This window comes from Myxococcus xanthus (assembly GCF_006402735.1).
In the GTDB taxonomy this organism is placed as follows: Bacteria; Myxococcota; Myxococcia; order Myxococcales; family Myxococcaceae; genus Myxococcus; species Myxococcus xanthus_A.
The window spans coordinates 1,165,135-1,626,507 of record NZ_CP017174.1; the positions used below are offsets into that span (position 1 = coordinate 1,165,135).

Consider the following 461,373-nt stretch of genomic DNA (forward strand, 5'->3'; position numbering starts at 1 on the left):
ACCGATGCCGGGACGGACGCGGGAGCGGATGCGGGCACCGAGCCTCCGCCTCCCAACGAGCCGGGCGGCTGCAACTGCAACGCGATGCCGCTGGCGCCGTTGGCTTGGGGCTCGCTTGCGTGGCTCGTGCTCCAGCGGCGGCGGTCGCGTCGCAGCTGAGCGCGCCTGGCCGCTCTTTGCGCGCGCGGCCCTGTTCGGCCACCTCGTGCAGGGCATCGCTCAGCAGAAGCGCTGGAGTCACCATGGACTCCAGCGCTTCGACGCTGTTGGGCATCCAGGGCTTTACCGCCTGGAGCCGCTCGTCCTCGAGGCTGAAGTTCCCGAAGTGGCGGCAAAGCACCATGAGCGGATGCCGCACGCGCGGGGCTCGCGGCGTGTCAGCAGGGGCTCCAGCCTCATGACTGGGTGCCTTCCTGTCCAGCGCCCTCCGACCGCCACTGGGTATGGCCGCGCGTGCCCTGCACTGCGTCGGCCAGCTCACGCACGGGCGTCAGCAAGCCGTACAACTCGATGGGGGTGCATGGGACGTCGTCTATCACCTCCGCAGACAGGACGCCGTTCTCGATGGAGAAGGTCTCGAAGGCGCGGGCCAGGTTCAGCAGGGGACGCCGCATGCCCGCGCTGAGGAGGATGGCGCGGGCCTGAGGGGTGACGTTCTTCAGGTCCAGCACGGCGTCGAGGCCGGCATCGCCAATTTGCTCGTCCTGCACGCCGAACAGCTTGAGGAACTTGTCGCCCAGCCCCTCGGGCCGGATGACCACCTCGCGCGGAAAGTCGTCGCCGAGCTCGTGCCGGACGATGGTGGCGATGCGGTACGCCTTCTGCTGGTGGCGGTACTCGGTCTCCAGGGTGAGTGGACGCCCGGCGTAGCTGCCCTCCATCTTCAAGGTCCCCGCGGAGTACATGAACCCGCCGGGCGTCGGCATGAAGGACCAGCCACGGGTAACCGCGAAGTCCTGCCAAGTCTGGATTTGCTGCTTCCAGCGGCGCCAGCGGAAGTAGCCAACGATGCTCGAGACGCCGACGCCCGCCCCGAGGATGCCGGCGAAGATGCCAATTTGTAGCCCGGTCATTCCCGCGAGCATCTCCGCTCGGAGCGTATTGGCCAACCCCCTCCGTGCGTGAGGGCCTCCAGAGGGGACGTGGCGGGGCGTCTTCTCCAGAACGGCCAGGAATTACAGGAACTTGCGCGCATGTCAGAGTGAGGGAGTAAGGGAGCAGGCGCCCGCCGCTTGGAGCGAGCAGCCCCTCTGTTGGAGGCTGCCCGCTGGCCAGAGCGCCACGGGAAAGAGGGAGGGTGGACGCCTGATGCGCCTGCTGCACACGTCGGACTGGCACCTGGGACACACGCTGTACGACGTCTCGCGGGATGCGGAGCACGCTGCCTTCCTGGACTGGCTGCTGGAGACCCTGGAAGCGCAGTCCGTGGATGCGCTGCTGGTGGCCGGGGACATCTTCGACACGGCGAACCCCAGCGCGGAGGCGCAGGCGGCCTGGTACCAGTTCGTCGCGAAGGCGCGGCGGCGGATGCCCCGGCTGGATGTGGTGGTGATTGGCGGCAACCACGACTCGGCGGCGCGGCTGGACGCGCCGGACCCGCTGTTCGCGGCGCTGGGCGTACACGTGGTGGGAGGACTGCCGCGGGCCCGAGGCGCCATGGACCAGGAGCGGCTGCTGGTGCCGCTGCATGACGCGAAGGGGCGGGTGGGTGCTTGGGTGGCGGCGGTGCCGTACCTGCGGCCCTCGGACCTGCCGCCCGCTCCCGGGGACATGGGAGACCGGCTGGTGGAGGGCGTGCGCGCGGTGTACGCGGAGGCGCTGGCCGCGGCGCGGCGCAGGCGTCAGGCGGGGCAGGCGCTGGTGGCCATGGGGCACTGCTACATGACGGGCACGGAGCTGTCCGCGTTGAGCGAGCGAAAGATTCTGGGCGGCAACCAGCACGCGCTGCCCGTGGACCTGTTCCCGGAGGACGTGGCCTACGCGGCGCTGGGGCATCTGCACAAGGCCCAGCGGGTGGGTGGGCGCGAGGGAGTTCGCTACAGCGGCTCGCCGTTGCCCCTGTCGCTGTCGGAGGCGGGCTACCGGCACCAGGTGCTGCTGGTGGAGATGGAAGGCGACGCGCTGGGCGAGGTGCAAGCCCTGCCCGTGCCCCGGACCACGGACATGGTGCGCGTGCCTTCGCGGGACGCGGCGCCCCTGGACGCGGTGCTGACGCAATTGGAGGGCTTGCCGGCGCACGACGCGGGCACGCTGGAGTGGCGGCGGCCCTACCTGGAGGTGTGCGTGTCGTTGCTCCGGCCGGAGCCCGCGCTGCGGCAGAAGGTGGAGAAGGTGCTGGAGGGGAAGGCGGCGCGGCTGGTGAAGCTGACGCCCGCCTATACCGGGACGGGAGGCGCGCTGGCGGAGGTGCAGCCGGGTCTCTCCCTGAAGGAACGCACGCCCGAGGACGTCTTCCGCGCGCGTTACGCCCGTGACTTCGAGGAGCCCCCCGCGCCGGCGCTGCTGGAGGCCTTCCATACGTTGCTGACCGACGTGCAGGAGGAGTCGCCGTGAAGGTGCTCGCGATTCGCGGTTCCAACCTGACGAGCTTCGCGGGTGACTTCGCGCTGGAGCTGGACCAGCCGCCGTTGGACCGGCTGGGCCTGTTCGCGATTACCGGCGCCACGGGTGCGGGCAAGAGCACGTTGCTGGATGCCCTGTGCCTGGCGCTGTTCGACCGCACGCCCCGGCTGGGGGGCCGCGGCGGCGCGCCGGTGGGGCGCGCGGACGAGGACGAGGACGCGCGGCTGTCCGCCTACGACGTGCGCGGCATGCTGCGCCGGGGCGCGGGCGAGGGCTACGCGGAGGTGGACTTCCTGGGCAAGGACGGGCGGCGCTACCGGGCGCGCTGGTCCGTGTGGCGCGCACGCAACCGCGCCGAGGGGCGCTTCCGGCCCCAGGAAATGCAGTTGATGGACGTGGTCACCGGGCAGCTCACGGGCCGCACCAAGGGCGAGGTGCTGGCCGCCATCCAGGAGCGGCTGGGGCTGTCGTTCGACCAGTTCCGTCGCTCGGCGCTGCTGGCGCAGGGCGAGTTCGCGGCCTTCCTCAAGGCGGATGCCAGCGAGCGCGCGGAGCTGCTGGAGCGGATGACGGGCACGGAGGTGTACAGCCGCTTGTCCATGGCCGCGCATGAGAAGAACAAGGCGGAGCAGGAGTCGCTGGCGAAGCGGGCGCAGGGACTGGCGGCGATTGCGCTGATGCCGGAGGCGGAGCGCGCGGCGGCTGCGGCGGCGCTCGGTGAGGAGGCCCGGGCGCGTCAGACGGTGGAGGCGCTGCTCAAGGACGCGGAGGGCGCGGCGGCGTGGCATGTCGCGCGGGCGGGGCTGCGGGAGGCGGAGCAGGCGGCGGAGGCGAAGGCGCAGGCGGCCAGGACGGCTCTGGAGGAGGCGGCGCCGCGCGCGGCACGGATGGAGGAGGTCCGCGAGGCGGAGACCTTCCGGGGCCCGGTGGCGGCGGTGGAGGCCGCGGAGCGCCGGTGGGCGGAGGCGGAGGCGGCGCAGGTGGCGCGGGCGTCGGAGGTGGAGGCGGTGCTGGCGGAGACCTCGGCGCGGCGGGTGGGGCAACTGGAGGCGGAGGCCGCGCGCGCCGCGGCGCAGGAGCGGGAGGTGGCGACGCGCCCCGCGTTGGAGGAGGCGGCGCGCCTGGATGCGCGGCTGGAAGGTGTCTCCCATGAGGCGCGTGAGGCGCGGGCACGGGCGGAGAAGTCCCAGGCGGCGTTGGTGGAGGCGAAGGGGGAGCTGGACGCCGTGCTCGCGCGCGAGGCCGAGGCACGGGACAAGGGGGAGGCCGCGCGGCACTGGCTGACGGAGAAGGCGCACTGGGTCGCGCTCACGAGCGAGTGGCCGCGCTGGCAGCGCGAGCTGGAGCGCTACGAGGGGGCGCAGGGCGAGCGGCGCAAGGCCCGTGAGGAGTCCGGACGGCTGCTGGGTGAGGTGGAGGGACTGCGCGAGACGGTAGGGCTTCGGCGGGAGGAGCGGGATGCCGCGGTCCGTGCGGAGGAGATGGCCCTGGCCGCGGCGACGCATGCCGAGGCGGCCGTGGGGACGGAGACGGGCGCGCAGCGGCGGGCGCAGCGTGAACGCCTGTTGGCGCGGCAGGAGGCCGTGCGGGGCCTGAAGACCGCTCACGAGGGGCTCGTCGCGGATGAGGCCGAGGCTCGCGAGGCGGGCACGGAGGTGAAGGCGGCGAAGGCGGAGGTCGAGGCCGCGACGGCGGAAGCGCGCGCGGCGGAGACTCGGCGGACGCAGGGGGAAGCCGCACTCAAGGAGGCGCAGCGCTCGCTGTCGCTGGCGCAGGCGACGCAGGGCTATGCGTCCCACCGTACATTGCTGAAGGACGGTGAGGCGTGCCCGTTGTGCGGCGCGGAAGAGCACCCCTACGCGCGCGAGGTGTCCGCGCTGGATGGGCTGGTCGCGGAAGCTGCTTCGCGTGTGGAGGCGCTGGAGGAGGAGCGGACCGCGGCCACCCAGGCGGAGGTGGCGGCGAGCGCTCGGCGCGCGGCGGCGAATGCACGTGCCGGACAGGCGGAGACGCGCAGGCAGTCCGCGGAGGCCCGCGCGGAGGCGCACGGCGAGGCCTGGCGGAAGGGGTGTGCCTCGTGGCTGGCGTCCATTCGGGAAGAGGGGGCGGAACCCGGCGCATCATTGCCGCCGGCCGTGGGCGGCTCGCCCGAGGCGGGCGCGTGGCTCGACGCGGTGCGTGCCGAGCTCGCGGAGCGGCTGGCGGCGCTGAAGGCCGACGAGCAGGCTGCCGAGTCACTGGCCCGCACGGCGCGCGAGGCCCGCGCGGCGCTGGAGACGCAGCGCACGCGGCGCGAGGTGGCGGCGGAATCGCTGCGCCGGGCGGAGGAGGCCCTGTCACGCGCGGAGTCGGTGCTCAAGGACGTCCATGCCCGGCTCGAGGCCGCCGAGCAGACGCTGCGGCAGGTGCTCGCGGAGGTGTCACCCGTCTTCACCGCGGACGTGGGCTGGGAGCGGAAGCTGGAGGAGGACCCGGCCACCTTCCGCCGCAAGTGTGGAGAGCGGGTGGTGATGTGGAAGGGCAAGGAGGAGGCCCGGCTGAAGGCGGAGGAGCGCGAGGCCGAGGAGCAGCGTCATCGCGCCCGGGCTCAGGGCCTGGTGGAGGTGAGCACCCGCCACGCCGAGGAGCATCAAGCATTCGCCGTGCGCAAGGAGCAGGAGCGCGGCGAGCTGACCCGCGCACGCGCGGCACTGCTGCACGGCCGTCCCACGGCGGAGGTCCGCGCCGAGCTGCAGGCACGACTGGAGGCCACGGAGTCGGCCTTCGAGCAGGCCCGTGAGCGCGCCGAGGCAGCGCATCAGTCGGCGCAGGTCGCCACCGCCCGTGCCGAGGATGCCGTGCGCGCCAGGGCGGAGGCGTTGGCCCTGCGTGAGTCGGAAGGCGCCGCGCTGACAGCGCTGCTCGCCACGCGTGGGACCACGCTGGACGCCGTGCGGATGCTGCTGTCATTCGACGCGGCCTGGCGTGAGGCGGAAGCCCGCGCGCTGTCGGCCCTGCGCGAGGCGCTCGCCCAGGCCACCGCCGTGCTGGCGGAGCGAAGCGAGCGTCGCACGCGGCACGAGGACTCCGGTCCTCCGTCGCTCTCCGAGCAGGACGCGGGCGCCGAATGTGAGCGGCTGCGCGCGGAGGTGGAGGCCCGTCGTCATGCCGAGGCCACGCTGCACGCGCGGCTGGAGGCCGACGACACGGCGCGGGCGCGGCACGGCACCGAGGCCGCGGCCCTGGAGGAGGGCCGCCGCGCGGCGGAGGTGTGGAAGGTGCTGGGCGACCTCATCGGCTCGCACGACGGCAAGCGCTTCAAGGTCTTCGCCCAGAGTCTCACGCTGGATGCCTTGCTGTTGCACGCCAACGCGCACCTGCGGGAACTCGCGCGGCGTTACCGGCTGATGCGCGTGCCCGGACACGACCTGGACCTCCAAATCGTGGACGGGGACATGGGCGACGAGGTCCGCAGCGTGGCCAGCCTGTCCGGCGGTGAGAGCTTCCTGGTGTCGCTGGCGCTCGCGTTGGGGCTGGCGTCCCTTTCGTCGGAGACGACGCAAGTGGAGACGCTCTTCATCGACGAGGGCTTCGGCACGCTGGACCCGGAGACGCTGGAGGTGGCCCTGGCCACGCTGGACGCGCTCCAGGCCACGGGCCGGCAGGTGGGCATCATCTCGCACGTCAGCGGCATGGCGGAGCGCATCGGCGTGCAGGTGCGCGTGGTGAAGCAGGGAGGTGGGCGCAGCCGGCTGGTGGTGGAGGGCGACCCGGGCATGGTGCCTCCTTCCATGGGACAGCAGGAGGTGGCGTAGCGGACCCTGGCGGGCTCAGGTCTCCATCAGCCCGCGTACCACCGCGGCCAAGGCCAGGGGCGTGGCCACGCGGTCATCACTCAGCGGCGCCAGGGCCCGGGCGAACTGCTCCGCGGAGCCGAAGCGTTGCGACGGGACGGGCGCCAGCGCGCGGTCCAGCACCAGCGCCAGCGCGTCGGGGACGCCGGGCACTCGCACGCGCACGGGGGTCACCCGGCCGCCGCGGATGGAGGACTCTACCTGCTCCTCCGGGCCGGAAGGGAAGGGCGACTCCAGCGCCAGCAGCTCGTAGAGCAGCACCGCCGTCGCCCACAGGTCCACCGCCACGGACACGTCGCCCGCGAGCAGCTCCGGGGAGCGGTAGTGCTGCTTGCCCAGTCGCCGGATGTCCTGCACCGCGCCCGCGCGGGAGCGCGCCACGCCGAAGTCCGCCAGCTTCACCTCGCCCGTGCGGGACAGCAGCACGTTGTGCGGGGACACGTCACAGTGCACCACGCCCAGGGGGCGGCCCGTGGTGCTGACGGCATGGTGCGCGTGCGACAGGGCCTCCAGCACCTGCCGGACGATGAGCACGGAGATGTCGATGGGCAGCTCGATGCGGCGGCGGCGGCACCGCGCCAGCACGCGGCCCAGGTCGGGGCCTTCCACCAGCTCCAGCGCCAGGTAGCCACCGTCCGGCAGCTCGCCGTACTCCACGAAGCCGACGATGTAAGGGTGGCGCAGGCAGCGGGCGAGCTCGGCTTCGTGCAGGAGCTGCTCGTGGGCCTCCGCGTCTCTCATGCGCTCGGGACGCACGCGCTTGAGGGCCACCTGCGCTCCAGCATGTGGGCCCTGCTGCATCCGCGCGAGAAAGACCTCCGCCATGCCGCCGCGTCCCAGCCGGGACAGCAGCTGGAAGCGGCCATGGTCGCGAGGCCAGATTTCCCGCACGTTCTCCATCACGTTCAGCCCACGCCACCCGCGAGGCTCGCCAGGTAGTCGTCCAGCGTCTGGGAGAAGGTGGCGTCGTCGTTGAGGAACGCCAGGCCCACGCCGCCCGTGTACGGGTCGTCCACCACGTGGACCACCACCGCGTCGCCCTGCAGGCGTTCGCCGTTGGGCAGCTTCACGTCCACGGTGACGACGCTGTCGGGCAGGGGCCGGTGCGCGGTGCGCACGAAGAGGCCGCCGTTGGAGATGTTGAGGGCGTGCTCACGCACGAAGTCCAACTCGGTCCGGAACTCCATTTCCAGCTTCACGGCGAAGCGGCGCCCGCGACGCTGAGGCCCCTCCGGCGGGCGGACGAGCACCTGGTGAGGCTGGTTGCTGGGAGCGGGAGCAGGCGCCTCCACGGGCTTCGGGCTCGTTTGAGGCACGGAGGCCGCGGTGCCACCCACGGTGGGCCCCGCGGGACGCACGCTGCTGACGGGCAGCGTGGTCAGGTGCTGCTGCAGCACCCGCGCCGCGGCAGAGCATTCGTCTCCCCGGTAGGTGGTGCCGCCCCCGAAGGCCGCCGCGCGAAAGGCATCTCGCTCCGCCTTGGGCAGACGCCACAGCTCCACGAAGGTGCCGCCGCTGCGCTTCGCGTCCTCCGCGAGCCGCTCCACGGCGGAGCGTGGATAGCCTGGAGCCTCCACCTTCAATTCAATACCCGCTTCCTCCGGGCGCAGGGCCACCACGAGCTGGAGTGACTGCGCGGAGGTGAGCACCTCGCCAATCCCTTCCACCCAGGCCGCCACGCGCTCCGGGGGAGCCGAGCCATTCCATAATGCCGCAAGACCGAAGACGGGCACGGGCGCGACGATAGCCGAGCCCTTTCAACCCGCGAACCCCGTTTGCCAACAGCCTGAGCGCAATCCAGCCACATCACTGGACTGGGATCATCCAGACCCCGACTCAGAGTTGCCCCAGGGGAACAGGTACTCGGAAACTCCCGCGTTGTTCTCTATTATGGAAGTCTGCTTCGACTCACCCCCCACCTGGAGTCGGAGTCATGGAGTCAAAGACGATGCGCAACTCCCTGATGAGGTACTTCTCCTGCGCGTTGCTGGCAGCGTCGTTGCTGACTGGCTGCGGCGGTGGGAAAGACCCTGACCCCAATCCACAACCGAACACCGATGCTGGCCCCGACGGTAACGGGGACGGCGGTACGGATGCCGGCCCGCTTGAAGAAGACGCGGGCGTGATTCCGGATCCGGACCCCGATCCGGGTGAGGTGCCCACGGATATCGATGACCCTGACAACTCGACGAAGGACTCCGACTGTGACGGCCTGACGGACGCGGAGGAGTTCGCGACCATCTATCCCGGCGGCGCGAAGACGAACCCCGGCCTGCGCGACACGGATGGCGACGGCATCCGCGACGGCGTGGAGGTGGGTCGCACCTCGAGCCCCGACCCCAGCTGCAACTTCCCCGGTGACCAGGACACGACCACGCGCACCTCGCCGGTGCTGGCGGACACGGACGGCGACGGCATTCCGGACGGCCTGGAGGACCTCAACCGCAACGGCCGGAGGGACCCGGGCGAGACGGACCCGAACGCCATCGACTCGGATGGTGACGGCCTGTCGGACGGTGCGGAGGACGCCAACCGCAACGGCGTGGTGAGCCCCGGTGAGACGGACCCGCGCAAGCGCGACACGGATGGCGACGGCCTGGATGACGGCCTGGAGTCGCGCACCGGCACCAACCCGCTCGCCCCGGATTCGGACGGCGACACCTGCAGCGACGGTGACGAGGACGTCAACCGCAACGGCATCGTGGACGGCAACGAGACGGACCCGCGCGTGGCGGACTGCGCCGCGTCGATTCCGGACGCCGACTTCGACGGCATCCCGGACTCGGTGGAGATTGCGACGGGCACGGACCCGAACAACGCGGACACGGACGGCGACGGCATCCAAGACGGTGTCGAGGACAAGAACCGCAACGGCCGCGTGGACGCCGGTGAGACGGACCCCCGACTGGCGGACACCGACTGCGACGGTCTCCAGGACGGCCCGGGCCGCAATGGCTTCCGCGGAGAGGACACCAACGGTAACGGCCGCGTGGACCCGGGTGAGACGGACCCGACCAACCCCGACACGGACGGCGACGGCCTGCTGGACGGCCTGGAGCTGGGCGTGACGACGGCGCAGGCGCCGCGTCAGAACTGTGGCTACGTGGGCGACGCGGACCCGACCACCACCACGTCCCCGACGAACCCCGACAGCGACGGTGACGGCATCCAGGACGGCGCGGAGGACGCCAACCAGAACGGTCGCGTGGACGAGGGCGAGCTGAACCCGAATGACCCCGCCGACGGCGCGGCCAACACGCCGGCGGGCCAGGCCTGCCGCACGTCCAACCTGCGCACCGTCACCTTCAAGGAGGAGAACGGCGCGGACCTGCGGCTGGCGCTGCCCTCCACCTTCACGGACGCCAACCTGCGCACCATCCGCGATGGCAACAACGCGGTGGGAATCATCGGCTGGGACGCCACCAAGCAGGTGACGCTGATTGCGTACAAGCGCGGTCGCGTGGGCTCGTCGTCCAACCCCACGAATGACGAGGCGGGCATCCGCTCTGCGTCGTTCAACTCCGCCACGCGTGACTTCCAGCAGACCTTCAACACCTGGGACGGCTACGCCGCGCTGTCGGCGCGTTACGCCATGTCGGGCGGCGCGGACCTGAAGACGTTCACCAACACCCTGACCCGCTCGCTGGTGCCCGGAAGCACGGGAGAGCTGACGGGAACGGCCGGCATCACCGGGCCCTTCACCATGCAGGCGCAGTACGTGCACCGCTCCGACCAGAGCGTGGTGGTGGTGCTGGCCATCACCCCCACGTCCCGCTACAACGAGGCGGGCAGCCTCTTCACGACGGCGGACACGGCGGGTGGCTCGGCGCTGGCGCAGTTCGGTGACGCGGACGCGGTGCAGTGCGAGAAGTTCACCGTGCGGCAGGCGGTGGTGGACTTCATCTTCGTGGTGGACGACAGCGGCTCCATGGCCTCGTCGCAGCAGTCGCTGGCCAACGCGGCCTCGGCCGTGGCGGACAAGCTGGCCAACGCGACGCTGGATTATCGGCTGGCGATGGTGAGCACCACCTATACCTATGGCAGTGGTTCGAACTCGGGGCTGCTGCGTGGCTTCACGCAGAACATCAACCAGTTCCGGGCGTGGCTGACGCAGAACAGCACCTGCGGCGGCAACGGCCAGTGCACCACCGTCACCATCCCCGCGGGGACCCAGCCCACCACCTGTTCGTCCAACTCGCAGTGCTGGGTGGGGCAGAGCGGAAACGGCACGGAGCGTCCGCTGGAGGCCGCTCGCGCCGTCACCAACCTGTTGGCCTCGTCCGGTGGCACGGCGGAGACGCGCTTCCGCGCGGGCGCCAAGGTCGTGGTCGTCATCCTGACGGACACGCGGGACCAGTCCAGCGGCACCATCGATACGTACAGCCAGTACTTCCTGGGCACGGGCAACGAGCCGGGGACGAACCGCAACCCGCTGAACCAGCGCATCGACGTGCACGGCATCCTCTGCCCGCATGAGAACGCCACCAACGACACCAGCACCTGGTGCCAGACCCAGGAAGACCCCCGGAACCCGCGGCACCTGGACATCATCCAGGCCACCGGCGGCGTGTACGGCAGCATCCGGGACTCGAACGCCATCACCACCACCATCAACGCCATCATCGACAGCGTCATCGCGTCGGTGGGTTACCGGACGCAGAAGCCGCCCATCGGCGCCTCGCTGAAGGTGGCCATGGACGCGGTGGCGAACGCGTCGCAGTGCCCCACGCCGGGAGACCTGCCACGCAGCCGCACTCACGGCTTCGACGTGGACGGCATCAGCCGCGCGGTGTCCTTCTACGGCGGGTGCCGCCCGCAGAACGCGGGCACCACCCAGGCGGCGCTGTCCTACCGCTACTGGACGGACCGCACGACGAACCCGAACGGCATCCCCGCGCCGTGCGCGGCGGACCCGTACCACGACCCGAACGACCCGGACTTCTGTGAAGGCAAGCTGACGTGTAACCGCACCACGGACCAGTGCGAGTGCCCGTCGGACTGCGGCGGCGGTGGTGACCCGGGCCAGGTGTGCAACACGGACCCCGCGGTGTGCGCCTTCACCTGCGCGCCGGACTGCGGCGGCACGTGCGGCACCTACGAGACGTGCAACACGGACACCTGCTCGTGCTCGTGCGTCCAGTCGGCCACCTGCGCGCCGGGCTTCAAGTTCGACTCGAACGCGTGCGGCTGTGTGTGTGACACCGGGGCGCTGAACTGCGGTGACCGGTACCAGGCGGACCCCAACACGTGCGCCTGTGCCTGTAAGTCGGACTGCGGCGGCTGCGGTCCGAACTCGGTCTGCAACCAGAGCTACTGCGCCTGCGAAGGCATCATCGGCTGATGATGCGGAAGCGCTCCGGCCTTCGTTGAAGAAGGAGGCCGGAGTCAGCAGGGCTGAAAGAAAAACGCCCCGGGGCCTGCTGGCTCCGGGGCGTCTTCATTTCATGGCCAGGCTTCCTACGGCTTCGCGGGCTTCACCGCCGCCAGCTCCTGGGGCGCGGCCTGGATGCGCAGCACGGGGTAGACGCGGAGCTGGACGTCGCGGGCCGGGTGGCGCTCATAGAAGAAGCGCAGGCGGGCGCGCGCGTCCTTGGCGAAGGCCGGGTCCTTCAGCTTCGCTTCCCACTCCGCCTTCACCGAAGCGTCCTTCGCGAGCAACTCCCGTGCGAAGGGCTCCAGCACGTAGTCCTCCACGTACTCCTTCTGCTCGAAGTGGGCGTTGAAGAAGCCCCAGGACAGCAGCGAATCCGGCCCCGTGGGCTCAAACAGGTGCGCGACCAGCTCCACGCCCTCCTGCGCCACCGGCACGTACAGCGTACCCGCGGGAATCTGCTGCGTCTGGGGCTCCCACGCGCCCTTCACGTTGAGCGTCTGCCGGTTCTCCACGGACTGGATGCTCCACTTCGCCTCGGTGGCGCGGAAGCTCTCCACCGCCGCGCTGGCCACGGGCTTGGAGAGGCGCTGCGAGCGCAGGCCGTGCGCGGCCAGCTTCGCCTCCACCCAGGCGGCGTGCGCGGGCGGCACCAGGTAGCCACCCGCGGGCAGCGAGGCGGTGAGCGCGGGCTGAATCTCCTCGAAGTAGGGCACCTTCCAGATTTGGGGCTTCGTGTCGTCGTAGCGAATCCACGTCTGGCCGGACACGTCGGAGGCGCCCCGCTCATAGGCGTAGCCCCGGAAGTCGATGGTCCGCTTCTGCTCCGTGTTCTTCCATGCGAGGACCACCTCGCGCGTCTTGCCGGCCGCGTCCGCCGCGTCCGCCGCCTTCACCGCCGCGCGCAGGGCGGCGCCGTCACGAGCCACCAGCCGCAGCAGGCTGGCCACGATGTTCCGCGTGGCCTTCACGCGCTCCGCATAGGGCTTCCACGAGTGCGTCTCCACCAGCACGCCGAAGCGGCGGTTCGCGGCCCAGTAGGCGTGGCTGAAGCGCGGCGGCGGCACGCCGTAGGCGAAGCCGGAGGTGGGGTCATCGTCCTCGATGAAGGACGGGTAGAAGGGCACGGGCAGGTGCTGCTGTGACTCCAGTTCGGTGAAGAGCTCCTCGCGCAGCTTCACGCCCAGCTCGCGCAGCGCGGCCGGCCCGGACTTCTGCGGCTCGATGCCCACGGACACGTCATGCTCGAACTTGGCGCCGTTGGTGGCGTGCAGGTCGGCGTAGACGAGCGGGTCCCACGCGTGGAGGTACTTCAGCAGGGCCACCATCTCCGGGGCCTCCGCCTTGGCGTAGTCGCGGTTGAGGTTGAGGTTCTGCGCGGTGGCGCGCCAGCCCATCTCCTCGGGGCCATTTTGATTGGGACGGTGGTTGGGGCCGAAGCGCTCGTGGCCGTCCACGTTGAAGACGGGGACGAAGACGGCGGTGACGCGCTTGAGGACGCCGGGCTGCTCCTTCCCGGCGAGCAGGTCGCGCAGCAGCCAGAAGCCAGCGTCCTTGCCGTCAATCTCACCGGAGTGGATGCCGCCCTGGAAGAAGACGACGGGGCGCTGCTTGCGCGCCGCGGCGGCGGGCGTGAGGGTGCCATCCGCGCTGGCGACCAGCGCGAGCAGCGGCCGGCCTTCCGGCGTGGTGCCAATCGTGTCGCAGCGGACCTTGCCGGGGAACGCCTTGGGGAAGGCGCGGCAGAGGGACTCCACTTCCGGGTAGCGGCCCGTGCGCGTCCAGCCGCTCTGTTCGGAGACGGTGGTGAGGGACGACGGTGCCTGATGCAGCGTCATGGCGAGGAGGGTGGGCAGGAGCATGCCCTTCCCACAACATAGCCCCTGGTGGGTTTCAACCGCGGCGCACGGTGAGTGTTCCACCTACCGGCAGCACTTCGACGCGCTCACGCGCCAGGCCCCGCCGGGTCCACTCCGCGTCCAGGCGGCGGGGCGGCTCGTCGAGCGGCTCGTCGGTGAGCTTGAAGGTGCCCCAGTGCATGGCCAGGAAGCGCGCGGCGCCCAGGTCCTCGAAGGCCTGCACGGCTTCCTCGGGGTTCATGTGCTGACGGCGCATGAACCAGGCCGGGTCATACGCGCCAATGGGCAGCATCGCGGCGTCGATGCCCGGGTAGCGCAGGCCAATCTCCTTGAAGCCCTCGAAGTAGGCGGTGTCGCCGGAGTGGAAGACGCGAGCGCTGGAGCCTTCGATGACGAAGCCGCCCCAGAGCATCTCGTTGACGTCGTTGAGGCCGCGGCGGCTCCAGTGCTGCGAGGGGACGAAGTGCACCGTGACGGCGCCCACCTGCGTGGAGCGCCACCAGTCCAACTCCGTGACGTCCAGGCCCGAGCCCCGGAACACCGGCGCATGGCCCAGGCCGGTGACGATGGGGGCGCCCACCTGCTCCAGCGTGGGCAGGTCCAGGTGGTCGTAGTGGTTGTGGGAGACGAGGCTGGCGGTGATGGGCGGCAGCTTCTCCACCGGGACGCCCGGCGGCACGTTGCGCCGGATGACGCCGCTGATGGCATCGCGCAGCACCGGGTCGATGAGCAGGGACAATCCGTCCAACTGCACGAGCCAACTCGCATGCCCCAGCCACGTCAGCCGGGCGCCTTCGCCTGGCGCGGGCGGCGTGGCGAGCAGTGCGAGGTCGGGCTCCACGCGGGGGACCTCTGCACGGGCCGGGGACTTGCGGCGGCGGCCGGCGAGCTTGTCGGCCACGGCCCACTTGAAGACACTGCTGAACGGCTGCGGCCCGCTGCCATCGAGGTTCTTGAACCGCAAGGCCATTGTGCTCGCTCCCTCGTCTAGCGGGGCTGGGAGGGCCCCGCGCGCGTGCCCCTGTCATGCTCGGACCGGGCACGGCGCGCAAGCAGGACGTGGCGTCCGTCAGAAGGCGGGCACCACCGCGCCGCCGTAGGTGGACTCGATGTAGCGGCGCACCTCGTCGGACTGGAGCGCCTTCACCAGCGTGCGCACCTCGGCGCGCTGCTCGTCGCCCTGACGCACGGCGAGCACGTTGGCGTAGGGGTTCTCCCGCGCGGCCTCACGCGCCAGCACCTTCGCGTCCAGCTTCAGGTGCTTCTGGGCCTCCAGGAAGTAGTTGCCGTTGATGACGGCGGCGGCCACGTCCTCCAGCGTGCGGGGCTGCTGCTCCGCATCAATCTCCCGCAGGTCGAGCTTGCGTGGATTGCCCGCCACGTCCCGCACCGTCGCCGTGGCGCCCGCGCCCTCGCGCAGACGCAGCAGGCCCTGGGCTTCGAGCAGGCGCAGCGCCCGCGCGAGGTTGCTGGGGTCGGCGGGGAGCGTCACCTGAGCGCCCTCCGGAAGCTCCGCGAGCTGACGGAACTTCGTGGAGTAGAGCGCCAGGGGCTCCAGATGCACCGGGCCGGCGCTGGTCAGCGCGAGCTTCCTGTCGCCGGCGAAGCGCTCCAGGTAGGGCTCGTGCTGGAAGTAGTTGGCATCGAGCTGTTTGTCAGACAGCGCGATGTTCGGCTGGACGTAGTCGGTGAACTCCACCACGTCGACGCGCACGCCCTCGCGCAGGGCCACGGCGGCGGCGGCGCGGAGAATGTCTCCGTGGGGCACCGGGTTGACGCCGACCTTCAACGTGCGGACGCTGGAAGACTCGCCCGAGGACGCCTCCTGCTTCTGGCAGGCCGTGAGCAGCAGCGTCACGGAGAGCAGCAGCGGGGTGAGCAGGGAACGAGAGGGGGACTTCATGTCAGAAGACTCCAGGGACAACGGGAAGGAGAGGGCGCGTCAGCGCGACGAGCGCGCGCCGGTGTGGTCGAAGCGGGAGGCCAGCGTGTCACCCAGCCATTGGACGAGCTGCACAAGCACCAGCAACACCACCAGGCAGCCCAACATGACGTCGGTGCGGAAGCGCATGTAGCCGTACTTCACCGCGAGGTCGCCCAGGCCGCCGCCGCCCACCGCGCCCGCCATGGCGCTGTAACCCAGCAGGCTGATGATGACGAGCGCGGTGCCGCGCACGAGCGACGGCAGCGCCTCCGGAATGAGGACATGGAAGACGATGCGGCGGTGGGTGGAGCCCATGGCGATGGCGGCCTCCACCAGTCCGGCGTCCACTTCCCGGAGGCTCTGCTCGACGACGCGGCCCATGAAGGGGATGGCCGCCACCACCAGGGGAACAATGGCGGCGGTGGTGCCAATGGTGGTGCCCACCAGCAGGCGGGTGAGCGGGACGATGGCCACCATGAGGATGATGAACGGGACGGAGCGGCCCACGTTGACGAGCGTGCCCAGCACCCGGTTCAGCGCCGGACGCTCCCACAGGCCACCGCGGTCCGTGACGACCAGCAGCACGCCCAAGGGCAGGCCCGCGAGGAGGACGAGCGCCGCGGCCACGGACGTCATGTAGAGCGTCTCACCGGTGGCCACGCCCAGCAGGCGCGGAAGCTGGCTATCCATGTGCGGCCTCCTCGGGCGTCAGTCCCTGCTCACGCAGGTAGGCGAGTGCCTGGCTCACGGCGTCAGCGGAACCCTGGAGGTCGACGAGGAGCCTGCCCACGCGGGTGTTGCCCACGCGCTCCATGGCGCCTTCCACCAGCAGGGCGTCCACGTCGAACTGGCGCGCCAGGGTGCCCAGGAGGGGCCGCCGGGCGTGCTCGCCCGCGAGCGTCAGCGCCACGCGGCGGCCCGAGGGCGCGTCCGTCGGTGGGGCGAAGGCTGGGAAGCACAGTTGATGCAGCCGGGTGCTGGGATGGGCGAGCAGCTCCGTCACCTTGCCCTGCTCCACGAGCCGTCCCCGCTCCAGCACCGACGCCGAGTCGCAGATGGCCTTCACCACGTCCATCTGGTGGGTGATGAGGAGCAGCGTCACGCCGAGCTTCTGGTTGATGTCACGCAGCAGCCCCAGCACCGAGCGCGTCGTCTCCGGGTCCAGCGCGGAGGTGGCCTCGTCGGACAGCAGGACGCGAGGCCGGGGCGCCAGCGCCCGCGCGATGCCCACCCGCTGCTTCTGTCCGCCGGAGAGCTGCGAGGGGTAGGCTTGCGCCTTGTCGGACAGTCCCACGAGCGACAGCAGCTCCTCCACGCGCTCGCGGATGGCCTCGCGTGGGGCGCCCGCCACTTCCAGTGGGTACGCGATATTCGCCGCCACCGTCTTCGAGCCGAAGAGGTTGAAGTGCTGGAAGATCATCCCGATGCCCTGGCGTGCCTTGCGCAGTGCCTCCGGACTGAGGGCCAGCAAGTCCTGTCCGTCGACGAAGACGGAGCCCTCGGTGGGGCGCTCCAGGAGGTTGGCGCAGCGGATGAGCGTGGATTTGCCGGCGCCGCTCTGTCCCAGCACGCCGTGGATTTCACCGGCCTCCACCCGGAGCGACACGTTCCTCAGCGCCGCGACCTCCCGCCCGCCCGCCGTGTAGACCTTGCTGACTCCGCGAAACGCAATCACGGCGTGGCGCTCCGGCTGGGCGTGGCTCGCGCGGGCCCAGGGGGCCGCTGCTCATTCGTGTCCGGGGTGCCGCGCATGGACTGCTCCTGGGGACTGCGGAGGTGGGACGAGGGCTCGCGCGAGGTGCGCGAAGGACGGCCCGTGCCTGGACGAAGCAGGCAACGGGCCGGGCCGGGAGGAACGTCGGTTCGTTTCGTGAGGGAGGCTCAGCGCGCGCGAACGGACGGACCCGTGGGGGCATGACAACACATGCCTCCGCGACAGAATCCGAACATGGCGCAACCAGCGAGCATCGGTGCAGACAGGTAATGGAGCCGACGCGGCATGTCAACCTGGCGGCCTACGCCGCCACGCGGCCTGCCTGCGTGAATGCCCGCCCGAAGTCCTCTTGCAGGTCCTCCAGGTCCTCCAATCCCACCGAGAAGCGGATGAGTCCGTCGGTGATGCCCCGGCGCTCCCGCTCGGCGGCGGGGACGGAGGCGTGGGAGTGTCGAGCCGGAACGGTGATGATGCTCTCCACCGCGCCCAGCGACACGCCCAGCAAGGGGAGCTGGAGCGATTCCACGAAGGGCGCCGCCAGCGTGTCCTGGGCCAGCCGGAACGACACCACCGCGCCCGTGCCTGGATAGAAGACCTGCCGCACCTCTGGCCGCCCGGTGAGCCACTTCACCAGGGCTCCCGCCGTGCGCACCTGCCGCTCCAGGCGGACCTGCAGCGTCTTGATGCCCCGCTGGAGGAGGAAGCAGTCCTGGGGGCCCAGCACCGCGCCTACCGCGTTCTGGAGAAAGCCGAGCTCCTGCGCGAGCGCGGGCGTCTTCACCACCACCGCCCCGGCGACGACGTCACTGTGGCCGCCGAGGTACTTGGTGGCGGAGTGGATGACGATGTCCGCGCCCTCGGTCAGCGGACGCGAGAGGGCCGGGGACAGGAACGTGTTGTCCACGATGAGCAGCGCCCCATGTGCCTGGGCCACCCGCGCCATCGCGGGGATGTCGGTGCGCTTGAGGAAGGGGTTGCTCACGCTCTCCACCAGCAGCGCCCGCGTGTTGGGGCGGAGGGCGGCGCGCACGGCGTCCGGGTCGCTGGTGTCCACGAAGGTGGCTTGCAGGCCGAAGCGGCTGAAGACGCGTGTGAGCACCCGGTAGGTGCCGCCGTAACAGTCGTCCGTCACCACGACGTGGTCCCCCGCGCTGAAGAGCATCAGCACGCTGGACACGGCGGCCATGCCGGAGCCGAAGGCAAAGGCCGCGTGGCCTTCGTCCAGCGCCGCGAGCACGCCCTCCAGGGCCTTGCGCGTGGGGTTGCCGGAGCGCGCGTAGTCGAACTCGCCGGGCGTCTCCAGGCCCGGCTGGTCGAACATGGACACCTGGTAGATGGGGACCGCGGCGGCGCCCGTGGTGGGGTCCTGCTCATGCCCCGTGTGCAGCAAACGGGTCGCGAAGCGCGTGGGCCAGGTCGGCGATGATGTCATGGGAGTCCTCGATTCCTACGGAGAGCCGGAGCAGCCGGTCGGAGATGCCCAGCGCCTCCCGGCGCTCGGCGGGGATGTCAGCGTGGGTCTGCGTGGTGGGGTAGGTGATGAGCGTCTCCACGCCGCCGAGCGACTCGGCGAAGAGACACAGCTGCACGGACGCGAGCACCTGGGGCACCAGGGCCGCGTGGGCGACGGTGAAGGACAGCATCCCGCCCACGCCGGGATAGAAGACGCGCTCCACGCCCGGGTGGGCGCGCAGCCACGCGGCCACTTCCCGCGCGTTGGCCTGGTGCCGCTCCATGCGCAGGGCCAGCGTCTTCAGGCCGCGAATCACCAGGTACGCGTCCTGCGGACCGAGAATCGCGCCGATGCCGTTCTGCAGGTACGCGAGCCGCTCGCCCAGCGCCGCGTCCTTGACCACCAGCGCGCCCGCGACGACGTCGTTGTGCCCGGCCAGGTACTTCGTCGCGCTGTGCACGACGATGTCCGCGCCCAGCTCCAGCGGGCGCTGCAACCACGGCGTGAGGAAGGTGTTGTCGACGATGAGCAGCACCCCGGCCTTGCGGGCAATGGCCGCCAGTTCGGAGATGTCGGCGGTGCGCATCATCGGGTTGGTGGGCGTCTCCACGACGATGGCGCGGGTGTTGGGGCGCAGCGCGTCCCGCACGGCGCCAGGTCGGGAGGTGTCCACGAAGGTGCAGGGGACGTGGAGGATGCGGTCCACCAGCCGGTAGGTGCCGCCGTAGAGGTCCTCGGTGAGGAGGACGTGATCCTCTGGGCCGAAGAGCTGGAGGGCGCAGTGCAGCGCCGCCATGCCGGAGCTGAAGGCCAGGCCTCGGCTGCCGCCCTCCAGTTGCGCCAGCGCATCCTCCAGCGCAGAGCGGGTGGGGTTGCGTGTGCGCGAGTAGTCGTAGCCGGTGGACTGCCCGAGCGCGGGATGCTGGAAGGTGGCGGATTGGTAGATGGGGACGGCGACCGCGCCGGTGGTGGGGTCGCGGCGCACGCCGGCGTGGACGAGAGCGGTGGCGAGTTTCATGAGGTGGGCCCTTTCGGTGGCGCGCTCAGCGGCCGCGCAGCGTCTGGGAGATGCGGAGGATGTCCGCCAGCACGCCGGACGCGGTGACGGCGCCGCCCGCGCCCGCGCCCCGGACGGTGAGCGGGAAGTCGCTGTGGCGGGTGGTGGTGAAGGAGACGAAGGACTCGGAGCCGCGGAGGTCCGCCGCGGGGTGGCCCGCTTCGACGCCTACGGGGCCCACGCGGATGACGGGGCTGCCCGTGCCCGCCTTCGATGGGTCGATGCGTGCCAGGTAGCGCAGCACGGTGCCGGCGTGGCGGCAGCGGGCCACACGCTCCGCGTAGGCCGCGTCCTGCGTGGCGAGCACCTGGAAGAACGAGTCCACGCTGGCGCACTCATCCGTGGCGACGAAGGGCTCCAGCGCCACGTCCGACAGGGAGAGCGGCAGGCCCAGCTCCCGAGCGAGGATGAGCGCCTTGCGCGCGACGTCCGTGCCGCTCAGGTCCTCGCGAGGGTCCGGCTCCGTGAAGCCGCGCTCCCGGGCGGTGCGGACAGCCCGGGACAGGGGCACGCCGGCCGTCAGCTCGTTGCAGATGAAGCCCAGGCTGCCGGACAGGGACGCGGTGATGAGGCGAACGGTGTCACCGGTGCGCACCAGGTTCGCCAGCGTGTCGATGACGGGCAGGCTGGACGCCACCGTTGTCTCGTAGTGGTACGCGACGTGGTTGCGGCGCGCCGTGTCCACCAGCGCTTCGCGGGCCTCCCACGGCAGCGCCAGCGGCTTCTTGTTGGCCGCCACCACGTGGATGCCGCGCTGGAAGGCCTCCGTGTAGAGCGCCTCCAGCCCGCCCGCGGCGGTGCAGTCGACCAGGATGGGGACGGGCAGCCGCCGGAGTGCGTCCAACAAGGGGACCAGGGTGCGCGCCTGGGGCGCCTCGGGCGTCACGCCTTCGAGCCTCGCCTCCACGCCGTCGAGCGCGAGCCCCGCGGCGTCGAAGAGCGCGCGCTTGCTGTCCGCCAGCCCCACGACGCGCAGCGCGATGCCGTGCCTGTCCCGGAGCAGCGCCTGCTGGGCGCGCAGCTGGGCCAGCAGTTGTCCGCCCACCGTGCCTCGGCCGAGGACGAAGAGGCTCACCTGCTGATGGGCCAGGTTGAAGGCCGCGTGCGTGGTGCGCGCGGCGATGGAGGTGTCCGCCGCGTCGACGACGCACGAAAGGGAGCGGGAGCTGGCACCCTGGGCGCTGGCGCGCACGTTGACGCCCACCGCGCCCAGCGCGCTGAAGAAGCGCCCGGCCACGTTGACGCCGTGGCCCATGGCCTCCGCCACCAGCGTCAGCAGCGTCACCGGCTGGCGGACCTCCAGCGGTTCCACTTCGCGGCGTGACAGCTCCAGCGCGAGCTCGGCGGCGAGCACGGACCGCGCGTGCTCCGCGTCGGGGCGAGGCACGACGACGGCCAGTGACTGGCCATTGGCGGACTGCGCGGTCATCCACACCGTGACGCGCGCTTCTCGCAGCGCGGCCAGCACGCGCTCCCCCAGTTGGAACTGGTCGGACAGCTTGCGCACCTCGATGCCGAGCAGCGCCAGGTCCTCGCGCGTCGCGATACAGGCGGGCCGCTGGCCGTCGCGCGAACCGATGGCGTCGATGAGCGTGCCCGGGTGCTCCGGCTCCATGGTGTTGCGGATGCGCAGGGAGATTCCGGACTCGATGAGCGGAATCATCGTGCGCGGGTGCAGCATGCGGGCGCCCACCGCCGCCAGTTCCAGGCCCTCGCCGTGGGTGAGGTGCGCCACGGGGTAGGCGTCCGTGACCAGCTCCGGGTCGGCGGTGTGCAGGCCGAGCACGTCCGTCCACACCGTGACTTCCGACGCGCCCAGGCCCTGCGCCACCAGCGCGGCGGTGTAGTCGGAGCCGTTGCGGCCCAGCGTGGTGGTGCGTCCATCCGGCGTGGCGGCGATGAAGCCGGGGAGCACGGGCACCTCCAGGTCCCACGTCTCCCGGGCGGCTTGGAGTCGCTCCCGCGTCCGAACCAGGTCCACCCGCGCCGCGCCGAAGCGGTCATCCGTCACCAGGAGCTGCCGCGCGTCACGGAAGGTGGCGGACGTGCCATGGGCCGTGAGCAGCTCCGCCAGCAGCGTGGCGGACACCAGCTCACCGAATGACAGCACCCGGTCTCTCGTGGGGGCGGAGCACTCTCGCGTGAGTGAGATGCCTTGGAGCAGCTGACTCAGCGGCGCGAAGAGCCCGTCGACACGCTCGGCCAGCGCGGTGGCTTGTCCGGGCGCCAGCGCCGCGGCGTTGGCCTTCGCGAGGTCGGCGATGCGCGTGGCCACCGCGAGCGCGCCTTCCAGGTCACCCTCGGTGGCGAGGCGGGCCGCGTCCAGCAGCCAGTCCGTGGTGTCGCCCATCGCGGAGACGACCACTGCCAGCGGGCCTTGCCGCGCGTGCGTGCCAATCAGTTCCACCACCTGGCGGAGCCGCGTGGGCGAGCCCACGGACGTGCCACCGAACTTCATCACCTGCAGGGACGTGCTGCTCATCGAAGAACCTCAAGGGGGCCGGCGGGCCCTGCTGCGAAAGGGAAGGGCAGACGCGGCGCCCTGTGCCGGACACACGCCGGCCAGACGCGGCGCGCGAGCGCCCACGGAGGGAAGAAAAAAGATGGGGAGGGAGTCGGGGCCCTGGCGGACTAGTGCGTGCCGCCGGGCCAGCGCATTCGATGCATGACGCGCGCGCGGCGAAGCACGGGCAACACGGGCGCGGCGGTCAACGGTGCGGGTGCGGAGCAGGTGGATGGAACCACGGAGGTCCTCTCTCACCGAAGCGGGAGGGAGCCCTCCGGCCTCGGACGCTTGGATTGCTCGGGGAGCCCCTGCTCCTCGAACCGCATCGTTTGGACACCTTGGAGGTCCGACTCCAGGTTGTCGGGCCACCGCGCGAGGCGGCGGCCGCTCTTGATGCTGCGGACGAAATAAGCGTGGACCCCGGTGTCTGTCAATGCCTCGTGTGGTTTCACTTCCGTCACGGCATCTTCCATTCACGTCAGGATTTGGCGGGAATGCCCGGTGCCCGGGGCGGATGCCGGCGTCAAGGCGTTGAAAACATGGGGCCGGAATGTGCAGATGACGGGTGGGAAAGGAGTGCGGCGTGACGGAGACCGGACAGCTGAGTGACGAGGTGGTGCGTGCGCTGGTGGACAACCACCGCCAGTTCCTCGCCTTCCTGGAGCGGCGCGTGGGCAGCCGCGCCATCGCGGAGGAAATCCTCCAGGCCGCGTTCGTGAGGACGCTCGAGAAGGGCGGCGCGCTGAAGGAGGGCGAGGGCGCGGTGGCGTGGTTCTACCGGCTGCTGCGCAACGCGCTGGTGGACCACTACCGGCGCCAGGCGGCGGAGGGGCGCGCGCTGGAGCGCGAGGCACAGGAGGCGGAGGGGGCCACGGTGGACACGGAGCTGAAGCAAGCCGTCTGCGCGTGCGTGGGTGAGCTGGTGCCCACGCTCAAGCCTGAGTACGCCGACATCCTGCGGCAGGTAGACTTGGAGGAGCGCGGTGTCCCGGACGTGGCGCGCGAGGCGGGCATCACCGCGAACAACGCGGGCGTGCGGCTCCACCGGGCCCGCCAGGCGCTGAAGAAGCAACTGGAGCGAAGCTGCGGCAGCTGCGCCGCGCACGGATGCCTGGACTGCTCTTGCAAGCCGTCCCACCGGGCAGGCGGGGCCTTGGTGTCTGGCTCGACGGACGTCTGAAAGCGCTTGCACCGGGACGGTCCGCCTCGTTAACTCCCACCCAGGTGCCGAGGGGCGCCTGCCCGAAAAGACGACGTCACCCTCGCTTCTCTCCGCCGTTCGACAGTTCCAGATGAGTTCCTTCCACGGCCCACGAACGGGTGAGGGCCGACGCCAAGGGACTTTTCATGCGAACCGTCGTCTCCCTCCACGAATGCAAGGTCCGCGCGTCGCTCCTGCTCAAGGAGCTGGCCTCGACGGATGCGTCGCGCGCGGCCCGGGCAGCGGAGCGGCTGCGCGTCCTGCCAGGCTTCGCGGGACTGCCCTTGGGCGAGGTGCTCGCGCGGAAGGATTCGGTACAACGCAAGCATGCGCTGGCCGTCATCGCGCGTGAGCAGGGGCACGTCACCTGGGTCGACCTGAAGCAGGTGCGTGAGCTCGACTTCGAGCACCTGCTCGCCCACGTGGGCGGCGCCCACCTCAACCGCTGGTTCTCTTCCTATGCGGAGGCCGCTGACTCCCTGCGGGTACAGGGCGGCTTCCTCTTTCCGTTCCGCGAGCAGTTCTTCGTCTGCGAGGCCAGCCTCGTCGAGGCGCTCGGTGTCGACCCCGCGGACGCGGACTGGTCGTGCACGGGCCGCGACTGGATGGCGCCAAGGGACGGGGCCGCGCAGGCCCGGCTCGCCCAGCGGTTCGTCCGTCATTCGCCTTCCCACGCTTCAACTTCTCCAGACACGAGGTCTCCCATGTCCGCTGACTCCCGCCGCTCCGAACTGAAGCGTTCCTACCGGGAAGCACCGCCGCCCATGGGCGTGTACGCCGTGCGCTGCCTCGCCAATGGCAAGGTGCTGGTGGGCGCGAGCGCCAACGTCCAGGGCATGCTCAATCGCATCCGCTTCGAGCTGTCCACGGGCATGGACCGCCTGCCCACGCTGCTGGAGGACTGGAGGCGCTACGGGGCGGAGCAGTTCACCTTCGAGGTGCTCGACGTGCTGAAGCCTTCCGACGAGCCCGTGGTGGCGCCGGAGGAGGAGCTGAAGGTGCTGGAGGCGCTCTGGTTGGACCGGCTCAGGCCTTACGGCGACGCGGGCTACAACGTGCAAGGCGGCTGAGGTTGGTCGCCTGCTGCCCTCCATGGGGCAAGTACTGCGGCCTGTGGCAACTTGCCACGTTCTCCACCCGTCGGGATTGCGTTACGCGGAGACTCCATTCCAAGGGAGTCCGCCATGGTGTTCGCTCATCGTCGTGCCGTCCGTATGCTTCCCTTCGCGCTGCTGGGCGTCCTGGGCTGTGGCGATGACATGGAAGTCGCCATCCCCTTCGAGGCCCGGGTGGGCAGCGAGCCCTTCGCATGTGGCCGCACCTACACCGGGGTGGGGACGACGGGGACGACGTACGAGCCCATGGACCTGCGCGTGTACCTGCACGACGTCCGGCTCGTCACGGCTGAGGGCACCGAGGTGCCGCTGAAGCTCGAGCAGGACGCGCGGTGGCAGGTTGAAGGCACGGCGCTGCTCGACTTCGCGGACAAGACGGGCCTGTGCACCAACGGCACCCAGGCGACGAACCTGCGAATCACCGGCACGGCGCCCGAGGGCAACTACACCGGCCTGCGCTTCAAGCTGGGCGTGCCGGAGACGCAGAACCACCTCGATGTGTCCACGGCGCCCTCGCCGCTGAACGACACGAGCCTCTACTGGGGCTGGCGCTCGGGCTATCTCTTCACGCGCATCGAGGGCCGGACGACGGGACTTCCCGGAGGGCACGTCATGCACCTGGGGAGCACGGACTGTGCACCGCCGCCGGAGGGCCAGACGAACGGCACCGCGGGATGTACGTTCGGCAACCGTCCGGAGGTGGCCCTGGACTCGTTCGACCTGGCGTCTGGCAAGGTGGTGCTGGATTTGGGGGCGCTCTTCTCGGGCTCGAACCTGGATGAGAACGCGGCGGTGCCCAACACCTCCGTGGGGTGCATGTCGCAGCAGACGGACCCGGACTGCGCGCCTGTGTTCAGCCGGATGGGGCTGACGCACCGGAGCCAGGAGGGGGCACCGGGGCCTCAGGCGTTCATCAAGGCGGAGTAGGAGGGGGGACGTCATGGCGTGGCGCGTGGGAAGACGAGCAGGGGTGCTGGCGGTGCTGGCCTGGCTGGGCGCGGGCTGTGGCGCCACGGACGGCGAGGCGGAGACCTACGTGTGGAAGCTGCCCGCGGGGTTTCCCACGCCGCGAGTGCCCGCGGACAATCCGATGACGGAGGAGAAGGTGCAGCTGGGACGGAGGCTCTTCTTCGATGTGCGCCTGTCACGGAACGAGACGCAGTCCTGCGCGTCCTGCCATGACCCGGCGCGAGCCTTCACCGAGCCCTTGGTGACGTCGCAGGGCAGCACGGGCGAGACGCACCGCCGCAACGCCCAGGGGCTGGCCAACGTCGCCTATGCCACGAGTCTCACCTGGGCGAATCCCTCGCTCACGACGCTGGAGGCGCAAGCGTTGGTGCCCTTGTTCGGCAAGGAGCCGGTGGAGTTGGGCTTCGGTGACAGGGAAGAGGAGTTGCTCGGCCGGCTGCGCGCGGTCCCGGAACTGGCGGCGGAGTTCCAGCGCGCGTTTCCGGAGGCCGTGGAGCCCGTGTCCGTGGCCACGCTGACGCGGGCGCTGGCGTCGTTCCAGCGCAGCCTCATCTCCGGTAACTCCGCATATGACCGCTATGTGTATGGCAATGAAGTGGAGGCCATGACGCGGCAGCAGAAGCGGGGCATGGAGTTGTTCTTCTCGGAGCGGCTGGAGTGTGACCACTGCCACACCGGCTTCAACTTCCAGGACGCCACGGTGCACGAGGCGACGTCCGAGCCCATCCTGCCCTTCCACAACACGGGCCTCTACAACGAGGACGGCCAGGGCGCGTACCCTGCCGAGGACCCGGGCCTCATCGAGCTGACGGGCCGTCCCGAGGACATGGGCCGCTTCCGCGCGCCGTCGCTGCGCAACGTGGCCGTCACCGGGCCATACATGCATGACGGCAGTCTGGCCACGCTGTCGGACGTGCTGGACCACTACGCCGCGGGAGGACACGCGCGGCTGGTGAGCGGCGGCGAGACCAGTCCGCTGCAGAGTGGCTTCGTGAGAGGCTTCACGCTGACCGAGCAGGAGCGGGAAGACGTGCTGGCGTTCCTCGAATCGCTCACCGACACGGAGTTCCTGACGGACCCGCGCTTCGCGGACCCGTCGACCACTCCTTGATGCGATGCGCGGAAGAGTGGTCTGCTTGTTTTTAGTTACTCTGGATGGTGGCCTCAGTCTTGAGAGTCGCCAGTCGAGTAAACAGACGTGGCGGCCTGTCAATCGCGCTGTTGAGGCAAGGAAATCCGGATTCAGGATAGCTTGGTCGCCAGACAGCGAATTGGCATTGCCCAACAGAGCGTAGGGGGCGCTGAAGTGATCGACGCCCAGCCTTGTTGAAAAGATACAAGGAGAGATAGGGGTAGAACTCACCTCTCCTTGGCTCTATTGCCCGGCGTGCAAGTCTCTTCATGGTTGCTGGCGAAGACTGGCTGCCAGCGAGTCATGCAGGCCTTAGAGAGTGACGCGAATGCACTCTACGTAGTTGCAGTACTCTAGACACTCGACCCTGGCCAGGGTGACCTCGCTGCTGCCGCAGTAATAGTGACGATCCGCTGGCACATTGCCAGTGGTAGGGCAGTAATAGTAGCCATCTGGGCAAGCCTGCGCGGCGACGTCGCCTTCAGTGATAGGTGCCTCCGACGAATCAGTCTGGTCGGTACCACAGGCCGTCAACCCAGATATGAACGAAAATGCCATCATTAGCGAAATTGCAGTGCGCTTCATGGTGATGGGTGTCCTTTTAGACCGAGCGTCCGATCCAGGGCCCGCTGGAGTGCAGGTGTTTGTTGTCTAGTTTGTTTGGATGAAAGAGCGCTAGTCAAATCGTTTTGTTTGAAAATTATTGAGGGTCTTTGTATGTGGATGGTAATTTTTGAGGAGCGCGGATGTGAGGCATCTGTAGGTTGTGACTTGTGGTGAAGTTTGTTCACGGGTTGTTGTGGGTCGCCAGCTCGCGCTCCGAGAGGAAGCCCTCATCCGTCAATGCATCGAGAAAGGAGATGATGGCGGCCTTTGCCGTGTCATCCAGCGACAGTCCTGGGGCCTGACCTTGGCGCTGAAACGCGGCGTCCAGCGTGGTGGATGGCACCATTCCGCCGCGGTAGTGCTCCAGGACGTCTTCCAGGGTCGCGAGCCGTCCGTCATGCATGTACGGCGCGGTGACAGCGACGTTGCGCAGGGTGGGCGTCTTGAATCGCCCCGCGTCCTCGGCGCGCTGCGTGACGCGCCCCCTGCCTCGCGACTCCGCCTCGCCTTCGCCAAAGGCCGCGTCCGAGTCCAATCCATTGTTGTGGTAGGCGTTGTCGGTGAAGAGCTCCGTGGCGTGGCACGTGGCGCAGTGCCGCTGGACCAGCGCCAGCCCGTGCTGCTCTTGAGGGCTCAGGCTTACGCCCGGCTCGCCCCGTCGCCACCTGTCATAGCGGGAGTCCGCGGAGACGAGCGTCCGTTGGAACTGGGCCAGGGCGCGCAGCAGGTTGCTCAGGGTGAGGCCGTCAGGGCCGAAGGCGTTCTCGAAGCGCTGGGCGAACTCCGGCTCCGAGGACAGCCGCGCCATCATGGACGATAGTTGGCTGTTACCCATCTCGTCCGGGTGCGTGAGCGGCGCCAGGGACAGGGACTCGAGGTTCTTCGAGCCGCCGTCCCAGAAGAGTCCTTCCATCCAGGCCAGGTTGATGAGGGCGGGGACGTGTCGCACCAGTGGGCGTCCGCTGACGCCACGCCGGGTGAGGGCCGCGTCGTCCGCGAAGGCTCGTGCCTGTTCATGGCAGGTGGCGCAGGACACCTGGCCATTGGAGGACAGCCGAGGTGAGTGGAACAGCCAGCGTCCCAGGGCGATGCCCTCGGGCGTGAGCGGATTGTCCGGAGGGGAGGGAATGACGGCCATCCCCACGGGGAGGTGCCGCGGGAAGGGCCCCTCTTCGACTGGCGGAGGGCCCCCCTCTCCACACGCGCCCAGCAGGAGCCAGGCCAAGGACGCCGCGGCCATGCTCCGAGGCGCGGTGGGGCTCATCGGTCGGCGTTCTCCACTGACACCAGGGAGAACATGTTGGCGAAACCGTCCGACAGCGTGGCGCTCTCGGTGCTCTGCGTGGCGCCGATGCTGGGTGTGGTGCTCGGGTTGAGCGACGCGAACAGGGCCTCCACGTTGGCCTGGAGGTTCACCGCCAGGTGCTTCTGGGAGTTGACGGTGACAGTGGTGGGGAACGGCAACTCCACCGTGCGGTAGTTGGCGTTGGTACCGGTGTCCCAGGTGAAGTCGCCCTGCGTGCCCTGGGCCGTCACGTAGGTGCCGTGCGTCTTGGTGAAGATGTAGCTGGTGAACCACATCCAGCTTACGGATGCCATGTTCTGGAGGACGTGCAGTTCGCCCGCCTGGCGGCTCAGGTCGTCGTTGTAGGTGGGGTCCACGCCGATGCTGAACCGGATGCCCGAGTAGGTGCCCGCGGGGACCGCTCGGGCCTGGACGCGCTCGCGGCGGTTGGCGGGAAGTGTCACGGGGGTTGAGGTGCCGTCCAACTCCTGCGCGTTGATGACCTCCATGAGGTGGTAGCTGTCGGTGAGCGCCCTCGTGGTGCCGTCCTGCTTGAGCAGCGTCACGTTGGAGAGCCAGTAACGGACCTGGGAGAAGGTGACGGTGTCTCCGCCCGCGGTGGCGTACGTCTGGCCCAGGGCGAATGGCGCGGTGCCGAAGACGAAGGCCGCGTTCAGCTCCAGGCTGCCGTCCATGGCGGCCAACTGGGTTCGCAGCGCCGCGAGTTCCGCGCGCACCTGGGTGAGCTGTTGATAGACGCCCTCCCAGTCCTGCGATGCCAGCAGTTCCCGTGCCTCTTCGAGTTGCTGGGTGATGTCGGCCAGCTCCGCCTGAGCTGCTTCCGCGTCCAACTGCTGCCGCGCGACCTGGGCTTCGAGCCGGGTGACCTCTTCCTCGAGCTCCGAGACCTGTTGCTCGAGCTGGCGGCGTTGATCCTCCGAGGCCTGGAGTTGCTCGTCGGTCGCGCCGTCATCACCACAGGCGGGCAGTGCCAGGAGTGCCATGGCGGCCAGGGCCAGCATCCGGCCCAAATCGGGGAGTGAAGAGAGGGAAGCGTGCTTTTTCATGGCACGGCACTGTGCCGAGTGCACTGCCGGGCGGAGCTGTGGCGTTTTGTCGCGCGGCAATATGTCACCAGGGACCGTGCGTCCCTGCCGTGTCCCCGCTCAATCGCTCGCGACGGGCTCCGTCGCCACGGCCTGCACGCGGCGCTGCTCGTTGTAGACAGACAACCGCAGCGTCAGCACGTAGGTGACGCAGCATGCGAGGACGGCGGGCGGGCCATACGCGGAGCCGAACACCTCCAGCACCAGGGCAATGGCCGCCAGGGGCACGCCGACCACCGCCACCAGCGCGGAGGCGATGCCCACCACCACGAACACCGTCACGTCCGCCGGCCCCGTACCCGTCACCGACGCGAGCATCTGCGCCGTGGCCGCGCCCGACACGCCGCCCAGCACCATGCTGGGGATGAGCATGCCCGCCGAGCCACCGGACTGCACCGTGAAGCCCGTGGTGAGCAGCTTCCCACCCACGATGAGCAGCAGGTACCACCACAGCGACAGCGGCCCCGGCGTATCCGCCAGCAGTTGGGCGATGGTGTACTCGCCCATGCCCAGCACGTGCCGGAAGTCCATGCCCGCGCCGTAGTAGAGCCCTCCGGCCACCAGGACGGTGCACAGCGCCCCCATGGCGCCGCGCAATACCGGGCTGACGCGCTCCACCACCTGGCGCGTGTGTTTCATGGTCAGGCCGAACAGCAGCGCGATGGGTGCGGACACCGCCACGGCCACCAGCGCGGTGAGTCCGTACTCCCCCAGCGTGTACGTGTGCGGGTGCGGCGGCGCCACGAAGATGGGCTTGAAGCCGAGGAGGCGGTTGTTGAGCGCGTACGCGATGATTCCCGCCAGCAGGCAGTACGCCAGCTTCCGGTAGACAATGCGGTTGCCGTAGACGACCTCGAGCGCGAAGAGCGCGGCGGCGAACGGCGCGTTGAGCAGCGTTCCCACCGCCGCGGCGATGCCCGCCAGCTGGCAGGTGCGCAGCGTGTGCTCGGAGCGGGCACGGGTGAGGCGGGCCACGCCCGCGCCCAGGGACTCGCCCACCAGCACGACCGGACCCTCCAGCCCGCCCGACGCGCCGGTGCCCAGCGTGAGCAACGTGGCCACCGCCTTGCGCAGGGCGAGCCGGATGGCGGGCCGTGAGTAGCGAGGGCGCGGGTCGTCCGCCGGGTCCTCGTAGGTGATGTGGTAGTTGAAGAGCGCGACGTTCACCCCATCCGAGGCCACGTCGCTCCAGCCGGGCCGGCGGTTGAGCAGTCCTCGCAGCAGTCCGCCCAGCAGCAGCACGCCCGCGAGCACCAGCGGCGCCCACCAGAGGCTCCGCCCCGACGCGAACGCCAGCAACGTGTCACTGGTGGCATGGACGCCATACCGCAGCGCCGAGCACACCCCCCAGATGAGCACCGTGCCCAGTACCACCCGGCCCACCGTGCGCAGCACCGTGTCCCACGAGTCGTGAAGAGCACTCTGCTCCTCGTCCAGGGGCTCTCGACGGCCAGCCATGGAGCGAGAGGGTATGTGCTTGGAGGTCAAGATGAATGTCCGTGGCCGGAGGAGAGATTACCTCTAGGGAAACACCCAGAAAGAGCCGGCCGGGTGCTTCGTTGGCCTGGGCGAAAGGAGCCTCGAAGCGCCATGCCCCAACACCATTCGCACGCGCCGCATTCCCGCACGCCCCCTCCCTCTCCGGCCGGGGAGGCGCCCGCCATCGACCCCGTTTGCGGCATGAAGGTGGACCCGAACGCCCCGAAGGGCGGTCACCTGGAGCACGCCGGGCTGACCTACGCCTTCTGCAATCTCCGGTGCCGGGAGCGATTTCGCGCGGACCCGGAGCGCTACCTCTCGCCCGCGGAGACCGCGCCGGAACCGACGCCGGCGCCGGGCACCCTGTACGTCTGCCCCATGGACCCGGAGGTCCGCCAATCGCATCCCGGCGCCTGCCCCAAGTGCGGCATGGCGCTGGAGCCCGAGACGCTTCCCGTCCAGGAATCCCGCGTGGAGTACGTGTGCCCCATGCACCCGGAGGTGGTGAAGAACGGCCCGGGGAGCTGCCCCAAGTGCGGCATGGCGCTGGAGCCGCGCACGGTGCTGGCGGAGGAGCCGCCGGACCCGGAGCTGCAATCCATGCGGCTGCGCTTCCGCGTGGGCCTGGCGCTCACGGTGCCGCTGCTCGTGCTGGCCATGTCGGACATGATTCCCGGGCAGCCGGTGCAACACGCGGTGTCCGCGGGCGTGCTGGCCTGGGCGCAGCTCGTGCTGGCCACGCCCGTGGTGCTCTGGGTGGGCTGGCCCTTCTTCCAGCGCGGCTGGGCGTCGGTGCGAAACCGGCACCTCAACATGTTCACCCTCATCGCCCTGGGGACGGGCGCGGCGTATCTGTTCAGCGTCTTCACCACGCTGCTGCCGCAGGCCCTGCCACTGGGACTGCGCACGGGGCACGGCGGCTCCGCGCCCCTCTATTTCGAAGCCGCCGCCGTCATCGTCACCCTGGTCGCGCTGGGACAGGTGTTGGAGTTGCGCGCCCGGCACGCGACCTCCGGTGCACTGCGGGCGCTGCTGAGCCTCGCGCCGCCGGTGGCGCGGCGAATGGGAGAGGACGGTCACGAGGAGGATGTGCCGCTCGCGAGCGTCCAGTCTGGGGACCCGCTGCGCGTGCGCCCCGGAGAGAAGGTGCCCGTGGACGGCGTGGTGCTCCAGGGGACCAGCGCGGTGGATGAGTCCATGGTGACGGGCGAGTCGCTGCCCGTGGAGAAGGCCCCGGGCGCGCAGGTGACGGGCGGAACGGTGAATGGCACGGGCTCACTGGTGATGCGCGCCGAGCGCGTGGGCCAGGACACGTTGCTCTCCCGCATCGTCCAGCGCGTGAGTGAAGCGCAACGCACCCGCGCGCCGATTCAGCGGCTCGCCGACAAGGTGGCGGCCGTCTTCGTGCCGGTGGTCATCGCGGTGGCGGTGGTGACGGCGGGCGTGTGGGCCATCTGGGGACCCGAGCCTCGGTTGGCGCACGCGGTGGTCAACGCGGTGGCGGTGCTCATCATCGCCTGCCCCTGTGCGCTGGGGCTGGCCACGCCCATGTCCGTCATGGTGGGCACCGGGCGCGGCGCCCAGGCGGGCGTCCTCATCCGCGACGCGGCGGCGCTGGAGCGGCTGGAGGCGGTGGACACGCTGGTGGTGGACAAGACGGGCACGCTCACCGAGGGCAAGCCGCGCCTCGTGACGGTGGTGCCCGCGCCGGGCTTCGAGGAGGCGCGGCTGCTGCGGCTGGCCGCGAGCCTGGAGCGTGGCAGTGAGCACCCGTTGGCCGCGGCCATCGTCGCGGGCGCGAAGGAGCGTGGCGTGACGCTGACGCCCGTGGAGGACTTCCGCTCGCTCACGGGCAAGGGCGTCGTGGGCAAGGTGGAGGGCGCCGACGTGGCCCTGGGCAACGCGGCCCTGACGGAGGCGCTCCAGGTGGATGGAGGGGACCTGACCTCCCGGGCCGAGGCGCTGAGAGCAGAGGGTCAGACGGTGGTGCTGGTGGCGGTGGAGGGGAAGGCCGCGGGGTTGCTCGGTGTCGAGGACCCGGTGAAGTCCTCCACGCCGGAGGCCCTGGCGTTGCTGCGCGAGGAAGGGCTTCGCGTGGTGATGCTCACGGGCGACAGCCAGACGACGGCGGACGCGGTGGCGCGGCGGCTGGGTATCACCGAGGTCATCGCCGGGGTGTTGCCGGAGGCGAAGGGCGACGCCGTCCGGAAGCTCCAGCAGGAGGGGCGGGTGGTGGCCATGGCGGGAGACGGCGTCAACGATGCGCCCGCGCTGGCGCAGGCGGACGTGGGCATCGCCATGGGCACCGGGACGGACATCGCGATGGAGAGCGCGGCCGTGACACTGGTGAAGGGGGACCTTCGGGCCATCGCTCGGGCACGCCGCCTGAGCCAGGGCACGCTGCGCAACATCCGGCAGAACCTCTTCTTCGCCTTCATCTACAACGCCGTGGGTGTGCCGGTGGCGGCGGGCGTGCTGTACCCCGTCTTCGGTCTGCTCCTCAGTCCCATCTTCGCCAGTGCCGCGATGAGCCTCTCGTCGGTGTCCGTCATCGGCAATGCGCTCCGGCTGCGGAAGCTGAAGCTGTAGGCCCGGTTGTGTGGGAGGCAGCCTGTACCGGGCCTCCTCCCTCGGGCCGGGGGCGGGCGGCCCACCGAGGCCCACCGGAGCGGCGCTGGGATGCCCACCCTTGAGCTCGAACGCACCGCACCCTGGGAGAGGTGGACACCATGGCCTCAGTCGAAGTGATGAACGCCGACAGCGACATGCGCCAGTGCATCGAGGATTGCCTGGCCTGTCACCGCGTCTGCATGGAGACACTGACGTATTGTCTGGGAAAGGGCGGCAAGCATGCGGAGGCCAGACACCTGCGCTTGCTGATGGACTGCGCGGAAATCTGCCAGACGAGCGCGAACTTCATGCTGCGGGACTCGGAGCTGCATAGCCGCACCTGCTTCGCCTGCTCGGAAGTCTGCGGGCGCTGCGCGGAGTCCTGCGCGCAAATGGGCGAGGACGTGGTGATGAAGGCCTGCGCGGACATGTGCACCCAGTGTTCGGACTCGTGCTGGAGGATGGGCGGCGGTGTCATGTCGCAGACGCCCAACCCGGAGGCCGCCCAGCGCGCCGCCGACCTTCCCGCGTGAGAGGTCCGCCCGGAAGAGACCAGACAAGCCGGAACGGCCCTGTCGCGGAGCCCTTCACTCGCCGTCGAGGCCGATTAGAGTGCGCTCCATGAGCTTTCGCGAGGAGGGGCGCACCTCCGGTACGCCCGCTGGACATATCTCCGTCGTCCATCTGCCCAACGCCTGGTTCATCCTCTGTGCTTCGAGTGAGCTGGGAGACAAGCCCCTGGCGCGCACGCTCCAGGGTTCGCCCCTGGTGCTCTTCCGAGGTGAGGGCGGCAAGCCCGCGGCCCTGGTGGACCGCTGCCCGCACCGCAACGTGCCGTTGTCGCTGGGCCGGGTGCAGGAAGGCCAGCTCCAGTGCGGCTACCACGGCTGGCGTTTCGACGGCGCGGGGCAGTGCCGCGCCATCCCTGGTTTCCTGGGCGAGCCCGGCGCGCGTGCTCGCTGTGCCACGGCGCATGCCACGCGCGAGCAGGATGGCTTCGTCTGGGTCTACTCCACGCCGGGCGTCGAGCCCACCACGGAGCCCTACCGCTTCCCGCTGCTGGAGGCGCGCGAATACACCACCGTGCGCCGCACGCTGCGGGCCCCCGGTTCGCTGCACTCCACGCTGGAGAACACGTTGGACGTGCCCCACACCGCGTACCTCCATGGCGGGCTGTTCCGCACCGAGGAGAAGCGGAACGAAATCGACGTGGTGGTGCGCCGGAGCGCGGACAAGGTGGAGGCCGAGTACATCGGCGAGCCGCGTCCCAGCGGGCTCGTGGGCCGGCTGCTCGCGCCGGGTGGCGGGGTGGTGCAGCACTTCGATCGCTTCCTGATGCCCTCCATCGCCCAGGTGGAGTACCGCATCGGTGACACCAGCCACATCATGGTGACCTCCGCGATGACGCCCGTGTCGGACTGGGACACGCTGGTGTACGCGGTGGTGACGTTCCGTCTGCCATTGCCCCGCTGGTTGGTGCGCGCGGCGCTCCCGCTCATCATGCCCGTGGCGCTCCACATCTTCGGGCAGGACGCGCGCATCCTCCGGCAGCAGACGGAGACCATCCGCCGCTTCGGCACGGAGGCCTATGCCTCCACGGAAATCGACGTGCTCGGTCCCGGCATCCTCCGCCTGCTGCGCGCCGCCGAGCGCGAGAAGCCCGGCGCCGTGGGGGACACGGTGCATGAAACACGACTGAAGATGCGGACCTGAGAGCCATTGCGACGCGGCGTGTCGTGAGACACGGTGGAGACACTGGGTCTCACGACACCTGGGTCGGTTCCATGTGTCTGAATGGAGCCCTGGGCTGAAACACTCGCACGCTGTTAGCGTGGCGCCCCCTCGCAATCCCCCCGGAGTCCCCATGCGGTTTCCCGTTCGCGCGGCGCTGGCAGGCGCGGCGCTGCTGTTCGCGCCCCAGGCGTTGGCCACCAACTACACCCTGTGGATTCACGGGAAGAACTCCGGAGGCACGAAGCCGGGCAACTACGCCGACTTCTCCGCCTGGGGGCCCGCGTCCACGGCTGCGGGGGTGAACAAGAAGGCCGTCAACTGGGACGGGCGGCAGCGCATTGGCGGGCAGAATGAGCGCATCCGGGATGCGCTCGACTGCTACTGCACCGGAGACAACTGGTGCTACATCGCAGTGCACAGCGCGGGGAACCTCCAGATTGGTTACGCGCTGGCGTTGTATGGCGGCTCGGCGCGCTACAAGAAGAACGCGACACCGAATGCCAGCGGTGTGTGTGGCAACACGGATGGGAAGACGCAGACGGGCTGGAACATCAAGTGGGTGAACGTGGCGTCGGGTGCCGCTGGTGGTAGCGAGCTGGCGGACATGGGCGAGTGGGCCGTGGATGACCCCATCGTCAGCGACCTCAAGACGACCACCGCGCGCGCCATGTACAACCACAACACCACGCGTGGCATCCGGTTCAACATGTACGCGGGCGCCAAGGGGAAGGTGTACTCGGGGCTCCTCCCGGGCCAGGACGACGACGCGGTGTCCTATCACTCCACGGGCGGCGTGTCGGGCAGCGCGGGCGGGGCCTACTGCAACCCGTCCGACTGGTTCTGCAATGACCTGACCACCGGCGCGAACGCGTGCGAGGGCGGCCAGGCCAAGTGGACCAACCACTTCGTGGCGTTCCGCGATGACGCCGAGTCCCACGGCCACGGCGCCAACGGAAAGTGGGAAGGCATTGTCGGCAAGGTGCGCGCCGACATGGTCACCAACGCGAAGTAGGCGCAGGTTCGCCGCCGCCCTGCGAGGACAGGGCGGCGGCTCTCCAGGCGGTGCGTCGTCTCAGTGCTCCCCTGGCGTCTGGGTCCGAGCAGCCTTCCGGGCGGCCAGCCGCTGCGTCACTCGCACCTGCCACCCGTGCACGAAGGCATAGAAGGTGGGCAGCACCAGCAGGGTGAACAGCGTGGAGGTGACGAGCCCGCCCACCATGACGACGGCCAGGGGGCGCTCCACTTCCGTGCCGTGCAGTGGCAGCACCAGCAGCGGCAGCAGGCCCAGGATGGCGGTGCCCGCCGTCATCAGCTTGGGGCGGACGCGGCCGATGCTTGCCTCTCGAATCGCCTCATCGAAGGGCTTGCCGTGCTGCATGAGCAGCTTCGTCTGCGCCACCAGCACCAGGCCATTCTGGACGGCAATGCCAAACAGGCCGATGAGGCCCACCAGGCTGGACACGTTCCACGTCTCCCCGGCGATGAGCAGCGCGAGGATGCCGCCGACGAAGGCGTCCGGCAGGGTGGCGATGATGACCAGCGACTCCGCCAGCGAGTCCAGCGCGAGGTACAGCAGGATGAACACCGCGAGCAGGGCCACCGCGATGGCGACCGTCATCGCCTGCGCGGCGCGCTGCTGGCTCTCCACCTTCCCGCCCACGTCCAGGAAGTAGCCGGTGGGCAGCTTCAGCTCCGCCGCCAGCCGCTCGCGCACCTCGGCCGCCGTGCTGCCCAAGTCCCTGCCCGCGACACTGGCCTCCACGGCGATGCGCCGGCTGCCCGCCTCGCGGCGGATGCTGCCCGCGCCGAAGGTCTCCTCGATGGTGGCCAGCTGGCTCAACGGGATGCGCGTGCCGTCATGCCCGTCCACCAGCAGACCCCGGATGGCGGTGGCGTCTCCCCGGCGGTGGTCCGCCAGCCGCAGCAGCAAGTCATAGCGGCGCTGGCCCTTCCACACCTGGGCGAACTCCTGGCCCACCATCCCCACCTTCACGGCGTGGATGACGTCTCCGGGTGTCAGGCCCACGCGCGCCACCGCGGCGCGATTCACGGTGATGCGCAGCTGGGGCAAGCCGGTCAGCTTCTCCGCGCGCAAGTCCTCCACTCCCTCCACCTTCGACATGATGGCCTGCGCCCGCTCCGCCAGTCCGGCCAGCGTCTCCAGCTCCGGTCCGAAGATGCGCACGGAGAGGTCCGCCGGGCTGCCGCCGAGCCCTTCATCGATGCGCATGCCCAGCGGCGTGGTGAACAGCGTCGACACGCCAGGGACCTGTCCCACCGCCTCACGCATCGCGGCCTCCAGGTCCTCCATCGAACGTCCCCGCTCCGGCTTGAGGATGACGAGCACGTCCGACAGCGTGTGCGGCATCGGGTCTTCCGTGCGTTCGGCACGGCCCGTGCGGCGCACCACGTCCTCCACCTCCGGGAACTTCAACAGCGCGTCCTCCACCAGGTGGTTGAGCCGGTCCACCTCCTCCAGCGAGGCCTCCGGCGGCAGCACCGTCTGGAGCAGCAGCGCGCCTTCATCCAGCTTCGGCATGAAGTCGCTGCCCACCACGAAGGCCAGCGAGAGGGCGGGCACGGTGATGGCCAAAGCTACCAGCCGCACGAGCCCCGCGTGGCGCATGCACGCCTCCAGCATGGGCGCGTAGACGTGTTTGATTTTGCGGATGACCCACACGTCCTCGGGCTGTCCTTCGCGGGGCGTGCGCAGGAAGAGCCCGGACGCCACCGGCACCAGCGTGAGGGCCAGTCCCAGCGACGCCGTCAGGCAGGCCACCACGGCCGCGGCGAGCGGCTGGTACATGCGCCCCTCGATGCCCGTCATGGCGAACAGGGGGATGAACACGGACACGACGATGAGCGTGGCGAAGGCGATGGGCCGGGCCATCTCCATGGACGCCGCCAGCGCCACTTCGCGTCGAGAGCGCTGGCCCTTCGCTTCACGCAGGCCGTGGACGATGTTCTCCGTGACGATGATGGCCGCGTCCACCAGCAGCCCCACGGCGATGGCCAGTCCGCCCAGTGTCATCGTGTTGATGCCGATGCCGGCGAACTTCAGCAGCACGCCCGCCAGCGCCAGGGACAGGGGCAGGGTGAGCGTGACGATGAGCGCCGCGCGCCAGTCCCCCAGGAGCAGGAAGAGCACGAGCACCACCAGCACCGCGCCCAGCAGGATGGCCCGGCTGACGCCGCCCAGCGCGGAGTCCACCAGCACCGACTGGTCATACACGATGCGAAGCTGCACACCGGGCGGCAGGCCCTGTTTCAACTCCTGGATGGCGACGCGGATGCCCGCCGTCACCCGCTGTGTGTCCGCGCCGAACTGCTTGATGACACGGCAGCTCACCACCTCGCCCTTCAGCCGGTGGGCGATGCCCCGGCGCACGGCGGGGGCCTCGCGGATGTCGGCCACGTCGCCCAGCAGCACGGGCGTGCTGTCGCGCACGGCGACCACGGTGTCGCGCAGGTCCTCCACGGACTCCGCGCGCCCCACCGCGCGCACCGTCCACTCCATGGGGCCCTGCACCACGAAGCCGCCCGAGGCGTTCAGGTTCGCGCCTTCCAGCGCGTGCTCCACCTGGTTCAGGGTGATGCCACGCGCCACCATCTGGTCCGGGTCGAGCTGCACCTGGAACTGGCGCAGGTAGCCACCCAGGCGCTCCACACCGGCGACACCGGGCACGGCGAGCAGCCGGTTCTTCACCTCGAACTCGGCCAAATCCCTCAGCGTCATCAGCTCCGCCGCGCCGGGCTCCGCTTCCAGGGTGAACTCGAACACCTCATTGAGTCGCCCGGTGAGGCTGGAGACCAGCGGCGCGTCCGTGCCGGGGGGGAGCTCACTCTGCGCCTGGGCCACGCGCTCGACGACGTACTGCCGGCTGCGGAAGTAGTCGGCGTCTGGCTCGAACTCCACCGTGAGCTGGGTGACGCCCAGCTGCGAGGTGGAGCGGATGCGGCGCACCTCGGGCAGGCCCGCGAGCGCCACCTCCATGGGGATGGCCACGGCCGTCTCCAACTCCTGCGCGCCCATCGCCGGGTTCTGCACGATGACGTTGAAGATGGGGGCGGACAGATCCGGGAACACGTCACGCGTCAGCCCCTGGAGCGCCACCGCGCCGAAGGCGGAGAGCGCCAGGGCCAGCATCACGGTGAGACCAGGCCGGGCGAAGGAGGACCGCAGGATGCGGTTCATCCAGGAGTCGGGGGCCTCAGTGCGCATGGCCGTCACTCCCTCCGCCGCTCAACTTCTCCGCCTCCGCCTTGAGGAGGAACGCGCCTTCCACCACCACCTGCTCGCCGGGCTTCAGGCCGGTGAGGACTTCCACGTCGCCGCCCAGCGTGCGGCCCCGGCCCACCTCGCGCCGCTCGAAGACGCCGCGCGCGTCCGTGGGCAGGAAGGCCACCCAGCCACCTTCCAGCCGCTGGAGCGCCGCCGCGGGCACGGCGGTGATGGGCGCTCCCGGGTCCCCCAATGGGATGTAGGCCGACGCGGACATGCCGGGCCGAAGTTGGCCGTCGGCGTTGTCCAGTTCCAGCCTCACGGGGATGGTGCGTGAAGTCGCATCCACGCGCTGCCCCACGTGGCCCACCTTCGCCATGAACTCCTGGCCCGGAAAGGCCGCGAAGGTGATGCGGGCCTGCGTGCCACGCTGGATGCGCACGGCGTCACGCTCGAAGGCGTGCACCACCAGCCACAGCGAGGACACGTCACCAATGCAGAACAGCGGCAGGTTGGGGTCCGCCATCTGCCCCATCCGCGCGGTGCGTTCGACGACGGTGCCGGACAGGGGGGCGCGCAGGACGAAGCCCGGAGGGACGTTGCCACCGCGCAGCTCTTCTTCGCTCACGCCCAGGGCCACCAGCTCCGCGCGCGCGGCGGCGACCGAGGCCTCGGCGGCGGCGGCCTCTGCTTCGGCGGCTTGTACGTCCTTGCGCGCGATGATGCGCTCGTCAGCGAGCGTGCGCTTGCGCTCGGCGGCCTGACGCGCGGCCTGGGCCTGGGCCTGGGCCGCTTGCAGCGACGCGCGCGCCTTGCCCAGCTCGGGGCTGCGCAGGTCCGCGAGCTTTTCGCCCTGCTTCACCTCCTGACCGGTGGTGACGAAGACGGCGCTCACGCGGGCGGCGATGGGGGAGGCCACCTCCGCGTAGGCGTCCTCGCTGAAGGTGAGCTCTCCCAGGACGGTGACATTCTCACCGCCCGGTCGCACGCCCACGGGCGCGGTGGTGATGCGCAAGTCTCTCAACATCTCCGACGCGATGCGGACGTGGGGCACGCCATGGTCGTCGTGGTGGGCACCTGCCTGGGCGGGGGGCTCGTCATGTCCGTGCTCTTGCTCGTCGTGCGGCGTCTCGCGCTTGCAGGCGGTGAGCAGGAAGAGGGCGGCCACTGCGGCGTGGAGGGGCTTCATGGAAGGGCTCCGGTCTCCACGGCCAGTTGGACGCGGGCGAGGGCTGCCTGGAGGAGGCTGTCGAGGTAGGCGGCACGCGCTTCCAGCGTGTCGCGGCGAACGAGGAGGAATTCGGCGAGGCCCATCTCTCCGGCTTCGTAGGAGCGGCGAGCGAGACTTTCGTTGTCACTGAGCAGCGGCAGTGCGTCGGCTTCCAGCAGCGTCACGGCTTCCAGCCGCTTGCGGTGCTGCACGCGCGCGGCCTCCACCTGGACGTCCACTTCCAACCGGGCCGCGGCCAGCAGGGATTGGAGCCGGCGCACGCGGGCCTCGCCCGTCACCCGGGCGTTGTCTCCCCGGTCGAAGAGCGGCAGCGGCACGCTGAGGGCGCCGAGGTAGGCGATTTCATTAATCTCCCGCTGGTACAGAAACCCCGCGGTGATGTCCGGCCAGACGCTCGCCCGGCCCATGCGGCGGTCGGCATCCGCCTGGGCGAGTTCCGCTTCCAACGCGGTGATATCGGGCCGCGCCGCCACGGTGTTTGTCTTCGCCTCCGTGTCAGGCTGGAGCGCGAGCACTCGCAGCTCACCGCGGATGGCGAACGGATGCGTGAGCGGAAGGCCCAACATCGCGCGCAACTGGTGGAGTTGGACGGCCTCGTCCCCCTCCGCGGTGGCCACCTCCGCGCGCATGCGGGCCAGGGACACGCGCGCCACGTTGACGTCCACCACGGGCACATCACCGGCCTCGAAGCGCCGCTGGGCGGAGTTCGCGGTCTCCCGGGCTGCGGCCTCGGCTTCTCGCGCGAGGCTCAGCCGCTCCCGCGCATGCAGCGCCTGGAGGAAGCGCGCGGCGACGTCGCCCAGCACCCGGCGCTCGGCGTCGCGCTGGCGGGCCGTCTCCATCTCCAGACCGGCGCGCGCGGACTCCCGGCGGGCGCCGCGCTTTCCACCCAGCTCGAAGGACTGGCTGATGCCCACGCTCAAGTCCACCCCACGCACGGCGGGGTGTCCCGGCGAGCCAGGGTCACTGCGCGGGCCCGCCTGGAGCTCGAAGGTGGGGTTGTCGTTCAGCAGCGACGCGGCGGCCGCCACGGGGCCCTGGGCCTCGGCGGCGCGGCCCGCGGCTTCCAGCAGTGCGGGTGCGCGCTGGCGGGCCAGGGCCAGGGTTTCTTCAAGAGACAGCGCGGCGTCGGCGGAGCCCGGCTGGGCCGCGGCGACACGCGGAAATAGGAGTGTGGCGGCGAGCCCGAAGGCTGCCACCGTGAGTGGATGGGGCACGGCGATGACCTCGCGAAAGGGAGGCGTGCGTCAGGTGGAGCGTGCCCCGCGATGACACACGGGCACACTTGTCCTGGCGGACGCGAGCGAACGAGACGGCGGACGCGACCTACGCGAGGGGTGCTATCGGGACGTGGAGGATGTCACCCCCGTCGGCCGACAACGGTTCGGCCTTCTCGTAGGCGACGCGCAAGGGCCGCGACACGAGCAGCACGAAGGAAGGCGGCGGGGCATGCGCGGCCACGGAGCGCACGTGGCTACAGCAGGTGCAGTCGATGCAGTCCGGGGCGCACTGCCCCTGGTCATCATCGTCCGGGCAGCTCTGCGTGCAGACCTCGCCCACCGCGCCAGTGAGGGTGGGCATCAAGCCCCCCAGGCCCGGGGCGAACAGGAACAGGCAGACGATGAGCCAGATTCGGAGCACGCAGGCGGCCTTCTACCACGTTTCCAAACGCAATGCGTGCGAGGGGCTCACACTCAGCGAGCCTCCTCGCACGCAGGGGAAGAAGACTGTCAGGAGATTCCCTTGCGCAGCCGGTTCCAATCGAAGTTGGGCGCCGGGTCGTTCTTGCGGCCCTTGGGCACCGCCACGTCGGCGTGGCCCACGATGTTCTTCATCGGAATGTTGTGCTGCTGCTTCAGGTAGCCGGTGAGCTGGGTGAGCGACTTGTACTGCGCCTCGGTGAAGGGCGTCTTGCCGCTGCCGTCGTTCACGATTTCGATGCCGATGGAGCGGTTGTTGATGTCGGAGGGCACGCCGTGCAGCTCGCCCTTGCCCGCGTGCCAGGCGCGCTTGTCGTCACCGACCAGCTGATAGATCTTCCCGTCGCGGTCCACCATGTAGTGCGCGGACACCTTGCTCTGCGGATTGCGCATCCATGACAGGTCGCCCGCGCCGTTGTTGGTCGCGGTGTGGTGCATGACGATGGTGTCGATCTTCGTCCCGCCGCGCGAGTTCTGGTTCGGCGAGGGCGCGTTGATGACCGCGGGCTTGGTGAACTTGCCGCCCGGGGTGGTGGGCGTGGTGGGGCCACTGGTGCCCAGTGCCTTCTTCAGCGCCGCGTGCGTGAGGTCACCGTAGAAGCCGGTGGCGGGCAGCTTGTTGTCCGCCTGGAACTTCTTCACCGCCGTTTCCGTCTGCGGACCGAAGGAGCCGGGACCGGTGGTCACCTGGGCCTTCGTCATGTAGCCCACCTTCACGAGCGCATCCTGCAGTTGCTTCACCTTGGGCCCGGAGTCGCCCTTGCGCAGGCCCGCGGGCGGCGCGGAGACCGTGGCGGCTGCTGCGGCGGCGGTGCGGGGGGCCTGCGCCTGAGTGGCGCGGAACACGGAGGAGAGCGAGGGCAGGCGAAGGCTCATGAGGGCTTCCAGGGGGTAGAGGCTGCGTGAATCTGCCCGGATTATCGGCGCCCAGTCCCCGGGAGTTGCGTAGCTCCCGGGGCGAACTTGAGTGGCTGGATTCAGCTGGATTGCACTTTTTCAGGCTGTCTGAGTTTCGGCGGGCAGGGGTGGCTCTCCTGTGCCTTCCTCTGGCTGTTCCTGGGGAAGGTGGCGCCGCTTCCAGAGGGCGAAGATGGCCGGATACACGGTCAGCTCGAGTAAAAACGACGTCACAAGGCCGCCCACCAGCGGCGCGGCGATGCGCTTCATCACGTCCGCGCCCGTGCCGGTGCTCCACAGCACGGGGAGCAGGCCAATCATGTCCGTCATCACCGTCATCAACTTGGGACGGATACGACGCGCCGCGCCATCAACGATGGTCTCCGTCAGGTCGGCCATGGAGCGCAGCCGTCCCTCCTGGTCCGCCTTCTTATGGGCCAGGGTGAGGTAGAGCAGCATCACCACGCCCGTCTCCGCGTCCAGCCCGGCCAGGGCGATGAGCCCCACCCACACGGCGATGCTCATGTTGTAGTCGAGCAGGTACAGCAGCCACACCGCGCCAATCAGGCTGAAGGGCACCGCCAGCAGGACGATGCCCATCTCCACCACGGACTTCGTGCTGAAGTACAGCAGCAGGCACACCAGCAGCAGGGTGACGGGAATCACCACCTTGAGCTTCTCGGTGGCGCGCTCGAAGTACTTGAACTGGCCGCTCCACTCCACGCGCACGCCGGTGGGCGTCTTCACCTCGCGCGCCACCGCCGCCTTCGCGTCCTTCACGTAGTCCGCGATGGGCCGCGCGGTGTCCACGAAGACGTAGGTGACGAGCTTGCCGCCCTCGCTGCGAATCATCGGCGGGCCCTGCACGAAGCGCACGTCCGCCACCTGGGCCAGCGGCACCTGCGCGCCGGCCGGGGTGGGGACCAGCACCTCCTTCAACAGCTCGGGGCTGTCGCGGTACTCACGCGCGTAGCGCACGTTGATGGGGTAGCGCTCGCGGCCCTCCACCGTCTGGGAGACGTTCTCTCCGCCGATGGCGCCCATCACCACCTCGTTGATGTCCTTCACGCCCAGGCCCAGGCGCGCGGCCTCTTCCCGCTTCACTCCGATGTCCACGTAGAAGCCGCCGGTGGAGCGGTCCGCGAACGCGCTGCGCGTGCCGGGCACCTGGGCCACGGCCTTTTCAATGGCCACCGCCGCCTGCTCCAGCGTGTCCAGGTTGTCGCCAAACACCTGGATGCCCAGCGGACTTCGGATGCCGGTGGCCAGCATCTCCGTGCGCGTCTGGATGGGCATCCAGAAGATGTTGGGCATGCCCGGGTACTGGAGCGTCTCGTCCATCTCCGCCAGCAGGGCTTCCCAGGTGAGGCCCTTGCGCCACTCGGACTTCGGCTTGAGCACCACCGTCGTCTCGAACATGGACAGGGGCGCCGGGTCCGTGGCCGTCTCCGCGCGGCCCGCCTTGCCGAAGACGCTGACCACCTCTGGAATGCGCTTCAGCTCCCCGTCCATGGACTGGAGGATGCGCGTGGCCTCGGTGATGGACATGCCCGGCGGCGAGGTGGGCATGTAGAGGATGGCGCCTTCGTTGAGCGGCGGCATGAACTCATGACCCAGCCGCATGAAGGCCGGAATCGTCATCGCCATGGCCACCACGGACAGCGCCACCACCACCTTGGCGTGCCGCACCACGAAGCGCACTACCGGCATGTAGAGGGCCACCAGCCAGCGGTTGAGGGGGTTCTCGTCCTCCCGGCGGATGCGTCCGCGGATGAAGAGCACCGCCAGCGCGGGCGTGAGCGTCACCGCCAGCACCGCGGCGAAGCCCATGGAGTACGTCTTCGTGTACGCCAGCGGCTTGAAGAGCCGGCCTTCGGTGGCCTCCAGCGTGAAGACGGGGAGGAAGGCGACGGTGAGCACCAGCAGCGTGCCGAAGATGGAGGGCCCCACCTCCTGCATCGCGGAGATGATGACCTCGCGCCGCTCGCCGGGGCGGCCTTCCGCCTCCCACGCCTCCAGCTTCTTGTGGATGTTCTCCACGATGATGATGGAGGCATCCACCATGGCGCCAATGGCGACGATGATGCCGCCCAGGCTCATGATGTTGGCGGTGAGCCCCTGGTAGTACATGGGGATGAAGGCGAGCAGCACCGCCAGAGGCAGCGTGAAGATGGTGACCAGCGCGCTGCGCGCGTGCATCAGGAAGAGGAAGATGATGAGGCTGACCACCAGCATCTCCTCCACCAGCGCCCGGCTGAGCGTGCTGATGGACTCCTCGATGAGCCCCGAGCGGTCATAGGTGACGACCAGCTCCACGCCCTCCGGCAGGCCCGCGCGCACCTCCTCCAGGCGCTCCTTCACCGCCTCGATGACGGTGAGCGCGTTCTCTCCGTAGCGCATGACGACGATGCCGCCGGCCACCTCGCCCTTGCCGTCCAGCTCCGCGACACCCCGGCGGATGTCCGGCCCCAGGCTCACCGTGGCCACGTTGCGCACCAGCACGGGCGTGCCGTCCTCGCTCACCTTCAGCGGGATGTTCTCGATGTCCTGCGTGGAGCGGATGTAGCCACGCCCTCGGATGATGTGTTCGTGGCCCGCGATTTCCATCACCCGGCCGCCCACGTCCTCGTTGGACTCGCGGACCGCGCGTGTCACCTCGCCCAGCGTCACGCCGTAGGCGCGCAGTTGGTTGGGGTCCACCTGCACCTGGTACTGCTTGACGATGCCGCCCACGCTGGCGACCTCCGCCACGCCGGGCACGCTGGACAGCGCGTAGCGCACGTTCCAGTCCTGGAGGCTGCGCAGGTCCGCCAGGGAGTGCTTGCCGCTCTCGTCCACGAGCGCGTACTGGAACACCCAGCCCACGCCGGTGGCGTCCGGACCCAGCATGGGCGTCACACCCGCGGGCAGGCGTCCGCGCGCCGTCTCCATGTATTCGAGCACGCGGCTGCGCGCCCAGTACATGTCCGTGCCGTCCTCGAAGATGACGTAGATGAAGGACATGCCGAACATGGACTGGCCACGTACGGCCTTCACCTTCGGCGCCGACAGCAGGGAGGAGGAGATGGGGTAGGTGATCTGGTCCTCGACCAGATCCGGCCCACGTCCCATCCATTCGGTGAAGACGATGACCTGCGTGTCGGACAGGTCGGGGATGGCGTCCAGCTTGGTGTTGCGAACCGCGTGGACGGCCCACGCCGCCAGGGCGCCCACCAGCAGGATGGTGAGGAACGGGTTGCGGGCGCACGCGCCGATGATTCGACCGATGAAGCCCTGTTCACCGTGCTCAGTGGGCTGCATGGCTGCCTCCGAAGGAGTCCGTGGCGGAGCGGATGCGGCTCTCCGCCGCGATGAGGAAGTTGCCGCTGGTGACGACGACGTCGCCGGGCGACAGGCCCTCCAGCACCTCGTAGGTGCCCTCTCCCCTGATGCCGAGCTTCACTTCCTGGGGCCGCAGCCGTCCCTCGCCCAGGTCCACGAACACCAGCCGCCGCGGGCCGGTGTAGATGACGGCCGAGTCGGGAATCTGGAGTCGCGCGCCGCCCTGCAGGACGAAGCGGACGTCCGCGTACATGTCCGGCTTCAGCTCCAGCTCCGGGTTGGGCAGCTCGATGCGGATGCGCCCCGTGCGCGTGGCGCCTTGCAAGGACGGGTACACGTAGCCGACGTGGCCCGCGTACTTCTTCCCAGGCAGGTAGGGCAGGGTGACTTCCACCGGCTGGCCCGGCTTCACGCGCGCCAGGTCCTGCTCGTACACGTCCGCCTCCACCCACACCTTCGCCAGCGGGGCGATGCGGAACAGGCGCTCACCGGCCTTCACCGCCGCGCCCTCCACCACGTTCTTCTCCATCACATAGCCGCTGGCGGGCGCCAGGAAGGGCATGTTCTCCACCGGCTGGCCTCGCTGGGCGACGCGCTCGATTTGCGCCGCGGACAGGCCCCACAGCTCCAGCCGCTTGCGCGCCGCGCCCACGAGTGACGCGTTGGCCGCGCTCTGGCTCTGACGCGCCAGCAGGTACTCCTGCTGCGCGGCGTAGAGCTCCGGGCTGTAGAGGGTGAAGAGGACGTCGCCCTTCTTCACCGGCTCGGCCGTGGCGTTGACGCGCAGCTCGTGGATGTAGCCGTCCAGCTTGAGGGTGACGTCCACCAGCGACTTCTCGTCGAAGGTGACGCGGCCGAGCGCGCGCAGGGACAGGTCCATGGGGGCCTGCGCCACCTTCGCCGTCTTCACGCCGATGCGCTGCCGCCGCAGGTCGTCCACCCGGATGATGCCGCTCTCCAGCTCGGCGCGGCTGACGGGTGTCAGGTCCATGCCGCAGATGGGGCACGCGCCCGGGCCGTGCTGCTTCACGGACGGGTGCATGGGGCAGGTGTAGTGCGCGATATCGCCCTCGCCGTGAGCACCGGCGGGAGCGGCCGAGCGCCACTCGCTGGTGGTGCCACACGCCAGCATGCGCCGGCCCATGTACGGGTTCTCCAGCTTGGGCTCGCGCTGGAGCCACTGATTCACCCCGTCCACCATGGGGCATTCGAAGACGTGCCAGTCCTCCTGGAGCCGCGGATCGGCGAACGCCAGGGCGATGAGCGCCTCACTCACGCGCGCGAAGTGCTGGCGCGCTGCCTCGGCGTCCTTCGCCGCAGCGAGGTGCGAGGCGCCGTCCGCGCCCTGCTGGAGCCAGGCCTTCAGCGGCGTGCCGTCACCCTGTGTGGCCTCGGCGGCCTGCTGGAGCGCGGCCTTCAGCTCTCCAGCCCTGGCCGCGAGTCCTTCCACGGCGTCCTGCGCGAGCAGGGCCCGTGCGCCTTCGTAGGCCTCGAAGGCCGCGCGCGTGTACTCCAGGGCGGCGTCGGGCAGGGGTGTGCCCGCGCGACCGTGGGCGTCATGCGTGGCGGGCGCGGTGCCGGTGTGAGACGTGGTGCCGAAGAACCAGCCCGCGAGGGGCCTCCAGGCCACGGCGGCGAGTACGGCGAGCGTCAGCACGCCCAGCCAGGGGGCGATGCGGCGGCGGTTCGGGGGGCTCATCGCGTCTCTCCGTTCCGGGGCAGACCCGGGGTGTGGCCCATGGCCTTGTCCAACTCCGCCCGGCGGCGCTGCACGTCCGCCAGGGCCGTCTGTTCACGCAGCTCCACGCGGCGCAGGCCGCGCTCCGCCTCGATGAGGACCTGGAAGCTGTTCTTGCCGCTCTCGAAGCCCGCGCGGGCGGCGGACACCTGGTCCTTCGCCGCGGGGACGAGCCGCTCCTGGAAGAGCGCCACCACCCGCCGCGTCTCCTCGGCACGCGAGCGCGCCTGCTCCACCTCGACGCGGATGTCGGAGATGAGCTGCTCTTCCTCCCGGCGCAGGCGCTTCAGGCCGGACTCGGCCTCCCGCACAGCGGCCTTCCGCTTGCCGAAGTCGAGCGGGATGTTGATGGTGACGCCCGCCATGAACTGGTGGGGCGTGTCCATCCACATGGAGTTGTACTCACCCATCACCATGACATCCGGGTAGTAGTCGCGCTTCGCGAGCCGGACGGCGGCCTCGCCTCCACCGAGCCGGGCCCGCAGGCCCTCCAGCTCCGGGCGCAGGCGCAGCGCTTCGTCTTGCAGCTGTTCGGCGGGCACGGACTCCGCGGCATGCGCGGGCATGGCCTCCGGCAGTGGCGGCAGCGGTGCCTGGGGGGCGCGGTGCAGCAGGCCGTTGAGCTGGGCGCGAAGCCGCTCGCGCTCGGCTTCGAACATCACCTGTTCGCGCAGCACCTCGCTCAGCTCCACCTCCGCTTGGAGCGGATCCTGCTGCGAGGCGCGGCCGGTGACGTATTGGGCCTCCGCGCTCTTCTTGAGCTGCCCGAGCAGCCGCAGGTGCTCCGCCGTGACGTCGAGCGAGCGCTCCACGACGAACAAGTCATCGAAGAGCGTGGAGGCCATGAGGGCCAGGCGCAGACGCAGGGCCTCGCGGTCCTCGCGCATCGCTTGCGCTTCCGCCAGTGCCATCTCCCCTCGCAGGCCGCGCTTGCCGGGGAAGGGGAGCTGCTGGCTCAGCCCCACGACCTGTCCGAAGGGCACGCTGCCAGTGATGCTCAGCGGCGCGACTTCATAGGTCAGCATCGGGTCTTCGAGCGCCGTCTCACGCGGGTAGCGTTCGAGACTGGCGCGCCACGCCTCACGCGCTGCTTCCAGCGAGGGGTTGCGCGCGAGCACCTGCCGCACCAGCTCCGCGCGCTCCAGCACGGGGGCGCTCGTGAAGGGCTCAGGTGCCTGTGCCTCCGGTGCCTGCCGGGCAACGGCTTCGAGTTGGGATTGATACCGCTGCTCATTGGCTCCGGCCGCGCCGGGGCCTAGCCACACGGCGACGCCGGTGGCGAGCACGGCCCGCGTGGCGGACCGCCTCCAGGTTCCATGGGGTGACATGACTTCCTGCTCCAGATGACGGGATACGAGCCTGTCGCCGGGAGAAGGACGTCACCGGCGGCGGGCGGAATCCGGCCGGTGGACACACGTCCACCTGCCAGGCCTCAGCGCTTGCGGGCCGGACGTCTCAAATAAGGTAGGAGCAGTGCTGCAGGTACAGCGGTGGCGCGGTGGAGTGATGCACGCCCCGGATGCGCACCCACGACGTGGGCAGGGCCTCGGGTGCTGGCGGCACCACGGGGACAGCCTGGGGAAGCACCGCCAGGGGTGTCAGCGCCCACGCATGGCGTGAGCTCGCGGTGACGGGCTCCGGCGCCGGGAGCTGCACGGCGAGTTCGCCGCAGCAGTCGTAGTGGTTGCCACGGATGCCCGCTTCCTGAGCGTCGGGCGCGGCCTTTTTCCGCTTCGACTGGGGGCAGACACACGTCAGGTCCAGCTTCACCGTGCCCTGGCAGAAGTGGAACAGCCCCTCGACCGCCCCCGCGATGGGAGGCAGCCCCAGGACCACCAGTAATGTCAGGACTCGGACGAGCATGAACGTGGGCTTGCCCAGCAGATAGCGCGGCGGGACGGCGCGTGCAACTCCGCACGCGTCACGCCATTCCCATTCAACTCATGCCGCGCCGCGTGCTGGCACGGGCTTGGGCTGGATTAGCTCGGTGGAGAAGTAGCGCTCCATGCGGTCGGGGAACACCGTCACCACCTGCGCCTCCGGGCCCAGTCGCTTCGCGGCTTCCACCGCGGCGACGTAGTTGAGGCCGGACGACGGTCCCACGGGGAAGCCGCGGCGGATGAGCGCCCTGGCGGTGCTCATGGCGACATCGTCCGACACGTCGATTTCAACGCGGCCCGGCATGTCCGCCTCGCGGTACAGCCGGGACATGCCATCCACCACGCCCGGGACGCGGGGGCTGAAGCTGCAACATTCGATGTCGCAGCCCAGGCCGGCGATGGGGCGCGCCACGAAGGCCGTCACCGGACAGCCTGCTTCCGCGAAGGCCTGGTACAGGCCCACCACGGTGCCGCCCGTGCCTACGCCGCTGACCACGCCGTGCACCAGCCCGCCCGGGATTTGCGACAGAATCTCCTGGCCCGTCCACACCCGGTGGGCCTCGGCGTTGTCCAGGTTCTCGAACTGACGCGGCGCGAAGGCCTTGCGCTCACGCGCCAACTCCTCCGCCTTCACGATGGCGCCGTGCACGCCGGCTTCGCGCGGCACCAGCACCACGTCACCACCATAGGCGCGGATGGTGAGGATGCGCTCCCCGGTGACGCCCTCCGGCATCACCGCGGTGAAGCGCAGGCCCATCTGGGCGCAAGCCAGCGCCAGGGCGATGCTCGTGGAGCCGCTGGACGCCTCGATGACCTCGCCGCCGGGGACCAGCTCCCCCTGGCGCCACGCCTTCTCCAGCATGTAGCGCGCGATGCGGTCCTTGGTGGAGCCGCTGGGGTTGAGGAACTCCAGCTTGCACCAGATGGTGGGGCCCTCCTCGTGGAGACGTACGGGGACGAGCGGAGTGGGACCCACGGCCTGGAGGAAGCGGCCGTCCGCGGGAAGAGGGCGACAGGGAGGGCGCATGCGGCCTTCCCTATCGCGAAACGGCTCGTTCGGCACGGGTCATGAACTTTTCGCTGGGTTCCTGGACAGTCGCTTGTCTGCCTGCTCCGACAGCGCTCCTGTTGGCATCCGTAACATCTGGCGTTCAGGCGGAGGCGCGGCTACGAAAGAGCCTGGCCCGCACACCTCCGTATGCCTCCCACTTCCGCGCTCATCCTCAACGTCAACGACGACGCGGCCAGCCGCTATGTCACCTCCCGCGTGCTGGGGCTGGCGGGCTTCCGCGTCGTGGACGCCGCTTCCGGGATGGAGGCGCTTGCCCTGGTGAACGAGGAGACGGACCTCGTCATCCTGGACGTGCGGCTGCCGGACATCAGCGGCCTGGAGGTGTGCCGGAGGTTGAAGGAGACGCCTCGCACACAGGGTGTCCTGGTGCTCCACCTGTCCGCACAGGCCGTGGGGCCGGGCGATCGGGCGCATGGCTTGGAGCACGGCGCGGACGGCTACCTGGTGGCGCCGGTGGACCCGGAGGAGCTGGTGGCCCAGGTCCACGCGCTGCTCCGGCTGCGCCAGGCCGAGCGCGAGGTGAAGGAGCTGTCCCGCGAGGTGGTGCACCAGCGCCAGCTCCTGGAGTTGGCCATCTCCTGCGCGGCGGACCCCATCGCGCTCTACGACGAGACCGGGCGCGTCCTGTCGGCCAATCAGTCCCTGTATGTCTCACGCGGCAGCCACGCCGTGCATGCACCGGGCAGGACACTGGATGAGATGCAGGCCGCGGACGGGGCGCTGACGCCGTACCTCGAACAGGTGCGGATGGCCTTGCGCACGGGGCACGTGCAGCGAGGCACCATCGCCTTGGAGTCGGACCGCGGCCCGCGGTACTTCGACTACGTGCTGTCGCCCGCGCTGGGGGCCAGCGGCGAGGTGCTGGCGGTGATGTCCTCTCTACGGGATGTCACGGAGTCGCGCAGCGCGGAGGAGTTCCGCGAGCAGTTCATCGGCATGTTGGGACATGACCTGCGCAACCCGCTCAACGCGTTGTCCATGTCCGCGCAGCAGCTGCGGCGCAAGGGCGGGTTGGACGAGCGCCAGGGCATGCTCACCGAGCGCATCCTCACCAGCGCCGAGCGCATGGACCGGATGATTCGCCAGCTGCTGGACTTCGCGCGCTCGCGGTTGGGCGGCGGCATTCCGGTGGTGCGCTCGTCGTGCGACGTGTTCGAGGTGGTGCGCCGCACCGTGGACGAGCTGCGCGCCAGCCATCCTGGCCGGGTGGTGCAGTTGGAGTCCAAGGGCGATGGCCTGGGGAAGTGGGACTCCGACCGACTGGAGCAGGCCGTGGGCAACCTGGTGGCCAACGCGCTGAAGTACAGTCCGGCGGAGAGCACCGTGTGGGTGGGCGCCGAGGGCTCCGAGCGCGAAGTGGTGCTGCGCATCCACAACCGCGGCACGCCCATCCCCCCGGAGGACCTGCCCCACGTCTTCGGCGCCTGGCGACGGGGCCGGCGCGCCGCCAGTGACGCGGGCGCGCCCAGCGGCCTGGGGCTCGGCCTCTACATCACCCGGCAGATTGTCCGGGCGCATGACGGGGACGCGCAGGTGGCCTCCAGTGCGACGGAGGGCACGACCTTCCTCATTCGCCTGCCGCGATGATGATTAGCTGACGATTGGGGCACCTCACGACTCCCCGCTTGGGGTTGCCGCTACCACCTTCCGTGCATGGCGTCAGACAAGCTCATTTTCGCTCAGTCCGTGGAAGCGCTCTTCGTGCGGGCGCTCGGGCCGTATCTCACCCGGGATGGACGCCAGCGCCTGAAGGCGGTGGGGCTCGACTTGTCGGAACCGCTGCGCCCCCAGTACACATTGGAGCAGTGGCGCGCCTTCCTGCGCGTGGCGGCGCAGGATGTCTTCCCGGCCCTGCCTCCGCACGAGGCCAGCTTCGAGTTGGGCGCGCGCTTCCTCCAGGGCTTCCGGCAGACGTCGGTGGGCCGGGCCAGCTTGTCGCTCGTCACCCAGTTGGGGCCGCGGCGCACGCTGGAGCGGGTGCCGTACAACGTTCGCGCCGGCAACAACTTCAATGAGGTCCGCGTGGAGGAGTCCACGCAGGACAGCGCCACGCTGTGGATGAAGGACGTCACGGCGGACACGCCGGACTTCGCCGCGGGCTTCCTGGCGGAGACGCTGCGGTCGGCGGGCGCGGGGCATGTAGAGGTGAAGCCCATCGCCTTCGACGGCACGGCGGCCACCTTCCGCATCACCTGGTCGAAGGCCGCCAGCCGTGCGCCCGTGGCCGGTGCCGGCCCCCGCAGCGTTCATTGAGGCGGGAGCGTCGCCATGACGGACTCAGGGCTGGCCGCGCTGGAGCACCTGTTCAGGGTGCACTGACGCTGGCCACCTGTCGTGCGCTGTCGCACGATGCCGACCGGACGCGCTCCCTGTCCGGAAGGAAGTCACCGCATGGCCAGGTTGCTCGTCGAGGACGTCCACGTCCGGCTCGGCACGAATGACATCCTGAAGGGCATCACCGCCGACTTCCGGGACGGCGAGGTGGTGGCGCTGCTGGGCCGCTCCGGCAGCGGCAAGTCCACGCTGCTGCGCTCCGTCGCTGGTTTGGAGACGCCGGCGCGCGGGCGCATCCACATTGGTGAACGCACGGTGTTCGACGCGGCGGCGAAGGTGAACCTGCCGCCAGAGCGGCGTGACCTGGGGCTGGTGTTCCAGTCCTACGCGCTGTGGCCGCACAAGACGGTGTTCGACAACGTGGCCTACGGCCTGCGGCTGCGCAAGCAGTCCCGCGAGCAGGTGGACCGGGCCGTGCGCGAGGTGCTCCAGGGCGTGGGCCTGGAGGGCTACGGCGACCGCTTCCCCAGCCAGCTCTCCGGCGGGCAGCAGCAGCGCGTGGCATTGGCGCGGGCGCTCGTCTACGGGCCGCCGCTGGTGCTCCTGGACGAGCCGCTGTCCAACTTGGACGCGAAGCTGCGGGAGGAGGCGCGCGTGTGGATTCGCGCGCTCATCAAGCGGCTGGGGCTCACCGCGCTCTTCGTCACCCATGACCAGGTGGAGGCCATGGCCATCGCGGACCGCATCATGCTGCTGGACGGCGGGCGGATGGTGCAGGACGGGACGCCGGAGCAGCTCTACACGGAGCCGAGGAGCCTGTTCGCCGCCGACTTCATGGGGGTGAACAACACGCTGTCAGGGCGCGTGGTGGAGCGCCGCGGCGGCGAGGCGCGGCTCCAGGTGGGAAGCCAGTCATTGTGGGGGCAGCGGCGTGGGGACGGCTCCGGTGGCGACACGGCCACGGGCGTCATCCGCGTGGAGGAGCTCCAGTTGGCATCCGGCCCCGGGGAGAACCGGCTCCCGGCCGCGCTGGCGAGCTCCATCTACGTGGGCGGGCGCTGGGAGCACCAGTTCCATGCCGCAGGGCAGACACTGCGCGCCTCGACGCGCCAGGTGTTGGCTCCGGGGGCCTACACGCTCGCGTTCCCCAAGGAGCGCCTCTGGATTTTCTGAGAGGCGCAGGGGCAGCGCGGTGCCTCATGGCGCGAGCCCGGTGGGCGCTGGCGCGGAGCGCTGCTCCGCGGCGGGCGTCAGGGCGGGGAAGGCGGTGTGCCGGTTCTTCCAGAAGGGCGCGTCGGGCCACCGTTGCTCCTCGCGGTAGGTGCTGCTTCGTCTGTGCAGGTGTTCGTTGAAGCGCAGATGAAGCGTTTGCTCGTAGGCGCAGAGCGCATCCACTTCACCGCGCAGGTATTGCTCCAGGGCTTCGGCGGCGAGGAGCGCGGAGTCCAGCGCGCTGAAGATACCCTGGGCGGACAGCGGGTCATGGGTGCAGGCCGCATCGCCTACGGCGAGCCAGCGCTCACCGTGCATCTGGTCGAGTTCGCCGACGAGCACGGGCGCCGCGACGAGAGGCTCTCCGGCGAAGTCGCAGGCCGCCAGCCTCGCCTGGGTGACGGGGGCTTGTTCGAGCAGGGCCGCCCACGGCTCCGGCGTCGCCCAGCGCAGTCCGTGCAAGGAATCTCCATCACCCACCAGGGTGACGGCGACACAGTCCGAGGGCAGTCGCGCGGAGTGCCACCAGCCTTCCGGACATGATTCCACCAAGGCATCCGTGGGGAATGATTCCCCTGGCCGGAGCTGGAACGCGCCATGAACGGTGAAGCAGCGGTCGCGGATGCGGCGCCGCGCGCCCTGGGTCATGGCGAAGGTGGCTTTCCATCCGGTCGCATCCACGACGAAGCGCGCCCGCAGCGTGAGCGCGCCCGTCTTGCGTTGGGAGAGGTGCAGCCGATAGCCCTCCTTCGCGATGGACTCGACGTCCAGCAGGGTCGTCAGGCGAAGGACGCGGACGCCTTGCCGGGCTGCCTCCAGGCTGAGCCGTTCGTCGAAGCGTGCCCGGTCCAGGTGCCAGGCGGAGCCCCAGGGCGACATCTGCGTGTCCTGGACTCTGGGCTCCGCGCGGCTCCAGCACGAGGACGTCCCGCGCGAGGCCAGGTGTCCATCGCGCAGGAAGCTGCTCCAGACACCGAGCCGGGACAGGGGAATGCGGAGGTCGGGTGACAAGGTCTCGCCCGAGCGGTGCGTGTCGTAATCAGTGCGCTCGAGCATGACGATGGACAGGAAGGGCGCCAGGTCTCGCAAGGCCACGGCCATGGCCGCGCCCGCTGGGCCGCCTCCGATGATGGCGACGTCGTAGGAAGCTTCGCTCATGGCGCGCCCCTCCGCGCGGCGGCGGGCGTCCCGTCGCGGCAGGGCTCAGGGCGCCTGGTTTCGACGGGGGCCCGGGGAATCTGGTGGGTGGGGCTCAAGTTTTCGCTCCTCATGTTCCGAGGTGCGATGTGCAAGGCACATTCCTCCTGGCGGCGATGCGCGGTGCATCCGCGCGTGTGCTCCGTGTCATGGACTTCCGCTGTGTGCGGTGGCCTGTGCCGGGCGGTGGATGACGCGTCACGCTGCTCCCGTGACGCGTCAGCGTCATGCCCGCACGCAAGGGTTGCGTCCCGCTGGGCCCTCGCCTGGTGGGGGGAACACCCGCGGTGGGGGCCTACTCACGACGTTCCGTCGCGTTGACGCCGGGCTGTACCTGTGTTCAGGCTAGTCCTGGAGGTGCCCATGGCCCCGCAGATCAGCCTCGACTTCGCCGCCGAGTGCGCGGCGCATCCGGCGCTGGCGCCGTTCCATCCGGTGGTGCGCCGCTGGTTCGCCGAGCGGCTGGGCGAGCCCAGCCGTCCCCAGGTAGAGGGCTGGCCGCTCATCCAGGCGGGCCAGGACGTGCTCATCGCCGCGCCCACGGGCAGTGGCAAGACGCTGACGGCGTTCCTCGCCGCGCTGGACGCGCTCTTCCGGCTGGCGCTGGAAGGCACGCTGCCGGACTGCACGCAGGTGCTCTACGTGTCGCCGCTCAAGGCGCTGGGCAACGACGTGCAGAAGAACCTGCTCCAGCCGCTGGAGGAGCTGCTCGCCCGGGCCCGCGCGGAGGGCTTCCGTCCGCAGGAGCTGCGCGTCCAGGTGCGCAGCGGAGACACTCCGGCCTCCGAGCGCGCCCAGATGGTGCGCCGTCCGCCGCACATCCTCATCACCACGCCGGAGTCCTTCTACCTCTACCTCACGGCGGAGAAGGCGCGCGCCACGCTGCGCGCGGTGCGCACCGTCATCGTGGACGAAATCCACGCCCTGGCGCGCGACAAGCGGGGCAGCCACTTCGCGCTGTCGCTGGAGCGGCTCAAGGCGCTCACGGACGTGCGGCCCCAGCTCATCGGCCTGTCGGCGACGCAGAAGCCGCTGGACGCCATCGCCGGGTTCCTCACCGGCGCCTCCCACCGGGACTGCAATCGGGTGGAGGTGGGCCACCTGCGCCCGTGGGATTTGACGCTGGAGATTCCAGACGCGGAGCTGTCGTCGTTGGCCAGCCACGAGATGTGGGGGCAGGTCTACGACCGGCTGGTGGCGCTGACGGGGGCGCACCGCACGACGCTCGTCTTCGTCAACACGCGGAAGATGGCGGAGCGCGTGGCGCACGACCTGGGCGAACGCCTGGGCGAGGGTACTGTGGCGGCGCACCACGGCAGCATGTCGCGCGAAATCCGTCTGGCCGCGGAGGAGAAGCTGAAGTCCGGGCAGCTGCGGGCCATGGTGGCCACCGCGTCGCTGGAGCTGGGCATCGACGTGGGCAACGTGGACCTGGTGGTGCAACTGGGCAGCACGCGCGCCATCTCCGTGTTGCTCCAGCGCGTGGGCCGCGCGGGCCACCACAAGGCGGGCATCTCCAAGGGCATCCTCTTCGCGATGACGCGCGATGAGTTGATGGAGTGCACCGCGCTCCTCAACGCCGTGCGTGAGGGAGACCTGGACGCGGTGCGGATTCCGGAGAAGCCGCTGGACGTGCTGGCGCAGCAGATTGTCGCCGCGTGCGCCTGCGAGGAGTGGGACGAACGCGCGCTCTTCAGCCTCTTCCAGCGTGCATACTCGTATCGCAACCTCACCTGGGAGGAGTACCAGGGCGTGCTGGAGTTGCTGTCCGAAGGCGTGGCGGCACGCCGGGGCCGCGCGGGCATCCACCTCCACAGGGACCGGGTGAACCAGCGCCTCAAGGGCCGGCGCGGCGTGCGCATCACCGCGCTCACCAATGGCGGCGCCATCCCGGACACCTTCACCTTCAACGTCACCGCCGAGCCGGAGGGCAAGGTGGTGGGCACGCTGGACGAGGACTTCGCGGTGGAGTCCTCGCCCGGGGACATCTTCCTCTTGGGCAGCACTGCGTGGCGCATCCAACGCGTGTCGGGCAGCACGGTGCAGGTGGAGGACGCGCGCGGCGCGCCGCCCAACGTGCCCTTCTGGCGCGGCGAGGCGCCGGGCCGCACGGACGAGCTGTCGCTCCAGGTGGGCCGCCTGCGCGAGGAACTCACGTCGCGCGAGGATGCGCCGACGTTCCTCCAGAAGGAGCTGCGCATGCCGCCGCCCGCGGTGGACGCGCTGATGGGCTACCTGCGCACGGGGCAGAAGATGCTCGACGCGGTGCCCAGCCACACCACGGTGGTGGCCGAGCGCTTCTTCGACGAGGCGGGCGGCATGCAGCTCATCATCCACGCGCCCTTCGGCAGCCGCATCAACCGCGCGTGGGGCCTGGCGCTGCGCAAGCGCTTCTGCCGCTCGTTCGACTTCGAACTCCAGGCGGCGGCGACGGAGGACGGCATCCTCCTGTCGCTGGGTGAGCAGCACTCCTTTCCGCTGGCGGAGATTTTCGACTTCCTCCACCCGGACCACGTGGAGGAGGTGCTGGTGCAGGCGGTGCTCCAGGCGCCGATTTTCGGCACGCGCTTCCGGTGGGTGGCCACGCGGTCGCTCGCGCTGCACCGGATGATGGGGGGCAAGCGCGTGGCGCCCAACCTCCAGCGCGCCCGCAGCGAGGACCTGCTGGCGTCGGTGTTCCCGGAGCAGGTGGGCTGCCAGGACAACCACGGCGGCGGCGACCTGGAGCTGCCGGACCATCCGCTGGTGAAGCAGACCATGGATGACTGCCTGCGCGAGGCCATGGACGTGGACGGCCTGCGCGAGGTGCTGCGCGGCATGCGGGATGGCCGCATCCGCCTGCTGGCGCGCGACGTGCCGGAGCCCAGCCTCTTCGCGCACGCGATGATTCACAGCCAGCCCTACACCTTCCTGGATGACGCGCCCGCCGAGGAGCGCCGCGTGCGCAACGTGGCCCTGCGCCGCGCCATGCCCGCCGAGGACGTGACGGCCTTCGGCGCGCTGGACGCGGCGGCGATTGCCACGGTGGTGGCGGACGCCGCCCCGCCCATGCGCGACGAGGACGAGCTGCACGACGCGCTGTTGCAGCTGATTCTGCTGCCCGCCGCGGAGGTGCCGCGCGGCATGGCGACGCCCCTGTTCGAGCAGGGCCGGGTGGCGTGGATGGACCTGCCCGCGGGCCGCTTCCTGGTGTCGGCGGAGCGGGGCAGCGCGCTGCGGGTGCTCTTCCCGGACGCGCCCATGCAGCCGCCGCTGCCGGTGCTGGCGCATGACCGGCCCGTGGAGCGGGACGCCGCCGTGCTCCAGGTGGTGCGCGGACGCATGGAGATGCTGGGGCCCACCACGGTGGCGGAGCTGGCTCGGCTCGTCGTGCTGGACGAGGACTCCGTCAACGCGGCCATGCACCAACTGGAGGCCCAGGGCAACGTGCTGCGAGGCCGCTTCCGTCCGCAGGAGGTCCCGCTGTCGGATGGAGCCAGCCCGCCGCTGGAGTGGTGTGACCGGCGCCTGCTCCAGCGCATCCACCGGCTGACGGTGGGGCGGCTGCGCAAGGAAATCGAGCCGCTGAGCGCGCAGGACTTCATGCGCTTCCTCTTCCGGTGGCACCACCTGGAGGAACTGGACGCGCTGCGGGGCTCCACGGGGCTGCTCAAGGCGGTGCGGCTGCTGCAGGGCTATGAGGCGCCTGCGTCCGCGTGGGAGCGCTTCCTTCTGCCCGCGCGCATGCGCGGCTACACGCCGGACCTGCTGGAGCGGGCCTGCTACGCCGGTGAGGTGGCCTGGGGCCGCCTGACGACGAAGGAGGCGAAGCCCACGCCGGGGCCTCGCCGGGGCGCGCCGGTGACGCCGCCGGAGCCCGCGCCCACGCGCTCGCGAGCGTCGCCCACGCGCAACGCGTCGTTGACCTTCACCCTTCGCGAGGACCTGGAGTGGATGCTCACCGCGGCGCGGCCTCACGCGGTGCTGTCGGACGGGGACGTGTGGACGCCGCCGGACTTGAGCGCGGCCGCCAAGGACGTGGTCGCGGTGCTGGAGCGGCGCGGCGCCTGCTTCTTCCAGGACCTGGTGTCACGCGCGCGGCGCCTGCCCGCCGAAATCGAGGACGCGCTGTGGGAGTTGGTGGCGCGCGGGCTGGTGACGGCGGACGCGGTGCAGAACCTGCGCGTGCTCCAGAGCCCGGCGCACCGCAAGCGGCAGAAGCTGCTCCAACGCGGAGGCCCTGGCCGCTGGAGCCTGCTGGCGCCCGCGGAGCCGAAGTCGCAAGACGAGGTGCTGGACTCGCTGGCGCGCCTCTTCCTCCAGCGTTACGGCATTGTCTGGCGCGACCTGGTGATGCGCGAGGCGCTGGCGCCCACGTGGCGCGAGCTGCTCTTCGTGTACCGCCGCATGGAAGCGCGCGGCGAGGTGCGCGGTGGTCGTTTCGTATCGGGCTTCGTGGGCGAGCAGTTCGCCCTGCCAGAGGCGGTGGACATGGCGCGTTCGGTGCGCCGTCAGCCCCCGTCCGGCGTGCGGGTGCAACTGTCCGGTGTCGACCCGCTCAACCTCACGGGCGTGGTGACGCCCGGGCCGCGGGTGCCGGCGATGCCGGGCAACGTGGTGACGTACGTGGACGGCGTGCCGCGAGATGTCGGCGCACTGGACGATACGGCCGACGGCAGCGTTGGAGAGGACACGGAAGACGGCGGCGAGGTGATGGCGAGCTGAGTGGCGAGGCCCCGCCGGACAGCGAATGCTAGGGTGCCGCCCCTTTCGTTTCTTTCGAGGGGTTGCCCGAATGCGTCGCCTGTTGTTGATGGGACTGTTGCTGCTCTCCGCCACCTCCTGTTCAGGCGACGACGAAGACCCGGGGAAGCAGCCCTCCCGGACCGGGCGCATCCAGGGGACGCTGACGCCTTTCCGGAGCAGCGAGCGGTCCGCTGGCGACAGTGCCTCCCAGACGGTGCGCTCGCCGTTTCGCGCGGGTGAGCTGGAGAAGCTGAAGGAGACGCTGCGGGGGATGCACGCGGGGCGCTCGCGCGAGCCGCGGGTGGCGCCGAAGGCCGTGCCGGGGCTTCCCATCGTCCCGTCGCAGTCGGGCGCCGCGCCGCTCGAGCGGGCCTCCCGCGAGGACCCCTCGATTCCCGGAGACGTCATCCTCCGCTTCGAGGAAGCGGGCCTGTCACCGGAGCGCGTGCTGGCGGCGGTACAGCGCCCGGGCTTCCGCGCGGTGCACAAGGGCTATGCCAGTGAGTACTTGCACCTGGTGGGCTACGAGCCGCTGGATGGCAAGGCGGTGACGGCCGCGAAGACGCAGGAGTGGGCGGCGCAGCTCGCCCGGGTGCCGGGCGTGACGTACGCGGTGCGCAATGAGCGGATGCGGGCGACGGCGGCGCCGAACGACCGGGGCTACAGCCTCCAGTGGCACTACCCCACGCTCAACCTGCCGGCCGCGTGGGACCTGGTGCCGGACGCGTCCAGCGTGGTGGTGGCCGTCCTCGACAGCGGCATCGTTCCGCACCCGGACCTCACCAACGTGCTGCCGGGTTACGACATGATTTCGGACCCGGAGAACGCGGGTGACGGCGACGGCCGGGACAGCGACCCGCGGGACGAAGGCGGGGACACGCCCAGCGGCGGCTCGTCGTGGCACGGCTCGCACGTGGCGGGCACCATCTCCGCGGACACGAACAACCAGGTGGGCGTCGCGGGCGTGGCCTGGAACGCCCGGCTGCTTCCCGTGCGGGTGCTGGGGAAGAAGGGCGGGAGCAGCTTCGACATCGCCGCGGCCATCACCTGGGCCACGGGCGGCACCGTGCCGGGCGTGCCGGACAATCCCAATCCCGCGAAGGTGGTGAACATGAGCCTGGGGGGCAGCGCGCCACCGCAGGCCCTGTACCAGGGCGCCATCGACGAGGCCTTGGGACGCGGGGCCATCATCGTCGTCGCCGCGGGCAACGAGGACGTGGATGCGCGCAACAGCACGCCGTGCAACCAGCAGAACGTCATCTGCGTGGGCTCCACCAGTCTGGCGGGGCAGCGCAGCAGCTTCTCCAACTACGGCGTGGACGTGGACGTGGTGGCGTCTGGCGGGGAGATGCGCGAGGACCTGAACGGCGACGGCTATCCGGACGGTGTGCTGTCCACGGTGCTGGATGAGAACGGGCAGCCGGCCTATGCCTTCTCGCAGGGCACCAGCATGGCGGCACCCCACGTCGCGGGCGTGGTGGCGCTGATGGCGGCGTTGCGACCGGACCTGCCGGCCGCGCTGGCGGAGAGCATCTTGAAGGAAACCGCCACGCCGCTCACCAACGCGCAGTGCCCGGAAGGCTGCGGCGCGGGGCTCGTCAACGCGCGCGCGGCGCTGGCTCGCATCGCCAACGTGGACCCCGGCACGTTGGACCCTCAGCTCAACGTGACGACGTCCACGCTGTTCTTCCGGGGCAGTGGCACGCAGCAGCTCACCCTCAGCAACGTGGGCGGCAACCGGGGTGGCGATTTGACGGTGTCGGCCAGCGTCAGTGGGCCCAATGCCTCGGCGGTGTCATTCCCGCAGGGCAGCACGGTGCGGGTGCCCGCCTTCGGCTCGGCCTCGCTGAGTGTGGCGGTGGATGCATCCGGGCTGGCCGGAGGGGACACCGTGGTGACGCTGAGCCTGGTGGGCTCGGGGACGGCGGGCTCGGCGACGGTGGCGGTGAAGATTGGCGTGGCGGGCGCCGCCAATGACCTGGACGCACTGATTGCGTTCGTGTGGCAGGACGCGCGAGGGGAGTGGCAGGCCTCGGAGGACGCCATTGCCGTCGCGCGCGCCTCGGCGGACTACGCGTACAGCATCTCCCTGGCGCCGCGGACGTACTTCGCGCTGGCCACCATCGACGACGACCAGGATGGCAACTTCTTCGAGGACGGCGAGCGCACCGGCTACTGGCGCAACGTGGACTCCTTCGAGCCGCTGGAACTGGAGGCGGGCGACCGCATCGAGAACGTGAGCTTCGACCTGATTCCCCTGGCGCCCATCGATGATGACCCGGCGCTGGTGGTGGGCCGTGCGTGCGGCTCCAACGTGGACTGTCCCGGGGGCGTGTGCGTGACGGACTATCCGGGCGGGTACTGCTCCATGGATTGCACCCGCTCCGCGTGTCCGGCGGGTTCGCGGTGCTCCATCGTGGATTCCTCCTCGGGCCTCAAGGCATGTCTGGCGACCTGCACGCGGCAGGTGGGAACGGGGCAGGGGGACTGCCGCTCCGGGTACGTCTGCTACAGCGACGGCACGGGTTCGGGGGCGTGCCAGCCCAACTGCCGCACCTCCGGCCTGACGTGTGAGCTGGGACGGACGTGCATGGCCAGCGGCTTCTGCCTGTGAGGTTCGGGTGGGAGGGCTGGGCCGTTCAGCGGCACTCCCGCTCCCGGAACACCACGCCGTCCAACTTCAGTCGCGCCGCCACGTCGACGAAGCGCTCCGTGGCGAGGATGACCGTCCATGCGTCTTCCATGCGGAAGAGGTCCGCGCTGGCGGGGAATGAGGACGCCTGGAGGATGATGGGTTGGGGTAGGTCGAACGGCTCGCTACCGCAGGTCGGGCAGGGGGGCTTCCGGTTTGCCGGGAGGCAGTCGGGATGGAGTCGCCCGTGCAACTCCAGTTGCAGTTCCATCAGGTCCGGCGGGTTCTTGCCACGGAAGCGGACGTCGACAGCCTGACCTGTGAGCCCTCGCAATCCGTGGGATTGCAACGCCTCCAAGGTTTCGCGCCGGAGCAGGATGGTCCAGGGGTTCTGCATGTAGAACGGACCGAAGCGGCCCATGCCAGGGCCTGTCAGCGGGCCGAATTGTGCCCCTGGCTCGAGTCGTGCCCATGCCGGAGTGAATGGTCGCACCCGCTCCACGAGCTTCAGCACCGTATCGCGCGGCACGGGCCTGGGGTCGGAGAGGGCTTGTTGCTCCCTGGCAGGAAGGCTGGATAGGTCGACGCAGGGGTAGGCGAGGGCGGGGGAGCCGCCTCCCGCGCGGCATGTCGGGCAGGGCTGTACGCCCGGTAGTCCCCAGCGATGAATGGCGTCAATGCTGCCCGTGTAACCAGCGGCCGTGTCTTCCTCGACTTCAAATACCTTCACGAGCGTTCCTGGGATGGGGGCTTCCTGGGGCGGTCAGGGGCTTTGGAATTGGGGGCCGTGCTGGTACGGCGCAACGGACGTGTTGTACGGCACCACGGGGCCGGTCAGCTCGAATTGGAAGATGAGCTCGACGGCCTTGCGGTGAAACACTTCGGGAGGAAGGGGGCCGCTTCGTTTGGCCCTCATGAAGTCGCGCCAGGCTTGATTCCACATGCCGCCACGGCCCGTGCCGCGTTGGGGAAACAGGTGGTGCTTCACGAGCTTGCCCGGTACGCGGGGGATGGCGGGAAGAAATCCCTGGCGGTAGCGGAAGTGGAACGTCATCCGCGGCCGTGCGCCCGGATGGATGCCCATGTTTCGCCAATTGCGGAAGGCGGGAGGGCGGTAGGTCCGAGCCAGCTCTACCACAGGGGCTGGAGATGACTGCGCCACCGTGTTGGCGTCGACATCCCCGCATTCGAAGATGCCGCACAGTCCCCCATCGCACGCAAGCACGACACAATGGCCGTCGTCCGAGGATGCACACGACTCCGCATGTTCGCCGTCCTCCAGGACGTACGCCGCGGGTGGAGTCGCCGCGCACGCACAGAGGACGAGGAGTGGCAGTAGCGTCATGGCCCTTCGAGGGAAGGATGGCATGGCGTTCGATGCTAGCTGACGGCGGCAGCGGGGCCTGCTTGAGGCTGGCCGTGACGTCTGGTGGTCGCTCGAGAGCCCGTGTCCAGAGCGCCCGAGGGGTAGAGAGGTGGACACTTGGCCACAGTTCCCAATTCCCACCGGGCAGTGACAGCGGCATCGTGCAAGCACCTTGTCCTTGATGCAGCGACTGAAGAGTGAGACGCGCCCGCACCACGAGCGCACCGAGGCCCAGGTGCGATTGATGGATGCGGACCTGACGCCCACGGCGTACCGACGTCACCTGGAAGCGCTTCACGGCTTCTACGTTCCGCTGGAGAGCCGGCTCGCCGGGCTGGGCCTTGAAGCGGTTCCTGGCCTGTCCGTTCACGCGCGTTGGAAGGTTCCTCTCCTGAAGGAGGACCTTCGCGCGCTTGGCCACGACGACGCCTCGCTCGAACAGTTGCCACACTGCGCGGGGTTGCCCTCGCTGGCGGGGGGGCCCGAGGCCCTGGGCTGCCTCTACGTGCTGGAAGGCTCCACGCTGGGCGGCCAGCTCATCCTCCGGCACCTGCGCCGCCACTTCGACGGCGTGCCTCTGGGCGACTTCTCCTTCTTCCGCGCGTACGGAGATGAGGTCGGGCCCCGGTGGCGTGCCTTCGGTGACGCCGTCAACCAGGCCTCCGCCGCCGCGACGGAAGACACCTTCGATGCCCGCGTGGTGACAGGCGCGCAGGACACCTTCGACGCCTTCGCTGACTGGCTGCGACAGGGACAGGCACCTGCCTCCGTCTCCGCCTGACATCGACCTGGGGCGGTGCGCTCGGGAGCCCCTCCACCTGACTGCTTCGTCGACGCCCTGATTCAGCGCGTCACAGGACGGCGGGCGCGCTGCCACGCAGCATGAAGTACACGACGACGCCCGTCACCGACACGTAGACCCAGATGGGCGCCAGCCACCGCGTCACCTTGCGGTGTCGCACGAAGTCCTTGCGCCACGTGAAGTAGAAGGCCACCAGCGCCATGGGCACCACGGGCATGGACAGCAGCACGTGGCTGGCCAGGATGCACAGGTACAGCCCGCGCCAGTCCCCCACATAACGCGTGTCGCCATGCACGAAGTGGTAGGACAGGTAGCAGACCAGGAAGAGCGCGGACGCGGTGAAGGCCGACACCATCAGATACTGGTGGGCCTGCCGCGCGCCCCGTTTGATCGCCACCCACCCGCCGATGAGCAGCGCCGCGGCCGTGGCGTTGAGGCCCGCGTTCACTGCCGGGAGGAAGCGCAGGTTCACCCCGTCCACCGGGCCGCCGCCGCGCACCAGCAGAATCCACCCGATGAACGCCAACGCCAGCGCGGACACCACGGCGGTGAAGATGAAGAAGGCCCGGTCACTCACCCGGGGCTGCAGCGCGGCAGGGGCGGCGTTCGACATGGGGCCCTATTTCTCGCGCGGCGGGCTTCGTTGCAACCCCTGCTAACTGGTTGACACTATTAGGGAATCCACGTGGGATGGAAAGTTTCATTAGGCATTACTGGAACTTGAAACGGTAATTCCTGCATACTGAGAGTGGTCCCCCCCCGACCCCCCCTTCCGGAGGTCCCCCGTGCTCCGTGTGCGCTACCTTGCCTGCTTGGCTGGTGCCGCCTTGCTGCTGGCCCAGCCAGCCTCCGCTCAAGAGGAGGCTGTCTGTTCACCAGTTGTCGCGAAGGTGCCCCTGGAACGGCATCTCCGGCAGCTGTCGCTGGACCTGCTCGGCCGTCCTCCCACCTACGAGGAGTACCAGGCCGCCCAGGCCAAGGGCTCCATCGACGTGGAAGACATCCGCGCGATGATGACGAAGGACGAGTTCAACGCGCGCATCCGCAACTACCACCGCTCGTTGCTGCGCTCGAACCTCTCCGGAAGTCTCAACAACAACCAGAACTCGCGGGTGACGGGTAACGGCATCACCGCCGCTTATGGCGTGGCGGGCAATCCCGCCGCGACGCTGCGCGGCGCGAATAGCGCGACGTGTAACTCAGACATCGCGCAGGACCAGTGCCTCACGGCGGAGCAGCCGGACGCGCACGCGGCGCCGCTCACCGAGCGTCCCCGGACGAAGTGCCACGACGACGAAGGCGTGCCGCTGGCCGTCAGCTACGACTACGACACGAACTACTACGCGTGTACGCCGCTCGCGCCGACCACGCCGGATGGCACGGCGAAGTGCTCGGACCTGCTGAGCACCAGCCACCCGAAGCACGAGTACCTCTTCTTCTGCGATCAGCGCGGCTCGGGCAGCAGCGCGGGGGCCTTCATCTGCGAGCCAGACCCGGAGAAGGCCACGACCCGGGCGCTGACGGTGAAGGAGATGGATGGCGCCAAGATCAAGGCGTTCAAGCACCCGAACCCGGACTCCAAGCCGGCGCTCACCGAGCTGAGGCGCTGCACGCTGGACCTGGAGCTGCGCAGCGGACTCAAGGGCAACTACGGGGTTCAGCGCGGCTGCGTCCTGCGCGAGGGCTTCGTGAACAAGGCCGCGCCCTACTGGGCCACTGACAAGACGCCGGAGAGCGTCAAGGTGTGCGCCATCGACGCGCAGGAGCGGACCCACAACCCCTGGAACATGGCGTCCTGTGAGACGTCCCGCTTCTCCACCGACCGCAGCTGCGGCTGCGGCGTGGGCATGCGCCGCTGCGAGACGCCCGCCATCACCGCGCAGGACATCCGGGACGTGCACAGCCTGCGCGTGGCCGCCTTCAACGACGAGCCGCTGCGCATCGCCGAGTCGGTGGTGCAGCGCGACGAGCCCTACTTCAACATCCTCACCACGCGCCGCTCGTTCATGAACGGCACCCTGTCCGAGTACTTCCGCAACCAGCAGGGCGTGGGCGTCTTCAACGTGACGACGCCCGCCGCGCAGGGCGCCGTGCCGGCGGTGCCTTACAACGACACGGAGGCGTGGGCGGAGTACACGCGTGACGAGGGGCACGCGGGCGTGCTCACTACGCCGTCCTACCTCTACCGCTTCCCCACGCACCGCGCGCGGGTGAACCACTTCTACGAAGCCTTCCTCTGCAAGACGTTCGCGCCGCCGCCGGGGGCTTCGTCGCCCGCGCCGGAGGACGCGTGCAACCGCGAGAACAACCTGGCGGTGCGCTGCGGCTGCAACTACTGCCACGCCACCATCGAGCCCACCGGCGCGCACTGGGGCCGTTACGCGGAGCGCTCCGCGCAGTTCCTCGCGCCCGACCAGTTCCCTCGCTACGACCCGAAGTGCCGCGACTGCGCCCTCAACGGGGACACCAACTGCGGCGGCGAGTGCAGCCAGTACATCATGCAGGCCTACGACGGTGACGGCGCCAGCAGCCTGGGCATGCTCAAGACGTACCTGTACCGCACGGCGGACGAGGAGCAGAACATCGAGGCCGGTCCCGCGCTGCTGGTGCAGAAGATGCTCCAGTCGGGTGACCTGGAGCGCTGCACGGTGCGGCGCATCTGGACCGAGTTCCTCGGCCGCCCGATGACGGCGGAGGAGCAGCGCATGTACCTGGTGCCCTTCGCGCAGGACTTCGCGCGCAACGGCCACCGCCTCAAGGCGCTCATCGAGCGAGTGGTGACGTCCGACGCCTACCGGAGGATTGACTGATGCGCCGCTTCGTCTTGACCGCCGCGCTGCTCGCGCTGGCCACCGGTTGCACGAAGGATGACACGCAGCCCGCGGACGGCATCATCGAGCCCATCCCCAACCCGCATCAGCCCGGGGACTTCACGCCCCTGCCGGACCCCGAGGCCCAGGGCGGCAGCGTGGGCCGCGCCCCGCGCCGGCTCACCGTGGCCCAGTTGGACGCCGCCATCGTCGGGGCGGTGGGGCAGCGCTGGAGCGAGCTGGACTCGCGCGCCACGTCCATGGGGCGCGCGGACTACGCCCTGGTGGTGAGCGAGAACACCGAGCCCAACCTGGTGTTCGCCAAGTTCCTGGAGGACGGCGCGCGCAAGGTGTGCATCAGCCAGGCGTCCGCGGAGATGCGCATGACGGACGCGTCGGCCCGCACCATGGGCCGGCTGCTGCCGGAGAAGTGGGATGACCTGACGAAGCTGACGGACGCGGAGGTGCGCGCGCAGCTCGTCTATATGTCCACCCGCTTCTGGGGCGCGCCGCTGTCGGGCGAAGAGCTCACGAAGTGGACGTCCTTCTTCACCCAGGCCGCGACCCGGGTGCAAACCCTCGCCTCTTCCAAGCGCCATGAGACGTTGGCCGTGGTGTGTATCGCCATGCTGACGGACCCGCGCTTCATCACCTACTGACGCTCGGAGTGACCGCGATGAAGAAGAACCGCCACGACGAGAATTGCGCTCACGGGCGCCGCACCTTCCTCAAGGCCACTGCTGGCTTCATGGGGTCCACCCTGCTGGGTGGGCTGCCCTTCCGCGCCTTCGCCCAGGCGGCGGAGGTGGCGCCGGCGGACCGCTGCTTCGTGTTCGTCTACTTCAACGGTGGATGGGACCAGCTGCTGGCCTTCGACCCGCGGGACCCGACCGAGTTCACCGCGGACCGTGCCTCGGAGACGAAAATCCTCCCGGGCTACGACCAGATAAACGACTCCCGCTTCGAGTCCCGGCCGCTCATCCCCGCCGAGCTTCCGGGCGTGGGCCGGTCGAACATCGACTTCGGGCCCGCGGTGGGCACCGAACTGGCCAAGCACTACGACTTGATGACCGTGGTGCGCGGCATCAACATGAACACGCTGGGCCACGAGGTGGGCTACCGCTACTTCCTCACCGGGAAGATGCCCATCGGCAGCGCGGCGCGTGGCTCCTCCACGGCGACTGAAATCGTGGGGCAGATGAAGCCGCGCGTGCCCATTGCCTCCATTTCCTACAACGTGGAGTCGTACAACGACCGGTACGGCGGCTATGCCAACGCGCTGCGCGTCAGCCGCCGGGACGACCTGATCCTGACGCTGAAGGGCAGCACGGACATGCTGGACAGCGAAATCGAGAAGCAGTTGCTCGACTTCCGCGGCCAGCCCGTCAACTGCGAGCAGGCGGCCTATGGCGCGCGTGGGTTGGGCACCACCTATTCGAACAGCCAGGAGCAGATGCGGCTCATCCAGTCCCAGGGACTGGACAAGTCGTTCGATTTCCTCGCCGCGGCCAATCTGCCGCACGGCCCGGAGATGGCGGCCATCCGCGGGCGCTACCAGTTGAACAACATCAACGACGTGAATGGCGAGCGCGGCCGCGCCGCCACGGTGGCGACCGCGCTGAAGAAGGGCATCGCCCAGTGCGTCACCATCAACCTCACGGGCGGCCTGGACACCCACTTTGGCAGCCAGCTCACGCAGGCCAACAATCAGCGGCGCGGCTTCGACGCCCTGGCCATGTTGGTACAGGACCTGCGTGACAGCGACCATCCCGCGGGTGGCAAGTTCATGGACCACACCACCATCATGGTGTTCTCCGAGTTCTCCCGAACGCCACTCATCAACAGCTCCGGTGGACGTGACCACCACCTGAGCAACTCCGCGCTGCTGATGGGGGCCGGCATCAAGCACAACTTCGTGTTCGGCCGCAGCGGTGACATTGGCATGGCGCCGGGCACCTTCGACCTGCGCAACGGCGCGTCGGACCCGAACGGCGAGAACATCCTCCCCGAGCACGTCATCGCCACGGTGCTGGCGTCCGCGGGGCTGGACTACAGCATCACCCGCGTCGAACCGCTGCGTCCCATTCTCGCCTGAGCCGTCCATTTCGAATGCGCATCCATCCGAGGGCTTCCGCCTCCGCCGTCCTCTCGCTGCTCTCGCTCGTGGTCCTGGGGGCATGCGGGGAGGACCGTTCGCTTCCGCTCGACAAGCCCGAGCCGGCGCCCTTCCAGCCGGTCCAGGTCCCGGCCATCACCGCCCTGGCACCCGTCTCAGCCTTCGCGGACCAGGCGGGCGGGGGTGTCTTCGCCACCGCCTCGCGCGAGCTCGTCCGGCTGCGGCTGGACGGCACGTACGGGGCGCTGGAGCCGCACCCGGACAATGAGGTGGCGGCGGGCGGCATCCTCGGCGTCTTCCGGCTGGGGCCTCACAGCGCCCTGGTGGAGACGCAGAACGGGCTCTTCATGGCGGAGTCGGGGTGGCTCATCGCGCCGCCCTGGCGGGACGCGCTGGGGCAGGGCGTCATCGCCACCGCGCAGTCCGCGGACGGCGCGGTGTGGCTGGCGCACACGCGCGGCCTGTTCCGCCTGCAGGAAGGCACGCTGGCGGAGCTGAAGGTGGACGGCGCGTCGGTGAAGGCCATCACCTCGCTGGCGGCGGCGCCCTCACCGGAGAACCTGCCCGGCGTGTGGTTCCTGCACGACGGCGGGCTGAGCGTCGCGGTGGCCCTCCGCACCACCCACTACCGGGTGCACACCACGAGCGCGCCCCTGGCCGAAGGCGAGTCGCTGCAAGCGCTGGCCGGAATCGGGCCCGCGGTGGGCACCTCTGGTGAGCTGTGGGCGCTCACCAACCAGGCCCTGCTGCGCCGGGGCAGGGACGGCTGGCGCCGCGTGGAGCTGCCGCAGCAGCCGCAGAAGCTGATCGCCTCGGGCCGCTTCCTGTGGGCGAAGACGGGCGGCTCGTTGCTCCAGTACGACGCGGACGCGAACGTCTGGCGCGCGGCCACGGACGTCGGCGCCGGGGACTTCCATTTCCTCGCCGCGGATGAAAGCGGCAGTGTGTGGGTGCAGCAGGGCGGGGTGTCCGCCGCGCTGAGCCACGTGCTGGTGCCGCGCCTCCGGGGGCTCTACCAGGGCATGCAGTTGGTGAACGACGGCCTGGTGGTGCGCGCGGTGATGCCGCCGGGCGGAGCGCCCGAGCGCGTCGTCTACAAGCTGGGCAACTCGGAGATTCCCACGGAGGGGCCGGACTACAGCCTGGGCGGCCTGGAGGCCGACGGGACGCACCGCGCCTACTCCTTCGCGTCGCTGGAGGCCGGCCGCTACGTCCTGTCGGTGGTGGCGCGCTACTCGGATGGTTCGGAGGCGCAGCGCTCGGTGCCGTTCGACTACGCGCCCCTGGCGTCGGGTCCGCTGAGCTGGGACAAGGACATCCGCCCCATCCACGAGGCGCGGTGCCGCAACTGCCACAACAACGCCAGCGCGGCGCGCTCGCTCGACAGCTATGAGCTGTGGCGGGCCAACGCGCCCATCATCACCGCCGCCGTGAGAGACCAGCGGATGCCCGCCGACGGTCCCATGGACCCCGAGCTCATCTCCCGCATCCAGCGCTGGGCCTCCTCTGGCGCCAGGCCCTGAAGCAACGCGCAGTCTCCCCCGAGGTACCTGACATGACCCGACTGACCCGCGCGGCCCCCCTCCTCGCGCTCCTCGCCGCGGCCTGCTCGGATGAGCCCGCGCCCGCGCGCGTGGCGCAGCCTCACCAGACGGACCAGTGCACGGGGCTGGCCGCGCTGACGCTCACCGCGCAGCCCGCGCGCGTGCGTGTGTCGAGCCCCGTGGCCCTGGTGGCCACCGGTGGCAGCGGCCATTACACCTACCTGCTGGAGCCGGGAGGCTCCTCGGGTGCGCTGGTGGGCAGCCGCTTCCTGGCGGGGCGCACGCCGGGCACGGACACGCTGGTGGTGGAGGACGCGCGCTGTCCGGGCGTGAGTGCCACCACGCAGGTCAACGTGGCGGCGACGTTCAACGTCGCGCCTGTCCGCGCGGAGCTGAGGCCGGGCACCTCCTTCCAGGTGGCGACGGACGGCGTGCTGGGCTCGGCCATGTACCTGCTGTCGGCCGACGGCTCCGGCGCCACGCTGTCACCTGGAGGCCTCTACACGGCCGGCACGCGTGAGGGCCTGGACGTCATCACCGTGCGCGACACCCAGTCGGGGGACGAGGCGGTGCTCCAGTACGAGGTCCGCACCAATGCCCGGCTGACCGGAGCGCCGGCCTTCCTCGCGGTGCCCTCGGGTTCGTCCGTGCCGCTGGCCACGCGCGGTGGCAGTGACCGGGTGAACTGGACGAAGGAGTCCGGCCCCGGGACGCTGGCGGGCGGCCGGCTGAACGTCGAGCCCGGTGCCACCGGCGTGGCGGTGCTCAACGCGGCGGACCCCTTCACCGGGGACACGGCGCGGGTGTCGGTGCGCGTGCTGGACGAGCTGACGCGGCCGGGACTGCCGCACGGCCGTCTGTCCGACGTGGCCACCCTGGTGACGGCGGACTTCGACGGTGACGGCCACCTGGACCTGGCGGTGGGGCAGCGCGAGAGCGACCTGGACCAGCCTTCAGGCGGCGCCGTGTTCATCTTCAAGGGCGGCAGCGGCGGCCTGCCGGCGGAGCCCACGTGGGTGCTCACCGGCACCACGGAGACGGCGCAGTTCGGTGACGCGCTGGCCGCGGGCGACCTGGATGGGGACGGGCGCGCGGAGCTGCTGGTGTCCTCGCCGGGCGCGGACGTGGCCGTCACCAACGCCGGCGCGGTGTACCTCTACACCTTCCGAAGTGGGGCGCCGGCGCCGCTGCGTCAGCAGCTCACCGGCCTGCTCCGCAACGCGGCGTTCGGCTCGGGCATGGCCATCGCGGACTTCGAGGGCGACGGCGACCTGGACGTGGTGGTGGGCTCACCGCTGGGCGACCTGGCCCCCACCAACGCCATCCGCAACCGCGGCACGGTGGACATCTACGCGTCGACGCGGAGCTCGCCGGTGCCGGACCTGCCGACGGTGCGGCTGGGCGGCTGGGATTTGACGCAGGACGGCGCCCTGGTGTCGCGCAGCAACACCGAGCTGGGCCGCGCGCTGGTGACGGGCGACCTCAACGGGGACGGCCTGGTGGACCTGGCGGCGCTGAGCCGGGTGTCCCGGTACAACGCGTCCGGAGCGGTGTCGGGCGCGCAGATGGCCATCTCCGTCTTCCTGGCACGCGCGGAAGGCGCGCGCTTCCGGGCCTCGCCGGACGTGTACGTGCTGCCGGCCAACACGGCGGACAGCAACGAGGGCACGTGGCGGCTGGGCGTCATCCCCGCCGAGGGCACGCGGCCGCCGCTGCTGCTGGCGGTGGCGGACCGGGCGGACTCGCCGGACCTGCGCTCGAGCGGAGGACTGCAGTCCGGCAGTGATTCGGGCGGTGCGCTGCTGTTCGATTTGACGGGCTACTCCGCCACGGGCGAGCCCGCCAACCGGCCGCCCCAGGTGGCGCGCGAGGCGGCCTTCGCCCGCATCTACGGCGAGGCCAGCGGCATCAACGCGGGTCGGAGCTGGGCGGTGATGGACGTCGATGGCGAGCCGGGCCTGGAGCTCCTCCTGGGCGCGCCCTATTCATCCGCGCCTTCGGGCGTGGGGACCGGCACGCTGCGCTGGAGCGGCAAGATTCTTGTCTATCCCCTGTCCACGCTCACGCAGGGCAGCGTCCTCAACCGGCCGCTGACGGTCATCAACGGGACGGCGGTGTCGGACACGCTGGGCTCGGGCCTGGCGACCTGGGGCCCCGCGGCGAACCCGTCGCTGGTGGCCTTCGCGGGCCGGTCCTCGTCGGAGCAGGGGGCCTTCACCGGCAGCGTGGAGCTGTACCACCGACAGGGCGCGTCGGTGACGGAGTGGACGCGCACCAGCGTCCGGGTGCCGGCGAAGCCGAGCGTGGAGCGCTTCGGTGAGGCGGTGGCGATTGCTCAAGGCCCGCAGGGCCGTCCGCTGGTGCTCACGGGAGCGCCGGGCTGGTCCGGCCCTGGCACCAGCAATGACGGCAACGCCCTGGCCATTGGCCGTGCCTACGTGCACGACGTGACGGCGCCCACGCAGGCCACCGTGGTGGAGGAGGGCCTGCCCTCGCCGCACCAGGCGGGCCGCAACGTGGGCGTGGACGTGGCCTTCTCCGACTTCAACGGCGACGGGCGTCCCGACCTGGTGGTGGGCGCGTCCAACTTCTACGTGCCGGGCACGGGCACCACGGCCTCGAACAACGAGCTCAACAACACGTACACGTCGGTGCCCGCCGCGTGTGTCACCAGTGGCACCCAGTCGGTGGGCGGCGCGCTGGTCTCGCTGGGGCAGGCGGATGGGAGCTTCAAGCCGGCATACCGGCTGTTCGCGACGAACGTCATCGCGGACTGCACGTTGGAGCCGGAGGCCCTCTGCCGGCGCACCGGTATCGGGCGCGGCGTGGTGGGCGGGTTCGATTTGAACGGCGATGGCCGTGGGGACGTGGGCCTGCTGCGCAACGACGGCATGGAGGTGTTCCTGGGCCGCGCGCCCGAGGACGCGTCGCTGGCGAAGCTGAGCATGGTGTGTGAGTCCGTCTACACGATGCCGTCCATGGACATTCAAACGTCCGCGCCGACGTCGCTGGGAGACCTCAACGGCGACGGCTGTGACGAGCTGGCCTGGCGCTACGCGGAAGGGGCGCGGTCAGGCGTGGCCATCCTGCTGGGCTTCGACGCGGGCGGCACGCGCTGCGGCGGGCGCAGGACGGCCACCGTGTGGCGCATCGCCGGTGACAGCGAGGTGCAGCTCACCAACATGGGCCTGGGCCTGAGCATGACGCGAGCGGGCCGGTTCCTGGGCGACACGCGCGACTTCGTGGCCATCAGCGCCACCAGCGTGCCCTTCAACGGCGTGACGCAGCCGGTGGTGCTGCTCTTCGACAAGACGGTGCTGGTGAACAAGATGCAGGCGCTCCAGTCCGCGGGCTCGCCGCTGGTGGTGGGCGCGCTGGGCGACGGACTCAACCCCGTTGTCCTGGTCCACCGCCACCGCGCGGTGAACTTCGGCTCGCGGCTGGTGGGCGGCACGGACCTCACGGGCGACAACATCCCCGACCTGCTGGTGAGCGCGCCGGGCGCCTCCGAGGCGTCCGACGGCGGTGGCGCGGTGTTTCTCTATGCTGGCGGGGTTGGCCAGCAGGGCGCGCTTTCACCGTTCCTCATGGTGGTGGGAGATGGCTCGGAGCGCTCGGCGCTGGGGCAGGCGATGTCGATGATGCCGGGCAGTGGCAGCTCGCCGCCCATGCTCGTCATCGGTGCGCCGCGCAGCTACCGGACGGGAACGCAGAACGGCACGGCCTTCGTGTTGCCGCTCGGCTTCTGACGGTACGCACCGGGAGGCTGTTGGGTCCACGCTGGGGCCGGGGCTATCCTGGCGCCTGTCTCAGCGTGGGAGGCCCATGAGCCTGAACCGGGAGTGGCGTCACGGCGAGCAGCAAGCGTGGTTCGAGGCGCCGGACATCCTCTGGGCGCGCTTCCGGGGCGCCATCACCCTGGAGACGTCGGTCTGGTCGTGTGGCGTGTACCGGGAGATGGCGGACGCGCAGCGCTTCTACCTGGCCGCGGACATCACCGACTCGCACCTCAGTCCGGAGTCACGCCGCTACCTGGTGGACCACGCGAAGGCGGGCTGGTTCCTGGGCGTCGTCTACATCGGCGCGGCGATGGAGCAGAAGGCCACCACCAAGAGCCTCATGGTGGGCGCCATGCTGAGCGGCGGGACGCGGCTCGACACGGCCTACGTGGACTCGGTCGAGGAGGCGCGGGCGTGGATTGCGCAACACCGCGAGGCGGCGGCGCGGACGGGCTGAGCACGGTGGGCGGTCCGGTGGGGTGACGGGCGTGCTGCGCACGGCGGGGCGCATGCACATCGTCTGTGGCCAGGAGGGTGCATGGGGGCCGAAGCCCTGGGTTGGTTCAGTTCATTCGTCCTGCTGTTGACCATTGCTGTCCAGGTGCACAAGCAGTGGAGGTCAGGCTCGAGCGAGGGTGTGTCCAAGTGGCTCTTCGTGGGGCAGATGACGGCCTCCGTGGGGTTCACGCTCTACAGTTGGAAGGTCGGCAACTGGGTCTTCGTGGTGACGAACGCGCTGATGCTGTTGAGCGCGGTGCTGGGGGCCGTGATTGTCCTCAAGCACCGCCGGGCCGCGCGAAGGAAGCACGCCACCCAGCACCGCGCGCCCTCTGACGCCGTGCACGCCTGAGGACCTGGGACCTGGCTGTCCGCCTGCCCCAGGGGCGGGCAGTCAGCGCGTCCAGGAGGTGGGTTGGTTTGCGGGAACAGCCTTCTCACATTGCCAGAGCCCCTTAGCGCAGGAGTTCGACATGGCCGACAAATCGGAAGTGGCCCGGCTGCGCAGCCTGGCCCAGCTCGACGCGGATGCCGTGGGCGCCTACGACGCGGCCCTGGCCCGGATTCCGGAACCGTTGGTCCGCGAGCGGCTCAATGGATTCCGAATCGACCACGTCCGGCACGTACAGGACTTGAACGCCCTCATCCACGAGGCGGGGGGGACGCCGCTGGAGCTGCGCCTGGACCTCAAGGGAACGGCGATGGTGGGCCTGACGGCGATGTCCAGCATGATGGGCACCGAGGCCGCGCTGGTGGCCATGCTAGGCAACGAGGAGTTCTCCAACCGCGCCTACGACGTCGCCCTGCGCTTCGACTGGCGCCCCGAGGTCCGGGCGCTGATCGAAAAGCACCGGGAGGACGAGCGGCGCCACGTGATGTGGATTCGCGAAGCCGTCCGGACGCGTCCCTGGGAGCGGGCACGCGCTACCTCCGAGGAAGGCTCCGAAGCCCCCGCCTGAGCCGCCCTGCCGGGCCGATATGCCGGGGCCCGGTCCTCGTTTACGCTCCCGCTGGGGCTTGACGAGGAGATGGAACAAATGCGCTCGGTGGTCTACGCGGCGGTTGTGTTGGCGGGCCTGATGACGGGCTGTGCCCATCAGGGCAGCACCTATAGCGACCTCTTCATCCCGGATGGGGAGGCCATCTACGAACGGCCGGTGGAGGAGATGTGGCCGGAGGTGCGCCAGTACTTCACCGAAGCCAACCTGCCCTTCCGCGAGGACCGGGGCAGCATGGTGCTGGAGACGGACTGGCGCCAGGAGTTCGGTGGCTCGAAGGTGTCCGGCTTCTTCCACCGCTACATGGTGATGGGCAAGCGCGAGTCTCCCACCCAGAGCAAGCTGTGGATCATCCGCATCACCAAGAGCCGCAACAAGGCGCTGGCCCCGCCCGGCCGTGAGCTGGACTGGGGTGTGTCCCGGGCCGCCGGCAACGCGGGGGGCGACGCCGCTGTTCCGGGGCTCTCTCCCGAAGACTTCGAGGAGTACCTGGACGCGCCGGTGGGGGAGAACTCCTTCTTCGCGGAGTCGGGACAGGGCTCTCGCGACCTCGTCATGGAGTGGCGGGTGTTCCGCTCCATCTCCCCCAAGTTGATGAAGGAGGAGAACGCGCCCAAGCCGGTGAAGGTGGCGATGGCGCCCAACGCGCAGGGGGGCGCGGCGGCCACGGACTTCGAATGCGGCCTGCCGATTCTGGGCCTGGGCAAGCAGGTGAAGCCGGGCGCGGTGCTGCTGCTGGGGGAGATGCACGGCACGCAGGAAGTGCCGCGCTTCATCGCGCAGGCGTCCTGCCAGGCGGCGGTGGCCGGTACGCCGGTGACGGTGGGACTGGAGCTGCCGCTGGAGAGCCAGACGCGGGTGGACACCTTCCTGGACAGCGCGGGGACGGAAGATGACTGGCTGAAGCTGATGGAGGCGCCCTTCTGGCGCAGCCCGTATCCGGATGGCCGCAGCAGCGAGGCGGTGGCGAACATGTTGGAGCAGCTGCGTCAGCTGCGCTCGCGCGGACTGGACGTGGACATCTTCGTCTTCGACCACCCGAAGGCCCAGGGGCAGGCGCGCGAGGACGCGATGGCGGCCACGGTCCGGCACCAGGTGGAGTCGGGCCCGGGGCGCTTCCACGTCATCCTGTCGGGCAACATCCACTCGCGCACGAAGAAGGGCCTGCCGTGGGACAAGTCGTTCAAGCCCATGGGGCTGCTGCTGAAGGACGAACTCGACAGCGTGGTGGCGCTGGACATGGCGTACAACAGCGGGTCGGCGTGGATTTGCGCGGTGGACAGCAAGGGCGTGAAGGACCGGCTGGCCTGCGGCATCCGCGAGGCGAAGGGCCGGGACAACGGCGACCGCTTCTTCCTGCACACGTGGGGGGGCACCAATGGCGACGGCTACCACGGTGTCTTCTACGTGGGGCCGGTGAGCGCGTCGGCGCCGGCGGCGCACAAGGGGCTGGGACGTCCGGGTGGGGGAGACAACTCGGGTGTTCCGACGGAAGACCGGACTCCGACGCTCGCGTTCCACTGACGTCTGGCATCTCACGGGGCGCGTTGCGGCTGCTGCGCGCCCCGTGGCGCTGGCGTAAGTTGCCGGCGTGAGCGACATCACCGTCTATCAGCCGGAGCTCCTCTACACGGGCGGCCGGTTCCACGAAGGGCGCGGCCTCGCGGTGAGCGCCGACGGCCGCATCCTGGCCCCGGAATCCGTACCCGCGGGCGCGCGCACCGTCGCGCTGCCGGGAAGGGCCTTGTTGCCGGGGCTCGTCAACGGACACTCCCACGCGTTCCAGCGGCTCATCCGCGGGCGTACGGAGTACGTGGCATCGGGCCGGGAGGCGGACGACTTCTGGAGCTGGCGCGAGGCGATGTACCGCGCCGCCGAGTCGCTGAGTCCCGAGGACCTCTACGTCGCATCGCGGCAGGCCTTCGTGGAGATGGCGCTCGCGGGCATCACCACCGTGGGGGAGTTCCACTACGTCCATCACCAGGCCGACGGGACGCCGTACGCGGACCGCAACACGTTGGCGCACGCGGTGATTCGCGCCGCGCGGGACGTGGGGCTGCGCATCTGTCTGCTGCGCGTGGGGTACGCCCGTGCGGGCTTCGGCGTGGCGGCGAATCCGCGGCAGCGCCGCTTCATCGACCCGGACGTGGAGACGTTCCTGGGGTCGGCGGAGGCGCTGGCCCGGGAGATGTGCTCCGACGCGGCGGTCAGCGTGGGGCTCGCGCCGCACAGCGTGCGCGCGGTGACTCGGGAGTGGCTGGCGGCGCTCGCGGGTTCGTCCGTGCGGAGCCTGCCTGTCCACATGCACGTGGCGGAGCAGCCGAAGGAAATCGCGGCGTGTCTGGCGGAGCATGGCCGCAGGCCGGTGGAGTTGCTGGCGGACCTGGGCCTGCTGGGGCCCGGCTTCACGGCGGTTCATGGGGTGCACCTGACGGACGACGAGGTGTCGCTGCTGGGCCGGGCCGAGGCCACGGTGTGCGCGTGTCCTTCCACGGAGCGGAACCTGGGCGACGGCATCGTTCCCGCGGATGCGCTGGTGAAGGCGGGCGCGCGCATCAGCCTGGGCTCGGACAGCCAGGCCACGGTGGACCTGCTGGATGAGGCGCGACAACTGGAAGGGCACCTGCGGCTAGCTCGGCTGCGGCGCGCCGTGCTGGACCCGGGCGGGGGCGCCATGGATGGGCTGGCGGCGCGGCTGCTGGACATGGCCACCGTGGACGGCGCGCGGAGCCTGGGGCTCGTCACTGGCGCCCTGGAGGCGGGCGCGCCCGCGGACTTCTTCACGGTGGACCTGCACCATCCGTCGCTCGTGGGCGCCTTGCCCGCATCGCTGTTGCCCGCCATCGTGTTGGGCGCGGAGAAGGCGGCGGTGCGCGATGTGGTGGTGGGCGGACGCGAGGTCGTCCGTGAAGGCCGGCATGCGCTCGCGGAGGAGAGTGGCCGCGCGTTCCAGGTGTTGTCTCGCGCGCTGTACGCCTGAGCGGCAGTCCTCCTCCGATATGGCATTGGGGCGCGGCGCGTTCACCCCCGGGAGTTCATTCCCGGAGGGGCCGATGCGCGCGAAGTGGTTCGCGGTGGTGACGTTGATGTGCTTCCAGGTGGGCTGCGCGGCCCGGCAGGGAAGCACCTACAGTGACTTGTTCATCCCGGATGGCGAGGCCATCTACGAGCGGCCCCTGGAAGAAGTCTGGCCCGAGGTGCGGCAGTTCTTCACGGAGAACAAGCTGCCCTTCAAGGAGGACAAGGGGAGCCTGGTGCTGGAGACGGACTGGCGCCAGGAGTTCGGCGGTTCGAAGATTTCGAGCTTCTGGCACCGGTACATGGTGCTGGGAAAGCGCGAGACGCCGACGAAGGGCAAGCTGTGGATCATCCGCATCACCAAGAGCTCCAGCACCGCGTTGAGTCCTCCGGGCCGTGAGGTGGATTGGGGATCCAGCCGTGTCGTGGGAGGACGGCTGGGTCACGGGGACCGCGTCGTAGACGTCAACGCGGGCTCAGGTGCTGTCTCCTCCGACCCTATCCTCAGTGTCGAGGACTGGGAGGACCGCCTCGCTGCGCCCCAGGGAGAGAACTCCTTCTTTGCGGGCTCGGGGCAGGGGTCGCGGGACCTGGTCATGGAGTGGCGGGTGTTCCGCGCCATCTCTCCCAAGCTGATGAAGGAAGAGAACGCGCCCAAGCCGGTGCAGGTGGCGCAGGCGCCCAACGCCACGGGCGATGCGGACGCAATGGCCTTTGAATGTGGCCTGCCCATCTTGGGGTTGGGCAAGCAGGTAAAGCCGGGTGGGGCGCTGCTGCTGGGGGAGATGCACGGTACACAGGAGGTGCCGCGTTTCGTGGCGCAGGCGTCGTGCCAGGCGGCGGTGGCCGGTATGCCGGTGACGGTGGGGCTGGAGCTGCCGCTGGAGAGCCAGGCGCGCGTGGAGGCGTTCCTGGAGAGCGCGGGGGCGGAGGCTGACTGGCTGAAGCTGATGGAGGCGCCGTTCTGGCGCAGCCCGTACCCGGACGGCCGCAGCAGCGAGGCGGTGGCGAACATGCTGGAGCAACTGCGCCAGCTGCGCTCGCGCGGGCTGGACGTGGATGTGTTCGTCTTCGACCACCCGACGATGCAGGGGCAGGCGAGGGAGAATGCGATGGCGGCGACGGTTCGGCACCAGGTGGAGTCGGGCCCGGGGCGCTTCCACATCGTCCTGTCCGGCAACATCCACACGCGCACGAAGAAGGGGCTGCCGTGGGACAAATCCTTCAAGCCGATGGGACTGTTGCTGAAGGACGAACTCGACAGCGTGGTGGCGCTGGACATGGCCTACGCCAGTGGCTCGGCGTGGATTTGCGCGGTGGACCGCAAGGGCGCGAAGGACCGGCTGGATTGCGGCGTGCGTGACGCGAAGGGGCGGGACAACGGAGACCGCTTCTTCGTGCACACGTGGGGCGGAACGAACGATGACGGCTACCACGGTGTCTTCTACGTGGGTGCGGTGAACGCGGCGGCGCCCGCGGTGCACAAGGGCCTGGGACGGCCTGGGGCGGGGGATAACTCGCTGTCTCCGCTGGAGGAGGCCGAGCCCCAGGTGGCGTCCGTTCGCTGAGTCGACATGGGGGAGGGAAGGGCCTTCCGGGGGCTGGCGTGCCGTGGCATGACCCGTCCCCGGAGGTCTTACCCATGAGTGACACGCTGCCCGCGCTGCGGGCCAACCTGACGGAGTTGGTGGCGATGGACACCACGTCCTTCCGTCCCAACGCTCCGCTCATCGACTATGCGCAGGCGCGCCTGGAGGCCGCGGGCTTCAGCGCGGAGCGCCAGAAGTTCCTGGACGACGCGGGCGTGGAGAAGGTGAACCTCGTCGCGGTGAAGGGCGGTTCCGGCTCCGGCCGCGCCGCGCTGGCCCTGGTGGGGCACTCCGACTGCGTGCCGTATGACGCGGCCTGGACGGACGCGCTGCGGCTGACGGAGAAGGACGGGCGGCTCTACGCGCGCGGCGCGTGTGACACCAAGGGCTTCATCGCCTGCGCGCTGCACGCGGCGCTGAACGCCGAGCAGTTGAAGGCCCCGCTGATGGTGGTCCTCACCGCGGACGAGGAAGTCGGTCTGACGGGCGCGAAGAAGCTGGTGGAGGCGGGACTGGGCCGCGCGCGGCACGCGATTGTCGGCGAGCCCACGCGCCTCATTCCGGTGCGCGCCAACAAGGGCTACTGCCTGGCGGAGGTGGAGGTGCGGGGGAAGGAAGGGCACAGCGCGTACCCGGACTCGGGCGCGTCGGCCATCTTCCGCGCGGGCCGCTTCCTCCAGCGCCTGGAGCACCTGGCGCTGACGGTGCTGCGCGAGGACCTCGACGAGGGCTTCCAGCCGCCCTTCACCACCGTGAACGTGGGCGTCATCCAGGGCGGCAAGGCGAAGAACGTCATCCCCGGCGCCTGCCGCTTCGTCGTGGAGTGGCGGCCCATTCCCGGGCAGCCGCCGGAGCGTGTGTCGCAGTTGCTGGAGACCATCCGCCAGGAGTTGGTGCGGGATGAGCCCGCCTTCGAGGCGCAGATTCGCGTGGTGCGCACGGACCGGGGTGTGAATACGCGGGCGGACGCGGAGGTGGTGCGCTTCCTCGCGGAGGCCAGCGGCAACGCGCCGGAGACGGTGTCCTTCGGGACGGAGGCGCCGCAGATGACGGAGCTGGGCGCGGAGGCGGTGGTGTTCGGCCCCGGCGACATCCGCGTGGCGCACCAGACGGGCGAATACGTGCCCGTGGAAGACCTGGTGCGCTGCGAGGCCGTCCTGGCTCGCGCCGTGGCCCACTTCTGCGGCGGGCGCTGAGCCTGAGTGACTGCGCTTGGGCGGAAGCACACGCCTCAGCGCACGGCCTCGGCGGCGGAACGGCCGCCGAGGTCCGCGCCTACGCCTGCGGCAGTGCGCAGTGGCTCAAATCCCTCAGCACCTTCTTGGCCTCGGCGATGAGGTCATGGCCACTGGCGCCCTGTGGCGCGCGGGCGATGAGCTTCATGTCTGGCGTGAGGCGGTAGACGCCCTTGGAGCGCTGCACGAGCCCCGCCACCTTGGGGCCATCCAGCAGCGCGTCCGCGCCCAGCGTCACCACCAGCCGGGTGGTGCCCACCTCCAGCCCGCGCAGGCGCAGGTCGCGCATGTCGATTTTCAGCAGCGTCAGCTCGGACAGGTGGTCCACCTCGTCCGGGGCTTCGCCGTACCGGTCCACCAGCTCGGCGCGCAAGTCAGTGACTTCGTCCGGGTGGCTGGCCTGGCTGAAGCGCTTGTAGAAGACGAGCCGCTGGTGGACGTCGCTCACGTAGTCGTCCGGGATGAGCGCCGGCATGGGCAGCGTGACGTCCGGCTCGATCTGCACCTTGGGCGGCTGGCCCTGCATCTCCGCGACGGCTTCCTCCAGGAGCTGCGCGTACATGTCGAAGCCAATCTCGGCGATGGCGCCCGATTGCTTGTCGCCCAGCAGGTTGCCCGCGCCGCGAATCTCCAGGTCATGACTGGCGATGGAGAAGCCCGCGCCCAGCTCGGTGAAGTTCTGGAGCACCTCCAGGCGCCGCTGCGCGTCCTTCGTCACCGCGCGCCGCGACGGCACCAGCAGGTACGCATACGCGCGCTCCTTGGACCGGCCCACGCGGCCACGGAGTTGGTAGAGCTGCGCCAGGCCGAACTGGTCCGCCCGGTTCACAATCATCGTGTTGGCGCTGGAGATGTCGATGCCACTCTCGATGATGCTGGTGCACAGCAGCACCTGGTACTTCTTCTCCGTGAAGGCGAGCATCACCTTCTCCAGCTGCCCTTCGCCCATCTGCCCGTGCGCCACGCCGATGCTGACCTGGGGAACCAGCGCGCGCAGCTGCGTCTCGATGGAGGGCAGCGACTCCACGCGGTTGTGGACGAAGAACACCTGTCCGCCGCGCGCCACCTCGCGCTCAATCGCCTCCTTCACCACCGTATCCTCGTACTTCATCACGAAGGTGCGGATGGCCCGGCGGTCCTGCGGCGGCGTGGCGATGATGCTCATGTCGCGCACGCCCGACATGCTCATGTGCAGCGTGCGGGGAATGGGCGTGGCCGTCAGCGTGAGCACGTCAATCTGGGAGCGCCACTTCTTCAGCGACTCCTTCTGCTTCACGCCGAAGCGCTGCTCCTCGTCGACAATCATCAGGCCCAGTTCCTTGAAGGCCACCTCGCCGCCCAGCAGCTTGTGCGTGCCGATGAGGATGTCGACCTTGCCCTCCTTGGCGCGCTTGAGGATTTCCCGCACCTCCGGTGCCTTCTTCATCCCGGAGATGACCTCCACCGTGACGGGGTAGTCCGCGAAGCGCCTCTTGAAGGAGAGGAAGTGCTGCTGCGCCAGCACGGTGGTGGGCACCAGCACCGCCACCTGCTTGCGGTCCAGCGCGGCCTTGAAGGCGGCCCGCATGGCCACCTCCGTCTTGCCGTAGCCGACGTCGCCGCAGACGAGCCGGTCCATGGGCTCCGGCTTCTGCATGTCCGCCAGCACGTCCTCAATCGCCTTGGCCTGGTCCGGCGTCTCCTCGAACTCGAAGTCCGCTTCGAACTGGGCGAAGTACCGGTCCGGCGCGCTGAAGGCATGGCCGGGGTGCGCCTTGCGCGCGGCGGCAATCTGGAGGAGCTCCGCCGCCATCTTGAGCAGCTGCTCCTTGACGCGCTTCTTCGTCTTCTCCCAGCTCGTGGTGCCCAGCTTGTCCAGCTGCACCTGCGTGGGGTCGCCGCCGGAGAACTTCTGGATGAGCCGCATGCGGCCCACCGGCAGGTAGATTTTGTCCCGGCCCGCGTACTCCAGGACGAGGAAGTCCCCGGGCACGCCGTTGACCTCCATCTTCGTCAGGCCCGCATAGCGGCCGATACCGAAGTCGGTATGGACGATGAGGTCGCCTTCCTTCAGGTCCCCGAAGCCGGAGCCGAACGCGTCCAGCTTCTTGCTGCGCTTGGGACGCCGGCGCGCGCGCACGCCGAAAATCTCCTCGTCCGCCAGCACCGCGAGCCCGCCCGGCCCATCCACGAAGCCGTGGCTCACCTCGCCCGTGAAGAGGTGCACGCGGATGGACGGCTCGTACAGCGTCACCGCGTCCTCCAGCGGCTCCGTGTGGACCTTCACCACCACGTTGCGGTCCATCAGCAGCCGCTTCAGCCGGTCTGCCTGGCTCAGCGTGCCGCACGCCACCACGCAGGCCACGCGCAGCTCGCGCCAGCGCTCCAGCCGCTCCACCAGCGGGGACAGCGCGCCCTCTTCACCGTGGTGCGCCAGGATGGCCTCACGCAGGTCCTGGGTGCCGCCGAAGCTGAAGTGCACCGGTAGGCGCTCTGTCTGCGCCAGCGACAGGCCACCGCCTTCCAGCACGCGGAAGGACTGCATCCGCTGGTTCACGTCCTCACGGGAGAGGAAGTGCTCCAGCGGCGGACAGATGAGCTCCTGCCGTGCCTCGGCCGCGGTGTGCGAACGCTCCAGTTCCTCCCACAGCGTGTCCGCCGCGCGGTCCTGGCCCAGCGGGTCGTCCAGGTAGATGACGGGCGCCTCGGGGCTCCAGACGCGCAGGAAGTCGAACACCGTGGACAGCCCGCCCTCGAAGAAGCCGGGCAGCAGGCCCTCCATTCCGAAGCCGGGCAGGCCCTCGCGCAGGGCGTCCAGCTGCTCGCGCAGCTTGATGGTGGGCAGGTTGATGCGGTCAGCCACCGCGCGGGCGGCGGACTCGGCGCGCGGGCGCGTCTCGTCGGTGAGCAGGACCTCTCGCGCGGGGACCAGGTCCACTTCCTTCAGCGCGTCCACCGTGCGCTGGGATTGCGGGTCGAAGGCGCGAATGGACTCGATGGTGTCGCCGAAGAACTCCAGGCGGACGGGCTTGTCGTAGAGGGGGCTGAAGACATCCAGCAGGTCGCCGCGCACACTGAACGTGCCCACGTCCTCCACCAAGGGGCTGTTCTGGTAGCCCATGTGCACCAGCCGGCGCGCCAGCGAGTCGCGGTCGAAGTCCTGACCCACGGCCACCCGCGCGGCCAGCGCGCGCATCACCGACAGCGGCAGCACCTTGCGGTGCAGGGCGCGCACGGACAGCACCAGCGCGGGGAAGCGCGTTCCCTGGCCCAGGTGGAAGAGGGCGCCCAGCCGCTCCGTGACGGCGGCCGCGTCGGGAGACACCTCGTCGTAGGGCAGTACCTCGTCCGCGGGCAGCCGCAGCACGCGCGGCGCCAGCAGGCTGCCTTGGCCGCCCAGGAAGAAGGACAGGTCGGCGGCGAGCGCGTCGGCGGCTTCCTCGTCCACCGCCACGCAGACCAGCGGCGCTTTCAGCGCGCCATGCAGGCGGGCGAGCACATGCCCGCGCGCGGCCCCCTTGAGCCCCTGTGTCCGGACGCGCTGCCCCGCCCGAAGTCCGTCAACCACCTGGGCGAAGGGGTCACCCGCCGCGCCGCCGTCCTGCGTCTGTGTAAAGGGAGTGTCCATGAGTGGACCCTGAGGGCCCCGGGGTAATTAGGAGTCTCACCCTGTCAGGTCAACGACGGAGCGCTTCGGCTGTCGAGCGAAACAGGAGAAATCGGAAGCTCTGGTTAGCTCGGGCACTGTTCAGCCACCCCGGGGACCGGTTGGCCCCACCCCCTGCTGCGGGGTTAGGGTGGCTCACAACGGCAGCATCGGGGGCCACGCCGACATGTCATCTGGCCGTGGAATCAACAGGTGCCTGGGCACCGAAGGGGACGAACCTCTTTCCGAGGCGGTGGTCGTCTTGCGGAGCGTGCGCTCCGCGGTCGGCGGCATCGTCGACTTCGAGTGTGTCTCCGCCAACGTGCAGGCGGAGCGCTGGCTCGGCGGAGAAGAGGGCAGCCTGGTGCACAACCGGCTGCTGGAGGAAGCGCCGTGGGCGTGGGACGGCGGCCTCTTCAGTGCGTGTGTCCGCGTGGTGACACGCCGCGCGCCAGAAATCGCGCGGGTGTCCCGGCAGTCGCCCATGGGCACCGTGTGGCTCCAGGCGCGCGTATCACCGTGTGACGACGGCGTGGTGCTCTTCCTGGAGGACCTCACCGAGCGCATGGCCGCGGAAGAAGCCCTGCGGCGCGACCATGACCTGCTGCACGCCGTCATCGAGAGCGCCACCGACGCCATCTACGTGAAGGACGTGTCGGGCCGGTACATCCTCATCAATCCCGCCACCGCGAGCGCCTTCCACCGGGCCCCGCGCGAAATCCTCGGCCGCACGGACGTGGAGTTGCTGGGCGCCGACCGGGCCGCGCCGACGCTGGCGCACGACCGCGAGGTGATGAGCTCCGGGCACACGGCCACGTACGAAGGGGCGGAAGGCGGCCCGGGGACGGACCGCATCTGGCACACGACGAAGGGCGTGCTTCGCCGCGGAGACGGCACCGTGTACGGCCTGTTCGCCATCTGCCGGGACGTCACCGCGCGGCGCCGCCAGGAGCTGGAGCGCGAGGAGGAGGCGCGCTTCCAGGAGCGCTTCATCGGTGTGCTGGGCCACGACCTGGGCAATCCACTGGCCGCGGTGCGGCTGTCCTCCGCGGCCCTCCTGGCCCGGGACACGCTGCCCCCAGAGGTCCGGCGCGTGGTGGCCCGCATCGACGGGAGTGCTGAGCGGATGGCGCGGCTGGTGAAACAGCTGCTCGACTTCACGCGCGCCCGCATGGCTGGCGGCATTCCGCTGCGTCCCCATGAGGTGTCCATGGAGGACGTGTGCCGGCGCATCATCTCCGAGCTGGAGCCCGCGCATCCGGAGTGCTGCGTCCGGCTGGAGGTGGACGGCGAGTCACGCGGCATCTGGGACGAGGAGCGCCTGGGACAGGTGCTGTCGAACCTGCTGGGCAACGCGCTTCAACACAGCCCGGAGGGGAGCTCGGTGCGGGTGCGGCTGGCGGCGAAGGGCTCGCTCTTCCAGCGCGTGGAGGTCCACAACGGTGGGCCGCCCATCCCCGAGTCGCTGCGCCCGCGGCTCTTCTCGCCGTTCCACGGGGTGCCCCCCGAGCCGGGGCAGCCGAAGCCGAAGCACCAGGGTCTGGGGTTGGGGCTCTACATCGTGTCGCAAATCGTGACGGCGCACGGAGGCTGGCTGGACGTGGCGTCGTCGGCGGACACGGGGACCTGCTTCTCGGTGACGCTGCCTCGCGTCACCCGGCCGCTGGGTGGGCCTCCAGGCAAGACTGCCTGAGGCCCGGCCCGTGGCCTGCTGCTAGCGCTGGCCGAACTTCACGGCGGCCTGCAGGCGGATGACGTCCGTCAGCGCGCCCGGGTCCACCAGCTCCATCGCGGCCTGCTGGGACAGGCCGGCGTAGCGGCGCTTGCGGTACTCCTCCTCGTCCTCCTCACCGCCCTTGCCACCCTTGTCGCCCTTGTCGTCACCGCCGCCCTTGCCGTCATCCGGGCGGAGAGACAGCGACTGCGCCGGAGAAACCCCCTTCTCGATGTGCACCGACGAGAGCGCGTCGGCGCGCAGGGAGGTGAACAGGCTGGCCATGGAGAGGCAGAAGACGACGGCAACGGTGAGGTTCTTCATGGGGGGGCTCCGTTTCTCTTGAGGGGATGACGCGCGGCTTCGAACGGAAATTCAAGGGGCCGTCGGCGCCTTCATGGTGCGGATGTATCCCACCAGTGCGTCAATCTGCGCTGGGGTAAGCTTGTCCTTGAAGGGCTTCATCTTGCTGTTCCGTGGATCGCCGTCGGCAATCACCTTGCGGATGTCAGCGTCCGTCCGGGACTGCTGCCAGTCGGGCCGGCTCATGTCGCCGATGGACTCCTTCTGGCCCATCTTCGTCTGCGCCTTGCCGTCACCGCCGTGACACACGGTGCACTTCGCCTGCCACACGTCGGCCACGGCGTCCGCGTGGGCGCCGGTGGCTCCACCCAGGCTCAGGACCAGGACCAACCGCTTCATCATTGTCGGGGGCTCCTTGCGGACTGCATGCCGGGCCCTGGGCCCGGGCCCCCGAGCATACGCCGAAGCGGCCCGTTCGCACGCGCGACGGCGGCGGTGCGGACGCCGCCTACTGGCAGCCTGGCGTGGAGGCGTGCTTGTCACAATCCATGGGGCGTACTGCCGCCGTCAGGCCATCCGCCTGGAATACCAGCTCCGGTTTCCAGTCCGGCGATTCGAGCGTCCCCCCGTTGCGCAGGAGGACGAGCCGCTCCGTCGTGGGCAGCAGGGCGTTCGGTTCGCACACCCTTCCGCCGGGCGCCGGCGGGGCCACGACGGGCGCGCTGGCGCCGGGGTTGCCCAGCCAGCACAGGCCCACCAGCAGGTCCACGTCGAGCTTCGGCGGGATGATCAGCTCCGGCCCCAGCTCCGCGCATTCGCAGCCGCCCACGCCGCAGGCGTTCTCCTGGCACGCGGGCATGGGACACACCGTGCCCCAGGCATCACTGCATGCCAGTGCCTCCCAGCGCATGCGCGTCACCTGGACGCCCTGCTCATCCGTGACGCGCGTGCCCAGCCGCACGGGCTGGTGGGTCGCGCGTGCTTTCTGACGGGCCTCCTGCATCATCAGCACCAGCTCGCGCTGCGCGGCGCCAAGGCGCTGGCGCTCCGTCATGCCCTGGAAGCTGGACACGGAGAGGGTGGTGAAGATGCCAACCAGGGCCACCACGACCATCACCTCCAGCAGCGTCATGCCTCGGTTGCGTGGCAGCATGTCAGCCCCCCGTTCCCACGAACGCGAAGTTGCGAGGCGCCAGGCGGATGACGCTGTGCCGGCGCTTGTAGCCATCCCGCAGGTTGCCGTCGTCGTCTCGCGCTCCGGGCGCTTCGTTCCCCGTCAGCTCGGCGCGCTGCGAGCGCGCGGTGATGGACAGCTCCACCACGCGCATGTGGCGCATCAGCTCGTCACCCGCGCTGCCCGGGCCGCGGTCCGGCGGAACGGGTACGCCCGGGTCCCAGGCCCAGGAGATGTGCGGGGCGCAGGTGGCCTGGGTGCAGGTGGCCAGCGAGGGGCGCCCGGTCTCCGCGTCCGGGAAGAAGCGCACGGGGGCGCCGGGGAGCGCGTCGGGTGCAATCACGCCCAGCCGGACCTGCAACTGCTCGATGTCCTGGGACACCGCGGTGTAGCCCGCGGGCCCCGTGGGCCCATCCACGTCCATCTCCAGCACGGGCGTGCCGCCGGGCCAGTTCACCCGGTAGCTGCGGCTGGTGAGCGGGAGCAGGTACATGCCCCCTTCGCGCGGTTCCCGTGTGCCAAGCCAGGGCGACTCGGGAAGCGTCACGGCATCGGGATGGCAGTTGCCGTCGGCGGGTGCGGGTCGGCCTGGGATGGCGGGCGTCCATTCCACGCCTTCCGCCACGAGGTTCGTCACCTGTCCCACGCAGGCCCAGCCCCGCTCGTCGTCCGTACCCGGAAAAACGACGGCGATGACCGCATTGTCCAGGAAGGCGGGCGGCAGGCCTCCGACGCACAGTGTGTCCTCGAACCAGGCCGCGGTCGCCGGCAAGGGGCACTGGTCCAGCAGCACCATGCGCGCCGGGTCCGTCTCCCAGACCTCCAGGGCATCCGACAGCAGCGCGGCATCGGCGGGTGGGACGAAGCTGGCGTCGTCCGGGAAGGTCGCCTGGGGCCGAGCCCACACCGCGTAGAACAGGTCGGCTTCGCCGGCGGGAATCCGGCCGCCGGTGAGGGAGACGCTGCCAATGCCCGCGCCCGCCCGCTGCACGCCGAACGCCATCAAGTCACGCGCGGCCCGGCCCTTGTTCTGCGTCTCCATGATGCGCTCTTCCAGCAGGCCCCGGCGCTGGAGGTGGACGCTCACGCCAATGGCGGTGGCGAGCACCAGCATGGACATCGATGCGGCCACCATCAGCTCGATGAGCGTGAAGCCGCGCGGCGTCGTCGAACGAAGTCGCTTCATGGCGCCATCCGGGTCTGCAAGGCCACCGCGCGGCGGGGAGCGCCGGGCTCCTCCGCCCAGCTCACGGTGACGCGGACGTTGACGACCTGGTGCAGGGCCAGGTTGCTGGCGTGGGGAAGCGGGATGGCGCGGCTCAGCGCGGGCTCGCCTGTCTCGGCGCCCTCGAAGGGTGGGTCCACGTCCAGCGTCAGCGTGTAGGCCATTTGCGGCGTCGCGCCCGGAAGGGGCGGCGTCTCCGTCATGCGGCTATTGGCGGACCACCACACGTCGCGCCGCGTGTCGTCGAGCTGCTTGATGTTGATGCAGGGGTCATTCAGCGGCTCGCCCACGCAGCGGAGGTTGACCACGCGCTCCAGCTCCTGTTCGGCGATGAGGTTCGCCTGGCTCAGGTTGTTGTTGCGGCGGTTGTGTCGGGACGCGGTGCCCAGCGTGAGCATGATGCCCAGGATGCCGAGCATGAGCACCGCGGCGGTGGCGATGGTCTCCAGGATGCTGAGGCCGCGCGGATGGGTGTGGAACCTGCGCCGGTTCATGGCACCACCTCCTGGACGCGTGAGCCGGACTGCACGTCCCAGATGAGGACCCGGGAGCTGCTTCGCGGCGTCTCTGCGGTGGGGTTGTTGTACGTCCCGCTCCCCAGCGCGCGCACCTGCCCGTTCTTCACGATGAGCAGGTGATTGTCATAGAGCACGGGCGCGTGCGTGCCGTGGCCGTCGATGGGGGTGTCGTTGCCCGCGAGCGCATTGCCCGCGGTGCTGTAGGCGTAGACCCTGCCGCTGGTGGTGCTGTCCAGGTCGCACGCGCTGGCGGCGCGGCCCACGGCGCTGGTCGTGAAGACGCCATCCTGGGTGGTGGAGACGCCGCCCCAGACGACCTGGCCCTCGCCCAGTTCGCGTGTCCACTCGAGGTGCGCGGGGCAGTTGGCGCCAGGCCGCGTTGCGGGCACCGGGTCGCGGTCCTCGAAGGCCATCAGGTGATAGCGGGGCCGCGGGTCGGCGGTGTCGTCCGGCTCGTTGGCGATATCCGGGTTGTTGGCGGTGCCGAAGTACAGCCGCACGCGGCGGGAGCCGCTTTCAGGCACGACCGATGCGGAGATGGTGGAGAAGATGCGCTGACTGGTGGGGTTGCGGATGCCGGGCACGGCCTGCGCGTCCGCGACGACACAGGAGGCCAGCACCTTGCCCAGCGGCGTGTTCGCCCCGGTGTTCGAGTAGGTGGGGTTGATGCGGTAGATCTTCCCCGAGGTGGATGGGACATAGATGACGTCGACGTTGCCGTCGCCATTCACGTCCAGCGGGATGGGCTCTCCGCCGATGCCTTCATTCGCGTCCGCGGTGGTGCCCAGCGTGACGACGCCCGCCAGCCGCGCCTTCACGCTGTTGCCCGTCACCTGCGCGGGCAGGCCCGTCTTGAGGTCCATCAGGTAGATGGTGCCCACCGTGCCGGACTCAGGCGAGTAGTCCGTGCCGAACAGGGACACCCACTTCTTGCCGCCCGCCTGGCCGAAGTCCATGCGCACCAGCGAGGGTGCATGGCGCGAGCCGCGTGTGTCGGGCTTGGGCGTGGCGCCGGTGAAGTGCGCCGGCAGCGGGTTGCAGCCGTTTCCGTTGCCCGTGCACGGAACGCCCGCTGACGTGAAGCGGTCCCGCTTCATGTCGAACTCCCACAAGGGCGTGGGGTAGCTCGAGTCCGTGGGATTGGTGACGTCGAGCGCGAAGAAGATGCTCTGCTTGGGGCCGGTGGCGCTGGCCAGCACCGTCTTCGCGCCCTCGTTCCGGGCGGGGCGGGGGCGCCAGGCCTCGTCGGTCTCCCGAGGGTCGTGGCCAGTGTCCGGGCGGTAGTCGTTGCTCCGCAGGTCCACGTCCGCCACGGAAGGCGTGGCGTCCATCGTGGCGCGCTCGGTGGAGTACGCGTCGTTGGCGCGGCGGTAGTTCTCCACGTAGTAGGGCAGCATCTTGAAGGGCAGGTAGGCGAACAGCTCGCTGCCCGCGCCGTAGTCCTGGCCACTGGCGCAGCTGCCGGCTCGGCCGAAGTAGCCCTGATACTCCACGCGGCCTGGCGTGCAGGGGTCATCCCCCGTGTGGAAGTAGCCCGTGCCCAGCGCGTGCAGGTAGCCCTGCGTGGTTCCCACGTACGTCACCGTGGGGCGGCCCGTGTTGGCCGTGCTGAAGTTCTCCGTGAACTTCCGGCGCTCCGTGTCCAGGTTGCGGCCTTCGAGCAGCCACGCGGGCACGTTGGGCGGCCCGATGACGGCCGCCGTGGACAGGTTGACGCCGCCCAGCGGCCAGGTCCGCATCCGGTTGCGGACCAGGGAGGACTGGCGGTCCTCCCAGCCGTAGAGCCAGTCGCGCAGCGCCACGCGGTCATCCGCGGTGCAGCCGTTGCGGCCGTCCAGGTCATACAGGTACACGCTGCCGTTGCGGCGGGTGCAGTAGGTGTCTGGGAAGACGGGGCTGGTGGTGTTGGCGCGCGCCATCAGGTCCTTCACTTCGATGGCTTGTTGGTTCGCCGGATTGAGCGTGACGAGCCTGCGCGTGTCGAGCGGCTCGCCGGGACGGGTCTCCAGCGTGCGCATCAGGTCGCGCATCCACTTGCCGGAGTCCCAGACCTCCTGGGTGGGCTCATAGGGCGCCAGCGTGGCGGGCTCATAGAGCTTCTTCAGGTAGATGTGGCCCCGGTCGATGGTGTCCGGGCGGTTGTCGTAGGTGCGGATGGAGACCTGGTCCACGCCTCCGTCGGCGACCCAGGCGCGCCCGGGCGTTTCATAGACGCCGTGGATGACGGCGTTGGCCATGGGGATGAGCGACGCGCGGCCGTATTCGCCGCTGCGCTGCGCTTTGTAGGAGACGTTGATGTTGTGGATGGTGGGCTGGCAGGACTCACCCGGGCTCTCCATCACCGCGCGCCAGCACAGCTGTGTTCCTACGCGGCCCTGCTCCAGGAAGTCCTGCAGGACGGCCGTCTCATTGCGCACGCCGCCGTCGCTGTCCGGGATGGGGACCCGGAGCCAGTTCGGATTGTCGTTGAGGACGTATGTGGGACTGGAGGTGTTGCAGGGCTCCTGGCAGACCTTGCAGTCCAGCGCCACCTCATAGCTGATGTCCGGTCTGCGCTGGCCCGTCCCGCCGTCCGGCAGTTTGACGGAGAGCGAGCAGGGCGCGATGCCGCCGCCGTCCGCCGCGTAGTAGGGCTGGTCCTCCACGGTGAACGTCACCTCGGTGATGGTGAAGTCCAGGGAGATGTCCGGCGAGATGTCCGACACCACGTCGGAGCGGTAGGAGCCGTTGTTCTGCTTGTTGATGAGGATGACGATGTCGCTGTACGTGCGGTCACCGCCCGCGTTCTGGTCTTCCCAGCCCAGAATCCAGACCAGGGGGTTGTCACGCGGCGCGCCCACGATGGTGTGCGCCGCGCGGCGGTTCACGGAGGGGACGTCCTGCGTCTGGTCGTTCGGGAAGACGACGCCACCGTAGGCCGGGTCGTTCTCCAGCCGGGGGTACACCATGGGATTCAGCCAGTTGGTGCGGAGGTTCTTCTGTCTCACCACGAGCGGGTCACTGCCTTGGTGCAGGTCCATGTTGAGCGGCGTCTTGGTGAAGAAGACGTTGATGTCGCCGTGCATCCACAGGTCGCACTGCACCTCGCGCCCATCCGTCGTCGGACGGGTGATGAAGCACGAGTCCGTGGCCGGGCCGTACACCTGCTCCACATAGGTCACGAGGAAGAAGACGATTTCACGCCGGCCCGCGAGCCGTCCCATGGGGACGACCTGGTCCTCGGCCTTGGTGATGGCGGCGGTCGTGCTCTTGCCGGTGATGAGGCGGCCCGCGCTGTCGAACGCGCTGGCCTTGTAGTCAGGGATGCCGTCCGCCTCATCGGATTTGTCCCAGGCCGTGCCGGTGCGCATGAACTGCCCGTTGCCGTCGAGCGTCCAGCCCTGACGTGGCGCGAAGCACTCCGCCGATTCCGATTCGTGGCACGACGTCTCGTCGTCGTCCGTGGAGAGGAAGACGAGGTTGCCGATACCCCTGTTGCCATTGAGGGCATGCCGGGGCTCCAGCAGGTTCGGGATGTGTGGGAACAGGCCCTGGTCGCTGAAGTACGTATCGATGATGCCGGAGGTGACAGCGCTCTGCCTCAGGTTGTCGCGCCCGTGGTAGGGGTCATACGCGAACAAGGCGTTGGTGAAGTCGCGCACCGGGCGGCCCACCACGCCGCCAGTCGAGGGCCGGGCAGGGTAGTCAGAGCGCCCCTGCCACCTTCGAGGCCCCGTATTGGCGGCGTAGTTGCTGCCGGAGTTGCACGGGCCCATCAACAGGTCGGGCTCGCGCAGCGTCACCGTCCCCGCGTCGCCCCAGCGCCGGTGGGTGAACGTCCGGTTGGGACAGCGGGGCGCCACGCCGATGTAGCGCGAGGGGTTGATGTTGTAGAGGTCCTCGTGGAAGTCGGGCACGCCGTTGTTGTTCTTGTCCAGCAGCCGGTCGTCATCGGAATTCTCTCGCGTGCCGTTGTCGTCGATGTATTCGGCGTCGATGAGCTCGTCGTAATAGAACCAGCCCAGCGTGCTGGAGGCGCCGCTGCCCGCGCGGTCATCGACGATGAGCGCGGTGAGCTCCTGCTCGAAGGGCAGGATGATTTTCTCCGGGTCCAGGACGTTGAGGTTGGTGTTGAGCCGCAGCTTGGGCGGGTTGTCATCCGTGACGATGATGGCGCTGGGGATGCCCGCGTCCCTGCTGAAGTCGGGTTGCTTGTCCTGGTCCGTGGTGTCGATGCACAGCGCGAGGCTGCTGGCGCCGCCATCCGTGCCGCCACTGCCCGTGTCGCCGCCGGGACTTTGGGCGAGCACGGCTCCCGCGGCGGCCACGGCCACCGCGGCCATCCAGGTTCGAGTCCAGCGCATGATGTCCCCCTGGCGGCCGGTGCTTCAGGGCCGCCCGATTCAGGTGCAACGGATTGCGGTTGAAGGCTTGGAAATCAGAATGTGGGAAGGCCGCTGCTGGAGGTGCCGGTGCCCCGGCAGCCCATCTTCGTGCCGTAGCTGCACGCGAGCCCTCCCTGGGTGCTGCTGTGCTCCAGGAGTGAGCGGACGATGGTGCGGTAGGGGAGGCCCGGGCCCGGGGGTTGGACCTCGCCCACCGACACCAGCCAGATGCGGCCGTTGGCGTCGGCGTTGCGGTCGGCGTCGTCGTCGTCCTCCACGACGAAGACGCGGAAGGAGACGCTGCGAGCCTCCGGGTAGGCGCGGATGGGCTCGCCCTCCACGTCGTTGATTTCGACGGAGGCGCCCGTCACGGTGTCGTCGATGGCCGTGCCACGCGCCAGCGTGTACGGCGTCTGGGGAATGAGCTCTCGCCAGGGCACGCCGCCCGCGGCGACGTCGGGCAGGCCCTGCTCGGCCACGACCTGCAGGCGCTGCAGGACGTCCTGGCTGTAGCTGCCAATGCCTCCCGCGACGGGGTTGTTCATCATCGCCAGGACGACGGCGCGCCCTTCGGCCATGCCCGCCTCGGCGGCGAAGAGGGCTTCACGCGAGCGGCGCTCATGGGATTGGAGCGTGCTCTCCGTGGTCACCGCGCGGAGGGTCACGAGCACGCCCGCGGTGACGAGCGCGATGAGGCCCAGCGCCAGCAGCAGGGTGAACCCTCTCCGCGCGCCAGAGGCGTGTGCGGGCTTGCGGGTCGGATGACAGCGCACCGGGGACTCCTTGCCCTGAAGGGCAGCAGGGAAGCGCAGGTGTCTGTCTCAGCAATCCTCAGGCCCGCTCTCGCGGTACATCCATGTCAATGCATCCAGCCGCTTGGCCAGGGGCCTGGGTAAAGCCTGACACGGATTCATGCGACACGGATTGCGGACCTCGCAAAACTTGCGAGTCAGCGACAAAGTGGGACGCATCGTGAGGCTCGTCCCTGAGGGCGGGACGTGTGGTTGCCCTGTGACAGTCACAGGGAGCGTCGTGTTTCAGCCGCGCCCGCGAGGCCAGAACGTCACGTCGCGTTCCGGGGCGTTCAACCAGACGGACTTGAGGAAACGCACGGCGTTGCGGTCCGCGGTGTCATGCCGGCTGGTGAAGACATGCGCCGTGCCCAGCAGCAGCAGCACCGCCAGGGACGCTCCCAGCGCGGGCGCCGCGGGCCACGTCTGGCCGGGCTTCCGCGCCAGGCTGACGAAGACCCAGGCGGCGGTGCCCAGCAGCAGCCCCGCCAGCACCCCACCCGCCAGTCCCGCCGGCAGCCCCAGGAAGGTCAGCACGCCGGGCGGGAAGTAGCCCTCACGCAGCAGCGGCAGCGCCAGGGCGCCCACGGCGTTGGAGACATCATCGGGGATGTAGTTGATGAAGGTGGCCACGCCGGTGGCGACGATGGACACCGCGCACAGGAGCGCGGCCACACCCAGGGCCCACGCGCCCTGGCCGGTGGCGCGCAGGCGCTCCAGGAAGAGGCCGGCGGGCAGCAGGAGGAAGGGCACTAGGCCGGTGAGGTGACGCGGCCCCGTCGTCCAGCCCCACGAGTCGTAGGAGAACGACGAGGTGAAGTACGTGTAGCCCAGGAGCAGGGCCAGGCTCAGCCACGCCAGCGCACGGGCTTCCGGCGACTGGCTCCGGCGGCGCCACACGAGCACCAGCCCCGGCAGCGCCAGCAGGAGGAAGGGCGCCAGGGTGAACAGGCCCCGCAGCGGGGAGAAGAAGGACAGGGCGAAGGCGCGCGGGTCCGGCGTGCGGATGCCCAGGAAGCCGCCCAGGTGCCAGGGCTGGTAGCCCGCGTCGTTGAGGTACTTGTAGCCGCTCGTCAGCGGGTGGCCGAACGTCACCTGGTGGTAGGCCATCAGCGCCACCAGGAAGGGCAGGGCGCCCAGCGTGGCCAGCCCCGCGGCCCGGCCCAGGCGCGCCCAGCGAACACGCGCGGGCGCGTCCTGGAAGGCGAAGGTGAGCACCGCGTACAGCACCAGGCCGAGCACGCCCAGCGCACCGGTGTACTCGGCGGCCACGGTGGCGCCCGCGAAGGCGCCCGCCAGGACGTAGCCCCGCTCGCGCCATTCGCCACGCGCGCAGCGCCACAGCGCGTAGAAGCTGGCGAAGAGCAGCACCGCCGTCGTCTGGTGGCTCATGAAGAGCAGCGAGTAGCTGAAGGCCAGCGAGCCCAGCCCATACGTCACCGTGAGCGCATCCGCGACGAGCGGCTCCAGGGACGCGCGCAGGTAGCGGCGAACGAGCCACAGCAGTCCCAGCGTGGGCAGCACGGTGAGCAGCAGGCGCGAGAAGAAGACCAGGGGCACTTCGGGCACGGCATGCCGGTGGCCGCCGCCCACCGCGCGCAGCACGGCGTAGAGGGGCACGGCCGCGAACGACAGCAGCGGCGCCTTGCTGGGGTAGTACTTCCCGTCCTTCACGGACAGGTCACCGACCTTGCCGTAGTCGTGCAGCGCCTGGTTGATGTGCAGGGTGCCGTACTCCACCAGCGCGCGCGTCTGCCACAGCCGGCACAGCTCGTTGGGCGAGCGCAGGCCCGGGTGGTACGGGAACAGCAACACGTACAGCGCCGCCAGGGCGGCCCATACGGCGCGCGGCGCGCCTCGGGATGGCAGGGCCTGGCGCTCGGGAGTGGGGGCCGTGGTGGGCTCCGGGAGCGCGTCGGCGGGCAAGGGCGTGGAGTTCATGGCGGCGGGGCCCTGCTCTCGGGCGAGGCCGCCTCGGAAGGCGGCTGCGATTCAATGGACGACCGGGGTGTCACGCGTGGCGGCGGTGCCTCACGCGTCGCCCCCGGTGGCGCGGGCCACGGCGAAGAGGCTCATGCCCACCGGCAGCTTCACGTGCGACTCCGCCCGCGCAATCAGGGGCGCCAGCGTGTCGTAGAGCTTGAGCTGGAGCTTGGGCACCGAACGGCGGCGCAGCAGGCGACTGTTGACGAACCACCCCGGCAGGCCGGCCAGGTTCATCCACTCCAGGGTCTCCACCTGGAAGCCATTCTCCTCCAGCACCGCGCGCAGCGTGGAAGGCGTGTAGCGGCGGTAGTGGCCCACGGCCTCGTCGATGGCGCCGAAGAGCTGCTGGAGCGCGGGCACCAGGATGACCACCCGGCCTCCGGGCGCCAGAATCTGCTTGAAGCGCCGGACGGCGGACGCGTCATCCGGGATGTGCTCCAGCACGTTGGAGAGGACGATGGTGTCCAACTGCTCCGTCTTGAGCGACTCCCAGTCCGCCAGGGCCACGTCGGACAGGTACGGCCGGATGTGCGGCTTGCCGCGGAAGAGGTTCTTCAGGCGGTCCACGTAGAAGCGGTCCACCTCCAGCGCGATGAGCAGCTCCAGGCCCGACTCCAGCTCGCGGGTAATCGTGCCGATGCCGGCGCCAATCTCCAGCACCCGGCGGCCCAGGTGCTCGCGGAAGCGGCGGCCCAGCCACTGGTTGTAGTGGACGGCGCCGTCCATGCGCTCCAGCGTGGTGTAGCCCTCGTGCTGGTTGTCCGCGTCGTCGCGCACCGTGGCGTAGCGGACCAGCGTCTTGAGCCGGGACAGGTGCGCCGCGGGCGTCCGGCGAGGCACCGCGCCAGGCGGCAGCGTCACCTCGGTGAGGCGGAACAACTGCGCGGCCAGCTTCACCACCAGCTCCGCGTCCACCGCGTCGTCGTCGCTGGTGAGCGTGACGGAGCGCAGCGCCTCGGTGCGGAAGGCGCGCAGACCGGTGAGCGGGTCCGTCAGCGGCACGTCGGTGACGAAGCGGGTGACGTGGCCCAGGGCCCGGTCCGCCAGCAGCTCCGGCGCCAGCCCCTGCGCCGTGCGCAGGCCGAAGACGGCGTCCGCGGTGTCCGCCTGGATGGGGCGCACCAGCGCGTCATAGACGTCCTGCGAATACGAGGTGTCCGGATCCTGCAGCACCGTCACCGCTCCCGACACCTTCTCCAGCGCGGCGCGGATGGCTGCGCCCTTGCCACCCGGCACCGTGAGGACGTGCACGTTGGGCGAGGGGGCGGCGTCGACGGAGCCCTCTCCAGCGAGGACGACCTCCGCGCCAGGAGGCAACGCGTGGGCGAAGCGGGAAGCTGCCGCCGCGGTGTCGGGCGAGAAGGGGAGGACGAAGGAAAGCGGTGGCGTCACGCCGGGCTGACTAGCACAGGCGGCTCGGCCATGCGCGTCAGTGCCCGCGAAGAAGCGTGGATGGAGGGCATCCAGGCGACCGCGGAACGATGGACAACCCCGCGGGGACACGGCACGCTCGTCGCGGTCCCCAAGCGTGTGGGTGAAGGTCGGCGGAGTGCCGCCAGGCCGTGGAATCGCTCTGGAGACAGCAGGGAGACGTGACGTGGATGGAACCGGTTTCGACCCGGCCGGCGGCGCCGGTGGCCTGACGCCCGCGGGCCTCATGCAGCATGTGCGCGCGGTGTGGCGCCGCAAGTGGGTCGTCCTTGGCGTGGCGGTGGTGGTGGCGGCGCTCACGGCCGCCCACACGTTGCGCGAGCCCAAGGTGTACTCGGCCAGTGCCTCGCTCATCATCGACGTGATGGCGCCTCGCTTCCTGGATGGGGAGGTGAAGGAGGTGATGGGCGAGGAGCGCAGCAACTACTGGTTCAACAAGGAGTACTACGCCACCCAGAGTCAAATCATCACCTCGCGCGCGGTGGCGGGCCGGGTGGTGGACAAGCTGGGCCTGTCCACGGACGCGGACTTCCTGGGCATGGCGCACGTCACCGACGAGAAGACGCGCCTGCAGGCGATGCAGGGCGCGGACGCGGTGGCGCTGGTCCAGTCGCGCATCCGGGTGATTCCCGCGAGGGACTCGCGGGTGATCAACATCGCGGTGGATGACTTCGACGCCAGGCGCGCCGCGCTGCTAGCCAACGAGGTGGCCGCCGCGTACATGGCGGAGAACCTGGCCCTCAAGCTCCGGACGACGGAGGACGCGCGCGACTGGTTGGAGATTCGTCTGGCCGAGCTGGAGTCGCAGTCCAAGACGAGCGAGCTTGCCGTCTACGACTTCAAGAAGGACGCGGACATGCTGTCCACGTCGCTCGAGTCGAGGATGAGCATCGTCAGTGAGCGCATCAACAGCTTCAACCTGAAGCTGACCGAGGTGCGCATCCAGATTGCCGCTCAGCAGGCGCGGGTGGAGGCCATCCACCGGCTGCGCAAGGCATCTCCGGAGGATGAGACGTGGGCGGAGGCGCTGTCGGGCGCCACGGATGGACCCATCCAGGACCTGCGGCGCAGCTACACCGAGCTGCGCATGACGTGCGCGGAGCTGGGCGAGCGCTACCTGGCCGAGCACCCGAAGCTCCTGGAGTGCAACCGCAAGCTGTCGGTGGTGCGCGAGGACTTCCTCAAGAGCCTGGGCAACGTGGTGCGCGGCGCGGAGACGTCGCTGGCGGAGTCGGTGGCGCAGGAGAAGAACCTGGTGCGCCTGCTGGACGCGGAGAAGTCGGAGGCCTTCCTGGTGAACAAGAAGGCCATCGAGTTCGACCGGCTCAAGCGCGACTCGGACAACAACCAGCGCCTCTACGAGCTGGTGGCCAGGCGCCTGAAGGACATCGAGCTGTCAGGCATGCTGCGCACCAGCAACGTGCGCGTGCTGGACCCGGCGCGGCCCATCCTGGTGCCGGTGAAGCCTCACGTGCGCCGCAACCTGGCGGTGGGGCTGGTGATGGGACTGCTGGCGGGCCTGGGCGTGGTGTTGCTGCTGGAGCTCCTGGAGAACAGCGTGGCCACGCAGGCGGACGTGGAGGAGCGGTTGGGGCTGGCCTTCCTGGGCGTGATGCCGCGGCTGGACGGCAGCAAGCCGCCGCGCGAGCGGGACCTGCACGTCCACCGCGAACCCAAGTCGACAGCGGCGGAGTGCTGCCGCGCCATCCGCACCAACCTGCTGTTCATGTCGCCGGACAACCCGTTCAAGACGCTGGTGGTGACGTCCAGCGGGCCGCAGGAAGGCAAGTCCACCACCTGTATCAACCTGGGCGTGGCCATGGCCCAGAGCGGCAACCGGGTGCTGCTGCTGGACACGGACATGCGCCGGCCGCGCCTGCACCGCGCCTTCGGAGTGCCCAACGAGCTGGGCATCTCCTCGCTGGTGGTGGGTGAGGGCACGCTGGACGCGGCGGTGAAGAGCACCGAGGTGCCCGGCCTCTTCGTGCTGCCGTGCGGACCGCTGCCGCCCAATCCGGCGGAGCTGCTGCACACCCAGACCTTCACGGACCTGCTGAAGGCCGCCTCCGAGCGCTTCGACCGCGTCATCCTGGACAGCCCGCCCATCAACGCGGTGGCGGACGCGGCGGTGCTGGCCACGAAGTGCGACGGCGTGGTGCTGGTGCTGAAGGCGGCCAAGACGAACCGCGAGTCGGCGCGGCGTGCGCTGCGCTCGCTGGCGGACGTGCAGGCGCGCATGTACGGCGCCATCCTCAACGACGTGGACCTGTCGGCGCCGCGCTACGGTGACTCGTATCTGGGCTACCAGGGCTACGGGCAGTACGCGGAAGACTCCAAGGATGGGGTGGCGCAGTCGTGAACGCGCCATCAGCGGGCGCGGGCCTGCGGGTGCTGCACCTGGGCAAGTTCTATCCTCCCGCGTCGGGCGGCATGGAGGCCCACGTGCAGACGCTGGCGCGCGCCCAGGCGGCGCTCGGCGCGCAGGTGGAGGTGCTGTGCGCCAACCATGCCGCGGACGGCGCGGGCACCAGCCACGAGTTCCAGGGCCGCAGCCCCACGTGTGAGACGTGGGACGGACCGGTGCGAGTGACGCGCCTGGGCCGGCTGGCGTCCGTCGCGCGCATGGACGCGATGCCGGACCTGCCGCGCATGCTGGGACGCGCGTTGTCGCGGGGCGTGGACATCGTGCACCTGCACACGCCCAACCCGACCTGGGTGCTGGCCCTGGACGTGGTGCGCCGGCTGCCTCCTGTCTTCATCACCCACCACAGTGACGTCATCCGGCAGAGGGTGGCGGGCGCGCTCTTCAAGCCCTTCGAGGCGCTGCTCTACGCGCGGGCCCGGCGGGTGCTGGCCACCAGCGCGGCCTATGTCCCGGGCTCGCCGCTGCTGCGCGCCTTTCGCGGCAAGGTGCGGGCGCTGCCGCTGGGGCTCGACCTGGCGCCGTACCTCCAGCCCTCCGCCGCCGCGCGGGAGGCGGAGGCCCACTGGCGGGCACAGGCCGCGGGCGCGCCGCTCTGGCTCATGGTGGGGCGGCTCGTCTACTACAAGGGCCTGTTCACCGCGCTGGAGGCCCTGCGCCGGGTGCCGGGGCGGCTGGTGGTGGTGGGGCAGGGGCCGCTGGAGGCGGAGGCTCGACGCCGGGCGCGCGCGCTGGGCGTCGCGGACCGGGTGACGTGGGCGGGCTATCTGCCTCCGGACTCGCTGGTCGGCGCGCTGCACGCGGCCACCGCGCTCTGGTTCTGTGGCAATGCTCGCAGTGAGGCGTATGGGTTGTCGCAGGTGGAGGCCATGGCCAGCGGTCTGCCCGTGCTGAACACGGCGATTCCGCACTCGGGCGTCGCGTGGGTGAGCCTGCATGAGCAGACGGGGCTGACGGTGCCGGTCGGCGACGCGGAGGCCCTGGCGGCGGCGGCGCGGCGACTCCTGGAGGAGCCCGGGTTGGCGCAGCGGTTGGGGCGCGAGGCCCGGGAGCGGGCCGTGGCGGAGTTCCGGCATGACGTCATGGCCTGGCGCAGCCTGTCCCTGTACTCGGAGGCGCTGGGCCGGCCCGCGCCGGTGATGGCGCCTGACGTGGCGCCGCTGCGCTTGACGGGGAACGCATGAGCCATCCCCTGCGCGTGCTGCACATCTCCAGCGGCAACCTCTACGGTGGCATCGAGACGTTGCTGCACACGATGGCGCGCGAGCGGAACCTTCGCCCGTCGCTGTCACATGCCTTCGCGCTCTGCTTCGAGGGTCGGCTGGCGCGGGAGCTGCGCGACGCGGGCGTGGAGGTGCGTGTGCTGGGGCCCGCGAAGACAGGCCGGCCCTGGTCCGTGTGGCGCGCGCGGAGAGTCTTGCGCGAGCTGCTGCGCGGCGGGCGCTACGACGTCGTCATCTGCCACGCCATCTGGCCTCAGGCCCTGTTCGGGCCCGTGGTGCGCACCGCTGGCGTTCCCCTGGCCTTCTTCCAGCATGACGCCCTGACTGGCCAGCATTGGCTGGAGCGGTGGGCCCGTGTCACGCCGCCCGACCTGGTGCTGACCAACAGCCGCTTCGCCGCGGGCACGCTGGTGTCCGTCTATCCCCAGGTGCCTTGGCATGTGACGCACTGTCCGCTGCCCATGCCACCGCCGGCGCTGGGAGCGTCCGAGCGCGCGCGCGTGCGCACGGAGCTGGGGGCCACCGAAGGGGACGCCGTCATCGTCCACGCCAGCCGGATGCAGGAGGGGAAGGGCCAGCGCTTGTTGCTGGAGGCGCTGGGCCGGCTGCGAGCGGTGCCGGGCTGGCGCGTCTGGTTCGCTGGCGGCGCTCAGCGTCCGGACGAGGAAGCCTATCTGGAGGGGCTGCGGGCGCAGGCGAAGCACCTGGGTATCGAGGAGCGGCTGCGGTTCCTGGGGCAACGCTCGGATGTGTCGCGACTGCTGCGCGCCGCGGACATCCACTGCCATCCCAACTCGAGGCCAGAGGCGTTCGGTCTGGCCTTCGTGGAGGCGCTCCAGGCGGGCCTGCCCGTGGTGACCACGCCGATGGGGGGCGCGCTGGAAATCGTGGATGCCTCCTGCGGGGTGTTCGTCCGCCCGGAGCCGGAGGCACTGGCCCTGGCCCTGGGACGGCTCATCGAGGACCCGCAGACGCGTGTCCGGCTGGGCGCGGCGGGGCCCGCGCGTGCCGCGGAGTTGAGCGATGCGGGAGGCTTCCTTCGCGGCATGGAGGAGGCGCTGCGCGCGCTGTCCGAGCAGGAGGTGCCGGTGTGAGGGCGCCCCAGCTTCAGGGCCCCGGCGTGCTGAATCGCCGGTACGTGCGCCGCGCACCGGGGGCCGCGCTGGAGGCGGTTCCGGAGGGGGCCGCGCCCACCGCGCCCGTCGCTCGAGGTGCGCGCATGGGCGGCGGCCTGCTGGCGTCGAGCCAGTTGGTACCGCTCTTCGTCGGTCTGCTCATCTGCTGCCAGCTCGCGCTGCTGGTGGAAGCCATCGCGCCGCTCCGCGTGGCGGTGCGCGTGCTGGCCTTCGGCGTCAGTCTGGTGCTGCTGGCGCTGGTGCGGGGACGGAGTCTGAAGCACCCGGCGCTTCCCTTCATCCTGGCCGCGCTGGGCGTCACCGCGCTCCAGCTCTTCAATCCTGGCACCGGTGCCCCGCTGGCGGCGCTGGCGCAGTTGGGCATCCAGCTCGCCATCGCCGCGCCACTGCTGTGGGTGACCCGGCTGGCCATCGACCCGAAGACGTTCCGTCGCACGCTCGCGCTGCTCTTCTTCTTCAACGCGGCCAGCGCGGGCGTGGGCGTGCTGCAGGTCTACTTCCCCGGACGCTTCCAGCCCGCGCTGTCGGCCGCGGTGCAAGGGCAGGGCGAAGGTTATGTGAGCAGCCTCAAGTTCGAGACCGCGGACGGCGTGCGCGTGTTCCGTCCCATGGGCCTGACGGACATTCCGGGCGGCGCGTCCACTGGCGGCTTCTACGCGGTGCTGCTGGGCGGCGGCTTCCTGCTGTCATCCCGTCGCGGGCTGACGCGCGTGTTGAGCGTGGGCGGCATCCTGGTGGGGCTCTTCGGCATCTACCTGTCGCAGGTGCGCGCCACCGCCGTCATGCTGGTGGTGTGCCTGGTGGCCCTGGGGGCGGTGCTCCTGGTGAGTGGCCGAGTGGGACGGTTCCTGGCCCTGCTGGCGGTGGTGGGCACCGCGGGCGTTGCCACCTTCGGTTGGGCCGTGGCGGTGGGCGGCGACGCGGTGGTGAGTCGCTGGTCCTCGCTCTTCGCGGCCAGCCCCGACGAGGTGTACCACCGCAACCGCGGCTATTTCCTGACGGGGACCTTCGCGGACGTGCTGCCTGAGTATCCGCTGGGCGCGGGCCTGGGCCGCTACGGCATGACGAATGCCTACTTCGGCGACAACAGCGACCGCGAGCGCCCGCCGTTGTGGGCGGAAATCCAGTGGACCGCCTGGGTCTACGACGGCGGCATCCTGGGCGTGCTGTTCTACCCGCTGGGCGTGCTGATGTCGTTGCTGTGGGCCTTCCAGGTTGCTCGCAGCCGTGACGGTCCGCAGGACGAGTTCTGGCTGTGGGGCAGCGTCCTCTTCGCGTACAACCTGGGCGCCTTCTCGCTCACCTTCAGCTATCCGTTCTTCATGAGCCAGACGGGCATGGAGTTCTGGTTGCTCAACGCGGCGCTCTTCGGCGCCCTGGCCCATGCGAAGAACGTACACGCTCATCGCCGGTGACTTCGTGGACACCGGCGGCATGGACCGGGCCAACCTGGCGCTGGCGCTCTGGCTGGCGAAGCAGGGGCACCCCGTCCGGTTGGTGGCACACCGCGTGGCGGAGGTCCTCCTGCGCCATCCCAATGTGCGCTTCGTGCGAGTGCCCAAGCCCGCCAATGCGTATCTGCTCGGCGAACCGCTGCTGAGCGCGGTGGGCCGGGCCTGGGCACTGCGTACCCGCGCCGAGGGAGGCCGCGTGGTGGCCAATGGTGGCAACTGCCCGGTGGCGTCCGCCAACTGGGTCCACTACGTCCACGGCGCCTATCCCTCCGAGCCCACCGGCGGCGTGCTGCGCCAGCTCAAGGGCCACGTGAGCCACCGGTACTACGTGCGCTCGGAGCGGCAGGCCCTGCGGCGCGCGCGCGTCATCATCGCCAACTCGGAGCGCACGCGGGATGATGTGGTGGCCGCCACGGGCGTTTCGGCGTCCCGGGTGCGCGTCATCTACCTCGGTGGTGATGCGGAGCGCTTTCGCCCGGTAACAGCCGAGGCGCGGCGTGAAGTCCGCGCGTCCCTGGGGTGGCCGGAGTCCCGGCCCGTGGCGCTCTTCGTCGGCGCGTTGGGCGACCGCCGCAAGGGCTTCGACACCCTCTTCCAGGCGTGGGCGCGGCTGTGCGCACGGGCGGATTGGGGCGTGGACCTCAAGGTCGTGGGCTCAGGTGCGCAGCGTGATGCGTGGGAGCGCGAAGCCGCGGACAGAGGACTGGGGCAGCGCATCCAGTTCCTCGGCTTCCGTGACGACGTGGCGCGCTTGCTGTCGGCGGCGGACGTGCTGGTGTCGCCCACGCGGTATGACGCATATGGGCTGAACGTCCATGAGGCGCTGTGTGCCGGGCTGCCTGCGTTGGTGAGCCGCTCGGCGGGCGTGGCGGAGCGCTACCCGGAGGCGCTGTCGGGCCTGCTGCTGGACGCGCCGGGTGACGTGGACGCGTTGGTGCGGCGCCTGGAGGACTGGCGCGAGCACGCGGCGGCCTGGGCGCCTCACGTGGCCGCGCTGTCGGAGACGCTCCGGGCGCAGACGTGGGACACCATGGCCGAGGCCATCGTGGACACGGTGGAGCGCGAGGGCTGAGGCGCCTGCTTCGTCAGGCGCGCCGCTCCAGGACCTCGGTGAAGAAGTCCAGGTGTGCCTTCGCCACCACCGGCCACGAGAAGCGGGTGACGGCGCGTTCTCGTCCCCGTGTGGCCAGTTCTTCTCTGCGCTGGGGACTCTCCAACAGGTTGGCGATCGCCTGCGTCCAGGCGGACACAGACGTCTCCGGCAGCACGATGCCCGCGTCGCCCATGGTGCGCGGGACTTCGCCCGAATCACTGCCGAGCACGGGCACGCCACACGCGAAGCCCTCCGCCAACATGCGGCCGAACTGCTCCCGCCATTGGCGCGTCGTCTGACTGGGGGCGCACAGCATGTCCATGGCGTTGAGCGCGCGTGGCACGCCTGAGTGGGGCACGCCGGTGAGGACTCGCACCGAGTGGGTGTGCCGGGCCGCCCAGTCACGCAACGCACCTTCCATCGGGCCTCCGCCCACGAAGAGCGCGCGCCAAGGGGTGTCGAGCGCGTCGAGCGCATCCATCAGCAGGGACACGCCCTTCTCCGGGACGAAGCGGCCGAGAAACCCCACCACGGGTGGGCCTGATGTCTCCCACCCGAGCTCGCGCCGCAAGGACTCGCCCGCGGCGCTATCCGGTTGGAACAGGTCCGCGTCCACGCCCATGGGAATGGCGCGCGCGGGCCGCTCCGCATAGCCGGGACGGGTGAGGAGGTTGTCCCTCACGGTTTCACCCCAGGCCACCCAGCCGGAAGCGCGCTGGACGACGAAGCGCTCCGCCTGGGCAAAGGGCGGCGGGTAACGCTTGGACAGGTTCTGCGCGGTGCTGAAGACGAGCGGGACGCGACGCGGTGTGAGCAATGCCAGCTCCAGGCCGGCCAGCACATAGGGCTCTTCCCACACGTGCACCAGGTCCGCGCCGCGCGCGAGGTGAGCACGCGCCTCCGGACCGTAGAGGAAGGTGTGGAGCGAGCGACTGAAGTAGGCGCGCACGCCTTCCGTCCTGGCGGGCTCGTCCGCTTCGAGTTGCAGGGCGAGCGGGCTCAGGTCGCCATGGAAGAAGCGTGGCGCCACCGCGGTGACATCCCATTCACCCGCGCCCACGCGAACCATCTCGTTGGCGAGGCGCCGGTTGAGGCCGACGACATAGGAGTGGGAGAGGGTGATGAGCCGGCGTGACTGCTTCAAGGGATGGGGACTCCACGGCTTTCAAATGGGGGACTGCTCCGCACGAGCGTGCGGTACAGGGCGAGCACCTCGCTCGCGTAGCGTTCGCGCGAGAAGCTCGCCGCCGCGGTGAGTCGCGCGGCCGTGCCCAGTCGGGCTCGCAGGGCTGCGTCCTCCAACAGCGTTCGCATCGCCTGGACCAACGCGTGCACGTTGCCCGGAGGTATCAGCAGCGCGTCCGTGCCATTCGTGAGTGCCTCCGCCGCGCCGCTCGCGCTGGAGACGATGGCGGGCCGCCCGCAGGCGAGCGCCTCCGCGATGGTGAGGCCAAAGGGCTCCCGGCGGGTGCTGGCGTGAACGAAGACGTCCAGGGCCCGGTACACGGAGGCCGGATGGGGTTGGAAGGGCACCAGGCCCACGCGCTGTGCCAGACCTCGCGAGGCGATGAGCCTGCGCAGTTCGTCCTCGGAGAACTGCGAGCCGGGCGTCTGATACAGCGGCGCGCCCACCAGGTAGAAACGCACGGGCGGTGTGGGGTACAGGCGCGTCAGCGTCGCCGCGGCTTCGAGGAAGACGTCCTGGCCTTTCCATCGGGCATAGGTGGCCACCAGTCCCACGCGGAGCGTGCCCTCGGGGGCTTCGGGTAGACCGGCCAGCCGGTCCAGTTGCGCGCCGTCCGCGGGGCCGGGGGAGAAGTGCGTGGTGTCCACGCCGTTGTAGACGACGTGCACGGGCACTCGGAACAGCACCTCGCGCGCGTCGTCGCCCACCGCTCGCGAGTTGGCGATGGCCGCCGATGCGAGGGGCGACAGCAGCCTCAGCGCGCGGCGGACCAGGGGCCGTTCGCCCAGGAAGTCGTGGATGTGCCACACCCGCTTCAAGGGCAGGCCCGCGGTGGCGGCGCTGAGCAGGTGCGTCTTGATGCCGTTGGAGTGCACCAGGTCGGGGCTGATGTCGGCTACGTCCCGGCGGAGCGCGCGACCATGGTCCACGAGCAGTCCGGATGTGGGCGCCAGCCGACGGGCGAAGCGCAGCGCTTCCAGCGGACCGTGGCCTCGCAATGCGGTGTCGCCCAGCGTGGACAGGTGCTCTGGCAATGGCAGCAACCGCGCATCCACGCCCAGCGCGCGCGCTTCGTCGAGCAGCGGCCCCGCGGTTCCGGCCAGCAGGTGGAGCGACAGCGTTGAGTCCTGCTGCTTCAGGCACGCCATCAGGTCCAGGAGCGCGCGCTCGGCTCCACCAAGGATGCCCACGGGATTGAGGAAGAGGATGCGCACGGCGGATGGACCGAAGCAAACACCTCTCCTCGGGTCAAGGCACGTTGCTGGGGCTTGAGGCACAAGCAACGCCGCTGCGCACTGTGTTCGCGCGATGACCATGGGCGTGTCCGTATCGCCACGGGCGAGCGGAACGCTCCTGGTTGGGTGGAGCCCGCCGACCTCACAGCGTGGAGGCCCCCAGCAGCCGCAGGTAGGCGTCCAGCACCGTACGCGCATGCGCGGCCCAGGTGAAGCGCGAGGCGCGGGTCAGCCGTGCCTCGCGCGAGGGCTGTGCGTCATGGCCGGCGAGCAGCGCGGCCACGGACTCCACCCACGCGGGCACGTCCCCCACGGGGCAGTAAGTGCAGGCTTCTGCTCCGACCTCCCGGAGCACGGGCAGGTCGCTGGCCACCACGGGAGCACCACAGGCCAGCGCCTCGATGACGGGGAGTCCAAAGCCCTCCGCCTCGCTCGTCACCAGCACGGCCGTCGCGCGCCGGTAGAGGCCCGCCAGCGTGGCCCGTTCCTGCCGGGGCGGCTGAAGCAACGCATCGCCAATACCCAACGCGTCCATCTGCGCGCGCTGTGTGTCGTTCAGTGCGCCGCCCTGCTGCACCAACCGAAGCTCCGGGTAGCGCGCGCGAAGCGCGGCGAACACGGCGAAGAGCACGTCCAGGCGTTTGCGAGGAATCGCGCTGCCAACGTGGAGCAGGTAGGGCCTGCCCCCCAGCGGTGCGAGCACGGCTTCGCTGGCATCGGGCGTTCCAAGCGGGGGGGCCGGGCGGTATTCGGGGGACACGCCATACGGCGCCCAGACGAGCCGCGACTCCGGCACCACGCCATGCGCGAGCAACTCCATGCGCACCGCCTGGGTGCTGTGGAACACGATGGCCGCGCGCTCCAGTCCCGCGAGCTGGGCACGGGCCATGGCGCGGAACCACGCTGGACGCGGCTCGCGCTGAGGCTCCAGCACGGAGCGGAACGCATCCAGGTCATGGCAATAGACACCGGTACGCGACGCGGGCAACGCGTGAACGAGCTGCGCGTAGGTGTGGTCCACCACGTGGAAGGCGTCGTACTGACTCCGGGCGAGCAGCGCACGGCCCGGGTAGAGGCCGAAGCGGGTGAGGAGCCGGTCCGCGTTGAACGCCGCGTTGCGCGCGCCTGCTCGGGGAAGCCGCCGCAGCACCGCGGGCATGTCTGGCCGCACTGCCGTCACGTGGACCTCGGAGGAGTGCGCGGCAAGTCCCTCCAGAAGGGCCTCGCCCACCAGGTCCATGCTGGGCCAGCCCTCTTCGCGCGGGTCCATCAGCAGCGCGAGCCGGGCCGCGGTTTGGGCTGTCGCGTGGTGGGGCGTCATCTCGGGCCGGCGCGCAGCAGCGCTTCCACCGTGCGCTCCAGCGCGAAGTGCTCGCGGTAGATTCGGGCCGCGTGCTGGCCCAGCTCCCGACGCGTGTCCGCTCGCGACAGCAAGGCCTCGGCGCGCTCCACCAACGCAGCGGGCGCCGTGCCTTCGGCCAATGCGACGGCGCCGTGTTCGCGCCACAGCGGTTCCGTGAGGTGCCCGGTGTTCGTGACGACAGGAAGCCCCAGGGCCAGGCCCGCCATGACCGTGGTGCGTCTTGTGCTCACGCCGTCCGGATAGGGCTGCAGGAGCACGTCACACGTCGCCAGATGCACCGCGATGTCGTCCAGCGCGAGCGAGTCCCTGACCACGAGCCGGCCTCGCAGCTCGGGGTGGCGCGTCTCCACGCCTTCGACGAAGGCGCGGCTGCCTCTGCCCAGCATCAACGCCCGGCGCGCGCTCTCACCGCGCAGCAATGGCACCAGCGCGGCCTCCAGGGGCTCAGCGGTGAGACGTCCGAAGGTGCCGAAGTGTCCCAGCCAGGTCCCCTCACCCAACTCCGCGCGGAGCGCGTCCACGGCGTCACTGGAGACATTGACGGGCAGATTGCTGGGAACCGGCAGCCAGGCCGCATGGGGCCGGACGCGAGCGGGCAGGTGCTCCGCCCACTGGGGAATGGAGACGAACACGCGGTTGGCGGCGCTCGCCACCAGGCGCACCATCATCCGCGTGGTGCCCGCCAGGATGTGGTGGCGCCAGGGGCCGCGCGGGCTCCACGGATGCACCGCCTCGTGGATGTAGACCCAGCGCGCGTCGTGCCATCGCGCGGCGAACCACGCGCAGAAGGGGACGTTCATCGCCCTCAGCCCCAGGGCATGGGGGACGTACTGGAGCAGCAGGCGCCGGGGCCCCGGGCACGCATCCAGCCCGCGTGACAGACCGGACAGTCCCCTGGGCGTCAGGAGGTCGGGGGCACGGTGCACGGTGACGCCGTCCTCGTCGCGTACACCGCCTTCACCGGGGGCCCAGACGTGGACCTCCTGCCCGGCACTGGCGAGCGCGCGGCTCAGTTGCCGGGTGTAGTCACCGACGCCGCCGGGCCGCGGCGGGTATTCGCCGGTGAGGACATGCCAGGCGGGAGCGGTGCGCGAAGGAGGCATGGCGCGGCGTCAGGACACTTCCATGTCGCGGATGGCGAGGAGCTGGAAGGCGTGACGGGGCCAGCGCGTGGCGAAGGGCTCGGTGAGGATGGACAGGCGGCTGCCCAGCCGGAAGGGCCGGATGCGCGGCAGGGCGTAGTCACCGCGCAGGGGCTTCCAGCCGCTCATGCCGGTGACGTGGTAGCCACGCAGCTCGAAGTCGTAGACCTCCCAGCCGGAGCGGTGCACCTGGTGGACGTTGTTGTCCCACTCGTCCTGGGGGAGGAAGCCATTGGGCGTGAAGATGATGACGCGCTTGCGCGCCAGCGACTCCATCATCTCCAGCAGCCGGAATCCGTCTGGCTTGTCGAAGTGCTCGATGACGTCCAGCGCGACGACGGCGTCGAAGCTCTTCGGACCGAAGCGCTGGCCCGCTTCCAGCAGGTTCATGCAGTGGTACTCGCGGTGGATACCCGCGGCCCGGCTGCGCTCGATGCTGGTGGGGTGGCCATCCACGCCCACCGTGTGCGGGAGCAGGTGCGAGAAGCTGTGGAGCGGCGAGCGCGAGCCACAGCCGATGTCCAGCACGCTGTCACAAGTGCCGACCAGCGCCTCCTTCAGCGTGCGGTGGAGCACCTGGTGCTCGCCCACGAGGACTTCGCGCTTCAGGAACTGGAGGATGTTGCCGCCGGGACGCATGTGGGCGGACCGTAGCCCCGGCGCTTCGGGAAGGGCAACCCTGGCGCGGTGCCCAGGCAGGCGAGCGGGACATCCCGCCGTGCGGGGAACGCGCGTTGCTTGTAGGCCCTGCGCGCTGTCGCTAGCATTTCCGTTCCCGCGCGTTCCCGCGCGCTGGCCCTCCCCAGGACACCCGGAGCGGGCCGCTCCGCACCATGAACGCGACCACAGCGCCCGAAGCCACCGCCGTCGAAGTCAAGGCGCGTGCCCTGAAGGGCATGTTCGTCCTGGCGGCGCGGACCGTGGCGTCCCAGGGGCTGCGCGTGGTGAGCGCGCTGTTCCTGTCCCGGCTGCTCTTCCCGTCGGACTACGGTCTGTTCGGAATCGTGTCCTACGCGGCCTCCCTGGGCGTGTTCCTGGGCGACCTGGGCCTGAGCGCGGCGCTGGTCCGCCAGTCGCACGAGCCCACGCGGGATGAGACGTTCACCATCTTCTGGTGCCACCAGGCGCTCACCGCCGTCGTGGTGGCCTCCGTCTGTCTGCTGGCCCCCCAGTTGACGCGCGGCTATGCGCTGGGCGACGGCGCGGTGCCCATGGTGTGGGCGCTGGCGCTGGGCCTGTTCCTGTCCTCGCTGCGCGTGATTCCGTTGATGGCGCTGGAGCGCCAACTGGCCTTCCCCGTCATCGCCCGCGCCGAGTTGATTGAAAACGTGGTGCAGGTCATCACCACCATCTCCCTGGCGGCGCTGGGCTTCGGGGCCTGGGCGCTGGCGCTGGGCGGCCTGGTGCGCGGCGGGGTGGGGCTGGTGTGTATCTGGTGGGCGTCCCCCTGGCGTCCCCAGGGGCGCTTCCGCGTGGACGTGTTGCGGCGGCTCCTGGGCTTCGGGCTGGCGTTCCAGCTTCCGCCCCTGGTGGCGGCGATGGTGGCGGGCTGGGTGCCGCTGGTGGTGGGGCACGTGTTGGGCAAGGAGTCGGTGGGGCTGGTCAACTGGGCCTGGGCGCTGGCCTCCACGCCAATGATGCTGAGCGTGGTGCTCAACCGCGTGGCCTTCCCCGCCTACTGCCGGTTGCAGGATGACCCGGAGGGCTTCGCCGAGTACCTGCGCACGTCGCTGCGCCGGCTGTCCGCGGTGCTGCTGCTCGCCATCCCCCTGGCGGTGCTGGCCGTCCCCGTGGCGGTGCCCCTCTTCTTCGGCACGCGGTGGCTGCCCGCGGTGGTGCTGGTGCAGTGGTTCAGCATGGAGTGCATCCTCACCACCCTGGTGGGGCTGCTGGCCACGGCGCAGAACGCGGGCGGCAGGCCCTGGGAGCGGTTGGCCGTCGTCGTGGGCGTGGGTGCGGCGAAGTGGGGGCTGGGGACGTGGGCCATCCAACGCTTCGGCCTGGAGGGCATGGGCCCCGCGGGCGTGGTGGTGGGACTGGCCGAGGTGTGGGTGACGGCGTGGCTGGTGGAGCGGCTCAACCCGTCGATGCGAGGGCTGACGCGGCAGGTGGTGGAGCCCTTCGTCACCCTGGGGCTGGTGCTGCTGGGCGCGTGTCTGGCGGCGCTGCGGCTGGTGGAGGAGGGTGTGGTAGCGCAGGCGCTGGTGGGCGCAGTGCTGTTCGCCCTCCTGGTGTGGGCCCGTGAACGGCTGCCGGGAACACTGCCACTCCTGGGCGAGCTGAGGCAGATTCTCGAATTCGTCCGGGCACGGAGGGCCGCGAGGCCGGCTCCGGTGAGCCCGGCGTCGACGTGAGCAGACACGCGGAGGTCCCGATGAAGAAGCCCGACCTGGTCATCTCCATCGTCAATCACAGCAATCCGGAGTTGCTGCACGACTGTCTGCGCACGCTGTACGCGACGACGCGCGACATCTCCTTCGAGGTCTGGATTGTCGACAACGCCACGGGCGGGCGCGGCGTGGACGCCATGCGGCGCGACTTTCCCCAGGTGCGCTGGCTCTTCAACACGGAGCGCAAGGGCTTCTCCGCCAACCACAACCAGGTGCTGCGCCAGGCCCGGGGCCGTCACTTCTGTATCTTCAATGACGACACCATCGTCCACGAGGGCGCCTTCGACGCGCTGGTGCGCTTCATGGATGACAACCCGCATGTGGGCATGGCGGGCGCGCGGCTGTTGAACGCGGACGGCACCATCCAGAACTGCACCTTCCGGCCCATGTCGCTGGCCGGGCAGCTCTTCGACATCGTCTTCCTGCCGCGTCCCCTCCACTTCCTCAAGGCGATGGCCATCGACCCGGCGCAGTACGGCCACGACGAGGCCCGCGTGAGCTGGGTGCTGGGGGCCTGCATCGTGGCGCGCGAGGAGGCGCTCGCGGAGGTGGGCCTGCTCGACGAGCAGATGTCCCCGCTGGGCAACACCGAGGACACCGACTGGTGCGTGCGGGCCTGGAAGGCGGGCTGGGAGGTGGCCTTCTGCCCGGAGGCGGTGATTACGCACCTGACCAGCCGCTCGTTCCGTCCGTCCGATACGGGGGCGGACAAGGTGCGCATCGAGCTGTGGCGCACGCGACTGGCGTACTTCCGCAAGCACCACGGCCGGCTGCACGAGACGGCCATGCGGGCCATCCTGGTGGGGACGTTGCCGTACAACTCGGCGGTGTTGACGCAGACGCTGCTGCGCGGGCGCATGAGCCTGCCGGAGTACCGCAAGCAACTGGCCACCTTCCTGGGCATCTCCCAGATGGGCCTGCGCGCCCGCGTGTGACATGCCGTTCTTCTCCGTCATCATCCCCACGTACAACCGGGCGCGGCTGCTGGAGGCGGCGCTCGCGTCCGTGTTCGCGCAGGAGGAGCGTGACTTCGAGGTGCTCGTCGTGGATGACGGCTCCACCGACGACACGCTGGAGACGCTGGCCCGCTACGGCGAACAGGTGCGCGTGCTCAGCCAGTGCAACGCGGGCCCGGGCGCCGCGCGCAACCTGGGCATCCAGGAGGCCCGGGGCGCCTACGTGGCCTTCCTGGACAGTGACGACGTGTGGTTCCCCTGGACGCTGGCCACGTACCGGCGGGTGCTCGAAGCGGAAGGGACGTCGCTGGTGCTGGGCACGGCGGCGCTGTTCTCCCGGGCCGAAACCCTGGCGACCGTGAGCCGCGAGCCGCTCCAGGTGCTGCGCTTCGCGGACTATCTGGCCAGCGCGGAGGACCGGACGCCGCGCACCGCGTGTGTGCTGGCGGTGCGCACGGAGGCGCTGCGGCGCGTGGGGGGCTTCACCCCGCTGCGCATCAGCGGCGAGGACTACGACTTGCTGTACCGGTTGGGCATGGAGCCGGGCTTCGCCTGGGTGCGCGCGCCCGTGGTGGTGGGCTACCGGCAGCACGTGGGCTCCACGTCCACGTCACTGGAGTCCGGCTACCGGGGCACGCTGTATCTCCTGGAGCAGGAGCGCCTGGGGCACTACCCGGGAGGCACGGCCCGCAGGCGTGAGCGGCTGGAGATGCTGCTCTACAGCCTGCGCCACGTGACGCACTGGTTGTTGTCCCAGCGCCGCGTGGACCTGGCGCTGGACTTGTACCGGCGCGGCCTGCCGCTCCACCTGGCGGTGCCGCGCTGGCGCTACATGCTGGGCTTCCCGCCGTGGGCGCTGGCCACCACCGTGCGCCAGCGCGTGTCGGGCCGCTGACGGCGCGGGCTTTAGTGTCCGCCGCCCATCAACCCGCCCAGCATCCGCCCAAGGCCGCCACCGCCGGGCGTGTTGCCACCACCGCCCGCGCCGGCCAGCAGCGGCACCACGGAGAGGATGCGGCCCACGAGCGCGGGGTCCAGGCGCGACTTGAGGAAGTTCAGCAGCAGGGGCGCCACGAGGGACGCCTTGCTCGCGTCGATGTTGAAGCGGCCCAGCAGGGACACCACTGCGGCCACGTCACCGGCCTGCCCCGCTGCGCCACCCAGCGCGCTCAGCATGCCGCCCGCGCCGCCCTCCTGGCCGGACATGAGGCCGCCCAGCGCGCCCAGCAGCCCGCCCCCCGCGTCCGGCGCCGTCTGGGGCGAGGACGTGGTGCTGGGGGCCTGCTGCCAGCTCTGCATCTCCGGAATCGCCTGGCCCATCTGGTTCGCGGCGTCGGGGCCCAGCTTCTCCTGCACCGTGCCCTGCACCAGCTTCAGCAGCGAGCCCGCCAGCCCCTGGGCCTGCGTTCCATTCACTCCAAGCTGCTGAGAGAGCTGTCCGATGAGGTCCATCCCTTGCTCCTTTCCTGTCACGCGTCCGTGTGGAGCGCCTTTCTAGCGGGCCCCGCGAGGCGCCGTGGAAGCGTTGGTGGGGAATCGTTGCTCACGGACAGGCCGGGCGGCACGCGGGCCGGTCGCTCCCTTGCCTTCTCGCCGCCTTCATCCGGTCCGCGGCGGACTGCGCATCTTCGCTGGGGAGGCGTGTCATGCGGGAGGCGAACGCGGTGGGCTCGCGAGGGAAGGCGGCGGAGCGCGACACCCTGGAGTGCTGGGGCGGCGTCGACCTGGGCGGGACGAAAATCGAGGCCGTGGTGGTGGACCGCGCCGGCACCGTCCTGGGGAAGATGCGCCAGCCCACGCCCGCCGACGGCGAGCCCGGCGACGTGGTGCGCGCCATCCACGACACCTTGGAGGGCGCGGCGCACGCGGCGGGCCTGACGTCCCGTCAGCTCCTGGGGGTGGGCGTGGGCGCGCCCGGCGCGGTGAACGCCAACGAGGGCACGCTGGGACACGTCAGCAACGTGGGCCGGGGCTGGAGCACGCCCTACCCGGTGGCGGGGGACCTGGGCGCGCGGGTGGGCCGGCCCGTGGTGCTGGGCAACGACGTCCAGGTGGCGGTGGCGGCGGAGTACCGGCTGGGCGCGGGCCGCGCATATCGCTCCTTGCTGGGCGTCTGGTGGGGAACGGGCGTGGGCGGTGGGCTGGTCCTGGACGGAGTTCCCTGGCGAGGCCGGGGCTCGGCGGGCGAGGTGGGCCACATGGTGGTGAAGCCGGGCGGGGCCCGTTGTGGTTGTGGCCGACGCGGCTGCCTGGAGGCCTACGCGGGCCGCGCGTCCATGGAGCGCCGTGCGCACAAGGCCGTGCGCCAGGGCGAGACGACGATTCTCTTCGACTTGATGCGGAAGAAGGGCCGCCCCCGGTTGACCAGCAGCATCTGGGCTCGGGCGCTGGCGCAGGAGGACGCGCTGGCCACGTGGCTCATCGGCCGCGCGGTGCGGATGCTGGGCGCGGGGCTCGCCTCCGCCATCAACCTGCTGGACGTGGAGGCAGTCGTCCTGGGTGGAGGCCTGGGCACGCGGCTGGGGCCCGAGTTCGCTGGCCGCATCCACGAGGCCATGCGCCCGCACATCTTCGTCCCCGAGCGCCAGCCGCCCGTGCGCGTCGCGGAACTGGGAGAACTTTCCGGTGCCATTGGCGCCGCGCTGCTGGCCCAGCCCCCCATGAAGTGAGCCTGGGTACACGGGGCATGGGGCGCTCCGCTGGACGTCCCCCCGCACGCAGTGTGGCAGGCGACAGAAACCCGACCCCAGGCGCATGGAACGCCCGGGGGCCTGTCAGGTAGTCTCCGCGCCTTCCCGCTCCCTGGTCGACTTCTGGAGGCACCTGTCGTTGGCACGTCGCACACGGATTCCCCAGACATTGTTCTTCCAGCAGCCTCCCTCCAACCTGTGGCCGTTGGTGGGCGTCATCCTGGCCTCGGCGGTGCTCGTCGGGGCCATGGAGCTGACCATTGCCGTCTTCTCGTCCGCGGGCCTGGAGGGCATCACCCAGCGCAACGTCTACTCCATGCTCCTCAGCGTGGGAGTCATCTCCGCGGTGACGGGCCTGCTGTGGGCGGCGACGAACCGGGTGGGAATCTCGGGGGCCCTGGTGGCGGCGGCGATGCTCTTCACCGTCACCCTGCACATCCGGAAGGTGCAGCTCATCGACCGGCCGCTGATGCCCTGGGACTTCCTGGAGTGGCGGCAGGTGACGTCGCTGGCGCCCACGCTGCTGCCCGGCGGCGGCGCGGTGGCGGCCATCGGCTCGTGTCTGCTGCTGGTGGCCATGCTCGTCGTCATGTGGCGCGGGGTGGCGCGCGGCACGCCCCGGTACCCGTTGCCCAAGGCCGGACGCCGCAACCTGGCGCTGGCGGCGGTGGCGTACCTGCTGGTCGTCATCTTCCAGCAGCACCTGCCCGTGCGGCGCGTCTTCAACCGCTTCGGCATCTACGACCAGGTGTGGGACCAGCGCTCCAACTTCCAGATGAACGGGCTCACGCTGATGATGCTCTGGAACTGGGAGGGGCTGCGGCTGGAGCCGGGCAGTGAGTACTCCCAGGCGCAGGTGCACGCGGCTCTAGGGGGCCCTCCGGGCGTGGTGCCCGCCGCGCCCCAGGAGCCCGTCGACGTCGTCGTCTTCATGGCCGAATCGCTCTGGGATCCGACGCGGCTGGGCATCCCCTTCAGCGAGGACCCGCTGCCCTTCGTGCGGTCGCTCATGGGGCGCCACAGCTCGGGCAACCTCATCAGCCCGGCCTTCGGCGGTGGCACGGCCAACGCGGAGTTCGAGCTCCTGACGGGCATGTCCTCGTCGTTCGCCCCGGACGGCGCGTTTCCCTACCAGCACTACGTGATGCGTCCCGTGGACGCGCTGCCGTCGCTGTTCCGCCGCGCGGGCTACCAGACGCTGGCCATCCACCCGTTCCACTCCTTCTATTGGAGCCGCGACGTGGTGTACCCGTTGCTGGGCTTCGACACGTTCCAGTCGCTCATGGACTTCCCTTCACCCCGGCTCGAAGGGCCCTGGGTGTCGGACGAGGAGGTCGTCGACCACATCCTCCACGAGCTCTCCGACGAGCGTCAGCCGCGGTTCATCATGGCCGTGACGATGTCCACCCACGGGCCCTACAACCTGCCGCTCACCGGCGAAGAGCGGATCGAGGTGCAGGGCGAGAAGCTCTCGCCGGACAACCGGCTGCTCTTGAAGAACTACGTGCACAAGCTGCGGCAGATGGACTCGGCCGTGGAGCGGCTGGTGCGCAGGCTGGGGGCGCGCAAACGCAAGACGCTGCTGGTGCTCTTCGGGGACCACCTGCCGATGCTGGGCTCGGACTACGCGACCTATCGCGAGGCCGGCTACCTCCAGGAGCCATGGACGGACGCGCAGCGCGAGCGCATGGCGGAGGTCCCCGTCGTCCTCTGGACGAACTTCACCGTGCCCCGGCAGGACATCCACCTGAGCATCAGCATGCTCACCCCGCGCATCCTCGAGACGGCGGGGCTGCGGCCTCCGGGCTTCTTCGCCTTCGTCTCCGAGCTGTCCAAGGTGCTGCCGGTGGTCCGGGGAGACCTGCTGCGCAACGCCTCCGGCGAATACCTGCCCGTGGGCGACAAGGCCCCCAAGGCCCAGGAGCCGGGCTCGTGGGAGGACTGGATGCGGCGCTACCGCCTGCTCACGTATGACCGGCTGGCGGGCGACAACTTCAGTGCGGCCCAGTCGGCCGGGGCGGTGTCTTCGGAAGCGCTGTGACGGAGGCCGCCGGACGCCGCGCCCACGCGGGGAGCCTGTCCTTGCGCCGCAAGGCGGGCTGCTCCACCCACCGCCACGACAGCGCCGCCAGCAGCAGCACGCAGGGGAATGCCACCGCCGCGTTCACCCACCACGCCGTGGGCCCGCCCAGCAGGGTGGTGACGGCCTGCTGCACGGGGAAGGCGTAGAGGTAGACGCCGTAGGACAGGTCGCCCCGGCGCCCGAAGTCCGCCAGCGCCCCCATGGGCCGGAAGGCGAGGTACAGCACGACGTATCCGCCCAGCAGGCCGGTGGCGATGCGGCAGCCGTATCCGAGCCGGGCCGTGATGAGCCACCCCACCACGCACGCCGCCGCCACCCAGGGGCTCATGCGCACGTGTTCGCGCCACTGGTACAGCGCCACGCCGCCGCCGAAGTACAGGTACAGCTCCGGCCAGAAGCCCAGCCGTCCGGTGACGAAGGTGGCCACCGCCGCGCCCACGAGGCCGAAGATGACCACGCCCTTGCGCAAGAGGCCCGTCAGGCCCAGGCCCAGCGTCAGCAGGTAGAAGCCGACCTCGTACTTCAGCGTCCACAGCGAGCCGTTGACGGCGTGGGGGTAGGCGTTCGCCTCGAAGACGCCCGGCAGGTGCCACTGGGGCCAGTTCAGGGCGAAGTTGCCCAGCAGGTACAGGGCCGTGTCCGGGGCCGTGAAGTAGTCACCCAGAGGCAGGCGGGTGAAGGCCGGCCCCAGCACCCCCACCGTCAGCAGCAACATGGCTCCCAGGCCGGGGAAGATGCGCAGCACCCGGGCCCAGATGAAGCGCGCCGCGTCGGGCGTCCGCTCCCAGCTCCGGGTGATGAGCACGCCGCTGATGATGAGGAACACCGCGACGCCCAGCCGGCCCAGGGAGAACTGTCCCCGGGTGAAGGCCTCCAGCGGCTCCACCGTCCCCTTGCCCTCGCCCAGGGGGAAGGCATGGCTGAGCAGCACGCACGCCGCCGCGGCGAAGCGCAGGAAGTCCAGGTTGTTGCGACGCGAGTCGAGGCTCGCCTGCAACGTGGGAGCGGAATGCGGGGACATGGGCGCGGGAAACGGTGGCATTGTGGCCCACGCCGCACATCCCTGGAAAGCAGGCAGGAGAGGGTCGCTCCGTTCCCATGCGCGTCTTGCTTGGCATCCACCATCCCCTAAACCCGAACATGGGCGCGCCGGGGGTGACCCTCGCGCTGGGGCAGGCGCTGGCGGCGCGGGGCTGCCAGGTGGACTACTTCAGCTATGACGACGCCTATCCCGGCCTGCGGCACCACACCACGGTGCACGAGCTGCGGTTCCCCTGGAAGCTGACCGCGCACCTGCTGCGGGCCGCGAGCCGGTACGACGTGCTGGACATCACCACGGGGGATGCGTGGCCCTGGATGCGCTTGGGCCGCCCGGGGGCGCGGCCCCGTCATGCCCTGGTGACGCGCAGCCACGGCCTGGAGCACACCTTCTCCGAACGGCTGCGCGCCGACGCGCGTGCGGGGCACCTGGCGCTGAGCTGGAAGTACCCGCTGTACCATGGCGGCTATCGCCTCTGGGAGGTGCGCCAATCCCTGCTGCGCGCGGACCATGCGGTGCTGCTCAACACGCAGGATGCCGCCTACGCGACGGAACGGTTGGGCGTGCCCGCGCGTCAGTTGAGTGTCATTCCCCACGGGCTGGATGTGGCCTTCCAGGGATTGCCTTCGCCCACGCCTTCAGCGCCCGGCGCGCCGCTGCGGGTGGCGTGCGTGGGGAGCTGGCTGGCGCTCAAGGGACGCGCGGAGATGGTGGCCGCCGCCACCCGCCTGCATGCCGAAGGCGTGTCCTTCACGCTGACGTTGTACGGCACGGGCAACCCGGAGGCGGAGGTGCTGGCGGCGTTTCCCGCTGGGGCGCGCGAGCACGTGCGCGTGGTGCCTCGTTATCCACGCGCCGAGCTGCCGCGCCTGCTGCGGGACGAAGAGGTGCTGTTCTTCCCCAGCCATTCGGAGGGCTTCGGGATGGCGCTGGTGGAGTCGATGGCCAGCGGGCTCACACCGGTGTCGACGCCGGTGGGCGTGGCGCCCCAGGTCGTGCGCGACGGAGAGACGGGGCGGTTGGTTCCCGCGGGTGACGTCGGCGCGCAGGTGGCGGCGCTGCGTTCGCTGGCGGAGGACCGTGCTCGCCTGCTCCGGTGGCGTGAAGCAGCACAATCAGCGGTGCGGGACATGACGTGGCGGGACATCGCCGCGCGCACGTCAACCCTTTACGAGTCGCTTCTCCGCTCGCCTCGGACCGTCTAGAAGGGCGTCTGCCTGGTTGTACGACAGGCGGACGCAAGGGCCCATTGCTTCACAAACCTATCGTACTCCAGCGTGCATTGACGCGTGGAGCCACCGGCCGCCACGATGCACGGACGGTGCACGCCCCATGATTACGCTTTTCGTCGCCTTCTTCGTCTCGCTGCTGGTGGCTCTGGCGGTGACGCGGCTGGTGCGCGACCGGGCCCTGGCATGGGGATGGCTGGACCAGGCGAACTCCAGCCGGAAGGTCCATGTCCGGCCGATTCCCAGGCTGGGCGGGGTGGGCATCGTCGGTGGATTCTTCGCGCCGCTGTGCGCGCTGTTCCTGGTGGACTCTGGCGTGGGGTACCACTTCCGCTCCCACACGGAACTGGTGACGGGCCTGTTCCTGGGCGGCGCGGCGATTGTGGCGCTGGGGCTGTACGACGACCTGCGGGGCGCGGGCGCCCGTCTGAAGTTCGCCGTCCAGTTCGCGGTGGCGTTCGGCTTGTATGCCATGGGATTCCGAATCGACGTCATCGCCAACCCGTTCGGCCCGGAGCTGGTGTTGGGCGCGTTGAGTCTGCCTTTCACCGTGTTGTGGGTGGTGGGCGTGGTCAACGCGCTCAACCTCATCGACGGCCTGGATGGGCTCGCGGGCGGCGTGGCCTTCTTCGGCGTCGGCACCAACTTCCTGCTCGCGCTGTCGCGAGGCGACGTGCTGCTGTCATTGCTGATGGCGGCGCTGGCGGGCGCCATCCTCGGGTTCCTGGTGTTCAACTTCAACCCGGCCTCCATCTTCATGGGGGACACCGGGAGCATGTTCCTGGGCTTCGTGCTGGCCGCGGTGTCCATCAAGACGAGCACCAAGAGCGGCACGGCGGTGGCCATGCTGGTGCCGGTGATGGCGCTGGGGCTGCCCATCATGGACACGCTGCTGGCCATGGTGCGGCGCTCGCTGCTGGGGCGGCCGATGTTCAGCGCGGACCGGGAGCACATCCATCACCGGCTGATGAGCCACCTGGTGCTCAGCCACCGCGCCACGGTGTTGGTGCTGTATGGCCTGTGCGGCCTCTTCATGCTGGTGGCGCTGGCGCTGAACTTCGCCAGCAGCGCGCAGAGCGCCATGCTGCTGTGTGGCATGGGCGTGCTCATCGTGCTGCTGATGCGGCGGCTGGGCTACCTGGACCTGGGCCGCGCCCGGGACATGCACCAGGTGCGTCAGCGCAACCTCTGGCTGCGGACCATGGTGAAGGACGTCACCCGCGCGGTGCGCGCGGCGCCCTCGCTGGAGGGGGTGTGGAACGCGGTGCGCCCGTTGGCGGATGCCCTGGGCCTGTCGCACCAGGAGTTGTGCTTCCAGCGCGTTTGGCCCACGGGACTCGCGGACAACGTCGTCTTCGAAGCCCAGCGGACCGCGGGCTCGGGGATGCCGTTCGAGGTCAGCATCGCCATCAAGGTCGACGGCGAGGTGCTGGGCGCGATGCTGCTGGTGTGGCGGGATGGCCGGGCCGCCATCAACCGCGATGAGGAACTGGCGCTGGAGCAGGTGGCGGACGCGGTGGCGGAGAGCGCCGGGCGGCTCCGGCCCCGGGCCGACGCCGAGCCCGGACGCCTGGTCGCGCTGAGGAAGTGATGCCCGACGGGCACGCCGCGCCGCGCACCCGGCAGGAGCGCCTGACACCCGTGGGCGCGAGCGCGCTCCTGGCCCTGCTGCGTGCGTGGCCGGACGCCCCCTCGGGTGCGCCGCCGGGAGGCGGGGACGCGGAGGCCCTGGTGCGCACGGCGGTGCGCCACGGGCTGGTGGGCTTCGTGGCGCACGCGGTGGAGCGGGCGGGCTGGGCACTGCCCGAGCCCGCGAGTGCGTCCCTGCGCCGGGAGGCCCTGGGGAACGCGGCGCGGGCCCTGCGCGTGAAGGCGCTGCTGCTGCGATGCCTGGACGCACTGGCGACGGTGGGACAGGTGCCGGTGCTGCTCAAGGGATACGGGCTGGCGCTGCGGCTGTATCCGGACCCGTTGCAGCGAGCCACCACGGACGTGGACCTGCTGGTGGCGCGCGCGGACGTGGGCGCCGCAGTCCAAGCGCTTGCCCGCGTGGGGCTCTCGGTGCGGCGGGACGACGGCGCCCGGCACGGGGAAGAGGACGCTCACCACTTGGAGCTGGCGGGGCCGGCGGGGCTGGTGGAGTTGCACTACCGCGCGCTCGCGGGGTGGGGCGAGGCGCTGGAGGGCGACGCGCTGCTGGCGCGGGCGGAGACGGGCGTGGTGGATGGCCGGGCGGTGCGGTGGCTGCGGCCCGAGGACGAGGCCGTCTACCTGGCGCTGCACGCGAGCAACCACGCGTTGCAACGGTTGGCGTGGCTCTTCGACTTGAAGCTGCTGGCGCTGGCGGACACGCGGCTGGACTGGCGGATGGTGGTGGAGCGGGCACGTGGCACGGCCTTCCCACATGCGGCCTGGTATGCGTGGGACGCGGCGCGGCGGCTCCTGGCGGCGCCGGTGCCGGACGAGGCGCTGGCGGCGCTGGCTCCGCCCCGTTGGCAGCAAGTGCTCGCACGGCGTTTTTTCTCCGACGCGCGGCTGCTGGAGGCAGCGCTGCTGGATAGCCGGACCGGGTGGATGGCGGCGAAGCTGCTGCTGGCGCCACGGATGGGGTCCGTGGCGCGGTATGGCGTCCGGCGAGCACGGAACGCCGTGCGGGCGAGGCTGCGCCGTCCAGGCTGAGCTGGGGGCGCGGCATGCCTCAGCCGCGGCCAGCCAGCACTCCCATCGCCATGGCCAGCGCGCCGGGCAGCGTCTTCCTGCGCACCTGCCTCATGGGGGGAGGCCACACCTCCCGCCGTGTGACTCGGGCCGTGGGCCACGGTCATTTCGGCGGATGCCGCCACGGGCGGCGGAGCGGCCGGTCTGCCTCCATCCGGAGGACTTTTCACCTTCGTTTCGTAGCAGCCTGAATTCGCTTGGGTCTTCCAGCGCCCGGCCGCCGTGTCGATTTTTCCTGGGGCCGTGTCGATCCGCGTTCGGCTGATTCGTCGCCATTTCAGAACGGGGCGGTGCCCCCAACCGAAAGGACGATGCGATGAAGGTCATGGTGCTTGTGAAGGCGACGAAGAACTCCGAGGCCGGTGCGATGCCCAGCGAGAAGATGTTCGCGGACATGGGCAAGTTCAACGAGGAGCTGGTGAAGGCCGGGGTGATGCTCGATGGAGATGGCCTCAAGCCGAGCAGCGCCGCCAAGCGCATCCGGTTCTCGAACGGAACCAAGCGCGTCATCGACGGCCCCTTCGCCGAGACGAAGGAGCTCGTGGCCGGCTATTGGATCTGGCAGGTGAAGTCGATGGAGGAGGCGGTGGAGTGGGCGCGCCGTTGCCCGGACCCGATGCCCGGCGAGGAGTCGGACCTGGAGCTCCGCCCCTTCTACGAGTTGGACGACCTTGGCTCCGAGTTCACGCCGGAGCTGCGCGCCCAGGAGGAGAAGCTGCGCGCCGAGTTGGACCAGCGTCGCGGCTCCTGAGGCGAGGGGCGGACGCGGGGCGGTGGAGCGACACCGCTCCACGCCCCTGCCTCGCTCACCTCACGGGCACAGCGGGCTGCCGCCCAGGCCCGGCGCGCAGCCCTGGCCCACGCAGTACTTCGGTCCGCTGTCGTGCACCTGCTGGCCGGCCGAGTCGCGAGGCACCTCCACGGTGCAGCGGCCGTCGGTCCGGTTCCCGGACGGGTCCTCCACCACGTAGTGCACCGTGTAGACGCGGCCATCTCCGGTGTCGTCGCGCTCTGCGCGCAGCTGGACGGAGGTGGCGTTCACCCGCACGTCGATGTCGTCGCAGGTCGCGCCGTCGCAGATGCCCGCGACGTCCTCGGACTCATCCGACGTCACCCGGATGATGCGGCCGTACCGCTCCAGCGACAGGTCACCCATGCACGCGTCCTTCGCGGGCGCGGCGCACTCGGCCAGCGTCACCGTGCGGTACTGGTGGTCCGCCGGCCACAGCCGCTTGCCCAGGGACGCGCCGGGCACGGGCGCCCGCGTGTCCCGCACCGTCACGGAGAAGGCGCAGCCACACGCATTGCCGGAGCCATCCACCGCGTTGCAGTCCACCACCGAGCGCCCCAGCGGGAACCGGGAGCCATCCGGCGGCGTGCACGTCACCGACACCGGCCCGCAGTTGTCCTCCGCCCGGGCGGTGTAGGTGGCCTCCGCGCCCCCCGCCACGCACTCCAGCACCTGCGGCGCCGGGCAGAGGATGGACGGCAGCGTCGTGTCCACCACCTTCACCGTGGCCTGGCACACCGCGCTGTCCTCGCCGTCGTGGGCCGTCAGCGTCACGGCATGCCGCCCCAGGCTGAAGGGGCCGGGCGCCGTCTGCGTCAGCGTGAAGGGACCCGGCTGCCCGTCCGGGTCATGGCTGCCGTTGTCCACGCTGGCCAACGCGCGGCACTGCGCGTCCGCCTCCACGACGACGTCCCGGCACAGCGCCACCGGAGGCTCGTTGGGCGCGCACGCCAGCTTCAGCTGCGCCGATGCGACGTTGTTGTCCTCGCGGCACTCCAGCTCACGTCCCGTGCCGGTGCCGTCGTCATCCACCACCGCGTAGATGAGCACCCAGCCGCTCTCGGTGGTGTCGAACGCCAGCTCCACGCTCGTCTCTTCGCCCGCTTCCAGCTTGTGGGGCACGGTGGCCACACCCAGGAGCGTGCCGGCTTCGCCCACCGCGTCCTGGTAGAAGGCCACCTGGACCCCCGCCGAGGCCGCCGAATCCCCCTGGTTGCGCACCCTCGCGCCAAGCGTCACCGCGCCCTCGCCCGAGCAGGTGGCCGTCACCTGACCGATGGCGAGGTCCGGCGCCGCGAAGGGCCGCACGGTGCCCGTGCCCTGGCTGTTGGTGCGGAAGGTGTTGAGCCCCGGCGCCAGCCAGTTGCTCACCGGACGCGCGGGCAGGGTGCCGTCGTCGTTCACGTTGGTGACGGAGTAGGCGTGCTGGTTCCAGATGCGCCGCGTGTTCACCCAGCCGTCCTTGCGGTCCCGGTACACGCGGATGCCCTGGAAGTCGCCGTAGCCGCAGGCCGTGTTCTGCGCGACGATGATTTCGGCGTTGCCATCACCGTCCACGTCCGCGACCACCGGATTCTCATACGCGGTGCACGAGCTGTGCGGCGCCTCGAAGCGGACCTGGCCCGTCACGCCGTCGTAGATGCGCAGCGCCGTCTCGTCCGCGTAGACGACCTCGGCGCGGCCATCGCCCTCGAAGTCGAAGGTGGAGGACCCGGTGCGGTTGGAGCTGTGGTCCTGCGTGGGGCTCAGCCACTTCACCGTGCCGTTCGACTCGAACACGGCGTAGTGGGACGCGCCCGCCACGCCAATCTCCGGCTGTCCGTCCCCGTCGAAGTCCGCGATGTTCGGCGGTCCGCCCACGCCGCCGCCCAGGTGCTGCACGGTCCATTTCACCTTGCAGTTCGCGTCCATCAAGGACACGTGGCCGTCCCACACCACGACGATTTCGCCCTCGGGGCCCGCGTCGAAGTTGCCCACGCCCGCGAGCCCGTGGCCCAGCTCCGCCGCCTTGCACTTGAGCGTTCCGTCATGCCGGTAGATGGCGCGGCCATTCACCACCTCCTGGAGCCCGTCCCCGTCCAGGTCCACCGCGAACGCCAGCGGTCCGGTGTCGTTGGCCGGGCTGCCCACGCCGTCGCTCCCCACCCACCGGAGCGTCCCGCTGCTGTCGTAGACGTGATTGCCGGCGATGATTTCCACCGAGCCATCTCCGTCCAGGTCGGCCAGGGACACCCCGCCCCAGTCGAGCGGTGGCCCGTCCGCGCGGAACTTGAAGGCGCCGGTGTGCTCGAAGCAGATGATGCCCTGGGCGCTCTCCGGCACGGTGCACAGCTCCACCTTGCCATCTCCGTCGACGTCGCCCGCGGCGACGCTGGCCGAGCCCCGGGTACGGTACGCCGGGTCCGTCACCGCCCAGAGGTCCGAGCCGTCCGCGCCGCTGATGGCGCGCAGCACGCCGTTCGTCTTGAAATTCCAGCCCTCGAAGCTGTTGAACACCACGTCGGGAACGCCATCCGCGTTGACGTCCACCACCACGGGCGTGGCCTGCGCGTTGGTGTGCGTGGGCATGAGGGGACTGGCCGTCCACGCCCACTCCACCTCGGGCTCGAAGTGGGGCTCGAAGGGCGGCCGCACTTCGCACCGGGCTTCTGACTCCACCGCCGTGGTGTTGTCGAATGCCGGAGGTTCCTCGGGTGTCGTGCCGGTGCACGCCACCCATCCGAGCGCTCCGAGCGTGAGCCAACGGCCCGGACGCCCGTCCGACCATCCCTGCTGCGACATTCCGCCTCCAAGAAAGCCTGCCCGGCCCGCGACGTACCGGGCGGCCCAGGTATTCACTCGGACCGGTTTGGGGACCCACCCCGGAAGGCCGCCCAATGTCGGCTGTTCACCCCTGGCTCCCGGGAGTGACGTCATCCGGGCGTTGCAGGCCATGCGCCCGGACCGTTAAAGGGGGGCCATGTCCGCCGGTCTTCTCGACACCTTCCGAGTGCTCTCTTCGTTTGATCCGCCACGTGGCGCGCTGCGCGGGGCGCCCTGGGAGGAGTATGTGGACTGGGCCATCATGCAGGGCCTGGCGCCCCTGGCGGCCTACAACCTGGAGTACCGGCTGGGCGCGGGCAACGCGCCGGAGTGGGCGCGGGACAAGCTGCTCAGCATCTACCAGGGCTCCGTCAACGACAACGTGATGAAGCTCGTGAACTTCAAGCGCATCGTGGGCGCGCTGGAGGGACGCAAGCTGGTGTTGATGGGCGCCGCGTCCTTCGCGGACTCGCTCTATCCGCACGTGGGCTTCCGCCCCGTGCCGGAGCTGCAAATCCTGATGAAGCGCCTGGACGTGGACGGCTTCTCGGGCTTCCTGTCCCACCACGAGTTCGTCCCGGAGCCCGACACGGAGAACAGCGGCGCCGCGAAGGTGGTGTCCGACGGACGCACCGTCATCCTGCTCTATTCGGACGTGCTGGGCCCCCAGCGCCGCGAGCAGACGGCGGGCATCCTCGAGCGGGCGAAGCCCATGCGCGTGTATGGCTCCTCGCTCTACCGCCCGGAGCTGGAGGACGCGGTGCTGCTGGTGGCGCTGGAGCATGCGCGCCATGGGTACGCGGTGCCGTGGTTGTCCTTCATCGACCTGCGCGAGCTCGTCACCGGCGCGAAGTGGATGGGCGGCGTGTACTCGCGTCCGTTGGATGTGCCGGTGCTGCTGGCCCGGGCCGCGGAGTGGCGCCTGGAGCGGGCCCTCTACACGTCCCTGTCGATTGTGGCGCGCTTGTTCCCGGACGCCGCCGCGGACGCCACCGCCGCGCTGCCGCCGCTGCGCCGGGCGACGCGGGAGCTGTTGGAGCGGACGGTGGTGGGTCCTGTATGCACCCCCGGCCGGACCTCGGCCCTCAAGGGGATGGAGCGGGTTCGCCGCCTGCTCACGGGCCAGTAAGCCCGGCTGCTCGCAGAGGGCCCCCGGTGAAGGGGATGGGCTTTCTTTCGGACTCCCTCCCGGCGTATGAGTCCATCAAGAGACATTCACTGGGGCTCCCTCAATGCGTATTGCCATCATCGGAACCGGCTACGTCGGCCTGGTCGCGGGCACCTGTTTCGCGGACTCGGGTAACGACGTCACGTGCGTGGACATCGACGAGCGGAAGATCCGCATGCTCCAGGCGGGCGAGGTCCCCATCTACGAGCCCGGCCTGGAGGAGCTCATCAAGAAGAACGTGCGCGAAAAGCGCCTGTTCTTCACCCGGGACCTGGCGGAGGCCGTCACCAACGCCCAGGTCGTCTTCATCGCCGTGGGCACGCCCGAGGGTGAGAGTGGCGACGCGGACCTCCAGTACGTGCTGGCCGCCGCCGAGCAGATTGGCAAGGCGATGAAGCAGTACACGGTGGTGGTGGACAAGAGCACCGTGCCGGTGGGCACCGCGGACAAGGTGCGCGAGGCCATCCGCAAGGTGACGGACATCGAGTTCGACGTCGTCTCCAACCCGGAGTTCCTCAAGGAAGGCGCCGCGCTGGACGACTTCCTCAAGCCCGACCGCGTCGTCATCGGCGTGGACTCCGAGCGCGCCCGCAAGGTGATGGCGGACCTGTATTCGCCCTTCGTGCGCACCGAGAACCCGGTGCTGTTCATGGACACGCGCTCGGCGGAGCTGACGAAGTACGCGGCCAACGCGATGCTGGCCACGCGCATCTCCTTCATGAACGACATCGCCGCGCTTTGCGAGAAGGTGGGCGCGGACGTGGACTTCGTGCGCAAGGGCCTGGGTTCGGACAAGCGCATCGGCTATCCGTTCCTCTTCCCGGGCGTGGGCTACGGCGGCTCCTGCTTCCCCAAGGACGTGAAGGCGCTGGTGGCCACGGCGCGTGACTACGGCCTGGAGCTGGACCTGCTGCGCGCGGTGGAGCGCACCAACGAGCGCCAGAAGAAGCTGCTGGTGAACAAGGCGGCCAGGCACTACGGCTCGCTGGAGGGCCGCAAGTTCGGCGTGTGGGGTCTGGCCTTCAAGCCGAAGACGGACGACATGCGCGAGGCGCCGTCCATCGAGGTCATCGAGGGCCTCATCGGCAAGGGCGCCCAGGTGATTGCGCACGACCCGGTGTCTCCGCACACGGCCCGGCGCGTCTTCGGTGAGCGCATCCGCTACGCCTCCGTGCCCTACGAGGCGCTGGAGGGCGTGGACGGCCTCTTCGTGGTGACGGAGTGGAACGAGTTCCGCCACCCGGACTTCGAGCGCATGAAGTCGCTGATGAAGTCGCCCGTCGTGTTCGACGGACGCAACGTGTACGACCCCACGCGCATGCGTGAGCTGGGCTTCACGTACTACGGCATCGGCCGGCGGTAGCGGTGAGCGGGAGCAGGGCCCTCGACGCGCTGACGGGGCTGCGCTTCGTCGCGGCCCTGCACGTCGTGTTGTTCCACTTCGCGGCGCCGTGCCTGGGCACGGCGCCGGAAGCGCTGCGCGACTGGGTGGGCGCGGGCTACGCCGCGGTGGGCGTCTTCTTCGTCCTGTCCGGCTTCGTGCTCGCCTGGAACTACCTGGACGCGGACGGGCGCATGGAGACGTCGCCCAGGGCCTTCTGGGCCGCCCGCGTCGCCCGCGTGTACCCCGTCTACGTCCTGACGTTCCTCCTGTCCGCGCCCACCACCATCGCCGCGTCCGTGGCGGACAACGGCTGGAAGGTGGCCGCCGCGAAGCTCGCGGTGGGCGGGGCGGTGACGCTGGCGCTGCTCCAGGCCTGGGTTCCCCGGCTCGCGCTGTACTGGAATCCGCCGGGCTGGTCCGTGGCGGTGGAGGCCTGCTTCTACGGCCTCTTTCCCCGGCTGGCGAAGGGGCTGCCCTGGCTCAAGCCCGCGTGGCTTCCCGTGGCCCTGGGCGGCGCGTGGGTGCTGGGGTTGCTGCCGCCGCTGCTGTATCTGGCGCTCCTGCCGGACGGCCCGGGGCCCGTGGACGTGCATGCGTCGGGGCCCTGGCTGATGGCGCTCAAGTTCAACCCGCTGGCGCGGTTGCCGGAGTTCCTCTTCGGCGTCCTGCTGGGCTGGTGCTTCGTGCGCGAGCGCGCGGCGGGCGGGGTGAAGGGCTCCGGCGCGGTGCTGGCGGCGCTGGGGACGGCGCTGCTGGTGGCGGCGGGCGCGGCGGGCTCGAGGGTGCCGTACCCGCTGATGCACAACGCTCTGCTGGCGCCCGCGTCGGGGCTGCTGGTGTACGGGCTGGCGCGGGGCGGAGGCGCCCTGGGCTGGCTGCTGTCACGGCCCACGCTGGTGAAGCTGGGGGGCGCCAGCTACGCGCTCTACCTGCTCCAGTATCCGGTGTCGGAGGCGGCCAAGGGCCTGGGGGCTTTGGTGTCGCCCTGGGTGGAGCTGCGTACGCCCGAAGGGCTGCTGGCCTCCGTGTTGCTGCTGGGCGTGCCCGCGTCGCTGTGGGTGCACCGCTCCGTGGAGACACCGCTGCGCTCACGCGTCCGCGCCGCGCTGACGCCCTGGGTGGACGGTGCGCCGCGCGAGCCCGTGAAGCCGGTGGTGTCGGGGACCTGAGCGGCGGGCTGGCGCCGTCAAGCGAGACGGGCGGCGTCCGGGGCACAGGCGCCCGGAGCCTCCGGTCGGGTGGGCCGCCTCAGCGGGAGATGCCGCAGGCGCGCTTGCCTTCCTCGGTCTCGATGGCGCGGCAGTCGCAGCCATCCAGGCGCTCCTCGCACACGGCCTCGTCCTCGGCGGTGGGCTCCACGCGGTTCTCCTCCTGGGAGGCGCGGCGGAGGCACAGCTCCTTCTCCACCGAGTTGATGGAGCAGTCGCACAGCTTCTCGGACAGCTCGCGGCAGGCACCCTTGCAGCCGGTGAGGCCGGACAGGGCGGAACAGAGGAGGGCGGCGGTGACGATGAAGCGGCGCATGGCTGCGGCGAACATGCCAGAAGGTCCCCTGGATGCAAGCTGGCTTCGAGCCCTTCGTGCCTGGGCGGATGCTAGGGTCGCCCGGCTGCTCCACACCTGGGGGAAACGCCACACATGTTGTCACTCGTAGCCGCTGCGTTGCTGGCCACCGCGTCCACTTCGACATCCCACTCACTTCTGACGCCTGTGCCCGAGCGGCCCGTGTCCGCCCGGCTCCTCGTGGCCCAGGCCCCGGCGGAGGAGGCGCCGGACGTCTCTGGGACGCCCACGCCGCCGCCCCTGCCGGAGGACCTGGACGCCCGCGCTCGCGAGCTGACGCAGCAAATCGCGATGCTCCAGAGCGAGATTCGCTCCGTTGACACGAACTGGCCCGCGGGGTCGTTGGTGATGGCGTACTCGGGATACGTGCTGTCCCCGCTGCTGCTGTTGGGCATTCCCCTCATCATCGTCGGCATGAGCACGTCGAATGATGACGACGCCGGCGCCTTGCTGGCCCTGGGGGTGGGCATGACGGTGGGCGGAGTCGCGGGGGTGGGGCTGCTCATCGCGGGCGTCGTCACGGGTTCCAAGCAAGCGGGTATCAACCGGGCCCACCGGGAAAGCCTGGTTCGCGAGCGCATCCGCCTGGAGGATGAGTTGCGCGACGTGAAGGCCCGCCGGGATGCGCGAGGGGCCATGCAGACGCGGCAGTGGACGCCGCGCGCTGGCATCCCGCTGGTCGCCTTCGCCTTCTGATGTCGCCTTTCCAGCACGTCCGGTCTCCCGGCGGCTCGTACTGGAGGCAGGGGGACGGGCGAGGAGCGTGAGTGCTGTGATACTCACCCGGCCAATCCCCGCATGCCCCGCGCTTCCCGCAGTGCCTCTCGATTCACCCTGTTCGCCGAGGCGGCGCTGGCGGCGCTCGTCGTGGTGTGTCCGCTGGCGTTGGGCGGCGCCGCGGGGTGGCTGCTGGGTCCGCTGGTGCTGTTGTCCGGCGCCGCGGCGGTGCTGGCGGCGATAGGGGCGAAGCGGCAGGGCCAGTCGCTTCGCGTTCCGCTGCTGGCAGTGCCCCTGGCCGTGGGGGCGGGCCTGTGCGCGGTGCAACTGGTGCCCCTGCCGGACGGTGTCCTGCGCCTGCTGAGTCCGGAGGCGGCCGGGCTGCGGGAGTTCGCGCTGGTGCCGCTGGGGCTGGAGCGGGCGCGGCCGGTGTCGCTGGACCCGTCCGCCACCTGGCGCGAGCTGGCGAAGCACCTGGCCTACCTGCTGGCCTTCCTCGCGACGGTGCAGGTGAGTCGCTCGCGGGGCAGCCGGGAGCGGTTGCTGGCGGCGGTGGTCTTCACCGGCGCGGGCCTCACGGTGGTGGGGCTGGGCCATGCGTTGCTGGGCGTGAAGTCCCTCTTCGGGCTGATGCCCTGGATGCACGCGCGGCCCACGCTGGTGACGCCCTTTGGCAACCCGAACCACCTGGCCGGCTTCCTCGCGCTGGCGTCCACGCTGGGCGTGGGGCTGGCGCTGACGCGCGGGCCGCAGTCGCGGGCGTTGCCATACGCGCTGGCGGCGGGCGTGTCGGGGCTGGGCGTGGTGCTGTCGCTGTCGCGCGGAGGCATTGCCTTCTTCGCCTTCGGACAGGCGCTGCTGGCGCTGTTCCTGCTTCGCAAGCGCCACACGTCCGGTGAAGGGGCGCCCCCGGTATGGGCCCGGAGCGCCGCGACGCTGCTGGGGCTGCTGGGCGTGCTGATGGTGGGCGCGTACACGGCGGCGGACGGCCTGTGGGCGGAGGCGCGCACCGCGGACAGCGTGGAGAAGCTGCGCCAGTCCAAGGTGGCGCTATGGCCGATGCTGGCGGACGCCGCGCGGGCGTTTCCCATGCTGGGCATGGGGCGCGGCGCCTTCGAGGCGGCGTTTCCGCGCTACCAGACGGAGCCCAATCCCAACACCTTCACGCACCCGGAGAACGCGGTGTTGCAGGTCGCGGCGGAGCTGGGCGCGCTGGGGCTGGTGCTGCTGGCGGTGGCCGTCTGGGGCTTCTTGCGGCTGCTGCGCCGTGAGGGGCTGGAGACGGTGGACCTGGCGGCGCTCGCGGGCGTGGCTGCGCTGGCACTGCACGACCTCTTCGACTTCAGCCTGGAATTGCCCGCGTGCGCGGTGGCGGCGTTGGTGGCGCTGGGCGTGGTGGCGCGTCCCCGGGAGCGGGCCGTCGAGGAGAAGGCGTGGTGCGCGCGGCCCTCGGGCGCGGTGCTGGGGGTGGGGCTGGCGTTCACGGCGGTGGCGCTGGTGGCGCTGGTGCCCGGCCGTCATCGCCTGGGCGACGCGGAGGCGGAGCTGGTGCGGCTCGTCACGTCGGGGGCATCCGCGCAGGACGTCCACGCGCGGGGACTGGCCCTGGTGGACCGGCACCCCTCGGACTACCTGTTGTACCGGCTGATGGCATCGGCGCACGCGGCGCGAGGGCGTGAGGGGGCAGGGGAGGCGCTGGCCCTGGTCAACCGGTCGCTGTACCTGGCGCCGTTGGATGCCAGCTCCCACCGGGTGGCGGCGCGGGCGCTGCTGGCGTTGGGCCGGAGCGCCCAGGGCTTCCTGGAGTACCGGCTGGCGCACGAAGCCGGGGATGCCACCGTGCTGCTGGGCGAGGCCCTGCCGCAGGCGGAGACCCTGGCCTCGCTCACGGTGCTGACGCCGCAGTCCCCAGCGACCGCGGTGCGGCTGCTGGATGCGCTGGCCAACACGCCGGGGCGGCTGGCGCTGGCGCTGGACTACTCGGGTTGGGCGCGGGAGCACTTCGCGGGTCAGCCGGAAGCCGCGGCGCTGTGGGCGCGCGAGGCCCGGTTGCGAATCCTGCGAGGGGACCTGGAGACGGCGGAGGCCGCGCGGGCGCAGGTGGAGCGCCTGGCGCCGGACGCGCTGGACACGCACCTGCTGCGCGCGGAAGTGCTGCGGGCGCAGGGGAAGCGGGAGGAGGCCCTGCATGCGTTGGAGCGGCTGTTGGCGCGCTTCCCGGGCAACGTGGCGCTGTCCTTCCAGTTGGCCGCGCAGCAGCTGGACGCGGGACTGACGCGGCGGGCGAAGGACACGCTCCAGGCGCTGGCGCCCTTCATCACGGACTACGCCCAGCGCGCGCGGTTGCTGGCCATGGAAGCGGCGTGCCTGGAGCGCGAGGGGTTGCTCTCCCACGCACTGGAGCGGCGGCAGACGGCGGCCCGGCTCGCGCCTGGGGCGGACGCGTTCTTCGCGGTGGCTCGGACCCAGGAGGCGCTGCGGCGCTATGACGCGGCGGCGCGTTCGGTCCACGAGGGCATGCGGCATCTTCCCGCGGGCGCGCGGGCCGAGGCACGGGCCTGGGTGTCGCGGCTGGAAGGCGCGGAGCGCGAGCGCGTGGATTCGCGGCGCAAGACGCTATCGGAGGACCCGCGCGCGGCGGAGCTGGAGCACCTGCTGCGTGGCCCGGACGTGGATGGCGAGGCTCGGGACGCGCACTAGGTGCCCGGGCCTCGCTCCGGTTCAGATGTGGGCGTGTGCCTCCTCGCGGGGACGGCAGGGCGCGCCGATGTTGCTGGCGGCCTGGAGTTGCTGCTCCTTGTCGATGAAGGAGGCCACCAGAGGCCACTCCAGGGTGGCGAAGTCCTGGAAGCGCAGCTCGAGCGACTCCTCGTGGGAGCCCGCGCGGAAGAGCAGCCGTTCCGCCAGGCTGAGGGATTCATCAACGGCGACGGGCAGGCCGTAGAGCTCACCAAAGGGGGGCTCTGCGCCCACCTCGCAGTCGGGAAAGTGGCCGGAGAATTCCGGCTCGGTCGCGAGGCGGACGTGCCGGGCACCCAGCATGTCTCGGACCTGGTTCAGGTTGACGGTGCCCGCCGCGGGGACGACGACAATCCATGGCTGCCGGTCCGCCATCACGATGACGGACTTGGCCACGCGCCAGCCGGAGACGTGCAGCGACTCGGCCACTTCTTGAGCGCTGACGGCACGCGGGTGCCAGTACCGCTCGAAACGCACCCCGTTGCGGCGCAGATAGTGCTGTATCGCTTCGGGAATCATGGGGAATCTCACCTCCTCTAGAAAGAAGGTGATGACCGCCAGCGCGTCCGACCACGGGTGCCTGCCACACTCGGGCTTACAGCCGACCACGGAGCGCCTGAACGCCCGTCCGTAGGGCAGCCGGGCGTCCGACACGCTTCAGCGCTGGAAGTCGTAGACGCTGCCCAGGTTGAGAATCCGGGTCAGCTCATCCAGCGCCGTCATCGTCTCTCGCGCCAGCTGCGGGTCCTGCAAATCCTTGGGCCGAAGCACCTCGCGGTAGTGCCGCCGCACCCAGCCAGCCAGCGAGTCATGCAGCGCGGGCGTGTAGAAGACGTCCGCCTTGATGGCCCCGCGCTCCTCGTCCGTCAGCCACACCCGCTGGCGCAGACAGGCCGGGCCGCCACCGTTGTTCATCGACTGGCGCACGTCCAGGTAGTACACGGCCTTCACCGGCGTGTCCTCGGCCACCACGCGCTCCAGGAACTGCCGCGCCGCGGGCGTCTCCCGGCTCTCCACCGGCGCCACAATCGCCATGGTGCCGTCCGGCAGCGTCAGCACCTGGGAGTTGAACGGGTACGCCTTCACCGCGTCCTTCGTCGGCAGCTCCGCCTTCGTGGCCACCACCGCGCGGAAGTCCTGGCCCAGCTTCTCGCGCAGCACCGCCAACAGCCCCGCGTGGTCCACGAAGGCCAGCTCGTGCAGCATCAGGAACCGCTCGTTGCCCACCGCCAGCACGTCCGTGTGGAAGGCCCCCGCGTCGATGCCCTCCGGGTGCTGCTGCGGGAAGAGCACCGACTTCGCATCCAGCTGGTGCAGCCGCGCCAGCGCCTGGCTGGCTTCCAGCGTCTGCCTCGCGGGGAAGCGGCTGGGCCCCTGCACGTCCTGCCACGCGCTGCGGCCCCAGGCGAGCAGGTGGACGCCCGCGTGCCCGGGCGTGGCGAGCCGTGTGTGGTTGGCCGCGCCCTCGTCCGCGAAGTGCCCGCTGCCCGGCAGCGGCGCGTGCACGGCGAAGTGCTTCTCATTGGAGAAGATGGCGCGCAGCACCGAGTGCGTCGTCTCCGCCTCGATGGCCCGGTGGTACATCTGCGACAGGTTGGCCGGCGTCAGGTGCACCCGGCCATCCGCCGTGTCCGCGCTGGGTGCCACCGTGGCCGCGTTGGCCGTCCACATGGAGGATGCGCTGGACGTCAGTCGCAGCAGGTGCTCGGCCTCGCGCGCGGCCCGGGTGATGACCTCCTCGTCCGAGCCCGTGAAGCCCAGCGCCCTCAGCGCGTGCAGGGACGGGCGCGGCTGGGGCGGCAGCACCGCCTGTCCCACCCCCAGGGCGGACACGAAGCGCATCTTCTCCAGCCCCTGGAGGGCCGCGTCCCGGGGGTGACTGGGCTCACCGACATGGCTCTGCGACGCCAGGTTGCCGGGCGAGAGGCCGCCGTAATTGTGGGTGGGGCCAACGAGCCCGTCGAAGTTGTATTCGCGCATGGGATATTGAACGCCTCGTGGAGCGTCCACCCTTAGCAAAGCGCCTCAAGCGTTTCCTCCGCTACGTGCTCATCCGTGGCGTCTTGTTGCTCCTTCAACCTCTGCCCCTGGGCGTCGCCCGGAGCCTGGGCGCGCGCCTGGGCGCCCTGGCCTACACCCTGGCCGGAGGGGAGCGCCGCAAGGCCCTCAAGTCCCTTTCCGTGGCCTTCCCGGAAAAGTCGGACGCGGACCGGCAGGCCCTGGCCCGTGACGCCTTCCGCCACCTGGCCGCCGCCGCGCTGGAGGTGGCCTGCACGGGCGCCCTGGACGAGGCCCTGGAGCGCCTGGTCTCCTGGCCGGACGCCGACCGGCAGGTGCTGGAGGCCGCCCTGGCCCGAGGGCGCGGCGTCGTCTTCGTGTCCGGACACGTGGGGAACTGGGAGCTGCTCGCCCGCCGCGTGGCCCGCGCCGGCTACCCCAGCCAGAGCATCGCCAAGGAGACCACGGACCCCCGGCTGACGGAGCTGGTGGGCCAGTTCCGGGCGCGGGGCGGGGTGCGGAGCATCTGGCGCGGCCAGGAAGGCGCCGCCCGGGCCATGCTGCGCGCCCTGCGCAACGGCGAAATCCTCGGCATCCTCATCGACCAGGACACGAAGGTGCAGTCCCTCTTCGTGCCCTTCTTCGGGCAGCTAGCCGCCACCCCGCGCGCCGCCGCCGACCTGGCCATTCGCACGGGCGCGGCGGTGGTGACGGGTTTCTGCCACCGTGAAGGGGAAGGGTACCGCCTGTCCATGGAAGAGGTCCCGGTGCCCCAGGACACGGACCGCGAGGCGGCCGCCCTGGCCCTCACCGCCGCCCTGTCCAGCCGAATCGAAGCCGCCATCCGGCGGACGCCGGAACAGTGGGTGTGGATGCACCAGCGCTGGAAGACGCGTCCACCGGTGAGCGAGGACGTCCCACTTCCGGAGGCGGCGCCCGCATCCGCCGGGTGATAAGGAAGCCCTGTGTCTCGTCTGCTCGCCGCCAGCCTCGTCATCCTGGTGTTCGCCCCCGGTTGCAAGCCGGGCTCCGGCGAGGGTGCGTCTGGCGGCCAGCCTCCCCCGGAGGTGGTGCTGCACGGCGCGCGCCTGGAGTCCTTCGAGGGCGACCGGCTCATCCGCTCCGGCACGGCCCGGCAGGTGTCCTACCAGCGCACCACCGGCGAGGTGTGGGCCACCGACGCCACCGTCCGGATTCCGCCGGGTTCCTCTTCGGAAGGGGTTCCCCCCGGGACGGAGGGAGGCGTGGAGGTGAGCGCCCCGAATATGGAGGGGAGTCTCGCGTCCAAGCAGGTGGTGGCCTCGGGCGGTGTCATCATCCGCACCGGGAAGGGCATGGAGGCCCGCACTCCCCGGTTGACGTACGACGCCACCACGGAGCGGGCGCATGGAAACGAGGGCGTGACGGTGAAGGGACCTGACTATCGGCTGAGGGCGGACCGCTTCGAGCTGTTCTTCCCGGACGAGACGTTCAACTTCGCGGGCTCGGTGGAGTCCGTGCTGGGAGCGCCAGAGTGATTGAGTTCCTCGTGATGGCCTTCTTCGTCGCGCAGCCCGCGCCCGCGGTCGCCGCCACCCCCGCGCAGGGCACGCCTCCCGCTGCGGTGGGCTCGGCGCCCGCCTCCGGTACGGGCTCCCGCGCCCCAGGCGCGCTGGGCGGCAAGGAGCTGACGGAGCCGGTTCAAATCAACGGCGACAACGTCACCTTCCAGAAGTCGCAGGCCACCCTCACCGGCAACGTGAAGGTGAAGCACCGCACGCTGGACCTGGACTGTGACCGGATGACGGCCAACTACACCCCTCAGCGCGAAGTGACGCGCGTGGTGTGCACCGGCGGGGTGAAGGCCGTGGACGGCGACCGCATGGCCCGCGGCGAGCGCGCCGAGTACGACGTGCCCAGCGGCGTGCTGGTGGTGACGGGCTCGCCCGAGGCCCGCCAGGGCACCACGCACATGCGCGGGACGAAGGTCCGGCTGACGCTGGGCAACGAGCGGCTGGAGGTGGAGAACGCCGTCATCGTCTTCGAATCGCTGCCCTCCAACCCCACCCCGGCCAAGCGCAAGGGGCGGCAGTCCGCGCCCCGTCCGGCCCCATCCTCCGGGACGGCCCCCTCCGCCCAGGGAGGCACGGCTCGATGAGCGCGAAGCTGTTCGCGGAGGGCCTGGAGAAGAGTTTCCGCGGCCGCAAGAAGGTGGTGGCCGGCGTGTCCTTCAGCGTGGCCCCCGGGGAAGTGGTGGGCCTGCTGGGGCCCAACGGCGCGGGGAAGACGACCAGCTTCAACATGGTGGTGGGATTGGTGTCTCCGGATGCGGGACGCGTGCGCATTGGCGACGAGGACCTCACGCACCTGCCCATGCACCGCCGCGCTCGCCGGGGCGTGGGCTACCTGCCCCAGGAAGCCTCCGTCTTCCGCAAGCTCACGGTGCGCGACAACTTCCTGGCCGTGCTGGAGCTCCAGAAGGACCTGGACGCCAAGGCCCGCGAGCAGCGCGCCGACACCCTCCTGGACGAGTTCGGCCTCACGCACGTCGGGGAGTCCCTGGGGGGAGACCTTTCGGGCGGCGAGCGCCGGCGCGCCGAGATTGCCCGCAGCCTCATCCCCCAACCCCGCTTCATCCTCTTCGACGAGCCCTTCGCCGGCGTGGACCCCATCAACGTGGGCGACCTCCAGCGCCAGATCTTCCTCCTCCGCGAACGCGGACTGGGCGTCCTCATCACCGACCACAACGTCCAGGACACCCTGGGCATCTGTGATCGTGCGTACATCATCGCACAGGGGCAGATCCTGGAAGAGGGCACCCCGGCGGAGATCGCCGCGTCTCCCAAAGCCCGCGCCGTCTACCTGGGGGAACGGTTCCGCCTCCAACAAGCGCTCTAAGCACGGCTGGCCACCTGTCAGAGGAGTGCTTAGAATGGGTTGGCCCCGCTTTTGCGTCGACCTGTCAACGCGCATGTGACACCCTGAGTGGTCTTAAGCTCTTGGATTCCTTGTGGAATTCTGAGCATGCAAGCAAGGGACCCTCGTTTCGGGGCTAGACGAAGTCAGGGCTCCTTGTTACGTTGGCACGGTCTTTGATGGTGGTCCTCTGTCCAGAGGGACCGAATCAACCCGGGAGACCCCGTCTCATGGCGATGGAACTGAAACAAAGCCTGAAGCTTGCCCAGCAGCTGGTGATGACGCCGCAGCTGCAGCAAGCCATCAAGCTCCTCCAACTGTCTCGCATGGAACTGCTCGAGCAGGTCCGCGAGGAGATGGAGCAGAACCCGCTGTTGGAGCAACCAGACGAGCAAGCGCCGGGAGATGTGGGAGACAAGGAACCCGGGGAAGCCTCCCTGGAAGCGGACAACATGGAGGTGCCGCGGGACGTGGATCTGCCCGCGGCCACCAGTGACAGCGCCACGGAGTTCAAGGCGGACGGGGAGGGCCCCCCGGAAATCGACTGGGAGCAGTACCTCAACAGCTACCAGTTCAATGAGCCCACCACGGCCTCCAACAAGGGCAACGTGGCCACGGACGACATGCCGTCGTTCGAGGCCAACCTCGTCAAGAAGGAGGACCTGGTCGACCACATCCAGGAGCAGCTGGGCACGCTGCGCCTGAATGATGCCGAGCGCCGCATCGCCATGCTCATCCTGGGCAACCTGGATGACGACGGCTACCTCAAGCTGCCGGAAGTGGACGGGGATCCGCTCATCCGCCTGTCCAACGAGGCGGACGTGCCCATGCACGTCGCGGAGCGCACGCTGCGGCGCATCCAGATGCTGGATCCGCGTGGCTGCGGCGCCCGTGACTTGCAGGAGTGCCTGCTCATCCAGCTCCAGGGCATCCGGGAGCCGCACGCGCCGCTGTTGGGCCTCATCATCAAGCGGCACATGAAGTACCTGGAGAGCAAGAACCTGCCCGCCATCGCCAAGGACCTGAAGGTCACCTTGGAGGAGGTGGTGGGGGCGGTGCGGCTGCTCCCGAAGCTGGACCCGAAGCCGGGCCGCAACTTCAGCGGGGACGACGCGCAGTACATCTCTCCCGACGTGTTCGTCTACAAGATGGGGGACGACTACACGGTGGTGCTCAACGATGACGGCCTGTCCAAGCTGCGCATCTCCGGCACCTACCGGAACGCGCTGAAGACGGGCGCGGTGGGCCCGGGCCAGACGAAGGACTTCATCCAGGACAAGCTGCGCAGCGCGATGTGGCTCATCCGCTCCATCCACCAGCGGCAGCGGACCATCTACAAAGTCACCGAGAGCATCGTGAAGTTCCAGCGGGACTTCCTGGACAAGGGCATTGCCCACCTCAAGCCGCTCATCCTCCGGGACGTGGCCGAGGACATCGGCATGCACGAGTCCACGGTGAGCCGCGTCACCACCAGCAAATACGTGCACACGCCGCAGGGCATCTTCGAGCTGAAGTACTTCTTCAACTCGTCCATTGCCCGAGTCTCTGGTGAGGACACCGCGAGCGAGGCGGTGAAGCACCACATCAAGCAGTTGGTGGCGCAGGAAGACGCCCGCAACCCGTACTCGGACCAGAAAATCGTCGAGCTGCTGCGCTCGCAGGGCACCGAGATTGCCCGCCGCACGGTGGCCAAGTACCGCGAGGTGCTGGGCATCCTCCCCAGCAGCAAGCGCAAGCGGTACTACTGAGTCACGGCTGTTCGGGCGCGCCGCTTGTCGACGGCGCGCCCGGGTGGGCAGAGTGGGCGTCCCATGAGCGCCACCCTCCCTCCCGATGCCGTCGTGCACCGGCGTGACTGCGTCCCCCTCGTCGTTCCGCCCATCACGCTCGAAGGGCACGACGTCCGCCTGGAGCCGCTGCGTCCGGAGCATGCGCCGGCCCTGGCCGCGCTGTGCGAGGACGACATCTTCACCTGGTTCTCGTGCGTGCTGCGGACCGAAGCGGACGTAGCAGCCTTCATCGACAGCGCCTGCCAGGCGGCCGAGCGAGGGAGCGAGCGCCCCTTCGTCATCATCGAGCGGCGGACGGGCGCGCCGGTGGGCACCACGCGCTTCCTCGAAATCCAGCGCGACCACCGGACGCTGGAGATTGGCTACACGTGGCTGGGCCGCCGCGTGTGGCGCACGCGCATCAACACGGAGTGCAAGTACCTGCTGCTGCGGCACGCCTTCGAGTCGCTCGGCGTCATGCGGGTGCAGCTCAAGACAGACAAGCACAACGCGCGCTCGCGGGCGGCCATCGAGCGGTTGGGCGCTCGCTTCGAGGGGGTGCTGCGCCACCACAAGCTGGTGCGCGGCGGTGTGGTGCGTGACAGCGCGTACTACAGCGTCGTCGACACGGAGTGGCCGGAAGTGAAGGTTCGGCTGGAAGGGCTGCTCGCGGACGGCGGGGCGCGGGTATAGGGTGCGGCGCCGCATGAATCCCATTTTTCGTCGCAACCTTCTTCGCATCCCGGCGGGGGCCTTCGTCGCGGTGGGCCTGTTGTCGGGTTGTGGCAGCAGCCTCACTTCGGAAGCCGTGGACCTGGCGGGACTCTCCGACCGGACGCTGACGCTGTCCCAGTCGGACGTGGACATCTTCGAGGGCGTGGACGAGCCGGGCTCCCACCGCGTCACCGTTACCTTCTCGCCCGCGGCGGAAGAGGACCGGTGCACCGAGCTTCGCGAGGGCGTCACGGCCACCTTCAACGGCCAGCCGATGGCACTGGAGCGGGGTGGGGTGGACGACACCGCGGGCCGCGACGTGTGCGTGCCCACGCGGGCCTACTACGACTTCGACCCCAACGTCTGGGTGCGGCAGCCCATGGAGAACGCCCGCATCGTCCTCCAGGACGGGACGCACACCATCACCCTGGTGATGAAGAACGGAAAGGCCAAGCGCCTCTTCTCCTTCCAGGGTCCCGGCGCCGAGGACCGGCTCATGCGCGGCCAGGAGTATTCGTTCCGGTGGCTGCCCGAGGGCGAGGTCCCCAGCCGCGCCACGGCCACCCTGCTGCGCGAGGGCGGGAGCGCCACGGCCACCATCCCCACGGAGCAGGAAGAGGCGGTCGTCCGCTTCACCCTGCTGCCGACGACGCCTGTCGCCGCCCACCTGCTCACGTTGAGCGCGACCGCGTCCGGCGAGGTGCTGGAGTGCACGGGCGTCGCCACCTGCGAGGCGACGGTGTTCCACTCCGAGGAGCGGGTCGTCAACGTGCAGTAAGGGGCCGGTGAGCGGGCAGGGGAGCGGGCCCCAAGCCGCCCTTTCCCCTGCAGTCGCAGCCGCACCCCGGCCACGAGAGGCGGATGGCCCCGGAGCCTGACTCCGGCGAACAGTCCTACAAGGGGCTGGGCTGGCTCGAGGGCCGGGTGACGCTCATCACCGGTGGCGACAGTGGCATGGGCCGCGCGGTGTGCCTGGCCTTCGCGCGCGAGGGCGCGGACGTCGCGGTGTCCTTCCTCAGCGAAGGGGACGACGCCCAGCAGGTGAAGCGCGTGGTGGAGGACGCGGGGCGCAAGGCCCTGCTGCTGCCCGGTGACCTGTCGGTGGAGGCCCAGTGCCGCAAGCTGGTGGAGGACACCGCGAAGCGCTTCGGGCGCGTCGACATCCTCGTCAACAACGCCGCGTACCAGGGGGCGGCGGTGGAGCGCTTCGGGGACTTCGGTCAACGCGGAGGTGCTGGGCGTGACGGCGTGACGGGCGGGCGGCTGCTCGCGTGAGCTGACGCGGCGCGTGATGTCACCGGGCGCACGCTGGCATGGTTCCAAACAGGGGGCCATTGCCAGTGACGCGAGGTGCAGGCGGGATGTCCTCCCTCGGACGGGTGGTGTGTCCGGGAACAGGCAACCTGGTGGGGCGGGTTGCTTTCCAGGGCTGGGAAAGTTTCAGATCCGTCACGGAGCTCACCTCTCACCCTAGGAGGCAGCCACGCATGCAGTTCAACATCACCTTCCGTCAGTTCGGAGCGTCCGATTCCCTCAAGGAGTACGCACGCGAGAAGGTCGAAAGGGTGAACCGGTTGCTGGACCGAGCCGGCGAGGCCCATGTGGTCCTGTCGTTGGAACGCCACCTCCACCATGCGGACATCACCATCCACTCCGGCGCGTGGGTCCTTCGGGGCCGCGACAAGAGCGATGACATGTACGCGTCCATCGACCTGGCGATGGACAAGATCGAGCGCCAGCTGCGGCGCTACCGTGACAAGCTGAAGACGCACCATGGCCGTGAGCGAGTCCACCACCGGCAGGATTTGGTGGAGCAGCTCCGGGTCCGCCACGCCGTGTTCGAGCTCCCGGACGTGGACGAGCTGACGTCGCTGGCCGAAGCCTCCGCGAGTGAAGCCGCGCCGAAACCCGCTGTCGTCGTGCCCGCGCAGCCCGCAGCCCCGTCGCAGGCGGCGCGCGAGGTGCGTGCCACCCACCTCACCGTCAAGCCGCTCACCGTGGATGATGCGGTGATGCAGATGAACCTGATGAACAACGACTTCTACGTCTTCCACAACGTGGAGTCGGAGTCGCTGTGCATCGTCTACAGGCGCAAGGATGGCCAGTACGGCCTCATCGAGCCGCACGCCCCGGCGATCGCCGCCACGGGGACCTGAGCCGTCGCAGACCGCTGATACCGCGCGCCGTCACCCGGTGAAGTGGGGTGACGGCGTGTGACGGCGGGAAGTCCGCCGCGTCCCGGGCGCGGTCCACCATTCGAATGCCTCCGCGTGCAGGAGGGCGTCGGTGCGGGTGCCCATGGGCCCGCGGCCACGTCCCGCCGCGGGGGCGGTCCACCAGGCCGCTAACGAAGGGGGCCTGGACGCGGGTAGGGGCCACCCCGGCGAGCCCTCGACGCGATGTCGATGACAGTCGACAGGAGCAGACGCTTCATGGGAAGTCCCTACCGCCCATGGGACGGGTTTCCCTTCCGCGTCATGATGCGCAGTGAGCGCGGCGAGCGCGCATCCAGACAGGCCACCCTTGCGCTAAAGAGGGGTGAGGAGTAATTGCCGCCAACCACGAGCGCCAGCGCGGGAGCGTCAGTGAGAATCGCCGAGTTCCTCAGCCCCCAAGCCGTCATCGCGGACATGCAGTCGCGGACGAAGCCCGAAGTCCTGCGTGAACTGAGCGCCACGCTGGTACGCGCCCATCCGCTGCTGACCGCGGACCGGCTGGTGGAGGTGCTGCGCGAGCGCGAGAAGCTGGGCAGCACGGGCATCGGCGAGGGTGTGGCCATCCCCCACGGCAAGCTGCCGGGCATGGGGCAGCTCCAGGCCGCCTTCGGCGTGTCGCGCGCGGGCGTGGACTTCGAGGCCATTGACGGCAAGCCCACCCACCTGTTCTTCGCCCTGGTAGCGCCGGAGAACAGCGCGGGGGTTCACCTCAAGGCCCTGGCCCGCATCTCCCGTCTCTTCAAGAACCCGCGTTTCCGGGCCGCCATCCTCGAGGCGCCCACGGCCGCGGACATCCACGCCCTCATCGTCCAGGAAGACGCGCGGCCTTGAGCAGGCGTGCGTTCCGGGGGGAACATCCGCACCATGGACGTCGTCCTGAGACCCATCAGCGACCGCTTCTTCCACGAACACCTGCTGCCCTTCTTCCAGCGGGCCATGGGGGATGCCCCCGGCGCGCTGGAGTCCCTGCAGGAGCAACTGGGGGACGGTCAGGCGCGCATGCTGTGCGAGCGGATGCTCTCCACGGCGCTGCCCGGCGGCGTGGGCTCCGTGGACGCGGACCCCTGGGCGGACCTGGTGGACCGGCTCGTCTTCCTGCACTGGACCGAAGGCCCCGCGGGCTGGGAGGTCGGTGCGGCGGAGGCGGGCTACGCGGACGGCTGGGACGAAGCCCTGCACCTGGCGCTGATGGTGGAGGAGGCGGACTATCCCTACTGGGACGCGCGGGGCGCGCGCGACGTCCGGGACCGCTTCCGCTTCCGGCCGCGTGAGGACGTGGGCCTGGCCTCGCTGCTGGCCGGCCTGTGGGAGCCCTTCCCGGAGTTTCCGCCGGACCAGGTGTTCACCACCCAGGGCCGGGGCGAGTACTCCCCCGGGACGCGCTACGCCTTCGCGGACTGGGCCTGGCGCCCGGCGAAGAAGGTGGCGCACTGGCAGGTGAACCTTCCGCGCAAGCTGGAGCGGCTCCTGGCCCGCGAGCAGGCGCGGATGAAGCTGCCGTCGCTGCCGGAGAAGGAGGAGGTGCTGGCGTACTGGCTGGGCAAGCAGCCGCAGCCACCGCCGCTCACGGTGGCCTTCTCCGGCCTGGGGCCCCGCGCGGCCAACTGGATTCGCGAGCTGGGCGCCCTCACCGCGCACCTTCGCGGCGCGGCGCTGGCGAAGCAGGGACTGGCGGCGCTGGTGACGAAGAGCTCCGGCGTCCGAATCTAGCCCTTGGGCGCGGCCGGCCCGGGGCTCTCCAGCAGCAGCGTGACGGGGCCGTCGTTGACGAGTGCCACCTTCATGTCCGCGGCGAAGATGCCGGTGCCCACATTGAGGCCTCGCTGGCGCAACAGCTCGCAGGTGCGCTCATAGAGGGCCTTGGCGCTCACGGGCTCCATCGCGTCGATGAAGCTGGGCCTGCGCCCCTTGCGCGCGTCGCCGTAGAGCGTGAACTGGCTGACGACGATGAGCTGCCGGGACGTATCCTCCAGCGACAGGTTCATCTTCCCAGCGGCGTCCTCGAAGATGCGCAGCGTGGCCAGCTTCTCCACCATCCACGCCACGTCCGCCTCCGTGTCGCCCTTGCCCACGCCCAGCAGCACCAGCAGGCCCGGGCCGATGTCGCTCACGCGCTGGCCCTCCACCGTCACCGACGCCTCCAGCACGCGCTGCACCACCGCTCTCATCGAAGTCACCTCGTGGACAGGCGTGTCTCACCGGGGGCTCGCGTCAGTCACGCCGTTACAGTTGGAATGTCAGGTTTCTGCCTGCTGGAAGAGCGAGCGCCCAGACGTGGACTCACGCAGCCACTCACCCTTGCCCGCCTTTTGCCCCGTTCCGCATAATGGCACCTGACTTCCCCGGAGAGAGTGTGCAGGTCCATCGAGCCAGCTGCATCTTGGCCGCGTCGGCCATTATTTTCCTGTCGCTTTCTCACGCCGCGCACGCCGCGCCCGCTTCATCGGAGAAGCGCGCGGACCGCGAGGCCCTCAAGTCCGCGCTGCTGGAGGTCCTCCAGCGCGCGCCACTGAAGGCCAGCCGCATGGGCGTGCTCATGCAGAGCCTGGACGACGGCACCGTGGTGTTCAGCCACAACGCCGACGAGCTGCTCAACCCCGCCTCCAACGTGAAGCTGGTGACGTCCGCCGCCGCGCTCGCGTCGCTGGGGCCCGAGTTCCGCTACGACACCGAGTTCCTGGTGGAGCCGGAGCTGGGCGCGGACGGAAAGGTGAAGACGCTCTACGTGCGCGGCAAGGGCGACCCGTCCATGACGACGGAGCGCCTGTGGGGCATCGTCGCGGAGCTGTGGCACGCCGGCGTGCGCGACGTGGGCGAAATCGTGGTGGACGACTCGTGGTTCGACGCCGAGCGCACGCCGCCCGGCTATGACCAGGAGGACACGGACCGCGCCTACATGGCGCCCACCGGCGCGGTGAGCCTCAACTGGAACGCGGTGGCCATCTACCTGCGGCCCGGCAGCGCGCCGGGCGCCAAGGGCGTGGTGGAGATGGAGCCGCCCAGCGACTACTTCGTGGTGGAGAACCAGCTCACCACCGGGCCTCGGCGCGCGCGCCGTGTGTCCGTCACGTCGGACCCCTCGGGCCTCCAGCAGAAGATTGTCGTGCGCGGCCAGCTCCCGGGGGAGCGCGGCGGCGCCGTCAGCGTCTGGAAGAAGATCGACAACCCGCCCATGTACTTCGGCCAGTCGCTCAAGCAGATGCTGGTGACGCGCGGCGTGAAGATGAAGGGCAAGGTGAAGCTGGGCAAGACGTCCACCAAGGCCCGCATGCTGCACGTGTCGCAGTCGGATACGTTCGACGTGCTCCTCAAGCGCCTCAACAAGCTGTCCAGCAACTTCGTCGCCGAGCAGCTCCTCAAGACGATGGGAGCCGAGCTGCGCGGCTCGCCGGGCTCCTTCACCAAGGGCGTGGACGTGGTGGAGCAGTTCCTGGAGCGCGACGTGGGCATCCCTCGCGGCACCTACGTAATGAAGAACGGCAGCGGGTTGAACGACGCCAACCGCTTCTCCGCCACGCAGCTCAACCAGCTGCTGCGGCACATGGTGCAGCGCTTCCCCTTCTCGCCGGAGTACCTGTCGTCGGTGCCCATCGCGGGCAAGGACGGCACGCTCAAGTACCGCTTCGAAGGCAGTGACGCGGTGGGCCGGCTGCGCGCCAAGACGGGCACCCTGGAGAGCGTGTCCGCGCTGAGCGGCTACGTGACGAGCGCGGGTGGGGAGCGCTTCACCTTCTCCATCATGGCCAACGACTTCGCGGGCCGCGCCGGCCCCATCGTCGCGGGCCTGGACGCGCTGGGCGCGGCGGTGGCCGCCACCGGCTCCAGCCTGGGGCCGTCCACGGCGGTGGCCGCGCTGGCGGACAGCGGACGGCCCTCCGGTGCCGTGGACGACGTGGCCGCTCGAATCAAGACGTACCTGGAGCTGGGCGCGCAGCGCGACCAGCGCAACATCGGCTTCCTGCGCACCGCGTGGCGCAGCGAGAGAGATCCGGCCGTGCGCGCGGTGCTGGCGGAGAGCCTCTACCAGTCCAACCCGCACGACTACCTGGGCGCGCGCACGCTGCTGGACAGCTATTCGGCCACCGCCGAAGTGTATGGCCGGCTGAAGGACGTGGCGCGGGTGCTGTCCGTGGAGGTGCCGGGCGTCAGCAGCATGGTGGAGCTGGCGGCGGGCGGAAACGCGGAGGCGCTGGCCCGAGTGCTGGAGCTGGCGGGCGCGGCGGGCACGGACACGCAGGCCCAGACGGAGATGGCCGAGGCCCTGGGCGAGGTGGCTCGCACCGCGCCGGAGGAGCTGGTGGTGGCGCTTCGGGCCGCCAGCGCCGGTGACAGGGACGCGTGCACCACGCTGCTGGCGCGGGCGCTGGTGCAGGCGGGGCAGGCGGACCACCCCTTCTGGAAGTCACTGCGCCGCACGCTGGGCGCGTCGGATCCGCGGCTGGCGTCCTTCGCCAAGGGGCTGGACTCCACGCTGTCGCAGAAGGTGGCGGAGGCCAAGGCCCCGGCGAAGACGCCGGAGGGCTTCACCCCCGTGCAGATGGTGGCGCCCGCGGGCAACGCGCCGGAGTCCTCCACCGCCGACAACCGCCCGGGCGGGTAGGCCGGAATCCGCTGTATTTCTCGCGAGTTCCCTCCGGCCGGGCATGCCTCCCTGGCCGGGTGGCAGACGGGCGTACGACACCCAGGAAGAAGGCGGCTTTCTGGCTGGGTGTCAGTACCCACTGCTATAGGTGGGAATCAAACCCGGCGGGTGCGTCCGGGGTGTAACCGGTCCTTGGTGGACCGGTTCTCGTGAGAAAGGAATGCAGTCATGGCTGGAGGCGTGAACAAGGTCATCCTCATCGGCAACCTCGGGGCGGACCCGGAGGTCCGGTTCACTCCCGGCGGTCAGGCGGTGGCGAACTTCCGCATCGCCACCAGCGAGAGCTGGGTCGACAAGAATGGCCAGAAGCAGGAGCGGACCGAGTGGCACCGCATCGTCGTCTGGGGAAAGCTCGCGGAGCTCTGCGGCGAGTACCTGAAGAAGGGACGGCAGTGCTACGTCGAGGGCCGCCTGCAGACGCGCGAGTGGACGGACAAGGAGAACCGGAAGAACTACACCACCGAGGTGGTGGCCAACGCCGTGACGTTCCTCGGCGGTGGGGGCCGTGACGCCGGAGACGGCATGGGTGGTGGCGGTGGCGGGGGCGGGGGCGGTGGACGCCGGCAGTTCTCCCAGCCGCGCGGGGGAGACAACAATGACTATGGTCAGCCGCCTCCGGACGACATGGGCGGTGGCCATGGCGGCGGCAACGGCGACGACGACATCCCCTTCTAGGCCCGGCTGAAGCCAGCGGACCCCTGGAAATGAAACCGGCCGCTCCCCGGAAGTCTCGGGGGCGGCCGGTGTGCTTCGTGCGCCTGGACTGCCAGGCCCGGGAGCGCCGGGCCCGGTCCGCGTCACGGAGGGGTGGCACCCACGGGGCTGAAGGCGGCGCCCGCGGTGTAGAGCGCGTAGATGACCGCCCAGCTCATCGCCGTCAGGACCAGGAAGAGGATGATGACCACCGGCTCGAACTTGCGCATGGAGCGCTCGCTGGAGAGCAGACCCCAGCCCATGGCGAAGCCCTGGAGGCCGTTGGCCAGGTGGTACGAGGTGCCCAGCGTGCCCAGCAGGTAGACGAACAGGGTGGGCGCGTGGTGGTGCATCTCCCGGGCGATGTCATCGAACGCCTCCGGGTGTCCCAGCACCAGCCGCGGGTAGAGGAAGGCGAGCCAGATGTGGGCGCCCAGGAAGGCCAGCACGCCCACCGCGGTGATGCGCTGGAGGATGTACTTGAGGTTGCCGTAGTTGTTGTAGCGGACGTTGTTCGGCTTGAAGCTGAACAGGCGCACCAGCCCCCAGCCGGTGTGCATCAGCAGCGGCAGCAGGACGATGATGAACGTGAAGACCTGGGAGAACGGGTTGGCGTACGTCGTCACCGACTTCTGCCAGGCGTCCGCGCCGTTGAAGGCGGAGAGGTTGTCCCACAGGTGGTTGACGACCCAGATGGACAGGGGAACCACCGCGAGGAACGAGCCCAGGCGGGACTTGAGGAGCGGTGTCTTCGTCTCTACTGCGGCAGCGGCTTGGGTGCTCATCGAATCTCCAGCGGCGGCGCGCGGGCGTCTTGCCGCGTCCACGGTCGAGGGCAGGTGACAGTCGGACGGCGGTTTATAGCCGTTCCAGCGCCGGGGCTGGATTTCTTCCGCACCCCGGCATGCCAGCACACCCACACGGAGGCATAAGGCTGACCTTATGCGTCACCCCGGGCCCCGCTGCTGCCCGCCTGCCGGGCGCCGGGGCTCCCGCCTTCTGTCGTTGGCGGGCAATGCGGGCTCGGGCACGCTAGTTGCCATCGATATGTCCGACGAGCTTGTCAGTGGAATGTTGAAGAACACGGACCTGCGCGTGGTGCTCGCCACCACGACGGAGCTGTCGCGCCAGGCGCGTGCCACCCATGGCACCGCGCCCGCCGCCGCCGTGCTCCTGTCGCAGGCCCTCACCGCCGCCGCCCTGATGGGGGCCCTGCAGAAGGGCGACTCCCGCATCAACATCCAGGTGGAGTGTGACGGCCCCTTGCGGGGCCTCTTCGTGGATGGGGACACGTCCGGGCTCGTCCGCGGGTACGTGAAGAACGTCTACGTGGAGTACTCCGGGAGCGACGGGCACTACCATTGGCGCCCCGTGCTGGGGAACAAGGGCTTCCTGTCCGTGCTGCGGGATTTGGGCGGCGGCGAGTACTACCGCTCCTCGGTGGAGCTGGAGGCCTTCGACCTGGCGGCCGACCTGGAGCGCTACTTCCGTCAGTCGGATCAGCTCCCGTCACACGTGCTGCTGGCGCAGCTGCCGGAAGGCGGGGACGCGGAGCCGCTGGGCCGCGTCGCCGGCCTGCTCGTCCAGCCGCTTCCCAGCGCGGACATGGAGGCCTTCGCGGCGCTGGGTGAGCGGCTGCGCCGTGACTTCGCGCCCGCGCTCCAGGCGCACGGCGAGGCGGGGGCGACGGCCGTGCTGCGTGCGCTGCTGCCGGAGCCCGACTTCGAGGTCATGTCGCGTTACCCGCTGCGCTTCGGTTGTTCGTGCAGCAAGGACCGTGTGCTGCGCGCGCTCCTGGCCATGGGACGTGAGGAATTGACGGACCTGCTGGAGAAGGAAGGGCAGGCGGAGGCGACGTGCCAGTTCTGCACGACGCGCTATGTCATTCCTGGAGACGAAATCCGCGGCATGTTGGAGCGCGGCGCCATTTGACTTGCACGAGGCGCGACGGTACTTGCCGCGCGCCATGAGCTACTTCACGCAGTTGCTTGAGGGCGGCTACGAAGCCGTCCACCTGTTGAGTGATTCCAAGACGGGCCTGCGTGCCATCGTGGGCATGCACAACACGCGGCTCGGCCCGGGGTTGGGCGGCACCCGCGCGCTGTCCACCTACACCAGCGAGGAGGAAGCCGTCGCGGACGCGCTCCGTCTGGCGCGCGGAATGACATACAAGGCCGCGCTCGCGGGGCTGCCCCACGGCGGTGGCAAGGCGGTCATCATGCTGCCGCGCGGTGACTTCGACCGTGAAAGGATTTTCGAGTCCTTCGGTCGCGCGGTGGAGTCCCTGGGCGGGCGCTACATCACCACCGAGGACAGTGGCACCAGCCCCGACGACATGGAGCACGTGCGCCGCCACACGAAGTATGTCGTTGGCCTGAAGGAGCGCAGCGGAGACCCGTCGCCGGTGACGGCGTACGGCGTGGCGCGCGCCATGGAAGCCACGGCGAAGCACGTCTTCGGCAGCCCGGACCTGAAGGGCTTGCGCGTCACCGTGCTGGGCGTGGGGCACGTGGGCATGTACCTGGTGAAGGAGCTGCACCAGCGCGGCGCCAAGGTGTGGGTGAGCGACATCAACCCCGCCAGCGTGCAGCACGCCGTGACGCAGTACGGCGCCACGGCGGTGGACGCCGACGCACTGCATCGAATGGAGGCGGACATCTACGCCCCCTGTGCGCTGGGCGGCGCCATCAACGACACCACCCTGTCGCTGCTGAACGTGAAGGCGGTGTGCGGCGCGGCCAACAACCAGCTGCTCACGTCGCGTCACGGCGAGCAGCTGGCCCGGCGCGGCATCCTCTACGTGCCCGACTACGCGGCCAATGCCGGCGGCCTCATCAACGTGGCCCAGGAGTGGGCGGGATATGACCGGGACAAGGCGTACTCCCGCGCCTCCCTCATCTTCGACACCATCGACACGGTGCTGGCCCGCGCGAAGGAATCCGGCCTGCGCCCCGAGCAGGTGGCGGACCGGATTGTCGAGGAGCGGCTGGCCGGCTGAGCGCTCACGCACGCAGTGCGTGTGTTGCCGCGAGACAAAGGCGACGTCTGGGGTGTGGCCGGATGTGGCCACCGTGCGGTCCTCGGAGTATGACGGGGCCGCACACACACCCCAGCCGGAGTTCAGCGCCGTGGCGACCAAGCGGCAGAGCAAGCCCACCGAGAAGGCCTCTTCGAAGAAGTCCCCCACGTCGAAGTCGTCGCGGACGCAGGCGGAGAAGCTCGTCTCCATTCCCGAAGACCTCGTGCTGGCGCCCCAGGTGGAGGCGCCGCGCCAGCCGACGGGGAAGGACCAGTCCCGGGGCCGCTCCGCGTCCAGCGGCGTGAAGGAGCTGACCTGGAAGGAGTTCGACCGCGCGGTCCAGCAACTGGCGGGTTCCATCCAGGAGACCTTTGAACCCCAGGTGGTCGTCGGCGTGGCCCACGGCGGCGTCTTCGTGGGCGGCGCGCTGGCGGGGGCGCTCGGTTGTCCGTTCTTCCCCGTGCGCATCAGTCGCCGCAGCAGGGACCGGGGCAGCTCCACGCCTCGCACCTCGAAAACGCCGCAGCTCGCTGGGGAGATGCCCGCGGAGCTGAAGGGCCGTCGCGTGTTGATTGTGGACGACGTGGCCTCCAGCGGTGACACGTTGGAGCTGGCCACCGCCCTGGCGCGCGAGGCGGGCGCGAAGAAGGTGGCCACCGCGTGCCTGATGACCAAGCCTGGTGGCTTCTCGCCGGACTACTCCGCGCTCTCCAGCGCCTCGCTCATGGTCTTCCCCTGGGACTACGAGCCTTCCACCGGCGACGCGCGCTTCGACGAGGACCCGGACAAGGCTGGCGCATGAGCCTTGGCGCGGTGACGCCATGATTGTCGGGACGGCGGGCCACATCGACCATGGCAAGACGTCCCTGGTGAAGGTGCTCACCGGCATCGACACCGACCGGCTCAAGGAAGAGAAGCGCCGCGGCATCACCCTGGAGCTGGGTTTCGCCCACCTGACGCTGGATGACGGCACCGTGGCCGGCGTGGTGGATGTTCCGGGCCACGAGCGCTTCGTGAAGGCCATGGCCGCCGGCGCCGGCGGCGTGGACATGGTGGTGCTGGTGGTGGCCGCGGACGAGGGCGTGATGCCCCAGACGCGCGAGCACCTGGACATCTGCCGGCTGCTGGGCGTGCGGGCCGGCGTCATCGCCCTCACCAAGTCGGACACGCTGGCGGAGCTGGGCCCGGAGTGGCGCGCGCTGGTGGAGGCCGACCTGGCCGCGCTCACCGTGGGGACCTTCCTGGAGTCGGTGCCCGTGGTGGCTTGCTCCGCCAGAACGGGGGAAGGGTTGGACGCGCTGCGCGCCGCGCTCACCCGGGCCGCGGAGGCGCTGCCCGAGCGGCCTTCGGAGGGGCCCGCCTTCCTGCCGGTGGATCGCGTGTTCACCATCAAGGGCTTTGGCACGGTGGTGACGGGCACGCTGCTGTCGGGAGCGCTGTCGGTGGATGACGCGGTATCGCTTCTGCCCGGACTGCCCGGTCCGCTGCGCGTGCGCGGGGTGCAGCGGCATGGCGACGCGGTGTCCGCCGTGGAGGCGGGACAGCGCGCGGCGGTGAACCTCACCGGCGTGGAGCCGGAGGCGTTGCACCGGGGCATGGTGCTGGTGCGCGCGGGCGAGCTGTCGGAGACGCGCATGCTCGACGTCGAGTTGACGCTGCTGCCCGCGGCTCCGTCCCCGTTGCCTCGTCGCTCGAAGCTGCTGCTGCACCTGGGCACCGCGCAGGTGGAGGCCACGGTGGCGCTGTTGGATGTGGAGCGACTGGAGCCCGGCGAGACGACGCTGGCGCAGCTGCGCCTGGGCACCTCCGTGGGTGCGTTGGTGGGCCAGCGCTTCATCCTGCGCGGCGCGCGAGCCCTTCCGGGACGAGGCGCCACGGTGGCGGGAGGCCGCATCCTGTCCATCTCCCCGCCGAAGCGGCGCAAAGGCGGCGCGTCGGCGGTGGTGCCCCTGCTGGAGGCGGACCCGGCGGGGCAGGTGGCCTGGCTGCTACGGCAGGCGGGCTATCGCGGGCTGACGCAGCCGGAGCTGTTCGGCCGCTCGGCGCTAGGGCCTCGGGTCCTCACGCGCGCGCTGGAGTTGTTGGGCGCGCGGGGCGGCGCGCTCCTCATCGACCGGGAGCGGCGGCTGTACCTCTCCGGCGATGTCTTCGAGGCGTTGCAGGGCCGCGCCCTGTCGCTGCTGGCCACCTTCCATGAGCGCGAGCCCCTGCGCGAAGGCCTGTCCCGCGAGGAGCTGCGGCGGCGGCTGTCCTCCGCGCTGGACGCGCGGGCGTTTCTGCGGGTGTTGCAGGTCCTGGTGGAAGGAGGCCGGGTGGAGTTGGAGCGGGACGTGGTGCGCCTCAAGGGGCGCGGCCGCACGTTGAGCCTGGGGGACACCGCCGCTCGGGCGCGGCTGGCGGCAGAGCTGTCCGCCGCGGCCCTGGCGCCTCCCTCGCTTCCCGAACTGGAGCAGAAGCTCCAGCTTCCCGCCTCCCGGCTGCGTGAGCTGTTGGGCGTCATGGTGGTGGAGGGGGCGGCGGTGCGCGTCTCGGAGGGCTTGTGGTTCGCGGCCGGGGCGCTGGCGTCCCTGCGCGAGCGCCTGGTTGCCCACCTGCGCGAGAAGAAGGAGATTACCACCCAGGATTTCAAGGAGATGGTGGGGCAAAGCCGCAAGTTCGTCATCCCCTTGTCCGAATACTTCGACCGGGAGAAGGTCACGCTCCGGGTAGGAGAGAAGCGGGTGCTGCGTCGCGGATGAGTACCAAGCGCTACAGCGAGGCGGAGCTTCGCGCCCTCATCGACACCTTCCGCAACCCCATGCTGGCGGTGGTGGATGGAGGGGTGCTCGTGGCCAATGACGCGTATGTCGCGTTGCTCGGCCTGCAACGCGCCCAGGTGGAGGGCCGCTCCGTCATGGACTTCATCCAGCCAGAGGACCGCAGCCGCGTGGTCGAGCGCTACTGGCGGGTGGAGGCCGGTGCGCCGCTCCATGAAGGCTCCCAGCTCTTCCAGGTCCCCTGCGCGGATGGCGTGGCGCGCGAGGTGGCCGTCACCGCGTCCCGCTTCGTGTTGGAGCGCGGGGGAGGGGGCCTGCTGCTCAACTGCGTGCCCATGGAGAACCGGCCGCCGGAGATGTCGGTGGCCGAGCGGCTGGTGGAGACGTCCGCGGGGCTGGTGTCCGCGCACTCGGAGAACGCCGTCCGCCGCGTCGCCTTGAAGGGACTGGAGGCCGCGGGCTTCCGGGCCCGGTTGCTGCGCTGGGAGGGCGAGGGCTTGCTGTCCCGGGACGGGGAGCCACTGCCGGAGGATGCGCGCCTGGGGCTGGAATCGCTCGCGGACGGGCGCCCCGTCTTCGGCGGCGCGGACCAGGCCGCTCCCAGCCACGTCTACCTGCCCGTGGGCGGCCCCCAGGCCGAGGTGCTGTGGGTGGAGGGCCAGTGGGTGGCGCCGCATCACGGCTCGGTGTTGATGCTCTTCGCCAAGGTGGTGGGCGCCGCGCTGGCGGACGCGCGCGTGCAGGCGGAGAGCGCGCGCAGTCGCTGGGAGATGGAAGCGGTGGCGCAGGTGGCGCGCTTCGTCGCGCAGCCGTCTCCACCCACGCAGGAGGACTTCCTGGAGCGCGTCGCGTCGCTGCTCCAGGCGGACGCCGCTGCGCTGCATCTCTCGACGCCTCCCGAAGTCACGCTGACGCTGTCCTCCCACGTGGGCTTTCAGGACACGGCGGACGCGCGCCGGCTCACAGGTGTTCTGTCGTGTGGCGCGGAGGGCGCGCTGTCCTCGTCCGCGGACGAGGCTCCACTGGCGGAGCAGTCCGGAGGGCGGTTGGGGGCGGGCGCGGCGGTGTGTCTGATTCGCGGCGGCGAGGTGTGCGGGATGCTCCAGGTGCTGCGCGCGCCGGGGAGGCCCTTCGACGAACGGGACCTGCGCCTGCTGGGCACGCTGTCTGAGTTGCTGGTGACGCTGCTGGAGCAGCGCCGGCTGCGGGCCGAGTCCTCGCGCCAGTTGGCCGAGACGCGCCTCTTGCTGGACCTGGCACGCACCACGTCCGGCGTGCTGGAGACGTCGAGCATCCTGGACGTGGCCGCCGACTTCCTCGTCCGCCTGCTGGACGTGTCCAACTGCTACATCCTGCTGTACGACGAGGGCGCCCGGCTGCTGCGCGGCGCCGCGGCCTCCATCGCGCACCGCGACTACTTCCGCACGGTGGTGCTGCCCCTCCATGGAGACGGCCTGGCGGCGCGCGTGGCGCGTGAGCGCAGGCCCATCGCGGTGGAGGACGTGTCCGCCGCGGACGGAGGCTTCAACCCGGAGCTCGCGCACCGCTTCGACGAGAAGGCACTGCTGGCGCTGCCGCTCACCTCGCGCGAGGAGCTCATCGGCGTGGTGGTGGTGGACGACACGCGGGGCCCGCGCGCCTTCGGTCCGGAGCTCATCGAGCTGGCGGAGGCCACGTGTGGCCAACTGGCGTTGTCCATCGCCAACGCGCGCCTGTACGAGTCACTGTGGGCCAGCTACGCGGAGCTGGCCGCCACGCGCGCGGAGATGGTGAAGCGCGAGCGGCTGGCCGCGCTGGGCGAGCTGTCCGCGATTGTCGCCCACGAGGTGCGCAACCCGCTGGGCGTCATCTTCAACGCGGTGGCCTCGCTGCGCCGGCTGTTGGTGCCGGGCGGCGACGCGGCCATGTTGCTGGACATCCTGGGGGAGGAGAGCGACCGGCTCAATCGCATCGTCGGCGACCTGCTGGACTACACGCGTCCCAGGGACCCGGTGCTCCAGCAGGAGGACCTGGGACGCGTGCTCCAGGATTCGCTGGAGGCCGCGCGGATGCAGGGCGGCGGCGCGGACCGCTCCATCCGCATCCAATCCGACGTGGAGCCCGGCCTGCCGCCGGTACCCATGGACCGTCGCCTCATCCGACAGGCGCTGGTCAACGTGGCGGTCAACGCCATCCAGTCCATGCCGCAGGGTGGACTCGTGCAGGTTCGCGCGCGCCGTGAAGCCCACGCGGGGCGCGAGCAGCTGCGCATCGACGTGGTGGACCAGGGCCCGGGCATCCCCGCCGAGCTGCTCCACCGCGTCTTCGAGCCGTTCTTCACCACCAAGGCCCAGGGCACCGGCCTGGGGCTGGCCGTCGTCAGGCGCATCCTCGAGGAGCACCGGGGCGAAATCGCCGTGGACAGCATCCCGGGGCGCGGTACCACCTTCACCTTCCGGCTGCCGTTCTCGCAGCCTCCGTCCTTCCCATGACCGACGCGAACACTCCGCCGACCCGAGGAAGGCTCCTCGTCGTGGACGACCAGCGCAACATGCGCGCCACCACCGCCCTGTTGCTGCGGGCGGAGAACTACACCGTCTTCGAGGCCGCCACCGGCGAGGAGGCCCTGGCCCAGCTCGCCAGCGGCAGCATCGACCTGCTGCTGACGGACCTGAAGATGGAGCCCATGGACGGGCTCACGCTCCTGCGGCGCGCGCTGGAGGTGGCACCCCGGCTCCAGGTCATCATGATGACGGCCTTCGGCTCCATCGAGAGCGCCGTGGAGGCCATGCGCCTGGGGGCCTACGACTACGTCACCAAGCCCTTCAAGGAGAGCGAGCTGCGCTACCGCGTGGAGCGCGCCCTGGAGCGCGCGCGCCTGCTGCGCGACGTGGACAACCTCACCACCGACTTCAACCAGCGCCACGGCTTGTCCGCCCTGGTGGGGCGCAGCTCCGCCATGCGCGAGCTCACCACGCGGCTGATGCGCGTGGCGCAGAGCGACGCCACCGTCCTCATCCAGGGCGAGAGCGGCACGGGCAAGGAGCTGGTGGCGCGCGCGCTCCATGCGCACAGCCGCCGCAAGGCCCGCTCCTTCGTGCCCGTCAACTGCGCGGCCATCAGCGAGTCATTGCTGGAGAGTGAGCTGTTCGGCCACGCCAAGGGCGCCTTCACCGGCGCGGTGAAGTCCCGCCGGGGCCTCTTCGAGGAGGCGGACGGCGGCACGCTCTTCATCGACGAGGTGACGGAGACCAGCCCCACCTTCCAGTCCAAGCTGCTGCGCGCGCTGCAAGAGGGAGAGGTCCGCCGCGTCGGTGAGTCCACCGCGCTGCGCGTGGATGTGCGCATCGTCGCCGCCACCAACCGGGACATCGAGCTGGAGGTGCGCGACAAGCGCTTCCGGCAGGACCTCTACTACCGCCTCAACGTGGTGGCCCTCCGCGTGCCGCCATTGCGCGAGCGCCTGGAGGACGTGCCCGCGCTGGCGGAGCACTTCCTGGAGCGGGCCAATGCCCGCAGCCCCAACCCCAAGCGCCTGTCCGCCGCCGCCGTGGCACACCTGATGAGCTACGGCTTCCCCGGCAACGTGCGCGAGCTGGAGAACCTGGTGGAGCAGGCCGCAGCGCTCGCGGAGGGCGATGAGCTGCTGCCCGAGGACTTCCCCGTGCGGCAGGGCCGCATGACGCCGGCCCATGGCACCCCCAGCGTCGCCTTCCTGGACGGGCAGGGCGGGGCGCTCGGGCGCAACGCCAGCGCGGGGCCCACGCTGGCCCAGGTGGTGGAGGAGGCGGAGCGCCACGCCATCACCCAAGCCCTGGAGCGGCACGGGGTGGACCTGGCGCGCGTCGCCGATGAACTCGGCGTTTCCTCCACCACCCTCTGGCGGAAGATGAAGCGGCTCAACCTGCGTCCGCCCAGCGAACTGGCCCGGGAATAGCCCTGGAGTCGGGGGAAGGCTCACCCATGTAACTTTCCCGCGGCCATGGATTCAGATCCGAAATGGACGGGTTCATAGGTGAAAAAGGCAAGTGTCTGAATTTACTCGTCTTTTTCACTTCTGAAACTCCATTGCAGCCATGAAATGGAGCGGTGGGGCAGGGGGAGCGTCAGTTAGTTCTTCAAGTGCTTGAGAAAACTAGAGTTTCTCCCCGCGAGGCGGCTGGCACGGCGACTGCTAAAGGAACACGCGGGACACATCGAAGCGAGGCTGAAGGCGGTTCCCCCCCACCCCTTCAGCACTTCCGGTGAGTCACCTTGAGAAGACCCGCGGCCCGGCACCTCTTTGGGGTGTCGGGCCGCCTTCTTTTCCGCGTCTGTAAGCCGAGCCAGTTCGCGACGAAGGGAAGCGCAGGTGGGTTCAACTGAATCTCAGTGGGTGCTGCGTCCTGGCCGGCCGGAAGACCACGCTGTCTTCGCCCGGCTCTTTCTTGAACTTGGGGTGGATGATCCCCCTCCCTCCGAGCCCGTGTGGGCGGCGGAACTCGCCCGACTCTCCCTGGTTGCGGAGGGCCCCCAGGGCGTGGCGGCCTATTCCGTGATGAAGGCCCTGGGGGACTTCGGGTTCGTGTTGCAGTTGGTGGTGGCGCCGTCCGCCCGGGGGCAGGGCCTGGGGCGCCGGATGATGTCGCACCTGGCCAACCACCTGCGCGCACAAGGATGTACCCGCTGGGGCCTCAACGTGAAGCGGGACAACGTGCCCGCGCTCGCGCTCTACACCTCGCTGGGCATGCGGCCGGCGCGCGAGGCCACCACGTTGCGGGTGACGCGGGCGCACCTGGCGGCGCTCCCCCCCGCGTCACCGGACGGGGCCGTGGTGCCGGTGTCGCTGGAGGACTGCGGCGCGCTGACGGAGGCCTTCGGGATGATTCCCGGCAAACTGGCGGGCTTCGCGGCCAGTGACTCGCACCGGCTGCTGGGGCTCGTCGACCCCCAAACACCTGCACGCCGGTGGTTGGGGATGATGGACCTGCGCGCCTCCATGCCTCTCTTGTATCCCTTCTTCGCGGTGTCTCCCGCGCATGCGCGGACCCTGCTCGAAGATGCCTTCGCGCGCCTGGGTGAGAGCGTGTCCTCGCTGAATGTCTCGGTGACGGATGACGCGCCTCTGGTTCACCTGCTCCGCGAAGCGGGAGCACAGACGCGCCTCGATACGCTGGAGCTTCGCGGCCCACTGGTGGACGCGGCGCCCTGACTCACACGGGCGCTGAAAACACGACGCCCGCCCGAGCACGAAGCCGGGGCGGGCGGGGTGTGACGGCGGAGCCGGAAGCTACTGGCCGAAGATGCTGCTGGCCTGCTCCAGCCAGCCCATGATGGGACCGGGGATGATGCCCAGAATCACGACCGCCGCGGTGGACAGCACCAGCGCCAGCTCGGTGGACCAGCTCTTCTCGAGCGCCTGCGCGCCCTCCGGCACCGGCCGCATGAACATGTAGACCACCACGCGCAGGTAGTAATAGATGCCCACCGCGCTGGAGAGCACGCCGACGATGGTGAGGCCGATGAGGCCCGCGTCCACGGCCGCCTGGAAGATGAGCAGCTTGCTCATGAAGCCGATGGTGGGCGGGATGCCACCCAGCGACAGCATGAAGGCCGCCATCGCGAAGGCCCAACCCGGCTTGCGCTGCGCCAACCCGCTGAAGCGCTCCAAATCCCACGCGGTGCCCTTCTCCTCGTCCTCGCGACGCTCCAGGACGGAGACGATGGTGAAGGCACCCACCGCGCTGAACGTGTACGCCAGCAGGTAGTAGAGGATGCCGCGCAGCGCCTCCGCGCGGGCCAGGTCCAACGGGGTACCACCCGTCAGCGCGGACGCACCCAGCAGGCGGAACTGCTCGCCCGGACCGGTGACGAAGAGGGCGGCCACGCCCACCAGCAGGTAGCCGGCGTGGGCAATGGACGAGTACGCCAGCATGCGCTTCACGTTGCGCTGTGGAATCGCCAGCAGGTTGCCCGCCACCATGGTGAGGAAGGCCAGCACGGAGAACAGGCTCAGCAGAATCTGCGGGTCCACGCCCTTGCCCACCATGAAGAACACGCGGACCATCGCCGCGAAGGCGGCCGCCTTCACGCCCACGCTCATCAGCGCGGTGACCGGCGTCGGCGCACCCTCGTAGACGTCCGGCGTCCACATGTGGAACGGCACTGCGGCGACCTTGAAGGCGAAGCCCGTGATCACCAGGATGATGCCCGCGTACACCAGGCCCGGCTGCGACGACATGGCGGTGGACAGCGGACCGGCCATGGCCGTCAGGTGGGTGGTGCCGGTGGCGCCGTACAGCAGCGCCGCGCCGTAGAGCAGCACCGCGGACGAGAAGGCGCCCAGGATGAAGTACTTGAAGCCCGCCTCGCTCGGCCGCGTGCCACGCCGCAGGTACGACGTCAGCGCGTAGGTGGAGAGGGAGAGGACCTCGATGTTGACGAAGAGCGTGATGAGCTCGTTCGACATCGCCAGCAGGCTCATGCCCGCTGAGGCGAACAGCATCAGCGCGTAGAACTCACCGCGCTCCGCGCCTCGCTTGCGCAGGAAACTCACCGAGCTCAGGGTCGCCAGCGCCAGGCCCACGCACACCACGAAGGTGAGGAAGCTGGAGAAGGGGTCCATCACGCCGAAGCCGAGCATCACCTCCTGGGGTGGCTCGAACATCGTCGTCAGCGCCATGGCGCCGGCCGCCACCGCCGTCACCACGGTGAGCACCGCCTGGTACGCGCGCGACGCCGTCGTGGAGAGGAACACCTCCGACAGCAGCAGGATGGAGGCACCCACCACCATGATGATGGCGGGCAGCAGCGGGAGGAAGTCTGCCAGGCTGAGATTGGGCAGGTTCATGTCGGAAGCTCAGGCGGCCTACTGCCGCGGCGAGGGAACGGCCGGGGCGGCGGCCAGCGGAACGGGCGCGGACGGCGCGGCGACGACCTGACGGGATGGCAGGGACATCACCTCTACCCGAAGTCGGTCCTCCTGCAACTCGGCCCCCGGCGTGCCCACGCGGGCGCGGGCCAGGAATCGGTCCGTGGACGGCGCCAGCCGGTCCAGGAAGGGCTGCGGCTGCAGACCCATCACAGCGACCAGGACGATGAAGGGAAGCACCGTGAGGCCTTCGCGCAGGTTCATGTCCGTCAGGTGCTGGTTTTCCCGGTGCGTGATGCCACCGAAGAACACCTTCTGGACCATCCACAGCATGTAGGCCGCGCCCAGGATGACGCCCAGCGTGGCGAAGCCGCCGAACACCGCCGTCAGGTGCGGGTTGCCCGCGGCCTCGCCCAGGTCGCTCTTGAAGGTGCCCAGGAGGACGAGGAACTCACCGATGAAGCCGTTGGTGCCCGGCACGGCGATGGAGGAGAAGGTGATGATGACGAAGGCCGCGGTGAACACCGGCATCACCTTCGCGATGCCGCCGTAGTCCGCCATCAGGCGCGAGTGGCGCCGCTCGTACAGGTAGCCGAACAGGAGGAACAGCGCGCCCGTGGACACACCGTGGTTGAGCATCTGGTACGCGCTGCCCGTGGCGCCCTCGGCCGTAATCGCCAGGATGCCCAGCATGCAGTAGCCCAGGTGGCTGACCGACGAGTACGCGATCAGCTTCTTGATGTCCCGCTGCGCCAGGCACATCAGCGCGCCGTACACGATGCCGATGACGGCCAGCGTGGCCAGGAAGGGCCGCGCCTGCTGCGTGGCCACCGGGAAGAAGGGAATCGCGTAGCGCCAGAAGCCGAAGGTCCCCATCTTCAGGGTGACGCCGGCCAGAATCATGGAGCCGGCCACCGGCGCCTGCACGTGCGCGTCCGGCAACCAGGTGTGCAGCGGCCACATCGGGACCTTGACGGCGAACGCGATGGCGAACGCCCCGAACAGCCACGGACCCCAGGTGTGCAGCGTGGCGGCCAGCCCGGTGAGCGAATCACACGCGCCCGCGGGTCCCGCGGTGCACGCGCTGAGCTGACGGTTGGCGTCCAGCAGGCCGTTGTAGATGCTCGCGTAGTCGAACGAGCGGGCACCCACCGGCGCGCTGATGAAGTACACGGCGATGATGGCCACCAGCATCAGCAGCGAGCCGGCCAGCGTGTAGAGGAAGAACTTCACCGCCGCCATCTGGCGGTCCTCGGCGCCCCACACACCCACCAGGAGGTACATGGGGATGAGCATGGCCTCGAAGAAGATGTAGAAGAGCAGCACGTCCAGCGACACCAGCGCGCCCAGCATCGTCGTCTGGAGCACCAGCAGCGCCAGGTGGAACTCCTTGATGCGGAACTTGATGTACGTGGTGGACGCCAGCACCACCAGGGGCCCCAGGAAGACGGTGAGCAGCAGCAGGCTCACGGCCAGGCCGTCCACGCCAATGTGGTAGCTGGTGCCGAACAGGTCGAACCAACGCGCCCGGTACTCGAGCTGGAACTCCGGTCCGCCTGGCACGTACGTCATGTAGGCCCAGACCCCGAACACCAGGTCCAGCACCATGGCGATGAACGTGACGGTGCGAATCTGGCCGCTCTCGCCGGCCGGCAGCAGCGCCACCAGCGCCGCGAACACCAGCGGCAGGAAGACGACGAGGTTGAGCAGGTGGTTGTCGAAGAAGCTCATTGCATCACCTGGATGAGGGCGTAGGCCATCCCGCCCAGCAGGGCGATGGCCATCACAGCGGCGTAGGCCTGGGCGTCGCCCGACTGCACGTAGCGGAGCGCACTGCCCACGCGCGCCGTCACCCACGCCGTGCCGCGGACCGCCACGGTGTCGATGACGAGCGCGTCCACCACGCGGAAGAGGAGGAAGCTCATGAACTTCACGGGACGGATGACAATCAGCTCATAGAGCTCGTCCACGTAGAACTTGTTGAGCGCCAGGGGGCGCACCGCGCGGATGAAGGCGGGATCCGGCAGACCCACGCGCGAAGGGAAGTAGCGCAGGTAGAGGAAGGCCGCCGCGCCGCCACCCGCCAGGGCCACGGCCCAGGCCTTGAGGTAGTCCGGCACCAACTGCGGGCGGCTGGTGTCCAGCGCTACCAGCGCGCTGGCGTCGGTGATGCGCTTGGTCGCGCTGAACACCGGGCTCAGGAAGTTGTCGAGCACCGGCTGCGCCGTCATGTTGAAGAAGTCGATGCCGAACGCGTACCGCGCGGCGACCACGCTCAGGACCGCCAGCACCACCAGCGGCAGGGTCATCTGCCAGGCGCTCTCATGGGCGTGGGCCACCCGGGCCTCCTTCGAGCGGGGACCCTCGAAGGTGAGCAGGTACACGCGCGTCATGTAGAACGCGGTGGACGCCGCGATGAGCAGGCCCAGGTAGTAGACGAGGCTGGACACCCACTCCAGGCCCTGCAGGTGGTTGTGGTGCACGCCGTGCAGGATGGCGTCCTTCGAGAAGAAGCCGGACAGCGGGATGATGCCGGTGATGGCCAGGGTGGCGACCAGGAAGGTGGCCCAGGTCCAGGGCATCTCCTTGCGCAGGCCACCCAGCTTCTTGATGTCCGTCTCGTCGCCGTTGCCGTGCATCACGCTGCCGGCGCCGAGGAAGAGGCAGGCCTTGAAGAAGGCGTGCGTCATCAGGTGGAACACCGCCGCCCAGAAGATGCCCATGCCCACGCCCATGAACATGATGCCCAGTTGGGACACCGTGGAGTAGGCGAGCACCTTCTTGATGTCGTCCTGCGCGAAGGCGATGAGCGCCGCCAGCAGCGAGGTGAGCGCGCCGATGATGGCGATGGTCGCCATGGCGGTGGGGCTCAGCACCAGCAGCGCGGACATGCGGCTGAACAGGTAGACGCCGGCGGTCACCATCGTCGCGGCGTGGATGAGGGCGGAGACCGGCGTGGGGCCGGCCATGGCGTCCGGCAGCCAGACGTAGAGTGGCAGCTGCGCGCTCTTGCCCGCGGCGCCCAGGAGGAACAGCAGCATGGCCGCCGTCATCACGCCGCCGAAGGTGTAGCCCTCCAGCGGGCCCGCCTCGATGGGGGTGCTCAGGTCGACCTTGTCCGCGGAGCCGTCCACCAGGCCCTCGGCCATCTTCTCCAGGCCCTTGAACGTCACCGGGCCCTTCTTCTCCAGCGCGGCCGTGTAGTGCTGCGCGGTGGTGCCGGCGTTGTTGTAGTCCGCCGCGTTCGACTGCTGGGTGAAGGCGGAGACCAGCAGCACCAGCAGGAAGGTGCCGATGAGGAACGCGAAGTCACCGATGCGGTTGGTGACGAAGGCCTTGCGCCCGGCCCAGGCCTTGGCCGGATCGTCGTACCAGAAGCCGATGAGCAGGTAGCTGGCCATGCCGACGCCCTCCCAGCCCACGAAGAGCAGGATCAGGTTGTCGGCCAGCACCAGCGTCAGCATCGCCGCGACGAACAGGTTCAGGTACGCGAAGAACCGCCAGTACGCGGCGTCGTGCTCCATGTAGCTGGTGGAGTACAGGTGGATGAGGAAGCCGACGCCGGTGATGATGAGCAGCAGGATGCCGGACAGATGGTCCACCATCAGCCCGAAGTTCACCCGGAAGTCGCCCACCGAGAACCAGGTGCCGTAGTCGTACGCGAGCGCGTAGCGCACGAAGTCCCGCTCGATGCCGAACGGGTTGGGGAAGATGGCCGCCAGCCGACCCGTCTCGGGGTTGTGGTGGCTGGTGGCCCAGAAGGCCAACAGGCTCAGGACGAAGGAGCCGGCCACCGCCGCGCAGGCGACGAGCTGGACGTTGGCCCGGCCCATCATCTTGCCGAACACACCGCAGATGAACGCGCCCAGCAGGGGCAGCGCGATGATGAGCCAGAGCGAGGGCGCCAGGATGTCTGGCGCCACGGGTGCCGCCCGGAAGAATTCGACGAGAGTCATGACAGTGGCTCCTGGGGGGGCATCAGTGCTTCATCGTCCGGAGGTCTTCCAGCAGGATGCTGCCCCGGCTCCGGAAGACGGCGATGACGATGGCCAGACCGATGGCGGCTTCCGCCGCCGCCACCGCGATGACGAAGAAGGCGGACACGTGGCCGAGGTCGTCACCGCGCATGCGCGCGAAGGCCACGAACGTGAGGTTGGCCGCGTTGAGCATCAGCTCCACGCTCATGAAGACGACCAGCGCGTTGCGGCGAACGAGCACGCCGAACATGCCCATGCAGAACAGGGCGGCGGCAAGCAGGAGATAGTAGGTGATGGGAACCATGGGCCGATTCGGGGCCTCGCGAGCGGCTGCCTGCGCCGCCATCTAGCACAGAAAAATTGTCCGGGATGGGCGATCAGATCCGCGACTTGGCCACGACGACTGCGCCCACCATGGCCACCAGCAGCAGCAAGCTCACAGCTTCGAAGGGGAACAGCCACTGGGTGAAGATGACCTGACCCATGGTGGCGATGGTGCCGAAGGAGGCCTGGGCTCCCGTGCTCAGCGTGGCCGGCTCGGCGGGCAGCTTCAGGAGGATGATGGCCAGGACCGCGAACAGGCCCACCGTCGCAGCGCCGCCCGCGACGCGGGCCACCGTGGGCTTGCCGCGCGTGGGCGACTCTCCCAGGTTGAGCAGCATGATGACGAACAGGAAGAGCACCATGATGGCGCCCGCGTACACGAGCACCTGCATGACGGCCACCGTGTGCGCCCACAGCAGCACGTAGATGCCGGCCATGAAGAAGAACGTGGACACCAGCGCCATGGCCGAATTGATGGGGCTGCGCGCGAAGATGACCGTTCCAGCCGACAGCAGCGTCAGGAGCGCGAACGCCCCGAAGAGGATGAGCTCGATGTTCAAGACCAGTCTCCGAACGAACCCCAGGGCTTGTCGCCGAACGGGCAGCGGTGCTCACGGATGTGGGCCTCGAACTCGTCCCGGAACCGCATGAGGAACGAGTGCGTGGGCAGCGCCGCCGCGTCGCCGAGCGCGCAGATGGTGTTGCCCAGGCCGATGGGCGGGTAGGGGGCGATCGACGACGCGACGTTGGACAGCATGTCGATGTCGCCCGGCTCGCCGCGGCCCTCTTCGATCTTGCGCAAGAGGCGCGTCTGCCAGGGCGTGCCTTCACGGCACGGCGTGCACTGGCCGCACGACTCTTCCGCGTAGAAGCGGGCCACGCGCCACAGGCTGCGCACCATGCAGGTGGCGTCGTCCATGACGATGACGCCGCCGGAGCCCGCCATGGTCTGCTTCACCTTGAGGGCCTCGAACTCCATGGCCACGTCCAGTTCGTCCGCGCCCAGCACCGGCGCCGAGGAACCGCCCGGAATCACGGCCTTAACCTTGCGGCCGGCGGGCATGCCCCGGCCGTACTTGTCGTCGTAGATGAGCTCGGCGAGGGTCGTGAACATCGACACCTCGTAGACGCCCGGCCGGTTCACCGTGCCGGAGAGGCAGACGAGCCGCGTGCCGCCCGACTTGTCGGTGCCCAGCTTCGCGTAGGCGTCCGCGCCCTGCTGGAAGATGGCGGGCACGCTGGCCAGCGTCTCCACGTTGTTCACCACCGTGGGGCAACCGAAGAGGCCCACCACCGCGGGGAAGGGAGGCTTCAGGCGGGGCCAGCCCTTCTTGCCTTCCAGGCTCTCCAGCAGCGCCGTCTCCTCGCCGCAGATGTACGCGCCCGCGCCGCGGACCAGGTAGCAGTTCAGCTCGTAGTCCTTGCCCAGGACCTTCTTGCCGAAGATGCCCGCCTTGTAGGCCTCGTCGATGGCCGCCTGCGTGCGCTCCGCCGGGAACTTGAACTCGCCGCGCAGGTACACGTAGCAGGTGTGCACGCCCAGCGCGTAGGACGCGATGGCGATGCCCTCCAGCATCATGTGCGGGTCGTCTTCCAGGATGTAGCGGTCCTTGAAGGTGCCCGGCTCGGACTCGTCGCCGTTGACCGCCAGGTACTTGGGCTTGGGGCTGTCCTTGGGGACGAAGCTCCACTTGAGGCCCGTGGGGAAGCCGGCGCCGCCGCGACCGCGGAGGTTCGACTTCTTCACCTCGTCGATGATGGCGGCGGGCTCCATCTGGAGCGCCTTCTTCAGCGCCTCGTAGCCCCCCCGCTTGCGGTAGCTGTCCAGGGTCCAGGACTGAGGCTTACCCCAGGCCGCCGAGATGATCGGTTCGATCGTCTTTGCCGTAGAGGCCATGTCGATGACGTCCTAAGCCTAAGAAACAGGGTGGGGGAGGTTCAGCTCAACTTGGCGAGGATGGCATCCAGCTTCGCCTGGGTCAGGCTCTCGTGGTGATCCTCGTTGATCTGCAGGCAGGGCGCAGTACCGCACGAGGCCAAGCACTCGGTCTCTCGCAAGGTGAACTTCTCGTTGGCTTCACCTGCCTTGAGGCCCAGTTTCTCCTCCAGGTAGGCGAGCATCTTCTCCGCGCCCCACAGTGAGCAGGACAGGTTCGTGCAGACGTCGATGACGTACTTGCCCGGCTTCTTGAGGTGGTACATCACGTAGAAGCTGGCCACTTCCATGGCCCGCTCGGGAGTGACCTCCAGATGCTTCGCCACCAGCCGCAACCCTTCCGGGGGCAGCCATCCCTTGATTTCCTGGAGCAGGCGCAGCGCTGGGAGCATGCCCGCGCTTTTCCGATCCAGAGGGTAGTGGGAGATGATCTCCGCGATTCCCGCGTCGAACTTCTTCTGCTCTTCAGAGGTGAACAGGGGCTCCGCCATGGCGGGCCGGTACGTATTGCCCCAATGGCTACGTTGTCAACATAAACCCTCGAAGCTACACTGGGTTGCCATCAGCAAATTACCGAGCGATTTCAAGCCCTTGTTATGAACCCGGGTCCAGAGGACAAGCGCCAGCACCCCCGCGTCCCGGCTGTGCTGAGAGTGGACTACACGGACGGGCGCCAGGCCCGCGACGTGACGGAGAACCTGTCCCACGAGGGCCTGTTCGTCCAGACGGACCAGGCCTTCGTCATGGGGGACGAGGTCCGGCTCGCACTTTCTTTCCCGGGCCTTCTGGATCCGGTAGAAGTCAGCGGAACCGTGGCCTGGATGCGGCCAGCGGGCCCCGATCAGCCCGCGGGCGTCGGCGTTCGCGTGGAGCGCGAGCAGGACCGGCGGAAACTGGGTGACATCTTGAGTGCGGCAGGAGCAGACAGCCACGCGTCCCACGCAGAGCACGAGGGGTATCGTGTGCTCATCGTCGAGGACAACCCGCACATCATCGAGATGTACAGCTACGTGCTGAAGAAGCTGGCCAGCGGCGAGCTGCACGGAAAGGTCCCCCTGGAGGTCCACTTCGCGCCGGATGGGCACCACGCGCTGCTGATGCTGCGCGAGGACCGCTTCAACCTGGTGATGACGGACCTCTACATGCCGGTGATGGACGGCTTCGCCCTGGTGGAGCGCATGCGGGAGGAAGAAGCGCTGCGCACCATCCCCATCATCGCCATCTCCGCCGGCGGCAAGGAGGCGCAGGACCGCGCCATGCAGCTGGGCGTGGACATCTACCTGCGCAAGCCGGTGCGTTTCGTGGAAGTCCTGGAGACAGTGAAGCAGCTCTTGCGCATCAAGTAGGGGCGCGTTTTACCGCCAGTCATCCGTTGAGCCACGGCGTGGGGACGGCATAGAGTCCCATCCCCATGCAGAAGCCCGCCCTCAATCGCGACACCGTCAGTGGCGAGGCGCTGTTCATCCTCCGGAACCTGAGGGAGAACGGCCGTCTTGGACGCTCGAACAAGCTGGCAGACGTGAAGGCCGCACTCGAGCCGTCCGTGTCGCTCGAGTTCGACAACTACTTCTTCTTCCTGCGCAAGTTCCACTATATCGCCATGGACCGCGAGGCCCAGCTCAAGCTCACCGAGCAGGGTGAGCAGGTGGCGGGTGGGGAGCTGAACGAGCGCTTCTCCCTGGAGGTCGGTGAGTTCTTCGCCGAGCAGCTGGCCGCCGCCGCGGACGCGCCCCTGGAGGGCGCCGGTGGGGACGAGCCGCTGATGGTCCCTCCGCCCCCGCCGGAGCTGCTGCTGGACGAGGCCGAGGTCGACGGCGCGACGCCCCTGCCCTCCGGCCCGCCCGCGCCGCCGCCGCCCATGCCGCCGGTGCGCAGCTCGCGCTCGGCCATGCCCGCGTTGGATTTGGGCACGCCGTCCGCGGCCATCCCCATGCCGCCGCCGACGGCCGCCGAGCCCCGCCGCGAGGCCACCGTCATCGTCCAGGGGCCCTTCACCGCGTCGAACACCCACGCGCCATCCCCCACCCCTCCCGCGCCTGTCGCCGCCCCCATGTCTCCTCCCCCCACTTCCACCGCCGCCGCAGCAGCGCCCGCCGCTCCCGCTCCGAAGGGCGCCGAGCTGGACCTGCGCTACCAGAAGTTCGACCCCATCGGCACCGGGCCGCTGGGCACCGTCTTCAAGGGGCGCGTCACCGCGCTGGGCCTGGACATCTGCCTCAAGGAGCTGAAGGACATCTTCGGCTACTTCTCCTTCCTGCAGCGGGGCGAGGTGCTCAAGCGCCTGAAGAAGGAGCTGTGCGCCCAGGCGCAGGTGCGCCACCCGGGCGTGGTCCAGGTGGTGGACCAGAACGTGGACGCCGCCCGGCCGTACTTCGTGCTGGAGCTGATGCAGGGCAGCCTGCGTGAGCGGCTGGACGCAGGTGGCGGCAACGGCGTGCCGGTGCCCTTCGCGCTGCGCGCCTTCCTGCAGATGGCCTACGGCCTGCGGGCCGCGCACGCCGCGGGCCTCACGCACCACAACATCAAGCCGGAGAACGTGCTCTTCGACACGTACGGCAACGCGAAGCTGGCCGACTTCGGCCTGGGCCGCGTGGTGGAGGTGGACGCCACCAAGGGCATGCCCCAGGTCTTCGTCGGCACGGGCGGCATGGCCTATATGGCGCCGGAGTTGATGAACCGGGGCGGCAAGGAGCCGGGCGCCTCCGCGGACGTCTACGCACTGGGCATCCTGCTCTACGAGATGCTCACCGGGCAGATTCCGGGCCGCCGCTCGCCGCTGCCCTCCGAGGTCAACCCGGAGGCCCCCAGCGGTCTGGACCAGCTCTTCGACAAGGCCACCCAGGACAAGCGCGAGCAGCGCTACCCGGACGTGGACGCCATGCTGGAGGACTTCTACAAGGCGTTCCCGGACAAGGAGTTCCTCGCCAAGGGCGACCTCGTCATCTCCTCGGACACGCCGAAGGAGTGACGGACGAGCGGCCGGGCCCCGGCGCACTCGGGGCTCGCCGCGCACGTTGGGGGCTGCCACACTCCGTGGCGCCATGACTTCGCCCCCGTCCGAAAGCGTGCTCATCACCGTCACCGGGAAGGACCATCCCGGAATCGTCTCGCGCCTCACCGGCCTGCTGGCGGAAGCTGGCGCCGAGCTGCTCGACGTGGAGCAGGTGGTGGTGCAGGGGCGCCTCACGCTCTGCCTGCTGGTGCGTCTGTCCCCGGCGAGCGGCACCCTGGAGACGCTGCTGTCCGCCGCGAAGACGCTGGGTGTGACGCTGGACTTCCAAGCGGTGGAGGCACCTGCCGCGCCCGCCGCGTCCGCGCGCCACGTCGTCACCGCCGTGGGCCGCGCGCTGGGTGCGAGGGAGCTCCATGCGCTGACGCAGGTGCTCGCGGGGCACGGCGCCAACGTGGAGCGAATCACGCGCCTCAGCGAGCCGCACCTGGGCTCGGTAGACATCCACATCAGCCTGCCGCCGGGCCAGCCTCCCGACGCGCTCAAGCATGCGCTGCTGGAGCTGTCCATGCAGTCGGGCGGGTTCGACGTGGCGCTGCAGCGCGAGAGCCTGTTCCGGCGCGGCAAGCGGATGGTCGTCATGGACATGGACTCCACGCTCATCCGCATCGAGGTCATCGACGAGCTGGCGCGCGCGCATGGCGTGGGTGAGCAGGTGTCGCGCATCACCGAGCGCGCCATGCACGGCGAGATGGACTACGACGAGTCGCTGCGTCAGCGCGTGGCGTTGCTTCAGGGCCTGGACGCGTCCGTGGTCCATCAGCTCGCGGCGAACCTGCCGCTGACGGAGGGCGCGGAGACGCTGGTGCGCGTGCTCAAGCGGCTGGGCTACCGCACCGCAGTCATCAGCGGCGGCTTCTCCGTGGCGGCCGAGGCGCTGAAGGCGCGGCTGGGCATCGACTTCGCGTACTCCAACGAGTTGGAGATTCAGGACGGGAAGCTCACCGGCCGCACCGTGGGCCGCATCGTCAACGCGCAGCGCAAGGCGGAGCTGTTGGAGTCGCTGGCGCAGGCGGAGGGCATCCTGCTGGACCAGGTGGTCGCCGTGGGAGACGGCGCCAACGACTTGCTGATGCTGGAGCGCGCCGGACTGGGCATCGCCTTCCGGGCGAAGCCCAGGCTGCGCGCCGCGGCCGACACGTCCATCTCCGCGGGCGGCCTGGACAGCATCCTCTACCTGCTGGGGCTCACCGGCCGCGAACTGCTGGAAGTGGGCTGAGGCGTCGGCGGAGGGCGCGCCCTACAGCCGCATCCGCGCCGCCAGTTCGCGCTGCTGGAGCTGGTTCTTCTCCAGCAGCAGCTCGAGCAGCGCGCGCAGAATCTTGGAGCTCTTCTCCTGGTTCTGCTGCACCGTCTGCAGCCGCTTGAGGTCCTCGTCCGTCCACTCGTTGACGGGCGTGCCACCCGCCAGAATCTCGTCGAGGATGTCCGCTGCGCTCGAGCCAGCGCCTGGCGCGGGGGCGCGCTCCGGTGCGCGAGGCGCGGGCGGAGGCGCCGCGGCGGGAGCGGGCGGGGTGATGTCGGCGATGCGCTTCACCACCGTGTTGCCGCTCATGTCGACGACCTTGAACTCGTCCTCGTCCTCCGGCGCGTCCGAGCTGCTCGGGCGCTTGTTGCCGCCGAAGCGCGTGCTGACGACGGGCTCCTGGCCGCGGTAGTGGCGGAGGATGGCGTGCTCGATTTCACGCTCGCCCGCCACCATGACGACCACGCGGGCGCGGCTCTTCGCCGCCACCTGGTCCAGCGTGCTGAGGTCCGTGGGGTCCGCCATGGCCAGCACCAGCGTCTTGCCGTTGTCCTTGAGCGACACCGGGAAGACGGCCTTCTGCTCGGCGAGGCTCACGTCCACGCGCGAAAGCGCGCCCGCGTCGCGCGTGACGTTGCCCAACTGGATGCGCTGCATTCCCAGGCCCTGGCAGATGGCCTCGGTGATGACGTCATCGGTGGCCAGACCCAGGTCCGCGATGATGCGCGACAGACGTCCGCCCCACTGGTCATGGGTGGCCAGTGCGCTGCGCAGCTGCAAGTCGTCGATGACGCGTGCCTTGACGAGGATGTCGCCAATGCGATTCCGGGAAGGAGAGGCCATGGCTCGGCATTCTACCGTCTAGATGCGCGGACGCTGAGTCCGCGATGAGGAGGCCCAGCCATGCAGCCCTTCGCGGAAGCCGCCGCCGAGCTTTGCCCCTACTGCGGTGAGGAAGTGGAGGTCGCAGTGGACCCCATTGGTGTGGCCTCGGAGACGTACATCGAGGACTGCCCGGTGTGCTGCCGTCCCTGGACGGTGCAGGTGTCCCGCGACGAGGAGAGCTTCGCCGTGCACCTGGGCCGCGACGACGACTGAGGCGGCCTGGAGGGCAGGCAGGCGGGCGTGAAACGCAGCGCCGGCGAAGGCGCCGGGGCGTTGCTTGACACGTTCCGAAGCATGGTTCTCTTGAGTTTTGTGAGGCGGCGCTGGAGCCCCGGTGGGGGGCACCGCGGCGACCGCGAACCAGAACAACCCAGGCTCATTCATGCCGTGCGTCCGCGAGGACGTCACGAACAGGAGACGACCATGCAGACTCGCAATCCGTTCAACTCCGCCGTCGTGGTGAACCCGCTGATGCGTGACGTCGATGCGCTCTTCCGCGAGCTGACGCAGCCCGTGTGGCGTCAGGCTCCGCGTGAGCGGACGCTGGCCGCGGACATCACCGAATCCGAGAGCGGCCTCACCCTCCAGCTGGACATGCCCGGGCTGGACGCGAAGGCCATCCAGGTGACGGTGGAGAAGGACATCCTCACCGTGCAGGCCGAGCGCAAGGCCGAGCCGCGCGCGGAGGGCGTCAACGTGCGCCGCCAGGAACGCGCCTTCGGGACACTCGCCCGCTCCTTCGCGCTGCCTGACACGGTGGACGCAAGCCGGGTGGAGGCTCGCTACGAGCAAGGCGTGCTGACGCTGACGCTGCCTCGGCGCGAGGAGTCCAAGCCCCGCGTCATCGAAGTCAAGGTCCAGGGCTGAAGCCGCGGGCGCACACCGCGGGCCAGGGAGGTCACCTGCCTCCCACTGAAATCCCTGCCCAGGGCTTCCGCGAGCAAGGCGGAAGCCCTGCCTGTCCTACCGCTTGGCGCTGAGCGCCAGCGGAACGCGGAACAGCTCCAGCACCTGCTGCACGTCCAGCGGCTTGGCCATGCACGCCAGCGCGCCGGCCTGCTTGGACTGCTCCACGACCTCGGGCGTATGCGCGGACGTCATGGTGATGAGCCGCACGCCCTCCATCTGCTTGCGCGCGCGGATGCGGCGGCAGACTTCCAGGCCGTCGATGTCCGGCATGTTGAGGTCGATGATCATGCCGTGCGGCTTCTGCTCGGACACGAGCAGCAGTGCTTCCACGCCGCTCGTCGTCGTCTGCAGCTCCACCTGGGCCGCGAACGGCTTGAACGCGCGCTTGATGGCGTCCAGCACCGGACGCTCGTCATCCACCGCGAGCAGGCGCACCGTGCCGCTGCCGAGCTCCTCGGGAACCGGCATCTGGTGGGTGATGAGGAACGTGCGCAGGTCCGCCGACCGCACGCGGCGGTGGCCACCCGGCGTCCTGAACGCCATCAGGATGCCACGGTCAATCCACTTGCTCACCGTGGACGGATCCACCTGAAGCAAACGACTGATGTCGTGCGTCGTGTAGAGCTGGTCCGTCATCGCCGTACTCCCCTCTTGCTGCATGATTCCGCTGCCCATGGAACTATTCACCTACCTTGAACACGGGTTTTCTTCAACCTCACTGAGTACCGCGCCTATCAGTCCCTCTCATCAGACCCACTGCGTCGTCCCAGCGGCCACTGGCCCTGAGACACAGCTCCACGAGTTCACGAGCGGCCCCTCGGCCGCCAGGACTCTGGGTAACGAAGTGTGCCTCGCGGCGCACTTCGGGGACCGCATCCGCAGGACAAGCGGAAAGAGCCACCATTGAAAGTGGACCCAGGTCGTTGTGGTCGTCACCCATGTAGGCGCAGGCGTCCAGGGGCACGTCCAGCTGGGTGACCAGCTCTTTGAGCGCGGCCGACTTGTCACGGCGGCCTTGGAACACGGCCGCGAGGCCCAGCTCCCGCCCGCGCTTCTCCACGATGCCGGAGGTGCGGGCGGTGAGGATGGCGGCGGGCAACCCGGACAGCCGGGCCATGACGAGCGCATGGCCATCCTTGACGTCGAAGCGCTTCATCAGCTCGCCGTCCTGGCCGTAGTAGAGGCCGCCGTCGGTGAGCACCCCGTCTACGTCGAAGACGAGCAGCCGCACGCGCGCAGCGCGGGACGTCAGCTCTTCCGTTCCCGGTCTGGAAGGGGCGTCCGTCAACATGGCTTGCTCGACTCCCTTGTTTGCTGACGCATCAACCCGGCTCGTGTCCCAACACCCGGCGGATGCTCAGCACGTTTCGTACCACGTCTTCAAACATCTGTGGATTCAGCGAACAGGGACCGTCACACAGGGCACGATCCGGATCTTCGTGGACTTCCGTGAACAACGCGTCAATCCCGGCGGCCGCGGCGGAGCGGGCCAGCAATGAGACGAAGCGCCGTTCGCCCGCCGTCTCACCGTTTCCGGCGCTGGGGAGCTGGACGGAGTGGGTGGCGTCGAAGCACACGGCGAGGCCGGCGTCGCGCATCTGCGCGAAGCCGCGCATGTCCACCACCAGGTTGTTGTAGCCGAAGGTCGAGCCGCGCTCGGTGACGAGCACGTTGGGGTTGCCCGCTTCGAAGGCCTTGCGCGCCGAGTGGACGATGTCCTTGGGCGCCACGAACTGCCCCTTCTTCAGGTTCACGCCCTTGCCCGTACGCGCCACGGCTTCCACCAGGTCCGTCTGCCGGCAGAGGAAGGCCGGTATCTGGATGATATCCACAACTTCCGAGGCTGGCCCGACGTGACTCGTCTCATGGACGTCCGTGAGTACGGGAACGCCCACTTCATCCCGGATTCTCTTCAGGATTCTCAGGCCTTCCTTGAGACCCGGGCCTCTGAAGGACTTGCCGCTGGTGCGGTTGGCCTTGTCGTAGGAGCACTTGAAGGCGTACGGCACGCCGAGCCGGCCGGTGATTTCCTTCAGCATCCAGGCATGGCGCAGGGCCATGTCCTCGGACTCGATGCTGTCGGGGCCGGCGATGACGAACAGCTTCTGTCCCTGGCCGACCTTGAAGCCACACAGCTCGATGGGGTTGGGGGTGCTCATGCGGTCACCTGCCCGGCCGCCGCGTTCGCGTCTCGCTGGGCGAGCGCCGCGCGGATGAAGCCGGAGAAGAGGGGGTGGGGTGCGAAGGGCTTGCTCTTGAATTCAGGGTGGAACTGGCAGCCGATGAAGTAGGGGTGGTCGGCCAGCTCAATCATCTCCACCAGGTTGAGCTCGGGGTTGGTGCCGGAGATGACCAGCCCCGCCTCCTGCAGCTTGCTACGGTACGCGTTGTTCACTTCGTAGCGGTGGCGGTGGCGCTCCTGGATGGTGTCCTGCCCGTAGAGCTGGTGGGCGAGCGAGCCGGGCTTCAGCGCACAGGCATAGCTGCCCAGGCGCATGGTGCCGCCCTTGTCCTGCACCTTCACCTGGCTCTCCATGAGCGTCACCACCGGGTGCGGTGTGTGCTCGTTGAACTCCAGGCTGTTGGCGGCGGACAGGCCCAGCACGCCGCGGCTGAACTCCACCACGGCCATCTGCAGGCCCAGGCAGATGCCGAAGAAAGGCACCTTCTTCTCACGCGCGTAGCGGACGGCGGCAATCTTGCCCTCGGTGCCGCGCACGCCGAAGCCGCCGGGCACCAGGATGGCGTCCACGCCGGCCAGCAGCTTCTCCGCGCCCTGCTCCTCGACGTCCTGGCTGTCGACGAAGTGCAGGTTCACCTTCACGTCGTTGGCGATGCCGCCGTGCAGCAGCGCCTCGTTGAGGCTCTTGTAGCTCTCCGTGAGGTTGACGTACTTGCCGACAATCGCGATGCGGACCTGGCCGCGCGCGGGCTCGTACACCTTGCGGATGATGTTCTCCCAGCGCTCCAGGTGCGGCGCCCGGCTCCAGATGTTGAGGACCTCCGCGAGCCGCTCGTCCAGACCCTGGCGGTGCAGCTCCAGCGGCAGCTCGTAGATGCTGCGCACGTCCGGCGACGTGAAGACGCTGCGCGTGTCCACGTTGCAGAACATTGCAATCTTGTCCTTCAGCTCGCGGGACACCTCGCGGTCGGTGCGGCACACGAGGAAGTCGGGCTGGATGCCAATCTCCCGCAGCTTCATCACCGAGTGCTGCGTGGGCTTGGTCTTCACCTCGCCGGCCGCGCCGATGTACGGCAAGAGCGTGAGGTGGACGTAGACGACGTTCTCACTGCCCACGTCGTAGCGCATCTGCCGGATGGCCTCGAGGAAGGGCAGCGACTCGATGTCGCCCACGGTGCCACCCACCTCGACGATGACGACATCCGCGTCCTGCGCCGCCTGGCGGATGCTGGACTTGATTTCGTCGGTGATGTGCGGAATCACCTGGACCGTCTTGCCCAGGTACTCGCCCCGCCGCTCCTTCATGATGACGGCGTGGTAGATGCGGCCGGACGTGAAGTTGTTGAGTCGGCTCATCCGCGCGTTGGTGAACCGCTCGTAGTGGCCGAGGTCCATGTCCGTCTCACCGCCGTCCTCGGTGACGAACACCTCGCCGTGCTGGAACGGGCTCATCGTGCCCGGGTCCACGTTGATGTAGGGGTCCAGCTTGATGAGGGTGACGGCCAGCCCACGGTTCTCCAGCAGGGCGCCAATCGACGCAGAGGCGAGGCCCTTGCCGAGGGAGCTGACCACTCCGCCCGTCACGAAGATGAACTTGGTTTTCTTGGAGCGCATGTCCCGTTCTGCCTACTGAGGCAGGGATGCGTCAATTATTCTGTTTCCGGTGGACGGCCGCCCGCTGGGGGCCGAGGGGCGGCGTCAGTTGCCGTCCCAACCACCCGGCCGGGCGACCGCGAACTCCTGGGCGTTCGGCTGCCCCACGCGGAACTTGCGCAAATCGCAGTTCCGGCAGCTCCAGCCCTCCCAGCCCCGCTTCACCACCAGGTGCAGGCAGGCGTCGTAGTTGGGGCAGAAGAGGTTGCGCTGCGAGTCCACGGACTCCTCGTCCCGAAGGGCGGTGGGCAGCGGGCTGGGGCATGGAGTGATGGACACGGCGGAAACTCCCGGATGAAACGTGTTGGGTCGGCCTCTCCCCCCGGCGCGCTCCGAACAGGAGGGGTGGTCTGGCATTCCCGAGCAGTCGTAAAAAGGCCCGTCTCCCTTGCGGGAAACGGGCCCGGAACTGCCAGCGTCTGCCACCGCCTCGGCGCCTTTTCAGGCCAGCGAAGCGGAGGTGGACGCCTTGGAGTTGCTGTCGTTCAAGGCATCACCTCCTTTCGGAGCCCCAGACTTAATCGGGAGCCAGGAGGCGCGCCACTGTCGCAAGGTGCGTGGCGCGGCCGTGTGGGCTCCAGGCGTTCAAGCTGCGACAAACTGCCGCTCCACCAGTCGCCGGTACAGGCCCTCCTGGCTCATGAGGGAGGCGTGGGTGCCGCTCTGGATGACGACGCCGCCGTCGAGCACCAGCACCCGGTCCGCGTTGGCCACGGTGGACAGGCGGTGGGCGATGATGAGCGTGGTGCGGCCCTTCATCAGGCGCTCCAGCGCATCTTTCACCAGGTGCTCGCTCTCCGCGTCCAGGGCGCTGGTGGCCTCATCGAGGATGAGCAGGCGAGGGTCCTTCAGCACCGCCCGGGCAATGGCGACACGCTGCTTCTGGCCACCGGACAGCTGTACGCCTCGCTCGCCCACCTGGGTGCCGTAACCTTCCGGAAAGCGCTCGATGTACGCGTGGGCGTTGGCGGCGCGGGCGGCTTCCTCCACCTGGGCGTCGGTGGCGCCGGGCCGGCCGTAGCGGATGTTGTCCGCGATGGAGCAGGAGAAGAGCTGGGGCTCCTGCGCCACCATGCCGATGTTGCGGCGCAGCCACTCCGGCTCCAGGGCGGTGAGCGGATGGCCGTCCAGCAGCACCTCGCCGTTCTGCGGGTCGTAGAAGCGCGACAGCAGGGAGGCCAGCGTGGACTTGCCCGCGCCGGAGGGGCCCACCACCGCCACCACCTCGCCCGGCCGCAGCTCCAGGTCCAGGCCCTGGAGCACCGGCACGTCGGGACGGCTGGGGTAGGCGAAGTGCACGCCGCGGAACTGCACGTGCCCTCGCAGGTCGGTCAGCTGCTCGCCGCCAGCGCCGATGGCGGGCTTGCGGTCCAGCAGCTCGAAGACGCGCTCGGCGGCGCCGCTGGCGCGCATGAAGTCCGCCCACAGCTCCGCGATGCCGCTGAACGAGAAGGCCACCAGCATGGTGTAGATGAGGAACGAGGTGAGCTCGCCCACGGAGAGGCCGCCGTCCACCACCAGCCGGCCGCCGTACCAGAGCACCGCGGCGATGGAGCCATATCCCGCGATGGAGGCCACGCCCATGAAGACGGAGGTCTGGAGCGCGCGCTTCTTCGCCAGCATGAAGGAGCGCTCCACGGCGACGCTGTAGCGCTCCACCTCGTGCCGCTCCGCGGCGAAGGAGCGCACGGTGCGGATGCCGGACAAGTCTTCTTCAGCCACTTCGCCGCTGGCGGCGAGCGCGTCCTGGGCCTGACGGGAAATCACCCGGACCCGGCGCCCGTAGAACACGCCGCCAATGGCCACGGGCGGGATGACGGCCAGCATCACCAGCGTGAGCTGGACGGACGTGTAGAGCAGCAAGCCCACACCGCCCAGGGCCGTGACGACGTAGCGCAGCATCATGGACACGTTGGCCGTGACGGTGGTCTGCAGGACGGTGGTGTCCGAGGAGAGCCGGCTGGTGAGTTCGCCCGTGCGGCGCGAGTCGAAGAAACCCACCTCCTGGGACAGCAGGGCGCGGAAGAGGTCCTTGCGCAGCCGCGACACCACGCGTTCGCCGGCGTTGGTGAAGAGGTAGATGCGCAGCGCCATGGCGATGCCCTGCACCGTGAACACGGCGAGCATCAGCAGCGCGAGCCGGTCCACCACGTACCGGTCGCGCGCGTTGAGGGCCTGGTCCACCAGGTCGCCAATGGCGCGGGGATAGGCCAGCGTGGCTCCGCTGCTGATGAGGAGGAAGACGGTGCCCGCGGCCAGTGGCAGCAGTTCAGGGCGCGCCAGCTTCAGCAGGCGCCGTATGGTGACGCCAGGGGAGGCACTGCTTTTCGAATCGTTCGCGGGGGAAGACACCGGCGGAGACTAACGCGAGCTTCCAACCTGCGCACCGGACGCCTGCGTGTGCGTTGAAGCGGTATTAATCCTCTCGAAACAAGTCATACGCCGAGTCAGGGGGAGTGCCATGGAGCAGCGTCCATTTGGAAGCACACGGGTGTCCGTGCCCGTCCTGGGCCAGGGGACCTGGCAGATGGAGGAAGACGACCGGGCAGGCGCCATTCGCGCCCTTCGCGCCGGGTTGGACCTGGGAATGACGCACGTGGACACCGCTGAACTGTACGGCCACGGCAAGGTGGAGGAGTCCATCGTCTCCGAGGCCATCGCGGGCCGGCGCGGCGACGTCTTCCTGGTGTCGAAGGTGATGCCGTCCAACGCTTCCTACGCGGGCACGCTCGCCGCCTGTGAGCGGAGCCTGAAGCGGCTGCGCACGGACCACCTGGACTGCTACCTGCTGCACTGGCCGGGTTCGCACCCGCTGGAGGAGACGGTGCGCGCCTTCGAGAAGCTGGTGGCGGATGGAAAGATTCGCGCCTGGGGCGTGAGCAACTTCGGGGTGGAGGACCTGGAGGAGGCGCTCTCGCTCGCGGGGCCCGGGCGCATCGCCTGCAACCAGGTGCTCTACCACCTGGAGGAGCGCGCCATCGAACACGCCGTCCTTCCCTGGTGCGAAGCCCACGGCGTGGCGGTGGTGGGCTACAGCCCCTTCGGCAACGGTCGTTTCCCCCGGCCTGACAGCCGGGGTGGGAAGGTGCTGGGCGCCATTGCACGCGCGCACGGCGTCACGCCGTACCAGGTGGCGCTCCGGTTCCTGGTGCGCGAGCCGTCGCTGTTCGCCATTCCCAAGGCGAGCCGGGAAGCCCATGCGCGCGACAACGCCGCCGCCGCGGCGCTGACGTTGACCGCCGACGAGCTGGCCCACCTCGACGCGGCCTTCCCGCTGGGGCCCGAGCCGGCGTCGCTGCCCGTCATCTGATGCCGGCGGCAAAGGCCTTGCGGAAGGCGGACACGGTGGGCTCACCCGGGCCCACCGTCACCGTGCCCGTTTCGCCCTCCACGGCGGCGCGGGTGTCGCGGCCCTTGAGGAAGCGCACGGTGGTGATGCGGCGCAGGACCTCGCGGCCCTGCTCCTGGGCCAGGGCGCGCAAGGCATGGCTGGTGACATTCACGGCGGACTCCAGCGCGCGGCGGCCCGGCTCGTCGTCCAGGCCCACCCAGTCCACCTCGAAGCGCAGGGGCTTGCCGCCCAGGGACGCCTCGCCCGGCCAGAACTGCTCGGTGAGGGCGTGGGGCAGCTTCTCCAGCAGCGTCACCACGTCCTGCCGCGTGGGGTTGGGCCGCACGAGCTGCGTCAGCTCCAGCAGCTTCTCCGCGTTGCCCACCGCCACCGCCACCACCGTGGACAGGTCCACGTAGGCCACCGACTCCGAGCGGCGCAGTCCTTCCTTGCCCAGGGCCATCAGCACCGATTCGCGGGGAACGTAGTCCACCACCTCGCCCGTCATCGAATGACCGTGCGCCAGGTGGAGCGTGACGGTGATGGTGGGCACCTCTTCGCCCGAGCGCGCCCGTGTGGCGAGCGTTCCCAACTGCTCCAGCACCCGCTCCACCTTGCGCGACACCAGCCGCTGAACGCCCTCCATGTCCTCGTCCTCCTGCTGCTGCTTGCGGGTCTCTTGCGCGCGCTGCGGTTTCGGGGGTGCGGGTGGTTTCGGGGCGGCTTCGGGCCGGGGCGGCTCTGGGGGCGCTGGCTCCCTGGCGACAGTGGGGGGCGCCGTGGCCGTGGGGGGCTGGGGGACTGCTTCTGGGGTGGAGGGCTGCCCGGTGGTGGGTGGGGTGGGGGACTCCGCGTCCGCCTTCGCCGCGCCTCCGCCGAACACGTTCTTGAGGAAGCCCATGGTCAGCCGCCCCGCGCGCGCATGAGGGCCTCCACCTTCGCCACGTCACCGGGGAGGTCGACGGCCACCGTGTGCGAGGTGACCTTCGCGCAGCGGATGGGGATGCCGTGCTCCAGCGCGCGGAGCTGCTCCAGCTTCTCCGCGTCCTCCAGCGGCGTGGGCGCCAGCTTCGCCAGCGACAGCAGCACCTCGCGCCGGTAGCCGTAGAGGCCGATGTGGCCCCAGCGCTGGACGGGCGTGTTCGGCTCGCGGGCGTGGGGTACCAGGCTGCGGCTGAAGTAGAGCGCGTCGCCGTTGAGCGCGAGCACCGCCTTCACCACGTGCGGGCTGGCGGCTTCGTCCGCTTCGAGCGGGCGGACCAGGGTGCCCATCCGCACGGACGGGTCCTGGAAGAGGCCCGCCAGCCGCTGGAGCGCGGCGGGGTCCACCAGGGGCTCGTCTCCCTGGACGTTCACCCAGATGTCGATGTCTGGACGGCCGAGCGCCACCTCGGCGACCCGATCCGTCCCCGTGGCACAGGCGGGGCTGGTCATCACCGCCTTGCCGCCAAAGCCCTCCACAGCGGCGCGAATGCGGTCGTCATCGGTGGCAACCCACACCTCGTCGAAGGCCTGGGCCTCCTGACAGCGGCGCCAGACGTGCTCAATCATTGTTCGGCCGGCGATGATCGCCAGCGGCTTGCCCGGGAAGCGGGTGCTGGCATGTCGGGCGGGAATGACTGCAACGGTCCGGCAAGATTGCATGACCCCTCCGTTTATCAGGTTCGCGACGAATGCCGGCCCCCGGGATTGGACATTCGCATCATCGGACACTGGCCAGCGCGGCTCCAGTGCCTAGCTTTGGTCGCAACATGAAGAAGGTCATTCATATCGTTGGGGCGCGTCCGAACTTCATGAAGGTCGCGCCCATCTATCGCGCCATCGCCGAGCGTACTCCCCTGGAGCAAATTCTTGTCCACACGGGGCAACACTACGACGCCAAGATGAGCGACGTGTTCTTCGCCGACCTCGGCCTGCCCGCCCCGGACGTCCATCTGGGCATCGGGTCGGGCAGCCATGCGCAGCAGACGGCACGCATGATGGTGGAGCTGGAAAAGGTTTTCCTAGCCCACCCTCCAGCGCTGGTCTCCGTGGTGGGCGACGTGAACAGCACCATCGCGGCGGCGCTGGTGACGTCGAAGCTGGGCATCCCCCTGGCACACGTCGAAGCGGGGCTGCGCAGCTACTCGCCACACCAACCGGAGGAGATCAACCGCCTCGTCACCGACCGCCTGTCGGACCTGCTGCTGACGCCGTCACGTGACGCGGACGCCAACCTGCTCAAGGAAGGCACCGACCCGGCCCGCATCCACTTCGTGGGCAACGTGATGATCGACTCGCTCTTCGCCTCGCGCGAGAAGGCCGACAAGCTGCCGCTGCTCAAGGACCTGGGGCTCATCCCCCACGGCTACGCGGTGTGCACGCTGCACCGGCCCTCCAACGTGGACGACCCCAAGATTCTGGGCGGCCTCCTGTCCGCGGTGGCCCACGTCGCCACGCGCCTTCCGGTCATCTTCCCGGTGCACCCGCGCACGCGGAAGGTGATTTCGGAGCATGGCCTGAACACGTGGTTCGAGCGCACGCCGAACCTGCGGCCCGTGGAGCCCATGGGCTACCTGGACTTCCTGGCGCTCACGTCGAAGGCGCGCCTGGTGCTCACCGACTCCGGCGGCCTCCAGGAGGAGACGACGGCCATGGGCATCCCGTGCCTCACCCTGCGCGAGCAGACCGAGCGCCCCATCACCGTGGAGGAGGGCTCCAACGAGGTGGTGGGCACCGACCCGGTCCGCATCCGTCTGGCCGCCGACCGCGTGCTGGATGGTGAAGGCAAGCAGGGCCGCGTGCCCGAGTTCTGGGATGGCCGCGCCGCCGAGCGCATCGCGGACCTGTTCGCGAGCTTCCTGGGCGTCGAGGACCGGCCGATTCAGGCGGCCTCGGCCTGATGGCAATGGGCGGGTAGGGGCCCTGGCGCTGCGTGGGCCCGCCCGCTCGTCCGCCCCCGCCTGTGCAGGAGGGCCCGCCGTGGTAGAGCGCTGGCAGGCCCATGCACAGCGCACCGCAGGAAGAAGCCCCCGAGGGCTACGTCGACATCCGCTACGTCGTCGAGCCGAACTACGCGGGGTGGCGGCTGGATGAGTATCTGGGTGAGAAGCTCCGCCGGATGACGCGGGAGCGGCTCCAGGGCGTCATCCTGAGGGGCGTCATCTGCGAGGAGCGGCGCCTGAAGCCGTCCACGCCGGTGTATCCAGGACTGGCCTTCCGCATCCGCCGCCGCGCCAGCGAGGAGCCGGACACGCCCACGGAATTGCCCGTGGTGTTCCAGGACGACTGGCTGCTGGTGCTGGACAAGCCCGCGGGTCTGCCCATCCACCCCACGGCGCGCTACCACAAGGGCACCCTCGTCACGCTCCTGCGAGAGCGCTTCGGTGAGCGCTTCGCCGAGCCCGCGCACCGGTTGGACAGGGAGACCAGCGGCCTGGTCGTCTGCGGGCGCACCACGGAGTCATGCCGGGTGTTGGGTCGGCTGTTCGTCTCGCGTGACGTGCACAAGGAGTACCTGGCGCTCTGTGAAGGGCACCCGCCCGAGGACACGTTCACCGTGGATGCGCCCATCGCGGAGGGCACCGAGCTCATCCGCATCGCCGTGCGCATCGACCCGGTGGAGGGCAAGGAGAGCCGCACGCGCTTCCAGGTGCTCCAGCGCTTCACGCGGGACGGCGCGCCCTTCGCGCTGCTGCGCTGCTTCCCGGAGACGGGGCGCCAGCACCAGATTCGCATCCACCTGCACCACGCGGGCTTCCCGCTCGTGGGCGACAAGATGTACGGGCCGGACCCGGGCTACTTCGACCGCTTCAGCAAGCACTGTCTGGAGCCCGAGGCGTGGCCGCGGCTGCGCCTGCCCCGTCAAGCGCTGCACGCCGCGCGCATCGCCTTCCCGCACCCAGGCTCTGGCCAGGAGGTGGTGTTCGAGGCGCCCCTGCCAGCGGACCTCACCGCCTTCATTGAAGGCCGGCCCGTGGCTTTGCCGGCCTGAAACGCGAAGGCCCCCAGCCCGGAATGAAGCGGGCAGGGGGCCAGGGGCGTGAAGCCGGTGGTGACGTCAGGCGGTGAGCTTGCTGGGCTCGGCGCGTTCCTCGCCGAAGTCGCCGATGAGGTACTTGCCGGAGAAGCAGGCGGTGCAGAAGGTGCTGCGCTCCGGGTCGCCCACCGCGCGGCCCAGGCCTTCCTGGGAGATGTAGCCGAGCGAGTCCGCCGTCACGTACGTGGCAATCTCCTCCAGGCTGTGCGTCGCGGCGATGAGCTCCTGACGGCTCGGCGTGTCGATGCCGTAGTAGCAGGGCCACTTCGTGGGCGGCGAGGAGATGCGCAGGTGCACCTCCACCGCGCCCGCCGCCTTGATCATCTTCACGATTTTGCGGCTCGTGGTGCCGCGGACGATGGAGTCGTCCACCACCACCACGCGCTTGCCCTTGAGCACCTGCCGCACCGCGGACAGCTTCAGCTTCACGCCGAAGTGGCGGATGGACTGCTGCGGCTCGATGAAGGTGCGGCCCACGTAGTGGCTGCGGATGAGGCCCACGTCGTAGGGGATGCCGCTGGCCTGCGCGAAGCCGATGGCCGCCGGCACGCCCGAGTCCGGCACCGCGATGACCAGGTCCGCGGAGGGCGCGGGCTGCTCCTTCGCGAGCTGACGGCCCATTTCCTTGCGCACTTCGTACACGTTGCTGCCGAACAGCGTGGAGTCCGGCCGCGCGAAGTACACGTGCTCGAAGATGCAGCGCGCCTGACGCGGCGGCTCCGCGAAGGGCTTGCTGGTGCGCATCAGCCCGTTCTCGATGACGAGCAGCTCGCCCGGCTCCAGCTCGCGCACGATTTCCGCCTCGATGAGGTCCAGCGCGGTCGACTCGCTGGCCAGCACGTAGGCGCCTTCCTTCATCCGTCCCAGCACCAGCGGCCGGATGCCGTGCGGGTCCCGCACCGCGACGAGCTTGTTCTCCGTGAGCACCAGGAGGCTGTAGGCGCCCGTCACCTTGCGCAGCGCCTCCACGAGCTTCTGCTCGAAGGTCGCCTGCTTGGAGCGCGCCAGCAGGTGCAGGATGACTTCCGTGTCCGCGTCGGACTGGAAGATGGCGCCGTCGGCCTCGAGCTGCTGCTTCAGCTCGGCCGCGTTCACCAGGTTGCCGTTGTGCGCGATGGCGCACTGCCCGCCCGCGTACTGCACGAAGAGCGGCTGGGCGTTCTTGAGGGCGCTGCCTCCAGCGGTGGAGTAGCGCACATGGCCGATGGCCGCCTGCCCAGGCAGGTCGGCGAGCACCGGCGCATCGAAGATGTCGGCAACGAGTCCCATCTGCCGGTGAGCGCGAAGCCCCATCCCGTCAGAGGCGACAATGCCCGCGGACTCCTGCCCCCGGTGCTGGAGGGCGTGCAGTCCCAGGTACGTCAGGTTGGAGGCCTCAGCGTGCCCCACGATTCCGAAGATGCCGCACATGGCGCGCTGCCTTACTCCTTTCAAGCGGTGAGCGGAACAGGAACGCATGCCTCTCTGGTGGGTATTCCACCCGACGCCAGAGTCGTTTCATGTGGGCAGTCAGGCGTCCCAAAGTCCAGGCCCTGGGGGTAGTCTGGCTCGCGCATGGCATCCTCGCGACTGGCCCGCTGGCGTTCCCTGTTTCCCCTGGTGTTGCTTACCGTGGGGGCCGCGTATTCGCTGGCGTCCTGGAACTGGTGTGGCAGTTGGGCCGAGCGCGCGCCAGTCCTTGTGTCACAGGTTCATGGCGAAGGGCCGCTGCGCGCGGGCGCGGCGAAGGTGGCGCTCGCGCCGCCTTTCCCAGTGGTGGTGGCCGGTTATACGCCGCCACGGCCCGAGGCGGACCAGGCCGACGTGCCGCTCTACGCGCGCGCGGTGGTGCTGGAGGCAGGAGGGACACAGGTGGGGCTGGTGTCGTTGGACCTGCTCCTCGTTCCGGACGTGCTGGCCACGCGGGTGCGTGAGCGCGCGCGGGCCTCGGGGCTGGAGGATGTGCTGGTCCTGGCCACGCACACGCATTCGTCGTTGGGCGGGTATGACTCGCGGTGGGTGGCCCAGCTGTCCGGCACCGGGCGCTACCGGGAAGACGTGGTGGATGCCATCACCACGGCGGCGGGTGACGCACTGGCCCAGGCGGCCGCGTCGCTCGCCCCGGTGTCGCTGGAGGTCGGCGAGGCGCGGCAGCAGAAGTTCGTCATCTCCCGCAGCGGTGGCGAGAAGCCGGATGGCGTCCTGACGCGCGCGGTGTTCCGGGGGCAGGAGGGACCGGTGGCGGAGCTGCTGCTCTTCGCCGCGCACCCGACGATGGTGCCGCGTCGCCGCGCCTACGTCGACCCTGACTACCCCGGCCGGCTCAGCGCGCTGCGCGAGGAGGCGGGCAGCGGCGTGACGCTGTTGCTGCAGGGCGCGGGGGGCAATGCGACGGTGGCGTACTCGGAAGGGCAGGGGCTGGAGCGGGTGTCGGGCTTCGCGCATGCCCTGGCGGAGCTGGCCGGCGATGCGCCCTTGTCACCCGTGGGGGAGACAGTGCGGCTGTCCCTGGCGCGCGCCGATGCGGCCATGCCACGTCCGGACGCTTCGCGGCTGGTGCCGGCGCTGACGCGGGCGGCGGGGGACAACCTGCTGTGTGAATCCGCGCCGCGTCTGGCGGAGGTGGGCGCGCTGATGCTGGGGCCGCTGAAGCTGGTGGCGGTGCCGGGTGAGCCCAGCGTGGCCGCGGGCGTGGAGTTGCTGCGGCGGACCGGTGCCACGGGCGTGTTGGGCCTGGCGGATGGTTACGTGGGCTACGTGGAGACAGCGGCGAACGTGCAGGGGGGACTGGGGGAGTCCAGGCGCCAGTACTTCGGGCCCGCGCTGCTGGAGCGGCTGAGCGTGGCGGCGGAGTTCGTGGCCGGGGCGGCGGGCTTCACGCCTTGAGGCGGCCGGGCGCCGCGGAGGACTTTCCGCGGCGCGGCCGGCTCGAGGCTGGCTAGAACTTCTCGAACTTGGAGTCCTTCTTGCGCTTCTTGAACAGGAGCGCGGTGCGGCCCAGCAGCTGCGCGAGCTCCGCCTGGGCGCCCTCGGCGATGCGCGCCGCGGCTTCCTGGCGCGTCTCCGGGCCCTCGTTGATTTTCACCTTGATGAGCTCGTGGTCCTGCAGCGCCTGCTCGATGGCGGCGATGACACCCTCGGTGACGCCGGCCTGACCGACGATGACCACCGGCTCCAGGTGGTGTCCTAGCGCGCGCAGATGGCGGCGTTGCTTCCCAGTGAGCGGCACGTTCCTTCTCTCCTTCGTGGTTTCGGGTGGAGCCTCCTGGGCCCCACCGTCGGGGGGCGCACCCTACTTCTTCTGCGACGCCATGCGGATCTCTCGCTGCGCGTCGATGTGGTCCGGCTGAAGCTCCACGGTGCGCTTGAAGTGCTTGAGCGAGCCCTGGGTGTCGCCACTCAGCTTGGCGATGACGCCCAGGAAGTAGTGCGCGGGGGCGCAGCGCTCGTTGCGTTTGATGGCGTTCAGGATTTCCCGGAAGGCTTCGGGCTGGGCGGCCTTCTTGTCCGCCGCCGTGAAGAAGCGCGCGTAGCCACGCCACGCGTAGAACTCCGCTTCCTCCGGGTTCAGCTTGATGGCCTCGTCCAGCATCTTCACGGCGTCCGGGAACTTGCGCGCCTTCACCAGGATGCAGGACTTCTGGAACAGCTCCTCCGCCATGAGGATGCCGTTGATGTCCACCCCGTCTCCGCTGCCGCCGCTCTTGAGTTCCTCGATGTAGCTGGCGCGGCTGTTGTCGTCGGAGAGGGTGCGGTAGGCGTCGCCGATATACGCGAAGACCTCCGCCTTCAGTTTCTCCAGCTCCGGCGGCGCCCCCTGCGGGAGCGTGTCCGGGTGGTAGAGCTTGGCCAGGCGGAAGTACGCGATCTTCACCGCGCTGGCGTTCGTCTGCTCCGTCAGCCCGAGCCGCTGGAAGTGGTTCTGCTGCTTCATCGCCATCGTGAGCTGGCGCAGGGCGGGAATCTCTTCAGCACCCGGTGCATTCGCGGGCGTCGCCGCGGCGGCGGGAGCGGCTGGACGCTGCGCGCCCTGTGCGGACAGGGACGGCGGCGGACGGGGCTGGGCGCCGGGCCCGGCGACCGGGGGACGCGCGGCGGTGGCGCCGGGGCCGGCGGCTGGGGCCGTGCCCACCGGGCGTGGGGCGGTGGCACCGGGGCCGGCGATGGGCGGGCGCGCGGCGGTGGCACCGGGGCCGGCGACGGGTGGGGGCGCGGCGGTGGCACCGGGGCCGGCGGTTGGGACCGTGCCCGCGGGGCGCGGGGCACCTGGACCTGCCGCGGGCGTTGCTCCTGCCACGGGGCGTTGGGGCACGGCGCCGGTGGCGTGCGCCACCCCGGCGGGCTGCGGACCTCCCGCGACGTTCGGAGCGGCTCCAGCGGGACGCTGTTGCGCGGAGGCATTCGCGTGTGCGGCCCCCGGGGGCTGCGGACCTCCCGCGACATTCGGTCCGGCTCCGACGGGACGCTGCGCACCTGCGGCGTGCGGGGCCCCCGTGGCCTGTGGGCCCACATCCTGCGCCGTCCTGGCCAGTCCGGCGAACGACACCGAGTCCAGCTCCTTGAGCAGGAACGCGAGCCGCAGCAGGTGGTCCGAGTCCTGCGCGAAGTCCGCCAGCAACTGCGCGACCGAGCGCACGCCGTCGATGACCGTGAGCGCGCGGACCTCATGCGGCGTGAGGCGCAGCTCGCTCGCGGCCACGACGCCACCCGACTTCATGATGGGAAGCTGGAGCACCGGGGCCAGCCGGCGCTTGAGGTCCGCGGAGGAAATCCGGCGCACCGTGTCGCTCAGCACGGCCCAGCGGTGGCCCAGCGGCATCGCCTTGTGCGAGGGCAGGTCCTTCAGCTCGAAGGTGAACGTCCCGGTCTCAGCCCGCAGGCCCCTGGAGAGAATGCCGCCCGCGCGCTGCGCCAGGATGGCGAAGGCGGTGGCCGGTTGGAGCAGCCCCAGACCGAAGAGCGCCGTGAGCAGGTCTCCGCCAAAGCGCTCCAGCGCGAGCTCGGCCTGCTGAAGCTGCTCGGGCGTGAGCAGCCGCGCCGCGACCAGTGACGGCCCGAGCGCTTCTTCGGGATGGGACGAGTCGACGAACTCCGGGTTGCCCTTGCGGAAGTGAATCTGGACGACGCGGTCCGCCAGCGTCAGTGACAGCAGCCCCGTCTGCTCCCGCCCGGCGATGCGGCCATAGAGGCGGATGGGGGAGAGCTGCTCGAACTGGCCGAGGGCCGGAATCTCCGGTGCTGCGTCATCGCCCTCCACCGCGGGCACCGCCACGGGGGCGGACGCCGGGGCCGGGCTCGCGGGGGGCGCGCTCGGCGGACGCGCGGCTCCCGCCACGGGCGGCGGTGGCACCGCTCCAGGAGGACGGGCCTGCTGGGTGGGCGCCACGGGACGCCGCGCGGGGTCCACAGTGGCCCGAGCACCAGGACCCGCCATGGGGGCCGCCCCAGGGCCCGCCGCGGGCCGGACACCGGGACCCGCGATGGGAGCCGCGCCAGGACCCGCGGCTGGGCGGACACCTGGGCCCGCGATGGGCGCACCTGGGCCCGCGCTCGGCACGACACCGGGGCCTGCCGCGGACCGGACACCTGGGCCCGCCATGACGGGCGCTCTGGGGGCCACGCCCACGGGAGCGCCCGGTGCGGCCTGTTCCGAGGCGGAGACGGGCGGTGCGCCCGGGCCCCACAGTTCGCGGGGAACGACCTCGCGCGCTTCCGGGAAGCGCCAGGGAAAGGCGAAGTTGAGCCCGTCCTCGGACATCTGGAGCCGGCCCTGGATGGAGCCGCTTTCGATGAGCAGTTCAATGGTCGGCAGGGTGAGGGGCCCCCACATGGTGCCCCTGTCGTTGCGGACCCAGTACTGCCGGACCTCACCCTCCGCCATGCGCGGCCTTGCTCCTTCGTCCTGCGAGAAAAGCGAACCCTACCGCTGTCCTCCGTCGCATCAAAGCAGAGCGCCGGAGCGCGAGCCCCTTACTTCGACTCAGGGCGCCGCGCCATCCAGTGCCGCCAGCCCGAGCGCTGCCAGGCACGCCGCGTCCGCCTTCTGTTCAGCGGGCGGGTCAAAGCAGTACACCTCGCTGTCGAAGACCTTGCACAGCCCGTCCGGGGTGGCCGCACAGGCCGCCTTCGAGAAGGCGTTGGTGCAGTTGTACCCACACACCGGGCCCGCCTCGGTGTTCTTGCACTGCGGCGCGGGCAGTTCGCGCTTCCAGGCGCACAGGGCGGCGGGGGACGGGTCGAAGCAGGTGATGTTGCCGCCGGCCAGCTTGCAGACGCCCGCGGGCGTCCGGGCACAGCGCACCCCCTCCGAGGCGCTGATGCAGCCGTAGCCACACGTCAGTTCCATGGCGTTGCTGTTGCACTGGGCGGTGGGCGTGTCCTTGCCGTACACGGCGAACACCACGGCGGGCGGGTCGAAGCACTCCACCTCGCCACCCCGGCCCCGGCAGACGCCCGCGGGGGACTGTGCGCACTTCACCCGGCCGGGCTGCGTGGCGCAGTTGTAGCCACACGCCACCACCCCATCGATGCTCTGACACTCCGGCTTCGGCAGCGCCGCGCCATAGGCCTTCTGCACGTAGGCCGGCGGGTCGAAGCAGACCGCCTGCCCGTCAATCACCTGGCAGTGGCCCTGCGGTGTCTGCGCGCACCGCACCCGCTGTCCGTCCGACTTGCACCCATAGCCGCAGGACACCTTGCCGTCGATGGTGCGGCACGTCGGCTTGGACGGGTCCTGCGGAAGCGGAACCGAGCCCAGGGTGAGCGCCAGTACGGTGAGGAAGGAAGCGAGCACGGGGACCTCGGCGGGGGGAGCGGAGTCGTCCCGGCATTGACGCCCAAGGTGCGCGGTGACGCAAGAAGCGGGCGGTCATGGGCGGCGGGCCGGGCCCATGGTACCCAGGCGCCGCCTGCGAGGAGGTTCACCCCGGTGGACGTGGACGTCAGTGCGCTGCACCTCATCCTGCTGTGCGTCGCCGCGCTGATTGCCGGCATGGTGGATGCCATCGCGGGGGGCGGTGGGCTCATCTCCCTTCCCGCGCTGCTGGCCGCGGGCCTTCCGCCCCACGTGGCGCTGGGCACCAACAAGGGGCAGTCCGTCTTCGGCTCGTTCGCCGCGCTGGTGCGCTTCTCCCGCGCGGGGCTGGTGGATGGGAACCTGGCGCGGGTGACGTTCCCCTTCGGCCTCGGTGGGGCCTTCGGGGGCGCGGCGCTGGTGCTGCTGGTGAAGCCGGAAGTGCTCAAGCCACTGGTGCTGGTGCTGCTCATCGCGGTGGCGGTGTTCCTCGCCTTCCGCAAGTCACCGCGTCCGGGGGACACGCCGGAGCCCGGGCCGCCCGCGCGCGCACGGGCCATTGGCGCGCTCATCGCGTTGGTCATCGGCACCTACGACGGCTTCTTCGGACCGGGGACGGGGACGTTCCTCATCGTGGCCTTCTCGTCCCTGCTGGGACATGGCCTGGCGCGCGCGTCCGCGGATGCGAAGGTGGTGAACTTCGCCTCCAACCTCGCCTCCGTCGCGTTGTTCGCCTTCAAGGGCGTGGTGCTGTGGAAGGTGGCGCTGCCCATGGCCGGCGCCCAGTTCGCGGGCGCCTACCTGGGCGCGCACCTGGCCGTGAAGGGCGGCGACAAACTGGTGCGCAAGGTGGTGCTGGGCGTGGTGCTGGCCCTGGTGCTCAAGCTGGGGCACGACGTGGTGACCGCCTGAGAGGCCGTCACCCCGCCGTCAGCCGATGTGCACCAGCAGCGCCTCACGGCGCTTCGCCACGGCGGCCATGAACTTCTGGAGCTCCTCGAAGTAGGAGAGCAGCTCCTCCAGTGGATCGACCTCGGCCTCGGGCTCATCCCATGTCCCGGGGTAGATGTCCTGGGCCTGCATGGCGGACGCGTCGTAGCGCGCGCGCAGCGTCTTCCCCGTCACCTGCTGCAGCGCCGTGGCCAGGGCCTGCACCTGGGCCGGCGTGAAGACGCGCGCGGTGCCTTCCTCGGAAGGGATGTCGCCCACGTCCTCGCCGCCACGCACCAGGAAGTCCAGCGGCGCGCTGCCTTCCCACGGCGTTCCGGTCAGCAGGTACTGGAGGCCATGCCACGCCTCGCCGATGTCCAACTCCAGGAACGCCGAGCCCTTCGGGTCACCGAAGTCCTCGTCATCGTCGACGAAGTCCTCCAGCCGTTCGGGGGCCTGGAGCAGGGCAACGCGTTGGGCCTCGGTGGCGCTGCGCAGGGTGCAGAGCATCTCCATGGAGCTATTCCACCACCACCAGCTTGGCGTTGTTCTCCACGGCGGTGCCTTCCTTGGCGAACAGCTCCGTCACCTTGCCCGCCTTCGGGCTCTTGAGCTCGTTCTCCATCTTCATGGCTTCCACCACCACGAGGCCCTGGCCCTCCTTCACCTCGTCGCCCACCTTCACCAGCACCTTCACCACCTTGCCCGGCATGGGCGCGGTGACCAGCTGCTTGCCTTCGACGGAGAAGGCCGCGTTGGCCGCGCGCAGCCGGAGCCGGCGTTCATCCGCCACGTCGATGCGGTTCACCTGGCCGCGCAGGAGCACGCCAATCTCGTCGCCGTTCTCCTCGAACTCGACGTTGTACGACTGGCCGTCCACCAGCATGGACAGCGTGCCGTGCTCCAGCGCCAGCGCGTCCACCTGGTACGTGGTGGCGCCCACGGTGATTTTGAACTGGTCGTTCCCCAGGGGCTCCAGGTCCACCGGAACCGCTTCCTTCTGGCCCTGCTGCTTCGTGAAGTAACGCATGGAAGTCCTTCCGAGCTGGGGGTTAGCGGCGCGCGCGCAGCGCCTGCTTCCAGGGGGAGACGCCGCCGTTGCCACCGCCCTGGCCGCCACTGGCGCTGGGCAGGGTCTTCGCGCGCTTCTGGTCCTTCTGGTACGTGTGCACCACGCTGGCCAGCAGCGCCATCTCGCTCAGCTTCGGGTCCTCCGCGCCCAACAGTGCATCGTGCTGGCGGGTGAGGAAGCTGGTGTCGTAGTCGCCCTCGATGAACTCGGGGTGCGCCAGGATGGCCTTCAGGTAGCGGATGTTGGTCGTGATGCCCTTCACCACGTACTCGGACAGCGCGCGCTGCGTGCGCGCGATGGCCTCGCGCCGCGTGGGGGCCCACACGGACAGCTTGGAAATCATCGGGTCGTAGACGTTGGGCACCGTGTACCCGGGGAACACGCCCGAATCGTCACGCACGTTCGGTCCACCGGGCACGCGCAGATACGTAATCTTGCCCGGGCTGGGCATGAAGTTGCGGCTCGGGTCCTCCGCGTACACGCGGACTTCAATCGAGTGACCGCGCGGCGTGGGGGCCTCGGTGAGGCCGAGCTTCTCGCCCTCGGCGGCCTTGATCTGCATGGCCACCAGGTCCAGGCCCGTCACCCACTCCGTCACCGGGTGCTCCACCTGGAGGCGGGTGTTCATCTCCAGGAAGTAGAAGTTGCGGTGCACGTCCACCAGGAACTCCACCGTCCCGGCGCCCACGTAGTTGACGGCCTTGGCCGCCTTCACCGCGACCTCGCCCATCTTCGCGCGCAGCTCCGGCGTGAGGATGGGGCTGGGCGTCTCCTCCACCACCTTCTGGTGCCGGCGCTGCGCCGAGCACTCGCGCTCGTTCAGGTGGATGGTGTTGCCGTACTGGTCCGCGAAGACCTGGATCTCCACGTGGTGTGGCTTCTCCAGGTACTTCTCGATGTAGACGGCGTCGTTGCCGAAGGCGTTGAGGGCCTCGCTCTTGGCGGCGCGCCACGAGGACTCGAAGTCCTCCATGCGCTCCACCTTGCGCATGCCCTTGCCACCGCCGCCGCCCGCGGCCTTGAGCATGACGGGGAAGCCAATCTTCTCCACGTAGGCGCGCGCTTCTTCGACGGAGGCGACGGGCTCGGTGGTGCCGGGCACCACGGGCACGCCCGCTTTGATCATGTTCGCGCGGGCGCGCGTCTTCTCGCCCATGGAGTCCATGGCGGAGGCGGGCGGGCCGATGAAGGTCAGGCCTGCGGCGTCACACGCGCGGACGAAGGCGGCGTTCTCGGAGAGGAAGCCGTAGCCGGGGTGGATGGCATCCGCGCCGGCCTGCTTCGCGGCGTCGAGGATGCGCTGCTGCACCAGGTAGCTCTCACGCGAAGGCGGGGGCCCCACGAAGATGGCCTGGTCAGCCGTGCGCACATGCAGGGCGGAGCGGTCCGCCTCCGAGTACACCGCCACCGTGGCGATGCCGAGTTCCTTGCACGTGCGCATCACCCGGATGGCGATCTCGCCGCGATTGGCGACGAGCACTTTGCGGATCTTGGGCATGGGGCCCGTCTAGCACGGGGCGACCCTGTTTGCCGCCTCTACTTCCGGGTGTTGAGGTACTGCTCCATGTAAGCGCGAGCCTGTGTCAGCTTGGCCTCCACGAAGCGGTCGTCCTCGTCCGGCTCCGGCGGAGACGGCGGACCCGACCGTCCAGGTTCGTTGCCGAAGTCGACCGCGGCAGCCAACAGGTTGCGTGCCGCGTTGCCGCCGCCGAAGAGGCGGGCCAGCATGCCCGTCTCCACGTCCAGCCAGCGCGCCGCCTGCCGGATGACGTCCAGAACCTCACCTTCCACGGCCTTGGACGGGCGCCCCGGGCCGCTGATGCACGAGCGCGCGTAGCTGTGCTCGCGGTCCACGAAGAGGCCCAGCGCCCGGTCCCGGAAGTCCTGCGCCAGCGCCTGACTCATGGCGTCGAGCTGCTCTTCCAGGAAGGGCTGCTCGGACTTGCGCGCCTTGCGGCCAGGGGCGGGCGGGAGCTCCAGCTCGACGGCGTGCCAGCCGGCATCGGCCAGCCCCTCTGGCGGAGGCTCCACCCACTTCACCTCGGGCGTGGCCAGGTCCACCGCCTCGCAGACACGCTTGAGCGTCTGCCGCAGGGCGGTGAGGTTTCCTTCGACGTCGGAGAGAAAGAGGATGAGGCGACGGTGGGACAAAATGAGATTCCTTTCCTGGCCCCTGTAAGCCCGTTCGTCACCCCCAAATTTCCCCCTTCGCGCGCGCCTGCCTGCCCTGCTGGCGACAGAGGGCGGGCAGGCGAGGGCTGGAAGAAACCTAGAGCGGGATGTTGCCGTGCTTGCGGGGGAGGTTCTCCTGGCGCTTGTCCTTCAGCAGCTCCAGGGCGCGGATGAGCTTCGCGCGCGTCTCCTCCGGACGGATGATTTCGTCGATGTAGCCCAGCTCGGCCGCCTTGAACGGGGTGGCGAACTTCTCGCGGTAGTCCGCCGTCAGCCGGGCCCGCTCGGCGGCGGCGTCCGGGGCATTGAGCAGCTCGTTGCGGAAGATGATGTTGACCGCGCCCTCGGGGCCCATGACGGCGATTTCGGCGGTGGGCCAGGCGAAGTTCATGTCCGCGCGGATGTGCTTGGACGCCATGACGTCATAGGCGCCGCCGTAGGCCTTGCGGGTGATGACGGTGACCTTGGGGACGGTGGCCTCGGCGTAGGCGTACAGCAGCTTGGCGCCGTGGGTGATGATGCCGCCCCACTCCTGGTCGGTGCCGGGGAGGAAGCCGGGCACGTCCACCAGCGTGACGAGCGGGATGTTGAAGCAGTCGCAGAAGCGCACGAAGCGCGCGGCCTTGATGCTGGCGTCGATGTCCAGCACGCCGGCGAGCACCGCGGGCTGGTTGGCGACGACGCCCACGCTGCGCCCGTTCATGCGCGCGAAGCCGATGACGATGTTCTTCGCGAAGTGCTCCTGCACCTCGAAGAAGTGCTTGTCGTCGACGATGGCCTTGATGACTTCCTTGATGTCGTAGGGCTTGTTGGGGTTGCTCGGGACAATCGTCTTGAGCGACTCCTCGGCCCGGAACGCGTCGTCCTCGCACGGCTGGACGGGCGCCTCTTCCTGGTTGTTGGAGGGCAGGAAGGAGAGCAGCTCGCGCGTCATCACGATGGCGGCCTGCTCGTTCTCCGCCGCGAAGTGGGCCACGCCGGACTTCTGGTTGTGCGTGACGGCGCCGCCCAGCGCTTCCTTCGACACCTCCTCGTGCGTCACCGTCTTGATGACGTCCGGGCCGGTGATGAACATGTACGAGGTGTCCTTCACCATCATGATGAAGTCGGTGATGGCCGGCGAGTACACCGCGCCGCCCGCGCACGGACCCATGATGAGCGAAATCTGGGGCACTACGCCGGAGGCCAGGGTGTTGCGCACGAAGATGTCCGCGTAGCCAGCCAGGCTCTCCACGCCTTCCTGGATGCGCGCGCCGCCCGAGTCGTTCAGGCCGATGACGGGCGCACCCACGCGGGTGGCCAGGTCCATGATCTTGCAGATCTTCTGCGCGTAGGCGCCCGACAGCGAGCCGCCGAAGACGGTGAAGTCCTGGGCGAAGACGAAGACCTTGCGGCCTTCCACGGTGCCGTAGCCGGTGACGACGCCGTCGCCGGGAATCTTCTTGTCGCCCATGCCGAACTCGCTCGAGCGATGGGTGACGAACTTGTCCAGCTCGCAGAAGGAGCCGGGGTCGAGGAGCAGGTCGATGCGCTCGCGGGCCGTGAGCTTGCCGGCTTCGTGCTGCTTGGCGATGCGGTCGGCACCGCCACCCAGCTCAGCCTGCTTCTCCATCTTCTCGAGACGCGCGCGGAGGGGGTCCTTCTCGGGAGTCTGGTCCATGGGGCGCGTCTAGCATGATTGGGGCGGGGACGCGCTGCCTGGATTCCTGGCGTCCATGGCGGAACGCCTGGGGTCGTCAAGCACTGCATCCACCGCCGCCAGGTCCAGGCCGTAGCGCTGGCGGACCTCCACCAATGGCGCCTCCCACATCTGTCGCCAGGGTGCCCCGAAGAGCAGCCGGGCCCGTTGTCCCAGCAGCCAGCCCCGGACGATGGCGCGCATGCGCTCCTCGCGCTGGGAGAACGCATAGAAGAGGGTGTTCGTCAGGCCGCCCGCGAGGATGCCCAGCGCGAAGGGGCTGCCCACCTGGGCCAGGCTGAAGGCCTGGATGCCCAGCTCGCCCGCCACGCTCGTCGGAAAGCCGGTGAGGACGTGCCAGACGTCATGGGATTCGAGCAGGTGCGCGCGCACGTACTCCTCGTCGGTCCGCGCCTCCAGATAGGGCAGTGCGTCAGGGTTCACCTGGTTCGCCTCCAGGTGGTCGACGAAGGCACGTCCCAGGGTGTGCTCGGGCAGGGCGCGCAGCGCGGCCAGGTGGAGCAGGCCCACGCGCGGGCGTTCGATGAAGGACTGGGCCGCGGAGGCGTGGCGCATCAGCCGCTCCACCAGCCGCCGCATCGCCACGGGGGGCGCGAGCACCGGGGCCAGACCCAGGACGTCCTGGAGTTTCTCCGGGTCGCGGAGGGCCCGTGCCATCCGCCATGCCGTCCACGCATACGCGACAGGATTCCACATGGTGCCTCCAAGGCGGGGGGACGCTGGGGCCGACCCGTCCAGCGTATGTGGGAGGCGCAAGGGCGGGGCGGGGTGGCCGCGGCCGTGCTCGCGGGTGGACATCCCGAAGGCCGAGGAGCGGACACTCAGGGGGCGGGCAGTCGGCCGGGCCGCTTCCAGGTCCGTGCGCGCCGGGTGGAGGGGACGGAGGTTGAAGCCATAGGAGGGTCGCCATGCGTGCCGCGCGAGGTTCCTTTCAAATCGGCTCGTTCCGCGGCATTCCCGTCCGCGTCCACTTCTCACTGTTGCTTGTCCTTCCGCTGCTTGCGTTTCTGTTCGGCGGCGCCTTCCGGCGCGCGGCGGAGGTGGCCGAAGTCCCCCCGGAGCGACTCGGCGGCTCGCCTGCGCTGTGGGGGCTGGTGGTGGCGTTGGGCTTGTTCGCGTCCGTGTTCATTCACGAACTGGCGCACACCGTGTACGCGCTGCGCCGTGGCGGGACGGTGCGCTCGATTACGTTGATGATGGTGGGCGGTGTGTCGGAGTTGACGGAGGCGCCGCCGCGTCCCCGGGACGAAGCGCTGATGGCCGCGGTGGGGCCGCTGACGAGCATCCTGCTGGCGGTGCTGCTCGGCGGCGCGACGTGGCTGCTCCAGGAGGCGCGCTCGTTCAACGTCCAGTTCGCGTTCTTCTACATGGCCAGCCTGAACCTGTTCCTGGGCGTGTTCAACCTGCTGCCCGCGTTCCCCATGGATGGCGGGCGCATCGTCCGCGCGTCGCTGGCGGGACGGCTGGGGATGGTGCGCGCGACGCAGGTGGCGTCCTGGCTGGGACGCGGGTTCGCGATGCTGTTCGGCGTATGGGCGGTGCTGTCGTTCAACCCGTTCCTGGCCGTCATCGCGTTCTTCATCTTCATGGGCGCGCAGGGGGAGGCGCAGCAGGTGCGGATGAAGACGACGCTGGAGCGTGTGCCGGTGGCCGACTTGATGACGCCGCGCCGGGTGGGCGTGGACGCGGGGGCGTCGCTGGAGCAGGCGCTGTGGGACTTGCGGCGTGAACGGCTGTTGCTGCTGCCGGTGACGGAGGGCGGAAGGCCGGTGGGGCAGGTGTCGCTGGAGACGGTGAGGGGCGTGCCAGATTCGGAGCGCATGACGCGCACCGCGCGCGAGGTGATGGTGCCCGCCGTGGTGGTGCGGCTGGATGAGGATGGGTGGACGGCGCTGCGGCGCATGGCCGAGGAGGAGAGGCCCCAGCTCGTCGTGGTGGAGGCGGATGGGGCGCTGGCGGGGACGCTCGACGTGAACGACGTGCAGCGCGGTATGGAGCTGTATCAGGCGCGCGAGGAGCGCAGTGGTCAGCAGGAGCGGCGGTGGCGGCAGGAGCGGCCGGCGTGACGGGACTCATGTGGGGTTGAGGTGCTGGCTCGGTGGCCTCCTCCGCCGCCGGGGCGAGCGCGTCGGACGCCTCCCGCGGGGGCGCGGTGCGCGGTGTCGTTTGGCCGACAGCGGCTCCGGCGGTGTCCGCGAGCGCACCTCGATGCCAGGCGCGCGTCCCTGCCGTGGCGATTGAATCTGGAGGAGGCCCAGCACCGCCGGAACAGTCCACTCCGGCGATGTGTTACATGGACCTTCGGCACCAGGCAGGCGATGGCCGCGGCGGGATCCTCCCAGCGCGACTCCAGGTTTTCCGGCGGTGACCCTGGCGGCGTGAGAGCGGGTGGACGTTGTCGCAAGCAACGAAGGCGAAGTTTCTCGAGTCGGGGCCCTTCCTCCAGGACCTCCGGGCGCGGGTGGAGGTTTATCTGGGGGCGAGCGGGCGCTCGCCTCGTGACCTCCCGCGCATGTACGCGAAGACGGTGGTCATCCTGGGCTGGTTCGCGGCCTCTTATCTCTGGCTCCTCTTGGGAGCCTCAGGCCCGTGGGGGGCGGTCGCCGGGTGCGTGTCCCTGGGGCTGGCCATCGCGGGCGTGGGGTTCAGCGTCCAGCACGACGCCAACCACGGAAGCTACTCGGTGCATCGGGGCATCAACCGGATTCTCGGGTGGACGCTCGATGTCATCGGTGGCTCGTCCTATGTGTGGAGCTGGAAGCACAACATCTTCCATCACAGCCACACGAACGTGGTCGGGCTCGATGAGGACATCGATATCCAGCCGCTGTGCCGGCTGGCTCCTGGCCAGCGGCTGCACACGGCGCATCGCTTCCAGCATGCCTACATCTGGGGGCTCTACGCGCTGCTTCCCATGAAGTGGCACTTCATCGATGACTTCAAGGACCTGGTCACCGGACGCGTGGGACGGCAGCAGATGCCGCGCCCCGGCGGGCTGAAGCTGGCCGGGGCCCTGGGCGGGAAGCTGCTGTTCTATGGCTGGGCCATCGCGCTGCCGTTGTTCTTCCGCCCGCTCTGGCAGGTCGCGCTGTGTTACGCGCTCGCCTCGTTCGTGCTCGGGCTGACGCTGGCCACCGTGTTCCAGCTGGCGCACTGCGTGGAGGAGGCGGACTTCTCCCTGCCGCCGGAAGCCAACCGTCCCTTCTCCCGTGACTGGGCCACGCATCAGGTCGCGTCGACAGTGGACTTCGCACGAGGCAATTCGCTGGTGAGCTGGTACCTGGGAGGGCTGAACTTCCAGGTGGAGCACCATCTCTTCCCTCGGGTGTGTCACCTGCACTACCCGGCGCTTTCGCGCATTGTCGAGGACACCTGCCGGGAGCACGGCATTCGCTACCGGGCGAACGAGAGCGTCGGTGCGGCGTTGAAGAGCCATGTGCGTTGGCTCAAACGGATGGGGCAGCCAGCCATCGAGGGGGCGGTATGAGTGACGAGAAGGTTCGGTACGGGCGGGCACAGAAGTTCCGGCTCTCGGCCAAGGGCACGGAGGCCGTGGCCTCCTATTCCGCCGTGATTGAGGCGGCCAGGTCCGGCAGCGGCCGCGCCCAATTCGACGCGGCTCGGGCCAAGTGGGGCGCATCCCTCGGGCTTGCCGCGGATGACGGGCTCTATCTGGTGGAGTTCGAATCGGGCGGGCGCACCGTCTCCGAGGCGGCACGCAACCTTGAGGACTGCGCCACCTCCGCGAAGGCGGTCAAGGACGCCGTCGAGCGGTTGTTGAAGTGCGGCATGCTCGAGCCCCTGCCCGCGCCTCCTGTGCCCGCGGCGCCTCCCCGCCGCTACTGGTAGGCCCGCGACGCCAAAGAAGAAGGCGGGCCACTCCCGCTCGAAAGCAACGACTCGCCGACGATGCGCTGGCTGTGGCGGATGCCGCCGTCGGCGGCGCTGTCATCGAACGTCTGGCTGAACCGCGCGCGCGTGTGCGCGTCCACTCCTGCGTGGGCCGCCACGCGATCGTCGGCCGGTGCCGCGCAGGTCGCGTCCTTCTCGGCGAAGCCCCAGCGGGTCTGGCTCCCATCTTGAGCACGCAGCCCGGAGAGAATGTGCGCGCAGGGCGGGCGAGCGTGAGGGCCATGGCGGCATCCCAACACTCGGGATGCGCCAGGGAACGGTAACCCGGCACGGTGAGTCTCTGCTTGTGTTGCCTACCTGGTGCGTTGCATATGGGATGCGCAGGGCGGCATCCTGGACACTTTCAGACGAGGCCGCCGCCCGGTGCCATCGCGGGCTCGCGCCACGGCGATGTGCCCTCGATAGCGGCGGGTTCGGAGGATTGCCGTGAGCGAGCCCGGAGGTTGGCGGCGTGAATGGAGGGTTGTCCATGAATGAGGCGCGTGTAAGCTGCTATTCATGGAAAACGAGCCATCCTTGCATTGCTGTGCGATGTGGGGCCCACTGGCAGCCATTGTTCTCTCGGCGCTGGGGTGTGGCGGGAGCGCTCATTCCACTGCGGCCCGTCAGCCCGTGTACTTGGCCCAGGCGCAGTGCGGCCCCATGGATTCGACGGTGAGCTGCTGCGTGAAGATGCACCCGGCCACGCCTGAGCGCTGCGGGCTGACGGCCTCGGAGGCGAGCAAGTACCTGGTTCCGATGAAGGCCGTCGAGTCCGCGTCCGAGGCCAGCGAAGAAGCCATCCCCGGGTGGAAGCAGGTGTGCATCGACGCCTATGCCCAGTGTCAGGAGCAGGCCTGGTCAGGCTCTTGTTACGACTGCTTCCGGTATTGCGAAGGGCAACACGAATGGCCCGTGGACAAGTGCCGCCGTCGCAAGGGAGGCGAGTGAGTCCATGGCCGAGTCGATTGATTGGGACCCGGTGCGTGAACTGGCGCGTCGCGTGGAGGCCGGTGAGCCGCTGTCGCTGACGTCCGAAGTGCGCGCCTTGCTCCTTCGTTCGGCACGGGAGGTGGGCATTCCCGAAGAGGATGCACATGCCGCCGTCGCGGGCGTCGCCACGGCGACAGCGCTTCTTCACGAGACTCGCCGCCGCATTCGTGATGGCTCGCAACGTCTCATGCGCGCGCTGACAGGGGCCCGCCGGCTTCGGGACGCGGGCGACGCCGCTGGCGCGCGCGCGCTCCTGGAAGACGTGCTCGCGGTGGAGCAGGTGCCCCTCTATCGCGAGCAGGCCGAGTTGGCCCTGGACGACATGGAGTGAGTTGCCCTGTCACATTCGGACAGGTTCCCAGCGGCGATGAAGGGGCTGATTCTTCACGGGCGTCATGCCTGGCTTCGACACGCCAGGTAACAAGGAGTCGTGGGTGGGGACCCTCCGATGCCTCGGCCGCGCTCAGGCCGCCGCAGTGCTCACGCCGTAGTAGTGCTGGCTCAACTCCGCCTCGCTATTGAATCGCGGGTATTGCCCCTGCTTCAGCGACGAGGCATCCGGAAGCGCGTTGGCGTTGGTGCGCTCCAGCATGTCCGCCAGGAATCGCGCATAGGCCTCACGCGGCGCCACCCCCGGATAGAAGTGGTTCAGCGCGAGCCCCGCGACGTTCACCCGCAGCACCCGCGGTCCCTCGTTGGCGCTCCCCCAGGAGAGCACCAGGTCGGTGAGCATGGTTTGTCGCGGAGGCGTCCCCGGTGGCCCGGCGACGGGCAGCATTCCCACGGCAATCGCCAGCACCTCCGTCATGGCCATCGTCCGGCGTTGACCATTGGCGGCCTCCACGGTGAGGGCCATGTCCGTCATGCTCACGATGCGGCAGGGGAAGACGCGCGGCGGCGCGGGTGGTGCGTCCACGGTGGGTGTTGGCGCAGCGTCCCGCTTCTTCCATGCGTTCTCTTTCAGCACCCGCGTGATTTCGGCGTCCAGCTCCCGGACCCGGTCACCCGCCGTCGCGGCTTCTCCCGTCAGCAGCGGCTTGGCGCGCGCGAGGTAGCCCGCTGCCCGCTCGAGGTCCTTGTAGTGCGCCATCCGCAGCTCCGTGGCGCGGATGAGTGCTCGCACCGCGATGATGCCCGCGCCCCCGCCCGCCACGCTGTACAGGGCTTCCGTCGTCTCCAACGAGGCCGGTGGCGCGTCTTCCGTGTCCAGCGCCCGCGCCAGCTTCCACGCGGAGGCGGGCCGCAGCGCGTCGATGGGCAGCAGCGAGACCAATGGCTCCATCGCGAACCACAGCGCGTCCGTGGAGGAGCGACCCGCGAGCGTATGGAGCGCCCGCTCCACCCGCGCCGTGCCGGCCTGCGTCTCGCCGTCCTCCAGCTCCATGCGGCCCAACGCCAGCAACGCGTCGGTGTGGTCCGGCTGCGTCTTCAGCAAGCGCTGGAAGCCCGCCCGCGCGGCCGTGCGGTCTCCCTGGTCGAGCGCCGCCTGGGCCTCCGCCAGCCGCGGGTCGGCCACCCAGCCACCCTGCTTCGCGGCGAGCGCGGGCGCCACCACCCGCTCCTCCAACCGCGTGACGCGCAGCAGCGACGCGCCGGCGAAGCCGAAGGCGAAACCGCCGATGTGGGCCATCACCGCGACGCCCGTGTTGTTGCCCAGGAGGTAGTAGTTCAGCACCTCGTTGCCGAACCACAGGCCGCCCCAGACCCAACCGGGAACGGGGAAGGTGCCTCGGAAGATTTTCAGCAGCCAGACGAAGTAGCCGATGCGGACCCGTCGCTGGGCGAAGCGCAGACAGAAGGCGCCCATGCATGCGGCCACGGCACCGGAGGCACCCACCATCACCGACTCCGACGAGGGGTCGATTGCATAGTGGGCCACGCCCGCCACCAGCCCGCCCACGACGTAGAAGCCCGCGAACAGCGGCCGGCCCCAGGCATCCTCGAGCAGCAGGCTGGCCACGTAGAAGAACAGCAGGTTTCCCAGCAGGTGCATCCACCCCAAGTGGAGGAACATGTACGTGAGCCAGCCGGGCTGAACGAATCCCCGCGCGGGCACCAGGGAGAAGCGCGAGAGCAGGCTCGAATCGTGCTGGGCGATGAGCTCCTCGCAGCGCTCATTCAGTCCCTGCTGCCGGTTCGTCACGCTCTCCGCTCCGTCGGATTCCGCGGCGCGTTGGCGCATGTTGCGCACCAGCCTTCGGCCCGAATCGGACAGCAACCGCTCCGCACACGCGGGAGGGAACTCCAGGTCTGGGTGCTCGAGCGACTGCTCCAGCAGGGAGCGCAGCTCGTTCTCACCCACGCCCATGGGGGCGGACGGCACGACCCAGGAGATGAAGAAGGCCACGACACAGATGGCCGCGATGGTGATGGACACCCGAGGCAGACGCTCCAGCTCGGTGTTGTCCACCCCCAGGGGCAGGAACAGCATCATGGCGTGGTTTCCCCCCTCGCGTGTTGAGGGACTGACATACCACGGAGGAGGCTCGCTACGGCGCGTCACCCGCGCCGCCGCTCCAGGTTCGAGCGCCTACTGCGGAGGCAGCGGCCAGGTCAGGGACACGCGGTGGGCGCCACCGGGGGCGGCGTCCATCCACCCGGTGATGCGCTCGCTGCGGGCCAGCAGCGGCCCCAGCTCCGAGCTGGCCGCGAAGAGGGCGGCAAGCAGCTCATCCGCCAGGATGTCCGTCAGGGAGATTTGCGCCAGTCCTCGCGCCACCCGCTTGGGGTCCACGGCGAAGTCCACCGGGTGCTCCGTCTTCGTGCCCGTCGCCGTTAGCGCCGCCAGCGTGGCCTGGGTCACCGACTCATCGTTGCCCAGGACGAGCTGCTTGCCCTTGAATCGCACGAACACGTTGCCGGCCTTGAGCGGGAGCTTCCAACCGTCTTCCAGCACCTGCACGTCCGGGAACTTGCCCAGCGGGGCCAGCGCGGCCTTCACCGCCGCGACGTCCGTCACCTCGGCGGCCACGGCCTGGCGCACCGCGAAGAAGCGCGTCGACATCGCGCGCAGGGAGCCGCGCACCTGGACGTGGTCCATGTTCACCAACATGTGGCCAGTGAGCTGCTTCGTCACGGCCTTCGCCATGGACACCATCTGCTCCTTCGGACACGTGGGGCACAGGGCCTGGAGCGTGGAGCGCATCGTGTCCACCGTCTGGAACACCCCCATGGGAGAGATGGACGCCCGCGAGGAGAGCAGTCCCTCCGAATTCATCGCCGCGTAAGGGCTGGTGCCTCGCGGCTGGAAGACCGGCAGCTGCAACTTCGTCGTCACGCCGTCCACCTGCAGCGCGTTGGCCGTGCCGTCCAGGCCCACCACCGTGTTGCCCGACACGACGAATGCCACGCCCGGGACCTTGCCCAGCCGGGCATCTCGCGCGGGCGTCTTGCCCACCAGCCGGACGGACTCCTTGAGCAGGTCCGCGCCGCCTCGCTCGATGGCGCCGAAGGCGCAGACCTCCTTGCCCTTCAGCGCGTAGCCCATGCTGCCGCCCATGTCGCGGTCGACATGCACCGTCGTCACCCCTCCGCGCGTGGTGGGCTTCGCGTCAGCGCCGCCCGCGGCGGTGATGGCTTCGGCGGCCTTCGCCTGGAACAGCTTGGCGTCGGCCACCCGCATGCAGGACACGCGGCCGTCATTGCGCATGGACACGGTGGCCGGACCGGCCGGATCCAGGCCCAGCTCGGACAAGGACTGGGGCCGCGTGGGGTCGATGGCGAGGAAGGGGTGCAGCTCCGTCCGCCACGCCGAGGGACGCAGCAGCGCGGCGTGCTGGCCCGCGCGCTCCAGGAACGCGGCCAGACCCGTCAACGCATCCACCTTCGGCACATGGACGAGCGTCTGCGCCGAAGCGGCGGCACGGGGAGCGGGGGCCGTTGCCAGGGTGGCGGCCAGGACGAGCGAGGAGAGCATGTCTCCGTGAGAACAGCCGGGCTCCCACGCTGTCAAGGAGGAGTCGCTGAGGCTCTGGCCCTCGTCGTGGCCCATGCGTCGCGCCGCACGCCACCACCCCAGCGCGCGACTTCTTCGCGCACATCGCGCGGCAACCGCGCAGCGTCCGTGCCGTGACAGTCCCTGTTGCTCATGCAGCGCCTTGTGGGGCGGGCTCGGTGCCATGGTCGACTCACCGAGCGCTCGCGGCCCGCTCGGCTGTCTCGGGGACGAGGCGGAAGCGTCTGTGGCCGGTGCAAGGGCTGCTTGCCCTCAAGCGGTGAAGGCAAGGTGGGCTGTGCACGCTTGCTGGCTCGGGCGGGATGTGTCCGGCGACGCCCCGTCCGCCGCTCGCGCTTGAGTCGGCAGGGACTCAGCTTGAAGTGCCTGTCTGTTCTGTCCTGTGTTCCTTGGAGTTCTTCGGGGATGGACTCCCGAAGAAGGGAGTCCCGCTCCGGAGGGCGCCGCATGTTGCCGCGATGGTTGATTCCCCTGCTGAGTGTGTTGCTGGCCGGATGCAGCGGCCCTACGAAATCCGTACGCCTGCACACAGGCGACAGCGAGCCCCTCGTTTTCGCCGCACGCGCTGGCGATGCCGCCCCAGTGGAACTGGACGAGGAGGACTTCGCTGAGGCCGTAGCCGCTCTGGCCCGGAGCGTGCGGCCATTCGCGCGTCCCCAGGAAATGGCTCGGCGGTTGTTCGAGGTGGATTCGCGCAGTGGTTCGTATCTGTACGAGACCCGCAGCCACCGTGTCATCCCGCTGGGGCCGGGCGAACACCTGGAGGCCGAACAGCCCGCGACAGAGGTGGAGTTGACTCGCGCCTACCTGCGCTGGTGCGAGCGCACGAACAATCCCGGTGATTGTCTGCGCCTCTTGGTTGAGAACCCCACTGTCACTGGGGATGGCCGTTACGCCCTGGCCATGGCTCTTGCCCAGGGCGCGGTGCTGGACGAGATGCGGGGAGCCTTCAAGGACATGGCCGACCCCCAGGCCATGATGTCGGCGGTCCTTTGGACGTGGACCACGTACTGCATCTTGCTCGCGGTGCCCGAGCCGTTCTCGAAGGGCGCGGCCGCCGTGATGACTGCCTCGCTCATTGCCTATGTGGGCGTCGATACGTTCTGGAGCCTCATCGTGGGCTTCAAGCGGCTGGTGGAGGAGGCGGAACGGGCGACCACGTTCGAGGAGCTACGCGAGGCGGGAGCGCGCTACGGCCAGGTCATGGGCCGCAACGCGGCGCGAGCGTTCGCGATGTTGGCCACGGCCGCGATTGGGAGCACGGCGGCGGGGCTGGGCGCGAAGGTGCCAATGCTCCCCGGCGCCGCGCGGGCGGCGGTGCAGGCCGAAGCCCAAGTGGGCATCAGGCTCGCCGCGGTCGCGGAAGTGGGAACGGTGGTAGTGAGCGCTGAATCCGTCACCATCGCCCTCGCGCCCGGCGCGGTGGCCATGGCTGCCAGAGGCACGGGCGGCTCCCCCGCGAAGGCGCGTCCTACGGGCTACCGGGCCTGGGGCTCGTTCAGTGGCTTCAAGAAGGCCATGGGCCCAGCGGGCAAGAACAAGCAGTGGCACCACATCGTCGAGCAGACCCCGGGCAACGTGAAGCGCTTCGGCCCTCAGTCACTCCACAACACCGAGAACATCATCCCGCTGGATAAGGTCCTGCACGTCGACATCAGCGCGTTCTATTCGTCGATTCGACGCGATATCACCGGCTCCCCATCGACCGTGCGGCAATGGTTGAGCACGCAGTCCTTCGAAGCTCAGCGTGACTTCGGGAGGCTGGCCATCAAGAACATCGGGGAGGGGCTCTGGTGATGACGTTGGAAGAGCTTGTGGAGCAGTTCGCCCAGAACGTGGCCGCGCAGAACGAGGCCATCTTCCGGGGAGACGCCAAGACCGGGAACAAGCACGCCAGGAAGTACGGTGACGCCGTCGACAAGCTCCTGGCCCATGGCAATGCCGGACGTGATGCACTCGCCGTGCTGCTCAAGCATGAGCGAATGGACGTGCGAGTGATGGCCGCCGCACATCTGCTCCGCTATCGGACGGCCGAAGCCAAAGCGGTCCTGGAGGAGGCCGCCAAGGGACAGGGGTTGGTCCCGTTCGGAGCGCAGCAGGCATTGAAGCGCTGGGAAGAGGGAACCTGGGCGCTCGATCCGGAGTAGCCAGGGCCGGCGCGAGCTCTGGCGCGCGGCCTCCGCGAGTTACGCCACGACACCGGGCCGATGTTCGTGACTGCTGTGCCGCACCTGGCCTACAGGCGGCCGGCGTTGGCCCACTCAATCATCCGCTCCGCCAGGTCCTCGGCGTCGCGGCGCAGATGCGCCAGCTGGAGCACGTGATCATCCGTGCACGCCAGCGCCATGCGCAGCACGAGCGAGTCGGCGAAGCGCAGCACCTGCGCGATGCTGATGCAGTCGCGGTCCTCGCTGGTTCCCGCGAAGCGCGCCGCGTCCGCGTCCATCGTCAGGCCTTCCGCCAGCAGCGCCTGCACCAGCGCGGCACGCGCCACCGGGTGCTCGTACTCCGCCGCGTCGCGCAACTGGCGGCGCCACGGCTGCGACTCCCAACGCACCAGCGACGCGTCCTTGGCGCGCTTCACCGGCTGCGTGCGCTTCTTCTTCCAGAATCCCCCAGCAAGCACCGGCCTCGAGACGTTCATCTCCATCACTGCCCCCTCTCCACTACGGGGTCCATCCACAGGCATGAGCGACATGGATGCTGCTCCGTCGGTACCGCGCGTGCTGCTTCCGAGTCCGCCCTGGCGCGGTGGCGGCGGGCCTCGTTTCTGCTGCCCTTTATTACGGCGAGTCAGCATTTCCTTGACTCACCCCAGGGCGCCAAAGGGTTTCATCCGGGCGCCATCCCGGCGTTGACAGGGGGCGGGGGGCTCGGGACAGTCCTCGCGCCATGCCGACCTACCCCTCCACACCCCGTGAGGCGTTTCACCTGCTGCGCGCACTGTCCGAGGACCTGTCCCATGCGGACAGGCGCCCGCGCGCGCTGGCCGAGCTCCGCGAGCTGGCGGAGCTGTCTCGCCACCAACCCGAATCGGCGCCGCTGCGGCTGGTGACGGTGACGGTGACGGTGGGCGCCTCGCAGGAGCGGTTGGAGTTGTTCCTGCTGCCGTCCATCTTCGCTCCGGAGGCGTGGGCCTACACCTTCCTGGAGGGCCTGCTGAGCGTCCCGCTGGATGAGTATGCGGGAAAGCGGCTGGTGGAAGTCGGCGCGGGCTCGGGATGGATTTGCATCGCGCTGGCGAAGTTCACCCGGCTGGCGCACGTGCATGGCGCGGACCTCAATCCGCATTCGCCCGTGGTGGCGCGCTGCAACGCGTGGCTCAACGGAGACGAGGCGCTGGCGTCGCGCCTGTCCTTCGGGGAGAGCGACCTGTTGCGCGGGATACCTTCGGATGCCCCGTGGGACTTCGTGGTGGGCTGCATTCCGCAAGTCCTCCGGGGCGAGGAGGATTTGCCCTCCGAGCTGTCCCAGGCCGACGAGCAGGCGCTCTACGACTTGTCCAACTACTGCACGCTGCAGAACGTCTACGAGGACCACTTCGGGCTCGGGCTCATCGCGCGATTGCTGGACGAAGCGCCGGAGCGTCTGTCGCCCACCGGACGGCTGCTGCTCAACCTCGCGGGCAGGCCAGGGCGCGTCATCATCGAGCGGATGTTCACCCGCCGCGGCTTCGACACGCGCGTGCGGGTGGCTCGCCGGGTGATGCAGGCGGCGGACACGGACATCCGTCCCCTGGTGGCGCTGGAGCAGCGCACTGGCCGCGAGTTCGAGTTCTTCATGGAGGCGCGCAGCCCGGAGCCGCTGCGGGCGGCCACCGCGCTGGGCTGGCTCCAGGCCGGGAACCCGGTGTGGCACGAGGTGGCGGTGTGGGAGGCGCGGCTTGCGCTGCCTCGCGAGACGCTGGCGCTGCGGGCCGCACTGCGCGAGCTGGGCGCTTCCGCGTTGCAGGAGGAACTGGACCTGGGCGCGGCGTCGGCGGAGCAGCTGGGCTTCGTGGCCGACCTAGCGGCGCGACTGGCGCGGGGACCGCTGATGCCCTACGCGCACGAAGCGGGAGACGCGTCCTTCCGCCGGCAGGTGGTGCGCTACCTGGACCGGTACTTCGGGCTGCGGCTGGCGGAAGAGGAGGTCTTCGTCGCGCCCGAGCGCGAGCAGGCGGTGTACTCGCTGCTGATGGCGACCTGCGACGCGGGCGACGAGGTGCTGGTGTCGCGCAACCTCCATCCGCTCTACGCCCGTGCGCTGGAGAAGGCGGGTGTGCGCGCCACGGTGACACACACGTCGCTGGCGGAGATTCGCCGGTTGTTGTCCGCGTTCGACGTGAAGATGGTGCTGCTCACGGTGGAGAAGGGGGAGCGCACCAACCTGTCCGTGCTGCGCGACATCGTCGCGGAGGCGGCGCGCCGGGGCATCTGGGTGGTGCTGGACGAAAGCGCCTTCTTCAACATCACCGGCGGCGTGGAGCCGCACACGCTCTTCGAGTTCCTGGCCCGTGAGGCCCACGCCCCCAACCTGGTGGTGCTCTATGGCCTCATCAAGAACGCGGTGTGGCCGGACCTGGAGCTGACGCTGCTCATGCCGGTGCCGCAGCCGCTGCGGGGGGACTTGGAGGCCGCGGCGGAAGTCACGTACTCGCGCATCAGCACCCTGGCGCAAGCGTTCTACGAGCGCACCTTCGCTGACTTGCTGTCGTTCCGCATCTCCTTCGCGGAGCCGGAAGCGCCCGCGCCGCGCGGGCCTCCGGTGGTGACGCTGCCCCGCTCGCGACGGATGGCGCGGCTGATGACCTTCCCCGCGTTCGCGCCCAAGGTGTTCCGCGAGGACGACGCGGAGCTGGTGCGTCTGGATTACGGAGAGAACGAAGGGCCGCTGCCGCCTCCCTTGGTGGAGGGTCTCATCGCCGCCGGTGTCGCGCCGCGCGAGCCCGCACCGCAGACAGGGCTGGTCGAGGCGGTGTCGGCCTTCCTGCTGGAGTCGCGCGCGGTGCGCTACGCGCCGGACGAGCTGGCGGTGGCGCCGGGCGTGTGGCCGCTCATCCACCACCTGGGCGTGGCGCTGCGCCAGCGGCTGGGACGCACGCCGCGCGTCTATGTGTCGACGCCGTGCTACGGCGTGTTGCCGCCCACCTTCGTCTCCGCGGGGTGTGACGTGGAGCAGGGGCCGCTGTCGGGGCTGCTGGCCCGGCGAGGGCAGGGCGGTGGCGTGCCGGATGCCATCGTCGTGTCGCAGCCGTCGAACCCCTCCGGTGTCTACCTGGCCCGCGAGGAGCTGGTGGCCCTGGCCACCTATGTGGTGGAGCAGCGCTGTCTGCTGGTCTCGGACGAAATCTTCGGACTGGTGAACCTCACCAGCCCCACCGCGGAGACGGTGCCCAGCCCCGTGACGCTGGAAGGCGCGGTACCCGGCATCGGCGCCCGCACGGTGCTGCTGGGAGGACTGTCCAAGGAGTTCGCGGCCGGTGGGCTCCGCGTGGGGTGGCTCGCGACGAAGGACCGGGCGCTGGCCGCGGCGGTGCGTGACAGCGGCCCTGGGGTGCTCCACCTGATGACGGCGCGCGCGGCGGCGTACCTGTATGCGGCATATGCCCGCAGCCCGGATGGCCAGCTGCTGTATCCCGCACGGCACCGCACCCTGCGGTCCTTCCTGGTGAAGATGCGGCGGGAGCTGGCGGAGAAGCGCGAGCTGCTGGCCGGAGCGCTGCCAGGGGATGGGCGCTCGGACGCGGGGGACGCGGGCGGACTCTTCTTGTCGCCGCGGATGACGGCATGGCTGGGGCAGGAGGTCGACGGGGTGCGGCTCACGCCGGAGAACCTTCCTCGCGTGGTGTACGAGCACACGCACGTCGTCCTCAATGGCGGCCCGTGGTGTGGGGATCCGGAGCGGGCGCGGGCCGTGTTCTCGATTCCCCGGGACGCGCTGCTCCGGGCGCGTGAGCAGCTCTTGCGCTTCGGCGCGAAGCTGCGCGGCGGGCCTTCCGAGTCTTGAGGCACGGGCCCCGCACGGACACTGTCCGGGGCCCATCGCTTGCCTCCGACTGAAAGGCGGGTCGCGAGCAGGTGGGGGCGGCCGTCACAATTCCGCCTCCGGAAAGTGGTGCCAGTACCTGGGGGGCGTGGGATGGCCGAGCCGGCGCAGCGCAATGCCATCGAGTTGATGAACGTCCACAAGTCCTTCGGCGCCCAGCACGTGCTGCGGGGCGTGGACCTGGTGGTGCCCACGGGCACCACGTGCGTGCTGCTGGGCGTGTCGGGCTCTGGGAAGACGGTGCTGATGAAGCACCTGGACGGCCTGCTGCGTCCGGACCGCGGCACGGTGCGCGTGGACGGCGAGGACCTGGCCTGGCTGGATGCCGCGGGGCTCGAGCGCGTGCGCCGCAAGATGGGCATCCTCTTCCAGGGCGGCGCGCTCTTCGACTCGCTCACCGTCGAGGACAACGTCGCCTTCCCGCTGCGCGAACGGCTCCATCTGGTGGAGAGCGAGGTGCGCGAGCGCGTGCAGCGGGTGCTGGCGCTGGTGGGCCTGGAGGACGCGGCGAAGCAGCGCCCGGGCGAACTCTCCGGTGGCATGCTCAAGCGCGCCGCCTTTGCCCGTGCCGTGGTGCTGGAGCCGAAAATCCTCCTCTATGACGACCCCACCGCGGGGTTGGATCCGCTGAGGACCCAGTCCGTGGTGGACGTCATCCTCACCGGCAAGCACCGGCTCCATGCCTCGGCGCTCGTCATCACCCCGGACGTGGCCTCCGCCTTCCAGGTGGGTGACAGCCTGGCGCTGCTCCATGAAGGACGCATCATCGAACACGCCCCGCCCGAGGCCTTCCGCCAGTCCCAACACCCCGCGGTCCAGGCCTTCCTCCATGACTGGCTGTCGCGCCGTGCGCGCGCTTCCGGGCATGCCTCACCGCCGCTGCATTGAGCGCGAGGCTGTTCACCGGGGGACACTCATCCCGTCCCCTCGCTGGATGGTGCTGAACCTGTAAGTCCAGCATGCTCAGGAATCCCGGTGCTTTGTCACGCCGGGAGGCCCGTCCGAAGGACCCACGCATCCGGGGGGATGCCACATGCCCAATCTGCTCGACATGCCTCGCCAGGCATTGATGGACCTGCGTTCACGGCTCAGCCATTCGACGCTCGTGTCCCAGCTACCGCGCAACGTCGTGCCGGACAGTCTGTCCCTGTCCAGTCCGGCGCCTCAGGATTTCGCGCTCGCGGACCCGGAGCGGGTGGAGGCATGGCGGAGAGCCTGCGAACGGTATGTGCGGCCCGGGCAGGTCGTCATGGATGCGTGCACCGGAACGGGCCTGCGGACCTTCCTGGCGGCCAGCCGTCAGCCGAAGAAGCTGTACGCGGTGGATGGCTCGCGGCTGCTGGACACGGCGCAGTGGGTGGCGCGCCGCAACGGGCTGGAGCACATCGACTTCGTGCGCGCGCAGCCCTGGCAGTACCAGATGCCGGAGAAGGTGGACGTCCTGCTGCATGAGTTGCTGGGCGATGCCCTCTTCGACGCGGGGCTGGTCCCCCGCATCCTGGACCTGCGCAACCGGGTCCTGAAGCCCGGAGGCCGCATCCTGCCCAACCGCTTCGAGGTCTTCGTGGAGCCGGTGCAGCTGCGGGACGAGGCGTGCATCCCCTTCATCTGGAGCCAGCGCTTCCCCAGCGTGGACTACAGCTGCCTGCAGACGCTGCGCGAGGCGATGAACCCGTCCTACTTCACGCGCGTCATCCGCTCCTACGAGGTGGACCACCTGTTGTGCGACCCGGAGCCCGCCTTCGCCTTCGACCTGGAGACGATGGTGGCCGACGGCCTGCCGCACCGCGTGCGCTTCTCGCGACCAGTGGTGGACGAGGGGCGCGTGGACGGCTTCTGCCTCTTCTACAAGGTGGCCTTCGACGCGGAGCTGTCCTTCAACGTGTCGCCGCTGCGAGGGCAGAACTACGCGGGGATGATGCTCTTGCGCGTGGACTCGCGGGATTTCGAGCGCTTTGAAACGCTGTCCTTCGAACTGGACATGGTGGAGCACGCCGACGTGCGCACCTGGCGCTGGCAGTTCACCTGAGAGCAGAGTTCCCACCCGCAGTGCTGGCGGGTGGACAGCTCCCGCGGCGGGGAGGGTCCGCGGGAGCAGAGGGCGTGGCTAGCTTGCGTTGAGGCATGTCCTCTTCCCGACTCCTCCCTGTCCTGTTCCTGGCGCTGGGCGCCGTGCTTCCAGCCGCGGCCCAGACGTCCTCGTCGCAGCGTCCGCGCACGGTGGCCGGCGTGTGCGGCGCCACCAACTGGGCTTGCGTGGCCGAGTGCATCGACGCCGAGTGCGTCGACACCTGCATGCGTCAGGACTGTGAGCAGGCGCTGGAGCGGCTCAAGGCGTGTACCCAGAAGGCGGGCTGCGCGCCGAACGATACCGAGTGTGGGCCCAAGGCCTGCCTGCCCATCTGCCAGCGCTCCTTCGAGCCCGCCCCGCCCAGCCCCGAGAAGGAGGTCCCGGCGCCGTGCGAGGGCGTGAAGGCACCGGGGGCGGCGCCTCCCAATGCGCTGGTGGGGACCTGGACGCTGGTGGCCGCCAGCCTGCCGGAGGACGAAACCGTGCGGGAGGAGCGCATCGAGCCCCAGCCTCGTTCGGACTACGCGCGCTCGTTGCAGGTGACGCCGGCGGGCTGCTTCGTGCTGCGCACCTCGCTGGAGGCTGCGACGCTGGGGCAGGGCAACTCGCTGGTGGTCCGCGCCTGGGGCACGCTGGACGTGTCGGGCAAGGACCGGGTGCGGCTGCGCACGCGGGACGGCCAGGCGGTGGGCCCGGTGTGTGGCGACAAGCGCGTGATTCCCCTGGCGGGACCGAAGCTCAAGTTTCTGGGGAACGCCTATGTCTGGGACCTGGAGAAAGGCGTCCTCACGTTGATGGTGGACGACGAGACGAAGCAGACCTTCCAGTTCGAACGTGCGACCCCGGAGAGCGGAAAGAAGTAGAACGGCCTTCACCGGGAGGTCGTGAGACATGGCGGCGCAGCAGCGGATGGCGAGTGTGGACGCGCTCTGGTTCCACATGGAGGAACCCGCCAACCTGATGATGATTACCGCCGTGCTCTGGTTCGAGGGCCGGCTGGACTTCGAGCGGTTGAAGACGGTGGTGCGGGAACGGCTGGTGGAGCGCTACCCCCGCTTTCGCCAGCGCGCGGTGGCGGGACTCGTGGGCCTGCCGCAGTGGGAGGAGGTCCCCGAGCTCGACCTGGACTGGCACCTGTCGCGGCTTGACGTGCCCCCGCCCGGGGACCGCGCCGCGCTGGAGTCGCTGGTGGGGGAGTGGATGAGCACGCCCCTGGAGCGCTCCCGGCCGTTGTGGCAGTTCCATGTCATGTCGGCCGCGGACGGGCGCGACGTGCTGCTGGCGCGGCTGCATCACTGTCTCGCGGACGGCATGGCCCTGGCGCGGGTGCTGCTGACGCTCACGGATGGGGCGGAGGCGGAGATGGCCGCCGAGGCGCCCGAGCCCGCGTCGAGGCCTTCAACCGGTGGGCTCGCGAGCTGGGTGCGCGGTGCTCGGGCGGTGGCGGGGACCGCGCGCGCGGTGTGGCGCAAGGGCGCGGAGCTGGCCGCGGAGCCGATTCTCGCGGGCGACCTGCTGGTGCAGGGCGCTCGGGGCGCCGCGGCCATGGGCAAGTTGTTGGTGATTCCGCCGGACCCGCGCACGTCACTGCGGGGGCCGCTGGGGACGCAGAAGCGCGCCGCCTGGTCGGACCCGGTGCCGCTGGAGCGAGTGAAGGCCGTGGGCCGCGCGCTGGGCGGCACGGTGAATGACGTGCTGCTGGCTGCGGTGGCGGGCGCGCTGCGGCGCTACCTGGAGTCGCTGGGCGAGCCACCCGAGGACCTGCACGCGCTGGTGCCCGTGAATCTGCGGCCTCTCGACGTGCCCGTGCCTCGCGAGCTGGGCAACCACTTCGGCGTCGTCTTCCTTCGGCTGCCCGTGCAACTGGGCACGCCTCAGCGCCGGTTGCAGGAGCTGACGCGGCGGATGGAGCGGCTGAAGCGCTCGCCGGAGGCGGTGCTGACCTTCGGCGCGCTGGAGTTGCTGGGGTACACGCCTGCGGCGCTGGAGCGGTGGGTGGTGGATACCTTCGGCGCCAAGGCATCGTTGATTGCCACCAACGTGCCCGGCCCGCGCGCGGCGGTGTCCCTGGCGGGCAGCCGGCTGGAGGGCCTGACGTTCTGGGTTCCCCAGACGGGTCATCTGGGGCTGGGCGTAAGCCTCTTCAGCTACGCCGGGCAGGTGACGGTGGGCGTGGCGGCGGACGCGGGCCGGGTGACCGACCCGCACGCGCTCATCCAGGCCTTCCACGAGGAACTGGATGCGCTCGCGACCGAGCGTGACTGAGGAATGACTACAGCAGCCCGTACTCCTCCAGCTTGTTGTAGAGCGTGCGCCGGCTGATGCCGAGCAGGCGCGCCGCCAGCGTCCGGTTGTCGCCCGCGCGCCTGAGCGCATCCGCCATCGCCTGGCGCTCCATCTCCTTGCGCTGGGACTCCAGTGTCCGGGCGGAGTCCGTGACAGGCACCGTTGGCGTTTCCAGGGCGCTGACGGAAGGCGTCGCGGCAAAGGGTGCCGGGGACAGGCCTGGCTGGCGCGCCAGCTCTTGAAGGACTTCCCGCCCGCCAATCACCTGCGTGTCGGAGAGCACCACCAGCCGCTCCAGGAAGTTCTGGAGCTGCCGCACGTTGCCGGGCCACGGCTGGGCCCGCAGCGCCGCGAGCCCGTCGGGCATGAGGGTGAAGGGCGGGCGCCCGTTCGTCTTCGCGTGGACCTCCAGGAAGTGCAGGGCCAATGGCTCGATGTCGTCCGGGCGTTCGCGCAGGGCCGGTATCCACACGGGCACCACGTTGAGACGGTAGAAGAGGTCCTCGCGGAAGCGGCCTTCCTTCACGCGCTCTTCCAGGGGCTGATGCGTGGCTGCCACGAAGCGGACGTCCACCTTCACCGTGTGCGTGCCGCCCAGCCGCTCCAGCTCGCGCTCCTGGATGACTCGCAGCAGCTTCACCTGGACAGCGGGGGAGATGTCGCCCACCTCGTCGAGGAACAGCGTGCCGCCATGGGCCAGCTCCACGCGCCCGGGCTTGCGCGTGGCGGCGCCCGTGAAGGCGCCCTTCTCGTAGCCGAACAGCTCGCTCTCCAGCAGGGTGTCCGGCAGCGCCGCGCAGTGCAGCTTCACGAAGGGGCCATCCCGCCGGGGACTGGCGTCGTGAACGGCCTTGGCAGCCAGCTCCTTGCCCGTGCCGGACTCGCCGCGCAGCAGCACCGTGGCTGTACCGGCGGCCGCCTTCGCCAGCACGGCCTGCACGTCCGCCATGGCCCGGCTCCGGCCGATGAAGCCGCCCGTGGGCCGCATCTGCTGGCGTGCCTCCTCGCCCTGCGCGCGCAGCAGCGCCTTGCGGACGGTGAAGAGAATCTCCTCCCGGTCGAAGGGCTTGAGCACGAAGTCCGCGGCGCCCGCCTTCATCGCCTCCACCGCCAGCGGCACCGTGCCATGGGCGGTGAGGAGGATGACGGGCACGTCCGGCCAGCCGCGCGACACCTCCGCGAGCACTTGCAAGCCATCCATGCCTGGCATGCGCACGTCGCTCACCACGACGTCCACCGGCTTGCTCGACAGCAGCGCCAGGGCTTCCTGCCCATCGCGCGCCACATGCGTCGTCAGGCCCGCCTGCGTCAGCAGGGCGCCCAGCACCTTGGCCACGGCGGGGTCGTCGTCGACCAGCAGCACCGTGCCTTTCAATGATTCGTTCACGCGGCTTCTCCCACGCCTGTGCCGCCCAGGCTCGCGTCCGTGACGGGCAGGCGCATCCGGACCACCGTACCGCGCCCCTCCCGGCTTGTCAGGAGCACCTCGCCACCGTGCGCTTCCACCACGCGCCGGACGAAGGCCAGCCCCAGGCCGCTGCCCGTGGCCTTGGTGGTGAAGAAGTCGTCGAAGGCACGCTCGCGCGTCCGGGCGTCCATGCCCTCGCCGGTGTCCTCCACCTCCAGGGCCACGTCGGCACCGTCACGCAGCGCGCGCACGGTGAGGGTGCCACCTTGTGGCATCGCCTCGCAGGCGTTGCGCACCAGGTTCTCCAGGGCGTTGGCCAGCAGGTCCTGGTCTCCCGCGCAGGGTGGCAGGCCGGCGGCCAGCTCCCGGACGATGACGACCTTGCCCGGGCTGGCGAAGGCCTGGAGCGACAGCACGCCCTCCACCAGCCGGCGCAGGTCCACCGGCTTTGGCAGGGGCTCCACGCGCGCCAGCCGCTGATACGTGTCCACCACCCGGTCCAGGCGCTCCACCTGCTCCAACAGCAGGTCCAGGAACTCGCCGTGCCCGTCCCATGGCCGCCCGCGCGCGTGCTCCTCCTTGAGGTACTGCGCGGCGCCCTTCATCGCGGCGATGGGGTTCTTGAGGTCGTGCGCCATCTGCGCGGAGAAGCGGCCCAGCGTGGCCAGCCGCTCCAGTCGCTCGCTCCGGCTGACGTAGGCGGTGACGCCCCGGCGGGTCGCCGCCACCAGGCCGAACGTCACCGCCGTGGTGCAGATGATGAGCGTGCCCGCCTGTGCGACGAAGAGCCGCACCACGGCGAGATAGGCCAGCACCCCCAGCCCCGCGATGCCCGCCGCGTGCAGCGCGAGCCGGGGCGCACCCGGGTCGTCCCCGAAGAGGCCGAAGCGCAGCGCCGCGGTGGCCATCACCGGCAAGCCCAGGAGCGTGCCTACGTGGCCGAGCCGCACCACCTCCAGGCCCAGCTCCGCCGCCAGCTCCGTCATCAGCAGGGCCACCACCAGCGTGAGCCCCAACAGCACCAGGCCCGCGCGGGCGCGCTCATCCGGGTGCCGCGAGCGCAGCACGTGCAATCCCAGGAGCGCGAAGCCTCCACCGAGGATGGGAATGGCCAGCGCGGAGACCAACAGCCCGAAGCGCAGCGTGAGTAGGTGCGCCTCCAGCGTGGGCGCGCCCAACGCCACCAGCATGGCGAGCGCCAACACGCCGAAGAGGGCATAGGCGCCGTACATGGCCCAGGCGAGGCTCCGTCGCCGTCCCACGAAGGACAGGATGAAGTGCAGCGCGCACGGCACCGTCATCAGGCCCGCGGTGAAGCCCACCAGCCGCCAGCCGTCCTCGTCCGCGCGCACCAGCGCGAAGCCGGAGAAGTTCCACGTCGACAGGGTGATGGACAGCAGCGACAGCGGCAGCGCCAACGGGCTCTTGCCCACGCGCACCAGGGCCAGGCCCGCCAAGGCGAGCTGGCCCGCGCAGGCCAGGAGGCTGATCCACATCCCACCCGTCATGGGGCGCTCCGATGCAGGGGACTAGAGCATGCCCAGCCGGCGCGCGTTGGCCGGCTCCACCGCCGCGGCCTCCCAGCGGCGCACTGCCTGCTCACGCTCGGCTTCGGCGGCATCCGCGTAGTAGCCCAGCGTGTCGTGCAGCGCGCGGCTCAGCTCCTCGATGGCCGCCAGCCGCACGTCCAGCTCGCGGTGGCGCAGCGCGGAGACGAGCCAGTCCGCGCGGCGGCGGCTGCGATTCTCCGCCCACCACGCCGACCACTGACGCGGGTCCAGTCCCAGCGTGGCGCGCGTCACTTCCCGCAGCGCCTCCGCCGAGGCCTGGGCGCACATCTCGTCGTCGCCGCCCGTGAGGCGGATGAGGCCCTCAATCGCGTCGCGGTCATGCAGCGTGCCCAGGGCGCGCGCGGCCAGCGAGCGGCGCAGCGGGTCGCGGCTGTTCAGCTCGTGGCGCAGGTCGCGCAGGGAGGCGTCCAGCCGGGGCAGCTGCTTGAGCGCGGCGGCGGCCACGCGCGCGGCGCTGGAGATGTCCGGCTCCAGGTCGAACAGACCGCGCAGCACGCCGTCCACCAGCTCCACGTAGGGCAGGTTGCCGGCGGTGAGCAGCGCGAAGTAGCGCGTGTCCGCGTCCTGGGAATCCAGCAGCGGCGACACGGCCTGCGCGGCGGGGCGGCCCAGCCGGGACAGCGCGCCGGGGATGGGGCCTAGCTCGTCCGCCTCGGGCAGCTCCACCACGGGCAGCCGGCTCCAGGCAGTGGGGCCGGGGAAGTGCTGGGCCAGCACACGGGCGCTGGCCTCGGGCGAGCGCGCCAGCTCCGCCATGGCGTTGGCGCGCTGCGCGGCGTCCGGACCGGTGAGGCGGCGCAGCAGCGGCGCGAAGTCCGGCGGCGGGCGCTCCTCTTGCGACTGCGCGCGCGGCGGCAGCGCGGCGGCGCGGCCCATGTTGCCGGTGGCACCACGGCCGAAGAAGGGGCTCCAGCCCAGGCCGGCGACCACCGCGGGGGCCGGCGCGGGCGCGGGGGCCACGGGCAGGTCCACGTCGATGGTGAGCTCCATCTCGTCCGGCGCGCGCAGCTCCGACACGCGCTGCTTGCGGAAGAGGATGAGCTCCTGGAAGGCCGCCGGCAGGTCCTGGCAGAACAGGATGTAGTCGGACAGACGGCGCTGGCTGATGGGCCGCTGGCCGCAGTCACCGTAGAGGATGGCCACCAGCCGGCCCTTCACCTCGACCGGGTACAGGAAGACGGTGCGCGGCGTCTGGCGTCCGAACAGCTCCAGGTAGTGCCGCGTGAGCGCGTCCGGGGGCAGCGGGCCCGCGTAGCTGCCGCGGGTGACGGCCACCGTGCGGAAGACGCTGCTGGCATCCAGCGGGATGGACACCTGCGTGAGCTGCTCTCCCGCCATGCCCTCGCCGCGAGCCTCCAGGCCCGTGGCGCCGCCCCGCAGCACGGCGAAGGAGGCGACGTAGTCGAAGGTCCGGCGGCCGAAGCGCAGCGCGACGTCGATGAGGCGGTCGCGGTCCTTGGTGGCTTCCTTCAGCGCGGCGCGCGCCTGGGCCAGCGTCCAGTCCGGTACGTCCTGGCTCGAGGGCGGAGCCGGGGGACGGCTCTCCAGGGAGGCGGGCTTGGGGCGGGGCGGCGGCGCGTTCTGCGCGGCGCCGGGGTTCGGGAAGACGAGGAACGCGGGCTCGCTGCGCGGAGCCGCCGCGGGCTTCGGAGGCGGCGCCACCGGCGTGGCGAAATGCAGCGTGGGCGGCGCGGTCGGCTGCGCCGGCGCGGGAGGCCACACCTGCGGCGTCCCGGTGGCGCCGGCCTGGGCCGGAGGCCACACCTGGGGCTGTCCCGAAGCGGGGGCTGCCGTGCCGGACTGCGCCGGTGCGCGTGCTCCCTGCGGGGCCGGAGGGGCGGAGGGCGCGGCCGGCTTGGGGGCGGGCGCCGTCACGGGGGCTCTGGGAGGGAGCGTCGCCGCAGGGGGGCTCGCCGACGTGGGGGGATTCGCGCTGGACGGCGCCGTGCCCGGGGCTGGCGCGAAGGGCAGCACCGGAATCTGCGCGGCCTGCGGGTTGGGACGCTGCGCCGGACGCGCGGGCGCTTCGGCCTGCGGCATGTTCAGTCGCAGCGGTGCCCGGACGAAGGCGGGAGGCCCTGGCGGCGGAAGGGGTTCGGTGCCCGGCGTGAGGGCTTCCGGCGGAGGCGGGGGCGGCCGCTGGGGGCTCGCGGGGGCCTCGGGACGAGGGGCCGCGGCGCTGGTCTCCACGGCGAGGGGCTCTTGCGCGACGGAGCGAGCCAACCGCTCCACCATGTCCGCAGTGAGCGACTCCTCTTCCATGGCCGCGGCGGGCGGCGGTGGCGGCGTGGCCGCCTGGGCTTCCGGATCCAACGCCGCCGCGAGCTTCGCGAAGCGCGGGGCCAGGGGCTGGCGGTAGATGGTGGAGACCCACTCGCGGACGCGGACCTCGGTGGCCACCCAGAGTTCGAGCGGCTTGCCCAGGAGGAAGCCGACCTCGTCGAGCTCCTTCTTGGGCACCGGGTAGCCGCTGGCGACGTGCAGCGTGTTGCCGTCCAGGGACAGGGGGACGACGCACAGGCGCTCGGCGATTTTGGGCGGGATGAAGGAGGCGACTTCGGGATTGGGCTCGAAGTCCATCAGGTTCACCGGCATGAAGCCGGAGACCTCTCCGAGCATCGCGAGCACATCCGCCTCGCTGGCGACGCCCTGCTCCAACAGCACGGAGTCCACCTGCCCGCCCAGGGTCTGGTGCTGACGCAGCACCTCCCCCGCCCTCTCCTGCGTGAGAAGCATGCGTGAGACGAGGAACTGGGCGAGACGGGCGGGCATGTAGGACGCGGCATCTTACGGCCGCGGCCGCAAGGCACAATGAGCCGGTGGTTCAGCTCGGTTGAACGACGAAGGTGGACGTCAGCTTGTCATGAAGCGTCTGCCCGCGCCGGTCGAAAAGCGCCATCCAGAAGCCACCAAGGAAGAAGACGAAGGACACGCCGGAAAGCAGGGCGCGCACGATGGCTCGTCCCGGTGCCGGGGCGATCCCATGTGTGTCCACCAGCCGCAGCCCCAGGACCAGCCGTCCGAGCGTCCGGCCGTTCCAGAGGAAGGCCGCCACCGCGCAGTATACGAGCGCGAGCACCAGAACGAGGAAAAACCCGGGCAGGAGGATGGTGTGGAAGGCGCGCAGCCAGGCCACGAAGGCATCAAACCCCGTCAGCCCCGCTTCCGGCGTCTTCAGCCCCGTCACCGACGAGGCAAGGGTGATGTAGAGCGCCGCCACGCCGGCGATGGCCGCCGTGTCGATGGTGAAGGAGAGCAGCCGCCGCCACAGGGAGGCCGGGCGGGCGCGCACTTCCGTGACGCCCGAGGCGGACTTGACCTGCGCCTTGGACGGGGGCGCCTTGATGGCCTCGGCGCGCGCCACCCCCACGGACACGCCGGGGAGGAGCGGCTCCATGTGCGGCAGGGCCGAAGGGGCCGCGGCCGGGGACTCCATCGGCGGGAGACCCGTGGAGGCGGCTTCCGCGTGCTCCATGCGAGGCAGTCCGGAAGTGGACGCGGCGGGGGGCGCCGCCTGCTCCATGCGGGGCAGGCCCGCGGGAGGCGCCGCCTGTTCCATGCGGGGCAGGCCAACGGGCGCGATCGCCGGAGCCGCCAGCTGTGCCGGGGCCTGCGGGCGCGGCGCGGGCGCCACCGGCGGCGTTCCATAGGCCGGCGTCATGGGAGAACCCGTCGCGGGCTGGGGCTGAGCGGCGCGCGGCGCGGCGGCTCCTGGCTGAGGCGGGCGCGGCGCGGCGTGAGGCAATGCGGCTCCCGCATGCGGAGGTGCAGCGCCAGGCTGCGCGGACCGAGGTGCGGCCTGCTGAGGCGCGGTGGCGCCCGGCGGCGAGGCGTGGGGGAGTGCGGCACCGGGCTGCTGAAGCGCGGCGGCACCGGGCTGCGCGGCGCGGGGCGCAGCCTGCTGGGGCGCGGCTACGGGCTGAGCGGGACGAGGCGCGGCGACACCCGGCTGAGCGGCGCGAGGCGCGGCGACACCCGGCTGAGCGGCTCCGGCCTGCTGAGGCGCGGCGGCACCGGGCTGCGGGGCGCGGGGCGCGGCCTGCTGAGGCGCGGCGGCCCAAGGGGCAGCGGCACTCGGCTGCGCGGCACCGGCCTGCTGGGGCGCGGCACCCGGCTGCGCGGCGCGGAGGGCGGCGGCACCCGGCTGTTGTAGTGGCCGGGGCGTGGCGGCGGGCTGCGCCGCGCGAGGCATGGCGGGGCCCGGCAGCGGCGTGGACAGGGGGGCGACGGAAGGGGGCGGCGGCGGCGCATGCTGCGCCAGGTCGGCGAACGCGGGCGTGCCCGGGAGCGTCGACAGCTCTTCCTCGCGTTGCTCCGTGCGGCGGTCGATGCGGATGTCGCGATCGAGGAGGCTGGGCACTCCGGGTGAGCGGACAGTGACGGTGTCGCAGGCCGCGCACTCACCCACGGGTGGAAGCATGGCACCGCACTTCAAGCACTTGGACAACGGACTCCTCCCGGCTGGACGACTGCTACATGAAAAGACAGCCATGAGCCGGGGGCAAGAAAAGTGCGAGCCCCCGAGGTCCCTCGCTCGAAGGACCGTCAGGGGCTCATCACCGTGTCATGCGCGTGTCCCACGGGGGACATCGCGTGGAGAGTCCTTCACTCTCAGGCATGTACCCGTCGCCGCCCGGCTGCGCCCACCAGCAGGAGCACGACGATTGCGCCAATCACCGACATGATGATGCCTGAAGGCCTCAGGTCGAAGAGCCGACCATCACGCTGGAACAGCGAACCGACAAGGCCGCCCACGAGCGAACCGACCATGCCGAGCAAGGTCGTTGCGATGAGCCCCATGCTCTGCTTCCCGGGGAGGATGGCGCGGGCGATGAGACCCGCGATGAGGCCGATGACGATGAATGCGATGATCCCCATGAGTGTCTCTCCTGTGTTGAGGGTCCCCCTGAGGTCCCCTACGGCAGAAACGTAGGAATCATCTTCGGACAGTGTGAACCGCCCACGCCGTGCGGTCGGCTGCCCCCCTACTACCCGAGTTCGCCGTCCAGGTGCATCATCACCGCCAGCGCCGCGAGCGCCGCCGTCTCGGTACGGAGGATGCGCTTGCCCAGGGTGACTGGCCGCGCGCCCAGGGCCTTCAAGGCGTCCACTTCTTCACGCGCAAGCCCCCCTTCGGGGCCAATCACCAGTGCCACGGCGGTGCCCGCGCCCGCGGCCCGGAACGCTTCGCCCAGGGGCACGGCCGACTCTTCCTCGTCGAGCACGAGCAGCACGGTGCCCGCGGGCAGCGAGCGAGCCGCATCCAGCAGTGGAGCGGGCGTGGCCACGCGTGGCACGTCGTTCCTGCGGCACTGCCGCGCGGCCTCCTCGACAATCTTCGTCCACCGGGAGGTGCGCTCCTCCGCGCGCTTGGGCTCGAGCTTCACGACACTTCGCGCCGTGGCCACGGGGTGGAAGTCGGTGGCGCCCAGCTCGGTGCCTTTCTGGAGCACCAGCTCCAGCTTGTCGCCCTTGGGCAGCCCTTGAAGGATGCTGACCTCGCGGCGCGGGGGGGCCACGCGCGCGGTGCCCAGCGTCACGCGCACGACATCCGGCGTGACGTGGGCGACGCGGGCCTCGAAGGCCCGGCCCTTCCCGTCGAAGACCTCCAGCGCGTCGCCTTCCTCCAGCCGCAGGACATGCAGGAGGTAGTGACGACGCTCGCCGGTCAGCTCCACTTCAGCGGGAGCGGGCTCGGGCAACGGGGCGAAGAGGCGGACCAAGGCGATTTCTCCAGAGCGCGGGGGGCTGGACTCTGACCCTGGGGGCCACCGACTTCAAGGTGTCAGGTCGGCAGACAGTTGCTCCGTACGCGTCCTGGCAGGCGCAAAAGATGCGCTGACTGCGGAAGCCTGGGGCGCTCGCTGTCCGTGGGGGAGTTGAGGCACGATAGCGGGCAGTGCTCGTCACCATGCGCCGCAGCGACAAAGGCACATCACACTCCAACGAAGATGTGGTGCTGGCAACCAGCTCGCTGCAGGGCGAGCGCCGCGTGGCCATCGTCCGCGTCCTGGTGGTGTTGCTGATGGTGGTCAGCCAGGTCGTCATCGCCTGGGGCGGCGGGGAGACGTACTCGGCACCGGTGGACGGCGTGCGCCTGCAGGCGATGGCCGCGTACGTGCTCTTCTCCGTCGTCGCCATCGTCGTGCTGCTCCTCCAGAAGCCGCACCCGAACCGGGCCCGGTGGTTGCCCGTGCCCACGGCGCTGGCGGACACCAGCTTCTTCTCCTTCATGGCGTGGCACACCTGGCGCATCTCCGGCGTCTTCGATGCCGGCATGTTGTGCGCCAGCCTGGGCATGGTGCTGGCGTTCTCCGTGGTGCGCTACTCGTGGTGGCACGTGCTGCTGTCCACGGTGTTGTCCAGCGGTGCCTACGCGCTGGTCGCGTGGATGACGGGGCACGGCTCGGTGGCGCGCACCAGCTTCGTCCTCATCTGCTACGCGGCCCTGGGCGCGCTCATCGCGCTGACGAACTCGGACGTGGGCGGCATGTTCCTCAACCTGCGCCGCCGCGACGGCCTGTCCCGCTTCCTGCCCCGGCAGGTGGTGGAGCGGGTGATGCAACTGGGGGATGACTCCCTCCAGCCGGTGCAGCGCGACGTCACCATCCTCTTCAGCGACATCCGCGACTTCACCACGCTGAGCGAGACGCTGGAGCCGGGACAGGTGCTGGAGTTGCTGGACGACTACTTCGGGCACATGGCCCACATCGTCATGGCGCGCCACGGCATCGTGAACAAGTTCCTGGGTGACGGGATGCTCGCGTGCTGGGGCGTTCCGGATGCGCGCGAGGACCACGCGGAGCTGGCCATCCGGGCGGCGCTCGACATGCGCGCCAAGCTGGAGGACATCAACGCCCAGCGCGTGCAGCGAGGCCTGCCGCCGCTGCGCATCGGCATCGGGCTGCACACAGGCATGGTGGCGGCGGGCATGCTCGGCGGCGCCGAGCAGCACGAGTACACCGTCATCGGTGACGCGGTGAACCTGGCGTCTCGCGTGGAGGGCCTCACCAAGTCACACGGCGTGGACATCCTGGTGAGCGAGCGGACGTGGCAGATGAGCGGCGGGCACTTCATGGGCGAGCGCCTGGGCGAAGCGCACGTGAAGGGCCGGCGGGAGTCCGTGGTCGTCTACTCCCTGCACGGCCCGCGCACCCATGAGGACGTACCGCCCGTACTCAAGGCCGCGGCGGGCACGTAGCGCCTTGCCGCGGCTTGGGCGCTCAGGCGGGCTGTGACACGCCGGGGCCCGTCGTCACCTCGGCCCGCAGCGTCTGCTTCATGCCCAGGGAGAACAGGGCCACGGTGAGCAGGTAGACGGGCTCGATGAAGAAGAGCAGGGGCCCGCCCAGGGACAGGCCATGCGTCTTCTTCTCGAAGACGACGTGCGCGCCGACGACGAGCGCGAAGCGCACTGCCATGACGCCCACCGCCACCGCGGCGGCGGTGCCCACCGGAAACCTCGCGACGACGGCCTCCGCAGCGAGCAGCGTGGGCGCCAGGGGCAGTGCCATCAGCAGCCCCGCCGTCCACTCCAAGGAGAGGGCGTAGAGGACCACCGCGAGCAGCAGCACGTGCGCCGCCGTGAGCGCCACGTCACCCACGGGCATCCGGACGAAGCTGAGCGGAACGAGCAACGCGAAGATGAACATGTAGGCCCCCACGAAGTGCACGGCGCGGCTGACGCCGTTCTCATGCAGGGGCAACCAGACGCGCAGCTTGTCGGCGAAGCTCGTCATGGCGTGGGACTACGCGCGGACCGGCGTGGTGGCGGCCTGTTGCTGCGGCTTGAGGACGTAGTCGCCCAGGAGCACCGCCACGAAGAAGAGCGGACCCACCAGCGCGTGCACCAGGTTGGTGAGGAAGGAAGGCGACTTCTTCTCCCACACGCTGTGCCCGGCCAGCTGCACCAGCCACGCGAACGCGGCGATGACCACCACGCTCCACGTGGGCATCATCCGGCCCACCGGGAAGCACGCGGCCATGAAGAGCACCACGATGATGCCCAGCTTCACGTCGGCGCGCAGGTACCAGACGGTGGCCAGGGCCAACACCACCATGCCCAGCGTCAGCGAGCCGCCGGGAATCGCGGGCACCGCCAGCAGGTGCACCCAGTCCAGCATCGCGACGATGTGGAGCACGATGAGCGGGATGGCGATCTTGTGCGTCAGCCGGTTCGTCGGGTGCTGATGCGAGGAGTAGTACTCGTCGAAGAGGGCGACCACATGGGGCTTGAGCATGCGTCCTCCGGAAGCGAAGGGGTGTGGATGCTCCGCAGCGTAGGGGAAGTGGCGCCGGGTTTCCTGGCCGCGGACGCCAATCTCCTGGCCGAGCACGCCACCCGGGCTCAGCCCGCGTCAGGCCTTTCGCGCCAGACGCGGGGCGTCATGCCCGTCCACCGCTTGAAGGCGCGGTCGAAGGTGCTCAGCTCCGAGTACCCCAGGAGGAAGGCCACCTCGCTGACCCCCAGGTGCGCGTCCCGCAGGTAGTCGAAGGCCAGCTCACGGCGCACTGCGTCGACCTCGTCCTGGAAGGACGTGGCGTGTTCGGCGAGCCGGCGCTGGAGGGTGCGGGGGCTGACGTGGAGCTGCCGGGCTACATCGCCCATCTGCGGCGCTCCGTCCCGCAGGGAGGCGCGGAGGGCGTCGCGGACCTGTTGCAGGAAGGGGGGCGTGGGGGGCGCTGACGGCGGCTCGGCGGCGGGTGTGCCGGCGGCGCGCTCCAGGACGGAGAGGAGGACGGGGTCCGCGTCCACCACGCGCAGCGCCAGCGTGGCCGCGTCCAGCGTCAGGGCGTTGCGGCCCGCGTCGAACGCCGGGGTGACGCCAAAGTGTTCCTCGAGCGGGCGGAGGTCCGCGGGTGCGGGGTGGGCGAAGGAGACGTGGCGCGGATTCCACGGGTGTTCGGTGAGTTGGCGCCCGACGTGGACGAAGAGGGCCAGTCCGAACTCGCTGGCGTGGCGGCCGTAGGCCAGGGGCTCGCCGGGGATGCCGTAGACGAAGGTGCCGCTGCCGTCCGCTGCGTCCTGGAAGGAGGCTCGCCAGGCGGGCTCCAGCAGCGCCATGTACCGGGCCAGCGCGCGGAAGGTGTCGCGGACGGTGGGGGAGGCCCGGGCGATGTACTCCACCAGTCCGTAGTTTCCGCGCGGGACTCGCTGCGCCACGTGCAGGCCGAGGAAGGCGTCTCCGGACAGGGCCTCGGCCGCGTCGAGGAAGGCGTGCAGGGTGGCCAGCGGGAGGGTGACTTCGGGCAGCGCGCTCGCGTTGACGGGCAGCCCGAAACGCTCCACCAGCGGGGACGGGTCGCGCCCCGTCGCGCGCAGGTAGGCGAGCATCGGTCCCACGAGCTGGGAGCGGACGTCGGTTGGTGGCCGGGAAGGGGGCGGCGTCTCCACGCGGGCGGGACGCTACCGTGTCTCGAGCGCGGGGCCCACCACCCTGGCGAGGCGCCTGCCAGTGCGGGCATGCCTAGAGTGGGGGCATGGACAATCTGGCTCACTCGCTCGTCGGCGCGTGGATGGCGGAGGCGGGGCTGAAGCGCACCACGCCGCTGGCCACCGCGACGCTCGTCATCGGCGCCAACCTGCCGGATGTCGATGGCCTCGTCACCCTGGCGGGCTCGGATGCTTCGCTCTACTGGCGCCGGGGCTGGACGCACGGTGTGCTCGCCCTGGCCTTGTGGCCCTTTGTTCTCACCGGGTTGATGCTGCTCTGGGACCGGTACGTGCGCAGGCGCAGGCATCCGGACCTGCCGCCGGCTCGCTTCGGGCCACTGCTGGTGTTGTCCACGTTGTCGGTGCTGAGCCACCCCGCACTGGATTGGCTCAACACGTATGGCGTCCGACTGCTGATGCCCTTTGACGGCACGTGGTTCTACGGCGACGCGCTCTTCATCATCGACCCGTGGGTGTGGCTGCTCGCGGGCGCCGCCGTCATCATGGCGGATGCGCGCACGCGCAGGTCCGCCGCGGGGTGGGTGGTGCTCGGAGTGGCCTCCACCGCGCTCATCATGGTTCCCGCGTTCGTCCCGTGGCCCGCGAAGGTGATGTGGGCCGTGGGCGTGGCCGCCATCGTCTGGTTGCGGCTGCGTGGGACCCACGTCCTCTCCGCGCAGCGTGTGGCCCGGGTCTGCGGCGTGGGCCTGTTGCTCTACCTGGGGGCCATCTTCGTGGGCTCGCAGGTGGCCGCGCCGCGTGCGCTGGAATGGCTCCGCTCGCAGAGCCTCCCCGTGGAGCGCGCCATCGCGGGACCGCTGCCGGCCAACCCCTTCGTGCGGGACATCATCGCCTTGGGGCCGGACCGCTACCACTTCGTCCGAGCCGACTTCCTGGCGGACGACGCAGGCCGCTTCCGCATCAGTGACGCCAGCGTGCCGCGTGAAGCCCAGCCTGGGCCCGTCATCCAGGCCGCGTTGTCGGCGCCGCAGATTCGAGGGCTGGCCAACTGGCTGCGCCTGCCCACGTATCAAGTGGATGAGCGCGCCGATGGATGGCGCGTCACCATCCGCGACGTCCGTTACTCCCGGATGCAGAGCGGCGGCTTGGGCACGGCGGTGGTGGTGCTGGATGGTGCGCTGCGCCCCGTCCGGGTCGAACGGCCGTAGGGGCATGTCCTCCGCCGCTCGCGATGCCGGGCGGGAGGTGGAGCCGGTGTCAAGGCAGGCGCCTGCGAGCGATGCCTGGCACCCCAGGGCCGCCGTCCCCGCGCATTCCTCACGGGGACGGCGCCCGGCGTTTCACTCAGCGCTGCAGGTCGATGCGCACCCATTCGCCCTGGGTGGCGCCGGTCAGCACGGTGAGGCCCAGGTTGCGGTAGGCGGCTTCCACGTCCGCGCGCTGGTGGGAGAGAACACCCGCCAGCACGAGCCGGTCCTTGGTCTTCGCCACAATCAGTGGGGCCAGCTCGATGAGCGTGTTGGCCAGGATGTTGGCGAGCACCAGGTCGAAGGTGCCCTCCACCTGGGTCAGCTCCTTGCCGGAGACCTCGATGTCCGGCGTGCCGTTCTCCGCCTGGTTCTCCTGCGCCAGCTCCACGGAGATGGGGTCGTTGTCGGTGGCCACGGTGCGGCCCGCGCCCAGCTTCTTCGCGGCGATGGCCAGCACGCCCGTGCCGGTGCCCACGTCCAGGACTGCGGCGCCCGGGTGCTCCGCCATGTACGCGTCCACCGCGGCCAGGCACAGGGACGTCGTCGGGTGGTCGCCGGTGCCAAAGGCCATCTTCGGCTCAATCACGAGCTGCACGGTACCCGCGGGCGCGTTCGCCTTGTCCCACGGCGGACCGACCCACAACCTGCCCACATGCACGGACTTGATGAGCGACTTCCACTCGTTGCTCCAGTCCTGCTGGGGCTGTTCATCCAAGGTGAGCTTCGCCTCGGGGAAGGATTCCGCTACCTCGTCACGGGCGGACTCGGCCGTGTCGCGCTCGTCGAAGTAGCCAATGATGATGGCCTCGCCAGGGTTCGGTCCGCGCACGCCCGGCATGAGGGGCGCTTCGCGGTCCCGCACTTCGAGGCCCAGCGCGCCCGACTCGTGGAGGAGGTCCTGTACGGCCTCGGACGCTTCCTCGGGCAACTCCACTGTGAGTGACAGATAGGTCTGGGACATGCGGGCCCTTTAATCCCAGCGTGGCTAGCGTGGAAGCGCCGTGAGACGCCTCATTCGCTGGTGGCCCCTGATCTGCCTGACTGCCTGCTCTGGTCCAGACGCGCCGGATGCCGCGGTCTGTCGGGATGTCGTCGTCCGGCTTTGCCGGTCGGCGGCGGCCTGTCCCGGCGTGGCGGTGCAGTTTGACCTGGGGCTGAGCTGCGAGGCCACCCTCCTCCAGCGGACGGGCTGCGAGGGCGACGCCTTTGCCTTCGCAACTCCCTCGCGGGAGCGCGTCTTGGAGTGCCGCGAGCCTCTGCTCAGCTGGGGCACGTCCACGGACCATCCCCCGACCTGTGCGGACGCGACGCGGTTTCTCACCGAGTGCCCGGACGTCGCGGGCTTCTTCCGGGAGGGCCAACCATGAAGCGTCTGGGGGCGGCGGTGTTGGTGATGGCGGTGGGGTGCGCGCCGCTGGACGTGGAGCGGAGGACGGAGCGCGGGCCGCTCTTGCGGACCTACTCCCAGGAGAAGGCGCTGAACGAGCGCATCCCCTTCGCCACGACGCAGGTGCAGTGGCCCCAGCTCACGCTGGCGTTCTCCTCATCGAACATCTGCCGCACCGAGCAGCATGGGGAGTACGCGGAGGACATCATCTCCACGCACAGCAACACGGGCGCGGCGGCGGCGGTGAGCACCGGAGGCATTCTCACGGTGCTGGGCGGGACGCTGCTGGTGGGGCGCACGCTGTTCTCGGACACGCCGAACCGCTCCGCCATCGATGAGCAGGGCCGTTACGGCGCCTCCAGCCGCGACGTCGCCACGGGGTGGGGTTTGGGGCTGCTCATTGTCGGTGTACCCGCGGTTGTGGCCGGCATCGTCCAAATCTCCCGCGGCGGCGAGACGCGGGAGACGCGCAAGACGGATGAGTTGCTGTCCTTGCGCGAGGTGCCCTGCCAGCCCAAGCCCGTGGACGGCGTGGTGGAACTGGCGGGAGGGCCGGGCCCGCAGCCTCCACCCCGGCTCACCCTCAACGGGGCGCTGGTGCTGACGGCGGACGAGGTTCGGCGGCTGTCCTTCGTCGGACTGGCGCTGGATGGCACGCCCGTCACGCTGGAAGAAGAGGACCTGGACCGGCTGGAGACCTTCCGCACCTGCGCGACGCTGCTGGCCACGCCGGTGGACCCGGAGGCGCTGGCCGGAGAGGCACGCTCACACCCGGACCGACTGCGGATGAAGCGGGAGCTGGCACGGGGCTGCACGACGCTTCCGGGCGCTCCGGCACAGCCCCTGCTCGAAGCCATCGAAGGCGCCCTCGGGAGCACCGCCCTCTAGGGGCGGCGCGTCTTCCCGAGGGACACCGGGTCGCTACGGGCCGACGATGGCCAGCGCGCTGCGGTCGAAGTTGATGATTCTTCGCGCCACATCGCGCACGTCGTCCGCCGTCACCTTGGCGACGTGGTCCGCGTAGTGGAGGAAGTTCTCCAGGCCCAGGCCGTAGCAGGTGTCCAGCGCCAGCACCGCCGCACGCGAGCCGTTGCGCTGCAGGCCAATCTCGTGCGTGCCAATGAGGTGCTGCTTGGCGCGCGCGAGCTCCTCGGCGGGGATGGGCTCGTCGCGCACGCGCTCCAGCTCCGCGCGGATGCCGGCCAGCGCCGCGTCCACCTTCTCAGGACTGGTGCCCATGTACGTGGCGAAGTAGCCCGGATCCACGCCTTCGATGGCGAACGAGCTGACGCTGTATGCCATGGAGCGCTTGTCCCGCAGCTCCACGAAGAGCCGCCCGCCCTGGCCGGACAGCACCGTGGAGAGCACCTCCAGCGCGTGCTGCCACGGGTCGCCCACCCGGCCGCCCGGGAAGCCGAGCACCAGGTGCGCCTGGGCCCGCGCCAACACCTTCTTCGCCTCGCGAGGCCCGTCCAGCGGCGCCTCCAGGGGCACCTTCGGCGGCGGGGCCGCCTTTCCGCGTGACGTGCCGAAGTACTCGCGCGCCAGGGCCATGACCTCGTCCACCTTCACGTCACCCACCACGCTGAGCGTCAGCTGCGACGGGTCCATGTGCGCCGCGTGCCACGCGCGCAGCAGCTCCGGCGTCAGCTTCTCCACGGACGCCTGCTCACCCGAGGTGGGCAGCCGGTAGGGGTGCGTGCGGTAGATGGTCTTGCTGAACAGGTCGAAGGCCACGCTGGACGGCTTGTCCTCGCGCGTGAGGATGTCCTGGAGCAGCAGCGTGCGCTCGCGGGCGACCTCGGCCTCCGGGAACGAGGGATTCAGCAGGCAGTCCGCGAAGAGACGGAAGGCCGGCTCGAAGTGGCGCGACAGGAACTCGCCGCGCAGGCCCACCGAGTTGCGTCCGCCCTGGCCACCCAGGCTGCCCGCGTACGCGTCGATGAGGTCGGAGACCTCCTCCGCGTCGTGCGTCGGCGTCCCCCGCGTGATGCTGCGGGTGAGCAGCGTGGTGATGCCGTTGTCCTCCGGCGTCTCGTAGCGCAAACCGCCCGCGAAGGCGGCGCGAATGGCGAACAGCGGCACCGCGGGCTCCACGCGCACGACAATCGTCGCGCCCGACGGCAGCTTCTCCGTGATGATGTCGCTGGGGCCAGAGCCCGCGCCCTTCAGGATGCGCACCGGCGAGTCACTCACGGCCACCTTGCGCGGCTTGCGCTCGGGCGGCGCCGCGGCGGGCTCGCGGTCCACGGCATCCAGCACCTCGTGGACCTGCGCCTCCGTCAGCGGCGTGCCCTCCGGCAGCAGGCCGGTGACGACGGCGCGGTCGAAGCGCAGGTAGCGCTCGGCGGCGGCGCGCAGGTGCTCGGGCGTGAGGTTGCGCACGGCCTCGTAGTAGCGGGCCTCCGCCTCCAGGCTGCCCATGCCGGACTGGTAGAAGCCCATCTTTCGGGCCACGCCCTGCACCGTCTCGCGCTGGTACACGGCCTCTGCTTCCACCAGCGCCTTGGCCGTGGCCAGCTCCTCCGCCGTCACCGGCGTGGCGCGCAGCGTGGCCAGTCCCCGCGCCGTCTCCTCCAGCGCCCGGACGGCGTTGGCGGGCTGGAGCGTCAGCGACGCGGAGAAGATGCCCGGGTCCGTGGGCGTATAGGCGAAGGTGTGGATGTCGTTGACCAGGTTCTGGCGGCGCTTCACCTCGCGCACCAGCCGGGACGCGTCGCCCTGGCCGGCAATCATCGCCAGCACGTCCAGCGCGGGCACGTCCTCGTGGTCCGCCTGGGGAATCCCAAAGGCCAGGTGGAGGTAGGCCTCCTTCACCTCGTCCGGGCGCAGCAGGACGCGCCGGCCCGCGGCCACGGGCTCTGGGGCGCGCGCTACCCGGCCCTCATACGGCCGGCCCCAGTCGCCGCCGAAGATGTCGTCCACCCACTCGCGCAGGTCCGCCTCGCGCAAGTCTCCCGCCACCGACAGCACCAGGTTCTTCGGCGTGTAGTGACGGTGGTAGAACTCCAGCACCTTCTCCCGCGTGAAGCCGCGCACGCTCGCGTCGGTGCCGATGACGGGCAGCCGGTAGGGGTGCACCTGGTAGGCGGTGGAGAAGAGGTCGCGCGAGGCACGGCGGGACGGCGTGTCCTGGCTGCGCTTGATTTCCTCGCACACCACCTCGATTTCGCGCGACAGCTCGTCCGCGTCGAAGGCCGACCGGCGCACCGCATCGCCCAGGATGTCCAGGCCCATCCGGGCGAACTGGCTGGCGATGACGATGTGGTAGACAGTTTGGTCGTAGGAGGTCCAGGCGTTGATTTCGCCGCCGTGGGACTCCACGTCCCGGGCGACCTCACCGGGGCCGCGCCGCTCGGTGCCCTTGAAGAGCATGTGCTCGTGCAGGTGGGCCAGCCCCGCCTGGTCCGGCCGCTCGTCGGCGCTCCCGGCCTTGACCCAGACCTGGAAGGCCGCGACCTTGGCGGCGTGCTGCTCCTCGAAGACAACGGTAAGCCCGTTGGGTAGCGCGTAGCGGATGGCCATAGAAACTTCCGAAGCTGTCACCGGCCCACCGAGAGGGCAAGGCGAGGTGTGATGTTTTCCCTCACTGGCTAACGCCCGGGAGCCTCGGCGTCGAGGGGACTGTACGGCTGCCGTCCGACCGGATGGATGGACTTCGGACGCGCCCATGCCCACGCGTCTCTGGTGGTGAGCCCGTCCGGGGGGTAACCTGCGCCCGCCCATGCCGTCACCTCCGGAAGAGGTGGATCCGCTCGCGGACCTGCGCGAAAGCCTGGACCTGGAAGACACCGGTGCCTCGGTGGCCCCCGCCGCCCCCGCCCCCGTGGCCTCCAGGCCCTTGCCAAAGCCACCGCCCTCGGCTCCACCGCCCGCCGCTCCGCCTCCGTTGCCGCCGCGCCGCCCGGCCGCCCCCCTGGCCGCCGTGCCCAAGGGCACGGGAGTGCCCGCGTCCCCGAAGGCGCCCGCGTCCCCGGCTGCCGCTGTTGCTGCCCCCGCCGTCCGCGCCGCGCGGGCCCCGGGGAATGATCCATTCGGTGAGCCGCCCGAAATCCGGATGCCCATGGGCGGCTCGCCCGAGGACAAGCTGGAGTATTTCCGGGCCGTGGTCCGCCAGAAGACGGAGACGCTGGCGCGGGCCCGCACGCTGTACGCGGAGCGCGACGGCGAGCTCAACGGCGTGAAGCAGTCGCTGACGCTGGCGCGCAAGGAGCTGGCGGAGTCGAAGGCCAGTGTCTCCGCCTTCCAGGAGGAGCTGGCCCGGGCGGCGGCGGAGTCCCAGTCGCGGCTCGCCAGCCTCCAGGAAGAGCTCACCGCGGTGGAGGCGGACCGCAAGGACCTGTCGCGCGCGCTGGCGGAGGTCGAATCCGACGTGCCGCGCCTGACGGCGGAGCTCCAGGAGGAGCGCGAGGCCCGCGGCGCGGTGGCCGAGGAGCTGATTGGCGCGAAGGAGGCGCTGTCGCTGGCCCAGGACCGCGTGGCGGAGCTGGCCGCGGAGAAGTCCGAAGCCCAGGGCGCCCTGGAGGCCGTCCAGGAGCAGTACCAGCAGGCCATCGCCGACGTGGAGCGGCTGACCACCGACCTGGAGGCCGCGTCGGCGGAGAAGGACTCGCTGAGCCTGCGCGCCGCGCAGCTGGAGGCCGCGCTGGCGGAGGCCCAGTCCGGGCTGAGCGCGCTGGAGAGCGAGAGCGACTGGTCGAAGAGCTCGCTGGAGGAGGCCCAGGGCCGCGCGGGCACGCTGGAGGCCGAGCGCGACGAGGCGCGCAAGCAGCTGGCGGTGGTGGAGGATGGGCTGCGCACCCTGCAGGAGCAGGTGGCGGAGCTGGAGCGCTCGCTGGCGCTGAAGGACGCCGAAATCGTGGGCTTGCGCGCGGCGCTCACCGCGCGCACCACGGAGGCCGCGGAGCTGCCCGCGCTGCGTCAGGCGCTGGAGGCGCGCACCGCGGAGCTGACCCAGCTCAAGGCGAAGCTGGATGCGGAGGCGGCCAAGGCCGAGGAGCGCTCACTGGCCCTGGAAGAGGGGCTGGCGCAGGCGAGTGAGCGGGCGCAGCTGGCGGAGGGGGAGGCCGCTGCGCTGAAGGAGGCGCTGGAAGCCGCCGAGGTGGAGCAGGTGTCGCTGCGCGACCGCATGGAAGCGGACGCGGCGGCGCTGGGCGAGGCGGTGCAGCAGGCCGAGACCAAGGTGTCGGAGCTGACGGCGGCGGTGGAGGCCGCGCACGCGGACCATGCGTCGTGGAAGGAGCAGCTCGCCGCGGTGGAGCTGAAGGCGGCCACCAAGGACGCCGAGCGCGTCGGCCTGGCCGCCCGGGTGTCCATGCTGGAGGCGGCGTCCGGCCAGCGCGAGGCGGAGTTGGTGCGGCTGCAAGCAGAGGTGGCGAAGGCCCACGAGGCGCTGGCGCTGGAGCGTGCGCGCCGCGAGGCGGCGGAGGCCGAGCGCACCGATGCGGAGGTGAAGGCGGCCCAGGCCGAGGCCCAGGTGGAGTCGCTGACGGTGGGGCAGGGCGGCGCCGAGGCGCAGGTGGTTTCGCTCACCGAGGAACTGGAGGCCGCGCGCGCCGAGGCGGACAAGGTGGAGCGTCTCCAGGGCCGGTTGAAGATGATGGAGGGGGCCTTGGAAGGCGCGAAGGCCCAGGCCGCGTCGGCCGGCAAGTCGGACGCGGCGCGCGCCGCGGCCGAGGCGAAGCTGGCTCGCGCGGAGGCGTCGCTGAAGGCCGAGGAGCAGAAGCGGGCCGGCGTGGAAGCCTCGCTGCAAGCGGAGCAGGAGGCACGGCAGGCGCTCGAGGCGAAGCTGGCGGAGCAGCCGGTGACTCCCTCCCAGAGCGCGGGTGCGCCAGCGGACTGGGAGGCGGAGCGCGAGCAGCTCAAGGCGGACGCGGCCAACCTCAAGCGCAAGCTGGTGGCGGCCGAGACAGCGCTCGAGAACGCGGCGGGCTACAAGGCGAAGATTGCCCGGCTGGAGGCGCAATTGAAGGGCAAGAGGTAGAGGTTTTTCCTTCATGCCTTTCGACGCGCCAGTGGATGCCCTCACGGGAATGCCGGCGGCCCGCTTCGGGCTGTACCTGCATTTCCCGTACTGCCTCGCGAAGTGCCCGTACTGCGACTTCGCGGTGGCGGTGGCGCGGCAGGTGCCGGAGGAGCGCTACGCCCGCGCGGTGCTGGCGGAGCTGGACACCCGGCTGGCCGCCGAGCCCTCGCTCGCGGGGAAGGTGCTCGACTCCATCTTCCTGGGCGGTGGGACGCCGTCCCTGTGGCACCCGCGCTACGTGGCCCAGGTGCTGGACGGCATCGCCGCGAGGCTGCGGGTGGCGCCTGGCGTGGAGGTGTCGCTGGAGGGCAATCCGGAGCGCGCGGACGCGGAGCGCTTCGCGGGCTACCGCGCGGCGGGGGTGAACCGGCTGTCGCTGGGCGTGCAGTCCTTCCAGCCGGAGACGCTCAAGGCGCTGGGGCGCGCGCATGACGCGGCCATGGTGGAAGGGGCCGTGGACGCGGCCCGGAGCGCGGGCTTCCCGGTGGTGGCCATGGACTTCATCTATGGCGTGCACGGGCAGACGGTGGCGCAGGTAGAGGCGGATGCGCGCCGGGCGGTGGCGCTTGCTCCCGAGCACCTGTCCACCTACGCGCTGACGGTGGAGCGCGACGTGCTGGCGGAGGACACGCCCCTGTCGAAGCGGCTCAAGCGCGGCGAGCTGGAGCTGCCGCCCGACGACACCGTGGTCGACATGGCGCGGGTGGTGCGCGAGGTGTACGGGGCGGCGGGCCTGCACCGCTACGAGGTGTCCAACCACGCGCGGCCAGGGTTCAGCTCGCGCCACAACGCGCTGTACTGGACGGGCGGGGAGTACCTGGCGCTGGGCGTGGGGGCCACGGGCATGTTGCTGTCGCCGCAGCCGCACCGGTACGTGAACCTGCGCAGCGCGGAGCGCTATCTCGTGGAGGCGGAGGCGGGGCGGCTGCCAGAGGAAGGCCGCGAGCAGCTGGGCCCGGAGGAGCTCTTCGCGGAGCGCCTGGCCATGGGCCTGCGGCTGGTGTCGGGCGTGGACTGGGAGGCCGTCTGCGAGCGATATGGGCAGCCGGTGGAGCCCCGGCGGGTGGAAGTCGCGCGGCTGGTGGCGCATGGCTTCGCGACGCTGCGGGACGGGCGGCTGGCATTGACGGAGAAGGGCGCGGACGTCCACAGCGCCGTGTGCGCGCGGCTGCTCTAGGCGGCGTCCACTGGAACGGATTTCGAGAGGCGTATGAGCAAGTGGATACTGTGGATATTCCTCACCCTGCTGACGGGCAGCCCGCTGCTGTCGCTGGGCCTCATCATCGTCATCATCTTCGTGGCGGACCGCTTCACGTGGCAGGTGCTGCCCAGCCCGGTGCGGCTGCTCAAGCGCTTCCAGCGCGCGGGACAACTGGCGGGCACCATCCTCACCAACCCGCATGAGCGGCGCGCGCGGCACGAGCTGGCGGACATCCGCGTGGAGCAGCGCCGCTACGCCGAGGCGGTGGACATCCTCAAGCCCAACCTGGAGGCGGGCGACGAGGACGTGGACACGCTGTACCTGCTGGGCGTGGCCTACCTGGGCGCCGGTGATTCCCAGCGCGGCGAGCTGCTGCTGGACGAGGCGGCGAAGCTGGACGCGGACCACAAGCTGGGCGCCATCGACCTGGAGCGCGGCCGCTTCCGGCTGAAGCGCGGCGACGTGCCGGGCGCGGTGGAGGCGCTGGAGCGCTATTGCAAGGTGCGACACGGCACGGTGGAAGGCCGCTATCTGCTGGCCAAGGCCCTGAGCCGGGCGGGCCGCGGCGACGACGCGAAGCGGATGCGCGACCTGGCCTGGTCCGAATACGTGGTGGCGCCCCGGTTCCAGCGGCGCCGGGAGCGCAAGTGGGCCTGGCGCGCGCGGCCCAGCCGGCCGTTGATGTACGCGGCGGCCGTGGCCCTGGTGCTGGGCCTGCTGGCGTCCATGCTGCCCCGGTTCGGAATGACCCCGGAGCGAGGCTACGGCGGCCGCTACGACTCCGGCGCGTATGGCGAGCCACCCAGTGCGTTGGGGATGGAGGAGTACCAGGGCGAGTAGCGCTAGGCTCTCGCCCATGTTCCCCACGCCGTCGCAGGTCCTCCGCCAGCGGGAGGGAGTACTGGCCGATACGCCGTTCCCCCTGCTGCTTCACGCGCTGATGGCGGAGGAGCGCACCTGCACGTTGGAATTGAAGGTGCGGCAGCGGGAGAAGCGCATCGTCTTCGAGGACGGCGCGCCGGTGGCATGCCAGTCCAACCTCCTCCACGAGACGCTGGGCAAGTACCTGGTGGAGAAGGGCAAGCTGTCGGAGACGGACTACCAGAAGGCGCTGGCGGAGAGCATCTCCGCGGAGGTGCCGCTCAGCGGCCTGCTGGTGCAGAAGGGCCTCATCAGTCCCTTCGATTTGTACAAGCAATTGCAGGCGAACCTGGCGCACAAGCTGCTGGACTGCTTCCGCTGGGTGGACGCGAAGTACCGGCTCATCGCCGACGTGGAGCCTCCGGACGCCAGCGTGCGGACGAACACGGGCCAGCTCATCCTCACGGGCGTGGCCAATGTGATGCCTTTCGACGCGGTGGCCACGCACTTCACCTTCACGGACGAGCGCCGCTTCGGGCAGATGCCGGGCACGGAGGCGGGGCTGAAGCTGTCATCGAAGGACGCGCGGCTGTTCCAGGCGCTCCGGTTGCGCCCCACCTTCGGTGAGCTGATGGAGCGCACCGGCTTCGACACGGAGGTGGTGCTCCGGCGGTTGTACGCGCTGTGCCTGCTGGAGGTCGCGGGCTTCGTGGAGGACGTGGACGCGAAGGCGGCCCGGCTGAGCGCGGGGAAGGGGAAGGCGCCCGCCGCGCCCGAACCGGTGGCGCCTCCGGTGGCGGCGCCAGCTCCGCAGGGGACGCCGTTCTCCGACGAGGACGAGGCGGCGCGCAATGCATTGGTGAGCGCCTTCATGTCGCACCGGAGCAAGGACCCCTTCGCGCTGTTGGACGTGCCCGAGGACGTGCAGCCGGTGCCGCTGCGTAAGGCCTTCCTGGCCCTGGCGGACCGCTACGCGCCCCTGCGCTTCCATACGCCGGAGCTCCGCGAGAAGGCGGAGGTGCTGCTGGCGGCCCATGCGAAGGCGTTTGGCGCGCTGTCGGACGCGGAGCAGAACCTGCTGTGGCGCAAGCGGCGCGCGGCGCATCGGGAGAAGGACCGGGGTACGCGGCCCACCACGGCCGAACAGTTCCGCATCCGCACGGACTTGCTGGACGCGACCACGCAGTTCGACGAGGCGAAGCGCCGGCTGGCCGCGCGGAACCACGCGGGGGCCTTCGAGTACTTCGAGTACGCCTGCGACATCGACCCGAAGCCGCTGTACCAGGCCTACCGGGCCTACGCGCGCTATCTGATGAAGCCGGAGGCGCACGGACGGCTGGCGCAGCAGGAGTTGCAGGAGGTGCTGCGCCAGGAGCCCACGCTGGAGGAGGGCTGGGCCTTCCTGGGTGAAGTGGCCCAGGGCGAAGGCCAGTGGGGGCAGGCCGAAGACGCGTTCCGCAGGGCGTTCAAGCTGAACCCGAAGAACCGCCGCTACGTCGAACTCATCCAGGAGATTGTCCGGCGGCGCTAGGCGAGCCCCTGTCTGGCCGCCTGCCTGACAGGGTTTGTCTGGTGTTGGGTTTGGGGCCATTTCCAGTCCCTCTGGGTGGCGTCTGTCTGGCGTCCGACAGTGGATGTCATTATTTGCGGTCCGGGAGGGGCCTGGGTTTTCCTTTTTGCGGGGGGCGCTAGGTAGTCTTTGGTGCCATGGGCAGCATTCGTGAGAGGAATCAGTCGGGCCAGGCGGCCGTCGAAGCTGCCATTGTCCTTCCCCTGTTCGTCTTCCTCATCCTGGGCATCCTCCAGCTGGGGCTGATGCACCAGGCGCGGCTGCTGACCAAGTACGCCGCCTACAAGGCTGTGCGGGCTGGGTCGCTGAACAGCGCCAAGGTCGACGAGATGGAGAAGGCCGCGCTCGCGGTGCTGTTGCCGATGCTGAGCGTGCCCGGGCAGCGGGGGGCCTACATCCCCCCGGTGGGAAGCGCGGCGGAGTTCCAGGCCAAGTGGCGTGACGTGTCGGGCAACCAGATTCCCGGCACGTCACTGAAACACGCACAGGTCACCGTCTGCGGCCCCACGCAGGGCGATGTCGGCGGAGGTGGGCCGGAGCTGGACTTCGATGACCCCCGGAACACCGCGCCCACGGGCTGGAAGGAGAGCCACCGCACCAAGCTGCGCGTCCAGGTGACGTTCAACTACCGGATGTTCATCCCCTTCGCGGACTGGGTCATCTACCAATCCACCCGTGGCCGCGAGCTGCGGAAGGAACTGCGAATGTACCGCAAGCCTACCGACCCACAGACGCAGGGCGACAAGCCGGACCGCACGGAGTCCCTCCTGGAGCAGGCGGCTGCGCAGAAGGTCTACATCACCCCCATCCGCGCCACCTACACCATGCGGATGCAGTCCAACTTCTTCCTCAACCGGGCAGCCCTCCCAGGGAGCAACGAATGCGTCTTCCCATTCTCCTACTAAGCCGAGGCGCCGCGAGCGCCTCGGCCAGGAGACGCGCGCAGCGGGGGCAGTCCATTGTCCTGGGAGCGCTGTCCTTCCTGGTGCTCGCGCTGATGGTGACGCTGAGCTTCAACCTCGCACATGCGTTGCGCCAGAAGATGGGTTTGCAGCAGCACAGCGACGCGTTGGCCTACTCCATGGCGGTCCTGGAGGCGCGGTCGCTCAATTACTATGCAGTCAGCAACAGGGCCATCGCGGCTTCCTACGTCGCGATGAACAGCATCCACGCATACATGGTGGCTGCGAGCGTGACGGGTTCGATGATGCGGGCCTCGGAGGCGAACTTCAAGGAGTTCGCAAGGCGCGAGAAAATCATGTGCAGTTGCAAGGGGTGCTACGAGCACTGCGTGCACGCCACTGAAGCGGCGAAGATCGCGGCCGAGTTCGCCAACGCGGGCCGTGAGTACGACCAGAAGGTCCGTGCCCTGGAGTCCAGCTTCAACGCCGCGATCCGGGGGCTCGACGTCATGGTGGACAACCTGCATGCCTCTCAGCGTGAGGCGCATTCCCAGACGCTCCAGGCCATCCAGGATGGCCGCAGCCATGGCCTGTCGCTCCTGGCGGACTACACCGCGCCGGACGTCGGTGCGCTGCCGCAAGCCGTGGGGGGGCTCAACGCGAATGAATTCAACTGCGCGGTGGATGGGATGAACTGCCGGGGGAGCGTGGAGAACGCTTCACCCGAAGCGCTCGCCAGGGTCATGACGGAAATCTCCAACGCCACCCGTTCTGGCTGGCCGGCGGCACGAAAGACCGGAGCGCGCGGGGTTGCGAAGCCCGCGTACCTGCATGACGACGTCATCCGGGACCTTCGGGACATCGCACAGAAGAAGCCGTACAAGGTGACCTCCCACGAGGGAACGTCGAAGTCGGTTCAGGACAAGGGCCAGGTCAACGACGGCGGGAAGCAAGGCGGTAATCAGGGGACGACGGTTGCCGCGCGAGAGGAAGGGGCGATTCGGAACACCTGGGAGCACCAGCTCACGTCAACGACCGACTACGAGGCGGAAGTCTGGAGCGATGCCAACGGCGGTGGCCATACCCCGGGTGGCGCGCACTCGGGCTCGCACAACTTCGAGGGCGTCAACGCCAACGCGTTGTCGGGCTGCGCCCGGTCGGGCAATTGCTTCATGAAGTTCCGAGCCAACCCCTCCTCTGGTAGGGATTGGGGGCAGCCGCGTGTGTACAGCTACCTGACGCGGCGACTCCGGGTCGGCGACCCGAGCCGGGCGCCCTGGGAGTTGAACGCGTCGGCCCAGATTCAGCTGGACCATGGCGCGCAGGGGACAGCGACGCTGACGCTCGCGGCGCAGGATGGCGTGGCGCTCTCCAAGGCGCTCGTCTACTACCACCGCTTCGGCGCGAATGGCTGGCGTGAGGCGCCCAACCTCTTCAGTCCCTACTGGCGCGCGAAGCTGCACCCCATCTCATCCGACGAGGCCGCGGAGGTCCTGGAAGCGGCAGGCAACACGGACGCGTCCCGGCTGGCGCGGGTCCCGGGGGTGTCCCTGTGAAGCGCGCATCCAGGCGAGGTGCCGCGGCCGTGGAGATGGCGGTGTGCATGCTCGTCATCGTCCCCGTGTTCCTCTACTCGCTGTTCCTCTTCGACCTGCTGCGCCACATGTTGGACTCGCAGGAGACCTCCCTGTCCACGGCCTGGGACTACACCGTCCTGGACTATGAGAAGGAGCCCGAGAGCGTCGCGACGGAGGACGGGGGGACGACGATGGAGGCCTTCTCCGGCTTCGAGATGGCGCAGGCCTATTCGCGGTACATGTACTGTGACCACGAGTCGGGTATCGACAGCTACGGCCCAGGAAAGGGTCCGGAGTGCAGCGCCACTCCCGATTCAGAAGACCACCACACGGACGTTGTCGCCCATGCGTGCTGGCTCAATCCTGGCGCACGGCAGGTGTACTGCACCCTGGATGCACAGGCCGTGGGCGCGTACGGGGTCTCACTCCACCAGTCCTTCATGGACACCTTCGGGCGGGGTGGCCTCATCCGTTGTTCCGCGCGCCTGGGCGTCCAGAACTATCTCTTGCCGGAGTCGTTCCTGCCGGAATTCTCCGAGGTGAAGCTGGCCAAGGAGAAGCAGGAGCGGGCCAACGGCATCCACAGAAACGCAACCGGCGAAAATCTCCCGGAGGGTCATGCCCGAGGCGACAACGTCTACCTGCTCCCCTGGGAGCAGATTGCCATCCTCACCGACACCTGGGCGCTCACGGAGCACGCGGACGTGCGGCCGGGCACCGCGGGTGGGCGAGGGATGCACGAGCGCGTCACCCAGCTCTACCAGAACGACGACAACAGCGGCTTCACCGACATGTCGAGCGCGTCCGAGCGGTTGGTGAACCAGGCCATCAGCTCGGGGCTCCTCCATGACAGCCTGAAGCTGGAATCCCAGAGCTACAGGACGCCTGGGGATGATCCTCGCAATCCCAGCCTCGCCATCAAGCCCGACCAGAGTGGTGACGGCGCCGTGGAGGAAATCGAGCAGCAGGGAGGCCGCCAGGGCTACTTCAGCAACGAGTGGCAGGACTGGGGGAGCAACAACAACCAGCGCACCTACGAGGCGCGTGGCAACTGGTACCTGGGTTGCGCGAGGTCGGAGTCGTGCTGACGCCCGTTGCCGCCTCGCGCCCCGTCGTCCGGATTCCCGCGCTGCTCTTCTCCGTGGCGGTGGTGGGCGGTCTCATCGGCTTCTCTTGGGAGCACGCCGTCTACCGGGGCAGCGACAGCCATCAGGAATGGAGCCCGCCGGAGCTGGGCACCGACGTGGAGACATCCTCCAGCGGCTGGGTGCGCACGCCCGCGGAGGAGGCCATCCTCCAGCGGGCACTGGTCCACTTCCCGCCGTACCCCAACGCCACCCGTCCCGAACCGCTCGCCGCCGACTACCTGGGGCCCGGGGCGCCCATGGCGGTGGCGTGGTTCTCCACACAAGACGCGCCCGCGAAGGTCCTCGAGCACTACACACAGGCGCTGCTCGCCAAGGGGCTGCCGGTGCTGCACCAACGCCACGGAGAGAAAGGCGGCTACGTGGGCTACTGGAGCCCCGCCACGGAAGAGGTGCGGCTGGTGTCCACACTGGCGCAAGGGGGTGAGACGCTGGTGTTCGTCTCCTCCGGTCAGGTGGGACCCCTGCTGGCGCGGGCGGCGGCGGTGCCGGACTGGCTTCCCGTGCCCGGCGGACTCGCGGAGACGCGCACCGTGAACTTCAATCTGGAGGGCGCCTCGCACCACGTGGTGACGGGCCAGCTCCAGGCGGACTCGCCGGATGCGGCGGCACAGCGCTACGGTGACCTCTTCCGTGCGCGCGGCTGGCAGGTGGGAACGCTCGCGCCGGTGGCGCCGAACGGCATCGCCTTCGAAGTGCTCAAGGAGTCCGTGAGCGGCCGCGCGGTGCTGCGCGGCCTCTCGCCGGGCCCGGGAGTCGAGGTCCAGCTCACGCTGCTACGCCGGAGCGTTGCCCCATGAGGAAGTCCCTGCGTCCGTCGCGGTCCGCCCGTGGCCAGTCCATGGTGGAGTACGCCATCGTCACCGCGGCCCTGCTGGGCTTCAGCACGATGGGGTGGCCCTTCCTGGTGCAGTTGCTCAACGCGCTGCACCGCTACTTCAACTCCATCTACTACGTCATCCAGGCCCCCATCTGAGGCACGGGGGCCTGGGTGCCCAAGGCTACGGCGTCACCGTGGTGACGAACTCCGCCTTGCCGCCGGAGACCTTGAGCACCACGGCCTCCTTCACCGCGTCGCGGTTGGCGTCCAGGGTGATTTTGCCCGTCACGCCCGGGAACTCCTTCGTCGCGGCAATCGCGTCGCGCAACGAAGGGCCGCTCAGGTCCGGCGCGCGCTTCATGGCGTCGATGGTCACCCGCGCCGCGTCGTACGCCAGCGCGGCCACGCTGTCCGGCACGCTGCCGTAGGTGGCCTTGTAGCGGGCCAGGAACTTCTGGAGCAACGGGTCCGGGTTGTCCGGCGAGTAGTGGTTGGCGAAGTAGCTGCCCTCCAGCGCGGAGCCGCCCAGCTCGTACAGCTTGTCGGAGTCCCAGCCGTCGCCGCCGAGCAGCGGCACCTTGAGCCCGATTTCACGCGCCTGCCGCGCGATGATGCCCACGTCCGTGTAGTAGCCAGGGACGAAGACGGCGTCCGGCTTCAGCCGCTTGAGGGACGTCAGCTGCGCGCGGAAGTCCGTGTCGCCCTTGGAGTAGCTCTCGTCGCCCGGCACCTCGCCACCGAATTCCTTGAACCTGGCGGTGAACACGTCCGCCAGGCCCATGGAGAACGCGCTCTTGTTGTCGCGCAGCACCGCCACGCGGGACAGCTTCAGATTCTCCCGCGCGAACTTCGCCATGGCGAGCCCCTGGAAGGGGTCGATGAAGCAGACGCGGAAGATGTAGTCGCCCTTCTGCGTCACTTCCGGCGCGGTGGACGTGGGCGTCACCATGGGCACCTTGCCCGCCTGCGCCTTCTCCGCCATGGCCATGGACACCGACGAGGCCGCCTCGCCGAGAATCGCCACCACCTTGTCCTGGGTGATGAGCCGCGTCACGGCCTGGGCGCCTTCCTCCGGCCGGCCCTGGCTGTCGTAGACGCGCACCTGGAGCTTCTTGCCCTTCACGCCGCCCGCCTCGTTGGCCTCGTTCAGCGCCAGCTCGATGCCGTTGCGCGCGGACACCCCGAAGGTCGCCTCGCTCCCCGTGAGGCTGCCGACCTCTCCCAGCAGAATCGTGTTCGAGTCCACCGGAGCGGCCGGTACCCCGGTCGCCTGCCCCTCCGGCGAGGGCGCGGCGGGCGCGTTCTTCTTCTCGCAGGCCACCACTGCCAGGGCCAGGGTCGCGAGCAGCATCAGGGGACGGCGCATCGGCAAGGTTCCTCCGGGGGACGGTGGTGTCACCCTATCCCTCTCCCCCCCGCCCTCCAACCAGCGGCGCTTCAGGGAGGGATTCAAATTGCAATGTGGACTGAAACGGTCCTGATTACATATGAGGTCCCCCGGGCCCGAGGTTTTTCGGCGCCTGGACCCCAGAGAGGAGACACCCGCACCCATGCTCCGGATGAGCAAGATGACCGACTACGGCATCGTGCTGATGACCGAGTTGGCTCGCGCGGAGGGTGACACGCGCACCACCCGTGAGCTGGCGGCGCGCACGCGCGTGCCACTTCCCTCGGCCAGCAAGGTGCTCAAGAGCCTGCTCCAGGCGGCGCTCGTGGTGTCGCACCGTGGCGCCAACGGCGGCTACGGGCTGGCACGCCCGGCCCATGAGCTGCCGCTGGCCGAACTGGTCGCCGCGCTCGAGGGGCCGGTCGCCCTCACGGAGTGTGGCGTCCACACCTCCGGGGGTGCGCCCTGTGAGCTGGAGTCCGTCTGTCAGGTGCGGGGCCACTGGCGCCTCATCAACGACGCCATCCAGGAGGCACTGGGGCGGCTGACGCTGGCGGACCTCATCGCCCCCGCGCCCCGCGTGCCAGAGCGCCTCGTGGGCCTGGGGACACCCTCTCGCCCGGCGTCTTCCCCGGCCGCTGGCCACCCCCCTTCTGCTTCCGCGACAGGAGTTCGCTCATGAGCACCGAAACCCTCCAGGAACTGACGCGCCGCCCGTATGCGGCGGGCTTCGTCACCCAGGTGGAATCGGACACGTTTCCTCCCGGGCTGGACGAGGACGTCATCCGCCAGATCTCCGCGAAGAAGGGTGAGCCGGAGTTCCTCCTCGACTGGCGCCTCAAGGCCTTCCGCCACTGGAAGACGATGAAGGAGCCCACGTGGCAGGCCGTCACCTACGCGCCCATCGACTATCAGGCCATCCGCTATTACTCGGCGCCGAAGCAGAAGCCGGTGAAGGCCAGCCTGGACGAGGTGGACCCGGAGATTCTGCGCACCTACGAGAAGCTCGGCATTCCGCTGCATGAGCAGAAGCTGCTGCAGAACGTGGCGGTGGACGCCGTATTCGACTCGGTGTCGGTGGCCACCACGTTCAAGGACAAGCTGGCCAAGGCGGGCGTCATCTTCTGCTCGTTCTCCGAAGCCGTGCGCGAGCACCCGGAGCTGGTGAAGAAGTACCTGGGCACCGTCGTGCCGTACTCGGACAACTACTTCGCCGCGCTCAACTCGGCGGTCTTCAGCGACGGCTCGTTCGTCTACATCCCCAAGGGCGTGCGCTGCCCCATGGAGCTATCCACGTACTTCCGCATCAACGCGGCGGACACGGGCCAGTTCGAGCGCACGCTCATCGTCGCGGAGGAGGGCTCCCACGTGAGCTACCTGGAGGGCTGCACGGCCCCCATGCGCGACACCAACCAGCTCCACGCCGCGGTGGTGGAACTGGTGGCGCTCGACAACGCCACCATCAAGTACTCCACGGTGCAGAACTGGTACCCGGGCGACGCGGAGGGGCGCGGCGGCATCTACAACTTCGTCACCAAGCGCGGCATCGCGCACCGGGCGGCGAAGATTTCGTGGACGCAGGTGGAGACGGGCTCGGCGATTACGTGGAAGTACCCGAGCGTCATCCTCAAGGGGGATGACTCGGTGGGCGAGTTCTACTCGGTGGCGCTCACCAACCACATGCAGCAGGCGGACACGGGCACGAAGATGGTGCACATCGGGAAGAACTCCCGCAGCACCATCGTGTCCAAGGGAATCTCCGCTGGCCGCGGGCAGAACACGTACCGCGGGCTGGTGAAGGTGCTCAAGAGCGCGGAGAACGCGCGCAACTACACGCAGTGCGATTCGCTGCTGCTCGGTGACAAGTGCGGCGCCCACACGGTGCCGTACATCGAGGTGAAGAACGCGTCGGCGCAGGTGGAGCACGAGGCGTCCACGTCGAAGATTGGCGAGGACCAGCTCTTCTACTGCCGGCAGCGGGGCATCTCGCAGGAGGACGCGGTGTCGATGATCGTCAACGGCTTCTGCCGCCAGGTGTTCAAGGAGCTCCCGATGGAGTTCGCGGTGGAAGCGCAGAAGCTGCTCGGAGTGAGCCTGGAAGGGAGCGTGGGGTAGGCATGGCGCTTTTGACTGTTCGCAACCTGCACGCCCGCGTGGCGGGCAAGGACATCCTCAAGGGCATCGACCTGGAGGTCGCGCCCGGCGAGGTCCACGCCATCATGGGCCCCAACGGCTCTGGGAAGAGCACGCTGGCCAGTGTGCTGGCGGGCCGTGATGGCTACGAGGTGACGCAGGGCGAGGTGCTGTTCGACGGCAAGCCGCTGCTGGAGCTGTCGCCCGAGGCCCGCGCCGCCGCGGGCGTGTTCCTCGCCTTCCAGTACCCGGTGGAGATTCCGGGCGTGGGCAACATCCACTTCCTGCGCACCGCGCTCAACGCGCAGCGCCGCTCGAAGGGGCTGGAGGAGCTGGACGCCATGGACTTCCTCCAGCTGGCCAAGGAGAAGTCGAAGCTGGTGCAACTCGACGCGGCCTTCATGAACCGCTCGGTGAATGAGGGCTTCTCCGGCGGCGAGAAGAAGCGCAACGAGATTTTCCAGATGGCGGTGCTGGAGCCGCGGCTGGCCATCCTCGACGAGACGGACTCCGGCCTGGACATCGACGCGCTGCGCACGGTGGCGGGCGGCGTGAACGCGCTGCGCTCGCCCGAGCGCGGAATGGTGCTGATTACGCACTACCAGCGGCTGCTCGACTACATCGTCCCGGACAAGGTGCACGTCATCGCGGGCGGCCGCATCGTCCGCTCCGGTGGCCGCGAGCTGGCGCTGGAGCTGGAGGAGAAGGGCTACGGCTGGCTGGGGCTGGACGGAGCCAAGGCGCCGGCGGCGGAGGCACGGCGATGACGGCCGCCCTGGCGCACTACCTGGACGTGGCCACGCGCTTCCAGGCGGCGCCCGAACAGGCGTCCGCGCCACAGTGGCTCAAGCGCCTGCGCGCCGATGCCCTGGTCCACTTCGAGCGGCAGGGCCTGCCCACGACGCGTGACGAGGCGTGGAAGTACTCCCGGCTGGGGTCCATCGCGGAAGGAACGTTCATTCCACGGACGGGAGTGTCCCGGGACACCGCCCACCTGTCGGCGGTGGTGGAGCGGCTGGGCTTGCCGGGGCCCCGGTTGGTGTTCGTGGACGGGCGGCTGGCGCCGGAGTTGTCGTCCGTGGCGGGCCTGCCTCGCGGCCTGACGCTGAAGCCGCTGCGGGACGCGGTGCGCGAGGACGGCGAGCTGCTGGAGTCCTTGCTAGGACAGCGGGCCCTGGCGAACGAGCACGCCTTCACCGCGCTCAACGCGGCGCTGCTGGAAGAGGGCGCGCTGTTGCGGCTGGCGCCGGGCGCGCTGAGCGAGGTGCCCGTGCAGTTGGTGTTCCTCACGCGCGGCGACGCGCCGGTGCTGTCCAGCCCGCGCATCCTCGTGGTGGCGGGGGAGAGCAGCGAAGCGACGCTGGTGGAGACGTATGCCAGCGCGGGCCCCGCGGGCTCGGCGGCGACGTTCACCAACGCGGTGACGGAGGTGACGCTGGGCGACAACGCCAGCCTCCACCACTACAAGCTCCAGGTGGAGGCGGACGCGGCGCTGCACGTGGGCGCGCTCCATGCACGGCAGGGGCGGGACAGCCGCTTCGCCTCGCATGCCTTCGCCTTTGGTGGGGCCATGGCGCGCAACGAGGTCCACGCGGCCTTCGCGGGCGAGGGTGGCGACGCGACGTTGAATGGCCTGTACGTGGGGCAGGGCGCGCAGCACCTGGACAACCGCACGGCGCTGGACCACGCGGTGCCCCGGTGCACCAGCCGCGAGCTGTACAAGGGCGTGCTGGATGGCCACTCACGCGGCACCTTCCACGGGCTCATCCGCGTGCGGCAGGACGCGCAGCGCACGGACTCGCGGCAGCAGAACCGCAACCTGCTGCTGTCGGAGTCGGCGCAGGCGGACGCGCGGCCTCAGTTGGAAATCTTCGCGGACGACGTGAAGTGCGCGCACGGCGCGGCGGTGGGGCGGCTGGACGCGCAGGCGCTGTTCTACCTGCGCTCGCGCGGCGTGCCCCAGGCGGAGGCGGAGCGGCTGCTCACCTACGCCTTCGCTCGCGAGGTGGTGGAGGCGGTGCCCGCCGGCCCCGTGCGCGCGAACATCGAAGCGCTCCTGGCCTTGAAGCTGCCGGGCGCGGCGCAGCGCGAGGTGACGGCATGAGCGGCTTCGACGTGAAGCAGGTCCGCGAGGACTTCCCCATCCTCCACCAGGAGGTGCGGGGCCGGCCGCTGGTGTACCTGGACAGCGCCGCCACGGCGCAGAAGCCGCAGGCCGTCATCGACGCGCTGGTGCGCTTCTACCAGCACGACAACGCCAACGTGCACCGCGGCGTCCACGTGTTGTCCGAGCGCGCCACGGAAGCCTACGAGGGCGCGCGTGAGACGGTGCGCCGCTTCATCAACGCCCGGGACGTGAAGGAAGTCGTCTTCGTGCGTGGCACCACCGAGGCCATCAACCTGGTGGCGCAGACGTACGGGCGCAAGCACATCGGCGCCGGAGACGAGGTGCTCATCACCCAGATGGAGCACCACGCCAACATCGTCCCCTGGCGGATGCTTTGCGAGCAGACGGGCGCCGTGCTCAAGGTCATCCCCGTGGATGACCGGGGCGAGCTGGTGCTGGACGCCGTGGACGCGCTGCTGACGGAGCGCACGCGCATCCTCGCGGTGACGCACGTGTCCAACGCGCTGGGCACCGTGGCGCCGGTGAAGGAACTTACGCGGCGGGCCCATGCGAAGGGCATCCCCGTGCTGGTGGACGGCGCACAGGCGGTGACGCACTTCCCCGTGGACGTGCAGGACCTGGGCTGCGACTTCTACGCCTTCAGCGGGCACAAGATGTTCGGCCCCACCGGCATCGGCGTGCTGTACGGCCGCAAGGAGATGCTGGAGGCCATGCCGCCGTACCAGGGCGGCGGGGACATGATCCTCTCCGTGACGATGGAGAAGGTGACGTACAACCGGGTGCCGTACCGCTTCGAGGCAGGCACGCCCAACCTGGAGGGCGCGGTGGGGTTGGCGGCGGCCATCCGCTACCTGGAGGCACTGGGGATGGAGAACGTCGCCGCGCACGACCGGGAGCTGCTGGCCTACGCCACGCAGGCGCTGGAGTCGGTGCCGGGGCTGCGCATGGTAGGCACGGCGCGCGAGAAGTCCGGCGTGTTGTCCTTCATGCTGGCGGATATCCACCCGCACGACGTGGGCACCATCCTGGACCGCGAGGGCATCTGCATCCGCACGGGCCACCACTGCGCGCAGCCGGTGATGCAGCACTTCAAGGTGCCGGCCACGTCCCGGGCGTCGCTGGCGCTCTACAACACGCGCGAGGACGTGGACGCGCTCGTCCGTGGCCTGCACAAGGTCCTGGAGGTGTTCCAGTGAGTGCGTCGGATGACTTGAAGGACCTCTATCAAGAGGTCGTGCTGGAGCACTCCAAGCGGCCGCGCAACTACCGCGTGGTGGAGGGCGCCACCGCGGAGGCGGCGGGCCACAACCCGCTGTGCGGCGACCAGCTGGTGGTGACGCTGAAGGTGGAGGGCGGCGTCATCAAGGACGTGGCCTTCCAGGGCCAGGGCTGCGCCATCTCCAAGGCGTCCGCGTCGTTGATGACGGGGGCGGTGAAGGACCGGACGCGCGCGGAGGCGGAGGACCTCTTCGAGCGCGTCCACAAGCTGGTGACGGAAGGTCCGGAGTCGGTGGACGTGGACGCGCTGGGCAAGCTGGCGGTGCTGTCCGGCGTCAGTGAGTTTCCCGCGCGGGTGAAGTGCGCCAGCCTGGCCTGGCACACGCTGCGCGCGGCATTGGAGGGACGCGGCGAGGCCGTGTCCACGGAGTAGGGGTGGAGGGCCACATGCGAGGAATGATGGCGGTGCTGGAGCGCGACGTGTCCGCGACAATCATCCCCAGCGGAGACCGGGTGGTGCTGCCCGGAGGCTCCGAGCTGCGGGTGATGCAGACGCTCGGCGGCAACATCACGGTGCAGGACCCCTACGGTCAGCTCTTCCGCATCGACGAGAAGGACGGCGGCGTATTGGGCGAGGAGTACGCTCCCAAGGAGAAGGCCGCCGGCGACCCCAGCGAGTTCAACGAGGAGCAGGTCTGGGAGCAACTGCGCACGGTGTACGACCCGGAGATTCCGGTGAACATCGTCGAGCTGGGCCTGGTGTACGCGTGCAAGGCGGAGCCGCTGCCGGAAGGCGGGCAGCGGGTGGACATCCAGATGACGCTCACCGCGCCCGGTTGCGGCATGGGGCCGGTGCTGGTGGAGGACGTGCGCACCAAGGTGGGCTCGGTGCCTGGGGTGGTGGAGACGCGCGTGGAGCTCGTCTGGGATCCGCCCTGGGGGCAGGACCGCATGTCGGACGTGGCGCGGCTCCAGCTCGGTTGGATGTAGCAGCGGGACGAAGGCCCTGGGCGAACAGCTTCGCCAAGGGCCGGTGACGTCTCAGCGCAGGGCCAGCCGCCGCGCGCCCAATCCGAGCGCCGCGGTGGCCAGCGTTCCCGCGAGCAGCTTCGGCCACAGGGAAGGCGCTGCCTGGCGCACGGGCACCATGGGCGCGCGCGCGGAGACCTCCGGCATCTTCTCCGCGAAGAGCTCCACCATGCCCTTGATGAACGCGAACATCTGTCGCGGTCCCGGGCTGGAGACCCAGTTGCCATCGCGCATCACCGGTTCATCCACCCAGCGGCCGCCCGCGTTGCGCACGTCGTCGCGGATGCCCGGCCACGCGGCCAGCGCCCGTTCCTCCACGAGTCCCGCCGAAATCAGGACCCACGGTCCATGACAGATGACGGCCATGGGCAGGTCCAGCGCGTCGGCGTCCCGCACGAAGTCCAGGGCGAGCGCGCTTTGCCGCAGCAGGTCCGGGTTCACGAAACCTCCAGGCAGGAGGACCGCGTCGAAGTCCGCCGCCTTCACCTCGCGCAGGGACGCGTCCACGGAGATTTTCTTCCCCGGAACCAGGAGGTTCATCCCGCGGATGCGGCCCTTGTGGGGGGACACAATCGTCACCTCGGCGCCCTGACGCTTCAGCTTCTTCACTGGCGCTGTCAGCTCCACCTGTTCGAAGCCATCCGCCGCGAGCACGGCCACTCGCAACCCTCTCAGCTTCTTCATCGCGCACACCTCGCTGTGTCTGAACGGTCTGTCGTCTCGACACTGTGCATTCCCGCGTGACACGCGCATGCCGGGGGAGGCGGGCAGGGCAGCCCTGGCTTTCCAGGCCCCGCGTTGTGCCTCCTCGGAGGGCGTGTTACCGACGGAGTGTTCTGGAGGTCTTCGAATGTCCGCCGCTTCCGTTCCCCTCCGCCGTGCTCTCGTCGTGGGTGCCGTGATGCTGCTTTCTCCCCTGGGCTGCGCAAGTACCGGGGTTGCTCGCACTGACAGCGAGCAGCCGGCCTCGCATGACGCGCCCGCGCCCAAGCCGAAGTGGGGGCTGGTCATCCACGGCGGCGCGGGCGTCATCTCCCGGGAGAATCTTTCCCCAGAGCGCGAGGCGGAGGTCCGCGCCGCGCTGACCCAGTCCCTCCAGGCGGGACACGCGGTGCTGGCCGGCGGCGGCTCCGCGCTGGACGCCGTGAGCGCCGCGGTCCGCATCCTGGAGGACTCTCCGTATTTCAACGCGGGCAAGGGCGCCGTCTTCACGCACGACGGCGTCAACGAGCTGGATGCCGCCATCATGGACGGCACGACGCGCAAAGCGGGCGCCGTGGCGGGCTTGCGGCACGTGAAGAATCCCATCTCGCTGGCGCGGCTCGTCATGGAGCAGTCGCCGCACGTGATGATGGTGGGAGAGGGCGCCGAAGCCTTCGCGAAGTCGCAGGGCGTGGAGTTGGTGGACCCGAAGTACTTCTACACAGAGGACCGCTGGCAGGGCCTCCAGCGCGCGCTGGAGAAGGAGCGCTCGCAGCAGCCGTCCTCCTCTCTGCCGGCGGGGTATGACCCGGTGAGCGGGGACCACAAGTTCGGCACCGTGGGCGCGGTGGCCCTGGACCAGACGGGCGCGCTCGCCGCGGCCACGTCCACGGGGGGCATGACGAACAAGCGCTACGGCCGCGTGGGGGACTCGCCCATCATCGGCGCGGGAACGTACGCGGACGCGCGCTGCGCCGTGTCCGCCACCGGTCATGGTGAGTTCTTCATCCGCTACACCGTGGCGCGCGACATCTGCGCCCGCGTGGAATACCAGGACGTGCCGTTGCCGGAGGCCGCCGACGTCGTCATCAACGATGTGCTGGTGAAGGCCGGCGGTGAGGGCGGCGTCATCGCGATGGACCGCGACGGCAATGTGGCCATGCCCTTCAACTCCGCCGGTATGTACCGCGGCTACGTGGGCGAGGACGGCAAGCCCGTCGTGGCCATCTTCCGGGATGCGGCGGAGGCCGCTGGCGCGAAGTAGCAGCGCACGGCGGCCACCATCCGGGACGCGCTCGGGGTGGGGCTGCCTCCCTGAGCGCGCCGTGAGGCGTCAGTCCCGGCCGCCGCGATGTCCCCCATCGCGGCCGCGATGTCCCCCATCGCGGCGGTGATGTCCCCCGCCCCCGTTCCCGCCGGGCGACGCCCGGTGGTAGTTGCCATTGCCCCAGCGATTGCCGTTGTTGCCACGGTAGTGCTGACGCACCGGGCTGGGGCCATGCCGGTAGTGGTTCCCGGGGTGGTAGGCGTGGTGGCGCACCGCCGGGTAGCGGCGCCAGGAGTGCGTGAAGTAGTGCGGGTGCCGGCGCGCCACGGTGACGTGCGCGTGGCGGTAGACGGGCACCGTGACACGCACCGAGCCCCGGGAAGCCCAGCCGCCAGCGGAGAAGTACCAGGACGGCCCGCGGCGCACCCACCGGGACGACACGTAGACGAGCCCAGGACGGGGCGGGGCGGCCCACATGCCGTCCACCCACACGTAGTTGGCGCCGGCCCAGTACCAGTAGCCGGGCGTCCAGACGTAGGAGGGGGCTGGCGGTGCCGGCGCGCGCTCGACGCGGAGCGGCGGAGGCGCCTGCTGCGTGGTCAGCTCCTCGCTCGCCACGGCGATGGGAATCTCCACCACCGGGGAGTCATGCCGGGCCCAGCCCCCGGACACCCACCGCCACATCCGGCCGTCCGGCTCCCAGTAGCCGTTGATGAACCGGTAGCCGTCCATGGGCGCCAGCCAGGTGCCGGCGTTGAAGCGCCACTCGTCGCCGTCCCAGTACCAGTGGCCGGAGGCCCAGACGGCGCCGGCGAAGGGCCGGCCGGAGGGGTTCTCGGCGGGGAGCTGGGGCGGGGCGTAGGGCGCCATGGGCGCCGTGTCCTCGTCCTCGAACTCCGTGTCGTCGTACGCGTATTCGGAATATCCAGGCTCTGACGCGGGGACCGGCGCGGTCTGCGCGTGAACCATGGGCGCCGCCAGCAAGGTCACCAGACAAGCCCACCATCGAGGAGTCATCGCGTCATCTCCGTGGGTTACCAGACAGATTCTGCCACCGGCCCCCTGAGAGTCCCCCAGTGCGGGGCCGGTGTAGAAAAAAGACGCGGTGCCGTCCGGCTTTATTCATCCCCCGGCTAGGGCTTCACCAGGACCAGCTCCCGCGTCTGGATGAGGTCCACGTCTCCGGTGAACCCGGAGAACAGCTCGTACTGGCCGGGCATGACGCGGTTGCGCGGCACGCGCAGCGACTCGGTGACGCTGAGCGTCGAGCCGTCCTGCTTCTCGGACCGGGTGAAGCGGCCGAAGGCGTTGTTCGCCTCCAGCGAGGCCTGGGGGTCGGCGAGCTTCCAGCCCTTGGGCATGGACAGCGTCACCTGCGTGCGGCTGGCCTCGGTGGTGTCGATGTAGAGCGGGGTGCGGCGCGTGCTCAGCTGCACGAACCGCCGGCCCAACTGCGCGGGGAAGGTGAGGGGCCCCAGCGCCATCCGCTGACCGCCCTCCATCCGCCCGAAGCGAGGCACGGTGAACTCGTAGCGCAGCACGAAGGGCGCGCCCACCTGCTCCTGGTTCTCCAGCTTCACGCTCGACAGCGATGCGCCGCCGAAATACCGCGCCACCGCCCCCTGCAGCGCCTGGTTGCGGCTCTCCGCCGACAGCTGGTTGAAGGCCTCGGCAATCTGCGCCGCCTCGAAGCCGGAGTACGTCTCCTCGCCCTGCCCGCTGAGCGTTCCATCCTCGGCGAGCTTCAGCGCCAGCTTCACTTCCTTGCCGGGGGTTTCCTTCAGGGGCGGCGTCTGCACCTTCTGCAGCGGGCGGCCGGGCTCGGGCAGCAGCCACGCCTCCCGCTCGCCCATGGCCAGCTCCGGCAGCTCGCCGAAGGGGCCGTAGCGCACGGACGTGTCCACCCACACCGGCTCGGTGCCGGGCACCTCCACGCGCAGCGCCGCGTACGGCAGCAGCGCGTCCTGGGGGAAGGTGTAGGCCGACGGGTCGGTGTTGAAGGTCCGCACCGCCACCACCCGCGAGGGGATGCCCAGCGCGTCCAGGCCGGCCTTCATCACCGTCAGCCGGCTGCCCCGGTCCTGGGCCACCGTGGACGCCGCCGTCTGGCTCAGGCTCGCGTCCCGGCCGGAGAAGCGCTGCATCACCGCCGCGTGCAACGCCTTCACCGCGTCCAGGCCGGACTTGCCCTCCGCCGCCTTGCGCGCGAAGGCGTCCACTTCCGCCGTGCGCAGCCAGCGCTCCAGGAAGGCATCGCCGTAGAGCTTCACCAGGCTCTCGTTGCCCGTGTCGCCCGCGCCCACGATGACGAAGGGCAGGTACTCGTTGGCGGAGGGGGGCGCGTCCGGCTCCGGGATGAACGGCGGCACGCGGCGCGTCTCGAAGTGGAACACCTCCAGGTCGCCGTCCACCTTGGGCTCCGGCACCTTCATCCCGTGGGCGTCCACCTTCATTCCCACGCCCTTGGGCGCCACCACCGTGTACGTCACCCAGGCGTTGGGCTGGTTCGCAATCTGGAAGTAGAAGGCGGACGCCGTGAAGCCCGGCTGCGCGGGGCCGCGCGGAGGCTCCGCGAGCAGGTACTCCACCTCCACGTAGTCACCCACGGCCACGCCGGGCAGGCTCACCGTGTCCTTGCCTTCGATGTTCTCCGGCTCCAGCACCCGGCCGTCCGCCTTCAACGTGCGCAGCGCCAGCACCTGCGCGCCGCGCGGCACATTCACCTCGGCGATCTCCTGCACGCCCGACTGCTCCAGCGCCTTCTGCACGGTGTGGATGCGGTTGACGATGCTGCCGTCGGGGTACACGCGCACCGCCGCCGCATCCAGCACGAAGGCCGCCGCGCTGCCGCCGCTGACGGGCTCCGCCTCGTAGGCGCGGATGGCCTCACGTCCGTCCACGGCGTACGCCTGCAGCAGCTCGCGGCCCGTCCTCGCGCGCTCCTCCGTGCGGCGCAGCGTCAGGTCGTCGCCCGCCATCGCCAGCGCCTTCTCGCGCAGCTTGAGCGCCTCGGCCGGCTGGCCCGCGTATTCGCGCACGTCCGCCATGCGCTTCACCAGCTCCGCGTTGCGAGGCCACACGGTCGCCAGCTTCTGGAGCACCGCGGTGGCGTCGTCGAAGCGGCGCTTGGACACGTAGAGGTTGGCCAGCGTGTTGGCCAGGCTGATGCTGCTGGGGTCGCGGGCCTGGAGCTCGCTGTACAGCTTCGTCGCCGTCTCCATGTCGCCGCGCGTGCGCGCGTGCTCGGCCTGGCGCACCACCGTCCCGGGGCAGCCATTCAGGGACGCCGCCAGCGTGTCGCTCCGCTCCGCCGCGTCACGGCGGCGGGCCAGGCTGTACTGGAGCGTCAGCGCCTCGCACAGGCCGGGCTGGGCCTCCAGCGCCGCGGCGAGTGACTCCTCCGCCAGGGCTTCCACTTCCAGCGCCAGCGCGGCGCGGGCGCGCAGCATGAACACCGGGTGGCCGGCGGGCTGGGCCACCTCGGACGCCGTCTTCAGCATGTCCATGGCGGAGGTGGGCTGGCCCTCGTCGAGGAAGAGCTCCGCGCGCAGCAGCAGCGCCGCCACGTTGCCCGGGTCCTTGGCCAGCACGGACTCCAGGTCACGCGTGGCCCGGCCGCGCGCCACCTTGGACGGCACGGTGCGGTCCGCGGACGCTACCTCCGCGCGCAGCCACAGCAGGGCCGGGGTGTTGGCGTCCACCGAGGCCATCAGCCGCCGCGCGCCGTCCGCGTCCCGCTGCAGGCCGTCCCGCACCGCCAGCACGACGGCCAGCAGCTCACCGGCCTCCTCGTGCAGGGCCGTCTTCAATCCCTCCGTGGTGGGGAACACGCCGGGCGTCTCGTCGGAGAACTCGGCCTTGCTGCCCCAGGCCTGCGGCGCCGCGCCGGTGGCCGTGCTGAAGCGCACGCCGGACGGACGCCCGTCCACGCGCAGCAGGGCGAAGGTGAGCAGGCCGGAGGTGCCGCCCTTGAGCTGACGCACGACGAAGCGGTGCTTGCCCGCGGGCAGCTGCACGGCGCGCGCGGTGACGGTGGAGGTGGCGCGCTCCCAGGCCCGGCGCTCCATCAGCGGAGCCCCGTCCATCAGCACCTGATGCGAGGTGCCGCTCACGGTGCGGGCCACGTAGAGGCCCGGCTCCGTCACGTCCGCGTCGAAGGCCTGGACATAGAGGTCGCCCTGGCCGGGCTCACCCGTCAGGTCCATCCGTCCGTCAGGGGCGCGCACCGTGCGCACCGGTAGCGGACCGAAGGCGCCGGTGAAGGGGCCCGCCAGCGAGCCACTCTGGCTCACGGGCGTGCTCTCGTCCCAGGCCAGCACGTGGAAGGGCGAGAAGGGCCCCACCAGCGAGACTTCGCTCACCCCGCCCAGTTGCCGCATCGCCGCGTCGCGGGCCTCCGCGTCGCCGCGCACCACGGCCACCGACATCCGCGCGCCGCGCATCAGATAGGCGGCCTCACCCGTCGCGCCCGCCGCCAGCGCTCGCTCCACGCCGCGGAGGATGTCGTCGTCCAGCGACCGCGACGTGCCCACCGAATCCAACACGTGGCGCGCCGCGACGGCCGCCAGCGGGTGCGTGGGCGCGCGCGCCACCATCTCCAGCGACGCCGACAGGGCGCGGTCGGGACGGCCCGCGCGGCGTGCCATCAGCGACTGACCGGCCAGCGCGTAGACGTCTCCCGCGTCGCGGGCAATGGCGTCATCGAAGCGCTGTTGCGCCAGCGTGGCGTCACCCGCGACGAGCAGGGCGTGGAAGCCCGCGAACGCGAGCGTGCGGGCCTGTTGGGTGCCCTTCTGCGCCTGCTCCGCGGCGGATTCGAGGACGCGCGGTGTCGCCGTGGAAGTGGAACGGTGGCAGCCCGTGAGGGCCGTGACGAGTGCGAGCGCGGCGAAGCCGAGTCGAATGGTGCGCATAGGAGGAGCCAGGGATAGTGCAATCCCTCGGCCGTGGCCATATTCCCCTGCGCGGGAATGTCCGGGACGCGTGCTGCCGGACGCTCTACCGCCGCTTGGGGGGGCTCTTCGTGGGGGCCTTGGCGGGCTGCTTCTTCGGGGGAGGAGGCGGAGGAGGCCGCTTGGCGGGCACCGCCTTGGCCGGCACCGCGGCGACCACGGCCTTCGTCACCGGCACGTCGGGCACGGGCGCCGTCGTCCCCGGGGGCGGCGCGCGCCGCACGGTGTAGAGGAATCCCTCCGCGCGGCAGGTGCCTTCGATGCAGCCGAAGGCGGGCACGGGCGCGTCCCCGAAGTGCTCCATCCAGCCCGGGCCCAGGTTGAGCGGCTCGCCAATGGCCCGCTGGTCCTTGCCCTTGCCGACGTAGCCCTGCATGACGCCGTCCGCGTCCACCCGCAGCTCCAGCGCGGCCTCGCCCTCCGGCGACGCCAGGCCCAGCATGGTGCCGCGGCGCTCGCCCAGGGCCCATTCGAGCCGCAGCGGCGCGCCCGCGCCGTCGTGGATGAGCGCCACGTAGCGGCCCGTGCTGCCCTGCAGCAGCAGCGCGGCCGAGGGGGCCTGCAGCGACGGCCCGTAGAGCATGACGTAGCCGCGGCGCTTCCAGGTGTCCGGCGGCGCGTCCGCGCGCACGCGGGCGCTGAGCACGGCGATGTCGCCGTCCAGCCCCACCACGTCCACGCGGGCACGGCCCACGCGCGACTGCGAGCGCTCCTCCACGGGCGGGAAGATGATGGCCTTCTCCTCTGCCTCCACCGGCCGGCCGGCGACCAGGAGCGACGGCGCGTCCGGGCCGTCACCCACCGACACCGTGCGCTTCTCGGAGCCCGTCTCCAGCCGGCCCGGCATGGACCGGGGCGATGGCGGACCCAGGTCCGCGTTCAGCGCGGCGCCGGGCTGCGGCGGCACGGGCTTCTCCCCGCTGCGCAGCCACTCCCGGCCCAGCACGGCCAGCGCCGCCATCACCAGCAGCACGGCCGCGGCCTGCAGGGCCATGCGCACCACCTTGCGCACGCCCTGGCGGACGCGCTGGAGGTGCGTCAGCTTCACCGGCGCCAGGGACGGCAGGCTGCCCGGGACGAGCAGCTCCAGGTCCGCGATGAGCGAGGTGACGGAGGGGTAGCGGTCCTCCGGGTCTGGCTTGAGGCAGCGCGTGACGATGGCGTCCAGCCGCGAGTCCAGCCCCGGCTTGCGCCGCGACGGCGGGTCGAAGGTGCCCAGCGGCACCTCGCCCGTGAGCCACTCGTAGAGGATGACGCCCAGCGAGAAGATGTCCGCGCGCGCGTCCGCGCTCTTCGCGTCCACGCGCTGCTCGGGCGCCATGTACGACAGCGTGCCCATGGACACGTGCGTGGACGTGAGCGCGTAGCGCGAGGAGGGGCTGGCATCATCCAGGAAGGACGCCAGGCCGAAGTCCGACACCTTGGCGATGCCGCCGGCCTGCTGGTCCAGCAGGATGTTCTCCGGCTTCAGGTCCCGGTGGATGACGCCGCGGCCGTGCGCGTACTCGATGGCGCGGCAGATCTGCAGCATGCGCCGCAGCGCGCCCACGACGTCCAGGTGCGGCTCGCGAATCAGCTCCCGCAGCGACGGGCCGTCCACGAACTCCATCACCAGGTAGTACGTGGTGTCCGTCTTCCCCTTGTCGACGATGGAGACGATGTGGGGATGGCTCAGGGCCGCGAGCGCGGCGGCTTCCTTCTGGAAGCGCGCGATGAAGGACGGGTCCTTCGCCAGCTCGGGATTGAGGAGCTTCACCGCCACCGTGCGGCCTAGCGAGAGCTGGGTGGCCTTGTGGACCTCCCCCATGCCTCCGCTGCCGACAAGCTTGTCGAGGTGGTAGCCGCTGATGATGTCCGGAGAGCGCGGACGGCTGATCGCGGTGGGGTCGATTGAGGACATGGCGGTGAGCGAAGGGGCGGCCAGGGTAGCAGAAACCCGGCGCTGGAAATGTCCGCTCGTGCACGGGTCGGCATTGCCCCCCGGCAAGCCGCCAGGCGCCCCGCCCGCCTGCCGTTCAGAGTCCGGACACCGGGGTGCGGCTCACCGCCTGGCGCAGGCTGTTGCGGACCTGGTCCAGGGAGGAGCGCATCTGCCCATGTCGGACGGACGCCGCCACCGCGCGCCCCAGGGACTTGAGCAGCGTCACTTCCTCCGGCTTCCAGGCGCGGGGACGGCGGCAGTCCTCGAAGGCCACCATGCCCCACCACTGCTGCCGGGAGGGGTTGATGGGGCACAGGAGGATGGACTGCGTTCCCTGGCGCTCCAACAAGTCCTTCATCATCGGGGGCGCGTCACGGGTGGGGCACGCCACCACCATGCCGGCCTCCAGCATGTCCACCCAGCCCGGCGCGAACTCGCGGAAGGAGAAGGCCCGCATCACCGGGTTGGCCAGCGGCGACGGCGTGGGCGGCTCCGCCCAGGCGTAGCGCATGTCGGTGATGAACCGGCCGTACGTGCCCTGCACGCGGTTTTCCAGGATGTACGCGCGGTCCACGCCCAGCGCGTGGCCCACCATGCTCAGCGCCTCCATGCCGGTGCTCGGGCCCAGGCCCTTCTCCAGCAGCAGCTTCGAGGCTTCCGACACCTTCGAGAAGGCTTCGATCATTGGTGCGCTCGTTTGAGTTCCATCCCTGTCCGGGACGGTCAGTGATTCTCTGAAGTCGTATTAAGCAGGATTCTTCTGTTTCTGTCAAATCTCACGTTCACTGGACGGATTGACGGGGGTGTGAAAATCCCGACCCGGATGGGTTTTCTCGGACCTCGATAGACGTTTCGAGAGGGCGTCTCAGAAGTCGAGGCAAGGCGGGTTCTTATAGACCCGCAAAAGCAACGGGGGTACCTCCCTTGGAAGAGGTACCCCCGCGCGTCGGCATAAAAGCCGTAAATCTTGATTAGTTGGCCTCGGTGGCCGTCGTGGACTTGGCGGCCTTCTTCGCCGGCTTCTTGGCCTTCTTGGCGGGCTTGGCCTCGGGGGCCGCCTCGGCCTTCGCCTCTTCGGCCTGGGGGGCCTCGGCGGCCTCGGGCGCAGCTTCGACGGCGGCGGGCTTGGTTTCGGCGGCGGGGGCCGGGGTGTTGGCGAACGCGGTGGCGGCGGCGAGGAGGGCGGCGGCGAACACGGTCTTCATGAAAAGCTCCGTTGACGAACGACGACGCGAGATTGCGCCGTCCCAGCGAACGAGGGCTTGAGCAGGCGGCGTGCCAGCGGCGTTGTCAGAGGGAGAGCAGGTGTCTGGCGTGGATGTCCTTGGGGAGAAACTCCGCAGTTGGAGCTCCGACAATGGGGGCAGGCTCCCCAGGCAGGCAGTTGCTGCTTTGACGATGACGGAGCACTTGAGCAAGCTGCACGCGTCATCTGGTTGCAGGGTGTCGGCCCAGCGCCTTCGCCGCGCATGTCGCGCGGTCATGGTGTGGGAGAGATGGTCCATGCGGTTCCTCTGTTTCGCGACAGCGTTGGCCGTCCTGGGTACGGGTTGCGCGACGGGTATTCCGCTCGAGCGACTGGAGGCCCAGGTCCTCGAGTCGGACCGGTGGCGTCGCGAGTACGAGGCGGAGCGGGAGCGCGCCGAGGCGTTCGCGCTGCGCATGGCCCAGCTGGAGTCCGCGCTGGAGCGGGTGCGGCTGGAGCGCGCGGAAGCGGAGCAGGGTCGCGCGGCGCTGTTGGAGGAGCTGGTGCGCACCGAGGCGGACCGGCATGCGCTGGAGGAGCACAACACCCAGCTGCTGGCGCTGGAGCGCGAGGTCAACGAGCTGAAGGAGTTGAAGGAGATGCACGAGGAGCTGTCGGACGTCTGGTACGAGTCCGCGCTGGAGCGTGCACGGCGGCGGTTGAACAATCCGCCCCAGCCGGCTGCCCTCCCGGCGGCCGGGAATGTCGCCCCGACGGTGCCCTGACGTCCCGCCGGACGCGCGGCGCCGGCCCCGTGATAGAGGAACGGCGTGGCGAGCTCCCGCATCCCCATCCGCGGCTACCGGGCCGGCTTCTTCTTCGTGGTCGTCCTGCTGTCGGCCGTCACCGCTTTCACGTTGTGGACGGAGGTCCGCACGGGCAGCCAGGTGGACGGGTTGGTACAGGAGGCGCTGGAGCGGGCCGGCTCCATTGGCCGCATCCGCGTGGACGCGTTGTCGCTGGAGGCCGCCATCGAGGCGCATGTCCGCGCCACCGGTGACGCCGAGCGCCGCGCCGCGGACGCGGTGATGGAGCAGATCCTGGCGGACATCCGCGCCTCGTCGGAGGCGTACACACGCAACCTCCCGCAGGGCGAGAAGGCGCTGTGGTACCGCTTCAACGCCGCGTGCCAGGGGTTGGCGGACCAGGTGCGCGCGGCGGCCATCTTCTCGCAGCGCCGCGAGGCGGAGCGGGCCCGGCGCCACCTGGCCGAGCGCATCCGCCCGCTGGCGGCGGAGCTGGACGCGCTGGGCGGCGCGCTGGAGGAGGAGAACGCGGCCGAGGCACGCAGGCTGGTGAACCGGTTGGAGGACCTGCGCGTGCGCAACACCGCCCTGGGCGCGGGCGCCACGCTGCTGGCCATCCTCCTGTCGTCGCTGGTGGGCTGGCGCGTCACCTCGCTGCTCAAGCGCCAGGAGGCCATCATCCAGGGCCAGTTGGAGGAGCTGGGCCGGCACAACCAGGAACTGGACGCCTTCACGCGGCGCGTGGCGCACGACCTCATCTCTCCGCTCGCGCCGCTCAAGGGGTACCTGACGCTCATCCGCCGTACCGGCGCGGTGAACGACGCGGGCGCGCTGGAGATGCTGGCGCAGTGTGAGTCCAGTGCTGTTCGCATGGGCGAGCTCATCGAGGCGCTGCTGCGCTTCTGCCGCGCCGGTACGCGCGGCGAGAGCACGGTGGGTGAGCTGGATACGGCCGTCACCACCGTGCTGTTGGAGGTGGCGCAGACGGCGGCGGCGCAGGGCGTGGCGCTGGAGCGCGAGCTGGAGCCCGGCGTGGCGGTGGACTGCCCCGGGCAGCTGTTGCAGGTGAGCGCGCGCAACCTGCTCACCAACGCGGTGAAGTACTCGGAGGGCCGGCCCGACCCCCGTGTGAAGGTGCGCGTGGCCACCGAGGACGGCATGGCCGTGCTGGAGGTCGTGGACAACGGCATCGGCATGGCGCCGGGCACCCTGGCCTCGCTGTTCCAGCCCTTCTTCCGCGCGCCCGAGGTGCGCGGGCTGCCGGGCCACGGACTGGGACTGGTCACCACCAAGCGCGTGGTGGAGGCGCACGGCGGCACGCTGGTGGTGCGCTCGGAAGAAGGAAAGGGAACGCACGTGGTGGTGCGCTTCCCCCGCGTGGTGCGCCCGGCGGCGGCCACGAGCGGTTCTCAGGCAACGACTGCTTCCGCCGGAATGCGCAAGGTCGGCACATGAGCTCAGCCCGCATCCTCGTCGTGGATGATGACCCGCAGGCCCGCGATTTGCTCCAGCGCTTGTTGGGGCCGCTGGGGGCGGTGACGCAGGCCCCGGACCCGCGGCGCGCCACCGAGCGCATCGCGGAGGGCGCCTTTGATCTGGTCCTCACGGACATGGCCATGCCCGAGCCGGGCGACGGGCTGAAGGTGCTCCATGAGGTGAAGGCGCAGCTGCCGGACACGCCCGTGGTGGTGGTGACGGCCTTCGGCAACATCGAGGGCGCGCTGGACAGCATCCAGCAGGGCGCCTTCGACTACCTGGCGAAGCCCTTCGACGTGGACGCGATTCTGCGCGTGGCGCGCCGGGCGCTGGAGCAGAAGCGGCTGGTGGAGGAGAACCGCTCGCTGCGCCAGCAGGTGGAGCGCGGTTCGCTGATGCTTGTGGGCCGCAGCCCGGCGTTGCTGGAGGTGTACAAGCACGTGGCGCGCGCGGCGGCCAGCAACGTGCCGGTGCTGATTACGGGCGAGACGGGCACGGGGAAGGAGATGGTGGCGCGCGCGCTGCACAAGCGCTCGCCGCGCATGAACGGGCCCTTCATCCCCGTGGACTGCGGCGCGATTACGGAGTCGCTGATGGAGAGCGAACTGTTCGGCCACGCGAAGGGCAGCTTCACCGGCGCGTCCGGCGCGCGGCGAGGCGTCTTCGAGGAGGCCAGCGGCGGCACGCTCTTCCTGGATGAGATTGGCGACGTTGGCATGAAGGTGCAGTCGCAGCTCCTGCGCGTGTTGCAGGAGGGCGAAATCCGCCGCGTGGGTGAGAGTGTCCCCGTCAAGGTGGACGTGCGCGTGGTGGCGGCGACGAACAAGGACCTCAAGGCGCGGGTGGCGGAAGGCCTCTTCCGCGAGGATTTGCTGTACCGCCTGGACGTGGTGCACCTGCACCTGCCGCCGCTGCGGGAGCGGAGCGAGGACATCCCCGCGCTGGTGGAGCACTTCGCCGGGCGTCATGCGCGCGGCGGGGTGCGGCCGGTGGTGACGCCGGAGGCGAACGCGCGCCTGGCGGCCTACGACTGGCCGGGCAACGTGCGGCAGCTGGAGAACGTGGTGGCGCGGGCGCTGGCTCTCAACGTGACGGGCGTCCTGGGGCCCCAGGACTTCCCGGAGCCCATCGGGGATGCGTCCACCCCGAAGATGGCGGGCCTGGCGGGCGACATGCCGAGTCTGGCCGAGCTGTCCCGCCGCTACGCCGCGCAGGTGCTCCAGCACGTGGGCGGCAACAAGAGCGAGGCGGCGCGCCTGCTCGATGTGGACCGCAAGACGCTCTACAAGCTGCTGGAGGCCCCAGAGGCCGAGTCGTAGCGCGCGCGGCGCACGTCAGTTGATGACGCCGAGCAGCTCCCGAATCTGCCGCAGCATCTCGATTTCGGCCGCGTGCACGCTGCCGTCGCTGGCGATGAGCGCCTTCGCCTCCCGGATGACGGCGGAGGGGTTGGTGCGCAGGATGCCCATGTTCGGCGGAGGCAGGGGCTCGTTGTTCCGCAGACAGCGCGTCAGCGCCGCCAGCTCCGGCAGGGGCACGCTCATGCCTCGCGCGGTGTCCAGGATGTGCCCAATCTCGGAGTGCGCGACGCGGCCGTCGACGGTGGCGACCTGGAGCAGCAGCTTGAGGACTTCGACGTGGAATTGTTCTTCGGGGCTCATGTCCCGCTAGGCTGGCTTTTCCTGGGACGCCCGTCCACCTATTGACGGCGTCAGCGCGCGGCGAAGCACCGAGTGGCGGTGCTCGAAGAGGCGCCGGATGAAGGCCTCCGCCAGCCGGCCGCCGAAGCGGGGCTCGAAGTCGAGCTGGTCGATGATGTCGACGCCGGCGTGTGTCTCGACGATGCGGCGCTCGTGCCGCCACTGACGCATCGCGCTCATGGGGGACTCCTCGACGAAGCGGCGTCCCGGCTCCAGCTCGCGCAGCGTCAGGTCGGACCAGCCCACCGGCAGCACGCCGCCCAGCAGCAGCTTGCTGCGGAACAGCGGTTGGCCCGGCTCGAAGGGTACGTCCTCGAGCCCCGTCACGCCCGGGGGCGCCGTCATCCGCAGGTACGGGTGCATCTCCGTGGAGATGCCCTTCATCGACGTCACCCACGCCCAGGCTTCAGCGGGGGTGACCTCGACGTACGATTCGAAGCGGAGACTGCGAGTTGCCATGACGCCCCCCGGTCCGCGTGTCACCACGCGGTGTGACGGTAGTCCTTGAAGAAGTTGCCCCAGACGTACTCGCCGCTGTTCTCCGAGGCGATGATGGGGTCCACCACCCGCGCCGCCCCGTCGACGATGTCCAGCGGTGGCTGGAAGTCCAGCTCCTGCACCTTGCGCTCCGCGTGCTGCGCGGGGTCCTCGTCGGTGACCCAGCCGGTGTCCACGGCGTTCATGTAGATGTTGTCGCGGGCGTAGTCCGGCGCGGAGGTCAGTGTCATCATGTTGAGCGCCGCCTTCGCCATGTTGGTGTGCGGGTGTTTGTCCGTCTTCGTCCCGCGCGAGAAGCTGCCCTCCATCGCGGAGACGTTCACCACGTGGCCGGGGGACGAGCGGTCCCTGAGCATCAGCGGCTTCAGCTTCCCGACGAGGATGAAGGGCGCCACCGCGTTGATGAGGTGGACCTCCAGCATCTCCGCCGTCTGGACCTCGGCGAGCCGCAGCCGCCACGAGTTCATGTCCCGCAGGTCCACCTGCTGCAGGTCCGCGTCCAGCCGGCCCTGGGGGAAGATGGCGCGCACGTCGCCCTCCTGTTCCAGGGCGTAGGGCAGCATGGACAGCGCGGCGGAGGAGTGGATGCCCAGCGCCGGGTCGTTGCTGCGCCAGGTGGTGGCCAGCTCCGAGCCCCCCGCTTTGCCCGCACCCAGGGCGGCCGGCTGCACCGTCGAGACGCAGGCGTCATGGCCCGCGAGCAGCGCGCGCGCCGCCGCCGGCAGGTCGTCCGCGCGGCGCATCTCTCCCGGCAGCAGGTGGCCGTAGAAGCCCGGGGGCCGGCGCACCGTCTGCGCGGCGTTGTTGATGAGGATGTCCAGGCGCTCGTGCGTCTGCTCGATGTACTTCGCGAAGAGCTCCACGCTGGGCGCGTGCCGCAGGTCGAGCCCGTGGATGTGCAGCCGGTGTGCCCAGTCCGCGAAGTCCGGCTCCTGGACGTAGCGCTGCGCGGCGTCGTTGGGGAAGCGCGTGGTGGCGATGACGCGCGCGCCGGAGCGCAGCAGCATCAACGAAGCCTGGAAGCCAATCTTCACCCGGGCGCCGGTGATGAGCGCGACCTTCCCGTTCAGGTCGGCGCGCTGGGTGCGCTTGGCGTAGTTGTAGTCCGCGCACTCGATGCACATCGCGTCGTAGAAGAAGTGCAGCTTGCGGTACTCGGCCTTGCAGACGTAGCAGCGGCGGGGCTGCTCGAGGATGCGCTCCGGTCCCGCTTCCGAGGGAGGCGGAGGCGGCAGCGCGGGCACCGTGAAGATGGCGGAGCGGCGCAGGGTGCGAATCTCCGTCGTCGCGCGGATGGCGCGGTCGTGCTCGCGCTTCGTCTTCTTCCGGTCGCGGCGCAGCGCCTTCGCCATCCGGGACTTGGTGTCGCGGTCCGGGTGCAGCACGCGTCCCGCGGCGCTCAGGAAGGCGATGCGGTCCTCCTCGGGGAGGCCGGCCAACAGGAAGCGGTCCTCGCTGATGGCCTCCAGGAGCTGGGTGACGCGGCGTACCTCGTCCAGGGACAGGGGGGCGGGGGGCGGCAGCGCTTCGGGCGCGGGGGTCGGAGCAGTCTCGGCGAGCTTCATCTCCCCGCTGCATATCTTCCGAAGGGGGCGGGTGGAAAGAGGGGCAGGGGGATGGGGCCCGGCGGCTGGGGAGGCGGGCACCCGGGCGCCAGCCTCAGGGATGGTGCGGGCTTCCGGGGGCTGGCTTCACCAGCGCGCCGCCTTGGCCTGCGTGCGGGGTGATTCGCGGGGGCTGGCTTCACCGGCGCGCCGCTTTGGCCTGCGGACCGTCATTTCCGCTGCATGTGACAAGGGCCGCTGCGATGGCACGAATTGCCCACCCACACGGAGCCCCACGCAGGCGAGCGCACCGTGGACGACGTTGAGTGTGCCGTCGCTCCTCCGTACCGTGTCAGGTCCATGCGCCGTTGGCTTCCGCTCGTTCTTCTGCTGCCTGGAATCGCCTGCACGCCGCCTCCCGGCCCGGAGGACACCTCGCCCGATGCCTCCCTGGCGAGAGTGCCCGCGCCCCGAGTGGCGGAGGAGCGCGGTGATACACCGAGTGCATCTATGTCGGTATCCAGGGCCGCTGCGTTCGACGGCGGAGCCGGGGCAGGGGCGCCAGAGGACGGCGTGGAGGTCCAAACTCCTCACGCCGATACCAACGCTCCAGGCCACCTCCTTGCTGAGCTGGGGGCGTCCGTGGCTGTCACGGAGTCCGTGTCGGGACAACGTGCCCTGGCCGACGCCTCTGCGGGCGGCAGCGCCCTCTCGCAGAGCGCGAACGCGGATGTCCGGCGCACGGCCGCGGATGCGCTGTTCGCGGCGTGGCAGCGCACCGCGGCGGATGCCGGGACGGACGGCGGCGTTGATGGCTCGGCCGAGGCGGCGCTGTCTCCGCCGCGCCGCACGCCTGACGACGGGGCGACCGTGGCGCGCGACGAGGTGCCGGCGCTGACCATCGACCCCGCCCTGGACGACCTTGCCCAATCCGAGGAGGAAGAGGACACGCCGGGCGAAGAAGAAGTCCCACCACCCGAGCAGCTCACGGTCATCCCGGATGAGCTGCACCCGGGCGAGGAACTGGTGCTCGGCCCGGACGGTGAGCCGCTCGAGGACACGGGGCTGGTGCTCGAAGATGTCGACCCAGGACTGGAGCCCGTGAGCGGCGCGGAGGACGGAGGAACGTACGCCGTGCCCTTCGCTCCGGACGCGGGCTCGCTGCGGGTGCGCCGCTCCATCGTGGTCCGCCAGGAGCCTCGGCAGGATGCACCGGCGCTGGGCACCGTGGCGCAGGACATGCGCGTGCGCTGGCAGGGCGAAACAGCGGTGCGCGGGCCGGACTGCGAGGCTTGGATTCAGATTGAGCCGCGCGGCTGGGTCTGCGAGCGCTACCTGGAGCCCAACTTCCGCGAGCCCCGCGTGCGTGAGCTCCCGAAGCTGCGCGAGGGCGAGCTGACGCCCGGCATCTACGCCCGTGTCGTGGGCAAGCGCGTGCGCGCCTATCCCAGCCTCGCCCTGGCGCGCGCCCGGCGAAAGGGCGTGCTGCTGAAGGGCTCCGTATCGGTGCAGCTCCGCGGGCAGGTCCGCATCCGCCGCAGGACATATTGGCGCACCACCGACGGCCAGTACCTGGAGGCGCGGGTGCTGCGCGAATACCGGCCTTCCTCCTTCGAGGGCGTGAACGCGGAGGCCATCGCCGACCTGCCGCCGACGTTCGCCTGGGCCCAGTCCCGCACCCGTCCCACCGCCGCCGTGGAGGTTCGGACAGCGCCAGACGCGAAGGCCCCCCGCGAAACGGTGCTGCCACCGCGCACGCTGGTGGCCGTGAAGGAGCTGTCCGAGGACGGCCACTGGGTGAGCATCGCGGAGGACCAATGGGTGGCGCGGGACGACCTGCACGTCGCCTGGTTCTCACACGCGCCGCCGCAGGTGGAGCCCGGCTCCCGCTGGCTGGACGTGGACCTGGATGCCCAGGTGCTGGTGGCCTACGAAGGTGAGCGGCCGGTGTACGCGACGCTCATCTCCTCCGGGAAGCAGGGCACGGACACGCCGGAGGGCCTGTTCCGCATCTGGATCAAATTCGCGGAGGCCGACATGACGGGCAGCGGCACCGCCGGCAACGACACCTACCGCGTTGCCACGGTGCCCTGGACCATGTTCTTCCAGGACGACTACGCGCTGCACACGGCCTATTGGCACGACCGCTTCGGCCAGCCCATGAGCCATGGCTGCGTCAACCTGTCGCCGAAGGACGCCCGCGCGCTCTATTCCTGGGCCGCGCCGCAGGTGCCCGTCGGCTGGTCCATGGTTCACGCGACGGAGGACGCGCCGGGCTCGTGGATTCGCATCCGCGGCCAGGCCCGGCCGACGGGCAAGCCGCGCAAGGTGGCGGTCGCCGCGACGCAGGTGGGCGCGCCGTAGCGGTCAGCTCACCACGGACACGGTGACGCGGCGCCGGTGCGGCGAGGTCCGGTGCTCCCAGACGTAGACGCCCTGCCACGTCCCCAGGTCCGCGCGGCCATCCTTCACGGGGATGTTCAGCGCATTCTGGGTGAGGACGGTGCGCACGTGCGCGGGCATGTCGTCCGGCCCCTCCGCGTCATGGACGAAGAGCGGGTCCCCGTCCTTCACCAGCCGCGAGAAGAAGGACTCCAAATCCCGGCGCACGTCCGGGTCCGCGTTCTCACACAGCAGCAGGGACGCGCTCGTGTGATGAAGGAACACGGTGCACAGCCCCTGGCGGGCGCCGCTCTCGGCGACGGCGCGCTGGACGTCCGCGGTGATGTCGGTGAAGCCGCGGCCCCGGCTGGACACCGTGAGCTCCTTCGCGTGGAACATGGCTCAGCGTCCACCCAGCCGCGCGGCGAGGAACGCGGCCAGGGCCTCCAGTTCCTCGGTGACGATGGCGTGCGGCATGTCGTAGGCGTGGAAGTCCACGGTGAGGCCCGACGCCACGAACATGTCCCGCAGTCGCTCGGCGTTGCCCAGGGGCAGCAGCGGGTCGTAGCGCCCGTGGGCCTGGAACACGGGCAGCCCCGTGCGGCCCTGGGCGCGGGTGCGCCACTCCGGCTCCGACGTCAGCGTGCCAGAGAGGATGCACAGCCCGGCGGGCGGCTCATCCAGGCGCAGGGCCACGTCCGTGGACACCATTCCGCCCTGACTGAAGCCGCCCAGCACGATGCGCCCGTAGGGCAGCTTCATCGCGGCGCAGAGCGCGTCCACGGTGCTCATCAGCGCCCTGCGCGCGGCGGGCATGCCCGGCGGTACGTCGCGCGCGAACTGCTCCCAGTCGCGCTGCTCCCCCCGCATCACCGCGTCGGGCAGGGGGAACCAGGCGCGTCCTCCGTGCGCCCAGGCCATGGGCCCGCCCGGGAAGACGAACCGCACGCGGTCCGCCAGCGCCGGCTGGAACGCCATCAACTCCGGCCCCAGGGGCACCAGGTCGGTGGCGGGCGCGCCCAGGCCATGGGAGAGGACGACGACCAGTTCGGGCGTCGCGCCCTCGGGGAGCGCGTCGATGACGTGGCAGTCCAGCTCCCCCAGCCGTGTGGCCACGTGGCGCAGGGCGCGTTCCATCGTCAGTTCCCGCTGCCGGCCGGGGCCTGGTCGCTCATCGCGATCTTCTGGATGACGACCGGCTCCAGGGGCTTGTCGCGCGGGTCGCGCTGCACGTTGGCGATCTTCTCCACCACGTCGTAGCCCGACACCACCTCACCGAAGATGGTGTGGCGGTTGTTGAGGTAGTCCGGCGTGGAGGTGGTGATGAAGAACTGGCTGCCGTTGGTGCCGGGACCGGCGTTGGCCATGGCCAGCAGGCCCTTCTTGTTGAAGGTGCGGCCGCTCTGGAACTCGTCCTCGAAGCGGTAGCCCGGGTCGCCGCGGCCGGTGCCCGTGGGGTCGCCGCCCTGAATCATGAAGCCCGGAATCACCCGGTGGAAGATGACGCCGTCGTACAGCGGCTTGCCTTCCACGCGCTGGCCCGTCTTCGGGTCCGTCCAGGCCTTCTCGCCCGTGGCCAGGCCCACGAAGTTGGCCACCGTCTTGGGGGCGTCCTTGGAGAAGAGGCGCACGACGATGGCGCCCTGGTTCGTTTCGAGGGTGGCGTAGACGTCCTGGCCCGCCTGGACCTTCTTCGTCCATTCACCCGAGGCGGCCTCGGCGGGGGGCGCCGCGGCCGGCACCTCGGCGGCGGAAGGCGCCGAGGGCTTCGCCGGCGTCGTCGCGGAGGGCGGGATACCACCACCCGTGGATTCCTTCTTGTCGGAGTCCTTGCAGGCGGTGAGGGTAAGGCAGAGGAGGACAGTCGTTAGGAATTGGGTCCGCATGGCGCGCGGACCTTAGCCCCTTTTCCAATGGATTCCAGGGGCTTACGGGGTCATCGGCCGCTATCTGTCAGATACTGGGAGTGAAAATCGGTAAAGTCTGTGAGTCTGGACGCAACAATTCGCCAGAAAGCCCGATGATCCGGGTAACGCTTCAAAAAAGCCCATCAAATTCCTGTAGGAGCACACCCCATGGCGCCTCCCATTCGCCGCAACGAGCCCCGTCCCGTTCCGACGCCTCCCGTGACGGCGCGTCCGACTCCGCCGCCGCCGCCGCCTCCTCCTCCGGCGCGCGCGGAGGCCCGTCCCGCGCAGGCCGACCGGTTCGAGGACGCGCACAACCGCGTGACGCAGGCCGCCACTGGGCTCCGCTCGGTCTCGGATGCCGCTGTCGCCACGCAGGTGCGTGACGCCTTCGGGCCCCGCCGCTTCGGCCCCGTCAACCTGCCGGGTGGCAATGGCCCCGTCGTCGAAGGGGCGAACACCCGCCTTGCGCGCGGCGCCGGCGCCGTCAGCCTCGCGGCCAACGTGGCGCAGCTTCCCACCGGAGCCGTCGAGACGTTCCGTGACGTGCGCGATGCGCTCCGCAACCCGACCGAAGCGAACGTCCGTGAGGCGGTGGGCACCGCCTCGGGCACGCTCTCCACGGGGCTGATGGCGGCTCGGGACGGCTTGAACCTCGCGGGCAACGTCAGCAACTACCGCGCTGCCACCGACGCGGCTCGCACCGCCTTCACCGCCGCGGCCCCGGAGGCCTCGCGTGCCGCCGCCAATCGCGTGGCCACCACCGCCGCCAACACCGCGCTGGAAGGTGCGTCGCGTCAGGTCGTGCGCCGCGCGGCCGCCGAGGTCGCCGAGCGCGGACTCGAGGGCGCCGCCCGCACCGCTGGCACCGCCGCGCGCGCCGCGGTGCAGGGCGGTGGCACTGCGGTGGCGCGTGCCGCGGGCCGCTTCACCCCGGGCCTCAACGTCGCCATCGCCGCGGCGGACACCGTGGCGGCCGTGAACACCATCACGGACCCGAACGCTTCGGCTGGCAAGAAGATTACCGCGGGAGTGACGGCGCTGGGGTCCATCGCCGCCGCCACCAACATCCCGGTCGTGAGCCAGGTGGGTGCGGCCGTCTCCACCGTGTCCGGCTTCATCGGCTCCTTCTTCTAGGAAGCGCCGCGTCGTCAATCTCAACGCTCCGGGGGGCTTCGGTCCTGCCGGAGCGTTGTGCTATCCGAGGGGGACGGAGCGAGAGACCATGACGACCCATGACGATTCGCAGGGCGGTCGTAAGAATGCCCGTTCGCTGGCCGAGCTTCATGCGCTCGGCATCATGAAGAAGATGCCGGCGGCGCTGCAGCTCGACAGCACCGAGCCGGTGGAGCTTCCCACGGTGGAGGCTCCTTCCCTGGAGGGGGTGTCGGTGGCCCAGGTGGCGCCTGCGCCATTGACGGAGCAGGAACTCGTGGACCGCTTCGATGCGCTCCGTCGCCAGCACGCAGACGTCCGCGAGCGTCAGCCGGGCGAGGATGTGGCGCTCGAGGACGACGTGCTCGTGGACGTGCTGGGCTTCGCCAACAACCGGCTGATGCCCTTCTCTGTCCGGGAGAACTGGTGGGTGCGCGTCGCGGCGGACCCGGGGCTGCCCGGCTTCTTCGAATCACTGGCGGGGGCGAAGGTGGGCCAGTCGGTCGGCATCGAGCTGACGCTGCCGGACACCTATCCCGTGGAGGCGCTGCGGGGGCAGCCGGCCCGCTTCCTCGTGAGCGTGAAGGCGGCGCGAGAGCTGAAGTTGCTGGACGATGACTCGCCGGAGTTGCTGTCACGGCTGGGCATGGGCTCCATCACGGACGTCATGCGCAAGCTGGGGGACGACCTGGCCCAGGAGCGGCTCGCCGACGTCGACCGGTTGACCCAGGAGCGCGTCATGGACGTGCTCGTGGACCGCACGCCGGTGGAGGTGTCCGCCGCGCTGGTGGACGAGGAGATTCGCCGGCGCTGGGCGGAGGCCGAGCGGCCCATCCTCCAGCGCAAGGATTTCCAGCCCGACGAGCTTCAGGAGGCGCTGGAGGGGTGGCTGCAGGATCCGCTGACCCGCCTGGATGCGGCGTACCGCATCACGTTGGCACTGGTCCTGCGAGCCATCGCCGAACGCGACGGCATCCAGCCGGACCGCGCGGCGACGGACGCCATGCTGGAGGACCTCGCGAACTTCACGGGCGTCAACCGGCAGGAGCTGGGCGTGGCGGTGAAGGAGGACGAGGCGCTGGCTCGCCGCCTGTACGAGATGGCGCTGCGCTTCTCCACCATCGACCACGTGATGAAGAAGGTGACGCTGACGCCCGCCGCGGCGTGAGGCTCAGCGCGTCTCCAACGCCAGGGCGACCATCACCTCGGTGAGGTCGCCCGGGTGGTAGCGGACCATGCCTGGCAGGCCGCGCAGCGCGGCCTCCGCGTGGTCCATGTCGTGCAACCGCACCACGCGCGCGCCGGGCACCTCCGCGTCCACCGCCGTCACCATGCCGTCCGCCTGGTACCCGTAGCGCTCGTGCAGGTAGCGCTGGAGCGGGTACAGCGTGGAGGTGCGCGACAGCCGCGAGGTGGCCAGCGACACGGTGGGGATGTCGGCGGGGTAGGGGTGCTGCTGGATGAAGGCCTGCCGCTGGGGATAGGACAGCTCCTCCACGGAGCGGGACACGCCGTGGAACAGCAGCGGGAAGGCGAAGTCGATGAGCCGCCGGAGCCGGGGCGTGGTGGCCAGGTCGTGCGCGATGGATGAGCCGCCATACGGCGCCTGGAGCGTCACCACCGCGCGCACCACGTGGCGCAGCTCCGGGTAGAGCGCCAGCGTGGCGGTGCACTCCACGCCGCCCTTGCTGTGGCCCACCATCACCACGCTGCGGCCGAAGTACTCCGCGTCGCGCAGCACCTCGCGGAGCACCGCCACGTTGTCCGCGAGCAGCCCTTCGGTGTCCACCGCGGCCTCGCGCACGCTCAGTCCCCGGCGCTCCAGCCGCTGCACGTTGTCCAGCAGGTAGCCGGGCAGCTCGTCTCCCAGCATGCCGCGCACCAGCACGTACTGGTGACGCCGGGCCTCTTGCGGCAGCACCGGCAGCCCCTGGCGGACGCGCGCGAGCAGCGCATGGAAGCGGGGCGTGAGGTCCTCGGGGGGAAGGGACTGCGCCGCCCGCTTCAGCCAGCCGGCCATGCCCGCGCAGCCAGGGCCCCACCAGCGCTCGGCGGGAGGCAGTCCGCGCAGCGTGCGAGCGAGCCGGGTGATGACGCTCGGGGCCGCGGCGTGGGTGGACGGAGCGTGTGGGGCTTCGGGCTGCGACGGCGTCATCTCAAGAGGCAGCGTACCGGGAAGTCCGAGGCGGGCGCCAACGTAGCGTCGTGCGCGCCAGGGAGTGACTTGAGGCCGGACGCGAGGGAGGGCCCGTGATAAGACGTCCGGGGACGGGAGGATTTCGAAGCTGACCACCGGACAGGAATGGCTGGTTGACGCCAGCGGCTGCGTGCCTGGCAGCCTCAAGGACGCGGCGGCACTGGCGGCGCTCTTCGAGGCGCTCATCGTCGTGCTGGACCTGAAGGTCGTGGGCCAGCCGCAGTGGCACGTGTTCCCGGAGCCCGGTGGCATCACCGGGCTGACGCTGCTGGCCGAAAGCCACCTGGGCATCCACACATTTCCGGAGCACGGGTTCGCCGCGCTCAACGTGTACTGCTGCCGCGAGCGCCAGCGTCCGGACTTCGAGGCGCTGCTGGCGCGCCACCTGGGCGCGACGGCGTGCGTGGTGCGTGAGCTGAAGCGGGGGGTGACGGCGTGACGCAGGGGAAGTGTCCATCGTGCGGTGCGATGGTGGAGTTCACCGCCGGCTCGGCGCAGGTGGTGGTGTGCGGCTACTGCCAGACGGTGGTGGCTCGCAAGGGCCTGGACTTCGAGTCCCACGGGAAGATTGGCAGCATCGTCCCCACCGATTCGCCGCTGCAGCTCCGCGCGGAGGGGCGCTACCGCAAGGCGGCGTACACCATCGTCGGCCACTTGCAGAAGGACCACGGCGCGGGGCCGTGGGACGAGTGGTACGTGGAGTTCGCGGACGGCCGCACCGGGTGGCTCAGCGAGTCCGAGGGCGCCTTCCACCTGATGTTCGACATGGGGCCCGAAGAGGGCGTGGCGCTGGAGGACCTGCACCCGGGAGAGCGGCTGCACCTGCGAGATCGCGCGTGGGTCATCGAGGAGCGCGGCCACGGCCGCGTGGTGGCCGCCGCGGGTCAGCTCCCCAGCGACGTGGACCCCACGCAGGACGCCTGGTACGTGGACGCCACGGGGCCCAAGGGCGCCTTCCTCACGCTTGACTTCGGCACGCGCGGGCATTCCCCCGAGGCCTTCGTCGGCGAGGCGCTGAAACTGGAGCAGCTGGGCATCCCGGCCGGGCAGCTCCGGCCCCGCGTGCGCAAGGTGGAGCTGCAGCAGGCGCGCTGCACGCAGTGCAACGGCAACCTGGAACTGCGCGCGCCGGACAAGACGCTGCGCGTGGCGTGCCCCTACTGCGGCGCGCTGCTGGACGCGCGCCAGGGCAAGCTGTCCTTCCTGCGCATGCTGCAGAAGCCGAGCCGGCCGCTCATCATCCCCCTGGGAACCAAGGGGAAGCTGGATGGCGCGGAGTGGATCTGCATCGGCTACCTGGAGCGCTCGTGCACCGTGGAGGGCGTGCGCTACCCGTGGGAGGAGTTTCTCCTCTACAACGCGTCGCGCGGCTTCGTCTGGCTGATGAATTCCAACGGCCACTGGGTGTTCTTGAAGCCGCTGCCCGCGGGTGACGTGTCACTGTCGCCCGACGTCGCCGCCTTCTATGAGCACCGCCGCTACAGGTGCTTCCAGCACGTCACCGCCGTCACGGACAAGGTGCTGGGGGAGTTCTACTGGACGGTGAGGGTGGGCGAGCGGGCCGAGGCGTCGGAGTACGTCGCCGCGCCGTACTCGGTGAACGTGGACGCCACGGACGACGAGGTGTCGTACACCCACGGCGAGTACCTGGAGCCCGAGGTGGTGAAGGAGGCCTTCGGCTTGCAGGAGCCGATGCCTCAGCGGGAGGGCATCGCCCCCAGCCAGCCGAACCCACACCAGTCGGGCCTGCGCTCCGTCTTCGTCTGGACTGGCCTCTGGATACTGGCGTTGTTCGTGCTGGCGGCCGTGCTGTCCTTGACCGCCGCGAAGACGGTCGTCCTGGAGGAGGCGGTGGTGATACCGCCGGATGCCACGCCAGGCACGCCGGGGGCCATGCACTTCAGCGAGCCCTTCGAATTGCCCAAGCGCGGCAACATGCGCGTGGAGATCAGCGGCACGCCCTTCAACGAGTGGCTGGGCATCCAGGGCGACCTGGTGAACCAGGACACGAACGACGTGGTCCTCTTCTACGAAGAGCTGAGCTACTACCGCGGCAACGACGGCGACGGCGAGTGGACCGAAAGCAACATGTCCGCCAGCACCTACCTGTCGCCGGTGCCCGCCGGGAAGTACGCGCTGCGCACGACGGCGAGCTTCGCGGCGAACCCGGTGCGGCCGCGGCCCATGACGTACAGGGTGAAGCTCATCCACGACACGCCCAACTCGAGCTGGTTCTGCTTCGCGCTGGGGCTGATGGTGGTGGGGCCGGTGGTGGCGTTGTATCGCTCGCACAGCTTCGAGACGCGGCGCTGGGCGGAGAGCAACGTCTAGGTTTGAGTCGTCAAACGTGACGGAGGCGCGTCATGAAGTGGTTTGGAGGACTGGTGCTGCTGGGCTACGCGGCATTGACGATTTCGGGCTGGTCCCCCTTCACGAAGGAAGAGCGGGACAAGGTACCGGGCAACGTTCGGCGTGGGCCGGGCGGCGTCCTGCTGTGGACTGGCGGCTACATGGGAGGGAAGTGATGTTGTTACTTGGCGTGGTGGTCAGCGTTCAGGGTGTGCTGGCGAGCATCATCTACTCGCTCATCGGATTGGCGGTGTTCGTGGCGGGCTTCTACGTCATCCGCCTCATCATGCCCTTCGACGTGCACAAGGAGCTGGAGGCCGACCAGAACACGGCGGTGGGCATCGTCATCGGTTCCTTCATCATCGGTCTGGCCATCATCGTGGCCGCGGCCATCAGCGGATGAAGGCGCGCGCCGCACGCCCATGCCTGTGCGAAGTGAAGTGACGCCGTGAACAAGACGCTGCTGTACATCACCGTCATCGTCATCGCGACGTGCGGGCTCATCTATGAGCTCGTCGTCGGGGCGCTCGCGAGCTACCTGCTCGGCGACTCCATCACCCAGTTCTCCACCGTCATTGGCGGCTATCTGTTCGCCATGGGCATTGGCAGCTACCTGTCGCGCTACATCGAGCGCGGGGTGGCGCAGCGCTTCGTGGAGGTGGAGCTGGCGGTGGCGCTGCTGGGCGGCATCTGCGCGCCGGTGCTGTTCCTCACCTTCACGCTGACGGACCTGTTCCAGGTGGCGCTGTACGGCAGCGTGATTGCCATTGGCGCGCTGGTGGGCATGGAGATTCCCCTCCTGCTGCGCATCCTGAAGGACCAGGTCAAGTTCAAGGACCTGATCAGCCAGGTGCTGTCGCTGGACTACGTGGGGGCGCTCGCGGCCAGCGTGGCCTTCCCGTTGCTGCTGGTGCCGAAGCTGGGGCTGGTGCGCACGTCCCTGCTGTTCGGCGTGCTGAACGCGGCGGTGGCGCTGTGGAGCACGTGGTTGCTGGCGCCGCTGTTGGGCAACCCGCTGCGGTTGCGCGTCAAGGCGGTGGGGCTGACGCTGCTGCTGCTGGCGGGCTTCGTCATGGGCGACCGGCTCACCACCTTCTACGAGGACCAGCTCTACGCGGATGACGTGGTCCACGCGTCCAGCTCGCCGTATCAGCGCATCATCCTCACGCGCGGCAAGCGGGGCTTCTCGCTGTTCCTCAACGGCAACCTCCAGTTCGCCAGCCTGGACGAGTACCGCTACCACGAGTCCCTGGTGCACCCGGCCATGGTGCGCGCGGGCAAGGTGGAGAACGTGCTCATCCTGGGCGGTGGAGACGGCCTGGCCGCGCGGGAAGTGCTGCGCTACCCGGAGGTCCGCTCCGTCACGCTGGTGGACCTGGACCCGGTGATTACGGGGCTGGCGACGAACTACGGGGAGCTGGCGAAGCTGAACCGCCACGCGATGACGGACCCGCGGATGCGGGTGGTCAACGGGGACGCGATGCAGTTCCTCACCGAGGGCGGCGCGCTGTACGACGTGGTGGTGGTGGACTTCCCGGACCCGAACAACTTCGCGCTGGGGAAGCTGTACACCACGGGCTTCTACAAGCTGCTCAAGAAGCGCATCGCGCCGGACGGCGTGGCGGTGGTGCAGAGCACCAGCCCGCTGTTCGCCCGGCGCTCCTTCTGGTGTGTGGAGACGACGCTCAGGGCCGCGGGCTTCTGGACGGAGCCGTACCACGCGCTGGTGCCGTCGTTCGGTGAGTGGGGCTACGTGCTGATTGCGCACGAGCCGCCCGCCCGGCACCGGCCGCTGCCCGAAGGGCTGCTCTTCCTGGACGACGCGACGATGGAGTCGCTCACCCAGTTCCCTCCGGACATGGGGCCCTTGCCCGCGGAGGTGAACCGGCTGAACAACCAGGTGCTGGTGCACTACTACGAGGCGGAGTGGCAGCGGTGGAACTGACGCGGCGGGAGCTGGTCGCCGCGTTCCTCGGTTCCGCGGTGGCGGCCAGTGCGTGCCGGAAGTCAGGGCCGCGGGAGCGTGTCCCTGGCGCGGTGGTGGACCAGGCCGTGGAGCTGGGGCACCGGCTGCGCGGCGGGCCGCTGCCCCGCGCGGACGTCTTGGAGCCCGTGGAGGTGCTGGTGGTGGGCGCCGGCGTGGCGGGCCTGTCCGCGGCCTGGCGGCTGGCGAGCGCGGGCGTGCGAGGCGTGCGCGTGCTGGAGCTGGAGGCGGAGCCGGGAGGCACGTCCCGCTCCGGGCGCAACGCCATCTCCGCGTACCCCTGGGGCGCGCACTACCTGCCGGCGCCGCTGGAGGACCGGGGCCCTGTCGTCCGGCTGCTGCGGGAGATGGGGGCCGTCACCGACGTGGATGACGCGGGCCGGCCGCACTTCGAGGAGTCGCTGCTCATCCACGAGCCGGAGGAGCGCTTCTTCTACCGGGGCCACTGGTACGAAGGGCTCTATCTGCACGCGGGCGCCAGCGCGGAGGACCTGGAGGAGCTGCGGCGCTTCGAGGCGCGGATGAACGGCTTCGCCGCCGCGCGAGACGCCAAGGGGCGCCGGGCCTTCGCGGTGCCTTCCGGCCTGTCCAGTGACGACGCGGAGTGGACGGCGCTGGACGCGCTGAGCATGGCGGCCTGGATGGAGCGCGAGGGCTTCCGTTCCGCGCGGCTGAAGTGGGTGGTGGACTACGCGTGCCGCGACGACTTCGGCACCACCGCCGAGCATGTCTCCGCCTGGGCCGGCATCTGGTACTTCACCGCGCGGCAGGACGGGAATGGGGAGCGCAGCGAGGGCTACCTGAGTTGGTCCGAAGGAAACGGCCGGCTGGTGCGGCAGCTCGTGTCGGCGCTGCCGAACGGAGCGGTGGAGCGCAACGTGCTGGTGCACACCGTGGAGCCCGTGGAGGGTGGCTGCCGCGTGGACGCACTGGAGGCGGGCACTGGCAAACCCCGGGCCTTCCTGGCGCGGCAGGTGGTGCTGGCGTGCCCGCGCTTCATTGCCGCGCATGTGGTGGCGCCGTGGCGGCGGGAGCGCCCGGCATGGCTGAATGCCTTCACGTATGGGCCGTGGGTGGTGGCGAACCTGACGTTGTCGTCGCCGCCGCGCTCGCGGGGCTTTCCGCTGGCCTGGGACAACGTCTTCTATGAGAGCCGCAGCCTGGGCTACGTGGTGGCCACGCACCAGACGCTGCGCCAGGACGAGCAGGGCCCCACGGTGCTCACCTGGTACCTGCCCATGGACGGCGCGGACGTGAAGGCCGAGCGGGAGAAGGCGCTGTCGGCCAGCTACGTGGACTGGGAGGCCTTGGTGATGGCGGACATGCTGCCCGCGCACCCTGGCATCTCCGATCAGGCGCAGCGGCTGGAGGTCCAGCGCTGGGGCCACGCCATGGTGCGTCCTACACCGGGCTTCATGTGGGGGCAGGCGAAGCAGGCCGCGGGGGAGAGCCTGGGAAGCTCGCTGCACTTCGCGCACTCGGACCTGGGCGGCATGGGGCTCTTCGAAGAGGCGAACTGGTTTGGCGTGCGGGCCGCCGAGCGCGTGCTGGCGGAGCTGGGCCGGCGTGAGGTGAGCTGGCTGTAGTCGCCGGCTGCCGCGTTCCATTCCATGCGCCGCGAAACTCCTTTCCCAGGCGCCCATGGAGGAATGCATGCGTCAGCTCCTGCTGGTGGCACTGTCATTCGCTGTTTCGGGCGAGGACGGTTCCGCCGAGGCCAACACCAGCAACAACACGTTCAGCCGGTTCTTCTGATGAGGTGAGCGCCTCCGGCATGCGGTGTCCCGCCTGCTCGTGCCTGCCTGGAGGACAGGGGGCATTGTCGGGCCCCATGTGCATCTCCCTCCACGAGAGCTCGCGGCACGTTCATTCCCGCGCGTCCTCGTGGAGGCCGCACCATGTCGCTCAAGGAATACCTTCCCGGAACGCCATTCCCTGGTGTCATCGGCCGGACGGATGAGGAGTCCTCGCCTGCCTGGCCCGCGCCGCTGCGCGCGAAGCCAGGGGCACCCAACGTCCTCTTCATCGTCCTGGACGACACGGGCTTCGGTCAGCTCGGTTGCTATGGCTCGCCCATCCGCACGCCCAACCTGGACCGGCTGGCGAAGGGTGGGCTGCTCTACAACAACATGCACACCACCGCGCTCTGTTCGCCCACGCGCTCGTGCATCCTCACCGGCCGCAACCACCACTCCAATGGCATGGCGGCCATCACCGAAATCTCCGTGGGATACCCCGGCCGCAACGGCACCATCCCCTTCGAGAACGGCTTCATCTCCGAGATGCTGGCCGGGCACGGCTACAACACCTACTGCGTGGGCAAGTGGCACCTCACACCCGCGGAGCAGACGAGCGCCGCGGGGCCCTACTCACGCTGGCCCCTGGGCCGCGGCTTCGAGCGGTACTACGGCTTCCTCGGTGGCGACACGCACCAGTACTACCCCGACCTCGTTCACGACAATCATCAGGTCCGGCCGCCCAAGACACCCGAGGAGGGCTACCACCTGACGGAGGACCTGGTGGACCGCGCCATCGGCTTCATCGCCGACGCGAAGCAGGTCGCGCCCGACAAGCCCTTCTTCCTCTACTTCTGCACCGGCGCCATGCATGCGCCCCACCATGTCCCCCAGGAATGGGCGGACCGGTACAAGGGCCAGTTCGACGACGGCTGGGATGCCTACCGCGAGAAGGTCTTCCGACGTCAGCTCGAGACAGGCGTGCTGCCGCCGGGCACCCAGTTGTCGCGCCATGACCCGGACGTGCAGGACTGGGACAGCCTGTCTCCGGACGAACGGCGGCTCTACGCGCGGATGATGGAAGTGTTCGCGGGCTTCCTGGAGCACACGGACCACCACATCGGCCGGCTCATCCAGTCGCTGGAGGCGACCGGTGAGCTGGAGAACACGCTCATCATGGTCATCTCCGACAATGGCGCCAGTCCGGAGGGCGGCCTGCATGGCTCCGTCAACGAGCTGAAGTTCTTCAACAACACGCCGGAGTCGCTGGAGCAGAACCTGGCGGCGATGGACGAGCTGGGCGGCCCGCGCCACTTCAACCACTACCCCTGGGGCTGGGCCTGGGCGGGCAACACGCCCTTCAAACGGTGGAAGCGAGAGACGTACCGGGGCGGCACCACGGACCCCTTCATCGTCCACTGGCCCCGAGGCATCCAGGCGCGGGGCGAGATTCGCTCGCAGTACTGCCACGCCATCGACATGGTGCCCACGGTGCTGGACTGCCTGGGCATCGACCCGCCCACGGAGCTTCGCGGGGTCACGCAGTCACCCATCGAAGGCGTCAGCTTCAAGCACTCCTTCCATGACGCGGACGCGGAGAGCCGACACCACACGCAGTACTTCGAGATGTTCAGCCACCGGGCCCTGTACCACGACGGATGGCGGGCGGTGTGCCCGTTCCCCGGACCGTCCTTCACGGAGTCGCACGAGCCGTTCGGCATGCTGAAGCTCTCAGAGGCCAGACTGCGCGAGTTCGATACGGAGGGCTGGGAGCTGTACCACGTGGCGGAGGACTGCTCGGAGACGCGGAACGTGGCCGCGCAGGAGCGCGACAAGCTCATCGAGATGATTGCCCGCTGGTACGTCGAGGCGGGCCGGTACGATGTGCTCCCGCTGATAACGCCATCCCGCGAACTCTTCGCCGTGGAGCGGCCGCAGATTTCGCGGGAGCGGGAGCGTTACGTCTACCGGCCGAATACCTCACCCGCGCCGGAGAACGTGGCGGTGCATGTCCTCAATCGTGCCCACGCCATCACCGCGCGGGTGGAGGTAGAGGACGGCGTGGAGGGCGTGTTGCTCTGCCACGGTGGATTGACGGGCGGGTACTCGCTCTTCGTCAAGGACCGCAAGCTGCACTACGTCTACAACTTCGTGGGGGAGAAGGAGTTCCACCTGGAGTCCGCCGTGGACGTGCCGAAAGGCCACGCGGAGCTGCGCTTCGAATTCCAGCCCACGGGCACGCCCAACCTGCCCGCGGGCCGGGGCGCGCCGGGCCGGGGACGCCTCTTCATCAATGGCGACCTGGTGGCCCAGAGCGACATCTCTGAGACGATGCCGCTGCTCATCAGCCTGGGCGAGGGACTGACGTGCGGCCGTGACGAGAACTCACCGGTGAGTCAGCAGTACCAGCCGCCCTTCGCGTTCAAGGGCGGGACGCTGACGGAGGTGGTCGTGGACGTGTCGGGCGAGCACGTTCACGACGCCGCCACGGAAGTGAGCACGGTCATGGCGCGGCAATAGCCGCGTAGGCGGTGGACTGGCCTGGGGCGACGGTGACGATGATGATGTCGGTGCGTCGCCCCAGGGCCAGCAGCTCGGCAGGGCTGGGTACCACCGGGTGCCGCGAGCCTCCGCCTCCGACGCCCTGGGGGAAGTACAGCGCCCGCTCTGCCTCCACGTAGAGGACGGGGACGCGGCTTCCCCGGGCCTCGATGCCCGGAGGCACGAAGACCTGGACGCCGCGCTCAGGGGACGCGGGGGGCGACGGCGGCGGCGTACACCCAGCGGCCAGGGCGAACAGCAACGACAGCCAAATTCGCATGACGGGACTCCTGGCCTCGGCCTGGTGGCCGGGCGCTCGATGGGTTCATGAAGCATGTGCGGCGCGGCCGCGGCTCAGGGCGGCCGGGTGACGTCACAGCGCGCGTTGGCGCCGCGGGCGAGGTCCTCGGCCACCGAGCGAAGCAGCACGGTGCCCGTGAGGGTGTTGCCTTCCTCGCCAGGCGCTTGCTTCCCCTGCGTGAGCCACGCGGCCACCCGGCCCAGGCTCGCGGCCGTCACGACGTGCAGGCGGACGCTGATGCGCACTTCATAGCGCGCGCCGGGCTTGGGCCTTTGTTCCAAGGTCCACGCCACGCGCTCCAGCGTCAGTGAGGATGGGCCTTCCGGCAGGGGGCGTCCATCCAGCACGTAGGAGCCCTTGGAGAAGACGAGCACCTGCGTCAGCCGTGCGGTGTCCATTCGCGCGTCGAACCAGATGGTGTTGCGTTGCCAGAGCGTCAGCTCCACCTCCAGCTTCCCCGCCATGCCCAGTCGCACCAACCGGTCCAACTCGGGCGAGACGAAGTCGAAGGCTTCGGAACGGACCATGACGCGCCGTCCGGACAAGGTGGCGGTGCAAGTGGTGCGCGGCTCTTCTGCATGGACCGAGGGGGCGTGCAGGCCCGCCACGGCGATGAGCGCCGTGCCGAGCCCGCGTCCCACGTGTTTGCGTGGCCAGTCCATGCGTCTTTAGAAGGTCCGCTGGAAGAGCAGCCGGGCTTCGGGCGTGGCGGTGGCCCGCTCATCCGTGCGCCACGCGACGTCCATCCGCACGTTGTCTCCGAAGTGGAGGCTGGCGCCCAGGCCGAGCCGTGCATCCGTCCAGGTGTCATCCGCCCGCACCGTGCCCAGGTCCGCGAAGAGGCCGATGGCGCTCCAGCGGTACTCCGCGCTGGTGAGCACGGACACGTCGCCGCGGTACTCCTTGAAGCCGAAGCCGCGCAGCGCCGTCCATCCCCCCAGTGCCTCGCGCTTCTGTTCGGGCAGACGGTGGCCCCCCGCGGTGCGCACGCGCAGCGACAGACCGGTGTCCCAGCCGGTGGGCACCTCCATCGCGATGTCGCTCACCAGCTTCCAGAAGCGCGCGTCACCACCCGCGCTCCCCGGACCGTTGCCCACCTCCAGCGTGAGCAGGCCCCGGAGCGAGGCGCGGCTCTCCCAGTCGCCATCCCGGTCGAAGAGGGACGTCTCTGGCGTGCGGAACAGCGAGCCCACGGACGCGGCGGCGGGCACGTTGCTGGCGTACTCCATGCGCACCACCACGGAGTCGAAGCGGCCCTCGGTGACGGGCGCGTTGGGGAAGGGGGCCGAGTCGTTCCGGAACAGGGAGAAGGGCGGCGTGAAGCTGCGCATCGACTCGTAGCGGTCGCTGCGGTACTCGACGCCCGCGAGCCAGTCGTCCGCCCAGCGCCAGGTGGCGAAGGCCGTGAGGCCCTTGCGGCGGAAGTAGTCGCGGTCCGGCCGGTTGATGAGGGCCGAGTAGAGCGACGAGTCGATGTCGCCCATCCGCCACCGGTCCAGCGTGTCGGTGAAGTCGTAGACCTGCGCGCCCAGCTCCGCGAGCCCCACCCGCGGCACCTGGAGCTTCGCCCCACCGAGCAAGTTGATGCGCCGCTGGCGCTGCGTGCCTTCCGGGTCCTCCGGCAGATACTGGCCGCCCCACCGCAGGGGGATGGTGAGCGCGGCGTCCACGGTGATGTGCGCGCGGTCCTTCGCATCCCAGAGGCGCAGCCGCCCCGCCAGACCCGGCGAGAAGCCCGTCACCTGCGTGTGCATCGGAAGCAGGTCCACATCGAAGTCCGGCCGCCGCGTGCGCACGTGCACCACCAGCTTCTTGTCCTCGAGGGTGATGCTGTCGGCCGAGTCCACGTCGTCCCACCAGTCGGCGAACTGCTTCCAGTTCAGCTCGAACTCCACCTGCTCCCGGTGGCGCGGCTTCGCGCGCGGTGCTTCCTTCGTGTGGTAGGCGCGGGTGCCGTCCGGCTCGCGCGTCTCGATGATGTGGGCGCGCCGGGCACGCGTGCTGTCGGAGTCGTCCACATTCGCGGGCTCCAGGAAGGGGAGCCGCGAGGTCAGCCGCCGCACGGCGCGCTTCGCGTCACTGCGGAGGAACACGGTGCCAGGCTGCAGGTCCAGCGCGTCCTGGACGCGCGCTGCGATGTCGGCGTCCACGCCGCGCACCTCGATGGACTCGAGCCGGCCTTCATCCACCGTCACCACCAGCTTGCCGTCCGGCGACCACACCGCGGACAGGCTGGCGAGCATGTAGCCGTCGTCACGCAGGCGCTTCAGCGTGCGCTCCAGGCCGTGGACGACGCCGCCCATGAAGATGCCGGGGTGCAGCGTGCCGCGCTCCAGCCGGGCCACCCAGTCACGGGGCGGATATCGCGGCGGGCAGGGGCGGACGACGGAGAGCGTGCCGCGCCGGGAGTCCACGCGCAGCGTGGCGGTGAAGGACTCTTCGTCTTCGTCCTCGGTGGGGAACCGGTGCGGGAGCCGGAGCAGCTCTTCGAGAATCTCGGTGGCCTGCAGGTCCTGGATCCCGTTCACCTCCACGGCGGAGACGACGGGGTTCTCCTCCAGGTGGACTTCGAGGACCGCCGGCTGAGGCGCCTCGGCCACGCGCACGCGCGGCTCCACGCGGGCGAACAGCCCCGAGCGCGCGAGCCGCCGGAGGAACAGGTGGACTTCGCTTCCGCTCATCAGGGCCTCCGAGTCCGCACGGGGCGCACCGATGAAGGCACGCACCTGCGCATCCGTCAGCCAGTGAAGTCCGTGCAGTTCGATGCGGCCGGGCGTGAGCGAGCGCCCATCCACGGCGAGTTGAAGCGGCGCCAGAACGCTGGTGTCTCCCGAGTCGTCGTCCTCGAAGTTGTCGGGGCAGGACTTCTGCGCGTCCGCTGGGGTGTCGCCTCGGGCGTCGGTCGTGGGGGAGCGTGGCTCAGGTGCAGGGGATGGCTGCGCGACTGCGAGCGCGGGGAGGAGACAAATGAGGAGCGCGAAGCGGTTCATGCACGAAGGGAGAGCACGGGCCGTTCCACCCAGAGGTGGCGGGCAAGTGCCTGAAAGAACGAGGGCCGAGCAGCCATGGCGATGTCATGGAGACATCCGGATGTCGAGTCGTGATGTGGTACTGACATCGCCAGCGGTGATTGCGTGCGGCCGTCCGGCACCCGCCTGGAGACATGGGGGCGCTTTCGGTACAGGGGCGCGTTGTCGCGGCTGGTCCGAAAATCGGGGGCAGATCAGCTGCACTCCAGCGGGGCTTCAGGTGACAGGGAGTCCGAGCGCCTTGATGCGCCGGTAGAGGTTGCCCCGGTCGACCTGCAGCAGTCGCGCGGCCCCAGCGATGCTTTCGCCTTCCTGGAGCGCCGCGCGGATGAGCTCGCGCTCGAAGTCCTCCACGTGCTCTCGGTAGCTCTTTTGTCCCAGGGAGGGGCGGCTGGCCGCGGCGGTGGCCTGGGGCGCGGAGACGAGCTCCGGGCCCAGGGTGAGCGGGCCCTCGCCCCGGAGCAGGTTGAGGCGCTCGATGAGGTTGCGCAGCTCGCGCACGTTGCCCGGCCACGCATAGGCGCGCAGCGAGGTTTCCGCGCCGGGCGCGAGCACCAGTGGCACCTGCGGCCCCGCGAACTCCGCCGCGAAGGCGCGGGCCAGGGGAAGCAGGTCCTCTGGCCGCTCGCGCAGGGGCGGCACCTGGAGGGGCATCACGTTGAGGCGGAAGTAGAGGTCCTGCCGGAAGCGGCCCTCCTTCACCGCGCGGGCGAGGTCCTGGTGCGTGGCCGCGACGACGCGCGCATCCACCGGCACGGGCAGGCTGCCGCCCAGCCGCTCCACTTCCTTCGACTCCAGGACGCGCAGCAGCTTGGCCTGGAGCTCCAGTGGCATGTCGCCCAGTTCGTCGAGGAACAGCGTGCCGCCGTGCGCCTGTTCGATGCGGCCCGCGCGCCGCGACAGCGCACCGGAGAACGCGCCCTTCTCGTGGCCGAACAGCTCGCTCTCCAGCAGGGTGGAGGGAATGGCCGCGCAGTTGACGGCGACGAGCCGGCCCTTGCGTCCCGAAGCGAGGTGCAGCGCCCGCGCCACGCGTTCCTTGCCAGTGCCCGTCTCGCCGGTGATGAGGATGGCGGTGTCGCTGGCGCCCACGCGCGCGATGAGCTGGCGCAGTGACGCCATGCCAGGGCTGTCACCCACCAGGTGGCCGGGGCGGGCCAGTGCGTCCAGCAGCCGCTCGCGCTCTTCCTGGAGCGAGCCCAGTGCCAGTGCGTTTCGCACGGCGGTGAGCAGCCGCTCGGGGGAGGGCGGCTTCTCCACGAAGTCCGTCGCGCCCAGCCGCAGCGCCTGCACGGCCTCGGCGGGCGACGCCTCTCCGGACAGCACCACCACGGGCGCGGGGAAGGGCCGGGGCAGGCGCGCGAGCAGCTCCAGGCCCGTCTCGCCCGGCATGCGCAGGTCGAGCAGCATCATCGCCGGGGGACCTTCGGGCGCGTCGAGCAGCTGGGAGGCCTCCACCGCGGAGCGGGCCTCCACGGGCGTGAAGCCCTCGTCGCTCAGCAGTCCGCGCAGGGCCCTGAGGACGCCAGAGTCGTCATCGACGATGAGGATGCGAGGACCGGGCTTCATGGGGACGGGGGCGGGGTGAGGGGCAGTTCCACGCGCGCGAGCGTACCGCCTCCGGGCGCGGGCTCCAGGCGCAGGCTGCCGCCGTGCTCGTGGACGATTTTCTGGGAGATGGGCAGGCCCAGGCCGCTGCCGCCGGGCTTGGTGCTGAAGAGGCCACGCGTGAGGGCCGGGCCTTCGAGGACGGAGGGGACGCCACTGCCTCCGTCCGCCACGGTGACGCACACGGTGCCCGGCTGCGGCGACTCCAGTGTGACGTGGACTGGCGCGGCGCTGGTGGAAGAGGCCTCGGTGGCGTTCTTCACCAGGTTGCCGAAGAGGCGACGCAGGCCATCCGGGTCCGCGCGCAGCGTGGCCTCCGCGCCAGGCCGAAGCTCCACGGGCACGGGGGACGTGCCCGCGTACAGGGTGCACACCTCGGCCAGCAGCGGGCGCAGGGGCACGTCCTGGAAGCGCGGCGCGGGCAGGCGCGCGAAGGTGGAGAAGCTCTGGGTCATCCGCATCAACAGGTCCACTTCCTCCTGGAGGAGGGCCACGGCCTCGGTGATGCGGGTGGTGTCGTGGGGCGTGGATGCATCCGTCCGGTTCAGACGCGCGAGCGACAACTTCATTGCGGTGAGGGGGTTCTTCAGCTCGTGGGCGAGCGCGCGGGCCACGTCCTGCCAGGCGGCAATCTGTTCCGCGGACTTGAGGCGCTCGCGCTGCGACAGCAGCTCCTGGCCCATGCGGTTGAACTGGCCCAGGAGGAACTGCAGCTCGTCGCGTGGCGGCTCGGGGGCGGCGAGCCGCACGGAGAGGTCGCCGCGCGCATAGGCCCACATGCCTTCCGTGAGCGTGCGCACCGGACGCGTGAGGGCCCGGCCGAGGAGCACCGCGGCCACCGTCAGCGCCGCGCCCGATATGAGTACCAGCGCGGTGATGAAGGCGGGCACGCGGCGCACGAGGGCGCGCCGTGCCAGCTCCGCCTGCGCGAGGTTGAGCCGCGCCTCGTTGAGCGAGTCCTGCGGCAGCTCCCGCCGCGCCAGCTCCGAGGCGACTTCCTCCAGCACGCCCTCCACCGGGGCGATGGACACCGACAGCACCCGCTCCAGCGCGGCTTGTGCCAGCACGCCGAGCAGCACCAGCGGCACCCAGCCGGCGAGCAGCATCACCGCCAGCAGCCGGCGCCGGAAGCGCGGAGGGGGCGGCGGAAGATTCGCGGCGTGTTCAAGGCCCACCCTGTCACCGTAGGTGCGGGCCTCTGTGGGCGCGGCGGCGTGCATGGGACGGTTCATACCGCATCCGGACGTGGGCCCGGTGCCGAGTCCCTGGCGCGGAGACTCTGGTAGGCTGCATGGCTCCGATGCCTCGTCTTCTCGCGCCCTCCCAGGGCTGGTTGTTCAGTCCGGGAGTGGACCTGTCCGTCTTCGCTGGCAGCGCGCTCGTCTCGGTGGCTTTCGTGCTCGCCGCGCCCTGGCTGGGCGTGGAGGACGGCACGCCGCTGTGGGCATGGCTGCTCTTCGTCGTCTGCGTGGACGTGGCCCACGTCTGGTCCACGCTGTTCCGCACCTACCTGGATCCGGACGAGCTGCGGACCCGCCCCGGGCTCTACCTGGGCGCGCCGCTGGCCGCCTACATGGCGGGCGTGGTCGCCCACCTGGTGTCGCCGGGCACGTTCTGGACGTTGTTCGCTTATGTCGCGCTCAGCCACTTCGTGCGGCAGCAGTACGGCTGGGTGGCGCTGTACGGCCGCAAGGCGCGCGTCTCCCCGCTGGAGCGGCGCCTGGATGCCGCTGCCGTCTATGCCGCCACGCTGGGGCCCGTCATCTGGTGGCATGCGAACCTGCCGCGCGGCTTCTGGTGGTTCGTGCCCGGGGACTTCCTGTCGGGCCTGCCATCTTGGGTGGGCACCGTGGGGCTGGGGCTTCACGCGGGGGTGCTCTTCGCGTGGGCCGGCTTCCAAGCCGCGCGGGTGGTGCGCGGCGAGGGCGTGCAAGCGGGCAAGGTGCTGCTGGTGGTGGCGACGTGGGTGGCGTGGTTCGGCGGCATCGTCGTCGCGCGGGACGACTTCACGTTCACGGTGATGAACGTGGTGCTGCACGGCGTTCCCTACTTCGCGCTGCTCTTCCGCTATGCGCGGGGGCGGCTGGAGGAGGGTGGTTACGGCGCGGGGGCGGCGCTGCTGCGCGCGGGGCTGCCGGGCTTCCTGCTGTTCCTGGTGGCGTTGGCCCTGGCGGAGGAGTTCCTGTGGGACCAGGCTGTGTGGCGCGAACAGGGCGCGCTCTTCGGCGAGAGCCACGTGACGCTGCCGCCGGACGTGTTGTCTCTCGTGGTGCCGCTGCTCGCGCTGCCGCAGGCCACGCACTATGTGCTGGATGCCTTCGTGTGGAAGCCGGGCCGGCAGCCCGCGCTGCTGTCACGACTGGGCTGGGCACCGATGGCCACCCGACACGAGGGTCCACCATCTGGCATGAATCCCGTTTCGACCATGGCCATTCCTGCACGGAGTGATTAATGCAGGAGGGGCCTATGTCCCGACTCCTACTCGTCTCGAATCGGCTTCCTGTCACCGTCAAGGTGGAGAAGGACACTGTCTCCGTGGTCCGCAGCGCGGGAGGCCTGGCCACCGGCCTTCGCCGTCCGCACGAACGCTCGGGGGGGCTGTGGATTGGCTGGCCCGGGGATGTCTCCCGCCTGTCGGAAAGCCAACGCGCCCGCGTGGACGCCCAGCTCGCGGAGCTGCGCTGCGTGCCGCTGACGCTGTCCGCCAGCGAGGTGAGCCGCTACTACGAAGGCTATTCCAACCGCGTCCTGTGGCCGCTGTGCCACTACATGCTGGAGCGCATCCCGCGCCAGGACCGTGATTGGGAGGTGTACCGCAAGGTCAACGAGCGCTTCGCGGACCTGGTGGCGAAGCACTACGAACCCGGGGACACCATCTGGGTCCACGACTATCAGCTCATGCTGGTGCCCGGCATGTTGCGCCAGCGTCTGCCCGGCGCGCGCATCGGTTACTTCCACCACATCCCGTTTCCGTCGTCGGAAATCTTCAGCACGCTGCCGCGCCGGCGTGAGCTGCTGATGGGGCTGCTGGGCGCGGACCTCATCGGCTTCCACACGGTGAGCTACGTGCGGCACTTCTCCGGAGCGCTGCTGCGGCACCTCGGGCTGGACACGGACATCGACCGTATCATCTGGGAGGGCCGCGACGTGCGCGTGGGCGCCTTCCCCATGGGCATCGACGCGCAGGCCTTCGAATCGATTGCGAGCGAGCCCGGCATGCTGGAGGAGGTGGCGAACCTGCGCCGGTCCTCCGAAGGACAGCGCATTCTGCTGGGCATCGACCGGCTGGACTACACCAAGGGCATTCCGCGGCGCCTCCTGGCGGTGCAGCGCGTGCTGGAGCGCACGCCCGCGTGGCGTGGCCGCCTGCGGTTCATCCAGGTGACGGTGCCCAGCCGGACCCAGGTGGAGGCGTACGCCAACTACCGCGAACTGGTGAACGAGCTGGTGGGGCGCATCAATGGGCTCTACGGCACGGTGCACAACGTGCCCGTGCACTACCTCTACCGCTCATTCAACGAACGGCAGCTCGTGGGGTTGTACCGGGGCGCGGATGTGATGCTCGTCACGCCGGTGCGGGACGGGATGAACCTGGTGGCGAAGGAGTTCTGCGCGGCGCGCCCGGACGACGACGGCGTGCTGGTGCTCAGCGAGTTCGCGGGCGCCGCAGCGGAGCTGGGGGGCGCGCTCATCGTCAACCCCTACGACGTGGACGCCATGGCGGACGCCATCGAGAAAGCGCTGGGGATGGCGGAGGAGGAGCGCCGCACGCGCATGCACACGCTGCGGAAGCAGGTGAAGTCGCGGGACGTACATTGGTGGACGTCCTCCTTCCTCGACCGGCTCCAGTCGCTGCCCGCGGTGGACGTGCGCGCCGAGGCGGGCGCGCCCGAGGCGCTGGCGCAGATGAAGCAGGCGGAACGGCTGCAACTGCTCCTGGACTATGACGGGACGCTGGTGGGCTACGCGCCCCGGCCGGAGCTGGCCGCGCCGGATGCGGCGCTGAAGGAGTTGCTGGCGAAGCTGGTGGCCCGGCCCGACATCTCGGTGAGCATCGTCAGCGGCCGGCCCAAGGAGACGCTGGAGGAATGGTTGGGCGACCTGGCCATGGGCCTGTATGCCGAGCACGGCCTGTGGTCCCGCCCGGCGCCAGGGGAGACGTGGCGGATGCTGGAGGGCGTGACGTTCGACTGGAAGGAGCGCGTGCGCCCCGAACTGGAGACCTTCTCCGCGCGCGTGCCGGGCTCCTTCGTGGAGGAGAAGACAGCGTCGCTGGCGTGGCACTACCGCCTGGTGGACGCGGAGTTCGGCGCCATCCAGTCCCGCGAGCTGCGGCTGTACCTGGCGGAGAAGTTCGCCGGGCAGTCCATGGACATCCTCCCCGGGGACAAGGTGGTGGAGATTCGTCCGCAGGGCGTGCACAAGGGCCGCGTGGTGGGCGAGGCCACGAAGGACGCGGCGCCCGGCGCCCTCGTGGTGGCCATCGGCGATGACCGCACGGACGAGGACCTCTTCGCATCGATTCCGCCCGGCGGGCTCACCATCCACGCGGGCAACAAGCCCACGTGCGCGGCGTTCCGGGTGAAGGGCCCGGCCGAGGTCCGCGCGCTGCTGGCGGGACTGCTGGAGCCGTGACCACCGCGCGCGCCCGCCGGAGTATCGGCGGGCGCGGGCCTGCTCGCGTCCGCTACGGCGTCGAGGACGCGGTGCGGTTGGCCGCGTTCTGGATGAACACCCGGCGGCCGAAGGCGCGGTCCACGCGGCCGAGGAACTCGCGGAACGCGGGGTAGTCGTCCGCGGACACGCGCGCCGTGGTGAGGGCCACCTCGCCCTCGGCCACCAGCTTGCCGCCCTCCAGGCGGTAGTTCAGCTTGATGTGGCCGAACTTCGTCGTCTCCTCCACCGCCTGGGGCAGCTCCGCCACCGTCCAGCCTGCGGGCAGCGCGTAGCGCAGGAGGAAACCGTTGGTCCACGGGCTGGACATCACCAGGTCGAAGCGGCGCTGGGCCAGCGACGCATAGGCCTGCTGGTAGGTGCGCCCGGTGCCGAAGGGCAGGAAGCGCATGCCGTTGGGCATCACCTCCGAGTAGCGCGGGATGCTCATCTTGAAGTCCAGCGCCACGTTGTCATCCAGCCGCGTGGTGTCGCTCAGCTTCACCTCGTGCACGGTGAGGCCGGGGAAGCTCTGCGCCCAGGCGCGCTCGAAGGTGGACTTGCGCGTGGCCTCCGGCCGGTAGGCGCGGCGGTAGTCGGGCGCGTGCTGTCCACCCACGGAGCTGGCGCCGGTGATTTCCGCGCCGCCGTCCGCGCGGAGCGTCACGTCCAGCGACATGCGCGTGGCGTTGTCCGCCGCCTTCGCCTCCGGCGTGGTGAGGAAGGTGCTCTTGCCGTTGGGCTCCACCACCAGCACGTTGGCCACCCGGTCCGCGCTAGGCAGCTCGTTGGCGCCGTGGAACTCCGCGGTGCCGTCCAGGTACAGGTCGAACTTGGGCACGTAGGCGATGGCGTGGTTGAAGGCCGCCAGGCTCGCGGGCTCTTCGCCAATGGAGCCCAGGTTGCGCATGCGCAGCAGCACCAGCCGGCTCTCCACGCCCGCCACCTGGAGCATGGAGTGGATGAGGCTCGCCTTGTCCTTGCAGTCGCCGAAGCGGCGCGCCAGCACCCGGTCCACGCGGTAGGGCTTGAAGCCGTGGATGCCGAACTCCAGCGCCACGTAGCGCGTGTTCGTCACCACGAAGTTGTAGATGGCGCGCACCACCGCCAGCTCATTCTTCCGGTCCACGCCCTGGAGTACCTGGTCCACCGTCTGCCGCAGCTCCGCGTTGGGCTGGAGCTGGTCGCGCACCAGGCCCCACCAGTAGCGGCCCACCTGGTCCCACGTCTGGTAGGTGGAGACGTGGAGGTTCTGCGCCACCTCCGCCCAGCCGGGCATGCCGGGCTCCGGCACCACCTTGGCGACGTGCTTGGAGTTCCAGCGGTACAGCACGCGGCCGGCGTCCAGCGTCTCCTGCGCGCTCTCCACGCCGGTCAGCTTGCTCTTGTTCCAATACAGGGGCCGCGCCTGCGGCATGTCCACCAGGTACTGGAAGCGCACCTTCGGGTAGACGCCCTGCACGCTCTCCACGTCACCCCAGTAGTCCGACAGGAGGTTGTCCTGCGCGGTGTCGTCCAGGCGGTACGTCAGCTCAAGCGTGTCGCCCGCCGCCAGCGACGGGAAGGAGAGAATCTTGGCGCGGGCGTCGTAGTACATGCCCGTCCACGGCTCGTTGATGTTGCGCTCGTTCTCACCGTAGCTCTCCACCACGGAGCCATCCGCCTTGATGACGCGGGCGCGCAGCACGCGCACCTCCTGGCGGTCTGGCGAATAGGTGACGGGGATGGTGCGGAACGCATCCACGCCGCGCGAGTTGAAGACCTTGACCACCGTCTGGTGCAGTCGGCTGGACAGGCCGCTCTGCTGGACGCGCACGTAGGTGTTGTCCACCAGGTAGAGGGCGTCCTCGTGGACGTAGGCCTCCGCCTCCTTGGCCAGCGGCTGGGCGTCCACCAGGTACTGCATGCCGGTGCCGGTGCTCTCCCCCTTGAGGGTGCGCAGGGCTTCCTTCAGGCCCGGGTTCTGCGGGCGCAGTACCAGTGAGCGCTCGAACGAGGCCAGCGCCGGCTCGCGGCGGCCAGCGGCCAGTAGGGCGCGGCCCTCACGCTCGTAGACCTCCGGCTCGTCCGGGGACAGCGCGCGGGCCTCGGAGAAGAGGGTGACGGCTTCCTCCACCGCGCCGTTGCTGGCCTTCAGCTCCGCCAGCCGCACGCGGGAGCCATTGTCGAAGGGGTTGAGCTTCACCAACTGCGCGTACTCGCGCTGGGCGGACTCCACCTGCCCGGCCTCCGCCAGCATCGTGGCGAGCATGTGGCGCGTGGTGGTGTCGTCGAAGCGCAGCGCCAGCACCACGCGCATCCGGTCCATGGCCTCGCGGCCGCGGTCGAGCTGCCGGGACACCTGGGCCGCGGCGCGCACCGCGCGAGGCACGCGGGGCTGCAGGCGGAACGTCTCCTCCACCAGGGCGTGGGCCTTGGGGCGCTCGCCCAGGGCTTCATGCGCGCGCGCCAGCACCAGCCGCGCGTTGACGTCATCCGGCGTCTTCTCCAGCACGGGCGCCACCAGCGGCTGCACGCGCTCGGGGTGGCCGCGGTCCAGTTCGTGGTCGGCCAGCGCCACTCGCGCCTCCGGCATGGCGGGGTCGGCGGCAATGGCGGCTTCCAGGAAGCGGCGGCGCTCGTTCAGGTCATCCCGCTGCGCCTGGGCGGCGAGCAACTGGAGCCGGGCGTCCTTGGGGGCTGCTTCCGCGGCGCGCGCGGCCTCGGCGCTGGCGGTGTGCTCGCGCTCGTCATACGCGCGGAAGAAGCCCAGCACCCGGGCGTAGTCGCCGCGCAGCGCGGCGTCATCCGGGTTCTTCTCCACCATCGCGCGCAGGGCGGAGGTGAGGGTGGGCAGCGGCTGGGGCTGCGGCGCGGTGCCTTTCTCCAGGGCGGGCGCCTTCGCCGGCAGCGTCGCGCGCACGGTGGGCGACTCCTGGCGCAGGTAGAAGCCCAGCGGGCCGGACTCCTGGCACACCTTCACGAGCACGCGGTTGAGGCCCTTGCGCAGCTTCACGGACACGCGGGACTGGTCCGGGCGCGGCAGGTTGTAGCGGTCCTCCTTCGCGGCGAGCTGCCCGTTCACCCACAGGCGGAACGCGCCGGACGTGCCCACGCCCAGCGACACGCGCGACTCCTGGGAGGACTCCAGCCAGGTGACGGCGTAGGCCACGGACTCTCGGTTGGGGCGGATGGCGGTGGCCAGGTCGATGTAGCCATCCGAGGTGTTCGCCGTCAGCTTGCGCCAGGTGGTGTTGCCGCCCTTGGCCGCGGGGTAGGTGGCGGACAGGTCCAGGTTGGCGGCCTCGGGGCCGAAGTCGGTGTCACAGCCGGCCTTGCCTTCGTTTTCGAAGCCGCCGGTGACGTAGTAGTCGCCCACGTAGCCCAGCCACTGCTTCACCTCGTTGGCGCGCACCAGCCGGCCCCGGGCGCGCTCGGTGTCCAGCAGGAGCATCTGCGCGGTGGCGCGGGTATTCGGGTCCGAGCTGCGGCGGGAGGCCACGTAGGCGTAGGTACTCAGCAGGGGCGTGAGGTCCTCCACCTCGTCCACCAGCGCGTGCATCCGCAGCAGGCTGGCGGCGCTTCGGGGGGAGGAGGCCTGCTTCATCGCCTCGGCCGCATGGACGCGAGCGGTCTCATCCGCGGCCGGCTTCGCCTGCGCCCACAACGGGCAGGTGAGCACGAGGACTGCGGCCAGCAATGTGAAGCGGGACATCCGTTCTCCTGGGTGGACGGCTTGCGGTAAGGGGCGCCAGCCCCGGGCAGGGGCGTCGACGCGGATGAACAGGCGAACCCCTCTGGGGCTTCCCCTGCCTGGCCATCGTATGATGGAGGATGGGGTGGGGACAGGTACGCACTACTCCAGGGACGGGAGGATGACGCCGAAGTGTTCGACGAGCGCGCGTCGCAAGGCGTCTTCGTCGGCGAGAGGCTGCTCCGTCCGGACTCCGCTCCGGGTCAGGACGAGTGTGCCCTCCTTGGCGGTGATGCGCCCCTCTGGCGTCGCCCGGGTGCACAGCCGCCGCTGGGTGAAGATGGAGTCCGGGGAGGTCTGGTGGTAGCGGCACATGCCCTCGAAGTCCGCGAACTGGCGGGGCACGAGGGAGAGGCGGTACTCCGCCTCCCATCCGGAGGGCTTTTCACTCCAGAGGATGAGGTCGTCGCCCTCCGGTGAGAGCCGGTACGCGCGGCCGGAGCGCACCTGGACGTCGTGGGTGTCCAGGCGCAGGGGCTCGGTGAAGCACTCACCGAAGCCGACATCCGCCAACCAGCGTCCCTGTTCATCTTCCACCTGGAGGGCCAGGTGGTCGAACTCGGGGCCGTAGGCGCTGCCATCCGGGGCCGTGGCCACGCCCGCGGACAGCAGCGCCACCCGGTGGCCCAGCGCCGTCAGCAGCCGGGCGAAGAGGCCGTTGAGCTCGTAGCAGAAGCCGCCGCGCCGCTGGACGACGACCTTCTCGAAGAGGGCGTCCGTGTCGAGCCGGATGGGCCGCTTCAGGTGGATGTCCAGGTTCTCGAAGGGCACGGCCTCCAAGTGGGCCCGGTGCAGCCTCGTGAGGGACTGCTCCGCCCCCACGCCGATTCGCTCCAGGTAGCGCGCGACGTCGAACATGGGGGAACTGTGTCACGCGAGGGCGCAGACGGGTCAGACATTGAAGAGACGGATGGCGGCCGTGGCGGCGGCGTCTGCGGCGGGCACGCCCGCACTGGCCGCTGCCGCGGCGGCCAGGGGGGCGCTCCGAGGCTCGAGTGCCCGGATGGTGGCCATGGCCGCGGCTGCTTCTTCTGATGCGCCCGAAGCCCGCATCGACGCGGACTCGGCGATGGCCACGGAGATGGGATGGGCCATGCCCACGCTGAGGCTTTGGGCGGCCTGGTCCACCGGCCCCGCGGGGATGCCGATGGCTGAGGCGCTGGCAGCGGCCGCGACCGCGCGGTGGTTGGCGGCGCCTCCCAGGGCGAGCTGGGTGACGGCCATGGCCGCGGCGACGGTGGCACATGCGACAGGGGCGGCGCCCGCGACCAGCGCCGTGTTGGCATCGGTGGCGGCGGTGACCCCGGCCAGGGCAATGGTTCCGGCCGCCGCGTTCGCCGCGAGCGCCGGAACGCCAGCGGCCGCGGCGGCCGCGGCGTAACAGGCTGCCGATTGGGCAGCGGTCGGCAGGGTGAGTGCATCCGCCGTGACGAGGGCGGCGGCCGCCGCCACCGCCGCGGCTGCCTCCGCGCTGGAGTTCGCGACGGTGGCGGCCGTCACCGCCATGTTGCCAACGGCGGGCACGGGGACGCCCGTGCGGGTGGCGGCCGCGGCTTCAGCGGCGGCGGCTGCGCCTCCCATCGCCGCGGTGACGGCGGCTGTCGCCGCGGCGTAGCAGACCGCGGCGTCCCCAAGCGCCGGGGGGGCCGCCCCGGTGGCTGTCAGCACGGAGGATGCGGCTGTCACGGCGGCGGCCGCCGTCGGCGTGGAGGCCGCCACGATGCCCGCGACAGCGGCTGGGTTGGGGTGGATGGCGCCGCCCGCGAGCGTGGCGGCGCAGACCGCCACGGCGGCCTGGGAGATGCCCGGCACGGTGGCGGCCGCGGCGGCATGACAGGTGCTCGCGTCCGCCGCGGCCGGCGGAGTCACGCCCGCGTGAGCCATGCCCGCTGCCGCCGCGACGACCGCGGCGATAGCCGGAAGCGTGATGCCCGCCGTGCGCAGGAGGAGGGCGTGGTGCGCCGCGACCGGAGGTCCCGCCGAGATGGCGTTGGCCACCGTATCCAGCGTCGCGGGAAGTGGGGCCCCTCCCACCATGGCCGAGATGGCGGCCACCCTGGCGGCGACGGGCGCTGGCAGGTTCGCGCCCAACGCGCAGGCATGGGCGCTTCCGACGATGGCTGCCGTGAAGGCATCAATCCCGACACCGGCGGCCGCCGCCTGGGCCGCGCTGAGGGCCGCGGCGCCTGTGCCTCCCAGGAAGGGAAGCGCCACGGTCGCGGCGACAGCGGTGAGGGGCGGCTCTCCCAGGCTCACCGCCAGCGCGGCCACCACCGCGGCGAGGTCCGCCGGGGGCAGGACGAGTGGGGCGGCCAGTACCGCGGCGTGGGCCGCCGTGACGGCCTCGGCGGCCGATGGCGGGACGCCTCCGAGCATCGCGGCCGCCGGAGAGAGAGGCCCGCCTCTGACGACGTCCCCTCGTGCCGTGGCGGCGGTCCACCACGCCGCGAGGACTGCTCGGGTCACGAGGATGCATGCGCTCGTGGCATGGGCCGCGGCGACGCCCGCGACCGCGGCCGAGGCGAAGGGCACTGCGGTCCGGGCCGCGATGGCGGGCTCCAGGCTCCGACGGGCTGCTCGCGCGGCTGGAACGCTCGCCCGGCCCAGCGCCGCGGCGTTGACCGGACCTGCCGCGGGGGCCGTGGCGGCGGCCGCGGCGGGGACCACGCCGATGGCGGTTGCAACGGCGGTGGCTGGCGCTGCTCCCGCTCCCACGGCCGCGGTTGCTCGGGCCGCGGCGACCTCCCTGCAACCATGGCACGTCCGCGAAAGGGTGCCCGTGACGGCGGAGGCCGGGCGCAGCGGTCCTTCGTAGAACGGGGCCAGCTCCCACCCCAATGCGTGGTGCCCGCGAGGGCTGTTGTCTGGCTGTGCGCTCTGGTCCGCGTGCATGCTGGTGTTGCGGCGCACCACCCAACCCCGGCGCTGGTACTTGTCGATGGCGAGGTGGGCGGGATGCCCCACGCCCTGCGAGAGATACCGGTGCGCGAAGGGAAGGGCCGCCGCCGCGCCGCCCGTCTGGGTGGCGACGCCGTAGGAATAGCCGATGCGGTCCGCCGCCGCGTGTGCGAGCCCGGCGGCCGGAGGTGCGCCCGCCGCCTGGCCGGTTTGCGCCGCGCGCGCCGCCTCGACGACCGCGGCCACCTCGGAGAGAGAGGCCGCGGGCCCGATGGCCGCGAGGGCTGCGGCAATCTCAACCAACGCGAGTGGGAACTTCGGGAGCGACTGGCCGCGAGACACCAGTGCATCCAGGATGATTTCGGGAAGGACGGGCGAGGGGGCGAAGGCGTTGGCCACCGCGCGTGGGGCATTCGCCGGGTCGATGGGCACGCTCCGCGCGAGCCCCAGCGCGGCCTGGACCGCCGCCAGCGGCGGGTTGGGAATGGCGGCGACAGCGGTGGCGAAATAGGGATGGGTCACCGCGGGGAGGTTGGCAATCCCCGCTCCGGCGAGGGCCGCCAATGTGCCCCCGGCGCCGGTGGTGATGCTCAGGCGGGAGGCCTGGACGATGGCGGTGGCGGTCGCGACGGAGATGGTTCCGCCTTGGGCGATGCTCCGCCGCACGGCCACGGCCGCGGCGACGGCCTGCAGCACGGGTTGTGGCGCTCCGGGCCTCGCGCCGACGTGCGCCTGCTCCACGGCTCTGCGCGCCGAGGCGGTGTGGTGGGCGTTGGGGAGACCCCTGGCCATGAGGACGGCCTCGGTGGCCGCCCTGACCACCTGGGGGCCTCCTGGGACCGCCACCACGGGGCCCAGTCCTGGCACCGCCGCCGCACCGCCACCACCCAATGCGGCTGTCACCAGGCCCCAGGCCGCCGCCGTTCCGCCGACCAGGACGGGCACGGGGGGCGGGGCGCCCGCGGACACGGCCCCCAGTTGGTCGAACTGCGCTTGGGGCGTGTTCGGGGCGGCGTTCTCCAGGACCACCGCCGCGGCCGCTGCACGGGCCACCACGAGCGGGGTGAATAGCCCCGCGGAGGCGGCATAGGCAGCGCGTTCCGCCGCGGCGGCCAGGTTCGCCAGGTTCGCGGGCAGGGGAATCGGGAGCGCCGCCGCGGCTGCCGCGGCTGTCGCGGCCCGGCGGATGTTGGGATTGGGAAGCGCCGTCGCCGCGTGCGCGACCGCGGCCGCACGGGTGGGCAGCGTGTTGGGGGCCCATGGAATCCTGTCGGGATTCAGGTCGTTCGCTCCCACCTTGTTGGACCCGTGGTGGGTCGCGGTGAGGCTCACGACGACGGGCGGGTGGGCCGTGGGGGCGTAGGGAAGCGCCACCGCGCCTCCGGGAGCTCCGCCGCCGGGTGCGGCGAAGGGGCGCCGCTGCGCGGGGATGTATTGGTAGTTGACGTCGCCCGTGAGGAGCACGAACCGCTCGTTGGCGTGGAAGGGCGCCTCTCCCTGGAGCGTCGGTGGCAGCGGGGGCGCGAGCGCCTTGCAGACCGCGGTGGGGTTGCTGACGCCAGCGGCGCGGGCCACGGCGCCTTCCAGCGACAGGCCGGGGAGCGGTGCGGGGGCGTGGGTGCGTACCACGGCCTCCACCGCGGCCCGCACCGCTTCGGCGCCCTGTGGCACGGCGCCGGCCGCCGTATTCGCCGCCGTCGTGACGGGGGAGACGGCGGGTGCACCAACGATGGCTCCCTGCACATGGGCCAACGCCAGGGCCTCGACGCTTCCGGGCATCAGCGGCGCGCCGCCCGCCGCCGCTGTCCCCATGGCAGTGAAGGTGGCGACCGCCGTGCCCGGCGCGCCGCCTGCCACGATGACGGCCGCGCCCGCCGCCGCCGCCATCTGGGGCAGGGTGCCGCCCGCGACCACCACGGCGTCCGCGGCGACTTCAGCGGCCCCGCCCAGCGTCACCGCCGTGGCGGCAGCGAGCGCGGGGTGCGCCACGGCCAGCGCCGCGATGACAAGCCGCTGTCTCGCGGTGAGACCGGCGCCGGGGCCACCCGCTCCCACCGCCGCGGTGGCCGCGGCCGCCTGTCGCCGGGCGAGGACCGCCGCGGGATTGGGGTTGCCACCGGCCGGACCCATCGCCGCGAGAAATGCGGCCAGGCCGCCTCCAACGCCAGGAAGGTTGGGCCCTCCGAACGCGGCAGCCACCCATGCCGGAGGGGCGCCTCCGCCGATGGTGACCAGACCTCGCCCATTGCCCCCCAGGTTGTTGGCGTCGGTGGCCACGGGGCCCGCGGCGACAGCAACTGCACCGGCCGCGTCGCGCACGCAGACATACAGCGCCAACCCGGAGTTGTTGCGCGGGTCCGAGCCACTGGCGAGCGGGTTCTGCGCGCCTTCACGGTAGTTGCGTTCGACGAAGCCCCAGGGAAACCGCATGTGACTGCCGCCCGGACGGTTCCAGGAACTCGGCGTGCCGCGTGGACTCGCGGCTGTTCCGGGCCGCCCTGATGCCGCCCAGATGTAGAACTCGCCACCGTCGTGGACGACGCGCGCGACCGTGTCGCGGCACACGACGGTGCCCATGTGCTGCTGCGGCGCGAGCCACCGGCAGCGGAATGACTCCGGGTAGTAGCGCCCCAAGTCACAGTGGTCCATGTCCCAGTGGGACAGGATGATGAGGGGGCCGTTGCACATGCAGGGGCCCACGCAGTGCCCCTGCGGAATGATGGGGAAGGTCCCCTGCTGTCCGTTCGCCGGGCTGCCGAAGTCGTAATAGACGATGGCGCGCCCCTGGTTGTCGTACAGCACGGAGCACGCGCCCTGGCCCACGTTGAACAGCCCCACGAAGGGGGCGAACAAGCGGTTCGGGTCGGACGCATCCATCGGATTGGGCGCGCCATCACCTACGTAGGCGTGGGCCGTGGGCGGTGGGGCACCTGGCCGCGACCTTTCCCTGGGCACCGCTCGTGAAGTCAGCGTAGGGCCGGCTGCTCCGGCGAATGCGAGCACGGGCCCTCCGGGAGGCGGCATCCAGTCATCGAAGAAGTTCGCGACCTCCTCGGTGAAGGCGCGCACCTGTTGGGACAACTGGCGGGCCGCGGCGCGCATCCACCGGGCCAGCGCCGGGGTGGCGACCCGGGCCGTCACCGGGATGGGGAGGGGCGCGGAGGGGATGGCGAAGGGGTTCTTGACGGGAGGCTCTGGAATCGGGCCTGAGCCCCCGGAGCCGCCAGAGCCTCCTGGACGAGATGGAGGCGGTGGTGGTGGCGGCGCGGGCAGCGGAAAGTGCAGCGCCTTGAGGGCGCCCTGCGTCAGCCCGCCATCCGAGCGATCCTCCACCCGCAGGAAGCTCCGCACCCAACGCTCCGCGGGAGGCGAGTCCGTGTCCGGGGTGAAGCCCCGCACCGTGTGAACCCCCGCGCGACGCACGCTGCCCGCCCGCACGAAGAGCCCGTCCGGGCGGGTGCTGCCTGGCGCCGCCTGCAGCTCCAGGTGGAACCAGTCCGTCTCGTAGAGGTCATCACGCAGCGGGTCCCCGGGCGCGAGCTCGAACTCGAAGACGGACACCGGGGCGGAATCATTGCCGCCGTCGATGACCCGCCGCAGGAACCAGTAATAGACGACGTAGAAGAGGTTGAGTTGCTCCAGCGTCAGCGCATCGTAGAAGTCCTCGAAGCGCCGGCCGTTGATGACGGCATTGAAGAAGCGGAGGAAGTCGCCCGGGTCGAACTGCTTCTCCAGTTCATTCCAAACCCGGTCCATCCAGTCGCGCTCGACGCACTCCAGCCGCAGGTAGAGCGGGTCGTCGTCCGCGCCTTCCCGCTCCGTGACGAACGCGTAGTAGCGGCCGGGAAACCGGATGTTGAGGGTGTTGATTTCACCGCCGCGCGCGACGTGGCCCAGGCGGCGGTTCTTGGGCGCTGGAGTGGGGGGCGTGGCCTCAGGCACCGTGTGCCTCCCGCAGCTTGTGCCGGGTCCGCTCATCCACCGTGCCGGAGGGCATCAGCCCGTATTCGGCCTGGAAGCGCGCGACCGCCTCGGAGAGCGCGTCCTCCTCGCTGGCCTCGTCCTCGAGGAAGCCCAGGTTCGCCAGGCGCGCTCGCAGTCCCTCCTCCGTGGACACGGGTTGGAGCGTTCCCAGGGACAGCGTGTACTCCTCGCCGCCGACCTCCAGCGTCGCCTCGCGGGCACCGGGAGGAATCCCGCACTCGATGAGACCCTGCTCGTTCGTTTCTCCTTCGTGGGTGACGTCCCCGATGACGAGCCGGTAGGGCACCTTCGTCCGAGGCGCACCGTCCTCATGCAGTCGCAGGCGGAAGCGTTCCGGGATGCCCTTGAGCCTGAACGTGTGCGTCCTTCCCGTCGCGCAGGGGACCTGCCGGATTTCCTTGTCCGGGAGCGTCACCGTGTCGCCGGGCTTGAGCACATGCGGGCTCGTCCGTTCCCTTCGCAGGGCCTCGTTCTCGGGCGCTTCCCAGACGCGCTGCGGACTCAGGTTGTGTGCGTGGGCAATGCTGGAGACGCAGTCGCCGTCTTGTGCAGTGTACGTTCGAGGCATGGGTCCGGCGGACTGAGTGCAGCCCGTGTGCCGGACGTGGCTGGAGTGGACCCATGCCACGGGTTGCAATCACAGCGGCCGTGCGCGTCATGACGGAACGCAGATGCGTTTCGCGATGACGCGCACGGGAGGCGTGTCGCGCGCTCAGCGGGACTTCGCGGGGATCGGCTGGCTCTTCAAGAAGTCCCTGACGCTCTGCGCGTTCAGCGTGCTGGACGCGGCGCAGAGGCGGATGGACTCCATGGTGCGGGTGAGGGTGAGAGACGCGTTCTCCAGCTTCGCCGCGCGGGGGGTGAGGAAGGCTTCCGCCTCGGCGGCGGTCTTCTCGTCGCACAGCGTGCCCACCAGTCCGATGAGCCCGGCGACTTCGTCCGAGCGCATCCGGCTGGCGAGCGCGTCGAAGTGCTCCTGGTAGAACGTCCAGGCGAGTGCCCGCGTCTGCGGCATCGAGAAGGCTCCCACGAGGATGGGCTGGGTGTCGCGCACGTCGAACTCGCTGCCGGCCACCAGCGCGAGTGCTTCGCGCATGAGCGCCGGGTCCCGGAAGGCGCCCAGGGTGGTGAAGACGCGGCTGCGCTCGGTCCGGTCCTCCGTGGTGCGGGCGCGCGCGACCAGCGTGTCGAAGAAGGCCTTGTCTCCGTTCCGAGCCGCCACCATCAGCGCGAGGGGAACGGCCTCCGGGTGGACGGACTTCCGGTCCGCCAGCCACGCCTTCACCAGCCGGTTCGCGTCCCGGACCAGGGCCGGGTCCTCGCCGCGCAGCGCCGCCAGCCCCAGGAGGTTGGGTCGCAGCGACTTCACCGCGTCGTCGTCACCGGGCTTGGGCTCCCAGCCCAGCGCGCGGGCCCGAGGGCCGTACATCGCGGCCACCCAGTTCCGGTAGCTCGCGCTCTCGTCGTTGGACAGCTGGTCCACGTGCACGAAGGTCAGCAGCCGGGCGCCGCGCTGCATGATGAGGCGGTGGTCCGCCTTGGCCGTGGTGGGCACGTAGCGCAGGACGTCGCCCAGGGGCAGGTCTCCCCGGCGCACCCCGGCCTCCATGTCGGCCAACAGGGCCAGCCGCTCGCGCACCGTCAACGCTTCCGTGGGCGCGGCCAGCACGCGGGTGAGCTGCTCGCGCGTGTAGCCGGAGCGGTAGTAGCCGGTGCCGCCCGCGTTGAGCACGAACCAGGAAGGGCAGCTCTTGCCGGGCAACGCCAACTCACCCGTGGCCCCGGTGAGCAGCGTGCACGTGCGCTCGGACGTCTTGCCGGAACCCGCGCGCACACACACCGGCACGGACCACGTCTGGTCCTTGCTGGCGGTGGAGCCCGCGGGGACGTAGCGCTCCTGCGTGAACTTCAGCTTCGCGGGGGCCCCCGGCTGGCATTGCAGCTCGGCGGCGATGCGCGGCGCGCCGGGCTGGTCGATGAAGCTGCGGAAGGCACGCGCGACGTCCGGCCCCGCGGCGGCCGACAGCGTGGCGGCGAAGTCCTCCGACGTGGCCACGCCCCATTCATGCTTCTTGATGTGGCCGCGCAGCAGGTCGCGCATGCGCTCCTCGCCGAGCCACGCCTCGAACATGTCGATGATGGCCGAGCCCTTGGCGTACGTGGTGCCGTTGTCGAACGAGCCCAGCACCTCGTCATGCGTGGTGGCGGGCTTGCGCACCGGTGGGGTGGCGGCGAGCGCGTCCGTGTCCAACGCGAAGAGCGTGGACTGGGTGCTCTGCTCCAGCCCGAAGCCCCAGCTCGTGTCGAAGGGGTCCACCGTCTTGCGGTCCAGCCACGAGGTGAGCGACTCGTTGAGCCAGATGTCGTCCCACCACTGGCAGGTGACGATGTTGCCGAACCAGTAGTGCCCCAGTTCGTGGTTTGCGATGTTCACGTACCACTTGCGGCGCGCGAGCGTCTCCTCGCCGGGGCGGATGAGCGTCAGCGGCTGCCCGAGCGCGACGAGGCCCGGGTGCTCCATGGTGCCCCAGTAACGCGGCACCACCGCGACATCGAGCTTCTCGTACGGGTACGGCATGTCGAAGTAGTCTTCAATCAGCGTGACGATGCGCGGCGTGACGCTGGCCGCGTAGGCCGTCTCCGCGCCCCGGCCGCGCGGCACGATGAAGCGCAGCGGCGCGGCGTTGCGGCCCGCGGTGCCCGCGTCCACCACGTCGAAGGGGCCCACCACGAACGCGACGAGGTAGCTGGGCATCGGCTTGCTCTCGGCGAACGTGACGCGCGCCAGCCCGTCCGGCAGCGTCTCGCGCGAGACGATGGGGTGGTTGGCGAGCGCGACGTGGTCCTCCTTGGCGGTGATGCGCAGCGTCCAGGGCACCTTGAAGCCCGGCTCGTCGAAGCAGGGGAAGGCGCGGCGCGCGTCGACGGGCTCGAAGAAGGTGTAGAGGTAGGGCTCGCCGCCTTCCTCCACGGCGTAGAGGCCCTGGCTGCGCTCGCGGTCGACCTTGCCGGTGAAGGCGATGTGGATGCGGGCCTTGCCTGGCGCGAGCGTTTCGGGGAGCAGCAGCCCGAGCCGCCCTTCGCTGGCGGTGACGGCGCGGGCCTCCAGCGTGCGTCCTCCCGCTTCGATGCGGGCCTGTGTGATTTCCATGTCCTGGCCGTGCAGCCAGACCTGGCGCACCGGCTCGCTCACGTCCACGTCGATGCTGACGCTGCCGGAGAAGGTGGGCTCAGCGGGCAGCAGCTTCAGGTCGAGCGCGTAACGCGTGGGGCGGACCGAGTCGGGCAGCCGCAGCGCGGTAGGCTGGGGTTCGGGCCACTCAGGTGCGGCGGCCACGGGAGCGGCGGGGGGCGCCTCGGGCGCATGGGCGCAGCGGAGGACGGCGACCGCGAGTGCAAGTGGGAGGAGCGAGCGCATGGGCTGACGCTAACCCCAGTCGGCCCTCGGGCCAGAGTCCTTGAGTGAGGCAATTCGCTGATGAACGCGGCTCTTTCCGGAGAGGCGGAGAGTGGGACCGTGTGCGTTGAGCGTCCGCGTCATGGGATGCCGCGTTCCGGAACGCGAACGCGGCCGTGTGCGGGTTGAAGGCGTTCCTCTCGGAGACGTTCGCCGGTCCGTCACTTGCTGACGCCACGATGTGGGGGCGGATTGACCGCGACGGAGTGCCGCCACACGATGAAGGCATGGGACGGCCTACTGACGAAGGAGGGGCTGCCTTCCCCCGGGCGCCCTCACAGGATGCGTGGGACAGGATGAGTCCGGAGGAGCGGGCGCGGGTGGTGGAGTCCCTGCCGGCGGAAGTGACGTATGCGGAGATGGCGCCGCCCGAAGGGGACCGGCACCAGTGGGCAAAGCTTCGGGCGTTGGATGTGCTTCGGGGGTACTTCGGCCACCAGCGGCGCACGGCGTACGTCGGCTCGGAGCTGCCGGTGTACTACCCGGATGAGCGGCGCTTCGCGCCAGACTTGCTGGTCGTCTTCGACGTGGGCGCCCACCCGCGGGAGAAGTGGCTCGTCAGCCATGAGGGCCGCGGGCTGGACTGGGTGATGGAGGTCCACGTCGGGGGCGACCGGAAGAAGGACGCCGAATTCAACGTGCGGCGCTATGCCCGGCTCGGAATTCCTGAGTACTTCATCTACGACCGGTCCCGGGAGCGGCTGGAGGCCTACACGCTGGAGTCACCCGGCGCAGGCGTCTACGTGCGGATGGAGCCGACGCAGGGACGCTATGTCTCGCGGGTGCTGGGGCTGGAGTTGGAGTTGGTGGGGGACCGGCTCCGGTTCTGGGCTGGAAACGCGCTCTTGATGGAGTCCGACGAACTCATCGTCCGGATGCGGGAGCGCATCACGTGGCTCGAACAGCGCGCGGATGAGGAGGCCCACCTGCGAGAAGATGAAGTCCGGCGCCGAGAAGAAGAGTCCCGGCGCAGAGAAGACGCGGAGCGGCGCGTGGCCGAACTCCAGGCCGAGCTGGAGCGGGTCCGGGCCTCCCAGAAGTAGCCTTCGGGCGTCGTCCACTCACTCCAGGCTGAAGGCCCGCGCCAGCGTCAGCATCTCCACCTGGACGGCGCCCGCTTCGAGCAGGGCCGAGGCCGCCGCCCTGGCGGTGGCTCCGGTGGTGAACACATCGTCCACCAGCAGCACACGCTGCCCCGAGACACGGGAAGACGCGGCGAACGCCCCCGCGACGTTGTTCGCCCGCTCCGCCTCGCTCAGGCCCACCTGCCGCTGTGTCTCACGGTGCCGCGTCAGCAATCCCACGGGCGCCTTGCGCCCCGTGGCCTTCGCCAGCGCGCCCGCCAGCAACTGCGCCTGGTCGTACTTACGCGCGTGATATCGCCGCGTGTGCAGCGGCAACGCGACCACCAGATCGGGTGCACGGCTGAGGAAGCTTCGCGCCTCGCCCGCCAGCAACTCTCCCAGAGGGCCCGCGAGATTGGGGTGGTCCTCGTACTTGAACCGGTGGATGGCGCGCGCCAGGGGCCCCTCGTGCGCGAAGGGCGCCCAGGCGCGAGTGAAGGGCGGCGGGGCGGCACGGCACCGGGGACACGTGTCCCCAGGAAACGTGCCGGGCTCCGCGCAGGTGCGGCAGCACGCGGGAGGAAGCCGCTCCACCGCGGTGTCGCACGTCTCGCAGAAGAAGCCCTCGGGGCCCGGCAGCACCTTCGTGCACGCGAGGCACGAAGGGGGATAGAGCACATCCAGCAGGGCTTTCAGCACAGGCCGTGCCCCGCGCGCATCACGGCAGCAGGCCCTGACGGTTCATCTCCTTGGACTGCGGCAGTCCCATCACCTTGCACAGGGTGGGCGCGATGTCCGCGAGGATGCCCGGGCGCAGCTTCTGCCCTCGGAAGTCCGGGTGGATGAGGTGGAAGGGCACCGGGTTGAGCGTGTGCGCGGTGTGGGGCTCGCCCGTCTCCAGGTCCACCATCTGCTCGCAGTTGCCGTGGTCGGCGGAGATGGCCAGCACCCAGCCGTTGCGCTCGCACGCCTTGCCCAGCGCGCCCAGGCATTCATCCACCGCCTTCACCGCCTTCATCGCCGCGTCCAGCCGGCCGCTGTGGCCCACCATGTCCGGGTTGGCGAAGTTCACCAGCGCGAAGTCGTACTTCCCGGAGTCGAGCCGCTTCACCAGCTCGGCCGTGACTTCGTAGGCGGACATCTCCGGCTTCAAGTCGTACGTCTTCACGTCGCGCGGGCTGGGCACCAGGTGCCGGTCCTCGCCCGCGTAGACGACCTCTCGGCCGCCGTTGAAGAAGAACGTGACGTGCGCGTACTTCTCCGTCTCCGCCGTGCGGAACTGGCGCAGCCCCTGGCGCGACAGCAGTTCCGGGAAGATGTCCTGCGGCTGGTCCGGCTCGAAGAGCGCCGGCAGCTTGAACGTCTCGTCGTACTGGGTCATGCAGACGTAGCGGCCCAGTCGCAGCCCGCCCCGGTCGAACTCCTTGAACTCTGGGAACGCCAGGGCCTGCGTCAGCTCCCGCGCCCGGTCCGCGCGGAAGTTGAAGAAGAGCACCGCGTCGCCGTCCTGGATGCGGCCCACCGGCGTGCCGTCACCGCCGGCCAGCACCGTGGGCTTCACGAACTCGTCGGTGACCTTCTCCGCGTAGGACGCGCGGATGGCGCTCAACGCATCCGGCGCCTTGGGCCCGCGGCCGAACACCAGCGCCTCATAGGCCTGGTGCACCCGGTCCCAGCGCTTGTCGCGGTCCATGGCGTAGAAGCGCCCGGTCACGGTGGCGATGCGGCCGGTGTGCGTCTCGTGGAGGAAGCGCTCCAGCTCCTCCACGTAGCCCAGGGCGCTCTGCGGCGGCGTGTCACGCCCGTCCAGGAAGGCGTGCACGTAGACATGGGCCACGTTGCGTTCCTTCGCGGCCTTGAGCAGCGCGAACAGGTGGTCCATGGACGAATGGACGCCGCCGGGCGACACCAGCCCCAGCAGGTGCAGGGCCTTGCCGTCCGCCTTCACTCCGTCGAGGGCCGCGCGAAGCACGGGGTTCTGCGCCAGCTCTCCGGACTCCGCGGCGCGATTGATGCGCACCAGGTCCTGGTAGACGATTCGCCCGGCGCCGATGTTGGTGTGGCCTACCTCGGAGTTGCCCATCTGCCCCTCGGGCAGGCCCACGGCCAGACCCGCCGTCTGCAGCTCGGTGAAGGGGTAGGGGCTCGCCAGCTTGTCGAGGTGCGGCGTGCCGGCCAGGACGATGGCGTTGTTGTCACGCTCCTGGCGGATACCCCAACCATCCAGGATGCAGAGCAGGACCTTGTGCGCGGGCGTCATGCTCCGAACCCTAACCATGCAGGCGCCAGACGGGAGAGGACAAAAAGCGAGCGCGTCTATTGATACTCGCGGAAGGTCCCCTGAGGTACGAAACCCAGCCGGGAATAGACGCCCTGGCCCTGCGCGGACGCCTGGAGGGTGGCTGTCCGGTAGCCCGCCTCCCGGGCATCCAGCAGGGGTGCCAGCGTGAGCGCCGCGCCAATGCCTCGTCGCCGAGCGTGCCGCACAGTGGCCACCGAGTAGAGGCCCGCGACCCCCCACGCCCGGTGGCACTCACTGGCGGCGACCGCCTCGCCGTCCAGGTAGCCCACGAAGAAGCGGATGGGACTGTCGGGTGCGAGTGCCACGTGCGCCGTCCTCGCGTAGAAGTCCAGCACGTGTGGGTCGGCGGGCTCCCAGTTCGCCGCGACGACGCGGGCGAAGTCCGCCAGGGTGTGTTCGTCCTCGGCGCGGCGGATGCATAGCCCCGAGGGCAGCGTGAGTCCTGGCAGCCGGGAGAGGTCCATGGACATGCCTAGCTCCTGCTCGGCGTTCGCCAGACCGTGCGCCGACAGGCGGGCGTCCAGGTCTTCGGGCGCGGCGTCCGGTCCCACCCACCATGCGAAGGGAAAGGCCTTGTCCCGGAAGTGGGAGACGGCGGCGGCGATGCGCGCGTCCGCTTCGTGGCGCTCAAGCCGGGCCCGGCACACCACGTTGAAGGTGTTGCAGGGCAACCCGGAGTCGACGAGCAGCAGCCCGGGAGTGTCCTTCACGATGGCGCCGGGGAGGCTTCGCGCCAGATAGGTCATGTGCTCCACCTGATTGGCTTCCATGGCGGAGCGCACTCGCGGGGAGTCTGGTTCGAGGAAAGGCTGCATGTGGGGCCCCTACTCCGGCCGGGCGCGCGTCTTGTACGTGAGGACGGGCGCCAGGGTGGCCACCACTCGGACCAGCCCCGCTTCCACCAGGTCCGTCACCACGCGGTCGATGGGCTTGTACGCGGGCGGCGCCTCCTCGAAGAGGAGGTCCTTGTTCTCACACACCACGTGGCTCTTGAAGGCGGTGCGGGTGAGGGACTCCGCGGTGAAGCGCTCGCGCATGCGCTCCCGGGCGGCGGAGCGCGTCCACTTGCGGCCCGCGCCATGCGCCAGGCTGTGCGCGCTGGTGTGGCTCTCTCCGGTGGGAATCACCAGGTAGCTGAGCGCGCCCCGGCTGCCGGGAATCACCACCGGCCCTTCGTCGGACGGCGCCGCGCCCTTGCGGTGCAGCCACTGCGTCCGTCCCGTGTCACGCCGAGGGGTGACACTGTTGTGGCACACGTCGAGGACTCGCTGGCCCATCGCGCCGATGCCGTCCAGCATCCGCCGCGCCACCAGGGCCCGATTGGCCCGGCCCCAGGCCACCGCGTGGTCATGGCGCGTGAGGTAGGTCTGCGCCTCGGGTGAGTCGTCCGCGAGCCCGCCCGCCGCGTGCCGGTCCACGTGGGCCCGGAGAATCGCTTCACCGAGACCGCGTGAACCGGAGTGCACCAGGAGCAGCAAGCGGTCCGCCTCCAGGCCCAGGGCGCTGAAGACCTTCGCGTCATGGACCGCGTCCACCCGCTGCAACTCCGCGAAGTGGTTGCCGCCGCCCACCGTGCCCAGCGCGGCCTCGTAGCCCGAGGACTTCACGCCGTGCTCCTGGAGGAAACCTTCCGTGTCACCCGTCCACGGGCCTTCCAGGTCCAACTTGCCTGCCCAACGCTCGGGCTTGGCTTTACGTGCCAGCAGGTCCACGTTCCACAGGCCCATGCCACAGCCGATGTCACTGCCGACCAGATAGGGATAGAGAAAGCCTTCGGAGGTGAAGGCCGCGCCCACCGGAGCACCCTTGCCGGGATGCAGGTCCGGGAGGCCCACCGCCAGCTTCATGCCTGGCAAGCGGGCCATGGCTTCGAGTTGCCGCACCGCCTCGCCTTCCACCCAGGACTGGGCGGAGGCGATGACACGCACGGGCGCCTGCGGCGCGGAAGTGGGGAGCGTTTCAGTAGAGGCGTCAGTGCGCATGCCCGGGCTGACGGCACCTGTGCGCCGCGCCTGACGGTGGGGCCGGGCCCCGTGCCCGACCGCCTACTTGTGGTACGGCTCGCCCTTGAGGATGGTGAACGCGCGGTAGAGCTGTTCGATGAGCACCACGCGCGCCAGCCGGTGAGGCAGCGTCATCTTCGACAGGGACAGCGTGAGGTTCGCCGCGTCCCGCACGCGTGTGTCGAGCCCCTCATCCCCGCCGATGACGAACAGCAGGTCCTTGGCGCCCGTCTGGGCCTTGCCGACGTAGCGGCTCAACTCGACGGAGTCGAGCAGTGAGCCGCGCTCGTCCAGGGCCACCAGCCAGTCCTGCGGCTTGCGCTTGGAGAGAATCGCCTCGGCCTCGGCGGCCTTCGCGTCGCCGGGCTTGAGCCGCTTGCCGCTGGCCTCCGCCAGTTCCACCAACTCGAAGCGGGTGTAGTGGCCCAGGCGCCGGGCGTACTCCTGGACCGCGGGCTCATACAGGCCCGAGCGGTCCTTGCCGATGGAGAGGAGCCGGACCTTCACTTCAGGCCAGCTTCTCCCGGGACGCGTCGGCCCAGAGGCCTTCCAGGTCGTAGTGCGCGCGCAGGTCCGTGAGGAACAGGTGCGCCACCACCTCGCCGTAGTCGAGCAGCACCCACTGGCCCGTCTCGAAGCCCTCGGTGCCGATGGGACGCAGGTTGCCTTCGCCCGTCTTGAGCTGCACCTGGACGTTCTCCGCCATGGCGCTCACCTGGCGGTCCGTCTCCGCGGAGGCGATGACGAAGTAGTCCGCGTAGGACGTCATCCCGCGCACGTCGAGGATGACGACGTCCTGCGCCTTCTTGTCCACCAGCAGGTTGCCGATGCGGTGCGCCAGCGCCTTGGCGGCCGGGTTCTCCGCGGGACCCACCTTCTGGGTCAGGGCAACTGGGAGCTTCGCTTTCTTCTTCTTCGCGGGCGCCTTGGCGGGGGCCTTCGCCGCCGACTTCTTGGCTGCGGGGGCCTTCTTCTTCGCGGGCGTCTTGCCCGATACCGTCTTCTTCCGGGCCGCCGGGGCCCGGGTGGTGGTCTTTTTCGCGGTCGTCTTCTTCTTCGTGGCCATGTGCGGCGCACCCTACCGCACCCTTGGCAACACGGAAGCGGTCCTCTATCTGCTGGTGTCCATGAGCGACGCCCGGCTGGAACAGTTCAAGAAGATGGTGGCGGATTTCCCGGACTCCCCCATGAGCCATTTCTCCCTCGGGAAGCTGTACCTGGAGCGGCGGCAGTACCCCGAGGCCGCCCAAGCCCTGGAGTCCGCCGTCCGGCTGGACCCCACCTATGCGGCCGCCATGGTGGCCCTGGGGGATGCCTGGGCGGGGGCGGGGGAGTCCGACAAGGCGCGCGAGGTGCTGGGCCGGGCCCGGGAGCACGCCCTGGCCCAGGGGCACCCGGGGCTCGCCGAGGAAATCGACGAGCGCATCGCGGACCTGTCGTAGGCCGCGCCCTCAGTAGCGCCAGGTGAAGCCGGTGCTGAAGACCTGGCGCGTGTAGGTGAGCGAGTTGCGGGGCAGCCGGGTGCTCCAGATGCCCCAGGTCACCTCCAGGTCCAGCGACTCCGTCAGCGGCCGGGCCAGCTTCACCGACAGCGAGTTCTGCCCTTCGTCTTCTTCCACCAGGATGATTTCCGGGGAGAGGTAGATGCCGTCCGGATACTGGGTGATGCCCAGCGAGCCCTGCGCCAGCAGGGTCACCCGCCAGGGCAGCCGGACGCCGGCGTTGGCAGACACCCGGTGCCGGCGAATCGTCTCGCCGTAACTGTTGGAGGAGTTCTCCTGGAAGGCGTACGTCAGCCCCAGGGCCAGCGGGCCCCGGTAGGTGTACGACGCTCCCGCCGTCAGGGCTGCATCCTGACGCCGGCCGGCGAGGAGTCCCGAGCCGCCCCCTGTCCCCGGCGGGCGTGCCCGGGGTGGGGTGCCGAAGCGCCGGGAGTTCCAGTCGCCGAAGACGGACAGGCTGTGCCGGCGGTCGAAGCGATAGCGGCCCAGTACACCCACCTCGGGGCCGCCGAAGTTGGCGGTGGAGTCTGGCCGGTACACGAATCGCCGGGCGCCTGCCCGCACTCGCAGCGCCAGTCGCACGTCCGGGGCGTATTCCAGGAACGCGGTGGTCCCCAGGTCCGAGTACGAGCGCGAGCCACCCCGCCGGTCCTTCGCATGGCCCTCCAGGCCGATTCCCAGCGCCGTGCCCAGCGCGTGTGACGCCTCCACCGCGCCTGACTGCACCAGCGTGTTCTCGTCCTGGTACAGGAGGTACATGCGCGTGCCCAGCTCGTAGCGGCCCACCAGTTGGGCGCGTTCGAAGGAGCCGCGCCCCTCGGCGGAGCCCAGCAGGCTGAGGGCGAAGTCCCGTTCCGGGCTGGGGGTGAGCGGGTCGGAGAAGTCCCGGGGCGCGTTGGTGTCCAGCATCAGGCGGCCGGTGCCCCTCAGTGCCCCTTCCCACTCGGCCGCGGGCGTACGGCCGGCGGCGAGCATGGCGAGGACGAGCAGGAGCGGCGCGAAGGAGCGGACCACGGCGCGCGACCATACCCCGTCGCAGGAGGGCAGGGGCGGCCGTCCAGCCGCTCCCACCAGTGACGACGCCCCCGGCGGCCCATTACATTGGGCCCATGCGCCTTGTGTCCTTTCTCGCGGTGGCCTGCCTGGGCCTGTCCGCCTGCGCCTCCTCCTCCTTCACCACCGAGGTGAAAGGGGAGTCGACCGTGCCCGCGGGCCCGCCTGGCGTCGACACGCCCCTCAATGGCCTTCCCGCCATCAGCAGCTTCGCGGGGATGGACTTCGACAAGAACCAGGACTTCAAGAACCAGGGGATTGGCAAGAACGAGGTGACGTCCGTCAAGGTGGAGTCCCTCACGCTCAAGGTCCTCAGCCCCAATGACCAGGACCTCCGTTTCCTGGACTCAGTGGAGTTCTATGCCCGCGCGGGAGACCGGGAGGCGCGCATCGCGGCGCGCCAGGACGTGTCCGCGCTGGACCTGAGGCCGCCCAACCCCGTGCTGTCGCTGCGCGTGGACAACGTGGAGTTGCAGCCCTTCGTCTCCGCGCCGTCCATGAGCATCATCATCCGCGGCCGCGGCATCATGCCGGCGCGCGAGGTGCGGCTGCAGGCGGTGGTGAAGCTCCAGGTGGAGACCGGGCTCTTGTAGTCCGGTGCCGGGAGGCGCGTCCCTCAGGGGACGCCCATCTCCTGCGCGCGCCGTTCCAGCTTCGTGGCGCGGCCTTCCAGTTCCCCGGCCAGCGTCTCCAGCCGCGCGGCCTCGGCCTCCATCGCCGCCAGGTCCACGGGGCCGCCCGACGCCAGGTCCTGGGCGCGCTGCGTTTCGACCTGGGGCCGCCGGTCCGTGGCCCGGGCCGACAACTGCGTCGGATAGGGGGGGCGGCCCGGGTCGACACCTTCATCGGGGCGTCCGCCCACGTTGGGGGGCGAATCGTCGGGGCTGTCACCCTGGAAGGTAGGCGCACTGGGGCCTGGCACGGAGCGCTCCACCTGCAGCGTCCGGTCGCTCCCCATGCGCAGGCGCAGCCGCCGGTCCTGGTCGTCGAACATCGACTCCTCGCCGAGGAAGTCGTTCATGCGCCGGTCCAGGTCGCGCTCCTCGCGCACCTCGGTGATGCGGCCGCGCAGCGCCTTCAGCCGCTCGCGCACCTTGTCCCGGGTATCGCGGAGCGTGTCCGCCTGGGCCAGCAAATCCTCGGGGTCATCACCGCCCGCGGTGGCTTTGTTCAGCGAGGGCACCTGGGACGCGGGCAGGGCGGCGCGGATGGCTTCCCGCTCGGCGCGAACCGAGCGCACCGCCTCCAACAGCTTCTCCCGCTGGCCCCGGTCCGCCGTGCCTTCCCACGCCGCGAGCAGCCGCGTCAGCTCGTCCGACAGCGCCGTGTGCAGGGCCAGGTGGGCGCGCTCCGCTTCGCCCTCCGCCGCGACGACGGCCTGCGCCAGCCCGGTGAGCTGACCGCTCAGCTCCTGCGAACGCCGCAGCGCGTCCTCCAGCTCCGTCCCCGCCATCAGCCGGCCCTGGCGCTGCGCCTTCAGCGTTTCGATGCGTGCCGCAAGCCCGTTGAGCTCGTCGCGCAGGGCCTGCTGCTGACCCCGCAGCGAGCGCGTCTCCGCGCGAGCCGACTGGGCCCGTCCCCGCACCGCCTCCAGCCCAGACGCGGCCTGACCGGGCATGGCCAGCAGCAGGCTCAGCAGGAGCGCGAGGGGGCGGAGATTCATCAGCGACAGCCCCAGAGCAAGGTGAGTGCCAGCCTGCCAGCCCATCCCCGGAGGTCGAGGCCCCTCGGCGCCCAACAATTCCGGACACCTGGAGCATCCAGGGGGGTAGGGGCAGAGGTGGGATACCGGTGAAAAGTCATGGGGGGCGGGGGCGGATGACAGATTTTCGAGGCTCAGCTCTCCTCGGGAGGCGTTCCCTTGGGGAGGAAGCCGTACTTCTCCAGCTTGTAGTACAGCGCGGACGTCTTGATACCTAGCAGACGGGCCGTCTCCGTCTTCACGCCACTGGCCTTCTCATAGGCCCGGGCGATGAGCTGACGCTCCAAATCCTCCAGGATGTCGGGCAGGGGGCGGTCGCCCTGGAGCACTGGCAGGCCTGCCTCGACGCGTGGGGTGCTACTGGCGGTGAGGTGTGAGGGCAGATCCAGGTCGGTGAGCTGCTCACCTTCGGCGAAGACGAGCGCCTGTTCGATGACGTTCTCCAGCTCGCGCACGTTGCCGGGCCACGCGTGGCGGGCCAGGGCACGCAGCGCGCTGTCGTCCAAGCCCATCACACGCCGGTTCACGCGCATGGCGTGCTTGGCCACGAAGTGCCGGGCCAGCAGGGAGATGTCCTCGGGCCGCTCGCGCAGGGGCGGCAGCACCACAGGAACGATGTGCAGGCGGTAGTAGAGGTCCTCGCGGAAGCGCCCGGCCTTCACCTCGGCCTGGAGGTCCCGGTGGGTGGCGCTCACCACGCGCACGTCCACCTTGAACGTGTCCTCTCCGCCCACGCGCTGGATTTCCTTCTCCTGGAGCACGCGCAAGAGCTTCGTCTGCACGGAGGCGGGAATCTCGCCAATCTCGTCCAGGAACAGCGTGCCGCCGTCGGCCAGCTCGAAGCGCCCCAGCTTGCGCTTCACCGCGCCGGTGAAGGCGCCGCGCTCGTGGCCGAACATCTCGCTCTCCAGCAGTGTCTCCGCCAGCGCCGCGCAGTGCACGACGATGAAGGGGCCGTCACGGCGCGGGGAGCGCTGGTGGAGCATGCGGGCCACCAGCTCCTTGCCGGTGCCGCTCTCTCCGCGCACCAGCACCGTGGCGTCGCTCTGCGCCACCTTGAGCACCTGGGACACCAGCCGCTGCATGGGCTCGCTGTCGCCCACCAGGCTGCCGTGCGTGAGGGCCGCGTCCGTGTCGTGCGCGGCGGTGCGCGCCGTCAGCCGCTCCACCTGCTTGCGCGTGGAGGCCAGCTCCAGCCCCTTGTCCACCTTGGCGCGCAGCACCTCGGGCGGGAAGGGCTTGGTGATGAAGTCGTAGGCGCCTTGCTGCATCGCCTGCACCGCGGTCTCGATGGTGCCGAAGGCCGTCACCACCATGACGACGGCGCCAGCATCCAGCGCCTTGAGGGACTTCGTCACCTCGATGCCGTCCATGCCGTCCATCTTCAGGTCGGTGACGACCAGGTCGAACGGCGCCTTGCGGTAGGCGGCCAGTCCGTCCTGCCCACTGCGCACCGCGGACACGGTGTGGCCCGCCCGAGTGAGGGTGACAGCCATCCCTTCACGCAGCGTGTCGTGGTCGTCGATGACGAGGATTCGCGCCATGGCGTGAGTCGATTCTCCCTGCAACCCGAGGCCGGCCGCCTCCTGGGGCCGCCGCATGAGAGCACATCCGGACCGGCTCGCTCCACCGGCTCAGGAGGTTGTCACATGTCACGGGCGTGCGAAGGTGCTGGCGCCGCCTGGCCGGGAGCAGTACGGGGAGGCATGGAATCCGAAGTTTCTTCCGCCGCGTCCCTCCAGGCCCTGCTCGAGCGCCACGTTCCCGAGGACGTGAAGGAGCGCGAGGACCTGGAGCGCATGCTCCACTTCGCCTGTTCCCTGGCACGGCCCTTCTCCCGCGAGCAGTTGGAGGCCCACTTCACGGGCAGCGCGGTGGTGGTGGACCCAGAGGGCGCGCGTGTCGTCCTGTTGCATCACCGCAAGCTCCAGCGCTGGCTACAACCCGGAGGACACGCGGATGTCACGGACGCGGGCCACATGGAGGCCACGGCGCTGCGTGAAGCCCGTGAGGAGACGGGATGCTGCGTGTCCCTGCACCCGGCCGCGCCCCGGCCGCTGGATGTGGACATCCACACCATCCCCGCGCGCCGCGACGAGCCGGAGCACCACCACCTGGACGTGCGCTTCCTCGTGGTGGCGGAGAACCCCGACGCCCTGGTGCATGACCCGGCGGAATCCTTCGGTGTGCGGTGGCTCACCTGGGACGAAGCCATGACGCATGCGGACGAAGCGCCCCTGCGCCGGATGTTGGAGAAGGCCCGGCGCGTGGTGGCCTCCGCGCCCTGAAGCGCTTGAAAGCGGAAGCGCGCACGGCCTCGCGGTCAGGGGCACTGTGGCTTCGCGGACCGAGCGCGCGCGCCCGCACCCGGATTTGAAACAAAATACGGAAAACATGGCCTGATTGCCTTTGGGCCGGTGGTGCCGCTGGAAAGCGATTGCAACCATGCCGTCCTGCTTGGGCGGGTGAGGGAGGCCATGCCGGCCTGTCACCTGTCAGGAAGCCAGGAGCCGTGCCCATGTCGTCCGCCGCGCCCCACCGTTACAGCCCCCCTGTGCTCACGCCCACCGCGCACCCTCACTGGCTGGAGTCGATGCTGGAGTCCCTGCGCGACGAGTGGAGCGCGGCCTGCTGGCCTCCGTTGTTCCGCGCGACGGCTGACGGCCAGCGTCCACCGCTGCGTCACTGGCGGCGGGTGCTGTCCCACTTCTTCCTCATCGTCGAGTCCTTCCCCAAGTACATGGGCCTGTCGCTGGCAAAGACGACCTACGGCCAGCGTCCCGGCGACGCGAGCGCCCGTCGCTGGCTGCTGCAGAACCTGGGCGTGGAGGCGAAGCACGCCGAGTGGTTCATCGACTGGATGCGCGGCATTGGCCTGGCGCCGGAAGATGTCTTCACCCAGCGTCCCCTGCCGGAGGTGCGAGCGCTGCATGAGTTCCTGCTCGACACCTGCGCGCACGGGACACTGGCCGAAGGCGTGGCCGCGTCCAACTGGGCGGTGGAAGGCATCACCGGCGTGTGGACGCGGGAGGTGGTGGAGCCCTTCCGCGCCTATGCCGCGGACGGCGCGCGCATCGACGCGCATTCGATGATGTGGCTCAAGGTGCACGCGCGCTACGACGACCAGCACCCGGAGGAGGCGCTGGAAATCATCAAGCTGTCCACCGACGCGGGCACCGGTGAGCCCTTCCGCGTCCAGGCCGCGGCCAGGAAGTCGCTGCAGATGTATGCCGCCGCGCTCCACGCATGCTGCAACGACTGAATCGCGCGACACCAGCGCACAGCCCTCTGGTGTGCCTCCCGCACACCTCGATGCCCGGCATGTGCTCGCGGGCCCCGTGTTTCATGTGCTCTGTCAGGAAGGCGGCAGCTTCCGGATGACCCGCCTGTCCGCTTCGCGCGGAGAGTGCCGTACTTGCGGGTGAGGACTTCTGGCTCTGCCCTCGCGGTGTGAGCCCATGGCCTCGGGGGGATGTGCCACATGAATGCCGAAGACAAGGTCATCCAGGAGTACCGGGGACGTGCGCTCAAGGTGTTCATGTTGTGGGTGCTGCCGGTGGCACCCATCGCCGCGTATCTCAATGGCATGGCCATGGGCGTGGCGGGCTGGTCGGGCCTGATTGCGGTGGCGTGGGTGCTGCCGCCCATCATCGTGGGCCTGGGCATCGCCTATCCCGCGTTGGTGATGCATGTGCTGGTGGACGGCGCGCTGCGGGAGCGGCCGGAGGACACGCCTGGCGCGCGGCTGGAGCGAATCCTGCGCCTGCCGTGGCGCGCCGCGGTCGCATCCTCGTGGGGCGCGTGGACGCTGGGAGGCATCTGGTTCAGCCTCCACGTGTGCCTGTTGTGGAAGAAGGATTTGTCCCTGGTCGTGGTGGGCACGCTCATCGGCATCTGCTTCGGCGTGGTGCTGGGCTTTCCCATCAGCGTCACGCTGGAGCGGCTGCTGTTGCCGCTGGCGCTGGAGGAGCAGCGCAAGGACCCGACGCTTGCAATCAAGGGCGGCGGCTTCTTCTGGCCGCGGCAGGCGTGGTTCATGCCCGTCACCTTCATTGGCTCCAGCCTCTGCGCGTTGGTGCTGAGCGGGTGCGTGGTGCTGGTGAAGCTGCAAGGCGTCCGGGACGAATTGCACAATGCGCTGGTGGCGGAGGGCGCGCACGGCTCGGCGGAGACGCTGATGGGCATGGGCGGCATGTTGGCGGGTGAGCTGGCGTTCGGGCTGGCCTGGGTGGGCGGATTGCTGGCGATTCCCGCCGTCACCACCTGGATGCTGGCGCGCCGCCAGGCGAACGCGGCGGGCGCGGTGGGCGTGGCCATCGAGTCACTGTCCGCGGGGCGCGTCGTCTCTCCCGCCTGGGTGTCCACGGATGAGATGGGGGATTTGTCGGCTGGCATGAACGCGGTGCTCGTCCGCCTGCGGCAGTTGCCCCTGTCGCTCAATGCCTCCGCCACGCGGCTGAGCGGCGCGGGGCGCCACCTGCGGGATTCTCACGATGAGCACCAGCAGAGCCTGGTCCGTCAGGCGTCCGCGCTGCACGAGGCGCAGATGACGTCGGAGGAGATCCGGCGCACGTCGCTGATGGCCGTCGAGCGAGCGGAGGAGGTGCTTCAAGTGGCCCGCCGCTCGGAGGTCCTGGGACAGCAGGGCGAGTCCGCCGTGGAGCGGAGTCTCAACGGCCTGACGGACATCCGCCGCGTGGTGGACGGCATCCAGGACCGGCTGACGCGGCTGGCCCAGAGCACCACGCAGATTGGCGAAATCACCGAGACGGTGAAGGACCTGGCGGACCAGTCCCACCTCCTGGCGGTCAACGCGGCCATCGAGGCGGCGCGCTCGGGAGAGCAGGGGCGGGGCTTCGCGGTGGTGGCCCGCGAGATTCGCGGCTTGTCGGACCAGTCCATCCAGGCCACGCGGCGCATCCGCGGCATCCTCCAGGACATCAGCACGGGCATTCGAGACGCGGCGAAGATGGGCGAGGCCGGCGTGCAGACCATTGGCACGGGCCTGGACCAGATGCGGGCGTCGGGGGACTCGCTGCGGGAGCTGTCTCGCATCGCCCAGGAGAACTCAACCGCGGCCCGGCAGATTGCCGCCGCGGTGACGCAGCAGGATGCCGGCTTCACGCAAATCTTCGACGCCATCGCGGACTTGTCGCAGCTCATGGACGCCACGCTGAAGCGGCTGGAGTCCACACAGGAGGCCACCGACACGCTGAGGGTCGTCTCCGACGACGTGGCGCGGATGGCGCGGCAGTTCAACGCGACGGGGTGACGGAAGCGCCGTGGCCCGGCTTCCCACCCAGCGGCAGCGTGAGGATGAAGCGTGTGTCTCCAGGCGCGGAGTCCAGCCGCAGCGCGCCGCCGTGCGCGAGCGCAATCTTGTGCGCCAATGGCAGGCCCAGGCCGGTGCCCTTCTCACGGGTGGTGAAGAAGGGCTCGAAGATGCGCTCGCGCGCCGTGCCGGGCACGCCGGGGCCCGTGTCGCGGACCTGGATGGTGTAGTGGCCGTCGTTGGACGTGCCGGACACCTGCACGCGTCCGCCCGGGGGGGAAGCCTGCACCGCGTTCTTCACCAGGTTGACCAGCGCCGCGGTGAGGAGGCTGCCGTCGGCTTCCAGCACCGCGGGGGCGGCGTCGATGTCCACCGCGACGTCGCGGGCGCTGGCCTCGGCGGCCATCAGCTCGCAGGCGACAGAGAGTAGGGTAGGGGCCTCCACGGGCGCGCGGGCCAGGGGCTGCTCGCGGGCGAAGGCGAGGAAGTCCTCGACGATGCGCTGGAGATAGGCGACCTCGCGTTGGATGCGCTCCACATGCGTGCCCGCGTCGGCGTGGGCGCCAGCCTGGAGGTCCTCCTTCAAGATTCCGGAGAAGAGCGCGATGCCGCCAATGGGGTTGCGCACCTCGTGGGCCACGCCCGCGAGCATCATCTTCAGCTGGCGGTCCCGGCTCTCCAGGGCGCCGCGCATGTCCTCCAGCTCGCGCGCGAGGACGCCGATTTCCAGCGTGGGCTCCGGTGGCACCGGGGTCGTCAGGTCACCCCGGCCGATGCGCAGCGCGGACGCCATCAGCCGCCGCAGAGGCCGGGCCAGCCCGCGTGCCGTCACCACCGCGATGACGGCAAGCGCGCTCAGCGCCACCGCGCCCATGATGGCGTAGGTGCGCGACAGCTGCTGCAGGGGGCCGAAGAAAGCGGCGCTGCCTTCCACGCCCACGGCGCCCACCACGCGGCCATCGTGCAGGATGGGCGCATACCCCGTCTTGTAGAGCCGCCCATCCGAGCCGGTGAAGAGCACCTGACTGGCGGCGCGTTCCCCGGCGAAGACACGGGTGAGCTCCAATCTGTCGCGTGCCAGCTCCGGCATCTCCGCGCCCACCGGGAGCCCGCCCCCGACGTCCACGCGCATCCGGCCCTGCGTGTCCACGGCGTAGACGCGGCGCACGCCACTGGCCTCCGCGATGTTCTCGAAGGTGCGGACGAAGTTGCGCCACGTGCGGGTGCTCGCCACGTCGTCGCCAGGCTCGATGGTCAGCAACCGCTCGCCATGGACCTGGGTGGCGGTGGCTGCGGCGATGCCGCTGAGGCTGGTGCCCAGCTCCTCTTCCAGGATGACGCGCGTGAGCTGGTAGACGGCGGTGCCCGCCACCGCGACGAAGAGCAGGGTGGGCACGAGGAACGCCACCAGGAGCCGCGCGGAGAGCGAGCCCAGCGCGTTACGCCATCGCGAAGTGTGTGGGGCAACGTGAGGCATGTCCGGAGCGGGACTCTAATCGAGCCTCGTCTCCCTCGCGGGGGCGAGACTGCGCGCTGCTGCCTGCTCGGATGGGGGTTGCCGAGGGCGCCTTCGTGTGCGTAATTTGTGCGTGGCGCCTCACGGCGCTGTCCCATGACCTTCGCTCGCTAACCCAGGCTTCCGTGATTGCCCTTGCCGCTCCGGCCGATGTGCCGTGGCGTTGACGTGGGCTGCTTTCCGGATGCGTGGGTCCCCGCTGTGTTTCCCAGTCGTCTTCCTGAACCTGAATGACCGGCGCCTTTGCGCGCGCGGCATGGAGAACACGTATGCGAAAGCTCAAGTACCACGTTGCCACCAGCGTCGACGGTTTCATCGCCCACGAGGACGATACGTACGGCGCCTTCATGCAGGACCGCCTCGTCAAGGACAGCGAGCACGTCGCGGACTACGTCGCGTCGCTGGCGACCTATGCGACGGTGCTCATGGGGCGGCGCACCTATGACGGCGGCCTCAAGGTGGGAGTGACGGACCCCTATCCGAACATGGACACCTACGTCTTCAGCCGCACGATGAAGGAGAGCCCGAATCCGCGCGTGAATCTGGTGTCGGACGACGCGGTGGGCGAGGTCCGGCGTCTGAAAGCTCAGGAGGGCGGTGACATCTACCTGAGCGGTGGTGGCGCGTTCGCCGGCTTGCTGCTCGCCGAGGGACTGGTCGACGAGGTCCTGCTCAAGATGAACCCGCTGATACTCGGTTCGGGCATCCTGCTGGCGTCCTCGCTGAAGCAGGTGGTGGACCTGGACCTGAAGTCCACCAAGGTCTACGCCAACGGCGTCGTGCTGCTGCGCTACGCCGTGATGCCCCGGCCGCGGGCCTAGCTCGCGGTACCTCGCGAGGGAGCGTGTCCGTGTGTCATGGGCGCGCTCCCTCCGTGGGCCTGTCTCCCGCGACTACTGGAGGAAGGCGCCCTTCACCGCGTCGAGCAGCGGGTTGGCGCCCGTGGTGGGGTTGGTACAGCCCTGGTTGAGGGTCCAGATGATGGTGCCGCCGAAGCCGTTGTCGCGGGCGTAGGCGCCCTTGGCGGCGATGGCCTCCGGGCTGTCATAGGAAATCCACCGCACGGTGCCGTCCTCCACGGGCGTGTTGAAGGTGACGTAGCTGGCCGCCGCCACCGCGTCCCAGCGGTACGTGCCCGACGCGGAGAGCTGCTGAATCTTCTTGTACGTGAAGGAGTTGTCGCTGCCGACGTAGTCGGACCAGTGGGTGAAGTTCTGGTAGGGGCCGGTGATGTTGCGCCACGCCATGCCGTAGAAGGGAATGCCCATGCCCAGCTTCGCCTTGGGGATGCCCGCGCGAGCCCAGCCCTGGAGGCTGGAGGACACGGACGTCGGCCGGTTGCCGGACTCGCCGTAGAGCGCGGACGTGTACCAGGACTGCCAGCCGTCCCACGGGCCAATCATCTCGTAGGACATGATGTTGAGCTGGTCCAGATACGGCGCCAGGTTGGCGAACCACGGGTCCGCGTCACTGGCGAAGTTGCTGTTGATCCACCCGATGGGGAACGTGAGCAGCATGTTCGGCCGCGCCGCGCGGAGCTCCTTCACCAGCGCGAGCAGGTTCGGCTTGTCGGCCGCTTCCACCGGCTCCCAGTCGATGTCGAGCCCGTCGTAGCCGAAGGTGTCCATGGCGTTGAGCAGGTTTTGCACGAACTTCGCCCGGTTCGCGTTGGAGGCCGCGGCCACCCAGCCCGCGTGCTCGCCCGCGCCGCCCACCATGATGATGGCCTTGCGTCCGGCGGCGTGGGCTCGCTGCGCGAGCGTCTTCGCGATTTGCGGCCCGTTGTTGTTGTCGAAGGCCGCGTTCAGCGAGCCATCCGGCTTGGGCGTCACGCGGCCGACGATGATGTGCGTCAGCGCGCTGAAGTCCACCTTCTCGGGCGGGTACAGGTCGGCGTTCCAGCCGGTGTAATAGCCGGACACCCACTTGCCACTCCCGGGCTGCGTCGCCGCCACGGTGACGGTGGCCGTTGCCTTCTTCGTGGTGTCCGCCTGACTGGTGGCGATGACGTGGTAGGTGCCCGTCGTCCGCGGCGCGGTGTACTGGCCGCTGTGGGTGATGGTGCCTCCCGCGCTGCCCTGCTGGATGGACCACGTCACCGCGGTGTTTGTGCTGCCCGTCACCGTGGCGCTGAAGGTCCGCGAGGCTCCCGGGGCCAGTGATGCGCTGGTGGGCGTCACCGAGATGGCGACCTGCGGCTGCGGCGGCTTTACGGTGGCGGAGACGGGCGTGGAGCGGAGGCCTTCGCCGCCCGCGCTGACCGCCGACACCGCGTACCAGTACGTGGCGCCCGCGGTGACGCTGGTGTCGCGGTACGTGGTGTTCGTCAGCGGCGTCGTGGTGCGCTTCGTGTACGTGCCCGTCTGGGAGGTGGCGCGATAGACGTGATAGCCGGTGGCGCCGCTGACGCTGTTCCACGTCAGGGACACGTCCGTCGCGGAGGCCACCGCCTTGAGGCCGCTCGGAGCGGACAGCGTGGCCGTGCCCAGGCGGACGCTGTCGAAGGTCATCACTGGAAGGTTGCGGCCCGCGCCCTCCTGGATGGCGATGCCGTCCATCGTGACGTTGACCACGTTGAGCGCGGTGAGGGGCACGCGGCAGCGAGTCCATGCGCCGGCCTTGATGGTGCCGCCGTCACAGTAGCGGTTGATGGACACGGTGGGCCGCGCCTGGTTGCCGACGGTGGCGTAGGCGGTGAGCGCGGGGTTGGACGTGGCGCCGCCGTGGACCTGGAACTCCAAGAACTCGAGCCCGCTGGTGGAGACGCCGGGGTGGTGGAAGTAGAGGCCCGTCCAGGGGCCGAACGTCGCGGAGACGGCGCGCGAGCCGGAGGCCACGGGCGAGGTCGCCGCGAGGTTGTGTGTTGCCCAGGACCAGTCCACCCAGCCTGGGCCCAGCGCGTCTTCGTACAGCGTGGTCGAGCCCTCATCCACGGCTTCTGCCTGGACGGGCAGCGCGCTGTCATCTGGCGCGGAAGCCTCGGGTGGAAGGCCGTCCGCGATGGACTCATTGCCACACGCGCTGAGCTGTATGCCCACTGCCAACATGAACCACGTGAGTTGCCTTTTCATGTCGCTCCAGTGGCCAGGGCGCGAGAGCTGGCATGGGACGGTCGCCACGGCTTACGTGGCGGGAGCGCCCGGCGCCCTCTCGCGGTGCGCCCACCGGGAGTGGCGGGCGTTCAGAGACCTGGCTGTCGAGGCGCAGAGACACCGCGTGTGGGCATCGGCTTTCAAGCCATGGGGTAAGCCGTTTCAGCACTTCGCCCGTCGCTCAGGCCAAGGAGCAGCCAGTGAGCCATGCGTCTGATTCACAATGAGGTTGAGCCTGTCTACATTACGAGGCGCCGGTTGCCGGCGCGACGTCTTAAGACAATCGCTGGCAGCGAGAGCACGGCTGGCGGGACGCCGTGTCTGCTCGTGAAATCATGAAAGACCACGGTCGCCGCGCGGCGAGTACTGCTCAGTCGAACATCGCGACGAGCGCGTCGCCGAGCGTCTCCACGCCGACGATCTTCATCTTCGGACCGGCGTCTTCGAGCCGCCGCGCACTGCCGGCGGGCATCACCACACGTTGGAAGCCCATCTTGGCGGCCTCCGCTAGCCGGGGCTCCACTTGACCCACCGCGCGCACCTCTCCGGCGAGGCCCACTTCACCGAGCACCAGCGTCTTCGGGTCCAGCGGACGATTCTGGAGGCTGCTCACCAGCGCCGCGCACACCGCTAGGTCACACGCGGGCTCCGTGAGCTGCATGCCGCCCGCCACGTTGACGAACAAGTCACAGCCCACCAGCGGAATCTCTTCCTTCTTTTCCAGCACCGCCGCCAGCAGCGCCACGCGGTTGCCGTCCACGCCAATCGCCGTGCGCCGCGCGGTGCCGTAGCCCGTGGGAGCCACCAGCGCCTGCACCTCCACCAACAGCGGGCGCGTGCCGTTCAGCGTGCTCGTCACCACGCTGCCGGACTTGCCCACCGGCCGCTCCGACAGGAAGAGGGCGGACGGGTCGGACACCTCCACCAGCCCCGCGCCCTTCATCTCGAAGACGCCAATCTCGTTCGTGGAGCCGAAGCGGTTCTTGTGCGCGCGCAGGATTCGGAACGGATGGCCCCGCTCGCCCTCGAAGTAGAGGACCGTGTCCACCATGTGCTCCAGCACGCGCGGGCCCGCGATAGAGCCTTCCTTCGTCACGTGGCCCACCAGGAACGTGGGCACCCCCGTGCGCTTCGCGTAGGCCATCAGCCGGCCCGCGACCTCGCGCACCTGGGTGATGCTGCCGGGCGCGTTGCCCAACTCCGGCAGGTACATGGTCTGGATGGAGTCCACCACCAGCGCCTGGGGCTTCAACGCCTCCGTCGCCGTCAGCACCCGCTCCGCGTCCGTCTCCGCGAACAGGTGGATGGCATCGCCCTCCACCCGGAGCCGCTCGGCGCGCATCTTCGTCTGTCGCAGGCTCTCTTCACCGGAGACGTAGAGCACCGGTCCGTGCCGCGCCAGCCTGTCCAACGCCGCCAGCAGCAGCGTGGACTTGCCAATGCCCGGGTCGCCACCCAACAGCACGATGGAGCCACTCACCACGCCGCCGCCCAGCACGCGGTCGAATTCGGCGATGCCCGTGCGCCGGCGCGTCTCCGTCTCGCCGCTCACTTCCTTGAGCAACATGGGCCGCGCCGCGCCGCCCGAGGCACCCCAGGCCGGACGTCGCTCATCTGCCTTCGGGTCCGTCTCCTCCAGCAGGGAGCTCCACGCGCCACAGTCCGGACACTTTCCGAGCCACTTCGCCGTTTTGTATCCACACGCCTGACAGGTGTAGTGCGTCTTCGCCTTCGCCATGGGTTGGGTGAATAGCGCGGAACCCTGACGTTTTTGCGGCCTTACAGGCAGGCACGACCGCAGAGCAGGCAGGCACCATGTCAAGCCCCCCCGTGCCAAGTTGTACGAACGGGAGGGGCAACCCAGGTTTGCTCCCAGGTGGGCGTCGCACCCTGCGTCGCTAAACAAGCAAGGGAGGTAGTCATGGGGATTATCGCGTTTCTGGTCATTGGCCTTCTCGCGGGTCTGATTGCCCGCGCGCTCATGCCGGGCAACCAGTCGATGGGGCTCCTCGCCACCACGCTGTTGGGTATCGCCGGCTCCTTCGTGGGCGGTTTCGTCGCTTCGCTCTTCCGCAGTGATGGCCGCGTCTTCGACCTGCACCCGACGGGACTCCTGTTCTCCGTCCTGGGCGCACTCCTGGTGTTGTTCCTGGTGGGCCTGGCAGGCAGGGGTCGCCGCGTCCACGTCTAGTGCCGCGCGTCAGCTGACGCGCTGAGCCCCTCCCGAGGGGAGATGGGCCCTGGAAAGTCGTCAACCTGCCTGCTCGAGGGCGTTGACAACTTTCCGGGGTCCACGCACGTTCGGGCCCTCATCTGTCCGTAGAGGAGCCCATGCCCGATACCGCCACTGTCTCCAGCGAGAGCGAGTTCTCCGGTCACGCCCACGTCGCCGCGCCACCACCGGCGGGCGTGGACGTGCGCCATGACTGGTCGCTGTCCGAGGTGAGGGCCCTCTACGAGCTCCCCCTGCTGGACCTGGTGCACAAGGCCCAGACGGTCCACCGGGCCGTGTTCGTGGACAACAAGGTCCAGCTCTGTTCACTGCTGTCCATCAAGACGGGCGGCTGCCCGGAGGACTGCTCGTACTGCCCGCAGGCGGCTCGCTACAAGACGGGCGTCAAGGCGGAGAAGCTGATGGCCGTGCCGGACGTGCTGGATGCCGCGTCCAAGGCCCGCGCCGCCGGAGCCACCCGTTTCTGCATGGGCGCCGCGTGGCGTGAGGTGAAGGACGGTCCGCAGTTCGACAGCGTGCTGGAGATGGTGCGCGGCGTGCGTGCGCTGGGCATGGAGGCGTGCGCCACCCTGGGCATGCTCTCCGAGAGCCAGGCGAAGCGCCTGCGCGAGGCCGGCCTGTCCGCGTACAACCACAACCTGGACACGTCGCCCGAGCACTACGGCGACATCATCTCCACCCGCACCTATGAAGACCGCCTGCGCACGCTCAACCGCGTGCGCGACGCCGGCATCTCCGTGTGCTGCGGCGGCATCATTGGCATGGGCGAGTCGGTGGATGACCGCTGCAACCTGTTGCGTACCCTGGCCAACCAGGAGCACCACCCGGAGTCGGTGCCCATCAACGCGCTGGTGGCCGTGGAGGGCACGCCGCTGCAGGAGCAGCAGCGCGTGGAGACGGTGGACATGGTGCGCACCATCGCCACCGCGCGCATCCTGATGCCCCAGTCCATGGTGCGCCTGTCCGCGGGCCGGCAGCAGATGAACGAAGAGGCGCAGCTCTTGTGCATGATGGCGGGCGCCAACTCGCTCTTCTTCGGCGAGAAGCTGCTCACCACCGGCAACCCCGAGTACACCCAGGACATGGCCCTGCTGGAGAAGGCGGGAATCCGCCCCCTGGAGCCGCGTCAGGAAGGCTGAGCCACCGTGAGTGATGAAGCCGTCGCGGCGGCGTGGGCCCGGGAGGACCTGGAGGCCCTGTCCGAGCGCGGCCTGCGCCGGTACCTGGAGCCCCTGGATTCGCCCCAGGGGCCCGTGGTGCGCGTGGGGGGCGAGACGCTCGTCAATTTCTCGTCCAATGACTACCTGGGGCTGGCCGCGTCGCCCACCGTGCGTGCCGCGGCGCTGGCCGCCGTGGAGCGTTACGGCGTGGGCACCGGTGCCAGCCGGTTGGTGGTGGGCGACACCGCCGCGCATCACCGGTTGGAGACGCGGCTGGCCGCCTTCGAGCGCGCCGAGGCCGTGCGCCTGTTCAACAGCGGCTACGCCGCCAACACCGGCATCATCCCCGCGCTGGTGGGGCCCGAGGACGCCGTCTTCTCTGATTCCCTCAACCACGCCTCGCTCGTGGATGGCTGCCGGCTGTCACGCGCCCGCGTCTGCGTCTATCCACACGCGGACGTGGAGGCGTTGGAGCGCGCCCTGGCGGAGACGTCCGCGCGCCGCAAGCTGGTGGTGACGGACACTGTCTTCTCCATGGACGGAGACGTGGCCCCGCTGCGCGACATCGTCGCCGCGTGCCGGGCCCACGGCGCCGCGCTGATGGTGGACGAAGCGCATGCCACCGGCGTGCTGGGCGCACGCGGCGCGGGCCTCTGCGATGAGCTGGGGTTGGAAAACGAGGTGGACCTGCGCATGGGCACGCTGAGCAAGGCGCTGGGCGTCATGGGCGCGTACGTGGCGACCTCGCGCGAGGTGGCGGACCTGCTGGTATCCCGCGCGCGGCCCTTCGTCTTCTCCACCGCGCTGCCCGCGCACCTGTGCGCCGCCTCCGAGGCCGCCGTGGACGCCGTGGAGGGCGACCCGGACCTGCGCGAGCGGCTGTGGCGCAACATCCGTCGCTTCGCGGACGGCCTGCGCGGCTTGGGCGTGCGCGCCGAGCCTCGCAGCGCCGTGTTTCCCATCATCCTCGGCGAGCCCGAGCGGGCGCTGGACGCCGCGCGCCGACTGCGCGAGGCGGGCGTGCTGGTGAAGGCCATCCGCCCGCCCACCGTCCCCGAGGGCACCAGCCGCCTGCGCTTCTGCCTGTCCGCTTCCCACACCGTGGGCCACGTGGACCTGGCGCTGGAGGCGCTGCGCACCGTGGGAGTCCGCCGTGGCTGAGCGTGGCAAGCCGTTCCAGATTTTCGTGACGGGCACGGACACCGGCGTGGGGAAGACGCAGGCGTCGTGCGCGCTCCTGTCGCTGCTGGCGGACGCGGGGCTGCGGCCCCAGGGCTTCAAGCCCTATGAGAGCGGCTGTGCGTCCCTTCGCGCGCCCGCGGACGCGCTCGCCCTGCGCGCGGCGGCGGGCAGCTCGCTGAGCGTGGATGAAGTGTGTCCTCACCGCTTCCGCCTGCCCGTGGCGCCCGGCGTGGCCGCCAGCCGCCTGGGACGCGAGCCCGACTGGGACGTCACGCTGGCCGCGTGGCGGAGGCTGCGCGGGGGCAACGCCGTGGTGGAGGGGGCAGGGGGCCTGTTCGTGCCGCTGGACTCGAAGCACGACGTCATCGACCTCATCGCCACCTTGCGCCTTCCGGTGCTGCTGGTTGCGCGGGCGGGCCTGGGCACGCTCAACCACACCGCGCTGTCGCTCCAGGCGCTGGCCGCACGCCGCATTCCCGTGCGGGCCGTGCTGCTGTCGCGCGGGACGTCCGCGAAGGATGTTTCGGAGCGCGACAACCGGCGGCTCCTGGAGGCGCGGCACGGCGTCCCGGTGCTGGGACCGGTGCCCTATCTTCCCGACGCGCGGCGCCGCCATGCCGCGTTCCGCCGCGCGCTGCGGCCGCTGATTCCCTGAACGCGCGGAGGCCGGAAAATCGGCCTCCGGCGCGTTTGCGTTCCAGGGCCAGTGCTACAGGGCGCGCAAGTTTTCGGGACATGCGGCCGTGAAATGGACGTGCCGTTTTTTCCGCGCGAGAACGCCTCACGAATGGCGGACATCATCGATCTCACGTTCCTCGCGGACGTCCGGCGGCTCTACAAGAAGCTCATTGACCAGAGGGGGCTTTCTTACTTCCTGCAAAAGGAAGGGCCTCGGCTCTTTCACATCGAGCCCTCCAAGGTGGAGCTCGTGCTCCGGACCGCTCTGCGCACGCGCGACCCTCAACTTCCCCGGCCTCACGACAAGGCCATCGAGCACTGCCGCAAGGAAGTTCGCCGCGACCTGATTCGTCGCGTCGCGAACGCCATGCTGCAAACGGGCCTGTGAGCCGCTTCTCCGCGCGGACGGACTTCGCACGGACAGCCAACCCGCTGGCACTGGCGCTCGAAAGGCACCGCGCCAGCGGCCGTCTCCTCCTGGACCTCACGGAATCCAACCCCACGCGTGTGGGGTTTCCCCTGCCGGACGCGGCGCTCCTGGCCCCCGAGGACGCCTTCACCTACGAACCCGAGTCCCTGGGGCTCGCCTCCGCGCGACAAGCGCTGGTGGCGGACTTCGCGGCGCGAGGCGCCCAGGTCTCCGAGGCGCACCTGGTGCTGACCTCCAGCACCAGTGAAGCCTACGGGTGGCTCTTCAAGCTCCTGTGCGAGCCTGGGGACAACGTTCTCGTCCCGGCCCCCTGCTACCCCCTCTTCGAGCACCTCGCGCGCCTGGAGGGCGTCCAGACGCGTTCCTACGCGCTGCCACGCGCGCATGGCTTCGGCCTGGACGCGGGGGAGGTGGCGGAGGCGTGCGACGCGCGCACCCGCGCGGTGCTGGTGGTGAACCCCGGCAACCCCACCGGCCACTTCCTGCACGAAGGCGAGCTGGAGGCGCTGGCGGACGTGTGCGCGCGCCGCCAGCTGGCGCTCGTCTGCGACGAAGTCTTCGCTCCCTTCGCCTGGGACGCGGCGCCTGGGCGCGTGGTCACCGTGGCGGGGCGCGCGCTGCCGATGCTCACCTTCGCCCTCTCCGGCCTCTCCAAGTCCGTGGGGCTGCCCGGACTCAAGCTGGCGTGGACGCACGTGGGCGGGCCCGCGGCGCTCCGTGACGAGGCGCTGGCCCGGTTGGACTGGGTGGGGGACACGTACCTGCCCGTGGGCACGCCCGTGCAGCGGGCCCTGCCTGCGCTCCTGGCCCATGCGCCGCGCTTCCAGGCGGCGGTGTTGGAGCGGGTGAGAGGCAACCGCCAGCGCCTGCTCGCGGCTCGGCCTCGCGACGCCAGCTGGGACGTGGTGCCGGCGGAGGGTGGGTGGAGCGCGGTGGTGCGGATTCCGAGGGCGCCCGGCGAGGAGGCCACCTGCCTGGCCCTGCTGGACGCGGGCGTGCGGGTGCAGCCGGGCTACTTCTACGACTTCGGCGGCGGCGCCTTCCTCGTGCTGTCGCTGCTGCCCCAGCCCGAGGATTTCGCCGCCGCCGTCGAGGTGCTCGCGCGGACGTTGGGGCCCTGAGGCCCCTTCACGTCACTCCGTGGGCGGGGCGATGAGCTGCACCGTCACGAACTCGCCGGCCTCCACGCGGAACAGCTCGTACTCGGACGGCGCCTCGCCGTCGGAGTTGAAGTCGAGGTTGCCGCTGGCGCCCGTCACGTTGATGACCGTTCCGTTGCGGATGGCCGCGCGAGCCCCCGCGAAGCCGTCCGTGCCCAGGTTGAACGCCGGGGCGGAGGTGCCCTCGGGCGGCGTCACCAGCGCCAGGCCATCCGCCATGCGCGCGCCGGTGATGGCCAGCGGGGTGTTGACGTCGGGGCCCGCGGCATACGCGGCGCCGAGCGCCACTAGGTACATGGCGTCATACGCGTGCGCGGTGAAGGAGTACTGGCCCGGGTCCGTCTGGTTGTTGGCGGAGCGGAAGCGCTGCGCGAACAACTGGTAGACGAGGTCCGGACGGGCCTGCGCGGGCGACGTGCCGTAGGCGCCATCCACGAGGCCCGTGTTGGCGCCCAGCGCGGTGAAGAGGCCCCGGTCCTTGCCAGCGTCGGTGAAGAACCACCGCTGGGTGTTCCGGCCCGCGGTGGCCGTCTGGTTGATGATGCGCGCGTTGTCCTCGGAGAAGCCGATGAGGACCTCGACATCCGGCTGGTCGGTGGTGATGTGCCGCACCACGCTGGTGATGTCGGTGCCGTTGCGGCTGTACTGGGCGGACGTCACGGTCCGCTGGGTGGAGTCGATGCGGCCCAGCGTCACGCCGAAGAGGCCCTGCCCGTAGGCATCGTTCACGTAGCTGATGCCGACCTTGGAGACGCTGTCGTAGAGCGGGGCTCCGTTCACGAGGATGTCGCCCTGGAGCAGGTCGCCGATGATGCGCCCCTGCAGCGCGTCAGACGGCGCTGTCCGCCACACCAGGCCCGCGTTGGTGCCAATCTTGTCGTTGATGGCGGCGATGTCCGGGCTGGTGCCGCTGTACGTAATCATCAGCACGCCGTTGGTAACGGTGTGCGTGGCGACGGCGAGCGCCTGGGCGCTGCTGGAGGCGAAGACCATCGGCACCTGGCGCTCGCGAATCAGCCACTGTGCCTGCTCGGCGGCGCGGTTCGGTTCCGAGCGCGTGTCGCAGATGTGGAGGACGAAGGGCCGGCCGTTGACGCCCTCACGCTGGTTGATTTCGTCGAGCGCCAGCTTGATGGCGTTGAGCGCCTGGACCTCGGACTCGTCCGGGCCGTCGGAGGTGCTCAGCGGCACCGCGGCGCCCAGGGGAATGGCATTGGCCGCGGAGGCCGGGCCGTAGACCTCTCCACAGCCCTCTGGCTGCGGCAGGCAGTAGCCAGCGGTGCACACCTGCGCGGTTTCACAGTCCGAGGACGTCTCGCACTCGGTCAGTCCACTGGCGGTGGTGAAGCTGCACCCGGCCATCAGCAGGGTGCTTCCCGTCATCATCAATCGCAGCGCGCGCATCAGAAGCTCACCGCCATTCCTGCTCCGGCGCCCTTGGGCGCCATCGTGACTCGCACCTCACCCGCAGCCGGGGGGCCCTCCTTCGGGTAGAGGACGATGGCGGTGATGACACCGGCCAGTCCCACGCCGAAGCCGACGTCCGCCAGCAGCGCCCGGCTGCGCGTCTTGTCGGCGAACTCCTCCTTGGTCTCCACCCTGGTGGCGCCGTCGAACTGCTCACGCGCGTCGCGCGCCTGCATGCCGAAGAGCACGCCCGCCACCACGCCCGCCGCGCCCACGCCGGCCGCGGCGAAGGCGCCAATGCGCTGGCGCTTGTACGACGTCAGCGCGCGCTGCAGCTCGGCCTCCTGCTGGCGCCGGCTCTCGTCCTCGGCGCGGCGGGCCGCGAGCTGCTCTTCTTCCGCCTGCCGGCGCGCGGCGTCCGCTTCGTCCTGGAGCCGCTGACGCTCGGCGTTGGACGCGGCCGCGGTCTGGTCTTCCTTCTCGATGAGCACCCGCAGCCGGTCGATGCTGCGCGCGCTGCGCTTGAGCAGCGTCGGGTCCGTGCCGTCAGTGGCGCCGACGTACTGCTGGTACCAGGTCACCGCCTCACGCAGCTCTCCCGCGTTCTCCAGGGAGATGGCGATGTTGTAGATGAGCCGCGGATGGGGCTGGGCTTCATGCGCCTTCTTCAGCGCATCCGCCGCCTCGCGGTACTTGCCTGCCTGGTACAGCCGCTCGCCGTCCTTGATGAGGGCCGCTGCATTTTTCCCGCGTTGTGCAAACGCCACCGGTGGCGCCAGCGCGAGAATCACCGACAACACGAAAACCAGTCTCATGACCTGAGAGCCTAGCGCGGAGCTCCGGGAAGGTCGAAGAGCTGACTTTTACTTCCTGTGAAAAATGGAGAGGCCGCCTCCCGCGCTCGGTGCGAGCGAGAGGCGGCCCCGGGGGTATTTCAGGCTGCTACAGGCCGGCGGGGACTCAGTGGTCCAGGCGCGCCATCAGCAGCTTGCGCTGGAGCATCAGCGCGTCCGGCGCCTTGGTGCCGAGCTGCTCGAAGAAGACCTCCTGGCTCTTCAGCTCGGCCTTCCATTCGTCCTCCTTGATGGACGTGACTTCCGTCACCACGTCGGCGGCCAGGTCCAGGCCCTTGAGGTTGAGGCCCTGGTCGGCGCGGGGCACCCAGCCCAGCAGCGTCTCCTGGGTGGGGACGCGGCCGTGGACGCGGTTCACGATCCACTCCAGCACGCGCATGTTCTCGCCGAAGCCCGGCCACATGAACTTGCCGTTCTTGTCCTGGCGGAACCAGTTGACCTGGAAGATCTTCGGCAGCTGGGCGATGTGCTTCTGCATGTCCAGCCAGTGCTGGAGGTAGTCACCCATGTGGTAGCCGCAGAAGGGCAGCATGGCCATGGGGTCGCGGCGCACGACGCCGACCTTGCCGGTGGCCGCGGCCGTCGTCTCGCTGCCCATGGTGGCGCCCAGGAACACGCCGTGGGTCCAGTTGAAGGCCTGGAGCACCAGCGGGACGGTGTTGGAGCGGCGGCCGCCGAAGATGAGCGCGGAGATGGGCACGCCCGTCGGGTCGTTGGCCTTGGGGCTCAGCGCCGGGTTGTTGGACATGGGCGCGGTGAAGCGGCTGTTGGGGTGCGCCGCCTTCTCCGTGCTGCCCTTCTTCCAGGGGCGGCCCTGCCAGTCGGTGAGCTCGTCGGGGACCTCGCCGTCCTTGCCCTCCCACCACACGTCGCCGTCCGCCGTCAGCGCTACGTTGGTGAAGATGGTGTCCTTGGAGATGGACTCCATCGCGTTGGGGTTCGTCTTGTAGTTGGTGCCGGGCACCACGCCGAAGTAACCGGCCTCCGGGTTGATGGCGTACAGGCGGCCATCCTTGCCGGGGTGCATCCACGCGATGTCGTCGCCGACCGTCTCGATCTTCCAGCCCTTGTACTCGGCGGGCGGAATCATCATCGCGAAGTTCGTCTTGCCACACGCGGACGGGAAGGCGGCGGCCACGTACGTGGTCTCACCCTTGGGGCTGGTGACGCCCAGGATGAGCATGTGCTCGGCCATCCAGCCTTCCTCGCGGCCCAGGTAGCTGCCGATGCGCAGCGCGAGGCACTTCTTGCCCAGCAGCACGTTGCCGCCGTAGCCGGAGCCGAAGCTCCAGATGGTGTTGTCCTGGGGGAAGTGGCAGATGTAGCGGCGGTCTGGGTCCACGTCGCCGGTGCTGTGCAGGCCGCGGTTGAAGTCGTCGCTGTCACCCAGCATGTCCAGCGCCTGCTTCCCCATGCGCGCCATGATGCGCATGTTCAGCACGACGTAGATGCTGTCGGTCAGCTCCACGCCCAGCTTGGTGAAGGGGCTGCCGATGGGGCCCATGGCGTAGGGCACCACGTACATGGTGCGGCCCTTCATGCACCCGCTGAACAGGTTGCCCAGCTTGGTGTAGGCCGCCTCGGGCTCCATCCAGTTGTTCGTCGGGCCGGCGTCCGTCTTGTTCGGCGTACAGATGAACGTGAGGTGCTCCACGCGCGCCACGTCGTTCGGGTTGGAGCGGTGGAGGTAGCTGTTGGGGCGCTTCTCCGGGTTCAGCGGGATGAGGATGCCCTCCTTCACCGCCTGGTCCGTCAGCCGCTTCTTCTCCGCCTCGGACCCGTCACACCAGACGATGCTGTCCGGCTGGGTCATCTCGGCCATCTTGGCCACCCAGGCGAGGAGCGTGGGGTTTTTCGTGGGGGCCTGCTGGCCCTCCGCCGCAACTTGCGTCGAAGCCATGGATTCGTCCTTGTGGTTCAAGTCTGGAGACAGGCCCCAAACGTTCTGGAAGGGGGGCATAAATGCAACCCGCGACCGGTCACCCACCTTGGTACCGAACAGGCCGCTCCTAATTCCACTTATCAGCGGCCGGTCATCCAGAAGTAAACGGCGCACTGCGCCACGACACTCGCCATATCAGCGCAGCGAATACAGGTTGGGGCGGGCCTTATGACCATCGCCATCGTCCTGGGTGTTGTCGTCGTCGCGCTGGTGCTGTTCTCGTTCGACACGCTTCCCATCGAGGTCAGCTCGCTCGTGGTGGTGTGCCTGCTGGCGCTCACCGGCGTGCTCACGCCCGTGCAGGCGTTCGAGGGGTTCAGCAACGACACTGTCATCTTCATCTTCACGCTGCTCGCGATGACGCAGGGGCTCGCATCGACGGGCGTGGTTCAGTTGGTGGGCCAACGGTTGGCCTTCTTCGCCCGCTTCGGCCACCAGACGTTCGTCATGGCGATGATGGTGGTGGTGGCCGCCTTCTCCTCTGTCATCTCCAACACGGTGACGACGGCGGCCTTCCTGCCGGTGGCCATTGGTGCGGCCCAGCGCGCCAAGGTGCCCAAGAGCAAGGTGCTGTTGCCGCTGGCGTACGCCTCCATGCTGGGCGGCATGGTGTTCCTCTACGGCACCTCCACCAACCTGGTGATGTCCGCCGCGATGCAGCGGCAGGGCATGCCGGGCATCGGCGTGACGGAGCTGGCGCCGGTGGGGCTGCCGCTGGCCATTGTCGGCATCCTCGGGGTGGTGCTGCTGGCGCCGTGGCTGCTGCCGGCCCGCGAGGGGCGCGGCGCCATGGAGGATTGGACGCTGCGCGACTACCTCACGGAGGCGGTGCTGCCGCCGGACTCGCGCTACGTGGGCAAGGAGCTGGGGGACATCTCGGAGGGGCTGGGACTGCGCGTCATCGGCATCATCCGCGACGGCGAGGCCCTGTCCGCGGTGCCCGGCTACCGGCTGCGCGGCGACGAGCGGCTGCTCATCGAAGGCAACCGCGAGACGATTCTGCGGGTGAAGGACCTGCGCGGCATCCAAATCCGCCCGGACGTGCGGCTGTCCGACGAGGAGCTGCACGACAAGGACTCGCTCCTCATCGAGGCCAGCGTGCCACCCGACAGCCCGCTGGTGGGGCGGAGCCTGAAGGAGACGCTCTTCGTGGAGCGCTACGGCCTGGTGGCGCTGGCCCTGCACCGCAAGCCCGCCATCCAGCGCATCACCAAGCTCCAACTGCTGGGCCGCACCTTCGGGGAACGCTCGCTGTCCATGCTGCCGCTGTCGGTGGGGGACGTGCTGCTGCTGCGCGGCGCGCGCGACCGGGTGGATGAGCTGGCGCGGGGTGGCAACCTGACGGTGCTCAGTGGCCACGAATACCAGCCCCCACGCTACGGCAAGGCGCTGCTGGCGGTGGTGCTGTTCCTGGGCGCGCTGGCGGCGGGCTCGCTGAACGTGGTGCCACTGTCGGTGGCGGGCCTCACCGGCATGTTGCTGATGATTGCCACTGGCTGCGTGGATCCGCGCACCGCGTTCCGCGTGGACTGGCGCGTGGTGCTGCTCATCGGCTCCATGATGGCGCTGGGGCTGGCCATGGAGGTGAGCGGCGCGGGCGCGTTCGTGGGAGATAGGGTGGCGGCGCTGGGCGCGTATGGTGGCCCGCGCATGGTGATGGTGTTGCTGATGGTGCTGACCATCGTCCTGTCCGCGCCGATGAGCAACCAGGCCGCGGCGCTGGTGGTGCTGCCAGTGGCCATCAACGCCGCGCAGCAGCTCGGCGTGGACGCGCGGCCCTTCGCCATGGCGGTGACGCTGGCGGCCAGCTGTTCGTTCATCACTCCGCTGGAGCCCAGCTGCGTGCTCGTGTACGGGCCGGGGCACTACCGCTTCACGGACTTCTTCCGCCTGGGCACGCCGCTCACCGCGGTGCTCGTCGTCCTGCTCACGGTGGCCGTGCCCTGGGTGTGGCCGCTGGAGAAGGGCTCCTCTCCGGCGCCGCCTCGTCCGGCCGTGGGCCTGCGGGCGCCCATGGGGCCGTGACGGCTCAGTGGATGGCGGCGCGCAGCCCCACGTCGGTGATGACCTGGGCCTCGCGCTCCAGCATCCACTCCAGCCGCGCCTTCACGCTGGCTTCGTTGCCTTCGGACGCGGTGACGGCCAGCCGGTAGAAGAGGGACTGATGACCGTCCTCTGACTGGGCCAGCTCGCCGTAGAAGCGCGCCAGGGCCGGGTCGGTGAGGCCTTCGGCCAGCAGGGACAGTCGCTCGCAGGAGCGGGCTTCGATGACGGCGGCCACCAGCAACCGGTCCATGCGGCGCTCGGCGGCGGGCGTGCGAATCAACTTCTGCAGGCCCTGGGCGTAGGGGTCTCCCGCGTCCTTGGTCAGCGTGAGGCCACGCGCCGCCATCAAGTCCAACACGCGGGCCAGGTGAGCGCTCTCCTCGCGCGCCAGCCGCGCCATCTGCGAGGGCAGCCCCGGCAGGTCAGGGTAGGCCTGGAGCATGGACAGCGCGTTGGCGGCGGCCTTCTTCTCGCAGTGGGCATGGTCCACCAGCACCTCGTCGAACCGCTCGAGCGCCAGGGGCAGCCAGCGCGGGTCGGTGGCGGCGTGAAGAATGACGGGGCCCTCTCCAGAGAGGGGACGGCGGGAAGGCGTGGGACGGCTCATGCGGGCGCGGACTGTACGCGGCCGGCCGCTAGTCCACCAGGACGAGCCGCCACGGCCGGCCAGCCAGGTAGCCGACCCTGCGGGCGATGCGGGCGGTGCTCTCGTCCCGCTCGTCGATGCGCAGGGTCAGCCGCGGCAGCGAGGACAGCAGGTGGCGGGAAATCTGGCCCAGGCACAGCAAGGCGTGGCCCTTCTTGCGCTCGGCGGGCAGCGTGTAGAGGCCCTCCAGCTCCGCGCCGTACTGGGAGCGGCTGCCGATATCCACCTTGAACACCAGCGCGCCATTCTCCTCCAACACGTAGGTGCGGCGCTGGCGCACGCGCTGGATGACGCGGGCCTCGTAGCCTCGCGGGTCCTCGGCCAATGGGTCTCGCTCGTGCACCTCGCGCACGTAGCCCTGAGCCAGCGGCAGCAGCCGGGGCAGATCCTCTTCCTTCGCCAGCCGCAAGAGCGGGTTGGTGAAGGGGCCCAGGTCATCCGCCGACACGCTGAACAGCCGCTGCGTGCGCGACAGGCGTGGCTTGCCGGGGGCCAGGCTGCGCAGCAGCGCGTCCACCGACGACTTGTCGCCCACGGTGGAGCGCAGCGTCAGGCGCGAGGACAGCGCGTCCGCGATGACGCTGGTGGCGCCCGCATCGCTCGCGCTGGGCACCACCAGCCCGCCGTCGCCGCCCACGAACACGGCGGCGGTGAGGACCTGGTTGTCGAAGCGACCGTAGAAGGCGAAGGGCACCCTGCCACGGGGGGCGATGCCGAACTCCTCCAGCAACCCCAGCAGGTAGAGGTTGTGGACCGGGTCCTTCGACAGCAGCCCCCGAAGGGCTTCCGCGTCCTGGGGACCAAGCTGTTCGACGGTAACGGGCATGAAGGGTCGGGGGCTCCGGCACCTTACGCAAAACCGGGCCCTACCGGCCAGTCTCCCCAGGGACACGGAACTCGAAGGGGTAGACGACCGTCGCCTTTCCTCCGCCGTAGGGCGCCGGGAAGCGGACGTCCAGCAGCGAGTCCAGCGCGCACGCCTGCACGAAGGGGTCGGGGATGGTGCTGGACACCAGCTCGCCCGCGCTCATCACCCCGCCTTCGTTGCCCGCCTCCACGGTGAAGCGCAGTTTCACTGTCTGCGGACCCCGGTTGCGTTGTGCCGCGTCCTCGAAACATTGCTGTACGAGCGGAGTCACCGCCTGGATGGCGGCGCGGATGTCCTCGGCGTGGATGCGGCCGGTGGTGGATTCGACCACCGGCTCCACCTCCACCACGCGCCGCGGGTCCCCCGAGGCCGCGGGCGGCGCGGGCACGTCGGTCCGCGAGGACGGAAAGCCGGGCGGAGGCTGCACCGGTGGGGGTGTGACGCTGGGCGGCGACAGGCCGGGCGTGGGGGCGATGCGTGTGCCGGGCGGCTGCGGGGCGGGCAGCTCTTCGGCGGGGGGCGGCCCGACGGGCAGCGGCTCGTCGTGGACGGGGCGCGTCAGCCAATAGGAGAGGGCGGCGCTCAGGATGAGCACGCCCAGGCTCACACCGGGAATGACGAGCCAACGGATGAGGGACGACCGGTCGGACATGGACGCCTGGAGGATATGCCTCCAGGGCTCACTTGCACGAGCGCTGCTCGGGCTTGCCCTTCGCGCACTGGGCCAGTGGAGCGAACCGCGCCTCGGCTTCCGACACCGCGTCGTCCACCGGCTTATCGCACTCCGAGGCGGCCAGCGTGCCCTGAATCTCGAAGAGGCGCAGTACTTCATGGCAACGCTGCTGGAAGTGCTTCACGCCTTCCTTGAACAGCGGCCGCATGACCTCCGGCGAGAAGCCGTAGCCGCTGGCCGTCTGGAGCTGCGAGTCCGGACGGAACATCCACGACGAACGCCAGCTGGAGGCCACCTGGTCGAAGCGGGCGGAGCCCAGCCACATGCTGGTGGCCGCCTTGAGGGCCCCGGGCTCGCGCGGGACGAAGCCCGTGCCCGTGCGGCGGCAGAAGGCGTTGACGCTGGCGGCGTCGGCCACGTTCGCCAGGCGCTCCACGCAGACGTTGTACTCCGCGAAGCGCCGGCCCACGGCGGCCATCTCCCCCTGCTGCACCTCACCCACGCGCGGCTGGGCGACGAACAGATCGATGGTGCGCATCAGCACGCTGACGGCGTTGTCCGGCGGGTTCTCTGGTGACGGCTCCACGCCGCCGGTGGAGATGACCAGCACGCGCTCGGCACCGCGCTGAACGGCTTGGAGCAGCGGCAGTCCAGAGCGCACGCCGCCGTCGAAGAAGGAGCCCCTTATCCTCCCGGTGTGTGACGGCAGCCACGGCACCGGGTCTGCGAGCACGGGCTCCACGATGGAGGCGACGACGCCGTTGATGATGCCCTCCACGCGCTGCTGTTCGGTGGCGTTCGGGTCGAAGTTCGCTGGGTCCTGGTCGCTGATGCCGAAGACGTCACCCGTGTCGAAGTCCACGGAGACGGCCACCAGCTCCGTGCCGTTGGTGAGCTGCTCGGGGACCACCGCTGCGCGGAGCTTGCCGTAGATGCCGTCGAACTGGACCAGGCCACGCAGGTTGGAGGCAATCTTCCAAATCCAGGTGTTGTTGACGCAGTACAGGTCCGACTCCACCGCGCAGGTGTAGTTGCTGATGAGCAGCTGGCGCGCGGCCTCTTCGTGGCCCGGCGTGTGGAACAGGTCCACCAGCGTGCTGATGAGCGCGCCGGTGCTGCTGCCCGCCGCCAGGTCGATACGCGCGTCTCCACAACCCTCCGGCGCCGGCTTGCCGCGGCACTGCTCCAGCACGCCGAGCAGCCGCCAGATAGCCCCCGCGCTGAACGCGCCATTGGCTCCGCCGCCGCTCAGGACAATGGCGTTGGATGGGCGTCCCAGCGTGCGGTTCCACTTGCGGACGCTGACGTACTGCGCGGCGGACTCGGCGCCTTCGCGGATTCCGCGGGCGAGCACCTGGATGGGCACGCGGTCCCCCTGGGCATCACGCAGGGCCACCAGCGACGCGGCGATGCCCAGCGTGTTGGCCAGGAAGCGCGCGGCGTCCACTTCGCGCGGTGAGGGCGCGGCGGGGTCCACCGTGGTGGGCAGCGACGGCAGGCCCCACTGCGGCGTCTCCATGGCTGTCTTGAGGAAGCGCTCGTAGCACGCGCTGTTGCTGCCGCCCGCGCTCTGCTTCAGGCAGTCCAGTTGTTCGAGGATGGGCTGGGGCGCGTTGCCCATCGCGGACATCCAGCGCGCGGCTTCGGCGGGGTCGGCGTAGGCGTCCACCAGGTGCGTGCGGGTGAGGCGCGCCGCGCGCTCCTGGATGGGCACGGGCAGCGGCGCCGCCTGCGGGTCCCCGGGGGTGTTCAGCGCGTCGAGGATGTAGCCCGTGCGCAGGAAGCAGCCGCTGGAGACGGCGGCCAGCGCGGTGAGACACAGCAGGTACGTGGTGCTCCGGTTCATGGGTGTCCCCCCGAAAGGCGCGCGAGGCCGCCGCGTGCCTGGGCCCGCCGCCTCGTCGGGGGGAATGTTAGCGCATGCGCACGTGCGGGCGCTGCGCGGGGTGTGTGGAAGGCGACGGCCGTGAGCCCTCGGGGACGGCGCTCACGGCCGCGCGGCCTTCCCCTACGGATACACCTCGCGGCGGGGCAGGGGGGGCTCCGTGGGGCGGGTGGGCGGCGTGGTGATGACGGCGCCTTCAGCGGCGATGCGCTGGCGGCGGCTCACGCCCACGGTGGCGCCGAGCATCGCGGAGATGAGGCCCAGCAGCAGTGACGCGAAGATGCCCCAGAAGACACGGCTGGTGGGCTCCGCCGCCTGCAGCGCGCCCTGCTGGAGCTGCTGGCCCATCTGGCCGACCTTGCCCCGGAACGCGGTGAACTGGTCGCTCACCCGGCCCGCGATCTCCCGCGCGTCCTGGCGCGACAGGCGCGTGTTGTCCGCGATGGACGTGACGAGCACCTCCTGGTCGAGGTTACCAGTACGCAGGGCGGTGCTGAGGACTTCGGACGTGGCGGACTGGAGTTGGTTGGCGGTGATGGTCGGCTTTCCCTCCGCCTGGAGGCGCCGGTTGATGGGGCCGAGCGCGTCATTGGCGTCCAACCCGAAGGCCTGCGCGGCCTGTCCGCCTCCCGATGCCGCGCCCGCCACCGCCGAGCCGGTGGCCCCCACCACCGCGCCGCCCGCGCGCAGCGCGGTGCCGATGACGGACGACAGCAGCATGCCCAGCAAGGCGGTGCCCACCAGCGTCGTCAGGCCCCACATCACCGCGCCGTGCAGCGCACCGCCGCCCTTGTCCAGCCGGCCCGCGGAGCGCGCGGCGACGAAGCCGCCGCAGAAGAGGGCGATGAGCGGCGCGATGGCACTCCAGATGCCGGTGCCGATGCCCGCGGCCCGGGCGCTGCCCGGGTCATTGGGGTTTATCGACGACAGCCCGAGCGCCAGGCCGAGCGAGTTCAGCAGAAGCCACAGGGCCAGGGCGACAAAGGCGCCTCCGAAGATGGCGCCCCAGCTCAGCTTGTAGGGGTTGCCCGCGACGGCGGAGATGTCGCCGGGCGCTTGGTTCTCGACGATGGCTGCCATGGTGCTGCCCCTCCTGATGCCTGAGAGCGCCCCGAGCGGAGAAGGCGCTCATGTTCGCGGCAAACATGGGCATGGGGCAGCGGACGCACGATTCCGCCGTTTCCGGATGGCTCCCCGTGGAGGAGGGCGGAGCCCGGGCTCACCCCAGGCCGAGTGCTTCTCGGAGCGCGGCCTCGCCCGCGACGACAGGCGTGCGCGGCAGTCTTTCGGGACGGAAGCTGTGCACCAGCTCGGCGAGCGTCAGGGGGCCTCCGTCTCCCCATCCACTCCATGAGGCGAGCAGGCCCAGCACCCGCTCGGGAGCCACGCCACGCTCACGCAACTCCGCGAGCGCGAAGGCACCCTCGCGCTTGGCGAGCCGCTTGCCGTCTTCTCCCAACACCAGCGGGACGTGGAGGAACTCGGGCGCGCGCAAGTCCAGCGACGTGTAGAGCTGGAGCTGCCGGGGCGTGGAGGAGAGCAGGTCGTCCCCGCGCAGCACGTGGGTGATGTCCGTGGCCGCGTCGTCCACCACCACCGCGAGCTGGTAGCTGGACACGCCGTCGTTGCGCCGCACGACGAAGTCGCCCACCACCGCGTCCACGTCTTGCGAGTACGGGCCCTGCAAGCCGTCCACGAAGCGGACCTCGCCGGAGCTCGCGCGGAAGCGGTACGCGGGCGCGCGCGTGCGGGCGCGCTCGGAAATCTGTTCGCGGGTGAGTTGCGCGCAGGTGCCCGGGTAGCGGGGGCCCTCGTCGGAGAGACCGTGAGGTGCGCTGGCGGCCCGTGCAATCTCCGCGCGTGTGCAGAAGCAGGGATACACGCGCCCTGCTTGTTCCAGCCGCGCCTGGGCGTCGCGGTAGAGGCCGTCCCGTTGGCTCTGGAAGAGGGGCTGCTCGTCCCAGTCCAGCCCCAGCCATTCCATGTCGCGCAGCAGGTCGTCGACGTACTGCGGCTTGCAGCGCGCGCGGTCCAGGTCCTCGATGCGCAGCAGGAAGCGGCCGTGGGCCGCCCTCGCCTGGAGCCAGCCGAGCAGCGCGCTGCGGATGTTTCCCAGGTGCATGCGCCCGGTGGGGCTGGGAGCGAAGCGGCCTCGGACCAGGCTCATGGGCGCCCCCGGAGGCCGTGGGGCAAGAGGGCGTGCGGGCACGCGGAGCGAATCATCGTCGCGGGGGACCATAACCGACGCGGGGGGCCCGTCGCAGTGCCCGTGGCCTGCTTCGTCGACGCCCCCGGGGGTGGGTGCTACGTTCGTCGTGATTGGCGGAAAACCCCTCGATGCGCATCGCCCACTGCTCCGACGTCCACATCACCGAGGACTACTTCGCGCTTCCGCTGCACCGGCTGGGCTGGCGACGTTGGGTGGCCCTGGCGGAGCTCACCGTGGGAGGCCGCGCCCGGCGGTACGCGCGCGCGCCCCAGGCGCTGGCCGCCATTGCCCGGGACGCGCAGGCCGCGCAGGTGGACCACTTCATCCTCTCCGGCGACCTGACGGCGTACGCGCTGGACGGTGAGTTCAGCGGCGCCCGCCAGTCCCTGGGCGCGCTGGCGGAGGACCCCCGCCGCTGCACCGTCATCCCCGGCAATCACGACGTCTTCACGCCCGGGAGCCACCGCACCGGGCGCTTCGCGAAGTACTTCGGCCACCTGCTGGAGAGCGACCTGCCGGAGTACCGCCGCGAGGGCGCCTTTCCTTTCGTCCGGTTGCTGGGCACCGAGGCCGCGGTGGTGGGGCTGCTGTCCGCCCGTGTGCCGCGCACGCCGGGCCTGTCCTACGGCGTCATCGGCGAGGCCCAGCTCGGAGGCCTGGCCGCGCTGCTGACGGACGCCCGGTTGGAGGGCCGCGCCATCCTGGTGGTGGTGCACCACGCGCCGCTCAATCCCCATGGGCGACCGGACCACTGGCACCATGGCCTCCGGGACGCGGACGCCTTGCTGAAGCTGCTGCCGGGCCCGCGCTACGCGGTGCTGCACGGCCACATCCACCGGCGCTACCACCATCCCGCCACCGCCGACCGGCCCCATGTCTTCGGCGCGGGCTCCTCCACTGAATCCGGGCACGAGGGGTACTGGCTCATCGACGTGGCGGACGGGCAGGTGTCCGGCGGCCAGCAACAGACGCCCGCCCTGTGACAGCACCGCCCGGGCGGCGATAGAAGGGCAGCCCATGACCGACATCACCCTGGAGGAGTACAAGGCGCTGCGCACCCTCCAGCGCGCGGTGGATGACGCCTTGGAGGATAGCCTGCGCGAGCGCGAGACGCTGACGCAGACCTTCAAGCGCTGCTTCCCGTTGGTGCTCTCGCTCACCGGCGCCAAGGCCGTGGCCATCACCACGCGCGACGAGGAGTTGGTGGAGCAGACGTGGAACGAAGGGGACTGGAGCGACCGCCACCCCGGCGCGCTGCTGGAGGGCGCCGTGGGCGTGCGCCGGTTGGGGGCGGACACCCTGGTCAGCCAGCCCCTGGACGTGGCGGGAACGCGCGTGGGCGTGTTCGGCCTGCTCTTCGCGAACGACGCCACCGCGCCGGATGTCTCCTCGCGGCTGCTGCGCGTGCTGGACACCGTGGCGGAGCAGCTCGACACGGTGTTGTGCCTGGTGCACACCGCGTCGGAGAAGCACCAGCTCATCCTCCAGTGCAACAACCATCTGGCCAACCCCGTCTTCGAAGCGGGCATGGACCTGGCCGTGCTGACGCTGGCGCAGCGCGTGCGCCTGCCAGGCTTCCTGCTGCTGTACCGGGACGCGGTGCAGCCGCACGTGCTGCACTACCGCACCTACCGCAATGGGCACCTGGAGTTCGAAAGCGGCGAGCAGCCCCATGCGGGGTTGGAGGCGGCCATCCGCCAGCACGGCCCCCGGCTGCTCCTGAGCGAGGAGTCCACGCTGCGGCGGCTCTTCTCCGGCCGCACCACCGAGGCCGTGCTCATCTCCGGCGCCGCCGCGCATGGCCCGCTGGGGAAGATTGTCGTGTGGAACGACAACGGCTTCTCCACCTACGCCATGGACCTCATCCGGGTGCTGGCGTCCACGCTGAGTCAGCGGCTCCAGGACTACAACCGCGAGCGCATCCACCTGTCGCAGTTCTTCCCCAACGCCATCATCGACGCGTTGTTGCACGACCCCGCCTATGCCCAGTACCTGCGGGCGCAGGACCAGGAGGTGGGCATCCTCTTCGCGGACATCAACGGCTTCACCCGCATCTGCGAGCGGGGCTTCGACAGCCCGCGCAACATCGGCCGCTTCGTGGACGAGTGGAGCCAGCGCGCCGTGGGCTGCATCTGGGAGCACGGCGGCGTGTTCGACAAGATGGTCGGTGACTGTGTCATCGGCCTCTTCGGGCCGCCCTTCTTCAAGGGCACGCCACGCGAGCGCGCGCAGGCGGCGGTGCGGGCCGCGTGTGACATCCAGGCCTTCACCGCGTCGCTGGGCGCGCGCGAGGAAGTGGCGGCGCTGTGTGAGCGCGTGAAGCTGCCGGGCCTGGGGGTGGCGGTGGGCGTCAACCTGGCGCACGCCAACTGCGGCCTCTTCGGGCCCAACCGTCAGTACACGGCCTTCTCCAGCGGCATGAACCAGGCGGCCCGCCTCCAGTCACTGGCGGGTTTCCGGGAGACGCTGGTGATGGACAGCGTGCATGCCGCGCTGGTGGGCTCGGATGAGCCCTTCTTCCAGGGCCTGCGCTTCGGGCCCCTGACGGAGACGCCCGTGAAGAACGTGGCGCAGCCGCTGCGCCACTACCGGCTGGAGCCGCTCACGCCTTGAGGTGAGGGCCCGCGTAGCGCCGCGAGAAGTGAATCCACCGGCGCTCGTCCACCTCCACCTGCCATTCGGAGTTGGGCGTCAGTGGCAGCCGCTGCTTCAGGAAGTTTTCCAGGTAGTCCGCCGCCTTCACCGGCGTGAGTCCCGGTGCACGGAAGGCGATGTGCAGGAAAACGTCCAGCGTGGCCGCCACGTCCACGGACGCGCAGATACGCAGCGACCCCACGCGGCGCTGATAGAGCGTGTTCTGCCCGGGCCATGCTGCCGGGTCCATGCCTGTTCGTGGCAGTGACAGCCAGTTGTACGGCTTGAGAACGAAGTCGAGCAGCTCACTGCTCGCCTCATCCACCGTTGCGTGCTCCTGGATGGAAAGCATCGCCCACCTCCCCGGGGAAGCCGATGGAAAGAATGTGCCCATGGCCGTGTCGCGTGCAAGGGGCACCACCCGCAATCGACATGGGCGTCCGCCACCGACACGGCGCACCGCTTGGGGTGTAACTCAGGACCCTGACGGATGGACCTTCGCGTCACGGCGCGTGCGCTTCGCGCGAAGGGCCCACGGTGTGGCGGCCATGCGAGCGTGAGCTGTCCTCGCGCGGCGCTCGGGCGCTTCGACGTTCGAGACAGTGCGCTCGTACCCGGGGCCTGGGCGGACAGCAGGCTTGGGGCCTTCAGGAATGCGTCAAGCGCTGGTGGGAAGTGAACGGCGTGAACGTCGCTCCACGGTGGCCTTGAGCTGGCCACAGCCCGCGTCGATGTCGATGCCCCGGCGCTGACGCACCGTGCTGGGCACGTCATAGGAGGCGAGCACGTCCTGGAAGGCGCGCACGGACTCCGGACGGCTGGGGCCGCCGTCGTAACCCACCGTGGGGTTGAGGGGGATGACGTTGACGTGCGCGTCCATGCCGCGCAGCAGCAGGCCCAGCGTGTGCGCGTGCTCGGCGGTGTCGTTGCGGCCGGAGATGAGCGTCCACTCGAAGAAGATGCGGCGCTTGCGCTTCTCGCTGTAGTAGCGGCACGCGTCCATCAGCTCGTTGAGGGGCCAGCGGCGCCCCGCGGGGACCAGCGCCGCGCGTTCGGCGTCGGTGGCGCCATGGAGGCTGACGGCCAGGTGGATGGGGCGCTCTTCATCCGCGAGCCGCCGGATGCCGGGCACCACGCCCACGGTGCTGAGCGTGATGAAGCGTGGGCCCATGGCGAGCCCCAGCGCATCCACCAGCACGTCCACCGCGGACATCGTGTGCTCGTAGTTGTGGAGCGGCTCGCCCATGCCCATGAGGACGACGTTGCGCAGCGTCTCGCCGGAGGCGCGCAGGATGCGGTTGACGTGGAGTATCTGCCCCACGATTTCGCCGGGCGTCAGGTGGCGTGAGAGCCCCATCTGCCCGGTGGCGCAGAAGACGCAGCCCATGGCGCAGCCGGCCTGCGTGCTGATGCACACCGTGGCGCGGCCCTTGAACCGCATCAGCACGGTTTCAATGGTCTGCCCGTCATCCAGGCGCAGCAGCAGCTTGTGCGTGAAGCCGTCGCTGCTGAAGGACTCGTGGTGGGTGGCCAGCTGACCCAGGCGCGTGTGCTCGCGCAGCATGCGCAGCAGCTCCGGCTTGAGGCCGTCCAGTTCGTCGAAAGTGGTCGCGTGCCGGCGGTACAGCGCGGTCCAGAGCTGGTCGCGGTGGTAGGGGCCGAAGCCCCAACCGGAGAGCAGCGCCCCCAGCGCGGGCCGCGTCAAATCGTACAGGTTGGCGGACGTGTCGGACGGCATGACGAGGCCCCGAGATAACACACCGGGCGCGGGCGTACCTACCCGTGCCCGGTGCCATTCGTGGACATTGACCCTGCCCTGCGGGGCGGTCTGGCAGGTGCCGGGTGGCCGGGCAGGCGGGCTCCCGGGCGCTGGGGCGGAAGCAGGCGGCCATGCCTACCTTGAGCCTTCATGGGGATGGCCATCCATCAGGAGGAATTCCGCCCGGAGGACCACGCGCGTTTCTCCCGGCGGTTGGCGGAGAGCCTGGAGGCGCTGCGGGCACTCCTGGCGCGTCCGGGGTTCGGCGCGGGCGCGCCGACCGTGGGCGCGGAGCTGGAGCTGTACCTCGTGGATCGCCAGGGCTTCCCACTGCCAGTGAACCGAGCGGTGCTGGCGCGCGCGGAGGACCCCCGCGTGACGCTGGAGCTGGATGCCTTCAACCTGGAGGTGAACCTGCGTCCCTGTCCGTTGGCCGGCAGGTCCTTCAGTGCGCTGCGCCAGGAGGTGGAGAGCGCGGTGGGCGCGGTGCGCCGGGCCGCGTCCACGCAGGGCGCGCGCGTGGCCGTCATCGGCATCCTCCCCACCTTGCGCGAGGCGGATTTGGGCAGTGGCGCGCTCACGAGCGAGCCGCGCTATCGCGCCATGTCCACCGCCATCCGTCAGCGCCGGGCCGCGCCATTCCAGGTGTCGATTCGGGGCGAGGAGGAGGCGCTGTCGCTCACCTGGAAGGACGTGACGCTGGAGGGCGCGAACACGTCGCTCCAGTACCACCTGCGCGTGGCGCCTGGTGACTTCGCGCGCATGTACAACGCCGCGCAGCTCGCCACGGCGCCGGTGCTGGCGGCGGCGGGCAACTCGCCGCTCTTCCTGGGACGGAAGCTGTGGGACGAGACGCGCGTGGCCCTGTTCCGGCAAGCGGTGGACGACCGGGGCGAGCCCGGAGAAGGCGGCTTCCAGCCCCACGCGCGCGTGTCGTTCGGCCATGGCTGGGTGCGCGAGGGCGCCTACGAGTTGTTCGCCGAAGCGGTGGCGCTGCATCCACCGTTGTTGCCGGTGTCGGGCGACGAGCCCCTGCGCGAGCGCGTGGCGGCGGGCGAGGTGCCTGACCTGGATGAGCTGCGCCTGCACCAGAGCACGGTGTGGAGCTGGAACCGCGCCATCTACGACCCGAAGGATGGAGGCCACCTGCGCATCGAGTTCCGCGCCCTTCCCGCCGGGCCCACGCTGGTGGACATGATGGCCAACGGCGCCTTCCTGCTGGGCCTCACGCTGGCGCTGGCCGAGCGCGTGGACGCGCTGCTGCCCGCGCTGCCCTTCGTCCACGCGTACGGCAACTTCATCCGCGCCGCGCGGCAGGGGCTGGACGCGGACCTGCTGTGGCCCTCCGCCGCGGCGCCCAGTCCCCAGCCCGTGGCGGCGACGGAGCTGGTGAAGCGGCTGCTCCCCGAAGCCCGCGAGGGCCTGGTTCGCGCGGGCGTGGACGCGGAGGAGGCGGACACGCTGCTGGGCATCATCGAACAGCGCGCCGTGCTGCGACGGACGGGCGCGACATGGCAGCGGCAGATGCTGGCGCGGCTGGAGTCACAAATGCCCCGGCAGGACGCCCTGGCGGCGATGCTGGAGCGCTACCTCCAGCGCTCCGAATCCGGAGCGCCTGTCCATACATGGCCGGTCGAGTAGCCTGTCACCCGGGGTGTGCGGTAAATCGCGGCGCGCCGTGAATATCCCGCCGCCGCGTCCGTCACCGGACGCACGCGACCTGCGCTTTCGTGACCATGGCCCGGCTCCTCCTCGTCTCCTTGTTGGTTCTGTGTGCCTGTACCACCCTGCGCGGCCGCGCGGACTCCCTGGCGCAAAAGGGCATGTTCGTGGAGGCCGCGGCCATCTACGACGACCTCATCCGGCAGAGCCCCTATGACCAGGAGCTTCTCCTGGCGCGCGAGGACCTGCGCTCGCGCGCGCTGGCGCAGTTGCTGAGCAACGCGCGGGAGGCGCGCCTGGAAGGGGATGACGAAGAAGCGGAGGCGTGGCTCCTGCGCTTCCTGAACCACCGGACGGCATGGAACTCGAAGCTGAATGGCGGCTTGGAGAGCTCCCTGCGCGAGGAGGTGGATGGCACACGCCGTCATCTCCAGCGGCTCATCGGCAATCCCGCGCGGCAGGGACACGCGCTCACGGCGGAGCAGTCGTTGCAGCGCAAGCAGCCGCTGCTGGCGCACCGCGAGCTGGCCCTCATCTCCCGCGACATGGAGTGGCTGGTGCTCCAGAGTGGCAAGACGTCCTGCCAGCGGCTGCGGGACACCAGCACGGATGACAGTCCGCACTGGCGCGAGCTGGTGTTCCGCTACTGCGGCCACTGGCGGGAGTACGCGCCGCGCCCCGCGACGGCGCCCGAGCTGTTCGGCCCGCCTTCCTGGACGGGCACGGTGGAGGGCCTGGACGAGGCACAACAGGCGCAGTTGGAGGCCCGGCTCACCCAGGCTTTCGAGTCCTCGCCCTGGTTCGCGCCGGGAGGCTCGGCGCGGCCGGTGTTCAGCCTGGAGGGGCGCTTCGTCACCCAGCGCGACAGCCACCCCGTGGAGCTGACTGCGCCGTGGACGGAGAGCGTGCCGTATACGGACCACGAGGACCGCACGGAGACCATCGAGGAGCCCTACGAGGCGGAGGAGGAGTACACCGACTCGAAGGGAAAGACGAAGACGCGCAAGGTGACGAAGTACACCAAGCACACGCACACCTACTCCGTGCCCGTCACGCGGTACCGCGACGTCCCCAGGTCCTTCGAGTACCACGCGCTGCGGCTGTCGCAGGCGCACCACGTCGCGGTGGCTTCGTCCGTGGTGTTGGACGCCCGGCGCGGGCCCTTCACCGTGACGTTGCAGGACCAGCTCTCCGAGTCCGGCCACGAGCACGACGTCACCTTCACGGAGGGCAACGTGCGGCCCCAGCGGCCGCACTTCACCCTGGCCGAGGCCTGGCTCGAGGCGAAGGTGGAGGCCCTGCGCGTGGCCTTCTCCCGGCAGCTCGCCGAGCACTGGCGTGAGTCCTACTGTTCCACGCCTTCTCTCACCTTGGACGAAGCCGCGCGGTGCGCGCGCGCTGGCGTCGCCGTACCCATCCAGGCGTCCCGGGTCCTCTCAGACATCCTTGGCGCGGACGCGACCCAGGTTCCCGCACTTTTCGCGTCACCGTGACGCGGTGTGGGGCGGTGTCGCGTCCAGTCGTCGGGTATCATTTATGACGGTCCGGGTTGTTATGGTGTTCTGACCTGGAATACCCGTGAGCGCGGACTGTAAAACCTGTCAACCCCGCGCTGGTAGGTGGATTCCACCCAGAGGACCGTATGCATCCGACTGACGTCCGCTGCCGTAGTCCCCGTAGGAACCTTGCGATGTGGATGGCTTCTTCGCTGCTGCTCGCCGCGTGCGGTGGGGCGGAAACGGAGGCGCTCGCGGACGCTGAGTCCCCTGGCGTGGCGTCCCAGTCGTTGGTGGAGCCGTCGTCCGAGTCCGCCGACCGGCGCATCATCGTGTACCAGACGACCTCACTTCAGCTCATGCGCATGGACAACCAGGGCGCTTCGCACCTGGTGGCGCAGCGCACCGGTGCGCCCGAGGTGTCCCCGGATGGCAGCCGCGTGGCGTACGCGAAGCTGCCGGATGGATACCGCGAGGGCGGCGTGGTGGGGAGCTCGGAGCTGTACGTACTCAACGCGAACTCGGGCAAGTCGGTCCGGGTGACGCAGGGCTTCGATGACAGCGAGCCCGTGTGGACGCCGGATGGGCGCAACGTGCTGTTTCAGTCCTCGCGGCGCTCGGGCGTGCCCGCGCTGTGGCGCGTGAAGGAGAACGGCAAGGACCTGAAGCAGCTGACGAACGTGGGCACCTCGCAGCTCAGCTCGGCCTACATCCCCAACCCCGCGCTGGGCGGCACCGTGGAGTGGGATGCGGACCGGCGCATCATCGTCTACACGACGACCAGCCTGCGGCCGGGCGAGGACGGCGAGGTGCGCGTCATCACCTTCGACAAGAACTACGACGTCGCCACGGCCTACAGCCTGGGCACGGGCTTCGGGCCGGTCTGGACGGAGCGCGGCACCGTCATCTTCTCGCGCAACGAGGGTGGCCGGGTCGTCAGCGTCGAAGTGCGCGTGAAGTAAGTCGCCACCCGCAGTCGGGCCCGCGCGGATGCACCGGAGCGCGGGCCTTTGTCTTTCTTCAGCCCTCCTCCTCGACGCCGCGACGCAGGCCCAGCATGCGCCGCAGCTCGCGCGCGGACTGACGGCTCACCTCCACCGCGTGGCCTCGCAGCGTGCGCGCCAGGTAGCCACCTGTGTCCAGCGGCTCCAGTCGCGCCACGTGCGTGAGGTTGAGCAGCGCGCGGCGGTGGACGCGGTGGAAGTGCTCGGACGGCAGCTTCTCCACCAGCTCGTTGAGGGTGAAGTCGGTGAGGAAGTCTCCCTGCGTGGTGAACACGGTCACCAGCTCGTCCTCCAGCGACGCGTGGGAGATGGCTTCTGGATCCACCAGGACGATGCCCTGCCGTGTGGGAATGGGCAGCCGGCCCAGGCCGCGGACGGGCGTGCCAGGGGGCTTCGGTGTGTTGCTGGCCGTGCCCGTGGATGAGGTGGCCGGACCGCGTGCGCGTGCGCGCTCCAGGGCCTTCTGAAGGCGCGCGGGCTCCACGGGCTTGAGCACGTAGTCCACCGCGCCATGTTCGAAGGCCTGCACGGCGTGCTCGGCGTGGGCGGTGCAGAGGATGACGCGTGGGCCGCCTTCCGGCAGCAGGGCCAGGGCATCCAGGCCGCTGAGGCCGGGCATGTGGATGTCCAGCAGCACCACGTCCACGCCGCCCGCGCGCACGGCGGAAAGGACGCCATCTGCGTCCGAGGCCTCGCCGCAGACCTCCGTGTCCGGGAGCGCCGCGAGCAGCCGCGTCAGGCGCTTTCGGGCGAGCAGTTCGTCATCGGCGATGAGGACGCGAAGCGGGGTGCTCAGGTGAGGACTCCAGGTTGGGGGCCCGCGCGGGGCAGGGTGACGGTGACACGGGTGCGCACTTCGCCGCTGTCGAGCACGAGGCGCGCGGCGCCGCCGTAGGCCAGGGCGAGGCGGCGCTCCACGGTGGGCAGGCCAGCGCTGCCCTCACGAGGCCCTCGGGAGGGGCCCGGGTTCTCGATGGCGACCTCCACCTCATGTCCCCGCGTGGTGACGTTCAGGGACAGCGGGCCGCGGTGGCCCGCGGCGGGGCCATGCTTCACCGCGTTCTCCGCCAGGGGGAGCAGCACGAGCGGCGGGACGGGAATCTCATCCATGCCGGCGGGGACGTTCAGCGTCAGCTGGAAGAGGTTCGGGTCGCGGAGCAGGTGCAGGTCGAAGAGCGTGCGGATGAGCTCCAGCTCCTGGGCCAGGGGCCAGGTGGCGCTGCGCACACCCGCGAGCACGGAGCGGAGCATGGTGGACAGCCGCAGCACGGCGGTCTCCGCGACGGCGCCGTCCTCACGGCACCACTCCGCGATGGCGTTGAGCGTGTTGAAGAGGAAGTGCGGGTCCAGGTGGCTGCGCAGCGCGAGGAGTTGGGCCTGCTCGGCCTCCAGCGCGAAGCGGGCGGCGCGGGCACGCTCGCGGGTGAGGCTCACCTCGAAGCCGATGTCGCGGCCCAGACCCCAGCCTCCCACGAGGAAGAGCGCGCCACACACCGCGAGGTTGGTGGGCTGCGTGAGGAAGGTGGGCCCCATGCCCAGGAGCTTCGGCAGCACGAAGCCGGAGGTGAGCACCACGCCGCTGCCCACGGTGGCATAGAGCAGGAGCCGGATGCCGCCGTGGCTGAGGTCCAGTCCCTCCGGAAAGAGGACGCGGTAGGAGACGGGGGCCACCGCGATGAAGAGCAGGCACATCAGGAGGCTCAGTCCGAACGCGGCCCAGACGGGGGCGTGGCTGAAGCGCACCTGCGCGGTTATCAGCGCGGCGGAGATGACGAGGATGGGCAGCAGCCGTCGGGGCTCCACGAGGGCCCGCAGGGTGGCACGGACGATGGAGCCTTCCGATGTTTCCAGCATGCGCCAACGGGAGCCTACACCGCCGGCCGCGTCACCGCGCCGGGCGCTCCTCCAACTCCGTCTCGAAGGCGTCCAGCAGCATGCTGCCGGCGAGGACGACGGGGAAGAGGAGGATGGCGGCGACGACGAGGACGGGGGAGGGGAGGGCGAACATGGCGGGGGGCTCCTGACTCCGGGAAGCATGCACTGCCAGTCTGACGCGTCTTCCTGGTTTACGCTGACGCCTCCGGCCCGAGCGGTCGCTCCCTGACAACGAGCGGTCGCAGTCGCTATTTCCGAACGGTTCCCTCGTCCGCCAGGACAGCCGCGAGCCGCGCCGCGTTACGGATGCAGTCGTTGAGGCCAATGCCCTTGTAGGCGTTGCCCGCCAGGTGCAGCCCGGGCCAGCGCTGAAGCGCCGCGTCGATGCCCGCCATCCGCGCCAGATGCCCCACGTTGTACTGGGGGATGCCCCGCTGCCAGCGGAAGACCTCCGTGAAGGTGGGCCGGGCCGTCACACCCGTCAGGGCCTGCAACTCCTCGAGCGCCAGCGCCGCGAGCTCCGCTTCATCCCGCTTCACCAGGTCCGGCTGCCGCGCGCCGCCCACCATGCAGGTGTAGAGCACGCGGCCGCCCTCGACTCGGAAGGGGAAGGTGGTGGACGCGTGGATGGCGCCTAGGAGCCGCCGCTTCTCCTCGAAGGGCACCAGGAAGCCAAAGCCATCCGGTGCCGGAAGCGCGCCCGCGTCGAAGCCCAGGTGCACCACCGCGATGGGCGCGTACTCGATTCGGGACACCTGCTCCGCCAGCGCGTCATCCAGAGGGCGCAGCAACTGCGCGGCGACAAACGCGGGAACCGCCAGCACCACGTGGTTCGCGGTCAGCTCCGCGCGGCGTCCGTGCTCCTCGACGGCGAGCTTCCATCCGCCATCCACGCGTGTCAGGCCTCCCACCCTCGCGCTCACGTGCGCCGCGTCACCCAGCGATGCGGCCAGCGCGTCGATGAGCACCTGGAGGCCGCCGTCGAACGTGCTCAGCGCGCCCGTCAGCTTCGGCGCGTCCCCCGCGGGCAGCGCCTTGCGTTGGGCCTTCCGCGCGCGGATGGCGCCCAGGATGAGGCTGCGGTGCTCGCGCTCCAGCTTCACCAGCATCGGGAAGGTGGCCTCGACGCTGAGCTGCTCCACGTCACCGGCGTAGATGCCCGTCTGCACCGCGTCCAGCAGCACCCGCGTCGCCGCGCGGCCCAGGTGGCGGCGGCCGAACGCGGCCAGCGATTCGTCCGTGCCTTCCGGCGCGCGGCCGGAGAACAGCTCGCCGGCGACCCGCAGCCGCGCGCCCAGCGGAAGAATGTCCGAAGCCAGAAACGCCGGCGGCGAAGCCGGCACCGACCGGAGTCGGCCTCGCGTGTAGACATAGCGACGCTTCGCTGAAGGGTCGGCGACCCGGATTCGACCTTCCAGGTTCAGCGCCGCCGCGAGTTCTCGCGTCGCGGGCTCGCGGTCCAGGAAGCTGTTGGGGCCTTGCTCCACCAGGTAGCCAGCACGCGCATGCGTGCCCACCGCGCCTCCAAGACGTGCGGATGTCTCCAGGAGCACGGCAGCCGTACCGCGCGAACGCAAACCGTGCGCGATGGCCAGCCCGGAAATCCCACCTCCCACGACGGCGACATTCATCTGATGTGTCCTCTGCATGTGGTGCATGCGGTTACCAGCGTGCACTCCCAGGTTGTCAACGCACGTGTTTTGCCAGCGGAAGGCATTCAGCGCGTTAATGCCATGCATGCGCTACGTCATCACCGGAGCGAGCAGGGGGATTGGTTTCGAATTCGTCCAGCAGCTCCTGCTGCGGGGCGATACCGTCGAAGCCGGGGTCCGGTCGCCAGAGGGAGCACGGCGGCTGGAGCCGTTGAAACACAAGGCGGGCAACCGCCTGCGCATCCATGAGCTGGACGTGGGAGACGACGCCAGCGTGCGCGCGTTCGCCACCAACGTGTGCACCAGCCCCGTGGACGTGCTCATCAACAACGCCGGTGTCTCCGGCTTGTGGTGCGCGTTGGGTGACGTGGACTACGCGGACATGGCGCGTACGTTCACCATCAACGCCCTGGGGCCGCTGCGTGTCACCAACGCGATGCTGCCGGGCTTGCGGCAAGGCGCCTTGCGGCGAGTGGCGCACGTCACCTCGCGGATGGGCTCGCTGGCGTCGAACACCGACGGCGGCGCCTATGCGTACCGCATGTCGAAGGCCGCGCTGAACATGGCGGTGCGCTCCATGTCCACGGACTTGCGCCCGGAGGGCTTCGTCACCGTGCTGCTCCACCCCGGTTGGGTGCAGACGGACATGGGCGGCCCGGACGCCACGCTGCCGGCGCCAGATTCGGTGCGCGGCATGCTGCGGGTCATCGACGGGCTGAGCCCGGAGCACAGCGGCCGGTTCTTCGACTACCAGGGGACCGAAGTGCCCTGGTAGCCGTGCGCTCAGGGGTAGAGCATCTGCGTGCGCCAGCCGCCGTCCTCGCGCAGGTAGACGTGCCTGTCATGGAGCCGGCTCTCCTGGGCGTGCCAGAACTCGATGCGGTCCGGCACCACGCGGAAGCCGGACCAGTGCGGCGGGCGTGGCACGGGCTGGCCGGCGTACTGCTGCTCCACCGCCGCCACGCGGGCCTCCAACTCCTCGCGAGTCGCCAGCGGCCGGCTCTGCAGGCTGGCCCACGCGCCCACCTGACTGCCACGGGCGCGGCTCTGGAAGTAGGCGTCCGCCTCCGCGTCCGTGACGCGCTCCACGCGGCCTTCCACGCGCACCTGTTCATTCAAGGGCTGCCAATAGAAGCAGAGCGCCGCGTAGGGATGCGCGCGGGCCTCGCGGCCCTTCCGGCTTTCGTGGTTCGTGTAGAACACGAAGCCGCGCGCATCGAAGTCCTTGAGCAGGACGACGCGCGCGCTGGGGCGCCCGTCATCTCCCACGGTGGCGACCACCATGGCGTTGGGGTCCACCGCGATGGCCTGCTTCGCTCGCTCGAAGAGCTCCGCGAAGCGCTGGATGGGGTCTGGAGGAATCGTCACGCGGTGCAACATAAGGGGGGCGGGACAGGTGTGCACCTTCGCGGTTGACTCATCCGGCACACACGTCAATGTGCGCACATGAATGTCCTCTTCATCTCCTCGGAGGTGGCCCCGTTCTCCAAGACGGGGGGCCTGGGGGACGTGGCCGGGGCCCTCCCCGCCGCGCTTGCCTCGCTGGGCCATGACGTCAAGGTCATCACCCCGCGCTACCGCGACCTGCGAGGCGCGGAGCGGCTGGAGCCCACGGGCCAGTCCCTGCTGCTGCGCTTCCCCTTCGGCGAGCTGTCGGGCCCCATCCTCTCCGCCCGCGTGTCGGAGCGGCTGGAGGTGCTCTTCCTGGAGAACGAGTTCCTCTTCGGCAACCGCCACGGCCTCTACGGGGACGCGGGGGGCGCCTTCGCCGACAACCACCGGCGCTTCGCCTATCTCAGCGTGGGCGCGCTCCAGGCGGCGCAGCGGCTGCGCTTCATCCCGGACATCATCCACGCCAACGACTGGCAGACGGGGCTGGTGCCGGTGGCGCTGCGGCGCGGCTTCCAGACGGGGCCGCTGGCGCACGCGAAGAGCGTCTTCACCATCCACAACCTGGCCTACCAGGGGCAGTTCCCCAAGGACGTGATGGGGGACCTGGCGCTGCCCTGGGACTTGTTCACCGCCCATGACGGGCTGGAGTTCCACGACACGGTGAACTTCCTGAAGGCGGGGCTCGTCTTCTCCGACGCGCTTACCACCGTGTCCCCCACCTACGCGCGGGAAATCCAGACGCCGGAGCAGGGCCACGGGCTGGACGGCCTGCTGAGGCACCGCGCGCACCGGCTCCACGGCATCCTCAACGGCGTGGACACGCACGAGTGGAACCCGGAGGACGACGCCTTCCTCCCGGCCCGCTACGGACTGAAGGACCTGTCCGGCAAGGCCGTGTGCAAGCGCGAGCTGCTGGCCCGCTTCGGACTGGAGGACGGCCCCGCGCCGGTGTTCGGCTTCGTCAGCCGGCTGGCGTGGCAGAAGGGCATGGACCTGCTGCTGGAGGCCCTGCCGGCCGCGCTCCACGCGGACATCCGTGTCGTCGGCGTGGGCAGTGGCGAAGGCCCGCTGGAGGAGGGGCTGCTCGCGTTGCAGGCCCGTTACCCGAAGCAGGTGGGCGTGCACATTGGCTTCGACCCGGGGCTCTCCCACCTGGTGGAGGCGGGGGCGGACTTCTTCCTCATGCCCAGCCGCTACGAGCCGTGCGGCCTGAACCAGATGTATTCGCTGCGCTACGGCACGGTGCCCATCGTCCGGGCCACCGGCGGGTTGGTGGACACGGTGGAGGGGGGGCTGGACGGAAACGGCATCCTCTTCGAGGCCTTCCACAAGTCCGCCCTGCTGGCGGCCATCCGCCGCGCCCTGGCCCTCTATGCGGACCCGCCGCGCCTGGACGAGTTCCGGCGCCGGGGCATGGAGAAGGACTTCTCCTGGGGGGCGTCCGGCCGCCGCTACGAGGCGCTCTTCCACGACCTGGTGGCGGAATAGTGGGTGCGGACGGAAATTCGCAGTAATGTTGTGCCGTGGCGGATGCTCCGGACCTGGGTGGTTACGAGGTGGTCGGCCGGTTGGCGGTGGGCGGCATGGCGGAGGTGTACCAGGCGCGAGCCCGGGTCACCACGCAGCGCTCACCGGGTGAACCGGACGAGATTGTCATCAAACGGCTGCACCCGTCGTTTCGCAGCGACACCGCCTACGTCAAAGCCTTCGTCGACGAGGCGAAGCTGACGGTCCGCCTGCGCCATCCGAACATCGTCCGCACCTACCGCCTGTTCAAGGCGGGGCCGGACTACCTGATGGTGCAGGAGCTCGTGAGTGGCCGGACGCTGGGCTACATGCAGGAGCTGCTGGTGAAGGCCGGCGCGGCCATGCCGCCCGAGTCCGCCTGCTACATCGCCTGGTGCTTGCTCAAGGCGCTGGATTACATCCACCGGGCGAAGGTGGGGGAGAACGGCGCCACCATCGTCCACCGCGACGTGAATCCGGCCAACCTGTTGCTGGGCATCAACGGCGACGTGAAGCTCACCGACTTCGGCGTGGCGGAGGTGGAGGGGATGATGCGGGGCGACTCCGGCGCGCTGCGCGGCACGCTGCCCTACATGAGCCCGGAGCAGGTACTGGGCCTGCCGGTGGACGCGCGCACGGACCTGTACGCGGTGGGCATCATCCTCTGGGAGCTGTGGTCCGGCCGCCGCCTCTTCGCCGGGGAGCACGAGGCGGAGCTGATGCACAAGGTGCGCGACGCACGCGTGCCGCTGCTGACGTCCTCCCCGGAGCTGCCGGACTACGCGGTGCAGGTGGCGCGCAAGGCGCTGTTCGCGGACCGGGCGCGGCGCTTCCAGACGGCGGCGGAGTTCATCAAGGCGCTGGAGTCCCTGTCCCGGCGCGCGGGCTGGCCGCTGACGGTGGAGGCGCTCCAGCCGCTGCTGGGGGGCTGAGATGCGCTCGCGCCGCGCCGTCATCCTGGGACTGCTGGGAGGCGGGCTCGCCGTGTCCGGGTGTCTGGGCTCGGTGCCCTTCCGGCCGCGGGCCTATGAAGACGCTGTGCGCGTGGTGGGCTTCCAGGTGGACTTCCGGCAGGACGGCACCGGCGTCCTGGACCTGGACCTGGCGGTGACGAACCCCGCTTCGGACGCGGCCACGCTGGCCGCGGTGGACTTCACGCTGCGGGTGGACGGGCGCCGCGTGGCGGTGGGCACGCAGCAGGTGGCGGCGCCCCTGGCGGCGGATGGGAGCGCCCCGCTGCGCGTGCTCTTCCCGCTGGCCAGCGCGCGCGCCACGGGCGGGCCGGAGCCCGTGCCCCGGCGGGTGCAGGTGGAGGGCGGGGTGGTGCTGCGCTTCGGCGGCACCGAGCGGCGCGCGCCCTTCAGGTCCGAGCGCGTGCTGCCGCTGGCCTGGGTGCCGCCGCTGGACGGGGACTGAGGCCGCCGCTGCTCACGCGTGGGGTAGGCGCCACCCATGCGGTGTCATTGTAGTTGTGCGTTGCCGGCGGCCAGTGTGACGTGCCAGCGTGCTGGCCATGTCGCTTTTCCGACAATGTATGTTTCCCATCTCCTTGGCGTTGCTGGGTTCCACCAGCGTGCTGGCCGCGGAGAAGTCGCCCCCTCCTGAGCCGCCGGCTCCCTCGCGCAAGGTCGACCCAACGAAGGCGCAGACGGAGGCATGGCTGCGCGAGCACATCGAGGCGTGGAACGACTCGGAGGTGCACGTCACGGTGAAGGACTGCCGCATCATGGTGCTGGACAAGCCCCGTGAGCGGACGGAGATCGTCGACCTGCGCGGCTTGCTGCTGCCCATCGAGGTCATCCGGCTCAACGGCGGAAACGATGCGACGCTCCGGCTTCGAGTGAAGGAGAAGCACACCGGGACGTACTCCATGTTCCGCAAGTGCAGCGCGGAGAACCGCTACTGCGCGGAGCCCACCGGCAAGTTCCAGAGCCTGCCCTATGTCGACCTCTCCGTGACGTCGGTGCGGGACTTCGTCCCCGGACGGCAGACGGACGTCGACAAGAGCCTGCGGCTGGAGCGGGCGCTCGAACACTACTCGCGGCTTTGTGGGGCGATGGAAGATGCGCGCAACCGGCTCTTCTAGGTTCGGGGCAGCGGGGCTGGCGGCGTTGCTCTTCTCTCAGGCGGGTTGCAGCACGACGTCCGAGTACGTGCGCGGCGAGCGCCTGCGAGAGGCGTCCCTGGGAGAGACTCACCGCGACACGCTGGAGAGCGTCGTGGATGCGTCCTACGTGGGCCGCGTCGCGGTGAAGCGCACCACCTGCACCGAGATTTCCACCGAGTTCAGCAAGAAGCGCATCGACACGACGACCAGCCCGCCCATGGGCTCGTTGCTCGGCGGGCTCGCGATGCTCGGAGGTGGCGGCGTCTTGATGGCGATGTCCGACGGCTCGTCCGATGACGACGTCGACATCACCATGACGCTCGGCGTGGTGCTGGCGCTTGCCTCCATCTACCCGTTGGTGACGGCGCTCACCGACGAGGACGTCAGCCAGGAGGAGGTCGTCACCGGCGAGGTCGAGCAGGAGCGCTCCCAACGCTGTGATGAGCGGACCTTCGCGCTCAAGGGCCCGCTGCATTGGAGCGTCTCCCTGGGCGCCGCGCGGCGCACCGGGCGCACCGGAGAGGACGGCGCCGTGTCGCTGGGGCAGCCGCTCAACGAGCTGGTGGAGCAGGCCATCACCGACGAGGCCAGCGTCCGTCGGCTCGTCGCCGGGCGGGGTATTGGCTTCAGGCTGGAGTTCGAGCGCGCCCCGGCGGCGGACTTCCGGCTCGATTCCAAGGCGCTTCCGGATTCCTACTTCCGGCGCTTCGCGGACCGCTATGGGCAGCAGCTCGGAGGCAGCGAGCGCGCCCGCTTCGAGAACTGCGAGCTGATTGGCAAGTCCGCGCGAGAGACGCTGGAGTGCTACTGGTCCCAGTAGCGCGCGGGCGCCGGCCCCGGAGTGGGGCCGGTGTCGCTCCTGGCCTCAGCTCTTCGCGGAGGCCTGCTCCTCGCGGCCGTGCTCGCGCGCCAGCCCGTCGCGGGACTCCGTGACCTTGCCGTCCTTGGTGAGGCCAGACTTCACGCGCGACATCCGCACGCGGTCGATGCGGGGGCCTTCCTTGGACGCCACGACGAACTGCCAGCCGCTGTAGGCGAAGCGCTCGCCCACGTCGGGCAGGTGGCCCGCCATGGAGGAGAGGAAGCCGCCCAGCGTGTCGAAGTCGCCTTCGGGCAGGGGGAAGCCGAACGTCTGCGTGAAGGCGTCCACCTCCAGCGCGGCGTCCACCAGGAAGCTGCCGTCAGCCAGCTTCTCCACCTGCTTCTCCTCCACCTCGAACTCGTCGCCGATGTCGCCGACGATTTCGCGGAGGATGTCCTCCAGCGTCACCACACCCATGAAGCCGCCGTACTCGTCGACGACGATGGCCATGTGGATCTTCTGCTTCTGCATGTCCCGGAGCAGGTCGCCAATGGGTTTCATCCATGGCACGAAGTGCGCCGGGCGGATGATGTCCTGCAGGACGATGAGCTCGGGGTGCTGGAGCAGGGGGATGATGTCGCGCGCGTGCAGCACGCCGATGACGTGGTCCACGTCGTCCCGGTACACGGGGATGCGGGAGTGGTTCTCCTCCGCCAGCAGGCGCAGCAACTCGTCTGGGGTGATGGTGATGTCCACCGTCACCACTTCCGTGCGCGGCACCATGACGTCGCGGCAGCGCTTGTCGGACAGCTCGAAGATGGAGCGGATGAGCTGCGGGGCGCTCTTGTCGACCTCGTTCTTCGCGGCCTGGGCGGCCAGCAGCTTCTCCAGCTCCTCCAGCGGCGGGGGCGGCGGCTCGAAGCGCAGCGTGCGGCCGAAGGTGCGCGCCATCAGGTTGAGCACCACCATGGCCACGCGCATGGGCGGGTAGAGCACCGTCACCAGCAGCGAGGTGAAGCCCGACAGCCGCAGGGCCCAGCGCTCCGGGCTGCCGTTGGCCAGCCCCCGCATGGTGACTTCCATGAGCGTGGCCAGCACGCCCACCAGCAGCGCGCCCGCGGCGACGGTGGCCACCGGCAGCCACGCGGATTCGCCGTAGCGGCTGAAGTCCAGCATGCGCGGCGGGACGAAGGCGCCAATGGCCGCGGCCTGGAAGCCGCTGAGCACCATGCCCAGGCGCAGCGCCGTGGCCACGGGCTCGCGGTCCGTCTTGTGGCGGAGGACCCGGCGCGTCGCCCGGCCCGGCTGCGTGTTCGCCAGTTCCTGTGCTCGCAGGTCGGACACGCCGTAGAGCGCGGACTCCGAAGCGGCGACAAGGGCCCTGACGAAACTCAGCGCCAGGCAGGCGACCCAGAGGGTCCAGGTAGGCATAGAGCCCTGTTCTTATCCCGTGCTAAGGGTCCACACCACTGCGCTGGAGCCCTGATGTCCGCTCGCATGTACGCCGTTGGAGCACTCCTGGCCCTTCTCGTCCCGACGCTCGCGCGCGCGTGGCCGGTGGACCTGGTCGTCCCCCTGGAGCCCGGGAAGGAACGCTTCCACAAGCTCGACACCGTGGACTGGGTCCAGGTGGCGGACGCCTCCGTGGCGGACGCGGAGCTGCTGCCCGGGAGCAATGAACTGTTGCTCACCGGTCAGAAGGCGGGCCGGACGCTGCTCCTGCTGTACGCGGGGGGCCGCTTCGCCGTGTGGCGCCTCACGGTGGGCGCTCCGCCGCCGGAGGACCCCGCGCCCCGGCTGGCCGCGGCCCGCAAGGCCTGTCCGGACCTGAATGCGACGAGCGGCGCGGAGCGCTCCCTCAGTGCTTCGGTGAAGGACTCCGCGTGCAGGCTGGCACTGCTGGAGCTGCTGAAGACGGACGCCTTCGTGGCCCGGGAGCTGGAGCTGACCTTCGAGTTACCCGTCCTCCAGGAGCAGCTCACTTCACTGGGGGAGGGGCTCAAGCCGCTGGGGCTGGAGGCCCGTTACAGCGGCGCGGGCGTGGTGGTGTCGGGCGCGGGCTCGCCGGAGGTGCACCGCAAGGCGCTGTGGGAGTTGTTCCACCGCTCCGTGGGCCGGGTGCCGCTGGACGACCAGATTCAGGAAGTGAAGACGCCCGAGCCCTCCGACGCCGGTGCGCCGGACGCGGCCACGCCCGCGGTGGAGGCGGAGCGTGAGATTCCGGTGGAGGTGCTGCCGCCGCCGAAGAAGTCACGCAAGCGCTGAGGGCTTCGGCTTGGCGTGTCGCGGGCTTGCGGTATGACGGGAGGCTCCCTCATTCGCCCGCGTGCCTCAGTCGGCCGCGGCCGCTTCTTCGTGGAGGAGCCCGATGCGTTTGGCAGTCCGGTTGACCGCGCAGGCGTGGGTGTCGAGCCTGGCGCTGCTGATGCCCCTGGTGGCGTCCGCGCAGTTCGATGACGTGGACACCTTTCCGGCCGCCGAGCCCGAGCGCGGCTGTCCGAAGCGCCCGGACGTGGTGCCCTTCACGGCGCGCAACCTGGTGGGGCTGACGGGCTCGGGCTGGCTGGCGCACCAGGCCATCATCCCGGAGTCGAAGGACCGCTTCTTCACGGAGACCGAGCGCGACCGCTCCGGCGTGAAGCTGGTGCCGGAGGACGTGGACGTCCGGAAGCTGGGCGCGCCGGACCCGTCCGTGCCCTTGTGGGTGTTCGGCAAGGCGGATTCGGCGGCCTGCCGCGCGGTGCCCGTGGTGTGGTGGGCGGTGCGGATGGGGACGGACGCGGACCGCAAGACGTACCTCATGTCCGAGCTGAAGGTGGACTGCGACGTGTTGCCCCCGGGCCGGCTGTCGGGCACGCCGGTGGCGCTGCGCCAGAAGGACGCGCCCACCGGCTGCAAGCTGCGCCGCGCCGACGACAACTCCACCAGCGAGGAGGGCCGGGGGCTGCCCCTGGAGCTGTCGGACGTGATTCCCGAGCGCGCGTCCTGCGAGGCCCCGGAGTGCCAGCGCAAGTGGGAGATTTTCAGCAGCCGGTGGGATGACGGCAGCGCCGTGTTCGACATCGCGGTGTCGTGGATGAAGCGCGATGGGAAGAAGGACCCCTGCGAGTGGGCCACGGAGGACCACACCGCGCTGCTGCTCCGGCCGGCCGGGGCGCTGGCGCCGCTTCCGATGCGCTCAGGCGGGGCCTTCTTCGGCGCGCTCTACGACAGCACCGGACTGCGCACAGTCCTCAGCCGCACCTTGGGCGTGCTCAACGTCCATGACGCCGCGAAGCCCAAGGTGGCGCCGAAGGCGGTGCGCTACGGCAGCCCCACGGAGGAGGAGCTGGCGCACGGGAAGCGTACGTTGTCACCGTGCAAGAAGTAGGGCGTCGGGGTTGAGTCCCCGGAGCGAACTGCGAGATGATTCCCCTTGCTGTGCTCTGGGACAGGGGGGAGTCATGGCCAATACGGTCGGCGTCAACAAGATGTCCGTGGTGACCAAGGACTCCAACGGCGTCTCCGTGGCGTTTCCAGATGTCTGCAAGACGCCCAGCCCGGCGGGCCCCATCCCCCTGCCGTACCCGAACGTGGCGCGCTCCGCCGATACCGCGCAGGGCAGCAAGACGGTGGCGGTGGAGGGGCGCCCCTTGTGCGTGAAGGACTCCAACTTCAGCACCAGCACGGGGGATGAGGCCGGAACGGCGGGGGGCGGCGTCGTCTCTGGCAAAACCAAGGGCAAGGCCGAGTTCGTCAACTTCTCCTTCGACGTCCAGGTCGAGGGGAAGAACGTGGCGAGGGCCCTCGACTTGATGCTGCACAACGACAAGAACACGCCTCCGTTCCCGCTGATGCAGCCACCGGTGATGGCGGCCGGCCAGGGCTCGGGCAGGTGCAACTGCCTGGTCTGCGAAAAAGAGATGTAGCGCGAGGGGGCGGATTCCCATGGCCTCACACGAACAGGACGCCGGGCGCCCGCCTTCTGGGGAGGAGGAGCCCATCCTGGGAAACCTCATCGGCCGGGTCGTTGGACGGGGGCGAATGGGCACGGTGCAGGTGGACTTCGAGGGCAACCACCATGGGCCGCTGGAGGCCCGGCTCGCGGTCGCGGTGGATGAGGCCACGCTGCTTCGGGCGATAGAGGCGCGGCAGGAGGCGGTGCTCTGTTTCGAGCGGGGCACACCGACGTGCCCCATTGTGCTCGGTCTGCTCCAGCCGCGCAGTGAGACGCCCCTCCTGGATGCCATGCTCGAAGCGCCTGATGTCGAGCGCCAGGATGGAGAGGTCGCCATCGTCGCCAACGGCCAGCGAGTCCCCATCGAGGGGCTTCTGGACGGCGCCACCGAGGAGCTCGAGCTTCGCTGCGGCAGGTCCAGCCTGGTCCTGCGGCGCAATGGTCAGATTCTGCTTCGGGGTGAGCACGTGCTCGTCGACGCGGGCCAGGTGCTGCGCCTTCGTGGCGGCAAGACGCAGATCAACTAGGCAGGGGGCATGACGTGATGAACCCGTTGCCCCGGCACCTCGCGCTCCCCATCTCCTGGGAGATGCTGGCGTCACACCTCGACGAGGCGGGATTCCTGTGGCGGCAGTGGAAGCGTGCCCTCGTGGCGCCGGACCATGTCCTCGATGACGTAGCAGGGGTGGAGGCGCGACTCCTCGCCCATGTGGATGCGCTCGTGCTCGCGGGGCGCAAGGCTGCGACGAGGCTGCTCGTTCCCGCCCTGGCCGAAGCGGATGAGCCGGGGAGGGTGGAGTGCGCCGCGCTCGGGCTGCTGCTTCAGGAGGAAGCCCTGGAGGCGGCTGTGCGGAGTGTCCTCGAGGTGCTCCAGGCGGGGGAGGAGGGCCCGCGCGCGGGCATCCAGGCCGCGCTCCTCTGTGCCGGCGGACGGGGGCTGGAGTCATGGCTGCGGCCCATGGTCGACGCATCGCCTCCGCCTGGAGGACTCGCGACACTGCTGGAGATTTTGGGGGCGTGGCGAGTGGACCCTGGGCCGGCGCTGGAGGCGTCGCTCACGCATGAGGCCGCCCAGGTGCGGGCCGCCGCGTTTCGCTGCCTGCGCTCCTGGCCCGTCCGGTTGTCCGAATCCACGCTGGAGTTGGGACTGCGCTCATCCTCCGCCGAGGTTTCTGGCGCTGCTCTGGAAGCAGGGCTGTTGGCGGGAAGTCGACTGGCGTGGTGGGAATGCCGCCGTCAGGTCTTGGAGGGCGGGCCGCATCGCCAGATGGCCCTGCGAGCGCTGGCCGTGGCGGACGGGCCGGACGCCCAGAAGTTGCTGCTGGCGGGGCTGGGAGACGCTGCCCGAGGGACGGAGACCTTGAGGGTGGTCGGCCTGGTGGGGACGGTCGAGGCTGCTCGGGCCTGCCTGGAGGCGATGCGCGAGCCGTCATGGGCGCCCCTGGCGGCGGAGTCGTTCTCGCTGGTGACAGGCATGGAGGTCCCCGCGGTGGCTCCGGGCGTGGAGTCGGGCGACGAGGAGGCGGCCGTGGAGTTCGCGCCGGAAGCAGACCTCCCGCTGCCGGATGTGCCCCGTGTGGAGGCGTGGTGGGCCGAGCACGCCCCCCGGTTCAAGCCGACGGTGCGCTACGTGCGGGGACTGCCTTTGGGACCGGTGTCGTTGCTCGACGCGTTACGAGAAGGGTCGATGTATCGCCGCCGGTCGCTCTGGTGGGCTGTGGCCCTGCGGACCCGGGGTGCACTGGGGTTGGGCGTGGGCGCTTGGACACGGACCCAGCGCGCGGAAGAGGACGCCGCGAGGCGCCTGCCGCCAGCGCGTTTTGCCCAGTCGCTGGAGGGGAGCTTGGGCGCGTGGGGTGGGGCATGAAGGTGTTCGTCGAGGCTCTGGGGATGGCCTCATGCCTGGGGCCGGTGATTCCCGCGTGCGCTGCGTTCCGGGCCAATCTGCTGCGCCCCTCGCCGTCTCCCGACGTGGACGTCGCCCACCCCGGTGATGAGGCACCTCGGCCCGTGACAATCTGTGCGCTCCCGGTGGCGACGTTCGGTTTCTCGGGCGTCGGCCGACTGGTGGTGCTGGCGTGCGAGGTGCTCAAGGATGTGGGCACTCGCGTGGACCTGCGGGGCCTCGGGCCGGAGACCGGCGTCTATCTGGCGCTGCCGGACCCGTGGGAGCGAGGCCTGGACCTGGGCGAGCCGGATGCCACGGAGGCGCTGCGAGTGGAGGCGCTGGGTCGCCGTGTGTTGGAGGCGAGCCTGCGGAACATGGGCCTGGAATGGCCCGGGCCCAGGCGCTTCTTTGGCGGTGGGCACGTGGCCTTCGCGAGGGCGCTGCATGCGGCCCAGGCAGCGCTGCGGAACGGCGGGCTTCGCTCGTGCCTGGTGATGGGGGTGGACTGCCTGGTCGAAGAGCCGACGCTCCATGCGCTGGCGGATGGACGACGGTTGAAGACGCCGGAGCAGCCTGTGGGCTTGACGCCCGGTGAAGCGGGCGCGGCCTTGTTGCTGACCACCGAGAGGCCAGCGCAACGTTCGATGGGCGAGCCCCAGGTGGTGTTGCACGCGGTGCGGCTCGGAGAAGAGCCGCACCCAAGGGGCTCTGACAGACCATCGGATGGACGGGCGCTGGCGGCATGTGCCGAGGCGGTGCTCGCAGCCGCGGGGGGCCTTCGTGCCCGGCCGCTCCTGGTGAGCGACCACAACGGAGAAGAGGGAAGGGCGCGGGAGTGGGGGATGGTGTTGCTGCACCTGCGGGCGTTGGACGCCTCGCTGGGGGGGCTTCAGGCCTGGTATCCCTCCATTGGCTTTGGGGACGTGGGGGCCGCGATGGGCGCGGTCAGCGCTTGTGTCGCGGTCAGAGGACTGCAACGCGGCGATGCGCCTTTCTCCGTGAGCCTTGTCTTCGCCAGTGCGGACGATTCCGGCCGAGGCGCCGTCTTGATAGGAACCACTGCTGCGCATCCGTCCAGAGGAGCTCTGCCATGACAACCGGTGACACCCGGCACAATCCCAATACGGAAATGGCCCGCAGGCTCAATGGCATCTTCAAGCGCAGCCTGGATCGGAAGGACGCCGCCCGGGCCGCGGCCAAGGAGGAGGCGAAGAAGAGCAAGCCGAAGAAGAAGGCGGAGCCCGCTCCTGACGGACATCTGGACCCCAACGCGCCGCTGAATGGGGTGCTGGCCAAGGGTGATAACTATGCCCGCCGAGGTTACACCTACCTCAAGGCCCAGGACGGCCGGGGGGTGTACCGCAACTTTGACCATGCGCACCTGCGCGAAGTCCGGGACATGGTGAAGGAGCGGGCGGAGTTTCCAGGGGGGCCGAAGGAGAACTTCAACCCTACGTACACCCAGCAGTATCCGTACGCCTGGGAAGCTCACCACATGCTGCCGGGCTCGGCCTTCTATTACATGATGAAGGACGGCAATCCGGCCTTCACGTACAAGCAGCTTCGGTTGTTGCTACTGTCCGAGTACAACATCAACCACGGGCACAACATCATCAATCTCCCCGCCGAGGACTGGGCTGTTCCGGTCCATGCTCTCATCTGCCATCCGAGCGACCACGAGTCCTACACGATGCGGGTCATGGATGAGATGCGGAAGGTGTCCAAGCGTCTCCAGGAAGTGATTGATTCAGGAGAGCCTCACGGCGATCTGCCTGAGTCTGCCTTTGCCGCTCTGAAGAAACTCGAAGAGCAGTTTTGGAATTTCCTGGTCAGGCTGAGCCGGCAAATAGTGGCGGCCAAGGTCGCGGGTGTGCGGTATGTTGGCGCGGGCGCCGAGCATGTTCGATACGCGAACAAGGATGGTTCGGCCCACTATGAGTGGGGAAGTCTCTGGTAGAAAGGTGAACGTGTGAGTTATTGGGTTCTCAAGGCCGAGTCGGCGGATGGTGCAATCATCGATGCACTGCCCGAGGGTAGCCCTACCAACTGGAAGTTCAGTCGGGGTGAGCCGCTCGCGCGACAGTTCCCAGCCGGGGGGAAGGTGTCGTTTTCGGACCACTTCCCGGATCGACGCAAGCTCTACGACTTCGTGCGAAACACCGTGGGTGTTTTACTGGTGTCATCACGTGTGAAACAGGTGCTGGAAGACTTGCAGGTCGATAATGCGGAGTTCCTTCCGGTTACCATGTGTGATCATCAGTGGAGTCCAGTCGCCGAGGGGTACGGAATCCTCAATGTGCTGGGCTCTCAGGACGTCATTGACTTGGAAAAGTCAGATTGTGACATTGACCCAATAACGAAGAAGGAAGTGACTCGCGTCGGCAACCTTGTTTTGACTCAAGGGAAGATCGAACCGAAAGCCGACATCTTCCGCGCCCGCAACATGATGGAACTTATTCTTGTCTCGGAGCGGGTCAAGATTGCCTTTGAACAGGCTGGCTTGACGGGCTTCAAGCTCCATGTCGCCGAAGGCTTCGACGACATGTTCGCCTAAGTGTTCTCTGTGATGGATTATTGGGTTCTCAAGGCCGAGTCGGCGGATGGTGCAATCATCGATGCACTGCCCGAGGGTAGCCCTACCAACTGGAAGTTCAGTCGGGGGGAGCCGCTCGCGCGACAGTTCCCAGCCGGAGGGAAGGTGTCGTTTTCGGACCACTTCCCGGACCGACGTCAGCTCTACGACTTCGTGCGAAACACCGTGGGTGTCTTGCTGGTGTCATCACGTGTGAAGCAGGTGCTGGAAAACTTGCAGGTCGATAATGCGGAGTTCCTTCCGGTTACCATGTGTGATCATCAGTGGAGTCCAGTCGCCGAGGGGTACGGAATCCTCAATGTGCTGGGCTCTCAGGATGTCATTGACTTGGAGAGGTCAAAGTACCGGTTGGACCGCATCACCAAGAAAGAGATTGCCCGTTTGAACAGGATGGCAGTGGCTTCGGAAAAGGTCGACCCGAAAGCCGATATCTTCCGCGCCCGGAACATGATGGAGCTCATCCTGATTTCGGACCGGACCAAGCAGGCCTTCGAGCAGGCGGGGCTGACGGGCTTCAGGGCCCATCCCGCCGAAGGCTTCGACGACATGTTCGCCTGAACCTGGAGGAGGCTGCGTGGCAAAGCTTGCGGCTCTGCGGGAGGACTCCGGGCGGGCCATTCTCCAGTTGATGCGTCAGGTCGAGCCCACAACGAGCCGGGACGTCCTCGTGCGGACCGTGGATGAGCTCTGTGTCCACTTCCACGTCGTGGCCGTGGCCACCCTGCTCGTGGATGGCGACCCGCAGGGCTTCTTCCTGAACCTGTGCCGCGCCGCCGAGAACTGGAGGCGATTGCTCACGCATTGCCGCCTCAAGCAGTGGGCGCTCCCTGCTTCGCGACACATGGATCCTCTGTTCGGTGCCATCGCGGCGGGACACTGGAGTCTGGCGCGACAGGTCGCGGAGCTCTCCGAGACGCGGTGGCTTCCGGACGAGGAGTACCGCTCCGAGCATGCACGCGCCCAGCTCTTCCAGGCGATGGTCTCGCCCGGTACCAGGGACGTCGTCATCCCGAGGGTGGAGGCGATGGAGGGACTGGGGCTCGAGACAGAGACGGACCGAGCCGCCTGTGCCCGAGCCCTGCTCGATGGTGACGCAGAGGCCTTTTCCGAGGCGTTCAAGCACGCGGTGCTCGTGCATGGAGAGGACATCGAGAAGCGCGCGAAGCTCTTCACGACCCCCGTGACGCGCTTCGCGCCGAAGCGAGCCATTTGGCTGGAGGGGCTCGCCCTGCTCAGGCTCTCCGAGCGCGCGGACATCGCGCGCTACGACGAGCACTTCCGGTACTGCCCTCCGCTGGCCCGCACGCCCATGACGTCTCAGTACGCCGGGGACTGGGTCGTTTCGCTCGGTCCTTGAGCGCCGCGGTGCGTCCCCGCCCGCGGCGCCACCCGAGTGGAGCGGCTACAGCTCCCGCGACTGCTCCACCTTGCGCTGCTGGTCGCGGACGGCCAGCTCCTTGGACAGGTAGGGCTTCAGCCTGAGGCTCGTGTACGTGAGCGTCAGGCTGCGCGCCCCGGGCTCCTGGCTTCCGCTGAGCAGCAGCCCCGTCTCCTTGTCATCCCACGTCCCCTGCAACAGGTATTCGTGGGCCGCGAGCGCTGCATTCGTTCTCGCGTTGGCCTCCATCTGCCGGCCGAAGTTGTCCACGGCGGGGCCACCAGGCTGCTCGCCCGAGCGCCACGCGTGGTAGTTCGCGGAGGCCTCGGAGAGGTTGTTGGCCATCTGCGCCAACGCCAGGCGGCCCTCCGCGTCGCGCGCCGAGTCCTCCAGGGACGCGGGCTTGCCGTACTTCATGGTGAGCAGCTCCGCCACCGAGTTGAAGTTGTCGCGGACGGCGCCCGGCGCGTGGAAGTGGAGGGTGACTTCGGCCAGCTGCCCCTGGGCGAACACGTAGTAGGCGTCCGCGCGGCGGCCCGCCACGACGTCGGCGACGTGCACGTCCCCCCATTCATTGATGACCCGGGCGTGGAAGGGGAGCGCGGACATGGCCTCGTCCTTCGTCATCCCCCAGCGCGTGTCTTGGAAGCCTGAGCTGCTGCGGTACTGCTCCCGGGCGACCTGCTCGCGCTCGACGTCCGCCAGCCGGATGGCGTCGCGGCGTTCGAGCAGTGCCTGGTGCTTCGCGGACGTGCCGCAGGCGGTGGTGGCGAGACACAGCGGCAGCAACAGGGCGGAACTCCATCGCATGGGCGGCTCCTCTGGCGGTGGCGTGGGACCGTGACGGCCCGCCGCTTCCGATATTCAAAGGGGCCCGCGCCATTTCGAAAGCGCCGGGCGCTCAGGGGCCGGCCGCCGAGCCTTCCGTCCACGTCCCGCGCCGGGTGGGCTCCTTCAGCGCCCGGGCGAGCGCCGAGAGGAAGCGCCTACGGGGCCAGTTCTCCGCGCCGAAGCGGGCCAGGTGTTCAGTCTCCACCTGGCAGTCGATGAGCTGGAAGCCCCAGCCCTGGAAGCGCTCCGCCGCGGTGACGAAGGCCACCTTCGAGGCGTCCGGGGCCAGCGCGAACATGCTCTCTCCAAAGAAGGCCGCGCCCAGGGACACCCCGTACAGGCCGCCCTTCAGCTCGCCCTCCGCCCACGCCTCCACCGAGTGCGCGAAGCCCGCCTCGTGGAGCGTGACGTAGGCCTCCATCATCTCCTCGGTAATCCAGGTGCCCGTCTGTCCGGGCCGAGGCACCCGGCTGCATTCGGTGATGACGCGCCGGAAGGCGGTGTCGTAGCGCACCTCGTAGACGCCGCGCGCCATCGTCTTGCGCAGCGAGCGGCCCACGTGGAGCTTGTCCGGCGACAGCACGAAGCGCGGGTCCGGCGAGTGCCAGAGGATGGGGTCTCCCTCGCTGTACCAGGGGAAGATGCCGCGGGCGTAGGCGGCCAGCAGTCGCTCCGGACGCAAGTCACCGCCGACGGCGACGACGCCGCTCTTGTCGGCGCGCTCTGGGGGCGGGAAGAGCTCCGGGTGCTCGTCACTCAACAGGTAGATGGGCACGGCATGCCACTCTACCGGGAGACGTTCAGCTTCACCTCGCCCGTGAGCGAATAGGGCACGCGCAGCAGCGGGCCCGTCACCTCCCCCGTCACCCCGTAGGGCAGCAGCCCCTTGGAGATGAGCGCCTTCACCTCCGGGCCCCAGGTGTCCTTCGTCACCGTCAGCTCCACCGGGTATACGCCCGTGGCGGACGCGTCCACGGTGTCCGCCTGCGCCAGCGTGCCGCTGTCCAGCGTCTTGCCGGCCACCGACGCCGTCCACGTCAGGCCCTCCAGCCGCAGCGGGAAGGGGTTGGGGTTGCGCACGCCCAGGCGGAGGTTGAGCTGGACCTCCTCGGCCGAATAGCGCGCCCCGTCCAACTCCTCCACCACCACCGTGGGCAGCCGGGGCATCCGCGCCGTGCGGCTGGCGGCGAAGGGAATCGTCTGCTCCTGGCCTCCCGAGCGCACGACGAGGGTGCCGCGCAGGGCGAGCAGCAGCGTGCCTTCCTGGGCGCTCAGCCGCGCCAAGTCGTCCGCGTTCTTCACGTAGGGCGCGCGCTCCTCGAAGGAGAGGTCCATGGGCTCGCCGGGCGTCAGCGCCACGTCCAGCTTCGCGGTGCCCGTCTTCACCACCTGGCCGTCGGCGACGAGCTCGTAGTCGGCGCGCTCCACCACCCCCTCCCCGGGGCTGGTCACCTGGGCCTCGAAGCGCAGGGTGGCGTCGGTGAGGCCCTGGGACGCGACGACGGTCCGCTGGGCGGTGAGGACGGCGGGACTGGAGGGCCGGGTGGGGGCGGAAGCACACCCCGCACAGAGGGAGAGCACCACGGCCAGTCGGAACATGGGCGATGGCAAGCGCATGACGCTAGACAATGTGGCCACCCCCAGGAGCCCTCTCAAGGGCTTTTCCGCTAGACTGTCCACCAGCCGTGGCCCGACGCCGCCCCAACTTCAACAAGACGCTCCGCTCCCTCATCCGGGACATCGCGGCGAAGATGCCGGAGTTCGGGCATGTGAAGGCGGGCCGCATCCTCGTGGTGGCCGGTGAGGCCCGCCGTGCCTCCCGGGGCACCGTGAAGCCCCTGTGCTTCCGGGGTGGGAAGAGCACGGACCGCACCGGACGCCGCAAGCCCATCATCCGCATCCGGGGCAAGCGGATGCTGTACTGCGTCACCCTCCGGCCGCTCTTCTTCCGGGGGTCCACCGCGCAGGCCCGCGTGGAGACGGTGATTCACGAGCTCTTCCACCTGTCGCGCCGCTTCGACGGGACGCTGCACTCCGGCCGGCGCCATGCCGTGCTGGGGCGCAACTTCTCCCGCAAGCTCAAGCCGCTGGTGCGCCGCTACCTCAAGCTGTGCCCCCCGGAGTTGCTGGCCGCCATGGCCCACTCCGGCGAGGTGAGCATCCTCCAGTGGCTGGAGCGGCCCGGTCCCGCCTACCACCCCGGCAGTCCGCGCCGGGTGCGGAAGGTCTACACCGAGGACCAGCTCTACTCCGGTGTCGCGCGCATGGTGACGCCCAAGGTGCGTCTGTCTCGCGACACCTCCGCGCGCTCGAAAGTTCACTGAGCGGCGCACTACCGCACACCCTGATTCGCACAGGGGCGGTTTTTCCGCCAATCATTTGACTTTGAAAATCAGTATCAATATCGTCGCCGCCGTTTCGAGCCAGGAGCGGTGATGCGCGACGGTTGCCACGGTGAAGGCGGGGCGGAGGAGCTGCGCTGCATGTGCGGCAGCCTGCTGGCGCGGTTGGTGCCGGAGGGCGTGGAGCTCAAGTGTCGCCGCTGCCACCGGACGCAGGTGGTGCCCCTGGAGCGAACGCCGCCGGGAGGCCGTGGTGGTGGTGCGCAGGTGAGCGGCTCAGGCCGCTGACGTGTGCGTCGTTCCCGGGCCACGCAGGCCCGGTGCAGTGAGGTCTTTTCCTGAGGCCCGAGGCCCTTGAGCCCAGCGCCCTACAGGGCCTTCCGCGAAAGGCCCCCGGCCTTGCGCCGGAGGACGCAGCATGGCGTGGCGTGGGTGTTTGCTCTTCGTGGCCTGTTCCATGCCGTGGACGGCGTGGGGCGGTGGCAGTGAAGCGCCTGCCACGGAGGTGGCTTCCAGCGAGGCTTCCACCGCGGAGGCTCCGCCCGATGCACAGGTGGCCCAGGCCGATGCGCGGCCGGAGCCCGCGTCCGACGGGGAGGAGCTGCCGGAAGCGCGCACGGTGGTGACGGCGTCGCGTTCGCCGGAGCGGCTCGAGGATTCGGCGGTGGCCACGGAGGTCATCACCCGCTCGGACATCCTGGCCAGCGGGGCGCGGGACGCGTCGGAGTTGCTCGCCGCGCACCCTGGGCTCCAGGTGGTCCAGACGTTCGCGGGCGCCACGGTGCAGCTGCAGGGCCTGTCGCCGGAGTACGTCCTGGTGCTGGTGGACGGTGAGCGCGTGGCCGGCCGGGTGGCCGGAAGCGTGGACCTGTCCCGCCTGTCCACCGAGGACATCGAACAGGTGGAAATCGTGAAGGGCCCCTCGTCGGTCCTCTACGGCAGCGACGCGGTGGCGGGCGTGGTGAACCTCATCACCCGCCGTGCCCGCCGTCCGCTGGGCGCCGAGCTGCGCGCCTCCTACGGCTCCATGCAGCGGCTGGAGCTGGACGCCACCGGCGAGGCGAAGGGGGAGAACTGGGGGCTGCGTCTGAGCGGCGGTCTGGCGCGGCGAGACGCGTACCTCCTGGACCCGACGAGCATCGGCACCACGGGCAGCAGCCTGGATGGCATCGACGCGTCCGCGGGCGGTGACTTGCGCGTCAGTGAGGGCACGGCGCTGCAGGCCAACGCCACCTATGCGCGGCGGGTGCAGCGCGGCGTGGACGTGGGCGTGACGGGCGCCATCTTCGACCGCGCCAGCCGGGATGACTCGCTCTCCGTGCGCCTGTCTCCCCGGTGGACGCTGTCCAACAACGCCTCGCTGCGCGTGGATGGCGCCTATGCGTGGTTCAACCGGCGCTACCTGAGGGACCAGCGCCGCTCCAACGCGCTGGACACCATCGAGGACACGCGCGAGCAGCAGGGCCGGCTGGGCGCGCAGCTCGACGCGAAGGTGGGAGACGCCCACGCCCTCGTGGCGGGCGCGGAGCTGCTCGGAGAATGGCTGCAAGCGGACCGGTTGGGCGAGGACGGCACCGGCCAGCGCGCCCGCGCGTCCATCTACGTGCAGGACAACTGGACCCTGGTGCCGCGCTTGAAGCTGACGCTGGTGCCGGGCGCGCGCGTGGACACGGACACGCAGTTCGGCACGGCGGTGACGCCCCGGCTGGCGGCGCGCATGGACCCGACGTCCTGGCTCACGCTGCGCGGCAGCTACGGCTGGGCGTTCCGGGCGCCGGGCTTCCAGGAGATGCTGCTCGACTTCGAAAACCCCAGCGTGGGCTACCGGGTGCACGGCAATCCGGACCTGCGTCCGGAGCGCTCGCGCAGCTTCAACCTGTCGGTGGAGGTGAAGCCCGCGGAGTCCTCGCTCCTGTGGGTGAGCGCCTTCCAGCACAACCTTCAGGACATGATTGGCGTCTCCACGGAGATGGTCGGTCCGCAGCAGATCTTCACCTACGTGAACATCGCACGGGCGCGCGTGCGCGGCGGCGAGCTGGGCGTGCGTCAGCAGCTGCCTGGCCGCATCTCCGCGGAGCTGGGCTACACGCTCACCGACGGCCGTTCGGAGGAGACGGGGCTGGCGCTGGAAGGGCAGGCGCGCCATCGCCTCACCGCGCAGGCCACCTGGCGTCACCGGGCTTCGGGCCTGGATGCCTGGGTGCGCGGCGCGCTCGTGGGGCCGCGTCCCTTCTACCCGGACACGGACGGTGACGGCGTCGCCAACCCGTACGACGCGAAGACCTACGTCACCGTGGACGCCCGGCTGGGCTGGCGCATGCGCGAGGAGCTCCAGTTCTTCGTGTTGGGCACCAACCTCGCGAACGCGGGCAACCCCACCGACCTCCCCATTCCCCCTCGCGCCATCCAGGCCGGCATCTCCGCCCGGCTCTGACGCTTCCTTCCACCTCTCACTCTCTCAAGGAGTCCTCATGTCCCGTTTCTCTCCCCGCTCATCCTTCCTGGGCCGCGCCGCCGCCGCCCTGCTGCTGGCCGGTTCCCTGTCCGCGTGTGGCGATGACCTCGAGCTGCCACCAGAGGACCCGCCGACGGATGGCTCCCACGTGAAGCACATGGCCAACGATGACGGCTCGTACACCACCACCGTGAACGCGATGAGCAGCGCGGACTGGATTGGCCTGGACCTGGACAAGGGCGCGCAGGTGAGCGCCTCCGAGGACAGTGTCTGGGACCTGGCCTTCAACCGCTTCAACGTCCGCACCCGGGGCGGCGTGAGTGGTACCGGCAACGTGGCGGTGGCGGTGCTCCTCGAGACGGACTTCGCGGCGGTGACGCAGGCGCCGGCGGACGGCTACGTCGCGGATTCCGAGGACGGCCCGGACCGGGGCGAGGACCCGGACAGCGCCTTCCAGCAGGGCGACGGGTGGTACGCCTATGACATGACGACGCACGCCCTCACGGCGCGTCGCAATGTGTACGTCGTCCGCTCCGACGCTGGTGACTACTTCAAGGTCGCCATGCAGTCCTATTACGACGATGCGGGCACGCCGGGGATGTTGTCGTTCCGCTGGGCGAAGGTGCCTGGCCCCGCCTCCAGCGGCAGCGCCGTGACGCAGCCGTCCTCCTACTGAGCATCCTTCCGCTTCCAGGTGTCCAACATGAATCAGACCGCGAACTCTGATGTCGTCTCCGAGCCCACCCGTCTGCGCCAGCGCTGGCAGACCCTCCGCGAGGAGCAGCCTCGCACCCGTATCCGTGACGCCGCCGAGCAATTGGGTGTGAGTGAAGCGCAGTTGCTCGCCACGGGACTTGGCGAGAGCGTCGTCCGGCTGGACCTCCGGCTGGATGCGCTCCTGCCTCGTTTCGAGTCGCTGGGGCGGGTGATGTCGCTCACGCGCAACGCGCATGCCGTGCACGAGAAGCGTGGCACCTGGCGCAACATCGAGCTGCACGGCAAGCAGGGGCTGGTGCTGGACGAGGAGATCGACCTGCGCCTGTTCTTCACGCGCTGGAGCTTCGGCTTCGCCATCCGCGAGCCGCACGGCGATGGCATCCGCCGCAGCCTCCAGTTCTTCGACGCGTCGGGGACGGCCGTCCACAAAATCTACGTGGAGGAGGCCGGGCGCGAGGAGACGTTCGACACCCTGGTGAAGGAATTCACCCACGCGGACCAGTCGCCGGTGCTCAGCATCGTCCCGGCCACGCCCGCGGCGGCGCCCAAGCCCGACAGTGAGATTGACGCGGAGGGGCTGCGCTCCGGCTGGCGCGCGCTCCAGGACACGCATGAGTTCTTCATGTTGCTCAACCGCTTCAGCGTGGCGCGTACCCAGGCGCTCCGCCTGGCCGAGCCGGAGCTGACCACCCCGGTGGCGACGTCCTCGCTGACGTGGGTGCTGGAGAAGGCGGCCGCGACGGAGCTGCCCATCATGATTTTCGTGGGCAACCCTGGCTGCATCCAGATTCACACCGGCCCGGTGAAGAACGTAAAGCCGATGGGCCCGTGGATGAACGTGTTGGACGCGGGCTTCAACCTCCACGTCCGCGCGGACCACGTCCACTCGGCGTGGGTCGTGCGCAAGCCCACGCGGGACGGCGTCGTCACGTCCGTGGAGCTGTTCAACGAGGCGGGGGACAACATCGCGCTCATCTTCGGCAAGCGGAAGCCGGGGCAGCCCGAGTCGCCCGAGTGGCGGGTGCTGGCCGAGGAGCTGGCCAAGGCGCTGCCCGCGAGCGAGGTGGCGCGATGAGCCGCGCGTCCGGACTGTCACTGGTCTTCATGGCGGTGGCCTCGCTCGCGCACGCGGCGGCGCCCGCGAAGCCACAGGCCGCGGCGGCCGCGGCCAAGGCACCGGTCAACGCGGCGAAGCTGGTCACCGTCGGCCCCGCCATCACCGAAACCGTCTTCGCGCTGGGCGCGGGCGGGCAGGTGGTGGGCGTGGACGACACCAGCCTGGCGCTGGAGGTCGCCCGGAAGTCGCCGAAGGTGGGCTACCAGCGGGCGCTGTCGTCGGAGGCCATCGTCGCGCTGGGGACGTCGCAGTTGCTGGCGTCCGAGGAGGCGGGCCCCCCGGGCGTGCTCGAGCAGCTGAAGACCGTGGGCGTGGACGTGGTGGTGCTGCCGAACAAGCACACCGTCGACGCCACGCGCGAGCGCATCCGGACGCTCGCGCAGCGCCTGGGCAAGGCGGAGCAGGGTGTGGCCCTGGTCAAGCAACTGGACGCGGACCTGCGCAAGGCGCAGGAGCGCACGGCGGCGCGCAAGGACGCGAAGCCGCCGCGGGTCCTCGCGCTGTACGCGCGCGGGGCCAACGTCCTCATGGTGGCGGGCGCCGGGACGGCGGCGGGCGAGCTCGTCACGCTGTCGGGCGGCGTGAATGCCATCGCCGGTTATGCGGGCCACAAGCCGCTGACGGCGGAGGCGGTGGTCGAAGCGGCGCCGGACTTCATCCTCATGCCGGCCAGCTCCCTGGAGCCGGTGGGCGGTGAGGAGGGCCTGTCGCGCACGCCCGGCCTGTCGCAGGTGCGCGGCTGGCGCCTCATCACCGTGGACGACGTCCACTTCATGGGGCTGGGGCCCCACCTGGGCAAGGCCGTGAGCCGCTTGCAGGATGGGTACGCGGCCCCGGCTCGGGGCAGCAAATGAGTGCGTCGGGGATTGCGCCCGTCTCCGCCACCTACCGCACCCAGGAGCCCATCCAGCCAGCCGCCCCGCGTCCGTGGCTGCTGCTGACGGCGCTGCTGCTGGGCGTGGTGCTCCTGTCGCTCGCCGTGGGCGCGGTGCCGGTGCCTCTGCTGGCACTGGCGGGCAGTCTGTTGGACCTGGTGGGCCTGGATATCGGCCACAAGCTGGAGTCCGTGCAGCAGGCGGTGCTGCTGTCCATCCGCCTGCCGCGCGTGACGCTCGGCATCATGGTGGGCGCGGTGTTGGCCACCTGTGGTGCCGCGCTTCAGGCGTTGTTCCGCAATCCGTTGGTGGAGCCCGGCCTGCTGGGCACCTCCAGCGGCGCGGCGCTGGGGGCGGTGGCGGCCATCGTCATGGACGTGGCCCTCAGCGCCCACCTGGGCTCGCTGCGGATGCTCGCGGTGCCGGGCGCGGCCTTCCTGGGCGCGCTGGGCGCCACGTTGCTCGCGCATCGGCTGGGTGGGGGCGGCGGTCGCACGGAGACGGCGCGCATCCTCCTGGCGGGCGTTGCCGTCAGCGCGGGGGCGGGCGCGGGCATCGGTCTGCTCACGCAGATGGCCACCGACGCGCAGCTCCGCTCCATCACCTTCTGGACCTGGGGCAGCCTGGGCGGTGCGTCCTGGGACGTGGTGGGGGCAGCCACGCTGCCGTTGCTCATCGCCCTGGGCCTGCTGCTGCGTGAGGCGCGCACCCTCAACCTCCTGCTGCTGGGGGAGCGCGAGGCGTGGCACCTGGGCGTGGATGTCGAGCGCCTCAAGCGCCGGCTCATCCTCGCCGCGGCCCTGGGTGTGGGGGCGGCGGTGTCCGTCACCGGGGTCATCGCCTTCGTGGGCTTGCTGGTGCCCGCGCTGTTGCGGCTGGCGCTGGGGCCGGACCACCGGCGGCTGCTCAGTGCGTCCGCCTTGCTGGGGGCCTCGCTGCTGGTGGGCGCGGACCTGCTGGCTCGCACGGCGGCCATTCCCGCCGAGCTGCCCGTGGGCGCGCTCACGTCCGTGCTGGGCGTTCCCGTCTTCATCGGGCTGCTGTCACGCAAGGGGGCCGCATGAGTCTGGAGGTTCGTGGCATCGAGGTGTGGCGTGGCCGGGGGCGGACGCTGGGGCCCATGGACCTGGCCCTGCAGCCCGGCGAGGTGCTGGCCGTCGTGGGGCCCAACGGCGCGGGCAAGTCCACGCTGCTGTCCGCCATGTCGGGCGAGCTGCGGTGCTCGACGGGCGAGGTGCTCCTGGACGGCATTCCCTTGTCGCGTTGGAAGCCGCGGGAGCGGGCCGTGCGGCTGGGCGTGCTTCCCCAGGAGTCGTCGCTGGGCTTCGGCTTCACTGCGCTGGAGGTGGCGCTGCTGGGGCGGAGTCCGCATGCGAGCCGCGCTGAGGGCAGCGCGGACCTGGCGGCGGCGGTGGCGGCGCTCGATGCCACCGACACGCGGCACCTGGCTTCGCGCTCGTATCTCACGCTGTCTGGGGGTGAGCGGCAGCGTGTGCAGCTTTCGCGGGTGCTGGCTCAGCTCTCCGAGCCGCTGGCCTCCGGACACCGCTACCTGCTGCTGGATGAGCCGACGGCGAGCCTGGACCTGGCCCACCAGCACCTCGTGCTGGAGGCGGCGGCACGCTTCGCCCAGGAGGGTGGCGCGGTGCTGGCGGTGCTGCATGACCTCAATCTGGCCGCGCGGTATGCGCACCGGATGGCCGTGCTCGCCGAGGGCCGGGTGGTTGAACTGGGCGCACCGGCGCAGGTGCTCTCCCAGGAACTGGTGGCCCGCGTCTTCGGCCTGCGCGTGCAGGTCGTCGAATGGCCAGGCTCGCCCGGTCCGCTGGTCATCCCGGAGGGCCGCGCGCCGCTGCCTCCCTGAGCACGGACGGAGCCGTGCCCGCTGGATTCAGCTCCTCGCGGGAAAGGCCCTGGGCGCCCGGTGCCCCTCCACACCGCGCGTGATGGCCCAGGGCCTTTCCCGTGGGGGGCGCCGTTCCGCCACGCTGACGGCAGACGGGCAGGGGAGCCGTGGCCTGCCCGGTGCTCCCACGCCGCACGATGGGCGTGCTGTCGTGCCTCCTCACCCCGTCTCCGTTCGGCGGGCGCGGAGGCGCCACGCATTGCGTTTCGAAGCGGCGGTGGTGTGCCTGGGCATCCTCGTGCTGGCGTGCGGGCCCGAGCAGGACGGGCCGCCGTGTGATGCCGCCTGCGCGCCGGAGGACACGGTGTGCCGCGCCCGCGCGTGTGCCTCCGCTTTTCCGGACGAAGACCTGCGTGCCGCGGCGGATTGTGTCTCCATGCCGGAGGGGGGCCGGTGTCTGGGGACTCGCATCGTGGAGCGGTGCGTGGAGGGCGTGCTCATCCAGGAGGATTGCAGTGCCACCGAGGCCTGCGTGCTGGAGGGCGGAGCCCACTGCTCCGGGGGCGTGGCGTGCCTGGACGGTGGCTCGCGGTGCTCGGCGGACGGTGTGTGGCAGGCCTGCGTCCAGGGACAGTGGCGGACGCGCGAGTGCGCGGCGGGCTGCGTGGAGACGGAGGGACGTGGCTTCGGGGGTGGAGCGCATCCGCGGCAAGACTCGCAAGCGCCTCGCGCCGCCCGCTCCTGGGCATGCGCATACCACCGGTCCGGGAGCTGGGCTCACGGCGAGGCTTCCCTCGCCCCTGCGCGTGGGCTGGACGGTGGTGGCGTCCTCGTCTGGGCATGTGCGGCTTGTTGCCGAAGTGGAGCGGCGCGCGGGCTTCGAGGTACCCGTTGAGGTGCTGCTCTCGCTTCCAGCCGGCGCCACGCTGACGGAGGGCGCCGTCACCTTCACCGTTCCCGCTGGAGTGGGGGAGGGCGTGCTCTCCGTGACGTACGGCGTGGCCTTCGAGACGGGCACGCCGCCCACGGAAGACCTCGTGCTGGTGGCGCATGCGGTGGGCGCGTCCTTGGGCGTGCACGCGGAGGCGCGCCATCGATTCGGTCGGGCGCTCGTGATGGATCGCCAGCCTGTGCCCACGGGACCTGAATTGCCCGCCGTGTTCATGACGGGGGACGGCACGCCTTCTGGCACCACGGACGAGGAGCCCTGACAGCAAGGGGGGCTGGTTCGAGGCTGGCAGGTCGCTGTTCGGAAATGTCGGGGGGGTGTCCGCTCAAAAGTCCCGACATTTCCGAACAGCGAGCTCGCGAACGGCCTCCAAGGGGGCGCTGCGACGGCGCGGCGATTGGAGTAGTCACGGGCGTAGGTCGTCGTCGAGGAGCCGCATTGGAGACTGCTGCGCTGGTGCTGGTGTTGTCGTCCGCGTTCCTGCACGCGGCTTGGAACGCGCTGCTCAAGCGTCATCCCAATCCGGAAGTGGGCGTGGTGAGCGTCATCTCCGTGGTCATCCTGGCCAGTGGCATCTGGGCGCTGGGGATGCGTGGCCCCGCGTTCTCCAGCACGGAGGGGCTCGTTTGGGCGCTGTGGGCGGGCGTGTGTGAGAGCGTTTACCTCGCGGGGCTCGCGCGGTCGCTGCGTCAGGCGCCACTCGGGCTCGCGTACACGGTGTCGCGTGGTGGCGCGATGCTGCTCGTCTGGCCCGTGTCCGTGGTGTGGCTGGGGGAGGCGGTGTCCCCGTGGACGGTGTCGGGCGTGGCGATGCTCTGCGTTGGGCTGGCGGTGATGAACCTGTCCCGTCCCTCGGGGTCCACGGGGACGGGCGTGGCGTGGGCGGCCCTGTCGGCGGTGGGAATCGCGGGCTACCACTTGAGCTACAAGATGGCGCTGGGGACGGGCGCGCAGCCTCCTGCGTTGTTCGCCACCGGCCTGCTCGTCGCGCTGCCCGTGCTCATCCTGGAGCGGGGCCGCCAGCAGGGGTGGGCGGCCTTCCGCCGGGAGGCTTTGCTCGCACCGGGGCTTGTCTTGACGGCGGGGCTCATCTCCGCGCTGTCGTTCGGCCTGTTGCTGACGGCGCTGGCGGGGGGCGGGGCAGGAGCGGTGCTGACGCTTCGAAACACCTCCATCGCCTTCGCGCTGGTGCTCGCGGCGCTCCAGGGTGAGCGCCTGGGCCGACGGCAACTGTCGGGCGCCGCGCTCGTCGCCGTGGGCGCGTTGTTGCTCGGCGTGCCAGCGTAGGCGGCGGGTTCACCGCGGGACTGCACGGGCGCGATGCCCATACGCTCGCCCGCACACTCCGCTGGAGCCCGCGCTCGGTCAGTTCATTTCGCGCGCGAGCATCGCGGTGAGACGTCTCGCGAGCGGACTACGGCGTGGGTGCGGACGCCGTCAGCCGCTTCAGTGCGTCCTTCGCATCCGAGTGGTCCGGCTGCAACTGCACGGCCATCTTGTAGGCGTCCCTTGCCTCATCGAGGCGCTTCGTCGCCTCCAGCAACTGCCCGAGTGCGTTGTGTGGCTCGGCGAAGTTCGGGTCCGCCTGCACGGCGTTGCGGAAGGACTTCTCCGCGCCCTTCGTGTTGCCCTGCTTGTACAGCGTGTGGCCCATGTACAGCAGGCCCAGCGAGTGGCGCGGGTCCACCGACAGCACGGACGTCAGCACCTTCTTCGCCTTCGCGCCGTCGCCGCCACGCAGGTAGATGAAGCCCAGCTCCGCGCGAGCCTCCAACTGCGCCGGGTCCTTCGCCACCACCGCCTCGAGCTCCGACACGGCCAGTTCCGGCCGCCCACGCCGCGAGTGGACGATGCCCAGCCGCGCCAGCGCCGCGGTGTCGGCCTCTTCGCCGTCCTTGGGCTTGAGCAGCCCCTCCGCCGCCACATAGTCGCCCATGGCCAGCAGCAGGTCCGCGAGCGCCAGCTTCGCGGCGCGATTGGCGGGGTCCTCGTCCAGGAGGGCCTTGTAGAGCGGCTGTGCCTTCGCGCCCACCCGCTTCTGCGCGTACACATCCGCGAGCGCCAGCCGGTTCTCCGGCGTGGGGGAGAGCTTCACACCCGCTTCGTACTCGGCGATGGCGCCATCCAAGTCACCCTTGGCGCGCAGGGCCTCGCCATAGGCGGCGCGGGCGCTCGCATCCTTCGGGAATGCGTCCACGGCCGTCTTCAGGGTGGCCACCGCTTCGTCCGCCTTGCCCAGGCTGAGCCACGCGCGAGCAAGTCCCTGGTACGCCTCCGTCGTCTTCTTCCCGTCCTCGGCGCTCTTCTCGATGGCCTTCTTGAAGGCCTCCACGGCCTGCTTCTTCTTGCCCTGCGTCAGGTACAGGTGGCCCAGTTGCGTGTACGGCCCGCTGGACCGCTGCGGCTCCAGCACCACGGCCTTTTCGAAGGACTTCAGGGCCCGGACGTTGTCACCGAGCTGGTAGTACGCCAGCCCCAGGTTGAAGTGCGCCTCGGCGAACTTCGGGTCCGCGGCGATGGCCTTGAGGAAGGCGTCGGTGGCCTTGCGCGGGTCGCCCTTCTCGTTGAACGCCACGCCCATGTTGTTGTGCGCGCTGGCGTGCTTGGGGTCGGCGGCGAGCGTGCGCTGGTACTCGGCGATGGCGCCGTCCAGGTCGTTCTCCCGCATGAGGAGCACGCCGAGGTTGTAGTGCGCCTCGGTGTCACCCAGCTTCTGCCGGGTGGCCTCGCGCAGCGTCTCCTTGGCCTCGCCGTTGAGGCCCTTCTCCGCCAGGGCCTTGCCCAGATTCACGCGGGCCACGTTGAGCTTCGCGTCCAGCTTCAGCGCCTCACGGTAGGCCTCGATGGCGTCGTCCGTGCGGCTGGCGCGCTGCAGGGCCTCGCCCAGGTTGAAGCGCAGCTCCGCGTCCTGGGGGGCCAGCTCCACCGCCACCGCGTACTGGCTGATGGCCACGTCGCGCTCGTCCAGTACGCGCGCCAGCAGGCCGCGCTCGGCCCGGAGGGTGGACTCCTCGGGGAAGGCGGCGATGGCCGTGTCCAGCACCGTGCGCGCCTGCTCCGGCTCACCGGACAGCCGCAGCGCGCGGGCCAGGGCCAGCTTCGGCGGAATGAGGTCCGGCTCCTGGGCCACCAGCTTCTTCAGGGGCGCCACGGCCTTCTTCGGCGTGTTGAGCGCGAGGAAGGCGGTGCCCAGGCGGTACAGGGCGTCCGCGTCGTCGGGGGACTCGGCCAACCGCGCGCTCTCCACGGCGGCGGTGCGCTCGAGCGTGGCCGTGTCGGGCTCGGCGGCCTGCGCGGTGAGGAGCTGGAGCACCAGGAAGCTGGCAGTCTTCATTATAGGTTCTCCACGTAGGGACTCGCGCGCGCGTCGAAGGTCTTCTTCGCGAGCGCCGCCTTCTTCGCCTCCCACGCCTCCCGCGCCGTCTTCTCTTCCTTCTCGTCTCCAGCGAGCTCGGCGCGTTCTTCCTTCACCTCCGCCTTGCACTCGGAGACCTGCTCCTCGAATTCCTTCTGGTCCAGCCGCTCGCTGCCCTCGACCTTCGCCTTTCGGGCGGCCTGCAGGCGGGCCAGCTCGAACTCGGCGAAGGCGCAGCGCAGCGCCAGCCGCTCCACGTCCCGCAGGCCCACGCTGAGCCGCTGCCGGGCGCGCAGGTACTCCACGCGGGCCTCGGCCTCGGCGATGGCCAGCTTCGCCACCTCGCGGGACACCTCGTCCGACGCGCGGTCCACTTCATCCTCCGCGGCTTCCTTGCGGGAGCGGGCGCGGCGGATGTTGTCGCGGGCGCGGCCAATCTCGTTGTCGGCCTCGTCCACCTTGTCGATGGCGAGCGCGAGGTTGTTCTCCGCCTCCAGCAGCTCGATGCGCGCCTCGTACGGGAGCTTCTTCTCCAGCGAGTCGGGCACGCGCATGTTGTAGCTGGCGCCGCACGCGGAGAGCAGGGGGAGGGTGAGCAGGACAAAGCGCTTCATGGAACCGTCGCCTCGAAGCTTCCGAAGATGGTGCGCCCGGAATAGGTGTGGGTGCCGTTGACGAACGTGACGTGGAACTCGCCGGAGATGCGCTGGCCCTGCTGACTGGGAAGGGCCTTCACCTTCAGCCCACCCACCCGCAGCTCCGGGAAGGTCCGCGCCGGCTCATCCAGCACGTTGCGGCCAATGGCGCCGCGCTGGGCACCGTTGGCCAGGACTTCCGCCAGGTTGACGTCCAGCGAGCCGGTGTAGCCCTCCGGGAGCATGTCCTGCACCCGGGCGCTGACCTTCAGCACCGTGTTGGTGCCCGTGCCCTGCTGGGTGACGAAGTTCACCGCCAGCTCACCTTCGGCCAGCTGCGCCTCCGCGCGGTCGTAGCGCAGGTCGAGCAGCGACGTCACGCTGCCCTCCAGCCGCCCGCCCTCGTCGCCACAGGCGCAGAGGGCGGCGGTGAGCAGGACGCCGAGCCACGATGCACGCGCGGGCCTCACTTGCATGCCTTCCACCCGCCATCCACGTCGTTGCCGCCCAGCGAGGCCACGTCCTTGAGCACGGCCAGCTCGCGGCGGGCGCCGTCGACGTCACCGAAGCGGCAGCGCAGCGCGGCCAGGTTGAGGCGCGCCTTGCCGAAGGTGGGGTCGGAGTCCATGGCGCGGCCGTATGCCTCGCGCGCGCCCATGGCGTCACCCATGTGGAGCAGCGCCAGACCCAGCGCGGAGTGCGCCGAGGCCCGCGTGTCCTGCAGCTCCGTGACGCGGCCCAGGGTGAGCTGCGCCATGCCGTACTGGCGCGCGTCCAGGTAGGCCAGACCCAGCGCCTCCAGCGCCTCCGCGTTGAGCGTGCGCTCGGCCTTCTTGCGCAGCTCCTCCAGGGACGCCGGCTGCGTGGGCGTGCCCGGCTGCGGCACCGGCAGCGCCGCCGTCTCCGTGCGAGCGCGGCAGCCCACCACCGCGGCGCTGAAGACCTCCAGGGACTCGGCGCGGGACAAGCAGGCCTTGAACGCTTCGTCGGAGCGCGCCTTCAGCGGCGTCACCTGCTCCTTCACCGCGGCCCGGAACTGCTGCGCCTCCGCGGCGGACAGGCCGGCGGGAACGGCCGTGCCTTCCACCACGTCCGCGATGTGGCCGTACGCGAGCGCCAGCTTCCACAGCGAGGCCACCGCCCACTCGGCGTAGCCCAGCGACGCGGCCTGCGTGTAGATGCCCTCCATGCTCTGGAGCGCGGCGACCTTCTCCTCCACCTGGTCCGCGGGGAGGTCCCTGTAGCCACGGTAGAGGATTTCGCCCAGGTACCACAGGCCCTTCGCCGCCTCCTCGGTGCCGCCGTTGGGGCCCTGCACCGCGGTGGTGAGGGTGGCGATGAGCGCGTCGGCGGGCGCGGTGGGCGCCGTGGTGGCCTGCACCTCGGCCAGCACCGCCGCGGCGGCGGCGCTGTGGCGGTCCATCTTCAGCGCGGTCTCGGCCGCCGTCTTCGCGCGGGCGTAGTCCTTCTGCTTCAGCCGCGTCTCCGCCAGCATCACCAGGACTTCCGCCTTGCGCGCGCCGGCGATGTCGGCGGCGGCCTCCAGGTCACGCGCCGCCTCCTTGTGCTCGCCCAGCGCCATGCGCAGCCGCGCGCCGGCCAGCCAGCCGTCCACGGCGGCGAAGTCGCCACCCAGCTTCTGGCCCACCTGTTCGAACCAGCCCGCCGCCTCGCCGAACGCCGCGGCCTCCGCCGCGTGCCGGCCCAGCGTCAGCAGTACGTCCGACAGGTACTGGCTCTTCGGGTAGTCCTGCACCAGCTTCGTGCCCAGCTCGCGCTGGGCCTGCATGTCACGCTTCTCGCGCGCCGCGGTGAACGCGCCGTAGAGCGCCTTCTCGCCGATGTCGGAGTTCTTGTTCTCGTCGGCGACCTTCACCAGACCCTGGATGACGTCGCCCGTCTCCTGGGCGCTCTGCAGGGCCAGCTCATCCAGCGCCTCGGCGCGGCTCTGGGTGAGAATCTTCTGCACGTCCGCGCGGAAGCTGGCCGGCAGCGGCGCGCCCAGCAGCTTCTTGCCCGTCTCATCCAGGCCCTTGAAGTCGTTGAGCTGCCGCAGGCTGTCCAGCGCCAGGTTGCCCGCGATGGGGGCTTCCTTGTGCTGCGGGTGGCTCAGCGCGAAGGCGGTGAACAGCTCCGCGGCCTTCGGGTACTCGCCGTCCTCGTAGTAGGCGCGGGCGATGTTGAACTTCACCACCAGGGCATTCTCACTGCGGGGGTAGCGCGACACGAAGTCGGCGCCCAGCAGCTTCATGGCCTGACGCGCGTCCGCCACCTCGAAGGCGTTGCGCGTCTGCGCCTCCTCCGGCTTGAGCGTGGAGAAGTGCGCCAGCAGCGCGGCGTTGAGGGCTTCCTCCTCACCCTTCGCGTCCTTGGCCTTCACATGGTAGCGGGCCAGTTCCTCGAACTGGCGCGCGGCCTCGGGGTACGCGTTGGCGGAGTACAGCGCGTCCGCGCGGTTCTTCATCATCGTGCGCACGTGCTGCTCGGGCCGGAAGAGGCCCAAGTAGGCCTGATAGGCCTCCGCCGCGCTCACGTAGAGCGCCTTGTCGTTCTTCTTCTGCGCCTCCACGTGGAGGAGGGTGGAGAGGTCGCGCGCCATCTCCTCCAACTCCACCAGGTGCTTCTTGCGCTCGGCCTCCGCCAGCTCGGGGTCCGTCTTGCTCTGCACCGCGGCGCGCACGAGGATTCTCAGGTCCTCGGCGTCCGGCAGCACCTTGCCCTTGGAGGCCTTGATGGCGTCGTAGAGCTTCTGGCCGCGCTCCAGGTCCAGCTCCGGGTCGTGCTGAATCTCCATCAGCTTGCGCAGCGCGGGGATGGCCCACTCGTACTGCTGCTTGATGAAGTAGCGGTTGCCCAGCTTGTCCAGCGCGAGCGCGTAGGTGGCGCGGCTGTCGCTGAGCTTCTCGAAGTAGTTGAGCGCGCCCTTGGGCGGCTTGGCCTCGGTGTAGCTGTAGACGAGGTCCAGCAGGGCCTCGCGCTTGACGTTGAGCGCCTTCTTCACGTCCACGCCGGGCAGCGGCGCGCTGGCGGCCGCGGCCTCGAAGAAGGTGACGGCCTCCGCGTGCTTGGCCTGATTCACGCGAATCCAGCCCATCTTGTAGCGGGCCAGGTCGTGCACCGGTGAGGGCGGGGCCTCCAGGATGGCCTGGTAGTGCTTCTCCGCCTCACCCAGGTCGGCCTTGTCGAAGAAGTGGTCGCCCAGAATCTGCTCCGCCTCCAGGCGCAGCGGACTGCCGGGGAACTTGCGCGTCAGGTCGCCGAGCGTCTTGAGCATCTCGTCGAACTGGCCCAGCTCGCGCTGCTCGTGCGCCAGGTAGAACGTCACCTGGTCGCCGTCCTTGAAGTCCGGGTACTCGCGCAGCAGCCGGTAGTACATCTGCACGGCCTTCTGCTTCAGCAGCCGCGTCTCCGGGGACACGATGGCGCCGCTCGCCCCCTCCGGCCGGGACTCGGCCTGGAGGTAGTACACGTAGCGGCTCTTCTCCACGTAGAGCTCGGCCAGCCGGAATTGGAGGTCCGGCAGGTAGGGCGCGTTGCGGCTCTTGGAGATGAGGCGCTCCGTCTCGCCGATGGCGCGGTCCACCTTGAAGATGTCGCGCTTGAGCTTGGCGATGAGCTCGTCGCGCTCCTTGGCCTTGGAGACAATCGGGTTGATGCCCGGGCCGGGACGTCCAGCGCCACCCGGGGCGGCCGCGAGCATCGCGGCGGCAATCAGGCCCGTCAGGTGGCCGGTCATGGCGTCTCCTCGATGCAGCGGCTGTCGATGCGGACCCGGTAGGAGCGCAGCTCGTCGTTCCAGTACTCGCCGTCGAAACGGTAGGCCGTTTGCGTGGGCGACAGAATCTGCTCGTCCTCCGGCGCGACTATCCGCGCGCCCTTCTTCACGCGCTCGTACAGCTTCAGGCCCACTTCGTACTCCATCAGGCGCACCTGCTCGGCGGCGCGCAGCAGCGTGTCCGCTTCCTGGCGGACGGCCTCGGCCAGCCGCGCGTCATGGACGCGGACCGCCTCGGCGCGGGACAAGTCATAGAGCTTCGTCAGGTGCGAGAAGAGCCGGTCGCCGAAGCTGCCGGCGTAGCGGCCCAGCCGCTCGCCCTCCAGCTCCAACGTCTCCAGGAAGCGCGCGGCGCGCTGGGTGCTTCCGTGGGCGTTGGCGGCGCGGCGCAGGCGCACGTCCTGGGTGAGGTCCTCGCGGCTGCGCACCGCCTCCAGCGAGTCCGCGAAGCGCCGCGTCAGCTCCTTGGCGGCGCGCTTGGCCGGCAGGTAGTGGCACAAGTCACGGTAGATGAGCGCGCGCAGCAGGTACTTGTCCGGCAGGAACTCGTCGCGGAAGGACGGCGCGTCCAGCGTGGTGAGGATGCCCAGCGACGCGCGCAGCTCGCCCAGCTTGTAGCGGGTCCACGCCTCCTCCAGGTAGAGGCTGGCGCGGCCCGGGTCCAGCTCAGGCAGCTTCACGCGGTCATACGCCTCCAGCGCGCCCTGGAAGTCCTTGCGCTCGTAGCGCAGGCGCGCCACCGCCAGCGCCGCCTCGTTGCGGGCCTCGCGGGTGAGCTTCTCGTCCTCGGACAGCGCCAGGAAGTCGGAGATGATTTCGTCCGACGGCTCCTTCACCTGCTTCAGGCGGGTGACGAGCAGCGCGAACTTCGCGCGGCTGGCCTCGGCGCTCGTCTCCGACAGCTTGGCGAAGTGGGTGTTGGCCCAGCGCTCGTTGCCCACGCGCAGGTCCACCAGGCCCTGCTGGTAGTGCGCATAGGCGCCCGTGTCTTCCGGGAGGAAGCCCAGGTCCAGCGCGCCGAACACCTGCTCGTCAATCATCACCTCGTCGTGCGGCCGATCCGTCAGCGCCTTGAGCGTGTCCAGGGCGCGGGGCAGCACGTTGGGGTTGGAGCGCTCGCGCGCGATGCGGGCCAGGTACGAGGCCCCCGCGTGCGTCAGCCCCAGGTCGATGAGGCTGCGCGCGAGGAAGTACTGGCCCCAGGCGTAGTTCTCGTCCGTCTTGGGCGCGGCCTGAAGCCAGGCGTGGAGCGGACCGGCGGCGTCGCGCGGCTTGCCGTCGAAGTAGTCCTTGAGCGCCTTGTCGAAGACGGCCGGGTCCACCTTCTGCGGCGCGGGCGGCGGGGCTTCCGCGGCCGCCGCGGGGGCGTTCGCGGCGGGCTTGGCGGCGTCGGGCGCATCGGCCTTGGCGTCGGCGGGGGCCGGAGCCTTTCCTCCCGCCGGAGGCGTGCCCTGCGCGGGAGCGGGGGACGTGGGCTGCGCGGCGGCCGGAGACTGCGCGGCGGCGGGCGCTGGAGACACGAGGAGCGCGGCGCTGGTGAGCGCGGCGATGAGCGAGCGGGAGGTCATTCCGTGGCGCCGAAGTTGAACGCGGTTCCGAACTGGATGAGAGGCACCTGGATGACGCGCGTGGCGCCCGTGAAGACGGTGTTGTTCGTCACGTCCAGGCGCAGCGACAGCGTCTTGCCGGTGAAGAGGCGCAGGCCGAGCCCCACGTTGACGGCGGGCCGGAAGCCGCCGTCGCGGTCGAGCTTCACCACCGTGCCGCCGCCCAGCAGGAAGGCCTCGATGTGCAGCACCGACTCATTGAGGAAGGCCATCTTCCCGTAGAGCGGGCTCCAGATGAGGTCCGAGCCCACCATCCACTGGACCTGGTCCTGGAAGGCCGCGGCGTTGGGGGACGTGTTGAAGTCGCGCTCGAGCTGGCGGCGCAGGCTCGTCTGGAGGTTGTAGCTGTACGTGCCGCGCCCGACCTGCCACGCGAAGGTGTCAGTGAAGTGGTACGTGTACCCGACGGTGCCCACCAGGCCCTTGTAGTAGGCGTTGGCCGGCAGCACGCCGACGCCGAGCAGCAGCTCGTGGTGCATCCGGAATCGCCGCTCCTGGATGGCGGACACTGCGCCGGGATTCTCCAGCGCCTCGGCCTGCGCGCGGACGAGTCCGGGCGTCAGCAGCAAGAGGATGAGCAGGGCGTATCGCACGGTGGGGGCTTCCTGGGGGAGGACGGGAACGGACGCGCGGACTGAGGCCACGTCAGTAGCCGACCGAGTTGAAGAGGAACGGGTAGGTGATGATGACGACGCCACCCTTGGGGGAGGGGAACGTCCACGACTTCAGCTTGGAGAGGATGCAGGACTCGACGGAGGCATTGCGCAACGTGGAGGACTTCGTCTTGGCGGCCACCACGCGGCCGTTCGTGCCGATGGTCCACTCCAGCACCACCTTGCCCGCAAGACCCGGGTCCTTGAGCAGCGCGCGCTCATAGCAACCGTGCACCTCGTGCAGGTTGCTGTTGATGACGCGCGCCACCGCCTCTCGGTCCACCGTGCCCTGCGTGGAGGCGATGCTGCGGGCCGTGGCGCGGGTGACGGTGCCGCCCACCTTGCCCTTGCCCACGCCGCCCGCGCCCAGCGCGCCGATGCCGCCGCCGCCCTTGCCGCGCAAGAGCTCCGCGCCCAGCGTGGCGCCGCCGCCCTTGCCGCCGCCGCCCAACCCGAAGGTGCCCAGGCCGGCGTTGGCGATGGGCGCCTTCCCGATGAGGCCGGACAGCTTGTAGTTGGAGTTCTTCACGTTCTTGCTGCCGGGGCCACTGCCGAGCTTGTCCACGGCGGCGAGCAAATCGTTGGTGGCGGGCCCCGCGGCGGACAGCTTGGCCAGCGCCTTGAGCGCCTTGTTCTGCGGCGGCGCGGCGGCGGCCACCGCCTGCTCGGGCTGCTTCGGTGGCGGCGGCGTCTTTTCCACCGGCTTGGGCGGCGCCTTCTCCGCCACCTTCTCCTTGGTGGGCTTCTTCGCCTGCTCCTTGATGGCCTCCAGCTTCTTCTTGGCCTCTTCCTTCTTCTTCGGCTCGGGCGCGATGAGACGCAGCGCCACGGGCGGCAGGCTCTTCTGCTGGAAGTCCGCCACCTCTTGCCGGTGCGGCTTCATGACCAGGAACGCTGCCATGGCGGAGGCGAAGAGGCCCAGGCACGTCAGCGTCAGCCAGGGCAGGCCCTTGAGCGGGTTGACGAAGACGCGCGCGGGCTTGGGCGCGGCGTAGGCCACCAGGGACATCTGCCCCTGCGTCAGGCGCGCGGCGGTGCCCTCGCGCAGCGTGAGGAAGCGGCGGCTGCCGTCGGACTCCAGGGCCGCGCCGGTGACAGGGGTGAAGCGGCCGTCACCGCTGCTCTTCTCCACGTCGGTGCCCGGCGGCACGAAGAGGCGGAAGGCGTTGTTGAGCGGCTCGGCCAGCGTGAAGGGCGCGCCCTCCGGCAGCGTGAAGCCCCACAGGGGCATGGCCCCCTCGAGGTCCAGCGAGGCCTGCACCGGCTTCTTCTTGTCCGGCGCGAAGCGGCGCGCGTCGCGGCGGACGGCGCCCCAGTACAGCTCCAGGTAGAGCTGCGCGGTGCCCTTGCCGGGCGCGATGCGCGGCGCATGCGTGGGCCGCGTCAGCGTGCGCTGCTCCTCCAGCAGCGGCCCCGTGGGCTCCGGGAGCGGGTCGAGGGCGAGGTCCGCCATCAGCTCGTCCGCGAACTGCATGCCCGGGTTGGCCACGGGGGCCGGCTCTGGCGCGGCCCTGCGGCGGACCGAGGGCACCGTGCTCGCCGGTACGCCCACGGGAGCCTGCTGCGCTCCAGGCACGGGGATGAGGGCGGGCTGTGCCTGCGGGAGGCCATGTGCGTGGTCGCCAGCGGCGCGGACGGAGGCCTGCTGCGCCACGGGGGGAACCACGGCCACCGCGGGCACGGGTTGCGCCGGCGTGGGGAAGGCCACCTGCGTCGCCACGTGGACGGGAGGAACCGCGGCCACCTGCTGTGGCACGCGCGCAGCGGGCATGGTGGCGGACAGCGGCGGGACGCCCGTGGCCGGACGGAGCTGCCGCGCGGGCGCGGCGGAGGGCGGAGGGGCCGCGGGCGCGGCGGCCTGCGGCGGCGGCGCGGCGAACGGCGTGGGCGCCTGGGCCGCGCCGAGCAGCGCGGCGACCTCGGGCGGCGGCTGCGGCTTGGCCTCTTGCGGCTTCTGCGACAGCACGCGCGTCTTCAGGATGAAGGGGCCACAGAGGACCTCATCCACCGGCCGGATTTCACAAGCGGAGACGCGGTGGCCGTTGACGAAGAGCCCCGTGCTGGAGCCCGCGTCCTGCACCGCCGCGCGGCCGTTCTGGAAGTAGAGCAGGGCGTGCCGCGGCTCCACGGACGGGTCATCCAGGCGCAGGTCGGAGGATGGATCCGAGCCGAGCGCATAGGTGCCCGGGACGAACACCTCGGTGCCCACGAGGAGACCGTCGCGGAGGATGACGACTTGCAGGACGCTGGGCTGGCCGCTCAACGGTGACGCTCCATTCAAGGGCTGGGGGGCGGTGCTGCCCTAGGGGTCGTACACCGTGGAGAGCGTTTCGGAGCGGAAGCTCTCCCGCTCGCGGATCATCGACCGCGTCTTCAGTTCCTTGCGGTCATAGAGGTACACGGCTCCGGACTTGTTCGTCTGTCCCTGGATGAGCCGGTCATCGAAGTCGATGCGCGCCGGGCCTCGCTGCGGCAGCGCGCTGGAGGCGCCCGTGGCCGCATCGCCCGTCACGGGGTCCACTACGGCGGAGCCCTTGGTCTCGATTTTCGGCGGCGTCTTGGAGGCCGCCTTCTTGGCGGGCTTGGACTTCGCCTGGCGCGAGGTACGGCCACGGTTCTGGGCCCAGGCTTCGGCCGGAGCCGCCAGCGTACCGACGCCGAGGAGCTGGGCGACAGCCATGCAGAGGAGGAAGCGTCGCATCATCAACAGGTTAAGCGATGCGTGTACCGAGCTGTCAACGCACACTCCGGCGCGCGCATGTGACGCTGTGCGCGCCCAGGTGTAGAGGGCACTCCACCCCATGTGGGGCGCGTCCACCACGGTGAGGCGGGATGTTGCCGGGACGCTGGAAAGATGGCGTGCGGTGCTGCGTTTCGAGCTCGCCGGGCTGATGGGTAACCGAGACATGAATTCATCCCCGCACGGCGGGGGATGGGGGATGCTCCCGCGCGGATGCTACGGGCGCGGATGAGCAGGAACCGCAGGCGTGCGGTGCTGGCGGTGCTGAGCGTGACGATGGTCGCCACGGGCGTGGTGGTGCATCGGCTCCGTGAAACAGCCGCACCCGCTCCGGTATCCGCCGCCGCGCGTCCTGTCTTGTCGTCCGTGGGGCCTCGGCTCACGAGCAATGAGACATCTCAGCCGCTCTCCATCCAGGGGGAACGGCTGGTGCCGGGGCTGTCGCTGGCGCTGGGCCCTCCGCTGTCGCTGCGCCTGCCGTTGACGGTGGTGGATGACACGCACGCCTATGCGCGGCTGCCCGCGGGGCTCCGTCTGCCGGAGGATGCGCCGCAAGCGGTGGTGGAGGCGCGGCTCGTCGGGGCGGACGGCACCGAGTCGGAGGGCTCGGGGCGGCTCACGGTGGTGAATGACGCGGCCTTCACCGACCTGACGGTGATGGTGCCCGCGCCGGATGGACGGACGCTCTTCATCGCTTCGCCGCCCACCGACACGGTGTTCGCGCTGGAGGTCGACACCGGGCGCGTGTCGCGGCTGGCCACGGGAGACGGTCCCTCCGCGCTGGCGGCCTGGACGGATTCGGACGGCCGGCCCTGGCTGGGCGTAACGCACCGGTATCAGCCGGAGCTGTGGCTGTACGCGCTGGACGCGCTGGACGCCGCGCCTCGGGTGCTGCCCGCGCCGCTGGGGGCCGAAGGGCTGACCGTGGATGGCCGGGCCGGCGTGGCCTTCGTGGCCGAGCGTGTGCGGGACCAGGTGCAGGCGCTGTCACTGGCGGACGGGCGCGTGCGGTGGTCGGCGCCGGTGGACCCCAACCCCCGGGCGCTGGCGCGGTGGAAGGACCTGCTGGCGGTGGGCAGCCTCCAGACGGGGCAGTTGGAGTTGCTGCGGCAGGAGGATGGGGCGCTCGTCGCCGCGGTGGCGCCGGGCCCAGGGGTGTCCATTGTCGGGGGCAACACCGAGCGCTTCCGCGAGCAGGTGATGGGCGGCAAGGCGCCGCGCTTCCTGGTGGCGAGCGAGCGGCTGGGGCACGTCTTCATGTCGAGCCTGGGGCCGAACGTGGGGCCCAATCCCCAGCGCATGGAGGTGAGCGCGAACAGCGGTGTGTCGGTGGTGGAGCCCTCGCGGGGCACCTACGTGCGGCACCGGGGCTTCGGCGCGGGCGGCACGGAGGGGTTGGCGCTGGACGACGGCGCGGGACTTCTCTACGCGGCGGACGTGGGACTGGGGCTCGTGCGGGTGCTGGATGCGCGAGCGCTGGTGTCGGGGGACGCGCCCGCCCGGCGCGCGGTGCTCCAGGAGGTGACGGTGGCGCCGCCTGAAGGCACGCCGCGCATCCGTCCGCCGGAGGACTTCGGGGTCCGGGGCAGGGCGGGCGAGGCGCTCCATTCGGGCCCCAGCGCGCTGGCGCTGTCACCTGACGCGCGCACGCTGTATGTGCTGAACCGCTTCACCCGGACGGTGGCGGTGGTGGACGTGCGCGAGGCGAAGGCGGGCAAGACGCGGGTGGTGCGTCAGCTTCCGGTGGAGACATCTCGCGCGCAGGCCAAGCGCCGGCTGGGGCAGGTCCTCTACTACGCGGACCTGGGGCGCACGGGCATCACCTGTGACGGCTGCCACATCGAGGGCCATACGGGAGGCATCTTCTACGAGAAGACGCAGCCCAACCGCATCTACCGCTCCACGACGCTGCGAGGCAGCCGCGACACGCCGCCGTACTTCACTCCCGCCAGCCACATCAGCCTCGTGGACACGGTGCGCTTCGTGGGCGCGCGCAACCGCTTCCGCAACCCGGACCCGTCGCCGTCGGAGGTGGAGGCGCTGGCCCTCTTCAACGCGCTCATCGTCACCCCGCCCAACCCCCATCGCGGCGAGGATGGTGCCCCGCTGGAGACGGTGGCGTTGCCAGACGGAAGGGTGGGGCGGCCGGCGCGAGGCCGCGCGCTGTTCGAGGGCAAGGGCGCCTGTGCGACGTGTCACCCGGCGCCGCTCTATACGTTGGACCAGGACCTGGCCACGCGGGGCCGGTACCTCGAGGTCGGCACGCCGGTGGCGCTGCCGCTGAGACTGGAGCAACAGGACCTGGTGCCCGGCGCGGCGACGCCTTCCCTGGTAGGGGCGTGGGACGTGTGGCCCCTGCTGACGAGCGCCACCGCCGGTTACGGGGTGAAGGACAACCGGCTCGTGGTGGAGACGCGCTTCGCGCTGCGCGCGCTGCTGGAGACGTCCGGGCCCCAGCATGGCGATGCCCGCGCGCTCACGCCGGAAGAGTGCGATGACCTGTTGGCGTTCCTGCTCACGCTGTAGGCCGTCACCTGGCTGCCCATACCCGGAGGACACAGGGATTCACGGCGCCTCTGGGTGTCTCCGGCCCGTTCCACGGGGGGCCGAATTGTCGGTCCGTGCTGTGCCACTTGAGCGGTGCTTACAGGCTTCGTGTCACCAGCGCTTGCGTTGTCACCGGGGCCTAAGGTGTAGAATCGGACTGATGCGCGCCCTCACGCGGTCCGTCTGGCTCATTCCCGTGCTGTTGCTGTCGTGTTCCGACGCGGGCCTCTACGCGCTCAATGGCCGGGGCCCTGGCGGGAAGGACCGCGCCAGCTTCGCCGGTACCGTCTGCGTTCCGCTCGCGGGCGGCGAGGCCTTTCCCACGAAGGTGATTTTCGCGCTCCAGGGCGGCGAAGGCGTCGAGCGCGAGGTGGTGGGTTACGCGACCGAGGCGCTGTCCACGCTCTCCAGTCGCTTCTCCGGTCCCTTCGTCCACTTCGGCCTCGTCGCGTACCACACGGTGGCGACGGGCCTGCTGGGCAGCTTCTCGGATGCGTCCGACTTCCAGGCCGCTCTGCCGCGCTACGCCACCTACCAGGAGTCCGGCCCGGTGAGCGTCCGCGCCGCCCTGCGGCTGGCCAAGACGCTGCTGTCAGGCGACATGCAGACGTCCTGCCGCGGCGAGGTCGCCCGCACGCGCTACGTCATCGTCGTCGTGGTGCGCAGCCAGGACACCAGCTGCGCCAACCCGGCCTTCAACGTGGGGCTCGACTCGCGTTGCAGCGCGCTGGGCAACACGTCGGCGTGCAGCCAGTGTGAGCTCACCGCCGTCACCGGTGAAATCAAGGCGCTGGCCTCGCAGTTCAGCGCGGGCGAAGTGGTGGTGCAGCCCATCTACGTGCGCGGCGAGACGCCAGACCCCATCACCCGCCAGCACGTGGCCGCCATCGCCAACGCTGGCGGCACCGAGCCGCTGGAGACGGACGCGGCGGGCCTGTCGGGCACCCTCACCAACATCCAGTACGCCGCGCGGACCAACACCCTCAAGCTCAAGCGCTTCTTCGCCTACAACCGCAACGTGGTGGTACGCGCCGGGCAGGTGCTCGTCGACAGCGACGGGGACGGCCTTCCCGACGAGGATGAGGTGCTGATGGGCACCGACCCCCTGCGCCAGGACACGGACCAGGACGGGTTGATGGACGGTGTCGAGGTTCGCATGGGCCTGGACCCGCTCCAGCCCGACGTCATCAACGGCTGCAACGTGTCCCTGGACGAGGACGGCGACCGGCTCAACACCTGCGAGGAGCGCGTGCTGGGCACCAACGCCTGCATCGGCGACACGGATGGGGATGCGCTCCCGGACCTGGTGGAGGCGCTGGCGATGACGAACCCGCTCATCCCCGAGGACCTGCTCGACACGGACCGCGACGGCATCACCAACGTGGCGGAGGTGGAGGCGCACGGAGACCCGCTCAGCGCCGACCTCGACTTCCACCGCGAGCGCGGCTACGGCTACGAGCTGGTGGAGACCACGCCCACCGTGGATGGCCGCAGCTGCTACCAGGTCCGCGTGGAGAACGTCACCGTCGTCCCCACCCGCGAGCGGCCACACCCCTTCATTCCGGGCGAAGTCATCAAGGCGGGCACCAACGAGGTGTACCTCTACCTCCAGGCCGGCCGGGACAATGATCCACGGGGCGCGGGCATCGGCTCGCTCCTCATCCAGGAAATCCAATACAGCGAAGAGGGGGGCCGCCTGCCGGCGGGCATCATCCCCCTGGAGCCCGACACCTTCATCCCGGGGACCTGAAGCCCTCCCTTGGATGTGGGGTCTACCCCTCGCCTCCACTGGGGAGTCCCCCCCACATCTTCTGTTCGACGCGTCCCTGCTTGTGCCCAACCCGCTGACATTCCAGGGCTTCTCCCAAGTGTCTGGTACGGATCGTTCCTTGCTAGGCGTCCGGTGTTGAAAGGAGTCACCATGACACGCGCTCGTTTCGCTTCAGTCCTCACGCTGGGGGCTTTCCTCGTCTTCAGCCCCGCCGGGGCGCTGGCTCAGTCCAATAACAACCCCGACAACCCGGAGTGCCTGGGCGACCGGTGCGGCATGCCGCTGGAGGTCGGCGGTGGCTGTGGTTGCGGCGCGGGCGGCAGCATCTGGGTGAACTACACGGACGACGGCGACACGCTGTCGTACACGGACGACGCGGACGGCGACGGCCGCGCGGATGACCGCGACAATTGTCCCTTCGTCTCCAACCGCGACCAGGCGGACGACGACGGTGACGGCGTGGGCAACGCCTGCGACAACTGCCCCACGCTCTCCAACTTCCAGCAGCGCGACGCGGACGGCGACGGCATCGGCGACGACTGCGACCCGGACCAGGACAACGACGGCCGCCCCAACGCGGAGGACAACTGCCCGCTGGTGCCCAACCCGAACCAAGAGGACCTGGACAAGGACGGCCAGGGTGACGTCTGCGATCTGGACGACGATAACGATAGCTGGCTCGACGGCGAAGACAACTGCCCCCGATTCGCCAATGTCGATCAGACGGTGATGCCCGAAGACATCACCGTGTGCCGCGTGGACGCGGACGGCGACAACATCTCCGACAGCAGCGACAACTGCCCCGGCGTGCCCAACCCCGACCAGCGTGACACGGACGGTGACGGTGTCGGCGACGCGTGCGACCCCGACATCGACGGCGACAGCGTGCTCAACACGCAGGACAACTGCCCCGCCGTCGAAAACCGCGACCAGCGCGACGACGACCGTGACGGCATTGGCGACGCGTGCGACACGCGCTACTGCCTGGTGACGAACCCCGAGCGCCCCGACGACTGCCTGGACCCGAAGTCGCCGTTCACCGTCAGCGCCGGTGGCCTGTTCCGCACGGACAAGGCCGGCATCACCATCCGCCCGCCGCTGTTCGCCAACCGCAACGGCGCGGCCATGGAGTACGAGTGGGTGGTGGTGAAGCGTCCCTCGGGTTCCACCGCCGTGGTGGAGCGTCCTCAGGGCGCGGTGACGCTCAGCCGCGACTGGCAGTACATGTACGTCGACGGCAGCGTGCCCACCTTCGTTCCGGACAAGAAGGGCGAGTACCAGCTCCAGCTGACCGCGCGCCTGGCCTTCTCCGACCGCGTGTTCCCCGACCAGCGCGTGTCCGCCTCCACCCTCACGGTGCTCGTGGGGGATGACTCGGAGGAGGGCAACAACTGCAGCTCGGTGCCCGCGGGCTTCAGCGCCACCGCCCTGGGCGCCGCGCTGCTCAGCGTGCTGATGCGCCGCCGCCGTCCCCAGCAGTAACCTCGCAGTCCCCCCCTCCAGGAGGTCCCTTCCGCATGCGCCGCTTCGTTCGTACCTCGCTGCTCGCGGCGGGCCTCCTGGCTTCGGGCCTGTGGTCCTGTTCGGACGCCATGCTCGAATCGAGGGTGGATGCGCTCTCCAACCTCGATGACCGGCTGACGCTCCAGGGGCGGGTGTGCACGCGCCCGCCCAGCCCCTCCGGCTTCCCGGTGAAGGTGGTGGTGGTCATCGACGAGTCGGGCAGCATGTGCGTCTCCGACCCGCCGGGCTCGCAGCTCGACAACGGCTTCTGCCAGCGCCGGGAGATTCTGGACATCATCCCGGAGGGCGTCACCGAGCCCGCGCGCGTGCGCGCCCTCAAGCGGCTGGTGCAGCAGTTCCGGGAAGTGAATGCGCAGGGCGGCAACGTGCAGGTGTCCGTCGCCCCCTTTGAAACGAACGTGCGCAACGTCTGGCCGCCCACCACGACGGGGGACCGCTTCGCCCGGCCGGACAACAACATCGACAGCTACATCGAGGGCCTGCAGAGCCAGCTGGGCAAGGGCACCGACTACCAGGGCGCCCTGTCCTACGCCTACAGCCTCATCTCCAGCGACATCAACGCGGTGGCGCAGTCCAACCCGGAGCTGCTGCCGCGCACGCGCTACGTCGTCGTCTTCCTGACCGACGGCACGCCGTATCCGCGCTGCTCGGCCACCGACAACCTCAGCGTCTACGCCGACCCGGACAACCCGGACCTGACGTGGGCGGACTCGCTGAGAGACTTCTGCAACCTCACCAACACCACGGACCAGATTGATGGGTTCGAGGTGGGGACGGACCGCAACCAGAACTACCAGCTGTTCAGCTACGTGCGGCGGCTGATGGAGTTGAAGGACCAGTACAACGTGGGCGATTTGCGCATGCACACGGTGCTGCTCTTCAACCAGGAAGCGGTGCGGGCGTGTGGCCCCATCTGCCAGGACATCTACGGCGTGTACCCGGGCGTGGAGCCGGCGCGCTATCCGGAGGCCGCGAAGAAGATCGCCGCGTGGCTGCTGCGGCGCTTCGCGGACATCGGCAACGGCGTGTACCAGGAGTTCAACGACACGGGCGAAATCTCCAACCTGGGCCTGGGCGCGCTGGACTACTCGTCGTTCGCCTCGCGCAACGTGATGAAGACGCTGATGGTGGAGTCGCTCAGCTCCGCGCCGGGTGACACCGGCCGCGTGCTGGACAGCGATGGGGACGGGGTGCCGGACTCCATCGACAACAGCTTCACGCTGAAGACCAACACCTTCGTGGCGGACAGCGACGGCGACTGCCTGGATGACGGCTTCGAATACCGCCGCGAGGACCAGGGCTTCCGCGCCGCCAATGATTTGGACGCGCGCGGGTGCAACCCGGCCTCGCCGCTGACGCCCAACTGCGTCTGCCGCGACACGGACGGTGACGGCCTGTCCCAGTTCGCCGAGGACTACCTGCGCACGCGCACCGGCATCGTGGACAGCGACGGAGACGGCGTGCCGGACGGCCTGGAGGCGCGCTGGGGGCTCAACCCGCTGGAGAACAGCGTGTCGGGCCTGGACACGGACGGTGACGGCATCCCGGACGCCCAGGAGCTGCGCGCGGGAAGTAATCCCACGCGCCGCGACAAGGCCTTCCACGAGCGCTTCGGCTACCAGTACGAGACGCGCATCGCGGAGGTCCGTCCCGACGGCAGCCTCTGCTACGACTTCACCGTGTCCAACCTGCAGCTCGTCACGCCGCCGGACCGCGCGGGCGTGAAGCAGGGCTACAACCTCTTCAAGGTGTGGTTCGCCGAGGCACCGGAGAGTGGCGTGAGCACGGACTACGGCGTGTGGCGCACCGCCTGCGCCTGGGCGCAGTATGCGCCGCCCAGCGTGCGGGTCCCGGTGGGGCCCGAGCTGACCTTCGAGGATGCTGACTTCCGCCGGCCCGACACCTTGAGCAACCCGTGGAACAACCAGAACGACTGCGTCGGAATCCCGCCCTCGGGGAGCGCCAATCCGTGAGCCGCGTTGTCCGAGTCCTGGCGGGCGTCCTGGTGGCCGTGGCGATGGTGATGGCGTGTACGGATTCCTATCTGTACGACCCTCGCCGTGACACGGAAGTGCCGGTGGACCGGGCGGTGACGTTGGAAGGCCGCTTCTGCACCGTGGGCAGCAACGAGGTGGTGCGGCCCATCAAGCTGGTGGTCGCCATGGACGCCTCGCAGTCCATGCGGGTGAGCGACCCGGACGGCGCTCGCGCCACCGCGCTGGTGGAGCTCATCCAGAACCTGCCCAGGGACCCGGAGGTGCACCTGGCGGTGATGCTCTTCGCGGGCAGCACCACGGCCTTCCTCACGCAGCAGCCGGGCAACCCGCCCCAGGACGGCTTCGTCCAGGTGTCCTCCATGGATGACGCCACGTTGCGGCGCCTGTCCGAGCAACTGCTCACCTTCCGCAACCCCGACACCTCGCCGAACCGGGACTCGACGGACTTCGTCAAGCCGCTGTCGGACATCTACTCGCTCATCAACACGGACATCGCGCGCAGCCGGCTGGACCCGGGCGGTGCGCAGGCGCTGGCGCAGGCGCGCTACTCCGTCATCTTCCTGTCGGACGGCAAGCCCACCAACGACCAGGACGACGAGTTGCTCCGGGGCGACGCGGTGGTGCGCATTCGCCAGCTGCGGGATTTGGTGGAGGACGTGCGCGTCAACACCGTGCACGTCTTCAACCCCACGCAGCCGGTGTCCTCGGTGTGTGACTTGTCTGGTGATGGGGGCTGCCCGCTGCTCATCATCAACCAGAACGCGGACCGGCTGGAGCAGATGGCCTCGCTGGGCGGCGGCAACTTCCGCGACTTCCGCAACAACGAGCCCATCAACTTCCTGGACTTCACCTTCGGCCAGGTGCGCCGCGCCTTCATCGTGAAGGAGATGGTGGCCTTCAACTTCTCCGCGCCGCCAGGCAGCCCGGTGGGCGAGGCGGACTCGGACGGTGATGGCCTGACGGACGCGCGCGAGCTGGAGCTGGGCACGGACCCGCACAAGGTGGACACGGACGGGGACGGCTTCAGCGACGGCGTGGAGGTGTACTTCCGCGACCGCGGCGTGGACTTCAACCCCACGCAGGAGGCCCTGCCCGACGGCGGCGGGCTGGACCGCGGCTGCCCGCCGGCGCTGCGCGGCGTGGACTCGGATTGCGACGGCCTGCTGGACTGCGACGAGCAGTTCGTGGGCACCAACGCGACGCTGGCGGACAGTGACCGGGACGGCGTGCCGGACGGCATGGAGTGGCTGGGCGGCACGCAGGGCGCCAGCAACGACTTGGACGAGGACCCGGACAACGACGGGCTGACGAACCGGATGGAGCTGCGGATGCACACCCGGCCGCTGGCGGTGGACACCGCGGACCTGTCGGTGAATGGCTACCGCTACGCCTTCGAGGCGGACGGCCCGCCGGACAACCTGGGCCGCCAGTGCTACCGCTTCCGCGTGGAGAACGTCCTGCTGGCCCCCACGATGGCGTCCGCGGACGACGCGGGCGTGGTGCAGCGCGGGGCGGGCTTCAACGACATCGCGATGTCCGTGGCCATGGTGCCCGGAGACGACCCCACCGCCCGGACGCTTGTCCGCACCTTCCGCGTGAATGACGTGCGCTACCCGGTGGGCGGCATCAAGTCGCCCGCCGACGGCGTCATCCGCGTGGAACCCGAGCAGTTCGTCGACGGCTGCCCCGGCCGCCCCGACGACGTGCCCCCGACGCCTTGAGAACCGACGCCATGCCCACCTCTGTCCGTCTGTTGCCGCTCGCGTTGCTCGTCCTCGTCGCCTGTTCGTCTGGAGGAGGCGAGACACCAGACGCGGGGACTCCCGTGGTGGAGGACCTGTGCAATTCGCGCGAGGAGGCGCTGACGCGGCCCGAGTGCGAACTCAAGCCGGGCGAGCCGCTGGAGCGCTTCCTGGCGCTGGACAGCGAGCCGCGCGCCGGTGACCAGGACTGGTACCGCATCGTCCTGCCGCCCGGCACCAACGCCCGCACGCTGCTGAACGTCAACGGGACGTACCTGGCGTCCAGCACCGCGGTGAATCTGTCCGTCACCATCCTGGGGCCGCTGCCGGACGGGAAGGAGGGCTCACTGGCGAAGAAGGAGGACAAGCACGCCCAGGGCGCGCCCCGTCCGGTGGACATCGTGTTGCCGCTGCGTGACGGGATGGAGAACCAGACGCTGCTGGTGCTGGTGCAGGACGCGCCAGACGTGCCGTCCCGGCCCAACTTCGACGCGCGCAACAAGTACCGGTTGACGGTGCGCATCGACCAGAACCCGGACGAGCAGGAGCCCAACGACACGCACGAGACGGCCACGCCGCTGGTGCTGACGCAGTCCGGGGAGATGCTGATGGGCGCCTCCACCGGCTATCTGGCCACCGACAACGACGTGGACCACTACGCCTTCGACCTGGCGGCGGGGAAGGTCGCCTACGTGCACATCAGCGCGCCCGACCTGGACTTCGTGCCCAACTGGCGCCTGTCCTACGAGCTGTGGCGCCCGGACTTCACGGAGAAGGAAGACGAAGGCGTGGTGCTGCCCCAGGTGCGCGGCGGCGAGCTGGCCACCGCGCGCAAAATCAAAGTGGAGCACGCGGGGCGGTGGACGCTGGTGGTGAAGGGCTACCGCGGCACCAATGACCGGGACACGGCCCAGGGAGACCTCGCGCAGCCCTACGAGGTGGAGGTTCGCGTGCTGGAGGAGGAGGACGCGCAGGACCGCACAACGACGGGCAATGACCGCGCGCAGGAGGCCACCGCGCGCAACCTCGTCAGCGCCACGCCCGGCGGCGCCGGCTCGTCTGTCTCCTTCACCGGCCGCCTGGGCTACATCCCCGACCGGGATTGGTACTCGGTGCGGCTGCCGGCCTTCAGCACCCCCACGTTGCTGCGCTACCGGCTGGTGCCGCTGGATACGGGGGGCCGCTTCCCCGCGCTGCCGGTGACGGCCTCGCGCGTGGTGCACGTGTTCACCCTGGTCGCCACCGGGGGCCCCCTGAGCGAGTCGCGGGAGAGCTGCGCCACCAACGCCGCCGTCTGCCCGCGCGACTTCTCGGAGAACCCCGACGCCCGGGGCCTGGTGGATCGCTTCTGCCGGCGCACGGATTTGCCCGCGCCCATGTGTCTGCACTCGTCTCGCGAGGAGGCCGTGGGCAACTCGCGCTTCACCGCCCTGAGCAACTTCCGGGGTGTCATCCCGGTTCCGGCGCATGACGCCGCGCTGATGTACTACTTCCTGGTGCAGGACAACGGCTCGTGGGTCGACGACAAGGACTACCGCCTGGAGGTGAGCTGGGATGTGGAGGATGCGGACGAGTTGTCTCGCTACGTCAATGGCGCGGAGGCGCCGGTGGCGCGGACGCTCGCGTCCACCACGGCCTTCCCGTCGCCGCCCGACACGGCGGAGTTCTCCGTCACGGGCCAGTTGTCGCACGGCCACGGCCGGCTGCGCAGCGGAATGGACCGCGTCAACGGGCTCGGGGTGCGTGGCCCGCTGGACTACGACGCCGTGCCTTCCGACGTGGACTCGTACGTGTTCGACCTGCCGTCGGTGCCTCCGCCGGAGGACCGGACGTGGCTGCTCCAGTGGGAGGTGGCGAAGCTGGCCGACGGTGGCACGCCGCACGGCCTGGCGCTGGACCTCACCTTCTGTGACGGCGATGCGACGGACGCCGGTGTTGGCACCTGCACGCCGGTGCGCACGGGCAACCGGGGGCCGCTGACGCTAGGCTACCGCTCGGACGCGCTGCGCGCCTGGCACACGCCGTCCAATGCGGGCACCAGCAGCCTGCAGCCGCTCTACCAGTTGGAGGACCGTCCCAACTCCACCGTCGTCACCCTGGCGCCCTATGCCTGCGGCTGCCTGGAGCGGCGCTTCATCCGCGGCGGCACCCTGCGCGTGGACGTGACGGCGTCGGAGCGGCTGGACTACGAGCGGGTGAACTACACGCTGCGCACCGGCCACGGGGACTATCCGCAGAGCTACCCGGTGGACGGTGGGACGACGGTGTCGTGCCCGGTCGTCACCGACGGTGGGACGACGCCGGACGGAGATGGCGGCGTCATCCAGAACTACGCCGGGGGCTGCAACTTCACCTACCAGCCATGATGCGGGTGGCGTCAGGGCGGGAGCGCTGGCTCCCGCCCGTCACGCGGTGGTCCGCGAGGACTTCAGGGCGCGACACCCAGCCCATTGAGGGTGATGACCTGCTTGGCGGCGTTGGCGGCGTTGGATTCGATGGTAATCGTGCCGTTGTATTCCGTGTCATCGGTGGGCCGGAAGGCCACCGTCAGGAAGGCGCGGTCATACGTCTCCAGCCGCAGCGGCGTGCCCGGGGTGAAGCCTTCGGGAAGCTGGAGCGTGAAGACACCCGGCGCGGACAGGGTGATGGCGGAGATGTCCAGCGGGTCCAGGCCGCGGTTCTGGATGGCGAGCGAGTTGAAGGTCGTCTGCCCGACGTAGGTGCCGTGTTCGAATTCGCGGTTGAACGTCAGCGCCGCGCGGTCGATGAAGAGTGTGGGCGCCTGGGGAAGCTCCGTCTCGTTCCCACAGCCAGCCAGGGCGAAGAAGATGATGGGGAGCCAACGGGTACGCAGTCGCATGGACATACACGCCTCGCATGAGGGTCTGAAGATGACGCCGGTTGTAACAGTGTTTGGCCGCAAGGCCCAGGCAGCAGCGGTGCTGCTTTTTGCGTCGCTTTGGGGCGCTTGCGACGGCACGCGTGAGGACTTCATTGGCGCGCGTGTGAAGGACACCTGCGGTGCGGCCTGGCCTGTGTGCGACCGCGTGGCGGGCTGTATTCTCGGCTCGGAAAGTTATTCAGAAGGCCGCTTCCCTGGCCGGCAGCAGCTCATCGTCCAATTGAAGGAAGCCTCCACCGTGAAGGTGAGCCTCTTCCTGGAGGACGTCACCGCGGCGGGAAGTGAAACCGTGATGCTCTTCCATGAAGAGGGCTGCCGTGCGCGCATCCGACGGGCCACGGAAGGCCGCGCGGTGCTGGACGTGATGGAGCGGCAGGGCGCCTTCACCGAGGAGGCGGAGCTCACCGGCGTGGGCGACCACCTTATCGAGTTCGAGTCCGACATGCAGGCGCGCTACATCGTCAAGGTGGACGTGACGCCGCTGCGCAATCGCTAGCGTCAGCCCTTGAGCTTGCGCACCAGGTGGTCCGCCACGCGGAAGCTGTTGGCGCTGATGGTGAGCGTGGACGGCACGCTGCCGCCGGTGGGCATGAAGCTGCCGTCCACCACATAGAGGTTGGGCACCTCGTGGGCGCGGCAGTCGCGGTCCAGCACGGACGTCGCCGCGTCGTCGCCGAAGCGGCAGGTGCCGTGCTGGAGGATGGACGTCTCACCGCTGGTGGTGCCGCGCCGGACGTCATCCGGGTCCAGGCGCAGGAGGACCTCCTCGCCGCGCTCCACCAGGAAACGCGTGGCCGCCAGGTCCATGGGGTGCCGGTCCACGGTGATGGCCGCCACGGGGATGCCGTAGCGGTCCTTCACGCCGTCCTCCACGCTGACATAGGTGCCAGCGGTGGGGAGGAACTCGGCGTAGACCTCGAACTGGAGGATGCGTGAGTCGCGGTACTCCCGCATCTTGTCTTTCAACGCCTTTCCGAAGAGCGCCTTCTCGCCCTTGCCCGCCAGCCCCACGGCCGCGTGGATGGGATTGGGGTGGGCCCACATGAAGCCCAGCGTGCCGCCCTTGCGGAAGCCGAACTGGGCGTCGGGCATCAGGTAGAAGTCCTGGAGGCTGCGGTTCACGAAGGGAGATGGGTCCTTCAGCCACGGCCGCGCGGCGGACTGCTTCGATAGGCGAAAGGTGGCGTGGGACTCACCGAACGAGCTGAAGGTGAGGTTGCGCCCCACCAGCCCGTTGCCGTTGGCCAGGCCTTTGGGGAATCGGCTGGAGGTGGAGTTGAGCAGCAGGCGCGCGCTCTCCACGGCGGTGCAGGACACGACGATGACCTTCGCGGGCTGCTCGCGCGTCACGCCGTCCGCGTCGATGTAGACGACGCTCCTCGCGCGGCCCTGCTTGTCCACCTCTACCGTGCGCGCCATGCAGCCGGGGCGCAGGTCCACGTTGCCGGTGGCCACGGCGGCGGGGATGAGGCTGGCGTTGGTGCCACTCTTCGCGCCTGTCTCACAGCCGTAGCTGCCGCACAGCGCGCAGTACGAGCACGGCGCCCGGCCCCGGTAGGGTTTGCTGAGGATGCCGCGCGCGGTGGGCAGCGAGTGCCAGCCCATGGCGCCGCACGCCTTGTCGATTTCCTTCGCCACCGGGTGCACGTCGAGCGGCGGCAGCGGGTAGGGGCCACTGCGCGGCTCGGCGAAGGGGTGGGGGACGGACTCGCCGGACACGCCCAGCTCCGCCTCGGCCTTGTCGTAGAAGGGCGCCAGCTCCTCATAGGAGATGGGCCAGTCCGCCACGGTGCTGCCGGGCACGGCGCCCAGCGTGGAGCGCAGCCGGAAGTCCACCGGCTTGAGCCGGTAGAAGAAGCCGCTCATGTGGACGGTGCCGCCACCCACGCAGTTGGCCGTCCACGCCGCGCTTGTCTTCTCATAGCGGCCCTTCGCGCCCTGGCGCACCAGGTGCGGCTCCTCCCACGGCACCGGCATGAAGAAGTTCCGGCGGCTGTTCAGGATTTCGTCGTGGATGAAGTCCTTGGGCTGGTAGTGCGGGCCCTTCTCCAGCAGCACCACGTTGAAGCCCGCGCGGCCCAGCTCCAGCGCCATGGGCGCGCCGCCCGCGCCGCTGCCGATGATGCAGACGTCCACTTCGGGCAGGCTCACCGGTGTACCCCACATTCACGCAGGCACTTGGGCCCGTCGTAGCCTTCGGGGGGCGCGGAGGCGACGGTGCCCACGGTGTCGAAGCCCATCAGCCGCCAGCCCACCTTGCCCTGGTTGCCGCCGTAGGACGGGTCCCCGAGGAAGCCCTCCAGCGTCATCACCGTCAGCAGCTCGAAGAAGTGCGCCTCGCCGCTGCGAGGCGGGCTGTCCTTGAAGAGGGTGAGCAGTTCGTCCTGCTGCTCGGCCGTCAGGGCGGCGAAGCCCTTCTGGTGCATGCGCTGGGCGCGGCGCTCCAGGGCCGCCACGCCGGAGAGGAAGTCCTCGCGCACGGGCTCCAGCTCAGGTGTCTGGAGGATGCGGTCGATGTAGACGGGGACGTTCGCATCGAGGGCGCCCGGGTCTTCATCCCGGGGGAGGATGCGCTCGGTGGCCGCGGCCACCACCGCGTATTCGAAGGAGGAGAAGGTGCGCGGGGCCTGGCCGTCCTGCTTCGCCGCCAGCGGACCGGTGTCGGAGGGAGGCGCCTTCTCTTGCGATTCGGAGGAGCGCTTGCAGGCGGGGCCGAGCAGCACCACACCTCCGCCCAGGAAGGTCAGCCGCTGGATGAGGGAGCGCCGGGACAGGCGCCCCCGGTTGGAATGCGCACGTGTCATACGGCGCGCGAGCCTAGCGCACGCAGGCTCTTCGCGCTGTCTTCATGAAACATGCTCGGTTGCTCCCCGCCGCGCGGCGCTGGCGTAGGATGCCGCCACGACGTGCAGGGCCGACAACACACGAGGAGTGGCACATGAAACGGCATGCCTGGGCTCTGGGCCTGGTGCTCGCGCTGGGGTGTGGCAAGGACAGCAACCCGACGCCCCCTGACGCGGGCGGTAACCCCGACGGCGGTCCGATCGACACCTCGGCCTTCGCGAAGTTCGTGGTGGATTCGAGCGAGGGACAGTTCGACCCCATCTCCTCCATCGCCATGGCCGTGGGTCCGCAGGACCGCATCGGCATGGCGTACTTCGTCCGCACGGGGACGATGACGTACGAGGTCGAGGACTCGGACCTGATGTACCGCGAGTTCAACGGCGGGCAGCTCGGCCCGGCGGAGCGCATCGCCACCGTACAGCGCGTGTACGGCGTGTCCGTGGCCTTCGGGCCGGATGGGCAGCCGGTGGTGACGTACCTGGGCGGCGGTTCGGATGACACCTCGTACTGGTTCCAGAGCGACCTCGCGGTGTCCTATCGCAGCGCCTCCGGCGCGTGGACGGAGCGCATCGTCGTGCGGCGCTCCGATGAGGCCCAGCCCGTCAACCCCGCCCTGGACCAGGGCTTCCTGGTGGGGCTCAATCCCGCCATCGTCTTCTCGGGGAGCGAGGTTATCGTCGCGTACCGGGACGGGAAGCTGGGCAGCACGGAGCGCCAGTCCTATGCGAGCAGCGACCTGGAGGTCGCCAGCGGAGGCCCCACGACCTGGCAACGCCGGGTGGCGGTGGGCTCCGGCGATACCAAGCTGGGCTACGGAGGCCACATCGCCATGGTGATGGCGGGGGCGCAGCCGGCCCTGGTGCATGACAAGGCCCCGGAGGCCGCGCATGCCACCGGCACGGACGTGCACTTCCAGCGGCGCAACGCGGACGGGCTCACCTGGACGCCGCCAGTGCGCGTGCAGGCGGTTCCCAACACGCAGCTCGGGGCCTCGCTGGCGCATGACTCGGTCGAGGGGTTCGGCATCGCCGTGCTGAACAGGAACTCGAACGCGCTGACGTACACGGAATGCGCTGACACCTCCGCGACGTCCTGCACGTCCGAGCGGGACTGGTCCATGCCGGACCCCGTGTTCAACAGCGGCACGGGCGGCTGGTATCCGTCGCTGGCCTTCGACCCGGTCCACCATGAGCCGTCCATCGCCTTCTACATCTGCGCCGCCGAGTCCAGCCGCAATGACACGAGCTGCAACCCGAACGACGACGCGTTGGTCATCTCCACGCGCATCCAGGGCATCTGGCGGGAGATGCTGGTGGACGCCGGCGGTGGCTGGTCGCCGAAGCTGGCGTACCTGTCCAATGGCAAGCGCGTCGTCCTGTACCGGGCGCCGGTGGTGGCGCAGGACAAGGGCGTGCTGAAGCTCGCGGTGGAGCGATGACGCGCGCGGTCCGCACGCTGGCGGCCGTGGGCCTCTCGGTCCTGATGGCCGGAGCGGGGCTGGCCGCGTGCGGCCTCGCGGACAACTCGCTGGCCGGCAGCGTGTCCGAGCTCTTCCCGCTGGAGGTGTCCCGCGTGGAGGTGCTGCGCAACGCGGAGGCGTTCCAGGTCAGCTACTACCGGAACAACGACCTGGACGTGGACCTGGTCGTCCGCCTCACGGTGTCCACCGAGGGGCTGGACCTGCGTCCTGGGACGAAGGTGAACCTCGCGGGCACCACGCCGTCGGGACAGGCGCGGGCCACGGTGGTGCACCTCAACGCGGGCGAGCCCGCGCGCGTCTTCGGGCCGGTGAACAAGGGTGACTTGCAGCTGGAGTCTGGAGGCAACCCGGGCGAACCCACGCGCGGAGACTTCTCCATGTCCTTCAGCCGGGGTGACGGCTTTGGCGCCGGCCGCAACCTGGAGGGCACCTTCTCCGTGGTGGCGCAGGACGCGAGCTTCGGCCCGGAGCCAGGCGAGCTGCTCGACGGCGGCGTTCCTCCCGACGCGGGCACGCCTCCCGAATAGCGGGAGGGGCCGGAGCGCGTCGGGCGCGCTGCTGTTCGGAAATGTCGGGGGTTTTGGTGCCGCGAATGTCCCGACATTTCCGAACAGTGAGCCGTGGACGTGCTGGCTACTGGGCCACGCAGGTGTTGCTGGCCAGGCCCTGGGACACGGAGGCCTGGGCCACGGCGTGCTGCGCGAGCGCCTGCGCGCCACCCTCTTCGTACACGCGGCGGGCCACGGCCAGCGCGTCACGGGCGTGGACCGTCAGCGTGGTGCCGGCGGCATCCGTCACCGCCACCGCGCCGTCCGTCGCCTCCTGGGCCTGGATGAGCATGGCGCCGGCGTCGTCGCGGACCACCATGCCGTCCTCGAGCGGCTCGAAGTAGCGGACCATCGTCTCCTGGCCCTCGCGCGCCAGTTCCATGCGCATGACGCCCGTCTCCACGTCACGCGACAGGCGCAGCGTGTCGGTGGGGCTCAGCTTGACGATGCGGGTGGTCTCCGGCGCGCCGTCCACGCTGGCGACGGGGTTGCTGCCCGTCCAGAACTCGATGCTGTTGATGACGATGGCGTCGATGAACGCGCCCAGTCCGTAGACGGGGATGATGGTGAGCACGAGGAACATCAGCCACTGCACGAACTTGTTGCCGGAGATGTTCTTGTTGAAGTTCCAGATCTTCTGCGTGAGCTGGAACTGGCCGAAGCAGCCGGTGGCGTGCATGGACATGAAACCGGCGAACAGCATGGCGAGCCAGGGGGACGGACGCTTCATTCTTTGACGTCTCCTAGAGGGGGGAGGCTTGACTCCCAGTGCGCCGCGAACATGCCACGGCGCGCACTGCTGTCACGAGCCCCTTCCACACTCCGTCCGCTGTTTGCCAGTCCGACGCGCCAGACGCCTGCGGGTGCCTCAGTCCGTCTCGCTCTGAACGAGTCCGTACTTGTGGAGCAGCGAGTACAGGTGCTTCCGGTCCAGCTCGGCCTCGCGGGCGGCGCGGGCGATGTTGCCTTTAGCGCGGCCCAACAGCCGGGTGAGGTACTCGCGCTCGAAGGCGCGGATGAGCTCGTCCTTGCAGACCTTGAAGGGGCCGGTGAACTCCACCGGCAGAGAGTCCCCGGCGGCGGCGGGGACCTCGCGGGTGAACTCGCGCAGCAGGGTGTCCCCGGCCAGCTCGGGAATGTCCACCATGTGCCGGGCGCGCTCCAGGGCATTGCGCAGCTCGCGCACGTTGCCCGGCCAGGTGTGCCCGGTGAACTGCTCGCGAATCTTCTCCGGCAGCCGGGGCCACAGGCCTTCGCCCGCGAAGGCATCCACCAGCAGGGGGATGTCCTCCTTGCGGTCTCTGAGGGAGGGCAGGCTGACGGTGAAGACGGAGAGGCGGAAGTAGAGGTCCTCGCGGAAGCGGCCCGCCTGCGTCTCCGCCCACAAGTCCTTCTTGCTGGCGACGATGATGCGCGCGTCGAAGGAGATGGGGGAGGAGGCGCCGAGCCGGCGGAACTCCCGGTCCTCGATGGCGCGCAGCAGCTTGGGCTGCAGGTCCAGGGCGAGGTCGTCGATTTCGTCCAGGAAGAGGGTGCCGCCGTTGGCGCGCTCCAGGCAGCCGATGCGCTGGCTCACCGCGCCGGTGAAGGCGCCCTTCTCATGGCCGAAGAGCTCGCTCTCGATGAGGGAGTCGGACACGCTGGCGCAGTCGAAGACGACGAGCGGCCCGCCCGCGCGGGGACTGAGCTTGTGGGTGGCCTTGGCGGCGGCGCCCTTGCCCGAGCCCGTCTCACCGACCAGCAGCACGGTGGAGTCGGTGGGCGCGATGCGCTGGAGCAGCGCGAAAATCTGCCGCATGGGCAGGCTGCGGCCCACCAGGTCGCCCAGCCGGTCCTCCAGGATGGGCTCGACCTGGACCGGGGAGACCTGGGGACTGAAGCGCAGGCGCACGTCGCCGACTTCCAGCAGGGCGCCAGGGCGGAGGAAGGCCTCACGCACCTGGGCACCGTCGAGGAAGGTGCCGTTGGTGGAGCCCAGGTCCTGCACGAGGAAGCGGTCCCCCTGGCGGCGCACCACCAGGTGGTTGCGGCTCACGGTGGGGTGGTCGATGACGACGTCATTGTCCGGGGCCTTGCCCACGCGGAGGGCTTCATTGGCCAGGGGGAAGACGGTGCCGGCGCGCTCGGTGTCCAGCAGGACGAGGTGGAAGAGCTGGGCGGAGAGCCGTTCCCCTTGAGTCCGTGCGCCAATGACGGTGTGAGAGGGGATGGGTGCGGGGGGCAGGGCGGGCATGGCCGGCGGGGATTCTAGACGGCTTCGCGCCTCGTGGTGACTTCCTGTCCCTCAGGATGATGCCCGCCCAGCAGCCGGCTAGGCGGGGACCGGTCGGGGCGGCAGGGTGGGCATCCGGTGCAGGGCCGAAGCGGGCTGCCCACGGCCCGCTGTCGCCGCACGGAGACACATGAAGGAGGTCGGCCCGCCCCGGTTCGACCCGGGGTGTCCTGGCCGGCGGCGACGTCGGCGCTCGATTTGGACGCTATCGGCGGGCGGCGTGGCGGCTTAGGACGCGGGGCAGCGAACCTGGAGGACTCTGTGATGACGGATGTGCGCCCCGAGGCGAAGCCCGTACAGAGGAATCGTGACGAATTGATTGATGCGCTGCGACAGCACCTCGCGGGCACCTTTCGCTGGGCTGGCGCGAGCGTGGTGCTGGGGGGCCTGGCGGTGCTCTATGGGTGGTCGTCGTTCCAGCAGGAACTGGATGCCGGAAGACACAGATGGCCGTTCAGTGCCCAGCTCCCGGTGTGGGGGAGCCTGCTCGTGGTCATCGGCCTGCTCGCCTTCTGGCTGGCGCCTCGCTACACGCGGAGGCTGGTGCGAAGCGTGGAAGCCGATGTGCGGGTTTCGCTGCTGATGACGGTCGAGCGGAAGGAGTTGCCCGGAGACGACAACGATGTCTTGTTCGTCGCCACCCTGTACACCCCGAAGCAACAGCGCGTGGTGCTTCAAAACGTGCATTTTCGTCAGGGGTACAAGCCGCTGGCGTATCCCTTCGAGGAAGGCGTTTCCCTGGCGCCGGTGCAGGTGTACGGCAGGCCCGGCCGGGGCCCCATCGTCATCGACGCGGGCTGGGCGTTCCTGCTGCCCGCCAACCTGACGTACCCCTGGTACAAATAGGAGCGGCCGCTCCCTTGGAACGAAGCGGCCGCCACGGCCCTGTCGCCAGGTGTGGCTAGTCCCCGGAGTAGACGCCGATGGTGCCCGGCATCACGGTGCCATCGCTCAGCGTGGTGCCCTGGAAGGCCACCAGCATGCGGCGCCGCGGGCCGGAGCGGTCCACCTGGATGTCCGGCACGCGCATGCTGGACAGTTCTCGCCCGAGCACGGAGAGGCCGTAGTGGGAGACGGAGCCGCCCCGGACACGGGAGAGGCCGCCGCCCCAGCTATGACCGGCCCAGATGCTGCCGTTGGCCGGGTCCGCCGCCACGCTGGCCACGTGCGGCGCGGCCAGCTCGTTCTTCAGCGTACGCACCACCTGACCGCTGTCGTTCAGCTCCGCGAGGCCGTGGCCGAAGGAGCCCACCCACGCGGAGGTGCCCACGACGGCGATGCCGGAGACCAGGTCATCCGTGCGCTGCTCCGGACGGGAGTAGCGCTCCTCGCCCACCGCGTCCTTCCAGATGTCGATGCGGTTCCATGCGGAGGCTCGGGACTCCGTCCGCGTCTGGCCCTCCCAGAAATCGTTCGCGACGGTGCCGTAGAAGTAGCGCGTCGTCCGGTTGGCGCCGCCGACCCAGACATCGCCGTCCGGACGCACGCCCAGGCCCCAATACGCATCCGTGAGCAGCGCGGGCTGAACCCTCCACCGGCTCCGGTCCTCTCCGTACTGGGCCCGGTCCGCCGTGGGGTTCGTGTAGATGTACGCGTTGATGCCCGGGTGCGAGTGCTCCTCCACGCCCCAGCAGTGGAACTGCCCGTTGCACGTCGGGTCGCCCCGGTAGTCCGCATCACCGCGGGCGAGGCCGTGGTTGGCGCCAAACCAGACGCTGTTGGTTTTCGCGTCATAGGCGATGCGCCAGATGTTGCAGAGCTTCTCGCGGCCTCGCAGTTCGGCGTCGACGACGTTCGGTCCCGAGAAGATGTCGTAGTGCACGACGTCGAGCGTGCCGTCCGCGCGCAGTGCGACACGGTCGGCGTCACCGCTCTTGTATCGCGCGGGGTCCGGCGCGTTGCTGTCCCAGTTGTTCTCGCAGTGGAGCGCGCCGTCGCCCGGCATGCCCTCGTAGCCGACGAAGACGGTGTCGTTCCAAGCGCCCGCGACAGAGATGACCTTGAGGTACTTCGGTCCCGGCGGCGCGCTGCCGTCCGGCATGTAGCCGTACGGGCGCAGGCCTTCCGCCATCGTGTAACGCCGGAAGGTGCGCTCACCCTTCTTCATGAGGAAGAGCCCTTCTTCGCCGCCCGCCACCCAGATGTTGCCGGATGCGTCCGCGCTCACGCCGTGGATGAAGCGGGGGCCGCCCGCCTCGCGGCCGAAGAACTCCCAGTTCGCCGCGGAAGGCGTGGGCAGGGGCACTTCCACGGGGCCCCCGTCCGGCGTGCCACCGTCGTCATCCGGCGTACCCGAATCCGGCGTGCCACCGTCGTCGTCCGGCGTGCCCGAATCCGGTTCTCCCGCGTCGGGCTCGTCCGGTGTCCCTGAATCCGGCGTGCCCGAGTCCGGCGTGCCTGCATCGCCTTCCGGGGCTTGGGGGGATTCCGAGGGCGGGACGTCCAAGTCCTGTCCGTCCGTCGTGCCACTCCCCGAGCCACAGCCCGTCCACACCCAGCCCGCCATGAAGAGCGCGCCCGCCCATCCCCATCCGCGCTTCATCTCGTCACCGTCCCCTGCTGAAAAGCCGATCGGCCCGAAGTGGGTCGTCGTGTTCAATCCCCGTTCGTTGGCAAGGACGGTGCCAGCACGAGCAGCCTTGAAGCGCGGCGTGTCCGTTGGGCGCCAGACACGATGTGGGTAATCCGCTTCCCAGCGTGCGTACGGGCCTGTCCCGGGCGAGGCCGGATTCGTGCTACTTCCTTCCTCGAATGGGTGGTCATGACGCGCGGGGCCGGATGCCACTTTCTCTTGTCGGTCAGGAGCCGGACCTCCTGTTCTACACACGTCAGGCGGCCGAGCATGGCGGGCCCGTGCTGGTGTTGGGAGCCGCCAATGGCCGGGTGGTGTGGGCGCTGGCGGGACATGGCCATGACGCCGTGGGCGTGGACCCTTCGGAGGTGATGATTCGCTCCGCCGAGGAACAGCGGAGCTCGGAACCCGAGGACGTCTCACGCAGGGCGCGCTTCCAGGTGGCGGACCTCCGCTCGCTGCGCCTGTCCGAGCGCTTCCCACTGGTGCTCGCGCCCCAGCACGCGTTGGGGCTGATGCCGGGAAAGGATGACTTGGAGGCGTTGCTGGCCACGGTGCGCCACCACCTCACGCCGGACGGCTCCTTCGTCTACGACGTGCTCAACACGCCTCGCGAGCCGGTGCTCCCCCGGGACGACGAGGCGCCCAGCGCCGGCCTGGAGCCCCGCCGCCCGCTCTTCACCCTCCACCTGCGCGAGCGGCGTGCGCCCGGTGGGCCCAGCCCCATCCGCCGCCTCAAGCTGCGGCACTTCACGCCGGAGGAGCTGGACGCGGCGCTCACCGCGGCGGGGTTGGTGCCGCGCGAGCGCTACGGCCGCTTCGACGGCAAGCCCTTCGACCTGGAGGACTCGCGCCACATCGGCATCGCCGGACCGTGAGCGCCCGTCAGCGCTCGAAGCGGTAGCCCAGTCCGCGCACGGTGAGGAAGTGGCGGGGGGCTTCCGGGTCGGGCTCGAACTTCAGGCGCAGCTGGCGCATGAAGTTGTCCACGGTGCGGGCGCTGCCTTCGTAGTGGTAGCCCCAGGCGCCGGACAGCAGCTCCTCGCGGGTGAAGGTGCGCCCCGGGTGCGCGAGGAAGTGCGCCAGCAGCTTGAACTCCTGCGCGGTGAGCTCCACCGGCGTCCCTGCGCGCGCCACCGTGCGGGCGGCCATGTCCACGCTCACGTCGCCGAATGTCACCGGCGGCGGCGAGCCCGCCCCTGCGGACGGGTAGCGCCGGCGCAGCACGGCTTTGATTCGGGCCAGCAGCTCCTGGAGGCCGAACGGCTTCACCACGTAGTCGTCCGCGCCCAGGTTGAGGCCGACAATCTTGTCCGTCTCCATGCCCTTGGCGGAGAGCACGACGACGGGCGTGTCCCGGCCGCGCTGGCGCAGTTCCTTGAGGACCTCGAAGCCGTTGAGCTCCGGCAGCATGACGTCCAGCACCACCAGGTCCGGCGACTCGTCCAGCGCGCGCGCCAGTCCAGTGCGGCCATCCTGGGCCTGGAGCACCTCGTAGCCCTCGAAGCGCAGGTTCATGGACAGGCCCGTGAGGATGGACAGGTCGTCCTCCACGACCAGGATGCTCCGTGTCTTGTCGCTCATGCCTTCCCCGCCGGCAGGTGGATGGTGAACCGGCTTCCCTTGCCTGGCTCGCTCTGCACGGAGATGCGGCCTCCGTGGGTTTCGATGATGCGCCGGGTAATGGCCAGCCCCAGCCCGCTGCCTTCCGTCCTGCGCGTCAGCAGGTTGTCCACGCGATAGAAGCGCTCGAAGATGCGCTTGCGCTCCTTGGGAGCAATGCCCAAGCCGTTGTCCTCCACCGACAGGTCCACCCACTTGTCGTTGCCTCGGACCTGGAGGGTGATGCGGCGGTTTTCCGGCCCGCTGTACTTGTAGGCATTCTGCAGCAGGTTGAGCAACGCGCCGGCCACCGCGGCCCGGTCCACGTCCAGCGCGGGCAAGCCGTCCGACACATCCACCGTCAGGTCTACGCCGTCCTCCATGCGCTGGGTGCGGAAGGCCTCCACCGCCGCGTTCACGAGCTCCGGCACCGGCACGATTTCGCGCTGGTACACCTTGCGCCCGCCTTCGATGCGCGCCCAGTCCAGCACGCGCTCGACGAAGATGGACAGGCGTTCCGTCTCGCGCATCAGCAGGGTGAGCACCTCCTGCATCTGCGCCGGGTCCTTCAGCCGCCCCAGGGCCAGGGTTTCGATGAACATGCGGATGGACGTGAGCGGCGTGCGCAGCTCGTGGCTCACCAGCGACACGAAGTCCGTCTTCATCCGCGACAGCTGCGCTTCGCGGTAGAGCGCGCGGCCGGTGTAGACGACGCCGAAGGTGAGCGTCAGGTAGAACAGGCCCAGCAGCACGCCGTACAGCACGCGGTTGCGCGTGGACGCGCGCGCCACCGGGTCCTCGCCGGTGGGCAGCACCACCAGCCGGAAGTCCTGGAGGGGCGAGGGCAACACGCGCTCCGCCAGGCCCGTGGGCCCCATGGCGCTGGCGCGCGCCTGCGCCACCTCGGACACCAGACGCCCCATCAGTCCGCCATCGGAGGGCTCCCGGGGCACGGGCAGCAGGGCGAAGCGCACCGGTTCACTGGACACGGCCCGGGGGTCCACGCGCTCGGCCAGCAGGGCCTCCAGCCTCTGCACCGACAGCCGCACGCCGTGCACCACGCTGCCGCGTCGCTCGGCGGCCACCAGCACCGCGCGCCCGCCCGCGGTGAGCGAGAAGACGGTGGGCTCGGTGGGCAGTCCGCCCGCCTCGGGCACCACGGTGGAGAGCGCCTCCGCCAGCTGGGTGTCCCGGGTGCGGACCTGCCCGTCCTCCAACTGGAAGGCGCCGTCCGGCTCCGACACGGGCTGCCCGTCGGGGAGGATGAACTGGAGTTGGTCATTCACCGGCTCCAGGCTCGCCGAGGCGAGGATGCCCGGCAGCTCCTCCGACAGCGACTCCAGCGTGCCGCGCCAGGCGGCCTCCAGCCGTTTCTCCACGGCCGCGCGCTCGTTGATGATGGCCACCACCCCGAAGCCGGACAGGCCGGCGGATGGCACCACCACCAGGACGATGAGCAGCGCGAACGTGCGCCGGAAGTTGAGGAAGCGGGGCGGAGTGCGGGACACGGCCCCTCTCCTTTACTCCCACCCGGCGCTACACGCTCGTGGCGTTTCACCCACGCCCGCGACAGGGGAGTGTCCACCACCACCTGGAGTGTGTGCGGACGTCATCGACTTCGGGGGTGTTCTGGTGCAAGCATGGGCGGCTGCGGGGCAGGCGTGCGACGTGGGCCGGCCGCCTTCTTCCCCGCTCAGGACGCGGCCGCCCGGTGTCTGGTGGGTGGGGCGGGCCGCCGCGAGGAAGGGAACCCCTCCATGAGACGGACGGTCCTGGCCACGGTGCTGGCCTCGATGCTCGCGCTTCCGGCGTGTGAAGACCGCGATGCCCAGGCGACCTGGACCCAGTCGTCGGGCTCGGTGGCGCTCAGCCGGGATGACGCCTTTCTCTACGTGGTGGACTCGGACAACGGCGTCCTCGCCGTGGTGGACACGGCGCGTCGTGAAAAGGTGGGCGAGGTGAAGGTGGGCCTCCTTCCCGAGCGCGTGGCGGTGGGGCCGGACGACACCGTCTACGTCTCCAATCGCGGCTCGCGCAGCGTGTCCGTCATCCGCCGGGGCGACTGGAACGAGGCGGCCCGCATCGCGGTGGGTGTGGAGCCCGTGGGCCTGTCGGTGTCGCCCGCCGGGGACACGCTGTACGTGGTGAACAGCACCGCGCTGGCGACGTCGAGCCACGGCTCGTTGATGGCGGTGGATACGCGCTCGCTGTCGGTGCGCTGGGAATTGCCGGTGGGGGATGAGCCCCGAGGCATCGCGCTGGCGCAGGGTGGCAAGCGCGCGCTCATCACCCGCTTCCGTCAGGGCGACCTGGTCTCCGTGGACCTGACGGACGCGGACCGGCCCCGCGTGGCGCGTGAGCAGACGGACTTGTACGCGCGCGCCAACGTCCGGGACAACGTGGCCGCGGCCCCGGACGGGCTGACGCCGCTGCCTCCGGCCGCGGACATCCGCTTCCAGCCGCGCAGCATGTCGAGCGTGGCGGTGACGCCGGATGGAGAGCGCGCGTTGGCGACCGTGATGTGGGCGCGGGAGGACCCGCTGTCTCCAGACGGGACGCCGACCCCGCCGACCGGGGGCTCGCTCTACGGCGGCGGAGGGCCCTGCAACACGGGCGGCGTGGTAGCGCCGGGGCTGGTCACCTTCGACACGGACACGGGCACGCCCCGGGTGGATGACCTGGACCGGTGCCGTCCGCCGCCGGACCTGTCACCGGACTTTCCGCCCTCCACCATCATCAGCCCGGAGCTGACGCACCCCATCCAGGGGCCGGTGGCGGCGGTGGTGGACCCGACGGGCCTCTGGGCCTTCGTGGTGAACCGGGAGACGGACAACGTCGCCATCATCCCCACGGGGCGCCGTTCGGGCTCGGACCTGATGGCCGGCCTGGGCAGCACGGTGCGTCAGCTGGTGCGCGTGGGCTCCGGTCCCACCGGCATCGCGATGACGCGGGATGGGCGCAAGGCCTATGTCTACAACGCGTTCGACCACACGGTGACGACGCTGGTGAGCGACGGCGCGGGTGGCACCGCCAACATCCGCACGGACGGCGCGCCGCTGCCCATCGCAGGCGACGTGCTGGCGCCCAACGAGGTGGCGGGCCGCAAGCTGTTCTTCAGCGCGCTGGACTCGCGCATGGCCAGTACGTCGGTGGGCGCGTCGTGTGCGAGCTGTCATCCCGATGGCCGCGAGGACGGCCACGTCTGGGGTTTCCCGGACGGGCCTCGTCAGACGCCCAGCCTCGCGGGCCGGAGCATGACGAAGACGGGGCCGTTCCACTGGAGCGGCGAGTTCTCCACCATGCGGGACTTCCTCGACGCGACGGTGCGCCACCGCATGGGCGGGACGGTGCTGGACGGCGTCATGGTGGCGCAGCTGTCCGACTTCATCGACGTGCTGCCCGCGCCGGACAACCCGCACAGGGCTGACGTCCTCACCGACGCGCAGACACGCGGCGAGGCCGTGTTCCGCAAGGCCGCGTGTGACACCTGCCACGGAGGGGAGCACTTCACCCTCAACACGCAGGCCGACGTGGGCACATTCGTCACCTCGGGGCCGCTCCAGGATGACCCGGTGGTGCGCAAGCAGGGGCTCAACACGCCGTCGCTGTTGGGGCTGGCCCGCACCGCGCCGTACCTGCATGACGGCAGCGCCGTGTCGCTGAAGGACCGGCTGATGCAGGGCCGCGAGTCGAATCAGCACGGCGTGACGGCGCAGCTCACCGACGCCGAGGTCGACGACCTGGTGGCGTACCTGCTCACGCTGTAGGGGACGGGGGCTGTCCGGTGGGCCTCAGGGCTCGCCGGAGTCCCCCGCGTCCTCTTCCCGGGCGCCGGGTGTCCCCGCGTCGAGCACGGCGGGCGTGGTGGCGATGAGCGCCGAGCGCGCCACCTCCACGGCCCGCTCCGTCTCACCGCCCAGCCAGGTGACGACGACCGCGCAGTCCGTGTCGTCATCCCAGGCCAGCACCTGGGACATGCCCTGGGCGGGCGCGCGCCGCACCGCGGCACGGCCCAGCGCGGGCACCGCCACGCCGCCGGCCTGGAGGGTCGGGGCCATCAACGATTGGATGTCCGATTGGGCGTAGCGGGCGTTGCAGTCCCAGGTGATGGAGACGGCGAGGCCGGGCTCCGCGTCCGAGCGGAAGCTGCACAGCGGGCCACACGTCGGGCAGGCGCGCTCCTGCTTCATGGTGAAGCCGGGGAGCATCAGCTCGCGGTCGTCCGCTGGCAGCAGCACCTCGCAGTCGGGGAGCGCCGCGCGCTCGACAGGGGGCGCCGTGGTGCCCGCGTCCACCGCGGGTGAGTCCGAGGGTCGGCTCCGGCACGCCGCCAGCGCCAGTGCCATGAACAATGCCGCGCGCCCTCCAGCCCTCATCCCGTGTGACTCCCGTGTGCGCCTGCCGAAGCGGCGCGGATGGTAGACCGGAGGATGCCTCGCGCGGCGACGTTTCCCGCATGCCGCTGACCGCTTCCGGACGCAGGCCCGGTTTGGCCTCCAAGCGGGCGGGCTTGCCTCGTGCCTTATATGCCCGTCGGACTAAGCTGAGGCTTCCCACCATGCGCTCCGCCCCCTCCTTGCCCCTGCTTGTGCTTGCCCTGGTGGGAGACGTCCAAGCTCGTCCGGCGGAGGGCGCGTCCACGGCTGTCGTGCCGTCGCAGGCGAGGGTGGCGGGGGCCGAGGCTTCGAAGGCGCGTGTCCCCTCGGAGGGCTCGTCGAAAGCATCCGTGCCGTCCCAGCCAGGACCGCCTGCGTCTGGAGGCGGGGCACCGGCACGTGTGTCCTCGGGAAGCGCGCCCGCGGCGGCTTCTGCGCCAGCGGAGCCTCCTGGGGCGCCTCGGCGCAACCCGGCGCCGGACACCTCCTGGGCGCAACCCGGCCAGGTCGCCGCGCCCGCTCGCAACGAAGCTCCGGACGACGCGGCCTGGGAGTCCTTCCCGGGCGCCACCGCTGTCCCCGATGCGGAGGCGGCGGCCACGCTGCCCCAGCTGCCCGAAGTTCCGCCGCTGGTGCCCGTCGACGAGGCCGCCATCCCCGCGCCCCGGACGCCGCCGGCTCCCGTCAGGCCGCCGCCCGTCCCCAACCGCGTGAGCCTGCTCGGCGCCCGGACGATGGGGGCGGGGGGCATGGCCGTGGGCCTGGCCCTGGGCTTTCCCATCGTGTCCGCGCGAGTCGCCGTGGGCGTCCATCGCCGCGTGGACGTGCTGGCCGGCGTGGACAGCGCCTACGGGTTGATGAACGAGCTGCGCGTGGGCGCGCGGTGGATGGTGCTCGACGGCGGGCCCCGGTGGAGCGTGGGCGTGGCGGTGGAGGGAAGCCACGCCTTCTTCCTGCGGCCCGCGAGCGTGGAGGACCGGGGCGCGCGCTACTACAGCGGCCGCCGCAATTGGAACGTGCTGCCCGGCGTCGTCGGCAATCTCCAAATCGCGGGCGCCCGCTCGCCGCGACTGTTCCTGGACGTCCGCTACCTGATGGCGCTGGACACCGAGCCCATTCAAGGGGTGCCGCTGGGCGGCCTGCCCCCTGACGTAGCGCTGTCCGGCGCCTTTCCGGTGCGGTTGGGCGCGGAAATCCCCGTGAGTGAGAAAACGTCCTACGCTCTGACGATTGGCGGGGACATCCGGACCCGGCCTGACGAGACGGACTTCATGCCCGTCATCACCTTTGGCGTCGTGACTGGTTTCTAGCGAGGTCTTCCATGCGTGGCAGTGTCATCGGCTCCGGCTCCTTCGGTACCGCCCTGGCGAACGTGCTCGCGGTCAATTGCGAGGAGGTTCGTCTGTGGGGTCGTGAGTCCTCCGTCGTGGAGGCCATCAACACGCAGCACGAGAACCCCACCTACCTGAAGGGCATCCCCATCTCGGAGCGCGTGCGCGCCACGAATGACCTCCAGGAGGCGCTCGTGGGCTCGGAGCTGGTGGTGCTGGCCACGCCCAGCCACGCCACGCGCGAGGTGGTGGCGAAGGCCCAGGCGTACCTGCCGCGCCATGTCCCCATCGTCACGGTGTCGAAGGGCATCGAGAACGGGACGCTGCTGACGATGACGGAGCTCCTGGAGGACTGCCTGCCGGAGGAGTTCCACCCGTACCTCGCGGTGCTGTCCGGCCCCAGCTTCGCCAAGGAGCTGGCGCGGCGCATGCCCACGGTGGTGACCATCGCCTCCCACTGGGACAAGGTGGCGCTGCGCTGCCAGAAGGCGCTGCAGACGGAGACGTTCCGCAGCTACACCTCCACGGACGTGGTGGGCGTGCAGTACGGCGGCGCGCTGAAGAACGTCATCGCGATTGCCGCCGGCATGGCGGACGGCCTGGGCATGGGCCACAACGCGCGCGCGGCCATCATCACCCGCGGCCTGGCGGAGATTACGCGCCTGGCGGTGCGCAAGGGCGCCAACCCGCTGACGCTCTCCGGCCTGTCCGGCATGGGCGACCTGGTGCTGACGTGCACGGGCGAGCTGAGCCGCAACCGGCACGTGGGGATGGAGCTGGGCAAGGGCCGCAAGCTGCCGGACATCCTCGCGGACATGAAGGAGGTGGCCGAAGGCGTGAAGACGGCCCGCAGCGCGCACGAACTGGAGGTCAAGACGGGCGTGGAGCTGCCCATCTGCCACCAGGTGTACCTGATTGCCCACGAGGGCAAGAGCGCGCGCACGGCGGTGGTGGACCTGATGACGCGCCAGCCGAAGTCGGAGCTGGCGGGCGTCTGAGCGGCCTTCAGTAGCGGCGCGGCGCGGCGTCCGGCGTGGCGCCACGGACGCGCCACACGGTGAGCCGCTGGGAGTTGGTGTGGCTCACCACCATACCCTCCTGCTGCATCTGCTCCAGCAGGCGGTTCGTCTTGAGCCGGTCCAGCCCCACGGACTTCGCCAACTGGTCACCGGGCATGCCGCTGATGTTGCGGCGCAGCTCGTTGACGATGGCGCGCTTGAACTCGTTCTTCTGGAGTCCGTCCAGGTCCTGCGTGCGCCAGGCCTGGAGGACGCCCGCGGCGATGATGACCAGCGTCAGCACCGCCAGCACGGGATAGATGATGTGGCTGTTCTGCTCCAGCAGCTCGATGTACTTCGGAGACATGGAGGACACAGGCTTCGCGTAGTCAGCCTGGGCCAGCAGCAGGGGTGTGAGCGAGGGAATCGACACGGCCCCCCGACTCTACGGGGAGCCGTGCCTGCCCGGCAACCGCGGGCTCAGACGGCGCCGATGGCCTCGGTGGCGCCCTCGGCGAACAGCGTGGTGTCCGCCTTGGCCAGCAGCGTCGCCAGGCCCTCGCGCGTCGCGGCGCTGATGGCCACGCCGCCCCGGGTGCGCAGCAGCGCCTCCACTTCGTCCGGCGGCAGCAGGTCCGCCTTGTTCCACACCATGAGGCGCGGCTTCTCCATCAAGTCGAGCGACTCGAGGATGTTCTCCACCGCCTCCACCTGCTCGTCGCGGGCGAGGTCCGCCGCGTCCACGACGTGGAGCAGCAGGCTGGCGTCGTACAACTCCTCCAGCGTGGCGCGGAAGGCGGCGACCAGGTCCTTGGGCAGGTCCCGGATGAAGCCCACCGTGTCGGTGATGATGACCTCCCGCTCCTGCGGGAAGCGCAGCCGTCGGCTGGTGGGGTCCAGCGTGGCGAACAGCTTGTTCTCCGCCAGCACCTCGGCGTTCGTAATCGCGTTGAGGAGCGTGGACTTGCCGGCGTTGGTGTAGCCGACAATGGAGATGACGGGCAGCTCGCGCCGGTTGCGCTGGGCCCGGCGCACGCTGCGCTCCCGGCCAATCGCGTCGATGCGCTTCTCCAGGTGGGTGATGCGTTCGCGCACGCGGCGGCGGTCGATCTCCAGCTTCGTCTCACCAGGACCCCGTCCGCCAATGCCGCCCATGAGCCGGCTGAGCGAATCGTCGCTCTGCACCAGCCGCGGCAGCCGGTACTTCAGCTGCGCCAGCTCCACCTGGAGCTTGCCCTCGGCGCTCTGCGCGCGCTGCGCGAAGATGTCGAGGATGAGCTGCGAGCGGTCCAGCACCTTGAGGCTGGTGGCCTCGCCGATGTGGCGCCCCTGCGACGGAGTGAGGTCCTTGTCGAAGATGAGCAGGTCCACCATGGACTGCATGGAGCGCAGGTTGAGCTCCTCCAGCTTGCCGCGGCCGATGAGGTAGCGTGGGTCCGCCTCGCGCTTCACCTGGAGCACGGAGTCGATGACCTCCACGCCCGCGGTGCGCGCCAGCTCCTTCAGCTCCGCCAGGCTGGACTCGGCCAGGGCGCGGTTGCCGTCCAGGCACACCGCCACGAGGATGGCCTTCTCCCGGCCGCCCACCTTGCGCGACGCCGCCTTGCGGTTGAACTCCTCCTCCAACGCGCCCAGCGTGTCCATGAGGTCCGGCTGCTCCACGTGGACGGAGGGCAGCGTCTCGACATGCCAGAAGTCGCCGGAGCCGTTCTCCGGGATGAGGTAGGCGTAGTGCAGGACGCCGGGCAGTCCTTCGGGGCCCACGCCAATGGCCGCCACGCAGTCCAGGCGCAGCAGCGCGAGGTCCGTGAGGTCGTCCTTGGTGAGCGGCTCGCTCTTCAAGTGGGTGTGGACCAGGCGGAGGCCACGCAGACGCACCTGGCCCGCGCGGGCGCGGCCGATGTCCGGCAGCTCGAGCTTGTGGGCGCTGCCCACGATGACGTGCTCGATTTCGCCCTTCCGGTTGACGAGCACACCCACCTGCCGGTTCAGCTCACGCGACAGCTCGGTGAGGTGCCGGGCAAGCTCGGGCGACACGATTTCGTGCGGCGGGACGCGCCGGCGGAAGGTGTTGCGCAACCGGTGCTGCTCGCTCGACTTGAGGCCCAGGGTGTTGCCGTAGATTTCCTTCAAACCGTGCTCTCCTGGCGGAGGCATTGGGGCCCCCACCTTTTCCGTACGAACTTTATGACTGCCGCTGTGGGGAAAACACGCCGGACGCGCGCGCCTTCCATTTCTGACCTACGCTGACGCCCCGTGAGTTCGATTGCCACGGGACGCACCGCCCTACGCTCGGCCCGGCGGGTGGTGGTGAAAATCGGCACCAACGCGCTGACGAACGCCACCGGACGTTTCAACCGTCAGCATTTCGATGCGCTGGGCCAGGATTTGTTGTGGGCCGCGCAGGGCCGCGAGCTGGTGGTGGTGTCCAGCGGGGCCATTGCCCTGGGGGTCGAGCGGCTGGGCCTGCCCTCGCGCCCTCGCGACATCCCAGGCAAGCAGGCGTGCGCGGCGGTGGGGCAGAGTCGGCTGATGCAGGCCTACGAAGAGGCCTTCGCCGCGCGTGGGAAGGCGGTGGCCCAGGTGCTGCTCACCCACGAGGACGTGCAGGAGCGCCGCCGCTACCTCAACGTGAAGCACACCCTGGAGCGGTTGCTGACGGCGGGCGTCGTCCCCGTCATCAACGAGAACGACACCGTCTCCGTGGACGAGTTGAAGTTCGGTGACAACGACACGCTGGCGGGGCTGGTGGCCGGCGTGGTGGAGGCCGACGCGCTCGTCCTGCTGTCGGATGTGGAGGGCCTCTACACCGGAGACCCCCGGCGCGACGCGGGCGCGGAGCTGCTGGCCACGGTGATGCAGGTGACGCCCGAGGTGCTGGCGCTCGCCACCGGCACGAGCAGCGGGGTGGGAACGGGCGGCATGAGCACCAAGGTGCGGGCGGCCGCGCGCGCGTCCGATTCTGGCATCCACTGCGTGATTACGTCCGGCGCCGTGCCCGGCCGTCTACGCGCCGTCCTGGAAGGCGCGGACGTGGGCACCCTCTTCGAGCCCACTGGCAGCCGCCGCAGCGCCCGCGCCGCGTGGATTGCCCATGCCCTGCGCGCACGCGGGACGCTCACGGTGGATGCCGGCGCGCGCGAGGCCATTGTCACCGGCAAGCGCAGCCTGCTGCCCAGCGGCGTGCGCGGCGTGGAGGGCGACTTCGGGCGCGGAGACCCGGTGGACCTGGTGGACGCGGAGGGCGCCGTGTTCGCGCGGGGGCTGGCGGCCTACGACGCCAACGAGCTGCGACGCATCGCCGGCCACCACACGGCGGACATCGAAGCGGTGCTGGGCTACCGCTACCTGGACGAGGCCGTGCACCGCAACGACCTGGCGGTGCTGTAGCCGGGCAGGGCGCCGGTCAGATGGACGAGGTGGACAGCGACTTGCCGCAGCTTTCGCCCAGCTGCATGAGCGCGCGGAACTCCGGCGAGTCCACCTTCATCAGCAGCAGGGAGACCTCGAGCTCTCCGGGCACACGGCCGAGCTGGAGCTTGCGCTCCTGGCCGTGGAGCAGCGCCAGCTCGGAGTGGCCCTTCGCCTCGGGCAGGAGCAGGTCGAGCTGGAGGAGGAAGGACTGGCCTTCGGCCTTGGGCGTGAGGACCAGCCGGTAGTCGGGCAGGGGCGCTCCGGGACGGCGGCGCTCGGCACGAAGGGTGCGGCCCGTCTCGCCCAACAGCTTGGGCTGGGCCACCAGCCGCCCGTCACGGCGGACCTCGACGGCGAAGTAGAGGGGCTCCGCGCGCACGGGCGCAGGCGCGGCCATGCTCGTGAAGCCCACGAACATCGCCAACCCGGCCACCACATTACGGACGAGGGTGATGCCGCTCATCGTGAGTCCCTTCGGAGGCTCCGCTCGCCGCTTCGGCCATGCGGCATCCGGACAGGCAGGCCCGTCCACGTCGTCTCCACTTCCACGGAATGGTGCAGCAATAACCCAGATCATGCCCGCAGTGCGAGCCCCCCTCCCAAGTCCTTGCCCGCTGGAATGAGGACAACCGTACGTACAGATGATTACCTGCTTGTCTGTTCAGGTCCGTCCGGCTATCTCGCCGGACGCGGACGGACCGCTCAACTGTTTCCCACCCACACGTCCACTTCTTGACCCTCCCGGGTCCGCCCGGCATCGTCGCCGACCTTTCCAATGGACCGCACCGAACGCATCCTCGACCTCGTGGCCCTTCTGCTCGACGCGCGCGAGCCCATCTCCTGGGCCGAGCTGCGCGAGCACTTCCCCGGTGACTACGGCGGCTCCGATGATGCCGCCGAGCGCAAGTTCGAGCGCGACAAGGCGGAGCTCGTGGAGCTGGGCTTTCCGCTGACGTACGTGCAGGGCGATGACGAGCGGCGGGACGGCTACATCGTCGACCGGGACGCCTACTACCTTCCGGAGGCGGACCTCTCCAAGGAAGAGCTGGCCGTGCTCTACGCCGCCGGCTCCGCGGCGCTGGCGTCGGGCGCCTTTCCGGGCCGGGACGACCTGGCGCACGCGCTGCGGAAGATCGGCTTCTTCGCCGGTCAATCCCTGCCCACACCCCGGGTGCGCATGGAGCTGGGCTCCGTGCACGAGGGCCAGGAGAAGGAGGTCTCCGCGCGCCTGGAGCAGCTCTGGGATGCGTGCGCGGCCCGCAAGTGGGTGGACCTGACGTATGCCAGCCCCAAGCAGGCCGGCACCACGCAGCGGCGCGTGGACCCGTATGGCCTGGCGCTGCGCCGCGGCGCCTGGACGCTGGTGGGCTACTGCCACCTGCGCAAGGACTTGCGGACCTTCCACGTCCACCGGATTCGCGAGCTGAAGGTGAACACGGCGCGCCCTCGCACGCCGGACTTCCAGGTGCCGGCGGACTTCTCGCTGGAGGCCCACGTGGCGTACTTCCCGTGGCAGCACCGCTTCCATGAGCAGGTGGAGGTGGTGCTCCACCTGTCGGGCACGCTCGCCTCGCGGGCCGCGAGCCTGTTGCCCGGCGCCACGCTGGAGCCGGCGGAGGAGGGGGCGGTGCGGGCGCGGCTGCCGGTGACGTTCGTGGACGGCCTGATGCGCTTCTGCCTGGCGCTGGGGCCGGACTGCCGCGTGGAGGGCCCGGAGCGGGCGCAGGCGCGTCTGCGGGAGATGGCCTCGCGCATCGTGTCGTGCCACGACGATTCGCTGGACAAGGTGAGCGCATGAGCAACGTCCACGAGCGGCTCCGCCGCCTGCTGTTCCTGGTTCCCTACGTCTCCAAGCACCCCGGCGTCACGGTGGACGCGCTCGCGCGCGCCCTCAACGTCAGCCGCGAGGACCTGCTGGAGGAGCTGGACCTGCTCACCTGCGTGGGCCGGCCGCCCTTCAACCCGGACGACTACATCGACATCTACGTGGACAACGACCGCGTCTACGTGGACCTGGACCAGCGCCTGTTCGCGCCGCCCCGGTTGACGCCGGGCGAGGCCGCGGCGCTGGCCGCGTCGGCGGAGCTGCTGCGGCCGGCCACGGGGGACGCATTGCAGAGCGCCCTTCAGAAGCTGGAGCGCGTGCTGCCGCCCGCCACCCGCGAGCGCTACCGGGAGATGTACCGGAAGATTGATGCGTCCACGGAGGCGCCCCTGGCCCTGGGGCCGCTCACCCGGGCCATCATCGAGCGCCTGGAGGTGACGTTCGGCTATGCCAGCCCCGGCCGGTCGCCGGAGCCGCGCACCGTGCGCCCCTACGAACTGCTCAGCCACCGGGGGCAGTGGTATCTGCAGGGCTACTGCCACACCCGGCAGGACGCGCGCCTGTTCCGCCTGGACCGGATGGAGGACATCCTCGTCACGGACGTGCCCTTCCAGCCGCCCGCGGACGCCCGGGCGGACGTGCCCAACCCGGCGCGGGGCCTGACGGACTCTTCGGTGCGCGTGCGCTTCTCCTCCGTGGCCGCCCCCTATGTGAAGGAGCGCTTCGGCCAGGACGCCCGCCCGCTTGCCGACGGGGGCGTGGAGGTGCTGGTGGCGGGGGACAGCGAACGCTGGCTCACCCAGTGGGTCCTGTCCTTTGGTGGCGAGGCGCAGGTCATGGAACCGGCCTCCGCGCGTGCGGCCGTTGCCCGAGCGGCGCGGGCCTCTGTAGGATTGTAACCCCCCATGCCTTTCCAGCTGACGATCTCCGAGGGTAGAGAAGCCGGTAAGGAGTTCGTCTTCGACCAGGACTCCGTTCTCATCGGCCGTTCGACGGATTGCGACGTCGCGCTGTTCGACCCGGGTGTGTCCCGGCGCCACTGCCGCATCTTCCTCGACGGTGATGCCTACGCCGTCGAGGACCAGGGCAGCGCCAACGGTTCGCTCGTCAACGGCAGTCCGGTGAAGACGCAGGTGCTCGAGGACGGCGACAAGCTGACCCTGGGCCCGGTGACGTTCATCTTCGCCATGCTGACGGACGAGCCGGCCACGGGTGAAGAGGAGCTCCCCGCCGGCGCCCAGGAAGGCGATGGCAGCACGCGCATCGTCTCCCTGGATTCCCTGAAGCGGCAGCGCAACAAGGGCGTCGCGCTGGCCCCGGAGGGGGCCGACCAGGAGGAGCTGAACGAAATCCGCGAGGGCGCCACCCGCTCCAACCTGCAGGCCCTGCGCCCTGTGTCCCAGGGGCAGAGCGGCTCACGGGCGGCCATCGAGCGCTCGGCGCCAGCGGCACCGCCCGCGAAGCGGCCGTCCAGCTCGCCCCCGCCGGTCCGGGCTCGTCCGGCGCCAGCAGCCGGGGGCGGTGGTGGCCTGTCCGCGGCGGAGCGCGCGCGCATCCGGCGTGAGTCCCCTGGCGTGGTGTCCAGCGCGAAGCTCTTCTGGGCGGACGCCAGCCAGGGCGTGCGCACCGGCATCATCGGTGGCGGCGTGGCCATGGTGCTCGCGCTGTTCGGCGTCCTCTACTGGCTGGTGCTGAGCGGCGAGGACGGCCAGCCGGTGGGCGAGGAGCCCTCGATGCTCAGCGGGCAGCCCATCCGCGACTCGTTCGGCCTGGGGCCGAGCGTGACGTGGGAGCGCGCGGACATGAAGGTCTTCGAGTGGGAGTACACCGCCGCCACGCGCGCGGTGGTCATCCTCCACTACCAGGCCCGGAGCATCTCCAAGGACGAGGTCGTGGTGAGCGTCAACGGCGTGGACGTGGGCAAGGTGCCGCCCGACACGCTGGCCAGCCAGGACCGCTCCATCGAACTGATGATTCCGGCCCAGCACCTGAAGAAGGGCGAGCCCAACCGCATCATCTTCGACAACGTGAAGAATCCGCCGGGCGAAGACCCGTGGGTCATCTGGAACATCTGGGTGGAGCGCGCGCTGCTGCCGGACCTGCTGCCCGAGGAGCTGGTGCGCGAGGCCACCGAGTACCACAAGCGGGGCTTGAAGCACTTCCAGACGCCGGACATCGGCGCTCGCAACCGCTACGAGGCCTGGAAGTCCTTCCGCGTGTCGTGGCTGATGCTGGAGGCCCACCCGGAGCCGAAGCCGGACCTCTATTACGACGCCCAGGAGCGCATGAAGGCGGCGCAGCAGGAACTGGACCGCACCTGCTCCAAGCTGCTCCTGGAGGTGGAGGGCTACTACAACCAAGGCAACTACAAGAGCGCCTCCGCCACCCTGGACCACGTGAAGGAGTACTTCCCGGAGTTCGACCAGCCGTGCGCCACCCGCGCGGACGCCAAGCGCGCGGAGTACGGCCTCTAGGCCGCGCCACGGCTTTCCGGTGTCCGTGAAGTCGCGGGCTTGTCCCGTCGGTTTCCGGACACCGGTTGGCACGGGAAGACAGGCTGCGAAGCGGCTCGGGTTGCCGGGTCGCGCGGGCATCCGCACCGTTGGGAGGCCATGCGTGACCAGGAGGCGTTGACCGAGCAGTCGGGTGAAGCGGACACGGGCGCGCCGCGGCGTGCGCCCACGCCCCCGGGGCCCGTGCCGGAGCATGAGCCGGTGTGGAGCCCCAACGTCTCCGGGCTGCTCCTGTCGCGCTACTACCTGCCGCGCCGCCACGCGGTGGTGCAGGGCAACGCCTGCCAGCTGCTGCGCGACGGCGTGGAGGCCTACCCGGCGATGCTGGAGGCCATCCGCGGGGCGCGGCGTTATGTCCGCCTGGAGACGTACATGTTCGTCTCCGACGCCGTCGGCGAACTGTTCGGCGAGGCGCTGGCGGAGGCGGCCGAGCGCGGCGTGCACGTGAAGGTGCTGTACGACGCGGTGGGCTCCTGGACGAGCCGCCGGAGCTTCTTCGCCGGGCTGCGCGCGCGGGGCGTGGACATCCGCGCCTTCAAGCCCTTCAGCCTGTCACGCGGGCTGCGGCACCTGCTGCGGAGGGACCACCGCAAGATTCTGGTGGTGGACGGTGAGGTGGCCTTCACCGGCGGGGTGAACATCTCCGCCCACTGGGCACCCGCGGAGATTGGCGCGGCGTGGCGGGACGACGTGCTGCGCATCGAAGGGCCGGCCGTCCACGAGCTGGAGCGGTGTTTCTCCGCCACGTGGCGGATGATGTTCCAGGGCCGCTTCCACCGGTTGACCCGGCGGCTGGAGCGCCTGCGCAACCCGCCACCCCGGCGCGGCGCGGTGGGGCTGGCGGTGTTGTCCAGTCGGCGAAGCATCCACCGGTCCTATCTGCACGCCATCCGCCGGGCCCGGCGCAGCGTGCTGGTGGCCGCCGCCTACTTCATCCCGGACCGGCGCATGGTGATGGCGCTGCGCGAGGCGGCCCGGCGCGGGGTGGAGGTCCATCTGCTGCTCAACGCTCGCAGTGACCACCCCATCCTGGAGTTCATGGCCCGGGCCTTCTACGAGCGGCTGCTGGGCGCGGGCGTCCGCATCTTCGAGTGGCAGCGCGGCGTGCTGCACGCCAAGACGGCCGTGGTGGACGGGGTGTGGGGCACCATCGGTTCGTTCAACCTGGAGCGCCTCAGCCTGGCCTTCAATCACGAGGTGAACGCGGTCTTCGCCGACCCTCGCTTGGGACAGCAACTGGAGGACTCCTTCCGCACCGACTGCGGGGACTGCCGCGAGGTGACGCTGGCGGAGTTCCGCCGCCGGCCCCTGTGGCAGAAGCTGCTGGAGCGGGCGCTGTCTCTGCTTCGCAAAATCATCTGAGCCAGGCCCTGCCCACCCCTCAGCGGGGCGCATGGTTCCGATGAGCGGGGCTGCACACCCGCGGCTCGAAGCGTCCGGCCCTCAATGCCCTCGCAGGAACCCTTTGCAACGCGTCAAAGGGGGGCCTAGAAGTTCCCGCATCCCGCGCAAGGAAGGACGGCAACATACATGACCGACAGTTTCGGCACGAAGTCCCAGCTCAAGGTGGGCTCCGCCACCTATGACCTCTTCAGCCTGGGCAAGCTGGCCAAATCCCACCCGGCGGTGAACCGCCTGCCGTTCTCGCTGAAGGTCCTGCTGGAGAACCTGCTGCGGCACGAGGATGGCCGCGTGGTGAAGCGCGAGCACGTGGAGAAGATGCTGGCCTGGGACCCCAAGGCCACCCCGGACGTGGAGATCTCCTTCCACCCCGCTCGCGTGCTGCTCCAGGACTTCACGGGCGTGCCCGCGGTGGTGGACCTGGCGGCCATGCGTGAGGCGCTGGCCTCCATGGGCGGCAACCCGGACAAGATCAACCCGCGCAACCCGGCCGACCTGGTCATCGACCACTCGGTGCAGATTGACTCCTTCGCGACGTCCGCCGCGTTCAAGGAGAACGCCGAGCTGGAGTTCGAGCGCAACCGTGAGCGGTACGCGTTCCTCCGCTGGGGCCAGAGCGCGTTCAAGGGCTTTGGCGTGGTTCCGCCGGACATCGGCATCTGCCACCAGGTCAACCTGGAGTTCCTGGCGCACGTGACGTTCCGCCAGGGCAGCACCGTGTACCCGGACACGCTGGTGGGCACCGACAGCCACACCACGATGATCAACGGCCTGGGCGTGGTGGGCTGGGGCGTGGGCGGCATCGAGGCCGAGGCCGCGCTGCTGGGCCAGCCGATTACGATGCTGATTCCGCAGGTGGTGGGCTTCAAGCTCTCCGGCAAGCTGCCCGCGGGCGCCACCGCCACGGACCTGGTGCTCACTGTCACGCAGATGCTTCGCAAGAAGGGCGTGGTGGGCAAGTTCGTGGAGTTCTACGGCAGCGGCCTGAAGAACCTGTCCCTGCCGGACCGCGCCACCATCGCGAACATGGCGCCCGAGTACGGCGCCACCATCGGCTTCTTCCCGGTGGACGAGGAGAGCCTCAACTACCTGCGCTTCACCGGCCGTCCGGACGACCTGGTGGCCCTCACCGAGGCCTACGCCAAGGAGCAGGGCCTGTGGCGGCGTGACGACGCCGAGGACCCCCTCTTCAGCGACACGCTGGAGCTGGACCTGTCCACCGTGGTGCCCAGCCTCGCCGGCCCCAAGCGCCCGCAGGACCGCGTGCCCCTCAAGGACATGAAGTCCGGCTACGAGAAGTCGCTGGTGGAGATGCTGTCGGCCGGCAAGAGCAAGGGCGAGGACGAGGAGGGTGGCAAGGGCAAGGCCGCCGCCGCCGCCGCGGTGCCTCCCGAGCGCCTGGCGCAGACCGTCACCGTGAAGAACGGCCGCCAGAGCTACCAGATGGGCCACGGCGCGGTGGTGATTGCGTCGATTACGTCCTGCACCAACACCTCCAACCCGGCGGTGCTGGTGGGCGCGGGCATCCTGGCGAAGAAGGCCGTGGAGCGCGGCCTCAACCCGAAGCCGTGGGTGAAGACGTCCCTGGCCCCGGGCAGCCGCGTGGTCAGCGAGTACCTGCGCGACGCCGGCCTGCTGCCGTACCTGGAGGCGGTGGGCTTCCACATCGTGGGCTACGGCTGCACCACGTGCATCGGCAACTCCGGTCCGCTGACGGAGCCCGTGGCCAACGCCGTCACCGAGGGGGACCTCGTCGTCGCCGCGGTGTTGTCCGGCAACCGCAACTTCGAAGGCCGCATCAACCCGCACGTGCGCATGAACTACCTGGCCAGCCCGCCGCTGGTGGTGGCCTACGCGCTGGCTGGCGAAGTGGGCATGGACCTGGACAACGAGCCGCTGGGCACCGACCCCAACGGCCGTCCTGTGTTCCTCAAGGACATCTGGCCCACCAACGAGGAGATTCAGGAGGTCATCCGCACCTCCGTGAAGCCGGAGCAGTTCCGCAGCCAGTACGCCAACGCCATGGAGGGCGACGCGCTCTGGCAGCAGCTGCCGGTGGGCAAGGGCTCCACGTTCCAGTGGGACGACACGTCCACCTACGTGCGCAAGCCGCCCTTCTTCGAGAACCTGCCGAAGGAGCCCAAGGCGACGCAGGACATCCATGGCGCGCACGTGATGGCGCTGCTGGGTGACTCCGTCACCACGGACCACATCTCCCCCGCGGGCAACATCGCCAAGACGAGCCCGGCGGCCAAGTACCTCATGGCCAACGGCGTGGAGCCCAAGGACTTCAACTCCTACGGCGCGCGCCGCGGCAACCACGAGGTGATGGTGCGCGGCACCTTCGCCAACATCCGCCTGAAGAACCTGCTGGTTCCGGGCGTGGAGGGCGGCGTCACCGTCCACATCCCCACGCGCGAGCGGATGAGCATCTACGACGCGTCCATGAAGTACCAGGCGGAGGGCACGCCGCTGGTGGTGCTGGCGGGCGCGGAGTACGGCACCGGCTCCAGCCGTGACTGGGCGGCCAAGGGAACCATGCTGCTGGGCGTGAAGGCCGTCATCGCCAAGAGCTTCGAGCGCATCCACCGCTCCAACCTGGTGGGCATGGGCGTGCTGCCGCTCCAGTTCGAGGCGGGCCAGGACGCGCAGTCGCTGGGCCTCACCGGTCACGAGAAGTTCGACATCACCGGCGTGGCGCAGGACCTGGCGCCGCAGAAGAAGCTCACCGTGAAGGCCACGGGTGAGAGTGGTACCAAGGAGTTCACGGTGGTGTGCCGCATCGACACGCCGAACGAGCTCGACTACTACCGCCACGGCGGCATCCTGCAGTACGTGCTCCGCCAACTGGCCAAGGCCTAGCGCGGAGTTGAAGGAACCGGCGCCCTGCTTTCCTCGGCGGGCGCTGGTAGCACTACGGCCCGGAGTCGCCCCTGTGGCACTCCGGGCCGTCGTGTCTTCTAGGGCTCGCGCAGGCGGGCCCAGGCGGCGCGGTAGCGGGCCAGGCGCTCGGCGTCCTTGGGCGTCACCGCGGCCAGCCGCCGCACGTCCATGTTGTCCTCCAGGTCCGCCAGCTTCACGCGGCGGGCGAGCGCCAGCGGGCGCAGCCGTTCGATGAAGGCCTCGTACGTCTCGTCCTGGCGGCGGGTGAGGGCGTCCAGCGCGCCCAGGACGTTTTCCGGGTAGCCCAGCTCGCGCAGGCGCTCGAGCGTGTAGGGCGTGTCCTCCACCACGTCGTGGAGGATGGCCACGGTGCGCTCTTCGTCCGTGTCCAGCCGCATCATCACCCGCAGCGGGTGGAGGATGTACGTCTGGCCAGCCTTGTCTCGCTGGCCGTGATGCGCGGCCACCGCGAGCGCGATGGCGTCTTCGAGTGCGGGCATGCCCGTCTTCTAACGCCAGACGCCCTCCCCAGGCGAGCGGGGAGGGCGGGCCTTCACGTCATCACGGCAGGCAGCTGGCCGCGTTCTCGTGGCGGCAGGCGTGCTGCTCCTGGGTGAGGGGCAGCTCGTACACGTTCTGGAGCACCTCGCTGTTCTCCGATACGTCCACCGAGGTGGCCTGGCGCTGTCCGGGCTCCTGCATGATGGCGCTGTATTTCACGCTGCCCGTGGGCGAAATCATCACCGCGGTGGCGGGCTCGGGCGGCGGCGACAGCACCGCGCGCTCCTGGTAGCGCGCGTTCTCGAAGGACGCGGCGCAGTTGGGCAGGCCGCTGAGGAAGTCCGCCTGGTAGAAGCGGGCCCGGGCGGCGGTGCTGCTGCACACCTCGCCGTCCTGCGACGGGTAGATGACGTTCCACAGCGTGCAGCTGGCCACCGTGGCCGCGCCGCCCGCCGTCTTGTGGGTGTGGTTGTCCGTGTACTCCAGCATCCATCCGTCGCCTTCGGGCAGGGCGCCCGTCGCGGAGCAGGCACCGGACGCGTCGCAGGTGATGTTCGTCACGTCCACCAGGTCGCCGCTGGTGTCGTTGTCGCTGGTGCGGTCGCTCAGGCGTTCCGCGTCGAACTGGCTCGCCGTCATGGGGCCCTCCGCGGAAACAGCGGTGGCATCCTCGGCGAACGTCTTTCCGGCCACGCCGTACACGCGCACGCCGTAGAAGCGATTCTTCCCAATGGCGTTGACGGTGCGGGTTAGCTCCAGGTCCGCGAAGTTGGGTGCCACGTTGCTCACGTCGAGGCAGCGGAAGTTGCCCGCGGCGTCCTTGCCGCACTCCACGCGCGCGGGGCTCATGGAGGTGTAGTCCTGGGGCGCTCCCGGGCAGGAGCGGGCCTCGTGCCGGGTGAACCGGGCCGACACCACCGTCTGGCCCGGGTTGCCACAGGCGGGCTGCGAGGCCGTCCCACGCGTCAGCGTGGACTGTGCCAGTCCCCGCTGCGTCCACTGGTGCCGCGACTGGGTGATGTTCTCGCCGATGCGGTCCACGCGGTAGTCCACCTCCACGTTGCCGCACCCGTAGCGCGCGCAGGCCTGCGGGTTGTCGAAGCGGCAGATGCCGGCCTGGTCATCCAGCAGCGCGTAGCGGTCACCCGTGCCGACGAGCGCGCGCATGGCGCCCGTGCCCGGCTGGATGCCAATGGAGGGCACGTAATAGAAGGGCCACGTGCGCGTGAGGCTGTCGCCCTGGCCGCCCGACGGCCCCACGGCGTCCCGGTCCATCTGGAAGGCGCGCGCGGCGCTCCAGTTGCGGATGAGTCGGGTGCTCGGGTCCAGCGCACCGGGCACGGACATGCGCGCCACCCACAGCTGGCCGCGCATGTCACCGAAGACGGCCGTGTCGAAGAAGCCGTCCTGCTGCACGTTGCCGGCTACGCCGTAGTCCACCAGCGCCACGGGCGCCGCCACGCTGTGCGTGAGGTGCCGCGCGGGCCCGTGCTGCTCACCGGTGGCGTTCGGGTCGTATTCGAACTTCCACCACAGGTTGTCGGTGCGGCCATTCACCTCGGGGGACCACGCGTCCACCATGTAGATGCCGCGGCCCTTCTCCTGGCCGGGGGACCAGCCGCCTGACAGGGCCACCATCCACCGCTCCTGGGTCTCCACGTTGTAGCGGGACACGGGACCCGCCGCGGTGCCTGCCTCCACCAGCACGGGGCCAATGGGCGGCGGCTTGGGGCTGAGCGAGAAGAGCGTCTTGCCGAAGAGGGCGGCCTCCGGGGAGTCCGGCTGCGGGTACATCCACTGCATCCGGGGCGCGCCGAAGCGGCCGGTGCCCGAGTCCGCACGCAGCTCCAGCGCCAGGTAGTGCACGCCGCCGCGTCCCTCCGAAATCACCGCCATCGTGTGGTACTCGGTGGACTGCTTGATGCCGTCCGGCTGCGAGCCGTCCGAGCCGTCCGCCCACACGTCGCGCACCATGATGTCGCCGTCCACGTAGTACTGGTGGCCGCCCGCCATCTCGTGCAGGCGCGACAGCAGGTCGGGCGGGATGAAGGCCCACTCCTCCTCGCCGCTGCTGGGCGAGTACTCAATCATGGGCAGGCCGCCCTCGCAGTTGTCGTTGCTCGCGGTGCTGTCGCGGAAGGCGTGCAGCATGCCGTCGTTGGCGCCCACCAGCACCAGCTTGTCGCGGCGGCGGTAGCGGTGCAGGTACGCGTCATACGCGTCCACCTCCACGGTGTTGCCGCAGCGGCTGATGTTCTCCGTGGCGAGCGGCGTGGGCGACACGCCCAGTTGCTGGCTGTAGAGCGTGCGCGTGCACTGGTTGCTCATGCCCAGGTTGCACAGGAACTTGTCCATGGGCGGGTCCACCAGCACCGGCGCGGAGTGGAAGATGTCGCCCAACACGGAGCGGCGCACCTCGGTGCGGTTGCCGTTGCCGTCCTCGTCCGCCAGGTCCTGGCCGCGCACGTACTGGATGAGCGTACGCACACAGACGTCGTCCAACCAGGTCTGCGCCTGCGTCACGCTGCCGAAGCCGGGCACCGCGACGCTCATGGCCGCGGCGGCCTGCTGGGGCGTCAGCCGGAGGCCCGTCATCAGCGTGCCCGGGTCGATGTCCAGGGGGCTGAGCGACTGCACCTTCGGGCAGACGGGGGTGCCGAGGATGCCGAAGTAGCTCTTCAGCGCTTCGCGGTTCTCCACGGTGAACTCGACGGGCGTCGCCGCGTTGTCCGCGGCGGTGAGGCGCCCGTCCTGGTTGCTGTCCGTCACCGTGTAGATCTTCCGGCTGTTCAGCGCGCGGGCCATCAGCGCGCGGCGCGCCTCCCAGAACTGGTTGGCCGGGGTGCTGCCGCCGTCCTTGACGAAGTTGCCGGATGTGTCCTCGACGACGATGTCCCCGTCCCGGTCCACGACGAAGATGTCGTCCATGTCGCCGTCGCCGTTCTTGTCGACACCTTCCACGAACTCGTTGAACTGGTTGAAGCGCCACAAGTCTCCGCGCCAGGCGCTGTCACCGGAGGCGGGCGACATGCGCGGCATCAGCGCGCTGAGCGTGGAACTGCCCGTCTGGAACGAGGAGATGGCCGCGGCGGCGAACGCGATGTTCCGGTTCTGCACGTCGTCGACGATGGACTGGAGCGCCGACTTCAGTTGGCTGGAGTTGGTGGCCGCGTAGAAGCGCCCGCCGCCCGCGTCCGCGGTGACACGCAGCAGGTTGATGGCCTGCGTGTTCGTCAGCGCGAAGCCCACGGTGTACGTGGCCACTTGCTGCGCCCCATCCAGTTCCGGCCGCAGGTCGTTCGTCCACATCCACTTCGCGATGCGGTGGATGTGGCTGCTGGAGCCGCCGCTGTTGCTGCCCTGGCCGGCCGCGGCGCAGTTGGCGCAGGGGACGTCCAGGTTGCGCACCTGGGCCGGGACCTGGGCGGAGTTGCCGCTGGGCTCGTTGGGCTCACCGTCCGTGAGCAGAATCATGGCGTTGAAGCCGCAGGTGAAGCAGGCGGCGGCTCGTCCGGGCGCGGCCTCGTCGTTGAAGCCCGAGTCGAACAGGTATCCGCTGCCGAACCATCCGGGGAATGGGTCGCTGCCGGCGGAGCGGAAGTAGGTGCTGGCGCCCCACAAGGCCTGTGTCAGGGGCGTGCCCGTGTTGAAGCGCAGCCCGTTCCGCATCTTGCTGAGCAGGTTGTTGCGGTGCTCTTCACGCTTCGCGCCGCTGAGCGACTCGCCGCAGCTGGGACCGAAGCGCTCGAAGCGCACCACGTCCTGGCCGCTCCACTTCACCGTGTCGGTGGCTTCACTGCTCGCGGAGAACGTCACCACGCCGAAACGCGTGCGCTCCGAGTCCTTGAGCACCTGGCTGATGACGTTGACGGCGGAGTGGCCGCGCGGCGAGTAGAAGTTGAGGAAGTTGCCCGACGCGACGCGCTGGCTGGAGGTGTACTGGAAGTAGCCCTTCGTCGCGAGGCACTGCGCGCACGCGGCTCGCGCGGCGGGCCGGTTGCCGTTGTTGTTGGTACCCACCAGATTGGCGCATGCCGCCGCCGCGTTGTCGCTGATGACGGTGTTGGGCGGTGGCTGGTCGAAGCGCACGGGATTGCTGTTCATCCCGAAGCTGGTGTGCGTGCCGCTGCCGTTTCCGGCGAAGCTGTAGTACTTGGCCGGCACGAACCAGGGCGAGTCCTGGTTGGTCAGCGACAGCCACATCCGCGGGTACTCGACGTTGGCGTCGTAGTTCAGCTCGTCGATGTTGGCCTGCCGGCAGCCTGGAGAGGCGCCGCCGCTGGAGCTGTCGAAGCTGTGGTTGCTGTCGTTGCTCCAGGCGATGGGCCAATACGCCATGGAGCCCGACGTATCCAGGATGAGCAGGATGTTGGGCGGGCCGCTGGGGCTGGTGAAGAAGCGCTCGTCACTGCCGCGCGCGGGGTTGAGCAGCGCGTCCAGGCGGGAGGTGGACTGCAGGCTGCAAGACGCCGGGTCCTGCGCGAGCGCGCCAGGGGCGGCCAGCAGCACGGACAGGGCCGTCAGGGTGGGGAAGAGTGCCTTCATGGGGGGCTCGGGGAAGGGCGGAGTCGGAAGGGGTCAGATGCCGAAGCGGAAGACGAACTCGGTCTCGGCCTGCCGGCCTCCGGGTTCGTCACACATGACGACCACGCGGTAGTAGCTGCCGCCGGCCGTGCCTTCTCGAAGGGTGTTGGCCGCGTCACTCACCTGGTCCTTTCCGCTGCTGAACGAGGACGAGGCGAGCACCGCCGCCGTGGGCGCCGACGCGGTGTCACCCAGGTGGGCGGTGCGCATGATGCTGCTGTCGGCGACGACCTGGTCGTCTTGCAGCACCTGCTCCAGGCTGATGTTGGTGACGGGCACCGCGCCGGTGCCGAACACCTTCAGCCGCGACAGGAGGTAGCGCCGCGCCGTCTCCGCGCAGGCCTCCACGCGGTCGCTGCGCGTCTTGGCCACGGCGGCGGACTGGTTGCGGCCGGTGAAGGTGATGGCGCCCACCACGAGCAGCAGCAGCACCGTCAGGGCAATCAGGGTGATGGCCAGGGCGCTGCCCCGGCGTGCGGCGAAGTGAGTCATGGTGGCTAGCCTCCCCAGACGTTCTTGATGTCACCGGCGACGCCTTCGGAGCGCAGCTCGGGGATGAAGAAGGCGCGGGACGTCATGTTGGGAATGCGGAGAGACGTCTCCACGGTGGTGCGGAAGAACATGTCCTCGGGATTCACGGGGTCCGCGTTGAAGAGCTTGCGGCCCTGGTTCTTCTTGCCGGAAGGCAGCGGGCGCACCGAGCGCACCGTGAGGCCCACGCCCACCGAGCGGATGTTGGCCGGGTTCATGTTGTAGCGGAGGGGCGCGTCGTACGGCGTGCTGTACGTGGGCGGCGGAACGTCGGCGTCGTACTTGGGCAGCACGACGGAATCCTCGTCACCCAGCACCCAGGCCATGCCGCTGCCCACGGCGCCGTCGGGCGCGGGCAGGCCGGCGCAGCACGCGGAGTTCGCGGGCGGCCGGTTCATCTGGTAGCTGACCTGGAAGGACTCCACGTCCACGGCGATGGGGTCGAAGTCGGCGTTCTGCGCCCAGCCGTGCCTCACCACCAGGTACGGGCGGCCACCGTACGCCTCCACGCGCAGCCGCTTCTCATGCACCAGCATGACGAAGGGCATGCGGGTGGCGTCCGCCATGCAGGACTTGGGCACGTCGCCCGGGAGGCCCGCGGCGAGCGCGGTGTCCAGCGAGGCGGCGGTGCCGTCCGCGGGCACGTCCGCCGTCAGGCGTCCCAGGAAGTAGTCCTGGCCACCCGGGCAGGCGATGAGCACGGCCTGCCCCTGGCGCAGCGGCTGGCCGAAGGTCGCGGCGGGCTCCAGCTCCAATTGGAAGGGCTCCGTCCCGGTGCCGTCGAGCTGGCCACGGCGCAGGAACATGGGGTCGCGGTAGCGGAAGGCCAGGTCGTCGGTGACGAAGTTGCCCCAGCCCTCCACTTCCTCCGTGTAGTTGTCCTTGCGGTCCCCGGGCAGGCCCACCGTGTCGAAGTTGAAGGCGATGGCCGGGTCCAGACCGTAGCCCGCGTAGCGCAGGGTGCGGTTGAGGTAGTCGGAGCCCACGCGGCTGCCTTCGACTGCCGTCTTGGAGATGGTGTTGTTCTGGAAGATGTTGTTGACGGCGATGATGGTCCCCGCCACCGCCAGCAGCACCACCGAGGAGACGGTGATGCCTACCAGCAACTCGATGAGCGTGAAGCCGCGTCGCGCGTGCGTCCTGGACGTGCTCACAGTTCCACCCCCGCGCCGTTCTCCGCCGGGTTGTAGAGCGCGACGAACTGCTTGACGTAGCGACGCTGGCCGGCGCTGCGGAAGGACACCACCACCGCGACCGAGTCGATGGCCTGCGCCGGCGTCCACACGAGGACGCGGCGGTAGTGTTCGCTCTCCTCCGGCGAGTAACCCGGCACCACGCGGAGCAGCGGGTCGCCGGTCGCGGTCTCGAAGGCGTCCAGGTCCACGACGCACGCGTCGGGCAGGGTGGAGAGGCCGCCGGCCAGCTCGAGCGTCTCCGCGGCGCCGGCGCAGCGCGCGCCGGACAGCGGCCCGGCGCCGGCGAAGAGGCGGGAGCGGCCCTGGAGCTGGAGGCCGGAGCGCACCTGCGAGGCGATGGCGCTGGCCTGCGACAGGCGGTTGGCGGCGGCGTTCTGCTGGCTGGCGAAGATGAGCCCGCCGAAGACGCCGCTGATGCCCATGGCGAGGATGGCGGCGGCCGCCATGCCTTCAATGAGCGTGGCGCCGCGCATGTGGGCGCGGCGGGATGCGGGATTCAGGCGCCTCATCGGTTGACCCTCATGTCGACGAAGCCAACGGGCGCGGAGACGGCGAAGAGGTATTCGCGCTGCCCGTCGGTGGAGAGAAGTGCCAGCGACGCGGCCCGGTTCACGGTGCCGTTGCCGGCGGGGATGACTGGCTGGCCCGCGCCGTCCACGAAGCGCGCGGAGCCGTCACCGCGGAAGACGATGGCGCCCCGCCGCGGCGCGCCGCTGCAGAAGCTGCAGTCCGTGGCGGCCAGTCCCTCGAAGATGCCGGTCCACGCCAGGTTGCCGCTGGCGCCGAAGCGCACGGTGCGCTGCGAGTAGCGGTCCAGGTACATGGCGTCCATCAACCGGCCCTGGTCCGCGGAGGGCTGGATGTCCAGCGGGGGCGAGAAGGTGCCGAAGCTCAGCTGTCCGCCGGCGCCCGCGGCGTCTCCGAAGTTGCGCAGGCGGTCCTCCAGCAGGAACCAGGCGCCATGGCCCGCGCTGGCCTGACCCTCCGGATTGATGTCCGGGTAGATGATGAGCCACACGTCGGCCTGACGGTCCACGGCGCGAGCCCGGGCCTCGGCGAGCGCGCCGGACAGGTCGGCGGCCGCGTTCTGCGGACCCGCCCGCGCGCTGAGCTGCGCGTAGCCCGCGTAGGCCAGCGCGGCCAGCACCGCGATGATGGCGAGGACGATGCTGACCTCCAGCAGCGTCATTCCGCGTGCGTCGCGCCGGCTCACTTGGCGACCTCCACGCGCACGCTCAGGGGCTGCCTGGTGCCCTGGCGCCACACGAGCACCTCGGACACGCCCAGGCTCAGCCCCTGGACCATGATTTGATTCGGCTCACCGAGCGACGCCTCGACCACCGCGGAGGCCTGGACCCTCACGCGCTCGGCGTTCTCCACGATGAACTGCGTCTGATGAAGGGGCGCCACCCGCACCACCAGGCCGGACGGCTGAGCGTTCTTCGCCTCGACGGCGTAGTCCGGCGCGGGCGCGGCGGCGGGGGTGTCGGTGGCGGCGTCCTGGGCCCACGCGGCGGAGGCGGCCAGCGTCAGCGCCAGGGGTGCCCACAGCTTCCAGCGGGGCGCGCGGGAACGGTACTTCAGGGAAGGTGTCGGAAAAACCGTGAGCAAGGGCATGGGGGAATGTCCTGCGGGCACAATGACCCCTGGGGGCTGGGGCAATGGAGACACGCGGGGTGTTTCTGCACACCTCGTGCCTCCCCGCCTGGTGAGCCAAGCCCCCGACACTCCACGGCAAAGTTCCAGGAGGAGGTCCCTACGAGCAGCAGGCGACCTTGCAATGTCTGCGAGCCCGCAAACTTTAGGCGCACCCTGACTGTCCGGCGACAGGGTGGCTGGAGTCCGAATGGACCCTGGGTTACCAGCCAGATTTGCTGTTTCTCAGGGCCTTCTTTTCGGAGGTGCGCTTCTTGCCTTCCAGGCGCCGCCGCTTGGAGCCGGCGGTGGGCTTGGTGGCCCGCCGCACCTTGGGCACGAATGTGAGGACCTTGAGTCCCTCGCGCAGACGCTCCAGCGCCACTCCCTTGTTCTGCACCTGGCTGCGGCGCTCGGTGGCGCTGACGGACAGCTCGGTGGGGGCATGCGTGAGGCGCACGCCGCTGGCGGTGGTGTTGCGGTGCTGTCCCCCCGGGCCCGAGGCGATGAAGTAGTCCACCTCACACGCCTTCAGGAGGGACTCGTCGTCCAGCTTGAGGGCGTCCAGCGCGGCCTGCCGGCGGGTGGGTGAAATGCTCATGGCTGTCTTCAAGGTATCCCTCCCAGGCCCCTTCGTGCACCGCTGTCGTGCGTGCAGGCCCCGGCGCTGGACGGGGCCCCGTCGTCCGTCTGACGAGGGATTTCAGGTTGGCCGGGGTGGGCTCTCAAATTGATTCGGGCATGACGCGGCTCCGGGACGAAGCTCCCTGATTCCAGCGGGTGGGCTCATGCTCAGCAGGCTGCTCTGGAGGGCCGCGGCGTGCGCCTCGCGTGGCGGTGCTAGCGCACGTTGATGGTGGTGCCCGTGCTGGCCTGCCGTCCGTCCTCGCTGGTGGCGATGATGGAGGCGGCGACGGGCACGCGGGTCATGCCTCGGTCGGTGTCGATGTAGGGCTCCACGAACGTCTGGTCCGCGGGGATGGTGACCGTGGGCATGCTGATGCGGCGGGTGGGCGATTCCAGGGCGACGGTGACGGGGCCGGTGAAGCCCTCCGCCCGCGTCACGGTGATGCGCACCTTCTCGTTCTGACCGGCGAACAGGTCCAACTGGCGCGGCTCGATGGTGACGGAGAAGTCCGGCTGGGCCACGGGCGGCGGAAGGATGACGAGGAAGATGTTGGCGCTGGCCGCGAACGTCTCCGCGGCGTTGGTGGCCATCAGCAGGGCGCGCATCATGCCCCGGGCCTGCGTGTCCTGCGCCACCGAATAGGTGGCGGTCGCGGTGACGCTGGGCTCGCCTTCGGGCAGGGCGATTTCCGGCGCGAGCGTCACGCCCTCGGGCGCATTCTGGAGGTTGATGCGGAACGCGCTCTGGTCGTCGCCCTCGCGCCGCACGGTGATGTCCACCGGAAGGCTCTCACCCGGAATAGCGGTGAGGGTGTCGGGGAGGTCAAAGGCGATGCGGAAGAAGGGCCCGTCGCTGCCGCAGGACAAAGCGAGCGCGCTGCCGACGAGGAACAGGCTCCCGATGAGGGACCGGCGGAGGGATGGGGTCATGTTCTTGAATCTCCTGGTGAGTGCCAGCATCCGTCCACCGTGGCACCTGGGCAAGCCGCTCCAGAGCAGGCGGGCTCAGCGGAACAACGCACGAGCCACCTCGTAGGTGCCCACGTGCGCATCAATCGTGGCGGACAGAGGTTTCGCGTAGCCGCCGCCCAGGGTGAGCACCGCGGGGATGCCCCGCTGGCGTGCGGCCTCCAGCACCAGCCTGTCTCGCGCTCTCAGTCCGGCGTGAGTGAGGGACAGCCGTCCCAGCGCGTCTTCCGCGAGCGGGTCCACGCCCGCCTGGAAGAAGAGGATGCAGGCGCCCGCGCTGTCGAGCACCTCGGGCAGGTGCAGGGCGAGCGCGTCCAGATACGCCGCGTCTCCGGTGCCGTCCGGCAGGCCCACGTCGAGGTGGGAGGGCTGCTTGCGGAAGGGGAAGTTGTTCTCTCCGTGCATGGAGAAGGTGAAGACGGAGTCGTCGCCGGTGAAGACGGCGGCGGTGCCGTTGCCCTGGTGGACGTCCAGGTCCACCACCACGGCCCGGCGGATGTCGCGCGAGGCCTGGAGCACGCGGATGGCCACCGCGATGTCATTGAAGACGCAGAAGCCCTCGCCGTGGTCCGGAAAGCCGTGGTGCGTGCCGCCGGAGAGGTTGCCTCCGATGCCGTCCTGGAGCGCCGCGCGAGCCGCGTCGACGGTGCCGGCCACCGCGGCGGAGAAGCGCCGCACCAACTCGGGCGACCAGGGGAAGCCGAGGCGCCGTTGCTCGGCGTCGGTGAGGGTGCCCTGGGACAGCGCGTCGAGGTAGCGGGGCGTGTGGACGCGCGCGAGGTCCTGGCGTGGGCAGGGCGTGGATTCGGTGAGGGATTCCGGGGAGAGCACGCCCCGCTCCAGGAGCGCCTCGCGCAGCAGTCGGTACTTCTCCATGGGGAAGCGGTGGCCGGGAGGCAACGGGACTTCGTAGCTGTCCGAATGGAAGACGCGCACGCGGAAGGAGCCCTAACGCCAGGGCAGGGCGGGTGCAACCGGCGGCGCGTGTGAGAAATCGACCGGGGGCGTAGACCCGGGGGCGAAGTCGTTCGTTTCGAACCTCGCTGTCGTCCTTCCCCTTGGAGAACGCCATGGACCGCAAGTCCCTGTCGCGCGCCGCGCTGTCGGCCGCGCTCGTCACCGCTCTGTCCGCTGCCCTGTCCCTGGCCGAGGAGAGCCCGATTTTCAAGCCCGTGGAGAAGCCCGCGCCCGCCAAGACGGCGACGCCGGCCGCTCAGGCGAAGCCCGCTCCGAACCAGAAGCCCGCGCAGCCGGCGCCGTCCCAGCAGCAGGTCCCCGCCGCCGCCCGGCCGGAGATTGAAGTGGTGTTCGTGCTGGATACGACGGGCTCGATGAGCGGGCTGCTGGAGGGAGCGAAGCGGAAGATCTACTCCATCGCCTCGCGCATCGCGCAGGGCCGTCCGACGCCGCACCTGAAGGTGGGGCTGGTGGCCTACCGCGACGTGGGCGACGACTACGTCACGAAGCGCTTCGACCTGAGCGACGACCTGGACACGGTGTTCGCCAACCTGCGCAAGTTCGAGGCGGGTGGCGGCGGGGATACGCCCGAGCACGTGGGGCGCGGGCTGGGCGAGGCCGTGTCCAAGCTGTCCTGGAGCAAGAACCGGGAGGTGATGAAGGCCATCTTCCTGGTGGGGGACGCGCCCCCGGCGCAGCGCAACGACGACTGGGACTTCAAGCACTGGGCGAAGAAGGCCCGGGAGAAGCACATCGTCGTGAACACCGTGCGGTGCGGCGGGGATGCCGAGACGGAGGCGTCGTGGCGGTTCGTGGCGAAGCTGACGGACGGCACCTTCGACACCATTGACCAGGGCGGTGGCATGGTCGCCGTCGCCACGCCGTATGACGCGGAGCTGGCGAAGGTGAACGCGGAGCTGGCCACCAAGACGCTCTACACGGGCCGCAGGGAGGTCCAGGCGGAGAACATGGCGCGCGCCGCTTCCATGGGTGCGCTGGCGCCGGAGGCGGCGGCCGAGCGCATCAGCTACATGAAGAAGACGCGCGGCGGTGGGGCCGCAGGAGCCCCCGCGAGCAGCGCGCCCAAGGCGGTGGGCGGCGCGGTGGACCTGGTGGAGGCGCCGTCCGCGCTGGATGGCGTGAAAGCGGACGAGCTCCCCTCCGAACTCAAGGGCCTGTCCAAGGAGGCGCAGGCCGCGAAGGTGAAGGCGCTCTCCGAGGAGAAGAAGGCGCTGGAGAAGAAGGCGGAGACGCTGGCCGCGGAGCGCGAGGCGTGGCTGACGAAGAACGCTCCCGAGAAGGAGGACGCCTTCGACGCCAACGTGATGAAGGGCGTGAAGGCGCAGGCCGCCCGCTACAACATCGCCTACTGAGCGTCAGTGAAGCGGGGGACAGGAAGCCGCGGGCGCGCTTGGAGGCGTCCGCGGCTTTCGCGTGTCAGGCGTGGGCGCGCAGGAACTCCAGCAGCGCCGGATTGACGTCTTCCGGGTGCGTCATGCTCGCCGCGTGCGCGGCGCCGGGAACCGGGACGAAGCGCACGCTGCCGGGCAGCGTCTGGTGCAGGTGCTCGCCGTGGACCGGAGGCATGCCGTGGTCCTCCAGCCCGTGGAAGACGATGGCGGGGCAGCGAATCTCCATCAGCCGCCCGGAGATGTCGTCCCGGTCGATGAGCGAGCGGATGGCGTTGGCGAAGTGTCCGCCGGGGATTTTCCGCCAGCGCGGTAGCCAGGTGTCGAAGTAGCGCGTGTCCCCGATGATGGCCTGCGCCAGCCCCTGCACCAGCGGGTCGATGGGGCCCTGTGTCTTCCAGATGTCGGCGGACTGTTGGTATGCGGCGCAGGTGGGTGCGTCGTCGTTGGTGCCCCGGGTGCTCAGCAGCACCAGCGCCCGGACGCGCTCGGGGTGCTTCAGCGCCACGCGCAGCGCGCTGTAGCCGCCCTGGGACATGCCGCCCACGACGGCCCGTTCGATGCCCAGGTGGTCCAACAGGCCCACGCAGTCCGCGGCCGAGTCCCACGGCGTGAAGGGCTTTCCGTCCCAACGCGTCTGCCCGAAGCCGCGGGCATCCCAGCGGATGACGCGGAACTCGGGGGCCAGCGCCGCCACCTGCGCGTCGAACATCCGGTGGTCCATCAGGAATCCATGACCCAGGATGATGGGCCGGCCGTTTCCACCGGAGTCCTCGAAGTAGATTCCCTGTCCGTTCAGCTCGGCGATGGGCATGGCCCCTCCGTCTATCACCCCCGGGAGGGCCGCGCGCGCTACTCCCGCGTCACCGCCTGGAGCACCACTTCACGCCGCCGCTCCAGCAGCCGCAGCGCCAGGGGAAGCACCCCGCGATACAGCGCCACGTTCAACGCGGCGGCCAGGAGAATCATCGCCGCCGTGTGCCACGTGGGACCTTCCTTGCCCGCCAGCTTGAGCGCCCAGCCGAAGGGCATGCAGCCCGCGCTGGCCGCGAGGATGCCCAGCATGGAGGCCGTCAGCGGAACCTTGTCCCTTCGCTTGAGGCTCGCGTGGAACTTCACCGGGAAGTACAGCGACAGGAAGTTGCCCGCGGCCAGCAGCATGGGCACCACGGCTCCCACGGCCGCCATGGCGCACAGCATGTCCAGCCCGGTGCCGAAGCCGAAGTACACCCGGTAGAAGAGCGCCACCATCGCCGCCATCCCGAGCGCCGCCGCGCCCTGCACTTGATTCTTCGCGCGCAGCACGTCCGCCAGGTCCAGGGGCGCCGCCAGGAAGGCCGCGAAGCCCTGTCCGTCATACGCGAAGGTGTTCTGGGAGAACGTGGACGCAATCACCACCGCGCCGTAGATGCACAGGCCCCCCATCAGCCACGCATCCGCCGAGCCGCCCAGGAGGAACACGAACAAGTCCCTTCCGGACAGCAGCTTCAGCAGGATGGCCAGGATGAAGGGCACCGATGCCAGCAGCCGCGCGCGCGGGTTGCGCCACAGGTCCAGGGCCTCGCGCGTCACCAGCGTGGTGTAGCGCGTCCGCGTGGTGGCGAACGGGTTGCTGTCCCCCGAGTCCTTGCGCGAGCCCCCCGCGCGGCCCGCCTGCCGGTGGAAGCGCATCAGCAGCGCGTAGGCCACCGCCATGCCCACGCCCGCGAAGAAGAGCAGCGCCGCCGCCTCCAGCATGGCCACCCGGGGCCGGTGCCAGGCGAGCTGCGCCAGCGCGTCTCCGAAGAGCCCCGGGGGCACGCGGCCAAGCGCCACCGCCGCGTTGATGATGAGGGACATGTCCAGCGCGTCCACGCCCGCCTCGCCCACCGCCGTCAGCCACGAGGTGTCGATGGGCGGGATGAACGACGCGGCCAGGAGGAAGAGCGCCAGCCCGCCGCCCATGATTTCCGCGCTGTGCTTCGCCCGCAGCACGTTGATGACGGCGTACAGCGCCACCCGGCTCCAGGCCGCGCACAGGAGCGCGAAGAGAACGTAGAGGACCACCGCCATCCACGGCATGTACAGCACGTAGACGGACGCGAAGCCCAGCGCGGCCCCGGTGAGCGGCGCGTAGAAGACGAGCGCGCGCGGCTCGAAGAGGCTGGCCACCGTCGACGCGATGAGCAGCCGGAAGGGGGAGATGGGGAAGGCGGCGTAGCGGCTCAGCTCGGAGTGGTCATCCACGCCCGCGGACAACAGCGGCCACGTCACCCACACCGAGAAGGTGACGAAGCACAGCAGGTTGAGGATGAAGTAGGGCCACACGTCGCTCTGCGCGATGGGCCGCAGCCGCATCAGCGCGAAGAACGTCAGGCCCAGGAAGAGGCCCGGCGCGCTCGACGCAGCGAAGGCGGCCACCGCGAGCATCCGGCTGCGTCCGGGGCCCTGATTCAACCCGATGTCGAAGCGCAGCCCCCACAGCAGCCACAGGTGCCGGAAGAAGCCGGGCACGGCGGGGCGGCTCATGCGGTCTCCTGGCGCAGCGGCGTCACGGACGCGGGCGCCTCACCGTAGAAGGACAGGCGCGCGTTGCGCGAGGCCGGCACGGAGATGAGCTTCTCGAACACCGCCTCCAACGACGGGCACTCGTAACGCGACAGCAGCGAGCCCACCGGACCCTGGTCCAGCATGCGGCCGCCGCGGATGATGCCCGCGTGCGTGGCCAGCCGCTCGGCGATCTCCAGCACGTGCGTGGTGAGCAGCAGCGTCACCCCGCGCCGGCTCAGCTCGCGCAGGAGCTCGCGGATGACACCGGCGGCCAGCACGTCGATGCCTTCGAAGGGCTCGTCCAGCAGCACCAGCTCCGGCGCGTGGATCAGCGCCGCGGCGATGGCGAGCCTCCGGCGCATGCCCTTGGAGTACTCCGCCACCAGCGCGCCCGCCTTGTAGGTGAGCTCCGTCAGCTCCAGCAGCTCGGTGGCGCGCGCGGCGGCCTCGTCGCCGTCCAGCCCGTACATGCGCGCGCAGAAGGTGAGGTACTGCCGGCCGGTGAGCCGCTCGAAGAGGCTCAGCTCCTCCGGCACCACGCCGACGCGGCGCTTCACTTCCATGG

General features: G+C 70.1%; 375 protein-coding genes and 1 riboswitch (2 of these 376 cut by a window edge). Of the genes, 194 read left to right on the plus strand and 181 right to left on the minus strand.

What is annotated here, in order from left to right:
* Positions 1-159, plus strand: the end of a protein-coding gene (locus tag BHS09_RS05055) for a PQQ-dependent sugar dehydrogenase (protein ID WP_174260493.1). The gene continues 2,577 nt to the left of window position 1, outside the view; only the last 159 of its 2,736 coding nucleotides appear in the window; its start codon lies beyond the left edge, outside the window; its stop codon occupies positions 157-159.
* 236 nt (positions 160-395) lie between these two features.
* Here BHS09_RS05055 and BHS09_RS05060 read toward each other — a convergent pair whose 3' ends face one another.
* Entirely contained in the window at positions 396-1,073 is a 678-nt protein-coding gene (locus BHS09_RS05060; protein WP_237080194.1) for a hypothetical protein, read from the minus strand.
* 235 nt (positions 1,074-1,308) lie between these two features.
* Here BHS09_RS05060 and BHS09_RS05065 point away from each other — a divergent pair, with 235 nt between their 5' ends.
* Positions 1,309-2,553 (plus strand): exonuclease SbcCD subunit D C-terminal domain-containing protein, encoded by a 1,245-nt coding sequence (locus BHS09_RS05065; RefSeq protein ID WP_140797324.1) that lies wholly within the window; start codon positions 1,309-1,311, stop codon positions 2,551-2,553.
* Positions 2,550-6,356 carry an AAA family ATPase gene (locus BHS09_RS05070; RefSeq protein WP_140797325.1) on the plus strand — a complete coding sequence of 1,269 codons (3,807 nt, stop codon included), beginning with the start codon at positions 2,550-2,552 and terminating at the stop codon, positions 6,354-6,356. Before BHS09_RS05065 ends, BHS09_RS05070 begins: the two co-directional genes overlap by 4 nt.
* 15 nt (positions 6,357-6,371) lie before the next feature.
* Here the strand turns inward: BHS09_RS05070 and BHS09_RS05075 are convergent, their stop codons facing one another.
* Positions 6,372-7,295: a serine/threonine-protein kinase gene (locus BHS09_RS05075; RefSeq protein WP_140800612.1), complete on the minus strand. Its 924-nt coding sequence runs from the start codon at positions 7,293-7,295 to the stop codon at positions 6,372-6,374.
* 5 nt (positions 7,296-7,300) lie between these two features.
* Entirely contained in the window at positions 7,301-8,128 is an 828-nt protein-coding gene (locus BHS09_RS05080) for a TIGR02266 family protein (RefSeq protein WP_140797326.1), read from the minus strand.
* A 215-nt stretch (positions 8,129-8,343) separates the two neighbouring features.
* Here BHS09_RS05080 and cglD point away from each other — a divergent pair, with 215 nt between their 5' ends.
* Positions 8,344-11,736 (plus strand): adventurous gliding motility lipoprotein CglD, encoded by a 3,393-nt coding sequence (gene cglD, locus BHS09_RS05085; RefSeq protein ID WP_140800613.1) that lies wholly within the window; start codon positions 8,344-8,346, stop codon positions 11,734-11,736.
* Positions 11,737-11,852: 116 nt separating this feature from the next.
* On the opposite strand, the gene BHS09_RS05090 is transcribed toward cglD, so the two are convergent.
* The 8 genes from BHS09_RS05090 to thrA all read right to left on the minus strand — a co-directional run bounded on the left by BHS09_RS05090 (position 11,853) and on the right by thrA (position 22,255).
* Entirely contained in the window at positions 11,853-13,628 is a 1,776-nt protein-coding gene (locus BHS09_RS05090; protein ID WP_140797327.1) for a M14 family metallopeptidase, read from the minus strand.
* Positions 13,629-13,659: 31 nt separating this feature from the next.
* On the minus strand, positions 13,660-14,595 hold the full coding sequence (locus tag BHS09_RS05095) for an MBL fold metallo-hydrolase (RefSeq protein ID WP_140787760.1): 936 nt from the start codon (positions 14,593-14,595) through the stop codon (positions 13,660-13,662).
* A gap of 99 nt (positions 14,596-14,694) precedes the next feature.
* A complete protein-coding gene (locus BHS09_RS05100) occupies positions 14,695-15,528 on the minus strand; it encodes a MetQ/NlpA family ABC transporter substrate-binding protein (RefSeq protein ID WP_140797328.1) in 834 nt (277 codons plus the stop codon).
* A 39-nt stretch (positions 15,529-15,567) separates the two neighbouring features.
* Positions 15,568-16,239, minus strand: coding sequence for a methionine ABC transporter permease (locus BHS09_RS05105; protein WP_140797329.1), 672 nt, complete (start codon positions 16,237-16,239; stop codon positions 15,568-15,570).
* The gene (locus BHS09_RS05110; protein WP_140797330.1) at positions 16,232-17,224 is read right to left on the minus strand and encodes a methionine ABC transporter ATP-binding protein; all 993 of its coding nucleotides are present in this window, start codon (positions 17,222-17,224) and stop codon (positions 16,232-16,234) included. Before BHS09_RS05110 ends, BHS09_RS05105 begins: the two co-directional genes overlap by 8 nt.
* Positions 17,225-17,564: 340 nt before the next feature.
* Positions 17,565-18,695, minus strand: a complete 1,131-nt coding sequence (locus BHS09_RS05115; RefSeq protein WP_140787768.1) for a trans-sulfuration enzyme family protein — start codon at positions 18,693-18,695, stop codon at positions 17,565-17,567.
* Positions 18,634-19,734: a PLP-dependent transferase gene (locus tag BHS09_RS05120; protein WP_140797331.1), complete on the minus strand. Its 1,101-nt coding sequence runs from the start codon at positions 19,732-19,734 to the stop codon at positions 18,634-18,636. The genes BHS09_RS05115 and BHS09_RS05120 overlap by 62 nt, the downstream gene beginning before the upstream one ends.
* Positions 19,735-19,759: 25 nt before the next feature.
* Positions 19,760-22,255, minus strand: a complete 2,496-nt coding sequence (thrA, locus tag BHS09_RS05125) for a bifunctional aspartate kinase/homoserine dehydrogenase I (RefSeq protein WP_140797332.1) — start codon at positions 22,253-22,255, stop codon at positions 19,760-19,762.
* Between the two features lie 303 nt (positions 22,256-22,558).
* Positions 22,559-22,681: riboswitch (SAM-I-IV-variant riboswitch) on the minus strand.
* 181 nt (positions 22,682-22,862) lie between these two features.
* Between thrA and BHS09_RS05135 the strand changes: the two genes are divergently transcribed.
* The 4 genes from BHS09_RS05135 (at position 22,863) to BHS09_RS05150 (ending at position 26,675) form a co-directional block, all read left to right on the plus strand.
* Positions 22,863-23,459, plus strand: a complete 597-nt coding sequence (locus BHS09_RS05135; protein ID WP_140787773.1) for an RNA polymerase sigma factor — start codon at positions 22,863-22,865, stop codon at positions 23,457-23,459.
* A 167-nt stretch (positions 23,460-23,626) separates the two neighbouring features.
* Positions 23,627-24,550, plus strand: a complete 924-nt coding sequence (locus BHS09_RS05140) for a GIY-YIG nuclease family protein (protein ID WP_174260494.1) — start codon at positions 23,627-23,629, stop codon at positions 24,548-24,550.
* A gap of 144 nt (positions 24,551-24,694) precedes the next feature.
* On the plus strand, positions 24,695-25,522 hold the full coding sequence (locus BHS09_RS05145; RefSeq protein ID WP_237078054.1) for an MbnP family copper-binding protein: 828 nt from the start codon (positions 24,695-24,697) through the stop codon (positions 25,520-25,522).
* Between the two features lie 13 nt (positions 25,523-25,535).
* Positions 25,536-26,675 (plus strand): MbnH family di-heme enzyme, encoded by a 1,140-nt coding sequence (locus BHS09_RS05150; protein WP_140797335.1) that lies wholly within the window; start codon positions 25,536-25,538, stop codon positions 26,673-26,675.
* A gap of 808 nt (positions 26,676-27,483) precedes the next feature.
* Here BHS09_RS05150 and BHS09_RS05155 read toward each other — a convergent pair.
* From BHS09_RS05155 to BHS09_RS05165, 3 genes are all read right to left on the minus strand, one after another.
* Entirely contained in the window at positions 27,484-28,566 is a 1,083-nt protein-coding gene (locus BHS09_RS05155) for a cytochrome-c peroxidase (protein ID WP_237080195.1), read from the minus strand.
* The gene (locus BHS09_RS05160) at positions 28,563-29,654 is read right to left on the minus strand and encodes an MbnP family protein (protein WP_140797336.1); all 1,092 of its coding nucleotides are present in this window, start codon (positions 29,652-29,654) and stop codon (positions 28,563-28,565) included. Before BHS09_RS05160 ends, BHS09_RS05155 begins: the two co-directional genes overlap by 4 nt.
* Positions 29,655-29,753: 99 nt before the next feature.
* Complete coding sequence (locus BHS09_RS05165; RefSeq protein ID WP_140787780.1) at positions 29,754-31,151, minus strand: chloride channel protein; 1,398 nt, start codon at positions 31,149-31,151, stop codon at positions 29,754-29,756.
* Between the two features lie 132 nt (positions 31,152-31,283).
* Here BHS09_RS05165 and BHS09_RS05170 point away from each other — a divergent pair, with 132 nt between their 5' ends.
* The 4 genes from BHS09_RS05170 (at position 31,284) to BHS09_RS05185 (ending at position 36,528) form a co-directional block, all read left to right on the plus strand.
* A complete protein-coding gene (locus BHS09_RS05170; RefSeq protein WP_140797337.1) occupies positions 31,284-33,761 on the plus strand; it encodes a heavy metal translocating P-type ATPase in 2,478 nt (825 codons plus the stop codon).
* Between the two features lie 140 nt (positions 33,762-33,901).
* The gene (locus tag BHS09_RS05175; protein ID WP_140797338.1) at positions 33,902-34,315 is read left to right on the plus strand and encodes a four-helix bundle copper-binding protein; all 414 of its coding nucleotides are present in this window, start codon (positions 33,902-33,904) and stop codon (positions 34,313-34,315) included.
* A gap of 88 nt (positions 34,316-34,403) precedes the next feature.
* Positions 34,404-35,495, plus strand: a complete 1,092-nt coding sequence (locus tag BHS09_RS05180; RefSeq protein ID WP_140797339.1) for an aromatic ring-hydroxylating oxygenase subunit alpha — start codon at positions 34,404-34,406, stop codon at positions 35,493-35,495.
* A 151-nt stretch (positions 35,496-35,646) separates the two neighbouring features.
* Positions 35,647-36,528: a hypothetical protein gene (locus BHS09_RS05185; protein ID WP_140787787.1), complete on the plus strand. Its 882-nt coding sequence runs from the start codon at positions 35,647-35,649 to the stop codon at positions 36,526-36,528.
* 60 nt (positions 36,529-36,588) lie between these two features.
* Here BHS09_RS05185 and BHS09_RS05190 read toward each other — a convergent pair whose 3' ends face one another.
* The 10 genes from BHS09_RS05190 to BHS09_RS05235 all read right to left on the minus strand — a co-directional run bounded on the left by BHS09_RS05190 (position 36,589) and on the right by BHS09_RS05235 (position 51,532).
* Positions 36,589-39,738, minus strand: a complete 3,150-nt coding sequence (locus BHS09_RS05190; protein ID WP_237080196.1) for an efflux RND transporter permease subunit — start codon at positions 39,736-39,738, stop codon at positions 36,589-36,591.
* On the minus strand, positions 39,728-40,927 hold the full coding sequence (locus BHS09_RS05195) for an efflux RND transporter periplasmic adaptor subunit (protein ID WP_140797341.1): 1,200 nt from the start codon (positions 40,925-40,927) through the stop codon (positions 39,728-39,730). Before BHS09_RS05195 ends, BHS09_RS05190 begins: the two co-directional genes overlap by 11 nt.
* Positions 40,924-42,186, minus strand: a complete 1,263-nt coding sequence (locus tag BHS09_RS05200) for a TolC family protein (RefSeq protein ID WP_140797342.1) — start codon at positions 42,184-42,186, stop codon at positions 40,924-40,926. The genes BHS09_RS05195 and BHS09_RS05200 overlap by 4 nt, the downstream gene beginning before the upstream one ends.
* A gap of 109 nt (positions 42,187-42,295) precedes the next feature.
* Positions 42,296-42,610 (minus strand): hypothetical protein, encoded by a 315-nt coding sequence (locus BHS09_RS05205; RefSeq protein WP_140787795.1) that lies wholly within the window; start codon positions 42,608-42,610, stop codon positions 42,296-42,298.
* Positions 42,611-42,699: 89 nt separating this feature from the next.
* Positions 42,700-43,545 (minus strand): peptidoglycan recognition protein family protein, encoded by an 846-nt coding sequence (locus tag BHS09_RS05210; RefSeq protein ID WP_140787797.1) that lies wholly within the window; start codon positions 43,543-43,545, stop codon positions 42,700-42,702.
* Positions 43,546-43,665: 120 nt separating this feature from the next.
* Positions 43,666-46,866, minus strand: coding sequence for an efflux RND transporter permease subunit (locus BHS09_RS05215; RefSeq protein WP_140797343.1), 3,201 nt, complete (start codon positions 46,864-46,866; stop codon positions 43,666-43,668).
* Positions 46,853-48,586, minus strand: coding sequence for an efflux RND transporter periplasmic adaptor subunit (locus tag BHS09_RS05220; protein WP_174259197.1), 1,734 nt, complete (start codon positions 48,584-48,586; stop codon positions 46,853-46,855). The genes BHS09_RS05215 and BHS09_RS05220 overlap by 14 nt, the downstream gene beginning before the upstream one ends.
* Complete coding sequence (locus tag BHS09_RS05225) at positions 48,583-49,953, minus strand: TolC family protein (protein ID WP_140797344.1); 1,371 nt, start codon at positions 49,951-49,953, stop codon at positions 48,583-48,585. Before BHS09_RS05225 ends, BHS09_RS05220 begins: the two co-directional genes overlap by 4 nt.
* A gap of 127 nt (positions 49,954-50,080) precedes the next feature.
* Positions 50,081-50,488 (minus strand): hypothetical protein, encoded by a 408-nt coding sequence (locus BHS09_RS05230; RefSeq protein ID WP_140797345.1) that lies wholly within the window; start codon positions 50,486-50,488, stop codon positions 50,081-50,083.
* 78 nt (positions 50,489-50,566) lie between these two features.
* Complete coding sequence (locus tag BHS09_RS05235) at positions 50,567-51,532, minus strand: PLP-dependent cysteine synthase family protein (protein WP_140787805.1); 966 nt, start codon at positions 51,530-51,532, stop codon at positions 50,567-50,569.
* Positions 51,533-51,703: 171 nt separating this feature from the next.
* Between BHS09_RS05235 and BHS09_RS05240 the strand changes: the two genes are divergently transcribed.
* The 3 genes from BHS09_RS05240 (at position 51,704) to BHS09_RS05250 (ending at position 55,024) form a co-directional block, all read left to right on the plus strand.
* Entirely contained in the window at positions 51,704-53,164 is a 1,461-nt protein-coding gene (locus BHS09_RS05240) for a sensor histidine kinase (protein WP_140787807.1), read from the plus strand.
* A 66-nt stretch (positions 53,165-53,230) separates the two neighbouring features.
* The gene (locus BHS09_RS05245; RefSeq protein WP_140797346.1) at positions 53,231-53,830 is read left to right on the plus strand and encodes a DUF2378 family protein; all 600 of its coding nucleotides are present in this window, start codon (positions 53,231-53,233) and stop codon (positions 53,828-53,830) included.
* Positions 53,831-53,968: 138 nt separating this feature from the next.
* Positions 53,969-55,024 carry an ABC transporter ATP-binding protein gene (locus BHS09_RS05250; protein WP_140787811.1) on the plus strand — a complete coding sequence of 352 codons (1,056 nt, stop codon included), beginning with the start codon at positions 53,969-53,971 and terminating at the stop codon, positions 55,022-55,024.
* Between the two features lie 24 nt (positions 55,025-55,048).
* Here the strand turns inward: BHS09_RS05250 and BHS09_RS05255 are convergent, their stop codons facing one another.
* The gene (locus BHS09_RS05255; protein ID WP_140797347.1) at positions 55,049-56,221 is read right to left on the minus strand and encodes an FAD-dependent monooxygenase; all 1,173 of its coding nucleotides are present in this window, start codon (positions 56,219-56,221) and stop codon (positions 55,049-55,051) included.
* A 402-nt stretch (positions 56,222-56,623) separates the two neighbouring features.
* Between BHS09_RS05255 and BHS09_RS05260 the strand changes: the two genes are divergently transcribed.
* Both BHS09_RS05260 and BHS09_RS05265 read left to right on the plus strand, forming a co-directional pair.
* A complete protein-coding gene (locus BHS09_RS05260) occupies positions 56,624-60,964 on the plus strand; it encodes a DEAD/DEAH box helicase (RefSeq protein ID WP_174260495.1) in 4,341 nt (1,446 codons plus the stop codon).
* A gap of 70 nt (positions 60,965-61,034) precedes the next feature.
* Positions 61,035-63,599 carry a S8 family peptidase gene (locus tag BHS09_RS05265; RefSeq protein ID WP_237080197.1) on the plus strand — a complete coding sequence of 855 codons (2,565 nt, stop codon included), beginning with the start codon at positions 61,035-61,037 and terminating at the stop codon, positions 63,597-63,599.
* Between the two features lie 25 nt (positions 63,600-63,624).
* On the opposite strand, the gene sitI6 is transcribed toward BHS09_RS05265, so the two are convergent.
* Both sitI6 and sitA6 read right to left on the minus strand, forming a co-directional pair.
* Complete coding sequence (sitI6, locus tag BHS09_RS05270; RefSeq protein ID WP_140797350.1) at positions 63,625-64,347, minus strand: SitI6 family double-CXXCG motif immunity protein; 723 nt, start codon at positions 64,345-64,347, stop codon at positions 63,625-63,627.
* A 33-nt stretch (positions 64,348-64,380) separates the two neighbouring features.
* Positions 64,381-64,986: a SitA6 family polymorphic toxin lipoprotein gene (sitA6, locus tag BHS09_RS05275; RefSeq protein WP_140797351.1), complete on the minus strand. Its 606-nt coding sequence runs from the start codon at positions 64,984-64,986 to the stop codon at positions 64,381-64,383.
* 178 nt (positions 64,987-65,164) lie between these two features.
* On the opposite strand from sitA6, the gene BHS09_RS05280 reads away from it, so the two are divergent.
* Entirely contained in the window at positions 65,165-65,764 is a 600-nt protein-coding gene (locus BHS09_RS05280) for a biliverdin-producing heme oxygenase (protein ID WP_140797352.1), read from the plus strand.
* Between the two features lie 70 nt (positions 65,765-65,834).
* Here the strand turns inward: BHS09_RS05280 and BHS09_RS05285 are convergent, their stop codons facing one another.
* Positions 65,835-66,398 (minus strand): DUF420 domain-containing protein, encoded by a 564-nt coding sequence (locus BHS09_RS05285; protein WP_140797353.1) that lies wholly within the window; start codon positions 66,396-66,398, stop codon positions 65,835-65,837.
* 172 nt (positions 66,399-66,570) lie between these two features.
* Between BHS09_RS05285 and BHS09_RS05290 the strand changes: the two genes are divergently transcribed.
* The 12 genes from BHS09_RS05290 to argE all read left to right on the plus strand — a co-directional run bounded on the left by BHS09_RS05290 (position 66,571) and on the right by argE (position 83,333).
* Positions 66,571-68,595 (plus strand): DUF1585 domain-containing protein, encoded by a 2,025-nt coding sequence (locus BHS09_RS05290; RefSeq protein ID WP_140797354.1) that lies wholly within the window; start codon positions 66,571-66,573, stop codon positions 68,593-68,595.
* Positions 68,595-69,254 carry a hypothetical protein gene (locus tag BHS09_RS05295; RefSeq protein WP_140787825.1) on the plus strand — a complete coding sequence of 220 codons (660 nt, stop codon included), beginning with the start codon at positions 68,595-68,597 and terminating at the stop codon, positions 69,252-69,254. The genes BHS09_RS05290 and BHS09_RS05295 overlap by 1 nt, the downstream gene beginning before the upstream one ends.
* Positions 69,255-69,271: 17 nt before the next feature.
* Positions 69,272-70,690 carry a DUF1501 domain-containing protein gene (locus BHS09_RS05300; protein ID WP_140787827.1) on the plus strand — a complete coding sequence of 473 codons (1,419 nt, stop codon included), beginning with the start codon at positions 69,272-69,274 and terminating at the stop codon, positions 70,688-70,690.
* 14 nt (positions 70,691-70,704) lie between these two features.
* Complete coding sequence (locus BHS09_RS05305; protein ID WP_140797355.1) at positions 70,705-72,234, plus strand: hypothetical protein; 1,530 nt, start codon at positions 70,705-70,707, stop codon at positions 72,232-72,234.
* Between the two features lie 32 nt (positions 72,235-72,266).
* On the plus strand, positions 72,267-76,004 hold the full coding sequence (locus BHS09_RS05310) for an FG-GAP-like repeat-containing protein (RefSeq protein WP_140797356.1): 3,738 nt from the start codon (positions 72,267-72,269) through the stop codon (positions 76,002-76,004).
* A 76-nt stretch (positions 76,005-76,080) separates the two neighbouring features.
* Positions 76,081-76,491 (plus strand): hypothetical protein, encoded by a 411-nt coding sequence (locus BHS09_RS05315; RefSeq protein ID WP_140787833.1) that lies wholly within the window; start codon positions 76,081-76,083, stop codon positions 76,489-76,491.
* Positions 76,492-76,572: 81 nt separating this feature from the next.
* Positions 76,573-76,884: a PQ-loop repeat-containing protein gene (locus BHS09_RS05320; RefSeq protein ID WP_140787835.1), complete on the plus strand. Its 312-nt coding sequence runs from the start codon at positions 76,573-76,575 to the stop codon at positions 76,882-76,884.
* Positions 76,885-77,005: 121 nt separating this feature from the next.
* A complete protein-coding gene (locus BHS09_RS05325; RefSeq protein ID WP_140787837.1) occupies positions 77,006-77,491 on the plus strand; it encodes a ferritin-like domain-containing protein in 486 nt (161 codons plus the stop codon).
* A 78-nt stretch (positions 77,492-77,569) separates the two neighbouring features.
* The gene (locus BHS09_RS05330) at positions 77,570-79,054 is read left to right on the plus strand and encodes a TraB/GumN family protein (RefSeq protein ID WP_140797357.1); all 1,485 of its coding nucleotides are present in this window, start codon (positions 77,570-77,572) and stop codon (positions 79,052-79,054) included.
* A 67-nt stretch (positions 79,055-79,121) separates the two neighbouring features.
* Positions 79,122-80,510, plus strand: a complete 1,389-nt coding sequence (gene hutF, locus BHS09_RS05335) for a formimidoylglutamate deiminase (RefSeq protein WP_140797358.1) — start codon at positions 79,122-79,124, stop codon at positions 80,508-80,510.
* 73 nt (positions 80,511-80,583) lie between these two features.
* Entirely contained in the window at positions 80,584-82,116 is a 1,533-nt protein-coding gene (locus tag BHS09_RS05340) for a TraB/GumN family protein (RefSeq protein ID WP_418763983.1), read from the plus strand.
* Between the two features lie 74 nt (positions 82,117-82,190).
* Entirely contained in the window at positions 82,191-83,333 is a 1,143-nt protein-coding gene (argE, locus tag BHS09_RS05345; protein ID WP_140797360.1) for an acetylornithine deacetylase, read from the plus strand.
* 79 nt (positions 83,334-83,412) lie between these two features.
* Here the strand turns inward: argE and mfd are convergent, their stop codons facing one another.
* The gene (gene mfd, locus BHS09_RS05350; protein ID WP_140797361.1) at positions 83,413-86,979 is read right to left on the minus strand and encodes a transcription-repair coupling factor; all 3,567 of its coding nucleotides are present in this window, start codon (positions 86,977-86,979) and stop codon (positions 83,413-83,415) included.
* Positions 86,980-87,250: 271 nt separating this feature from the next.
* On the opposite strand from mfd, the gene BHS09_RS05355 reads away from it, so the two are divergent.
* The gene (locus tag BHS09_RS05355) at positions 87,251-88,690 is read left to right on the plus strand and encodes a sensor histidine kinase (protein WP_140797362.1); all 1,440 of its coding nucleotides are present in this window, start codon (positions 87,251-87,253) and stop codon (positions 88,688-88,690) included.
* Positions 88,691-88,711: 21 nt separating this feature from the next.
* Here BHS09_RS05355 and BHS09_RS05360 read toward each other — a convergent pair whose 3' ends face one another.
* The 9 genes from BHS09_RS05360 to BHS09_RS05400 form a co-directional block, all read right to left on the minus strand.
* Positions 88,712-89,035: a hypothetical protein gene (locus BHS09_RS05360; protein WP_140787849.1), complete on the minus strand. Its 324-nt coding sequence runs from the start codon at positions 89,033-89,035 to the stop codon at positions 88,712-88,714.
* Positions 89,036-89,086: 51 nt separating this feature from the next.
* Entirely contained in the window at positions 89,087-89,416 is a 330-nt protein-coding gene (locus BHS09_RS05365; protein WP_140797363.1) for a c-type cytochrome, read from the minus strand.
* Between the two features lie 106 nt (positions 89,417-89,522).
* Positions 89,523-90,167, minus strand: a complete 645-nt coding sequence (locus BHS09_RS05370) for a pilus assembly FimT family protein (RefSeq protein ID WP_140797364.1) — start codon at positions 90,165-90,167, stop codon at positions 89,523-89,525.
* A 1-nt stretch (position 90,168) separates the two neighbouring features.
* A complete protein-coding gene (locus BHS09_RS05375) occupies positions 90,169-91,374 on the minus strand; it encodes a PilW family protein (RefSeq protein WP_140797365.1) in 1,206 nt (401 codons plus the stop codon).
* Entirely contained in the window at positions 91,371-91,907 is a 537-nt protein-coding gene (locus BHS09_RS05380; protein ID WP_140797366.1) for a type IV pilus modification PilV family protein, read from the minus strand. Before BHS09_RS05380 ends, BHS09_RS05375 begins: the two co-directional genes overlap by 4 nt.
* The gene (locus BHS09_RS05385; protein ID WP_140797367.1) at positions 91,904-96,274 is read right to left on the minus strand and encodes a pilus assembly protein; all 4,371 of its coding nucleotides are present in this window, start codon (positions 96,272-96,274) and stop codon (positions 91,904-91,906) included. The genes BHS09_RS05380 and BHS09_RS05385 overlap by 4 nt, the downstream gene beginning before the upstream one ends.
* Positions 96,275-96,348: 74 nt before the next feature.
* The gene (locus BHS09_RS05390; protein WP_140787858.1) at positions 96,349-97,068 is read right to left on the minus strand and encodes a hypothetical protein; all 720 of its coding nucleotides are present in this window, start codon (positions 97,066-97,068) and stop codon (positions 96,349-96,351) included.
* 264 nt (positions 97,069-97,332) lie between these two features.
* Complete coding sequence (locus tag BHS09_RS05395; protein ID WP_140797368.1) at positions 97,333-99,027, minus strand: hypothetical protein; 1,695 nt, start codon at positions 99,025-99,027, stop codon at positions 97,333-97,335.
* A 90-nt stretch (positions 99,028-99,117) separates the two neighbouring features.
* Complete coding sequence (locus BHS09_RS05400) at positions 99,118-100,464, minus strand: bifunctional glycosyltransferase/class I SAM-dependent methyltransferase (RefSeq protein WP_140797369.1); 1,347 nt, start codon at positions 100,462-100,464, stop codon at positions 99,118-99,120.
* Between the two features lie 205 nt (positions 100,465-100,669).
* On the opposite strand from BHS09_RS05400, the gene BHS09_RS05405 reads away from it, so the two are divergent.
* From BHS09_RS05405 to BHS09_RS05425, 5 genes are read left to right on the plus strand one after another with little or no spacing between them, the layout of a single operon-like run.
* Positions 100,670-102,862 (plus strand): GumC family protein, encoded by a 2,193-nt coding sequence (locus tag BHS09_RS05405; protein WP_140797370.1) that lies wholly within the window; start codon positions 100,670-100,672, stop codon positions 102,860-102,862.
* Entirely contained in the window at positions 102,859-104,109 is a 1,251-nt protein-coding gene (locus tag BHS09_RS05410; protein WP_140787863.1) for a glycosyltransferase, read from the plus strand. Before BHS09_RS05405 ends, BHS09_RS05410 begins: the two co-directional genes overlap by 4 nt.
* Entirely contained in the window at positions 104,106-105,242 is a 1,137-nt protein-coding gene (locus BHS09_RS05415) for a glycosyltransferase family 4 protein (RefSeq protein WP_140797371.1), read from the plus strand. The genes BHS09_RS05410 and BHS09_RS05415 overlap by 4 nt, the downstream gene beginning before the upstream one ends.
* The gene (locus BHS09_RS05420) at positions 105,239-106,699 is read left to right on the plus strand and encodes an O-antigen ligase family protein (protein WP_140787866.1); all 1,461 of its coding nucleotides are present in this window, start codon (positions 105,239-105,241) and stop codon (positions 106,697-106,699) included. The genes BHS09_RS05415 and BHS09_RS05420 overlap by 4 nt, the downstream gene beginning before the upstream one ends.
* Positions 106,668-107,810, plus strand: coding sequence for a glycosyltransferase family 4 protein (locus BHS09_RS05425; protein ID WP_140787868.1), 1,143 nt, complete (start codon positions 106,668-106,670; stop codon positions 107,808-107,810). The genes BHS09_RS05420 and BHS09_RS05425 overlap by 32 nt, the downstream gene beginning before the upstream one ends.
* A 13-nt stretch (positions 107,811-107,823) precedes the next feature.
* Here the strand turns inward: BHS09_RS05425 and BHS09_RS05430 are convergent, their stop codons facing one another.
* The 5 genes from BHS09_RS05430 to BHS09_RS05450 all read right to left on the minus strand — a co-directional run bounded on the left by BHS09_RS05430 (position 107,824) and on the right by BHS09_RS05450 (position 113,396).
* Positions 107,824-108,975 (minus strand): glycosyltransferase family 4 protein, encoded by a 1,152-nt coding sequence (locus BHS09_RS05430; RefSeq protein ID WP_140797372.1) that lies wholly within the window; start codon positions 108,973-108,975, stop codon positions 107,824-107,826.
* Positions 108,972-110,231 carry a glycosyltransferase family 4 protein gene (locus tag BHS09_RS05435; RefSeq protein ID WP_140797373.1) on the minus strand — a complete coding sequence of 420 codons (1,260 nt, stop codon included), beginning with the start codon at positions 110,229-110,231 and terminating at the stop codon, positions 108,972-108,974. The genes BHS09_RS05430 and BHS09_RS05435 overlap by 4 nt, the downstream gene beginning before the upstream one ends.
* Before the next feature lie 163 nt (positions 110,232-110,394).
* Positions 110,395-111,573, minus strand: coding sequence for a glycosyltransferase (locus BHS09_RS05440; protein WP_140787874.1), 1,179 nt, complete (start codon positions 111,571-111,573; stop codon positions 110,395-110,397).
* The gene (locus BHS09_RS05445) at positions 111,570-112,718 is read right to left on the minus strand and encodes a glycosyltransferase family 4 protein (protein WP_140787876.1); all 1,149 of its coding nucleotides are present in this window, start codon (positions 112,716-112,718) and stop codon (positions 111,570-111,572) included. Before BHS09_RS05445 ends, BHS09_RS05440 begins: the two co-directional genes overlap by 4 nt.
* Before the next feature lie 9 nt (positions 112,719-112,727).
* Positions 112,728-113,396 carry a class I SAM-dependent methyltransferase gene (locus BHS09_RS05450; RefSeq protein WP_140787878.1) on the minus strand — a complete coding sequence of 223 codons (669 nt, stop codon included), beginning with the start codon at positions 113,394-113,396 and terminating at the stop codon, positions 112,728-112,730.
* Positions 113,397-113,590: 194 nt separating this feature from the next.
* On the opposite strand from BHS09_RS05450, the gene BHS09_RS05455 reads away from it, so the two are divergent.
* Genes BHS09_RS05455 through BHS09_RS05465 form a run of 3 tightly spaced genes read left to right on the plus strand, consistent with a single transcriptional unit; the run spans position 113,591 to position 116,998 of the window.
* A complete protein-coding gene (locus tag BHS09_RS05455) occupies positions 113,591-115,111 on the plus strand; it encodes an oligosaccharide flippase family protein (RefSeq protein ID WP_140787880.1) in 1,521 nt (506 codons plus the stop codon).
* A gap of 20 nt (positions 115,112-115,131) precedes the next feature.
* Complete coding sequence (locus BHS09_RS05460) at positions 115,132-116,082, plus strand: glycosyltransferase family 2 protein (protein ID WP_140787882.1); 951 nt, start codon at positions 115,132-115,134, stop codon at positions 116,080-116,082.
* Position 116,083: 1 nt separating this feature from the next.
* Positions 116,084-116,998 (plus strand): glycosyltransferase family 2 protein, encoded by a 915-nt coding sequence (locus BHS09_RS05465; protein WP_140797374.1) that lies wholly within the window; start codon positions 116,084-116,086, stop codon positions 116,996-116,998.
* 11 nt (positions 116,999-117,009) lie between these two features.
* Here the strand turns inward: BHS09_RS05465 and BHS09_RS05470 are convergent, their stop codons facing one another.
* On the minus strand, positions 117,010-117,555 hold the full coding sequence (locus BHS09_RS05470) for a DUF2780 domain-containing protein (RefSeq protein WP_140797375.1): 546 nt from the start codon (positions 117,553-117,555) through the stop codon (positions 117,010-117,012).
* A 194-nt stretch (positions 117,556-117,749) separates the two neighbouring features.
* On the opposite strand from BHS09_RS05470, the gene BHS09_RS05475 reads away from it, so the two are divergent.
* Together BHS09_RS05475 and BHS09_RS05480 are read left to right on the plus strand one after the other, a co-directional pair.
* A complete protein-coding gene (locus BHS09_RS05475) occupies positions 117,750-118,772 on the plus strand; it encodes an ROK family protein (protein WP_140787888.1) in 1,023 nt (340 codons plus the stop codon).
* A 160-nt stretch (positions 118,773-118,932) separates the two neighbouring features.
* A complete protein-coding gene (locus BHS09_RS05480) occupies positions 118,933-120,834 on the plus strand; it encodes an LTA synthase family protein (protein WP_174259200.1) in 1,902 nt (633 codons plus the stop codon).
* On the opposite strand, the gene BHS09_RS05485 is transcribed toward BHS09_RS05480, so the two are convergent.
* Entirely contained in the window at positions 120,788-121,897 is a 1,110-nt protein-coding gene (locus BHS09_RS05485) for an acyltransferase family protein (RefSeq protein ID WP_418763984.1), read from the minus strand. The two genes, BHS09_RS05480 and BHS09_RS05485, sit on opposite strands and share 47 nt — an antisense overlap.
* A gap of 77 nt (positions 121,898-121,974) precedes the next feature.
* On the opposite strand from BHS09_RS05485, the gene BHS09_RS05490 reads away from it, so the two are divergent.
* From BHS09_RS05490 to BHS09_RS05505, 4 genes are all read left to right on the plus strand, one after another.
* Complete coding sequence (locus BHS09_RS05490) at positions 121,975-123,120, plus strand: glycosyltransferase family 4 protein (protein ID WP_140797378.1); 1,146 nt, start codon at positions 121,975-121,977, stop codon at positions 123,118-123,120.
* A gap of 127 nt (positions 123,121-123,247) precedes the next feature.
* A complete protein-coding gene (locus BHS09_RS05495) occupies positions 123,248-124,735 on the plus strand; it encodes an MraY family glycosyltransferase (protein ID WP_140797379.1) in 1,488 nt (495 codons plus the stop codon).
* The gene (locus BHS09_RS05500; protein ID WP_237080199.1) at positions 124,735-125,823 is read left to right on the plus strand and encodes a nucleotidyltransferase family protein; all 1,089 of its coding nucleotides are present in this window, start codon (positions 124,735-124,737) and stop codon (positions 125,821-125,823) included. Before BHS09_RS05495 ends, BHS09_RS05500 begins: the two co-directional genes overlap by 1 nt.
* A gap of 355 nt (positions 125,824-126,178) precedes the next feature.
* Complete coding sequence (locus BHS09_RS05505; protein WP_140787898.1) at positions 126,179-126,613, plus strand: YciI family protein; 435 nt, start codon at positions 126,179-126,181, stop codon at positions 126,611-126,613.
* Between the two features lie 60 nt (positions 126,614-126,673).
* Here the strand turns inward: BHS09_RS05505 and BHS09_RS05510 are convergent, their stop codons facing one another.
* Positions 126,674-129,433, minus strand: coding sequence for an FG-GAP-like repeat-containing protein (locus BHS09_RS05510; protein ID WP_140797380.1), 2,760 nt, complete (start codon positions 129,431-129,433; stop codon positions 126,674-126,676).
* Positions 129,434-129,611: 178 nt separating this feature from the next.
* Between BHS09_RS05510 and BHS09_RS05515 the strand changes: the two genes are divergently transcribed.
* The 3 genes from BHS09_RS05515 (at position 129,612) to BHS09_RS05525 (ending at position 133,175) form a co-directional block, all read left to right on the plus strand.
* Positions 129,612-130,583, plus strand: coding sequence for a nucleotidyltransferase family protein (locus BHS09_RS05515; protein ID WP_140797381.1), 972 nt, complete (start codon positions 129,612-129,614; stop codon positions 130,581-130,583).
* Positions 130,584-130,686: 103 nt separating this feature from the next.
* On the plus strand, positions 130,687-131,985 hold the full coding sequence (locus BHS09_RS05520) for a UDP-glucose dehydrogenase family protein (RefSeq protein WP_140787904.1): 1,299 nt from the start codon (positions 130,687-130,689) through the stop codon (positions 131,983-131,985).
* Positions 131,986-131,987: 2 nt separating this feature from the next.
* The gene (locus BHS09_RS05525; protein ID WP_140797382.1) at positions 131,988-133,175 is read left to right on the plus strand and encodes an acyltransferase family protein; all 1,188 of its coding nucleotides are present in this window, start codon (positions 131,988-131,990) and stop codon (positions 133,173-133,175) included.
* Positions 133,176-133,254: 79 nt separating this feature from the next.
* On the opposite strand, the gene BHS09_RS05530 is transcribed toward BHS09_RS05525, so the two are convergent.
* Positions 133,255-133,545, minus strand: coding sequence for a hypothetical protein (locus BHS09_RS05530; protein WP_140787908.1), 291 nt, complete (start codon positions 133,543-133,545; stop codon positions 133,255-133,257).
* 99 nt (positions 133,546-133,644) lie between these two features.
* Between BHS09_RS05530 and BHS09_RS05535 the strand changes: the two genes are divergently transcribed.
* Together BHS09_RS05535 and BHS09_RS05540 are read left to right on the plus strand one after the other, a co-directional pair.
* Positions 133,645-134,265 (plus strand): hypothetical protein, encoded by a 621-nt coding sequence (locus BHS09_RS05535; protein WP_140787910.1) that lies wholly within the window; start codon positions 133,645-133,647, stop codon positions 134,263-134,265.
* Between the two features lie 102 nt (positions 134,266-134,367).
* Positions 134,368-136,986: an O-antigen ligase family protein gene (locus BHS09_RS05540; RefSeq protein ID WP_140797383.1), complete on the plus strand. Its 2,619-nt coding sequence runs from the start codon at positions 134,368-134,370 to the stop codon at positions 136,984-136,986.
* 21 nt (positions 136,987-137,007) lie between these two features.
* On the opposite strand, the gene BHS09_RS05545 is transcribed toward BHS09_RS05540, so the two are convergent.
* Positions 137,008-137,544 carry an aminoacyl-tRNA deacylase gene (locus BHS09_RS05545; protein ID WP_174260497.1) on the minus strand — a complete coding sequence of 179 codons (537 nt, stop codon included), beginning with the start codon at positions 137,542-137,544 and terminating at the stop codon, positions 137,008-137,010.
* A gap of 138 nt (positions 137,545-137,682) precedes the next feature.
* Positions 137,683-139,005, minus strand: a complete 1,323-nt coding sequence (astB, locus tag BHS09_RS05550; RefSeq protein WP_140797385.1) for an N-succinylarginine dihydrolase — start codon at positions 139,003-139,005, stop codon at positions 137,683-137,685.
* 17 nt (positions 139,006-139,022) lie between these two features.
* On the opposite strand from astB, the gene BHS09_RS05555 reads away from it, so the two are divergent.
* The 11 genes from BHS09_RS05555 to BHS09_RS05605 all read left to right on the plus strand — a co-directional run bounded on the left by BHS09_RS05555 (position 139,023) and on the right by BHS09_RS05605 (position 148,327).
* Entirely contained in the window at positions 139,023-139,976 is a 954-nt protein-coding gene (locus tag BHS09_RS05555; protein ID WP_140787922.1) for a lysophospholipid acyltransferase family protein, read from the plus strand.
* A 12-nt stretch (positions 139,977-139,988) separates the two neighbouring features.
* Positions 139,989-140,540, plus strand: coding sequence for an LptA/OstA family protein (locus BHS09_RS05560; protein ID WP_140787924.1), 552 nt, complete (start codon positions 139,989-139,991; stop codon positions 140,538-140,540).
* Positions 140,537-141,160: an LptA/OstA family protein gene (locus tag BHS09_RS05565; RefSeq protein WP_140787926.1), complete on the plus strand. Its 624-nt coding sequence runs from the start codon at positions 140,537-140,539 to the stop codon at positions 141,158-141,160. Before BHS09_RS05560 ends, BHS09_RS05565 begins: the two co-directional genes overlap by 4 nt.
* On the plus strand, positions 141,157-141,900 hold the full coding sequence (gene lptB / locus BHS09_RS05570) for an LPS export ABC transporter ATP-binding protein (RefSeq protein WP_140787927.1): 744 nt from the start codon (positions 141,157-141,159) through the stop codon (positions 141,898-141,900). Before BHS09_RS05565 ends, lptB begins: the two co-directional genes overlap by 4 nt.
* A gap of 248 nt (positions 141,901-142,148) precedes the next feature.
* Positions 142,149-143,666: an RNA polymerase factor sigma-54 gene (gene rpoN / locus BHS09_RS05575; RefSeq protein ID WP_140787928.1), complete on the plus strand. Its 1,518-nt coding sequence runs from the start codon at positions 142,149-142,151 to the stop codon at positions 143,664-143,666.
* A 63-nt stretch (positions 143,667-143,729) separates the two neighbouring features.
* Positions 143,730-144,380 (plus strand): GNAT family N-acetyltransferase, encoded by a 651-nt coding sequence (locus BHS09_RS05580; protein WP_140787930.1) that lies wholly within the window; start codon positions 143,730-143,732, stop codon positions 144,378-144,380.
* A 13-nt stretch (positions 144,381-144,393) separates the two neighbouring features.
* The gene (locus BHS09_RS05585) at positions 144,394-145,179 is read left to right on the plus strand and encodes a hypothetical protein (protein ID WP_140787932.1); all 786 of its coding nucleotides are present in this window, start codon (positions 144,394-144,396) and stop codon (positions 145,177-145,179) included.
* An 83-nt stretch (positions 145,180-145,262) separates the two neighbouring features.
* Positions 145,263-145,676 (plus strand): SDR family NAD(P)-dependent oxidoreductase, encoded by a 414-nt coding sequence (locus BHS09_RS05590; protein ID WP_335929010.1) that lies wholly within the window; start codon positions 145,263-145,265, stop codon positions 145,674-145,676.
* Positions 145,677-145,888: 212 nt separating this feature from the next.
* Complete coding sequence (gene hpf / locus BHS09_RS05595; protein ID WP_140787934.1) at positions 145,889-146,557, plus strand: ribosome hibernation-promoting factor, HPF/YfiA family; 669 nt, start codon at positions 145,889-145,891, stop codon at positions 146,555-146,557.
* A gap of 429 nt (positions 146,558-146,986) precedes the next feature.
* Positions 146,987-147,448 (plus strand): PTS sugar transporter subunit IIA, encoded by a 462-nt coding sequence (locus tag BHS09_RS05600; RefSeq protein WP_090485059.1) that lies wholly within the window; start codon positions 146,987-146,989, stop codon positions 147,446-147,448.
* Between the two features lie 33 nt (positions 147,449-147,481).
* On the plus strand, positions 147,482-148,327 hold the full coding sequence (locus BHS09_RS05605; RefSeq protein ID WP_140787935.1) for a hypothetical protein: 846 nt from the start codon (positions 147,482-147,484) through the stop codon (positions 148,325-148,327).
* Here BHS09_RS05605 and dtd read toward each other — a convergent pair.
* A complete protein-coding gene (gene dtd, locus BHS09_RS05610) occupies positions 148,324-148,785 on the minus strand; it encodes a D-aminoacyl-tRNA deacylase (protein WP_140787937.1) in 462 nt (153 codons plus the stop codon). The two genes, BHS09_RS05605 and dtd, sit on opposite strands and share 4 nt — an antisense overlap.
* A 185-nt stretch (positions 148,786-148,970) precedes the next feature.
* Here dtd and dacB point away from each other — a divergent pair, with 185 nt between their 5' ends.
* On the plus strand, positions 148,971-151,217 hold the full coding sequence (dacB, locus tag BHS09_RS05615) for a D-alanyl-D-alanine carboxypeptidase/D-alanyl-D-alanine endopeptidase (protein WP_140787939.1): 2,247 nt from the start codon (positions 148,971-148,973) through the stop codon (positions 151,215-151,217).
* Positions 151,218-151,427: 210 nt separating this feature from the next.
* Entirely contained in the window at positions 151,428-151,934 is a 507-nt protein-coding gene (locus BHS09_RS05620; RefSeq protein WP_140787940.1) for a single-stranded DNA-binding protein, read from the plus strand.
* A gap of 122 nt (positions 151,935-152,056) precedes the next feature.
* Here BHS09_RS05620 and BHS09_RS05625 read toward each other — a convergent pair whose 3' ends face one another.
* The gene (locus BHS09_RS05625; RefSeq protein ID WP_140787942.1) at positions 152,057-152,737 is read right to left on the minus strand and encodes a succinate dehydrogenase/fumarate reductase transmembrane subunit; all 681 of its coding nucleotides are present in this window, start codon (positions 152,735-152,737) and stop codon (positions 152,057-152,059) included.
* 262 nt (positions 152,738-152,999) lie between these two features.
* Here BHS09_RS05625 and hslO point away from each other — a divergent pair, with 262 nt between their 5' ends.
* The 7 genes from hslO (at position 153,000) to BHS09_RS05660 (ending at position 162,897) form a co-directional block, all read left to right on the plus strand.
* Complete coding sequence (hslO, locus tag BHS09_RS05630) at positions 153,000-153,884, plus strand: Hsp33 family molecular chaperone HslO (RefSeq protein ID WP_140797386.1); 885 nt, start codon at positions 153,000-153,002, stop codon at positions 153,882-153,884.
* A gap of 22 nt (positions 153,885-153,906) precedes the next feature.
* Complete coding sequence (locus BHS09_RS05635; protein WP_237080200.1) at positions 153,907-154,950, plus strand: Leu/Phe/Val dehydrogenase; 1,044 nt, start codon at positions 153,907-153,909, stop codon at positions 154,948-154,950.
* Positions 154,951-155,080: 130 nt separating this feature from the next.
* Positions 155,081-155,773 carry a phosphoribosyltransferase gene (locus tag BHS09_RS05640; RefSeq protein WP_140797387.1) on the plus strand — a complete coding sequence of 231 codons (693 nt, stop codon included), beginning with the start codon at positions 155,081-155,083 and terminating at the stop codon, positions 155,771-155,773.
* Between the two features lie 19 nt (positions 155,774-155,792).
* Positions 155,793-157,709, plus strand: coding sequence for a selenocysteine-specific translation elongation factor (gene selB, locus BHS09_RS05645; RefSeq protein ID WP_140797388.1), 1,917 nt, complete (start codon positions 155,793-155,795; stop codon positions 157,707-157,709).
* Positions 157,706-160,198 carry an ATP-binding protein gene (locus tag BHS09_RS05650; RefSeq protein ID WP_140797389.1) on the plus strand — a complete coding sequence of 831 codons (2,493 nt, stop codon included), beginning with the start codon at positions 157,706-157,708 and terminating at the stop codon, positions 160,196-160,198. Before selB ends, BHS09_RS05650 begins: the two co-directional genes overlap by 4 nt.
* Positions 160,195-161,643 (plus strand): sigma-54-dependent transcriptional regulator, encoded by a 1,449-nt coding sequence (locus tag BHS09_RS05655; protein WP_174258657.1) that lies wholly within the window; start codon positions 160,195-160,197, stop codon positions 161,641-161,643. The genes BHS09_RS05650 and BHS09_RS05655 overlap by 4 nt, the downstream gene beginning before the upstream one ends.
* A 501-nt stretch (positions 161,644-162,144) precedes the next feature.
* Positions 162,145-162,897, plus strand: a complete 753-nt coding sequence (locus BHS09_RS05660) for a GNAT family N-acetyltransferase (protein ID WP_237080201.1) — start codon at positions 162,145-162,147, stop codon at positions 162,895-162,897.
* A 78-nt stretch (positions 162,898-162,975) separates the two neighbouring features.
* On the opposite strand, the gene BHS09_RS05665 is transcribed toward BHS09_RS05660, so the two are convergent.
* The 7 genes from BHS09_RS05665 to BHS09_RS05695 all read right to left on the minus strand — a co-directional run bounded on the left by BHS09_RS05665 (position 162,976) and on the right by BHS09_RS05695 (position 171,284).
* Positions 162,976-164,535: an NADH-quinone oxidoreductase subunit N gene (locus BHS09_RS05665; RefSeq protein WP_140787952.1), complete on the minus strand. Its 1,560-nt coding sequence runs from the start codon at positions 164,533-164,535 to the stop codon at positions 162,976-162,978.
* A gap of 18 nt (positions 164,536-164,553) precedes the next feature.
* On the minus strand, positions 164,554-166,287 hold the full coding sequence (locus BHS09_RS05670) for a complex I subunit 4 family protein (RefSeq protein WP_140787953.1): 1,734 nt from the start codon (positions 166,285-166,287) through the stop codon (positions 164,554-164,556).
* Positions 166,284-168,512 (minus strand): NADH-quinone oxidoreductase subunit L, encoded by a 2,229-nt coding sequence (nuoL, locus tag BHS09_RS05675; protein WP_140787954.1) that lies wholly within the window; start codon positions 168,510-168,512, stop codon positions 166,284-166,286. Before nuoL ends, BHS09_RS05670 begins: the two co-directional genes overlap by 4 nt.
* A 22-nt stretch (positions 168,513-168,534) precedes the next feature.
* The gene (nuoK, locus tag BHS09_RS05680) at positions 168,535-168,837 is read right to left on the minus strand and encodes an NADH-quinone oxidoreductase subunit NuoK (protein WP_090485030.1); all 303 of its coding nucleotides are present in this window, start codon (positions 168,835-168,837) and stop codon (positions 168,535-168,537) included.
* Positions 168,838-168,910: 73 nt separating this feature from the next.
* Positions 168,911-169,417, minus strand: a complete 507-nt coding sequence (locus BHS09_RS05685) for an NADH-quinone oxidoreductase subunit J family protein (RefSeq protein WP_011551204.1) — start codon at positions 169,415-169,417, stop codon at positions 168,911-168,913.
* The gene (nuoF, locus tag BHS09_RS05690; RefSeq protein WP_140787955.1) at positions 169,414-170,754 is read right to left on the minus strand and encodes an NADH-quinone oxidoreductase subunit NuoF; all 1,341 of its coding nucleotides are present in this window, start codon (positions 170,752-170,754) and stop codon (positions 169,414-169,416) included. The genes BHS09_RS05685 and nuoF overlap by 4 nt, the downstream gene beginning before the upstream one ends.
* A 41-nt stretch (positions 170,755-170,795) precedes the next feature.
* Positions 170,796-171,284, minus strand: a complete 489-nt coding sequence (locus BHS09_RS05695; RefSeq protein ID WP_140787956.1) for an NADH-quinone oxidoreductase subunit NuoE family protein — start codon at positions 171,282-171,284, stop codon at positions 170,796-170,798.
* A gap of 105 nt (positions 171,285-171,389) precedes the next feature.
* On the opposite strand from BHS09_RS05695, the gene BHS09_RS05700 reads away from it, so the two are divergent.
* The 3 genes from BHS09_RS05700 (at position 171,390) to serB (ending at position 175,022) form a co-directional block, all read left to right on the plus strand.
* Positions 171,390-172,139: a TIGR02266 family protein gene (locus BHS09_RS05700; RefSeq protein WP_090485026.1), complete on the plus strand. Its 750-nt coding sequence runs from the start codon at positions 171,390-171,392 to the stop codon at positions 172,137-172,139.
* A gap of 65 nt (positions 172,140-172,204) precedes the next feature.
* Positions 172,205-173,761: a serine/threonine-protein kinase gene (locus BHS09_RS05705; RefSeq protein ID WP_140797391.1), complete on the plus strand. Its 1,557-nt coding sequence runs from the start codon at positions 172,205-172,207 to the stop codon at positions 173,759-173,761.
* A 73-nt stretch (positions 173,762-173,834) separates the two neighbouring features.
* Positions 173,835-175,022, plus strand: a complete 1,188-nt coding sequence (gene serB, locus BHS09_RS05710; protein WP_140787959.1) for a phosphoserine phosphatase SerB — start codon at positions 173,835-173,837, stop codon at positions 175,020-175,022.
* A 21-nt stretch (positions 175,023-175,043) separates the two neighbouring features.
* On the opposite strand, the gene BHS09_RS05715 is transcribed toward serB, so the two are convergent.
* The gene (locus tag BHS09_RS05715; protein WP_140797392.1) at positions 175,044-175,892 is read right to left on the minus strand and encodes a GspE/PulE/PilB domain-containing protein; all 849 of its coding nucleotides are present in this window, start codon (positions 175,890-175,892) and stop codon (positions 175,044-175,046) included.
* A 60-nt stretch (positions 175,893-175,952) separates the two neighbouring features.
* On the opposite strand from BHS09_RS05715, the gene BHS09_RS05720 reads away from it, so the two are divergent.
* Positions 175,953-176,147, plus strand: coding sequence for a CPXCG motif-containing cysteine-rich protein (locus tag BHS09_RS05720; protein ID WP_140787963.1), 195 nt, complete (start codon positions 175,953-175,955; stop codon positions 176,145-176,147).
* A 210-nt stretch (positions 176,148-176,357) separates the two neighbouring features.
* Positions 176,358-176,801: an Hsp20/alpha crystallin family protein gene (locus BHS09_RS05725; protein ID WP_140797393.1), complete on the plus strand. Its 444-nt coding sequence runs from the start codon at positions 176,358-176,360 to the stop codon at positions 176,799-176,801.
* Positions 176,802-176,897: 96 nt separating this feature from the next.
* Here the strand turns inward: BHS09_RS05725 and BHS09_RS05730 are convergent, their stop codons facing one another.
* From BHS09_RS05730 to BHS09_RS05755, 6 genes are all read right to left on the minus strand, one after another.
* The gene (locus BHS09_RS05730) at positions 176,898-177,518 is read right to left on the minus strand and encodes a response regulator (protein WP_020478919.1); all 621 of its coding nucleotides are present in this window, start codon (positions 177,516-177,518) and stop codon (positions 176,898-176,900) included.
* Between the two features lie 40 nt (positions 177,519-177,558).
* Positions 177,559-178,134 (minus strand): KdsC family phosphatase, encoded by a 576-nt coding sequence (locus BHS09_RS05735; RefSeq protein WP_140787968.1) that lies wholly within the window; start codon positions 178,132-178,134, stop codon positions 177,559-177,561.
* Between the two features lie 31 nt (positions 178,135-178,165).
* Positions 178,166-179,002, minus strand: a complete 837-nt coding sequence (kdsA, locus tag BHS09_RS05740; RefSeq protein WP_140787970.1) for a 3-deoxy-8-phosphooctulonate synthase — start codon at positions 179,000-179,002, stop codon at positions 178,166-178,168.
* Complete coding sequence (locus BHS09_RS05745; RefSeq protein ID WP_140787972.1) at positions 178,999-180,639, minus strand: CTP synthase; 1,641 nt, start codon at positions 180,637-180,639, stop codon at positions 178,999-179,001. The genes kdsA and BHS09_RS05745 overlap by 4 nt, the downstream gene beginning before the upstream one ends.
* An 84-nt stretch (positions 180,640-180,723) precedes the next feature.
* A complete protein-coding gene (locus tag BHS09_RS05750; protein ID WP_140787974.1) occupies positions 180,724-180,957 on the minus strand; it encodes a hypothetical protein in 234 nt (77 codons plus the stop codon).
* Positions 180,958-181,263: 306 nt separating this feature from the next.
* The gene (locus BHS09_RS05755; protein WP_140787976.1) at positions 181,264-183,030 is read right to left on the minus strand and encodes an ABC transporter ATP-binding protein; all 1,767 of its coding nucleotides are present in this window, start codon (positions 183,028-183,030) and stop codon (positions 181,264-181,266) included.
* A gap of 109 nt (positions 183,031-183,139) precedes the next feature.
* On the opposite strand from BHS09_RS05755, the gene BHS09_RS05760 reads away from it, so the two are divergent.
* The gene (locus BHS09_RS05760) at positions 183,140-183,988 is read left to right on the plus strand and encodes an aldo/keto reductase (RefSeq protein WP_140787978.1); all 849 of its coding nucleotides are present in this window, start codon (positions 183,140-183,142) and stop codon (positions 183,986-183,988) included.
* Here the strand turns inward: BHS09_RS05760 and BHS09_RS05765 are convergent.
* Together BHS09_RS05765 and kdsB are read right to left on the minus strand one after the other, a co-directional pair.
* On the minus strand, positions 183,981-184,910 hold the full coding sequence (locus tag BHS09_RS05765) for a hypothetical protein (RefSeq protein WP_140797394.1): 930 nt from the start codon (positions 184,908-184,910) through the stop codon (positions 183,981-183,983). The genes BHS09_RS05760 and BHS09_RS05765 overlap by 8 nt on opposite strands.
* A gap of 2 nt (positions 184,911-184,912) precedes the next feature.
* Positions 184,913-185,653, minus strand: a complete 741-nt coding sequence (gene kdsB, locus BHS09_RS05770) for a 3-deoxy-manno-octulosonate cytidylyltransferase (RefSeq protein WP_140797395.1) — start codon at positions 185,651-185,653, stop codon at positions 184,913-184,915.
* Between the two features lie 107 nt (positions 185,654-185,760).
* Between kdsB and wecB the strand changes: the two genes are divergently transcribed.
* Complete coding sequence (gene wecB / locus BHS09_RS05775; protein ID WP_090485004.1) at positions 185,761-186,891, plus strand: non-hydrolyzing UDP-N-acetylglucosamine 2-epimerase; 1,131 nt, start codon at positions 185,761-185,763, stop codon at positions 186,889-186,891.
* 101 nt (positions 186,892-186,992) lie between these two features.
* Positions 186,993-187,982: an RluA family pseudouridine synthase gene (locus tag BHS09_RS05780; RefSeq protein WP_140797396.1), complete on the plus strand. Its 990-nt coding sequence runs from the start codon at positions 186,993-186,995 to the stop codon at positions 187,980-187,982.
* A gap of 66 nt (positions 187,983-188,048) precedes the next feature.
* Here the strand turns inward: BHS09_RS05780 and purF are convergent, their stop codons facing one another.
* Complete coding sequence (gene purF, locus BHS09_RS05785; RefSeq protein ID WP_237080202.1) at positions 188,049-189,437, minus strand: amidophosphoribosyltransferase; 1,389 nt, start codon at positions 189,435-189,437, stop codon at positions 188,049-188,051.
* Between the two features lie 144 nt (positions 189,438-189,581).
* Here purF and BHS09_RS05790 point away from each other — a divergent pair, with 144 nt between their 5' ends.
* Complete coding sequence (locus BHS09_RS05790; RefSeq protein WP_140787989.1) at positions 189,582-190,892, plus strand: neutral/alkaline non-lysosomal ceramidase N-terminal domain-containing protein; 1,311 nt, start codon at positions 189,582-189,584, stop codon at positions 190,890-190,892.
* A 52-nt stretch (positions 190,893-190,944) separates the two neighbouring features.
* Here the strand turns inward: BHS09_RS05790 and yhbY are convergent, their stop codons facing one another.
* The 3 genes from yhbY to BHS09_RS05805 all read right to left on the minus strand — a co-directional run bounded on the left by yhbY (position 190,945) and on the right by BHS09_RS05805 (position 194,799).
* Positions 190,945-191,235: a ribosome assembly RNA-binding protein YhbY gene (gene yhbY / locus BHS09_RS05795; RefSeq protein ID WP_140787992.1), complete on the minus strand. Its 291-nt coding sequence runs from the start codon at positions 191,233-191,235 to the stop codon at positions 190,945-190,947.
* Between the two features lie 63 nt (positions 191,236-191,298).
* On the minus strand, positions 191,299-193,887 hold the full coding sequence (locus BHS09_RS05800; protein WP_140797398.1) for a DnaJ domain-containing protein: 2,589 nt from the start codon (positions 193,885-193,887) through the stop codon (positions 191,299-191,301).
* Positions 193,888-193,986: 99 nt separating this feature from the next.
* The gene (locus tag BHS09_RS05805) at positions 193,987-194,799 is read right to left on the minus strand and encodes a hypothetical protein (RefSeq protein ID WP_140787996.1); all 813 of its coding nucleotides are present in this window, start codon (positions 194,797-194,799) and stop codon (positions 193,987-193,989) included.
* 135 nt (positions 194,800-194,934) lie between these two features.
* Here BHS09_RS05805 and BHS09_RS05810 point away from each other — a divergent pair, with 135 nt between their 5' ends.
* Positions 194,935-195,711, plus strand: coding sequence for a TSUP family transporter (locus BHS09_RS05810; RefSeq protein WP_140787998.1), 777 nt, complete (start codon positions 194,935-194,937; stop codon positions 195,709-195,711).
* Between the two features lie 18 nt (positions 195,712-195,729).
* Here BHS09_RS05810 and BHS09_RS05815 read toward each other — a convergent pair whose 3' ends face one another.
* The 6 genes from BHS09_RS05815 to BHS09_RS05840 form a co-directional block, all read right to left on the minus strand.
* Complete coding sequence (locus BHS09_RS05815; RefSeq protein ID WP_140797399.1) at positions 195,730-196,245, minus strand: YfbM family protein; 516 nt, start codon at positions 196,243-196,245, stop codon at positions 195,730-195,732.
* A 4-nt stretch (positions 196,246-196,249) separates the two neighbouring features.
* A complete protein-coding gene (locus BHS09_RS40085; RefSeq protein WP_140788002.1) occupies positions 196,250-196,759 on the minus strand; it encodes a biotin/lipoyl-containing protein in 510 nt (169 codons plus the stop codon).
* Between the two features lie 22 nt (positions 196,760-196,781).
* Entirely contained in the window at positions 196,782-198,299 is a 1,518-nt protein-coding gene (accC, locus tag BHS09_RS05825; RefSeq protein WP_140797400.1) for an acetyl-CoA carboxylase biotin carboxylase subunit, read from the minus strand.
* 38 nt (positions 198,300-198,337) lie between these two features.
* On the minus strand, positions 198,338-198,952 hold the full coding sequence (locus tag BHS09_RS05830) for a hypothetical protein (RefSeq protein ID WP_140788006.1): 615 nt from the start codon (positions 198,950-198,952) through the stop codon (positions 198,338-198,340).
* Between the two features lie 118 nt (positions 198,953-199,070).
* Positions 199,071-200,633: an acyl-CoA carboxylase subunit beta gene (locus BHS09_RS05835; RefSeq protein ID WP_140797401.1), complete on the minus strand. Its 1,563-nt coding sequence runs from the start codon at positions 200,631-200,633 to the stop codon at positions 199,071-199,073.
* Positions 200,634-200,642: 9 nt separating this feature from the next.
* Entirely contained in the window at positions 200,643-201,368 is a 726-nt protein-coding gene (locus tag BHS09_RS05840) for a Coq4 family protein (RefSeq protein ID WP_237080203.1), read from the minus strand.
* A 212-nt stretch (positions 201,369-201,580) separates the two neighbouring features.
* Here BHS09_RS05840 and BHS09_RS05845 point away from each other — a divergent pair, with 212 nt between their 5' ends.
* The 3 genes from BHS09_RS05845 (at position 201,581) to BHS09_RS05855 (ending at position 204,521) form a co-directional block, all read left to right on the plus strand.
* Positions 201,581-202,738 (plus strand): site-2 protease family protein, encoded by a 1,158-nt coding sequence (locus BHS09_RS05845; protein ID WP_140797402.1) that lies wholly within the window; start codon positions 201,581-201,583, stop codon positions 202,736-202,738.
* Between the two features lie 329 nt (positions 202,739-203,067).
* Positions 203,068-204,159 (plus strand): fatty acid desaturase family protein, encoded by a 1,092-nt coding sequence (locus BHS09_RS05850; RefSeq protein WP_237080204.1) that lies wholly within the window; start codon positions 203,068-203,070, stop codon positions 204,157-204,159.
* Positions 204,156-204,521, plus strand: coding sequence for a hypothetical protein (locus BHS09_RS05855; protein ID WP_140797403.1), 366 nt, complete (start codon positions 204,156-204,158; stop codon positions 204,519-204,521). Before BHS09_RS05850 ends, BHS09_RS05855 begins: the two co-directional genes overlap by 4 nt.
* On the opposite strand, the gene BHS09_RS38520 is transcribed toward BHS09_RS05855, so the two are convergent.
* Positions 204,512-204,664 (minus strand): hypothetical protein, encoded by a 153-nt coding sequence (locus BHS09_RS38520; RefSeq protein WP_161604851.1) that lies wholly within the window; start codon positions 204,662-204,664, stop codon positions 204,512-204,514. The genes BHS09_RS05855 and BHS09_RS38520 overlap by 10 nt on opposite strands.
* Positions 204,665-205,226: 562 nt before the next feature.
* Here BHS09_RS38520 and BHS09_RS05860 point away from each other — a divergent pair.
* Together BHS09_RS05860 and BHS09_RS05865 are read left to right on the plus strand one after the other, a co-directional pair.
* The gene (locus tag BHS09_RS05860) at positions 205,227-205,514 is read left to right on the plus strand and encodes a hypothetical protein (protein ID WP_225909758.1); all 288 of its coding nucleotides are present in this window, start codon (positions 205,227-205,229) and stop codon (positions 205,512-205,514) included.
* Positions 205,515-205,518: 4 nt separating this feature from the next.
* Positions 205,519-205,887, plus strand: coding sequence for a DUSAM domain-containing protein (locus BHS09_RS05865; RefSeq protein ID WP_140797404.1), 369 nt, complete (start codon positions 205,519-205,521; stop codon positions 205,885-205,887).
* 132 nt (positions 205,888-206,019) lie between these two features.
* On the opposite strand, the gene BHS09_RS05870 is transcribed toward BHS09_RS05865, so the two are convergent.
* A complete protein-coding gene (locus BHS09_RS05870; protein WP_140797405.1) occupies positions 206,020-207,990 on the minus strand; it encodes a rhomboid family intramembrane serine protease in 1,971 nt (656 codons plus the stop codon).
* A 96-nt stretch (positions 207,991-208,086) separates the two neighbouring features.
* Complete coding sequence (locus BHS09_RS05875; protein WP_237078066.1) at positions 208,087-209,472, minus strand: hypothetical protein; 1,386 nt, start codon at positions 209,470-209,472, stop codon at positions 208,087-208,089.
* 486 nt (positions 209,473-209,958) lie between these two features.
* Between BHS09_RS05875 and sitA5 the strand changes: the two genes are divergently transcribed.
* Together sitA5 and BHS09_RS05885 are read left to right on the plus strand one after the other, a co-directional pair.
* On the plus strand, positions 209,959-211,308 hold the full coding sequence (sitA5, locus tag BHS09_RS05880; RefSeq protein WP_140797406.1) for a SitA5 family polymorphic toxin: 1,350 nt from the start codon (positions 209,959-209,961) through the stop codon (positions 211,306-211,308).
* Complete coding sequence (locus BHS09_RS05885; protein WP_140796355.1) at positions 211,308-211,658, plus strand: DUF2019 domain-containing protein; 351 nt, start codon at positions 211,308-211,310, stop codon at positions 211,656-211,658. Before sitA5 ends, BHS09_RS05885 begins: the two co-directional genes overlap by 1 nt.
* 89 nt (positions 211,659-211,747) lie before the next feature.
* On the opposite strand, the gene BHS09_RS05890 is transcribed toward BHS09_RS05885, so the two are convergent.
* Positions 211,748-212,161 (minus strand): hypothetical protein, encoded by a 414-nt coding sequence (locus BHS09_RS05890; protein WP_237078067.1) that lies wholly within the window; start codon positions 212,159-212,161, stop codon positions 211,748-211,750.
* A gap of 242 nt (positions 212,162-212,403) precedes the next feature.
* Here BHS09_RS05890 and BHS09_RS05895 point away from each other — a divergent pair, with 242 nt between their 5' ends.
* The 5 genes from BHS09_RS05895 to BHS09_RS05915 all read left to right on the plus strand — a co-directional run bounded on the left by BHS09_RS05895 (position 212,404) and on the right by BHS09_RS05915 (position 219,874).
* Positions 212,404-215,499 carry an aminotransferase class I/II-fold pyridoxal phosphate-dependent enzyme gene (locus BHS09_RS05895; protein ID WP_140797407.1) on the plus strand — a complete coding sequence of 1,032 codons (3,096 nt, stop codon included), beginning with the start codon at positions 212,404-212,406 and terminating at the stop codon, positions 215,497-215,499.
* A gap of 132 nt (positions 215,500-215,631) precedes the next feature.
* Entirely contained in the window at positions 215,632-216,426 is a 795-nt protein-coding gene (locus BHS09_RS05900) for an ABC transporter ATP-binding protein (RefSeq protein WP_140788025.1), read from the plus strand.
* A gap of 145 nt (positions 216,427-216,571) precedes the next feature.
* On the plus strand, positions 216,572-217,567 hold the full coding sequence (locus BHS09_RS05905; RefSeq protein ID WP_140788027.1) for an SAM-dependent methyltransferase: 996 nt from the start codon (positions 216,572-216,574) through the stop codon (positions 217,565-217,567).
* Between the two features lie 95 nt (positions 217,568-217,662).
* Complete coding sequence (locus BHS09_RS05910; protein WP_140797408.1) at positions 217,663-218,472, plus strand: hypothetical protein; 810 nt, start codon at positions 217,663-217,665, stop codon at positions 218,470-218,472.
* A 28-nt stretch (positions 218,473-218,500) separates the two neighbouring features.
* Positions 218,501-219,874 carry a WS/DGAT/MGAT family O-acyltransferase gene (locus tag BHS09_RS05915; RefSeq protein WP_140797409.1) on the plus strand — a complete coding sequence of 458 codons (1,374 nt, stop codon included), beginning with the start codon at positions 218,501-218,503 and terminating at the stop codon, positions 219,872-219,874.
* A 7-nt stretch (positions 219,875-219,881) separates the two neighbouring features.
* Here BHS09_RS05915 and BHS09_RS05920 read toward each other — a convergent pair whose 3' ends face one another.
* Genes BHS09_RS05920 through BHS09_RS05935 form a run of 4 tightly spaced genes read right to left on the minus strand, consistent with a single transcriptional unit; the run spans position 219,882 to position 226,535 of the window.
* Complete coding sequence (locus BHS09_RS05920; protein WP_174259202.1) at positions 219,882-221,282, minus strand: sigma-54-dependent transcriptional regulator; 1,401 nt, start codon at positions 221,280-221,282, stop codon at positions 219,882-219,884.
* On the minus strand, positions 221,279-222,811 hold the full coding sequence (locus BHS09_RS05925) for a sensor histidine kinase (protein ID WP_140788034.1): 1,533 nt from the start codon (positions 222,809-222,811) through the stop codon (positions 221,279-221,281). The genes BHS09_RS05920 and BHS09_RS05925 overlap by 4 nt, the downstream gene beginning before the upstream one ends.
* A gap of 21 nt (positions 222,812-222,832) precedes the next feature.
* Positions 222,833-225,646 carry a GspE/PulE/PilB domain-containing protein gene (locus BHS09_RS05930; RefSeq protein ID WP_140788036.1) on the minus strand — a complete coding sequence of 938 codons (2,814 nt, stop codon included), beginning with the start codon at positions 225,644-225,646 and terminating at the stop codon, positions 222,833-222,835.
* A gap of 52 nt (positions 225,647-225,698) precedes the next feature.
* Positions 225,699-226,535: an RDD family protein gene (locus BHS09_RS05935; RefSeq protein ID WP_237078068.1), complete on the minus strand. Its 837-nt coding sequence runs from the start codon at positions 226,533-226,535 to the stop codon at positions 225,699-225,701.
* A gap of 96 nt (positions 226,536-226,631) precedes the next feature.
* Between BHS09_RS05935 and BHS09_RS05940 the strand changes: the two genes are divergently transcribed.
* The gene (locus BHS09_RS05940; protein WP_140788038.1) at positions 226,632-227,027 is read left to right on the plus strand and encodes a hypothetical protein; all 396 of its coding nucleotides are present in this window, start codon (positions 226,632-226,634) and stop codon (positions 227,025-227,027) included.
* Positions 227,028-227,485: 458 nt separating this feature from the next.
* On the opposite strand, the gene BHS09_RS05945 is transcribed toward BHS09_RS05940, so the two are convergent.
* A complete protein-coding gene (locus BHS09_RS05945; RefSeq protein ID WP_090484944.1) occupies positions 227,486-227,752 on the minus strand; it encodes a GlsB/YeaQ/YmgE family stress response membrane protein in 267 nt (88 codons plus the stop codon).
* A 110-nt stretch (positions 227,753-227,862) separates the two neighbouring features.
* Entirely contained in the window at positions 227,863-228,597 is a 735-nt protein-coding gene (locus BHS09_RS05950) for a 16S rRNA (uracil(1498)-N(3))-methyltransferase (RefSeq protein ID WP_140797410.1), read from the minus strand.
* Positions 228,598-228,830: 233 nt separating this feature from the next.
* Between BHS09_RS05950 and BHS09_RS05955 the strand changes: the two genes are divergently transcribed.
* The gene (locus tag BHS09_RS05955; RefSeq protein WP_237078069.1) at positions 228,831-230,075 is read left to right on the plus strand and encodes an adenylate/guanylate cyclase domain-containing protein; all 1,245 of its coding nucleotides are present in this window, start codon (positions 228,831-228,833) and stop codon (positions 230,073-230,075) included.
* A 22-nt stretch (positions 230,076-230,097) separates the two neighbouring features.
* Here BHS09_RS05955 and BHS09_RS05960 read toward each other — a convergent pair whose 3' ends face one another.
* The 3 genes from BHS09_RS05960 to BHS09_RS05970 form a co-directional block, all read right to left on the minus strand.
* Entirely contained in the window at positions 230,098-230,613 is a 516-nt protein-coding gene (locus BHS09_RS05960; protein WP_140797411.1) for an Mpo1-like protein, read from the minus strand.
* Positions 230,614-230,622: 9 nt separating this feature from the next.
* Positions 230,623-231,114 (minus strand): Mpo1 family 2-hydroxy fatty acid dioxygenase, encoded by a 492-nt coding sequence (locus BHS09_RS05965; RefSeq protein WP_140788047.1) that lies wholly within the window; start codon positions 231,112-231,114, stop codon positions 230,623-230,625.
* 107 nt (positions 231,115-231,221) lie between these two features.
* Positions 231,222-232,268: an AraC family transcriptional regulator gene (locus BHS09_RS05970; protein ID WP_140797412.1), complete on the minus strand. Its 1,047-nt coding sequence runs from the start codon at positions 232,266-232,268 to the stop codon at positions 231,222-231,224.
* A gap of 86 nt (positions 232,269-232,354) precedes the next feature.
* On the opposite strand from BHS09_RS05970, the gene BHS09_RS05975 reads away from it, so the two are divergent.
* Entirely contained in the window at positions 232,355-233,476 is a 1,122-nt protein-coding gene (locus tag BHS09_RS05975; protein WP_140797413.1) for a metal-dependent hydrolase, read from the plus strand.
* 136 nt (positions 233,477-233,612) lie between these two features.
* Here BHS09_RS05975 and BHS09_RS05980 read toward each other — a convergent pair whose 3' ends face one another.
* Complete coding sequence (locus BHS09_RS05980; RefSeq protein ID WP_140788053.1) at positions 233,613-234,479, minus strand: 50S ribosomal protein L11 methyltransferase; 867 nt, start codon at positions 234,477-234,479, stop codon at positions 233,613-233,615.
* Between the two features lie 402 nt (positions 234,480-234,881).
* On the opposite strand from BHS09_RS05980, the gene BHS09_RS05985 reads away from it, so the two are divergent.
* Positions 234,882-235,793: a hypothetical protein gene (locus BHS09_RS05985; protein WP_237080206.1), complete on the plus strand. Its 912-nt coding sequence runs from the start codon at positions 234,882-234,884 to the stop codon at positions 235,791-235,793.
* Positions 235,794-235,826: 33 nt separating this feature from the next.
* Here BHS09_RS05985 and BHS09_RS05990 read toward each other — a convergent pair whose 3' ends face one another.
* On the minus strand, positions 235,827-238,430 hold the full coding sequence (locus BHS09_RS05990; protein ID WP_174260498.1) for a M16 family metallopeptidase: 2,604 nt from the start codon (positions 238,428-238,430) through the stop codon (positions 235,827-235,829).
* Between the two features lie 199 nt (positions 238,431-238,629).
* Between BHS09_RS05990 and BHS09_RS05995 the strand changes: the two genes are divergently transcribed.
* The 9 genes from BHS09_RS05995 to BHS09_RS06035 all read left to right on the plus strand — a co-directional run bounded on the left by BHS09_RS05995 (position 238,630) and on the right by BHS09_RS06035 (position 249,162).
* Positions 238,630-240,888, plus strand: coding sequence for a coiled-coil domain-containing protein (locus BHS09_RS05995; RefSeq protein WP_140797416.1), 2,259 nt, complete (start codon positions 238,630-238,632; stop codon positions 240,886-240,888).
* A gap of 13 nt (positions 240,889-240,901) precedes the next feature.
* Positions 240,902-242,107 carry a radical SAM family heme chaperone HemW gene (gene hemW / locus BHS09_RS06000; protein ID WP_140797417.1) on the plus strand — a complete coding sequence of 402 codons (1,206 nt, stop codon included), beginning with the start codon at positions 240,902-240,904 and terminating at the stop codon, positions 242,105-242,107.
* 33 nt (positions 242,108-242,140) lie between these two features.
* Positions 242,141-242,971 (plus strand): tetratricopeptide repeat protein, encoded by an 831-nt coding sequence (locus BHS09_RS06005; RefSeq protein WP_140797418.1) that lies wholly within the window; start codon positions 242,141-242,143, stop codon positions 242,969-242,971.
* Between the two features lie 16 nt (positions 242,972-242,987).
* Positions 242,988-244,523: a DUF4388 domain-containing protein gene (locus BHS09_RS06010; RefSeq protein ID WP_140797419.1), complete on the plus strand. Its 1,536-nt coding sequence runs from the start codon at positions 242,988-242,990 to the stop codon at positions 244,521-244,523.
* Positions 244,524-244,699: 176 nt separating this feature from the next.
* On the plus strand, positions 244,700-245,467 hold the full coding sequence (locus BHS09_RS06015) for a TadE/TadG family type IV pilus assembly protein (RefSeq protein ID WP_140797420.1): 768 nt from the start codon (positions 244,700-244,702) through the stop codon (positions 245,465-245,467).
* The gene (locus BHS09_RS06020; protein WP_140797421.1) at positions 245,443-247,020 is read left to right on the plus strand and encodes a hypothetical protein; all 1,578 of its coding nucleotides are present in this window, start codon (positions 245,443-245,445) and stop codon (positions 247,018-247,020) included. The genes BHS09_RS06015 and BHS09_RS06020 overlap by 25 nt, the downstream gene beginning before the upstream one ends.
* A gap of 47 nt (positions 247,021-247,067) precedes the next feature.
* Positions 247,068-248,129: a hypothetical protein gene (locus tag BHS09_RS06025; protein WP_237078072.1), complete on the plus strand. Its 1,062-nt coding sequence runs from the start codon at positions 247,068-247,070 to the stop codon at positions 248,127-248,129.
* Positions 248,123-248,986 (plus strand): hypothetical protein, encoded by an 864-nt coding sequence (locus BHS09_RS06030; protein ID WP_237080207.1) that lies wholly within the window; start codon positions 248,123-248,125, stop codon positions 248,984-248,986. The genes BHS09_RS06025 and BHS09_RS06030 overlap by 7 nt, the downstream gene beginning before the upstream one ends.
* Positions 248,983-249,162, plus strand: coding sequence for a hypothetical protein (locus BHS09_RS06035; RefSeq protein WP_011551270.1), 180 nt, complete (start codon positions 248,983-248,985; stop codon positions 249,160-249,162). The genes BHS09_RS06030 and BHS09_RS06035 overlap by 4 nt, the downstream gene beginning before the upstream one ends.
* 25 nt (positions 249,163-249,187) lie before the next feature.
* Here the strand turns inward: BHS09_RS06035 and BHS09_RS06040 are convergent, their stop codons facing one another.
* Complete coding sequence (locus BHS09_RS06040; protein ID WP_140788073.1) at positions 249,188-250,372, minus strand: ABC transporter substrate-binding protein; 1,185 nt, start codon at positions 250,370-250,372, stop codon at positions 249,188-249,190.
* Positions 250,373-250,556: 184 nt separating this feature from the next.
* Here BHS09_RS06040 and BHS09_RS06045 point away from each other — a divergent pair, with 184 nt between their 5' ends.
* The 7 genes from BHS09_RS06045 to sufT are packed head-to-tail and all read left to right on the plus strand — an operon-like array spanning position 250,557 to position 256,862.
* Positions 250,557-251,075, plus strand: a complete 519-nt coding sequence (locus BHS09_RS06045; protein ID WP_140797422.1) for an SUF system Fe-S cluster assembly regulator — start codon at positions 250,557-250,559, stop codon at positions 251,073-251,075.
* Positions 251,072-252,508, plus strand: a complete 1,437-nt coding sequence (sufB, locus tag BHS09_RS06050) for a Fe-S cluster assembly protein SufB (protein WP_020478258.1) — start codon at positions 251,072-251,074, stop codon at positions 252,506-252,508. Before BHS09_RS06045 ends, sufB begins: the two co-directional genes overlap by 4 nt.
* Before the next feature lie 2 nt (positions 252,509-252,510).
* Positions 252,511-253,293 (plus strand): Fe-S cluster assembly ATPase SufC, encoded by a 783-nt coding sequence (gene sufC / locus BHS09_RS06055; RefSeq protein WP_140788077.1) that lies wholly within the window; start codon positions 252,511-252,513, stop codon positions 253,291-253,293.
* Positions 253,290-254,630 carry a Fe-S cluster assembly protein SufD gene (gene sufD / locus BHS09_RS06060; RefSeq protein ID WP_140797423.1) on the plus strand — a complete coding sequence of 447 codons (1,341 nt, stop codon included), beginning with the start codon at positions 253,290-253,292 and terminating at the stop codon, positions 254,628-254,630. Before sufC ends, sufD begins: the two co-directional genes overlap by 4 nt.
* Positions 254,627-255,850, plus strand: a complete 1,224-nt coding sequence (locus BHS09_RS06065; RefSeq protein WP_140797424.1) for a cysteine desulfurase — start codon at positions 254,627-254,629, stop codon at positions 255,848-255,850. The genes sufD and BHS09_RS06065 overlap by 4 nt, the downstream gene beginning before the upstream one ends.
* A complete protein-coding gene (sufU, locus tag BHS09_RS06070; protein WP_011551277.1) occupies positions 255,847-256,305 on the plus strand; it encodes a Fe-S cluster assembly sulfur transfer protein SufU in 459 nt (152 codons plus the stop codon). The genes BHS09_RS06065 and sufU overlap by 4 nt, the downstream gene beginning before the upstream one ends.
* Positions 256,306-256,319: 14 nt before the next feature.
* Positions 256,320-256,862, plus strand: coding sequence for a putative Fe-S cluster assembly protein SufT (gene sufT, locus BHS09_RS06075; RefSeq protein WP_140788083.1), 543 nt, complete (start codon positions 256,320-256,322; stop codon positions 256,860-256,862).
* Between the two features lie 51 nt (positions 256,863-256,913).
* Here sufT and BHS09_RS06080 read toward each other — a convergent pair whose 3' ends face one another.
* Positions 256,914-257,585 (minus strand): type 1 glutamine amidotransferase domain-containing protein, encoded by a 672-nt coding sequence (locus BHS09_RS06080; RefSeq protein ID WP_140797425.1) that lies wholly within the window; start codon positions 257,583-257,585, stop codon positions 256,914-256,916.
* A gap of 166 nt (positions 257,586-257,751) precedes the next feature.
* On the opposite strand from BHS09_RS06080, the gene BHS09_RS06085 reads away from it, so the two are divergent.
* Complete coding sequence (locus BHS09_RS06085; RefSeq protein ID WP_140797426.1) at positions 257,752-258,867, plus strand: isoaspartyl peptidase/L-asparaginase family protein; 1,116 nt, start codon at positions 257,752-257,754, stop codon at positions 258,865-258,867.
* Between the two features lie 69 nt (positions 258,868-258,936).
* Here BHS09_RS06085 and BHS09_RS06090 read toward each other — a convergent pair whose 3' ends face one another.
* The 5 genes from BHS09_RS06090 to BHS09_RS06110 all read right to left on the minus strand — a co-directional run bounded on the left by BHS09_RS06090 (position 258,937) and on the right by BHS09_RS06110 (position 266,948).
* Complete coding sequence (locus BHS09_RS06090) at positions 258,937-259,839, minus strand: hypothetical protein (RefSeq protein ID WP_418763987.1); 903 nt, start codon at positions 259,837-259,839, stop codon at positions 258,937-258,939.
* A gap of 164 nt (positions 259,840-260,003) precedes the next feature.
* Positions 260,004-263,783, minus strand: coding sequence for a tetratricopeptide repeat protein (locus BHS09_RS06095; protein ID WP_140797427.1), 3,780 nt, complete (start codon positions 263,781-263,783; stop codon positions 260,004-260,006).
* An 85-nt stretch (positions 263,784-263,868) separates the two neighbouring features.
* Positions 263,869-265,722 carry a serine/threonine-protein kinase gene (locus BHS09_RS06100; protein ID WP_140797428.1) on the minus strand — a complete coding sequence of 618 codons (1,854 nt, stop codon included), beginning with the start codon at positions 265,720-265,722 and terminating at the stop codon, positions 263,869-263,871.
* A 115-nt stretch (positions 265,723-265,837) separates the two neighbouring features.
* A complete protein-coding gene (locus BHS09_RS06105; RefSeq protein ID WP_140788096.1) occupies positions 265,838-266,428 on the minus strand; it encodes a GAF domain-containing protein in 591 nt (196 codons plus the stop codon).
* 286 nt (positions 266,429-266,714) lie between these two features.
* Positions 266,715-266,948, minus strand: coding sequence for a hypothetical protein (locus BHS09_RS06110; protein WP_140797429.1), 234 nt, complete (start codon positions 266,946-266,948; stop codon positions 266,715-266,717).
* A 298-nt stretch (positions 266,949-267,246) separates the two neighbouring features.
* Between BHS09_RS06110 and BHS09_RS06115 the strand changes: the two genes are divergently transcribed.
* The 3 genes from BHS09_RS06115 to BHS09_RS06125 are packed head-to-tail and all read left to right on the plus strand — an operon-like array spanning position 267,247 to position 270,530.
* Positions 267,247-267,714 carry a hypothetical protein gene (locus BHS09_RS06115; RefSeq protein ID WP_140788100.1) on the plus strand — a complete coding sequence of 156 codons (468 nt, stop codon included), beginning with the start codon at positions 267,247-267,249 and terminating at the stop codon, positions 267,712-267,714.
* Between the two features lie 45 nt (positions 267,715-267,759).
* A complete protein-coding gene (locus BHS09_RS06120) occupies positions 267,760-269,190 on the plus strand; it encodes a sensor histidine kinase (RefSeq protein WP_140788102.1) in 1,431 nt (476 codons plus the stop codon).
* Positions 269,187-270,530 carry a sigma-54-dependent transcriptional regulator gene (locus BHS09_RS06125; protein ID WP_090484863.1) on the plus strand — a complete coding sequence of 448 codons (1,344 nt, stop codon included), beginning with the start codon at positions 269,187-269,189 and terminating at the stop codon, positions 270,528-270,530. The genes BHS09_RS06120 and BHS09_RS06125 overlap by 4 nt, the downstream gene beginning before the upstream one ends.
* 15 nt (positions 270,531-270,545) lie before the next feature.
* On the opposite strand, the gene BHS09_RS06130 is transcribed toward BHS09_RS06125, so the two are convergent.
* The 3 genes from BHS09_RS06130 to BHS09_RS06140 are packed head-to-tail and all read right to left on the minus strand — an operon-like array spanning position 270,546 to position 272,974.
* Positions 270,546-270,872, minus strand: coding sequence for a TerB family tellurite resistance protein (locus BHS09_RS06130; RefSeq protein ID WP_140788104.1), 327 nt, complete (start codon positions 270,870-270,872; stop codon positions 270,546-270,548).
* A gap of 6 nt (positions 270,873-270,878) precedes the next feature.
* Positions 270,879-271,370, minus strand: a complete 492-nt coding sequence (locus BHS09_RS06135) for an SRPBCC family protein (RefSeq protein WP_201799750.1) — start codon at positions 271,368-271,370, stop codon at positions 270,879-270,881.
* Between the two features lie 20 nt (positions 271,371-271,390).
* Complete coding sequence (locus tag BHS09_RS06140) at positions 271,391-272,974, minus strand: SDR family NAD(P)-dependent oxidoreductase (RefSeq protein WP_140788106.1); 1,584 nt, start codon at positions 272,972-272,974, stop codon at positions 271,391-271,393.
* Between the two features lie 735 nt (positions 272,975-273,709).
* Between BHS09_RS06140 and BHS09_RS06145 the strand changes: the two genes are divergently transcribed.
* A complete protein-coding gene (locus tag BHS09_RS06145) occupies positions 273,710-275,317 on the plus strand; it encodes a L,D-transpeptidase family protein (RefSeq protein ID WP_174260144.1) in 1,608 nt (535 codons plus the stop codon).
* A 3-nt stretch (positions 275,318-275,320) separates the two neighbouring features.
* On the opposite strand, the gene BHS09_RS06150 is transcribed toward BHS09_RS06145, so the two are convergent.
* The 3 genes from BHS09_RS06150 to BHS09_RS06160 are packed head-to-tail and all read right to left on the minus strand — an operon-like array spanning position 275,321 to position 277,221.
* Positions 275,321-275,734 carry a secondary thiamine-phosphate synthase enzyme YjbQ gene (locus BHS09_RS06150; protein WP_011551294.1) on the minus strand — a complete coding sequence of 138 codons (414 nt, stop codon included), beginning with the start codon at positions 275,732-275,734 and terminating at the stop codon, positions 275,321-275,323.
* Between the two features lie 3 nt (positions 275,735-275,737).
* A complete protein-coding gene (locus BHS09_RS06155; protein ID WP_140788108.1) occupies positions 275,738-276,472 on the minus strand; it encodes an alpha/beta hydrolase in 735 nt (244 codons plus the stop codon).
* Positions 276,473-276,474: 2 nt separating this feature from the next.
* Positions 276,475-277,221, minus strand: coding sequence for a peptidylprolyl isomerase (locus tag BHS09_RS06160; protein WP_140788110.1), 747 nt, complete (start codon positions 277,219-277,221; stop codon positions 276,475-276,477).
* A 189-nt stretch (positions 277,222-277,410) separates the two neighbouring features.
* Here BHS09_RS06160 and BHS09_RS06165 point away from each other — a divergent pair, with 189 nt between their 5' ends.
* Complete coding sequence (locus tag BHS09_RS06165; protein ID WP_140788112.1) at positions 277,411-278,379, plus strand: hypothetical protein; 969 nt, start codon at positions 277,411-277,413, stop codon at positions 278,377-278,379.
* Between the two features lie 88 nt (positions 278,380-278,467).
* Positions 278,468-279,565 carry a trigger factor gene (locus BHS09_RS06170; RefSeq protein ID WP_237080208.1) on the plus strand — a complete coding sequence of 366 codons (1,098 nt, stop codon included), beginning with the start codon at positions 278,468-278,470 and terminating at the stop codon, positions 279,563-279,565.
* A 3-nt stretch (positions 279,566-279,568) separates the two neighbouring features.
* Here BHS09_RS06170 and BHS09_RS06175 read toward each other — a convergent pair whose 3' ends face one another.
* On the minus strand, positions 279,569-280,552 hold the full coding sequence (locus BHS09_RS06175) for a lipase (protein ID WP_237080209.1): 984 nt from the start codon (positions 280,550-280,552) through the stop codon (positions 279,569-279,571).
* Between the two features lie 172 nt (positions 280,553-280,724).
* Between BHS09_RS06175 and speD the strand changes: the two genes are divergently transcribed.
* The 7 genes from speD to BHS09_RS06205 all read left to right on the plus strand — a co-directional run bounded on the left by speD (position 280,725) and on the right by BHS09_RS06205 (position 289,183).
* A complete protein-coding gene (speD, locus tag BHS09_RS06180; protein WP_237080210.1) occupies positions 280,725-281,033 on the plus strand; it encodes an S-adenosylmethionine decarboxylase in 309 nt (102 codons plus the stop codon).
* Positions 281,030-282,925, plus strand: a complete 1,896-nt coding sequence (locus tag BHS09_RS06185) for a DUF4178 domain-containing protein (protein WP_140797433.1) — start codon at positions 281,030-281,032, stop codon at positions 282,923-282,925. The genes speD and BHS09_RS06185 overlap by 4 nt, the downstream gene beginning before the upstream one ends.
* Before the next feature lie 32 nt (positions 282,926-282,957).
* Entirely contained in the window at positions 282,958-283,119 is a 162-nt protein-coding gene (locus BHS09_RS38805; protein ID WP_020478251.1) for a hypothetical protein, read from the plus strand.
* Positions 283,119-283,346 carry a DUF350 domain-containing protein gene (locus BHS09_RS06190; RefSeq protein ID WP_002635242.1) on the plus strand — a complete coding sequence of 76 codons (228 nt, stop codon included), beginning with the start codon at positions 283,119-283,121 and terminating at the stop codon, positions 283,344-283,346. The genes BHS09_RS38805 and BHS09_RS06190 overlap by 1 nt, the downstream gene beginning before the upstream one ends.
* A 45-nt stretch (positions 283,347-283,391) precedes the next feature.
* Positions 283,392-284,888 (plus strand): polyamine aminopropyltransferase, encoded by a 1,497-nt coding sequence (locus BHS09_RS06195; protein WP_140797434.1) that lies wholly within the window; start codon positions 283,392-283,394, stop codon positions 284,886-284,888.
* A complete protein-coding gene (locus BHS09_RS06200) occupies positions 284,879-286,513 on the plus strand; it encodes an FAD-dependent oxidoreductase (protein ID WP_174260637.1) in 1,635 nt (544 codons plus the stop codon). Before BHS09_RS06195 ends, BHS09_RS06200 begins: the two co-directional genes overlap by 10 nt.
* A 312-nt stretch (positions 286,514-286,825) precedes the next feature.
* The gene (locus BHS09_RS06205; RefSeq protein WP_140797436.1) at positions 286,826-289,183 is read left to right on the plus strand and encodes an arylsulfatase; all 2,358 of its coding nucleotides are present in this window, start codon (positions 286,826-286,828) and stop codon (positions 289,181-289,183) included.
* Here BHS09_RS06205 and BHS09_RS06210 read toward each other — a convergent pair.
* The 5 genes from BHS09_RS06210 to BHS09_RS06230 form a co-directional block, all read right to left on the minus strand.
* Positions 289,167-289,484: a hypothetical protein gene (locus tag BHS09_RS06210; protein ID WP_140788124.1), complete on the minus strand. Its 318-nt coding sequence runs from the start codon at positions 289,482-289,484 to the stop codon at positions 289,167-289,169. The genes BHS09_RS06205 and BHS09_RS06210 overlap by 17 nt on opposite strands.
* Before the next feature lie 74 nt (positions 289,485-289,558).
* Positions 289,559-290,146 carry a hypothetical protein gene (locus tag BHS09_RS06215; protein ID WP_237080211.1) on the minus strand — a complete coding sequence of 196 codons (588 nt, stop codon included), beginning with the start codon at positions 290,144-290,146 and terminating at the stop codon, positions 289,559-289,561.
* Positions 290,147-290,173: 27 nt separating this feature from the next.
* Entirely contained in the window at positions 290,174-292,495 is a 2,322-nt protein-coding gene (locus tag BHS09_RS06220) for a BamA/TamA family outer membrane protein (protein ID WP_140797438.1), read from the minus strand.
* 255 nt (positions 292,496-292,750) lie between these two features.
* Positions 292,751-294,103, minus strand: a complete 1,353-nt coding sequence (locus tag BHS09_RS06225; protein ID WP_140797439.1) for a sigma-54-dependent transcriptional regulator — start codon at positions 294,101-294,103, stop codon at positions 292,751-292,753.
* Positions 294,100-295,374 (minus strand): sensor histidine kinase, encoded by a 1,275-nt coding sequence (locus tag BHS09_RS06230; protein ID WP_174258660.1) that lies wholly within the window; start codon positions 295,372-295,374, stop codon positions 294,100-294,102. The genes BHS09_RS06225 and BHS09_RS06230 overlap by 4 nt, the downstream gene beginning before the upstream one ends.
* A 68-nt stretch (positions 295,375-295,442) precedes the next feature.
* Here BHS09_RS06230 and BHS09_RS06235 point away from each other — a divergent pair, with 68 nt between their 5' ends.
* Positions 295,443-296,594 carry a hypothetical protein gene (locus tag BHS09_RS06235; protein ID WP_140797440.1) on the plus strand — a complete coding sequence of 384 codons (1,152 nt, stop codon included), beginning with the start codon at positions 295,443-295,445 and terminating at the stop codon, positions 296,592-296,594.
* 14 nt (positions 296,595-296,608) lie between these two features.
* Positions 296,609-298,777 (plus strand): bifunctional alpha,alpha-trehalose-phosphate synthase (UDP-forming)/trehalose-phosphatase, encoded by a 2,169-nt coding sequence (locus BHS09_RS06240; protein WP_140797441.1) that lies wholly within the window; start codon positions 296,609-296,611, stop codon positions 298,775-298,777.
* Positions 298,778-298,829: 52 nt separating this feature from the next.
* Here the strand turns inward: BHS09_RS06240 and BHS09_RS06245 are convergent, their stop codons facing one another.
* The 5 genes from BHS09_RS06245 to BHS09_RS06265 all read right to left on the minus strand — a co-directional run bounded on the left by BHS09_RS06245 (position 298,830) and on the right by BHS09_RS06265 (position 312,828).
* Complete coding sequence (locus BHS09_RS06245; RefSeq protein ID WP_140797442.1) at positions 298,830-302,489, minus strand: DUF3857 domain-containing protein; 3,660 nt, start codon at positions 302,487-302,489, stop codon at positions 298,830-298,832.
* A gap of 141 nt (positions 302,490-302,630) precedes the next feature.
* Positions 302,631-303,386 (minus strand): arylamine N-acetyltransferase family protein, encoded by a 756-nt coding sequence (locus BHS09_RS06250; RefSeq protein ID WP_140797443.1) that lies wholly within the window; start codon positions 303,384-303,386, stop codon positions 302,631-302,633.
* A 33-nt stretch (positions 303,387-303,419) separates the two neighbouring features.
* The gene (locus BHS09_RS06255; protein WP_237078078.1) at positions 303,420-309,368 is read right to left on the minus strand and encodes a flagellar hook-length control protein FliK; all 5,949 of its coding nucleotides are present in this window, start codon (positions 309,366-309,368) and stop codon (positions 303,420-303,422) included.
* The gene (locus tag BHS09_RS06260) at positions 309,361-309,846 is read right to left on the minus strand and encodes a peptidoglycan-binding protein (protein WP_140796363.1); all 486 of its coding nucleotides are present in this window, start codon (positions 309,844-309,846) and stop codon (positions 309,361-309,363) included. The genes BHS09_RS06255 and BHS09_RS06260 overlap by 8 nt, the downstream gene beginning before the upstream one ends.
* 276 nt (positions 309,847-310,122) lie before the next feature.
* Positions 310,123-312,828, minus strand: coding sequence for a M1 family metallopeptidase (locus BHS09_RS06265; protein WP_140797444.1), 2,706 nt, complete (start codon positions 312,826-312,828; stop codon positions 310,123-310,125).
* 266 nt (positions 312,829-313,094) lie between these two features.
* Between BHS09_RS06265 and BHS09_RS06270 the strand changes: the two genes are divergently transcribed.
* A complete protein-coding gene (locus BHS09_RS06270; RefSeq protein ID WP_140788142.1) occupies positions 313,095-313,910 on the plus strand; it encodes a Uma2 family endonuclease in 816 nt (271 codons plus the stop codon).
* A gap of 18 nt (positions 313,911-313,928) precedes the next feature.
* On the opposite strand, the gene BHS09_RS38810 is transcribed toward BHS09_RS06270, so the two are convergent.
* From BHS09_RS38810 to rsfS, 6 genes are all read right to left on the minus strand, one after another.
* A complete protein-coding gene (locus BHS09_RS38810; RefSeq protein ID WP_174258661.1) occupies positions 313,929-314,630 on the minus strand; it encodes a ComF family protein in 702 nt (233 codons plus the stop codon).
* A 19-nt stretch (positions 314,631-314,649) separates the two neighbouring features.
* Positions 314,650-316,191: a 2,3-bisphosphoglycerate-independent phosphoglycerate mutase gene (gene gpmI, locus BHS09_RS06285; RefSeq protein WP_140788144.1), complete on the minus strand. Its 1,542-nt coding sequence runs from the start codon at positions 316,189-316,191 to the stop codon at positions 314,650-314,652.
* A gap of 56 nt (positions 316,192-316,247) precedes the next feature.
* Positions 316,248-317,003 carry a GNAT family N-acetyltransferase gene (locus BHS09_RS06290; protein WP_237078079.1) on the minus strand — a complete coding sequence of 252 codons (756 nt, stop codon included), beginning with the start codon at positions 317,001-317,003 and terminating at the stop codon, positions 316,248-316,250.
* A 54-nt stretch (positions 317,004-317,057) separates the two neighbouring features.
* Complete coding sequence (locus tag BHS09_RS06295; RefSeq protein WP_140797445.1) at positions 317,058-318,215, minus strand: RNA ligase RtcB family protein; 1,158 nt, start codon at positions 318,213-318,215, stop codon at positions 317,058-317,060.
* A gap of 63 nt (positions 318,216-318,278) precedes the next feature.
* Complete coding sequence (locus BHS09_RS06300; protein WP_140797446.1) at positions 318,279-318,743, minus strand: 23S rRNA (pseudouridine(1915)-N(3))-methyltransferase RlmH; 465 nt, start codon at positions 318,741-318,743, stop codon at positions 318,279-318,281.
* 1 nt (position 318,744) lies between these two features.
* A complete protein-coding gene (rsfS, locus tag BHS09_RS06305) occupies positions 318,745-319,302 on the minus strand; it encodes a ribosome silencing factor (protein ID WP_237078081.1) in 558 nt (185 codons plus the stop codon).
* On the opposite strand from rsfS, the gene BHS09_RS06310 reads away from it, so the two are divergent.
* A complete protein-coding gene (locus BHS09_RS06310) occupies positions 319,301-319,678 on the plus strand; it encodes a tetratricopeptide repeat protein (RefSeq protein ID WP_174259204.1) in 378 nt (125 codons plus the stop codon). The genes rsfS and BHS09_RS06310 overlap by 2 nt on opposite strands.
* Positions 319,679-319,687: 9 nt before the next feature.
* On the opposite strand, the gene BHS09_RS06315 is transcribed toward BHS09_RS06310, so the two are convergent.
* Positions 319,688-320,809 carry a hypothetical protein gene (locus BHS09_RS06315; protein ID WP_140797447.1) on the minus strand — a complete coding sequence of 374 codons (1,122 nt, stop codon included), beginning with the start codon at positions 320,807-320,809 and terminating at the stop codon, positions 319,688-319,690.
* A gap of 38 nt (positions 320,810-320,847) precedes the next feature.
* On the opposite strand from BHS09_RS06315, the gene BHS09_RS06320 reads away from it, so the two are divergent.
* The gene (locus BHS09_RS06320) at positions 320,848-321,384 is read left to right on the plus strand and encodes a hypothetical protein (protein ID WP_174258663.1); all 537 of its coding nucleotides are present in this window, start codon (positions 320,848-320,850) and stop codon (positions 321,382-321,384) included.
* Positions 321,385-321,407: 23 nt separating this feature from the next.
* Here BHS09_RS06320 and BHS09_RS06325 read toward each other — a convergent pair whose 3' ends face one another.
* Together BHS09_RS06325 and BHS09_RS06330 are read right to left on the minus strand one after the other, a co-directional pair.
* Complete coding sequence (locus BHS09_RS06325) at positions 321,408-322,454, minus strand: TetR family transcriptional regulator (RefSeq protein WP_237080212.1); 1,047 nt, start codon at positions 322,452-322,454, stop codon at positions 321,408-321,410.
* Between the two features lie 173 nt (positions 322,455-322,627).
* Complete coding sequence (locus BHS09_RS06330; protein ID WP_140788159.1) at positions 322,628-324,037, minus strand: sigma-54-dependent transcriptional regulator; 1,410 nt, start codon at positions 324,035-324,037, stop codon at positions 322,628-322,630.
* Positions 324,038-324,199: 162 nt separating this feature from the next.
* On the opposite strand from BHS09_RS06330, the gene BHS09_RS06335 reads away from it, so the two are divergent.
* The 3 genes from BHS09_RS06335 (at position 324,200) to BHS09_RS06345 (ending at position 327,765) form a co-directional block, all read left to right on the plus strand.
* Positions 324,200-324,781 carry an NUDIX hydrolase gene (locus BHS09_RS06335; RefSeq protein ID WP_140788160.1) on the plus strand — a complete coding sequence of 194 codons (582 nt, stop codon included), beginning with the start codon at positions 324,200-324,202 and terminating at the stop codon, positions 324,779-324,781.
* Between the two features lie 230 nt (positions 324,782-325,011).
* On the plus strand, positions 325,012-325,755 hold the full coding sequence (locus BHS09_RS06340; RefSeq protein ID WP_140797449.1) for a TenA family transcriptional regulator: 744 nt from the start codon (positions 325,012-325,014) through the stop codon (positions 325,753-325,755).
* A gap of 219 nt (positions 325,756-325,974) precedes the next feature.
* On the plus strand, positions 325,975-327,765 hold the full coding sequence (locus BHS09_RS06345) for a methyl-accepting chemotaxis protein (RefSeq protein WP_237080213.1): 1,791 nt from the start codon (positions 325,975-325,977) through the stop codon (positions 327,763-327,765).
* On the opposite strand, the gene BHS09_RS06350 is transcribed toward BHS09_RS06345, so the two are convergent.
* On the minus strand, positions 327,749-329,242 hold the full coding sequence (locus tag BHS09_RS06350) for a sensor histidine kinase (protein ID WP_140797451.1): 1,494 nt from the start codon (positions 329,240-329,242) through the stop codon (positions 327,749-327,751). The genes BHS09_RS06345 and BHS09_RS06350 overlap by 17 nt on opposite strands.
* A 308-nt stretch (positions 329,243-329,550) precedes the next feature.
* Here BHS09_RS06350 and BHS09_RS06355 point away from each other — a divergent pair, with 308 nt between their 5' ends.
* A complete protein-coding gene (locus BHS09_RS06355; protein ID WP_140788166.1) occupies positions 329,551-330,102 on the plus strand; it encodes a dihydrofolate reductase family protein in 552 nt (183 codons plus the stop codon).
* 72 nt (positions 330,103-330,174) lie between these two features.
* On the opposite strand, the gene BHS09_RS06360 is transcribed toward BHS09_RS06355, so the two are convergent.
* Positions 330,175-332,352, minus strand: a complete 2,178-nt coding sequence (locus BHS09_RS06360) for a glycosyl hydrolase family 18 protein (RefSeq protein ID WP_140797452.1) — start codon at positions 332,350-332,352, stop codon at positions 330,175-330,177.
* Between the two features lie 391 nt (positions 332,353-332,743).
* On the minus strand, positions 332,744-334,111 hold the full coding sequence (gene radA, locus BHS09_RS06365; protein ID WP_140797453.1) for a DNA repair protein RadA: 1,368 nt from the start codon (positions 334,109-334,111) through the stop codon (positions 332,744-332,746).
* A 183-nt stretch (positions 334,112-334,294) separates the two neighbouring features.
* On the opposite strand from radA, the gene BHS09_RS06370 reads away from it, so the two are divergent.
* The 6 genes from BHS09_RS06370 to BHS09_RS06395 all read left to right on the plus strand — a co-directional run bounded on the left by BHS09_RS06370 (position 334,295) and on the right by BHS09_RS06395 (position 339,177).
* Positions 334,295-334,564 carry a GlsB/YeaQ/YmgE family stress response membrane protein gene (locus tag BHS09_RS06370; protein ID WP_020478235.1) on the plus strand — a complete coding sequence of 90 codons (270 nt, stop codon included), beginning with the start codon at positions 334,295-334,297 and terminating at the stop codon, positions 334,562-334,564.
* Positions 334,565-334,704: 140 nt separating this feature from the next.
* Positions 334,705-335,745: a biotin synthase BioB gene (gene bioB / locus BHS09_RS06375; protein WP_011551374.1), complete on the plus strand. Its 1,041-nt coding sequence runs from the start codon at positions 334,705-334,707 to the stop codon at positions 335,743-335,745.
* A gap of 6 nt (positions 335,746-335,751) precedes the next feature.
* A complete protein-coding gene (gene bioF / locus BHS09_RS06380) occupies positions 335,752-336,927 on the plus strand; it encodes an 8-amino-7-oxononanoate synthase (protein ID WP_140797454.1) in 1,176 nt (391 codons plus the stop codon).
* Entirely contained in the window at positions 336,920-337,603 is a 684-nt protein-coding gene (bioD, locus tag BHS09_RS06385) for a dethiobiotin synthase (protein WP_140788188.1), read from the plus strand. Before bioF ends, bioD begins: the two co-directional genes overlap by 8 nt.
* 132 nt (positions 337,604-337,735) lie before the next feature.
* Positions 337,736-338,014: a hypothetical protein gene (locus tag BHS09_RS06390; protein ID WP_140788190.1), complete on the plus strand. Its 279-nt coding sequence runs from the start codon at positions 337,736-337,738 to the stop codon at positions 338,012-338,014.
* Positions 338,011-339,177 (plus strand): pyridoxal phosphate-dependent aminotransferase, encoded by a 1,167-nt coding sequence (locus BHS09_RS06395; protein ID WP_140797455.1) that lies wholly within the window; start codon positions 338,011-338,013, stop codon positions 339,175-339,177. The genes BHS09_RS06390 and BHS09_RS06395 overlap by 4 nt, the downstream gene beginning before the upstream one ends.
* Positions 339,178-339,189: 12 nt before the next feature.
* On the opposite strand, the gene BHS09_RS06400 is transcribed toward BHS09_RS06395, so the two are convergent.
* The 3 genes from BHS09_RS06400 to BHS09_RS06410 form a co-directional block, all read right to left on the minus strand.
* Positions 339,190-340,620 carry an ABC transporter substrate-binding protein gene (locus tag BHS09_RS06400; protein ID WP_140788195.1) on the minus strand — a complete coding sequence of 477 codons (1,431 nt, stop codon included), beginning with the start codon at positions 340,618-340,620 and terminating at the stop codon, positions 339,190-339,192.
* The gene (locus tag BHS09_RS06405) at positions 340,620-341,438 is read right to left on the minus strand and encodes a hypothetical protein (RefSeq protein ID WP_140788197.1); all 819 of its coding nucleotides are present in this window, start codon (positions 341,436-341,438) and stop codon (positions 340,620-340,622) included. Before BHS09_RS06405 ends, BHS09_RS06400 begins: the two co-directional genes overlap by 1 nt.
* A 145-nt stretch (positions 341,439-341,583) precedes the next feature.
* Positions 341,584-343,377 carry a phosphoenolpyruvate carboxykinase (GTP) gene (locus tag BHS09_RS06410; protein ID WP_140797456.1) on the minus strand — a complete coding sequence of 598 codons (1,794 nt, stop codon included), beginning with the start codon at positions 343,375-343,377 and terminating at the stop codon, positions 341,584-341,586.
* A 210-nt stretch (positions 343,378-343,587) separates the two neighbouring features.
* On the opposite strand from BHS09_RS06410, the gene BHS09_RS06415 reads away from it, so the two are divergent.
* Positions 343,588-345,444 carry an SLC13 family permease gene (locus BHS09_RS06415; RefSeq protein ID WP_140788201.1) on the plus strand — a complete coding sequence of 619 codons (1,857 nt, stop codon included), beginning with the start codon at positions 343,588-343,590 and terminating at the stop codon, positions 345,442-345,444.
* Between the two features lie 4 nt (positions 345,445-345,448).
* Here BHS09_RS06415 and BHS09_RS06420 read toward each other — a convergent pair whose 3' ends face one another.
* From BHS09_RS06420 to gluQRS, 6 genes are all read right to left on the minus strand, one after another.
* Positions 345,449-346,072: a MiaE family protein gene (locus tag BHS09_RS06420; RefSeq protein ID WP_140788203.1), complete on the minus strand. Its 624-nt coding sequence runs from the start codon at positions 346,070-346,072 to the stop codon at positions 345,449-345,451.
* 28 nt (positions 346,073-346,100) lie between these two features.
* Positions 346,101-346,937, minus strand: a complete 837-nt coding sequence (locus tag BHS09_RS06425; RefSeq protein WP_174258664.1) for a GNAT family N-acetyltransferase — start codon at positions 346,935-346,937, stop codon at positions 346,101-346,103.
* Between the two features lie 40 nt (positions 346,938-346,977).
* Positions 346,978-347,631, minus strand: coding sequence for an AgmX/PglI C-terminal domain-containing protein (locus BHS09_RS06430; protein WP_140797457.1), 654 nt, complete (start codon positions 347,629-347,631; stop codon positions 346,978-346,980).
* Positions 347,632-347,659: 28 nt separating this feature from the next.
* The gene (locus tag BHS09_RS06435; RefSeq protein ID WP_140797458.1) at positions 347,660-349,498 is read right to left on the minus strand and encodes a patatin-like phospholipase family protein; all 1,839 of its coding nucleotides are present in this window, start codon (positions 349,496-349,498) and stop codon (positions 347,660-347,662) included.
* Between the two features lie 162 nt (positions 349,499-349,660).
* Positions 349,661-350,617 (minus strand): hypothetical protein, encoded by a 957-nt coding sequence (locus BHS09_RS06440; RefSeq protein ID WP_140797459.1) that lies wholly within the window; start codon positions 350,615-350,617, stop codon positions 349,661-349,663.
* 139 nt (positions 350,618-350,756) lie between these two features.
* Entirely contained in the window at positions 350,757-351,704 is a 948-nt protein-coding gene (gene gluQRS / locus BHS09_RS06445) for a tRNA glutamyl-Q(34) synthetase GluQRS (RefSeq protein WP_140788210.1), read from the minus strand.
* 170 nt (positions 351,705-351,874) lie between these two features.
* Between gluQRS and BHS09_RS06450 the strand changes: the two genes are divergently transcribed.
* Both BHS09_RS06450 and BHS09_RS06455 read left to right on the plus strand, forming a co-directional pair.
* On the plus strand, positions 351,875-352,729 hold the full coding sequence (locus BHS09_RS06450) for a metallophosphoesterase family protein (RefSeq protein WP_174260499.1): 855 nt from the start codon (positions 351,875-351,877) through the stop codon (positions 352,727-352,729).
* A gap of 34 nt (positions 352,730-352,763) precedes the next feature.
* The gene (locus BHS09_RS06455) at positions 352,764-354,359 is read left to right on the plus strand and encodes an adenylate/guanylate cyclase domain-containing protein (protein ID WP_140797461.1); all 1,596 of its coding nucleotides are present in this window, start codon (positions 352,764-352,766) and stop codon (positions 354,357-354,359) included.
* On the opposite strand, the gene BHS09_RS06460 is transcribed toward BHS09_RS06455, so the two are convergent.
* Both BHS09_RS06460 and rlmN read right to left on the minus strand, forming a co-directional pair.
* A complete protein-coding gene (locus BHS09_RS06460; RefSeq protein ID WP_140788215.1) occupies positions 354,349-354,732 on the minus strand; it encodes a hypothetical protein in 384 nt (127 codons plus the stop codon). The two genes, BHS09_RS06455 and BHS09_RS06460, sit on opposite strands and share 11 nt — an antisense overlap.
* A 306-nt stretch (positions 354,733-355,038) precedes the next feature.
* Positions 355,039-356,118 (minus strand): dual-specificity RNA methyltransferase RlmN, encoded by a 1,080-nt coding sequence (rlmN, locus tag BHS09_RS06465; protein WP_140788217.1) that lies wholly within the window; start codon positions 356,116-356,118, stop codon positions 355,039-355,041.
* A 171-nt stretch (positions 356,119-356,289) separates the two neighbouring features.
* Here rlmN and BHS09_RS06470 point away from each other — a divergent pair, with 171 nt between their 5' ends.
* From BHS09_RS06470 to BHS09_RS06480, 3 genes are all read left to right on the plus strand, one after another.
* Entirely contained in the window at positions 356,290-357,780 is a 1,491-nt protein-coding gene (locus BHS09_RS06470; protein ID WP_140797462.1) for a glutamate-cysteine ligase family protein, read from the plus strand.
* A gap of 95 nt (positions 357,781-357,875) precedes the next feature.
* Positions 357,876-359,294: a hypothetical protein gene (locus tag BHS09_RS06475; RefSeq protein ID WP_237078084.1), complete on the plus strand. Its 1,419-nt coding sequence runs from the start codon at positions 357,876-357,878 to the stop codon at positions 359,292-359,294.
* 203 nt (positions 359,295-359,497) lie between these two features.
* Positions 359,498-360,259: a hypothetical protein gene (locus BHS09_RS06480; RefSeq protein WP_237080214.1), complete on the plus strand. Its 762-nt coding sequence runs from the start codon at positions 359,498-359,500 to the stop codon at positions 360,257-360,259.
* Between the two features lie 58 nt (positions 360,260-360,317).
* Here the strand turns inward: BHS09_RS06480 and BHS09_RS06485 are convergent, their stop codons facing one another.
* The 4 genes from BHS09_RS06485 to hemG all read right to left on the minus strand — a co-directional run bounded on the left by BHS09_RS06485 (position 360,318) and on the right by hemG (position 363,834).
* A complete protein-coding gene (locus BHS09_RS06485; RefSeq protein ID WP_140797464.1) occupies positions 360,318-361,097 on the minus strand; it encodes a LytR/AlgR family response regulator transcription factor in 780 nt (259 codons plus the stop codon).
* Positions 361,094-362,155 carry a sensor histidine kinase gene (locus BHS09_RS06490; protein ID WP_140797465.1) on the minus strand — a complete coding sequence of 354 codons (1,062 nt, stop codon included), beginning with the start codon at positions 362,153-362,155 and terminating at the stop codon, positions 361,094-361,096. The genes BHS09_RS06485 and BHS09_RS06490 overlap by 4 nt, the downstream gene beginning before the upstream one ends.
* A 31-nt stretch (positions 362,156-362,186) precedes the next feature.
* Positions 362,187-362,309: a hypothetical protein gene (locus BHS09_RS39870; protein WP_002635343.1), complete on the minus strand. Its 123-nt coding sequence runs from the start codon at positions 362,307-362,309 to the stop codon at positions 362,187-362,189.
* A gap of 115 nt (positions 362,310-362,424) precedes the next feature.
* Positions 362,425-363,834 carry a protoporphyrinogen oxidase gene (hemG, locus tag BHS09_RS06495; RefSeq protein WP_140797466.1) on the minus strand — a complete coding sequence of 470 codons (1,410 nt, stop codon included), beginning with the start codon at positions 363,832-363,834 and terminating at the stop codon, positions 362,425-362,427.
* Positions 363,835-363,913: 79 nt separating this feature from the next.
* Between hemG and BHS09_RS06500 the strand changes: the two genes are divergently transcribed.
* Positions 363,914-364,603, plus strand: coding sequence for an SDR family oxidoreductase (locus BHS09_RS06500; RefSeq protein ID WP_140788227.1), 690 nt, complete (start codon positions 363,914-363,916; stop codon positions 364,601-364,603).
* 8 nt (positions 364,604-364,611) lie between these two features.
* On the opposite strand, the gene pdxH is transcribed toward BHS09_RS06500, so the two are convergent.
* Complete coding sequence (pdxH, locus tag BHS09_RS06505) at positions 364,612-365,274, minus strand: pyridoxamine 5'-phosphate oxidase (RefSeq protein ID WP_140788229.1); 663 nt, start codon at positions 365,272-365,274, stop codon at positions 364,612-364,614.
* Between pdxH and glgA the strand changes: the two genes are divergently transcribed.
* From glgA to BHS09_RS06530, 5 genes are all read left to right on the plus strand, one after another.
* On the plus strand, positions 365,275-366,708 hold the full coding sequence (gene glgA, locus BHS09_RS06510; RefSeq protein ID WP_140797467.1) for a glycogen synthase GlgA: 1,434 nt from the start codon (positions 365,275-365,277) through the stop codon (positions 366,706-366,708).
* A gap of 35 nt (positions 366,709-366,743) precedes the next feature.
* Complete coding sequence (locus tag BHS09_RS06515; protein ID WP_140788233.1) at positions 366,744-367,658, plus strand: serine/threonine protein kinase; 915 nt, start codon at positions 366,744-366,746, stop codon at positions 367,656-367,658.
* A gap of 1 nt (position 367,659) precedes the next feature.
* Positions 367,660-368,142, plus strand: a complete 483-nt coding sequence (locus BHS09_RS06520) for an LEA/WHy family protein (RefSeq protein WP_011551415.1) — start codon at positions 367,660-367,662, stop codon at positions 368,140-368,142.
* Positions 368,143-368,260: 118 nt separating this feature from the next.
* Complete coding sequence (locus BHS09_RS06525; protein WP_237078086.1) at positions 368,261-368,812, plus strand: hypothetical protein; 552 nt, start codon at positions 368,261-368,263, stop codon at positions 368,810-368,812.
* Positions 368,790-369,653: a hypothetical protein gene (locus tag BHS09_RS06530; RefSeq protein ID WP_237078087.1), complete on the plus strand. Its 864-nt coding sequence runs from the start codon at positions 368,790-368,792 to the stop codon at positions 369,651-369,653. The genes BHS09_RS06525 and BHS09_RS06530 overlap by 23 nt, the downstream gene beginning before the upstream one ends.
* Positions 369,654-369,698: 45 nt before the next feature.
* Here the strand turns inward: BHS09_RS06530 and BHS09_RS06535 are convergent, their stop codons facing one another.
* Positions 369,699-371,066: a hemolysin family protein gene (locus tag BHS09_RS06535; protein ID WP_140788240.1), complete on the minus strand. Its 1,368-nt coding sequence runs from the start codon at positions 371,064-371,066 to the stop codon at positions 369,699-369,701.
* 54 nt (positions 371,067-371,120) lie between these two features.
* Here BHS09_RS06535 and BHS09_RS06540 point away from each other — a divergent pair, with 54 nt between their 5' ends.
* The 10 genes from BHS09_RS06540 to BHS09_RS06585 all read left to right on the plus strand — a co-directional run bounded on the left by BHS09_RS06540 (position 371,121) and on the right by BHS09_RS06585 (position 379,410).
* Positions 371,121-371,900, plus strand: coding sequence for a pilus assembly protein N-terminal domain-containing protein (locus BHS09_RS06540; RefSeq protein WP_140788242.1), 780 nt, complete (start codon positions 371,121-371,123; stop codon positions 371,898-371,900).
* Between the two features lie 103 nt (positions 371,901-372,003).
* Positions 372,004-373,005 carry a hypothetical protein gene (locus tag BHS09_RS06545; RefSeq protein ID WP_140788244.1) on the plus strand — a complete coding sequence of 334 codons (1,002 nt, stop codon included), beginning with the start codon at positions 372,004-372,006 and terminating at the stop codon, positions 373,003-373,005.
* 73 nt (positions 373,006-373,078) lie between these two features.
* Positions 373,079-373,543 carry a DUF4150 domain-containing protein gene (locus BHS09_RS06550; protein ID WP_140788246.1) on the plus strand — a complete coding sequence of 155 codons (465 nt, stop codon included), beginning with the start codon at positions 373,079-373,081 and terminating at the stop codon, positions 373,541-373,543.
* Positions 373,544-373,562: 19 nt separating this feature from the next.
* Complete coding sequence (locus tag BHS09_RS06555) at positions 373,563-374,099, plus strand: DUF6484 domain-containing protein (protein WP_140797468.1); 537 nt, start codon at positions 373,563-373,565, stop codon at positions 374,097-374,099.
* Between the two features lie 17 nt (positions 374,100-374,116).
* Positions 374,117-375,439, plus strand: coding sequence for a TIGR02270 family protein (locus BHS09_RS06560; RefSeq protein ID WP_140797469.1), 1,323 nt, complete (start codon positions 374,117-374,119; stop codon positions 375,437-375,439).
* Positions 375,436-376,554, plus strand: coding sequence for a hypothetical protein (locus BHS09_RS06565; protein WP_140797470.1), 1,119 nt, complete (start codon positions 375,436-375,438; stop codon positions 376,552-376,554). The genes BHS09_RS06560 and BHS09_RS06565 overlap by 4 nt, the downstream gene beginning before the upstream one ends.
* Entirely contained in the window at positions 376,551-377,417 is an 867-nt protein-coding gene (locus BHS09_RS06570) for an AHH domain-containing protein (protein WP_140797471.1), read from the plus strand. Before BHS09_RS06565 ends, BHS09_RS06570 begins: the two co-directional genes overlap by 4 nt.
* Positions 377,418-377,429: 12 nt before the next feature.
* Positions 377,430-378,014, plus strand: a complete 585-nt coding sequence (locus BHS09_RS06575; protein ID WP_140797472.1) for an imm11 family protein — start codon at positions 377,430-377,432, stop codon at positions 378,012-378,014.
* 12 nt (positions 378,015-378,026) lie between these two features.
* Positions 378,027-378,611: an imm11 family protein gene (locus BHS09_RS06580; protein ID WP_140797473.1), complete on the plus strand. Its 585-nt coding sequence runs from the start codon at positions 378,027-378,029 to the stop codon at positions 378,609-378,611.
* 16 nt (positions 378,612-378,627) lie between these two features.
* The gene (locus BHS09_RS06585) at positions 378,628-379,410 is read left to right on the plus strand and encodes an immunity 49 family protein (RefSeq protein WP_140788260.1); all 783 of its coding nucleotides are present in this window, start codon (positions 378,628-378,630) and stop codon (positions 379,408-379,410) included.
* Positions 379,411-379,455: 45 nt separating this feature from the next.
* Here BHS09_RS06585 and BHS09_RS06590 read toward each other — a convergent pair whose 3' ends face one another.
* The 3 genes from BHS09_RS06590 to BHS09_RS06600 all read right to left on the minus strand — a co-directional run bounded on the left by BHS09_RS06590 (position 379,456) and on the right by BHS09_RS06600 (position 381,879).
* A complete protein-coding gene (locus tag BHS09_RS06590) occupies positions 379,456-380,241 on the minus strand; it encodes a hypothetical protein (protein ID WP_140788262.1) in 786 nt (261 codons plus the stop codon).
* Between the two features lie 91 nt (positions 380,242-380,332).
* On the minus strand, positions 380,333-381,037 hold the full coding sequence (aat, locus tag BHS09_RS06595; RefSeq protein WP_140788264.1) for a leucyl/phenylalanyl-tRNA--protein transferase: 705 nt from the start codon (positions 381,035-381,037) through the stop codon (positions 380,333-380,335).
* 11 nt (positions 381,038-381,048) lie between these two features.
* Positions 381,049-381,879 (minus strand): LEA/WHy family protein, encoded by an 831-nt coding sequence (locus BHS09_RS06600; protein ID WP_418763988.1) that lies wholly within the window; start codon positions 381,877-381,879, stop codon positions 381,049-381,051.
* Between the two features lie 68 nt (positions 381,880-381,947).
* On the opposite strand from BHS09_RS06600, the gene BHS09_RS06605 reads away from it, so the two are divergent.
* The 10 genes from BHS09_RS06605 (at position 381,948) to BHS09_RS06655 (ending at position 391,850) form a co-directional block, all read left to right on the plus strand.
* Complete coding sequence (locus BHS09_RS06605; protein ID WP_140788268.1) at positions 381,948-382,586, plus strand: hypothetical protein; 639 nt, start codon at positions 381,948-381,950, stop codon at positions 382,584-382,586.
* A 111-nt stretch (positions 382,587-382,697) separates the two neighbouring features.
* On the plus strand, positions 382,698-382,892 hold the full coding sequence (locus tag BHS09_RS06610; RefSeq protein ID WP_174258666.1) for a hypothetical protein: 195 nt from the start codon (positions 382,698-382,700) through the stop codon (positions 382,890-382,892).
* Positions 382,893-383,022: 130 nt separating this feature from the next.
* Positions 383,023-385,038: a TonB-dependent receptor plug domain-containing protein gene (locus BHS09_RS06615; protein WP_140797474.1), complete on the plus strand. Its 2,016-nt coding sequence runs from the start codon at positions 383,023-383,025 to the stop codon at positions 385,036-385,038.
* A 37-nt stretch (positions 385,039-385,075) separates the two neighbouring features.
* Positions 385,076-385,735 (plus strand): HmuY family protein, encoded by a 660-nt coding sequence (locus BHS09_RS06620; RefSeq protein WP_140797475.1) that lies wholly within the window; start codon positions 385,076-385,078, stop codon positions 385,733-385,735.
* 27 nt (positions 385,736-385,762) lie between these two features.
* Positions 385,763-386,851 carry a hemin-degrading factor gene (locus BHS09_RS06625; protein ID WP_140788276.1) on the plus strand — a complete coding sequence of 363 codons (1,089 nt, stop codon included), beginning with the start codon at positions 385,763-385,765 and terminating at the stop codon, positions 386,849-386,851.
* Positions 386,848-387,747: a heme/hemin ABC transporter substrate-binding protein gene (locus BHS09_RS06630; RefSeq protein ID WP_140797476.1), complete on the plus strand. Its 900-nt coding sequence runs from the start codon at positions 386,848-386,850 to the stop codon at positions 387,745-387,747. The genes BHS09_RS06625 and BHS09_RS06630 overlap by 4 nt, the downstream gene beginning before the upstream one ends.
* Positions 387,744-388,832: a FecCD family ABC transporter permease gene (locus tag BHS09_RS06635; RefSeq protein ID WP_140788280.1), complete on the plus strand. Its 1,089-nt coding sequence runs from the start codon at positions 387,744-387,746 to the stop codon at positions 388,830-388,832. Before BHS09_RS06630 ends, BHS09_RS06635 begins: the two co-directional genes overlap by 4 nt.
* Positions 388,829-389,632, plus strand: coding sequence for a heme ABC transporter ATP-binding protein (locus BHS09_RS06640; RefSeq protein WP_140788282.1), 804 nt, complete (start codon positions 388,829-388,831; stop codon positions 389,630-389,632). Before BHS09_RS06635 ends, BHS09_RS06640 begins: the two co-directional genes overlap by 4 nt.
* 662 nt (positions 389,633-390,294) lie before the next feature.
* A complete protein-coding gene (locus tag BHS09_RS38525; RefSeq protein ID WP_161605129.1) occupies positions 390,295-390,825 on the plus strand; it encodes a hypothetical protein in 531 nt (176 codons plus the stop codon).
* A 176-nt stretch (positions 390,826-391,001) separates the two neighbouring features.
* Positions 391,002-391,850, plus strand: a complete 849-nt coding sequence (locus BHS09_RS06655; RefSeq protein ID WP_237080215.1) for an EamA family transporter — start codon at positions 391,002-391,004, stop codon at positions 391,848-391,850.
* A 127-nt stretch (positions 391,851-391,977) separates the two neighbouring features.
* On the opposite strand, the gene BHS09_RS06660 is transcribed toward BHS09_RS06655, so the two are convergent.
* From BHS09_RS06660 to BHS09_RS06695, 8 genes are read right to left on the minus strand one after another with little or no spacing between them, the layout of a single operon-like run.
* Positions 391,978-393,897, minus strand: a complete 1,920-nt coding sequence (locus BHS09_RS06660; protein ID WP_140797478.1) for a tetratricopeptide repeat protein — start codon at positions 393,895-393,897, stop codon at positions 391,978-391,980.
* The gene (locus tag BHS09_RS06665) at positions 393,897-394,532 is read right to left on the minus strand and encodes a hypothetical protein (protein WP_140788290.1); all 636 of its coding nucleotides are present in this window, start codon (positions 394,530-394,532) and stop codon (positions 393,897-393,899) included. The genes BHS09_RS06660 and BHS09_RS06665 overlap by 1 nt, the downstream gene beginning before the upstream one ends.
* Positions 394,529-395,038, minus strand: coding sequence for a hypothetical protein (locus BHS09_RS06670; protein ID WP_140788292.1), 510 nt, complete (start codon positions 395,036-395,038; stop codon positions 394,529-394,531). The genes BHS09_RS06665 and BHS09_RS06670 overlap by 4 nt, the downstream gene beginning before the upstream one ends.
* Positions 395,020-398,289 (minus strand): tetratricopeptide repeat protein, encoded by a 3,270-nt coding sequence (locus tag BHS09_RS06675; RefSeq protein WP_140788294.1) that lies wholly within the window; start codon positions 398,287-398,289, stop codon positions 395,020-395,022. Before BHS09_RS06675 ends, BHS09_RS06670 begins: the two co-directional genes overlap by 19 nt.
* Positions 398,286-399,896: a hypothetical protein gene (locus BHS09_RS06680; RefSeq protein ID WP_140788296.1), complete on the minus strand. Its 1,611-nt coding sequence runs from the start codon at positions 399,894-399,896 to the stop codon at positions 398,286-398,288. The genes BHS09_RS06675 and BHS09_RS06680 overlap by 4 nt, the downstream gene beginning before the upstream one ends.
* On the minus strand, positions 399,893-400,528 hold the full coding sequence (locus BHS09_RS06685; protein ID WP_140788298.1) for an outer membrane beta-barrel domain-containing protein: 636 nt from the start codon (positions 400,526-400,528) through the stop codon (positions 399,893-399,895). The genes BHS09_RS06680 and BHS09_RS06685 overlap by 4 nt, the downstream gene beginning before the upstream one ends.
* A 52-nt stretch (positions 400,529-400,580) precedes the next feature.
* The gene (locus BHS09_RS06690) at positions 400,581-402,851 is read right to left on the minus strand and encodes an AgmX/PglI C-terminal domain-containing protein (RefSeq protein WP_140797479.1); all 2,271 of its coding nucleotides are present in this window, start codon (positions 402,849-402,851) and stop codon (positions 400,581-400,583) included.
* 39 nt (positions 402,852-402,890) lie between these two features.
* Positions 402,891-403,292: a hypothetical protein gene (locus BHS09_RS06695; protein ID WP_237078090.1), complete on the minus strand. Its 402-nt coding sequence runs from the start codon at positions 403,290-403,292 to the stop codon at positions 402,891-402,893.
* Between the two features lie 264 nt (positions 403,293-403,556).
* Between BHS09_RS06695 and BHS09_RS06700 the strand changes: the two genes are divergently transcribed.
* From BHS09_RS06700 to BHS09_RS06725, 6 genes are all read left to right on the plus strand, one after another.
* Positions 403,557-405,854, plus strand: a complete 2,298-nt coding sequence (locus BHS09_RS06700; protein WP_237080216.1) for an MtsA protein — start codon at positions 403,557-403,559, stop codon at positions 405,852-405,854.
* A 181-nt stretch (positions 405,855-406,035) separates the two neighbouring features.
* The gene (locus BHS09_RS06705) at positions 406,036-407,625 is read left to right on the plus strand and encodes a thrombospondin type 3 repeat-containing protein (protein ID WP_174259206.1); all 1,590 of its coding nucleotides are present in this window, start codon (positions 406,036-406,038) and stop codon (positions 407,623-407,625) included.
* A gap of 171 nt (positions 407,626-407,796) precedes the next feature.
* Positions 407,797-409,128: a cell-cell cohesion MYXO-CTERM protein MtsC gene (mtsC, locus tag BHS09_RS06710; RefSeq protein ID WP_174259207.1), complete on the plus strand. Its 1,332-nt coding sequence runs from the start codon at positions 407,797-407,799 to the stop codon at positions 409,126-409,128.
* Positions 409,129-409,163: 35 nt separating this feature from the next.
* Positions 409,164-411,143: a cell-cell cohesion protein MtsD gene (mtsD, locus tag BHS09_RS06715; RefSeq protein ID WP_140788306.1), complete on the plus strand. Its 1,980-nt coding sequence runs from the start codon at positions 409,164-409,166 to the stop codon at positions 411,141-411,143.
* A complete protein-coding gene (locus BHS09_RS06720) occupies positions 411,140-412,888 on the plus strand; it encodes a vWA domain-containing protein (RefSeq protein ID WP_140788308.1) in 1,749 nt (582 codons plus the stop codon). The genes mtsD and BHS09_RS06720 overlap by 4 nt, the downstream gene beginning before the upstream one ends.
* Before the next feature lie 11 nt (positions 412,889-412,899).
* Positions 412,900-415,275, plus strand: a complete 2,376-nt coding sequence (locus BHS09_RS06725; protein ID WP_174260500.1) for a hypothetical protein — start codon at positions 412,900-412,902, stop codon at positions 415,273-415,275.
* 62 nt (positions 415,276-415,337) lie between these two features.
* On the opposite strand, the gene BHS09_RS06730 is transcribed toward BHS09_RS06725, so the two are convergent.
* Entirely contained in the window at positions 415,338-415,769 is a 432-nt protein-coding gene (locus BHS09_RS06730; RefSeq protein ID WP_237078092.1) for a hypothetical protein, read from the minus strand.
* A gap of 31 nt (positions 415,770-415,800) precedes the next feature.
* Between BHS09_RS06730 and BHS09_RS06735 the strand changes: the two genes are divergently transcribed.
* Entirely contained in the window at positions 415,801-416,307 is a 507-nt protein-coding gene (locus tag BHS09_RS06735; protein ID WP_237080217.1) for a hypothetical protein, read from the plus strand.
* A 2-nt stretch (positions 416,308-416,309) separates the two neighbouring features.
* On the opposite strand, the gene BHS09_RS06740 is transcribed toward BHS09_RS06735, so the two are convergent.
* Both BHS09_RS06740 and BHS09_RS06745 read right to left on the minus strand, forming a co-directional pair.
* On the minus strand, positions 416,310-417,962 hold the full coding sequence (locus BHS09_RS06740) for a GMC family oxidoreductase (protein WP_140797483.1): 1,653 nt from the start codon (positions 417,960-417,962) through the stop codon (positions 416,310-416,312).
* Positions 417,959-418,615, minus strand: a complete 657-nt coding sequence (locus BHS09_RS06745) for a gluconate 2-dehydrogenase subunit 3 family protein (RefSeq protein ID WP_140788316.1) — start codon at positions 418,613-418,615, stop codon at positions 417,959-417,961. Before BHS09_RS06745 ends, BHS09_RS06740 begins: the two co-directional genes overlap by 4 nt.
* Before the next feature lie 134 nt (positions 418,616-418,749).
* Between BHS09_RS06745 and BHS09_RS06750 the strand changes: the two genes are divergently transcribed.
* Complete coding sequence (locus BHS09_RS06750; protein ID WP_140788318.1) at positions 418,750-420,093, plus strand: hypothetical protein; 1,344 nt, start codon at positions 418,750-418,752, stop codon at positions 420,091-420,093.
* Positions 420,090-420,662: a hypothetical protein gene (locus tag BHS09_RS06755; protein WP_140788320.1), complete on the plus strand. Its 573-nt coding sequence runs from the start codon at positions 420,090-420,092 to the stop codon at positions 420,660-420,662. Before BHS09_RS06750 ends, BHS09_RS06755 begins: the two co-directional genes overlap by 4 nt.
* Before the next feature lie 106 nt (positions 420,663-420,768).
* On the opposite strand, the gene BHS09_RS06760 is transcribed toward BHS09_RS06755, so the two are convergent.
* Together BHS09_RS06760 and BHS09_RS06765 are read right to left on the minus strand one after the other, a co-directional pair.
* A complete protein-coding gene (locus BHS09_RS06760) occupies positions 420,769-421,413 on the minus strand; it encodes a DUF3332 domain-containing protein (RefSeq protein WP_140788322.1) in 645 nt (214 codons plus the stop codon).
* Positions 421,414-421,551: 138 nt separating this feature from the next.
* Positions 421,552-422,916, minus strand: a complete 1,365-nt coding sequence (locus BHS09_RS06765) for a sigma 54-interacting transcriptional regulator (RefSeq protein ID WP_140788324.1) — start codon at positions 422,914-422,916, stop codon at positions 421,552-421,554.
* Between the two features lie 303 nt (positions 422,917-423,219).
* Here BHS09_RS06765 and BHS09_RS06770 point away from each other — a divergent pair, with 303 nt between their 5' ends.
* Positions 423,220-423,801 carry a hypothetical protein gene (locus tag BHS09_RS06770; RefSeq protein ID WP_140797484.1) on the plus strand — a complete coding sequence of 194 codons (582 nt, stop codon included), beginning with the start codon at positions 423,220-423,222 and terminating at the stop codon, positions 423,799-423,801.
* Positions 423,802-423,856: 55 nt separating this feature from the next.
* On the opposite strand, the gene BHS09_RS06775 is transcribed toward BHS09_RS06770, so the two are convergent.
* Positions 423,857-425,554 (minus strand): ligand-binding sensor domain-containing protein, encoded by a 1,698-nt coding sequence (locus tag BHS09_RS06775; RefSeq protein ID WP_140797485.1) that lies wholly within the window; start codon positions 425,552-425,554, stop codon positions 423,857-423,859.
* A gap of 152 nt (positions 425,555-425,706) precedes the next feature.
* Here BHS09_RS06775 and BHS09_RS06780 point away from each other — a divergent pair, with 152 nt between their 5' ends.
* On the plus strand, positions 425,707-426,405 hold the full coding sequence (locus BHS09_RS06780; RefSeq protein WP_174259411.1) for a class I SAM-dependent methyltransferase: 699 nt from the start codon (positions 425,707-425,709) through the stop codon (positions 426,403-426,405).
* Between the two features lie 7 nt (positions 426,406-426,412).
* On the opposite strand, the gene BHS09_RS06785 is transcribed toward BHS09_RS06780, so the two are convergent.
* Together BHS09_RS06785 and BHS09_RS06790 are read right to left on the minus strand one after the other, a co-directional pair.
* The gene (locus BHS09_RS06785; protein WP_140788331.1) at positions 426,413-427,111 is read right to left on the minus strand and encodes a response regulator transcription factor; all 699 of its coding nucleotides are present in this window, start codon (positions 427,109-427,111) and stop codon (positions 426,413-426,415) included.
* Complete coding sequence (locus BHS09_RS06790; RefSeq protein ID WP_140788333.1) at positions 427,108-428,637, minus strand: sensor histidine kinase; 1,530 nt, start codon at positions 428,635-428,637, stop codon at positions 427,108-427,110. Before BHS09_RS06790 ends, BHS09_RS06785 begins: the two co-directional genes overlap by 4 nt.
* A 249-nt stretch (positions 428,638-428,886) precedes the next feature.
* Between BHS09_RS06790 and BHS09_RS06795 the strand changes: the two genes are divergently transcribed.
* A complete protein-coding gene (locus BHS09_RS06795) occupies positions 428,887-430,896 on the plus strand; it encodes a c-type cytochrome (protein WP_140797486.1) in 2,010 nt (669 codons plus the stop codon).
* 24 nt (positions 430,897-430,920) lie between these two features.
* Here the strand turns inward: BHS09_RS06795 and BHS09_RS06800 are convergent, their stop codons facing one another.
* Entirely contained in the window at positions 430,921-431,505 is a 585-nt protein-coding gene (locus BHS09_RS06800) for a hypothetical protein (protein WP_140788337.1), read from the minus strand.
* 401 nt (positions 431,506-431,906) lie between these two features.
* Here BHS09_RS06800 and BHS09_RS06805 point away from each other — a divergent pair, with 401 nt between their 5' ends.
* Both BHS09_RS06805 and BHS09_RS06810 read left to right on the plus strand, forming a co-directional pair.
* A complete protein-coding gene (locus BHS09_RS06805) occupies positions 431,907-432,815 on the plus strand; it encodes a hypothetical protein (protein ID WP_140797487.1) in 909 nt (302 codons plus the stop codon).
* Positions 432,816-432,826: 11 nt separating this feature from the next.
* A complete protein-coding gene (locus BHS09_RS06810) occupies positions 432,827-433,834 on the plus strand; it encodes an NAD(P)H-dependent glycerol-3-phosphate dehydrogenase (RefSeq protein WP_140788340.1) in 1,008 nt (335 codons plus the stop codon).
* Between the two features lie 7 nt (positions 433,835-433,841).
* Here the strand turns inward: BHS09_RS06810 and BHS09_RS06815 are convergent, their stop codons facing one another.
* A complete protein-coding gene (locus BHS09_RS06815; RefSeq protein WP_140788342.1) occupies positions 433,842-434,267 on the minus strand; it encodes a hypothetical protein in 426 nt (141 codons plus the stop codon).
* Between the two features lie 47 nt (positions 434,268-434,314).
* The gene (hflX, locus tag BHS09_RS06820; protein WP_174259041.1) at positions 434,315-435,967 is read right to left on the minus strand and encodes a GTPase HflX; all 1,653 of its coding nucleotides are present in this window, start codon (positions 435,965-435,967) and stop codon (positions 434,315-434,317) included.
* 123 nt (positions 435,968-436,090) lie between these two features.
* On the opposite strand from hflX, the gene proB reads away from it, so the two are divergent.
* The gene (gene proB, locus BHS09_RS06825) at positions 436,091-437,224 is read left to right on the plus strand and encodes a glutamate 5-kinase (RefSeq protein WP_140788344.1); all 1,134 of its coding nucleotides are present in this window, start codon (positions 436,091-436,093) and stop codon (positions 437,222-437,224) included.
* A 16-nt stretch (positions 437,225-437,240) separates the two neighbouring features.
* Here the strand turns inward: proB and BHS09_RS06830 are convergent, their stop codons facing one another.
* Positions 437,241-437,825, minus strand: a complete 585-nt coding sequence (locus BHS09_RS06830; protein ID WP_140788345.1) for a hypothetical protein — start codon at positions 437,823-437,825, stop codon at positions 437,241-437,243.
* Between the two features lie 198 nt (positions 437,826-438,023).
* On the opposite strand from BHS09_RS06830, the gene BHS09_RS06835 reads away from it, so the two are divergent.
* The 5 genes from BHS09_RS06835 (at position 438,024) to acnA (ending at position 445,849) form a co-directional block, all read left to right on the plus strand.
* Positions 438,024-439,046: a helix-turn-helix transcriptional regulator gene (locus tag BHS09_RS06835; protein WP_140788347.1), complete on the plus strand. Its 1,023-nt coding sequence runs from the start codon at positions 438,024-438,026 to the stop codon at positions 439,044-439,046.
* Positions 439,043-439,972 carry a helix-turn-helix transcriptional regulator gene (locus BHS09_RS06840; RefSeq protein ID WP_140788348.1) on the plus strand — a complete coding sequence of 310 codons (930 nt, stop codon included), beginning with the start codon at positions 439,043-439,045 and terminating at the stop codon, positions 439,970-439,972. The genes BHS09_RS06835 and BHS09_RS06840 overlap by 4 nt, the downstream gene beginning before the upstream one ends.
* Positions 439,973-439,978: 6 nt before the next feature.
* Entirely contained in the window at positions 439,979-441,547 is a 1,569-nt protein-coding gene (locus BHS09_RS06845) for an FHA domain-containing protein (RefSeq protein ID WP_140788349.1), read from the plus strand.
* A 138-nt stretch (positions 441,548-441,685) separates the two neighbouring features.
* A complete protein-coding gene (locus BHS09_RS06850) occupies positions 441,686-442,948 on the plus strand; it encodes a phospholipase D-like domain-containing protein (protein ID WP_237078097.1) in 1,263 nt (420 codons plus the stop codon).
* Positions 442,949-443,116: 168 nt separating this feature from the next.
* On the plus strand, positions 443,117-445,849 hold the full coding sequence (acnA, locus tag BHS09_RS06855) for an aconitate hydratase AcnA (RefSeq protein ID WP_140788351.1): 2,733 nt from the start codon (positions 443,117-443,119) through the stop codon (positions 445,847-445,849).
* A gap of 98 nt (positions 445,850-445,947) precedes the next feature.
* On the opposite strand, the gene BHS09_RS06860 is transcribed toward acnA, so the two are convergent.
* The 10 genes from BHS09_RS06860 to BHS09_RS06905 all read right to left on the minus strand — a co-directional run bounded on the left by BHS09_RS06860 (position 445,948) and on the right by BHS09_RS06905 (position 456,849).
* A complete protein-coding gene (locus tag BHS09_RS06860; RefSeq protein WP_140788353.1) occupies positions 445,948-446,370 on the minus strand; it encodes an HD domain-containing protein in 423 nt (140 codons plus the stop codon).
* 61 nt (positions 446,371-446,431) lie between these two features.
* Positions 446,432-450,916, minus strand: a complete 4,485-nt coding sequence (locus BHS09_RS06865; protein ID WP_140788354.1) for a pilus assembly protein — start codon at positions 450,914-450,916, stop codon at positions 446,432-446,434.
* Between the two features lie 33 nt (positions 450,917-450,949).
* On the minus strand, positions 450,950-451,447 hold the full coding sequence (locus tag BHS09_RS06870) for a hypothetical protein (RefSeq protein ID WP_140788356.1): 498 nt from the start codon (positions 451,445-451,447) through the stop codon (positions 450,950-450,952).
* A gap of 5 nt (positions 451,448-451,452) precedes the next feature.
* On the minus strand, positions 451,453-452,640 hold the full coding sequence (locus BHS09_RS06875; protein ID WP_140788357.1) for a PilW family protein: 1,188 nt from the start codon (positions 452,638-452,640) through the stop codon (positions 451,453-451,455).
* Positions 452,637-453,191 (minus strand): type IV pilus modification PilV family protein, encoded by a 555-nt coding sequence (locus BHS09_RS06880; RefSeq protein WP_140788359.1) that lies wholly within the window; start codon positions 453,189-453,191, stop codon positions 452,637-452,639. The genes BHS09_RS06875 and BHS09_RS06880 overlap by 4 nt, the downstream gene beginning before the upstream one ends.
* Positions 453,188-453,895: a prepilin-type N-terminal cleavage/methylation domain-containing protein gene (locus tag BHS09_RS06885; protein ID WP_140788361.1), complete on the minus strand. Its 708-nt coding sequence runs from the start codon at positions 453,893-453,895 to the stop codon at positions 453,188-453,190. Before BHS09_RS06885 ends, BHS09_RS06880 begins: the two co-directional genes overlap by 4 nt.
* Positions 453,892-454,299, minus strand: a complete 408-nt coding sequence (locus BHS09_RS06890) for a pilus assembly protein N-terminal domain-containing protein (RefSeq protein ID WP_140788363.1) — start codon at positions 454,297-454,299, stop codon at positions 453,892-453,894. The genes BHS09_RS06885 and BHS09_RS06890 overlap by 4 nt, the downstream gene beginning before the upstream one ends.
* 241 nt (positions 454,300-454,540) lie before the next feature.
* Positions 454,541-454,918 (minus strand): peptide chain release factor family protein, encoded by a 378-nt coding sequence (locus BHS09_RS06895; protein ID WP_026113834.1) that lies wholly within the window; start codon positions 454,916-454,918, stop codon positions 454,541-454,543.
* A 239-nt stretch (positions 454,919-455,157) separates the two neighbouring features.
* Positions 455,158-455,874: a COG1470 family protein gene (locus BHS09_RS06900; protein WP_237078098.1), complete on the minus strand. Its 717-nt coding sequence runs from the start codon at positions 455,872-455,874 to the stop codon at positions 455,158-455,160.
* Positions 455,875-455,949: 75 nt separating this feature from the next.
* Positions 455,950-456,849: a histone deacetylase family protein gene (locus BHS09_RS06905; RefSeq protein ID WP_140788367.1), complete on the minus strand. Its 900-nt coding sequence runs from the start codon at positions 456,847-456,849 to the stop codon at positions 455,950-455,952.
* A gap of 134 nt (positions 456,850-456,983) precedes the next feature.
* Here BHS09_RS06905 and BHS09_RS06910 point away from each other — a divergent pair, with 134 nt between their 5' ends.
* Complete coding sequence (locus tag BHS09_RS06910; RefSeq protein ID WP_174259993.1) at positions 456,984-458,243, plus strand: vWA domain-containing protein; 1,260 nt, start codon at positions 456,984-456,986, stop codon at positions 458,241-458,243.
* Positions 458,244-458,307: 64 nt separating this feature from the next.
* Here the strand turns inward: BHS09_RS06910 and BHS09_RS06915 are convergent, their stop codons facing one another.
* The 3 genes in view from BHS09_RS06915 to BHS09_RS06925 are tightly spaced (at most 38 nt apart) and all read right to left on the minus strand, a layout consistent with a single transcriptional unit that may run on beyond the window.
* Entirely contained in the window at positions 458,308-459,093 is a 786-nt protein-coding gene (locus tag BHS09_RS06915) for an alpha/beta fold hydrolase (RefSeq protein ID WP_140797488.1), read from the minus strand.
* A 38-nt stretch (positions 459,094-459,131) separates the two neighbouring features.
* On the minus strand, positions 459,132-460,787 hold the full coding sequence (locus tag BHS09_RS06920; protein ID WP_140788373.1) for a hypothetical protein: 1,656 nt from the start codon (positions 460,785-460,787) through the stop codon (positions 459,132-459,134).
* On the minus strand, positions 460,784-461,373 hold the 3' portion of the coding sequence (locus tag BHS09_RS06925) for an ABC transporter ATP-binding protein (protein ID WP_140788375.1). It continues 232 nt past the right edge of the window; the window shows 590 of its 822 coding nt (coding positions 233-822); its start codon lies off the right edge, out of view; its stop codon occupies positions 460,784-460,786. The genes BHS09_RS06920 and BHS09_RS06925 overlap by 4 nt, the downstream gene beginning before the upstream one ends.

Bases quoted from the DNA above. Each gene is read 5' to 3' on its own strand.
- BHS09_RS05325 (WP_140787837.1), top strand. From the start codon at position 77,006: ATGGCCGACAAATCGGAAGTGGCCCGGCTGCGCAGCCTGGCCCAGCTC.
- BHS09_RS06780 (WP_174259411.1), top strand. From the start codon at position 425,707: ATGGGTGGTCATGACGCGCGGGGCCGGATGCCACTTTCTCTTGTCGGT.
- BHS09_RS06755 (WP_140788320.1), top strand. From the start codon at position 420,090: ATGACGCGCGCGGTCCGCACGCTGGCGGCCGTGGGCCTCTCGGTCCTG.
- BHS09_RS06865 (WP_140788354.1), bottom strand. From the start codon at position 450,916: ATGAAGGCACTCTTCCCCACCCTGACGGCCCTGTCCGTGCTGCTGGCC.
- BHS09_RS06035 (WP_011551270.1), top strand. From the start codon at position 248,983: ATGAGGAAGTCCCTGCGTCCGTCGCGGTCCGCCCGTGGCCAGTCCATG.
- BHS09_RS06860 (WP_140788353.1), bottom strand. From the start codon at position 446,370: ATGCCCGCACTCGAAGACGCCATCGCGCTCGCGGTGGCCGCGCATCAC.
- BHS09_RS06045 (WP_140797422.1), top strand. From the start codon at position 250,557: ATGCTCCGGATGAGCAAGATGACCGACTACGGCATCGTGCTGATGACC.
- BHS09_RS05315 (WP_140787833.1), top strand. From the start codon at position 76,081: ATGAGCCTGAACCGGGAGTGGCGTCACGGCGAGCAGCAAGCGTGGTTC.
- BHS09_RS05220 (WP_174259197.1), bottom strand. From the start codon at position 48,586: ATGAGCCCCCCGAACCGCCGCCGCATCGCCCCCTGGCTGGGCGTGCTG.
- sufD (WP_140797423.1), top strand. From the start codon at position 253,290: ATGACGGCCGCCCTGGCGCACTACCTGGACGTGGCCACGCGCTTCCAG.
- purF (WP_237080202.1), bottom strand. From the start codon at position 189,437: ATGTGCGGCATCTTCGGAATCGTGGGGCACGCTGAGGCCTCCAACCTG.
- BHS09_RS06640 (WP_140788282.1), top strand. From the start codon at position 388,829: ATGAGTCTGGAGGTTCGTGGCATCGAGGTGTGGCGTGGCCGGGGGCGG.
- BHS09_RS05115 (WP_140787768.1), bottom strand. From the start codon at position 18,695: ATGACATCATCGCCGACCTGGCCCACGCGCTTCGCGACCCGTTTGCTG.
- BHS09_RS06340 (WP_140797449.1), top strand. From the start codon at position 325,012: ATGTCGTCCGCCGCGCCCCACCGTTACAGCCCCCCTGTGCTCACGCCC.
- BHS09_RS05445 (WP_140787876.1), bottom strand. From the start codon at position 112,718: ATGCCTCCTTCGCGCACCGCTCCCGCCTGGCATGTCCTCACCGGCGAA.
- BHS09_RS05490 (WP_140797378.1), top strand. From the start codon at position 121,975: ATGCGCGTCTTGCTTGGCATCCACCATCCCCTAAACCCGAACATGGGC.
- BHS09_RS05140 (WP_174260494.1), top strand. From the start codon at position 23,627: ATGCGAACCGTCGTCTCCCTCCACGAATGCAAGGTCCGCGCGTCGCTC.
- BHS09_RS05505 (WP_140787898.1), top strand. From the start codon at position 126,179: ATGAAGGTCATGGTGCTTGTGAAGGCGACGAAGAACTCCGAGGCCGGT.
- acnA (WP_140788351.1), top strand. From the start codon at position 443,117: ATGACCGACAGTTTCGGCACGAAGTCCCAGCTCAAGGTGGGCTCCGCC.
- BHS09_RS05365 (WP_140797363.1), bottom strand. From the start codon at position 89,416: ATGATGAAGCGGTTGGTCCTGGTCCTGAGCCTGGGTGGAGCCACCGGC.
- BHS09_RS05790 (WP_140787989.1), top strand. From the start codon at position 189,582: ATGGCATCCTCGCGACTGGCCCGCTGGCGTTCCCTGTTTCCCCTGGTG.
- gpmI (WP_140788144.1), bottom strand. From the start codon at position 316,191: ATGACGCCCGCGCACAAGGTCCTGCTCTGCATCCTGGATGGTTGGGGT.
- BHS09_RS05145 (WP_237078054.1), top strand. From the start codon at position 24,695: ATGCTTCCCTTCGCGCTGCTGGGCGTCCTGGGCTGTGGCGATGACATG.
- BHS09_RS06080 (WP_140797425.1), bottom strand. From the start codon at position 257,585: ATGAAGAAGCTGAGAGGGTTGCGAGTGGCCGTGCTCGCGGCGGATGGC.
- BHS09_RS05455 (WP_140787880.1), top strand. From the start codon at position 113,591: ATGAACGCGACCACAGCGCCCGAAGCCACCGCCGTCGAAGTCAAGGCG.
- BHS09_RS06590 (WP_140788262.1), bottom strand. From the start codon at position 380,241: ATGCGATGGAGTTCCGCCCTGTTGCTGCCGCTGTGTCTCGCCACCACC.
- BHS09_RS05715 (WP_140797392.1), bottom strand. From the start codon at position 175,892: ATGGCCTCTCCTTCCCGGAATCGCATTGGCGACATCCTCGTCAAGGCA.
- BHS09_RS05510 (WP_140797380.1), bottom strand. From the start codon at position 129,433: ATGTCGCAGCAGGGATGGTCGGACGGGCGTCCGGGCCGTTGGCTCACG.
- BHS09_RS05590 (WP_335929010.1), top strand. From the start codon at position 145,263: ATGGCCCCGGAGCCTGACTCCGGCGAACAGTCCTACAAGGGGCTGGGC.
- BHS09_RS05735 (WP_140787968.1), bottom strand. From the start codon at position 178,134: ATGTTGACGGACGCCCCTTCCAGACCGGGAACGGAAGAGCTGACGTCC.
- BHS09_RS05700 (WP_090485026.1), top strand. From the start codon at position 171,390: ATGAACCCGGGTCCAGAGGACAAGCGCCAGCACCCCCGCGTCCCGGCT.
- BHS09_RS06250 (WP_140797443.1), bottom strand. From the start codon at position 303,386: ATGTTCGACGTCGCGCGCTACCTGGAGCGAATCGGCGTGGGGGCGGAG.
- BHS09_RS06320 (WP_174258663.1), top strand. From the start codon at position 320,848: ATGCGCCTTGTGTCCTTTCTCGCGGTGGCCTGCCTGGGCCTGTCCGCC.
- BHS09_RS05990 (WP_174260498.1), bottom strand. From the start codon at position 238,430: ATGGCCATCCGCTACGCGCTACCCAACGGGCTTACCGTTGTCTTCGAG.
- BHS09_RS06800 (WP_140788337.1), bottom strand. From the start codon at position 431,505: ATGAGGGCTGGAGGGCGCGCGGCATTGTTCATGGCACTGGCGCTGGCG.
- BHS09_RS05730 (WP_020478919.1), bottom strand. From the start codon at position 177,518: ATGGGCAGCGGAATCATGCAGCAAGAGGGGAGTACGGCGATGACGGAC.
- BHS09_RS06770 (WP_140797484.1), top strand. From the start codon at position 423,220: ATGACGGATGTGCGCCCCGAGGCGAAGCCCGTACAGAGGAATCGTGAC.
- BHS09_RS05305 (WP_140797355.1), top strand. From the start codon at position 70,705: ATGCGCATCCATCCGAGGGCTTCCGCCTCCGCCGTCCTCTCGCTGCTC.
- BHS09_RS06870 (WP_140788356.1), bottom strand. From the start codon at position 451,447: ATGACTCACTTCGCCGCACGCCGGGGCAGCGCCCTGGCCATCACCCTG.
- accC (WP_140797400.1), bottom strand. From the start codon at position 198,299: ATGCCCAAGATCCGCAAAGTGCTCGTCGCCAATCGCGGCGAGATCGCC.
- bioB (WP_011551374.1), top strand. From the start codon at position 334,705: ATGCCCGATACCGCCACTGTCTCCAGCGAGAGCGAGTTCTCCGGTCAC.
- BHS09_RS05155 (WP_237080195.1), bottom strand. From the start codon at position 28,566: ATGAGCCCCACCGCGCCTCGGAGCATGGCCGCGGCGTCCTTGGCCTGG.
- kdsA (WP_140787970.1), bottom strand. From the start codon at position 179,002: ATGAGCACCCCCAACCCCATCGAGCTGTGTGGCTTCAAGGTCGGCCAG.
- BHS09_RS06175 (WP_237080209.1), bottom strand. From the start codon at position 280,552: ATGACGCCGTCGCAGCCCGAAGCCCCACACGCTCCGTCCACCCACGCC.
- mfd (WP_140797361.1), bottom strand. From the start codon at position 86,979: ATGGACACTCCCTTTACACAGACGCAGGACGGCGGCGCGGCGGGTGAC.
- BHS09_RS05100 (WP_140797328.1), bottom strand. From the start codon at position 15,528: ATGAAGTCCCCCTCTCGTTCCCTGCTCACCCCGCTGCTGCTCTCCGTG.
- BHS09_RS05985 (WP_237080206.1), top strand. From the start codon at position 234,882: ATGAAGCGTCTGGGGGCGGCGGTGTTGGTGATGGCGGTGGGGTGCGCG.
- BHS09_RS05605 (WP_140787935.1), top strand. From the start codon at position 147,482: ATGGACGTCGTCCTGAGACCCATCAGCGACCGCTTCTTCCACGAACAC.
- hemW (WP_140797417.1), top strand. From the start codon at position 240,902: ATGCCTTTCGACGCGCCAGTGGATGCCCTCACGGGAATGCCGGCGGCC.
- BHS09_RS05745 (WP_140787972.1), bottom strand. From the start codon at position 180,639: ATGCGCTCCAAGAAAACCAAGTTCATCTTCGTGACGGGCGGAGTGGTC.
- BHS09_RS06880 (WP_140788359.1), bottom strand. From the start codon at position 453,191: ATGAGGCGCCTGAATCCCGCATCCCGCCGCGCCCACATGCGCGGCGCC.
- nuoK (WP_090485030.1), bottom strand. From the start codon at position 168,837: ATGGTTCCCATCACCTACTATCTCCTGCTTGCCGCCGCCCTGTTCTGC.
- BHS09_RS05845 (WP_140797402.1), top strand. From the start codon at position 201,581: ATGCGTGCCGCGCGAGGTTCCTTTCAAATCGGCTCGTTCCGCGGCATT.
- BHS09_RS05065 (WP_140797324.1), top strand. From the start codon at position 1,309: ATGCGCCTGCTGCACACGTCGGACTGGCACCTGGGACACACGCTGTAC.
- BHS09_RS05620 (WP_140787940.1), top strand. From the start codon at position 151,428: ATGGCTGGAGGCGTGAACAAGGTCATCCTCATCGGCAACCTCGGGGCG.
- BHS09_RS05940 (WP_140788038.1), top strand. From the start codon at position 226,632: ATGCGGAGGTGCAGCGCCAGGCTGCGCGGACCGAGGTGCGGCCTGCTG.
- BHS09_RS05170 (WP_140797337.1), top strand. From the start codon at position 31,284: ATGCCCCAACACCATTCGCACGCGCCGCATTCCCGCACGCCCCCTCCC.
- BHS09_RS05945 (WP_090484944.1), bottom strand. From the start codon at position 227,752: ATGGGGATCATCGCATTCATCGTCATCGGCCTCATCGCGGGTCTCATC.
- BHS09_RS05855 (WP_140797403.1), top strand. From the start codon at position 204,156: ATGAGTGACGAGAAGGTTCGGTACGGGCGGGCACAGAAGTTCCGGCTC.
- BHS09_RS06190 (WP_002635242.1), top strand. From the start codon at position 283,119: ATGTTGTTACTTGGCGTGGTGGTCAGCGTTCAGGGTGTGCTGGCGAGC.
- BHS09_RS05465 (WP_140797374.1), top strand. From the start codon at position 116,084: ATGCCGTTCTTCTCCGTCATCATCCCCACGTACAACCGGGCGCGGCTG.
- BHS09_RS06520 (WP_011551415.1), top strand. From the start codon at position 367,660: ATGCGCTCGCGCCGCGCCGTCATCCTGGGACTGCTGGGAGGCGGGCTC.
- BHS09_RS06525 (WP_237078086.1), top strand. From the start codon at position 368,261: ATGTTTCCCATCTCCTTGGCGTTGCTGGGTTCCACCAGCGTGCTGGCC.
- BHS09_RS06115 (WP_140788100.1), top strand. From the start codon at position 267,247: ATGCGGTTCCTCTGTTTCGCGACAGCGTTGGCCGTCCTGGGTACGGGT.
- BHS09_RS06705 (WP_174259206.1), top strand. From the start codon at position 406,036: ATGCGCGCCCTCACGCGGTCCGTCTGGCTCATTCCCGTGCTGTTGCTG.
- BHS09_RS06895 (WP_026113834.1), bottom strand. From the start codon at position 454,918: ATGAGCATTTCACCCACCCGCCGGCAGGCCGCGCTGGACGCCCTCAAG.
- BHS09_RS05470 (WP_140797375.1), bottom strand. From the start codon at position 117,555: ATGGACCTCATCGGACAGCTCTCTCAGCAGCTTGGAGTGAATGGAACG.
- BHS09_RS38805 (WP_020478251.1), top strand. From the start codon at position 282,958: ATGAAGTGGTTTGGAGGACTGGTGCTGCTGGGCTACGCGGCATTGACG.
- BHS09_RS06915 (WP_140797488.1), bottom strand. From the start codon at position 459,093: ATGCCCATCGCCGAGCTGAACGGACAGGGAATCTACTTCGAGGACTCC.
- rsfS (WP_237078081.1), bottom strand. From the start codon at position 319,302: ATGGCCACGAAGAAGAAGACGACCGCGAAAAAGACCACCACCCGGGCC.
- BHS09_RS06415 (WP_140788201.1), top strand. From the start codon at position 343,588: ATGACCATCGCCATCGTCCTGGGTGTTGTCGTCGTCGCGCTGGTGCTG.
- BHS09_RS06490 (WP_140797465.1), bottom strand. From the start codon at position 362,155: ATGCTGGAAACATCGGAAGGCTCCATCGTCCGTGCCACCCTGCGGGCC.
- BHS09_RS05670 (WP_140787953.1), bottom strand. From the start codon at position 166,287: ATGAGCTTCTTCGACAACCACCTGCTCAACCTCGTCGTCTTCCTGCCG.
- BHS09_RS05865 (WP_140797404.1), top strand. From the start codon at position 205,519: ATGGCCGAGTCGATTGATTGGGACCCGGTGCGTGAACTGGCGCGTCGC.
- BHS09_RS06695 (WP_237078090.1), bottom strand. From the start codon at position 403,292: ATGATGCGACGCTTCCTCCTCTGCATGGCTGTCGCCCAGCTCCTCGGC.
- BHS09_RS05725 (WP_140797393.1), top strand. From the start codon at position 176,358: ATGCAGACTCGCAATCCGTTCAACTCCGCCGTCGTGGTGAACCCGCTG.
- BHS09_RS05165 (WP_140787780.1), bottom strand. From the start codon at position 31,151: ATGGCTGGCCGTCGAGAGCCCCTGGACGAGGAGCAGAGTGCTCTTCAC.
- BHS09_RS06135 (WP_201799750.1), bottom strand. From the start codon at position 271,370: ATGGCAACTCGCAGTCTCCGCTTCGAATCGTACGTCGAGGTCACCCCC.
- BHS09_RS06440 (WP_140797459.1), bottom strand. From the start codon at position 350,617: ATGGCAGCCATCGTCGAGAACCAAGCGCCCGGCGACATCTCCGCCGTC.
- BHS09_RS06745 (WP_140788316.1), bottom strand. From the start codon at position 418,615: ATGACACGTGCGCATTCCAACCGGGGGCGCCTGTCCCGGCGCTCCCTC.
- BHS09_RS06270 (WP_140788142.1), top strand. From the start codon at position 313,095: ATGGGACGGCCTACTGACGAAGGAGGGGCTGCCTTCCCCCGGGCGCCC.
- BHS09_RS05930 (WP_140788036.1), bottom strand. From the start codon at position 225,646: ATGCCCGCCCGTCTCGCCCAGTTCCTCGTCTCACGCATGCTTCTCACG.
- BHS09_RS05760 (WP_140787978.1), top strand. From the start codon at position 183,140: ATGGAGCAGCGTCCATTTGGAAGCACACGGGTGTCCGTGCCCGTCCTG.
- BHS09_RS05225 (WP_140797344.1), bottom strand. From the start codon at position 49,953: ATGTCACCCCATGGAACCTGGAGGCGGTCCGCCACGCGGGCCGTGCTC.
- BHS09_RS05585 (WP_140787932.1), top strand. From the start codon at position 144,394: ATGAATCCCATTTTTCGTCGCAACCTTCTTCGCATCCCGGCGGGGGCC.
- mtsD (WP_140788306.1), top strand. From the start codon at position 409,164: ATGCGCCGCTTCGTTCGTACCTCGCTGCTCGCGGCGGGCCTCCTGGCT.
- BHS09_RS05210 (WP_140787797.1), bottom strand. From the start codon at position 43,545: ATGAGCCTTCGCCTGCCCTCGCTCTCCTCCGTGTTCCGCGCCACTCAG.
- BHS09_RS05095 (WP_140787760.1), bottom strand. From the start codon at position 14,595: ATGGCCTTGCGGTTCAAGAACCTCGATGGCAGCGGGCCGCAGCCGTTC.
- BHS09_RS06475 (WP_237078084.1), top strand. From the start codon at position 357,876: ATGGCCCGGCTCCTCCTCGTCTCCTTGTTGGTTCTGTGTGCCTGTACC.
- BHS09_RS06835 (WP_140788347.1), top strand. From the start codon at position 438,024: ATGGACCGCACCGAACGCATCCTCGACCTCGTGGCCCTTCTGCTCGAC.
- BHS09_RS05720 (WP_140787963.1), top strand. From the start codon at position 175,953: ATGCAGCCCTTCGCGGAAGCCGCCGCCGAGCTTTGCCCCTACTGCGGT.
- BHS09_RS06750 (WP_140788318.1), top strand. From the start codon at position 418,750: ATGAAACGGCATGCCTGGGCTCTGGGCCTGGTGCTCGCGCTGGGGTGT.
- BHS09_RS06500 (WP_140788227.1), top strand. From the start codon at position 363,914: ATGCGCTACGTCATCACCGGAGCGAGCAGGGGGATTGGTTTCGAATTC.
- BHS09_RS05765 (WP_140797394.1), bottom strand. From the start codon at position 184,910: ATGGGCTTCCTCAAGAACGTGTTCGGCGGAGGCGCGGCGAAGGCGGAC.
- BHS09_RS05090 (WP_140797327.1), bottom strand. From the start codon at position 13,628: ATGCTCCTGCCCACCCTCCTCGCCATGACGCTGCATCAGGCACCGTCG.
- BHS09_RS06560 (WP_140797469.1), top strand. From the start codon at position 374,117: ATGAACCCGTTGCCCCGGCACCTCGCGCTCCCCATCTCCTGGGAGATG.
- BHS09_RS05905 (WP_140788027.1), top strand. From the start codon at position 216,572: ATGCCCAATCTGCTCGACATGCCTCGCCAGGCATTGATGGACCTGCGT.
- BHS09_RS05235 (WP_140787805.1), bottom strand. From the start codon at position 51,532: ATGCGCCCTCCCTGTCGCCCTCTTCCCGCGGACGGCCGCTTCCTCCAG.
- BHS09_RS05960 (WP_140797411.1), bottom strand. From the start codon at position 230,613: ATGACGAGCTTCGCCGACAAGCTGCGCGTCTGGTTGCCCCTGCATGAG.
- BHS09_RS06550 (WP_140788246.1), top strand. From the start codon at position 373,079: ATGGCCAATACGGTCGGCGTCAACAAGATGTCCGTGGTGACCAAGGAC.
- BHS09_RS05580 (WP_140787930.1), top strand. From the start codon at position 143,730: ATGAGCGCCACCCTCCCTCCCGATGCCGTCGTGCACCGGCGTGACTGC.
- BHS09_RS05900 (WP_140788025.1), top strand. From the start codon at position 215,632: ATGGCCGAGCCGGCGCAGCGCAATGCCATCGAGTTGATGAACGTCCAC.
- BHS09_RS06565 (WP_140797470.1), top strand. From the start codon at position 375,436: ATGAAGGTGTTCGTCGAGGCTCTGGGGATGGCCTCATGCCTGGGGCCG.
- BHS09_RS06570 (WP_140797471.1), top strand. From the start codon at position 376,551: ATGACAACCGGTGACACCCGGCACAATCCCAATACGGAAATGGCCCGC.
- BHS09_RS06235 (WP_140797440.1), top strand. From the start codon at position 295,443: ATGCCTCGTCTTCTCGCGCCCTCCCAGGGCTGGTTGTTCAGTCCGGGA.
- glgA (WP_140797467.1), top strand. From the start codon at position 365,275: ATGAATGTCCTCTTCATCTCCTCGGAGGTGGCCCCGTTCTCCAAGACG.
- BHS09_RS06265 (WP_140797444.1), bottom strand. From the start codon at position 312,828: ATGCGCTCGCTCCTCCCACTTGCACTCGCGGTCGCCGTCCTCCGCTGC.
- hslO (WP_140797386.1), top strand. From the start codon at position 153,000: ATGTCCGACGAGCTTGTCAGTGGAATGTTGAAGAACACGGACCTGCGC.
- BHS09_RS05980 (WP_140788053.1), bottom strand. From the start codon at position 234,479: ATGTCCCAGACCTATCTGTCACTCACAGTGGAGTTGCCCGAGGAAGCG.
- BHS09_RS06700 (WP_237080216.1), top strand. From the start codon at position 403,557: ATGAGCAGGAACCGCAGGCGTGCGGTGCTGGCGGTGCTGAGCGTGACG.
- BHS09_RS06840 (WP_140788348.1), top strand. From the start codon at position 439,043: ATGAGCAACGTCCACGAGCGGCTCCGCCGCCTGCTGTTCCTGGTTCCC.
- BHS09_RS05060 (WP_237080194.1), bottom strand. From the start codon at position 1,073: ATGACCGGGCTACAAATTGGCATCTTCGCCGGCATCCTCGGGGCGGGC.
- BHS09_RS05460 (WP_140787882.1), top strand. From the start codon at position 115,132: ATGAAGAAGCCCGACCTGGTCATCTCCATCGTCAATCACAGCAATCCG.
- BHS09_RS05285 (WP_140797353.1), bottom strand. From the start codon at position 66,398: ATGTCGAACGCCGCCCCTGCCGCGCTGCAGCCCCGGGTGAGTGACCGG.
- sufT (WP_140788083.1), top strand. From the start codon at position 256,320: ATGCGAGGAATGATGGCGGTGCTGGAGCGCGACGTGTCCGCGACAATC.
- gluQRS (WP_140788210.1), bottom strand. From the start codon at position 351,704: ATGAGCCTGGTCCGAGGCCGCTTCGCTCCCAGCCCCACCGGGCGCATG.
- BHS09_RS05965 (WP_140788047.1), bottom strand. From the start codon at position 231,114: ATGCTCAAGCCCCATGTGGTCGCCCTCTTCGACGAGTACTACTCCTCG.
- cglD (WP_140800613.1), top strand. From the start codon at position 8,344: ATGCGCAACTCCCTGATGAGGTACTTCTCCTGCGCGTTGCTGGCAGCG.
- BHS09_RS05840 (WP_237080203.1), bottom strand. From the start codon at position 201,368: ATGTGGAATCCTGTCGCGTATGCGTGGACGGCATGGCGGATGGCACGG.
- BHS09_RS06245 (WP_140797442.1), bottom strand. From the start codon at position 302,489: ATGTCCCGCTTCACATTGCTGGCCGCAGTCCTCGTGCTCACCTGCCCG.
- BHS09_RS06310 (WP_174259204.1), top strand. From the start codon at position 319,301: ATGTGCGGCGCACCCTACCGCACCCTTGGCAACACGGAAGCGGTCCTC.
- BHS09_RS05695 (WP_140787956.1), bottom strand. From the start codon at position 171,284: ATGGCGGAGCCCCTGTTCACCTCTGAAGAGCAGAAGAAGTTCGACGCG.
- wecB (WP_090485004.1), top strand. From the start codon at position 185,761: ATGAAGAAGGTCATTCATATCGTTGGGGCGCGTCCGAACTTCATGAAG.
- BHS09_RS06845 (WP_140788349.1), top strand. From the start codon at position 439,979: ATGCCTTTCCAGCTGACGATCTCCGAGGGTAGAGAAGCCGGTAAGGAG.
- BHS09_RS06480 (WP_237080214.1), top strand. From the start codon at position 359,498: ATGGCTTCTTCGCTGCTGCTCGCCGCGTGCGGTGGGGCGGAAACGGAG.
- BHS09_RS05300 (WP_140787827.1), top strand. From the start codon at position 69,272: ATGAAGAAGAACCGCCACGACGAGAATTGCGCTCACGGGCGCCGCACC.
- BHS09_RS06295 (WP_140797445.1), bottom strand. From the start codon at position 318,215: ATGCGCACTGACGCCTCTACTGAAACGCTCCCCACTTCCGCGCCGCAG.
- BHS09_RS06085 (WP_140797426.1), top strand. From the start codon at position 257,752: ATGTCCGCCGCTTCCGTTCCCCTCCGCCGTGCTCTCGTCGTGGGTGCC.
- lptB (WP_140787927.1), top strand. From the start codon at position 141,157: ATGAGCGCGAAGCTGTTCGCGGAGGGCCTGGAGAAGAGTTTCCGCGGC.
- BHS09_RS06355 (WP_140788166.1), top strand. From the start codon at position 329,551: ATGCGAAAGCTCAAGTACCACGTTGCCACCAGCGTCGACGGTTTCATC.
- BHS09_RS06010 (WP_140797419.1), top strand. From the start codon at position 242,988: ATGTTCCCCACGCCGTCGCAGGTCCTCCGCCAGCGGGAGGGAGTACTG.
- BHS09_RS06625 (WP_140788276.1), top strand. From the start codon at position 385,763: ATGAATCAGACCGCGAACTCTGATGTCGTCTCCGAGCCCACCCGTCTG.
- BHS09_RS05860 (WP_225909758.1), top strand. From the start codon at position 205,227: ATGGATTCGACGGTGAGCTGCTGCGTGAAGATGCACCCGGCCACGCCT.
- BHS09_RS05180 (WP_140797339.1), top strand. From the start codon at position 34,404: ATGAGCTTTCGCGAGGAGGGGCGCACCTCCGGTACGCCCGCTGGACAT.
- BHS09_RS05105 (WP_140797329.1), bottom strand. From the start codon at position 16,239: ATGGATAGCCAGCTTCCGCGCCTGCTGGGCGTGGCCACCGGTGAGACG.
- BHS09_RS06810 (WP_140788340.1), top strand. From the start codon at position 432,827: ATGCGTGGCAGTGTCATCGGCTCCGGCTCCTTCGGTACCGCCCTGGCG.
- BHS09_RS05995 (WP_140797416.1), top strand. From the start codon at position 238,630: ATGCCGTCACCTCCGGAAGAGGTGGATCCGCTCGCGGACCTGCGCGAA.
- BHS09_RS05370 (WP_140797364.1), bottom strand. From the start codon at position 90,167: ATGCTGCCACGCAACCGAGGCATGACGCTGCTGGAGGTGATGGTCGTG.
- BHS09_RS06555 (WP_140797468.1), top strand. From the start codon at position 373,563: ATGGCCTCACACGAACAGGACGCCGGGCGCCCGCCTTCTGGGGAGGAG.
- BHS09_RS06370 (WP_020478235.1), top strand. From the start codon at position 334,295: ATGGGGATTATCGCGTTTCTGGTCATTGGCCTTCTCGCGGGTCTGATT.
- BHS09_RS06335 (WP_140788160.1), top strand. From the start codon at position 324,200: ATGGAATCCGAAGTTTCTTCCGCCGCGTCCCTCCAGGCCCTGCTCGAG.
- BHS09_RS06660 (WP_140797478.1), bottom strand. From the start codon at position 393,897: ATGAAGACTGCCAGCTTCCTGGTGCTCCAGCTCCTCACCGCGCAGGCC.
- BHS09_RS06450 (WP_174260499.1), top strand. From the start codon at position 351,875: ATGCGCATCGCCCACTGCTCCGACGTCCACATCACCGAGGACTACTTC.
- BHS09_RS06580 (WP_140797473.1), top strand. From the start codon at position 378,027: ATGGATTATTGGGTTCTCAAGGCCGAGTCGGCGGATGGTGCAATCATC.
- BHS09_RS06105 (WP_140788096.1), bottom strand. From the start codon at position 266,428: ATGATCGAAGCCTTCTCGAAGGTGTCGGAAGCCTCGAAGCTGCTGCTG.
- BHS09_RS06470 (WP_140797462.1), top strand. From the start codon at position 356,290: ATGGGGATGGCCATCCATCAGGAGGAATTCCGCCCGGAGGACCACGCG.
- BHS09_RS06090 (WP_418763987.1), bottom strand. From the start codon at position 259,839: ATGGTTCACGCGCAGACCGCGCCGGTCCCCGCGTCAGAGCCTGGATAT.
- BHS09_RS05895 (WP_140797407.1), top strand. From the start codon at position 212,404: ATGCCGACCTACCCCTCCACACCCCGTGAGGCGTTTCACCTGCTGCGC.
- BHS09_RS05260 (WP_174260495.1), top strand. From the start codon at position 56,624: ATGGCCCCGCAGATCAGCCTCGACTTCGCCGCCGAGTGCGCGGCGCAT.
- BHS09_RS06760 (WP_140788322.1), bottom strand. From the start codon at position 421,413: ATGAAGCGTCCGTCCCCCTGGCTCGCCATGCTGTTCGCCGGTTTCATG.
- BHS09_RS06165 (WP_140788112.1), top strand. From the start codon at position 277,411: ATGGCGCCTCCCATTCGCCGCAACGAGCCCCGTCCCGTTCCGACGCCT.
- BHS09_RS05535 (WP_140787910.1), top strand. From the start codon at position 133,645: ATGTTGTCACTCGTAGCCGCTGCGTTGCTGGCCACCGCGTCCACTTCG.
- BHS09_RS06910 (WP_174259993.1), top strand. From the start codon at position 456,984: ATGGACCGCAAGTCCCTGTCGCGCGCCGCGCTGTCGGCCGCGCTCGTC.
- BHS09_RS06020 (WP_140797421.1), top strand. From the start codon at position 245,443: ATGCGTCTTCCCATTCTCCTACTAAGCCGAGGCGCCGCGAGCGCCTCG.
- BHS09_RS06230 (WP_174258660.1), bottom strand. From the start codon at position 295,374: ATGAACCGTCCCATGCACGCCGCCGCGCCCACAGAGGCCCGCACCTAC.
- BHS09_RS06065 (WP_140797424.1), top strand. From the start codon at position 254,627: ATGAGCGGCTTCGACGTGAAGCAGGTCCGCGAGGACTTCCCCATCCTC.
- BHS09_RS05190 (WP_237080196.1), bottom strand. From the start codon at position 39,738: ATGCGCACTGAGGCCCCCGACTCCTGGATGAACCGCATCCTGCGGTCC.
- BHS09_RS05185 (WP_140787787.1), top strand. From the start codon at position 35,647: ATGCGGTTTCCCGTTCGCGCGGCGCTGGCAGGCGCGGCGCTGCTGTTC.
- BHS09_RS05280 (WP_140797352.1), top strand. From the start codon at position 65,165: ATGCAGCGACTGAAGAGTGAGACGCGCCCGCACCACGAGCGCACCGAG.
- BHS09_RS06225 (WP_140797439.1), bottom strand. From the start codon at position 294,103: ATGAAGCCCGGTCCTCGCATCCTCATCGTCGATGACGACTCTGGCGTC.
- BHS09_RS06735 (WP_237080217.1), top strand. From the start codon at position 415,801: ATGACGCCGGTTGTAACAGTGTTTGGCCGCAAGGCCCAGGCAGCAGCG.
- BHS09_RS06615 (WP_140797474.1), top strand. From the start codon at position 383,023: ATGGCGTGGCGTGGGTGTTTGCTCTTCGTGGCCTGTTCCATGCCGTGG.
- sitA5 (WP_140797406.1), top strand. From the start codon at position 209,959: ATGTTGCCGCGATGGTTGATTCCCCTGCTGAGTGTGTTGCTGGCCGGA.
- rlmN (WP_140788217.1), bottom strand. From the start codon at position 356,118: ATGCCGTCCGACACGTCCGCCAACCTGTACGATTTGACGCGGCCCGCG.
- BHS09_RS05925 (WP_140788034.1), bottom strand. From the start codon at position 222,811: ATGACGGGTGGGATGTGGATCAGCCTCCTGGCCTGCGCGGGCCAGCTC.
- nuoL (WP_140787954.1), bottom strand. From the start codon at position 168,512: ATGACTCTCGTCGAATTCTTCCGGGCGGCACCCGTGGCGCCAGACATC.
- argE (WP_140797360.1), top strand. From the start codon at position 82,191: ATGAGTGACACGCTGCCCGCGCTGCGGGCCAACCTGACGGAGTTGGTG.
- nuoF (WP_140787955.1), bottom strand. From the start codon at position 170,754: ATGGCCTCTACGGCAAAGACGATCGAACCGATCATCTCGGCGGCCTGG.
- BHS09_RS06330 (WP_140788159.1), bottom strand. From the start codon at position 324,037: ATGGCGCGAATCCTCGTCATCGACGACCACGACACGCTGCGTGAAGGG.
- hpf (WP_140787934.1), top strand. From the start codon at position 145,889: ATGCAGTTCAACATCACCTTCCGTCAGTTCGGAGCGTCCGATTCCCTC.
- BHS09_RS05885 (WP_140796355.1), top strand. From the start codon at position 211,308: ATGACGTTGGAAGAGCTTGTGGAGCAGTTCGCCCAGAACGTGGCCGCG.
- BHS09_RS06345 (WP_237080213.1), top strand. From the start codon at position 325,975: ATGAATGCCGAAGACAAGGTCATCCAGGAGTACCGGGGACGTGCGCTC.
- BHS09_RS06170 (WP_237080208.1), top strand. From the start codon at position 278,468: ATGACGACCCATGACGATTCGCAGGGCGGTCGTAAGAATGCCCGTTCG.
- BHS09_RS05815 (WP_140797399.1), bottom strand. From the start codon at position 196,245: ATGGAGATGCTCTGCACCCTGCGCAGCGCCACCGAGGCCCAACGCGTT.
- BHS09_RS06455 (WP_140797461.1), top strand. From the start codon at position 352,764: ATGACCGACATCACCCTGGAGGAGTACAAGGCGCTGCGCACCCTCCAG.
- BHS09_RS05360 (WP_140787849.1), bottom strand. From the start codon at position 89,035: ATGAAGAACCTCACCGTTGCCGTCGTCTTCTGCCTCTCCATGGCCAGC.
- BHS09_RS06530 (WP_237078087.1), top strand. From the start codon at position 368,790: ATGCGCGCAACCGGCTCTTCTAGGTTCGGGGCAGCGGGGCTGGCGGCG.
- BHS09_RS05500 (WP_237080199.1), top strand. From the start codon at position 124,735: ATGCCCGACGGGCACGCCGCGCCGCGCACCCGGCAGGAGCGCCTGACA.
- BHS09_RS06160 (WP_140788110.1), bottom strand. From the start codon at position 277,221: ATGCGGACCCAATTCCTAACGACTGTCCTCCTCTGCCTTACCCTCACC.
- BHS09_RS06900 (WP_237078098.1), bottom strand. From the start codon at position 455,874: ATGACCCCATCCCTCCGCCGGTCCCTCATCGGGAGCCTGTTCCTCGTC.
- BHS09_RS06680 (WP_140788296.1), bottom strand. From the start codon at position 399,896: ATGACCTCCCGCTCGCTCATCGCCGCGCTCACCAGCGCCGCGCTCCTC.
- BHS09_RS40085 (WP_140788002.1), bottom strand. From the start codon at position 196,759: ATGCGTTACTTCACGAAGCAGCAGGGCCAGAAGGAAGCGGTTCCGGTG.
- BHS09_RS06630 (WP_140797476.1), top strand. From the start codon at position 386,848: ATGAGCCGCGCGTCCGGACTGTCACTGGTCTTCATGGCGGTGGCCTCG.
- BHS09_RS06005 (WP_140797418.1), top strand. From the start codon at position 242,141: ATGAGCAAGTGGATACTGTGGATATTCCTCACCCTGCTGACGGGCAGC.
- BHS09_RS05910 (WP_140797408.1), top strand. From the start codon at position 217,663: ATGTCCTCTTCCCGACTCCTCCCTGTCCTGTTCCTGGCGCTGGGCGCC.
- BHS09_RS06665 (WP_140788290.1), bottom strand. From the start codon at position 394,532: ATGAAGCGCTTTGTCCTGCTCACCCTCCCCCTGCTCTCCGCGTGCGGC.
- astB (WP_140797385.1), bottom strand. From the start codon at position 139,005: ATGCGCGAATACAACTTCGACGGGCTCGTTGGCCCCACCCACAATTAC.
- BHS09_RS05375 (WP_140797365.1), bottom strand. From the start codon at position 91,374: ATGAAGCGACTTCGTTCGACGACGCCGCGCGGCTTCACGCTCATCGAG.
- BHS09_RS06765 (WP_140788324.1), bottom strand. From the start codon at position 422,916: ATGCCCGCCCTGCCCCCCGCACCCATCCCCTCTCACACCGTCATTGGC.
- BHS09_RS05705 (WP_140797391.1), top strand. From the start codon at position 172,205: ATGCAGAAGCCCGCCCTCAATCGCGACACCGTCAGTGGCGAGGCGCTG.
- BHS09_RS05150 (WP_140797335.1), top strand. From the start codon at position 25,536: ATGGCGTGGCGCGTGGGAAGACGAGCAGGGGTGCTGGCGGTGCTGGCC.
- BHS09_RS06675 (WP_140788294.1), bottom strand. From the start codon at position 398,289: ATGACCGGCCACCTGACGGGCCTGATTGCCGCCGCGATGCTCGCGGCC.
- BHS09_RS05530 (WP_140787908.1), bottom strand. From the start codon at position 133,545: ATGTTCGCCGCAGCCATGCGCCGCTTCATCGTCACCGCCGCCCTCCTC.
- BHS09_RS06405 (WP_140788197.1), bottom strand. From the start codon at position 341,438: ATGAGACTGGTTTTCGTGTTGTCGGTGATTCTCGCGCTGGCGCCACCG.
- BHS09_RS05230 (WP_140797345.1), bottom strand. From the start codon at position 50,488: ATGCTCGTCCGAGTCCTGACATTACTGGTGGTCCTGGGGCTGCCTCCC.
- BHS09_RS06110 (WP_140797429.1), bottom strand. From the start codon at position 266,948: ATGAAGACCGTGTTCGCCGCCGCCCTCCTCGCCGCCGCCACCGCGTTC.
- mtsC (WP_174259207.1), top strand. From the start codon at position 407,797: ATGACACGCGCTCGTTTCGCTTCAGTCCTCACGCTGGGGGCTTTCCTC.
- BHS09_RS06730 (WP_237078092.1), bottom strand. From the start codon at position 415,769: ATGCGACTGCGTACCCGTTGGCTCCCCATCATCTTCTTCGCCCTGGCT.
- selB (WP_140797388.1), top strand. From the start codon at position 155,793: ATGATTGTCGGGACGGCGGGCCACATCGACCATGGCAAGACGTCCCTG.
- BHS09_RS06610 (WP_174258666.1), top strand. From the start codon at position 382,698: ATGCGCGACGGTTGCCACGGTGAAGGCGGGGCGGAGGAGCTGCGCTGC.
- BHS09_RS06025 (WP_237078072.1), top strand. From the start codon at position 247,068: ATGCTCGTCATCGTCCCCGTGTTCCTCTACTCGCTGTTCCTCTTCGAC.
- BHS09_RS05120 (WP_140797331.1), bottom strand. From the start codon at position 19,734: ATGAAACTCGCCACCGCTCTCGTCCACGCCGGCGTGCGCCGCGACCCC.
- BHS09_RS05475 (WP_140787888.1), top strand. From the start codon at position 117,750: ATGCGGGAGGCGAACGCGGTGGGCTCGCGAGGGAAGGCGGCGGAGCGC.
- BHS09_RS05625 (WP_140787942.1), bottom strand. From the start codon at position 152,737: ATGAGCACCCAAGCCGCTGCCGCAGTAGAGACGAAGACACCGCTCCTC.
- BHS09_RS05875 (WP_237078066.1), bottom strand. From the start codon at position 209,472: ATGCTCTCCTCGCTCGTCCTGGCCGCCACCCTGGCAACGGCCCCCGCT.
- BHS09_RS06620 (WP_140797475.1), top strand. From the start codon at position 385,076: ATGTCCCGTTTCTCTCCCCGCTCATCCTTCCTGGGCCGCGCCGCCGCC.
- BHS09_RS05520 (WP_140787904.1), top strand. From the start codon at position 130,687: ATGCGTATTGCCATCATCGGAACCGGCTACGTCGGCCTGGTCGCGGGC.
- BHS09_RS06040 (WP_140788073.1), bottom strand. From the start codon at position 250,372: ATGCGCCGTCCCCTGATGCTGCTCGCGACCCTGGCCCTGGCAGTGGTG.
- BHS09_RS05310 (WP_140797356.1), top strand. From the start codon at position 72,267: ATGACCCGACTGACCCGCGCGGCCCCCCTCCTCGCGCTCCTCGCCGCG.
- BHS09_RS06130 (WP_140788104.1), bottom strand. From the start codon at position 270,872: ATGAGCCCCGAAGAACAATTCCACGTCGAAGTCCTCAAGCTGCTGCTC.
- BHS09_RS06795 (WP_140797486.1), top strand. From the start codon at position 428,887: ATGAGACGGACGGTCCTGGCCACGGTGCTGGCCTCGATGCTCGCGCTT.
- BHS09_RS06140 (WP_140788106.1), bottom strand. From the start codon at position 272,974: ATGAAGCTCGCCGAGACTGCTCCGACCCCCGCGCCCGAAGCGCTGCCG.
- BHS09_RS06430 (WP_140797457.1), bottom strand. From the start codon at position 347,631: ATGTCCGACCGGTCGTCCCTCATCCGTTGGCTCGTCATTCCCGGTGTG.
- BHS09_RS05800 (WP_140797398.1), bottom strand. From the start codon at position 193,887: ATGGCGGAGGGTGAGGTCCGGCAGTACTGGGTCCGCAACGACAGGGGC.
- BHS09_RS05160 (WP_140797336.1), bottom strand. From the start codon at position 29,654: ATGAAAAAGCACGCTTCCCTCTCTTCACTCCCCGATTTGGGCCGGATG.
- BHS09_RS06545 (WP_140788244.1), top strand. From the start codon at position 372,004: ATGCGTTTGGCAGTCCGGTTGACCGCGCAGGCGTGGGTGTCGAGCCTG.
- BHS09_RS06425 (WP_174258664.1), bottom strand. From the start codon at position 346,937: ATGCCCGTTACCGTCGAACAGCTTGGTCCCCAGGACGCGGAAGCCCTT.
- BHS09_RS06390 (WP_140788190.1), top strand. From the start codon at position 337,736: ATGGCGGACATCATCGATCTCACGTTCCTCGCGGACGTCCGGCGGCTC.
- BHS09_RS39870 (WP_002635343.1), bottom strand. From the start codon at position 362,309: ATGTTCGCCCTCCCCTCCCCCGTCCTCGTCGTCGCCGCCATCCTCCTC.
- BHS09_RS06155 (WP_140788108.1), bottom strand. From the start codon at position 276,472: ATGGAACGCGCCCTGCGCCACGTGGCCACACGGCTGGGGGAGCTGGAC.
- BHS09_RS06150 (WP_011551294.1), bottom strand. From the start codon at position 275,734: ATGTTCCACGCGAAGGAGCTCACGGTGTCCAGCCGGGGCCGCGGCTTC.
- BHS09_RS05240 (WP_140787807.1), top strand. From the start codon at position 51,704: ATGCCTCCCACTTCCGCGCTCATCCTCAACGTCAACGACGACGCGGCC.
- BHS09_RS06125 (WP_090484863.1), top strand. From the start codon at position 269,187: ATGAGCTCAGCCCGCATCCTCGTCGTGGATGATGACCCGCAGGCCCGC.
- BHS09_RS06460 (WP_140788215.1), bottom strand. From the start codon at position 354,732: ATGCTTTCCATCCAGGAGCACGCAACGGTGGATGAGGCGAGCAGTGAG.
- BHS09_RS06095 (WP_140797427.1), bottom strand. From the start codon at position 263,783: ATGCGCACCATTCGACTCGGCTTCGCCGCGCTCGCACTCGTCACGGCC.
- BHS09_RS06535 (WP_140788240.1), bottom strand. From the start codon at position 371,066: ATGCCTACCTGGACCCTCTGGGTCGCCTGCCTGGCGCTGAGTTTCGTC.
- BHS09_RS06850 (WP_237078097.1), top strand. From the start codon at position 441,686: ATGCGTGACCAGGAGGCGTTGACCGAGCAGTCGGGTGAAGCGGACACG.
- BHS09_RS06890 (WP_140788363.1), bottom strand. From the start codon at position 454,299: ATGCCCTTGCTCACGGTTTTTCCGACACCTTCCCTGAAGTACCGTTCC.
- BHS09_RS05665 (WP_140787952.1), bottom strand. From the start codon at position 164,535: ATGAACCTGCCCAATCTCAGCCTGGCAGACTTCCTCCCGCTGCTGCCC.
- BHS09_RS06435 (WP_140797458.1), bottom strand. From the start codon at position 349,498: ATGAACCGGAGCACCACGTACCTGCTGTGTCTCACCGCGCTGGCCGCC.
- BHS09_RS05295 (WP_140787825.1), top strand. From the start codon at position 68,595: ATGCGCCGCTTCGTCTTGACCGCCGCGCTGCTCGCGCTGGCCACCGGT.
- BHS09_RS05385 (WP_140797367.1), bottom strand. From the start codon at position 96,274: ATGCGCTGGACTCGAACCTGGATGGCCGCGGTGGCCGTGGCCGCCGCG.
- BHS09_RS06830 (WP_140788345.1), bottom strand. From the start codon at position 437,825: ATGATCTGGGTTATTGCTGCACCATTCCGTGGAAGTGGAGACGACGTG.
- sufB (WP_020478258.1), top strand. From the start codon at position 251,072: ATGAGCACCGAAACCCTCCAGGAACTGACGCGCCGCCCGTATGCGGCG.
- BHS09_RS06400 (WP_140788195.1), bottom strand. From the start codon at position 340,620: ATGCGCGCGCTGCGATTGATGATGACGGGAAGCACCCTGCTGATGGCC.
- BHS09_RS05265 (WP_237080197.1), top strand. From the start codon at position 61,035: ATGCGTCGCCTGTTGTTGATGGGACTGTTGCTGCTCTCCGCCACCTCC.
- BHS09_RS06920 (WP_140788373.1), bottom strand. From the start codon at position 460,787: ATGAGCCGCCCCGCCGTGCCCGGCTTCTTCCGGCACCTGTGGCTGCTG.
- BHS09_RS05415 (WP_140797371.1), top strand. From the start codon at position 104,106: ATGAGCCATCCCCTGCGCGTGCTGCACATCTCCAGCGGCAACCTCTAC.
- BHS09_RS06785 (WP_140788331.1), bottom strand. From the start codon at position 427,111: ATGAGCGACAAGACACGGAGCATCCTGGTCGTGGAGGACGACCTGTCC.
- BHS09_RS06725 (WP_174260500.1), top strand. From the start codon at position 412,900: ATGCCCACCTCTGTCCGTCTGTTGCCGCTCGCGTTGCTCGTCCTCGTC.
- BHS09_RS05780 (WP_140797396.1), top strand. From the start codon at position 186,993: ATGCACAGCGCACCGCAGGAAGAAGCCCCCGAGGGCTACGTCGACATC.
- BHS09_RS05340 (WP_418763983.1), top strand. From the start codon at position 80,584: ATGCGCGCGAAGTGGTTCGCGGTGGTGACGTTGATGTGCTTCCAGGTG.
- BHS09_RS06240 (WP_140797441.1), top strand. From the start codon at position 296,609: ATGTCCCGACTCCTACTCGTCTCGAATCGGCTTCCTGTCACCGTCAAG.
- rpoN (WP_140787928.1), top strand. From the start codon at position 142,149: ATGGCGATGGAACTGAAACAAAGCCTGAAGCTTGCCCAGCAGCTGGTG.
- BHS09_RS05495 (WP_140797379.1), top strand. From the start codon at position 123,248: ATGATTACGCTTTTCGTCGCCTTCTTCGTCTCGCTGCTGGTGGCTCTG.
- BHS09_RS05320 (WP_140787835.1), top strand. From the start codon at position 76,573: ATGGGGGCCGAAGCCCTGGGTTGGTTCAGTTCATTCGTCCTGCTGTTG.
- BHS09_RS06410 (WP_140797456.1), bottom strand. From the start codon at position 343,377: ATGGCTTCGACGCAAGTTGCGGCGGAGGGCCAGCAGGCCCCCACGAAA.
- BHS09_RS05075 (WP_140800612.1), bottom strand. From the start codon at position 7,295: ATGGAGAACGTGCGGGAAATCTGGCCTCGCGACCATGGCCGCTTCCAG.
- hemG (WP_140797466.1), bottom strand. From the start codon at position 363,834: ATGCACCACATGCAGAGGACACATCAGATGAATGTCGCCGTCGTGGGA.
- BHS09_RS05515 (WP_140797381.1), top strand. From the start codon at position 129,612: ATGTCCGCCGGTCTTCTCGACACCTTCCGAGTGCTCTCTTCGTTTGAT.
- BHS09_RS05655 (WP_174258657.1), top strand. From the start codon at position 160,195: ATGACCGACGCGAACACTCCGCCGACCCGAGGAAGGCTCCTCGTCGTG.
- BHS09_RS06205 (WP_140797436.1), top strand. From the start codon at position 286,826: ATGTCGCTCAAGGAATACCTTCCCGGAACGCCATTCCCTGGTGTCATC.
- serB (WP_140787959.1), top strand. From the start codon at position 173,835: ATGACTTCGCCCCCGTCCGAAAGCGTGCTCATCACCGTCACCGGGAAG.
- BHS09_RS05915 (WP_140797409.1), top strand. From the start codon at position 218,501: ATGGCGGCGCAGCAGCGGATGGCGAGTGTGGACGCGCTCTGGTTCCAC.
- sitA6 (WP_140797351.1), bottom strand. From the start codon at position 64,986: ATGCCATCCTTCCCTCGAAGGGCCATGACGCTACTGCCACTCCTCGTC.
- BHS09_RS06540 (WP_140788242.1), top strand. From the start codon at position 371,121: ATGTCCGCTCGCATGTACGCCGTTGGAGCACTCCTGGCCCTTCTCGTC.
- BHS09_RS05175 (WP_140797338.1), top strand. From the start codon at position 33,902: ATGGCCTCAGTCGAAGTGATGAACGCCGACAGCGACATGCGCCAGTGC.
- BHS09_RS06350 (WP_140797451.1), bottom strand. From the start codon at position 329,242: ATGCCTCACGTTGCCCCACACACTTCGCGATGGCGTAACGCGCTGGGC.
- BHS09_RS05245 (WP_140797346.1), top strand. From the start codon at position 53,231: ATGGCGTCAGACAAGCTCATTTTCGCTCAGTCCGTGGAAGCGCTCTTC.
- BHS09_RS05450 (WP_140787878.1), bottom strand. From the start codon at position 113,396: ATGCGTCCCGGCGGCAACATCCTCCAGTTCCTGAAGCGCGAAGTCCTC.
- BHS09_RS05870 (WP_140797405.1), bottom strand. From the start codon at position 207,990: ATGATGCTGTTCCTGCCCCTGGGGGTGGACAACACCGAGCTGGAGCGT.
- radA (WP_140797453.1), bottom strand. From the start codon at position 334,111: ATGGCGAAGGCGAAGACGCACTACACCTGTCAGGCGTGTGGATACAAA.
- BHS09_RS05935 (WP_237078068.1), bottom strand. From the start codon at position 226,535: ATGACGCCGGCCTATGGAACGCCGCCGGTGGCGCCCGCGCCGCGCCCG.
- BHS09_RS05195 (WP_140797341.1), bottom strand. From the start codon at position 40,927: ATGAAGCCCCTCCACGCCGCAGTGGCCGCCCTCTTCCTGCTCACCGCC.
- BHS09_RS05215 (WP_140797343.1), bottom strand. From the start codon at position 46,866: ATGCAGCCCACTGAGCACGGTGAACAGGGCTTCATCGGTCGAATCATC.
- thrA (WP_140797332.1), bottom strand. From the start codon at position 22,255: ATGAGCAGCACGTCCCTGCAGGTGATGAAGTTCGGTGGCACGTCCGTG.
- BHS09_RS05380 (WP_140797366.1), bottom strand. From the start codon at position 91,907: ATGAACCGGCGCAGGTTCCACACCCATCCGCGCGGCCTCAGCATCCTG.
- BHS09_RS05975 (WP_140797413.1), top strand. From the start codon at position 232,355: ATGGACAATCTGGCTCACTCGCTCGTCGGCGCGTGGATGGCGGAGGCG.
- BHS09_RS05425 (WP_140787868.1), top strand. From the start codon at position 106,668: ATGCGAAGAACGTACACGCTCATCGCCGGTGACTTCGTGGACACCGGC.
- BHS09_RS05395 (WP_140797368.1), bottom strand. From the start codon at position 99,027: ATGAACTCCACGCCCTTGCCCGCCGACGCGCTCCCGGAGCCCACCACG.
- BHS09_RS05650 (WP_140797389.1), top strand. From the start codon at position 157,706: ATGAGTACCAAGCGCTACAGCGAGGCGGAGCTTCGCGCCCTCATCGAC.
- BHS09_RS06100 (WP_140797428.1), bottom strand. From the start codon at position 265,722: ATGTCCTCAATCGACCCCACCGCGATCAGCCGTCCGCGCTCTCCGGAC.
- BHS09_RS06600 (WP_418763988.1), bottom strand. From the start codon at position 381,879: ATGCGCTTGCCATCGCCCATGTTCCGACTGGCCGTGGTGCTCTCCCTC.
- BHS09_RS05250 (WP_140787811.1), top strand. From the start codon at position 53,969: ATGGCCAGGTTGCTCGTCGAGGACGTCCACGTCCGGCTCGGCACGAAT.
- BHS09_RS06420 (WP_140788203.1), bottom strand. From the start codon at position 346,072: ATGAGCCGTCCCACGCCTTCCCGCCGTCCCCTCTCTGGAGAGGGCCCC.
- BHS09_RS05255 (WP_140797347.1), bottom strand. From the start codon at position 56,221: ATGAGCGAAGCTTCCTACGACGTCGCCATCATCGGAGGCGGCCCAGCG.
- BHS09_RS06635 (WP_140788280.1), top strand. From the start codon at position 387,744: ATGAGTGCGTCGGGGATTGCGCCCGTCTCCGCCACCTACCGCACCCAG.
- BHS09_RS05485 (WP_418763984.1), bottom strand. From the start codon at position 121,897: ATGTCCCCGCATTCCGCTCCCACGTTGCAGGCGAGCCTCGACTCGCGT.
- BHS09_RS05835 (WP_140797401.1), bottom strand. From the start codon at position 200,633: ATGGACCAGACTCCCGAGAAGGACCCCCTCCGCGCGCGTCTCGAGAAG.
- BHS09_RS05890 (WP_237078067.1), bottom strand. From the start codon at position 212,161: ATGGAGATGAACGTCTCGAGGCCGGTGCTTGCTGGGGGATTCTGGAAG.
- BHS09_RS05440 (WP_140787874.1), bottom strand. From the start codon at position 111,573: ATGACGCCCCACCACGCGACAGCCCAAACCGCGGCCCGGCTCGCGCTG.
- BHS09_RS06210 (WP_140788124.1), bottom strand. From the start codon at position 289,484: ATGCGAATTTGGCTGTCGTTGCTGTTCGCCCTGGCCGCTGGGTGTACG.
- BHS09_RS06290 (WP_237078079.1), bottom strand. From the start codon at position 317,003: ATGGAAGCCAATCAGGTGGAGCACATGACCTATCTGGCGCGAAGCCTC.
- BHS09_RS05540 (WP_140797383.1), top strand. From the start codon at position 134,368: ATGCCCCGCGCTTCCCGCAGTGCCTCTCGATTCACCCTGTTCGCCGAG.
- dtd (WP_140787937.1), bottom strand. From the start codon at position 148,785: ATGAGAGCGGTGGTGCAGCGCGTGCTGGAGGCGTCGGTGACGGTGGAG.
- kdsB (WP_140797395.1), bottom strand. From the start codon at position 185,653: ATGCAATCTTGCCGGACCGTTGCAGTCATTCCCGCCCGACATGCCAGC.
- BHS09_RS06325 (WP_237080212.1), bottom strand. From the start codon at position 322,454: ATGAATCTCCGCCCCCTCGCGCTCCTGCTGAGCCTGCTGCTGGCCATG.
- BHS09_RS05545 (WP_174260497.1), bottom strand. From the start codon at position 137,544: ATGATTCCCGAAGCGATACAGCACTATCTGCGCCGCAACGGGGTGCGT.
- BHS09_RS06220 (WP_140797438.1), bottom strand. From the start codon at position 292,495: ATGAACCGCTTCGCGCTCCTCATTTGTCTCCTCCCCGCGCTCGCAGTC.
- BHS09_RS06360 (WP_140797452.1), bottom strand. From the start codon at position 332,352: ATGAAAAGGCAACTCACGTGGTTCATGTTGGCAGTGGGCATACAGCTC.
- BHS09_RS05330 (WP_140797357.1), top strand. From the start codon at position 77,570: ATGCGCTCGGTGGTCTACGCGGCGGTTGTGTTGGCGGGCCTGATGACG.
- sufC (WP_140788077.1), top strand. From the start codon at position 252,511: ATGGCGCTTTTGACTGTTCGCAACCTGCACGCCCGCGTGGCGGGCAAG.
- BHS09_RS06015 (WP_140797420.1), top strand. From the start codon at position 244,700: ATGGGCAGCATTCGTGAGAGGAATCAGTCGGGCCAGGCGGCCGTCGAA.